The 461,373-nt window shown below is 38.0% G+C and carries 412 protein-coding genes and 7 pseudogenes (1 of these 419 only partly in view); 224 read left to right on the forward strand and 195 right to left on the reverse strand.

Annotated features, from left to right (window positions below; genetic code table 11):
• The 5 genes from AC1PJP_RS14040 to AC1PJP_RS14060 all read right to left on the reverse strand — a co-directional run.
• On the reverse strand, positions 1–260 hold a 260-nt coding region (locus AC1PJP_RS14040; RefSeq protein ID WP_311078407.1), incomplete at its 3' end, for a CoA-transferase.
• 18 nt (positions 261–278) lie between these two features.
• Positions 279–950 (reverse strand): 3-oxoacid CoA-transferase subunit A, encoded by a 672-nt coding sequence (locus AC1PJP_RS14045; protein ID WP_479767335.1) that lies wholly within the window; start codon positions 948–950, stop codon positions 279–281.
• Between the two features lie 134 nt (positions 951–1,084).
• A complete protein-coding gene (gene catA / locus AC1PJP_RS14050; RefSeq protein WP_134263071.1) occupies positions 1,085–2,005 on the reverse strand; it encodes a catechol 1,2-dioxygenase in 921 nt (306 codons plus the stop codon).
• Positions 2,006–2,164: 159 nt separating this feature from the next.
• Positions 2,165–2,455: a muconolactone Delta-isomerase gene (catC, locus tag AC1PJP_RS14055; RefSeq protein WP_004701431.1), complete on the reverse strand. Its 291-nt coding sequence runs from the start codon at positions 2,453–2,455 to the stop codon at positions 2,165–2,167.
• A gap of 23 nt (positions 2,456–2,478) precedes the next feature.
• Complete coding sequence (locus tag AC1PJP_RS14060; RefSeq protein WP_192835654.1) at positions 2,479–3,585, reverse strand: muconate/chloromuconate family cycloisomerase; 1,107 nt, start codon at positions 3,583–3,585, stop codon at positions 2,479–2,481.
• Positions 3,586–3,685: 100 nt separating this feature from the next.
• On the opposite strand from AC1PJP_RS14060, the gene AC1PJP_RS14065 reads away from it, so the two are divergent.
• Both AC1PJP_RS14065 and AC1PJP_RS14070 read left to right on the forward strand, forming a co-directional pair.
• The gene (locus tag AC1PJP_RS14065) at positions 3,686–4,600 is read left to right on the forward strand and encodes a LysR family transcriptional regulator (RefSeq protein ID WP_005305939.1); all 915 of its coding nucleotides are present in this window, start codon (positions 3,686–3,688) and stop codon (positions 4,598–4,600) included.
• Between the two features lie 81 nt (positions 4,601–4,681).
• Positions 4,682–5,476 carry a TorF family putative porin gene (locus AC1PJP_RS14070; protein WP_479767338.1) on the forward strand — a complete coding sequence of 265 codons (795 nt, stop codon included), beginning with the start codon at positions 4,682–4,684 and terminating at the stop codon, positions 5,474–5,476.
• 65 nt (positions 5,477–5,541) lie between these two features.
• On the opposite strand, the gene AC1PJP_RS14075 is transcribed toward AC1PJP_RS14070, so the two are convergent.
• Both AC1PJP_RS14075 and AC1PJP_RS14080 read right to left on the reverse strand, forming a co-directional pair.
• Entirely contained in the window at positions 5,542–6,258 is a 717-nt protein-coding gene (locus AC1PJP_RS14075; RefSeq protein ID WP_002113901.1) for a FadR/GntR family transcriptional regulator, read from the reverse strand.
• Positions 6,259–6,341: 83 nt separating this feature from the next.
• A complete protein-coding gene (locus AC1PJP_RS14080) occupies positions 6,342–8,075 on the reverse strand; it encodes an IlvD/Edd family dehydratase (protein WP_479767340.1) in 1,734 nt (577 codons plus the stop codon).
• Between the two features lie 169 nt (positions 8,076–8,244).
• On the opposite strand from AC1PJP_RS14080, the gene abaQ reads away from it, so the two are divergent.
• The 7 genes from abaQ (at position 8,245) to AC1PJP_RS14115 (ending at position 16,135) form a co-directional block, all read left to right on the forward strand.
• Positions 8,245–9,549, forward strand: coding sequence for a multidrug efflux MFS transporter AbaQ (abaQ, locus tag AC1PJP_RS14085; protein WP_479767342.1), 1,305 nt, complete (start codon positions 8,245–8,247; stop codon positions 9,547–9,549).
• A gap of 10 nt (positions 9,550–9,559) precedes the next feature.
• The gene (gene araD1 / locus AC1PJP_RS14090) at positions 9,560–10,558 is read left to right on the forward strand and encodes an AraD1 family protein (RefSeq protein WP_479767344.1); all 999 of its coding nucleotides are present in this window, start codon (positions 9,560–9,562) and stop codon (positions 10,556–10,558) included.
• A 10-nt stretch (positions 10,559–10,568) separates the two neighbouring features.
• Positions 10,569–12,143, forward strand: a complete 1,575-nt coding sequence (locus AC1PJP_RS14095) for an aldehyde dehydrogenase (NADP(+)) (protein ID WP_479767346.1) — start codon at positions 10,569–10,571, stop codon at positions 12,141–12,143.
• A gap of 260 nt (positions 12,144–12,403) precedes the next feature.
• Positions 12,404–12,904, forward strand: a complete 501-nt coding sequence (gene uraD, locus AC1PJP_RS14100) for a 2-oxo-4-hydroxy-4-carboxy-5-ureidoimidazoline decarboxylase (RefSeq protein WP_479767348.1) — start codon at positions 12,404–12,406, stop codon at positions 12,902–12,904.
• Positions 12,904–13,239: a hydroxyisourate hydrolase gene (gene uraH, locus AC1PJP_RS14105; RefSeq protein WP_005305915.1), complete on the forward strand. Its 336-nt coding sequence runs from the start codon at positions 12,904–12,906 to the stop codon at positions 13,237–13,239. Before uraD ends, uraH begins: the two co-directional genes overlap by 1 nt.
• 50 nt (positions 13,240–13,289) lie before the next feature.
• Positions 13,290–14,663, forward strand: coding sequence for a nucleobase:cation symporter-2 family protein (locus AC1PJP_RS14110; protein ID WP_005305912.1), 1,374 nt, complete (start codon positions 13,290–13,292; stop codon positions 14,661–14,663).
• A gap of 176 nt (positions 14,664–14,839) precedes the next feature.
• Positions 14,840–16,135, forward strand: a complete 1,296-nt coding sequence (locus AC1PJP_RS14115) for a hypothetical protein (protein WP_479767350.1) — start codon at positions 14,840–14,842, stop codon at positions 16,133–16,135.
• Between the two features lie 98 nt (positions 16,136–16,233).
• Here AC1PJP_RS14115 and hpxO read toward each other — a convergent pair whose 3' ends face one another.
• The 3 genes from hpxO to AC1PJP_RS14130 all read right to left on the reverse strand — a co-directional run bounded on the left by hpxO (position 16,234) and on the right by AC1PJP_RS14130 (position 19,547).
• On the reverse strand, positions 16,234–17,391 hold the full coding sequence (gene hpxO, locus AC1PJP_RS14120; protein WP_479767352.1) for an FAD-dependent urate hydroxylase HpxO: 1,158 nt from the start codon (positions 17,389–17,391) through the stop codon (positions 16,234–16,236).
• Between the two features lie 192 nt (positions 17,392–17,583).
• Positions 17,584–18,300 (reverse strand): FadR/GntR family transcriptional regulator, encoded by a 717-nt coding sequence (locus AC1PJP_RS14125; protein WP_002113694.1) that lies wholly within the window; start codon positions 18,298–18,300, stop codon positions 17,584–17,586.
• A 233-nt stretch (positions 18,301–18,533) separates the two neighbouring features.
• On the reverse strand, positions 18,534–19,547 hold the full coding sequence (locus tag AC1PJP_RS14130; protein ID WP_005305900.1) for an isopenicillin N synthase family dioxygenase: 1,014 nt from the start codon (positions 19,545–19,547) through the stop codon (positions 18,534–18,536).
• Between the two features lie 657 nt (positions 19,548–20,204).
• Between AC1PJP_RS14130 and AC1PJP_RS14135 the strand changes: the two genes are divergently transcribed.
• The 15 genes from AC1PJP_RS14135 (at position 20,205) to AC1PJP_RS14205 (ending at position 36,612) form a co-directional block, all read left to right on the forward strand.
• The gene (locus AC1PJP_RS14135) at positions 20,205–21,197 is read left to right on the forward strand and encodes an ABC transporter substrate-binding protein (protein ID WP_086354862.1); all 993 of its coding nucleotides are present in this window, start codon (positions 20,205–20,207) and stop codon (positions 21,195–21,197) included.
• A 42-nt stretch (positions 21,198–21,239) separates the two neighbouring features.
• Entirely contained in the window at positions 21,240–22,061 is an 822-nt protein-coding gene (locus AC1PJP_RS14140; RefSeq protein WP_005305894.1) for an ABC transporter ATP-binding protein, read from the forward strand.
• The gene (locus AC1PJP_RS14145) at positions 22,054–22,848 is read left to right on the forward strand and encodes an ABC transporter permease (RefSeq protein ID WP_479767355.1); all 795 of its coding nucleotides are present in this window, start codon (positions 22,054–22,056) and stop codon (positions 22,846–22,848) included. The genes AC1PJP_RS14140 and AC1PJP_RS14145 overlap by 8 nt, the downstream gene beginning before the upstream one ends.
• Positions 22,845–24,314, forward strand: a complete 1,470-nt coding sequence (locus tag AC1PJP_RS14150; protein ID WP_416715328.1) for an amidohydrolase family protein — start codon at positions 22,845–22,847, stop codon at positions 24,312–24,314. The genes AC1PJP_RS14145 and AC1PJP_RS14150 overlap by 4 nt, the downstream gene beginning before the upstream one ends.
• 423 nt (positions 24,315–24,737) lie before the next feature.
• Positions 24,738–25,634 carry a LysR family transcriptional regulator gene (locus tag AC1PJP_RS14155; protein WP_479767357.1) on the forward strand — a complete coding sequence of 299 codons (897 nt, stop codon included), beginning with the start codon at positions 24,738–24,740 and terminating at the stop codon, positions 25,632–25,634.
• Positions 25,635–25,836: 202 nt separating this feature from the next.
• Positions 25,837–26,925 carry an LLM class flavin-dependent oxidoreductase gene (locus AC1PJP_RS14160; protein WP_479767359.1) on the forward strand — a complete coding sequence of 363 codons (1,089 nt, stop codon included), beginning with the start codon at positions 25,837–25,839 and terminating at the stop codon, positions 26,923–26,925.
• A 17-nt stretch (positions 26,926–26,942) separates the two neighbouring features.
• Complete coding sequence (locus AC1PJP_RS14165; protein WP_013197710.1) at positions 26,943–27,935, forward strand: ABC transporter substrate-binding protein; 993 nt, start codon at positions 26,943–26,945, stop codon at positions 27,933–27,935.
• Positions 27,936–27,937: 2 nt separating this feature from the next.
• Positions 27,938–28,501 carry a cysteine dioxygenase family protein gene (locus tag AC1PJP_RS14170; protein ID WP_416706602.1) on the forward strand — a complete coding sequence of 188 codons (564 nt, stop codon included), beginning with the start codon at positions 27,938–27,940 and terminating at the stop codon, positions 28,499–28,501.
• A 1-nt stretch (position 28,502) separates the two neighbouring features.
• Positions 28,503–30,092 (forward strand): rhodanese-like domain-containing protein, encoded by a 1,590-nt coding sequence (locus AC1PJP_RS14175; RefSeq protein ID WP_479767361.1) that lies wholly within the window; start codon positions 28,503–28,505, stop codon positions 30,090–30,092.
• 324 nt (positions 30,093–30,416) lie between these two features.
• Positions 30,417–31,574 carry an AMP-binding protein gene (locus tag AC1PJP_RS14180; RefSeq protein ID WP_479767363.1) on the forward strand — a complete coding sequence of 386 codons (1,158 nt, stop codon included), beginning with the start codon at positions 30,417–30,419 and terminating at the stop codon, positions 31,572–31,574.
• A gap of 12 nt (positions 31,575–31,586) precedes the next feature.
• Complete coding sequence (locus tag AC1PJP_RS14185; protein ID WP_192453902.1) at positions 31,587–32,378, forward strand: ABC transporter ATP-binding protein; 792 nt, start codon at positions 31,587–31,589, stop codon at positions 32,376–32,378.
• Positions 32,379–32,418: 40 nt separating this feature from the next.
• Entirely contained in the window at positions 32,419–33,300 is an 882-nt protein-coding gene (locus AC1PJP_RS14190) for a branched-chain amino acid ABC transporter permease (protein WP_005305864.1), read from the forward strand.
• A 3-nt stretch (positions 33,301–33,303) separates the two neighbouring features.
• Positions 33,304–34,374, forward strand: a complete 1,071-nt coding sequence (locus AC1PJP_RS14195) for a branched-chain amino acid ABC transporter permease (RefSeq protein WP_479767365.1) — start codon at positions 33,304–33,306, stop codon at positions 34,372–34,374.
• 43 nt (positions 34,375–34,417) lie between these two features.
• Positions 34,418–35,815, forward strand: coding sequence for an ABC transporter substrate-binding protein (locus AC1PJP_RS14200; RefSeq protein ID WP_005305859.1), 1,398 nt, complete (start codon positions 34,418–34,420; stop codon positions 35,813–35,815).
• Positions 35,816–35,832: 17 nt separating this feature from the next.
• Positions 35,833–36,612 (forward strand): ABC transporter ATP-binding protein, encoded by a 780-nt coding sequence (locus AC1PJP_RS14205; protein ID WP_013197716.1) that lies wholly within the window; start codon positions 35,833–35,835, stop codon positions 36,610–36,612.
• 65 nt (positions 36,613–36,677) lie between these two features.
• Here the strand turns inward: AC1PJP_RS14205 and AC1PJP_RS14210 are convergent, their stop codons facing one another.
• On the reverse strand, positions 36,678–37,754 hold the full coding sequence (locus AC1PJP_RS14210) for a sigma-54 interaction domain-containing protein (protein ID WP_198080040.1): 1,077 nt from the start codon (positions 37,752–37,754) through the stop codon (positions 36,678–36,680).
• A 94-nt stretch (positions 37,755–37,848) separates the two neighbouring features.
• The gene (locus tag AC1PJP_RS14215) at positions 37,849–39,045 is read right to left on the reverse strand and encodes an acyl-CoA dehydrogenase family protein (protein WP_312321422.1); all 1,197 of its coding nucleotides are present in this window, start codon (positions 39,043–39,045) and stop codon (positions 37,849–37,851) included.
• Between the two features lie 486 nt (positions 39,046–39,531).
• On the opposite strand from AC1PJP_RS14215, the gene AC1PJP_RS14220 reads away from it, so the two are divergent.
• Positions 39,532–40,593: a sigma-54 interaction domain-containing protein gene (locus AC1PJP_RS14220; RefSeq protein WP_479767368.1), complete on the forward strand. Its 1,062-nt coding sequence runs from the start codon at positions 39,532–39,534 to the stop codon at positions 40,591–40,593.
• 185 nt (positions 40,594–40,778) lie between these two features.
• Positions 40,779–45,935 (forward strand): DUF4011 domain-containing protein, encoded by a 5,157-nt coding sequence (locus AC1PJP_RS14225; RefSeq protein ID WP_479767370.1) that lies wholly within the window; start codon positions 40,779–40,781, stop codon positions 45,933–45,935.
• A 108-nt stretch (positions 45,936–46,043) separates the two neighbouring features.
• Here the strand turns inward: AC1PJP_RS14225 and AC1PJP_RS14230 are convergent, their stop codons facing one another.
• Positions 46,044–46,784: an SDR family NAD(P)-dependent oxidoreductase gene (locus AC1PJP_RS14230; protein ID WP_416685580.1), complete on the reverse strand. Its 741-nt coding sequence runs from the start codon at positions 46,782–46,784 to the stop codon at positions 46,044–46,046.
• A gap of 190 nt (positions 46,785–46,974) precedes the next feature.
• On the opposite strand from AC1PJP_RS14230, the gene AC1PJP_RS14235 reads away from it, so the two are divergent.
• From AC1PJP_RS14235 to AC1PJP_RS14255, 5 genes are all read left to right on the forward strand, one after another.
• On the forward strand, positions 46,975–47,781 hold the full coding sequence (locus AC1PJP_RS14235; protein WP_013197720.1) for an IclR family transcriptional regulator domain-containing protein: 807 nt from the start codon (positions 46,975–46,977) through the stop codon (positions 47,779–47,781).
• 311 nt (positions 47,782–48,092) lie between these two features.
• The gene (locus tag AC1PJP_RS14240) at positions 48,093–49,877 is read left to right on the forward strand and encodes an FAD-dependent oxidoreductase (protein ID WP_416685581.1); all 1,785 of its coding nucleotides are present in this window, start codon (positions 48,093–48,095) and stop codon (positions 49,875–49,877) included.
• On the forward strand, positions 49,867–50,199 hold the full coding sequence (locus tag AC1PJP_RS14245) for an NIPSNAP family protein (RefSeq protein WP_005305836.1): 333 nt from the start codon (positions 49,867–49,869) through the stop codon (positions 50,197–50,199). The genes AC1PJP_RS14240 and AC1PJP_RS14245 overlap by 11 nt, the downstream gene beginning before the upstream one ends.
• 87 nt (positions 50,200–50,286) lie before the next feature.
• The gene (locus AC1PJP_RS14250) at positions 50,287–51,639 is read left to right on the forward strand and encodes an MFS transporter (protein ID WP_005305835.1); all 1,353 of its coding nucleotides are present in this window, start codon (positions 50,287–50,289) and stop codon (positions 51,637–51,639) included.
• Between the two features lie 196 nt (positions 51,640–51,835).
• Entirely contained in the window at positions 51,836–53,182 is a 1,347-nt protein-coding gene (locus tag AC1PJP_RS14255) for a carbohydrate porin (RefSeq protein ID WP_479767373.1), read from the forward strand.
• Positions 53,183–53,220: 38 nt separating this feature from the next.
• Here AC1PJP_RS14255 and AC1PJP_RS14260 read toward each other — a convergent pair whose 3' ends face one another.
• The gene (locus AC1PJP_RS14260; RefSeq protein WP_005305827.1) at positions 53,221–53,838 is read right to left on the reverse strand and encodes a TetR/AcrR family transcriptional regulator; all 618 of its coding nucleotides are present in this window, start codon (positions 53,836–53,838) and stop codon (positions 53,221–53,223) included.
• A 101-nt stretch (positions 53,839–53,939) separates the two neighbouring features.
• On the opposite strand from AC1PJP_RS14260, the gene AC1PJP_RS14265 reads away from it, so the two are divergent.
• A complete protein-coding gene (locus AC1PJP_RS14265) occupies positions 53,940–55,148 on the forward strand; it encodes an MFS transporter (protein ID WP_440206035.1) in 1,209 nt (402 codons plus the stop codon).
• A gap of 88 nt (positions 55,149–55,236) precedes the next feature.
• Here AC1PJP_RS14265 and AC1PJP_RS14270 read toward each other — a convergent pair whose 3' ends face one another.
• A complete protein-coding gene (locus tag AC1PJP_RS14270; protein WP_416668201.1) occupies positions 55,237–56,007 on the reverse strand; it encodes an IclR family transcriptional regulator in 771 nt (256 codons plus the stop codon).
• A gap of 209 nt (positions 56,008–56,216) precedes the next feature.
• Here AC1PJP_RS14270 and AC1PJP_RS14275 point away from each other — a divergent pair, with 209 nt between their 5' ends.
• From AC1PJP_RS14275 to AC1PJP_RS14325, 11 genes are all read left to right on the forward strand, one after another.
• Positions 56,217–57,572: an MFS transporter gene (locus AC1PJP_RS14275; RefSeq protein ID WP_151989406.1), complete on the forward strand. Its 1,356-nt coding sequence runs from the start codon at positions 56,217–56,219 to the stop codon at positions 57,570–57,572.
• Between the two features lie 37 nt (positions 57,573–57,609).
• A complete protein-coding gene (locus tag AC1PJP_RS14280; RefSeq protein WP_479767375.1) occupies positions 57,610–58,425 on the forward strand; it encodes a shikimate dehydrogenase family protein in 816 nt (271 codons plus the stop codon).
• The gene (locus AC1PJP_RS14285) at positions 58,415–59,242 is read left to right on the forward strand and encodes a sugar phosphate isomerase/epimerase family protein (RefSeq protein ID WP_199943192.1); all 828 of its coding nucleotides are present in this window, start codon (positions 58,415–58,417) and stop codon (positions 59,240–59,242) included. Before AC1PJP_RS14280 ends, AC1PJP_RS14285 begins: the two co-directional genes overlap by 11 nt.
• A gap of 5 nt (positions 59,243–59,247) precedes the next feature.
• A complete protein-coding gene (locus AC1PJP_RS14290; RefSeq protein ID WP_479767377.1) occupies positions 59,248–61,023 on the forward strand; it encodes an FAD-dependent oxidoreductase in 1,776 nt (591 codons plus the stop codon).
• A 12-nt stretch (positions 61,024–61,035) separates the two neighbouring features.
• Positions 61,036–62,772, forward strand: coding sequence for an FAD-dependent oxidoreductase (locus AC1PJP_RS14295; protein ID WP_479767379.1), 1,737 nt, complete (start codon positions 61,036–61,038; stop codon positions 62,770–62,772).
• Positions 62,769–63,386: an NIPSNAP family protein gene (locus AC1PJP_RS14300; protein WP_005305802.1), complete on the forward strand. Its 618-nt coding sequence runs from the start codon at positions 62,769–62,771 to the stop codon at positions 63,384–63,386. The genes AC1PJP_RS14295 and AC1PJP_RS14300 overlap by 4 nt, the downstream gene beginning before the upstream one ends.
• Positions 63,387–63,865: 479 nt before the next feature.
• Entirely contained in the window at positions 63,866–64,663 is a 798-nt protein-coding gene (locus AC1PJP_RS14305) for a fumarylacetoacetate hydrolase family protein (RefSeq protein ID WP_005305800.1), read from the forward strand.
• A gap of 11 nt (positions 64,664–64,674) precedes the next feature.
• Positions 64,675–65,580 (forward strand): acetaldehyde dehydrogenase (acetylating), encoded by a 906-nt coding sequence (locus tag AC1PJP_RS14310; RefSeq protein WP_479767381.1) that lies wholly within the window; start codon positions 64,675–64,677, stop codon positions 65,578–65,580.
• Between the two features lie 11 nt (positions 65,581–65,591).
• On the forward strand, positions 65,592–66,611 hold the full coding sequence (dmpG, locus tag AC1PJP_RS14315) for a 4-hydroxy-2-oxovalerate aldolase (protein ID WP_005305792.1): 1,020 nt from the start codon (positions 65,592–65,594) through the stop codon (positions 66,609–66,611).
• 416 nt (positions 66,612–67,027) lie between these two features.
• Positions 67,028–68,338 carry an OprD family outer membrane porin gene (locus AC1PJP_RS14320; RefSeq protein WP_479767383.1) on the forward strand — a complete coding sequence of 437 codons (1,311 nt, stop codon included), beginning with the start codon at positions 67,028–67,030 and terminating at the stop codon, positions 68,336–68,338.
• 185 nt (positions 68,339–68,523) lie between these two features.
• Positions 68,524–69,384, forward strand: coding sequence for an alpha/beta fold hydrolase (locus AC1PJP_RS14325; RefSeq protein ID WP_005046825.1), 861 nt, complete (start codon positions 68,524–68,526; stop codon positions 69,382–69,384).
• 116 nt (positions 69,385–69,500) lie between these two features.
• Here the strand turns inward: AC1PJP_RS14325 and hcaR are convergent, their stop codons facing one another.
• On the reverse strand, positions 69,501–70,400 hold the full coding sequence (gene hcaR, locus AC1PJP_RS14330) for a DNA-binding transcriptional regulator HcaR (RefSeq protein WP_005046827.1): 900 nt from the start codon (positions 70,398–70,400) through the stop codon (positions 69,501–69,503).
• A 264-nt stretch (positions 70,401–70,664) separates the two neighbouring features.
• On the opposite strand from hcaR, the gene hcaE reads away from it, so the two are divergent.
• The 9 genes from hcaE to AC1PJP_RS14375 all read left to right on the forward strand — a co-directional run bounded on the left by hcaE (position 70,665) and on the right by AC1PJP_RS14375 (position 79,900).
• Complete coding sequence (gene hcaE / locus AC1PJP_RS14335) at positions 70,665–72,068, forward strand: 3-phenylpropionate/cinnamic acid dioxygenase subunit alpha (RefSeq protein WP_416668183.1); 1,404 nt, start codon at positions 70,665–70,667, stop codon at positions 72,066–72,068.
• A complete protein-coding gene (gene hcaF, locus AC1PJP_RS14340) occupies positions 72,065–72,625 on the forward strand; it encodes a 3-phenylpropionate/cinnamic acid dioxygenase subunit beta (protein WP_045125554.1) in 561 nt (186 codons plus the stop codon). Before hcaE ends, hcaF begins: the two co-directional genes overlap by 4 nt.
• Positions 72,625–72,951, forward strand: a complete 327-nt coding sequence (hcaC, locus tag AC1PJP_RS14345; protein WP_005046830.1) for a 3-phenylpropionate/cinnamic acid dioxygenase ferredoxin subunit — start codon at positions 72,625–72,627, stop codon at positions 72,949–72,951. The genes hcaF and hcaC overlap by 1 nt, the downstream gene beginning before the upstream one ends.
• A 2-nt stretch (positions 72,952–72,953) precedes the next feature.
• Positions 72,954–73,769: a 3-phenylpropionate-dihydrodiol/cinnamic acid-dihydrodiol dehydrogenase gene (gene hcaB, locus AC1PJP_RS14350; RefSeq protein ID WP_005046831.1), complete on the forward strand. Its 816-nt coding sequence runs from the start codon at positions 72,954–72,956 to the stop codon at positions 73,767–73,769.
• A 62-nt stretch (positions 73,770–73,831) separates the two neighbouring features.
• Complete coding sequence (locus AC1PJP_RS14355) at positions 73,832–74,788, forward strand: 3-carboxyethylcatechol 2,3-dioxygenase (protein WP_479767386.1); 957 nt, start codon at positions 73,832–73,834, stop codon at positions 74,786–74,788.
• Positions 74,789–74,799: 11 nt separating this feature from the next.
• Positions 74,800–76,020 carry a 3-phenylpropionate/cinnamic acid dioxygenase ferredoxin--NAD(+) reductase subunit gene (hcaD, locus tag AC1PJP_RS14360; protein ID WP_416668176.1) on the forward strand — a complete coding sequence of 407 codons (1,221 nt, stop codon included), beginning with the start codon at positions 74,800–74,802 and terminating at the stop codon, positions 76,018–76,020.
• 419 nt (positions 76,021–76,439) lie between these two features.
• A complete protein-coding gene (mhpT, locus tag AC1PJP_RS14365) occupies positions 76,440–77,645 on the forward strand; it encodes a 3-(3-hydroxy-phenyl)propionate transporter MhpT (protein WP_479767388.1) in 1,206 nt (401 codons plus the stop codon).
• Between the two features lie 169 nt (positions 77,646–77,814).
• On the forward strand, positions 77,815–79,005 hold the full coding sequence (locus AC1PJP_RS14370; RefSeq protein WP_323740137.1) for an MFS transporter: 1,191 nt from the start codon (positions 77,815–77,817) through the stop codon (positions 79,003–79,005).
• 1 nt (position 79,006) lies between these two features.
• Positions 79,007–79,900 carry a LysR substrate-binding domain-containing protein gene (locus tag AC1PJP_RS14375; protein WP_005305765.1) on the forward strand — a complete coding sequence of 298 codons (894 nt, stop codon included), beginning with the start codon at positions 79,007–79,009 and terminating at the stop codon, positions 79,898–79,900.
• A gap of 37 nt (positions 79,901–79,937) precedes the next feature.
• On the opposite strand, the gene AC1PJP_RS14380 is transcribed toward AC1PJP_RS14375, so the two are convergent.
• Both AC1PJP_RS14380 and AC1PJP_RS14385 read right to left on the reverse strand, forming a co-directional pair.
• Complete coding sequence (locus AC1PJP_RS14380) at positions 79,938–81,548, reverse strand: bifunctional 3-(3-hydroxy-phenyl)propionate/3-hydroxycinnamic acid hydroxylase (RefSeq protein WP_192453878.1); 1,611 nt, start codon at positions 81,546–81,548, stop codon at positions 79,938–79,940.
• A 475-nt stretch (positions 81,549–82,023) separates the two neighbouring features.
• Positions 82,024–82,920: an acetoacetate decarboxylase gene (locus AC1PJP_RS14385; RefSeq protein WP_479767391.1), complete on the reverse strand. Its 897-nt coding sequence runs from the start codon at positions 82,918–82,920 to the stop codon at positions 82,024–82,026.
• A gap of 328 nt (positions 82,921–83,248) precedes the next feature.
• Between AC1PJP_RS14385 and AC1PJP_RS14390 the strand changes: the two genes are divergently transcribed.
• The 4 genes from AC1PJP_RS14390 (at position 83,249) to AC1PJP_RS14405 (ending at position 87,335) form a co-directional block, all read left to right on the forward strand.
• Entirely contained in the window at positions 83,249–84,079 is an 831-nt protein-coding gene (locus AC1PJP_RS14390; protein ID WP_479767393.1) for an alpha/beta fold hydrolase, read from the forward strand.
• Positions 84,080–84,238: 159 nt separating this feature from the next.
• Positions 84,239–85,477: an NADH:flavin oxidoreductase/NADH oxidase family protein gene (locus AC1PJP_RS14395; RefSeq protein WP_479767395.1), complete on the forward strand. Its 1,239-nt coding sequence runs from the start codon at positions 84,239–84,241 to the stop codon at positions 85,475–85,477.
• A 15-nt stretch (positions 85,478–85,492) separates the two neighbouring features.
• Positions 85,493–86,560, forward strand: a complete 1,068-nt coding sequence (locus AC1PJP_RS14400; protein ID WP_322004455.1) for a saccharopine dehydrogenase family protein — start codon at positions 85,493–85,495, stop codon at positions 86,558–86,560.
• Between the two features lie 199 nt (positions 86,561–86,759).
• Positions 86,760–87,335 (forward strand): dihydrofolate reductase family protein, encoded by a 576-nt coding sequence (locus AC1PJP_RS14405; protein ID WP_282496597.1) that lies wholly within the window; start codon positions 86,760–86,762, stop codon positions 87,333–87,335.
• Positions 87,336–87,402: 67 nt separating this feature from the next.
• Here the strand turns inward: AC1PJP_RS14405 and AC1PJP_RS14410 are convergent, their stop codons facing one another.
• Together AC1PJP_RS14410 and AC1PJP_RS14415 are read right to left on the reverse strand one after the other, a co-directional pair.
• Positions 87,403–88,209 (reverse strand): type 1 glutamine amidotransferase domain-containing protein, encoded by an 807-nt coding sequence (locus AC1PJP_RS14410; protein WP_479767398.1) that lies wholly within the window; start codon positions 88,207–88,209, stop codon positions 87,403–87,405.
• Positions 88,210–88,284: 75 nt separating this feature from the next.
• Positions 88,285–88,701 (reverse strand): MerR family transcriptional regulator, encoded by a 417-nt coding sequence (locus AC1PJP_RS14415; RefSeq protein ID WP_322004453.1) that lies wholly within the window; start codon positions 88,699–88,701, stop codon positions 88,285–88,287.
• 155 nt (positions 88,702–88,856) lie between these two features.
• Here AC1PJP_RS14415 and AC1PJP_RS14420 point away from each other — a divergent pair, with 155 nt between their 5' ends.
• Positions 88,857–89,549 (forward strand): type 1 glutamine amidotransferase domain-containing protein, encoded by a 693-nt coding sequence (locus AC1PJP_RS14420; protein ID WP_479767399.1) that lies wholly within the window; start codon positions 88,857–88,859, stop codon positions 89,547–89,549.
• Positions 89,550–89,646: 97 nt separating this feature from the next.
• Here the strand turns inward: AC1PJP_RS14420 and AC1PJP_RS14425 are convergent, their stop codons facing one another.
• The 5 genes from AC1PJP_RS14425 to AC1PJP_RS14445 all read right to left on the reverse strand — a co-directional run bounded on the left by AC1PJP_RS14425 (position 89,647) and on the right by AC1PJP_RS14445 (position 94,600).
• On the reverse strand, positions 89,647–90,852 hold the full coding sequence (locus AC1PJP_RS14425) for an NAD(P)/FAD-dependent oxidoreductase (protein WP_479767401.1): 1,206 nt from the start codon (positions 90,850–90,852) through the stop codon (positions 89,647–89,649).
• Positions 90,853–90,978: 126 nt separating this feature from the next.
• On the reverse strand, positions 90,979–91,557 hold the full coding sequence (locus AC1PJP_RS14430; RefSeq protein WP_479767403.1) for an RrF2 family transcriptional regulator: 579 nt from the start codon (positions 91,555–91,557) through the stop codon (positions 90,979–90,981).
• 187 nt (positions 91,558–91,744) lie between these two features.
• On the reverse strand, positions 91,745–92,764 hold the full coding sequence (locus AC1PJP_RS14435) for an MBL fold metallo-hydrolase (RefSeq protein WP_479767404.1): 1,020 nt from the start codon (positions 92,762–92,764) through the stop codon (positions 91,745–91,747).
• Between the two features lie 139 nt (positions 92,765–92,903).
• Positions 92,904–93,473 carry a TetR/AcrR family transcriptional regulator gene (locus AC1PJP_RS14440; protein ID WP_013197746.1) on the reverse strand — a complete coding sequence of 190 codons (570 nt, stop codon included), beginning with the start codon at positions 93,471–93,473 and terminating at the stop codon, positions 92,904–92,906.
• An 80-nt stretch (positions 93,474–93,553) separates the two neighbouring features.
• Positions 93,554–94,600 (reverse strand): AraC family transcriptional regulator, encoded by a 1,047-nt coding sequence (locus AC1PJP_RS14445; protein WP_479767406.1) that lies wholly within the window; start codon positions 94,598–94,600, stop codon positions 93,554–93,556.
• A 108-nt stretch (positions 94,601–94,708) separates the two neighbouring features.
• Here AC1PJP_RS14445 and AC1PJP_RS14450 point away from each other — a divergent pair, with 108 nt between their 5' ends.
• The 5 genes from AC1PJP_RS14450 to AC1PJP_RS14470 are packed head-to-tail and all read left to right on the forward strand — an operon-like array spanning position 94,709 to position 99,283.
• Positions 94,709–95,512, forward strand: a complete 804-nt coding sequence (locus AC1PJP_RS14450) for an SDR family NAD(P)-dependent oxidoreductase (protein WP_311076053.1) — start codon at positions 94,709–94,711, stop codon at positions 95,510–95,512.
• On the forward strand, positions 95,509–96,255 hold the full coding sequence (locus tag AC1PJP_RS14455) for an acetoacetate decarboxylase family protein (protein ID WP_479767408.1): 747 nt from the start codon (positions 95,509–95,511) through the stop codon (positions 96,253–96,255). The genes AC1PJP_RS14450 and AC1PJP_RS14455 overlap by 4 nt, the downstream gene beginning before the upstream one ends.
• Positions 96,256–96,268: 13 nt before the next feature.
• A complete protein-coding gene (locus AC1PJP_RS14460) occupies positions 96,269–97,126 on the forward strand; it encodes a metal-dependent hydrolase (protein ID WP_479767410.1) in 858 nt (285 codons plus the stop codon).
• Positions 97,127–97,151: 25 nt separating this feature from the next.
• Positions 97,152–98,378, forward strand: a complete 1,227-nt coding sequence (locus tag AC1PJP_RS14465) for an NADH:flavin oxidoreductase/NADH oxidase family protein (protein ID WP_267530487.1) — start codon at positions 97,152–97,154, stop codon at positions 98,376–98,378.
• Between the two features lie 35 nt (positions 98,379–98,413).
• Positions 98,414–99,283: a metal-dependent hydrolase gene (locus AC1PJP_RS14470; protein ID WP_479767411.1), complete on the forward strand. Its 870-nt coding sequence runs from the start codon at positions 98,414–98,416 to the stop codon at positions 99,281–99,283.
• 152 nt (positions 99,284–99,435) lie between these two features.
• Here AC1PJP_RS14470 and AC1PJP_RS14475 read toward each other — a convergent pair whose 3' ends face one another.
• Both AC1PJP_RS14475 and AC1PJP_RS14480 read right to left on the reverse strand, forming a co-directional pair.
• Positions 99,436–100,434 (reverse strand): NADP-dependent oxidoreductase, encoded by a 999-nt coding sequence (locus tag AC1PJP_RS14475; protein ID WP_479767413.1) that lies wholly within the window; start codon positions 100,432–100,434, stop codon positions 99,436–99,438.
• A 55-nt stretch (positions 100,435–100,489) separates the two neighbouring features.
• Entirely contained in the window at positions 100,490–101,293 is an 804-nt protein-coding gene (locus tag AC1PJP_RS14480) for an oxidoreductase (RefSeq protein ID WP_199945635.1), read from the reverse strand.
• A gap of 429 nt (positions 101,294–101,722) precedes the next feature.
• On the opposite strand from AC1PJP_RS14480, the gene AC1PJP_RS14485 reads away from it, so the two are divergent.
• The gene (locus AC1PJP_RS14485; RefSeq protein ID WP_264158064.1) at positions 101,723–101,854 is read left to right on the forward strand and encodes a hypothetical protein; all 132 of its coding nucleotides are present in this window, start codon (positions 101,723–101,725) and stop codon (positions 101,852–101,854) included.
• Positions 101,855–101,908: 54 nt separating this feature from the next.
• Here the strand turns inward: AC1PJP_RS14485 and AC1PJP_RS14490 are convergent, their stop codons facing one another.
• Positions 101,909–102,535 carry a TetR-like C-terminal domain-containing protein gene (locus AC1PJP_RS14490; protein WP_252720546.1) on the reverse strand — a complete coding sequence of 209 codons (627 nt, stop codon included), beginning with the start codon at positions 102,533–102,535 and terminating at the stop codon, positions 101,909–101,911.
• A 219-nt stretch (positions 102,536–102,754) separates the two neighbouring features.
• Between AC1PJP_RS14490 and AC1PJP_RS14495 the strand changes: the two genes are divergently transcribed.
• The 8 genes from AC1PJP_RS14495 (at position 102,755) to AC1PJP_RS14530 (ending at position 111,829) form a co-directional block, all read left to right on the forward strand.
• A complete protein-coding gene (locus AC1PJP_RS14495; RefSeq protein ID WP_005305698.1) occupies positions 102,755–103,861 on the forward strand; it encodes an enoyl-CoA hydratase/isomerase family protein in 1,107 nt (368 codons plus the stop codon).
• Positions 103,858–104,775, forward strand: a complete 918-nt coding sequence (locus tag AC1PJP_RS14500; protein WP_192453859.1) for an alpha/beta hydrolase — start codon at positions 103,858–103,860, stop codon at positions 104,773–104,775. Before AC1PJP_RS14495 ends, AC1PJP_RS14500 begins: the two co-directional genes overlap by 4 nt.
• Before the next feature lie 38 nt (positions 104,776–104,813).
• Entirely contained in the window at positions 104,814–106,274 is a 1,461-nt protein-coding gene (locus AC1PJP_RS14505; protein ID WP_192453858.1) for a class I adenylate-forming enzyme family protein, read from the forward strand.
• An 80-nt stretch (positions 106,275–106,354) separates the two neighbouring features.
• A complete protein-coding gene (locus AC1PJP_RS14510; protein ID WP_479767416.1) occupies positions 106,355–107,983 on the forward strand; it encodes a GMC oxidoreductase in 1,629 nt (542 codons plus the stop codon).
• 251 nt (positions 107,984–108,234) lie between these two features.
• Complete coding sequence (locus AC1PJP_RS14515) at positions 108,235–109,248, forward strand: alpha/beta fold hydrolase (RefSeq protein WP_282496608.1); 1,014 nt, start codon at positions 108,235–108,237, stop codon at positions 109,246–109,248.
• 24 nt (positions 109,249–109,272) lie between these two features.
• Positions 109,273–110,136, forward strand: a complete 864-nt coding sequence (locus AC1PJP_RS14520; protein WP_013197762.1) for an alpha/beta fold hydrolase — start codon at positions 109,273–109,275, stop codon at positions 110,134–110,136.
• A 47-nt stretch (positions 110,137–110,183) separates the two neighbouring features.
• The gene (locus AC1PJP_RS14525; protein ID WP_479753211.1) at positions 110,184–110,570 is read left to right on the forward strand and encodes a helicase; all 387 of its coding nucleotides are present in this window, start codon (positions 110,184–110,186) and stop codon (positions 110,568–110,570) included.
• Positions 110,571–110,578: 8 nt separating this feature from the next.
• A complete protein-coding gene (locus AC1PJP_RS14530) occupies positions 110,579–111,829 on the forward strand; it encodes an NADH:flavin oxidoreductase/NADH oxidase family protein (RefSeq protein ID WP_479767419.1) in 1,251 nt (416 codons plus the stop codon).
• 67 nt (positions 111,830–111,896) lie between these two features.
• Here AC1PJP_RS14530 and AC1PJP_RS14535 read toward each other — a convergent pair whose 3' ends face one another.
• Complete coding sequence (locus AC1PJP_RS14535) at positions 111,897–112,331, reverse strand: winged helix-turn-helix transcriptional regulator (RefSeq protein ID WP_005305679.1); 435 nt, start codon at positions 112,329–112,331, stop codon at positions 111,897–111,899.
• A gap of 106 nt (positions 112,332–112,437) precedes the next feature.
• Positions 112,438–112,797, reverse strand: coding sequence for a winged helix-turn-helix transcriptional regulator (locus AC1PJP_RS14540; RefSeq protein ID WP_005305677.1), 360 nt, complete (start codon positions 112,795–112,797; stop codon positions 112,438–112,440).
• Positions 112,798–112,924: 127 nt separating this feature from the next.
• On the opposite strand from AC1PJP_RS14540, the gene AC1PJP_RS14545 reads away from it, so the two are divergent.
• Together AC1PJP_RS14545 and AC1PJP_RS14550 are read left to right on the forward strand one after the other, a co-directional pair.
• The gene (locus AC1PJP_RS14545; RefSeq protein ID WP_192835605.1) at positions 112,925–113,782 is read left to right on the forward strand and encodes an SDR family oxidoreductase; all 858 of its coding nucleotides are present in this window, start codon (positions 112,925–112,927) and stop codon (positions 113,780–113,782) included.
• Positions 113,783–114,053: 271 nt separating this feature from the next.
• Positions 114,054–114,452: a CDI toxin immunity protein gene (locus tag AC1PJP_RS14550; protein ID WP_151822941.1), complete on the forward strand. Its 399-nt coding sequence runs from the start codon at positions 114,054–114,056 to the stop codon at positions 114,450–114,452.
• Positions 114,453–114,484: 32 nt separating this feature from the next.
• Here AC1PJP_RS14550 and AC1PJP_RS14555 read toward each other — a convergent pair whose 3' ends face one another.
• Positions 114,485–115,417 (reverse strand): LysR family transcriptional regulator, encoded by a 933-nt coding sequence (locus tag AC1PJP_RS14555; RefSeq protein WP_479767420.1) that lies wholly within the window; start codon positions 115,415–115,417, stop codon positions 114,485–114,487.
• Between the two features lie 98 nt (positions 115,418–115,515).
• Between AC1PJP_RS14555 and AC1PJP_RS14560 the strand changes: the two genes are divergently transcribed.
• From AC1PJP_RS14560 to AC1PJP_RS14580, 5 genes are all read left to right on the forward strand, one after another.
• Positions 115,516–115,950 carry a DMT family transporter gene (locus AC1PJP_RS14560; RefSeq protein WP_009388349.1) on the forward strand — a complete coding sequence of 145 codons (435 nt, stop codon included), beginning with the start codon at positions 115,516–115,518 and terminating at the stop codon, positions 115,948–115,950.
• Between the two features lie 9 nt (positions 115,951–115,959).
• The gene (locus AC1PJP_RS14565; RefSeq protein ID WP_199945646.1) at positions 115,960–116,424 is read left to right on the forward strand and encodes a DMT family transporter; all 465 of its coding nucleotides are present in this window, start codon (positions 115,960–115,962) and stop codon (positions 116,422–116,424) included.
• Between the two features lie 633 nt (positions 116,425–117,057).
• The gene (locus AC1PJP_RS14570; protein ID WP_199945662.1) at positions 117,058–117,609 is read left to right on the forward strand and encodes a TetR/AcrR family transcriptional regulator; all 552 of its coding nucleotides are present in this window, start codon (positions 117,058–117,060) and stop codon (positions 117,607–117,609) included.
• A 93-nt stretch (positions 117,610–117,702) separates the two neighbouring features.
• Positions 117,703–117,879 (forward strand): hypothetical protein, encoded by a 177-nt coding sequence (locus AC1PJP_RS14575; protein ID WP_017481060.1) that lies wholly within the window; start codon positions 117,703–117,705, stop codon positions 117,877–117,879.
• Positions 117,880–118,072: 193 nt separating this feature from the next.
• Positions 118,073–119,134 carry an MBL fold metallo-hydrolase gene (locus AC1PJP_RS14580; protein WP_199945648.1) on the forward strand — a complete coding sequence of 354 codons (1,062 nt, stop codon included), beginning with the start codon at positions 118,073–118,075 and terminating at the stop codon, positions 119,132–119,134.
• Positions 119,135–119,193: 59 nt separating this feature from the next.
• On the opposite strand, the gene AC1PJP_RS14585 is transcribed toward AC1PJP_RS14580, so the two are convergent.
• On the reverse strand, positions 119,194–120,111 hold the full coding sequence (locus AC1PJP_RS14585; protein ID WP_199945649.1) for a LysR substrate-binding domain-containing protein: 918 nt from the start codon (positions 120,109–120,111) through the stop codon (positions 119,194–119,196).
• Between the two features lie 158 nt (positions 120,112–120,269).
• On the opposite strand from AC1PJP_RS14585, the gene AC1PJP_RS14590 reads away from it, so the two are divergent.
• From AC1PJP_RS14590 to AC1PJP_RS14615, 6 genes are all read left to right on the forward strand, one after another.
• The gene (locus tag AC1PJP_RS14590; RefSeq protein WP_199945650.1) at positions 120,270–120,842 is read left to right on the forward strand and encodes an FMN-dependent NADH-azoreductase; all 573 of its coding nucleotides are present in this window, start codon (positions 120,270–120,272) and stop codon (positions 120,840–120,842) included.
• 84 nt (positions 120,843–120,926) lie between these two features.
• Entirely contained in the window at positions 120,927–121,274 is a 348-nt protein-coding gene (locus AC1PJP_RS14595; protein WP_227556363.1) for a DoxX family protein, read from the forward strand.
• A 71-nt stretch (positions 121,275–121,345) separates the two neighbouring features.
• Entirely contained in the window at positions 121,346–121,957 is a 612-nt protein-coding gene (locus AC1PJP_RS14600) for a glutathione binding-like protein (protein WP_199945652.1), read from the forward strand.
• Between the two features lie 206 nt (positions 121,958–122,163).
• Positions 122,164–122,304 carry a hypothetical protein gene (locus tag AC1PJP_RS14605; protein WP_013197772.1) on the forward strand — a complete coding sequence of 47 codons (141 nt, stop codon included), beginning with the start codon at positions 122,164–122,166 and terminating at the stop codon, positions 122,302–122,304.
• A 158-nt stretch (positions 122,305–122,462) separates the two neighbouring features.
• Positions 122,463–122,645, forward strand: a complete 183-nt coding sequence (locus AC1PJP_RS14610; protein ID WP_005305647.1) for a hypothetical protein — start codon at positions 122,463–122,465, stop codon at positions 122,643–122,645.
• Between the two features lie 180 nt (positions 122,646–122,825).
• Positions 122,826–123,056: a hypothetical protein gene (locus AC1PJP_RS14615; RefSeq protein ID WP_199945653.1), complete on the forward strand. Its 231-nt coding sequence runs from the start codon at positions 122,826–122,828 to the stop codon at positions 123,054–123,056.
• A 288-nt stretch (positions 123,057–123,344) separates the two neighbouring features.
• Here the strand turns inward: AC1PJP_RS14615 and AC1PJP_RS14620 are convergent, their stop codons facing one another.
• Positions 123,345–123,518, reverse strand: coding sequence for a hypothetical protein (locus AC1PJP_RS14620; protein ID WP_005305641.1), 174 nt, complete (start codon positions 123,516–123,518; stop codon positions 123,345–123,347).
• Between the two features lie 352 nt (positions 123,519–123,870).
• Between AC1PJP_RS14620 and AC1PJP_RS14625 the strand changes: the two genes are divergently transcribed.
• The 6 genes and pseudogenes from AC1PJP_RS14625 to AC1PJP_RS14650 form a co-directional block, all read left to right on the forward strand.
• Complete coding sequence (locus AC1PJP_RS14625; protein ID WP_005305637.1) at positions 123,871–124,080, forward strand: hypothetical protein; 210 nt, start codon at positions 123,871–123,873, stop codon at positions 124,078–124,080.
• Between the two features lie 7 nt (positions 124,081–124,087).
• The gene (locus AC1PJP_RS14630; RefSeq protein ID WP_013197775.1) at positions 124,088–124,324 is read left to right on the forward strand and encodes a hypothetical protein; all 237 of its coding nucleotides are present in this window, start codon (positions 124,088–124,090) and stop codon (positions 124,322–124,324) included.
• A 228-nt stretch (positions 124,325–124,552) separates the two neighbouring features.
• On the forward strand, positions 124,553–124,951 hold the full coding sequence (locus AC1PJP_RS14635) for a hypothetical protein (RefSeq protein WP_151768688.1): 399 nt from the start codon (positions 124,553–124,555) through the stop codon (positions 124,949–124,951).
• A 412-nt stretch (positions 124,952–125,363) separates the two neighbouring features.
• Positions 125,364–126,560, forward strand: coding sequence for a S1 family peptidase (locus AC1PJP_RS14640; RefSeq protein WP_225623320.1), 1,197 nt, complete (start codon positions 125,364–125,366; stop codon positions 126,558–126,560).
• A 364-nt stretch (positions 126,561–126,924) separates the two neighbouring features.
• A complete protein-coding gene (locus tag AC1PJP_RS14645) occupies positions 126,925–128,058 on the forward strand; it encodes an OmpW/AlkL family protein (RefSeq protein ID WP_199945655.1) in 1,134 nt (377 codons plus the stop codon).
• Between the two features lie 137 nt (positions 128,059–128,195).
• A pseudogene (locus AC1PJP_RS14650) lies at positions 128,196–128,375 on the forward strand (hypothetical protein); the annotation flags it as partial.
• 37 nt (positions 128,376–128,412) lie between these two features.
• Here AC1PJP_RS14650 and AC1PJP_RS14655 read toward each other — a convergent pair.
• Positions 128,413–129,024, reverse strand: a complete 612-nt coding sequence (locus AC1PJP_RS14655) for a TetR/AcrR family transcriptional regulator (protein ID WP_199945657.1) — start codon at positions 129,022–129,024, stop codon at positions 128,413–128,415.
• Positions 129,025–129,127: 103 nt separating this feature from the next.
• Between AC1PJP_RS14655 and AC1PJP_RS14660 the strand changes: the two genes are divergently transcribed.
• Together AC1PJP_RS14660 and AC1PJP_RS14665 are read left to right on the forward strand one after the other, a co-directional pair.
• Positions 129,128–130,588, forward strand: a complete 1,461-nt coding sequence (locus tag AC1PJP_RS14660; RefSeq protein WP_479767434.1) for a carotenoid oxygenase family protein — start codon at positions 129,128–129,130, stop codon at positions 130,586–130,588.
• Between the two features lie 253 nt (positions 130,589–130,841).
• Positions 130,842–131,540 (forward strand): IclR family transcriptional regulator, encoded by a 699-nt coding sequence (locus AC1PJP_RS14665; protein WP_151823072.1) that lies wholly within the window; start codon positions 130,842–130,844, stop codon positions 131,538–131,540.
• A 61-nt stretch (positions 131,541–131,601) separates the two neighbouring features.
• Here AC1PJP_RS14665 and AC1PJP_RS14670 read toward each other — a convergent pair whose 3' ends face one another.
• Both AC1PJP_RS14670 and AC1PJP_RS14675 read right to left on the reverse strand, forming a co-directional pair.
• Positions 131,602–132,921, reverse strand: coding sequence for an MFS transporter (locus tag AC1PJP_RS14670; protein WP_479767436.1), 1,320 nt, complete (start codon positions 132,919–132,921; stop codon positions 131,602–131,604).
• A gap of 75 nt (positions 132,922–132,996) precedes the next feature.
• A complete protein-coding gene (locus AC1PJP_RS14675) occupies positions 132,997–133,986 on the reverse strand; it encodes a hydroxyacid dehydrogenase (RefSeq protein WP_479767438.1) in 990 nt (329 codons plus the stop codon).
• Positions 133,987–134,185: 199 nt separating this feature from the next.
• On the opposite strand from AC1PJP_RS14675, the gene AC1PJP_RS14680 reads away from it, so the two are divergent.
• From AC1PJP_RS14680 to AC1PJP_RS14690, 3 genes are all read left to right on the forward strand, one after another.
• Positions 134,186–134,863, forward strand: a complete 678-nt coding sequence (locus AC1PJP_RS14680) for an RraA family protein (RefSeq protein WP_151283108.1) — start codon at positions 134,186–134,188, stop codon at positions 134,861–134,863.
• Between the two features lie 156 nt (positions 134,864–135,019).
• Positions 135,020–136,288 carry a DcaP family trimeric outer membrane transporter gene (locus AC1PJP_RS14685; RefSeq protein ID WP_479767440.1) on the forward strand — a complete coding sequence of 423 codons (1,269 nt, stop codon included), beginning with the start codon at positions 135,020–135,022 and terminating at the stop codon, positions 136,286–136,288.
• A 61-nt stretch (positions 136,289–136,349) separates the two neighbouring features.
• Positions 136,350–136,538 (forward strand): type II toxin-antitoxin system Phd/YefM family antitoxin, encoded by a 189-nt coding sequence (locus AC1PJP_RS14690; RefSeq protein ID WP_078220864.1) that lies wholly within the window; start codon positions 136,350–136,352, stop codon positions 136,536–136,538.
• On the opposite strand, the pseudogene AC1PJP_RS14695 reads toward AC1PJP_RS14690, so the two are convergent.
• Positions 136,535–136,609, reverse strand: a pseudogene (locus tag AC1PJP_RS14695) (hypothetical protein); the annotation flags it as partial. The gene AC1PJP_RS14690 and the pseudogene AC1PJP_RS14695 overlap by 4 nt on opposite strands.
• Before the next feature lie 332 nt (positions 136,610–136,941).
• On the opposite strand from AC1PJP_RS14695, the pseudogene AC1PJP_RS14700 reads away from it, so the two are divergent.
• The 4 genes and pseudogenes from AC1PJP_RS14700 to AC1PJP_RS14715 form a co-directional block, all read left to right on the forward strand.
• Positions 136,942–139,101 (forward strand): annotated as a pseudogene (locus AC1PJP_RS14700) (calcium-binding protein); the annotation flags it as partial.
• Between the two features lie 247 nt (positions 139,102–139,348).
• Positions 139,349–141,094, forward strand: a complete 1,746-nt coding sequence (locus AC1PJP_RS14705; protein WP_479767442.1) for a ShlB/FhaC/HecB family hemolysin secretion/activation protein — start codon at positions 139,349–139,351, stop codon at positions 141,092–141,094.
• 24 nt (positions 141,095–141,118) lie between these two features.
• Entirely contained in the window at positions 141,119–147,493 is a 6,375-nt protein-coding gene (locus AC1PJP_RS14710) for a two-partner secretion domain-containing protein (RefSeq protein WP_479767444.1), read from the forward strand.
• Positions 147,490–148,029, forward strand: a complete 540-nt coding sequence (locus tag AC1PJP_RS14715) for a hypothetical protein (protein WP_479767446.1) — start codon at positions 147,490–147,492, stop codon at positions 148,027–148,029. Before AC1PJP_RS14710 ends, AC1PJP_RS14715 begins: the two co-directional genes overlap by 4 nt.
• A gap of 302 nt (positions 148,030–148,331) precedes the next feature.
• Here AC1PJP_RS14715 and AC1PJP_RS14720 read toward each other — a convergent pair whose 3' ends face one another.
• Complete coding sequence (locus AC1PJP_RS14720) at positions 148,332–149,249, reverse strand: LysR family transcriptional regulator (protein ID WP_479767448.1); 918 nt, start codon at positions 149,247–149,249, stop codon at positions 148,332–148,334.
• A gap of 96 nt (positions 149,250–149,345) precedes the next feature.
• Between AC1PJP_RS14720 and aptA the strand changes: the two genes are divergently transcribed.
• The 3 genes from aptA to AC1PJP_RS14735 all read left to right on the forward strand — a co-directional run bounded on the left by aptA (position 149,346) and on the right by AC1PJP_RS14735 (position 153,848).
• Positions 149,346–150,728, forward strand: a complete 1,383-nt coding sequence (aptA, locus tag AC1PJP_RS14725) for an omega-aminotransferase AptA (RefSeq protein WP_323740163.1) — start codon at positions 149,346–149,348, stop codon at positions 150,726–150,728.
• A 54-nt stretch (positions 150,729–150,782) separates the two neighbouring features.
• Positions 150,783–152,348, forward strand: a complete 1,566-nt coding sequence (locus AC1PJP_RS14730; protein WP_013197791.1) for a CoA-acylating methylmalonate-semialdehyde dehydrogenase — start codon at positions 150,783–150,785, stop codon at positions 152,346–152,348.
• Between the two features lie 108 nt (positions 152,349–152,456).
• Positions 152,457–153,848 carry an amino acid permease gene (locus AC1PJP_RS14735; RefSeq protein ID WP_013197792.1) on the forward strand — a complete coding sequence of 464 codons (1,392 nt, stop codon included), beginning with the start codon at positions 152,457–152,459 and terminating at the stop codon, positions 153,846–153,848.
• A 98-nt stretch (positions 153,849–153,946) separates the two neighbouring features.
• Here the strand turns inward: AC1PJP_RS14735 and AC1PJP_RS14740 are convergent, their stop codons facing one another.
• Positions 153,947–154,840: a LysR family transcriptional regulator gene (locus AC1PJP_RS14740; protein WP_013197793.1), complete on the reverse strand. Its 894-nt coding sequence runs from the start codon at positions 154,838–154,840 to the stop codon at positions 153,947–153,949.
• A 154-nt stretch (positions 154,841–154,994) separates the two neighbouring features.
• On the opposite strand from AC1PJP_RS14740, the gene AC1PJP_RS14745 reads away from it, so the two are divergent.
• The 6 genes from AC1PJP_RS14745 to AC1PJP_RS14770 all read left to right on the forward strand — a co-directional run bounded on the left by AC1PJP_RS14745 (position 154,995) and on the right by AC1PJP_RS14770 (position 161,438).
• Positions 154,995–156,032 carry a cupin domain-containing protein gene (locus AC1PJP_RS14745; RefSeq protein ID WP_013197794.1) on the forward strand — a complete coding sequence of 346 codons (1,038 nt, stop codon included), beginning with the start codon at positions 154,995–154,997 and terminating at the stop codon, positions 156,030–156,032.
• A gap of 27 nt (positions 156,033–156,059) precedes the next feature.
• The gene (locus AC1PJP_RS14750) at positions 156,060–157,280 is read left to right on the forward strand and encodes a 3-hydroxybenzoate 6-monooxygenase (protein WP_013197795.1); all 1,221 of its coding nucleotides are present in this window, start codon (positions 156,060–156,062) and stop codon (positions 157,278–157,280) included.
• On the forward strand, positions 157,277–157,915 hold the full coding sequence (maiA, locus tag AC1PJP_RS14755) for a maleylacetoacetate isomerase (protein ID WP_005305574.1): 639 nt from the start codon (positions 157,277–157,279) through the stop codon (positions 157,913–157,915). Before AC1PJP_RS14750 ends, maiA begins: the two co-directional genes overlap by 4 nt.
• A gap of 31 nt (positions 157,916–157,946) precedes the next feature.
• Positions 157,947–158,648, forward strand: coding sequence for a fumarylacetoacetate hydrolase family protein (locus AC1PJP_RS14760; RefSeq protein ID WP_192454492.1), 702 nt, complete (start codon positions 157,947–157,949; stop codon positions 158,646–158,648).
• A gap of 111 nt (positions 158,649–158,759) precedes the next feature.
• Complete coding sequence (locus AC1PJP_RS14765) at positions 158,760–160,103, forward strand: MFS transporter (protein ID WP_192454491.1); 1,344 nt, start codon at positions 158,760–158,762, stop codon at positions 160,101–160,103.
• A 78-nt stretch (positions 160,104–160,181) separates the two neighbouring features.
• Entirely contained in the window at positions 160,182–161,438 is a 1,257-nt protein-coding gene (locus AC1PJP_RS14770; RefSeq protein WP_479767452.1) for an OprD family outer membrane porin, read from the forward strand.
• Positions 161,439–161,516: 78 nt separating this feature from the next.
• On the opposite strand, the gene AC1PJP_RS14775 is transcribed toward AC1PJP_RS14770, so the two are convergent.
• The gene (locus tag AC1PJP_RS14775) at positions 161,517–162,602 is read right to left on the reverse strand and encodes an HlyD family secretion protein (protein WP_192454489.1); all 1,086 of its coding nucleotides are present in this window, start codon (positions 162,600–162,602) and stop codon (positions 161,517–161,519) included.
• The gene (locus AC1PJP_RS14780; RefSeq protein ID WP_013197800.1) at positions 162,599–164,176 is read right to left on the reverse strand and encodes an MFS transporter; all 1,578 of its coding nucleotides are present in this window, start codon (positions 164,174–164,176) and stop codon (positions 162,599–162,601) included. Before AC1PJP_RS14780 ends, AC1PJP_RS14775 begins: the two co-directional genes overlap by 4 nt.
• 166 nt (positions 164,177–164,342) lie before the next feature.
• On the opposite strand from AC1PJP_RS14780, the gene AC1PJP_RS14785 reads away from it, so the two are divergent.
• On the forward strand, positions 164,343–164,963 hold the full coding sequence (locus tag AC1PJP_RS14785) for a TetR/AcrR family transcriptional regulator (RefSeq protein ID WP_013197801.1): 621 nt from the start codon (positions 164,343–164,345) through the stop codon (positions 164,961–164,963).
• Between the two features lie 81 nt (positions 164,964–165,044).
• Here AC1PJP_RS14785 and AC1PJP_RS14790 read toward each other — a convergent pair whose 3' ends face one another.
• The 3 genes from AC1PJP_RS14790 to AC1PJP_RS14800 all read right to left on the reverse strand — a co-directional run bounded on the left by AC1PJP_RS14790 (position 165,045) and on the right by AC1PJP_RS14800 (position 169,689).
• Entirely contained in the window at positions 165,045–166,622 is a 1,578-nt protein-coding gene (locus AC1PJP_RS14790) for an aldehyde dehydrogenase (NADP(+)) (RefSeq protein WP_479767464.1), read from the reverse strand.
• A 16-nt stretch (positions 166,623–166,638) separates the two neighbouring features.
• Complete coding sequence (locus AC1PJP_RS14795; RefSeq protein WP_013197803.1) at positions 166,639–168,426, reverse strand: IlvD/Edd family dehydratase; 1,788 nt, start codon at positions 168,424–168,426, stop codon at positions 166,639–166,641.
• 87 nt (positions 168,427–168,513) lie between these two features.
• Complete coding sequence (locus AC1PJP_RS14800; RefSeq protein ID WP_013197804.1) at positions 168,514–169,689, reverse strand: fumarylacetoacetate hydrolase family protein; 1,176 nt, start codon at positions 169,687–169,689, stop codon at positions 168,514–168,516.
• Between the two features lie 111 nt (positions 169,690–169,800).
• On the opposite strand from AC1PJP_RS14800, the gene AC1PJP_RS14805 reads away from it, so the two are divergent.
• The 4 genes from AC1PJP_RS14805 (at position 169,801) to AC1PJP_RS14820 (ending at position 174,204) form a co-directional block, all read left to right on the forward strand.
• Positions 169,801–170,736, forward strand: a complete 936-nt coding sequence (locus AC1PJP_RS14805) for a LysR family transcriptional regulator (RefSeq protein ID WP_013197805.1) — start codon at positions 169,801–169,803, stop codon at positions 170,734–170,736.
• A gap of 214 nt (positions 170,737–170,950) precedes the next feature.
• Positions 170,951–171,922, forward strand: coding sequence for a D-erythronate dehydrogenase (gene denD, locus AC1PJP_RS14810; RefSeq protein ID WP_013197806.1), 972 nt, complete (start codon positions 170,951–170,953; stop codon positions 171,920–171,922).
• A 33-nt stretch (positions 171,923–171,955) separates the two neighbouring features.
• On the forward strand, positions 171,956–173,332 hold the full coding sequence (locus tag AC1PJP_RS14815) for an MFS transporter (protein ID WP_013197807.1): 1,377 nt from the start codon (positions 171,956–171,958) through the stop codon (positions 173,330–173,332).
• Positions 173,332–174,204 (forward strand): NAD(P)-dependent oxidoreductase, encoded by an 873-nt coding sequence (locus tag AC1PJP_RS14820; protein WP_013197808.1) that lies wholly within the window; start codon positions 173,332–173,334, stop codon positions 174,202–174,204. The genes AC1PJP_RS14815 and AC1PJP_RS14820 overlap by 1 nt, the downstream gene beginning before the upstream one ends.
• Positions 174,205–174,311: 107 nt before the next feature.
• Here AC1PJP_RS14820 and AC1PJP_RS14825 read toward each other — a convergent pair whose 3' ends face one another.
• Positions 174,312–175,202 (reverse strand): AraC family transcriptional regulator, encoded by an 891-nt coding sequence (locus AC1PJP_RS14825; protein ID WP_013197809.1) that lies wholly within the window; start codon positions 175,200–175,202, stop codon positions 174,312–174,314.
• Positions 175,203–175,490: 288 nt separating this feature from the next.
• Here AC1PJP_RS14825 and AC1PJP_RS14830 point away from each other — a divergent pair, with 288 nt between their 5' ends.
• Complete coding sequence (locus tag AC1PJP_RS14830; RefSeq protein WP_199944692.1) at positions 175,491–176,543, forward strand: NAD(P)-dependent alcohol dehydrogenase; 1,053 nt, start codon at positions 175,491–175,493, stop codon at positions 176,541–176,543.
• Positions 176,544–176,615: 72 nt separating this feature from the next.
• Here the strand turns inward: AC1PJP_RS14830 and AC1PJP_RS14835 are convergent, their stop codons facing one another.
• Positions 176,616–177,959, reverse strand: a complete 1,344-nt coding sequence (locus AC1PJP_RS14835; RefSeq protein WP_199944691.1) for a PepSY-associated TM helix domain-containing protein — start codon at positions 177,957–177,959, stop codon at positions 176,616–176,618.
• Positions 177,960–178,282: 323 nt separating this feature from the next.
• Here AC1PJP_RS14835 and AC1PJP_RS14840 point away from each other — a divergent pair, with 323 nt between their 5' ends.
• Genes AC1PJP_RS14840 through AC1PJP_RS14855 form a run of 4 tightly spaced genes read left to right on the forward strand, consistent with a single transcriptional unit; the run spans position 178,283 to position 181,567 of the window.
• The gene (locus AC1PJP_RS14840) at positions 178,283–179,302 is read left to right on the forward strand and encodes an ABC transporter substrate-binding protein (protein WP_199944690.1); all 1,020 of its coding nucleotides are present in this window, start codon (positions 178,283–178,285) and stop codon (positions 179,300–179,302) included.
• Between the two features lie 2 nt (positions 179,303–179,304).
• Positions 179,305–180,315: a FecCD family ABC transporter permease gene (locus AC1PJP_RS14845; protein ID WP_479767468.1), complete on the forward strand. Its 1,011-nt coding sequence runs from the start codon at positions 179,305–179,307 to the stop codon at positions 180,313–180,315.
• On the forward strand, positions 180,312–181,076 hold the full coding sequence (locus AC1PJP_RS14850; RefSeq protein ID WP_479767470.1) for an ABC transporter ATP-binding protein: 765 nt from the start codon (positions 180,312–180,314) through the stop codon (positions 181,074–181,076). The genes AC1PJP_RS14845 and AC1PJP_RS14850 overlap by 4 nt, the downstream gene beginning before the upstream one ends.
• 2 nt (positions 181,077–181,078) lie before the next feature.
• Positions 181,079–181,567 carry a GNAT family N-acetyltransferase gene (locus AC1PJP_RS14855; RefSeq protein ID WP_225995710.1) on the forward strand — a complete coding sequence of 163 codons (489 nt, stop codon included), beginning with the start codon at positions 181,079–181,081 and terminating at the stop codon, positions 181,565–181,567.
• Here AC1PJP_RS14855 and AC1PJP_RS14860 read toward each other — a convergent pair.
• Positions 181,562–182,350 carry an AraC family transcriptional regulator gene (locus AC1PJP_RS14860; protein ID WP_416685636.1) on the reverse strand — a complete coding sequence of 263 codons (789 nt, stop codon included), beginning with the start codon at positions 182,348–182,350 and terminating at the stop codon, positions 181,562–181,564. The genes AC1PJP_RS14855 and AC1PJP_RS14860 overlap by 6 nt on opposite strands.
• A gap of 98 nt (positions 182,351–182,448) precedes the next feature.
• Between AC1PJP_RS14860 and AC1PJP_RS14865 the strand changes: the two genes are divergently transcribed.
• From AC1PJP_RS14865 to AC1PJP_RS14905, 9 genes are all read left to right on the forward strand, one after another.
• The gene (locus AC1PJP_RS14865) at positions 182,449–183,258 is read left to right on the forward strand and encodes a sulfite exporter TauE/SafE family protein (RefSeq protein ID WP_192454476.1); all 810 of its coding nucleotides are present in this window, start codon (positions 182,449–182,451) and stop codon (positions 183,256–183,258) included.
• Between the two features lie 181 nt (positions 183,259–183,439).
• On the forward strand, positions 183,440–184,324 hold the full coding sequence (locus AC1PJP_RS14870; protein WP_479767472.1) for a phosphoribosyltransferase family protein: 885 nt from the start codon (positions 183,440–183,442) through the stop codon (positions 184,322–184,324).
• An 11-nt stretch (positions 184,325–184,335) separates the two neighbouring features.
• Complete coding sequence (locus tag AC1PJP_RS14875; protein WP_192454474.1) at positions 184,336–185,829, forward strand: nicotinate phosphoribosyltransferase; 1,494 nt, start codon at positions 184,336–184,338, stop codon at positions 185,827–185,829.
• A 60-nt stretch (positions 185,830–185,889) separates the two neighbouring features.
• Positions 185,890–186,657: an ADPR responsive transcriptional repressor NtrR gene (ntrR, locus tag AC1PJP_RS14880; RefSeq protein WP_192454473.1), complete on the forward strand. Its 768-nt coding sequence runs from the start codon at positions 185,890–185,892 to the stop codon at positions 186,655–186,657.
• Positions 186,658–186,729: 72 nt separating this feature from the next.
• Entirely contained in the window at positions 186,730–188,124 is a 1,395-nt protein-coding gene (locus AC1PJP_RS14885) for a methylenetetrahydrofolate reductase C-terminal domain-containing protein (RefSeq protein WP_479767475.1), read from the forward strand.
• Positions 188,125–188,246: 122 nt separating this feature from the next.
• Positions 188,247–188,588, forward strand: coding sequence for a hypothetical protein (locus AC1PJP_RS14890; protein ID WP_192454471.1), 342 nt, complete (start codon positions 188,247–188,249; stop codon positions 188,586–188,588).
• Between the two features lie 61 nt (positions 188,589–188,649).
• Positions 188,650–189,525 carry a hypothetical protein gene (locus AC1PJP_RS14895; protein ID WP_192454470.1) on the forward strand — a complete coding sequence of 292 codons (876 nt, stop codon included), beginning with the start codon at positions 188,650–188,652 and terminating at the stop codon, positions 189,523–189,525.
• 61 nt (positions 189,526–189,586) lie between these two features.
• A complete protein-coding gene (locus AC1PJP_RS14900; protein WP_263864325.1) occupies positions 189,587–189,721 on the forward strand; it encodes a hypothetical protein in 135 nt (44 codons plus the stop codon).
• Positions 189,722–189,888: 167 nt separating this feature from the next.
• Positions 189,889–190,011: a hypothetical protein gene (locus AC1PJP_RS14905; protein WP_013197824.1), complete on the forward strand. Its 123-nt coding sequence runs from the start codon at positions 189,889–189,891 to the stop codon at positions 190,009–190,011.
• A gap of 158 nt (positions 190,012–190,169) precedes the next feature.
• Here the strand turns inward: AC1PJP_RS14905 and AC1PJP_RS14910 are convergent, their stop codons facing one another.
• A complete protein-coding gene (locus AC1PJP_RS14910) occupies positions 190,170–190,631 on the reverse strand; it encodes a CC0125/CC1285 family lipoprotein (RefSeq protein ID WP_192454469.1) in 462 nt (153 codons plus the stop codon).
• A 284-nt stretch (positions 190,632–190,915) separates the two neighbouring features.
• Here AC1PJP_RS14910 and AC1PJP_RS14915 point away from each other — a divergent pair, with 284 nt between their 5' ends.
• The 12 genes from AC1PJP_RS14915 to AC1PJP_RS14970 all read left to right on the forward strand — a co-directional run bounded on the left by AC1PJP_RS14915 (position 190,916) and on the right by AC1PJP_RS14970 (position 204,763).
• Entirely contained in the window at positions 190,916–191,284 is a 369-nt protein-coding gene (locus tag AC1PJP_RS14915; protein WP_192454468.1) for a hypothetical protein, read from the forward strand.
• Positions 191,285–191,481: 197 nt separating this feature from the next.
• On the forward strand, positions 191,482–191,910 hold the full coding sequence (locus AC1PJP_RS14920; protein WP_192454467.1) for a hypothetical protein: 429 nt from the start codon (positions 191,482–191,484) through the stop codon (positions 191,908–191,910).
• A 356-nt stretch (positions 191,911–192,266) separates the two neighbouring features.
• On the forward strand, positions 192,267–192,986 hold the full coding sequence (locus tag AC1PJP_RS14925) for a helix-turn-helix transcriptional regulator (RefSeq protein WP_479767477.1): 720 nt from the start codon (positions 192,267–192,269) through the stop codon (positions 192,984–192,986).
• Between the two features lie 92 nt (positions 192,987–193,078).
• On the forward strand, positions 193,079–194,539 hold the full coding sequence (iaaH, locus tag AC1PJP_RS14930) for an indoleacetamide hydrolase (protein WP_479768234.1): 1,461 nt from the start codon (positions 193,079–193,081) through the stop codon (positions 194,537–194,539).
• A 686-nt stretch (positions 194,540–195,225) separates the two neighbouring features.
• Positions 195,226–196,287: an HlyD family secretion protein gene (locus AC1PJP_RS14935; RefSeq protein WP_199988324.1), complete on the forward strand. Its 1,062-nt coding sequence runs from the start codon at positions 195,226–195,228 to the stop codon at positions 196,285–196,287.
• 24 nt (positions 196,288–196,311) lie between these two features.
• Entirely contained in the window at positions 196,312–197,859 is a 1,548-nt protein-coding gene (locus tag AC1PJP_RS14940) for a DHA2 family efflux MFS transporter permease subunit (RefSeq protein WP_479767479.1), read from the forward strand.
• 188 nt (positions 197,860–198,047) lie between these two features.
• Positions 198,048–198,839 (forward strand): hypothetical protein, encoded by a 792-nt coding sequence (locus tag AC1PJP_RS14945; protein ID WP_479768235.1) that lies wholly within the window; start codon positions 198,048–198,050, stop codon positions 198,837–198,839.
• Positions 198,836–200,422 carry a GH3 family acyl-acid amido synthetase gene (locus AC1PJP_RS14950; protein WP_479767481.1) on the forward strand — a complete coding sequence of 529 codons (1,587 nt, stop codon included), beginning with the start codon at positions 198,836–198,838 and terminating at the stop codon, positions 200,420–200,422. Before AC1PJP_RS14945 ends, AC1PJP_RS14950 begins: the two co-directional genes overlap by 4 nt.
• Positions 200,419–201,747, forward strand: a complete 1,329-nt coding sequence (locus tag AC1PJP_RS14955; RefSeq protein ID WP_479767482.1) for a TolC family protein — start codon at positions 200,419–200,421, stop codon at positions 201,745–201,747. Before AC1PJP_RS14950 ends, AC1PJP_RS14955 begins: the two co-directional genes overlap by 4 nt.
• Complete coding sequence (locus AC1PJP_RS14960) at positions 201,740–202,903, forward strand: hypothetical protein (RefSeq protein ID WP_479767484.1); 1,164 nt, start codon at positions 201,740–201,742, stop codon at positions 202,901–202,903. The genes AC1PJP_RS14955 and AC1PJP_RS14960 overlap by 8 nt, the downstream gene beginning before the upstream one ends.
• 232 nt (positions 202,904–203,135) lie before the next feature.
• On the forward strand, positions 203,136–204,107 hold the full coding sequence (gene surE / locus AC1PJP_RS14965; RefSeq protein ID WP_479767486.1) for a 5'/3'-nucleotidase SurE: 972 nt from the start codon (positions 203,136–203,138) through the stop codon (positions 204,105–204,107).
• Between the two features lie 11 nt (positions 204,108–204,118).
• A complete protein-coding gene (locus AC1PJP_RS14970) occupies positions 204,119–204,763 on the forward strand; it encodes a hypothetical protein (protein ID WP_479767488.1) in 645 nt (214 codons plus the stop codon).
• Between the two features lie 35 nt (positions 204,764–204,798).
• Here the strand turns inward: AC1PJP_RS14970 and AC1PJP_RS14975 are convergent, their stop codons facing one another.
• Complete coding sequence (locus AC1PJP_RS14975; protein ID WP_479767490.1) at positions 204,799–205,239, reverse strand: HD domain-containing protein; 441 nt, start codon at positions 205,237–205,239, stop codon at positions 204,799–204,801.
• A gap of 149 nt (positions 205,240–205,388) precedes the next feature.
• Positions 205,389–205,865 carry a hypothetical protein gene (locus tag AC1PJP_RS14980; protein WP_199988332.1) on the reverse strand — a complete coding sequence of 159 codons (477 nt, stop codon included), beginning with the start codon at positions 205,863–205,865 and terminating at the stop codon, positions 205,389–205,391.
• 1,373 nt (positions 205,866–207,238) lie between these two features.
• Between AC1PJP_RS14980 and AC1PJP_RS14985 the strand changes: the two genes are divergently transcribed.
• Positions 207,239–207,787: a TetR/AcrR family transcriptional regulator gene (locus AC1PJP_RS14985; protein WP_479767491.1), complete on the forward strand. Its 549-nt coding sequence runs from the start codon at positions 207,239–207,241 to the stop codon at positions 207,785–207,787.
• Positions 207,788–207,898: 111 nt separating this feature from the next.
• Here AC1PJP_RS14985 and AC1PJP_RS14990 read toward each other — a convergent pair whose 3' ends face one another.
• A complete protein-coding gene (locus tag AC1PJP_RS14990) occupies positions 207,899–208,429 on the reverse strand; it encodes a dihydrofolate reductase family protein (RefSeq protein WP_199943111.1) in 531 nt (176 codons plus the stop codon).
• A gap of 94 nt (positions 208,430–208,523) precedes the next feature.
• On the opposite strand from AC1PJP_RS14990, the gene AC1PJP_RS14995 reads away from it, so the two are divergent.
• The 9 genes from AC1PJP_RS14995 to AC1PJP_RS15035 all read left to right on the forward strand — a co-directional run bounded on the left by AC1PJP_RS14995 (position 208,524) and on the right by AC1PJP_RS15035 (position 217,775).
• Positions 208,524–209,084, forward strand: coding sequence for a TetR/AcrR family transcriptional regulator (locus AC1PJP_RS14995; RefSeq protein WP_005305439.1), 561 nt, complete (start codon positions 208,524–208,526; stop codon positions 209,082–209,084).
• 87 nt (positions 209,085–209,171) lie between these two features.
• Positions 209,172–209,690 (forward strand): GNAT family N-acetyltransferase, encoded by a 519-nt coding sequence (locus AC1PJP_RS15000; RefSeq protein ID WP_479767493.1) that lies wholly within the window; start codon positions 209,172–209,174, stop codon positions 209,688–209,690.
• Positions 209,691–210,130: 440 nt separating this feature from the next.
• Positions 210,131–210,742 (forward strand): TetR/AcrR family transcriptional regulator, encoded by a 612-nt coding sequence (locus AC1PJP_RS15005; RefSeq protein WP_130625872.1) that lies wholly within the window; start codon positions 210,131–210,133, stop codon positions 210,740–210,742.
• Positions 210,743–210,979: 237 nt separating this feature from the next.
• Positions 210,980–211,804 (forward strand): 3-hydroxyacyl-CoA dehydrogenase family protein, encoded by an 825-nt coding sequence (locus tag AC1PJP_RS15010; protein WP_213074303.1) that lies wholly within the window; start codon positions 210,980–210,982, stop codon positions 211,802–211,804.
• 136 nt (positions 211,805–211,940) lie between these two features.
• Positions 211,941–213,809, forward strand: a complete 1,869-nt coding sequence (locus AC1PJP_RS15015) for an alpha/beta hydrolase (protein WP_165395669.1) — start codon at positions 211,941–211,943, stop codon at positions 213,807–213,809.
• Between the two features lie 200 nt (positions 213,810–214,009).
• Positions 214,010–214,618 (forward strand): paraquat-inducible protein A, encoded by a 609-nt coding sequence (locus tag AC1PJP_RS15020; protein ID WP_151750266.1) that lies wholly within the window; start codon positions 214,010–214,012, stop codon positions 214,616–214,618.
• Positions 214,615–215,424, forward strand: coding sequence for a paraquat-inducible protein A (locus AC1PJP_RS15025; RefSeq protein WP_479767496.1), 810 nt, complete (start codon positions 214,615–214,617; stop codon positions 215,422–215,424). Before AC1PJP_RS15020 ends, AC1PJP_RS15025 begins: the two co-directional genes overlap by 4 nt.
• A 7-nt stretch (positions 215,425–215,431) precedes the next feature.
• Complete coding sequence (locus tag AC1PJP_RS15030) at positions 215,432–217,099, forward strand: PqiB family protein (RefSeq protein ID WP_479768237.1); 1,668 nt, start codon at positions 215,432–215,434, stop codon at positions 217,097–217,099.
• Positions 217,089–217,775: a PqiC family protein gene (locus AC1PJP_RS15035; protein WP_479767498.1), complete on the forward strand. Its 687-nt coding sequence runs from the start codon at positions 217,089–217,091 to the stop codon at positions 217,773–217,775. The genes AC1PJP_RS15030 and AC1PJP_RS15035 overlap by 11 nt, the downstream gene beginning before the upstream one ends.
• Positions 217,776–217,870: 95 nt before the next feature.
• Here the strand turns inward: AC1PJP_RS15035 and AC1PJP_RS15040 are convergent, their stop codons facing one another.
• Positions 217,871–219,136 carry an AraC family transcriptional regulator gene (locus AC1PJP_RS15040; RefSeq protein ID WP_213074274.1) on the reverse strand — a complete coding sequence of 422 codons (1,266 nt, stop codon included), beginning with the start codon at positions 219,134–219,136 and terminating at the stop codon, positions 217,871–217,873.
• Positions 219,137–219,287: 151 nt separating this feature from the next.
• Here AC1PJP_RS15040 and AC1PJP_RS15045 point away from each other — a divergent pair, with 151 nt between their 5' ends.
• On the forward strand, positions 219,288–220,916 hold the full coding sequence (locus tag AC1PJP_RS15045; protein ID WP_165395660.1) for a carboxylesterase/lipase family protein: 1,629 nt from the start codon (positions 219,288–219,290) through the stop codon (positions 220,914–220,916).
• A 387-nt stretch (positions 220,917–221,303) separates the two neighbouring features.
• Positions 221,304–221,726 (forward strand): BLUF domain-containing protein, encoded by a 423-nt coding sequence (locus AC1PJP_RS15050; RefSeq protein WP_130625452.1) that lies wholly within the window; start codon positions 221,304–221,306, stop codon positions 221,724–221,726.
• A gap of 68 nt (positions 221,727–221,794) precedes the next feature.
• Here AC1PJP_RS15050 and AC1PJP_RS15055 read toward each other — a convergent pair whose 3' ends face one another.
• Positions 221,795–222,829 (reverse strand): AraC family transcriptional regulator ligand-binding domain-containing protein, encoded by a 1,035-nt coding sequence (locus AC1PJP_RS15055; protein WP_130625453.1) that lies wholly within the window; start codon positions 222,827–222,829, stop codon positions 221,795–221,797.
• A 249-nt stretch (positions 222,830–223,078) separates the two neighbouring features.
• Here AC1PJP_RS15055 and AC1PJP_RS15060 point away from each other — a divergent pair, with 249 nt between their 5' ends.
• The 3 genes from AC1PJP_RS15060 to AC1PJP_RS15070 all read left to right on the forward strand — a co-directional run bounded on the left by AC1PJP_RS15060 (position 223,079) and on the right by AC1PJP_RS15070 (position 226,200).
• Positions 223,079–224,095 (forward strand): lipase family alpha/beta hydrolase, encoded by a 1,017-nt coding sequence (locus AC1PJP_RS15060; RefSeq protein WP_130625454.1) that lies wholly within the window; start codon positions 223,079–223,081, stop codon positions 224,093–224,095.
• A 113-nt stretch (positions 224,096–224,208) separates the two neighbouring features.
• On the forward strand, positions 224,209–225,180 hold the full coding sequence (locus AC1PJP_RS15065; protein WP_479768239.1) for a lipase secretion chaperone: 972 nt from the start codon (positions 224,209–224,211) through the stop codon (positions 225,178–225,180).
• Between the two features lie 252 nt (positions 225,181–225,432).
• A complete protein-coding gene (locus AC1PJP_RS15070) occupies positions 225,433–226,200 on the forward strand; it encodes a tetratricopeptide repeat protein (protein WP_479767501.1) in 768 nt (255 codons plus the stop codon).
• Positions 226,201–226,353: 153 nt separating this feature from the next.
• On the opposite strand, the gene AC1PJP_RS15075 is transcribed toward AC1PJP_RS15070, so the two are convergent.
• The gene (locus AC1PJP_RS15075) at positions 226,354–226,980 is read right to left on the reverse strand and encodes a LysE family translocator (RefSeq protein ID WP_416657869.1); all 627 of its coding nucleotides are present in this window, start codon (positions 226,978–226,980) and stop codon (positions 226,354–226,356) included.
• A 161-nt stretch (positions 226,981–227,141) separates the two neighbouring features.
• Here AC1PJP_RS15075 and AC1PJP_RS15080 point away from each other — a divergent pair, with 161 nt between their 5' ends.
• Both AC1PJP_RS15080 and AC1PJP_RS15085 read left to right on the forward strand, forming a co-directional pair.
• On the forward strand, positions 227,142–227,597 hold the full coding sequence (locus tag AC1PJP_RS15080) for an Lrp/AsnC family transcriptional regulator (protein WP_416657868.1): 456 nt from the start codon (positions 227,142–227,144) through the stop codon (positions 227,595–227,597).
• 193 nt (positions 227,598–227,790) lie between these two features.
• Positions 227,791–228,372, forward strand: coding sequence for a recombinase family protein (locus tag AC1PJP_RS15085; RefSeq protein WP_479767504.1), 582 nt, complete (start codon positions 227,791–227,793; stop codon positions 228,370–228,372).
• A gap of 32 nt (positions 228,373–228,404) precedes the next feature.
• Here AC1PJP_RS15085 and AC1PJP_RS15090 read toward each other — a convergent pair.
• The 3 genes and pseudogenes from AC1PJP_RS15090 to AC1PJP_RS15100 form a co-directional block, all read right to left on the reverse strand.
• Positions 228,405–229,167 (reverse strand): annotated as a pseudogene (locus tag AC1PJP_RS15090) (IclR family transcriptional regulator).
• Positions 229,168–229,331: 164 nt separating this feature from the next.
• The gene (locus AC1PJP_RS15095; protein ID WP_479767506.1) at positions 229,332–230,603 is read right to left on the reverse strand and encodes a CitMHS family transporter; all 1,272 of its coding nucleotides are present in this window, start codon (positions 230,601–230,603) and stop codon (positions 229,332–229,334) included.
• A 44-nt stretch (positions 230,604–230,647) separates the two neighbouring features.
• Positions 230,648–230,800, reverse strand: coding sequence for a hypothetical protein (locus tag AC1PJP_RS15100; RefSeq protein WP_171499140.1), 153 nt, complete (start codon positions 230,798–230,800; stop codon positions 230,648–230,650).
• A 217-nt stretch (positions 230,801–231,017) separates the two neighbouring features.
• Here AC1PJP_RS15100 and AC1PJP_RS15105 point away from each other — a divergent pair, with 217 nt between their 5' ends.
• Both AC1PJP_RS15105 and AC1PJP_RS15110 read left to right on the forward strand, forming a co-directional pair.
• Positions 231,018–231,956: a hydroxymethylglutaryl-CoA lyase gene (locus tag AC1PJP_RS15105; RefSeq protein WP_068527804.1), complete on the forward strand. Its 939-nt coding sequence runs from the start codon at positions 231,018–231,020 to the stop codon at positions 231,954–231,956.
• A gap of 1 nt (position 231,957) precedes the next feature.
• A complete protein-coding gene (locus AC1PJP_RS15110; RefSeq protein ID WP_013197853.1) occupies positions 231,958–233,151 on the forward strand; it encodes a CaiB/BaiF CoA transferase family protein in 1,194 nt (397 codons plus the stop codon).
• A 148-nt stretch (positions 233,152–233,299) separates the two neighbouring features.
• Here AC1PJP_RS15110 and adeT1 read toward each other — a convergent pair whose 3' ends face one another.
• A complete protein-coding gene (gene adeT1 / locus AC1PJP_RS15115) occupies positions 233,300–234,295 on the reverse strand; it encodes a putative multidrug efflux protein AdeT1 (RefSeq protein WP_013197854.1) in 996 nt (331 codons plus the stop codon).
• Positions 234,296–234,540: 245 nt separating this feature from the next.
• On the opposite strand from adeT1, the gene AC1PJP_RS15120 reads away from it, so the two are divergent.
• Positions 234,541–235,872: a type II toxin-antitoxin system HipA family toxin gene (locus AC1PJP_RS15120; protein ID WP_323740199.1), complete on the forward strand. Its 1,332-nt coding sequence runs from the start codon at positions 234,541–234,543 to the stop codon at positions 235,870–235,872.
• Positions 235,869–236,177 carry a helix-turn-helix domain-containing protein gene (locus AC1PJP_RS15125; protein WP_035331573.1) on the forward strand — a complete coding sequence of 103 codons (309 nt, stop codon included), beginning with the start codon at positions 235,869–235,871 and terminating at the stop codon, positions 236,175–236,177. The genes AC1PJP_RS15120 and AC1PJP_RS15125 overlap by 4 nt, the downstream gene beginning before the upstream one ends.
• An 82-nt stretch (positions 236,178–236,259) precedes the next feature.
• Here AC1PJP_RS15125 and AC1PJP_RS15130 read toward each other — a convergent pair whose 3' ends face one another.
• From AC1PJP_RS15130 to AC1PJP_RS15145, 4 genes are all read right to left on the reverse strand, one after another.
• Positions 236,260–237,024 carry an isochorismatase family protein gene (locus AC1PJP_RS15130; protein ID WP_013197857.1) on the reverse strand — a complete coding sequence of 255 codons (765 nt, stop codon included), beginning with the start codon at positions 237,022–237,024 and terminating at the stop codon, positions 236,260–236,262.
• 90 nt (positions 237,025–237,114) lie between these two features.
• Positions 237,115–237,714 carry an alpha/beta hydrolase gene (locus AC1PJP_RS15135; protein WP_479767510.1) on the reverse strand — a complete coding sequence of 200 codons (600 nt, stop codon included), beginning with the start codon at positions 237,712–237,714 and terminating at the stop codon, positions 237,115–237,117.
• 75 nt (positions 237,715–237,789) lie between these two features.
• Positions 237,790–238,194, reverse strand: a complete 405-nt coding sequence (locus AC1PJP_RS15140) for a DoxX family protein (RefSeq protein ID WP_005305413.1) — start codon at positions 238,192–238,194, stop codon at positions 237,790–237,792.
• 103 nt (positions 238,195–238,297) lie between these two features.
• Positions 238,298–239,191, reverse strand: a complete 894-nt coding sequence (locus AC1PJP_RS15145; protein WP_479767512.1) for a LysR family transcriptional regulator — start codon at positions 239,189–239,191, stop codon at positions 238,298–238,300.
• 217 nt (positions 239,192–239,408) lie between these two features.
• Here AC1PJP_RS15145 and AC1PJP_RS15150 point away from each other — a divergent pair, with 217 nt between their 5' ends.
• Positions 239,409–239,816 carry a hypothetical protein gene (locus AC1PJP_RS15150; protein WP_005305407.1) on the forward strand — a complete coding sequence of 136 codons (408 nt, stop codon included), beginning with the start codon at positions 239,409–239,411 and terminating at the stop codon, positions 239,814–239,816.
• Positions 239,817–239,834: 18 nt separating this feature from the next.
• Here AC1PJP_RS15150 and adeS read toward each other — a convergent pair whose 3' ends face one another.
• Positions 239,835–240,905 carry a two-component sensor histidine kinase AdeS gene (gene adeS / locus AC1PJP_RS15155; protein ID WP_151988205.1) on the reverse strand — a complete coding sequence of 357 codons (1,071 nt, stop codon included), beginning with the start codon at positions 240,903–240,905 and terminating at the stop codon, positions 239,835–239,837.
• A gap of 31 nt (positions 240,906–240,936) precedes the next feature.
• Positions 240,937–241,680, reverse strand: coding sequence for an efflux system response regulator transcription factor AdeR (adeR, locus tag AC1PJP_RS15160; protein WP_005305401.1), 744 nt, complete (start codon positions 241,678–241,680; stop codon positions 240,937–240,939).
• A gap of 144 nt (positions 241,681–241,824) precedes the next feature.
• Here adeR and AC1PJP_RS15165 point away from each other — a divergent pair, with 144 nt between their 5' ends.
• From AC1PJP_RS15165 to AC1PJP_RS15185, 5 genes are all read left to right on the forward strand, one after another.
• Complete coding sequence (locus AC1PJP_RS15165; RefSeq protein ID WP_192837024.1) at positions 241,825–243,015, forward strand: efflux RND transporter periplasmic adaptor subunit; 1,191 nt, start codon at positions 241,825–241,827, stop codon at positions 243,013–243,015.
• Entirely contained in the window at positions 243,012–246,119 is a 3,108-nt protein-coding gene (gene adeB, locus AC1PJP_RS15170) for a multidrug efflux RND transporter permease subunit AdeB (RefSeq protein WP_479767515.1), read from the forward strand. The genes AC1PJP_RS15165 and adeB overlap by 4 nt, the downstream gene beginning before the upstream one ends.
• Positions 246,120–246,197: 78 nt before the next feature.
• Entirely contained in the window at positions 246,198–247,598 is a 1,401-nt protein-coding gene (adeC, locus tag AC1PJP_RS15175) for a multidrug efflux RND transporter AdeABC outer membrane channel subunit AdeC (RefSeq protein WP_192454443.1), read from the forward strand.
• A gap of 696 nt (positions 247,599–248,294) precedes the next feature.
• Positions 248,295–248,849 carry a TetR/AcrR family transcriptional regulator gene (locus AC1PJP_RS15180; protein WP_479767517.1) on the forward strand — a complete coding sequence of 185 codons (555 nt, stop codon included), beginning with the start codon at positions 248,295–248,297 and terminating at the stop codon, positions 248,847–248,849.
• Positions 248,850–249,039: 190 nt separating this feature from the next.
• A complete protein-coding gene (locus AC1PJP_RS15185) occupies positions 249,040–250,344 on the forward strand; it encodes an MFS transporter (protein ID WP_479768241.1) in 1,305 nt (434 codons plus the stop codon).
• Between the two features lie 106 nt (positions 250,345–250,450).
• Here the strand turns inward: AC1PJP_RS15185 and AC1PJP_RS15190 are convergent, their stop codons facing one another.
• Both AC1PJP_RS15190 and AC1PJP_RS15195 read right to left on the reverse strand, forming a co-directional pair.
• Positions 250,451–251,365 carry an alpha/beta hydrolase gene (locus tag AC1PJP_RS15190; protein WP_479767518.1) on the reverse strand — a complete coding sequence of 305 codons (915 nt, stop codon included), beginning with the start codon at positions 251,363–251,365 and terminating at the stop codon, positions 250,451–250,453.
• Positions 251,366–251,438: 73 nt separating this feature from the next.
• A complete protein-coding gene (locus tag AC1PJP_RS15195; protein WP_479767520.1) occupies positions 251,439–252,971 on the reverse strand; it encodes a flavin-containing monooxygenase in 1,533 nt (510 codons plus the stop codon).
• 430 nt (positions 252,972–253,401) lie between these two features.
• On the opposite strand from AC1PJP_RS15195, the gene AC1PJP_RS15200 reads away from it, so the two are divergent.
• The 4 genes from AC1PJP_RS15200 (at position 253,402) to AC1PJP_RS15215 (ending at position 257,794) form a co-directional block, all read left to right on the forward strand.
• Complete coding sequence (locus AC1PJP_RS15200) at positions 253,402–254,007, forward strand: TetR/AcrR family transcriptional regulator (RefSeq protein ID WP_005040635.1); 606 nt, start codon at positions 253,402–253,404, stop codon at positions 254,005–254,007.
• Between the two features lie 380 nt (positions 254,008–254,387).
• Positions 254,388–255,761 carry an NAD(P)/FAD-dependent oxidoreductase gene (locus tag AC1PJP_RS15205; RefSeq protein WP_199988196.1) on the forward strand — a complete coding sequence of 458 codons (1,374 nt, stop codon included), beginning with the start codon at positions 254,388–254,390 and terminating at the stop codon, positions 255,759–255,761.
• On the forward strand, positions 255,748–256,437 hold the full coding sequence (locus tag AC1PJP_RS15210) for a hypothetical protein (RefSeq protein ID WP_056480134.1): 690 nt from the start codon (positions 255,748–255,750) through the stop codon (positions 256,435–256,437). Before AC1PJP_RS15205 ends, AC1PJP_RS15210 begins: the two co-directional genes overlap by 14 nt.
• Positions 256,438–256,534: 97 nt before the next feature.
• Positions 256,535–257,794 carry an OmpP1/FadL family transporter gene (locus AC1PJP_RS15215; protein ID WP_479767523.1) on the forward strand — a complete coding sequence of 420 codons (1,260 nt, stop codon included), beginning with the start codon at positions 256,535–256,537 and terminating at the stop codon, positions 257,792–257,794.
• Between the two features lie 113 nt (positions 257,795–257,907).
• On the opposite strand, the gene AC1PJP_RS15220 is transcribed toward AC1PJP_RS15215, so the two are convergent.
• From AC1PJP_RS15220 to AC1PJP_RS15240, 5 genes are all read right to left on the reverse strand, one after another.
• Entirely contained in the window at positions 257,908–260,169 is a 2,262-nt protein-coding gene (locus AC1PJP_RS15220; RefSeq protein ID WP_416662964.1) for an ATP-binding cassette domain-containing protein, read from the reverse strand.
• Positions 260,170–260,372: 203 nt separating this feature from the next.
• On the reverse strand, positions 260,373–260,609 hold the full coding sequence (locus AC1PJP_RS15225) for a VF530 family protein (RefSeq protein ID WP_002113647.1): 237 nt from the start codon (positions 260,607–260,609) through the stop codon (positions 260,373–260,375).
• Between the two features lie 663 nt (positions 260,610–261,272).
• Positions 261,273–261,569 carry a hypothetical protein gene (locus tag AC1PJP_RS15230; RefSeq protein WP_479767526.1) on the reverse strand — a complete coding sequence of 99 codons (297 nt, stop codon included), beginning with the start codon at positions 261,567–261,569 and terminating at the stop codon, positions 261,273–261,275.
• A 13-nt stretch (positions 261,570–261,582) separates the two neighbouring features.
• Positions 261,583–262,806 (reverse strand): phage/plasmid replication protein, II/X family, encoded by a 1,224-nt coding sequence (locus tag AC1PJP_RS15235; RefSeq protein WP_479767528.1) that lies wholly within the window; start codon positions 262,804–262,806, stop codon positions 261,583–261,585.
• Between the two features lie 5 nt (positions 262,807–262,811).
• Complete coding sequence (locus AC1PJP_RS15240; RefSeq protein WP_479767530.1) at positions 262,812–262,988, reverse strand: hypothetical protein; 177 nt, start codon at positions 262,986–262,988, stop codon at positions 262,812–262,814.
• Between the two features lie 123 nt (positions 262,989–263,111).
• Here AC1PJP_RS15240 and AC1PJP_RS15245 point away from each other — a divergent pair, with 123 nt between their 5' ends.
• Positions 263,112–263,315: a hypothetical protein gene (locus tag AC1PJP_RS15245; protein WP_057053476.1), complete on the forward strand. Its 204-nt coding sequence runs from the start codon at positions 263,112–263,114 to the stop codon at positions 263,313–263,315.
• Positions 263,316–263,794: 479 nt separating this feature from the next.
• Here AC1PJP_RS15245 and AC1PJP_RS15250 read toward each other — a convergent pair whose 3' ends face one another.
• The 9 genes from AC1PJP_RS15250 to AC1PJP_RS15290 form a co-directional block, all read right to left on the reverse strand.
• Positions 263,795–264,022, reverse strand: a complete 228-nt coding sequence (locus AC1PJP_RS15250) for a hypothetical protein (RefSeq protein ID WP_479767532.1) — start codon at positions 264,020–264,022, stop codon at positions 263,795–263,797.
• Positions 264,023–264,380: 358 nt separating this feature from the next.
• The gene (locus tag AC1PJP_RS15255; protein WP_479768243.1) at positions 264,381–265,547 is read right to left on the reverse strand and encodes a zonular occludens toxin domain-containing protein; all 1,167 of its coding nucleotides are present in this window, start codon (positions 265,545–265,547) and stop codon (positions 264,381–264,383) included.
• Positions 265,540–265,824, reverse strand: coding sequence for a DUF2523 family protein (locus AC1PJP_RS15260; protein ID WP_479767534.1), 285 nt, complete (start codon positions 265,822–265,824; stop codon positions 265,540–265,542). The genes AC1PJP_RS15255 and AC1PJP_RS15260 overlap by 8 nt, the downstream gene beginning before the upstream one ends.
• 2 nt (positions 265,825–265,826) lie before the next feature.
• Entirely contained in the window at positions 265,827–267,284 is a 1,458-nt protein-coding gene (locus AC1PJP_RS15265; protein ID WP_479767536.1) for a virulence factor TspB C-terminal domain-related protein, read from the reverse strand.
• An 87-nt stretch (positions 267,285–267,371) separates the two neighbouring features.
• Positions 267,372–267,590 carry a major capsid protein gene (locus tag AC1PJP_RS15270; protein WP_479767538.1) on the reverse strand — a complete coding sequence of 73 codons (219 nt, stop codon included), beginning with the start codon at positions 267,588–267,590 and terminating at the stop codon, positions 267,372–267,374.
• 10 nt (positions 267,591–267,600) lie between these two features.
• Positions 267,601–267,795 (reverse strand): hypothetical protein, encoded by a 195-nt coding sequence (locus AC1PJP_RS15275; RefSeq protein ID WP_479767540.1) that lies wholly within the window; start codon positions 267,793–267,795, stop codon positions 267,601–267,603.
• Between the two features lie 221 nt (positions 267,796–268,016).
• Positions 268,017–268,313 carry a hypothetical protein gene (locus AC1PJP_RS15280; RefSeq protein WP_479767526.1) on the reverse strand — a complete coding sequence of 99 codons (297 nt, stop codon included), beginning with the start codon at positions 268,311–268,313 and terminating at the stop codon, positions 268,017–268,019.
• A 13-nt stretch (positions 268,314–268,326) separates the two neighbouring features.
• Positions 268,327–269,550, reverse strand: a complete 1,224-nt coding sequence (locus AC1PJP_RS15285) for a phage/plasmid replication protein, II/X family (RefSeq protein ID WP_479767528.1) — start codon at positions 269,548–269,550, stop codon at positions 268,327–268,329.
• A gap of 5 nt (positions 269,551–269,555) precedes the next feature.
• Positions 269,556–269,732 carry a hypothetical protein gene (locus AC1PJP_RS15290; protein ID WP_479767530.1) on the reverse strand — a complete coding sequence of 59 codons (177 nt, stop codon included), beginning with the start codon at positions 269,730–269,732 and terminating at the stop codon, positions 269,556–269,558.
• 123 nt (positions 269,733–269,855) lie between these two features.
• Between AC1PJP_RS15290 and AC1PJP_RS15295 the strand changes: the two genes are divergently transcribed.
• Positions 269,856–270,059, forward strand: coding sequence for a hypothetical protein (locus AC1PJP_RS15295; RefSeq protein WP_057053476.1), 204 nt, complete (start codon positions 269,856–269,858; stop codon positions 270,057–270,059).
• Positions 270,060–270,578: 519 nt separating this feature from the next.
• On the opposite strand, the gene AC1PJP_RS15300 is transcribed toward AC1PJP_RS15295, so the two are convergent.
• Together AC1PJP_RS15300 and AC1PJP_RS15305 are read right to left on the reverse strand one after the other, a co-directional pair.
• Positions 270,579–271,679: an ABC transporter substrate-binding protein gene (locus tag AC1PJP_RS15300; RefSeq protein WP_479767542.1), complete on the reverse strand. Its 1,101-nt coding sequence runs from the start codon at positions 271,677–271,679 to the stop codon at positions 270,579–270,581.
• Between the two features lie 72 nt (positions 271,680–271,751).
• Positions 271,752–272,705: a TauD/TfdA dioxygenase family protein gene (locus tag AC1PJP_RS15305; protein WP_250375704.1), complete on the reverse strand. Its 954-nt coding sequence runs from the start codon at positions 272,703–272,705 to the stop codon at positions 271,752–271,754.
• A 221-nt stretch (positions 272,706–272,926) separates the two neighbouring features.
• On the opposite strand from AC1PJP_RS15305, the gene AC1PJP_RS15310 reads away from it, so the two are divergent.
• The 3 genes from AC1PJP_RS15310 to AC1PJP_RS15320 all read left to right on the forward strand — a co-directional run bounded on the left by AC1PJP_RS15310 (position 272,927) and on the right by AC1PJP_RS15320 (position 278,224).
• Positions 272,927–273,748, forward strand: a complete 822-nt coding sequence (locus AC1PJP_RS15310) for a Crp/Fnr family transcriptional regulator (protein WP_270907275.1) — start codon at positions 272,927–272,929, stop codon at positions 273,746–273,748.
• Positions 273,749–273,865: 117 nt separating this feature from the next.
• Positions 273,866–275,530, forward strand: coding sequence for an arylsulfatase (locus tag AC1PJP_RS15315; protein WP_209045009.1), 1,665 nt, complete (start codon positions 273,866–273,868; stop codon positions 275,528–275,530).
• A 213-nt stretch (positions 275,531–275,743) separates the two neighbouring features.
• Complete coding sequence (locus tag AC1PJP_RS15320; RefSeq protein WP_479767545.1) at positions 275,744–278,224, forward strand: TonB-dependent receptor; 2,481 nt, start codon at positions 275,744–275,746, stop codon at positions 278,222–278,224.
• A 66-nt stretch (positions 278,225–278,290) separates the two neighbouring features.
• Here AC1PJP_RS15320 and mgrA read toward each other — a convergent pair whose 3' ends face one another.
• The 14 genes from mgrA to AC1PJP_RS15390 all read right to left on the reverse strand — a co-directional run bounded on the left by mgrA (position 278,291) and on the right by AC1PJP_RS15390 (position 297,338).
• Positions 278,291–279,289: an L-glyceraldehyde 3-phosphate reductase gene (mgrA, locus tag AC1PJP_RS15325; protein ID WP_479767547.1), complete on the reverse strand. Its 999-nt coding sequence runs from the start codon at positions 279,287–279,289 to the stop codon at positions 278,291–278,293.
• Positions 279,290–279,300: 11 nt separating this feature from the next.
• The gene (locus AC1PJP_RS15330; RefSeq protein WP_479767549.1) at positions 279,301–280,629 is read right to left on the reverse strand and encodes an LLM class flavin-dependent oxidoreductase; all 1,329 of its coding nucleotides are present in this window, start codon (positions 280,627–280,629) and stop codon (positions 279,301–279,303) included.
• A 62-nt stretch (positions 280,630–280,691) separates the two neighbouring features.
• Positions 280,692–282,887, reverse strand: coding sequence for a TonB-dependent receptor (locus tag AC1PJP_RS15335; protein WP_479768245.1), 2,196 nt, complete (start codon positions 282,885–282,887; stop codon positions 280,692–280,694).
• Positions 282,888–283,015: 128 nt separating this feature from the next.
• Complete coding sequence (locus AC1PJP_RS15340; protein ID WP_479767551.1) at positions 283,016–284,083, reverse strand: ABC transporter substrate-binding protein; 1,068 nt, start codon at positions 284,081–284,083, stop codon at positions 283,016–283,018.
• 50 nt (positions 284,084–284,133) lie between these two features.
• The gene (locus AC1PJP_RS15345; RefSeq protein ID WP_479767553.1) at positions 284,134–285,042 is read right to left on the reverse strand and encodes a TauD/TfdA dioxygenase family protein; all 909 of its coding nucleotides are present in this window, start codon (positions 285,040–285,042) and stop codon (positions 284,134–284,136) included.
• 119 nt (positions 285,043–285,161) lie between these two features.
• Positions 285,162–285,959 carry a Crp/Fnr family transcriptional regulator gene (locus AC1PJP_RS15350; RefSeq protein ID WP_479767555.1) on the reverse strand — a complete coding sequence of 266 codons (798 nt, stop codon included), beginning with the start codon at positions 285,957–285,959 and terminating at the stop codon, positions 285,162–285,164.
• Positions 285,960–286,115: 156 nt separating this feature from the next.
• Positions 286,116–286,523, reverse strand: coding sequence for an ExbD/TolR family protein (locus AC1PJP_RS15355; protein ID WP_192454363.1), 408 nt, complete (start codon positions 286,521–286,523; stop codon positions 286,116–286,118).
• Positions 286,523–287,257 carry a MotA/TolQ/ExbB proton channel family protein gene (locus AC1PJP_RS15360; protein ID WP_479767557.1) on the reverse strand — a complete coding sequence of 245 codons (735 nt, stop codon included), beginning with the start codon at positions 287,255–287,257 and terminating at the stop codon, positions 286,523–286,525. The genes AC1PJP_RS15355 and AC1PJP_RS15360 overlap by 1 nt, the downstream gene beginning before the upstream one ends.
• A 36-nt stretch (positions 287,258–287,293) precedes the next feature.
• A complete protein-coding gene (locus AC1PJP_RS15365; RefSeq protein WP_479767559.1) occupies positions 287,294–288,142 on the reverse strand; it encodes an energy transducer TonB in 849 nt (282 codons plus the stop codon).
• A 12-nt stretch (positions 288,143–288,154) separates the two neighbouring features.
• The gene (locus tag AC1PJP_RS15370; protein WP_004701568.1) at positions 288,155–288,970 is read right to left on the reverse strand and encodes an ABC transporter ATP-binding protein; all 816 of its coding nucleotides are present in this window, start codon (positions 288,968–288,970) and stop codon (positions 288,155–288,157) included.
• A gap of 9 nt (positions 288,971–288,979) precedes the next feature.
• Entirely contained in the window at positions 288,980–290,605 is a 1,626-nt protein-coding gene (locus AC1PJP_RS15375) for an ABC transporter permease (protein ID WP_016145289.1), read from the reverse strand.
• Positions 290,606–290,923: 318 nt separating this feature from the next.
• Complete coding sequence (locus AC1PJP_RS15380; RefSeq protein WP_192454359.1) at positions 290,924–292,120, reverse strand: LLM class flavin-dependent oxidoreductase; 1,197 nt, start codon at positions 292,118–292,120, stop codon at positions 290,924–290,926.
• A 22-nt stretch (positions 292,121–292,142) separates the two neighbouring features.
• On the reverse strand, positions 292,143–294,473 hold the full coding sequence (locus AC1PJP_RS15385) for a TonB-dependent receptor (RefSeq protein WP_005131896.1): 2,331 nt from the start codon (positions 294,471–294,473) through the stop codon (positions 292,143–292,145).
• Between the two features lie 252 nt (positions 294,474–294,725).
• Complete coding sequence (locus AC1PJP_RS15390) at positions 294,726–297,338, reverse strand: TonB-dependent receptor (protein ID WP_479767562.1); 2,613 nt, start codon at positions 297,336–297,338, stop codon at positions 294,726–294,728.
• 285 nt (positions 297,339–297,623) lie between these two features.
• On the opposite strand from AC1PJP_RS15390, the gene AC1PJP_RS15395 reads away from it, so the two are divergent.
• Complete coding sequence (locus AC1PJP_RS15395) at positions 297,624–299,207, forward strand: ABC transporter substrate-binding protein (protein ID WP_049064044.1); 1,584 nt, start codon at positions 297,624–297,626, stop codon at positions 299,205–299,207.
• Between the two features lie 63 nt (positions 299,208–299,270).
• Here the strand turns inward: AC1PJP_RS15395 and AC1PJP_RS15400 are convergent, their stop codons facing one another.
• The 4 genes from AC1PJP_RS15400 to AC1PJP_RS15415 form a co-directional block, all read right to left on the reverse strand.
• Positions 299,271–299,675 (reverse strand): ExbD/TolR family protein, encoded by a 405-nt coding sequence (locus AC1PJP_RS15400; RefSeq protein WP_001018517.1) that lies wholly within the window; start codon positions 299,673–299,675, stop codon positions 299,271–299,273.
• Positions 299,675–300,409 (reverse strand): MotA/TolQ/ExbB proton channel family protein, encoded by a 735-nt coding sequence (locus AC1PJP_RS15405; RefSeq protein WP_005305309.1) that lies wholly within the window; start codon positions 300,407–300,409, stop codon positions 299,675–299,677. Before AC1PJP_RS15405 ends, AC1PJP_RS15400 begins: the two co-directional genes overlap by 1 nt.
• Positions 300,410–300,433: 24 nt before the next feature.
• On the reverse strand, positions 300,434–301,261 hold the full coding sequence (locus AC1PJP_RS15410) for an energy transducer TonB (RefSeq protein ID WP_479767565.1): 828 nt from the start codon (positions 301,259–301,261) through the stop codon (positions 300,434–300,436).
• A gap of 190 nt (positions 301,262–301,451) precedes the next feature.
• The gene (locus tag AC1PJP_RS15415) at positions 301,452–302,585 is read right to left on the reverse strand and encodes an LLM class flavin-dependent oxidoreductase (protein WP_479767567.1); all 1,134 of its coding nucleotides are present in this window, start codon (positions 302,583–302,585) and stop codon (positions 301,452–301,454) included.
• 314 nt (positions 302,586–302,899) lie between these two features.
• Between AC1PJP_RS15415 and AC1PJP_RS15420 the strand changes: the two genes are divergently transcribed.
• The 7 genes from AC1PJP_RS15420 (at position 302,900) to tatC (ending at position 307,878) form a co-directional block, all read left to right on the forward strand.
• Positions 302,900–303,973 carry an ABC transporter substrate-binding protein gene (locus AC1PJP_RS15420; RefSeq protein WP_336029356.1) on the forward strand — a complete coding sequence of 358 codons (1,074 nt, stop codon included), beginning with the start codon at positions 302,900–302,902 and terminating at the stop codon, positions 303,971–303,973.
• Between the two features lie 3 nt (positions 303,974–303,976).
• Entirely contained in the window at positions 303,977–304,816 is an 840-nt protein-coding gene (locus AC1PJP_RS15425) for an ABC transporter permease (RefSeq protein ID WP_479767569.1), read from the forward strand.
• Positions 304,816–305,604 (forward strand): ABC transporter permease, encoded by a 789-nt coding sequence (locus tag AC1PJP_RS15430; RefSeq protein ID WP_479767571.1) that lies wholly within the window; start codon positions 304,816–304,818, stop codon positions 305,602–305,604. Before AC1PJP_RS15425 ends, AC1PJP_RS15430 begins: the two co-directional genes overlap by 1 nt.
• Positions 305,605–305,637: 33 nt before the next feature.
• A complete protein-coding gene (locus tag AC1PJP_RS15435; RefSeq protein WP_479767573.1) occupies positions 305,638–306,393 on the forward strand; it encodes an ABC transporter ATP-binding protein in 756 nt (251 codons plus the stop codon).
• Between the two features lie 96 nt (positions 306,394–306,489).
• A complete protein-coding gene (locus AC1PJP_RS15440; protein WP_005040670.1) occupies positions 306,490–306,705 on the forward strand; it encodes a Sec-independent protein translocase subunit TatA in 216 nt (71 codons plus the stop codon).
• Positions 306,706–306,718: 13 nt separating this feature from the next.
• Positions 306,719–307,135 (forward strand): Sec-independent protein translocase protein TatB, encoded by a 417-nt coding sequence (gene tatB / locus AC1PJP_RS15445; RefSeq protein WP_479767575.1) that lies wholly within the window; start codon positions 306,719–306,721, stop codon positions 307,133–307,135.
• Positions 307,132–307,878, forward strand: a complete 747-nt coding sequence (gene tatC / locus AC1PJP_RS15450; protein WP_045432324.1) for a twin-arginine translocase subunit TatC — start codon at positions 307,132–307,134, stop codon at positions 307,876–307,878. The genes tatB and tatC overlap by 4 nt, the downstream gene beginning before the upstream one ends.
• Before the next feature lie 29 nt (positions 307,879–307,907).
• Here the strand turns inward: tatC and AC1PJP_RS15455 are convergent, their stop codons facing one another.
• A complete protein-coding gene (locus tag AC1PJP_RS15455; protein ID WP_017390729.1) occupies positions 307,908–308,984 on the reverse strand; it encodes a sigma-54 interaction domain-containing protein in 1,077 nt (358 codons plus the stop codon).
• 315 nt (positions 308,985–309,299) lie between these two features.
• Here AC1PJP_RS15455 and AC1PJP_RS15460 point away from each other — a divergent pair, with 315 nt between their 5' ends.
• Complete coding sequence (locus tag AC1PJP_RS15460) at positions 309,300–310,388, forward strand: LLM class flavin-dependent oxidoreductase (protein WP_479767578.1); 1,089 nt, start codon at positions 309,300–309,302, stop codon at positions 310,386–310,388.
• 95 nt (positions 310,389–310,483) lie between these two features.
• On the opposite strand, the gene AC1PJP_RS15465 is transcribed toward AC1PJP_RS15460, so the two are convergent.
• The 4 genes from AC1PJP_RS15465 to AC1PJP_RS15480 all read right to left on the reverse strand — a co-directional run bounded on the left by AC1PJP_RS15465 (position 310,484) and on the right by AC1PJP_RS15480 (position 318,082).
• Positions 310,484–311,746, reverse strand: coding sequence for a lipase family protein (locus AC1PJP_RS15465; protein WP_227556141.1), 1,263 nt, complete (start codon positions 311,744–311,746; stop codon positions 310,484–310,486).
• A 37-nt stretch (positions 311,747–311,783) separates the two neighbouring features.
• Positions 311,784–314,276 carry a TonB-dependent receptor plug domain-containing protein gene (locus AC1PJP_RS15470; protein ID WP_479767580.1) on the reverse strand — a complete coding sequence of 831 codons (2,493 nt, stop codon included), beginning with the start codon at positions 314,274–314,276 and terminating at the stop codon, positions 311,784–311,786.
• A 165-nt stretch (positions 314,277–314,441) separates the two neighbouring features.
• A complete protein-coding gene (locus AC1PJP_RS15475) occupies positions 314,442–316,274 on the reverse strand; it encodes an ABC transporter ATP-binding protein (protein ID WP_479767581.1) in 1,833 nt (610 codons plus the stop codon).
• A complete protein-coding gene (locus AC1PJP_RS15480; RefSeq protein WP_479767583.1) occupies positions 316,271–318,082 on the reverse strand; it encodes an ABC transporter ATP-binding protein in 1,812 nt (603 codons plus the stop codon). The genes AC1PJP_RS15475 and AC1PJP_RS15480 overlap by 4 nt, the downstream gene beginning before the upstream one ends.
• A gap of 283 nt (positions 318,083–318,365) precedes the next feature.
• Here AC1PJP_RS15480 and AC1PJP_RS15485 point away from each other — a divergent pair, with 283 nt between their 5' ends.
• Positions 318,366–319,418, forward strand: coding sequence for an ABC transporter substrate-binding protein (locus AC1PJP_RS15485; protein ID WP_479767585.1), 1,053 nt, complete (start codon positions 318,366–318,368; stop codon positions 319,416–319,418).
• 338 nt (positions 319,419–319,756) lie between these two features.
• Here AC1PJP_RS15485 and AC1PJP_RS15490 read toward each other — a convergent pair whose 3' ends face one another.
• The 8 genes from AC1PJP_RS15490 to AC1PJP_RS15525 are packed head-to-tail and all read right to left on the reverse strand — an operon-like array spanning position 319,757 to position 329,469.
• Positions 319,757–321,025, reverse strand: coding sequence for an acyl-CoA dehydrogenase family protein (locus AC1PJP_RS15490; protein WP_479767586.1), 1,269 nt, complete (start codon positions 321,023–321,025; stop codon positions 319,757–319,759).
• Positions 321,026–321,052: 27 nt separating this feature from the next.
• Positions 321,053–322,870 carry a dipeptide ABC transporter ATP-binding protein gene (locus AC1PJP_RS15495; RefSeq protein ID WP_479767588.1) on the reverse strand — a complete coding sequence of 606 codons (1,818 nt, stop codon included), beginning with the start codon at positions 322,868–322,870 and terminating at the stop codon, positions 321,053–321,055.
• Between the two features lie 2 nt (positions 322,871–322,872).
• Complete coding sequence (locus tag AC1PJP_RS15500; protein ID WP_479767590.1) at positions 322,873–323,721, reverse strand: ABC transporter permease; 849 nt, start codon at positions 323,719–323,721, stop codon at positions 322,873–322,875.
• Positions 323,718–324,869 (reverse strand): ABC transporter permease, encoded by a 1,152-nt coding sequence (locus AC1PJP_RS15505; protein WP_317856622.1) that lies wholly within the window; start codon positions 324,867–324,869, stop codon positions 323,718–323,720. Before AC1PJP_RS15505 ends, AC1PJP_RS15500 begins: the two co-directional genes overlap by 4 nt.
• 5 nt (positions 324,870–324,874) lie before the next feature.
• A complete protein-coding gene (locus AC1PJP_RS15510) occupies positions 324,875–326,449 on the reverse strand; it encodes an ABC transporter substrate-binding protein (protein ID WP_250375726.1) in 1,575 nt (524 codons plus the stop codon).
• A gap of 10 nt (positions 326,450–326,459) precedes the next feature.
• Positions 326,460–327,653, reverse strand: coding sequence for an LLM class flavin-dependent oxidoreductase (locus AC1PJP_RS15515; RefSeq protein WP_479767593.1), 1,194 nt, complete (start codon positions 327,651–327,653; stop codon positions 326,460–326,462).
• Between the two features lie 33 nt (positions 327,654–327,686).
• A complete protein-coding gene (locus tag AC1PJP_RS15520) occupies positions 327,687–328,397 on the reverse strand; it encodes a class II aldolase/adducin family protein (RefSeq protein ID WP_000209266.1) in 711 nt (236 codons plus the stop codon).
• 13 nt (positions 328,398–328,410) lie between these two features.
• On the reverse strand, positions 328,411–329,469 hold the full coding sequence (locus AC1PJP_RS15525) for an ABC transporter substrate-binding protein (protein WP_000060708.1): 1,059 nt from the start codon (positions 329,467–329,469) through the stop codon (positions 328,411–328,413).
• A gap of 1,044 nt (positions 329,470–330,513) precedes the next feature.
• On the opposite strand from AC1PJP_RS15525, the gene AC1PJP_RS15530 reads away from it, so the two are divergent.
• The 6 genes from AC1PJP_RS15530 to AC1PJP_RS15555 all read left to right on the forward strand — a co-directional run bounded on the left by AC1PJP_RS15530 (position 330,514) and on the right by AC1PJP_RS15555 (position 337,359).
• Positions 330,514–330,804, forward strand: coding sequence for a hypothetical protein (locus AC1PJP_RS15530; protein WP_049836651.1), 291 nt, complete (start codon positions 330,514–330,516; stop codon positions 330,802–330,804).
• 494 nt (positions 330,805–331,298) lie between these two features.
• A complete protein-coding gene (locus AC1PJP_RS15535; protein ID WP_000731817.1) occupies positions 331,299–331,832 on the forward strand; it encodes a fimbrial protein in 534 nt (177 codons plus the stop codon).
• Between the two features lie 87 nt (positions 331,833–331,919).
• Positions 331,920–332,654, forward strand: a complete 735-nt coding sequence (locus AC1PJP_RS15540; protein ID WP_004792379.1) for a fimbrial biogenesis chaperone — start codon at positions 331,920–331,922, stop codon at positions 332,652–332,654.
• A gap of 58 nt (positions 332,655–332,712) precedes the next feature.
• A complete protein-coding gene (locus AC1PJP_RS15545; RefSeq protein ID WP_447500391.1) occupies positions 332,713–335,271 on the forward strand; it encodes a fimbria/pilus outer membrane usher protein in 2,559 nt (852 codons plus the stop codon).
• A complete protein-coding gene (locus tag AC1PJP_RS15550; protein WP_151744204.1) occupies positions 335,268–336,296 on the forward strand; it encodes a fimbrial protein in 1,029 nt (342 codons plus the stop codon). Before AC1PJP_RS15545 ends, AC1PJP_RS15550 begins: the two co-directional genes overlap by 4 nt.
• Before the next feature lie 112 nt (positions 336,297–336,408).
• On the forward strand, positions 336,409–337,359 hold the full coding sequence (locus AC1PJP_RS15555; RefSeq protein ID WP_416667923.1) for a DUF4882 family protein: 951 nt from the start codon (positions 336,409–336,411) through the stop codon (positions 337,357–337,359).
• Positions 337,360–337,415: 56 nt separating this feature from the next.
• Here the strand turns inward: AC1PJP_RS15555 and AC1PJP_RS15560 are convergent, their stop codons facing one another.
• Both AC1PJP_RS15560 and AC1PJP_RS15565 read right to left on the reverse strand, forming a co-directional pair.
• On the reverse strand, positions 337,416–338,525 hold the full coding sequence (locus tag AC1PJP_RS15560; RefSeq protein ID WP_003651772.1) for an S-(hydroxymethyl)glutathione dehydrogenase/class III alcohol dehydrogenase: 1,110 nt from the start codon (positions 338,523–338,525) through the stop codon (positions 337,416–337,418).
• 229 nt (positions 338,526–338,754) lie between these two features.
• A complete protein-coding gene (locus AC1PJP_RS15565; RefSeq protein WP_479767597.1) occupies positions 338,755–340,626 on the reverse strand; it encodes a non-contractile tail sheath protein in 1,872 nt (623 codons plus the stop codon).
• A 183-nt stretch (positions 340,627–340,809) separates the two neighbouring features.
• Here AC1PJP_RS15565 and AC1PJP_RS15570 point away from each other — a divergent pair, with 183 nt between their 5' ends.
• Positions 340,810–341,967, forward strand: a complete 1,158-nt coding sequence (locus AC1PJP_RS15570) for a catalase family protein (protein WP_479767599.1) — start codon at positions 340,810–340,812, stop codon at positions 341,965–341,967.
• A gap of 38 nt (positions 341,968–342,005) precedes the next feature.
• Here AC1PJP_RS15570 and AC1PJP_RS15575 read toward each other — a convergent pair whose 3' ends face one another.
• The 3 genes from AC1PJP_RS15575 to AC1PJP_RS15585 form a co-directional block, all read right to left on the reverse strand.
• Positions 342,006–342,311 (reverse strand): hypothetical protein, encoded by a 306-nt coding sequence (locus AC1PJP_RS15575; protein ID WP_005305220.1) that lies wholly within the window; start codon positions 342,309–342,311, stop codon positions 342,006–342,008.
• A gap of 830 nt (positions 342,312–343,141) precedes the next feature.
• Positions 343,142–343,597 (reverse strand): hypothetical protein, encoded by a 456-nt coding sequence (locus tag AC1PJP_RS15580; protein WP_005305214.1) that lies wholly within the window; start codon positions 343,595–343,597, stop codon positions 343,142–343,144.
• 192 nt (positions 343,598–343,789) lie between these two features.
• Positions 343,790–344,224: a GFA family protein gene (locus AC1PJP_RS15585; protein WP_479767601.1), complete on the reverse strand. Its 435-nt coding sequence runs from the start codon at positions 344,222–344,224 to the stop codon at positions 343,790–343,792.
• A 200-nt stretch (positions 344,225–344,424) separates the two neighbouring features.
• Between AC1PJP_RS15585 and AC1PJP_RS15590 the strand changes: the two genes are divergently transcribed.
• Positions 344,425–346,011, forward strand: a complete 1,587-nt coding sequence (locus AC1PJP_RS15590) for a phospholipase D family protein (RefSeq protein ID WP_479767603.1) — start codon at positions 344,425–344,427, stop codon at positions 346,009–346,011.
• 16 nt (positions 346,012–346,027) lie between these two features.
• Here AC1PJP_RS15590 and AC1PJP_RS15595 read toward each other — a convergent pair whose 3' ends face one another.
• From AC1PJP_RS15595 to pqqA, 9 genes are all read right to left on the reverse strand, one after another.
• Complete coding sequence (locus AC1PJP_RS15595) at positions 346,028–346,615, reverse strand: uracil-DNA glycosylase family protein (protein ID WP_016138130.1); 588 nt, start codon at positions 346,613–346,615, stop codon at positions 346,028–346,030.
• 200 nt (positions 346,616–346,815) lie between these two features.
• On the reverse strand, positions 346,816–347,052 hold the full coding sequence (locus tag AC1PJP_RS15600) for a hypothetical protein (RefSeq protein WP_004792401.1): 237 nt from the start codon (positions 347,050–347,052) through the stop codon (positions 346,816–346,818).
• Between the two features lie 233 nt (positions 347,053–347,285).
• Positions 347,286–347,462: a hypothetical protein gene (locus AC1PJP_RS15605; RefSeq protein WP_004792403.1), complete on the reverse strand. Its 177-nt coding sequence runs from the start codon at positions 347,460–347,462 to the stop codon at positions 347,286–347,288.
• A gap of 579 nt (positions 347,463–348,041) precedes the next feature.
• Positions 348,042–349,091, reverse strand: coding sequence for a dipeptidase (locus AC1PJP_RS15610; protein WP_479767606.1), 1,050 nt, complete (start codon positions 349,089–349,091; stop codon positions 348,042–348,044).
• Between the two features lie 15 nt (positions 349,092–349,106).
• Entirely contained in the window at positions 349,107–350,261 is a 1,155-nt protein-coding gene (gene pqqE / locus AC1PJP_RS15615; protein ID WP_479767608.1) for a pyrroloquinoline quinone biosynthesis protein PqqE, read from the reverse strand.
• The gene (pqqD, locus tag AC1PJP_RS15620) at positions 350,258–350,542 is read right to left on the reverse strand and encodes a pyrroloquinoline quinone biosynthesis peptide chaperone PqqD (RefSeq protein ID WP_416684695.1); all 285 of its coding nucleotides are present in this window, start codon (positions 350,540–350,542) and stop codon (positions 350,258–350,260) included. Before pqqD ends, pqqE begins: the two co-directional genes overlap by 4 nt.
• The gene (gene pqqC, locus AC1PJP_RS15625) at positions 350,539–351,297 is read right to left on the reverse strand and encodes a pyrroloquinoline-quinone synthase PqqC (protein WP_032006186.1); all 759 of its coding nucleotides are present in this window, start codon (positions 351,295–351,297) and stop codon (positions 350,539–350,541) included. The genes pqqD and pqqC overlap by 4 nt, the downstream gene beginning before the upstream one ends.
• An 8-nt stretch (positions 351,298–351,305) precedes the next feature.
• The gene (gene pqqB, locus AC1PJP_RS15630; protein WP_312321376.1) at positions 351,306–352,217 is read right to left on the reverse strand and encodes a pyrroloquinoline quinone biosynthesis protein PqqB; all 912 of its coding nucleotides are present in this window, start codon (positions 352,215–352,217) and stop codon (positions 351,306–351,308) included.
• A 76-nt stretch (positions 352,218–352,293) separates the two neighbouring features.
• The gene (pqqA, locus tag AC1PJP_RS15635) at positions 352,294–352,368 is read right to left on the reverse strand and encodes a pyrroloquinoline quinone precursor peptide PqqA (RefSeq protein ID WP_001982218.1); all 75 of its coding nucleotides are present in this window, start codon (positions 352,366–352,368) and stop codon (positions 352,294–352,296) included.
• Between the two features lie 249 nt (positions 352,369–352,617).
• Between pqqA and AC1PJP_RS15640 the strand changes: the two genes are divergently transcribed.
• Positions 352,618–354,399, forward strand: a complete 1,782-nt coding sequence (locus AC1PJP_RS15640) for a bifunctional metallophosphatase/5'-nucleotidase (RefSeq protein ID WP_479767610.1) — start codon at positions 352,618–352,620, stop codon at positions 354,397–354,399.
• 53 nt (positions 354,400–354,452) lie between these two features.
• Here the strand turns inward: AC1PJP_RS15640 and AC1PJP_RS15645 are convergent, their stop codons facing one another.
• Together AC1PJP_RS15645 and AC1PJP_RS15650 are read right to left on the reverse strand one after the other, a co-directional pair.
• A complete protein-coding gene (locus AC1PJP_RS15645; RefSeq protein WP_005305185.1) occupies positions 354,453–354,854 on the reverse strand; it encodes a transcriptional repressor in 402 nt (133 codons plus the stop codon).
• Positions 354,855–354,992: 138 nt separating this feature from the next.
• Positions 354,993–356,954 carry a TonB-dependent receptor plug domain-containing protein gene (locus AC1PJP_RS15650; protein WP_479767612.1) on the reverse strand — a complete coding sequence of 654 codons (1,962 nt, stop codon included), beginning with the start codon at positions 356,952–356,954 and terminating at the stop codon, positions 354,993–354,995.
• Between the two features lie 217 nt (positions 356,955–357,171).
• Here AC1PJP_RS15650 and AC1PJP_RS15655 point away from each other — a divergent pair, with 217 nt between their 5' ends.
• Positions 357,172–360,330 carry a multidrug efflux RND transporter permease subunit gene (locus AC1PJP_RS15655; protein WP_479767614.1) on the forward strand — a complete coding sequence of 1,053 codons (3,159 nt, stop codon included), beginning with the start codon at positions 357,172–357,174 and terminating at the stop codon, positions 360,328–360,330.
• A gap of 55 nt (positions 360,331–360,385) precedes the next feature.
• Here AC1PJP_RS15655 and AC1PJP_RS15660 read toward each other — a convergent pair whose 3' ends face one another.
• From AC1PJP_RS15660 to AC1PJP_RS15680, 5 genes and pseudogenes are all read right to left on the reverse strand, one after another.
• Positions 360,386–360,574 (reverse strand): phosphopantetheine-binding protein, encoded by a 189-nt coding sequence (locus AC1PJP_RS15660; RefSeq protein ID WP_235823111.1) that lies wholly within the window; start codon positions 360,572–360,574, stop codon positions 360,386–360,388.
• 30 nt (positions 360,575–360,604) lie between these two features.
• A pseudogene (locus AC1PJP_RS15665) lies at positions 360,605–361,255 on the reverse strand (isochorismatase family protein); the annotation flags it as partial.
• A 21-nt stretch (positions 361,256–361,276) separates the two neighbouring features.
• The gene (locus tag AC1PJP_RS15670; protein ID WP_479767616.1) at positions 361,277–362,941 is read right to left on the reverse strand and encodes a (2,3-dihydroxybenzoyl)adenylate synthase; all 1,665 of its coding nucleotides are present in this window, start codon (positions 362,939–362,941) and stop codon (positions 361,277–361,279) included.
• The gene (locus AC1PJP_RS15675) at positions 362,938–364,176 is read right to left on the reverse strand and encodes an isochorismate synthase (protein ID WP_282496750.1); all 1,239 of its coding nucleotides are present in this window, start codon (positions 364,174–364,176) and stop codon (positions 362,938–362,940) included. Before AC1PJP_RS15675 ends, AC1PJP_RS15670 begins: the two co-directional genes overlap by 4 nt.
• 44 nt (positions 364,177–364,220) lie before the next feature.
• Entirely contained in the window at positions 364,221–364,991 is a 771-nt protein-coding gene (locus AC1PJP_RS15680) for an SDR family oxidoreductase (protein WP_174764941.1), read from the reverse strand.
• Positions 364,992–365,257: 266 nt separating this feature from the next.
• Here AC1PJP_RS15680 and fes point away from each other — a divergent pair, with 266 nt between their 5' ends.
• Genes fes through entS form a run of 4 tightly spaced genes read left to right on the forward strand, consistent with a single transcriptional unit; the run spans position 365,258 to position 375,113 of the window.
• Complete coding sequence (gene fes / locus AC1PJP_RS15685; RefSeq protein ID WP_282496751.1) at positions 365,258–366,457, forward strand: enterochelin esterase; 1,200 nt, start codon at positions 365,258–365,260, stop codon at positions 366,455–366,457.
• A 29-nt stretch (positions 366,458–366,486) separates the two neighbouring features.
• Positions 366,487–366,702 (forward strand): MbtH family protein, encoded by a 216-nt coding sequence (locus tag AC1PJP_RS15690; RefSeq protein ID WP_005305165.1) that lies wholly within the window; start codon positions 366,487–366,489, stop codon positions 366,700–366,702.
• Positions 366,703–366,714: 12 nt separating this feature from the next.
• A complete protein-coding gene (locus AC1PJP_RS15695) occupies positions 366,715–373,866 on the forward strand; it encodes a non-ribosomal peptide synthetase (protein WP_282496752.1) in 7,152 nt (2,383 codons plus the stop codon).
• Positions 373,863–375,113, forward strand: coding sequence for an enterobactin transporter EntS (gene entS / locus AC1PJP_RS15700; protein WP_282496753.1), 1,251 nt, complete (start codon positions 373,863–373,865; stop codon positions 375,111–375,113). Before AC1PJP_RS15695 ends, entS begins: the two co-directional genes overlap by 4 nt.
• Positions 375,114–375,155: 42 nt before the next feature.
• Here the strand turns inward: entS and AC1PJP_RS15705 are convergent, their stop codons facing one another.
• A complete protein-coding gene (locus AC1PJP_RS15705; RefSeq protein WP_479767619.1) occupies positions 375,156–375,887 on the reverse strand; it encodes a 4'-phosphopantetheinyl transferase family protein in 732 nt (243 codons plus the stop codon).
• Between the two features lie 413 nt (positions 375,888–376,300).
• Here AC1PJP_RS15705 and AC1PJP_RS15710 point away from each other — a divergent pair, with 413 nt between their 5' ends.
• Both AC1PJP_RS15710 and AC1PJP_RS15715 read left to right on the forward strand, forming a co-directional pair.
• Positions 376,301–376,591 carry a hypothetical protein gene (locus AC1PJP_RS15710; RefSeq protein WP_479767621.1) on the forward strand — a complete coding sequence of 97 codons (291 nt, stop codon included), beginning with the start codon at positions 376,301–376,303 and terminating at the stop codon, positions 376,589–376,591.
• A 2-nt stretch (positions 376,592–376,593) separates the two neighbouring features.
• Complete coding sequence (locus AC1PJP_RS15715) at positions 376,594–378,198, forward strand: PepSY-associated TM helix domain-containing protein (protein WP_479767623.1); 1,605 nt, start codon at positions 376,594–376,596, stop codon at positions 378,196–378,198.
• Between the two features lie 46 nt (positions 378,199–378,244).
• Here the strand turns inward: AC1PJP_RS15715 and AC1PJP_RS15720 are convergent, their stop codons facing one another.
• The 4 genes from AC1PJP_RS15720 to AC1PJP_RS15735 form a co-directional block, all read right to left on the reverse strand.
• Positions 378,245–378,865, reverse strand: coding sequence for an ATP-binding cassette domain-containing protein (locus AC1PJP_RS15720; RefSeq protein ID WP_479767624.1), 621 nt, complete (start codon positions 378,863–378,865; stop codon positions 378,245–378,247).
• A gap of 4 nt (positions 378,866–378,869) precedes the next feature.
• On the reverse strand, positions 378,870–379,562 hold the full coding sequence (gene modB / locus AC1PJP_RS15725; protein WP_000971585.1) for a molybdate ABC transporter permease subunit: 693 nt from the start codon (positions 379,560–379,562) through the stop codon (positions 378,870–378,872).
• Positions 379,559–380,344, reverse strand: a complete 786-nt coding sequence (gene modA, locus AC1PJP_RS15730; RefSeq protein ID WP_282496759.1) for a molybdate ABC transporter substrate-binding protein — start codon at positions 380,342–380,344, stop codon at positions 379,559–379,561. The genes modB and modA overlap by 4 nt, the downstream gene beginning before the upstream one ends.
• A 182-nt stretch (positions 380,345–380,526) precedes the next feature.
• Positions 380,527–380,877 carry a winged helix-turn-helix domain-containing protein gene (locus tag AC1PJP_RS15735; RefSeq protein ID WP_282496760.1) on the reverse strand — a complete coding sequence of 117 codons (351 nt, stop codon included), beginning with the start codon at positions 380,875–380,877 and terminating at the stop codon, positions 380,527–380,529.
• A gap of 218 nt (positions 380,878–381,095) precedes the next feature.
• Here AC1PJP_RS15735 and antA point away from each other — a divergent pair, with 218 nt between their 5' ends.
• The 4 genes from antA (at position 381,096) to AC1PJP_RS15755 (ending at position 385,553) form a co-directional block, all read left to right on the forward strand.
• Complete coding sequence (gene antA / locus AC1PJP_RS15740; RefSeq protein ID WP_019459119.1) at positions 381,096–382,511, forward strand: anthranilate 1,2-dioxygenase large subunit; 1,416 nt, start codon at positions 381,096–381,098, stop codon at positions 382,509–382,511.
• A gap of 2 nt (positions 382,512–382,513) precedes the next feature.
• Entirely contained in the window at positions 382,514–383,005 is a 492-nt protein-coding gene (gene antB / locus AC1PJP_RS15745) for an anthranilate 1,2-dioxygenase small subunit (protein WP_282496761.1), read from the forward strand.
• Between the two features lie 5 nt (positions 383,006–383,010).
• The gene (gene antC, locus AC1PJP_RS15750; protein WP_479767629.1) at positions 383,011–384,045 is read left to right on the forward strand and encodes an anthranilate 1,2-dioxygenase electron transfer component AntC; all 1,035 of its coding nucleotides are present in this window, start codon (positions 383,011–383,013) and stop codon (positions 384,043–384,045) included.
• A 449-nt stretch (positions 384,046–384,494) separates the two neighbouring features.
• Positions 384,495–385,553 (forward strand): AraC family transcriptional regulator, encoded by a 1,059-nt coding sequence (locus tag AC1PJP_RS15755; protein WP_479767631.1) that lies wholly within the window; start codon positions 384,495–384,497, stop codon positions 385,551–385,553.
• 54 nt (positions 385,554–385,607) lie between these two features.
• On the opposite strand, the gene AC1PJP_RS15760 is transcribed toward AC1PJP_RS15755, so the two are convergent.
• Genes AC1PJP_RS15760 through AC1PJP_RS15780 form a run of 5 tightly spaced genes read right to left on the reverse strand, consistent with a single transcriptional unit; the run spans position 385,608 to position 390,498 of the window.
• Positions 385,608–386,555 (reverse strand): SphA family protein, encoded by a 948-nt coding sequence (locus AC1PJP_RS15760; RefSeq protein ID WP_282496764.1) that lies wholly within the window; start codon positions 386,553–386,555, stop codon positions 385,608–385,610.
• Between the two features lie 53 nt (positions 386,556–386,608).
• Positions 386,609–387,139: a flavin reductase family protein gene (locus tag AC1PJP_RS15765; protein WP_282496765.1), complete on the reverse strand. Its 531-nt coding sequence runs from the start codon at positions 387,137–387,139 to the stop codon at positions 386,609–386,611.
• Positions 387,140–387,167: 28 nt separating this feature from the next.
• On the reverse strand, positions 387,168–388,406 hold the full coding sequence (locus tag AC1PJP_RS15770) for a styrene monooxygenase/indole monooxygenase family protein (RefSeq protein WP_282496766.1): 1,239 nt from the start codon (positions 388,404–388,406) through the stop codon (positions 387,168–387,170).
• 43 nt (positions 388,407–388,449) lie between these two features.
• The gene (locus AC1PJP_RS15775) at positions 388,450–389,235 is read right to left on the reverse strand and encodes an SDR family oxidoreductase (protein ID WP_282496767.1); all 786 of its coding nucleotides are present in this window, start codon (positions 389,233–389,235) and stop codon (positions 388,450–388,452) included.
• Between the two features lie 12 nt (positions 389,236–389,247).
• Positions 389,248–390,498, reverse strand: coding sequence for a dienelactone hydrolase family protein (locus AC1PJP_RS15780; RefSeq protein ID WP_282496768.1), 1,251 nt, complete (start codon positions 390,496–390,498; stop codon positions 389,248–389,250).
• Between the two features lie 367 nt (positions 390,499–390,865).
• On the opposite strand from AC1PJP_RS15780, the gene AC1PJP_RS15785 reads away from it, so the two are divergent.
• Together AC1PJP_RS15785 and AC1PJP_RS15790 are read left to right on the forward strand one after the other, a co-directional pair.
• Positions 390,866–392,077 carry an OprD family outer membrane porin gene (locus AC1PJP_RS15785; protein ID WP_479768248.1) on the forward strand — a complete coding sequence of 404 codons (1,212 nt, stop codon included), beginning with the start codon at positions 390,866–390,868 and terminating at the stop codon, positions 392,075–392,077.
• A 16-nt stretch (positions 392,078–392,093) separates the two neighbouring features.
• Positions 392,094–393,437 (forward strand): MFS transporter, encoded by a 1,344-nt coding sequence (locus AC1PJP_RS15790; protein ID WP_282496770.1) that lies wholly within the window; start codon positions 392,094–392,096, stop codon positions 393,435–393,437.
• 66 nt (positions 393,438–393,503) lie between these two features.
• Here the strand turns inward: AC1PJP_RS15790 and AC1PJP_RS15795 are convergent, their stop codons facing one another.
• From AC1PJP_RS15795 to AC1PJP_RS15830, 8 genes and pseudogenes are all read right to left on the reverse strand, one after another.
• On the reverse strand, positions 393,504–394,490 hold the full coding sequence (locus tag AC1PJP_RS15795; RefSeq protein WP_282496771.1) for an AraC family transcriptional regulator: 987 nt from the start codon (positions 394,488–394,490) through the stop codon (positions 393,504–393,506).
• Between the two features lie 326 nt (positions 394,491–394,816).
• Positions 394,817–395,602, reverse strand: coding sequence for a 3-hydroxybutyrate dehydrogenase (locus AC1PJP_RS15800; protein WP_031960505.1), 786 nt, complete (start codon positions 395,600–395,602; stop codon positions 394,817–394,819).
• Between the two features lie 33 nt (positions 395,603–395,635).
• The gene (locus AC1PJP_RS15805) at positions 395,636–397,057 is read right to left on the reverse strand and encodes a GntP family permease (protein ID WP_216070188.1); all 1,422 of its coding nucleotides are present in this window, start codon (positions 397,055–397,057) and stop codon (positions 395,636–395,638) included.
• A gap of 556 nt (positions 397,058–397,613) precedes the next feature.
• On the reverse strand, positions 397,614–398,036 hold the full coding sequence (locus AC1PJP_RS15810; RefSeq protein ID WP_033852369.1) for a hypothetical protein: 423 nt from the start codon (positions 398,034–398,036) through the stop codon (positions 397,614–397,616).
• 359 nt (positions 398,037–398,395) lie between these two features.
• Entirely contained in the window at positions 398,396–399,232 is an 837-nt protein-coding gene (locus AC1PJP_RS15815; RefSeq protein WP_282496773.1) for a DUF4882 family protein, read from the reverse strand.
• A 111-nt stretch (positions 399,233–399,343) separates the two neighbouring features.
• Complete coding sequence (locus AC1PJP_RS15820; RefSeq protein WP_479767635.1) at positions 399,344–399,856, reverse strand: hypothetical protein; 513 nt, start codon at positions 399,854–399,856, stop codon at positions 399,344–399,346.
• A gap of 1 nt (position 399,857) precedes the next feature.
• Positions 399,858–400,114: pseudogene (locus AC1PJP_RS15825) on the reverse strand (glutamate 5-kinase); the annotation flags it as partial.
• A 98-nt stretch (positions 400,115–400,212) separates the two neighbouring features.
• Positions 400,213–400,656, reverse strand: coding sequence for a BLUF domain-containing protein (locus AC1PJP_RS15830; RefSeq protein ID WP_198496392.1), 444 nt, complete (start codon positions 400,654–400,656; stop codon positions 400,213–400,215).
• 230 nt (positions 400,657–400,886) lie between these two features.
• Here AC1PJP_RS15830 and AC1PJP_RS15835 point away from each other — a divergent pair, with 230 nt between their 5' ends.
• Positions 400,887–401,150, forward strand: a complete 264-nt coding sequence (locus AC1PJP_RS15835) for a hypothetical protein (protein WP_282496775.1) — start codon at positions 400,887–400,889, stop codon at positions 401,148–401,150.
• A gap of 179 nt (positions 401,151–401,329) precedes the next feature.
• Here the strand turns inward: AC1PJP_RS15835 and AC1PJP_RS15840 are convergent, their stop codons facing one another.
• Positions 401,330–401,668 (reverse strand): hypothetical protein, encoded by a 339-nt coding sequence (locus AC1PJP_RS15840; RefSeq protein ID WP_282496776.1) that lies wholly within the window; start codon positions 401,666–401,668, stop codon positions 401,330–401,332.
• A 452-nt stretch (positions 401,669–402,120) separates the two neighbouring features.
• Positions 402,121–402,522, reverse strand: coding sequence for a J517_1871 family lipoprotein (locus AC1PJP_RS15845; RefSeq protein WP_282496777.1), 402 nt, complete (start codon positions 402,520–402,522; stop codon positions 402,121–402,123).
• 276 nt (positions 402,523–402,798) lie between these two features.
• On the opposite strand from AC1PJP_RS15845, the gene AC1PJP_RS15850 reads away from it, so the two are divergent.
• The 5 genes from AC1PJP_RS15850 to AC1PJP_RS15870 all read left to right on the forward strand — a co-directional run bounded on the left by AC1PJP_RS15850 (position 402,799) and on the right by AC1PJP_RS15870 (position 408,035).
• A complete protein-coding gene (locus tag AC1PJP_RS15850) occupies positions 402,799–403,680 on the forward strand; it encodes a LysR family transcriptional regulator (protein WP_005305071.1) in 882 nt (293 codons plus the stop codon).
• A 245-nt stretch (positions 403,681–403,925) separates the two neighbouring features.
• Entirely contained in the window at positions 403,926–404,630 is a 705-nt protein-coding gene (locus tag AC1PJP_RS15855; RefSeq protein ID WP_282496778.1) for a CoA transferase subunit A, read from the forward strand.
• A gap of 1 nt (position 404,631) precedes the next feature.
• Positions 404,632–405,273, forward strand: coding sequence for a 3-oxoacid CoA-transferase subunit B (locus AC1PJP_RS15860; RefSeq protein WP_282496779.1), 642 nt, complete (start codon positions 404,632–404,634; stop codon positions 405,271–405,273).
• A gap of 114 nt (positions 405,274–405,387) precedes the next feature.
• Positions 405,388–406,797 (forward strand): short-chain fatty acid transporter, encoded by a 1,410-nt coding sequence (locus AC1PJP_RS15865; RefSeq protein WP_250374182.1) that lies wholly within the window; start codon positions 405,388–405,390, stop codon positions 406,795–406,797.
• Positions 406,798–406,862: 65 nt separating this feature from the next.
• Positions 406,863–408,035, forward strand: a complete 1,173-nt coding sequence (locus AC1PJP_RS15870) for a thiolase family protein (protein ID WP_174756113.1) — start codon at positions 406,863–406,865, stop codon at positions 408,033–408,035.
• A 49-nt stretch (positions 408,036–408,084) separates the two neighbouring features.
• On the opposite strand, the gene AC1PJP_RS15875 is transcribed toward AC1PJP_RS15870, so the two are convergent.
• The 4 genes from AC1PJP_RS15875 to AC1PJP_RS15890 form a co-directional block, all read right to left on the reverse strand.
• Positions 408,085–408,978, reverse strand: a complete 894-nt coding sequence (locus AC1PJP_RS15875) for a LysR family transcriptional regulator (protein ID WP_003651675.1) — start codon at positions 408,976–408,978, stop codon at positions 408,085–408,087.
• Between the two features lie 243 nt (positions 408,979–409,221).
• Positions 409,222–410,115 carry a LysR substrate-binding domain-containing protein gene (locus tag AC1PJP_RS15880; protein WP_005305060.1) on the reverse strand — a complete coding sequence of 298 codons (894 nt, stop codon included), beginning with the start codon at positions 410,113–410,115 and terminating at the stop codon, positions 409,222–409,224.
• A gap of 544 nt (positions 410,116–410,659) precedes the next feature.
• Positions 410,660–410,881: a hypothetical protein gene (locus AC1PJP_RS15885; RefSeq protein WP_479768249.1), complete on the reverse strand. Its 222-nt coding sequence runs from the start codon at positions 410,879–410,881 to the stop codon at positions 410,660–410,662.
• A gap of 111 nt (positions 410,882–410,992) precedes the next feature.
• Positions 410,993–411,175 (reverse strand): hypothetical protein, encoded by a 183-nt coding sequence (locus tag AC1PJP_RS15890; protein WP_005305057.1) that lies wholly within the window; start codon positions 411,173–411,175, stop codon positions 410,993–410,995.
• Between the two features lie 413 nt (positions 411,176–411,588).
• Here AC1PJP_RS15890 and AC1PJP_RS15895 point away from each other — a divergent pair, with 413 nt between their 5' ends.
• Positions 411,589–413,007, forward strand: a complete 1,419-nt coding sequence (locus tag AC1PJP_RS15895; protein ID WP_004792497.1) for an aspartate ammonia-lyase — start codon at positions 411,589–411,591, stop codon at positions 413,005–413,007.
• A gap of 55 nt (positions 413,008–413,062) precedes the next feature.
• Here AC1PJP_RS15895 and AC1PJP_RS15900 read toward each other — a convergent pair.
• Positions 413,063–415,268, reverse strand: a pseudogene (locus tag AC1PJP_RS15900) (TonB-dependent siderophore receptor).
• A gap of 526 nt (positions 415,269–415,794) precedes the next feature.
• Between AC1PJP_RS15900 and AC1PJP_RS15905 the strand changes: the two are divergent.
• On the forward strand, positions 415,795–417,081 hold the full coding sequence (locus AC1PJP_RS15905; RefSeq protein WP_049836597.1) for an MFS transporter: 1,287 nt from the start codon (positions 415,795–415,797) through the stop codon (positions 417,079–417,081).
• 39 nt (positions 417,082–417,120) lie between these two features.
• Here AC1PJP_RS15905 and AC1PJP_RS15910 read toward each other — a convergent pair whose 3' ends face one another.
• The 9 genes from AC1PJP_RS15910 to AC1PJP_RS15950 all read right to left on the reverse strand — a co-directional run bounded on the left by AC1PJP_RS15910 (position 417,121) and on the right by AC1PJP_RS15950 (position 425,506).
• The gene (locus tag AC1PJP_RS15910; RefSeq protein WP_005305048.1) at positions 417,121–417,402 is read right to left on the reverse strand and encodes a DUF971 domain-containing protein; all 282 of its coding nucleotides are present in this window, start codon (positions 417,400–417,402) and stop codon (positions 417,121–417,123) included.
• Positions 417,386–418,384 carry a HEAT repeat domain-containing protein gene (locus tag AC1PJP_RS15915; protein WP_312325448.1) on the reverse strand — a complete coding sequence of 333 codons (999 nt, stop codon included), beginning with the start codon at positions 418,382–418,384 and terminating at the stop codon, positions 417,386–417,388. The genes AC1PJP_RS15910 and AC1PJP_RS15915 overlap by 17 nt, the downstream gene beginning before the upstream one ends.
• Entirely contained in the window at positions 418,381–419,220 is an 840-nt protein-coding gene (locus tag AC1PJP_RS15920; protein WP_013197983.1) for an ABC transporter ATP-binding protein, read from the reverse strand. The genes AC1PJP_RS15915 and AC1PJP_RS15920 overlap by 4 nt, the downstream gene beginning before the upstream one ends.
• A gap of 1 nt (position 419,221) precedes the next feature.
• A complete protein-coding gene (locus tag AC1PJP_RS15925) occupies positions 419,222–420,076 on the reverse strand; it encodes an ABC transporter permease (protein ID WP_151988111.1) in 855 nt (284 codons plus the stop codon).
• A gap of 34 nt (positions 420,077–420,110) precedes the next feature.
• A complete protein-coding gene (locus tag AC1PJP_RS15930) occupies positions 420,111–421,541 on the reverse strand; it encodes an ABC transporter substrate-binding protein (protein ID WP_479767641.1) in 1,431 nt (476 codons plus the stop codon).
• A 19-nt stretch (positions 421,542–421,560) separates the two neighbouring features.
• Positions 421,561–421,806 carry a 4Fe-4S dicluster domain-containing protein gene (locus AC1PJP_RS15935; RefSeq protein ID WP_000864073.1) on the reverse strand — a complete coding sequence of 82 codons (246 nt, stop codon included), beginning with the start codon at positions 421,804–421,806 and terminating at the stop codon, positions 421,561–421,563.
• Positions 421,807–421,826: 20 nt separating this feature from the next.
• Positions 421,827–423,560 carry a fumarate reductase/succinate dehydrogenase flavoprotein subunit gene (locus AC1PJP_RS15940; RefSeq protein WP_447500428.1) on the reverse strand — a complete coding sequence of 578 codons (1,734 nt, stop codon included), beginning with the start codon at positions 423,558–423,560 and terminating at the stop codon, positions 421,827–421,829.
• Positions 423,561–423,588: 28 nt separating this feature from the next.
• On the reverse strand, positions 423,589–424,332 hold the full coding sequence (locus tag AC1PJP_RS15945) for a GntR family transcriptional regulator (RefSeq protein ID WP_267530318.1): 744 nt from the start codon (positions 424,330–424,332) through the stop codon (positions 423,589–423,591).
• Positions 424,333–424,651: 319 nt separating this feature from the next.
• Entirely contained in the window at positions 424,652–425,506 is an 855-nt protein-coding gene (locus AC1PJP_RS15950) for a helix-turn-helix domain-containing protein (protein WP_005305027.1), read from the reverse strand.
• Positions 425,507–425,672: 166 nt separating this feature from the next.
• Between AC1PJP_RS15950 and AC1PJP_RS15955 the strand changes: the two genes are divergently transcribed.
• Positions 425,673–426,590 (forward strand): DMT family transporter, encoded by a 918-nt coding sequence (locus AC1PJP_RS15955; RefSeq protein WP_479767644.1) that lies wholly within the window; start codon positions 425,673–425,675, stop codon positions 426,588–426,590.
• A gap of 31 nt (positions 426,591–426,621) precedes the next feature.
• Here the strand turns inward: AC1PJP_RS15955 and AC1PJP_RS15960 are convergent, their stop codons facing one another.
• The 4 genes from AC1PJP_RS15960 to AC1PJP_RS15975 form a co-directional block, all read right to left on the reverse strand.
• A complete protein-coding gene (locus AC1PJP_RS15960; protein WP_479767646.1) occupies positions 426,622–427,626 on the reverse strand; it encodes a homoserine dehydrogenase in 1,005 nt (334 codons plus the stop codon).
• 109 nt (positions 427,627–427,735) lie between these two features.
• Complete coding sequence (locus tag AC1PJP_RS15965) at positions 427,736–428,527, reverse strand: sulfite exporter TauE/SafE family protein (RefSeq protein WP_151822101.1); 792 nt, start codon at positions 428,525–428,527, stop codon at positions 427,736–427,738.
• Between the two features lie 248 nt (positions 428,528–428,775).
• Positions 428,776–430,431: a bifunctional protein tyrosine phosphatase family protein/NAD(P)/FAD-dependent oxidoreductase gene (locus tag AC1PJP_RS15970; RefSeq protein ID WP_479767648.1), complete on the reverse strand. Its 1,656-nt coding sequence runs from the start codon at positions 430,429–430,431 to the stop codon at positions 428,776–428,778.
• Between the two features lie 9 nt (positions 430,432–430,440).
• Entirely contained in the window at positions 430,441–431,136 is a 696-nt protein-coding gene (locus AC1PJP_RS15975) for an MBL fold metallo-hydrolase (protein ID WP_479760961.1), read from the reverse strand.
• 191 nt (positions 431,137–431,327) lie between these two features.
• Here AC1PJP_RS15975 and AC1PJP_RS15980 point away from each other — a divergent pair, with 191 nt between their 5' ends.
• Together AC1PJP_RS15980 and AC1PJP_RS15985 are read left to right on the forward strand one after the other, a co-directional pair.
• Positions 431,328–432,599 carry a sigma-54 interaction domain-containing protein gene (locus AC1PJP_RS15980; protein WP_199942121.1) on the forward strand — a complete coding sequence of 424 codons (1,272 nt, stop codon included), beginning with the start codon at positions 431,328–431,330 and terminating at the stop codon, positions 432,597–432,599.
• Between the two features lie 69 nt (positions 432,600–432,668).
• Positions 432,669–433,580: a bestrophin family protein gene (locus AC1PJP_RS15985; protein WP_108010476.1), complete on the forward strand. Its 912-nt coding sequence runs from the start codon at positions 432,669–432,671 to the stop codon at positions 433,578–433,580.
• A 47-nt stretch (positions 433,581–433,627) separates the two neighbouring features.
• Here the strand turns inward: AC1PJP_RS15985 and AC1PJP_RS15990 are convergent, their stop codons facing one another.
• Genes AC1PJP_RS15990 through AC1PJP_RS16015 form a run of 6 tightly spaced genes read right to left on the reverse strand, consistent with a single transcriptional unit; the run spans position 433,628 to position 440,471 of the window.
• Positions 433,628–434,686 carry a 2,3-butanediol dehydrogenase gene (locus AC1PJP_RS15990; protein ID WP_199942122.1) on the reverse strand — a complete coding sequence of 353 codons (1,059 nt, stop codon included), beginning with the start codon at positions 434,684–434,686 and terminating at the stop codon, positions 433,628–433,630.
• A 29-nt stretch (positions 434,687–434,715) separates the two neighbouring features.
• Entirely contained in the window at positions 434,716–435,501 is a 786-nt protein-coding gene (locus AC1PJP_RS15995; RefSeq protein WP_151822096.1) for an acetoin reductase, read from the reverse strand.
• A 26-nt stretch (positions 435,502–435,527) separates the two neighbouring features.
• The gene (lpdA, locus tag AC1PJP_RS16000; RefSeq protein ID WP_479767651.1) at positions 435,528–436,931 is read right to left on the reverse strand and encodes a dihydrolipoyl dehydrogenase; all 1,404 of its coding nucleotides are present in this window, start codon (positions 436,929–436,931) and stop codon (positions 435,528–435,530) included.
• 10 nt (positions 436,932–436,941) lie between these two features.
• Complete coding sequence (locus tag AC1PJP_RS16005; RefSeq protein ID WP_479767653.1) at positions 436,942–438,474, reverse strand: 2-oxo acid dehydrogenase subunit E2; 1,533 nt, start codon at positions 438,472–438,474, stop codon at positions 436,942–436,944.
• Position 438,475: 1 nt separating this feature from the next.
• On the reverse strand, positions 438,476–439,495 hold the full coding sequence (locus AC1PJP_RS16010) for an alpha-ketoacid dehydrogenase subunit beta (protein WP_199942125.1): 1,020 nt from the start codon (positions 439,493–439,495) through the stop codon (positions 438,476–438,478).
• A 13-nt stretch (positions 439,496–439,508) separates the two neighbouring features.
• Positions 439,509–440,471 carry a thiamine pyrophosphate-dependent dehydrogenase E1 component subunit alpha gene (locus AC1PJP_RS16015; protein WP_199942126.1) on the reverse strand — a complete coding sequence of 321 codons (963 nt, stop codon included), beginning with the start codon at positions 440,469–440,471 and terminating at the stop codon, positions 439,509–439,511.
• A 362-nt stretch (positions 440,472–440,833) separates the two neighbouring features.
• Here AC1PJP_RS16015 and lipA point away from each other — a divergent pair, with 362 nt between their 5' ends.
• Together lipA and AC1PJP_RS16025 are read left to right on the forward strand one after the other, a co-directional pair.
• Positions 440,834–441,820: a lipoyl synthase gene (lipA, locus tag AC1PJP_RS16020; RefSeq protein WP_199942127.1), complete on the forward strand. Its 987-nt coding sequence runs from the start codon at positions 440,834–440,836 to the stop codon at positions 441,818–441,820.
• Positions 441,821–441,976: 156 nt separating this feature from the next.
• Positions 441,977–443,116: a transcriptional regulator gene (locus tag AC1PJP_RS16025; RefSeq protein WP_144730428.1), complete on the forward strand. Its 1,140-nt coding sequence runs from the start codon at positions 441,977–441,979 to the stop codon at positions 443,114–443,116.
• Between the two features lie 50 nt (positions 443,117–443,166).
• Here the strand turns inward: AC1PJP_RS16025 and AC1PJP_RS16030 are convergent, their stop codons facing one another.
• Positions 443,167–443,919 carry an iron-containing redox enzyme family protein gene (locus AC1PJP_RS16030; protein WP_049836577.1) on the reverse strand — a complete coding sequence of 251 codons (753 nt, stop codon included), beginning with the start codon at positions 443,917–443,919 and terminating at the stop codon, positions 443,167–443,169.
• Between the two features lie 320 nt (positions 443,920–444,239).
• Here AC1PJP_RS16030 and AC1PJP_RS16035 point away from each other — a divergent pair, with 320 nt between their 5' ends.
• Positions 444,240–445,469 (forward strand): GGDEF domain-containing protein, encoded by a 1,230-nt coding sequence (locus AC1PJP_RS16035; protein WP_005304984.1) that lies wholly within the window; start codon positions 444,240–444,242, stop codon positions 445,467–445,469.
• Between the two features lie 240 nt (positions 445,470–445,709).
• Here the strand turns inward: AC1PJP_RS16035 and AC1PJP_RS16040 are convergent, their stop codons facing one another.
• The 8 genes from AC1PJP_RS16040 to AC1PJP_RS16075 form a co-directional block, all read right to left on the reverse strand.
• Positions 445,710–446,435 (reverse strand): hypothetical protein, encoded by a 726-nt coding sequence (locus AC1PJP_RS16040; protein ID WP_004792533.1) that lies wholly within the window; start codon positions 446,433–446,435, stop codon positions 445,710–445,712.
• 330 nt (positions 446,436–446,765) lie between these two features.
• Positions 446,766–447,857 (reverse strand): chorismate synthase, encoded by a 1,092-nt coding sequence (gene aroC, locus AC1PJP_RS16045; protein WP_416662208.1) that lies wholly within the window; start codon positions 447,855–447,857, stop codon positions 446,766–446,768.
• A gap of 12 nt (positions 447,858–447,869) precedes the next feature.
• The gene (gene prmB / locus AC1PJP_RS16050) at positions 447,870–448,874 is read right to left on the reverse strand and encodes a 50S ribosomal protein L3 N(5)-glutamine methyltransferase (RefSeq protein ID WP_111853831.1); all 1,005 of its coding nucleotides are present in this window, start codon (positions 448,872–448,874) and stop codon (positions 447,870–447,872) included.
• A 237-nt stretch (positions 448,875–449,111) separates the two neighbouring features.
• Positions 449,112–450,317, reverse strand: a complete 1,206-nt coding sequence (trpB, locus tag AC1PJP_RS16055; protein ID WP_479767657.1) for a tryptophan synthase subunit beta — start codon at positions 450,315–450,317, stop codon at positions 449,112–449,114.
• Between the two features lie 37 nt (positions 450,318–450,354).
• Positions 450,355–451,542 carry a vWA domain-containing protein gene (locus AC1PJP_RS16060; protein WP_004792541.1) on the reverse strand — a complete coding sequence of 396 codons (1,188 nt, stop codon included), beginning with the start codon at positions 451,540–451,542 and terminating at the stop codon, positions 450,355–450,357.
• A 15-nt stretch (positions 451,543–451,557) separates the two neighbouring features.
• On the reverse strand, positions 451,558–452,409 hold the full coding sequence (locus tag AC1PJP_RS16065) for an AAA family ATPase (RefSeq protein WP_479767659.1): 852 nt from the start codon (positions 452,407–452,409) through the stop codon (positions 451,558–451,560).
• 29 nt (positions 452,410–452,438) lie between these two features.
• Positions 452,439–452,825 carry a hypothetical protein gene (locus tag AC1PJP_RS16070; protein WP_013198006.1) on the reverse strand — a complete coding sequence of 129 codons (387 nt, stop codon included), beginning with the start codon at positions 452,823–452,825 and terminating at the stop codon, positions 452,439–452,441.
• The gene (locus tag AC1PJP_RS16075) at positions 452,818–453,123 is read right to left on the reverse strand and encodes a YcgL domain-containing protein (protein WP_005304960.1); all 306 of its coding nucleotides are present in this window, start codon (positions 453,121–453,123) and stop codon (positions 452,818–452,820) included. The genes AC1PJP_RS16070 and AC1PJP_RS16075 overlap by 8 nt, the downstream gene beginning before the upstream one ends.
• A gap of 471 nt (positions 453,124–453,594) precedes the next feature.
• Here AC1PJP_RS16075 and AC1PJP_RS16080 point away from each other — a divergent pair, with 471 nt between their 5' ends.
• Positions 453,595–453,759, forward strand: a complete 165-nt coding sequence (locus AC1PJP_RS16080; RefSeq protein ID WP_479767661.1) for a hypothetical protein — start codon at positions 453,595–453,597, stop codon at positions 453,757–453,759.
• Between the two features lie 68 nt (positions 453,760–453,827).
• Here AC1PJP_RS16080 and AC1PJP_RS16085 read toward each other — a convergent pair whose 3' ends face one another.
• From AC1PJP_RS16085 to AC1PJP_RS16095, 3 genes are all read right to left on the reverse strand, one after another.
• Positions 453,828–454,163: a hypothetical protein gene (locus AC1PJP_RS16085; protein WP_322901155.1), complete on the reverse strand. Its 336-nt coding sequence runs from the start codon at positions 454,161–454,163 to the stop codon at positions 453,828–453,830.
• 179 nt (positions 454,164–454,342) lie between these two features.
• Positions 454,343–454,609 (reverse strand): hypothetical protein, encoded by a 267-nt coding sequence (locus tag AC1PJP_RS16090; protein WP_005304955.1) that lies wholly within the window; start codon positions 454,607–454,609, stop codon positions 454,343–454,345.
• 97 nt (positions 454,610–454,706) lie between these two features.
• Positions 454,707–455,558: a LysR family transcriptional regulator gene (locus AC1PJP_RS16095; protein ID WP_199942130.1), complete on the reverse strand. Its 852-nt coding sequence runs from the start codon at positions 455,556–455,558 to the stop codon at positions 454,707–454,709.
• A gap of 119 nt (positions 455,559–455,677) precedes the next feature.
• Here AC1PJP_RS16095 and AC1PJP_RS16100 point away from each other — a divergent pair, with 119 nt between their 5' ends.
• Complete coding sequence (locus AC1PJP_RS16100; RefSeq protein WP_479767663.1) at positions 455,678–456,358, forward strand: FMN-dependent NADH-azoreductase; 681 nt, start codon at positions 455,678–455,680, stop codon at positions 456,356–456,358.
• Positions 456,359–456,816: 458 nt separating this feature from the next.
• Here AC1PJP_RS16100 and AC1PJP_RS16105 read toward each other — a convergent pair whose 3' ends face one another.
• The 5 genes from AC1PJP_RS16105 to AC1PJP_RS16125 form a co-directional block, all read right to left on the reverse strand.
• A complete protein-coding gene (locus AC1PJP_RS16105; protein ID WP_111853826.1) occupies positions 456,817–457,941 on the reverse strand; it encodes a ribonuclease D in 1,125 nt (374 codons plus the stop codon).
• A 325-nt stretch (positions 457,942–458,266) separates the two neighbouring features.
• Entirely contained in the window at positions 458,267–458,863 is a 597-nt protein-coding gene (recR, locus tag AC1PJP_RS16110; protein WP_004792557.1) for a recombination mediator RecR, read from the reverse strand.
• 9 nt (positions 458,864–458,872) lie between these two features.
• The gene (locus tag AC1PJP_RS16115; protein ID WP_005304937.1) at positions 458,873–459,202 is read right to left on the reverse strand and encodes a YbaB/EbfC family nucleoid-associated protein; all 330 of its coding nucleotides are present in this window, start codon (positions 459,200–459,202) and stop codon (positions 458,873–458,875) included.
• 281 nt (positions 459,203–459,483) lie between these two features.
• The gene (locus AC1PJP_RS16120; RefSeq protein ID WP_005304936.1) at positions 459,484–459,717 is read right to left on the reverse strand and encodes a hypothetical protein; all 234 of its coding nucleotides are present in this window, start codon (positions 459,715–459,717) and stop codon (positions 459,484–459,486) included.
• Between the two features lie 194 nt (positions 459,718–459,911).
• Positions 459,912–461,099 carry an O-succinylhomoserine sulfhydrylase gene (locus AC1PJP_RS16125; RefSeq protein WP_216070181.1) on the reverse strand — a complete coding sequence of 396 codons (1,188 nt, stop codon included), beginning with the start codon at positions 461,097–461,099 and terminating at the stop codon, positions 459,912–459,914.
• Positions 461,100–461,234: 135 nt separating this feature from the next.
• On the opposite strand from AC1PJP_RS16125, the gene AC1PJP_RS16130 reads away from it, so the two are divergent.
• Positions 461,235–461,373 carry the beginning of an alpha/beta fold hydrolase gene (locus tag AC1PJP_RS16130; RefSeq protein ID WP_479767667.1) on the forward strand. The gene runs 947 nt beyond the window's last position, so 139 of the gene's 1,086 nt are visible here — the first part of the coding sequence; the start codon lies at positions 461,235–461,237; its stop codon lies off the right edge, out of view.

Raw genomic sequence — 461,373 nt, forward strand, 5'->3', positions numbered from 1 at the left:
TGGAAAAAGCTGCCGCCTTCAAGCATGGTCACAAACTCTTTACCCGCATTAATCAGTTCAGGGTCTTCTTCACCTGCCGCTGGCGGTGGGCCAAAAGCCAATAGACCATTTTCAGAATGAAGGAAAATATCTTTGTCGTTAGGTAGATAGCTCGCAATTTTGGTTGGTAAACCAATACCCAAGTTCACATAGGCACCATCTGGAATGTCTTGTGCCACACGTTTTGCAATCTGGTCACGGCTGAGTTTCTGGTAGCTCATGTTATTTCTCCTTATTGCTTACTGTGCTGGCGCTACTTGTACAACGTGTTGTACAAAAATACCTGGGGTGATGATGTGCTCTGGATCTAGGTGGCCTAGCTCAACCACTTCGGAAACCTGAGCAATCGTGACATCAGCAGCCATGGCCATGATTGGGCCAAAGTTACGTGCAGATTTACGGTAAACCAGATTGCCCCAGCGATCGCCCTTGTAAGCTTTAATTAAGGCAAAGTCAGCCTTGATTGGATATTCAAGGACATAGTTCTTCCCATCAATCTCGCGGGTTTCTTTGCCCTCAGCCAAAAGAGTTCCAAAGCCTGTTGGGGTAAACACAGCACCAAGTCCCATACCCGCCGCCTGAATACGACAAGCCAGATTACCTTGTGGTACTACTTCAAGCTCAACCTTTCCGGCACGGTACAATTCATCAAACACATAAGAGTCTGACTGACGTGGGAAAGAACAAATCACTTTTTTAACTGAACCAGCCTTCAGCAATTTAGCTAAACCATAGTCGCCATTACCGGCATTATTACTAACAATCGTTAAATCTTTAATACCCAGTTCAATAAGACCGTCAATGAGTTCAGCGGGTTGTCCTGCGGTACCAAAACCACCAATCAGAATGGTTGCACCATCTTTAATCTGCGATAGAACCTCGCTTAGTGAGGACTTACTTTTGTCAATCATGTGAGAAACCTTAGAGCATGAGGTAACGTGATGTATTACTACCGCTAAAAATTTATTGAAATTCTTAATGGTAGTAATAAATGGAGTAAATTTTGTGAGTCAAAAGCGAACTTTTAACTCACATACACTTTCAATTAAGCACTAGCGCGACGACGTTCAACTTCAGTTGAAGGAGCGGCAGCGGCATCTTTAACAAGTTCGATGTTAAATGTGATGTGTTTGAAAGCGTGATCTAAACCACGGCGTTGAATTTCAGCAGGGTCAGTTACATCAACTGCTGTTGCCACTAAACCGTCACGAGTTGCGAAGGCAAAGTCGTCCCATAAGTACTCATCACCCTCAATGTTGAATTGAGTAGTCAGCTTGCGGAAACCTGGCGCAGAAACGAAGTAGTGAACGTGAGATGGACGGTTACCATGACGGCCTAATTTGTTAAGAAGGGCTTGAGTTGTACCTTCTGGCGGGCAACCATAACCAACAGGCATCGTGGTTAATGCAACATATTTACCATCAGCATCAGTCAAAATACTACGGCGTAAATTGAAGTCAGATTGAGACTTATCAAAGAATGAATAGTTACCCAAACTGTTGGCATGCCATACTTCAACTTTGGCATTTTCAATGATCTTGCCATCAGTATCGGTCACAGTACCTTCAATAATTAAGGTATCGATTTTGCCAGATTCTGTACCATCATCCATACGCGCAAAGCCAACAGATTCAGGCGCGCCAGCTACATAAAGTGGGCCTTCGATGGTACGTGGTGTGCCACCCGTAACGCCAGCTTTTGCATCAGCTTCATCAGCACGTAAATCAAGATAGTGCTCTAAACCTAAACCAGCTGCCAAAAGACCAAGTTCGTTTGCTTGACCTGCGTCTGTGAAATATTCCAAACCTTTCCATACTTCTGAAGGTTGGATGTCTAAATCTTCAATGGCTTGAAATAAATCCCCGAGAAGGCGCACAACAATTTGTTGAACACGTGCATCGACTTCACCTTTAGCAGTGTCGACATTCATTTGTTTTACAAGCGCATCAATTTGTTGACGGTTCATACTAAAACTCCTTAAGTATGCAATACGGTTTTGGGTGGCAGCGCTGCGGGCATTTTGTTTTGCTAGCGAATAAGTGCTGCCACATTCCTTGTTACCTTCTGAATAATCTGCTTGGTTTTTAAATGGACTTCAGAGATCACATTTAAAAAATTTTTTGGTTTACGAATCATCATCACGAACAGAAGATGGGTGACGGTTCATTGCCATCACTTCAATGTCCATATATGGATAGAGAGGTAAGCCCTGTAAAATGTTGTGCAATTCCTCATTGCTCTCAACATCAAAAATACTGATATTTGAATACTGGCCTGTAATACGCCAGATGTGACGCCATTTACCTTGGCGTTGTAAATCTTGTGAATAAGCCTTTTCAACGGCCTTAATTTCATTTGCTTTGTCGGCTGGCATATCAAGTGGAATATGCACATCCATACGTACATGAAATAACATGGGAAACTCCTTATCCTGTTGCCTTAACGACGTAATTTCTCAATCTTATCTTCATCAATTTCAATGCCTAAGCCCGGAGCTGTTGGCAAATGCAATTCAAAGTTTTCGTAACGTAGCGGCTCTTTTAAAATTTCTTCGGTCAGTAATAACGGACCAAATAATTCAGTACCGAACGCTAACGTTTCAAAAGTTGCAAATGCATGAGCAGAAGCAATACTTCCTACAGGGCCTTCAAGCATGGTACCGCCATATAGGTCGATTCCAGCTAAACCAGCAATTTTGCCAACTTCACAAGCTTCGATCAGGCCACCAGATTGTTCAATTTTCACGGCAAATACATCTGCACCATGATTTTTTGCAATACGGTATGCGCTGTCAGGACCAGTTAAGGCTTCATCTGCCATAATTGCGACATCAAAACGCTGGGTGAGGCGAGCAAGTGCTTCGGTATTTTGAATTGCACATGGCTGCTCGATTAAATCGATTCCACCATCTTGTAGCTGTTGAATACCTTGAATACATTCAAGCTCTGACCATGCACGATTTACGTCAACACGTACACTAATATCTGCACCTAGTGCTTTTTTAATCGCAATCACATGGTCAACATCTTGCTGTAAAGGACGTGCACCAATTTTAAGTTTGAACATGTTGTGGCGCTTCAGCTCAATCATTTTGCGAGCTTCAGCAATATCTTTTTCAGTGTCACCAGACGCAAGCGTCCAAAGTACAGGTAAACTATTACGCAGACGTCCACCTAAAACTTCGCTTAATGGCACACCTAAACGTTTGGCCTGAATATCAAGTAGGGCAGTCTGAATGGCACACTTGGCAAAGCGGTTACCATTAATATTTTTACGAATCAGTTTGAGGGTTTGTGCAACATTTAAATCTTTAACTGATGTCAGTAATGGTGCAAAGTAGGTATCAATATTGGCTTTGACACTCTCAGGACTTTCTTCACCATAGTTCAGCCCACCAATGGTGGTGGCTTCACCCCAACCGACAATACCATCCGTGGTCGTAATTTTAACGAGCACCAAAGTCTGAGTACGCATGGTAGTCACAGACAGCTGGTGAGGACGGATAGTTGGAATATCCACAAGTATGGTTTCTATGGTTCTATACATGAAGTTTCAACTATTACGAACTTGTTTACATACCATAGAAGAATGTAATAGCCTAAAATAGATATAGAACGGTATTTTAAGATACTAAAAAGGTATATTAATGGAATTAAGACATCTACGTTATTTTGTTACCGTTGTGGAAGAACAAAGTCTGACTAAAGCGGCTGAGAAGCTTTTTATTGCCCAGCCACCACTCACGCGTCAAATCAAAAAACTAGAAGAAGAATTAGGCATTGATTTGTTTGTGAAAGGATCGCGTCCATTAAAAGTGACAGAAGCAGGGCTGTTTTTTTACCAACATGCCGTTCAAATTTTAACGCATACCGCTCAAGCTGCTTCGATGGCTAAAAAAATGAAGTTGGTAGAGAACATTGTGAAAGTTGGCTATGTCAGTTCACTTCTGTATGGGCGTTTACCACAGGTCATTTATCTATTTAGACAAAAGAATCCTGACATTCATGTCGAGCTTATTGAATGTGGCACAAGAGATCAGGTTGAGGCTTTAAAGTTAGGTAAAATCGATTTAGGTTTTGGTCGCTTACCCATTAGTGATCCAGCGATAAAAAGGCTTTTACTTCGCAAAGAAAAATTAAAACTCGCGATTCATAAAAAGCATCCATTAAGTGAATTTCAAGATTCAGGAATTTACCTATCTCAAATTATTAATGAGACGATTTTTTCTTATCCAACGACACCTAAGCCTAATTTTTCGACCACTATTCAAGCTTTATTTACCAAGTTAGGTTTAATCCCAGCCAAGCTGACCGAAGTACGAGAAATTCATATGGCGCTTGGTTTGGTAGCATCGGGCGAGGGTATTTGTATTATTCCAGAAAGTGCCTGTGATATTGGAATGAAGAATCTAACTTATTTAAATATCTTAGACTTAGAGGCTTATAGTCCCATTTCTCTATCTATGCGAAACATGGACCAAAGTTCTTATATTCCTAAAATTTTAGATTGTATTGAAGAAATCTATAGCCAAGAAGAAGTGTCGAGAAATCTAAATTTATAACTTTTTAATACGTTTTAAATTGAATTATCATGTTATTTTAAAACTTTAAGATTATAGGTAATATTTAAAAGGAATTAATAGATGAGAAAAATTTTAGGCGCAGCTTCTCTCATTATGTCTATTGGTGTTGTACATGCTGAACAATTAAATGAACAAGAACAAATTTCTCCATACATTGCAAATGTAACCTTCGCGAGTCAATATATTTCACGTGGGTTTCAACAAACTTGGGGTAAACCTGCTTTGCAAGGTGGACTGGATTATGCCAACCCGAATGGTTTTTTTGTCGGGACTTGGGCATCAAGTGTAAGCTCTAATTATTTGCGAGATGCCTCGGTTGAATGGGATTTTTATACAGGTTATTTAAAAACAATCGATAAATTTTCAATCGGGATGTCGGTTTTTTACTACTACTACCCAGGCGCGAAAAGTACACCAGAAACGGGGAGTAGCAGTTATAACTATGGTGAAATCGTACCTCAAATTGGTTATGGTCCTTTAAGTCTTAAATACTTTGTTACGTACACACCAGACTATGCCGGTTATAACTCTAAAACTATGGGTGGACCTGCTGGTAAAAGGTCGAGAGGTTCAAGTTATTTAGATCTTAACTTTACCCAGCCGATCGGTGACACTTGGACTTTTGGTGCCCATTATGGCTATGAAAGAATCAAAAACTTCTCAGAATCTAACTTTCAGGATGTTAAAGCTGAGCTTATTAAAGATTTAGGTGATGGCTGGACCACAGGATTAGCCTATACCAAAGCATGGGATAAAAATAGCTACTATAAAAAGTATAGTAATGGTGAGCCGGATGCACCAATTTCAAATCCGATTGATTCGACATTTACTGTTTCAGTTAAAAAGGTGTTCTAATTTATAAATAAAAAGCCTGATTACTTTGTTTTGAGTGGCCAGGCTAAATATTTAATATATAAAAATTATTTTTTAATTAAATCATATGCCATTTTAGTATCATCTAACTGAACCAGTGAAGCATGGCGAGCAGAAAGCGGATCTTTATTTTCAATGGCAGTTAAAATTGCTTTATGTCTAGGTAGTGAATGGCCTTGTAAATTTGGACGTAGACTGGTGACTTGAATTGATTGTTGTAAAGGTAAAACCAGCATTTTCGACATATAAGCCAATAAGTCATTATGCGTTGCTTTGGCAATTGCCAAGTGAAATTGAATATCTGGCTCTATAAACTCTTCAACAGTTGTCGCTTTTTCCATTCCATCATAGGCATGTTTAATGCGTTCAATATCTTCTTCGTTTGCCGTACTTGCCGCAATATAAGCAAGCTCAGGTTCCAAAACGCGTCGTACGGTAGAAAGGGTTTTAAAAAACTCATGTTCAGGCGTGGTTTGAATCAACCAAAACAATACATCAGGATCGAGCAAATGCCATTCTTCTTTAGGTCTCACCACAGTTCCGATTTTTGGTCTCGAGTAAGTTAAGCCTTTCGCGTTTAAAACACGGATTGCTTCGCGAAAGACAGGGCGGCTGACTTTATATTCCTCACATAAATCAACTTCACTTGGGAGTTTTTCATTTTCTGAAATTTCTCCAGAAACAATTTTTAATCCCAATTGTTGAACAATTAATGCATGTTGGCTTTTGCTTGGAATAGGATTTTTATAGTCAGCTTTACTCATATTTCACTATTACGACATGTTGAATATCCTATGGTATAGATGACCTTGTGTTTTAACAAGATCATCTTTTTCAAGAATAAATATTAATGAGAATGACGTGGAACTTCCGAGCCTCGGCAACCGACTAAGAAATCAAAATCACAACCTTCGTCTGCTTGTAAAACATGTTCTACATAGAGTTTGCGGTAGCCACCAATAAAACTTGGCGGAGCTGGAGGTGCTAAATTCTCAAGACGTTGTTTAAGTTCTTCATCATTCACTTCTAGGTGAAGTTTTCCAGCATAGGCATCAAGTTCAATAAAGTCACCATTTTGAACTACAGCCAAAGGCCCACCCGCCATAGCTTCAGGGGCAACATGTAAAACCACCGTGCCATACGCTGTTCCACTCATCCGTGCGTCGGAAATACGAACCATGTCAGTAATGCCTTTAGCTAAAACCTTTGGAGGTAATCCCATATTTCCAACTTCTGCCATACCAGGGTAGCCTTTAGGCCCAGCATTTTTCATCACAAGAATACAAGTTTCATCGACATCAAGGTCTGGGTCATTAATGCGGGCTTTATAATCATCAAAGTTTTCAAATACGACTGCACGACCACGGTGTTTCATCAGTTCTGGTGTTGCGGCAGACGGTTTAAGCACCGCACCTTTAGGGGCTAAATTACCGCGTAAAATACACATACCGCCATCTTGTCGAATTGGGTTATCTATTTTCCGAATTACTTCATCGTTATAAATAGGTGATTGCTGGCAATTTTCCCAAATGGCTTGACCATTTACGGTTAAAGCCTGTGGATGTGGTAAGAGACTGGCTTCACCCATACGACGGATTACGGCTGGTAAGCCGCCGCTATAATAGAACTCTTCCATTAAAAAACGACCCGAAGGCTGTAAGTCAACAATGGTTGGCATGCCTCGACCCACACGATTCCAGTCATCGAGTTGTAAATCAACCCCAATACGTCCGGCAATTGCTTTTAAATGAATTACGGCATTGGTTGAACCACCAATAGCTGCATTGACTTTAATGGCATTTTCGAAAGCTTCTTTGGTTAAGATTTTGGAAAGTCGTAAATCTTCATGAACCATGTCAACAATGCGCATACCAGAAAGATGAGCCAATACATAACGGCGAGAATCTACCGCTGGAATCGCCGCATTGTGTGGTAAAGAAGTGCCTAGGGCTTCAGCCATACACGCCATTGTAGAAGCGGTGCCCATGGTATTACACGTACCAGCCGAGCGCGACATACCAGACTCGGCAGATAGAAATTCATTTAAATCGATTTTGCCTGCTTTTAACTCTTCATGCATTTGCCAAACGATAGTACCTGCACCAATGTCTTTACCTTTATGCTTACCATTCAGCATGGGACCGCCAGTTACTACAATGGCAGGAATATCACAGCTTGCAGCCCCCATTAATAAGGCAGGTGTGGTTTTGTCACAACCTGTCAGTAACACTACGCCGTCAATAGGGTTACCACGAATAGCTTCCTCAACATCCATACTGGCCAAGTTGCGTGTAAACATGGCGGTAGGACGTAAATTAGACTCACCATTTGAAAACACAGGAAACTCAACAGGGTAGCCGCCCGCTTCTAAAATTCCTTTTTTTACGTGTTCGGCAATTTTTCGAAAATGCGCATTACATGGAGTGAGTTCAGACCACGTATTACAAATTCCAATAATCGGTTTGCCTTGAAACTCATGATCTGGAATTCCTTGGTTCTTCATCCAGCTGCGATACATAAAGCCATTTTTATCCGTTGTACCAAACCAAGAAGCCGAACGAAGAACTTGTTTATTATTCATACAAATTTCCCTATATAGTATTACTATTTAAATTTATTAAATTAAAAATACACTATAAATTTTATTTTTAAAAGGTTTGAAATTTAAATAGTATTACTATATTTTAAATTGAAAGGATAATTTACGAGCAAGATGCTCTATAAGTAAATAATAGGAAATGGAGTCGAACATGGATTTCGAAAAGGATGTAATACGGACGGTCACGTTTAAGCTGATACCTGCATTAGTCATACTATATCTGGTGGCATACATTGATCGAGCCGCTGTCGGATTTGCCCATTTGCATATGGGGGCCGATGTAGGAATTGGTGATGCAGCCTATGGTCTAGGAGCTGGCTTATTTTTTATTGGATATTTTCTGTTTGAAGTTCCAAGTAATTTGCTTTTAGACAAATTTGGTGCTCGTAAATGGTTTACCCGCATTTTATTGACATGGGGCCTCATCACCATGGCCATGGCGCTTATTCAAGGCCCTAAAAGTTTTTATCTCTTACGGTTTTTACTCGGTGTAGCAGAGGCAGGTTTTTTCCCTGGTGTTTTATACCTAATTACACAGTGGTATCCGGTGCGGCATCGCGGAAAAATTATGGGAATGTTTGTACTTTCACAACCCATTGCCATGATGATTGCTGGGCCTTTAGCTGGTCTATTACTTGGAATGGATGGCATCGCAAACTTACATGGTTGGCAATGGTTATTCATTGCAGTCGGCTTACCTGCAGTTTTATTAGCTCTACCGACATTCCTGTGGCTGCCCGATAACATTGACAAAGTGAAATGGTTAAGCATTGAACAAAAACAATGGCTTAAAAATGAACTTGTTAAAGATGAAGCCGAATATGACCAAACCCGACATGCCAATCCATTGCATGCCTTAAAAGACAAACGCGTACTTTTATTAGCACTCTACTATTTACCAGTAACTTTAAGTATTTATGGTTTAAATCTCTGGTTGCCTTCTATTATTAAGCAATTTGGAGGTGGTACTGATCTTCAAATTGGCTTCTTATCTAGCATTCCCTACGTTTTTGGAATTATTGGACTCCTCATTATTCCGCGTAGTACCGATCGTCTAAATGATCGCTATGGACATTTAAGTTTTCTCTACGCACTAGGCGCTTGTGCAATGTTTTTAAGTGCTTGGCTAAATTCTCCAGTCATGCAGTTGGCTGCTTTGGCTGTGGTTGCGTTCTGCCTATTTTCCTCAACTGCCGTGTTTTGGACATTACCGGGCCGTTTCTTAACAGGCGCGAGTGCAGCGGCTGGCATTGCCTTAATCAATTCTGTCGGAAATTTAGGTGGCTATGTCGGGCCATTTGGCATCGGACTTTTAAAAGAATACACGGGAAATATGGCTGCTGGTTTGTATTTCTTATCTATCGTCATGCTTTTTGGCTTGATTTTGACTTACATCGTCTATGCCAAGCTCGAACGTCAAAAAACACAAACTGTGAATATTCAAAAGCCTTTGTAAGGAATAAAACATGCAAATTATTCAATTTGAAAATCGTGCAAATCAACGTGCTGTTGCCAAAGTAGAAGGCAACATGGCATATCCGATTAAAAATATTCAATCGGTTCGTGATTTAGCACTTTTAGCAATCCGCAATAAAGTTTCATTGGAGCAACAAGTTGAGGCGTTAGGGTTTGAAGCGGAGACCTATGATTATTCATCTTTATTAGCTGACTTAAAGGTACTGCCGCCTTTAGACCATCCAGACCCAACACACTGTCTAGTTTCGGGTACAGGCTTAACCCATTTAGGTTCTGCATCTGCACGCGACAAAATGCATCAACAAAATTTAAGCGATGACAGCTCGGTGACCGACACCATGCGGATATTTCAATGGGGCCTTCAAAAGGGCCGTCCAGCACAAGGTCAGATCGGTGCACAACCGGAATGGTTTTATAAAGGCGACGGTTCAATTGTGGTAAGGCCGGGAGCTGAATTACCTTTACCACTATTTGCCGAAGACGGCGGCGAAGAACCTGAAATCGCAGGCCTCTATGTTATTGGAGAAGACTTAAAGCCTTACCGAATCGGGTTTGCGCTGGGCAATGAATATTCTGATCACGTGATGGAGCGCCGTAATTATTTATATCTGGCCCATTCAAAATTACGTTTTTGTAGTTTTGGTCCAGCTTTACGAACAGGCGAATTACCGAAACATTTAGTGGGAACCAGCCGCTTGCGCCGTGATGGACAAATCATTTGGGAAAAAGAGTTTTTGTCGGGTGAAGACAATATGTGCCATAGCTTAGCAAATCTGGAATATCACCACTTTAAGTATCAACAATTCTTAAAAGCAGGGGATGTTCATATCCATTATTTCGGTACAGCTACTCTATCTTTTGCTGATGGTATTCGAGCAAAAGTCAACGATGAGTTTGAAATAGAAATGAAAGAATTCGGACTTCAACTCAAAAACAAACTTGCTCATATGCAACCCGAGCTACCGATCGGTTCAGTTATCACACTCTAAGGAATATAAAATGGTTATCGGACACAACTTTATTGGCGGTTCACGTAGTGCACAAGGTACAACTTTATTGAAAAGTGTGGATGCAACAACGGGCGAAGCTTTAACTTATGAATTTCATCATGCAACCGAGCAAGACATCAATCAGGCTTGTGATGCAGCAAGCCAAGCTTTTAAGACTTACCGCCATACTTCACCTGAACAGCGTGCTACTTTTTTAGAAAATATTGCCGATGAACTTGATGCCTTGGGCACAGATTTTCTAGAAATTGTTTCCCAAGAAACCGCTTTGCCAATTGCACGCTTACAAGGTGAACGTGGCCGTACCAGTGGACAAATGCGTTTATTTGCCAAAGTGCTGCGCCGTGGCGACTTTTTAGGTGCCCGTATTGATACCGCTTTACCTGAGCGCCAGCCTTTACCGCGCCCAGACTTGCGCCAGATTAAAATCGGTGTTGGTCCTGTGGCAGTCTTTGGGGCGAGTAACTTTCCTTTAGCATTCTCAACCGCAGGAGGTGACACGGCTTCGGCACTCGCCGCAGGCTGTTCTGTCGTGGTAAAGGCTCACAGTGGGCATATGGCGACAGCAGACTTTGTAGCTCAGGCAATCGAACGTGCCGTAGAAAAGTCAGATATGCCTAAAGGTGTATTTAACATGATCTACGGTAATGGTGTGGGTGAGCCACTAGTGAAACATCCTTTAATACAGGCTGTAGGTTTTACGGGGTCACTTCGTGGTGGTCGCACTTTATGTGACATGGCCGCGGCCCGTCCACAACCAATTCCGGTCTTTGCTGAAATGAGCAGCATTAACCCGATGCTGATGTTGCCAGAAGCCCTGAAAACCCGTGGTGAAAAAATTGCACAGGATTTGGCAGATTCAGTCGTTTTAGGCTGTGGCCAGTTCTGTACCAATCCGGGTTTAATTTTAGGTATTGAATCAGCCGAGTTTACTCAGCTCATTAGCAACCTGACTGAAATTATGGGTGGCAAACCTGCACAAACTATGCTGAATGCCGGAACATTAAAAAGCTATACCGATGGTCTTGAGCATTTAACTGAGCATCAAGGCATTAAGCATTTGGCAGGTCAAACCCAGCAAGGCAATCAGGCACAACCTCAACTTTTTAAAGCGGATGTTGAACTCTTATTAGCAGGCGACCAGCTTCTGCAAGAAGAAATCTTTGGACCAGCAACAGTGGTCATTGAAGTGGCAGATAAAGCCCAACTTTTGCAAGCGTTACAAAGCATGAATGGTCAGCTGACTGCGACTTTAATTGCAGATGAAACTGACTTAACCGAGTTTGCAGATGTAGTTCCAGTGTTAGAGGAAAAAGCTGGACGATTACTCATAAATGGTTATCCAACAGGAGTTGAAGTGTGTGATGCCATGGTGCACGGCGGGCCATACCCAGCAACTTCAGATGCAAGAGGTACCTCTGTTGGAACCTTGGCAATTGACCGTTACTTAAGACCTGTGTGTTACCAAAACTATCCGCAAAGTTTATTGCCGGAAGCTTTAAAAGATAGCAACCCATTACAGATTTTAAGGCTAGTGAATGGTGAGATAACCAGAGAAGCTATCTAATCAATTAAAAAAAGAGACCACAAACTGGTCTCTTTTTTATTCTTGCTTTCTATCCCTAAGGATACTGTGCAAAAGTCTACATAAAGTTATTTTGAAAGAATTTTATTTCTTTTATTCGCATTTAAATAAGCCTGACGTAGTTTTAAACCGATTGAATGTGGAACTATTAGAAAGCCTATCTCATTTAAACTGGCATATTTGTTGCTTAATTCAATGCATCTGGTCAGACCAGTCAGACAATGCATTAAATTGGAGCGGATATGCAACTCGAAACTTTTAATCAATTAGCTTCTAGCCAGGCTCGGCTGATCTTACAAGCCTGTGTGCATATCCCGACTTGGGTTTCTGAATTGATCCAGAAACGTCCTTATTCCTCTAAAGAACAGCTTTATCAGGCAGCAGGTGAGCAAGCTGCTACTTGGCAATGGTCGGAAATTTCTGAAGCGTTGGCTAAGCATCCACGTATTGGGGAGAAAAAAGCAGCGGCAGTTTTGTCCGGAAAAGAACAGCAATTCTCCCAACGTGAACAAGCACAGATAGAAACAGATGCTGTATTACAACTAGCTCTATATCAGGGCAATTTAGATTACGAGTACAAATTTGGACATATTTTTCTGATTCGTGCCGCAGGACGTTCCGGGCAACAGATTTTGTCTGAGTTACAACGTCGTTTAGTAAACACAGTGGAGCAAGAGCAAACCGAAGTGAGGCAGCAACTAAGTGAAATTGCACTTCTTCGCTTAAATCAGGAGATTCAATAATGGCGGGTATCAGCACACATATTTTAAATGCATCACTCGGCCAGCCAGCAACTCAAGTATTGGTGAAGTTATTTGAGGAAACGAGCCATGGATATATTTTAATCGATGAACAGTTCACTGATGCAGATGGACGTATTCAAGCATTCAATCTCGACTCATTTATTCGTGGTCATTATCAATTGGTTTTTGAAGTGGCGGATTATTTTAAGGCCCTAAATACCAATAGCTTTTACCCGAGAGTCTGTATTGATTTTAAAGTCAATGATATTCACCAGCACTATCACGTGCCTCTATTGATCAGTCCTTTTTCATATTCAACATATCGTGGCAGCTAAATCAACCCAAGCAATATGGACATCATGAATTTAATTTGAGGAACTAACCCATGCATCAAGACAATATAAATCCAGAACGAGATCCACATATCTCAGCAGAACATCAATATTTAGGGATGAATAAAAACATCTTATATGGTTTGCAGCATGTGTTGACCATGTACGGTGGAATTATTGCACCGCCATTGATTATTGGTGCAGCTGCTGGTCTAGATGCTTCAGAGATTGGCTTGTTAGTGGCTGCTGCCTTATTTGTGGGAGGTCTCGCTACAGTTATACAAACCATTGGTTTTAAATATTTCGGTGCAAAACTACCGATTGTGCAAGGGGTGTCTTTTGCTGGGGTTGCCACTATTTTAGCAATTGTGAGTACCGGTGGTGGTTTGCCATCTGCGTTTGGTGCGGTGATTGTCGCATCTCTAATTGGTTTGTTGATTACACCATTCTTTGCAAAAATTATCCGCTTCTTTCCACCTGTGGTTACAGGATGCGTCATTACCATGATTGGTATTTCGCTCACACCTGTTGCGATCCGCTGGATTATGGGGGGAAACCCGAAAGCTGAAAACTGGGGAGATCCGACTAATACTGGTTTGGCGGTAATTACGCTAGCGATTGTGATTATTTTTAGTATGTTGCAAAATCAGATTCTGCGCCGCCTTGCGATTCTTGCAGCAATCGTTTTGGGTACAGTAATTGCCTATATTGCAGGCTTTACTGACTTCTCAAGCGTAAGTACGGGTCCTATTTTTGCTTTTCCAAGTTTCTTCCATTTTGGTTCTCCTGTATTTGAATTTTCTGCCATTCTTTCCATGGTAATTGTTACTTTGGTAATCATGACTGAAACCACGGCCGATATTATTGCGATTGGTGAAATCGTTGGAACTAAAGTTGATTCAAAACGCATAGGTGATGGTCTACGTGCAGATATGCTATCGAGTGCAATTTCCCCAATCTTTGGTTCATTCATGCAAACCGCCTTTGCTCAAAATGTAGGTCTGGTTGCAATTACAGGCATTAAAAGCCGTTTTGTAGTCGCAACAGCTGGTGGAATTTTAATTATCTTGGGCTTATTACCTGTTATTGGCCGCTTTGTTGCATCAATTCCGATGCCGGTTTTAGGTGGAGCAGGCATTGTATTATTCGGTACTGTTGCTGCCAGTGGAATACGAACTCTAGCCAAAGTAGATTATAACGATCATAAAAATCTGATTATTGTGGCTACTTCACTCACAATCGGCATGATTCCAATTGTAAACCAAGAGTTTTATGCGCAATTTCCGACATGGGTAAAAACCCTATTACATTCAGGTATTAGTTCTGCCTGTATCACTGCCATTTTGCTCAATATTATTTTTAACCACTTACCGTTTAGCAAAAAGTCCGTTGATGTTGCAACTACGCCCATAAATTCAGGGCATTGATCGACACCGGTTAGGCATTAGACATTCTAATTTAACCGCATTTTCATTCGCAAAAATTCAAAGGTCGCTTATTCAATGATGAATAGGTTAGGGGGATTTTGACTTTAAAAAGGTTAAAAACAGGTCTTTTGAAAGACCATAAGCGACTTTTAAACCAAATCTTACAGGGGAATTTTATGAGAAATTTTAAATTAAAATCGGCATTACTTATGCTGAGCATGGCTGCTACTGTGCCAGTATGGGCTGCTGATACCAGTCTGAATGGCCTATTTAATCTAAAGCAGGATTGCCAGGCGAGTAATGATTCAATTGACCGTATAGGTGCAGCATTTGCATGCGGCAGTATTCATGGGGTAGTTAAATCTGCATATTACTCACTTAATAATGGCTATTTTGTGAATAATTTAAATCAGGATACGACCGTCATTGGTGGGTATATTAAATATGAAACAGCTCCTTTTTATGGCATACAGGCAGCTGTGGGATATGACATACAACGCCGACTGGATGATAAAAATGAAAATGATGAAGTGCCAGAATTACAAGAAGATAGGGATGGTCTAGCAGAAGCTTATGTAAGCTGGAAAAACGATTTGGCTAGAGTGACGATTGGTAACCAACGGCTAAATTTACCTTTTATGGGCGATTATGCTGACCGTCGTGTATTAATGTTTTTATATCAGGCCGCTGATGTACAGATTGGCAATAATTATGATTTCTTACGTTTCACTAAAGTAAATAAATATAAAAGTTATGGCGAGGATGAGTTCAACAAAACTTCTCGTCAAAATTCAAATGTTGAAACCAATGGGGTTTGGTCGGTTGGTGCAGGGAAACGCTTTAATTTAGCCAATGATAAAAGTTTAAAAACGCAATTTTGGTATCAAAATTATGACGACTATACTCGTCTAATTTATACCCAAGCTGATTTGGCAATTCCAAAACTTAATTATAGTCCTGAATTTTCAATACAGTATATTTCAGGTAAAGATCAGGGCAAAGCACTTGCTGGAGAGGTTAATAGCCAAATTTTCGGTGTGCAGGCTGCGTTTAAGGTTATGCCTACTGCCAGTCTAAAAGTCGCGTATAACTATATAAAACCAGATCAGGGTAGTTATTTGAATGGGGCATTACTAACACCCTATGCAGCTAAAACCTCTTCAGGTGAACTTTTTGCCCAGCCATTTTTCACCAGCACTCAAGATTTAGGTTCAGGTAATGCATTGATGTTGTCTTTAGAAGGTAAATTAACAGATCAGTTGATAGCTGGCGCGCGTTATTCATTTATGGACTTAAAAGAGTCGGAAAATGTCGCGAGTCGAAATCAATCTGAATACATGTTGTTTGGTATTTATAATTTTACGGGAGCTTTAAAAGGTTTTAGTGTCAGCAATTTTGCAGGTATCCAAACATCACCACGCTATGACAAAAATTTCTTACAAAACCGTTTTGCACTGTCTTATAAGTTTTAACTGTGTTTTATAGCATCCAGTGCATATTTAAATCGAAATATGCACTTTTTTTTATGGGTTAAAAAATCCCCCTATAGAGGGGGAAAGTATTTAAATATTTAGTCGAGAGGATTGCCGATAATATTACTGATGATCCCTTGCATGATGTGAGTACCTTGTTCCTGATATAAAGATTCATACCACTCTTGCGTGATTTTCGGGTCTTTCATGTGTGTCACATCGCAACGTTTTCGGGCTCTTAACACCATTTCCTTAGTACGATCATTGCGTTTGTTTTGATAGCGGTTCAAAGCATCTTCTAAACCAAAGGTATTGATTTGTAAGGCACGAGCAAGATAAATCGCATCTTCCATGGCTTGGCAGCCACCTTGTCCAATATCCGGAGTCGTGCTATGGGCGGCGTCACCTAAGAGTACTACACGTCCTTTATAGAAATTCATAAAAGGCTCAATATCATGGATCTCGACACGATTGGTTTTTTTCTCATCTAAACGCTCAATGAGTTTTTGTACTGGTTCACACCAACCACTAAAATACATTTTAAGGTCTTGCTTATAATGTTCACGCTGATTTGACAGTCCAGCCTCAAGCGGCACATCAAAGAAGAAATAGAAACGATTTTGTGCAACGGGCATGAGTGATACACGTTTACCTTCACCAATATATGTGGTCCATTGCATGGCTGGTGCAATCTGCTCATCAATATCAACCAATCCATTCCAATTTACATAGCCAGCATAGCGACGTTCAACTTGATGACCCAGTACAAACTGCCGCGTAAGTGAATGTGTACCATCTGCATCAATCAATAGATCGGCTGTAATCTGCGAACCATCCTGAAAATGTATGGTGACATCATTTTGATGAGCTTCAATTGCAGTCATTTTCATACCGAGTTTGATGTCTTCCAGACCAAATTGCTGCATTAATAATTGTTGTAGATCAGCTCGAGCGACAGGATAGGCACGTTGGCCTACTTCTTTATATAAAGGTAACAAACTAAATTGGGTCATGGTTTGTTGGTTAAGGCCATCAAGATATGCTAAAGACTCCATTTGTCCACCTAGTTTCTGGATTTGATCCGTTAAACCAAGATAGTTGAGACACTTAACACCATTTGACCAAAGTGAGATGGCAGCGCCAACAGGTAATATTTCGGCTGCTTGCTCATAGATTGTGACCTGATGACCAAATTTTTTTAAAGCGATACCAGCAGTTAAACCGCCCATACCTGCACCTACAATCGCAATATTCATTGTTCAGATCCTAAGTATTTAAGTAAGTTTCTAAACGGTTCTAAGCGAGAAGTGTGCCAATTTTATTAACTGGTTTTACTGGTCATACCAGTAATATTGCCTCATTAAAAAGCAATCTTAATAAAGTGGTATTGATGTGGTTCAAAGTATGGAGCAAAGTAGTGCATAGCACTACAAATTTGGAATTTATGATTATATTGCGCTGTTATGTCTGGAAAAATACACACCAGCACGCTGTGCGGCACCAATAATATGTGCTTGCATAGCTTTTTCAGCTGCTGCTGAGTCCTGATTAAATAAAGCTTGCAGAATTAATTCATGTTCATGAATGGTTTTAAATGCCAGATTGGGTTGAACAAAGGGTAGGATCTGACTCTTTTTAATCCAGTCTGTATGTATTTTAAGTGTTTGAATAATCGATTGATTATGACTAAGTTCAATAATATGTTGATGAAATGCATAATCGAATTCAGAGGCTGCTTGCCAGTTTTGTTCTTTGATTGCACTTGCTAATGATTGGTAATGTTGCTGTAAGATGGACTTATCATCTTCAGTTAAATACTCACATGCGAGAAGTGCGCAAAAACTTTCTAGTACATAGCGTAATTGATAGAAATCTTTAAGTGATACACGATGTTCACCATCCCATTGTTCTGCGGCTTGGCTATGCTGTGAAATAACGTAAACACCTTTACCTGCTTTGATTTCTAATAGACCTAAAGCGGCGAGGCGGGTTAATGCTTCACGTAAAGAAGCACGACTGATTCCTAATTGAATGGCAAGCTCACGTTGTGAGGGTAAGGCAGACCCGACTGCATAAGTATTTTGTTGAATGCGTTGATAAATGATTTCCACCGCTTGCTCAGTCACCTGAGATGATTTTCCATTGAGCATAGCTTGTGGGCTCATAAGCAACATACCGTAAATATATAAATAAATAATTTGATTCTACACAAAATTTATCTATTTGTTGGTGCACGTGCTTAAAATTAGCCGTATTTTTAATAACAGATCAGACCAGTTGAACTGGATATTACGTTATTGAATAAGGATAAAAAGTTTAAGAATGATTAATGACAATATGTATTGCTGAAACTTCAGAACGGTCAGAGACTATTTATCTCTGACCGTACACAGTACTTTTAATACTTTCCGTTGAAGTTTGCGCTAATTCTTTGTTTTAAATATTCTTTAGCTGTAATGGCCGGATATTTCTTTTGTGGCCCTTCAATGATCATATCTTCATTGGCTTGGCAGAAGAATGCCAAACTATAACGTGCGCCTTGATATTCATTTGTTTCAGGATTTTTAACACGATGAAAATTAGAAGGCAGTTGATCATCGCTCCAACGCGTGAGCATATCACCGATATTACAGGTAATTACATCATCACGTGGCTCAATGCTGGTCCATTGCTGTTCTTCCATATCTTTACCCGGACAAACTTGCAGGCCACCTTGTCCTTTACGTTGGAACAGTAGCGTTAAACAGTCAAAATCTGTATGTGCTCCTGCACGCCATAGACCTAATTGATCTTTAAGAGCAGGGTCAATTGCGTAGTAGTGCAGCATTCTTAAGGTACTTTGGTAGCTTTCTTGATCAGGGTCATGAGCAAGAGTAAAGAAGTTATCGACAAAACCTAGTTTATAAGCAAAGCAAGATAAAATTTTCATGCCAACTTGCCAGCATGCATGTTCAAACTCCAGCATGGTATCTTTAAAATTAGGTAACTCCTCTTGACTAGGATAAAGACCTTCCATACGTGGGCGGGTAATTTGATAAGACTCTTTTTGGTCTGGTGTACTAGTCGATGGACGAACCTGTGCCTTACTTTCCCAACCTGCATTGCGATTGAGTGGGTAGCGAGCTTTAATTGATTCTGGCAGATTAAAAAACTGTTGTGTCATTTCAAATGCAGTTTGAATTTGCTCAAGTGGAATCCCATGATTCGATACTTGAAAGAAGCCAATATCGGTAGCTGCTGACCAGAGTTGGTCCGCAATTTCATATTTACGTTGTTCAAAATTTGATAAATTAATGACCCGGACTTCCCGTTCAAAGGTCTCTTGACCAAAAGCTCCCATACGAGCTTCTTTTTGCAGTTCTTCTAAGCCGTAGTCATTTTCAGCTACGGGAGTCATATTGGCGCTATTCATATTTCAACCTCATATTTTGGATAATCGTGACCCAATCAAATAGATTGAAATAGATGGGTCACATTCAAAAAAGAGCCACACGTTCTTAATAAAAGATAACTTTATGCAAAGAACATGAGCTGTTTTCTGAGCAATGACCCACATAGCAATTAATATTACTACTATGCTGAACGCTTCTACTCTGACATAGAGCATGTAGCACTTTTTGTGCCAATTTATAAGGATAGGTTTTGAAGTTGAGATGGGGAGAGCAATATTGCATTTAAGATGAATCAGCGATGAATAATCAAAAAGCTCTTATGCTAGAAAAGCACCTGTGAAGTGCATTAATGATGACCTAGTGCACCACTAAGCCGCATATAAAACAAATTAATTAACGCAGTTTGTTCATTGAGGCATGATTAAAAATAAGCCCAAATTAGATTATTACTATGAAAAATAAAATGAAATCAAAATTGGCACAGAGCTTGCTAATTCATTCCTGAGTATAAGCGGTCAGTGTGTAGTAAACATGCGGGACATTGCTCTACAGCGTTTGCTGTTCCTCTTTTGGGGACAAAACCATCTTGGTTTTGAGAGAAATGTGCATTTGATACATTGATTGCCCCCCTAAAAAGAATAGCAAAATAAATCAATACAGATTTAGGGGGCTTATTTATGAATATTCAGCACTATGTAGGCAAAGGGCGACGTACTGTTATTGTAAGTGCATTATTGGGGCTAGGAACAATTTTTAGTTCAACCAGTTATGCTGTCGATAAACTTGTTCTACAAACCACGTGGTATGCACAAGCTGAGCAAGGTGGATATTATCAGGCACTTGCACAAGGAATTTATAAAAAATACGGACTCGATGTCGATATTAAAATTGGTGGGCCACAGGTCAATAATATGACCTTACTATTGTCCAAACGTGCCGACATTATAATTAATTATGATTTACAAGTCTTAAAGGGTATTGAAAGTAATTTTCCAATCAAAGCAGTTGCGGCACCATTTCAGTTTGATCCACAAGGTGTATTAACTCATAGCGATGTAAAGTCCTTGGCAGATTTAAAAGGCAAAACAATTCTTGTTTCAACCAGTGGGCAAGCAAGCTGGTGGCCATGGTTAAAAGGGAAATATAAATTAAATGCAGCGCAGGCCCGCCCTTATACCTTCAATATGCAGCCATTTTTAGCTGGCAAAAATGTGGCACAGCAAGCCTATGCAACCTCTGAAGTCTTTCAGGCAAAAAAAGCAGAACCTTCAAGTAATTTCTTTTTATTTGCTGATGCTGGATATCCAGCTTATGGCGGTATTTTAGTTACACGTAATGATCTGATTCAAAGCAAGCCAGATGTTGTGCGTCGTTTTGTTCAGGCATCGATGGAGGGATGGAAAAACTATTTAGCTGATCCTCGATTAGGGAATAGTCTGATTAAAAAAGAAAACCCAAATATGAAAGATGATCTGCTGGCCTTTGCAGTAGGTCAGATGCGCAAACTCAAACTGATTGATGGAGGAGATGCTAAAACACAAGGAATCGGGGTCATGACCGATGCGCGTTGGAAAGCCACACGAGATTTTATGGTGAACGCTGGTTTGTTAAAAGCTCAAACCAACTGGAAAACTGCTTATACCACACAGTTTGTTAAAACTGCCAAGTAGTTAGGGTTAAGAAATAAGGCATTCGCGCGGAGGGGAAACCATATGAATTCTGCATTAACAATTGATACTTCTATACATGAATCTTCAAATTTTATTACGCCAATGATTATGGTCAGAGGAGTAGAAAAGACCTATCCAAATGGCACTAATGCTTTACAGCGTTTGGATTTAAATATTGCACGTGGTGAGATTATTTCATTACTTGGACCGTCAGGTTGCGGGAAAAGTACTTTACTGAAAATGTTTGCCGATCTGGAGCAACCTTCTGCGGGACTAGTGCGTTGGAATGGCAAGGCCGAGATTCAATCACAATGCAAAATGGCAATGGTCTTTCAAGAAGCAACCCTGATGCCTTGGGCTAATATTGCAGAAAATGTACGCTTACCTTTGGATTTGCAGCATATTTCGAAATCAACTAGTACACCAAAAGTTACGGCCGCATTAAAGGCCGTTGGTTTAGAAAACTTTAGTCAGGCTTATCCCCGCGAACTTTCAGGGGGCATGCAAATGCGTGCCTCTTTGGCTCGTGCATTAGTGACTGAACCAGATTTACTGTTAATGGATGAGCCCTTCGGAGCTTTAGATGAATTTACTCGCCATAAACTTGACAGTGATATTCGTCAATTATGGTCTGAGCGAGATTTAACCGTAGTTTTTGTTACTCATAGCATCTATGAAGCAGTGTATTTATCTTCTCGGGTCATTGTGATGGGGGCACGACCAGGACGTGTGGTGGCTGACCTTGAAATTGAGGGGCCTTATGTGCGTGATGAAGCTTTCCGTAGTTCTGAAGTCTTTATTCAACAATGTTCACATCTATCCCAAGTATTAGCTGAGGCAAGCGGAGGGCATGGTCATGATTAAACCATTAATGGAACATCCAAAGTTACAACGTATTGCAGCTCCACTAGGGTTAGGTCTGATTTTCCTACTAGTTTGGCAGTTGAGTTTTCAACAGCTTGAAGTACCTGTCTATGTCGTACCAAAACCCAGCGATATTGTTATGGCAATGATTAAAGAGTCCAGTGTGTTATTTGGAAGCTTGTTGATCACACTAAAAATTACCTTATTGGCTTTTGTCTGTGCTGTAGTCATTGGCACCTTGATCGCTTTCGTCTTTGTACAAAGCCGTGTAGTAGAAGCCTGTTTTATGCCTTATGCCATTTTATTTCAGGTGACTCCAATTGTCGCTATTGCCCCTCTGGTGATTATCTGGATTCAAAATACAACATTAGCATTAGTAGTCTGTGCCATGTTAGTTGCAGTATTTCCGATATTGACCAACACCACTTTAGGTCTACGTAGTGTTAACAAAGGTTTGCTTAATCTTTTTCAGATCAATAAAGCCAGTCGTTGGCAAATTTTAATGCGCTTACGTGTGCCGAATGCTTTGCCTTATTTCTTTGGGGGGGTGCGTATTTCTTCTGGTTTGGCACTTATTGGCGCCGTGGTTTCTGAGTTTGTGGCTGGAGCAGGTGGGACTAGTGCAGGTTTGGCTTACCAAATTTTGCAAGCAGGTTTTCAGCTCGATTTACCATTAATGTTTGCAGCATTATTTCTTATCACATGCACAGGCTTGGGTTTATTTGTGCTGATGTCTTTATTAAGTCATTTCTTTTTAAGTAAATGGCATGAGAGTGAACAAGTATGAGTCATGATCTTTCAAATAATGGTTCTTTAAATCATCGCTATTTAATCAAAAATGCTTATGCCATTCTGACAGGGTTATCGGGGGATGCAGCACGTTCTTCATTTACTGATATCCGTATTCAAGACGGTAAAATTATTGAATTGGGACAACTGACCGCACAATCGAATGAACAAATTATCGATGCGAAAGACTGTGTAATTTATCCAGCTTGGGTAAATACTCATCATCATTTATTTCAATCTTTATTGAAGGGAGAACCGCAAGGTTTAAATCAAAACCTAACCTCATGGCTTGCCAGTACACCCTATAGATTTCGTGGTGCATTCGATGAAGTCACATTTCGGGTGGCAGTACGCATTGGGTTGATTGAATTATTAAGGTCAGGTTGTGCAACAGTAGCAGATCATCATTATCTTTACTGGCCACAAATGCCGTTCGATGGGGCTGCGATTTTATTTGATGAAGCTGAAAAGTTAGGCATGCGTTTTGTGTTATGCCGAGGTGGTGCAACTCTAACGCGTGGCTTGGAAAGTGAATTACCGCAAGCATTACGTCCTGAGAAATTTGAAGACTATATGGAGGATATAGAACTCCTAGTACAGCGATATCATCAGCCGAGTTCAGATGCGTTCCGAAAAATTGTGATGGCACCGACTTCAACTTTGCATTCGACCACTGCACAGCAACTAAGAGAAAGTGCCAAGATTGCTAGACAATTGGGTATTCGCATGCATAGCCATTTATCTGAAACAGTAGATTATCTGGATGCGGCTAGAGCCAAATTTGGTATGACACCTGTCCAGTTTTGTGCAGAGCAAGATTGGATTGGAAGCGATGTCTGGTTTGCCCATTTGGTTAAGCTATTACCTGAAGAAATACAGCTGTTGGGCCAAACTCAAACAGGGATTGCACATTGCCCTCAGAGTAATGCACGTTTGGGGAGTGGTATTGCTGATCTTGTCAGTTTAGAACAAGCGGGTATGACTATTTCGATTGGAGTAGATGGTGCGGGCTCGAATGAAGCCGCAGATATGTTATCTGAAACCCATGCTGCATGGCTGTTACAACGGGCCAGAAAGGGCATGTCGGCTCTACCTCAATATGAGGGTGGGTTATTTGAAGGCGGAGCAGATGCTGCAAGTATTGAGGATATCATTCGTTGGGGAACCTTAGGTGGAGCTAAGATTTTAGGTTTAGATCAAGTTGGTTCAATTGAGGTTGGACAACAGGCAGATTTAGTGGCTTATCAATTGGATGATCCGCGTTATTTCGGATTACATGATATGGCGATTGGTCCTGTGGCAAGTGGTGGGCGAGCACATATTAAAGCCATGTTTGTGGCTGGAAAAATGGTGGTAGAAAATGATCAAATTCCTGATGTTGATATGATGGAATTAGCTTGGCAAGCGAAGCAATCGGTGAAACTGTTGCAGCAGCGTAGTGTAGAAATGGCGAAAATAGCCTAACTTAGATATGTGATTAGACAATGATCAATTGATAGCTTTAAGTTTATTCTAAATTAAAGGGAGGCGGTAATCATACCGCCAAATATCAAAGAAGTTTAATGGGTAGGTTTAATACCACCTGAGCATCCTCAATAACATCTAAGCGGAGAATTCTCTAGCGTAGTTCTTATATATAAATAAGGTCAGAAGAGATGAAATATTTGTCTTTTTATAATTTTTAGAAAACGTATCTAGGGTATAAAACTATATAAAAAATAAGATTTTGAAAAAATATAAAATTATACTTATGAGTACAGACAGAGATAAGCTGATCTAAAAACATTACTGATATGAAATAAAATGAATAGTAAGCTACTGTTTATTCCATAAAAAAACATCATAATTGGATATAACCTTTATTTGTAAACCTTGTCCTAAGCTATTATGAAAATTGAAGATATTGAAGCTTTTGTTTGTTTTGTCAATGTTCAATCCACCAGTCTGGCTGCCCAGCAATTAGGTATTTCACAACCTGCTATTACTAGAAGAATCCAAAATCTAGAATCAGATTTGGGATTACAACTTTTTGACCGTAATACGCGCCCTCTAAAATTGACTCAGCTAGGATTTCAAATTTTTGAGCAGTGTGCTCAGGTTACTGCTGAAATAGATGCATTAGGTCAACTAGTTAACAGCTATAAATTATCGACCCAAAACTTACGGATTGGTATAGCGACAAGTCTATCGGACACGATCTTGTCTGGTATTTTAGAAGACTTAAAGCAAAGTTATCCCACATTAAACTTAGAAATTAGCACAGGTTGGGGTATCGATTTATTAGATAAATTTAAGGAAAAAAAGCTAGATTGCATTTTTTCAACAACAGCTCAAACTTATGGGCAGAATGACCAGATAAACATGGAAATTTTGGGTCAGTTACAAATTGTGCCGACTGTTTCTAAAAAATTAAAAAAGATGTCCGTTCAGCATCTTGCCGATTGTCAGTCTTTAGGATGGGTTCTTAATACTGAAGGGTGCGGTTTTCGCCAATATCTTGTATCGGAATACCATAAATTGAATCAGTTACCTAATATAAAAATTGAGGTTACAGGAACCAATTTGCAGATGAATTTATTGGCTCAAGGTCTTGGAGTAGGATTATTACCCAAAGAAGTTTTTGAAAAGAGTATTTATGCTGCTCAACTTACCTCAATCGAACTTACTGACTTCAATTTATCAGTGCAACTTTTTTATATGATTCAACCCGATTTGAATGAAGTCTATCAATCAATTTGCCAAGAGATGAGCCGTAAAGTACAGAGCATACTCGGATGGGGATGAAATAAAATATCAAGAAATTTTATTAAGCAAAAACAATATAAAAAGCATTAATTGAAGATAAGGCTTTCGTTGGCGTCCGCAATGTTTTGAGCACCACTCATTCTGTTAGTATTCCATGTTTTAATATTATTATATATTTAATATTTGTTTTTAACATATTAAGACCTGCCGTATTCTTATAAAAAATACATCGGGTTTAAATATGGCAATTCAAATTTTAGGAATGATCTGGCACCGTGAGGCATCTGAAATTATTCCAGCGACGAAAACGTTTGATAAAAATTATATTGTCAAAATTGCTCAGGCACATGAACAGGCAGGGTTTGACCGTATTCTATGTGGCTATTGGTCGGATCAGGCTGATGGTTTTTTAGTGACAGCCTATGCTGCTGCACATACATCTAAAATAAAATTTTTACTAGCACATCGTCCAGGCTTTGTTTCTCCAACATTGGCAGCCCGTAAATTGGCAACCTTGGATCAGTTGACGGATGGACGTTTAGCGCTACATGTTATTTCTGGCGGGAGTGATATCGATCAGAAAAAAGATGGAGATTTTTTAAACAAACAAGAACGCTACGCACGTAGTGCCGAGTTCATCGAAGTTGTACAAAAAACATGGTATAGCCAAGAACCTTTTAGCTATGAAGGTGATTATTACCATGTAGTAGATGCTTATTCTGAAATTAAACCACTCCAAACACACTTACCAATTTATTTTGGTGGTTCTTCAATAGAAGCTTTACAAGTTGCCGCAAAGCAGGTTGATATTTTTGCCCTTTGGGGAGAGCCTCTAGCGGCGGCCCAAGAGCAGGTTGAAACACTAAATCAGTTGGCAGCACAACATGAGCGCCAACTTGATTACAACATTTCATTTCGTCCAATTATTGCTGATAGTGAGTCCATAGCTTGGGAAAAAGCGCAAGAAATTTATCAATTATCTAAAAAACAATTAGAAAATTTTGGCTTACAAGCTGCTAGAAAAAAACCACAAAGTACGGGTGGGCAACGTTTACTTGCAGCAGCGGCTCAAGGTGAACGTTTAGATACCAATTTATGGACTGGTATTACTTCTTTAGTTCAAGGTAGTTATAACTCCACGGCATTAGTGGGGACCCCAGAACAAGTTGCAGAGTCTATTTTGCAATATTACAAACTCGGCATTCATAGCGTATTGATACGTGGATTTGATCCTGTTCAGGACGCAATTGATTATGGTCGAGAGCTATTGCCCCAAATCCGTGAAAAAATAGAAAAATATGATCAACAGCAACAGCTGATTTCGGCCTAATCTGAAAGGAAATAATAATGAATCACTATGGCAAAATTTTATTGGGTGTTTTTACAACAGCAATTTTAGTCGGTTGTACAAAAAAAGAGACTTCACCTGAACATGCTCAGGCATCTGAAGTCAAAGCAAATAAGGGGCAGGTTGTGCTCAATATTGGTGATCAAAAAGGCAATATGCGTGCACAGCTTGAAGCATCTGGTGCTTTAAAAAATGTCTCATATAAAATCAATTGGTATGAATTTCCAGCTGCTGCACCAGTTGCAGAAGCATTAAAAGTAGATGCGATTGATATTGGTTATTTGGGTGATGCACCGTTTATTTTTGCCAATTCTAATGGGGGAACAGCCAAGGCTATTGCCGTGTATAAAGCAGATCCATATCCAGTTGCTATTTTAGTGCCACAGAATAGTCCAATTAAGTCTGCCAAAGATTTAAAGGGTAAAAGTTTAGCATTTAATAAAGGCTCAATTAGTCATCTTCTAACTTTAAAGGCCCTAGAACAACAAGGTCTGAAGCCTGAAGATGTAACGTTTAAATTTTTACCGCCTGCCGATGGAAAATTAGCTGTTGCCAATGGTTCAGTAGATGCTTGGGTGGTATGGGATCCATATACGGCATATGCTGAGCTCAAGGATCATTTTCGTGTTGTGGTTAATGGCCGTGGTTTGTATTCAGGTTATACCTTTTTAGCAGCCACGGATAAATCTTTAAAGGATCAGAGCAAACGTGTGGCAATTCAAGATTTCATCTATCGTTTAAAAGAGTCACAAGCTTGGGCGGGACAACATGGGGATGAGTTTGGTAAAGCTTATGCCAAAATCACTGGACTACCAGAAGATGTGGGAATAAAAGCTTTTAAACGCCGTAATGCCTCGTGGGAGCCGATCGATAATGAAGTGATCAAAGTTTCTCAAGGAACTGCCGATTTTTATACCAAATATAAGCTGATTGATAAAAAGTTTGATGTGACATCTTCATTTGATACTGGTTTTAAAGTGGAGCAAAAATAAAGATGAGTCAGTTGCAACAAGTACTCCAGCCATTGATTGAAAGAATAGAATATGGAATTTCACAGCAATTAGAAGATGTTGATCTCATACAATCTTTTATTCCAGAGTTTCGTAGATTGCTGCATTTAAATGATTGGTTGCCAAGCTCTTATCGGCAACCGAATCCTGAACGCTATCAACAGTTTTTATTATATCGCGATCCGGAAGATCATTTTTCAATTGTCAGTTTTGTATGGGATAAGGGACAAACTACACCAATCCATAATCATGAAGTTTGGGGAGTCGTTGGTGTCCTGCAAGGTGAAGAAATCTCACAGCGTTACCAAAGAAATGCATTAGGGCATTTTGAGATCACAGGTGAACCAGATCATTTAAAAGTTGGCGAAATTGATTTTTTTACTCCAGCCTTGGGTGATGTGCATCAAGTGAGTAATGCGCTGTCCGATCAGGCTTCGATTAGCATTCACATTTATGGTGCTGATATTGGCAAAGTAGAACGCTATACCTTTGCTTTAGATGGCACAGCAAAGCGTTTTATTTCAGGTTATTCAAATCAGGAACATTAATATGACAACCAATATTCAAACTTATCAAGATATCCGCAAAAAGCTATTGGCTGGTCAAGAAATCGCACTAATTGATGTACGTGAAGAAGATCCATATGCTCAAGGTCATCCTTTGTTTGCTGCCAATATTTCACTTTCCAAATTTGAAGTAGAAATTCTCAATCGAATACCTCGTCTGTCTACAGATATTGTTATTTATGACAATGGTGAGGGCTTGGCAGAACGTGCCTATCAACAGTTACAAGCATTAGGCTATCAGCAGATTTCATTATTGGATGGTGGTTTACAAGGCTGGAAAGATGCAGGCGGTGAAATTTTTATTGATGTCAATTCGGCAAGTAAAGCTTTTGGTGAATTTGTTGAACACCATAAAGGAACGCCGTCACTGTCAGCTCAAGAAGTCAAAAAATTAATTGATGATCAGGAAAACATTGTCATTCTGGACGCTCGTCGTTTTGATGAATATCAAACCATGAGTATTCCGGGCGGTATCAGCGTACCTGGTGCTGAATTGGTACTCCATGCTAAAAATATTGTTAAAGATGAAAACACTAAAATTATTGTGAATTGTGCGGGGCGTACACGTAGTTTAATTGGTACACAGTCATTGATTAATGCCAAGATTGGACATGAAGTCTATGCTTTACGTAACGGTACGATTGGTTGGACATTGGCACAGCAACAATTAGCTTTAGGACAACAGCAACAATATACTAATTTTGCTAATAAAAATAATCTATTAGGCGTATTAGAGAATGCCAAACAATTAACACAACAGGCTGGTGTAAAAACGATTAGTTTGGAACAACTACAACTATTCCAACAACAGAGTGAACGCACTACCTATGTTTTTGATGTACGGTCAGAAGAAGAGTACATACAAGCGCATCTACCCAATAGCCGTTGGATTGGTGGTGGGCAACTAGTTCAGGAAACTGACCATTATGCGAGTGTACGCGGTGCCAGAATTGTACTCATTGATGATCAACTCGTCCGTGCTTATATGACTGCCTCTTGGTTGGCGCAAATGAATTGGGATGTCTACGTACTCGATGCGGATTTTCAGACAATATTTACCGAGCAAGGAGCATGGAAACCAGTTGTTCCGTTATTGCATATAAAACATCGGATCACACCTGAACAATTGCAAGCATGGTTAGATGTCCGTGAAGAAGTCACTATTCTGGATTTTACAACTAGTGCAAACTATCAAAAAGGGCATATTCCTACTGCTCAATGGGTATTAAAAGCAGATATTGAACGTCTGTTTAATGAGAAAAAAATTCCAACAAACCATAAAATTGTTGTGACTTGTGGTACTAGTCTGTTAGCACAATATGCAGTATCTGCTCTTCAAGCTAAAATTTCAGAAAATGTTTATGTCTTGGAAGGCGGTAATCAGGCATGGGCAAAAACTTTTGTTTTGGAAACTGATAAACATGTGTATTTATCACCCCGCATAGATCGGTATAAACGCCCTTATGAAGGAACGGATAATTCTATCCAAGCTATGCAAGACTATTTAGAGTGGGAATATGGATTAGTTGCCCAACTGAATACAGATGGAACACATGGTTTCTTTGTGGTTTAGTTAAATATTTAACTAAAATATTGATAAAAATAATAATAGCTCTTTTAACGCGAAGAAGAGCTATTATGAAAATCAAAAGTATTAATCAAAACTTTTTCTTGAGATTTCTCTAAAAAAATCTTTTTGAAACTAAAGTAATAACTGTTGCCTGAAAAACAGTGATTCAACAATAAACTATCACTTTTATGCACAGATAGAGAAAGATATTTTTATAAACTATTGAAAATACTTGTAAAAATATTTGGCATGTAAATTGAAATATAACAGCAATATTTTTTTATCTCATCGTTTAACAATCGACGTTATGAGGGGGGTATTGCAAAAATGTCAGATTATTCGCAAAGTCTTATTTCACTGTTGGCATACCACGCAACAGCACGTCCAGATGCAATTGCATTAAGACATAAAAAGCTGGGTCTGTGGCAGCACTGGTCATGGAAAAACTTACTAGAACTTAGCGAAAGATACGCGTCTGCGCTTTATGAGTGTGGTTTTCAAAACAAGCAAACTTTTCTTATTGTCAGTGCTCCGAATATTGATGTAGTTGCTATTAGTCTGGCTATACAGGCTTTAGGTGGCGAAGTTCAATTGATTGACCAAAGTGTTGATACATTAACAACAGAAGACTTTTTACGACACCTTGCGATTTTAAAGCCAGATTATATTCTCGTAGAAGAGCTAGAGCAGCTTGTTTCAATTGAGACATTACGTTATCACCCAATTTATATTTTTTATATTGAACAAAGCAAATTAAGTACATTTGAATATGACTATGTTGTAGCTGTCGATAAGTTATTAAAAAATTCCAACGAGAAATATCGTATTGATTTTAAAACGAGTCAGCTCGAACCTGCACAAATTGCTTTTAGCTTTGAACGGATTGAATCTAATCAACGACTGAGAGTGCAATATTCTCATCAAGATTTGATTGCAGAAGCCAAACATTTAGTTCAAAACCACCACCTAGATCATCATGAGGAAGCATTTGTTACGCGTGCTTTTTCAAGTGTTGGGCACATTCGTTATCTATGGTCATCATGGTTACTTGCAGGTTTTAACTTAAATATTCCTGAGACCTTAAATACTCGCGATCAGGATAGACAGATTATTTCGCCAACATTGGTTTTAGGGACCAATGAAACCTATGCCCGTGTTGAGCAGTTAATTTATAACCGCTTACCAAGTGATAAATGGCTTGCCAAACATTACCGGCACGCACTTCAAAAACAGAAAAATGAAGAAAAATTATCTTTGGTTGATAAGTTTAGCTTTGCCTTATTCAAGCAAGTCATTTTAGAAGAGTTGGGTTTTTCACATCTTAAAGTGGCTTTAACAGTGGGGCAGCCTGTAACGCTTGCAACACGAAATTTTTATCAAAGTTTAGGTGTGAAGTTACACGAATGGGGAGAATATGCCGAATGGCAAAGTACCCAATTGGACAATTCGCAGCTTCATTCTTTGCCCATAACAACAATAACTTAAGAAGGGGAATATATGTCAGTATCATCTGTGGTATTGCTAGAACTTAAGGCGATTGATTTATCTTTTGGCTCTTCACAAGTGCTCAAGCAGCTTAGCTTAGAGGTGAGAGAGGGAGAGATTTATTCTTTAATTGGTCCCAATGGGGCTGGCAAAAGTTCAGTAATTAATATTATTAATGGCATTTATCAGCCGCAATCTGGTCAGATCATTTTTGCTGGTCAGGTTTTGCATAACTATAAGGCAAAGCATGCACCCTATTTAGGAATTGCGCGCACCTTTCAAAATTTAGCACTCTTCAAACAAATGTCGGTATTGGACAATGTCTTAACTGGACGGGTATTAAAAAGTCGTCACTCATTGTTAGGTGCATTATTTTCTTTACCAAGCACTCAAAAAAATGATGATTTACAGCGTTTTAAAGCTGAAGAAATTTTAAAACTGTTGAATTTACAAGAATACCGAGACCAATTGGTTAGCTCGTTGTCTTATGGTTTGCAAAAACGTGTTGAGTTAGCAAGAGCATTGGCAGCAGAACCTCAGTTTCTGCTTTTAGATGAGCCAATGGCTGGAATGAACCATGCTGAAAAACGAAGTATTGCCAAGTTTATTCAAAAGATAAATCAACAGTTGGATATAACCATTTTCATGATTGAGCATGATTTGTCTGTCGTTATGGATATTTCCGACCATATTGTGGTGCTGGACTATGGCAAAAAGATTGCAGAAGGCACGCCACAACAAATTCAAGAACATCCTGAAGTGCTGAGCGCATATCTAGGGATTCAAGCGCTTGAAGCGCATTGAGCATATACAAATAAATTAAAAATAAGAGGTTAGTTTTTATATGTCATTTTTTCTAGAAGTCTTGCTAGGGGGTACGTTGGCAGGTGTCATGTATTCCTTGGTTGCCATTGGGTTTGTTTTAATTTATCGGGCATCGGGTGTTTTTAATTTTGCACAAGGTTCTTTGGTTTTATTTTCAGCTTTAACTTTTGTCAATTTAACTGAACGTGGCATTCCATTTGTGGTGGCTTTTATTGTCACGCTATTTGTCATTTTTGTGCTGGTACTACTGATCGATGCATTGATTTTAAAACATTTAATTAATCGCTCTGTCATTACATTGTTTATGGCAACTTTGGGTTTGAGTTATGTCATTGAGGGATTAGCTCAAACTGTATGGGGAACACAGGTTCATGGATTAGATCTGGGAATTTCTGATTCACCCATTAATTTCTTTGGCATCATGCTGAGTAAGTTTGATCTGTTCGCAACAGGTATTGCTGGAACATTGGTCATTATTTTATCTCTTTTATTTAGTAAAACCCGCTTTGGTATTTCACTACGTGCAGTTGCTGATGATCCTTTAGCCGCGCAATCTGTGGGGATCCGTTTAAATCATATCTGGATATTGGTTTGGACAGTAGCAGGGTTTGTTGCATTAGTCGCTGGTTTGTTGTGGGGCGCACGTTTAGGTGTTCAATTCTCGCTTTCATTGGTTGTACTAAAGGCATTACCTGTACTGATTATTGGTGGTTTTACTTCGATTGCAGGTGCGATTTTAGCGGGCTTGATTGTGGGAGCAACCGAGAAACTAGCGGAGATTTATTTAGGCGGCATTATTGGCTCCGGAATTGAAAACTGGTTTCCATATGTGCTGGCGATTCTCTTTTTATTGGTATACCCAACTGGTCTGTTTGGTCAGAAACAAGTGACGAGGGTATAAGCCATGTTTTTATTTAGCCAAGCAAGACAGTACGTACAGCAATATCAAGATGAGAAACGCATTTTCCGCCTTAAAGAGCATCGTATTTTATTTATTTTTGCACTATTGATTGCCTTTCTTTTCGTTCCATTTGTGGGGCCAGATTACTTATTTAATGCCATTTTAGTCCCTTTTCTAGTTTTGGCACTTGCCGGATTGGGACTTAATATTCTGACAGGCTATACCGGACAACTTTCATTAGGTGCCGCAGCTTTTATGGCAGTGGGCGCATTTGCAACTTATAACTTAGAGCTGCGAATTCCTCAGTTGCCATTACTGGTCAGCATTTTTTTGGGCGGTGTAATTGCTGCTTTAACTGGGGTTGTGGTTGGTCTGCCAAGTCTTCGAATTAAAGGCTTTTATTTAATTGTTTCCACCTTAGCTGCACAGTTTTTTATACCGTGGTTATTCACACAGTATGGTTGGTTTACTAACAATAATGCTTCGGGGGTGATTACTGCTCCTCGTATGGAAATATTGGGTTATTCCATAAATAGCCCAGTCGGGCACTATTTATTGACCTTAAGTATTGTTGTGGTTCTCACCGTTTTGGCTCGCAACCTGATCAATAGTCAATATGGTCGTAATTTTCGTGCTGTACGAGATATGGAAACTGCGGCAACCACCATCGGCATTCCGGTGAGCCAGACTAAATTACTGGCCTTTGCGATCAGTTCATTTTATCTCGGTATTGCAGGGGCACTTTGGGCTTTTGCTTATCTTGGAACCATTGAAGCAGATGGGCTAGATCTTAATCGATCATTTCAAATTCTATTCATCATCATTATTGGTGGATTAGGCAGCCTAACTGGCAGCTTTTTGGGCGCCGCATTTATTGTGCTGTTGCCTATTTTATTGAGTGTTTTGGGGCAAGCTGTTTTTGGACAGGCTATCGATCAAGCACTACTACAGAATCTACAAAAAATTATTTTCGGGGCTTTGATCATTTACTTCTTGATCAAGGAACCAGAAGGATTAAGCCGTTTACTACGTAATTTGTATCACAGATTAAGAAAATGGCCATTACGTTACTAATTGTTTTAACAACACTTTTGTCTGTTTATTTAGAGATTAATTTATGAAGTTATTTAAATCCTTGTGGTTTTGGCTGGTGGTTATTGCCATCGCTTTAGTCGCTATTGTGTTTGTCACGAAAAAAGACAAACAAAATCCACCTGAGCAAAAACAACAAGCCGCAACTGAGCAGCAAACACAATTGTCGGATAAAAATGCCCAGTATTTCCCGTTACAGAGTTATCGGGTTGGCCCTTATGCTGCTGGGGGAACGGGCTTTTTCGGGGGCTTTATTGACTACATGAAAGCCGTCAATGCTAAAGGCGGTGTGAATGGCGTGAAGCTAGTGTGGTCTGAGTGTGAAACCGAGTACGTAGTAGAAAAAGGGGTAGAATGCTATGAGCGTTTGAAGAATGGTTTAAATGGAGCGCCTGCTGCTGCAACCAACCCTTTATCTGTCGGTATCGCTTATGCAACTTTGGAACGTTCAACAAAAGATAAATTACCGTTGATTACTATTAATCATGGGCGTACAGATTCTACGGATGGCCGTGTTTTCCCATACGTGTTTCCATTGCAGCTCAATCCATATAGTGAAGTATCTGCAATTATTAATTATTTAGGTCAGCAAAGCGGTGGCTTGGAAAAATTAAAAGGTAAAAAAATCGTGGTTCTATATCACGGTTCTCCTTACGGCAAAGAAACTATTCCAGTCATTGAGATTTTATCAAAAAAGTATGGCTTTGAAGTAACCAACATTGAAGTACCGCATCCCGGTAATGAACAACAATCTCAATGGTTGAATATTAGACGGATTCAACCGGATTGGGTCATTCTTCGTGGTTGGGGGGTGATGAATCCTGTTGCATTAAAAACTGCACAGAAAGTGGGTTACCCAACCAATAAAATTATTGGAAATATCTGGTCAAACTCAGAAGAAGATGCTGCCCCAGCAGGCGCTGCGGCAAATGGTTTTATTTCAATTACGACTCATCCATCAGGAACGAATTTCCCTGTATTACAAGAGATTAAACAACTTGTTGTTGATAAAGGCCAGTCAGATCTTGCAGATAAAAATCGTTTCGGTACGGTTTACTATAACCTAGGTGTGGTCAACGGTATTTTGAATGTAGAAGCAGTACGCGTGGCACAAAATAAATTTGGTAAACGTCCGCTTACTGGTGAAGAGGTCCGTTGGGGCTTTGAACATATCAACTTAACTGAAGCACGTTTAAAAGAACTTGGTGCATATGGTTTGGTACAGCCTTTAAAACTATCGTGCCAAGACCATGAAGGTGGTGGTGCAGTACGTTTCCAACAATGGGATGGTAAAGAGTGGAAAGTAATTAGTGATTGGGTACAAGCAGATCGCAGCTTATTACGTCCGATTATTGAACAATCTTCAGAAAAATATGCCAAAGAGCAAGGCATAAAAATTCGAGATTGCGCAACTGAAGAATAAGATCAGGAGATGACCGCATGTCTAAATCATTAAACAGTATCAAACCTGAAAGTAGTGAACCATTGTTAAATGTCGATGATATTGAAGTCGTATATGACCAGAGTATTTTGGCAGTTAAACGGGTGAGTTTAACGGTTCCTTCTGGTTCTATTGTTGCATTGCTTGGTGCCAACGGAGCTGGTAAGAGTACAACTCTGAAAGCAATATCACAGTTGATTTTTGCTGAAAATGGGCAAATTCACCGTGGCAAAATTGAATATCAGGGTGAATCCATACTTGGGAAAAATCCAAGTGATATTGTCAAAAAAGGTTTGGTGCAAGTCCTTGAAGGACGTCATTGTTTTACACATTTGACTGTTGATGAAAATTTAAGGACAGGCGGTTTTATTTCGCATCATTCGGGTGCCAAACTTTCAACTGCATTAGAAAAAGTTTATCAATATTTTCCAAGACTTGCTGAAAAGAAGCAGACATTGGCTGGTTATCTTTCTGGTGGTGAACAGCAAATGCTTGCCATTGGTCGGGCATTGATGACAGAGCCAAAGTTGGTTTTATTAGATGAACCTTCAATGGGGTTAGCTCCTAAGATTAGTTATGAAATTTTTGAATTAATTAAGTCGCTTTCTGAAGAGCAAGGTGTGAGTTTTTTAGTTGCCGAACAAAATATTCGTTTGGCACTTGGCTACACCAATTATGCTTATGTCATCGAAAGTGGAGAAGTCAAAGTTTCTGGACAGACTCAAGTTCTTTATGAAACTGGACAAATTCAAAAAGCATATTTAGGAGAGATTGCTTAGCTTTTAATAGCCAGTCATTAATCAAATGATTGATGACTGGCTTGATATTGATTGATAAAAATAATTTATTCGCCGCGTTTATTTACAACCAATTCACCTAAATCAATCAGTCGAGAACGAATAACATTACGACTTAAACCTAGCATTTGTGCAGTTTTAACTTGATTCTGATTACAATAATGATAGGCGATTCGTAATAATTGCTCTTCAAATTGTGCATAAACTTGTCCATCATTTTGCTGAAATAGCTGATGAAAAACTTCTTTTAATTTAGGATTTATGACGGGTTCACTGGCTTTTTTTTCCTGAAGCTTATTTGGGTTCAATTGAGTGGGTGGTTGAATTAATGTGAGATCATGACTTTCAATAATGCCATTTTGGCAAATTAATAGCGCATGATGGATCATGTTTTCTAATTCACGAATATTACCAGGCCACCAGTAATTGCTGATTTTTTCTTTTGCAGCGTTGGAAAAATCGGCTTTGTCATAACCAAGTTGAGCATGATATTTATCAATAAAGTGATAGGCGAGAGGTAGAATATCTCCTTTTCGTTCACGTAAAGGTTTAATGTTTAAGGTAACCACGTTAAGACGGTAATATAAGTCTTCGCGAAACTGATCGCTAAGAATGGCTTGTTCTAAGTTTACATTTGTTGCTGCGAGTACTCGTACATTTACAGGAATACTTTTACGAGAGCCCAAACGGACCACTTCACGTTCTTGTAATAGTCTTAAAAGTTTAACCTGAATGCGTTTAGATAAATCCCCAATTTCATCAAGTAATAATGTCCCACCGTTTGCAGCCTCGAACCATCCGGCATTGCTCGATAATGCCCCTGTAAATGCACCTTTTTCATGGCCGAAGAGTTCGCTTTCGACAAGTGTCTCAGAAAAAGCACCACAGTTTACGGCAATAAAAGGTTTATTACGCCGTTTACTGTGGTTATGAATTTGCCTGGCAATGAGCTCTTTACCTGTACCTGTTTCCCCATGAATTAATACACTCGCTTCGCTGGGTGCAATCTGCTTGATATATTCAAGCAATTTTTTGGATTCTGGGTCGTTAAATACCTGTGCCGTGGCTTTATGCGAGTCACTGCGCTGGGTAATTTCAGGTAGCGTAACAATATTATGCCGCATCTAATATAGGTCTCTCATTTATATCAAATCGTTTCTGTCGGTGGGAGTTCGATGCATATCGGTTATATTCCTAAGTATCCAGTTGTCGATGATGTTATGAATAGAATGATGCTTTGGGATAAAGATCATTTAGAGCCCAAATTCCTAAATCTTGCAGCTTATATTCCACGGGATCATGTAAGGTTTGTGTGCGTACATTGCGCCAGAATCGGTCAAATCGTAATGATGCCTGAGTTGCTCTGGCTCCTGTCACCTCAAAAATACGATTGGTAATATCTAGACTTGTTCGTGTTGCTGCTACTTTTGCTGTTGCTACTGCAATAGCAACCTCTCCACGTTGTTGTTCTGTCAGGTTTTCGGCAATGTCCCATGCTTCTTGTAATTTGGTAATCGCATTTTTGTTTAACAGGCGTAAGGCTTCTAGCTCTAACCAGAACTCCCCATAGTGTCGCAAGATGTAAGGGTCTTGGTCTGCATGTTCCACACCAGATAAAAACCATGCACGTGATTCAGTTTTTGTATAACGTTTGGCTTCAAGCATTGCACCTTCGGAAACGCCCAAGAACATATTCACAAAAACCAATTGTGCAATTAAAGGTCTTAACGTTGAAAATGGTGTACTTAGTGGCCCTGGGTCAAGCAACATATCTTTTATTTCAACACGAACCCGTTCGAAAATGGAACTACCACTGTCTGTTTGACGTTGTCCAATATTATCCCAGTCATGGTACAACGTAATTCCTGAGCGTGAAGTTGGTACCGCTGCAATTAAAAGATTTCCAGTTTTTTCATCTACTCCTGATGCAATAAGCATTTCTGAGTCAAGCGCACCCGAGCAAAAACTTTTTTTTCCAGAAAATTCATACCAGTCATCTTGTTTTTTTACGACGGTACGTTTGTCGAGTGGGTTTAATGCATTTCCCCAAAACCACGATTTTTCAGCCGTGAGTTGGTACCAACGCTGCCATTGCTGTGAATTACCAAATAAGCGAACCGTTGCTAATAGCAAATGATGAAAACCAAAAACATGGGCGAGTGAGCTATCAGCCTGAGCAAAGATTTTGACAACATTAAAGATATCTTGCCACTGACCGGACAAGCCACCAAATTGCTCTGGAATGGATAAAGAAAGAAGACCACTTTGACGAATTAAATCACGTTCATGTTTAGGAGTACCGCCAACTTTATCTCGTTCTATAGCAGTTTGAGCAAACTGCTGAGCCAGAGACTGTGCAACAGGAATAACATCAGAAAGACTACGAATACTGTGGTTCTGATTAAAAACGTTCATACTTGCCTTATCCTTTATTTATCTATTTTTGACATAATTTAAGACTTACTTTCACGATGTGGCGTGAAGGACGAATAAATAATTGGTTGGTACTTCAATTGATTTATAAGTTGTTATAGCTAGATAAATCATAAGAGATCAACCAAACTAAAGTCTCATAGCATGCAGCCAGCAAAGACTATGCCAATAAAATATTTATTAAATTTCAATAGACTGTATCTTTTTTCTCATGTGGCATGTTGGCTTTAAATTCAAAGTGTTGATGTGCTGTTGCATAAACAACACTATGCTTTTGGAATGTTGCCTATTTCACATCGAGTACTCTAAATGAGCAAATAATTAAATTTAATATTATTTGCACTTAATATTATTGGTATTAGTTATCTAGAAAACTTAGATTAAGGTACGTTGTTTAGCTATTTTTTTGATTTAAGAAAAAGTACTCGTTCAGATTGATCTCATCCACTTTAAATTTTGGAGATTATTATGGATATCGTCAAACATCCCGAATCTCGCCAACTCGTACGTACGGTTAAAGCTAGTGCATATGTATTTGAAGATCAAAATTCAAAGTGTTTAATGTCTTATGTTGAACAAATTGCACCAAGCGAAGCGTCCGTTTTAATTGTTGGTGAAACAGGAACAGGCAAAGAACTGGTTGCTCGAAAGATTCATGCTTTATCTAATCGGAAAAATAAACCCTTTATTGCTGTAAACTGTGGTGCTTTATCTGATACGTTGGCTGAAACAGAGTTGTTCGGTCATGAAAAAGGAGCTTTTACAGGAGCTATAAGCCATCAGATCGGGTGGTTTGAAGCAGCGCATGGCGGAACCATTTTTTTAGATGAAATTGGTGATTTATCACCAAGCATTCAAGTGAAGCTGCTAAGAATTTTACAAGAAAATGAAGTGGTTCGGGTTGGTTCTCGACAGACCAAAAAAATTGATGTCAGAGTAATTGCTGCAACGAATATTCGATTAGAAGAAGCCGTATATGCAGGTAATTTCAGAGAGGATTTATATTTTCGATTAAAAGTTGCATCGCTCCATGTTTTACCACTTCGACTACGAACTGGTGATATTCTGCCTCTAGCACAGCACTTCATTTATGACTATTCGCAGAGTCTGAATAAGAAACCGCCTATGTTAAGTGAAGAAGCTCAACAATTGCTCGTTGATTATCATTGGCCGGGAAATATTCGTGAGTTAGAAAATGCAATTCATCATGCATTGCTCATTTGTAAAAATGGGGTGATTCAAAGTTATGATTTCCAACTTTCCGGTTTCAAGCATAAATTACTCACTTCCGAATATGATTTTTCGATTTATCGCAACTCAAATCAAACTTTAAAACAATTGCTGTTTAGTTGGTTTGAACAAGGAATAGAAGATTTAAATGAGCAATTAGAGGCAGAAATTACAGGAGCTGCCTATGAATATTGTCATTATAATCAATTGCATACTGCAAAATTACTAGGAATAAGCCGAAATATTATTCGTGCAAGATTGATTAAACATGGTTTATTGTCTCCAAATATTCGCATATAGATCGTGCTTATTTTTTTATCAACCCAAAATTACCATGTGTTTTTGGGTTTTATTTTCTTACCCAAGAAAGATTTAATATTGTTGTTTGTTTAATTTCAAAATAAGACATATATCATTTACTATTGTGACTTTAGTTTTTAAGCACGTCTTTAATTAGATTTAATAAAATAGATAAGGGGGCAATAGTGCCAGAAATTGATAATAAACAACAACCTAATCCTGAATATTCATTAAAAGTTGATTGTGCATCAGCTTTGAGTTTCGTTTTACAACAAAATTCAGTGCCCCTAATCCGACAAGTTCTAATATCTTCTACTGAAACAATTTCTGACTCTCGAATTATTATTCGTTCTAATCCTGAATATTTCAAAGAACATACCATCCATATTTCAAGCTTAGAAAGTGATCAAGTCTTAGCTCTAGATAAACCAAAATTAGCTTTTGATATTCAAATGTTGCAAGAGCTACCTGAAAATATGAAAGGGAGTATTGAAGTACTCTGGTTGAATGAAAAAGAAGAAGTGCTGGCAGAACAGCGGTTAGAAATAGATGTATTAACTATTGATACTTGGGGCGGAGAACGTCAGCCAATTGAGTTGTTGGCGAGTTTTTCACAACCTAATTCTTCAGCACTCAGCCCAATTTTAGTTAAAGCGAGTGAGATCTTAAAAACAAAACAACTCGGTTCATTAAGTGGATATTTAGAACGAGATCGGGATTCTGTTCTATCTCAGTTGAATGCACTATGGGATTCTTTGTTACCACAAGATATTCATTACATTGTGAGTCCAGCAAGTTTTGTTAAATCGGGACAACGAATACGTTTAGCAAAACAGATTTTTGAAGAAAAACTGGCGTGCTGTTTAGATACTACAATGTTGTTAAGTGCCTTGGCTGAACAAATTGGTCTTGATACGTTAATCATTATTGAAGAAGGACATGCCTATCTTGGTGTTTGGTTAAATGAAACCCCAAATGTTGATTTAATTATTGATGATATTCAGGCATTAAGAAAACGTTATGATTTGGGTGAGATCGTTTTTATAGAAACGACGTTACTTACACAACAAGCAAAATTCACTTCCGCACTTGAAACTGCAAGACAGTATATTAAGGATGAATCTCGTCAGAATAAATTTTATCTTGCAATTGATGTTCGTCAGTCTCGATTGCGTGGTATTAAACCCATTTCTGCACATCTGGAAAAGAAGAATCACCTAGATGAAACAGAGATTGAATGGGCATCTGCATCTATTCCTAATTACGATGTTGACCGTTCTGTTGAAAGTAAAACTACAAGGGTTGATCGTTGGTTACGCCGTTTATTGGATTTAAGCCTTCGTAACAAACTCTTAAATTTTAAAGATAATCGTTACAGTATTCCTTTACAGTGCTCTGAGTTAACACTAAGCAAACTTGAAGATGCACTTGCAAATCAGGAGGGTTTCTTATTTAAGAGTATTGATAGTATTTCGCTAAAAGATGTCCAACGTGAAAATGAAAGCCAACATATTTATCAGTACGTTGATGAAAGCCTTTCTAGAAAATTATTATTTAGTCCTTTAGATACACCCTTATTAGAAAAGCGCCTGATTGAAGTCTATCGGGCTTCGCGTACTGCTTTAGAGGAAGGCGGAGCTAATACATTATTTCTTGCGGTTGGTTTTCTTGAGTGGAAAGAGTCAGAACGCTCGAAACGTACTTTTAAAGCCCCATTACTACTTATTCCTGTACAGATTACGCGTGAGACGGCTAAAACAGGCTATCGTCTATTTATGTACGATGATGAACCACGTTTTAACTCCACTCTATTACAACTATTAAGACAAGACTTTGAACTTGATATTGCTGGCTTGAATCCATTACCAACTGATGACTCCGGTGTAGATGTCAATCAGGTTTTACATATTGTACGGAAGGCGATTGTAAATATAGCAGGATGGGAAGTAAAAGCTGAGGCTGCTATTGGTCAATTCTCATTCTCTAAATATTTAATGTGGCTTGATTTATCTTCAAGGATGGATGAACTGAAAAATCAAGCAGTAGTAAATCATCTAATTGAATCCCCAAGGGAACCTTTTATTAAACAAGATGAATTCCCTCAACCTGCTCAATTAGACCAACAATATAAGCCACAACAATTATTTACACCTTTATCGTCTGACTCTTCGCAGTTAGCTGCAGTCATGTCCGCAGCATTAGGACGCACCTTTGTGTTGTCAGGTCCTCCTGGTACAGGTAAGTCACAGACCATTACCAATATGATCTCTCAATGTTTGGCGGATGGTAAATCTGTGTTATTCGTATCTGAAAAAATGGCTGCTTTAGAAGTCGTTTATCGCCGTTTGACACAAATTGGCTTAAGTGAATTGTGTTTGCAGTTACACTCATCCAAATCCCAAAAAATGGAAGTACTTGATCAACTGAGAGAAAGAGCGCAGAAAAATAATGATCCTTACTTCCTAAGTGCTCAACCCAAAACAACAGAATGGCAGAAGCTTTCAGATAGACTTATTCAAACCCGTGATGAACTGAATCAACATGTAAAAAATCTCCATACACCACATTCGATAGGCTGGAGTTTATATGCTGCAATGAGTGATGAACTTCGTTATCGGGATACTCCGCATTTACGTTTTCCTGATATCAATATTGCGACTTTGACAGCAGAAAAACGGGAGCTAATAAGTGAGACAGTGACACAAGCTGTAAGTTTACGTCAGCTCGTCAACGAAAATGCGAAAGATGTATTGAATGGTTTCGCTGAGGGTTTAGCTAGTCCAATTTGGAGTTTGGCATGGCAAGAACAGTATCAGATATTACAAGATCAACTTGTGGAGCAGATACAACGGTTGCAAAATTCAATGTCTGCTTGGCAAGAGGTCTTTGAGTTTGAAGAAAAGCAAAATCTGAGTCAGGTTAAACATGATGTTTCTATTTTTAAAGCATTATCTGATCTCGTTCAGCAAACCGATTTAAAATTACTAAGTATTATTAAAGATTTAAATTTAGGAACAATCACACAAGCGAAACAAATAGTCCAAGATTTAAGACAACAGCGTTCTTCATTAGTTGGACAATACCAATCTCAAATTTATCAAGCAGATTTAAGTCAAATTGGTTTTAAATGGCGTGAAGCAGAATCAAAAATTTTTCCATTCTCATGGTTCGCTAAGTTTCAGTTGAGAAATTTGCTCAAAACTTATCAAACCTCAACTCAACGTCCTACAGCTTTGGCTGTTGCACATGACTTGCCAATTTTGCAACATATCCAAAGTCAACAAAGACAGTTCACTGAATGTGAAAATCAGTTGGCGAGTAAACTTGGTCCTTACTGGCAGAGTGAAGAGAGCGCGTGGGAAAGTTTTGAAACTATTCACAATCAGTGGCAAGAAATTAAGCAAATTGTTGCATCAACAATTACAGATCAAGCAACTTTATTAAAAGCTGTAGAGTTTAGTAAAAATAATAGTTTGGATGAAATAAAACAAAATATAGCTCAGGTGGAAAATACATTCGGTCAATTGTTGAATGATCATGCACTGAAAGGCGATATCCAACTCACTCCATATCTAGATATTAATTTTAGTGAAATTCTTGAAAGACAAAAGCAATTACAGCAACACAGTTCATCTTGGAGACATTGGTTAAATTGGCAGGCTATAAAGAGCCAGTTGATTAAACAAGGATTAAAACCCTTCGCCTTTGAACTTTTAAATACCCGATTGGAACTGGATGCTGCTTTAAAAAGCTTGAATATTAATTTAGCAAGACACTGGATTACTCATCAATTTAGTCAACATCCAGAATTAAATCAATTCAATAGCCAGCAACATGAACAGAAAATTCAGACTTTTGCACAGCAGGATAGAGAACATCAGCTTGCTGCGAGCCATGAGATTATTCATCGTTGGAATGCTATTTTTAGCGAACAAGATAAATATAAGGCGCAGTGGACTGTTCTAAATAAAGAATTAGGCAAGAAACGTCGTCATATTCCTGTACGTGAATTAATGCGCCAGATTCCTGACGTACTAGTAGGGCTAAAGCCATGTCTATTAATGAGTCCGTTATCAGTCGCTCAATATCTGGATACTGAAGCAAAATTTGATGTGGTGATTTTCGATGAAGCTTCACAGATTCCAGTATGGGATGCGATTGGTGCATTAGCGAGAGGTAAGCAGTCAATTGTGGTGGGTGATAATAAACAAATGCCACCAACAAGCTTCTTTGGTAAGGGAGATTCTGAAGAAGAGGTTGATGAAGAAGTCACTGAAGATTTAGAAAGTATTTTGGATGAATGCCTTGCTGCTCAGTTACCTGAATTGGCTTTGAACTGGCATTATCGTAGTCGTTATGAAAGTCTTATTCAGTTTAGTAATCAGAAATACTACAAAGGTGGTTTATTTACTTTCCCTGCACCTGTTGCTAAGGATACCGCTGTAAAACTGCATATGGTTGAGGGTGTTTACGATAAAGGGGATACGCGTACCAATACGAATGAAGCTAAAGCAATTGTTGAATTTATTATTCAGCATTTACAGTCACAGTTAGGACAAGAGAACCCTTTGACCTTAGGTGTTGTGACTTTCAATATGACGCAGCAAAAGTTGATTGAAGATTTGTTGGATAATGAGCTAGCAAATCATCCTGAGTTAGAGACACTCAGTAAATCAGGCATTGAACCTTTATTCGTTAAGAATTTAGAAAATGTGCAAGGAGATGAACGCGATATTATCGTTTTCTCAATTACCTATGCAAAAGATCAAGATGGTCGTTTATCAATGAATTTTGGTGCGCTTAACCGCCAAGGAGGGCAGCGCCGTTTAAATGTAGCAATTACTCGCGCCCGTCAAGGTTTACATGTTTTCTCTGCTTTGAGTCCAGAAGAAATTAATTTGGCACGCACCAATAGTGAGGGCGTAAGAGATTTAAAAGACTTCCTGGTTTTTGCTCGCAGTGGTCAGTTGCATTTAAATTATATTGATCAAAGTAAAAAGCAGACTAAAAAAGAGTTCGTACAGTACCTACAAACTAAGCTACAAGAACAAGGCTGGAGTGTGGATCTTGGAATAGGACAGGGTGATAGCTGTGTAGATTTAGCTATTAAGGATGATCTGAATTCGGGTAGTTATATTGCAGGTGTTATTGTAGATGGTGAAAACTACGCTAAAGCAGCTACAGCACGAGACCGAGATCAGCTGAGACCAACAGTTTTAAATGGACTAGGCTGGGAAGTTTTATCGGTTTGGACGGTAGATTGGTGGTTAGATCCAGAGCAAAATTTAGCTAAATTGGTAAATATATTAGAAGAAATAAAATCAAAGGAAGAGGTTGCTTAAATTGAATAAAAAACAGATAAGGGTTGACCTTATCTGTTTTTTATTCAGCAATTTTTTAGTTACTCAACCTGATGAATCATTCTCTATTAGATGAGTAAACATATCTTATTAAATAATAGTGTATCCGCCATCAATTGTAATACATGAGCCATTCATAAAACGCGCTTCATCGGAAGCTAGAAAAATAGCTAACTCGGCAACTTCAGACGCTTCTCCAAAACGGTCCAATGGAATTTTATCAGTAGGGCGAGTTTCTAGCATTTTGGCAGTCATTGGCGTACGAATAGTGCCTGGGCAAATAGCATTAATTTTGATGCCATGTTTGGCATACACTGCTGCTAGATGTTTTGTATAACCAATTACAGCATGTTTTGAGGCTGTATAAGAAGCGCCTCCCATTTGAGCTACTAGACCCGCAATAGATGCAATATTGATAATTGCTCCAGAACCCTGTTCAATCATTTTAGGCAAAACTAAATTACTTAAATTGAATACGGCTTTTACATTTATGGCAAACATTCGGTCCCAAAGTTCTTCGGTTGTATCTAAGCTATTGGTATATTTGTCGAAAATACCTGCATTATTCAGTAGTACATCAATTCTTCCAAACTTCTCTAATGTAAATTCAACTAACTGCTTGAGCTGATCAAATTGAGTGACATCCACTTGAAAAGCAAAGGCTTCTCCACCTGCGTTGATGATCTTCCCGGCAACTTGGTTAGCCTGTTCTAAATTCATGTCGGCAATAATTAATTTTGCTCCTTGTTGTGCAAAAGCAATTGCTTCAGACTCACCCATACCAGAGGCTGCACCTGTGATAATACAGACTTTATTTTGTAGTCTAGACATAATACATTTCCTAAATCCTAAGTTTTGATCTAAGCTCTCTTTGTGAAATAGATGCTTAAATATTGAAGTTCTCCTGTAAGACTTAAAATACGTATTTAGCCAAACGAGCTCTAGATACAATCTGGGAATGAAGACGATATTCAGACATACTGAGCGAATATCGGACAGGGAATTTAGAAAAGGGAAAATGATGAGGGATCAGATTATTCAACATCCGCTCTCAGAAGAGACGATTAAATACGATGACTACATTGCAGGTTTAGCAAAGGGCCTCAATATTCTTGAAGCATTTGGCACAGATCGACAGCGTTTAAATGTTACTCAAGTCGCAGAGCGAACTAATATTACTCGTACAGCAGCACGTAGATATCTAAAGACACTCAAGTTTTTAGGCTATCTTGAAACTGATGAATATTATTACTGGCTAACACATAAGGTACTTAAGTTTTCAGGGGCTTTTTTAAGTACAGCACATTTGCCAAAAATATCGCAGTCTGTGTTAAATCATTTATCTGAAAAAACGACATTAGTTTTCTCAGTGGTGGTTCAAGATAATTATGAGGTTGTTCCGATTGCTAGAAGTGTTCCGCAAAATGATAATTTCCGGGTAAGTCCTTTTGGTATTCATCTGGGTAATCGAATTCCTGCCCATGCTTCGTCAACCGGTAAAGTTTTATTAGCGCATAAATCTTTAGAAGAGCAAAAGAATTGGATTAAATTATATGGACTTAAACGATTTACTGCATATACATACACAGAAGAAGCCAGTTTTCTAGCTGCATTACAGACCATTAAGGACAATGGTTATTGTATTTCCGCTGAAGAATATGAACTGGGCGTAACAGCAATTGCGATACCGATTATTAATCAGACTGGTGATATTATTGCGGGATTAAATGCTGTTGCTCCGATTTCTAAAGTAAATGATACCTATCTGATTAATACGGTTTTGCCATTACTAAGAGAGGCAGCCAAAGAAATTCGAGACATGATTTAGTTTATTGTTCTGTAGTTTCAATCAAACGTCCTCATCGGGCGTTTTTTTATATTTAAAATAATTTTATCAATATTTTAAGACTATTTAATTTGTCTTATATAACCGTTGGAAGAGATGATTTTATAAACAGTGAACGATATAAGATGTGTTTGCGCGATCATCGTTCAATTTAAAAGAAAGTAGTCTAGTCGGAACTGTGATAGCCCCGTAGTTTAATAAAAAGAAAAGCGTTCGATACAACACTATCAGGATGGTGTAGCCAGCTATTTCAGGCAAGTGAACGCATGGATCCGTCGCAAGGAGTGACAACAATGAATACCAAATTACCTCAACAGCTTGAATGCGATTTGGTTGTGGTGGGTGCAGGTGCAGGCGGTTTGTCGACTGCGATTACTGCTAAGAAAAAAGGCTTAAATGTTATTGTCCTTGAAAAAGATGATGTGTTCGGAGGTACAACAGCTTTTTCTGGTGGAGTACTATGGGTTCCAGGAAACCATCATGCAAAACAAAATGGTATACAAGATAGCCGTGAAGCAGCATTGACCTATTTAAAGCATGAAACCAAAGAATTTTTTAATGCTGAGGCTGTAAACGCATTTCTGGATTATGCACCTGAAATGCTCCAGTTTTTTGAGCAAAATACCTCAGTCAAATTTATCCCGACACTTTATCCAGACTATCATCCAGATGCTCCGGGTGGGGTTGATATTGGTCGCTCTGTACTAGCTGCACCCTATGATATTCGTGGTTTGGGCGAGAATATGAAGCGCCTGCGTCCACCTCTTAAAACCATTACCTTTATTGGCATGATGTTTAATTCATCTAATGCAGATTTAAAGCACTTTTTTAATGCCACTAAATCGTTTACTTCATTTATCTATGTGGCAAAGCGATTAGCTATTCATTTAAAAGAACTGGCTGTCTATGGTCGTGGTACCAATGTCACAAGCGGTAATGCTTTGGCTGCACGTTTGGCTAAATCTGCATTTGATTTAGATATTCCAATCTATACAGAAGCTGAAGTTAAGCAGTTAAATTTTGAAAATGACAAAGTTGTTGGCGTACAAGTTCAACAACCAGATCAGCACTGCCAGATTAAATCTAAAAACGGAGTCGTGCTGGCATGTGGCGGTTTTTCACATGATATTGAACGACTCAAACAAGTTTATGCGCACCTGAAACATGGTGGTGAACACATCTCACCTGTGCCAAAGACTAATACAGGAGATGGTTGTCGCCTTGCAGAATCGGTTGGTGGTGTAGTGGATATTCAATATGCGGATTCTGCTGCATGGATGCCAGTGTCAAAAGTCCCTTGTACAGATGGCTACGGCGTGTTCCCACATTTATTAGACCGTTATAAGCCTGGAATTATTGGTGTGCTTAAAAACGGCAAACGTTTTACCAATGAATCAAACTCTTATCATGATGTAGGTGCAGATTTATTTAGGGCGTGTGAGGAGTTCGATGAAACAGCCATGTGGTTGATCTGCGATCATAAAACGATTAGCAAATACGGTTTAGGTTATGCCAAACCTGCCCCAATACCACTTTCATCTTTAATTAAAAAAGGCTATCTCTTTAAAGGTAATAGTTTAAAAGAACTGGCACAGCAGGTGGGAATTAATGCTGAGCAGTTGGCTAAAACAGTACAGCGTTATAACGAAGGGGCTGTGAAAGGCCAGGATCCAGAATTCCACCGTGGTTCTACTTCGTTTAACCGATATTTGGCCGATCCAGATCACAAACCAAATCCATGTGTAGCACCAATTGAGCAAGGTCCATTTTATGCTGTGAAGGTGTTTATGGGCGATTTAGGAACATTTGATGGAATCAGAACAGCCGTTACTGGTGAAGTTTTAAATCAGTTTCACCAACCCATTCAAGGTTTATACGCAGTTGGTAATGACCGTGCGAGTATTATGGGTGGAAACTATCCAGGTGCAGGAATTACTTTAGGGCCAATCATGACTTTTGGTTATATCACAGGATCACATATTGCTGATTTAGCTAAAGGAGGGAATGGTTTTATATCATCTAAAAATTCTAAATCTGCCAACTCTCAATCTGTTAAGGAGACTTTTCATGTTTCATAAACCGATTGTTGATCACCGTATTTACAATATTACACCACGATGCATGCCTAGATTTCTTGAGGTATTCGATCAGCTGGCGATGCCTATTTTGAAAAAGCACTTGGGCGAGCCACTTGGTTTTTATATTAGTAATATCGGTACGTTAAATCAGGTCGTACATTTGTGGGGTTATGACAGTCTGGATGACTATGAAAAGCGTAGTTTTGCCCGAGATACAGATCCTGACTTCCAAGTTTATTTGAAAGCATCTGAAGGTTTAGTGACGTCACAGGTGAATCAAATTTTAAGGCCAGTGAACTTAGCTTCATTAATTAAGCCTTAAACAGCAGTTTATTTAAAAATTCCCTTAAGGAAAGGTGTTTTGAGAAAAACACCGAGGGAAACTTCGTGCTTTTATAAGGAGAAACTCATGAGCACAAGTCAAATACAAAGGAAAGATGTAAAAAGCATATTAAATGAAAATAAGATGGGTGGACTACAAAAGCTCATTCTATTTTTTTGCTTTGCTATTATTGCTTTAGATGGTCTGGATGTCGTAGTCATGGGATTGATTGCTCCTCAGATTATTCAGGAGTGGGGTATTAGTGCACAAGAGTTAGCACCAGTTTTAAGTGCAGCATTGGTTGGATTAGCAATAGGTGCATTAGTTTCTGGGCCTTTATCAGATAAATTTGGCCGAAAACCAGTACTAATTTTAAGTGTACTTGGGTTTGGTATTTTTACTTTGCTAACAGCGTTTTCAACTGATATCACACATCTCTTAATTTATCGCTTTCTTACTGGATTAGGTGCAGGTGCTGCTGCTCCCAATGCAGCGACTTTAGTTTCAGAATATGCAGCAGATCATCGCCGTTCATTTTCAGTTACTGTTGCCTACTGTGGTTTTTCTCTAGGCGCTGCAGCAGGTGGTTTTTTAGCAGCATGGCTGATTCCAGAGTTTGGCTGGCGTAGTATGTTGATATTAGGCGGTGTACTACCTTTGATTTTGGTACCATTTTTATATTGGAAAATGCCTGAATCAATTACCTATCTAGTCAAACAATCGTACTCACAAGATAAAATCAAAGCGATTTTAAAACGCTTATTTCCACAATCTTCTTTTTTAAATCAAGAAATTTATCTGAATGAAGTAAAAACCGAGAAATCTGGTCTAGGTCTAATTTTATCTAGTAAATATCGCTATGGCACGATTATGCTCTGGATCAGTTATTTCATGGCATTATTTTTAATCTATCTATGCAGTAGCTGGTTACCAACCTTAATTAAGTCTAATCAATTTACGATTTCTCAAGCTGCCATTGTGACCTCGTTCTTTCAAATTGGTGGTCCTGTTGGAAGTATCACTCTAGGTTGGTGTATGGATCATTATCGTCCGCGTTTGGTACTTTTTATCGCCATGTTGATTGGCGCACTTGCAACCTTTGGGTTAGGGCATTTTGGTCATGATATGGTGCTTATGTGTATTTTTGCATGGATTCTTGGTTTTACTTTTAATGGTGGGGCTGTTGGTTTGAGTGCTTTAGCGACTGGATATTATCCGACTTCTGCTCGCGCAACCGGAGCAAGCTGGATGAATGGTATTGGGCGCTTTGGTGCAATATTAAGTGCATTTGCTGGAGCTGCGATGATCAGTTCAGGTATGCCATTTTCTATGATGTTCTCATTGTTAATGATTCCTGCTGTACTTTCTGGTTTTGCTGTTTTAATTCAGGGTATTAAAACGAAACAATCTATTGTGCAAACCAAAACACAGTTGAGTTAAATCAGTAATAAAGCAAGTTGATTAACTATTTTAAAATCTATCTTTGCTTCTTAAATATTTTCTATGGCTTTGAAGCTTGATCAGCATGCTGGTCAGGTAGGGATAAATACACTTAAAAAATGTATAGCAGTTGATTCAGCTGAAATAATTCAAGGTTTTATGTTCATAATAAACAATGTGCTAAGGAACAGCATTAATGAAATTTTCTATGACTTCGCTTGCGATGATTTCAACTTTTACATTAGCAAGTAGTGCGGTATTCGCCTTCGATCCTTTAGCTCAGGATCAAAAATGGATATTGAGCGATTGGAACGGAAAACGGACTCAACTCGAACAGCAGGGTTATCAATTTACTGCCGCTTTTCAAAATGAAAGTGCTGTTAATTTGAGTGGGGGATATGACGATTCACCACGACTATTTAATGTAAACCAATGGACATTTGGTACACGTCTAGATTTAGAAAAAATCTCGGGTTGGAAAGATACTCAAGCCCAGTTGAGCATAACGAAACGAGATGGACAACCGCTTTCTACTGATCGGATTAGTGATCCTAGGGCGCCGCAATTTAGTAGTGCTCAAGAGATTTACGGGCGTGGACAATGGTGGCGCTTAACCAGTGCATGGATTAAAAAAGGTTTTTTGAATAATGCTCTACAAATTAAGGTAGGTCGTATGGGACTTTCAGATGATTTTAATGCATCACATTGTGAGTTTCAAAACTTAATGTTATGTGGAGGTCAGTTAGGTAAAACAGTAGGAGATATTTGGTTCAATAGTCCTGTAAGCCAATGGGGAATTAACGCCAAATATCAATTTTTACCATCGCTCTGGTTTGGAGCAGGGATTTATGAGGTCAATCCTGAAAATGCTTTAGAGCAACATGGTTTTAATTTGGATATGGATCAACGTAAAGGTATTTTAATTCCTGTGGAACTATCTTGGAAACCCAATCTAGCATTTTTCGATGGCTTAAGTGGTGAATATAAAGTCGGTGCATTTTTGTCAACGGCAGATGCACGTAATGTTAGTACAGATGAAAAAGGTAATATTGAGCCAAATGCAGCAGATCGGAAATGGCAAAACAATAAGCATAGTGTTTGGCTTAATGCGCAACAACAGGTTTTTGCGCCTGCGGACGACCCTAAGCATGGCTTATTTATTTCAGCAAACTTTACTTTTAATGATAAATCTACAACTGTTGTTGAAAGCACACAGCAATTAGCACTTTGGTATAAGGGCATATTCGAGCATCGACCAAATGATACTATTGGTTTAGGTCTGGCACGTTTTGATGTGAATGATCGTGTCCGAGAACGCCAAAATGCATCTAATCAATTGCTGGGATTAACCGAAGTTGACTATGCGAATCCGAAATATACACCGATTCAGCATGACGAATTGAATATTGAATTGAACTATAACTTTCAATGGTCACCTAGTATTGCTTTACGACCAAATATTCAATATGTGCATCAAGCTGGTGGTCTAAAACAAGTGGATGATGCTTGGGTAGCCGGTATGACCATGAAACTTAATTTTTAAATATGTATGAGTAAAAAGGCAAACAGAGGTTTGCCTTTTTATTTTCCAAACAAGATTTTTAGATTTTCTTGGAAAAGCGTTTCAAGTGATAAAACTTCATTTGGATTGAGGATGCCATTGTGAATCATACCCATCCACATAGGGCTCACAATAAGCAATGCAAATTGCTGTGGGGAAATAGTGGCTGATAATTCTCCACGTTGAATCGCTAAACTGGTTAATTGCTCAAGCTCATACTGAATAGGTAAAAAAATCTTATTTACGTAAGTTTGACGAATATGCGGAAAATTATTTCCTTCACGTAAAATTAAGAGTGCCATATCCGCACGACCAGTCGTTTCAAGCGTTAAAACACTGGGAATAATCTTTTTACAAATAAACTCGTAAACAGTTTCATTTTGAGTGATTTCAGAAGCGCGAATAGGGCGAAATGAATCGTTGATGAGAGCATCAATTACTGCTTCAAATAACTGATCTTTAGTTTCAAAATAAGAATAAATTGTACCTTTGCCTAATTCAGCATGTTTAGCAATATCTGAAATTTTTGCTCTTGCAAAACCTACTTCAATAAAATGTTGTAGAGCAGAGTCAATAATTTTCTTTTTAGTTTCTTGCGTCTTTTCTAGACTAGGGCCGCGTGTTTTAGATTTCGTCATGTTGAACTAGATTTCATTGTTAACAAGATTATTTTAACATAAATTGACCTGCGGGTCATATTTGAATTAAAATCGACTTAAAAGTCACTTTTAGTTGAATTATGCAGACACCAAAGTCCAGTGTTCAATATTGCATTATTAGCTTTGCGCTGTGTCTTGCTGCTTTAAGCACCGCTCTAGCAAGTCCTCTATATGCAATCTATGAACAAGAGTGGGGAGTTTCAACGTCTCAAATAGGCTATATCTTTATTTCCTATATGTTAGGCGTAGTTTTTTCACTTCTGTTTTTAAATAAACTCAATGCAATTTATCACTATAAAAATGTGATTTTGGTCAGTCTGGCTTTAACCATTTTAGGTTTAATGTTGTCTGCATTGGCAAGTTCTGTTTGGTTACTGGGCTTTTCGAGGTTTCTGATTGGAATTGCTTCAGGACTTATTACCACCGCTGCAATGGTGGGACTCAAAGACCAATATCCGTTTCGTAATAAGGCATTAGCTGAAAAGCTTACTTCTATAATTACTGTCTTGGGTTTTGGTTTAGGGCCTTTGGTCGGTGGTGTATTAGCTGATCATACTGTGCGACCTTTGGCTGATCCTTATTGGATTATTATCTTTTTTTCACTTCTAATATTTATCAGTGTGTTTTGGGTCAAACCCAGATTTAAAATTGAGAAAAAATATCAGTTAAATGAGTTATTAAAGTTACAAGGTTTAGCATTGCCGCAGGTAGCTTCACGTAAAGTTTTCTGGGTCTGTAGTGTCGCCGCACTATGTAGTTTCGGGGCCTTCAGCTTATATGCAGCTTTGGCTGGGACTTTTATTAAAGAATTACCGATTAAATCGTCAGCCACCTTAACAGGTGTATCAATTTCAATCATTTTATTTGTGTCAGTACTGAGTCAATTATTTTGTAAATCGTTTAAAGAATTGCATGTGTTGTATGCAGGGCTATTAGCTTTATTGCTTGGAACGATTAGTTTGGTGATGGCAGAAGTCGAACACATAGTTTGGTTTTTATTGATTAGTATTTTACTGACGGGTATGGGACATGGTTTTACCCTAAGTGCTGTCTATCACTTTATTGGCAATATGATGGATCGGGAAAAAAATCCACTGATCTTTTCTAGTTATTTGTTTATTGCCTATCAAGGCACGATCTGGCCTGTCATCCTTTCCAGTTATTTTATTGAATATTTCGGGGTGGTCATCACATTAGGGCTGATTGCAGCATTATTAATGGTGACTATCGTTTGGTTGATGCATCAACTTAAATTTAAGGTAGGGCCTATATTAGCTTGTCATAAATAATGATTGCTCAGTTTTTGGAGCTTGAAAAATGTTTTAAAGGGAGTTTAGGCAATCGAAATATGATTTTGATTGCCTTAGAAGCTAAAAATTAGATATGGATCAAATTGATGATGGATGCAATTTTTTCAGAAGTTGCCATGAGTGCTGGTGCTAACTCTTCAATACGTTTAGGACTTAATCGTACAGAAGGCCCTGCAATACTGACTGTGCCAAAAGGTTTGCCCGTCTGTGGATTGAGAATGATTTTAGCCATAGCAGACATACCTAGCTCATAGGTGTCACTAATCACACCATAACCTCGCTCTCTAGAAGCATTAATCATTTGCTCTAGTTCTGTAAGGTCTTTTGGTGAGTTTGGTCCAAAGTTCTTGGCTTTATCGAAACCTTCACGTTCCACAATTCGTGCAAAGTCATTTTGGTCAAGGGTAGATAAATAGGCTAAACCACAAGCTGAAGCTGGTAAATAGGCCACGTTGCCTGAGTCAGGATCATATTTTAGACCTGATTTGGCTCCTTGAGCCTTACCAATCCAGATAATTTTTTCGTCTTCGATTAAACCGAGGCGAACCAGTTCAGAAGAGGTTTCTGCGAGTTCATCAAGATAGGGTTGAAATGTTTCGGTAATCGAGCGTGAAGACAGAAAACTCAAACCCATTGAGGCAATTTTAAGAGTGAGCTTGTAGTGCTGCGTGATTTCATCTTGATAGATATATCCCATGTCTTTCATCGCAGTCAGAATGCGATGCATTGCAGACTTTGGGATATCAAGATCAACAGAAAGCTGACTAAGTGCACATCCATCCACTTCTTTTAATAGTGCTTCGAGGATGAGCAAAGAACGATCGGTATTGCTGAGCATAAAAATCCTAATATTATTTTCTGGAACAGTGTTCCAAAAAAATTAAAAACAGATTATAGTTGTTTTAGATTCTATCTCAAATGCCGTACAGATGAATCATTCAGATAAGGAGTTTCCTAATTATTCAGCTTTTGAGAATAAGTAGGGAGCAAAACTGAATAAGCGATGGAAAACGCATATTTGCTTATACACACTAATGGAGTAAGTGTATGACTCAACAGGTAAATTTAAGGGAGTTTATTGATGAAAATCCTATATCCCCAATACAAAAACTAGTCATCTTTTTATGTTTAATGATTGTCGTTGTTGATGGTATCGACATATCAATCATGGGATTTGTGGCTCCCGTCATTAAGCAGCAATGGGGAATTACTACAACTGATCTTGCACCCGTAATGAGTGCAGCTTTAATTGGTTTAGCTGTAGGTGCAGTGATTTCAGGACCTTTGGCAGACAAGTTTGGACGCAAAAAACTACTCATTATTAACTTAATGGGTTTTGGTGTATTTACTTTATGTGCAGCAGTTTCTAGCAATGTGACAGAACTGATGATGTTCCGTTTTATTGCTGGTTTATTTATGGGAGGGGTAATGCCGCAAGCTGTTACGTTGGTAACGGATTACTCTCCCATGAGAATGAATGGCCGTATGGTTACCATCATTCTAAGTGGATTCACAATTGGTGCTGCTATTGGAGGTTTTTTGGCTGCTTGGGTGATTCCACATTTTAACTGGCATGCCATGATGATTATTGGTGGAGTCCTACCACTTGTTCTAGCCGTTATCGCAGTATTTAAACTACCTGAATCTATTGGTTATAAAGTTCTGAAGGAACATCCAAAAGCAGAGATTGATGCCATTATCCATAAAATGGCACCAGATTTTGATACAGCTAACACTGTTTTCGTTTTACCTAAAGCAAAAACCAATACGGTTGATAATCCAGTAAAAGCAGTCCTGAGTCCTTTTTATTTCTTAGGCAGCTTTTTGCTCTGGTGGAGCTACGCATCTGGTTTGTTTGTGGTGTATTTACTTGGAAGTTGGTTACCAATGATGAGCCATGAATTTGGTTTTAGCATTAGCGAAGCTTCAATTATCACTGCGATTTATCAGCTAGGGGGGCCAGTAGGTTGTATCGCATGCGGTTATTTGATGGACAAGTTAAATCCACACCTTGGATTAGTGATTGCATATCTTTTAGCGATTGGCTTCATGTTCTTTCTAGGTGCAGTGGGTCATAACTTTGTAATGTATAGCATGATGTGTTTCTTCATCGGTATGTGGATGAATGGTGCGAACGCAGGTCTTAACAGTGTTTCCAGTTCATTTTACCCAGTTTTTGCTCGCGCGACCGGCAACAGTTGGATGCATGGGATAGGCCGATTAGGAGCAGTGGGTAGCGCATTTGCGGGAGCATATTTTTTAAGCCTAGGATGGGCGACGAGCAAAATATTCCTTGTGCTTTGCTTACCAACCGCCGGTATGGTCGCAGCATTAATCATTATGAAACTGGTTTATTCGCCAACAAAGATACGTCAGCACGAACTTAAAAAAGTTCAAATCTAAAATTTTCTAACTCATCGACTTTTAAGGAGATTGAATAATGGATATTCAATTGAATGGATCAACTCGTCTTTATTTTGTGGTCGGACATCCGATTGTACAGGTCAAATCACCTGAGGGTGTAACGATGGAGCTGCTTAAAAAGGATTTAAATGCGATTGTTATACCTGCTGATGTAGCACCAGAACACTTCCCAAATTTTGTTCAGCAAAATTTGTATTTAAATAATAGTGACGGCTTGATTGTCACGGTGCCTCATAAAATTTCGGCTTTGAATTGCTGCCAAAAATTAACTTCACGTGCACAGTTTATTGGGGCGGTAAATACGATTCGCCGCTGTAAAGAAGGGTGGGAAGGAGACATGCTTGATGGTAAAGGCATGGTACAAGCGATACGAAATAAGTTAATCGAGCTAAAAGATAAACGTGCCATTTTGGCGGGAGCTGGTGGAGCAGGTAAAGCGATTGCTTATGAATTACTTCTTGCTGAGGTAGCAGAGTTAGCAATTTTTGATGTAGATCAAACGCGTCAAAAACAACTAGTTGAACAACTTCAACAGCTAGGTAAAGGAAAAGTTGTTGCACATAATAATGATCCAACAGGATTCGACGTTGTGGTCAATGCGACACCTATGGGAATGAATGGCGATCCTTCAGCAGCTTTTCAATTACAAAAAATAACTGAACAAATGTCAGTTGCAGATGTCGTGACTAGTCCTGAAAACACACCATTTATTCAACATGCATTGAATTTGGGATGTAACGCAGTCAAAGGAACGGACATGTTTATTGAGGTTCGCGACTTAATGATTGCTTATTTACTTGAGAAAGAGCAGGAGCAACAAGATGTCGCGTGAATATTCACTTTCATTTTTGACCGTTGCAGATGTGAGTCCTGTAGAAGCAGTCAAAATTGCAGCAAAGTGTGGTTATGCAGCAGTGGGCTTACGCCTGCTGCCAGCAGCACCTAATGAAGTAGATTATCCAATTTTAAATGATAGCAAGCTAATTAAGGAAACAAAGGCTGCTTTGAATGACACGGGTGTTCGGATAGCTGATGTTGAAATTGTGCGAATTACTCAAGATTTTGAACCAAGAAAATATTTGCAGTTTTTAAGTACCGCTGAGCAGCTCGGTGCTAGGCATATTTTAGTTGCAGGAAATGACCCTGAGCAATCACGACTAATTCATCACTTCGCACAATTTTGTGAATTAAGTAAACAGTTTGACTTGAGTTGTGACCTAGAGTTCATGCCGTGGACCAATGTGAAAAATTTGGCGCAGGCTGAATATATCGTGAATCAATCAGGGCAAGAAAATGCGGCTATTTTAATTGATGCATTACATTTTGACCGATCAGATTCAACACTTGAGCAGATCAAAGCACTTAATCCAAAGCAATTGAACTATGTTCAGCTTTGCGATGGTTTTGCTGAATATGATCCGAGCGACGAAGGCTTAATTAAGATTGCACGTTCTAATCGATTAGTGCCAGGGCAAGGTGAAATTGATCTTGTAGGGTTAATTCGTGCTTTGCCTAAAGAAATTATGTTAGCGGCAGAAGTCCCCAATTTAGTACTCGCTGAACGTCCTGCTCTCGAACGCGCTGAAGTTAATTTGCAAGCAATGAAGCAGCTCGTTGCGCTCGCTCAATTGGGCACGGTTACGGGGTAATAAGTATGAACGCAAAAACCCAACAACCATTTCAGATGATTCCGATGCCAATTCGTGAATGCTACGAATGTGATGTTTTAGTCATTGGCTCAGGTGCAGGTGGGCTTTCAAGTGCCGTGACCGCAGCATATGAAGGATTAAAGGTTATTGTCGCAGAGAAAGCATCCGTATTTGGTGGAACTACTGCTGTATCGGGAGGATGGTTATGGATTCCTAATACACCTCATGCTGTACGTGAAGGAAAAGCCGAATCAATTGAGATACCTAAGCTATATTTAAAAAATATTTTGGGTGAAAAGTATGATGAAACAATGATTCATACTTATTTAACTCAAGCACCAAAAATGGTGGAATTTTTCGAAGCCAAAACTGAGGTTAAGTTTAATATTGGTGCCGCAGTACCTGACTTTTTCAATATTGAAGGTGCTAGGGTTGGATGGCGTTCGATTGTTGCTGCACCTTACGATGGCCGTTTACTTGGTCAGAAACTAAATATCCTACGTCCACCAATTCCTGAAACTACGCTTTGGGGAATGGGTATCGCTTCTGGCACAGATATGAAGCATTTCATTAATACTTTTAATGCAATTCCATCCTTTATCTATGCGACCAAACGAGTATTACGACATTTTTTTGATCTAATTTTTACTAAGCGCTCAACTCAAATTGTGAATGGTAATGCTTTGGTGGCTCGACTACTCAAATCTGCATTCGATTACAAAGTACAACTATTAGCAAATCATGCCATGACTGAATTAGTTGAAGAAAATGGTCGAGTGATTGGAGCATTATTTAAAACACCAGCTGGCATCGTCAAGATAATAGCAAAACATGGCGTGGTATTAGCGACTGGTGGTTTTCCGCATGATGAAAAACGTAAACAAGCTTTATTCAAACATGTGAGTGAAGGTACTCCTCATCATTCAGCTGCTCCTGAAACAAATATAGGTGATGGCTTAATTGCAGCAGAAGCAATTGGTGCAACTGTTGATCAAACTTTGCCTTGGTCTGGCGCATGGGCACCTGTGTCATTAATACCACGTTTAGATGGCACTTTAGGCCGTTTTCCACATTTGGTTGAGCGAGGTAAACCTGGATTAATTGCAGTTTTAAAAAATGGCTGTAGGTTCACGAATGAAGGTGATTCCTATCCTGCATTTATTAAAGATTTATTCAAACATACACCACAAGGCAAACAAGCACATTGCTGGTTGATTTGCGATCACAAGTTCATTCGCCGTTATGGCTTAGGTGCTGTTAAACCTTTTCCAATTTCTCTAAAGCCTTGGCTAGACAACGGTTACTTAAAACAAGGACACACTATTCAAGAGCTGGCTGTGGTGTGCGGCATAGATCCAGTTCAGTTTTTAAAAACAGTTGAGCAGTACAACCAATATGCATATTTAGGTCAAGATCCCGAATTTCAACGTGGCACTACACCTTATCAAAAAGCGCAAGGTGATGCCGATCATCATCCGAACCCATGTATTGCCCCGATTGAAAATGGACCATTTTATGCAGTTGAGGTGGTGCCAGGAAGTTTAGGGACATTTGCAGGACTGGTTACAGATGAATATGCCCAAGTTCTAAATAAAACAGGGCAACCGATTAATGGATTATTTGCGGCTGGAAATGATCTTAATAGCATCATGGGTGGTCAATATCCAAGTGGTGGAATTACCTTAGGTCCAGCCATGACATTTGGTTATCTTGCTGCAAAAAAAATTGTTGAACAAGCTAGAACTGAAACAGTAGCGTTCACGCCACATAGGCAGGATTAAGGAGAATTGAACATGGATAAAGAAGTTGATTTATTGGTTATTGGCGGTGGTGCAGCAGGCATGTCCGCAGCACTTTTTGCCAAGCTTGATGGATTAGATGTCTTACTTTGCGAAAAGGCTTCACAAGTAGGGGGGACTTCAGCAACATCAGGTGGAACCATTTGGGCACCAGGCTCACATTTAAGTGTTCAAGCAGGTGTTCCCGATGATATTGAACAAGCCCGAATTTTTCTTAAATCTGTAGTGGGTGAACGTGGTGGTGAAGAACTTCGTGAAGCATTTCTAGCTTCTTGTGCGGATATGGTCCGTGATTTAGATGAGAAAACTACAGTTAAGCTTAACGCTTGTTTAGCACACCCCGACTATGTCAAAAATCAACCAGGTGAAGCATTTGGTGGTCGTGCACTTGCGCCTGCTAAGTTTGATGCAAGTGTTTTAGGTGCTGACTTTAAATATGTACGTCCTCCACGAGCGGAATTTATGGGCTTAGGCGGCATGATGGTCAATCGTACTGAATTAAATGCATTGTTAAATCCTTTACAAAGCTTTCAGAACTTTATGACTACCTTAAAAGTTGTGGTGCCTTATTTTCTGTCACGTCTACGCTTTAATCGGGGTACACGGCTTGTTATGGGTAATGCTTTGGTAGGTAGCTTATTTTATAACCTTAAACAAAAACATGTTCCTGTTTGGTTCAATGCACCACTGCAAGAGTTACTGATCGAAAAAGGCAAAGTGGTGGGAGCCAAAATTGAAACCGAACAAGGCGTAAAAGTCGTTCGTACCAGAAAAGGTGTGGTTTTAGCCACAGGTGGTGTGGGGTGGAATATAAAGTTGCGTCAACAATTGTTTCCAAAAGGTTTAATTGCAGACTCACTGTCACCTTACTCAAACACGGGTGATGGGCTTAGTAAAGCTATTGAAAAAGGTGCAAAACTTGATCCCTCTGTGGATAGCAGTGTGCTTTATTTTCCATGTTCAATTCATGTTCATGCCAATGGTTATAAAGCTATTTGGCCGCACATTATTTTAGACCGGGCCAAACCAGGCGTGATAGCTGTCAATGATGATGGCAAACGCTTTGTCAATGAATCAGATTCGTACCACGACTTTTGTATGGCTCAGCTTAAAACAAATCAAGGTAAACCAAAAATTCAGTCTTACCTGATTTGCGACCAAACTGCGATTCAAAAATATGGGTTAGGTTTTGTTTTGCCAGGCGCAAAAAAACTCGATTACTACCTCAAAGCAAAATATTTATTCTCTGCAAATTCACTAGAAGAGCTTGCCCAAAAGGTTGGGATTAACGCTCAAGGATTGGTGAATACAGTTCAACGTTTTAATCACCTCGTTGAACAGGGTGTAGACACAGACTTTGGTAAAGGCAGTGGTGTGATGAATCGTTTTAATGGAGATCCTGAAGTCAAACCTAATCCATGCTTGGGCAAACTTGAGCACGGTCCCTTTTACGCTTTACCTGTCATTCCAATGGACTGTGCGAGTAGTGGTGGATTAGCTGGCGATATTTATGGTCGAGTGTTTGATCAGAATAATCAGGTGATTACTGGACTATTTGCCTGCGGTAATGACCTATCTTCAATTTTTAAAGGAACATATCCGGGCCCAGGAACAACACTAGGGCCAGGGATGGTATTTGCTTGGCGAATTGCTCAATTTGCCGCAGGAAAACTAAATAAACAAGTGACTGAACAACCTACACAAATGACACAACCACGGAGAACCGCATGAAGCTTTATCAACTGATTAACATCACTATCAAAATGGGTACAACTGCGACTGTTGCAGCAGGTATTCAAAGTTTTTACCAAGATGAGGCAGCTAAAGGTAAGTTACTTGGAGTATTTTTCTCTGATATAGGCGAGCTCAACCAAGTTGTTGTATTACGCAGCTATGCTTCACAACAAGAATTAGATGATGAAAATACGCGTTTAGCAGCACAAGAAAACTTGTTTGGAGCATCTGAAAATATTATTAGATATTCAGTAGAAAATTTTGCTGGTTTTGATTTCTTACCAGAAGTTGAGGTGGGTGAATTTGGTCCTGTATATGAAATCCGCACTTATGAGTTGAAACATGGTGGTGTCCCTCATGTCCTTGAAGCATGGAAAAATGCAGTGCCAACTCGGACTCAATACTCAAAATTAACAATAGCGATGTATGCTCTTGATGGCACACCTCGTATTGTAAGTATTTGGCCATATGCGTCATTGAATGAGCGTTCGGAAGTTCGTGCTAAATCGGTTGCAGATGGTATTTGGCCACCAAAAGGTGGTCCACAATGGTTAACGCATGAAATGCGGTCAATGATTGCACTACCAACTTCAGTATCGCCACTGAAATAAAACTTTAGAACGAGTCTATTAACTTAATAGACTCGTTCTAAATAAATACAACTATATTATAGTATTTTAAATGAACTATATAATTTTTAATATTTAAAGGTTTACTTATGTTTTATCTAAAAAATTAATAAAAATATAGAAATTTAGTATGTTTACTTTAAATTTTATTAAATCTAATCATATTTAATTGGATAATTATAAAGATGAAAGAGTTTTTGAAACTTGTAGATTAATATAATCCTTTAAAGGCATTTTTGGCCTGATTATAAATAAAAACTATTATATGAAACAAAATAAGTATTGGCATTTAGATGGGGATTTTTCCATTCTTAAACCGTTTTATGTACACGTTCCAGTAGGTAGCTGTCTCGGAAAATACAAGGGATTTGTTGTGTCTAACTTTGCCTGAACTTCGTATTCCGTTTTTATACCTTCAGTAACGCAGTATACGTTCAATTTTGCAGTTTAAGGAAATATTGATGTCGAATTCTGCTGTTGTTGATTCAGTTGCTTTTGCCTTAAGACAAGCTGAACTATCACAAACTGCGATTATTCCTATTCGTACTGAGCTCGGTGGTGAACAGGCAAATATGGATATCGCTTATGCAGTACAGGAAATCAATACTGTACGTGCACTCTCGGAAGGGCGCCGTTTAGTAGGTCGAAAAATTGGCCTCACTTCTAAAGTGGTACAAGCCCAACTTGGCGTAGATCAACCTGACTTTGGGATGTTATTTGCTGATATGGCATATGGCGATGGTGAACTCATTCCAGCGGGTAAGTTGATTCAGCCAAAAGTTGAAGCTGAAATTGCGCTCGTACTCAAAAAGGATTTAACCCAAGCCCGACATACATATGCAGACATTATTAGTGCAACTGACTATGCCTTACCGGCTATTGAAATAGTCGATAGTCGCATTGAGAACTGGAAAATCTCATTGATTGACACGGTTGCTGACAATGCATCAAGTGCAGCTTTTGTGTTGGGCTCACGTCCAGTACAGCTTAATCAACTTGATTTAGTTAACTGCAAAATGACGATGACTCGTGGTAATGAGGTCGTTTCGCAAGGTGTTGGTAAAGCTTGTTTAGCTAATCCATTGAATGCAGCAGTTTGGTTAGCGGATGAAATGGTACGACGCGGACGTCCATTACAAGCAGGAGATATTGTCCTGACTGGGGCATTGGGTCCAATGGTGGTGGCTCATCCTGGGGATGAGTTTAAAGTTGAAATTGAAGGCTTCAATTCGGTTGTTGCATGCTTTGCTGCTGAATAAAGGATAAGGAAATGAAAAAGATAAAATGTGCCTTAATTGGTCCAGGAAATATTGGAACAGATTTGTTGTATAAATTGCAGCGTAGTGAAGTTTTGGAGCCAGTATGGATGGTTGGAATTGATCCTACTTCTGAAGGCTTAGCTCGTGCTGCAACAATGGGTTTAAAAACCACGGCTGAAGGCGTTGATGGTTTATTACCTCACGTACTTGAAGATGATATCAAAATTGCTTTTGATGCAACTTCAGCATATGTACATGCAGAGAACAGTCGCAAGCTCAATGAGCTTGGGGTGTTAATGATTGATTTAACTCCTGCGGCAATTGGTCCATTTTGTGTGCCGCCAGTGAATTTGGAAGCTTTGTTAGATGCTGGTGAAGTACCCAATGTAAATATGGTGACCTGTGGTGGGCAAGCAACTATTCCAATGGTCGCGGCAATTTCACGGGTACAGTCTGTTAACTATGCTGAAATCATTGCAACGGTTTCGACTAAATCGGTTGGGCCAGGTACGCGTAAAAATATTGATGAATTTACTCGTACAACTGCTGGAGCAATTGAAAAAGTTGGTGGTGCCAAACAAGGTAAAGCCATCATTATTATTAACCCGGCTGAACCACCATTAATGATGCGTGACACAGTACATTGTTTAGTTGATGGAGAACCTGACCAAGTTGCAATTACGGAATCAGTCAATGCTATGATCAAAGAGGTACAAAAGTACGTACCCGGCTACAAACTGGTGAATGGACCTGTATTTGATGGTAATCGTGTTTCTATGTTTCTTGAAGTAGAAGGCCTAGGCGATTATTTACCGAAATATGCAGGTAATCTTGACATTATGACTGCGGCAGCTGCACGTACTGCAGAAATGTTTGCAGAACGCGTTTTATCTAATCAAAAAGCTGAAGTTGTTTAAGGAGAAACCGTATGTCTAAGATTATTGTGCATGATATGACTTTACGTGATGGTATGCATCCACAACGTCATCAAACTACAGTTGAGCAAATGATTGCCATTTCAACCGCGTTAGACGAAGCGGGTGTGCCATTAATTGAAGTGACTCATGGTGATGGCTTAGGGGGGAGTTCCGTTAATTACGGTTTCGCTGCTGCAACAGATGAAGAATATTTATCTGCTGTTGTGCCACGCATGAAAAATGCCAAAGTGTCAGCGTTGTTATTGCCTGGCATTGGAACAGTTGATCATTTGAAAATGGCACATGAGATTGGTGTTTCAACCATTCGTGTTGCAACACACTGTACAGAAGCAGACGTGTCTGAACAGCATATTACTGCTGCACGAAAATTGGGAATGGACACAGTAGGCTTTCTAATGTTGGCACATATGGCATCGCCACAACATTTGCTAGAAGAAGCAAAAAAAATGGTGTCTTACGGTGCTAACTGTATTTATGTCACTGACTCTGCTGGGTACATGTTGCCACAAGATGTTACCGATCGGGTTGGGTTACTTCGCCAAGAACTTGATAGCAGTATTGAGTTAGGTTTTCATGGTCACCATAACTTGGGTATGGGCGTTGCCAATACTGTTGCTGCGGTTGACGCTGGCGCAATTCGGGTCGACTTGGCGGCAGCTGGTCTAGGAGCTGGAGCAGGCAATACACCACTTGAGTTATTTATTGCAGTTGCAAATCGTATGCAAATAGAAACAGGCGTAGACTTGTTTAAAGTACAGGATATTGCAGAAGATCTTGTGATTCCAATGATGCTAAATCCAATTCGTGCCGATCGTGATGCAGCAACGTTAGGTTATGCAGGTGTATATTCTTCTTTCTTGTTGTTTGCAAAACGTGCTGAAGCTAAATATGGTGTCTCTGCACGTGAAATTTTATTAGAGCTTGGTCGCCGTGGTACGGTTGGGGGGCAGGAGGATATGATTGAAGATCTTGCCTTGACCATGTCAAAAGCGAAAGTAATGAGCGCATAAGTTTTTTACAAATGAAAAAGAGCACTCCACGAGAGTGCTTTTTTTCATCTACTGATTTGATCTAGATGAAATAACTTGGGTATAAGCGTTATTTTCTATAAATGGATGGACATCATTTTTGATTGGATGAGCTTCTATTTAAATAAAAAAACGATTAGAAAATTAAAAATAGCAAATTTAAATAAAGATATTTTAATAAAAAAAATATATATAACAAATGTTTATTCTGGTTTTCAGTAGATGATTAATCGTTTTTAGTGATCTGTTAAAAATCCTCATTACTGGAAAAGTAACCTTTTTTTAAAGCATTGAGTTTAAAAAGAAAAATATCTTAATACTCTAGTCGAATTTTTCATAAAAATAGAGTTGAGCATGATAGGGCTTGGTTTCATGGATTGATTGAAAGGAAGTACGCAATGCGTCGTCAAACGTTATGGATCGCAATGGCTTGCGCAATAGCAACAATAGGGGCTACTGGCACACATGCTGGTTTTGTTGAAGATAGTCAGGTTCAGCTTAAATTTAAAAACTTCTATTTAGATCGTCAGTATGATGACACCCCTGCAAAAAACTGGGGGAGTTGGTCGCAAGCTGTGACACTGGATGCAAAATCGGGCTATGCAGAGTTTGGGGCGTTACAACTCGGTGTTGATGTGTTAGCACAGTACGCTGTGCGTCTGGATGGCCGTGACCGTAATGCCGATTGGGTTCTGCCGTACAGTGGGATTTCTGGTACAGGCACAGGAAAACAAGAGCGCCAGTTTGGCAAAATAGGGGCAACTCTTAAAGCGAAAATCAGTCAAACTGAATTACGAATTGGTGAAATTTTACCTGTAACACCAGTAATTCATTTTGACCCATCACGTCAATTATTGACCACTTATAATGGGGTATGGCTGGAGTCAAAAGATCTTAAAAACACCAAATTAACGTTAGGTTATTTGGATAGTATCAATGCCCGTTATGAAAATCAGCCAATGGATTTTGGTCTATGGCCTAAAGCATTAAATAATGATGGTAAAACTGATGGGATGTATGTTGCGGGCATAGATTACCAATTAAATAAAAACTGGTCTGCAAGTTACTTTTATGGCGATGTGACGAATATCTATCGTCAAAATTACTTGGGTGTGAACTATAAAAACAATTATGACAAGTTAAAAGTCGATTCACACATACGTTTTTTCGACAATGCAGAGTCGGGAGATGCCTTGTATGGTGATATTGATAATCAGGCATTGTCTATAGGCTCAACCTTAACTTATGGCTCACACAGCGTAGGTTTATCTTATCAGCAAATGTTTGGTGACCATGGTAGTAACCCGAGTGCAGCAACTGGTGCACCATATTTCCCATCCCTCGCAGGTTGGGTACCTCAGCCTTATTTGGATAACTGGTCAGTTGCGAGCTTTATCCGTAAAGATGAGAAATCGGTGGGTGTGGCTTATAGCTATGATTTTAGTGATCTTGGCATTAAAGGTTTAAAAACCACTGCAAAATATTGGCATGGTTGGGGCATTGATTCAGCTTATGAATCAAGTGCATTAACAGGCAAAGGAAAAGAAGATGAATTCAACTTTATTCTGAATTACGTAGTGCCAGAAGGGAAGTTAAAAGGCTTGGGTTTTCAGTGGATGTATATCGATGTGAACTTCGACAATATTGCAGGCCAAGCAAGCGATTTGCAGGAACATCGTATTGCAACGATATACACCTATAAATTTTAAATACTTTTAAATATTTATTTAAATAACAAATGGTTATTAATATTTTTTTTGTATCACCTCATCGTAAACAAGTATCAGTTTAGGCGCTGTGAACAGGTAAAATGGGTGAGTAAAACATTTAAAATTTGGCCTACTAAAAGCAGCTTAATCTTGAGTTGAGCTGTATAAATTGTAAGAGGAATGACATGGGCACAGTACAAATCCCCGAATATAAAACAGATCCATTTTTTGGTTTGGAAGACAAATGGATTGAAACAGCAGCAGGCGAGCTTACTCATTATCATGAGCTTGGAGAAGGTACTCCAATTTTATTTTTACATGGTTCGGGTACTGGTGTTTCAGCAGCAGCAAACTGGTGGCTGAACTTACCACAAATTGCTGAGCAGGCACGCTGTATTGCTATTGATTCGATTGGTTATGGACAAACTGTTGTTGCAGAAGGGACCGCTTATGGCATCCGTGCATGGGTAGATCATGCAGTCCGTGTATTAGATGCTTTAGGAATTGAAAAAACCTGGTTAGTAGGTAATTCTTTAGGTGGTTGGTTAGCATTCCAGTTTATATTGGATTACCCAGAGCGTGTACTAGGTATTGTATCAATGGGAACGGGTGGTGCTAAACAGACGGCAGCACTTAAAGCACATGCTAATCCTGAATTGACAGAAGCTGGTATCCGTAAAACTTTAGAAATGTTTGTGGTCGATAAGTCTTTAGTTACAGATGAATTGGTTAAAGTTCGTTTTGACTCAGCAAAAAATGACTACGCTTCGGATCGATTGATGGATGTTGTTGGTGCACGAGACCGTGACCGTTTTGAGTTCCCGCTTGATTTTGAAAAGATGAAAGAGATTCAAGTTCCTGTACTACTCATTCATGGGGTGCAAGATGTAGTTATTCCTGTATCTCGTACATGGGATATTTTGAATATCGTACCTTATGCTGATGCTCATATTTTTAGTCAATGTGGTCATTGGTCGCAAGTTGAAAGAGCACAAGAATTTAACCAGATTATTAAACAATATTTAGCAGTACATGATGTTAAATAAAATATAAAAAATACAGGAAGGATAAATTATTATTCTTCCTGTATTTAAATTAAAAATTTTGGTTTTTTGCTGAGCCCTGTCATTTTATCTTAGACTTTTGTATTAAATAAGATAAGTTAGATCTGATTAATATTTAAGTAAAAAACTTTACTTAATAAATCCATGAATTCTTTAACCCCAGAAGATTCTGCATCTTTGCGATAGCTTACAAATAAATCTAAAAAAGGTAGATCGACATCAAGGGGTCTAGTGACAATATTATTTAAAGTGAGCGGCTCTATATAGCTAGGCAAGATCCCGCAACCTAATCCCATTCCTATTGAATTAATATTAAATAAAATATTATGAGCAGTTTGCACAATGTTAAATTTAATTTTATGAAGTTCAGCAAAATTAAGAATTGTATTATGTAAAATCGACGACTGTTCTGACGATGGGATAATAAAATCAATATTATTTAAAAGCTTCACTGGAATACGCTCGTACTGAGCAAGTGGGTGATCTCGAGGAAGCAATAGCATTAGAGGTTCACGTAATACAAACTGACTCTGAATTTCATCGTTATTTAAGTTATCTCTCATAAAGGCAATGTCAATTTCACCTTTCTTTAAGGCTTCCATTTGTTCGGTATTATTCATGCTCCGTAATTCAATTTTTAAGTTTGGATTTTGTATGCGTAAACTCGGAAGAACACACGGGAAAACTTTCATTTCTACTACTGGAACAAAACCAATGGTCAGTTGTTGTTTTTTAAATTTTGAAACTTGACGAGCCATTGCAATTGCTTTGTCCGCCTGAGCTAAAGTCAGACGGGCTTGTTCAAGAAATACACTACCTTCTTCAGTGAGTTCAACTTTACGTTTAGTGCGATGTAGCAATGTAACGCCAACCTCATCCTCAAGGTCTTTAATTTGTTGACTTAATGATGGTTGAGCTGTGTAGAGGCGAAGTGCAGCTTTACTAAAGTTGAGTTCTTCAGCCACCATTACAAAGTAGCGTAAATGACGTAATTCCATATCAGTTGTGATCCCAAAATCCTATTATTAACGTTGGATAGTTAATAAAATATGCTAAATGCTTGAAAACCATAAATCCGTTTATAAAACCACTGATCAGTATCAGTCGAACTTAATTTTAATATTTAAAATCTATAATGAATAATTCATAAAAAGTCTAATTTGAAACAAATAAAATATTTCACTTAAAACAGTTAAAAAATCATTATCCATTCAAATTGAATTTTATGTTGTGCGTTTTTGGCGGCAGCAGGAGTGCTTCTCATGAATGGAAAAATTGAAGTGTGTGAAATCGATGCTTTAGTCGATGCACAAAATGGACGTATCTCGCCAACTATCTATACAGATCTACAATTATACGAACTAGAGTTAGAGCGTGTTTTTGGACGTTGTTGGTTATTTCTTTGTCACGAAAGCCAGATTTCAAAATCAGGCGACTTTTTCAATACGTATATGGGTGAGGACCCAATTATTGTTACGCGTCAAAAAGACGGTTCGATTAAAGCATTATTAAATCAATGTCGTCACCGTTCTATGCGGGTTAGCTATGCTGACTGTGGTAATACGCGTGCGTTTACCTGTCCATATCATGGCTGGTCCTATGGTATTGATGGTTCTCTTAAAGATATTCCATTGGAAGGTATCGCTTTTCCACATGGGGCTTGTAAAGAACAATGGGGATTGCAAGAGGTTCCTCGTGTTGCAAGCTATAAAGGTTTGGTTTTTGGTTGTTGGGCAGATGACACACCCGAATTACTCGACTATATGGGTGATATTGCTTGGTATCTCGATGCAATGATTGACCGCCGTGAAGGTGGCTCGGAAGTCATTGGTGGCATTCATAAATGGGAAATTAACTGCAACTGGAAATTTGCAGCAGAACAGTTTGCTTCTGATCAATACCACGCGCCGTACTCGCATGCCTCTGCAGTACAAGTTTTAGGTGGTAAACCAAATGATGATGCTTCTAAAGCATTAGGTACAGCACAAACGGCACGTCCAGTTTGGGAAACAGCAGAAAGCTGTGTGCAATATGGTCAACGTGGTCATGGTTCAGGTTTCTTCCTTACGGAAAAACCAGATGCCAATTTCTGGGTAGATGGTCAAGTAGCAGATTACTTCCGTGAAACCTATAAAGAAACAAAAGAGCGTTTGGGTGACACTCGTGCTTTGCGTTTGGCAGGACATAACACCATGTTCCCAACTTTGTCTTGGCTGAATGGTATGACGACGATGCGCATTTGGCATCCACGTGGACCAGATAAAACCGAAGTTTGGGCTTTCTGTATCACGGACAAAGCAGCACCGCAGCACATCAAAGAAGCGATGGAGTTGAATGCTTGTCGAGCATTTGGCCCAGCTGGTTTTGCTGAAGCAGACGATGGTGAAAACTGGATTGAGATCCAGAAAGTGTTACGTGGTTATAAAGCGCGAAAAAGCAAACTCATTATGGAAATGGGCCTTGGCAATGAAAAATACCGTGAAGATGGTATTCCTGGTATTACTAACCATGTTTTTTCTGAAACAGCTGCACGTGGCATGTATCGTCATTGGGCAAACCTGTTGATGCATGAAAAATGGGAAGACGTACAACGGGCAGATGAGGCTTATGAGCAAGAGCTTTTGAAAAAAGCGGCTAAAAAGGATGAGAAGGAGCTTGTGAAATGAACCAGATCATTGACTCATTAAAACCACAGCCAGTATGGCGTTCTATTGGATTGGAACTTCACCACGACATTAGTCAGTTTCTATATGCAGAAGCACAGTTGTTAGATGACTGGAAATTCCGAGATTGGTTGGACATCTTAAGCGAAGATATTTTATATACGCTCAAAACGACGACAAATGCGCAAACACGTGATCGTCGTAAATGTATTGCACCGCCATCAACATGGATTTATCACGACGACAAATTTGTACTAGAGCGTCGCGTAGCAAAATTAGAAACAGGAATGTCGTGGTCCGAAGAACCGCCATCACGTACTCGTCACTTGATTACTAATATTCGGGTCGAAGCAACTGCGCAAGCAAATGAATATCAAGTTTTTAGTAATTATTTGCTTTATCGCTCGCAAAAAGAAAAAGACGTATTGACCTATGTTGGTAAACGAGTTGATCTGATTCGAAAAGATGATAGCAGTAGTTTAGGTTGGAAAATTGCTAAACGCGATATCACCCTCGATCAAGCGACTTTGATTTCTCACAATATTACGGTGTTTTTCTAATGAATAAGATTTTCGTTTGTCAGATTGATGAGTTGGATGAAGGCGAAGCGCTGAAAGTCGATTGTAATGTAGGTGATATTGCTGCACTCGCTGTGTTCAATTTTAATGGTGAATTTTTTGCCATGAATGATAAATGCAGTCATGGTAATGCTTCTATGTCAGAAGGCTACCTAGAGGATGATGGCACGGTTGAATGTCCACTTCATGCATCACGTTTTTGTTTGAAAACTGGCGTACCACAATGTGTACCAGCAACTGATCCGATTCAGACATTCTCCGTCGTGATTGAAGATGGTGCACTTTATGTCGAAATGGCAGGAGCGTAATGATGGGCTGGCTAGAGGGTGAAGTTGCACTAATTACTGGTGGTGGTTCGGGACTAGGGCTTGCGTTGGTTGAGCGCTTTTTGCAAGAGGGTGCGCATGTTGGTGTGTTGCAACGGTCTCAATCAAAAATAGATGAATTGATTGCACGCTATGGTGACAAAATTGTGGCGATTAATGGAGATGTGGCGAGTTTTCAGGATAACGTTCGTGCTGTGCAGGCTACAGTAGAACGTTTTGGAAAACTGGACTGTTTTATTGGTAACGCTGGTATTTGGGATCATTATGCCGACATTGTTAACATGAGTGGCGAACAGTTAGATAAAGCCTTTGATGAAATCATGAGTATTAACACGAAGGGTTATTTGCTTGGTGCAAAAGCAGCTTTAGATGAGTTACTCAAAACTGAAGGCTCGATGATTTTTACCTTATCTAACTCAGCGTTTTATTCATCTGGTGGTGGTCCAATTTATACCGCATCAAAACATGCTGGTGTAGGTTTAGTGCGTGAACTGGCCTATGAGCTGGCACCGAAAGTGCGTGTGAATGCAGTTGCTCCATCTGGTATGAATGTCAATGTGAAAGGTGCCGCATCCCTTGGGCAAGAAAATCTAGGATTACTTGATGCACGCGATCCCCAAAAAATTGGGCAAGGTATGCCATTGAGATTCTTACCAGAACCAGAAGACATGACTGGTTCTTATGTATTGCTCGCATCACGTCAAAATAACCGACCATTATCCGGTGTTTTCATTAATGCTGACTGTGGTTTGGGAATTCGTGGCTTACGCCAAGCGAACGCTGGTTTTTTTGATGCTTAATTTTAATCCGATATTAATGGACTAATAAGACAGCTAAAAACTGTCTTATTTCGGAGCTAATCATGACTGTTAAACTTATTTGTGCTTCTCATAGCCCGCTAATGGAATTTGCGTCTCCGGCAGAAAAACAACAAGAACAAACGGTGCGTCATACTTTTGAAAAACTGGCAGCAGAGGTCAAAGCATATGACCCAACTTTAATTATTGCTTTTGGGCCAGATCATTTTAACGGCTTCTTTTATGACCTGATGCCGAGTTTTTGCGTGGGTGTACGTGCGACGGCGGCAGGTGATTGGAATTATGGTCCGGGGGAGCTTAATGTGCCAGAAAACACAGCATTGAGTTTAATTCGACGTGTACTTGATGAAGGTGTGGATGTTGCATATTCATATCGTATGCAAGCGGATCATGGCGTAACCCAACCGCTGCATTTTTTATGTGATGGCCAACTTAATCGTTACCCAACCATTCCAATATTTATTAATGGTGCTGCTGCGCCAATGCCTACGACAAAACGAACGATTGCTTTAGGACGAGCGGTTGGGGCTTTCATCAACTCAATTAATCTAGAAAATGAACGTATATTGATTTTGGGCACAGGTGGACTTTCACACGATCCACCAACCCCTCAAATGGGCTCTGCACCACCAGAAGTTGAAGAGTTTCTCATTGCTGGGCGTAATCCAACTGTTGAAGCTCGTAATACACGTCAGGCCAAAATCATTTCAGTTGGACAGCGTTTGGCAGCAGGTGACAAGAGCGTATCTGTACCACTTAATCCAGAGTGGGACGAACAGTTATTGGAAAAATTCAAAAATGCAGACTTTGCTGCGCTTGAAAATATGACTGAAGATGAGATTCGTCGTGAAGGTGGGCGTGGTGGGCAAGAAGTTCGTACATGGATGGCTGCTTTTGCGGCATTAGAAGCTGTTGGCGATTATGAGATGACCTTACATTGCTATGAACCTATCAGTGAATGGATTGCTGGTTTTGGCATTGTATCTGCCGAGCTGAAATAAAGGATAAAACGATGAATATTCAAACTATTGTCATCATAGGTGCTGGACAGGCAGGTGCAAGTGCTATTCTGGAACTACGTAATAACAAATACGACGGTAAAATCATTTTGATTGGAGATGAAACACATCTGCCTTATGAGCGTCCCCCTTTATCTAAAGATATGATTTTAAGGCCTGAACAGACCAAAATTGAAATTCTATCACAACAAAAATTGAAAGATTTAGGTGTCGAAGTCATTCAAGGCAATGCGGTTGTACGCATTGAGCCTGAACAATATCAAGTGATTTTGAAAAATGGTGAAAGTATTCACTATGACAAGTTATTACTCGCGACAGGAGGGGCTCCTCGTCGTCTTCCAATTTTAGATGCAGTCGGTAAAAATGTTTATACCCTGCGAAATTTGGAGGATTCACAAGCCTTGGTTCCAGTCTTTCAAGCAGGGAAGCGCATTTTGCTTGTAGGCGGTGGGGTTATTGGTCTTGAATTAGCTTCAAGTGCTCGTTTTAAAGATTGTCAGGTGACCTTAATTGAACAGAGCCCAATGATTATGGGACGTTCACCAGCAATTATTAGCCAATTTTTACTTGATGAACACCGCAACCGAGGGGTCGATATTCACTTAAATGTGCAAATTGCCAATGTCACCTTACGTGGGGAAGAGATAGTCGTAATATTGGAAAGTGGTGAAGAGCTGATTGCTGACGCTGTTGTTTATGGCATTGGGATTGTACCGAATGCTCAATTGGCCATAGATGCTGGTTTAGACGTCGATTTTGCTATTAAAGTGAATGAAAACTGCCAAACTTCTCATCCAGATATTTATGCTGCTGGTGATGTAGCAACTCAGTTGCGTGCAGATGGTAATTATGTCCGTATTGAAACTTGGGAAAATGCCAATAATCAAGCAGGCATTTTTGCTCGTCATGTCATGGGATTAGCGCAACCTAAAGCTAATCCATCATGGTTCTGGACAGATCAATATGATATTAACTTTCAATTCGTTGGCGATATGTCTGCAAAAGAATGGCATATACGAGGCAATATGACTCCGCAAGAAGACAAAAATGTTGGATTCACTTTATTTGGCTTAGACCAAGGTATTGTTGTAGCGGGTATTGCAGTCAATCAGGCGCGTGATGTTAGGCATTTAAAAAAATTGGTTTCTAGTTCTAGCGCCTTTGATAAAGATAAGTTGCTAGATGTATCTATTGAATTACGCAAATTAATTTAATTAAGGTTGTTATACTAAAGGCCTATTTAATGTTGAAAAGAAAAACCGTCATGATTATATGACGGTTTTTTTATTTTGATTATAAATATTTCTTATAAATCAATAGAATTAATAGTTAATTTGGACTGTATTATAACTTTTAACTATTGCTGAAGCAGTTTTGTTTCATCATGATTAATAAATTTTTTAGATATATAGATTTTGAAATTCGATGTTTTTTAGTGTAAGTTTTTGAAATTTAAATTAATTTTTTATTTCATTATAAGCAATTTGTCTAAGAATAAAATGTTTGAAAGAAATATAAGAATTTTTATTTTTTATTTTTTATAAATTTATAAAACTTAAGGCTAATGTAGAAATAAAAGCGGTTAATAAATGATGTGCTGTGATTTTTCAAACTGATAGAAAAGGATTTTTCTATGAACCGTGCAGGAAATAAGCACTCTATTATTACGATCGTCATTTGTTTTTTAATAGCTGTGATTGAAGGAATTGATATTCAGGCAGCAGGTATTGCAGCTGCTGGTATTCGAGAATCCTTTGGTTTAAATAGTTCTCAACTCGGTATTTTTTTTAGTGCAGGAATATTAGGTCTATTACCTGGTGCGTTAATTGGTGGACGTTATGCAGACCGCATTGGCCGTAAGATGGTGTTAATCGGGGCTGTCGCTATTTTTGCAGTATTTACCCTTTGCACCGTTTGGGTAAATAGTTTCTATATGTTGCTGTTGGTACGTTTTTTAGCAGGGGCTGGATTAGGGGCTGCAATGCCAAATTTAATTGCTCTAGTTTCAGAAGCTGTTTCTAGCGAAAATCGTGGGCGTGCTGTCGGTTTGATGTATTGTGGTATGCCAATAGGAGCCATATTGGTGTCATTACTGGCAGCTTATGATGTAAGTGGACACTGGCAAACTATTTTCTATGTAGGAGGTGTGGTTCCACTCTTGGTACTTCCTCTTATGATCAAATTTTTACCAGAGTCACGGCAGTTTTTACAAACTAGATTTCAGGATAAATCTATTACACGCATAGAAAGCTCTTTTAAAAATCTATTTCAAAATAACTATGCAGGGCAGACTCTATTACTTTGGGCAAGCTATTTTTTTACCTTGATGGTTGTATACATCATGTTGAGTTGGTTGCCATCTCTCTTTATGGAGTTAGGATTCTCTCGTCAACAGGGTAGTTTAGCTCAAGTCTTTTTCCAAATGGGCGCTGCACTAGGTACGGTTGTTCTGGGTATTTTGATTGATCGCTGGAATAAAGCTTATGTCATTATATTGATGTACATAGGTATTTTAGCTGGTTTATTTAGTTTAAATGGAGCCAGTAGTCTTATTGCGATGTATGCAGCTGCAGCATTAATGGGAACATTTACAATTGGTGGGCAAGGCGTTTTATATGCATTTGGTAGCATTGTATATCCAACTGAGATTCGGGCAACTGGTGTAGGGAGTGCCGCAGCGGTTGGGCGTATTGGTGCAATGTTAGGACCTGCGATTGCTGGACAATTACTCGCGATGGGAAGTGGTGCTACAGGCGTAATTTCTGCTGCCATCCCTGGAATTATCATTTCAGCATTACTGATGCTTTTGGTGATTCGCAAATTACATCAGGACCAATAATCTGAATACCACAATGAAAAAAGCTCATATTTAGGAGCTTTTTTCATATTTGGTATTATTTGAGTGAAATTTCAAATTTGATCATCCGAATGTTTTAGTAAGTTCATAACTGTATCGAGCATACGAGTCGAATTACGGTTTTACTAATCATCTATATTGAGTAAGAAAAATGTATTCAGTTAACAATGAAAAGCTTTGGAATCGTTCATTTATTCTGTGTGTATTGAACAATCTTTTTTTATTCATTTATTACTATGCATTACTCACAATATTGCCACTTTATATTTTAAAAGAATTATCCGGTTCAATCAGTCAGGCTGGTTTGGCGTTAACCTTATTTTTGGTTTCATCTATTATCACTCGTCCTTTTTCTGGCTTAATTATTGATCGGTTGGGTAAAAAATATGCCTTACGAGGTTCGGCATTATTATTTGCACTTCTGGCATTAAGTTATCTATGGGCAAATCAGTTATGGCTTTTATTGCTTATTCGTTGTGTGCATGGGATCTGGTTTAGCATTTTGACGACAGTAATAGTGCCTATAGTGAATGATTTTATACCTGAGCATAGAAAGGGCGAGGGTATGGGATATTTCGTAATGTCTACGAATCTGGCTGTTGTTTTTGGGCCAATGATTGCATTAGCTACGATACGGTACACCAGTTTTTATAATTTATTTGCCTTTTTAACATTCATTGTCTGTTTAGGTTTAATTTTTTGTTTTCTTATTCCCGTTTCTTCCTTAAAAGATAAGGAGATCATCTCTGCAAAGCGGAATATTACATTTGACGATATCTTTGAAAAAAGGGTGATGTCTATCGGCGTTATTGCTTTATTTACTGCAATGTCTTATTCAAGCATTATGAGTTTTATTAGTGTCTATAGTGAAACAAAAGGCTTATTAGCGGCGACCAGCATATTTTTTATTATCTTTGCAATATCAATGATTATAGTGCGCCCTTGGGTAGGTTACTCTTATGATAAAAGAGGGGCTAATTCCGTGGTTTACCCTTCATTTATCCTTTTTTCAATAGGCTTATTTTTAGTTAGTTGGATGCAAACACAGTGGGGCTATTGGTTGGCGGCGGTACTCATAGGAATGGGCTACGGATCCCTTTTCCCTATTTTTCAAACTATGGCAATACAATCGGTTAAGAAAAAGAGAATAGGGCATGCTGTTTCAACCTTTTTTACTTTATTTGATTTCGGAATGGCCATTGGTTCAGTTTTGGTAGGATTAATTATTGCCCAAATAGGCTATGAGAAAACTTATCAGTTGTGTGCATTCCTTACGATAATGACTTTATTTTTATATCGTTGGATATGTAATAAAGATGGAAAGACAATAATCAGGATATGACATGGAATTACGTCACTTACGCTACTTTGTTGCGGTTGCTGAAGAGCTGAATTTTACTAAGGCAGCAATGCGTATGCATACGGTACAACCTTCTCTTAGTCAGCAGATTAAAGATTTAGAAGAAGAAGTGGGAGTTCAGCTTTTTATACGAAGTAAGCGAAAAGTTGAACTGACCAAAGCAGGAGAAGTTTTTTTTAAAGAAGCTCTAATCATTTTAGAACATACAGAGAAAGCAATTAGTTTGGCTCAACAAACTGCCAAAGTTGAACAAGAACAATTAAATATTGGTTTTGTTCCAGCGGCAGAAATGAAAATCTTCCCCTATATCATGCCCAATATAAGAGCGCACTTCCCAGAATTAACAATTGATTTTCATAGCCTTACGGATGATGAACAACTAGCAGCGCTTAGAAAAGGCGAAATAGATATCGCTTTTACTCGCTATGGTGCTGATTCAGATGAACTGGTTTCGATTCAGGTATTTCAAGAGCCACTTACCTTAATTATTCCCAAAAATTCGCCAGAGGCTCAGCAGGAGCGTATTAGTATAAAAAGTTTTGAACAACATGATTTTGTGATTTGCAATGAAGAGTCATCGCCAGAACTTTATCGAATTATTCATAACTTCTTTAAAAAAACTAAGCTTAACGTCGCTGTTGTACAGCACTCAACTAATATCTTACTTAACGTTAATTTAGTCGGAATGGAAATTGGTTGGAGCTTGGTACCACAGTATGTGATTCCTCTATTAGGAGATAAAATTATAGTTAAAAAGACGATAGAACCATTACCGATGATAGGTTTATATGTTTCTTATCGAAAAGATCATGTTAATAAAGCTATAGATTTGATTTTAGATGTACTTAAAAAACAATTTTATCTGGACTTTAGTTAATATAAAAAAGCCATTCAAAAGAATGGCTTAAAAAACTTTAGTTAATTAAATGCATTTTTTCAAACAGTTCTTCACTTATACTATTCACCGTTTGGGGAATAGCAAGACCTGCTATAAAACGGTCAGGTCGTAATATCACCATAGATTGATTTGTTTGACCGAACCAAGTGCGGATTTCACTATCTGCATCACCGATTGTAATAAAATCTGTATTAGAAGTTTGATTGAGTGCATCTAATTGCACGTTAGGTACGACTTGAATAAATTTTATACCTAATTTAATCCATTTTTTCATAATATTGGGTGAGATGCCCCAAGTTGGATTGACTCCCCAAGCGAGAATGGCAAAGTTATTTCCAATGACATCATCTAATAAAATTTTGTCTTTGTTTCCAAACTGGACATGAGGCTGTATGAACATCTTTCCAACAGGTGTATTTTTTCCTGAAAATGGTGCCAATATTCCCTCATTATATTTTGGCATTGGCTTGAAACGCATTTCTAGTAAATACCGTTTTATGGGTTGTATGTAGTTCAATGCATAAGAAATACCATCGCGAACAACACCTTGCCATTTTTTCGGTGGAGCAAGTACATGACCAGCTAAAACGGATAAATTAATCATTGCTTGTGCGTGGTCTTTCCTTTCTAGTTGATAGCTATCAAGAATTTCAGGGCTTGCCACTTTTTTAATGACCAAAGCCATTTTCCAAGCAAGATTAAATGCATCACGCATACCACTATTATAACCTTGGCCCTGCCACACAGGCATAATATGTGCAGCATCGCCTGCCAATAAAATACGGTCTACGCGGAAACGATCTGCAATACGTGCATTATGTGTATATACACGTTGGCGTATGACTTCAATATTATCGGTATGAGGTAAAACTTTTCCTAATAGACGATTGATGTTCTCAGGTTTACTAAGTTCTTCTTGGGTCTCTCCCGGCATTACCATAAATTCAAAACGTCGGATGCCATGTGGCAAAGCTGCTGATACGTAAGGACGAACTGGATCACAGCATAAATATACATGAGGGGTAGCTAATGGATCGTTTGCAAGATCAATAACAATCCATTGGTTAGGTGCTGTTTTTCCTTCAAAATTAATATTGAGATTACGACGTACAAATGAATTTCCGCCGTCACAAGCAATAAGGTACTGTGCTTGAATAATTTCTTGTTTTTTGTCTTTTGTAGTGAGGTTTAAAGTTACATGTTCTTTGTCTTGAGTAAAACTATTTAAGTGGCGTGAAAAAAATACCTGTGTTGTAGGGTATAACGCTAAACCTTCAAGTAAAACACGGTCAACTTGAGGTTGGATAAATGCATTACGACGTGGCCAACCAAATTCGCGAGTCATGGGTTGGATATCTGCAAAGCAACGTCCTTTAGGAGTTAAAAAGCGCATCGCATGATTTGGGGTGGTATGCGGTAAAACTTGTTTAATTAATCCTAAAGATTGAATTGTTCTTAAAGATTCATCATCAATACCAATGGCTCTTGGATAATCAATAAGTTGATCTAATTGTTCAATAACAGTAACTTGTACACCTTGCTTACTTAAGTAATTTGCAATTGTTAATCCAACAGGTCCTGCCCCTAAAATTGCAACTTCCGTGGTGTGATGTTGAGTTTGATTCACAGTAAATATCCCTTACTATCAAGTTTTCTTATTAATATCAAAATTGAAAGAAGGTTGAATTTAATCAATAGTTTAATAAGTCTATTTTTAAAAGAATAGCGGATATTGTTTTTATTTTAACTTGTTGTATTTAAATATTTTTTTAATTTTTTGTAATAGGTTTTTTTAATCCCATCATTGTTTTAAATTATAATGGAAGACAAGTCAGATACGGTGTTTTAATTCTCTTTAAATAACACACATAATCAAGCACTTCATCTGCAATAATTCTAAAACGGCTATTTTTTGCGAAAATAAAAAACTCGGCACTAGAATATATTAGTCTTAAATTCATCACTAATTCGAATATTACATTTTTCTTAAGCATGCCATTTTTTATGACTCCTGAATGGTGAAATCATCAGAGAAGCAATCTAAAAATTAAAAACAGACTATGTGTTGGCCTCTTTTATTCTTGTAATGAATAGTAATAAGTCTATAAAGGAGTCGGCATATTAAGCACCACCTGAGCATCTTCAATAACATCTAAGCGTAAAATTTTTGAAACGCCTAATTCATTTAGCAATGTAGTTAAAGGCCCCTCATTTTTCTCGAGTTGAACATTCTTTGGAAAAAGCTTTTGCGCAAAAGAAAGAATATTAGATTGAACGTCTGTTCGGTGCCATTTTCCATCCACTACATGTAGCATGGTTGCTTTATTAATATGTGTTTCAGAATCGACATGTTTTAAAGTAGGAACAGCAGTTTTTAAACTTAAATCTAGTTTTCCATTAAGATCAAAAATATTGGCTTGAGCTTCTTTTGAATTAATCTCAACATCAATTTTAGTTAACCATTTTGGTAGTTGGTAACCATATACACCACGTACACGTGCTATTTCTGTGTCCACAGGTAAAGCTAAAACATGCGCATAAAAATGGCGTTGACGTATCGATTTCATTAACTCTGCGATGTGTGGCCCACGAGCATTAGGCTTACGGACAACAATCGCAATCGACACTTCGTTATAAGGGTCATTGTCACAAACCGAATAGGTAAAGAATGTGACGGCGACCAACCCATAGCCCGGAAATGGTTGTAATGGCGTTAAAGCAGCGGGAAGTTTTGCTTTAATTTGCTTAATCGGAGCAAGCATTAACAACTGAACATTTGCACTACGATAATAAAAGTTGGGTGCCCAAACAGGACCTACTCTCGATTCCACAATTTTTTTAGGAATATGACGGAAAAAGCTAATATTGCCAGCAGCTGGATCTTGAGCCACTTCATCTAGGTCAGGATTCATTCTAAAGCGGTCATAATAACCACCTTTCGGTACTTTGACTTTTTGTTGCCCGAATTCAACCTCAGTAAATTGTTGTTTTATATTCATTGGAGTTCACCTATACATTAATTGACCGAGTAGCTACCGTTGTCTTTAACAAGACGTATTAATTAATAGCCAATGTGGTCACTATAAGTTTAAAGCTAACTTTAAAGTCAAGGCTTTAATTTTGACATGTCAAATCTTTGACATTTAAAAGAAATAAAATAAAAACAATTAAAGTTTAAAAAGATACAAACTTGATGAGCGTCTTCATATAAATTTTATTTTTAAAAGATGATTAAGATAGTTGACCTTAAAGTTAACTTTAAGATTAGTATAAATATTCAAATCTTTATAACGAATCAACAAGCAGTTTTTCACCAGGAGAACAAAGATGGGATATGTAACCACAAAAGATGGCGTAGAAATTTTCTATAAAGATTGGGGACCACGCGATGCCCAAGTTTTATTTTTTCATCATGGCTGGCCTTTAAGTTCAGATGATTGGGACACACAGTTGCTTTTTTTCCTTAAAGAAGGTTTTCGTGTAGTTGCTCATGACCGCCGTGGCCATGGGCGTTCGAGTCAGGTGTGGGATGGTCATGATATGGACCACTACGCAGATGATGTCGCAGAAGTGGTCAAACATCTGAATATTAAAAATGCAATTCATATTGGACACTCTACAGGTGGCGGTGAAGTTGCTCACTATATTGCTCGTCACGGTCAAGAAAACGTTGCAAAAGCTGTTCTTGTCAGTGCAGTTCCACCACTAATGGTTAAAACTGAAAGTAATCCTGAAGGTTTACCAAAAGAAGTTTTTGACGATCTGCAAAATCAAGTTCTCACCAACCGTGCGCAATTTTTCCGAGACCTTCCATCTGGCCCGTTCTATGGTTTTAACCGACCAGATGCGAAGCCATCTGAAGGTATCATTGCTAACTGGTGGCGTCAGGGTATGACGGGCAGTGCAAAAGCACATTACGATGGTATTGTGGCGTTCTCACAAACTGACTTCACCGAAGATTTAAAGAAAATCACCATTCCTGTTTTGGTGTTGCATGGCGATGACGACCAGATTGTGCCTTATAAAACTTCTGGTGTGAAATCTGCTGAGTTACTTCAAAATAGCCAACTCAAAATCTATCCGGGTTTTTCTCACGGTATGTTAACTGTAAACCATGAAGTGATTAATGCTGACTTGTTGGCGTTTATTCGTGAATAATTTAAAGCTTTAAACTTTAAAAAAGAGGCCTATTAAGTGCCTCTTTTTTATTTATAAGCCAATGAAATTGAAAGTAATAAATATAGAAATGCTAAAAGGTATTGACATTAAAGTTAGCTTTAATCTTAAAGTAAAGCCATACTGAATGAGGTCATTCCAATGAAAGTGTTCGAAAAGCTAGTATTCCCAAATGGTTCATATATTCCTAACCGTATTGCTAAAGCGGCAATGGAAGAAAACATGGCCGATTTAAACCATGCACCATCAGAAGAATTAATGCGTTTATATCAAGCTTGGGCAAATGGTGGTGTTGGTCTAATCATTACTGGAAATGTGATGGTAGACCGCCGAGCGATGACTGGACCGGGCGGCGTAGTGCTTGAAGATGAAAAGCATCTGGATACTTTTAAAAAATGGGCACAAATTGGTCGTTCAAAAGGCGCTCAGATTTGGCTTCAAATTAACCATCCAGGGCGTCAAATGCAAGCGAACCTCGGTCAGCAGACTTGGGCGCCATCGGCTATTTCACTTGATCTTGGCAAAATGTCAAATCGCTTTAATACGCCAATCGAAATGACTGAATCTATGATTGCAGAGGTGATTCAGCGTTTTGCAAACACGGCGCGTTTAGGTGAAAAAGCAGGATTTACTGGTGTGGAAATTCATGCAGCGCATGGATATTTATTAAGCCAGTTTCTTTCACCACTGAGCAATAAACGCCAAGATCGTTGGGGTGGTTCTTTAGAGAACCGCGCTCGTATTTTAATTGAGATTGTTGAAGCGGTTCGTAAAGTGGTTTCGCCAGAGTTTACCGTTGCAGTGAAACTAAATTCAGCCGATTTCCAGCGTGGCGGTTTTAGCGCTGAAGATGCTCAACAAGTAGTTAAAATGTTAAATGAACATGCAGTCGATTTGGTTGAACTTTCAGGCGGTAGCTATGAAGCACCTGCAATGCAAGGCCAAGCACGTGATGGCCGAACACTTGCTCGCGAAGCTTACTTTTTAGAATTTGCACAAGAAATTCGAAAAGTTGCCAAAATGCCTGTTATGGTGACAGGTGGCATACGCCGTAAACAGGTAGCAGAGCAAGTGGTTGAAAGTGGTGTAGATATGGTCGGTATTGCCACAGCTTTAGCAATTGAACCTAATTTGCCAAATGCTTGGAAACAAGGCAAAAATGTTTCACCTGAACTCAAGCCAATTACATGGGAAAATAAAACATTCGCTTCACTTGCCAATATGGCAGTGGTCAAATTCCAGTTACGTAATTTAAGCGCTGGTAAAAAAACAAAACCAAATGTTTCACCAGCTTGGGCTTTAATTTTGCAACAATCAGCTATGTCATGCCGTACCCGCCAATACAAAAAAGGCATGCGTGACTATACATTTGCTTCTTAATAAGTGAGTTGTGTTATGACAAATCCTAACGATTCAAACTGGATAATTTATGGAGCAAATGGCTACACGGGTGAGTTAATCGCTCGTGAAGCTGTACGCCAAGGTCTAAAACCAACTTTGGCTGGTCGTAACAAAGCTAAGGTTGAAACATTAGCTCAAGAGTTGGGGCTCGACTATAAAGCTTTTGGGCTTGATAACGTAAATGCGGTCAGTGAGCAAGTCCAAGGTTTTAAACTGGTTATGCACTGTGCAGGGCCATTTTCAGCAACATCAAAACCCATGATGGAAGCTTGTATAAAAGCTGGTGCTCATTATCTCGACATTACTGGTGAAATCGCTGTATTTGAATTAGCACAGTCACTTAACAGCCAAGCTGAAAAAGCCGATATTGTGCTTTGTCCGGGTGTTGGCTTCGATGTAATTCCAACAGACTGTGTCGCTGCTGCGCTCAAAGAAGCCTTACCAGATGCAACTCATTTAGCACTTGGTTTTGACTCTAGAACAGGGTTTTCACCGGGTACTGCTAAAACAAGTACAGAAGGCATGGCCGAAGGCGGGAAAATTCGTAAAAACGGAAAAATTACCACCGTTCCATTAGTACATTATGTTCGGACCATTGATTTTGGTGACGGTAAAAAAAGTGCCATGAGTGTTCCGTGGGGAGACGTATCTACTGCATTCTATACAACAGGTATTCCAAACATTGAAGTGTTTGTACCTGCATTCCCTAAAATGATTTTTGGCGCGAAAATGATGAACTATTTACGCCCAGTATTAAAAATTAATGCTGTGCAGAAGTTTATTAAGTCGCGTATTGAAAAAACGGTTGTGGGACCAAATGAGGAACTTCGCGCGAAAGTACCTACCTATGTTTGGGGTGAGGCAAGAAATACGCGTGGGGAAGTCAAAACTGCTCGTATCCAAACAGAAAATGCGTATAGCCTTACCGTAAATGGCTCACTGACTGTGGTGAATTATTTACTCAAAAATACCGTGAAAGGCGGTACATATACACCAGCAAAATTGATGGGTTATAAGCTAGTAACTGAGCTACCGGGTTCTGGTCCATTGGTTATTAATTAAGCCTTTATTAAAACAGCATTTTTATAGATAGTCCCGAATAAGGAGTCATTCTTGTTCGGGTTATTTTTAAATATTTCAAGTAAATACAGCTTTATATGCATAAAAAGCAAAACAGAAAACAAAACACTCCATAAGAAATAATTCAAATTGAATATACTAAAAAACGATAAATATTTTTCATAACAAAGGAATGAGAATAATGAGAAAACTCATACTGTTTCTACATGCATCGCTAGACAGTTTTGTCGAAGGTCCAAATGGGGCAATGGACATAGGCTGGATTGCTTACGATGCCGATTTGGCAAATCATGCAAAAGAAATTTTGAGCACTACCGATACGGTAATTTGGGGACGTGCGACTTACCAAATGATGCATAATTACTGGCCAACCATGCTTTCAAATCCAGAAGCTTCGGAGCATGAACGAAATCACGCTGAGTGGATTGAAAAGACCGAAAAAATCGTTTTTTCAACTACTTTAGATACAGTTGAATGGAATAATTCCAGACTGGTAAAAGACCATGTCGAAGAAGAAATTAATAAGCTGAAACAACAAGCGGGGAAGGATATGGTGATTCTGGGAAGTCCAAGATTCGCGCACTATTTGATGCAACTTGATTTAATTGATGAATATAAAATTACAGTTTCGCCCGTACTGATTGGTAGTGGCTTGCCACTGTTTCAAGGCATTCAGCAAAAAACCAATCTTAAACTCATTGAAAATAAAACTTTTGCTTCTGGCGCGATAGGTCTTCATTATCAAAAGATAAGCTGATTTTTTCTATAATATTTGTATGGAAAAGACGAATTACAGTGCTGCTCTATAATTCGTCTTTTTAGCTTTATTGCATACTGCTTAAACGCTTAACCACTGCTTCAGCAATTTCTTTACTCGACTGAGGGTTTTGTCCAGTAATAATTCTGTCGTCTGAAACCACATACGAGGTAAACGGAATAAATGCTTCCTTGTATTTTGCTCCACGTTCAATGAGACCATTTTGTAAAGAAAATGGAACTTGAGACTTAATGCCTGAAAGTGTTTCTTCAATATTTGCAAAACCAGTAACGGTTCTACTTGCAATTAAGGGTTTGCCATTTTCATTCTGTAAAGGCAATAAACCGTCTACGCCGTGACACACTGCTGAAACGACTCCACCTTGGCGATAGATCTGTTCGCTAATGTTTTGCAAGGCTTTATTGTTTGGAAAATCCCACATGGTGCCGTGTCCACCAGTATAGTAAATCGCTTTGTACTGTGTAGGATTAATCACATTTGGAGCCAACGTTGTTTTTAACCGCTGCATAAATGCTAGGTCGGCTAAGTGATCTCGTGCTGATTTGTCTAGGTAAATGGACTTTAAACTGCGTTCATCTAGTGGTACTTGACCACCTAAAGGACTTACAAAATCCATTTCATAGCCAGCAGCCAAGGCCACATCGTAAAAATGAGTAAGTTCGGTTAGCCAAAGTCCTGTTTTATCCGAACGGGAAGGGTAAGCCGAGTGATTGGTCATTACGACTAAAATTTTTCCATTTGCTTTGGTAAGGCTTTGAGCTTTATCTGACTCTGTAGCGTGTACCACGTGTGTAGTCAAAAAAATGGCAAAAATAATGGTTAACCAACGCTGAAAATTCCAAACTTTAAACATGACAGGTCCTCATTCATTACCTGTAGCCAATCGTATGTTTAAAGCATACTTTAAGGTCAATAGGTCTCGAAGGAATTACGGTGATTTTGCTTTGTCGTAATAGAGATTCATGAGTCGTTCAGCATTTTGTTCACAGGTAATTTCATCAGGTTTGTCATTAATGGCGTGAATCATGGTGCGTAAGTTTTGCTTACTCACTTTAAGTTTTTGTTCTAAAAGTTCAATTTCTTGAATTTTTAATTCAATTGTTTGAATAAGGGCATCATGGTTCCAAGTGGCAACTTTTGAAGGCAAAAAAGCTTTAATTTCTGCTAAAGAAAATCCGACTTGCTGCGCTTGTTGAATTAGAGAAAGTTGCTTTAAATCATTATCGGTATATTCACGATAGCCATTCGATTTTCTTTTTGCTTTAGGTAAGAGTTTGATTTGCTCGTAGTAACGAATTGTAGGGGTGCTTAAGCCGCTTAGTTTCGATAACTCGCTAATATTCATGGCACAGACTCTATTGACATTAAAGTTAACTTTAGACTTATAGTAGTGTAAAAGCAAGGTTCATAACTTTACTAACCACACACTTTCATTAACAGCTTTCTATGCTTTGATAGATGAAAGAATAGAATTATAAATATGAAAAATGAGGTGAGAAAATGTCTAAACGCATATTACACGTCGTCACCAATGTTTCACGCTATAAGGATGTAGATGAACCAACAGGCCTATGGTTAGGCGAACTCACCCATGCCTATGATGAATTTGAAAAGCAAGGTTACATACAAGATATTGTTAGCCCAAATGGCGGTAAAACTCCAATTGAACCTAAGTCACTTTTGCCTTTAGTTGCAGATAAGTCTGTTAAAGACCGAGAAAAAGATCAATCTTTTATTATGCTGTTGGCAAATACCTTTAAGCCTTCAGATATTCATTGGCAAGATTATGACGTAATCTATTACACAGGTGGTCACGGTGTGATGTGGGATTTTTTAGATAACCCTGAACTTCAAGAAATCACCAAAAATATTTATGAAAATGGCGGCATCGTTTCGAGTGTTTGTCATGGCTATTGTGGCTTGCTCAATGTACGACTTTCAAACGGCGAGCGACTAATAAAAGATAAAAAGTTAACAGGCTTTGCTTGGAGTGAAGAGGTTTTGGCAGGGGTAGCAAAAAAAGTGCCGTACAATGCCGAAGAGTTAGCGAAAGAATACGGCGCTCATTATGAAAAAGCTTTTATTCCTTTTGCACCATATGTCGTTCAAGACGGCAAGTTAATTACAGGTCAAAACCCTTTTTCAGCTAGAAAGACGGCTTTAGCAATAGTAGAAGAGCTAGAAAAGTCATAATTGTTAATGATTCAAATATAAACTAGAAAAGCAAAACCAGTGACGGTTTTGCTTTTCAACTGTTTAAATAAAGTGGTGTGATCTAGCAAGGCTAACTTTAAGGAACAATCACAAAATCAGGGTTAGCTATTGCAAAAACTGCTTCGCGGTCTGCGGCTGGTGGATAAATCCAGATGGTATTAATTTCTTGTTTAATTTTTTTAGCTTCATCACGCACAAATTGAACCTGACGATCCCAACCTTCGCTATAGAGTGCGCCCCAAGGACCTAAGTCAACACACGTCACATACTTCGGTTGACTATATGCATGAAGTGGTAAATCAACTAGTTCTGCGGCAGCATTGTAACCCGCCACACGGCCTAGGCTCATGGCATGTTGGCAAGACATCACGTTAAAATTACCTAAATCATCGGTTGGAACTTTTACAGTGTCGCCAGTCACAAAAACATTTTTTGCTTCAGGTGCATGTAAATAAGCATCCCCAATCAAACGGCCTAAATTATCTTTTTCACCAGCAATTTGAGAAGTGAGTGAATTAGCTCGCATGCCCGCAGTCCAGATCACGGTTTCTGCTTCAATTTTTTCGCCGTTAGAAAGTGTCACGCCAGTTGCATCGAGTGCTGTAACTCGTAGGCCAGCTTTACCTTCCACACCAAGCTCGCTAAGAGCTTCTCGAATAACAGTAGCAGCTTGGTCACCCATTGCTGCACCAATTTCTGTAGATGAATCTACTAAAACTACACGCACATCAGTTTCGCCTAAAATACTACGCAGACGTTCAGGCATTTCAGTAACGGTTTCTAACCCAGTAAGACCACCACCTGCAACGACCACCGTATTACGCGCTGCATTTGCAGGTTTATTGGCTAAGTTTTTAAGATGTTGATCTAGTTTTTCGGCATCTTCTAGTGTGCTTACGCTAAAGCCATATTCGGTAAGACCTGATATAGGCGGCATAAACGTAGTACTTCCGGTTGCCAGAATAAAACGGTCATAGCTTAAGGTTTGTTTGCTGCCATCGGTGGTGGAAACTTCAATTGTCTGTTGGTCGACATCAATTTTATTTACCCAACCTGCTAGAAATTTAACCCCAACCACACTTAATAAATCTGAAATATCAGGGTTCATATTTTCAAGCACAGCTTCATAAAGACGAGGGCGAATACCAACATTTGGGCTAGGGGAAACCATCACTACTTCAATATTTTGTTCTTGCGACGCTAAGTAAATTGCTCTTTGTGCAGCAAGTGCAGCCCATAAACCAGCAAAGCCAGAACCTGCAATAATAATACGCTTACTCATTTGATTATCCTTTTGATCGATTTTTCGGACAACAAATTCCAGCTCATCGCAAAATTTAGGGTGAGCGAATCCTTTCTCTGATTGTCCGAAAAATCTGAGAAGGCGTTTAAAACGATTAGGGGAGTTTTAGCTTAGGGTTTGAAGCCCTATCAGCTCGTTAGTCGGGGTGTCCCGCGATATTTTATTTTTCCGCATTTTTGCTGTTCTTCCTTCAATGCGATCATTGATCCAGCCATTTACATCACTAAAAAATACGTCGGGTGCATAACGGCCAAAACGGTCTGCAATATCACCAAGTGTATGAGCACCTAGCGCATCTCGCATGGCTTTTTCGGCCTGTAGCATGACGGCATGCACTGCACATACACCACTGGTTGCCCAATCTGGTGGAGCATGATTAAAGACTGCGCATTTACCGCGAACTTCTTGGCACTCAAAAAGTGGTTTTTCACCTTCGATAGCATTCACAATATCTAGAAAACTGATTTCATGAGCGGATCGAGCGAGTAAATACCCACCACGAACACCTTCTTGAGCAATAACAAGACCTGCCTTTTCAAGTTTAGGAAAAATCTTAGCCATAAAACTCGGAGAGACTCCTTGTAATTCGGCAAGATCCTTACTACTCAAAGGTTTATCTTCATTGTTCACAAGAAAAAGAAGACAGTGAATCGCATACTCGACGCTACTAGTGATATAAGCCATTTAATTTCATAATTGATCAATTACAAACACAGACTAATGTAGTCTGTGTTTTAAGTCAATAATAAAACTAAGACAAAGTTAGTCTTAGTTTTATTTAAAGAGAATGCAAATAAGGAAAATTGACGTTATATATCTGAATTTAAATACCTTTAAAGAGAAATAAATAATTTAAAAAATATCGAAAAACCTACGAACGCCACCAATAATTTTCGACATTTGGCTCATTCAGATTTAGGATTTCACCCATTTGCGGTGTGCTGATCGCTAACGCATTTTCTTTAGCTAAATCGACAATACGTTCAAACGGGTCATCCCAAGCATGAAGTGCCAAATCAAAAGTACCGTTGTGTACAGGTAACAAATGACGTCCTTTTAAATCGATATGTGCTTGTAACGTTTGCTCTGGTTGCATGTGAACATCAGGCCATTCAGGGTCGTAAGCACCAGTTTCTAACATGGTCAGATCAAATGGGCCATAACGATGTCCAATCTCTTTAAACCCATCGAAATAGCCTGTGTCACCGCTAAAAAATACACGTAAGTCATTATCAATAATTACCCACGAGGCCCAAAGCGTCGCATTGCTATCGCCCATACCACGGCCTGAAAAATGATGAGCAGGGGTAGCCACCAATTTTAGTCCATCTACATGGGTAGTATCCCACCAATCAAGTTGTTGAACTTTTTTTGCTGGAATTCCCCATTTAATGAGTGTGTCACCCACACCAAGCGGTGTTAAGAAATGCTCAACTTTATCGTTAAGCTGCATAACCGCATGGTAGTCGAGGTGGTCGTAGTGGTTATGCGACAAAATCACGCCTTTAATGGGTGGTAATTCGGCAATACTAATCGGTGGTTGGTGGAAACGTTTTGGTCCAAGCCATTGAAAAGGTGATGCACGCTCTGAAAAAACTGGGTCGGTTAACCAAAATTCATTTTGCAGTTTTAACAAGAGGGTTGAGTGGCCCAAACGAAATAGAGAGCGATCGGGTGCACTTAACAACTGTTCTTTCGACAAACTTAAAACAGGAATTTCTCTGTTTGGAACGGTATCTTTGGGTTTGTTAAATAGAAACTTCCACATGAGCTGGAGCGTTTTTCCAAAAGAAGGCTTGTGTTGGTTCGGACGCGTATTTCTAAATTTGCCATTGTACTGCTGAGATGGCATTAAGGGGGAAGGCAAGTCTGTGGTATTTGAAATAGTCATTTTGTTTTCCTTATTGGAACAAACCTATATGTGCAAATAAGAACTTGGGCTAAGTGCTTATTTTGATTTATTTAAATGAGTATTTGCTCACTCATTAATTCGTTTAAAAATAAGGACGCCGCGCATCCTTAACTTTTATCTAAATTGAAACTGCATGCCAAAACGCTTCAAAACCAGATTTACGATAAAGCTCGGTTTGAGAAGGGTCTTGAGCAATAAAATTAAGTGTAACTTCTGCAAGCGCACCTAAAATTGAAGCAATAAATAACGGTGGATAATCTCTTAATTTGCCATCATTAATACGTTCTTGAATATTTTGGGTGAGGTCACAAAAGGTTTGCATGCCAATTTGTTTGCTTTGCTCGGTAATTTGTTCAGAGGTTGAAAGCTGTGCCATGACTTTGCGTTTGAGTGGAGCTTCTAAACTCCAGTCCAAATAGCTTTGCCAAATATGAGACATTTGTGTTTGCAAATCGGAGTGATCAGGGTAACCAAGCATCATGACCTGACGTAGTTCAGCCTTTAGTGAAAGATATAACTGGTTCAGCAGTTCTTCTTTATTGCTAAAATAGGTAAATAAAGTACCTTCCGCGACACCAGCGACTTTTGCAATTTTTGAGGTAGACGCACGCTCACCAAGCTCTGCTAATGTTTCAATAGCAGCACTTAAAATTGCATTACGTTTATCTTCACTGCGTGGACGAGCCATATATAAATACATTAATTGAGTGATTACTCAATCATACATAAAAATAGAAAGACAGCAAGATATATTTTGTTAGATCCACATTATTGATTCGTTCTAAAAGTAATGGGTGTTTGACCTGTCCATTTCTTAAAAGCTCGTGTGAAATTTGTAGGTTGTATATAGCCCAGATAAAGCGCAATTTCTTGTATATCCATATCACTATGAAGTAACAAATGCTCAGCTTCTTTTTGTTGAGCTTCTTCAAGCAGTTGCAGATATGAAGAACCGACTTGGTTCAAATGGCGCCGTAATGTTCGACTAGACATGTTTAAGCGAGTCGCAATTTCATCAAATGAGGGATAACCCACCTGTGGTTTTAAGTTTAGTTCAGCCTTTACGGTCAGGCATATATCTTTAATTTGCTCTGAAAAACGGATTTGTTCAGCTTCACACTGCGCCAGAGCTTGTTTAAAGGCAATCGGATCTGCCATTTTTATGGGTAAATCTAGAAGCTGTTTTTTATACCGAATTTGATTAGTCGGTTGATTAAAATGAATAGTAGGTAATAAATGTTGATAAGCTTTGTGATAGCTAGGTTCTGACCAGTCCACCCATAATTCAATATCACCTAAATCATGTTCTCTTAAAAATTGACCAGCTTGAATCACGCCAATCATTAGACATTCATAAAAAAACCGTCTAAGCGTTTCAGCTTGAGCAGGCTGATTGCTGACAACGGGGTGAGTTTCTTTAATTTCAATAATAGAAAATTCATGATCATCTAACAGAGCAATACGATAATCTTTTAATCGCATATTAAAAAATTGTGTTGAAATCTCAATGGCCTGTCGTAAATTGGGGCTGCTCATTAAGGCATATCCCATTGGCCCATGGGCAGTTAAACGCAGTTTTATTCCATATTCATATCCCAAGCCAGAATCTTTCGACAATAACAAGCTTTCCCACGCCAGTTTAGACCATTGCATAGGGGTAATTCGGGCGTCTAATTGGTCTAAAAGTGTTAAGGGAATTTTACTTTTTTTCAAAATTTCAAGCGCAGAAAACCCTTTGTCTACCATAATTTCTAATAACAAATGAGCATAAGAAATAGGAATGCTGGCTTTGGATAGCCCATAAGGATCCTTCATATTCTTTTTTTGTTGTGGCCGAAAATGATTATCAGTATGTCTGATCTACATCTCACGCTCAAGTTAAAACTTCGGAATAATCAATTTATTCTATTTTGAGCAAGAATTATGAGCCTACCTATTCCACGAGCCTCATCTCGCGTTGTGATTACAGGTGCTTCATCGGGCATTGGTGAAGAGTTAGCAAAACAGTTCGCTTTACGAGGCTATTCCTTAGTTTTAGTCGCTCGCCGTGTCGAAAAATTAGAAGCACTGGCTGAAAAACTAAAAGCTGAATATCAAATATCTGTAGATTTATATCCATGTGATTTGGGAGATAGACAAGCTAGAGCTAAGTTTCGTCACTATTTAGAAAGTATCGAAGTCTCAATTCTTTGTAATAACGCAGGTTTTGCAACTTTTGGACGACTTCAAGACTTAGATGCAGACCGAGAGCGTGAAGAAGTCGAAGTCAATAGTGTGGCAATTCACGACCTGACTTTAGCTGTGTTGCCACAAATGCTCAAAAGAAAATCCGGAGCAATACTGATAGTAGGCTCTACTTCTGGTCATCAACCCACTCCGGCAAATGCCACATATGCGGCAACTAAAGCATTTGCAAACTCATTTGCAGAGTCTTTACATAGCGAACTAAGTGGTACAGGGGTGACCTGTACTTTACTTGCTCCGGGTCCTACTAAAACAGGTTTTAATGAAGTTGCTGGAATTACCAAAATTGATGGAGTCGGTGGCAATTTTGTTTGGGTCACAGCAGAACGAGTAGCTAAAGAAGCGATTCAAGGCATGGATTGCAATCGCCGTATTGTGATTCCCGGTTTTATTGCACAGGCGCAAACTTTTGGGGGACGTTATACCCCGCGCATCATTTTGCTCCCAATTCTGAAACAAGTATTTTCGAGATTAAAATCATGAGACAACTCATCAATGATTTAAGTGTTCCAGTGGGCTTAGCCAATCTTGGCAATAAGCTTTATCACAATGCGCAGTATTTGACGGCTGTTGTTGAAGTGGATGAAAAAGCGATGGCTCGTTGGTTACCGTCTGGGATGACACTGGTTCAACCTGCAAGAGCTGATTTGTTCTGTGCTTATTTCCCGGAAAACGTCTATACGGGTGCTTACCATGAAGCGGGTTTATTTGTTCATATTAAAGTAGGCAATAAAACAGGGATCTTTTGTCCTTGGATGATTTTAGACGATGACCGCGCCATGATTATTGGACGTGAGTTGCTGGGCTACCCTAAAAAGATGGGAGAAATTAGCTGGGAAAATGATGGCAAACGCATTTTAAGCAAAGCTTCACGCCGAGGCACAACACTCATTGAAATGGAAGCCAAGCTTGGTGAAGTTATTCATGATGCACCTCCAATTTTAGGACTACCACATCGTAATATCACAGGTGGATTGGGCCTTGGTCTACCACGTGAGGTTCGATTTACCCCTAAAGAACATCCACTTGAAGTCCGTCGTGTAGAAATGAACTTACGTTTTACGGGTACTGAAAATGATCCTTTACACGATATGGGACTAGGTAAAGTCATTGAGGCAAGATTGCATCGAGTTGATTTATCGGGTGGGTTAATTCCTCCAATTCAAATACCTCGTCTACGCACGCCGTTATTTTTATTGCGCCAATTTAATCCTCGCGTTTTATAACTGGAGAATAAAGATGAATGCGTTCTTTAAGTCAAAACAAACACAAGATTTTTCTAAAATCTCGGCTTCAATTGATATTCCTGTAAGAACAATGGATTTTACTTTTCCAGATGAAATTCCTGAGTTCTGGTTTGATAACAATGCCTTACTTACGATGTTGTTGACTGCATTATCGAGCGCATTTCCAGATGGTGAACGTCAATTTATTCATAGTGTGCGTAATTATCAGGCAAAAATTGAAGATCCTGTTCTGCTTAAACAAGTCCGTGCTTTTATTGGTCAAGAAGCACATCACGGTAAAGAACATGACGTGCTCAATGCTGTCATGCTGAAAAAGGGTTATCCCGTAGACCGAATTTATAAGCGCTTTAAAAAGATGAATCGCTTGATGCAAGAGCAATTCTCTACAGCTCATCAGCTTGCTTGCACTGTATGTATGGAACACCTCACAGCAATTCTAGCTGACTATTTTATTAGTACCGCACCCGAGGATTTAGAGTTATTTAATACTCATGTCAGAAAAATCTGGGCATGGCATGCGATTGAGGAAACCGAACATAAAGCTGTAGCTTTTGATGTATATCAGTCTTTGGTCAATAGACCTTATTTCTTACGGTTGGTGATGTTAGAAACCACGCTTTCTTTTCTCATCATTACCACCAGAGGAACAAAAGAGCTTTTAAAGGCTTCGGGCAAAAATAGAGATTTTAAAAGTCTATATGTGGGTTTGAAATATTTGCTTGGCGGTCAAGGTGTGATCCGAAAAATTAGCCGCAGTTACTTAGATTTTTATTCTAAAAATTTCCACCCTTGGCAACACGATAACCGTGAGCAAATGATGAAATTAAAAGACCTATATCTTAATGAATGATTTTTTAAATTTAGGAAGAAAGAAAATGACAAAACCTAATCCAAAGGCCACATTAGCAAGCCCTTTAACGTTAGCCTGTGGCATTAGCATTCCAAACCGAATTGCCAAATCTGCAATGAGTGAACAACTTGCTGATCGGCATGGTTCACCGACCACTGACTTACAGCAACTCTATGCAGCTTGGGCCAGAGGTGGAGCAGGGTTATTAATCACAGGCAATGTGATGATTGACCACTGTGCTTTTGTTGAACCACGAAATGTGGTTTTAGAGTCAGCAGAATTTCTGCAAGCAAATAAGTTATGGGCTCAGGCCGCTAAGGCCAATGGCAGCAAAATTATTATGCAAATTAACCATCCCGGCCGTGTTGCAGTTTTACCACTTTTGAAAAAGCCAATAGGCCCTTCAGCAGTTGGGCTTGATTTACCTGCCATGAATATTATTCGCATTCCGCGTGCGATGACCGAAGCAGAAATATATGAGCAGATCAATCGATTTGCTCAAACTGCGAGGCTGGCTATTGAAGCTGGTTTTGATGGAGTACAGGTTCATGCAGCACATGGCTATTTACTCTCACAATTTTTATCACCTCTAGCCAATGTTCGGACAGATAAGTGGGGCGGTAGTCCTGAAAACCGACGCTGTATGCTCATTGAAACAGTTCAGGCTGTGCGAGCTGCAATAGGCAAAGAAAAAATATTAAGTGTAAAACTCAACTCTGCCGATTTTCAAAAAGGCGGATTAAGTCAGGAAGAATCGATAGACATTGCATTAGCTTTAGAAGCAGAAGGGATCGACCTATTAGAGATTTCAGGCGGGAATTATGAATCCCCTGCACAGTTAGGCTATGCACCAGATCGTTCTGCTCAGCGTGATGCATATTTTATTGACTATGCCACTGCACTTCGTAAACAAAGCAAATTACCACTGATGTTAACAGGTGGACTGCGCGATGTAGATTTTATGAACCATATTGTTGCTAATGGTACGGTCGATTTGGTTGGATTGGCTCGACCTTTTGCAGTACAGCCAGATTTAGCAAAACAACTGTTAGCCGGAAAATCGGTATTAAAACCAGCAAAAATTCCAGCCATTGGATACAAACCAGTAGATGCCTATTTGCAACTCGCTTGGCATGCTTCGCAATTTCGCCGTATTAGCAGTGGGCAACAACCCAAAGAGATTAAGGGCTTAGTGCGAACATTGATTGCTTTTGGTCCACGTATGGGCTTTAACATTTTGACTCAGGATTAATGGTAAGTGCTTTTGATATATAAGGATTTATTATCATGAATAGTTTAATCAGACAAAACTATGTCATTGTGCCGCGGCGTCCAGTATTTAATTTTACTGAAACGCCAACGCATTGGATTTATGATGATCCCATAGTTTCCCAGATATTAAATTCAATTAACCCGATTACACCTGCACCAGAACGTTGGTTTTGTCAGACGTTTAGAGATGCATTGCCTTATATTAAAGATGAAAAACTGAAAGAGGCAGCTATAGCTTTTATTAAACAAGAGGGTGCTCATAGTTATGGGCACACTCTCGGAACACGGCATATAGAAGCTTTGGGTATTGATTTAAGTCGTTATACCAAACTGATGAATTGGATATTTAATGACATGATTGGCCCAAAACCATTAGGCTATGAATTGAAGCATCCACGCTTAAAATCGATGTGGCTAACGACCCGATTAGCAATGGTGGCCGCGGCTGAGCATCTGACTGGAGTATTAGGGGATTGGGTTCTCAATGCAGAGGGATTACAACAAGCACCTGTCGATGTGGAAATGTTACGGTTATTGCAATGGCACGGGGCTGAAGAGGTTGAGCACCGTGAAGTAGCCGATGCAATGTTTAGATATTTTAGCAATAGTAATGTACTTCGAGTGGGGGCAGCGGTTTTCACGTTCCCTCTATTTATTGTTTTGGCTTATGTTGCTGTCGAAAATCTAGTAGAACAAGATGCGCAATTACCACATCGTTTTCGTTTCAAAGATTATTTCCGAGCAGCTCGACAAGACCGTGTGCCTAAGGTTGACGATATAATACTTGCCTGCTTACGTTATTTTAACCCTAAACATAGTCCACTAAATGAAGGCTCAACTGAGCAAGCCTTAACTTTTTTATCTACAATAAAAGAACTTAACTAAATAAAAGCTTGTACGAATATTGCTTCTTTTAGGCTCAAAAATAATGAATAAGACCTTTTAATTCATCTTATTCATGGTCTATAGCCGCCATATGAGCGGCTATATAATCTTCGAACCCTTGCGTAATCTAGATAATATTTGAGCTATGTACCTTATTCATCAAATTGTAAAACAACTTTCCCTTTTGCTCGTCCAGTATTTACATATTGGAGCGCTTCTTTAATTTGAATAAAGTCATAGGTTTGGTCAACTATGGGTTTAATTTTTCCAGCTTCTACCAGTTCAGTAATTTTTGAGAGCTGTTGACCATTTGGCTGCATAAATAAAAATGTATAAGTAATGCCGCGTTTTTTTGCTTTATGTCGAATTGACCAGCTTAACATCGGAATAACACATTTTAGGAACCAGTTTGGATTAATTACCTCTGCAAAAGCATGGTCAGGTGGCCCTGAAATACTAATAAGACGTCCACCACGTTTAAGAACGTTTAGTGATTTTTCTAAGGTTTTTCCGCCTTGTGTATCTAAAACTACGTCGTAGTCTTTAAGCTCTTGCTCAAAGTCCATTGTTTTATAGTCAATGATAATGTCAGCACCTAGCTCTTTTACCCAACCACTGTTTTTGGCACTGGTTGTGGTTGCAACCGTATCGCCAAGAGACTTGGCAAGTTGAATAGCAATTGAACCTACACCACCTGAACCTGCATGAATAAGCACTTTTTGACCAGCTTTAACTTTTGCAATTTCAACTAGTGCTTGCCATGAAGTCAAGGCAACTAATGGTAGGGCTGCTGCTTGTTCCATTGAAATATTTTGCGGTTTCAGTGCAAGTGAAGACTGTTGAACCACAGTATATTCAGCAAAAGCGCCGTTTAAATCTGTCTTGGCATAGACTTCATCTCCAGCTTTAAACTGGGTAACCTTCGATCCAACTTCTACGACTGTACCTGCAAAATCATTGCCTAATATGAAAGGAAACTTCACTGGGAGAATTGCTTTAAATTCACCCTCTAAAACTCTTAAGTCGAGAGGGTTAATGCTGGCTGCATGAACTTTAACAAGCACGGCATCTTCGGTTAGAGAAGGTTTGGGCTGTTCATCGAACTGTATATCATCAATATTGCCATAACGGCTAATGTAGGCTGCTTTCATTTGAAACCTCTATTTCTCGAAATTATTTTTAAAGTTTTATAGGCTTGGGTTTGTTCTAAACTTTCAAGCTACGGTGAATTAATTTGTCAAAGATCTTTGCAGGTGCAAATCGTCTTAACGCTTTTAAGCTTTTTGCAGTTTTTCCTGCTGTGTAACGTGGTACGACCTGTTGGCTTTGAATGACGGTTAAAATTGTATTGGCAACCACACTCGGGTCATCTGACTTATTAATTGAATTAATCATTTGTTTATGTAGCTTTTCACGAGTTTGATCGTAAAAAGAAATTTTATTATCTGCTTCGAGTAAGTTTACTCCCAAAGAAGTATTAGTGTAAGCAGGTTCAATAAGTGACACACGAATGCCTTGAGATCTTAATTCGTGATCTAAAGATTCAGAGTAGCCTTCAAGTGCATGTTTTGATGCAGAGTAAAGTGCACCAAAAGGCAGAGGTAAAAGCCCAAGAATTGAACTGATATTTAAGATCAATCCTGAGTGTTTCTGGCGCATATGTGGAATCACAGCACGAGTCATTCGAACCGCACCAAAAAAATTGGTATCAAAAATAGCCTGTGCTTGCTGCATTGAACTTTCTTCGGCACCAGCAGGTGCTATTGCAAACCCAGCATTATTAATTAAGACATCAATTTTTCCTTCGGTCGCTATTACTTTCTCAACGGCTTGGGCAACTGAATCATCTTGATTTACGTCTAACTCAATAAGATGAAATTTGTATTTTGATGAATCTTTTGCTTGTCGGCTTGTGCCATAAACAATAAATCCAGCCTCATGTAAAAGGTTTGCTGTTGCTAAACCAATACCAGAAGATGCGCCTGTAATTAGAACTACTTTACCAGTCATACCATTTTTTCCAATTTGAAGGTGTTCGCTATTCAGTTTCACCTTGATATTTTCATCATAATCTAAAAACAAAATAGTTACTACTAAAATGATAGTGACTTTTATCGAATTTATTTCTAGTTTTTATTGGCTCATACGATTTTCAAACCAATTTCAAAATTAATGGAGAAAGAAATTGCATATAAAAAATAAAAGCTCTGCAAATCATTCACCAACCTTAAAGCTCAATGTCGATAGAACTTTATTTACTTATGGTGAATTTGGAAAAAAGAAGGCACATCAATTATTCTGCTAAATCATTTTAGTGCTGTAATTGATGATTGGGATCCTAGTGCCATTCATGGGATTGCTAAAGAAAAGTGGGGCATCATCTTTGACAATCGGAGTGTTGGCGGTTCACAAAGAAAAACTCCAGCTACTGTTCAAGCAATGGCTGATGATGCGATTGAATTTGAAACGCGTGGTTTAGTTTTATTAATTATTTACCCAGACACAGGTTACGGAGGAATATTTCAATTTCATCAAGACTTTGTGGGAAAGGTAATTCAGTTTTTAGAATAACTTCAATATTGTATAAAATGATGCCTCGGTTGACATCATTTTATATAGCTAGCTTTATACGATATTCTTTGAATTCCAGATAGTTAGAGCTTTACTCGCCGCATTTTCTGCTATTTGTGCTTCTGCACCTAATCCAACTATTAGATTAATACACATTGGAATTAGAATTTCGGTGGTTGGATTAGGGCAACTGGTAAAATGTTGCCCAAGCTCTAACATAATAAATCCATGCAGTGCACTCCATAACTGTGCCGCCATAACATCAGGGTCAATGTCTCGAATATATTTTGTTTCTATCAGATTGACACATTCTTGACGTAAGTATGAATAAGAATTTTTAAATGCTTCTGTACTTTCATTGGCTGAAGCTTCACTTCTCCGAAGTGGTGTATATCGTCCCTGAATAGACAAGCCAAACATCAAATCATAAAGATGCGGATTAGCCATAGCAAAATTTCGGCATTCTAAAGCCATTAAACACATGTTTGTCATTGGCTCGTCTGTGTTTTCTATACTTTTAAATAAACGAGCTTGTTGGGTAAATCCTTCGTCAGCTATGGCTTGCAGCAGCTCAGGCACCCCGCCAAAGTGAGTATAAACACCCATAGTGGACTGACCTGCTTCTAAAGCAACAGTTCTCGCTTTAATTTGAGAAGGACCTTGGTTTTCGATTATTCGCATTGCTGCTTCTAATAAACGTGTACGAGGACTTTTTTTTTCCATAACAAAGTTATTGCGCAATAAAAATAACATTGTTATATTAAACCATAACAATGTTATTGTTAATGCTTAGTAGCTACTAATTTCATATTTTTAAATAAAAGTTAAGCAAAGCTGAACGGATTCTTCTAGCGAGATATCGAGCTTAGAGACATAAAATGTGGTGACTAGGATTGCATCATGAAGATACTTAAAAGTGCTGTTTTGTCAGCAGTAGCAATAAGTTTAGCGGCCTGTAGTCATTATTCTCAGTCGTTAAATACAAGTAATAGCAAGGCTAATGTTAGTCAAATAAAGAAGGGTTCTGAAATGATTAATAGTGAAATACAGAGAAAGCACATTAAATTGGAAACTCATGACAATGTGCTCATTGCTCACTTAGATGGTGGTCCTTATCAGTTAATGGGACTAGATATGGCTGAAGAGTTATCTGAACTATTAGATGACCTTGAAAAAAAGCATACCTCTGTTGAGGCAGTAATTTTTACTGGGGATCATCCAGATTATTTTATTGCCCATGCTGATGTCCGTTGGTTACAAGAAGGTGGAGCTAGTATTCCAAAGCTGGGGCTAAAAACTTCTTCTTTGGTTGCACGTACATCTAAAAGTATTCGAGGAGTTCCAGGCTTAGAGCAGTTAGCGGAACTTACCCCTTTAGATGGTGGTATGCAATTAGATAAATTGCATGAAACTTTTTTACGAATGAATAGAAGTGGTGTGATTTTTATCGCAGCATTAAATGGCTCTGCTCTGGGTTTGGGTAGCGAGTTTGCACAAGCCTGTGACATCAGAATTATGGCTGATGGCAATTATGTGATTGGCCAACCTGAAATCTTACTGGGTATTAATCCAGGTGGTGGAGGTACTCAGCGATTAACGAGATTAGTGGGAACTCATCGAGCGTTAATGATGATGCTTGAAGGAAAACCTGTATCTCCAAAAGTTGCGTTAGAAATTGGCTATGTAGATGAAGTCGTGCCTAAAGATCAGTTGATCGATAAAGCTTTAGAGCGAGCAATTTATTTGAGTAAACGTCCTAAAACAGCACGCGCTGCAATTAAGCGAGCAGCATATTTTGGTGGGTCGGAAACATTAGAAGAAGGTCTGCATAGAGAGCGAACTGAATTTATTCATATATCCCCAACAGAGACAGCACAAAAGCTCATGAAAGGCTATTTAGAGCAAACCGATCAACGTAAAAAATTACCTTTCTATGATGCTGAAGTATTTCAAGAGACTTTAAAGAGTGGCTCACTTCCATTAGCGTCTGAAGGAAATAAAAAATGAATAAAAATCAAGTAAATGCTTCTAAATATCAGGTCATTAAAGAAGATATTCGTTTTGATTCAGGTGAAACTTATTGTTCTGCATGGCTGTTTCTACCTAAAGGCGTAACCAAACCTCCTGTAGTTGTGCTTGGGCATGGTATCGGTGCAATCCGAGAAATGAGATTAGATGCTTTCGCAGAACGTTTTGCCCAAGCGGGTATTGCTGCTTTAGCCTTTACCTATCGATATCTTGGTGACAGTGGTGGTGAACCTCGTCAACTCATGTCTGTAAATCGCCAATTAGATGATTGGGAAGCAGCTTTAAAATTTGTAAAAAGCTATCCGTCGCTTGATGGTGAACGTGTAGGAATTTGGGGAAGTTCTTTCGGTGGAGGGCATGCAATTACTATTGCGAGCAGACATCCAGAACTTAAAGCCGCAATTGCACAGTGTCCGTTCACAGATGGTTTAGCTTCAGCATCTGCACTAGGCTTAAAAGATACCTTAAGAGTAATTCCAGTAGTAACCAAAGATTTATTTGCAAAACTATTTGGATTGCCGCCAGTCATGGTGCCAATTGCAGCTCCTCCGGGACAGCCCGCTCTTATGAACGCTCATGATGCGTTAGAGGGGTATCTAGCATTAATGCCAGAAGGCGTCGAATTCGTAAATTACTTAACCGCAAGAATTATTCCAGAAATTCTAAGATATCGACCTGGATTAGTCGCATCTAAAATCCAAAGCCCAATACTCTTTTGTGTAAGTGATACCGATACAGTTACACCAGCGGGCCAAACTTTAAAACTCGTTAAACATGCTCCACGTGGGGTCATTAAACGTTATGAAGCAGGGCATTTTGATTTTTATACAGGTGAGGCTTTTGAGCAATTGGTTAACGATCAAACTCAATTCCTTAAGCAAAATTTCAATTAACTTGCTGAGATTTCATCTAGATTTGTAAAGGAACTACTATGCAATTTACTATGCTTTCTAAATTAAGGGCAGAGGAAGCCCCAAATGCTCACTGCATTTCTGACTCGAACATTTCTTTAACTAATTATGAGTTTCATAAAGCTGTTCTTCGAGCAGCTGGCACAATGAATAGCCAAGGTATTTGTGAGGGTGACGTTGTCGCACTTATGCTACCAAATCAAGTTGAATTTGTTGTTGCCATGTTTGCCGCATGGTATTTAGGGGCTGCTATAACTCCAATTAATCCTATGCTTACGCACAAAGAAGCAAATCATCAGTTAAAGGATTCAGGAGCAAAACTACTCATCAATTTAACAGGTGAGAAAATCGATAATAATGTCTCTTCAATAGCTGTGACTATGCTCAAGCATGGTGATGAGTTTCAACATGCTCCAGTTGTTAATCCTGAGGCATTGGCTTTATTAATATATACAAGTGGTACAACGGGTTTACCAAAAGGAGTCATGTTAGATCATTCTAATATTATAGCGATGACTGAAATGGGGCGTGAGGGATTACAAATATCTGAAAAAGACCACTGCCTTTTGATTTTACCTTTATTCCACGTCAATGGAATTGTTGTGAGTATTCTTGTTCCTCTTGCTTCTGGTGGCCGTGTAACCATCCGTCAAAGATTTGATATAGAAACTTTCTTTTCTGATATAGAGCAATTGCAACCGACTTATTTTTCAGCTGTGCCTACTATCTACGCAATGTTATATGCCTTGCCTAAAGAGGTTGTGCCAGACGTATCTAGTTTACGTTATGGCGTTTGTGGAGCAGCACCTGCTTCAGCTGATTTACTCGTTAATTTTGAAAAGCGATATGGTTTTCCAATAGTAGAAGCATATGGCTTATCGGAGGGTACATGTGGCTCTACATTAAATCCAGTGAATGGTATTAGAAAAGCTGGAACGGTAGGACGGCCATTACCCGGTCAAAAAATAGCTATAGCTGATTTTAATGGAAGACATTTACCTGTAGGTGAAATCGGGGAAGTGTTGATTCAAGGTAAAAACGTTATGCGGGGTTATCTGAATAAACCAGAAGAAACAGCCAAAACGGTTGTAAATGGTTGGCTACACACAGGTGATATAGGTCGAATTGACGATGAGGGATATCTTTCAATCGTTGGGCGATTAAAAGAAATGATTATTCGCGGGGGCGAAAATATTTATCCAAAAGAGATTGAAGATACATTGCTTGAGGTATCCGAAGTTTTTGAAGCGGCTGTGATTGGTGTTTCTGATGAAAAATGGGGGGAAGTAGTTTGGGCATTTATATCCCTTAAGCCTAATACTGAATGTTCAATTGATCAAATAAATCAGTATTGTAAGCAGCATTTGACTCGTTATAAGCAACCAGAAAAAGTGATTGTTCTTCCGACTCTTCCTAAAAATGCAGTTGGTAAAATTGATAAACCTAAGCTTCGTGGGCTATATCAAGTTCAGGGAGCATAAAATGTCGAAATTACTAAATATCGTCATGCATCTAAAAAATGGGTTGTCCAAAAGATAACAAGCTAGAGTGAGGAATTATTATGCGAAACACTTCTTCTGACAGCCCATTATTTGATTACGACTGGGTAGTTATAGGTTCTGGTTTTGGTGGTAGCGTATCTGCCTTACGCTTAGCTGAAAAAGGCTATCGAGTTGCCGTATTAGAACGTGGAAAACGCTATAAAGATGAGGACTTGCCTAAATCGACTTGGCAACTCAGTAAATTTTTATGGGTACCTTCAATTGGATGGAAAGGAATCATGCGAATGAAGATTTTTCGCCATGTTTTTTTTCCTAGCCAATCTGCTGTTGGTGGTGGTAGTACGGTTTATGGGGGAGTTCTCTATCGGGCTAGACCAGAGTTCTTCAAAAATCCTCAGTGGAATCATCTTAGTGATGATTGGCAACAGGTTTTAACTCCATTTTACGATAAAGCCGAATATATGCTGGGCGTAGAGACAATTAAATTTGATTCTACAAATCAAAATATTGCTAGAGAAATGGCAGCTCATTTTGATTGTAGTGATGGATTTAAACGATCTCCTACAGGTGTTTTTTTCGGTGAGCCAGGCAAAAGAGTGCCTGATCCTTATTTTGGTGGAGATGGTCCAGATCGCACTGGATGTATTCGCTGTGGCGCATGTATGGTTGGTTGTCGAGTCGGAGCAGTAAACTCATTAAGTAAAAATTATTTATGGTTTGCTGAAAAGAAAGGCGTTAAAATTTTTCCAGAACATCAAGTCACTGATATTAAACCTTTAAATGCATCAGATGGAAGTGATGGCTATCACGTTACAGTTCAAACAAAAGGGTTGTTCTTTACTACAAAAATTACGTTTTCGACTAAAGGTGTCGTGTTTGCAGGAGGCGCACTGGGAACCAATGAATTATTAGCCAATTGTAAATTGAATGGTTCACTACCGGATATCAGCAATAAATTGGGACAATTGGTGCGTACCAATAGTGAATCTGTGCTTAATGTAAGATTGCCCAAAGATCTAAAAACGTGGAATGACGTTACTGCAAGTAGCAGTGTACATATTGATCAAAACACACATATTGAGTTTTTGACCTATGGACGACATGCGGACTTTATGAGTTTGATGTATACCGTTTTAGTGGGTAACGGAAATCGATTAACACGCCCACTCAAATGGTTGTGGCAAATTGTGCGGCATCCAGCACAATGGCTGAAAACAGTGTCACCTATTGGATGGAGTCAGCATATGATTACGTTGTTGGTAATGCAATCTCTAGATAACTCAATCCAATTTTTACCTAAAAAGCGTTGGTTTGGTTCTGGATATAAATTAATTACTAAGCAGAATAGTGATAAGCCAAATCCAACATATATTGATATTGCCAATCAGGCTGCACAGTGGGTAGCTGATTATACAGGTGGTGTTGCACAGAGTAATATTTTAGAAGCAATAGCTGATATACCGACGACAGCACATGTTTTAGGTGGGGCTGTCATTGGAAAAGATGCTGCTCACGGTGTGATTGATCATAATTTACAAATATTTGGATATAAAAACTTATTGGTTTGTGACGGATCAGCAATGCCAGCAAATCCTGGGGTAAATCCAGCTTTAACAATTACTGCTTTAGCTGAATATGCAATGTCTAAAGTAATAGAACCCTACAGATATCCAACCTTTAAGTCTTGAACTGATGATCAGTAATTTTAAGGGCTGTTTTGTGTATCAACACGAAGCAGTCCTTTTTTATTTCATTTAATTTTTACAAGAAATTCAAGTAAATAATAGTTAGTACTAAAAAGATAGTGACAAAGGGAATTTATCAATATATAGTTAATATTAAATCGATACCTACTCTGTTTTTATCTTTTCTCTCTTTGAAAGATCACTCATAAAAACAGATGAATCAGATCAATGAATTAAATTTGAGGATCAGAGAAATGAATTTTTTATTAAATACAGTTGCTATGAGTTTGACGGCGATATCTATTTTTAGTGCTCCCTTAACTCAGGCAGAGACTGTGGAATCACTCTCTTTTAGCACCCCTTTTACTAAGGCGAATGAAGTGTCAAAAAACAGTGTTATCAATCAGCAAGCAGGTCAAAATCCCCAACTCAATACAAATTGGACAAATGTCCCAACTCAATTTATTAATGCAGGTGGCGTTAACTTCGCTTATCGAGAATATGGTCAACAAAACGGTGGAACGCCTGTCATTTTTTTAAACCATTTAGCTGCTGTACTAGATAACTGGGATCCACGAATTATTGATGGAATTGCGGCAAAACATCATGTTGTTGTGTTTGATAATCGCGGCGTTGGTGCTTCGACTGGTGAACCAGCAAAGTCAATTGAACAAATGGCAGATGATGCGATTACTTTCATTCAAGCAAAAGGCTTTAAACAGGTTGATTTATTTGGCTTTTCGATGGGCGGCATGATTTCACAAGAGATTGTGCTAAAACAGCCGAATTTGGTTAGAAAAATGATTTTATCGGGAACTGGCCCTGCGGGCGGTACTGGAATTAGTACAGTCGGGCGAGTTTCTAATTGGGATTTAGTTCGTGGAATGGTGACTGGTCAAGACCCTAAGGTTTATCTTTTCTTCACTCGTACAGAAAATGGTAAAGCTTCTGCAAAAGCCTTTATTCAACGTATTAATGAACGTACTGAAAACAGGGATAAAGAAATTACCATTTCTGCCTATCGTGCCCAGCTTAAAGCATTAAAAAAATGGGGAAGTAAAAAACCTGCTGACCTTTCTGTGATTCAACAACCTGTTCTTGTTGCCAACGGTGATCATGACCGAATGGTGCCAACAGTAAATACTTATGATTTAGCAAAGCGCTTACCGAATAGTTCACTTGTAATCTATCCAGATGCAGGTCATGGGGGAATATTTCAGTTTAATGAAGATTTTGTAAAACAATCACTTACATTCTTAGCTAAATAAGAACTTAAATTTAGGACTATGACCATGACAACAATTACACACCAAACAGCCGAGACCCAATTCATTGAAGTAGATGGAGCAAATTTTGCCTATCGTCGATGGGGTAATGCAAATACAGAGCAAGCACCGCTATTTTTTCTTCAGCATTTCCGAGGTGGTTTAGACAATTGGGATCCACTGATTACTGATGGTTTAGCGCAAGGGCGTGAAGTCATTTTGTTTAACGGTCGCGGCATTGCTTCATCTACTGGCCAGCCCCGTACTCGCATTGAAGATATGGCAGACGACGCGGCAGCAGTCATTCGTGCATTAGGTTTAAAGCAGGTTGACCTATTAGGCTTTTCACTGGGCGGGTTTCAGGCACAAGATTTAGTACGCCGCCATCCTGAACTCGTCAGAAAACTAATGCTTTTAGGTACGGGACCAAGAGGTGGCAAACCACGCGGTGATGACCCAGAAGTAGCTGCATTGGTATTGAAACATGCAACAACTGCTGTGCCATCTGAAGAAGACTTCCTCTTTTTATTTTTTGGCCGATCTGAAGCCGCTATTCAGGCGGGGCATGAATTTTGGCAACGTCGCCATGAGCGTAAAAACCAAGATCCAGCAAGTTCAGTTGAAGTCATGCAGGCACAGATAGAAGCCAATATGCATTTTTTACCTAAACTTGATGAACAAGATCCTTTTGCACATTTACGTGAGATTAAACAACCTACTTTCATTTTAAATGGTGTCGATGATGTGATGATTCCAACCATCAATGCATATCACATGGCACTTAACATTCCAAACGCTCAGCTATTTATTTATCCCGATGCAGGACATGGTGCCCAATTTCAGTACCCTGAACGCTTCGTAAAACATGCAATCCAGTTTTTAGATGAATAATGCCCATGAGTTCGGTCCATTCAATTTGATGAATCAAGAAGATAGAAATGATGAAATTTAAATTATTGCTGTGGATGCTGACCAAGCTCATGCAGCGTGCTGTAAAAAAGAACCCGAAATGTGCAGCTTATGTGAAAGATAAAAATGTCATCTTTCAGATTCAAACAGCAAGTGGTCAAGGCCGCTATTTCGAAGTGAAAAATGGCAAGATTAACTCTTACTCAGGGCTAACCAAATCACCAAGTTTTACCTTTACGTTTAAAACGGGTAGCAAAGGGTTTGCCGTGTTGTCAGCGAAAGACAGTGTAAACACTTTTTTAACTGCACTTAAAACACAAGACCTTGTCATTACCGGAAATTTTGTGGATGTGATGTGGTTTCAAAGTTTAGTGGACTTTATTCAACCCCATTCAAAACCCTCTTTAACTGTGTGAGATAAGCCATGACTCATCTGCAATTAAAAACGAATCTTTTGAATCAGCCTTTAACTTTACCGAATGGTGTCATCATTCCAAACCGGTTAGCGAAGGCTGCAACCAGTGAAACTTTAGCCAGCTATTCAAATAATCCAAACGAAAAACATGTTCGGCTATATCAGCGTTGGGCCGCATCAGGGATTGGGATGATCATAACTGGCAACATTATGATTGACCGCAAAGCCTTAGGTGAGGTCGGCAATGTGGTGGTTGAGGATGAGCGTGATTTTGCAATTTTACAGAAATGGGCAAAAACCGTGACCGAACAAGGTTCTCAATTGTGGGCACAGTTAAATCATCCGGGAAAACAATCACCGAAAGGATTAAATGTACGGAATATTTCTGCATCGGCAGTGCCATTTGGTGCAGAAATGCAGTCTTTATTTGCAACACCTGATGAAGCAACACACGAAGAGATTTTAGAAATTATTCAGCGTTTTGGGCGTAGCGCTGCGATATGTAAAAAGGCTGGCTTTAGTGGAGTTGAGATTCACGCTGCTCATGGTTATCTGATTAACCAGTTTTTGTCACCTTTGCACAATTTAAGAAATGATGAGTGGGGTGGTACACCAGAAAAACGTCGCCGTTTCTTAATGGAAGTTTATGCAGAGATCCGAAAACAAGTCGGTAAAGAGTTTCCTATTGCGATTAAGCTTAACTCGGCAGACTTTCAAAAAGGCGGGTTTACCGAGCAAGATTCTTTAGAAACCATTCAGGCATTAGCGAATGCAGGCATTGACCTGATTGAAATATCGGGTGGTACTTACGAATCTGGTGTAGCCAAAGCTCCACAAAAAGCATCGACAATCGCACGCGAAGCTTTCTTTATTGATTTCGCAGAAAAAGTGAGATTACTCGTAAAAACGCCGTTGATGGTAACAGGTGGATTCCGAACTGTAGAAGGTATGAATCAAGCTTTGCAGTCCCATGCATGTGATGTCATTGGAATTGCAAGACTTATGGCAATTGAACCTGATGTACCCAAATCTTTACTGGCAGGAAAAAATGGTTTTCAGTCAGTGCAACCCATCAAAACTGGCATCAAAAAAATTGATAGTCTGGGGATTATGGAAGTACTTTGGTATACCCAACAACTCAAACGGATTGGTAAAGGTAAAGAGCCGAAACCTAAGGAAAGTGGGTTATGGGCATTTATTAAATCAGTTTTACTCAGTGGTTGGGGAACTTATGCCACCCAACGTAGCCGAGCAAAATAACCCATTTACTTTACATCAGGCCAATAAAAAGCACTCCAATTGAGTGCTTTTATATTTAAATCATTCATTACTTTTGACTGATCGGGCGAGTACCAATTTCGGCTCCCGTCACTTGGTCAATTACAATAGGTTTGATTTCAGTGCCTTGTTCTGCATCAATGAAAGTTACCATTTTCTCAGGTTGCTCAAAGGGTTTATATTTTCGACCCCATGCACCAATCACAAATAAAGCTGGTAAAAAATCTTTACCTGCTTGAGTTAATACATACTCTTCACGTGGTGGGTGTTCAGAATATTGTCTTTTTTCGAGTAAGCCTTCTTCTACTAAAACAGATAACCGTTTTGTTAGCATGGTTGGTGCAATACCTAAGCTTTTACGGAACTGATCAAAACGAGTGAAACCCGCATGAGCATCTCGTAATATCAACATGCTCCACGCATCACCTAGTACAGAAAGGCTTCTGGCGATTGGGCAGACTTCTAGATTGCTATTTTTACTCATATCGAATTAATAAACTCAATAGTAACTACTAAAACAATACTAACACAAAATAGCGAATTAAGCGAGTTTGAATGCTAGATATACAATAATAACTCTATGTCCCGAGTCAATTTTGAACTATGTCTGTACTAGGCTGACTTTCTAATAACTTGGATAAATTATTTTCAAGCCAAGTAGTTAAATCAAAAAGTCGTTCGGAAGCCTCGCGTCCAAAGTCTGTTAATTGATAATCTACACGAGGTGGTATTTCTGCATAATCCTGACGTACGATAAAACCATCGTGCTCAAGCGTTTTTAAGGTTTGTGCCAACATCTTTTCACTAATGCCATCAATAATTTTCTTTAACTCATTAAAACGCAGACGTTGATCTCGAAGTGCAACTAAAATCAAGACACTCCAACGGCTCGTGAGAGTTAATAAAATTTTTCGAGAGGGACAATCTGCTGCAAAAACGTATCCTTTCATCGCGTACCACCTTCATTACAAAAGTTTACATTTGTTTCTAAACTTACTTTTAGGTAAGTACTTACTTTTAGTAAGTTAAGGTACTACGATGATTGGAATATATCAACTACATCAGATGGAGATCATCATGCGTATTGCAGTTACTGGTGCATCAGGTCAACTCGGCCAATTGGTTATTTCTCAATTACTCGAACGGACTGACGCAAAAAATATTGTCGCATTAGTTCGCAATCCAGAAAAAGCATCAGATTTAAGCTCAAAAGGGATCGAAGTGCGTGCTTTTGATTATGGCCATGACGCAGATAAACTTTCGGTTCAATTGGCTGGTATTGATAAGCTTTTATTAATCTCATCGAGTGAAGTTGGTCAACGTACAGTACAACACCAAAATGTGATTAATGCGGCAAAACTTGCAGACGTAAAATTTATTGTTTACACGAGTTTATTAAATGCAGATACATCACCACTTCTATTAGCACAAGAACATGTTGAAACTGAACAATATTTAAAAAAATCGGATATCCCATATACGCTATTACGTAATAACTGGTACAGCGAAAACTATGCAATGGGACTTACACAAGCAGTTGAACATGGCAAAATTTTTGGGGCAACCCATCATGGCAAAATTGCTTCTGCTTCACGTTTAGACTATGCGACTGCTGCCGCTGTAGTATTAACGCAAGACGGGCATGAAAATAAAGTTTATGAACTAGCGGGCGATACCAGTTATACCCTTGATGATGTAGCAAAATGGGTAAGTGAAATTAGCAAAAAAGAAGTCATTTACCAAGACCTACCAGAAGAGGAATATAAAGCACTCTTGGTACAATTGGGTATACCAGAAGGGTTTGCTGGCATTTTGGCAGATTCAGATGAAGGCGTATCTAAAGGCGGCTTGTATAGTGATAGCAAAGATCTGCATCAGTTAATTGGTCGTGCCACTACCAGTATGCAAGAGACGATTAAAGAATTCTTATCTTAAGTTAACGCTATAGTTCTTATCTAAAAGCAAAAAGGCTTAAATTGTTCAGATTTAGGCCTTTTGTATATTTAAATAAATAGGTTTTCCATCATTAATGTGCAAAGTAAGTTGACCCGATCAGATTTTTTCCTGATGTATAGTGCAACTTTATTTGAGATGTAGACTTTACTGAAATATATAATTAAATGAAAACAATAAATTAATAGCTAAAAAGTTATAAAATGAGTGTGAAATATATTGTTAATCGTTAAAAGAAAACTAGGTAAAAGATATGTCTTTATTTGAAGAATGTAAAAAAGCACTCAAAAATGATTTTCAAATTATTAGTGATATAGACGCAGAAGATGTTTATACGAAGTTGAATATGTATCCCATAAAACAAAACTATATTTTATGGAAAAATATAGATTTCAAAGATTTTGATGACATGGAAGAGTTGTTAGAAAGCATGCAAACGATTCAGAATGAAAATGTCTATGTCGTTGCAGATGATCAGAATATTCCAGTCTTTACTTCTAAGCTGACATTAATAATCGAAAATATATACGATGTTATGGCTCTATGTCCTAAAGTCTTTATTTTTAATGAAACTATCCTGTTAGAACCACTTTTTCCAACTTACACCGTTAGAGTGGCTTTTAATCCTAACTTAAATAAACCTTATATTTAAGGTTTTTCTTAATTGTGTAATTAAAAGAAAAATTAATCCTGCCAATAAGGTGTTTCACCGTAGACTTCAGCAAAATAATCAATAATTACCCGAATGTTTAAGGGCGGATGACGCACATTAGGATAAATTGCTGCGATGTGCTGTGGTTGAGGTTTAATAGATGCTTCATATTGAGGTAAAAGTTTTATTAATTTGCCGTGCTTTAATGCCTCACCAATGAGCCAGTCAGGAAATAAAACAATTCCCATCCCATTGAGTGCCGCCGTCATTAAGCTCTCAGCATTATTTGAAGCAAGTAAAGGCACAATTGGATAATGTACCCATTCCTCATTTGGTTTTCTAATTAACCAACGGTTAGGTCCTTCAAACCCTTTATAGACTAAACATTTATGTTTATTGAGTGCTTTGGGATGATCAAGAGTACCGTATTTAGCAATGTAAGCAGGAGAGGCCGCCAAATGATATTTTTGTGTGCCAAAAATACGCGCATGAAAGGATGAATCTGTGAGGGTTCCAATGCGAAATATTAAATCAGTACTGTCCCGAAGAGGATCTATAAATTCGTCTGTCTGAATCAGTTCGATTAAAAGCCGTGGATAACGTTCTGATAAACCCGCTAACCACGGTGCAATATGCCTTTGACCAAAAAATACGGGAGCATTAATTCTGACCAGCCCAGAGGGTTCTACAGTTTTATCCTGCAACGCCTTTTGAGCTTCATCAAATTGCTCCGTAATTTTTTTGGCATATTCAAAAAATAATTTACCCGATTCGGTCGGTGTGATTGCTCGTGTATTTCGATAAAAAAGTTGTTGTCCCAAGGCATCTTCTAACTGTTGAATAGTCCGAGAAATCATCGATGCCGAAACATCTTCTTTTCTCGCCACAACAGAGAAGTTTTGAGTTTTATATACACTGATAAAAAAGCGAAGGGTACGAATATCAATTGAATTTGACAAATTCATCTGTGCAGTTTCTGCAAAAGTGATTCATGGATTATGCTGTTTTTCTGCTGAATTGGCTACTCTATGATTCGTTGCCTAAATACCATGAGGCAATGTTCATGCAAATTCTATTACTGTTTCTAACCATTTTAGGTGGGATGGGGCTATCGGTAGAAGCAGGTCTTTTAGGGCCATTAGGTACGCAAGTTGGAGAATTGTGGGCCACTTTTAGTATTTTTGGTGTAGGGGCCGCACTTACCTTTCTACTTATGTTGTTTTTTAGTCCTCGCAATAGTCCCTCATTTTTTACTCTTCCATCATGGCAGTTATTGGGTGGGGTAATTGGCCCGATCTACGTCATTATTCTCACCATCACAGCGCCGATTATTGGTATTGCCATGACCATGATTGGGATTTTGGCTGGTCAAGTTTTTAAAAGCCTGATTATTGATCATTATGGGTTACTCGGAACCCCACATAGAAAAGTAGATCGAAAACGTGTGCTTGCGCTTGTTTTTATTGTGGTTGCACTTTCATTAGTCGCAAAAGCATAAGGGGGAAATATGACTATATTTATGATTTTATTGGCAGTCATCGGCGGTGCTTTACTCAGTGTACAAGCGGCAATTAATGGACAGCTTGGCAGTAAAGTTGGCGTATTCCGTAGTGCATTTTTAACGTTTTCGGTAGGTGCTTTAATTACCGCATTACTGATTTTTTATTTTGAACCCAAGCAAACTTTAACCCTATTAGATGTACCTAAATGGCAATTACTGGGTGCAATGTGTGGCGTTCCCTATATTGTGATTATGGTCTTAGCAGTACAGAGAATTGGGGCGGCTGTTGCAACTGTTGCGGTTATTTTTGGGCAACTTCTCATGAGTATGTTAATTGATAATTTTGGTTGGTTTGGCAATGAAATTCTGCCTTTTTCAACTTATAGATTGGGCGCGCTCATTTGTTTAGCGATTGCGCTTTATTTTATATATTCAAGTAGTAAAACGACTCACGTTGAACCTAACAGCTAACATGTTTATAAAACAGGAGGGTTTTATTAAGTTAATATTTAAGGTTTTTCTTAATTGTGTAATTAAATGAAAAACAATAATTAATTAAATAATTTCTAGCCAATTTCACATTGACACCTTAATTTTTGAAGATTACCATTTGCGGGCTGGCCTACATTGCCAGTCGGTTTTGACGGACCGCGTAGTAAGACTGCATCAGAGTTATTCCTTCTGAGGAATACTTTTATGTGTAGACTTCTCGTCCCCTCTCGTAGCGGTAGGACGGGAGTGGGACACCTTCGGGTGTGCTGGAGTCTTACCCAGTCCGTCAACCCGCTTCCGTTCTGCCACCATAATTTATAATGTTTCGGCAGAACTCCCAAAAGAAGGAGTTGGCTATGCACATTCATAAATTATTGGCAGTCACTGTCAAAATCAAAATCTATCTCGACACAACTTAAATCAATTTAAAGCAGTTTGATGAGCTATAGGCTTATCGGACTTTAATTCGTTACGTCTAAAACTTAGCAACAATAAAACTTGAGATGTGCCAAGCACAGTCTTTACGGCTTTGCTGTGCGTTTTTTTCTCCCAGAGAAGGCACAGGCTTTTTTTATCTCTTTTGAAACAACAAGAATTTATAACGGTAAAACTATGCCAACTTTAGAAACATCTTCCAAAAAATTACATGTTATTCATACTGCAATAGAGCTGTTCAATCTCTATGGATTTCACAATACGGGCGTGGACTTAATTGCCAAAGAATCCAAAATTCCTAAAGCCACTTTTTACAACTACTTTCACTCAAAAGAGCAGCTTATTGAAAGGTGTGTATCTTTTCAAAAAAGCCGCCTGAAAGAAGAAGTACTAGCAATTATTTACTCAAGTCGTTACCGAACCTCAAGCGATAAACTCAAAGAGATTATTGTTTTACATGTCAATTTTAATAGTAGGTACTATCTATTGCTTAAAGCTATTTTTGAAATTAAAAAGATTTACTCTCAGGCCTACCTAATGGCAATTGAGTATAGAAAATGGTTGCTTCGAGAACTTTTTGATCTGGTTTTTAGTTTAGAGAACAGCACACTAAAACCCGATGCCAATATGGTTTTAAACTTAATTGATGGTTTGATGTTTCAGATTTTAAGCTCAAATCGTTTGGATGAAAGGGATGTGGTGGTGGAGAGGTTTTTTACTATTAATTGAACATGGTTTTAGTTGTTTGGTTTTTGAGTATATTTAACAAAATCAAACATATATTAAAATAGAATTATTTCATCATAATTTGGGAGTTTGCTTATGAAATTGTTAGGAATATTATCTATCCCTTTTATTATCTCTGCCTGTGTTACTAATCAGAATGTGCAAAAGGAAGAGACCCCAGAATGTATGAATTATCATGCAATGATGACAGCACCTATGCCAGCAGAGGCAATGGAAAACTTAAAAAAAGCTTGTTACGAATCTAGAAAATAGCTTTGAGCATTTATATTTAAAAAAGAATTTATTAATACGAGAATAGTAAGTTAAAAATAACTGCTGACTGTTCTTATTTTTGCAACTTAAGTTCTTAGTTTAGTAGCTTGTTTTAATCTTTCGAAATCAGAAATATAAGAATGTTTTTATCAAGTGTAGAACATTTAATTTAATTGTATATCTGAGGTTTCGAATGAAAAAGATCTTTTTAAATACAACACTACTAGGCTTAATGTATTTGAACATAAGTCATGGAGCCAATGCTCAAAGTACGATAGATATTCCAGAAGCTCCCTCTACCGTAAATGCGGTTTATGTTACCCAATCGAGTAAAAAAGTTTTAAATCCATCGGAAAAAATTGATCGGCTATATAACCGAAATCTTCAGCAAGAGTATGTACTGCAACGTATGACAGCACATACTTATTTTTTTCAATCCCAATTTTATGGAACGATGTTTTATGTGGGTGAAAAAGGAGTACTGTTATTTGATCCAGTTGAAAATGCTGGAGAAAAGATTTTAAAAGCTATCTCAGAGGTAACAAAATTACCTGTTACAACAATTGTCTATTCACATGCACATGCTGATCATATCAGCTCAGCTCCAGTAATTGTTGAAGCTTCTAAAAAGGCAGGTGTCCAAGTACGTATTATTTCATCTGATGCTACAGCAGAGCTTTTAAACCGAATTAAAAGTAAATTACCAAAACCTACTGAAACAATTCCTTTTAAAAATGGTAGTTTTAATTTTGAAGGGGTGAATGTTCAAGTACATGGTTTCAAATATGCAGCACATACTGCTGATACAGGTGTTTGGTTAATTCCAAGTGAGAAAGTTGCACATATTCCCGATCTAATAAATGCCGATCAATTACCTTATTGGGGTTTCGCTGGTGCTGAAGTTCCTCTTTATTTTGAAGAAAATTTAAAAGAATTAAAAAGTTTAAATTGGGTATTTCTGAGTGGTGGTCACGGTAATGTCGGATCGAAAGCTGATGTAGATTTCTATTTAGAGTTCCTAAAAGATATGAAACAAGCAGTGGGCCAATCATATGGTGTAGTGCAGTGGGGAGTAGGAGCTCCTAATCCTCAGAAAACAAATTCACATATGGCCCAGCTCCCAGCATATCTTGATGCACTAGGTAATCAGGCAACTGAATATTTGCGACCAAAATATGGACAATATTATGGGTTTGAAAGCTCAGTTCCAAAGAATGGAGAAATCACAGCTCTATTAATGTATGCCTATCAATAGTAATAATGTCTATACCTATATAAATAGGTATAGACATTTTATTTATATATTTAGATTAATTAAATATCCTGCATTTCTTTTAACAGTGGAGGAATTTTTTCTATCAAAAAATCAAGGAAGACCTTTGATGCCGGCAAAGCACCACTTCGGGATGGAAAAATTAAATGAAAATTTCCAGTTGGAAGTTCCCATTCAGGTAAAACCACGATAAGTTTCTTTTCTAAGATGAGGCTTTTGCATTTTAACAAAGGCAGCAAAGCAATACCTTTTCCATCGGTAGCTAAACAATTAAGCAAAGTTAAACTGGCAGCTTTGATAAATGGTTTTATAGGCAAACTTACGTTTTCATTAATAGTTTGATTGCTAAAGAACCAAGTTTGATTTTCATTTTCGATATTACTTAAAAGTTTGTGTTTGCTTAACTCAGTGGGATGCGTAGGTAGGCCATATTGATTAAGATAGTGGGGGCTAGCAACCAACACTGACTGTGTATAGCCAAGATGTCTCATAACCAAATTCTGATCACTATCTAAATTTTGTCGAATACGGATCCCGATATCGACAGATTCTTTAAGAATATCAACTCTCTTGTTAGTGACAATAAATTTAATTTCTACCTTAGGGTATCTATCCATAAATTCAGGAAGAATGAGAGGCATAATTCTTTCTGCAACATCTATAGGAATGCTTACAGTAATTGATCCAATCGGCTCGCCGCGCAACTGATCTATTAAGTCATAAACAGTTTGCGCTTCTAAAAGCATTGATTGTACATATTGATAAATCTGCTCGCCGATTGCCGTAAGCTTAATTTGTCTCGAGTCTCGTTGTAATAATTTAACGTTTAAATTTTTCTCTAAATTTGAAAGTCTTCGGCTTAATTTTGATTTAGATATACCTGTTTTTTGTTCTACTTTACTTAGACCACCATGTTCGACAATTAAAGCAAAAATATATAAATCATTTAAATCTTTCATTGGTGTTTTAACCTTAATGAACCAATAATTTATCTTACTTCGAACTTTATCTTTGTTGGTTGCATTTTTTGCAACATATGTTCCCGATTATAGGGCTTAAGTGGCAAATATAAAACGAATAAACTCATTTCACGACTTAAAACCCTTATAGGTATGAAATGAAACTTTTACATTTAGACTCAAGTGCTCTCGGTGAATTCTCGGCTACTCGGGAGATTGGGCAAGCAGTAGTTCAAGAGTTAAAAAAACATGGTCCTTTAGAGGTAACCTATCGCGATTTGCATGTAGAACCACTTCCACATTTTTCAAAACACTTTGATAGTTTGAGTGAAGAAGCACAAGTTGATGAACGTATTCTTCAACAATTTGAAGAAACAGATATTTTTGTACTAGGTGCACCGATGTACAACTTGAGTATTCCCACTACATTGAAAGCATGGATTGACCGAATTTTAATTGCAGGTCGGACTTTTAGATATACAGAGAATGGGCCACAAGGTTTAGTTTCTGGTAAGAAAGTTATTATTGTGAGTGCTCGCGGTAGTACTTATGGTGATCAATTTCCTATGGATCATCAAGAATCTTATTTAAAAGATATTTTTAATTTCTTAGGTATACAAGACGTATTTGTAGTACGTGCTGAAGGAATGGCTTTTCCAACTCGTTCTCAATCAATTAGTAAAGCAATTAATAGTATTCCACAAATGTTTGCTATGCCTGCTCCAAACTGAGAGAGAATAATTATGACTAGAATTAATAACGCAATCGAAAAAATTATCCAACATCCAAAAGTATTTGGATTTGCATCACTTCTAATGCGGGTAATGATATCTGTAATTTTTGTCTTATCCGGATTAGGAAAGATATTTCAATATTCGAGTAATGCTGGATATATGGAGTCTATGGGAGTGTCATCTGCATTATTGCCATTAGCAATTCTGGTTGAGTTTGGAGGTGGTTTCCTTGTATTGATTGGTCTTCAAACACGACTTGCAGCATTTCTATTGTTGGGTTTCTCGTTAGTGGCAGCAGTGCTATTTCACAGTGGTTCTGATATGAACAGCCAAATTATGTTTATGAAAAACATTTCAATGGCTGGAGGTCTACTGGCTCTTGTTATCTTTGGCGCAGGTGGCCTTAGTGTAGATAAGAAACTTAAATAATTTCAAAAAGGTAAAAGTGCATATTTGTATTTTTACCTTTATTTTTTCTATTTAAATAATGGTTGTTATCAATGAGATTATTTTTTTATCCTCATGCCTGTTCAATGGCGATTCATATTGCTTTAAAAGAAACTGGACAAGTATTTGATACAGAGTTTGTAGATTTATCAACAAAAATCACGGGATCTGGACTAGATTATTTAAAGATTAACCCTAAAGGAGCAGTTCCTGCACTTGGGCTTGAAAATGGTAAAGTCCTAACCGAAGTTACAACGATACTGACTTACTTAGCTCACTTGGTTCCAGAGAAAAATCTAATTCCCAAAGTTGGTTCTTTTGAACGTTATGAAATGATGAGTTTATTGTCATTTATTAGTATGGATATACATAAAAATTTCTCTGCTTTTTTCTACAAAGAAAAGATTGATTCTTGGATTGAAGTATCTAAACAAAAGTTATCAAGAAGTTTTGACTTTCTTGAAAGTAAACTTCAATCAAATCAGTATTTAAACGGCAATGAAGTCTCAATCGCAGATTTCTATTTCTTTGTGATGCTACATTGGTGTGACTATTTTTCTATAGACTTAGAGAAATGGCCTAAGATTCTCAATTTAGAATATAACTTGGAAAAAAGAAGTTCTGTTCAAGAGGTTCTAGAGTTTGAATCAAGTTTTTTGAAATAAATTTCATGTAGAAAGAGGAACATATGGATGTTCCTCTTTTATATTTTATAGTCATAAAATAGATTATAGAAATATGTATTTTATAAAGCTTAATTTGCATTACACATTGATTAAAATACATACAGAAACCTCGCTAAAACGAGTTGGAATGCTACAAACGTGAATGATACTTTAAGTTTCACTCTTCCCAATAAGTGAGGTGAGCAATGAAATTGTTAGCTTTGTTCAGTATGGGAGTTGCAGCAAGTTATTGGTATAAAACTATAAAAGATAGCAAGCTAACTCTTCTGAAACCTAATTTTGATGAAATAGTAAAAAACTTTGTATTAGCAGAATTTAACACCTAATCCATACCGTTAATTTTAATTAAATAAAAGCTCATCGGAAGATGAGCTTTTTTGTTTTATAGATTTCAAATTTTCTTTTAATAATAAAAAACACTCTAATGCACTTGTTTATTTAGTTGTTCTAAACTAACAATGCAGTAAAACAGGAGTGTTAAAGTATGAAATCAATAAGTGAGTACATTCCTAATGAGGAGCAAGAAGAGGAATCGTTGATTACTGCAAAAATTGATTCAGAAATTGGAAAATTAAGGAAAAGAAGGGATGAACATTTACTATCCTATATTGATGAGGAGAAAAATATTAAGTATAAAATTCAAATAGAAAGTTCAATCAAGAGTTGATATTCGATTTTTATCGAATTGTATGATGATATTCGATTAATAAAGCTTATCTACCCTAACCAATACGACTAAAAATTCCTGACTGTTTACAGTAAATAAAGCTCCGCAAAGTATCCTTATTTTGGGGGGATTTTTTCTATATGTGTTAAGCTGATCTTCATAAATTTATGGATTATTACAATGTTCATTTGTATTGGCGGTGATTTAGATGGTGAAGTTGTATATGACCGTGAAGGTACTTACTTTGAAGCCAGTGAAATAGATGCAAGTAAACAATCAACATACAACCGCCAGAGTTACTTAGTGGGCGAAAATATATATCGTTTTTGGCTTTGTGCAGAATTATCTTATTTTGAAATTACAAAAATAGCGAATGATCACTTGGCGAAAAAACATCCCTATCTTTCATAATTCACATATTAAAAATAAGCCTGCCAATTATGGTGGGCTTAATCTTTCTAGGCGGAGTCGGCTAAATACTGGTTACTGGTTACTGGTTAAGTAAAAATAATTAAAAAAGCCCCTCATATCTGAGAGACTAGTCATATCAATTTTCTGGAATGAATGGCTGTAATTTCTTAAATAACTAAACAAATCAAATTGATAAAAGTAGTTAATAGTATAATAAATCAGTGCACTAATTTATTCTTTATAGTAGCAGAGCCTCAAAACAACATCCAAGGCACTGTTAATAAGAAATTATTTGTTATTAGGATCAGGTTGTTCATTATTCTCAGGCAGATCTTTTACTGTGCCTGGAACTTCTGAAGGTTGAGTTTCAGTAGGTGGTGTTGCAGGATGCTTGTTCATTTGAGATTTGATGATATTAGCGTGGTTAGTTGTATTTTGAGAAAAACTTTTAAAACCTGACATTTTTATCTTCTTATCTTCATTAGGGAGAGTTGATAGTACAGTTTAAAGGCCTTTACATTGCGGTAGTTTTAAGACTCATGTGTGTTGATTTGTCTAGGAAAAGATCTTTATCTCGACAACTTATTTCATAAATAAAATCAATTATATATAACCTGTTGAGTCTTATCCTTTAAATTTTGAAATGACCTTATCCAACTTTCAAGTAGGGGTACACAAAGTACACATATATAAATTTTTTCCACGTTTTGGATTGATAGTTTTTTAAAAATTAATTCAAACTAGTGTCTACAAAATATTGATAGTATAAAAATATCGTTGGGCATAATATGTATGATTAAATTGGAGCATATTAATGCTAAAAGAAATTACAATTATTGATTTCCAAGGTAAAGAAAAAAGAGCGCACGCAAACTATACAGAAGTAGATACTAATAAAATCGGTCATTCATCTAGAGTTCAGAGACCCAAAGTTGAATATATTTTGTTAAAAGGTGAATGTATTTACCCTACTTTAAATTTGGTTTTCAACAGTTCCGATGGCAACAGCTATTATATAGAGTAAACATGATATGTCAGACAATTCAACAAAATGGCTTTGTGTGGGTGGTGTTCTAAGTGGTGAGTGGAGAGAGCAGCAATTAGAAGCATTTGATGTTGATCCTAATGATTTAAATACTCATAGTTATGAAGCAATGAAACTCATTAATCCTGTTACCAAGACAGAACAGCATTTCTATGTGTATACCGAGTTACAAGAACACGCATATGACAGGGCAATAAATTTTGCCTTATCCAAAAATCAATAAGAACAAGAGAGCACTTAGGTGCTCTTTTTTTTAATAAATAGTCGTTGTATTTAAATCATAGATTTTATAAGCCTAGTATTAGCAGAATTTAAAGCCTAATACATACCGTTAATTTTAATTAAATAAAAAGCTCATCGGAAGATGGGCTTTTTTATTGTAGTAGTGTTTATTGAGACTAGAGTTTCTGATTTATAATTTAAATCCAAAGAATTTTTACGTCCAATAAAAATGAAACTATTTTCAATTATCCTTATCTTATTTTATTTAAGCTCTACTTACTTACATGCTGAAAAATTAGAAAAAGAGAAAATCGAAGCTTATGTAAAATTGATAGAAAATTATCGAACTGCTGAACAAAATTTAGAAAATTATTTAAGCGGAATTCATTCGGCAGGACAAGTCAGCTTTAAACATCAGATGAGAATAGCAGACCTTTTATGTGATGTTGGGAAAGCACAAAAACCAATGATTGAATTTATGAAGTTAAATAAAGAAAGATTTAGATTGAAAAAACAGGATGTTATGAATATTTTTCCACATGATCGACAAAAATTACAAGAGGAATTGGAAGAATTAAAAGATACACCGTATGAGTGTGGTAAGCAGAGTTATAAACATTTGCTGTGACGATCTTGACAGGGCAGTAACCGCTCTAAAACAAAAAAATAATAGCTAGTAAGTTTGGTTTATTAATGAGCCAGCATCAAAAATAATATTTTACAACCAGATAGTCTCAGGAATTATGGTACAAGATAGCCCCAGCTTATTGATTGTTTATGAGACATCATCTTATAACTTCTAATACTTACACTAAGTTAAGCAAAAAGACTATTTAAAAAATAAACAAAAAATAACGGTTAAGAATATTTTGTTTTATAAATTGTAATTCTCTAATTTTTCCTTAGAAATATTATATTTAATGGTGAAACATTATGTGAATACCCGAGGTTATGCACCTCATGTTTAAAATTTGGTTGGTTTTTATAGAAACAATATATCGTTATATTTGAATCTTATTTTTTTGACCAGAAGGTAAAAAATGAAAAAAATATTAGCACTAACAATTTTAATATCCTCAACTTATACATTCGCTACACCAAATAATGGAGCTGAACAAGATATTCGAAGCTATTCTTTATTGCATGGCGTAAGTACAGCAGAAGCAAATAAAGCATTAGTATTAGAAGCTAACCGAGACTCGGCACTCGACACTATTGAAAAAGAATTTAAAGGGCGTATAGGTGGTATTTACGTGGAAAACGCACCTACATATAAAATTGTGGTTAGAGTCAAAGGTTATGGCCAGAATGAGAAAAGAAATGTAGCGGTAGGGAATGCTATTTCAAAAAGCAATTTGCCTATAGAAATTCAATACGGAGCTAAAGAAACAAGAGAGAATGCTAAAGGACAATTAAATAAAGCTGCTAAATTAGCTAGTAAATATTTTTCTAAAGTTCAAACTGTTGGATATGACGAAAAAAGTGGAAGTATTTATGTTCGCGTAAAGGGCAAACAAACAACAGAGAACCAAAGAAAAATAGATCAAATCAAAGCTGAATGGAACAACCCGAACTTACCGCTAGAAATTAATTTAGTTAACTGGTCTGTAAAGCCTCTTGTAGATGCTAATGGTGGAACTTTTGTTGCAGGACAAATCAGCTCAACAATGTATGCAGATTGTACTACAGGTTTTGGCATCAAAAATGCCAATGGTACAAAGTACATGAGTACAGCTGCTCACTGCCCTAATAACTTCAAGAGTAAACAGGATGGAACTCCATATACATTTGTAGGTGAGATTCCGTTTGCACAGTCTAATGATCTTCAGTGGAATAGTACAACAGCCAATATCACCAATAAGTTCTACGTAGGACCAACCACCACTAGAACACTTACTGGTCGACGTACTCTATCTGCAACAAGAGTTGGTGATAGTGTTTGTCACTATGGTAATGCAACAGGATATAGTTGCGGTACTGTTAGAGGTGTGGGTGTAATTGTTCCAGAATATGATCCTAATACTGGTGCGCCTCTATTTCCTGGCAGTTTTTGGGTAGATGTAAATACGTCTACTTGTGGTGGTAGTGATAGTGGTGGGCCCGTATTTACAGCTTTAACGATTGCCAGTGGTATTCTTTCACTCGGAGCAATAGATGATGTAACAGGTGCTTGTCAAGGATATTACTATGTCCCTACAGATAAAATTTATGAAAATGGTTTTTCTTTCATTTATTAATTAAATTCCATAGATGCGATAGCATTTTTTTTGATTAAATCTAAATACAGACTATTCTGTATTTTTGACTCCGCTAAAAAATTATTTAGCGGAGTTTTTTATGGGTGAAATGTAAGAAAAATAAAATAGGCTTTAATCCCAGTAAAAATACACTCATCGGAAGGTGGGCTTTTTTTTAATTTATAAATTCCCATAGAAAATTCACTTATATTGTATATTTTTCAATCAATTAAAATAAATTAATTAAAATTAATATATTGTTTTATAATGCTTTTTATCGGAAAATTTTACCAAAAGTTAAAAAAATCTTTATTTTAAATGAAGAGGTTAATGGAAACCTCTTAAATAAAATAAAGGAAATAAAATGGATATTTTAAAATTAATAGGCGGAAATCTGCTCGCCGTGGCTTTTGTAACGGGAACTCAAACAGCACATGCAGAATTTAAACGGTTTTCTGTATCTGCTGGGTGGTTGCATGTCATGCCACAAGGGAAAGCAAATCCATTCAATATAAATACTGCTGTAGCAAATGGAACCACTGCCAAAGTCGGAACTATTTCTACTTCAGCATTTATGAAATCAATAGACCCTAATGCAACATTATCAACTGGGGAAAATGCCAAAGAAGTTCTCGATATGGTATTTAGTCATCCAGTCGATGAAAACGGCAATCAGCAACAATCGGTTGGTCAGTTATTAGGGCTTGTAGATGAAAATGACATGGTTTCGCCAGATATCACTGGTACAGCAACCATTAAAGGATTAGAACAATGGGAAGGTAAAGGCACAGGGCTTGAAGCAGAAGACGTAGACACTCTGGGTTTAATGTTTAATTACTATGTGAATGAGAACGTGTCTTTACAGTTAATCGGTGGGATTCCTCCAAAAGTTGATATTAAGGGGAAAGGAGAAATCAACGCGCCGTTATCTGGTTTTGCAAATCCTGAAGGGTTAGCTGCTTTGGTTATCGGGGATAAACTTGATTTATTACAAGATATTCCAATCACTAATCTGGGTAATAAATCGAAAGCTGCTACGGTGCGTGCATGGACTCCAGCATTAGAGGCTCAATATCAGTTTGGTAAGGCAGGAGTAAATAAATTCCGTCCATATATTGGAGCCGGAATTATGTATTCACGCTTTTCTAACATTAAGTTAAACGACCAAATTAATTCTGACTTAATTGCTGCGGGGCATATGATTCAGAATGTACTAGATAACAATGCAGGTGCAGCTTTAGATGGCAAAACTTCAAGTGCAAATCCATATGTTCGGGTTAAAGCAACTGATGCGATTGCACCAATTGTGAGTCTAGGCGCTACTTATGACATCACGCCAAATTGGTATGCCGTTGGTTCAGTGTCCTATGCAAAGTTAAATAACCGCGCAAATATTGATGTAATTGATAGCAAAACAGGTAAGCAGTTAATTCATGCCTCAACCAAAGTTGATATTGATCCTTTAATTACATATCTAGGTGTGGGTTATCGTTTTTAATATCCTCATTTAAGTATTAATCTATCATTTAGGAAAATTTACGATTTAACCTGTCGTATTTTCTGTGCATGGAAAGCCCTACCAAACATCAATTATTGGTAGGGTTTTTCTTTTTTAACGTATGATATGTTGGTATCAATTATTCTATCCCTAAACGACCACTTTATACTTATAAAGTTGATATAGTTGGCGAGAAGGCTGTTGGGGTAGTTAAAATTGATATGAGGAAAGATCAAAAACAGCTTAAATATCTTTATACAATTAAAATTACGGATGAAAATCCTCATGGTTTTCGTATAAGAATAGGAAAACATTGATTCATCATATCTTGCTGTTGTTTGAATCTAAAAGCAGCTATTTTCCTGATACAGCTATTGCTGTTTCTAGCACATTATCGATCATGATGTTGAATTCATCATTACTCAAATGACTAAATTGTCCGTCAATAATTAAATAGCTTAGACCATGAACCATGCCCCAAGCTAATCTTGCCATCGTTTGGCTTTGTTCAGTATCGACAGAGGTTTGAAATGCTGTTGCCGCTGCATATAGCATTCCTGTATAGAATAAATCTGTCATAGATTTTAATTTTTCATCATCTTGAGCAACAGCAAACTGGCTATACATCAGTCTAAATAAAGATGGGTTTTTAATAGCAAAATATATGTATTCTTTACCTGAGTTTAAAAAACCGGCTTTGGGGTTGGTTGCATTATGAATAGCATGTGCTTGAGCTTCTATTAATTGTTCAAAACCATATATGGCTAAAGCGGTCAGTAGTTCTTCTTTATTTGCAAAATGCCTGTAAACCGCATTTGGGGATACTCCAATCATGCGGGTCAATTCTCGCATACTAAAATCAACACCCTGACTAGACTCTAATAATTGTAAGCCATTAATAAGTAAAGCTTCTCTCAAATTACCATGGTGATAGCTAGAAGTTGGATTTATGCTCGATGTTGACACTATAAACATCCTCGTGTAATTTTAATTAAGTATACAGTGTATACATTCGTTGATACATACTGGAATTATACAAAAAATTAATCAACAGGTAGGATGTAATCGAATGAACAGGACAAGTATCCGTAATGAAATTGTTAACAATAAGCTGGTTTCTTCCGTAGTAGGGAAGTTTCTGAGTTTCCATCAAAGCCGAGTTCCCTATAGCCCAGATAATCCTTTTCTTGTAGGTCCCTTTGCACCAGTTACTGAAGAGGTTTTTTCAAGTGATTTGGTTGTGCATGGAGAAATACCATCTTCATTAAATGGCATTTTTTTAAGAATGGGTCCAAATCCATTAGAAGTTGAAAACCCTGCAAACTATAATTGGTTTATGGGCGATGGGATGGTACATGGCCTAAGGTTAAAAGATGGTCAAGCATTATGGTATAAAAATCGATATGTAGGGACGCATCACATACATAAAAAATTAGGGCGAGAGAAAATAAAAGGTGAGCCTCGAGGTCCAGTTGATGTCGCAAATACGAATATTATTGGTCATGCAGGAAAAATCTGGACAATAACAGAATCAGGGCCGTTTCCAGTCGCTTTAGATCATGAATTAAATAGCCTTAAATATGGTTTATTCAACAGCAAAGATAATTATCCTTTTACAGCTCATCCCCATGTTGACCCAGATACGGGAGAATTACATGCGATTTGCTATGATGTTTTACTGCCAATGCAAGTCTATTATCAGGTGATTGATCAATCGGGCCAAGTTAAGAAGCGGGTCAGTATCCCTGTTAAGCATGGGCCAATGATGCATGATTGCGGTATGACAAAAACTAAAATGCTAGTTCTAGATTTCCCTGTAACTTTTTCAATCGAGAGAATGTTACAAGGGATGCAATTACCCTATTCATGGAATGAAAAGCACCCTGCGCGAATAGGTGTCTTACCAAAAAATGGTGATGCACAGGATATAAAATGGTTTGATGTAGATCCATGTATTATTTTTCATTCATTTAATGCATATGATCTTGAAAATGGCGATATCATTTTTGATGCTTGCGTTCACACCAAGACCTTTACTGACTCTATTCAGGGACCAGTAGATAAGCAGTTCATCCAGTTTGAAAGATGGACTTTGCAATTTGGTACTCAAACTCTAAAACGGGAAGTAATTTCAAAAATTCCTCAAGAATTTCCTCGTCTAGATGAACGTTTTGTTGGGCAACCCTATCGCTTTGCTTATTCAATTTCTGTCGGAAATGAAGGTGAGCCAGTAGATAATATTAATTTAAAAGCAAATAATTTATTGGTCCATGATTTACTCAAAGGTGAATCCTATAAGCATTCATATGGTGATGACTATTTTACTGGTGAAGTGATTTTTTTACCAAAACAATCTGAGAGTGAAGAAGGTGATGGTTGGTTAATTTCGTATATCCATGCTTTAGACGGAATAAAGCCAAGTAAAGTCGTAATACTCGACTCCAAAAAAATTGGGCAAGACCTCCAAGCTACTATTGATTTACCTGTAAGGGTGCCTTTGGGTTTTCATGCAAATTGGGTAGATATTTAAAAAGATAGTTTAATGTGCATTCTGCTAAAAGAATGCACATTTTATATAATTAGAAAAATATTATGCTTTTGATATTTATAGATAATATTTACAAGTTTTTAGCATAATAGACTGAAAGATATGAATTTTATATGATTGAGTAAAGAAAAACCGAAGGTCACTTGAGAGATTAAATTAAAATATAAGAAATATGGTAAAGTTAAAAACCTAATTCAATACATTAAAATTGATATCAAGCTATTGTAGGAAAAACATGGTTAAAATTAAACCTCACCCAGCAACAAGCGGAAATGCATCGGCTGATCGCCTTTTAACTTTGTTAACTGCTTTTAGAATAGGTGATAAATCTTTAACCCTAGCAGAACTCGCTGAACGAACAGAATTAAATAAAGCAACCATCATGCGCTTAATTGTTTCGCTAGAAGATTTTGGTTTTGTTAACCGTCTTTCAGATGGCAGATATACGCTTGCCAGCGAAGTCATGCGTTTAAATACAATTTATCAAGATGCTTTAGACTTAGAAAGACATGTTGTGCCTTGTTTACAGCAACTTGTAGATGAAATTGGCGAAACAGCTTCTTTTTACGTTAAGCATGGGGCATATCGTCTTTGCCAATATCGAATAAACTCTACCCATCGATTGCGCGTTCATATTCAGCCGGGTGAAGTTCGACCAATGGATGGTGCGGCAGGTGCTCAAGCATTGCGGTCAACACATGAACAAGTTTTATCAAGAACTGATCCTTTTTATTCAACGGGTGTAACGGAGCCACATGCTGCTTCAATGGCATTGCCTGTGTTTGATGCTCAAAATGATGTGGTTGGCGCATTGGTTGTTTCAGGTCCATCAAGTCGTTTTACTGCGGAAATTGCAAAATCTGTGGGGGATTTTTTCTTCAAAATTGCAGATGATTTAACGAAAAGTTTAGGTGGTAAGAGTATTCGTAATTAATCTTAATATTTTAAATATAAAAAAGGGGTTAATGATTTAGCCCCTTTTTTATTCGTATTATTTACGAAGTGCTTTGCGGTTGGTTAAACAAAACGGCTTTCTTTCTAGACATAATGAAAACCATAATAGCCGATACGAGATTTAAGGCTGCAAGTGGAAGTAGGGCTATAGCATGGCTTCCTGTTGCATCATGGATTGCGCCATAGATATTCACCATCATGCCGCCACCAATCAGGTTAGCGCATGCGCCAATTGCTGCTAGTCCAGCCGCCGTTGTAGTCGGTGACATCCATGAGGATGCTAAAGCCCAGAATGGACCTTTCACAGAATAAGCACCAATTAAAACGATACTGAGTAAAAAGATTGTGCCAATAAGTGAAGACGTGAACAAAGCAATTAATAAACCAATTGAGATCATTAATAGAGCGATTGCTGTATGCCAAAGGCGTTCATTTTTACGATCTGAGCTACGACCCCAAAGAATCATGGCAATAGAAGCTAAGCCATAAGGAATCGCATTTACTAAACCGATTTCTACATTACTCAAACCGAATGATTTAATTAATTGAGGTGCCCAAACACTCATTGTACTTCCAGCAGCAGAAGCACCAGAATAAATAATGATCATAGCCCAAATATATTTATTCTTTAGAAGTTGCCATAGTGAAATATGACCAATCGGAGTTTTTTGTTGGCGTTCAAATTGTAGTCTTTCAACTAACCAAGCTTTTTGTTCGCTATTGAGCCATTTTGCCTGTTCTGGTCGATCTGTGAGTACAAATAGGCAAGCGATACCCAGTAAAATCGCAGGAATACCTTCTAAAATAAATAGCCAATGCCATCCGCGCATGCCCATCAAACCATCTAGGGATAGTAAAAAACCAGATAATGGTGAACCTAGAAAGTTTGCCCCCGGAATTGCCACCATAAATATAGCAATCATTCGGCCTCTATAATTGGCGGGCAACCAATAGGTTAGATATAAAATCACGCCAGGGAAAAAACCAGCTTCAGCAGCACCTAACAAAAAACGCATAACATATAACGATGTGGAGCTTTCAACGAATGCTGTTGCAGCTGAAATTACGCCCCAAGTCACCATAATTCGGGCAATCCATACTTTTGCTCCAAATTTTTGCATGGCGAGATTGCTGGGTACTTCAAATAGAAAATATGCAAAGAAAAATAAGCTACTGGCAAAACCAAATGCAGTAGCTGTTAATCCAAGGTCTTCATTCATTTGTAATGAAGCCATACCAATATTGCCACGGTCAATAATAGCAATCACATAACAAAGCGTTAAAAAAGGTAGTAACCGCCACGCCACCATGCGCATTGTTTCACGTTCAATCGCACTCGGTTGAGAATATTCTGTAGACATAAAAAAATCCTTTTTTATATTCAATATTTTAATTGTTCTCGCATCTAAAAGCTTAGAAACAATTGAGTTCCATGATTAGCTATTGAGTAACTTCCAGTTAGCGATAGCTCGTGGGTTTAATAGTTGATCATCCCAAATACTCACAATCTGTTCGAGTGCTAAGAGACCGACGCGATTACGTGAATCTGTTGTGTTTGCTCCTATGTGAGGAGTAACAACTAGATTAGGTAATTCCCATAATGGATTATCTTTTTCAGGTGGCTCTGAAGAAAAAGTATCTAAACCTGCACCAGCAATTTTATTATTTTTTAGTGCATCAACTAATGCAGCCTGATCAATTAATTCACCACGTGCTGTATTGATTAAGATGCTTGAGCGTTTCATCTTTTCAAATTGGGCATGAGAAAATAAGTGTCTATTCTCTGCTGTGAGTGGACAGTGTAGGCTAATAATGTCACTGGTTTTTAAGATTTTTTCAAAGTCATGCTCTTGTTCTACATAATCAAGCTCTGGCAGATTTTGTAGAAACGGATCGTATACTTTTACTTTCATGTTTAAGGGAGCAACTAACTTCATGAGTATGCTACCGATTGCCCCTAAACCAATTAAGCCCAGCGTTTTTCCATATAACTCCACACCATTTGCACTTGCTTTGTCCCAATGACCTTCTCTGATTCGTTGGTCTAACCACGTGACTTGTCGAGCAACATTAAACATGAGTGCAAAAGCGTGTTCGGCAACAGATTGTGCATTTGCGCCTACTGCAATAGTGACAGGAATTTTTCGTTCAGCAGCAGCTTGAGTGTCGATTGTGTCAAACCCAACACCATGTTTTGCAATGACTTTTAAATTATCTGAAGCAAAAATCATATCCCTAGAAAGTTTGCCTGTTCGCACAATAATTGCATCAGGTTGTTCATCATGGATAAGTTTTTCCATTTCATCTTTTGCCATGTAGGGTTCAGTTGGAATCAACTGAATATCATGGGATTGAGCATACAGTAACGCATCTGAAGTTAATGTTGGCCCCGTGATAAGAACTTTACGTTTCATTTTGACTTGCACTCCATTTAAGTATTTTGAGCAAAATACGTCCTTAATAATCCATATTATTAAAACGACATTTCAAAAAAATAGTCAATAGTAAAAATTAAATTTAAAAATTGAGTGAATTTTAGTTAAATTAAATTTAAAAATGAAATGACATTTCAAAAAAATGCTGTCATATTAATTTGCACAAGAAAACTGATGTAAGGGAAAAATTATGGCAATTGGTTTTAGAGTGCTAAAAAACGACAGAAAAGTTGAGCAAAAATGGATTGAGCAATATCGAGATCTACCAGTCGCTAATGTCAGTGACTCAATGAATCGAATGACTTCAGGTGGGGCTCAATTAAGACCAATGCATAAAAAGGGATATCTTTGTGGACCTGCCATTACAGTTAAGGCGCGTCCGGGTGACAACTTGATGTTGCACTACGCTATTGATATTGCCCAAGCGGGAGATGTCATTGTGGTTGATGCAGGTGGCGATCTAACCAATGCATTAATTGGAGAGATGATGGTTGCTTATGCCATTAAAAAAGGTATAGCTGGCATCGTTATTAATGGTGCGATTCGTGATTCGGTGGTAATTGGAGAGGGAGATTTTCCACTTTTTGCGGCAGGAGTTTCACATCGAGGGCCTTATAAAGACGGACCGGGGGAAATTAATGTCCCTATCGCAATCAATGGAATGGTAATTGAACCGGGAGACTTGATTTTAGGGGATGAAGATGGGCTTTTAAGCGTGCCATATGCGGAAGTAGAAGAAGTTTATCTGAAGGCAAGTGCCAAACATGCAGCTGAACAAAAGCAATTAGAGCAAATCGCCGTAGGTGAAAATGACCGTAGCTGGGTGATCAACAGCTTAAAACAAAAAGGATGTGAATTACCCGAATAAGGTCATTCAAAAATATTCGAGCAGGAGCGGAACTAGCGAAGTCAATGGTTGAGCTTCGTTAGGCTCTCAAAAGTTAACTCAATAATTATTAGGTCGCTAATTGAAAAATAGGAAATTTCAATTTGGTCTAGATAATTTCGTCTAAAGGAAAAGGACATGAAACGTAAAGGGATTATTTATTTATCGTTATTCATGAGTATGACTTTGCAGCAAGCCCAAGCTGAAAGCGAAGGTAACTCAGCGCTAAATGAAAAAATAATTAAATTACAACAGCAAATAGATTATTTGATGGAGCAGCAGAATTTAAATAAAAATAATGGATTGAATAAAGTACCTGATTTGGTTCAAAACAAAACATCAAACACCGAAATGCCCGTTACGGCTGACCAAGCTAAAATTAAATTTTATGGAAATATACGGGTTGATGCCGCATATGATTTTGAAGGTTCAACGCGTTCTATTGCCAATAAAACAGGGTCAATACCATTAGACAATTCAAACTCACCAAGTAAATCATTAAATGTTTCTGCTGCAACTTCACGTGTAGGAGTGGATATCGTCAAGCCGACCTCGAAAGGAGATTTGGTTGGAAAACTAGAAGCTGATTTCATGGGAAGTGGCGGAGATAACGGTAATGGTTCGGTTCGGGTTAGACATGCGTATATTTCACTAGGAAATTGGTTGATTGGTCAAACCACTTCACCTTTTGTGAATAGTGATACAGCTCCAAGTTTGGTTGATTTTACAGGCGCGATGGGTACAGGAACTCAGCGTAATATCCAAATCCGTTATCAGCACATTGTTGATGCTAAACAAAAATTATTAGTCGCTTTGGAAGGCGGTGATGTTGAAAATAAAAATGTAGAAGGCGGCAGCCGTTTTCCTGCATTAACCATGCGATATGAATTTAAGAATCCAGATTTTTTGGTTCAATTGCACGGTATGCTTCATGAAAATCGAGCAGTTTCTGACACGAATGAAGAGCAAACTAAACTTGCTTGGGGAGCTGGATTAGGCACAAAGTATAAGCTTTCTGAAAATGACTCACTTGTATTCAATTACTATCACATAGCGGGTGATAACCGTTACATGCTGTATTCAAAAGATAATGATGCGTTCTACTTTGATCAAAATCGAATGTATTTAAGTGAATTTGATTCTGTCGAGTTAGGATATATGCGTAAATGGAATGAAAATTTACGCTCTTCTTTGTCCGCTGGTAGCCTTGTCTATAAAGATTCAAATTTTTCAGAAAATAACCCTGATCAAAATAAAAGGCTAATCAATGCAAGCGTCAATTTATTTTGGACGCCTGTAGAGAAAGTCGATCTTGGTGTTGAATACACCTATGGTAAGAGAGAAACTTTTTCAGATTTAGAAGGGAAGTTATCTCGAATCAACTTATTAGGTCGATACAATTTTTAATGTAATCACAGCCACTTTAATATCGAAAGTGGCTTTCTTTTACCTGATTAGGACTAATATTGTGGAACAAATTAATTACGCAAATGCAAGATCACAATTTTCAAAAGTCATGGAAAGAGTGCTGTTAGGTTACGCCGTAAAAATTACGCGAAAAGAGAAAGACTCTGTGGTTCTAATCAGTGAAAAGGCATATCTTGAATATAAAAATGCGATGTTTGAGCTTAATAAATTAAAAAACAAAGCTTTTTAACCCCCAATAACTCGCTTCTCAAGCATCTCCATAAAGGTTTTTAAAATAATATTGTGGTTTTTGCCTTTGTTCTATCATCATTTACTTTTTTTTAAGCTATGAAAGCTAATGTAATTTTAGAAATTATTAAAATTAAGATCAAATTATTGTGCTTACTGACTATAGTCTTGGTAAGGTAAATTATATCGATTAATAAAATTATTATTATGAATTTTTATAGATTTTATTATTTTTTGTGGTAAATTTTTTGCGCTACAAACAGGTTTTACAAAAATGAAGAATATATTTACTTTTACTGAAGTTGGCTAAAAGCTCTTCCACAGAGGATTTACTTAAATGAAGCTTTTAAAAGCTACTGCAGTTGAAAATAGATAATATTTCTTACCAAGATGATGACTTAATAAAGCTAAATATTACAGATACTAAAGAGATTGAAAGCATGACTCTATTAAATACACTTGATGCTATAACACCTATATTAACTAATTTTTTTAGTTATTATGTGAACACAGATAAAATTATTTTTAATGCACCCAGTGATAGTTATATTGTTGAACAGAAAGTTGATAACACTTGGGTTCAAATAAATCTTGAAGAAAAATTTGATTGGTTGAATACCGAATTCCGAGTAACTACTACAGATCAAGCTGGAAATATTTCTCAACCACTGATTACTATAATTAATACTGCATCAGGGACTTATAAACCAACAGATACTACCTCCAATCAAATGGTTAAAGGATCTACAGGAAATGACTATCTATATGGTGGTGATGGAAACGATACTTTAATTTCTAATACAGGCTCGGACTATCTATATGCTGGTGCAGGTAATGACACGTTGATTTATGGGGGTAATTCAAATGGGTATACGGCCTTACTAGGTCAGGCGGGTAATGATACTTACATTGTAGATAAAGCATTACTCAGTTCGTGGAGTTACGTTCATATTCTAGATAACTCGACTGAAGAAAATATTCTTCAGTTAAAATCAGTCTCGGCCGATGAAATCATATTAAAACAATCTAATACAGATATCATTATTACATTTAATGATTCAACAGCCACAATACATTTTGGTGAAGGACAATTATCCTCAATTGTATTTGATGATGGAACTGTTTGGAATAAAGCTCAAATTGAAGCGAATACTATTGGCAAATTATTAGGTATTGATGCAGATGATTATTTACAAGCCGATGCCGAAATTTCAACTATTTATGGTTTAGAAGGCAATGATACGATTCAAGGCGGTGTACAGAATGATTATCTATACGGTGGTGATGGAAACGATACTTTAATTTCTAATACAGGTTCGGACTATCTATATGGTGGGGCTGGTAATGACACGTTGATTTATGGGGGTAATTCAAATGGGTATACGGCCTTACTAGGTCAGGCGGGTAATGATACTTACATTGTAGATAAAGCATTACTCAGTTCGTGGAGTTATGTTCATATTCTAGATAACTCGACTGAAGAAAATATTCTTCAGTTAAAATCAGTCTTAGCCGATGAAATTATATTAAAAAAGTCTAATGCAGATATTATTATTACATTTAACGATTCAACAGCCACAATACATTTTGGTGAAGAACAATTATCTTCTATTGTATTTGACGATGGAACAGTCTGGAATAAAGCTCAAATTGAAGCGAATACTATTGGCAAATTATTAGGTACAGATGCAGATGATTATTTACAAGCCGATGCTGAAATTGCAACTATTTATGGCTTAGAAGGCAATGATACGATTCAAGGCGGTGTACAGAATGATTATCTATATGGTGGTGATGGGAATGACACACTAATTTCTAATACAGGTACGGACTATCTATATGGTGGTGCAGGTAATGACACGTTGATTTATGGAGGTAATTCAGATGGATATACGGCCTTACTAGGTCAGGCGGGTAATGATACTTACATTGTAGATAAAGCATTACTCAGTTCATTAAGTTACGTCCATATTCTAGATAACTCGACTGAAGAAAATATTCTTCATTTAAAATCAGTCTCGGCCGATGAAATCATATTAAAACAATCTAATACAGATATCATTATTACATTTAATGATTCAACTGCCACAGTACATTTTGGTGAAGAACAATTATCCTCAATTGTATTTGATGATGGAACTGTTTGGGATAAAGCTCAAATTGAGCAACATATTGCCGAACCTGTATTTGGTACAAATGGTAACGACGTAATCGAGACAAGCATAGCAAATCAAACTTACTCTTATATTCTAGGAGATGGTGCAGATACAGTGGTTTTTAATATTCTCGATAACACAGATAATTTAGGTGGAAATGTTAAAAGTGAGTGGACTGATTTTAATCTCGTAGAGAATGATAAAATTGATTTGTCTCAATTGCTTATAAATGAAAATGGAAATCTTCAAGATTATATTTCTGTAAAAGATACTGAGGCGGGGCTCATTATTTCAGTTGATAGAGATGGATCTAGTCAATCTACGTATTATTCGCAAGAACTAATTTTGCTTACTGGTAAGCATGATACTTTAGATAACTTAATCGCTTCAAATACCTTTATTCATTAAGTTGTTTAATAATAGACTAAAAAAAGAGACCAGTTAATGGTCTCTTTTTTAACTCCCAACAATCCATTTTTCAAGCATCTCCATAAAAGTTTTTAAAATAATTTAGTTTTTTTATCAAAATTAACAAGATGGAAGTAGAAAATCACTTAATCTTTATAAATTTCATTTATTAAAAGCTAAAGAAAAATTGAGTATTTTGTTTTTTTATGTAAAATAATGTGACTATACGTACAATTCTGTATATGAGATGTTAACTAGAAATTTTATAACTACTTCCCTTATTCTTTTTGCGGGTTTTCATCAATATGTCTATGCCATTGAAGATGTTTCTTTACCGAGTCAGGTGCTTCAAGATCAGCGTTTAAAAGAGCTTAACCAACAAATACAAGACCAGCTTGCCCAACAAACTCCTTACCAAAACACCAAGCCATTACAGGATTTTAAGCATCTGGTTGTTGATGAGAGTCCATGTGTAGCGGTTAAAAAAATTAGTCTTATCCCTTTAAATGATCAGTCTGAATCTGAACTACAGCAATTTAAATTTGTGGTTAAAGCTATAAAAAAACACCCACAGAATGTTTTGGGTAAATGTATTGGAACCCAAAGTTTACATAACATCGTGAACTATGCCCAAAACGAACTTTTAAAAAAGGGTTTTATTACCAGTCAAATTGTTGTGAGTCCGCAAGACTTAAATCAGGGTAATTTAAACCTGAGTGTGCAAATTGGTCGCCTGAATAAAATCATAATTCAGGAAGGTAAAATTTCCTCATTACAGCTTAAGACAGGCTTGCCCTTTAAAGCGGGCGACATTGTAAATCTAAAAAGGCTTGATCAGGGGCTGGAAAATCTCAAACGTGTCTACACAGTAGATATGCAAATTGCGCCTGCAAATAGTCAAGATAAAGAATTAACGGGCTATAGCGATTTAATACTTAAACTTCAGCCACTACAAAAAGTTAACTTCAATTTAAGTGTAGATGATTCGGGTAATCAGGATACCGGTACCTATATGGGAAACATCGGGATAGGTGTCAATAACCCGTTTCATTTAAATGATATTTTATCGTTAAACGTGAGTCACTCTTTAGATGACTTTCATGAAAGCTTAAACCGAAGTTACTTTATTAGTTATCAATTGCCTGTTGGTTATTATGATTTAGGTTTTAGCTATAACGATTATCAATATAGACAAGGGACTGTAGCACCTGAATCTGGCTATCCAGTGATTTATCATGGTAATAGCCAACAAGCCAACCTGAATCTATCTCGTGTGATTAGTCGTAGCGGACAACATAAAACCAGTATCTACGGGAAGATTTATCATAAAGAAAGTCAGAGTTTTCTAAATGATGTTGAGATTAATGTCTTACACCGGAGAACCTCAGGCTGGAATTTAGGGTTTCAGCATCGTCAATATTTAGGAAATGCAGTATTAGACGGCAGCATCGATTACCGTCGTGGGATGGGAGTAGGTGCCCGAACTGCACCAGAAGAAAATATTACCAATATTGAGGGAAAACATCTTCCTGTTGAAGGTTACTCCCGTGCGCCACTTTTAAGTGCCGATTTACGTTTTAGCACACCATTCCTTTTGCTCGAAAAACCGGCTCAATATCGCCTTAACTGGCGTGGACAATATGCACCGAAAATTTTAGTACCGAATGACCGCTTTTATATTGGTGGTCGCTATAGCGTGCGTGGTTTTGATGGTGAGCTCATGCTTTCCGGCGATAACGGGCAGTATGTACAGCAAGAAATCAGCTTGAATGCACCAATTCCAAATACCCAGTTTTACATGGCGGTCGATCAAGGCTGGGTCAATGGGCGCAATAGCATACCCGGTCAGCGTTATTTACTCGGCAGTGTTTTAGGGCTACGCACCTATCAAGATAGTTTTTATCTGGATGCCTTTACAGGTCGGGGGCTAATTGCACCTGACAGCATAAAAAAAGACTGGGTTACCGGTTTTAGTATCAACCTTTCTTATTAATTTACTTTAGAAAAGACTTAATTCATGAACAAGAATAGTTATCGCATTATTTATAGCAAAGCACGTCAAATGTTTGTGGCGGTGGCCGAAAATGTACGAAGCCAAACCAAGGCATCAGGCCAAAGTGAAGCAAGTAGCCAGAGCAATATTAATAACACTGAATCTCAGGCATTTCACCAACTCTGGCAAGTGAAAGCATTGGTTGCCAGTATAAGTTTGTGGATGCCTTTAGCACCTGTCTATGCGGGTATTGTGGCGGATAGTGCAGCAAATGCTGCGAATAGAGCAGTGATTGGTGCTGGTAAGAACTCGGCTGGTACAGTCGTTCCTGTCGTCAATATTCAAACTCCCAAAAATGGGATATCCCATAATATTTATAAACAGTTTGATGTACTGGCTGAAGGTGCCGTCCTGAATAACAGCCGCCAAGGGGCTACGACACAAACAGTAGGAAACGTTGCTGCCAACCCGTTTTTAGCTACAGGTGAAGCACGAGTTATTTTAAATGAAGTCAATTCATCAGCCGCTTCACGCTTTGAAGGGAACTTGGAAGTTGCAGGGCAAATGGCAGATGTGATTATTGCCAATCCGTCTGGTATTAGTATTAAAGGTGGCGGCTTTATTAATGCCAACAAGGCAATTTTCACCACAGGTAAACCTCAGTTAAATGCTGATGGCAGTATCAAGCAGTTTACGGTTGACCAAGGAAAAATTACGGTTTCAGCAAACCCTAATTCTAAATTTGGACTAGGTGGAAATAATAACGATGCAAATTATGTAGACCTCTATGCGCGTGCATTAGAACTCAGTGCTGAACTACGTGCCAAAAATGATATTCAGGTCATTGCCGGGGCGAATAATGTCAGTGCAGACCTACAGGATGTTACTGCTAAAACTGGTACTGGAACCGCACCGACATTGGCGGTAGATGTTAAAGCGCTGGGTGGGATGTATGCCAATAATATTTACTTGATGGGAACTGAAAAAGGTTTGGGCGTGACTAACGCCGGGACTATTCAAGCAGTAAACAATCTGGTGATTACCAGTGCCGGAAAAATTGAACACAGTGGCACAATCAGTTCGACCAGTAAAACCCAAGGTTTAGTGAACATACAAACAACGGGTACTGATGCAGCAGGTGATATCAACTCATCAGGCAGTATTAACAGTAATAGCATGCTAAATATCGATTCAGGTAATAACCTGAATGTGAATGCTAAAGAAATTATTATTAATGTCGGTAGCCTGGCTTCATCACCTTTAATTGTTAATGCCAAAGGTAATATCAATCTGGCAGCAGATACCCGCATTATGGATGACTCACAAGGTGGGGATGTCTATATTGATGCAGCGAATATCAATCTTGCAGCGGGATCGGAACTCAAGAGTAACCGTGGTACAGCAAGCATACAAGTACAAAAAGACTTGGTCGCAGCCAAAGGCGCAAAACTGATTGCAGCCAAAGATCTAAATGTTTTAAGTAACGGTAAGTTATCACTTACAGAGAACCATATACAGGCATCTTTAGGTTCAATCAATCTACAAGCAAATTCGGCTAATACCCAAAACCTGATTGATCTTCAAGGCGGGACGATTTATGCAGGTAAAGATTTAAGTCTCTATAGTTCAGGAGATCTAAATCTAAAGAATCTTGGATTTTCACTTGAAAATGCTGCAACACGTGTCAAGAACATTAAAGCCTACAGTGGACGTGATCTGGTCTGGAACAATGCTGACAAGGCACTTCCGCTTATTACAGGTCTGGTTCAGCTAGATGCAGCCAATAATTTAACCGTTACAGTAAAAGAAATTTCCAATAAAGACAGCATTCAACTCCATGCTAATCAAATAACACTCAATAGTGCACTGACCTCACAAAAGAATATTGATGTGAGTTCTGAAATTGCTGATCTTGTTTTAAGTCAGGCACTCAAGGCTCAAGGTGATATTAATCTAACCGCACTTGCTGGTGGAGTTATTGCAAATAGCTTAAAGGCCACATCTTCGGCTGGAAAGATTTCTATACTCGCGAATAAAAATATAAGTTTAAACTCGACCCAGACAAGCAAGGCGATACCATCAGCTGATAAAGATGAACTAACAACTGATCAGACGGTTATTAGTGGTTTAAAAGGTGTAACACTTGGCTCGATTGGTGATGGCACCGTTAACTTGCAATCGGTACAAGTTAATGCGAGTCAGGGCGATATATTAGTTTCGAGTAATAATGGAATAAATTTAAAAGCTAATAATGATGTAGTTGTTACTGCAAATAAGGGCCAATTTAAAACGGTAAATAATGTTCTAAAGGGACAAACTGTTTCGATAGAAAATAGTAAATCCGATATTAAAATCCAAAATACGGACCTCAGCTCTACGGTTGGTAAACTTGCGATCAATAGTAGAGCAGGTATGAGCACAATTATCGACAGCGTATTAACGTCAAAAGGTAATACCGAACTCTATGCAAAAGATTTACTGACTTTACAGGGTGTGAATGCTACATCAGACCAGCATCTGGCGGTAAGCTCTGGTCGTACGGTTTATAGCAATGCTGAGTATACGCCAGCGACCAAATGGATTGCGGATAAAGTCACCAACCTAACATCTAAGGGTGTTACCTCTGTAACGGCTACAGGAAACCAAGTATTACAAAATACAAATTTAACGGGTGGGGCTGTTCTATTAGAGGCGGGTGGTTTTATTGCGGGCCAGACTGGATTGAACTTAAATGCGGTCGGAAGTGATTTACTCAAGAATGATACAAAGTTAAATAGTTTAAATGGTGATTTAACAATTCAAACCAATTCTAATTTAACAATTGATCCAAAAATTTATAGTTTAAAAGCAGTAGGTGATATTGAACTTGTTTCTAAAACAGGCACTTTGACTTTAAAAGGCTATGGCGGTACTGCGGGTAATGGATCAGAACAAGTTATTAAGTTGGATACAGCAAATGGCGGTATCAATTTAGAAGGTACTAAAGTTGATATTCAAGGTTCACAATTAACAGCACAAAAAGATATTAAGATCGTTTCAAGTAAAGATGATGTGCTAGTTGATGGAATAAAAAATACATTAAAAAATAGTTCTGCTGATTCAAAAAATATACTTAATATCGAAAACAATATTAAGGAAATTGATAAAAGTATAAATATTCTATCTAACAGTAAAGAATTTCAGGAAAGAAAAACCCTACTTGATAACATAAAAAAAACAAAAAATAGTCTTGAAGCAGCTATGTCAAATTTGTTTGATGGTTCAAATGGAGAATATAGTGCTGGTGCTTTATCGAATGTAGATGTAAGTAATATCTTTTTTTATGAAAATGCTTATATACAATCATTTTCATCAGAGGGAGCGAGTGATACTTATGCTATGGTGATTAATAATGATATAATAGGTTTCTTACCTTCAGTAGATTCTATAGGGACTTTACTAAGTTCTTATAAAGCAGAAATAAAAAAATATAAAAATTTAAATGAAAGCGAAAAAGTTAAAGATTTGGAGAAATTAATCTCTAAACTTGAGTCTGATAAGCATTCAGAAATAAAATCAAAAGAATTATTAACTAAAGGAGTAAATGGCTCAGAACATACTGAAGCTAAATTAATTTCAAAATCAGGCAATATTAATATTACTTCTGCTAAAGGTTTATCTATTAGTGGAGGAAATATTTCTGCTCAACTAGGTCAGGTTGATTTGGAAGCAAGTGGTGTTTTAGCCGAACAGTATAAATCTTCAATTAGTAGTGGGGTTAATCAGCCACCAAAATCATTAAATGCAAGTGTTATTATTGATGGTCATACAGATTTTTATGAGAAAGGTACTGAAGGTGAAGGGAATTATAGTTTTCGAACATTAGTCAGCCCTACCATTATTAATGGTGACAAAGGGGTTAACATCAGAACGGTAGGTAAAACTAAAGATGATAATTTAGTTTTACAAGCTACTGGTGTTACTTCCAAAAATGGTGACGTAAAAATAGAATCAAATAAAAGTATTTTATTTGATGCAGCTATTGAGCAAAGCTATGATCTGACTACGAGTACTGAAAAGAAAAAATCATGGGGTGGTTTAAAGAAAAAGTACATTACGACTGTTTCTGAAAATAATGACACAAATGCAGCTTCAGTTGATATTTCTGCAAAGAATATTTCTATTGAGACGAAAAAACTAGATCCGTCAGTAAATGCTAAAACTCCAGATAATAATATTGATATTTATTCTGGACGTTTTACTGCTGAGGGCGGAACAATTTCGATTAAATCTGGGGGGAATCTTAACTTTTACACTGTGGAAGAATCTTCTAGCAGTACCGTAGATGTTACAAAGAAAACTTCATATTCTAAACTTATCTCACTTTTAGCTTCCTCAAAAACTACAACTAATACAACACGAACACAGATTAGCGAATTACCTGCAACTTTAAAAGCAGACTATATTGGGACTAAATCAGGCTTTGATACTAAGCTTGTTGGAACAGAGTTTGAATATTTAAAAGATGCAAAGATTGAAACAGGAGGAACGCTTGAGTTAATAGCCGCAAAGACATCTATTACAGAGCTCTTAAAAAAAGAAAAAAGCTCATTAGCTTGGCAGGCTATGCAGGATAAAGGCTCAATTACTGAAACTGCTCAATTACCGAGTTTTAATGGTCCAGTTTTACCTACCTTTAAAGCTGCAGGTGGTTTAAGTATACAAGTGCCAATTAGTGAAAAAGATGCTAATAAGATAGAGCTACGTGATGCGATTCTTGAGTTATCTAAGCAACCTGGGAATGAATACTTAAAAGAGTTTGTTAATCGAAAAGATGTAGATTGGCAAATGGTTTTATTAACTCAAAAAGACTGGGACTATAAATCACAAGGTTTAACAGGAGCAGGGGCTGCGATTATCGCGATTGTAGTAACAATGGTTACTGCAGGAGCCGGGGCAGCAGTCGTGGGTGCTTTGGGGGGATCTGCGGCTACTTTAGGTGGGTCTGCTATTGCTATGACACAGGCAGCATTGACATCTTTAGCTACTCAAGCAAGTGTGAGCTTAATCAATAATGGTGGAAATATAGGAAAAACACTTAAAGAATTAGGAAGTAAAGACTCAATTAAGAATTTGGCGGCTTCAGTTGTTACAGCAGGTTTATTAAGTCAAGTTAGTACAGCTCTAAATTTAAAACCAGATAGTACTGTTTTCTCAGATAGATTGGTAAACAACTTTACTACCTCAGTCAGTTCTACATTAGTACAAACTGCTATTAATGGAGGGGACTTAGAGGAAAACCTTAAAGTTGCTTTATTATCTGGTTTAGCTGGTGCATTACAAGGACAGATGGCACAAAATATTAAAGGGCTAGAAGATATTAATTACATTGCTCATAAGTTAGCGCATGCTTTAGCAGGATGTATTGCAGGAGCAATTCAAGGACAATGCCAAGCTGGTGCTATTGGCGGAGCTGTTGGTGAAATTGTTGCAGGTTTTATCCCTCCTTCAAGTGGCTTGCTGTATACAGAAGAAGAAAAACAAAAAATATTAATGGTTGGACAACTAACCTCAGGCGTTATCGCTGCTTATGCTGGATATGATGTAAATGTTGCATCTAACTCTGCAAATATAGCCTTAACAAATAATGCTTTTAATGAAAAGAAAGTTAAAGAGCTATTGGACCAAGCAAAAGGATATATGGGAGAAAAGGGTGGACAAGCGTTAGATGCAGTTAGTAGAGGAATCGCTAAAGGTGACATAAATGCTTTAAAAAATGCCCAAACTCAAATAGCCGAATATTTATTAAAAAAAGCAGATTCTGGTGGATTGTCACAAGCAGAAATAGTTACATTTGGTACCTTATATGCTTTGAATGAAACTTTATTTCCCACAAATATTCTAGATGTTATCCCTGGGGCAGGGAAAGCAATTGGTAAAGGTAATGATCTTTTAAAAGGAATTAGAGCAGCTGCCCCAGCTTCGGCAGCATCTGCTACTGCAAGATTAGGGTTGAGAGAAGATTTAGCTAAATTAGCAAATATACCTCGCAATATGGAAATTCAACCAGCAAATATATGGGGAAAAACTATTCAGGATATTAAATATTCGTTTGAAATGGATGGTGCAGTGCTCACCTTATCACCTCCTAAATCAGGTACTTCTGGATTAGCCCAAGTCTATAGTGTTAAAAATAGTGCAACAGGTATCAAGGAATTTGAATATCATCCTGGTGGTGGCGAACATTCCAAAAGCGGGGATATGTATTATAAAATAGTTATGAATGATGGAACCCAGTTTAGAATTATTGATCCAAATAGTGCTTTTAACCCGAGAACTATCACATCAAATCAGATTTATCTAAATCCAAATGGGCAAAAATTGAAATATCAGAATGGTAAATGGGAAATTTGGAAATGAAATTAATTCCTGATTTATATGCACCAATTAACCCAAATAAAGGCGCTGCTGGCTTTAGCTTAGGGATACGTTATATTGATTTCTTAGAGCAAACTGAACATCTATTTATTAATGATTATCTGAACGAAATGCATTCTGATAGTATCTGGAGGATCTATGAACAAAAAGTATTTAATGAAATCACTCAAATTCAGTATAACTTTAAGTATTGTTATTGGCAGGATTCAGTCGTATTAGTCTTTAATGGAGATAATTCTGAGCTAGAGTCTATCCAGTTATATCCAGGCTATAAGGGTGCACTTTTTGAAGAATTTTATATTGGTGATAAATTAAATAAGCTTCATGAGAAATTTAAATTTTTCTTTTATGCCGATATGCATTATTTAATTGATAGTGATAGTGATAGTGATAGTGATGAAGAGGAACCTGTTTTAATTAAAGGTGTAGTATTGAAAACTGACTATTTAGTTGAATATTCAGAAACTTATTGTGACCATGTCATAGAACAAATAAATGTATTCAAAGTTAATACATAGAGTGAGCTTTTGTAACTCATAGAGATCGTTTAAACTTAACGATCTTTAGATCTATTTTAGAATTGGTATTTTGAATAAGTTATTATGTGTTTGAACATCATTTTAAATGCTGCTTCAGTACTTCATTCAAAATACCTCTACTCTTAACATTTCCAAAATGTAGATGTATCAATATATCTTACTCTAATTAATGATTGCCCATTTTAAATGGGCTTCGCTCTATAAAATAGTAACTTATTCTTAATAAGTTCTATATTATACTTCCATGAATTAATAGAACAGCTCTATTAATATAAAGATTTCTAACCCCCAATAATCCGCTTCTCAAGCATCTCCATAAAAGTTTTTAAAATAATATTGTGGTTTTTGCCTTTATGAGTAATTAAACAAATGGGTGTGCTGTAATGCATTTTTTCTTTTGAAACAGCTTGCATAAAACCATCTTCAACCCATTTTTTTGCATAGTGGTCGGGTAAAAAACCTAAGAATTTTCCTGTTAAAATCAGAAATGCAATTCCTTCACGGTCACTTGCTGTCGCTTTACAGTCTAAAAGCTGATGCAACTTTGCTGCTTCAGGTGTAATTGCATAATTGGGAAGTACAGCTTGCCATTCTTTTAATTCATCTAAATCCATCTTGCTACATTTGCCAAACAAGGGATGGTTTTTACCGCAATATAAAAATGAACTTTCGCTATATAAGTTAAAATAGTCTAGGCCAGACAGCGGAGTCACAAGGGGAATTGCTCCCGCATGTAAACGGTTATCTAGCACACGACACTCAATATCTGAAAGCGTACTCATGCTAATGTTAATGATTACTTCAGAATGTTCTTCGGCGAGTTGTGCCAGCGTATTGGTAATGTAGCCACTTGGCATGGTCACGAGGTTATTAATAATACCTATATTAAATTCGCCCTTTAGACGGTTGTGCATTTGATTGACTTTAGAGCGAAAGTCTTCGATAGAGGCGGTGAGCACTTCTATATATTCTAAAATTTCACGACCTTCATCAGTCAATGCAAACCCTGCGCGGCCACGTTGGCATAACCGAATGCCTAGACGGTTTTCTAAATCACTCATATGCAAACTAATTGCAGAACGACTAATACCAAGAATACTTTCGGCAGACGTAAAGCTGTGACAGTCACAAACCGTTTTAAATATTTTAAGTAATTTAATATCAAAATCAGTGACTTGATTTAATTTTTTAGGTTTCATTTAGTTTTGTTTTTTTAAATCTAAACTCAAGATAATTTGAATTTATCAAAACTATAGTGCTATGTACACTCAAAAAATAGCCTCAAAACAAGAAGAGTGATTATGTTTGATATCGACAAATTAACTGATGACGATGCAGCATCGGAAACCGTTCAATCAAATGCTCAGATGAGCTTAAATTATCAAGCGCATTGGATGCCATTTTCCGCAAATCGTAATTTCCATAAAGATCCGCGCATGATTGTCGGCGCTAAAGGGTCTTATTTAATTGATAGCACTGGCCGTGAAGTCTATGACTCATTATCAGGTCTGTGGACTTGCGGTGCTGGGCATACACTTTCTGAAATTCAGCAAGCCGTGAGTACTCAGTTGGCAAAGTTGGATTACTCACCAGCATTTCAATTTGGTCATCCTTTGTCGTTTCAATTGGCTGAACGAATTATTCAGCTTATGCCTGAAAAATTGCAGCATGTGTTCTTTACCGACTCAGGCTCAGAGTCTGCCGACACCGCAATTAAAATGGCGCGTGCCTATTGGCGCATTAAAGGTAAACCAAGCAAGACTAAATTGATTGGTCGTGCCCGTGGCTATCATGGTGTAAACGTTGCGGGGACAAGTCTTGGTGGTATCGGTGGTAACCGAAAAATGTTTGGTCAGCTTATGGATGTAGACCACTTACCGCATACCTTACAACCCAATTTAAGTTTTACTAAAGGCTGTGCTGAAACTGGTGGCGTAGAGCTTGCCAATGAAATGCTTAAGTTAATTGAGCTACATGATGCTTCGAATATCGCCGCAGTCATTGTGGAGCCAGTTTCTGGTTCGGCAGGATGCATTGTGCCGCCGACTGGTTATTTAAAACGTTTAAGAGAAATCTGTGATCAACACGATATCTTACTTATTTTTGACGAAGTCATTACTGGTTTTGGGCGGATGGGGAAATGGACGGCTTCAGAATATTTTGACGTTACGCCAGATATTTTAAATTTTGCCAAACAAATTACCAACGGTGCTATTCCACTGGGTGGCGTGGTGGCAAGCCATGAAATTTATGATGCCTTTATGCAGCAAGATTTACCTGAACATGCGGTTGAGTTTACCCATGGCTATACCTATTCGGCGCATCCTGTTGCCTGTGCGGCGGCTTTAGCAACACTCGATGTTTTAGAGAGGAAAAATTTAATTCATCAATCGGCTGATTTAGCTCCAAGCTTTGAAAAACTTTTACATGAATTAAAAGGCGCTCCAAACATTATTGATATACGCAACTGCGGGCTGATTGGCGCTGTGCAATTGGCACCCCGTGACGGCGATGCGACGATTCGTGGTTTTGAAATTGGTATGCAACTTTGGAAAGCGGGTTTTTACGTCCGTTTTGGCGGAGATACGCTTCAGTTTGGTCCAATGTTTAATAGCACTGAAGCTGAGTTGCAACGACTCATGAATGCCGTGGGTGAGGCAATTTATCAAGTGAAATAACACTGGTCGACTTAGAACTTAATTGGACAAGATGAATAGACACAAGGAATAAAGATGAACACTTTAGAGAATTTTGACAGCAACACTGGCGCTCACACAGACACAAATCAGAGCCAACAAACCATTAAAGTAGTAGGGCATTTTATTGATGGTGGACTTGTCACTAAAAATACCAAGAAACAACCTGTTTATAACCCAGCGACAGGTGAGAGTACAAAAGAAGTTGCACTTGCAGATACAGAGTTGGTCAATCAAGTGGTTCAAATTGCAGAGCAGGCTTTTCCAGCATGGCGTGATACACCAGTGATTAAACGTGCGCGTGTGATGTTTAAATTTAAGCAATTACTCGAAGAAAATGCTGACAAGCTTTGCCAACTCATTGGAGAAGAACACGGAAAAATTTGCCATGATGCCAAAGGTGAATTACAACGTGGGATTGAAAATGTTGAGTATGCATGTGGTGCGCCTGAGTTTTTAAAAGGTGAATATTCAAAAAATGTGGGTCCAGATATTGATTCGTGGAGTGAGTTCCAACCGTTAGGTGTGGTTGCAGGTATTACGCCTTTTAACTTTCCTGCAATGGTTCCGTTGTGGATGTTCCCGATGGCAATTGTTTGCGGTAATTGTTTTATTTTAAAACCTTCGGAAAAAGCGCCTTCTGCCGCTTTATTTTTAGCGGAGCTTCTAAAACAGGCGGGATTGCCTGATGGTGTTTTTAGCGTTGTAAATGGCGATAAAGAAGCAGTTGATACGTTGCTACATCATCCTAAAATTCAAGCGGTTAGTTTTGTCGGTTCAACGCCTATTGCAGAGTACATATACCGTACGGCAACGGCGAGTGGTAAGCGCTGCCAAGCTTTAGGCGGAGCAAAAAATCATGCGATTATTATGCCTGATGCCGATATTGATAACGTCGTGACATCTTTGTTAGGTGCTGCATTTGGCTCATCTGGCGAACGTTGTATGGCGTTATCAGTCGCAGTTGCTATTGGCGATGAAGTGGCCGATGTTGTGATTGAAAAACTAAAACAAGAAATGAAACAATTGAAGTTTGGACACTATGCAGATGAGCGTAATGACTTCGGACCGCTCATTACGCAAGCACATAAAGACAAAGTGCAAGCTTTTATTCAAAGTGCAGAGCAACAAGGTGCTAAAATTGTTGTGGATGGTCGTGATGCAAAACCGACAGGTTATGAAAACGGTTTTTTTGTTGGGCCGACTTTAATTGACCAAGTTTCGCCAGACATGACAAGTTACCAGCAAGAAATATTTGGTCCTGTTTTACAGGTCATTCGTGTACAAACCATGCAAGATGCAATGCAACTGATTAACGACCATGAATATGGTAATGGAACATGTATTTACACTCGTGATGGTGAGGCTGCTCGTTATTTTACGAGCAATATTCAAGTTGGTATGGTTGGGGTTAATGTGCCATTACCTGTACCAGTTGCGTATCATAGCTTTGGTGGTTGGAAGCGTTCATTGTTCGGTGATTTATATGCATATGGTCCAGATGGTGTGCGTTTTTATACACGCCGTAAAACCATTACCCAACGTTGGCCTTCAACTCAGCTTCGTGAAGCTAAACAATTTGCGATGCCTACATTAAATTAATCAATAAAAGGGAAAACTCTGATTTTCCCTTTTTTGTTTCGTACAAGTTGGAGAAGTACATTTTTAAGACGGTTTTAAAATCAGTTTGTCAATTTGAAGGAATCGAATATGAACAATGATAAAACAATAAAATTAAGTGAAGGACTTTCTAATCGACATGTCACCATGATTAGTATTGGTGGCGTTATTGGTGCAGGTTTATTTGTAGGTTCTTCTGCGGCAATTGCAAAAGCAGGGCCTGCTGCCGTACTCGCTTATATAATTACAAGTATTTTAGTTTTTCTGGTCATGCGCATGCTGGGTGAAATGGCGGTCGCGCAACCTGACACAGGTTCATTTTCTACATATGCCCGTAAAGCCATTGGCCCTTGGGCTGGGTTTACCATTGGATGGTTATATTGGTGGTTTTGGGTGTTGGTGATTCCAATCGAAGCCATTGCTGGAGCTGAAATTTTACACTCATGGTTCCCGCAAATTTCTAGTGCCGTTTATGCATTTGCCTTTATTATTTTACTCAGTCTAGCTAATTTTTTTAGTACCAAAAGCTTTGGTGAATTTGAGTTTTGGTTTGCACTCATTAAAGTCATTGCGATTGTAGTGTTTATTATCATTGGAGCAATGGCTGTCTTTGGAATGTGGCCTTTAGCAACAAATGTGAGTGGTGTTGGTAACCTATTTTCAAATGGTGGTTTTATGCCACACGGAATGGGCGGTGTTTTGTCAGCAATTTTAATCTCAGCATTTTCATTTTTTGGAATAGAAATTCTTTCTATTGCAGCGGCAGAATCTAAAAATCCAGAAGAAAAAATTAAACGTGCAACGAATTTAGTACTTTATCGAATTATTTTATTCTTTGTTGTTTCAATTTTTCTTGCTGTTGCCTTGGTCGATTGGCGTTCCCCAGACTTACAAAAATTCGGTACCTTCCAGTTTGTATTAATGAGTTTAAATGTACCTGAAACTAAATTGATTATGGACGCTGTCGTTTTTATTGCGGTTGCAAGCTGTATGAATGCCGCAGTTTATACCTCGTCTCGAATGTTATTTGCCTTAGGTACACGCCATGAAGCACCGAGTATTGTAACAAAGATTAATAGAGCAGGTGTGCCGACTTCAGCTGTATTTTTATCGACTTTGGTTGGTGTGATTTGCTGTGCGGTTAACTATATGTTTCCAGGCCAAGTCTTTGGATTCTTGCTATCCACCACAGGTTCAATCGCATTACTGGTTTATCTTGTAATTGCATTTTCACAATTACGGTTAAGACATAAATTGGAAAAAGAGGGCGCAGCTATATCTTTTAAAATGTGGTTGTTCCCTTGGTTAACGTGGTTTGTAATTTTAGTGATTATGACTGTTTTAGGTTATATGTTCTTATCACCTACCTATAGTTATGAAACTACTTTATCTTTAGGCGTAACTTTATTGGTGGTCATTTGCGGGTTGTTTGTCACGCGAAAGCGTAAAGCAACCAGATCGGTTGCCATGAATTTAGACTAATTAAAAAAGAGTTTATAAAGACTTTGTGTAGTGAAATTTTATTCATCTATGCAAAGTCTTTTTGTTTTATTAGATTTCAATAGTGTCTGTTAAATTTTCTATTCAGAAAAAAGTTCAAAACATACTCTTCTTAACCATTGGTTGCTTGGTGTTTGGTGAACTCGTGCATGCCAATGCTGCTTTACGCTATAAGTCGGAAAATGATAAGGCGGTTCTAAAACTTTTAAACCACCTCTGACTAAAAGCACCTGACTTAAATAATGAGGAATAGTCGCAATCGCGTCTGTGTCTTGAACAACCAAGCCAACCCCTAAATAGCTTGGCAAACGAACCAGAATATTTCGGTTTACTCCCAGTTTTTGTAACTCATGCTCCAGCACGTAGTGTCCACCCGTTGCAAAAATATCGACATGTAGCTCTTGGCGAAACTCTTGGTCTGAAAGCGTTGTGCCTGTAAGCCTCGGGTGTTCTTTACTGGCAATACAAATATAACGTTGCTGGAAAAGTGTTTGCTGATAAAAACCTGCTTCAAGCTGAGGCAAAAAACCAATGGCTAAATCAATGTCTCCATTTGACATCATGACTGGTGTATTGGCATCAATAGGGACAATTTCTAAGCGAATATTAGGCGCATGGGCACGTAAATAATTGATCAGTTTAGGTAATAAAACCAGATGACTAATATCAGTCATGCTAATTTTAAATTGATAATTTGAAGTCTGAGGATCAAATTCAATATTGTAGTTTTGAACCAGTTTTAGTCGGTTCAGAATTTCTACAACCAGCGGATATATTTGTTTAGATAACTCAGTAGGTTGCATCTTATTTTCAATACGGACAAAAAGTGGGTCCTGAAAATGCTCACGTAATTTATTTAACGCAATACTTAAAGTTGGTTGTCCAATTTCTAGCTGTTCGGCAGCTTTAGACACACTGCTATGTTTATAAATTTCAAAGAAAATTTGTAAAAGCCGAGTATCAAGATCAAACACTTTAATTTCCTTCTATTGATTTTATCAATACAGACTATTGCTTTTTGTGCATGGATTCAACAATTTTCGATTGTTACATTGATGATCAAGGAAGAATAGGTCGTAAAAGTACAAAGCATTCTTGTACCAATTGGCCTTAAATAGAGGATCTGAAATGGAACAGTTAGCAACGCTAGATGACTTACCGAAACGTTATCTTGGTCAACTTGAAGAATCAAATTTAGTCCCTTTATGGCCAAGTTTACGCAATGTATTACCTCCGCATAAACCGATGCCGCAGACCGTAGCAACCGCTTGGTATTTTCAGAATATTAAACCTTTATTGCTCGAAGCAGGTGAGTTAACACCAATTGAAAAAGCTGAACGCCGTGTATTGGTTTTAGCAAATCCCGGACATGGTCTGGAAAATATGAAAGCCAGTTCGGTCATGTATCTTGGCATGCAGCTTTTGTTGCCAAAAGAGTGGGCACCATCACATCGACATACCCCAAATGCAGTACGTCTGATTGTTGAGGGTGAAGGTGCATATACGACGGTTGAAGGTCAAAAATGCATGATGGAGCATGGGGATTTAATCCTTACACCATCAGGGCTGTGGCATGAACATGGACATGATGGCGATGAGCCTGTGATCTGGTTAGATGTACTGGATTTACCTTTGGTTTATTACATGGAAGCTTCTTATGTACAACCGGGTGAAATCCAAAAAGTGACCAGTGCCGGAAATGCTCATCATTATGGAACGGGCATCGTACCAACAGCACATTTTACCCGTGAAAATGCCTCGTATCCGATCATGCGTTACTCTTGGAAAGAAACCAAAAAAGTTTTGCATGCACTTGCAGATGATGAAAATCATCAAGCACCAATTCAGGTGACTTACATCAATCCTGAAACCGGCGATGACTGTCAAAATATTATTGGTTACTCCGCTTTAATGCTCAGACCAAATGAAACGTTACAGCTCCAACCGCGCTCTACTGCCCAAATTTTTCATGTGATTGATGGTCAGCTCCAAGTCAAAATTGATCAGAAAGATTTCAATTTAAATAATGCTGATACGGCATGTGCGCCATGTTTTTCTCATATTGATTTAATCAATACCTCTGATCAACCATGCTATTTGTTTATTGCAGATGAAGCGCCCTTACAACGGAAACTGGGTTTGTACTCTGTGCGTGAGCGCCAGTAAATAGAATATTTTATAAGGATATAAATCATGTCAAATACTCAACAACCGATATTAATTGCTGGTGGCGGCATTGGTGGGTTTGCAGCTGCACTCGCTTTGGCAAAACAAGGTTTTAAGGTACAGGTTTTTGAACAAGCACCTGAAATTGGTGAGATCGGTGCAGGTATTCAACTAGGGCCGAATGCATTTCATGCCTTTGATGCGCTAGGAATTGGTGAGATTGCTCGCAGTAAAGCAGTCTATACCGACTATATGGTTATGCATGATGCGATTGATGAATATCAGGTTGGCAAAATTCCAACCGATGAAAAATTCCGTGAACGTTTCGGTAACCCATATGCGGTGATTCACCGTGCCGATATTCATGGTTCATTGGTCGAAGGTGCTAAACAATACGGCAACTTGGAAATTATCACTAATTGTCATATTCAAAAAGTTGACCAAGATGATGCTGGCGTAACGATTACCGATCAACATGGTAAGCAATATCATGGTCAGGCACTTATTGGTGCTGACGGGGTTAAATCCGTTGTGCGTGATACCTATGTGGGTGACCCTGCATTAGTTACAGGTCATGTGGTTTACCGTGCTGTTGTACCTGAAAGCGAGTTTCCTGAAGACTTGAAATGGAATGCAGCCAGTATTTGGGTCGGACCAAATTGTCACCTTGTGCATTATCCACTACGCGGCGGAAAGGAATATAACGTTGTGGTGACGTTCCATAGTCGTGAGCAAGAACAGTGGGGTGTAACCGACGGCTCTAAAGAAGAAGTGCTGTCTTATTTTCAAGGAATTTGCCCGAAAGCTCGTCAATTGATTGAGTTACCTAAAAGTTGGCGCCGCTGGGCAACTGCAGACCGTGAACCGATTGAAACATGGACTTTTGGCCGTGTGACATTACTTGGCGATGCAGCACATCCAACCACGCAATATATGGCGCAAGGTGCATGTATGGCGATGGAAGACGCCGTAACTTTAGGTGAAGCATTACGTGTTACTGACCATGACATTTTAAAAGCTTTTGATATTTACCAAAAAGCACGTGTGGCACGTACAGCACGTATTGTTTTGTCTTCACGTGAAATGGGCAAAATTTACCATGCCAAAGGTGTACAACGCTTGGTTCGAAACGATTTGTGGCGTGGACGTCCTACTGAACGTTTTTATGATGCAATGGAATGGTTATATGGCTGGAATGTCAATAACTGCCTTGATGCAGTGAAAAACTATCAAGGAAATGTAGCATGAAACTCTATAGCTTTTTCCGTAGCGGTACATCGCATCGAACTCGCATTGTGTTGAACCTAAAGGGTTTGGCTTACGAAGCAACTTATATCTCGCTCGCTAAAAATGAACACCATCAAGCTGCTTTTAAAGCCTTAAATCCGCAAGGGTTTGTACCAGTACTTGAAACTGAATCGGGGAACTTGTTGCAAAGTCCAGCCATTATCGAATGGCTAGAAGAACAATATCCCGAACCAGCTTTATTGCCTACAGATGCATTGGGTCGTGAAAAAGTCCGCGCCATTGCTGCTTTAGTTGGGTGTGACATTCACCCCTTAAACAACAAACGTGTTCTTGAATATTTACGCCAGAACTTAGGGCTGGATGAGGCACAAATCAATGCATGGTGTGCTAAGTGGATTCAGGATGGGTTTACGGCTTTGGAGCATATTTTGGAACAAGACCAGAATCGCGAAAAGTTCTGCTATGGCAAGCAACCGACCATTGCAGATGCTTATTTAGTTCCACAAGTCGTTTCTGCCGAGCGTTTTAAAGTCGATTTATCGGCTTATCCAAACATTAATGAAATTTATCAACATTGCATGACCTTAGAAGCATTTCAAAAAGCAGCACCTGAACAGCAGGCTGACGCATTTTGAGTCGTGATTAACTTAATAGAAGGAATTTAACATGTCATTTATTTTTGAACCAATGACCACTGCTGGTCTATTTATTCACGGCTCAGAGCATAAATTTCCAGTACGCCGTGTGTATTGTGTCGGACGTAACTATGCTGCTCATGCACGTGAAATGGGTTTTGATCCAGACCGTGAACCACCATTTTTCTTTTGTAAGCCAAATGATCTTGAGTCGATTGTTCCGGTAAATACAGATGCGGTTGATATTCCATATCCATCTGAAACTTCAAATTTTCATTATGAAATTGAGTTGGTTGTTGCAATTGGTAAAGATGCCAAAAATGTATCGGTTGAGGATGCAGTGAACTATATCTACGGCTATGCCGTCGGTTTAGATATGACACGCCGTGACTTACAGATGGCAATGCGTGAAAAAGGTCGCCCATGGGAAATCGGTAAGGCTTTTGATTTTTCTGCACCAGTTGGCCTAATTCATCCTATTACTCAAACGGGTGAAATCAATAATGCCGATATTCATTTAACGGTAAATGGTAAAACCGAACAGCACAGCGATGTCAGCCACCTGATTTGGTCTGTGGCTGAAACGATTGCCAATTTGTCTACGCTATTTGAACTAAAAGCAGGTGATTTGATTTTTACAGGAACTCCAGAAGGCGTGGGTGCGGTAGTAAAAGGTGATGTTATGCGTGCAGACATTACCGGACTGACTGGAATTACGGTGAATGTGAAATAAATCAAATTGATCTGATTTATTGAAATAGGTGCTCAACCTAAATAAAAAATAAAGTTGGGCACCTTTGCTAAGGATTGCATATACGCCAATGTATTGGCGAAAGGAGCTCTCATGTCTCAAAATTCTATAGACGTACAAAGTTTCATTGATGGAATACCGCTATCGTCTTTGCAAAAATTAATCATGTGGTTGTGTTTTTTGATTGTTGCGATTGATGGTTTCGATACCGCAGCAGTTGGATTTATTGCACCTGCTTTAAAGGCAGAATGGGGGTTGCAAGCAACCGATTTGGCACCTTTATTTGGCGCTGGCTTATTTGGGCTGATGGCAGGTGCACTCATTTTCGGACCGTTATCCGATAAATTAGGCCGTAAACCGATTTTGATTGGTTCGGTGATTATGTTTGGAATTGCCAGTGTTTTTGCCTCTTTTTCAGCAGATTTACAAACCCTGATTATTTGGAGATTTCTCACTGGTTTAGGTTTAGGTGGGGCTTTACCTAATGCAATTACTTTAACCTCTGAATATGCGCCTACATCTCGTCGGTCTAATCTTGTAACCATGATGTTCTGTGGCTTTACAGTGGGTTCTGCTCTTGGTGGTATTTTTTCGGCTCAGCTACTTCCTCATATTGGTTGGCACGGTATTTTGCTCATTGGGGGAGTATTACCTTTAGCGACTGTACCTTTCTTATATTTTTTATTACCTGAATCTATTCGATTTTTAGTGCTTAAAAAGAAAGGCACCGAGAAAATTGAAAAGATTATTCACCGTATCGCACCGCATTTAAATAGCACTCCTACGTTGGTTCCAACAGTCAATGAAGTCGAAAAATCAAGCTTGAAAGATTTGTTTAATAAAGGCTTTGCTTTAGGCACCTTTTTGATTTGGTTTACCTTTTTTATGAGCCTTCTCATTATTTATATGATTTCAAGTTGGATGCCTACTTTATTGACCAATGAAGGCTTCAATTTATCCAATGCATCATGGCTGACTTCAATTTTCCAAATAGGTGGAACCATTGGTGCGATTGTCTTAGGCCTACTAATGGATAAGATGGATGCAACCAAAATTTTAAGTACGGCTTATGTTTTTGGTGGTTTTTTCCTGATTTGTTTAGGGTTTGGAATTGAACAGGCAAATACGGCTTTATTGATGTTTGCTATGTTTGGGGTAGGTGCAGGGATTAGTGGTTCGCAAGTGGGAGCAAACGCTTTTGCATCTAGTTTTTATCCAACACATTGTCGTGCAACAGGGGTAAGTTGGGCCAATGCAGTAGGGCGCTCAGGTTCGATTGTGGGATCAATTATGGGCGGCTGGTTAATGTCATTAAATCTCTCCAGTTTTGAAATTCTAAGTATTTTAGCGATACCAGCATTTTGTGCCGCGGTTTCGTTGTTACTTATTAAACGTTTAAAGAAAAATCGGTCTCAAGTTTTAGTCGCTTCGAATTGAGATAACACGATTCCACTGAACAAATATATGTCTGTGCCAAAGGATGGCGCAGACAATAATTAAAGGATGATTTGTTTCATGAAATATTTAAAAACACCATATTTAAAGTTTTCTACTCTTTTATTTATCTGTAGTGGTCATTCGTTGTTGTGGGCAGCAGATACCACTCAACAAAGCGAAGATGAATGGAAGTTCACGCTAAAGAATGCCTATATCAACCGTAATTTTGATAATGATGCGCTCAAAGATACGGGCAGTTGGTCTCAAGCAGCATCGTTATTTTATAAATCGAAAATGCATGACACTACACTGCAAATTGCAGACAAACCCATTACGATTGGGGCCGATGCTTCTGTTCAATATGCTGTGCGCTTAAGTTCAGACAAACACGTTGCGGACACGGTTTTACCTTTTAACAAGGAAACACAATCTCAAGCATCTGACTTTTTAAAATACGGCGCGACTTTAAAACTGGGCTATGACAAAACCTTGCTGAGTGTCGGTGAACTCTGGTTAGACCTGCCTGTAACGGCTGTGGATGCCAGCCGACAATTGCTTGCCTCTTATTGGGGAACCAATCTTAAGTCGCAACTTTCAGATCAGCTCTATGCTGAAATTGGTCGGGTTGAAAAAGTGTCACCACGAAATGAAGAAGACTTTAAAAAGTTTTCTTTCACAGCAAATGGAATGACTAAAGAATCTGATGGCTTAAATTATATTGATCTGCGCTATCAATTTACGCCGTCACTCAAGGGCGAATACTACTTTGGTAACTTGGAAGACCTCTACAACAAACACTATGTTGGACTTGAGCATAATTGGAAACAACCTAATTTTGCCCTCACCTCTAAGTTTAAATACTTCAATGCAAAGGATGATGGCAATACTTTTGATATTGATGCGCAAAACATTGGGGTGCTAGAAACTCTCAAAGTAAAAAATCATACCTTTGGTTTAGGTTATCAACAAATTATGGGTGAGTCGGCTTACCCTCTACCGGATGGCTTTTTGCCAGAGACTTATTTCATTAACTGGAATGCCACCGGATTCTTTAAAGAAGACGAAAAGTCTTACCATGTCATGTACGGCTATGACTTTAAAGACTATGTAGCGGGCCTAAATGCAATGGTGAAATATGTTTACGGCCATGATTTCAAAGCAGCGAATGGTGAGAAAAACCACGAAACCGAGTCGAATGTGATTTTAAACTATGCATTTCAACAGCCATTCTTAAAAGGCGTCGCTCTTCAATACATTCGTATTGATTACAACGTAAAACATGGCAATGATTTTGGCGAAGATCGCTTGTTTGTAAACTACACCAAAAAGTTTTAAAGACGTTTTTAAAGTTCATCATTAAAAAAGAGACCGTAAATGGTCTCTTTGTCTCTCATATTTTGAAATCTAGACTATCTATTTATTCGTATCAATAGAGACTAAAACAGATAAACCAGGACGTAATAATTTAACGTCTTTTTGATTTTCAACAAGCTTGATTCGTAAAGGTAGACGCTGAACAATCTTGGTAAAGTTACCAGTCGCATTGGTCGCAGAGATCGGAGAGAAAAATGCGCCAGTAGATGGAGAGAAACTATCTACAACGCCTTTTAGCTCAACGTTATAAGCATCTACATAGACATTAACAGGTTGTCCGATCTTAATTTGTTTTAGCTCAATTTCACGGAAGTTTGCTTCTACATAGACTTGGTCTAAAGGCACAACCACCATGAGTGGATTACCAGCGCTCACAAAGTTACCTACGTTAGCTGACTTTTGACCAATCATGCCATCAATAGGTGCACGAACTTCTGTATAGCTCAAATTCAGTTTTGCTTTATCAAGTGCCGCTTGTGCTTGTTTAAGAGCAGCTTGTTTGGCTTGTACCTGAATCTTGTATTGGTTGAGCTGATACTGTGCATCAATCACTTTTTCTTTACTGCTGTCTAAGTCAGCATATTGTTCCGTCAAAGTAGTCTTAGATTGTTGTGTAATTAATCTAGACTCTGCCCCAAGTGCCTGTAGTTGCTCATAACGCGCCGTATTATCTTTTGTGAGTTTAATCCCAGCTTCTACTTTTCTCAGCTGTGCTTCGGTTTCTCGAATAACAGTGGGTTGTCTATCAACTGCGAGCATCGCTTCACTCACGTCAGCTTGTGCTTTTGCATAATTCGATTCAGCTTCAGCTAAAGCAGCTTGATAATCACGTGCATCAATCCTTGCTAAAAGTTGGCCTTTTTTTACGGTCTGATGATCTTTAATATAAATTTCTTCAATATTGCCAGATACTTTAGGGGCAATGGTTGAGTACTCTACATCCACATGCGCATCGTCTGTTTCAATAATCGAAGATGGTAAAAATATAAGTTTTAAAACCCACAAAATAGATGCTAAGACAATAATGAACGCAATAACCATAACCCAATGCTTTTTGAGATATTGCACCTTTGTTAACTTAGGTGGTTCGGTGTGGATGGTATCTTGGGCTTCGAGAGTACTCATAAAGATTTTCCTGAGTTATGACTATTCATTAACTTAATGAGAGCAATACGTGGCGGATAAGTTCGAACTGGCAAAATCAACATCACGATGAACAAAATAGCGGTAAGGCCAGCTAAGATGAGATATTGATCGCTAATAACTAAAACAGATTGTTGCGCTTGAATCGCAGAATTTAGGGCAGATAAACCACCTGAAACACGATCTGCACCATTTGCGGTGAGCACAGGTGGAGTAAGTGGATTAATGACAGGACCTTGAATATTTTGGAAAACATGTTGGGCGGTGTTTTCAATCAGCCGTGTTGAATGGTATTCACCGCGCACTCGATTGATCCAATCCAAAATACATACACCCAGTACACCGCTAATCGCACGCGGAGTATTAATCATTGGTGATGCATAAATTGCCATGGTCGGGTGAACGCTGTTTGTTCCCATCATTAAGAGCGAGAGCACGACACAGGTTTGTCCCAAACATGAGATTGCATGCCAAAAATAAAATTGATCTTGATTCCATGTGGTATCAAGTTGACTTGCACCTAGGCAACCCGCAATGACCAGAAGTAAACCAAACCCATGCACATATCGGCTATCCACCCAAGCTTGATTTAAAAGCTTCACAACAATAGGAATATAGATAAATTGCAATGCCGCAATTTGTAAGCCAATCCACATGGTCTGAGTGGGTTTATAGCCATGCACTGCACTTAAGTAATTGAGTGGTAATGTGCTGGTTGACATACCAATAATGACAAAGCAAAAGAGTGCGAAAACAGCATAAGCAAAATTTCTGATTTCGAGCATTTGCGGTTTAATGAGTGGTGACGGATAACGCCATTCATGTATGAAAAACCAAGGTAAAGTAATTGCACTAATTAAGGCTAATACACAAATTAATTGAGAATGGAACCAGTCTAAATGGTTGCCATGCAACAACATGGTGCTCAGGCTGGCTAAGCTAATAATCGCTAAAATGGCACCCATCCAATCGTAAGTTTTTATTCTTGAATAATTCAATGGATCTTGGGGAATACCAAAATACACTAGTGCAGCACTTAGCGCACAAAAAGGAATGGTTTGGAAAAATATCATTTTCCAGCCAATCACATCTAAATAAAAAGCAGAGAGTGCAGCACTTAGGTTAGGAAAGAATGTTGCAGTTAATGCGTAGCAGGCGAGACCCCATAGCCGAATGTCAGGTCCTAAAAATCTAAGCGCACAGGCCATGAGCAAAGGAATGGTTAGACCATTGGCAAGACCTTGTAAGCCTCGCAATAAGTAAAAGATTTCGATATTTGGACTAAAAGGAATTAAAACGCTAGAAAAGAGGCAAAGTCCTATAGCAAAAAGCAGAACTCTGCGCATAGAAAAAATGACTGCCCAACTGGTAGACAGAATCATGCCAATAATCATGGCACTCGCGTAAATACTGTTGACCCAATAGCCAGAGTCAACACTAATTCCCATCGCGCCACGAATGTCGACTAAGGTAATGCTGGTGATTCGGTTGTTAAATTCAACAGTCATTGCAGCAAATATTGCACCTGCTAAACCGATGAGTGGCTTTGTATTCATTTTTTACCTTAAATCTTAAACATCCATTCATTGCAAGGAGTAGATATTTACTGTACTGTACCGATCGGTACTCTACTCTCTAATTAAATTTCCGTCAATTCTCGATTTTGAACTTTTCGATGAGTTACACTTAGAATGAAATCGCTAAAATTTTTATAAGGTCAATATGTCAGTTTCAACTAAAGCTAATGAAAAAGATCAAAAAATTCTGGATGCAGCAACCAAGTTTTTTTTGATTCACGGTTTTAGTGGAACAACGACAGACATGATTCAAAAGGAAGCGGGTGTTTCAAAAGCAACGATGTATGGGTGCTATAAAAATAAAGAAGCGATGTTCGCTGCGGTGATTGAACGTCAATGCAGGAACATGCAAGAGCAAATTATTTTAGTCGAGACAAAAGCTGAAAATTTACGCTCAGCTTTAACCGAGATTGGGAAAACTTACCTGTGTTTTATATTGTCGCATTCAGGATTGGCATTTTTTAGAGTTTGTATTGCAGAAGCAGTTAGATTTCCAGAGTTATCTGAAAAATTCTTTGAAGTAGGTCCACAAAAGCTTGCAAATATTATTGCGGGTTATCTTGAAAAATCTCAAAAAAATAATGAGATTGAGTTAAATTCTTCTGCTGATATAGCAGCAAATATCTTCTTGGCATTATTACGAAGTGATGCCCATCTAAAGTGTCTGACACATCCTAATTATGCAATTTCTGATAGTGAAATTAGTACTTGGGTTGAATATGCTGTTGATCTATTTATGAAAAATATCAATTACAAGCCAAGTTAATTTAGGAAATTTTATTCTATCTATAAGCTCTAGATGTAGAAGTTAAAAAGAGACCAGTTTGAGGTCTCTTTTTTAAATTGATTAGATAGCCTCTCTGGTCATCTCACCATTCACCAACCTTAAAATTTGCAATGGATTGCTGTCTTTTAAAGCTTCTGGCAATAAACTCTGCGGATAGTTTTGGTAACACACAGGTCTTAAGTAACGGTCAATTGCCAAGGTTCCAACAGAAGTTCCTCGGGCATCTGAAGTGGCTGGATATGGTCCACCGTGTACCATGGCATCACACACTTCAACACCTGTTGGATAGCCATTTATGAGTAATCGTCCAGCTTTCTCTTCTAACACCGGAACCACATCTGCAAATTCAGTTAAGTCTGCTTCATCAGCAATTAAAGTCGCAGTCAGCTGACCATTCATGCTTTGTAGCGCTTGCAAAAGTTGTGCTTTGTCTTGTACCTCAATCACCACTGTTGCTGGCCCAAAGATTTCTTCTTGCAGAAGTTGGTCGCCTGCCAGTAACAACTCAACATTCGCTTTAAATAGTTGTGGCTGTGCCTGATTACCTTGCTGGGTTTGACCCGCCAAATGTTCAATACCTTGATGCTCCGTTAAGTGCTCAAGACCTGCTGCATAGCTTTTTAAAGTTCCCATATTGAGCATGGTTTGTGCAGGTTTACCGCCCATAATTTCGGTTAGGTTGCTAATAAGCTGAGTAAACTCGGCTGATTTAATTCCCAAGATTAAACCCGGATTGGTACAGAACTGACCACAGCCTAAAACAACTGAATCTGCCAAATCCTGTGCAATCTTTTCACAACGGTTTTTTAAGGCTTCTGGCAACATCAGCATCGGGTTAATGCTGCTCATTTCAGCAAACACCGGAATCGGTTGTGGACGGGCTGCCGCCATATCACATAAAGCGCGACCACCACGAAGTGATCCCGTAAAACCTACAGCTTGTATTAAAGGATGTTTCACTAAAGGTTCACCTACGCCATTACCATAGATCATGTTAAATACGCCTTTAGGCATATTTGATTTGTCTACGGCACGCTCAATAGCCTGAGCTACGAAGTCTGCTGTGGCCATATGTCCACTATGGGCTTTCACAACTACAGAGCAACCTGCTGCCAGTGCCGAAGCTGTGTCACCACCCGCAGTTGAGAATGCTAAAGGAAAGTTACTTGCCCCAAAGACTGCCACAGGACCAACACCGATTTTAATCTGACGCAAGTCTGGGCGAGGTAAAGGCTGACGCTCAGGTAAAGCGGTATCAATACGGGCACCTAAAAAATCACCACGGCGTAACACTTTGGCAAACAGGCGCATTTGTCCACTGGTACGGCCACGTTCACCTTGCAAACGTGCAAGCGGTAAAGCCGTTTCCTGTGAGACGATTTCTAGAAAATCTGTACCCAAAGCATCGAGCTCATCGGCAATATTTTCTAAAAAGGTAGCACGCTGTTCAGGTGAAGTATGGCGGTAAGTCTTAAAAGCTTGGCTTGCTGCATCACAAGCCTGATTGATTTCCTGTTCGGTTGCATGGTGAAACTCATAAGGCAAAGTTTCGCCAGTCGTTGCATTGACACTTTTTAGTAAAGTGGAACTTTGTGCACTACGTAAACCGCCAATAAAGTTGTGTCCGATAATGGTCATAACAAATATCCTGAAATTAATGAGAGTGTCTTGGAAGGTTGTCTTGATTTACGACTCGCATATATAAAGTTGCAGGCTCTAAACAGCCACCCGTTGATAATTGGCCAACCATGTTGCGATACATTTCTTGCCAAGGCGTTTGAGATGTAGAGACAGTGGGTTTCCATTCCTGACGGCGTTTGTCTAACTCTTCGTCTGAAATGAGGACATTTACGGAACGTTTATTGAGATCAATGCGCAAACGATCATTTGTTTTTAATAAAGCAATGCCACCACCTACCGCCGCTTCAGGTGACATATTTAAGATAGAAGGGCTAGCAGATGTTCCACTTTGACGGCCGTCGCCTAGGCAAGGCAGAGAGTCAATTCCTTTTTTAATTAATTCTGCGGGAGGAGCCATATTTACAACTTCTGCGCTGCCCGGATAACCAACAGTGCCAGCGCCACGAATGACCAAAATACAATGTTCATCAATGTCTAAGGCAGGGTCATTAATTCGTGCGTGGTAATCCTCTGGTCCTTCAAAAACGATCGCCCGAGCTTCAAAGCTATTTTCACCATTTGGGTCAGATAAATAGGTTTTCTTAAATGCTTCACCCACAACAGACATTTTCATAATGGCGCTATCAAAGAAATTGCCACTAAGCACAATAAAACCTGCACCATGTTTTAATGGTTGTTCATATGGAAAAATGACATCTGCATTGGAGGTTTTTGCATTTTTAGCAATTTCTCCCATCGTTTTACCGCTGACTGATGCACAGTCTTCATGTAAAGCGCCGGCCTTTTGTAATTCATGCAAAACAGCAGGAACACCGCCAGCACGGTGAAAACCTTCACCCAAATATTTACCCGCAGGCATACAGTTCACAATGAGCGGAATGTTTTCTCCAACACGTTGCCAGTCTTCTAAACTCAGCTCAATCCCCATATGACGAGCAATTGCAATTAAATGAGGAGGGCAGTTACTTGATGCACCTAATGCTGAGGCTACAGCAATGGCGTTTTCAAATGATTGTTTATTCATGATTTTAGATGGTCGTAAATCTTCTAAAACCATTTCACATATTCTTTTGCCGGTCATATAGGCCATTTGCCCGCGTTCGCGATAAGGTGCTGGAATGCTTGCACATGTCGGTAAAGACATACCTAAAGCTTCTGCTAATGCATTCATTGAAAGTGCAGTACCCATGGTGTTGCAATGTCCGACCGAAGGGGAAGCGGAAGTCGTCATTTCCATGAAGCCTTCATAGTCGATTTCACCTGTGGCAAGTAAATTTCTTGCATGCCAAAGTACTGTACCTGAGCCAATTAACTCACCTTTAAAATGACCATCTAACATTGGCCCACCAGATAACACGATTGCCGGTATATCTGTTGTTGCGGCTGCCATTAAACAAGCAGGTGTCGTTTTATCACAGCCTGTTGTTAGTACCACACCATCAAGTGGATAGCCATGTAAGATTTCAACTAAACCTAAGTAAGCTAAATTTCTATCGAGTGCAGCAGTAGGTCGGCGAGACTGTTCAGCAATCGGGTGAACAGGAAACTCCATCGGGATACCGCCCGCATCACGAATGCCTGCTTTCACACGTTCAGCAAGCTCTTTGTGGTGACGGTTACACGGGGTCAAATCACTACCAGTTTGTGCGATACCAATAATAGGGCGGCCTGATTGTAGCTCGGCACGGGTCAGGCCATAATTCATGTAACGCTCAACATAGAGTGCTGTCATGTCAGCATGTGTAGGATCATCAAACCATTCTTGGCTGCGTAAAAAAATCCGTTTATCTTGATCATTCATTTTTAGATCCTTCTACTGATCTCGCTCAGCAATTTAATTTTTCAAGTGATGAATATTACGATTGAACTGGTCGATAATACGTGAAATTTATAGTAATTCGCGTTGTTTTAAATTGTGCATCAAAGCATTTATGCCAAAATTCCACGGCATCGCTTTATCACTGGTCATGACCGTGTTGTATAGAGTGCCGAGCTTTGGTGAATGAATACGAACGACATCTCCCACTTTATGGGTAAACCCTGCACCAGCTTGCTCACGGTCTTGGGTAGGTGCAAATAAAGTACCCAAAAACAAAACAAAACCATCTGGATATTGGTGATTTTCATTCAGTGTTTGTTGAATTAAATCTTCGGGATCACGGCTAATTTGAGACATAGAGCTAATGCCATTGAGCACAAAGTTATCTGTACCCTGAATTTGCAGTTCAACATCACAAGCACGGATATCATTTAAAGTAAAAGTATGATCAAAAAGGCGAATAAATGGTCCAATTGCACAAGATGCATTGTTATCTTTTGCTTTACTCAACAGTAAGGCACTACGGCCTTCAAAGTCCCGTAAATTCACATCATTACCTAAAGTCGCACCTAAAATTTTACCGTGGCTATTTGCAACCAATACAACTTCCGGTTCTGGATTATTCCACTCAGACTTTGGGTGAATACCAATATTTTGCCCCGTTCCTACGGCTGCTAAGACAGGTGCTTTGGTAAAAATTTCAGCGTCGGTACCAATACCCACCTCAAGATATTGAGACCACATATTTTGTTCAATTAAATATTCTTTGAGTTGCAGCGCTTTTTCAGAACCGGGTTCAATTGTTTTTAAATTATCGCCGATTACCCCTTGTACAATTTCACGGATGGATTGGGCTTTTTGTGCATCGCCGCCCGCTTGTTCTTCAATCACACGCTCTAACATGCTTGCTGCAAAGGTCACACCAGCTGCTTTAATCACTTGTAAATCAATAGGAGCTAAAAAATATGCCTTGTTTGTATCTGGCTCAGCGACTGTGTTAGCAAATAACTCATCAATTGACCCAACTAATTTTCCTTCAATTTCAATTAAAGCTTTTAAAGGATCCGAACTTTCAAGTAACTGAGAAATAGTGTGGAACTTTTCAGAAATATCAAAAACCTGATCGCCTTTTAAAAGAATCGGAGATGGGCCAGAAATTTGATTTGGAATCCATGCACGACCAATTAAATATCCTTGGGTAGCGTCTTCTGGTAATGAGTTCTGGGAATTTAACGTAAAGTTCATTTAAAGCATCCTTCTTTTATTTGAAACCATGATATGTTTCTTATTTAATAAACACCAATCGTAATAATTTAATTATTAATAACGAAAAGTTATCGAAAAGGATTTTTGAAAATGGCTGATTTGACTTACACAAGCTTAAATAATTGGTTGAAATTTAAACATTTGGTGCTATTAGAAACTTTGGCGAGGACCAATAACATGCATTTGGCAGCCGAGCAGATGAACCTGAGTCAGCCCGCGGTGAGTAAAATGCTAAAGGAAATAGAAGGATTACTGGGCTTTCCTGTTTTTGAACGACTACCTCGAAATATGCCAGTAACGGCTTTAGGCGAACATGTAATTCGATATGCGCAGCGTGTGTTAAATGATGCAAAGCATTTTGTTGAAGATATTGAAATTTTACGATTAGGTGGTCACGGTTTTTTAAAAGTTGGTGGTATTTTTGCAGCAACCGCGGTGGTGATACCAAATTCAATTATTGAGATTAAAAAACAATGGCCGTTACTTTCTATTGATGTTGTTGAACAGACCAGCGACCATTTAATGGAAATGCTAAGTGAACACACTTTAGATTTAGCTATTGGCCGTTTTACAGATGTGACGCAAAGCCAGTTTTTTGATTTCCAACCTTTAGGCCCGGAGCCGTTTTGTATTGTTGTTAATAATGCTCATCCATGTGCCAAGAAAAAGTTTTGTACATTAGAAGAATTATTAAATTGGCCATGGGTACTCTATCCTAAAGGCACGCCAATTCGACAACGTATGGAAGGCGCATTTGCCCGAGCAAAAGTCAAAATTCCTTTAAATACGGTTAATACCATGTCGATGCAGACCTTCTTACAGATATTAAAAGGGGCACCTATGGTGGGGATGTTGCCCGAAGCGATGGTGATTGATCAGGTAAAAGAAGGGCAATTACAGATTTTAGAAACAGATCTAATTTTAGATGCACAGGATTATGGTATTTTGACACGCAAAAATGAACCAGTTTCTGATATTGCATCGGCATTTATTAATATCTTGCTTAAAAATGCGAAACGTAAATAAACGACTCAGCCTCAAACCATGATGAGATTTGAGGCTTTAAAATTAAAAGAAAAACCTACTTTGTTTAGTAAATTTATAAATATAAAACTGATATTAAAAAGTTATCAATATTTAGAAATTATTCATTGGAAATTATTGAAAGGAGTCCTTATCGTTTAATTCACGACAATTACAAAAGTTTTTAAGTGAATAAAAACTAGGAAAGGACCTCTGTATGAATGTGCTAATCACTGGTGGAACAGGTTTTATTGGAAAACAAATTGCTAAAGAGATCTTAAAATCTGGCAGTTTGACTTTAGATGACAATAAACCTGAACCCATCGATAAAATTATTCTGTTTGATGCATTTGCTGGTGATGATTTACCGCAAGATCCAAGAGTTGAAGTGATTGTCGGTGATATTACCGATAAAACTACAGTTGCTCATATTACAGAAAATATTGATGTCGTCTGGCATTTGGCTGCTGTGGTGAGCTCAGCAGCAGAGGCCGATTTTGATTTAGGTATGGATGTTAATTTGTATGGACTCTTAAATTTATTAGAAGAATTAAGAAAGAAACAAACCACGCCTCGAGTTATTTTTGCTAGCGGCTGTGCTGTATTTGGTGGCCAATTACCAGAAGTTGTGACAGATGAGACAGTGGTTACACCAAAGTCTTCTTACGGCATGCAAAAAGCAGTAGGAGAATTGCTGGTCTCAGATTACTCAAGAAAAGGCTTTATTGATGGCCGTATTTTAAGATTACCGACTATTGTGGTTCGTCCAGGTAAACCTAATAAAGCTGCATCAACATTTTTTAGTTCAATCATCCGCGAACCGTTAAAAGGTGAAATGGCTGTTTGCCCAGTCCAGTCAGATACACCTGTTTTTGTTACTTCACCACGACGTTGTGTTGAATCAATGATTAAAGCTGCATCAATTTCTTCAGATGTACTTCAAGATAACCGAATTATTCCTCTACCGGGATTAACAGTCACCGTTAAACAAATGCTTGAGGCGCTTGAAAAAGTCGCAGGCAAAAAAGCAACTGATTTAGTGCAATGGCAAGAAGACAAAACCATTCAACGTATTGTTCAAAGTTGGCCTGTTCAGGTGAAAGCTGAATATGCTGAATCTTTAGGTTTCCAAGCAGACGAAAATTTTGAAAGCGTGATTCAGGCACATATAGAAGATACCCAAAATTAATGGCAGTGATCGCCAATTGATGTGAGAGTTATTATGGAAGATATCAAAAATGTAAGTGCTCTCGAAGAGCAGACAATCAAACGTATTTCGAATCGAATTATCCCGTTTCTCATTATTCTATTCATTATGGCATTCCTAGACAGAACCAATATTGGTTTTGCTGCATTACACATGAATGATGCACTTGGAATTACTCAAACCATTTTTGGTCTAGGTGCGGGAGTTTTTTTTCTAGGTTATTTTATTGCCGAAGTGCCAAGTAATATCTTGCTTCATCGTTTTGGAGCACGAATTTGGATTGCTCGAATCATGATTACTTGGGGAATTATTGCTGGACTCATGGGTTTTATTCATAGCGGTACGCAGTTTATTGTTTTACGGTTTTTACTTGGAATTGCTGAAGCGGGCTTCTTTCCGGGTGTGATCTTTTATTTAACCTTGTGGTTTCCTGCAAAATATCGCGCTCGTGTTTTTGCCACGTTCTATCTAGGATTACCAATTGCTCAAATTATTGGAGCACCAATTTCAGTCGGTCTTATGCAATGGGGCAATACCATTGGTTATGAAGGTTGGCGTTTAATGTATATCCTAGAAGGTATTCCATCCATTATTTTGGGATTAATCTGTCTAAAATATTTAACCAATAACCCAAAAGAAGCTGAGTGGTTAACAGCTGAGCAGCGCCAATGGTTAATGTCTACACTAGAGCGCGAAGAAAGAGAAAAAGAGCAGTCGAGTGAAGCTGCTTTAACAAAAGGAGAAATGATCAAACAAGTGTTTAAAAATCCTTTAGTGTGGATTATGGCAATTGTTTACTTTGGAATCACCTCTGGTTCAAATGCAATGTTTTTCTTCTTACCAAGTGTTTTAGAGTCATTCCGTAATACATTTGGTATGCAAATTAGCCTTATTCAAAATGGTTTACTTACAGCAATTCCATATGCATTTGCAGCTGTTGGTATGGTTTTATGGAGCCGCCGTTCTGACCGTAAACAAGAGCGGTATAAACACGGTGCTTGTGCTGCACTTATGGCGGCTTTTGCAATTGCGATTGCACTAATTGTAAATCAACCTTGGGCAATTATTGTGGGCTTTATTCTGCTCGCGATTGGTGTATTTAGCGCAATTAACATTTTCTGGACTATTCCTGGGCAAACTCTAACGGGGGTGGGAGCCGCTGCTGGAATTGGATTAATTAACTCGGTGGGTAATTTAAGTGGCTTTACTGGCCCATATTTAACTGGATATTTATATACGACCACAGGCACTTATACAGTCGCATTCCTTGCCATTGCAGGCTTTGTGGCGATGGGCGGCTTAGGACTACTGCTATTAGCAAGGTTAAAATCGAATAGTTTAAAAGTAGAACAGCAGCAACTTAAAGTTCGAACTGCTGCGGAGATAAAATAATGGCGACTATCGGGTTTGTGGGTACAGGTATTATGGGACTACCGATGGCTATGCATTTACTAAAAGCAGGCCATCAAATTAAGGTTTGGAATAGAACTTCTTCTAAAGCAGATAGCTTAAAAGACGCGGGTGCTCATCTTTGCTTTGAACTTGAACAAGTTGGAAAAGATGTAGATTTTTTGATTTGTATGCTCAGCGATGGAAAAACCTCTGATGAAATTCTATTTAAAGAACACGGTGCAATCTCTCAGTTAAAACCTGAAAGTACGGTTATTGTCATGAGTTCAATACCAGTTGAAGTTGCAAAAGTACAAGGTGACAAATGCAGAGAACGAGGGCTTAAATATTTAGATGCTCCTGTTTCTGGCGGTGAAAAAGGTGCTCAAAATGCAAGTCTCGCCATTATGGTGGGCGGTGACGCTAAAACATTTTCACAGGCTGAAACTATTTTACGTGCAATGGGGCGCCCAATTTTAGTTGGTGGTGTTGGCTGTGGAATGCTCGCAAAACTTGTGAATCAAATGATTGTAGCAACTACCATTGCAACTGTAAGCGAGGGCTTATTACTGGCCAGTAAAGCAGGCGCTGATCCTATTAAACTAAAACAAGCACTCACAGGAGGCTTTGCCGATTCTCCAATTTTACAGCAGCATGGTGAACGTATGCTAAATCGAGATTTTAAACCAGGTGGCACTGCTCGAAACCAGCATAAAGATATTCATACAGCCGTTAGCTATGCCAAATCACTAGAGTTAAATTTGCCAATTGCTCAACAAGTCAGCCAATTATTTGAAAATATGCTTGCTGCCGGAGACGGGGAGCTGGATCATTCTGGTTTAATTCGTGAACTTGAGCGAATGAATCCAATGTAATATTGCTTTAAATTTAGCGGTATTTGATGACAGACATAATAAGGTACCGCTTTTTTTATGGTTAATACTAATACCTTGAAATAACCTTAATAGTCCGTACGAGTCTTTTATATATTCTTAATATCTACTGACGGAGAAACCCCAAAAAAACGTTTATATTCTCGGGAAAATTGCGACAAACTTTCATATCCGACTTGAATACTGGTCGTTGAAATATCATATTCTTCGGTTATTAATAAACGCCGTGCTTCGGTTAACTTCATTCTCTTTTGATACTGTAAGGGACTCATTGAAGTGATATCCCTAAAATGTTGATGAAAACTAGAAGCACTCATCCCCATTGTGCTTGCCAGTTCTTCAACGCTAAAGGATTTTGCAAAATTTGTTTTTAGCCATTCAATCGCTTTCACAATTCGATGGCCAGTAGTTCCGGCCGCCACAATACGTTTAAGTCGATCGCCTTGTGGACTCATCAATAAACGATAAAAAATTTCCTTAATAATAAGAGGAGACAAGATGGGGATGTCTTGTGGTGTATCTAGTAGTTTTATTAACCGTATAAAAGCATCATTCAACTCTGAATTGACTACTCCAACAGCCATTCCTTTTTTCTCAGTATTTACGTCTTTAAAAGGAATATGGGCTTCAAGCATGATTTGGGCGAGTACATACGGGTCTAGCCGTAGCACTATCGAAAGATAGGGGCGTTCAACTGAAGCTTCAAGAACTTGAGCAATGACAGGCAGGTCAATTGCAGTAAAAAGGAAATGGTTAGAGTCGTACGTATAGGTTTCTTCGCTAAGAATCACCTGTTTTTTCCCTTGAGCAATCATACATAGACTTGCATCCATCATGCTGCTACTTGGTTGTGTCAATGTTTCTGCACGATATAAAGTCAGCCCCGTAATAGCTGTTTCGAATGTACCTTTTTCTCGGGTCCATTGATCGACAAGTTGAGCTAATTCTTGATTACTGTCTAGAGAAGACCTATTCGCCATTCAGATTCCACCGATTACTCTCTGTATTTTTATTGTAGGCATTTCAAATAAGAAAAATAGTGAGAAGTGCAACAATTCGGAGGATTAGGCAAATCTGTGAGAGGAATTGAACAACAGCTTACGATTTTCATTTTTATACTGATCAACATGGCACAAAGTCGATGAGTTGGAACTTAGTGAACCAAAATGTTCCAAAACCTATTTATGGATTTTCAAAATCTATAGCCATCAATGAATGTCCAGCGAAGAATTCGTCTTTATTTAAACATTAAACATGAGAGAAAAAATATGACAATTGAAGTTTTAGGTTATGCCGCGCTGTCATCAGAAACTCCTTTAGTTCCGTTTAAGTTTGAACGTAGAACCCCACGTGAAGATGATGTTGTCATTCAAATTGAATATTGTGGTGTTTGTCATTCCGATCTACATCAAGCTAAAAATGATTGGGGATTTAGTGCTTATCCGATAGTTCCGGGCCATGAAATTGTAGGGCGTGTCACCTCAATTGGTCCTAAAGTCACAAAATATAAGGTCGGTGATTTAGTGGGAATTGGCTGTATGGTCGATTCATGCCGTACTTGTTCGGCTTGTCATTCAGGACTAGAGCAATATTGTGAGGAAGGTAACATACAAACTTATGGCGGCGTAGATCGCCATGATCAACGACCAACTTATGGTGGATATTCACAAAGCATTACATGTAGCCAAGATTTTGTATTAAAAGTACCTGAAAATCTGGATGCTCGAGCTGTACCACCACTACTGTGTGCTGGTATTACGACTTGGTCACCGCTGCGTCATTGGAATGTTGGAAAGGGCAGTAAAGTCGCTGTAGTCGGTTTAGGTGGTTTAGGGCATATGGCGATTAAACTTGCCAATGCTCTAGGCGCTGAAGTGACATTATTCACCCGCTCAGCAAATAAAGAACAGGATGCAAAACAACTCGGAGCGCATCATATTGTGTTATCAACAGATGAAGCTCAAATGAAATCAGTGTTAAATCAATTTGATTTGATTATTGATACGGTGCCTTATAACCATGACTTGAAGCCTTATATTCCAACACTAGCTTTAAATGGAACAATTGTGTTAGTTGGATATTTAGGTGAAATTAGCGCAAATTCAGTACCTATGATTTTAGGAAGAAAATCAATTGCAGGGTCGGTCATTGGCGGAATTAAGGAAACACAAGAGTTACTTGATTTTTGTGGTGAGCATAATATTGTTTCTGAAGTAGAGATGATTGATATGCAAAACATTAATGAAGCTTTTGAACGTATGCTAAAGAGCGACGTGAAGTATCGTTTTGTGATTGATCTGAAAACACTGTCTGAAGATTAATTTAGTCGTCACTTCGGCTGTGCATACGATGAGTAGTGTGCACAGCTCAAAAGTTTAATACCAATGTGAGTGTTATGATTTAGAAGGAATGTATTTACGCATAGCAAAGATAAATAGCGTAAATAAAATACTGAAACCAAAAACAGGTAAGCTTAGCCCTAACACGAGACCCACCAATATTAACCCTATTTTTTGTGAGCCAGTTGCACGGTTCCAAACTAATAAGCTTTGCCCAACAAAGTGAGTTGTCATGAGTTTTAAATTCGAGTTTTTAAATGCAGCCCTATATGCATAAATAATCATAATGCACAGTGCGAAAGCATAAAGTGCCAGTACCAATTGATTTATCCAGCCAAATAAAACCCCAATATGTGCATCAACTCCCCAACGAGTGAGCTTTGCCACCAGTGAATAGTCTTTAAACGCAAGTTGGTCGATGACTTTATGTTGTTCCATATCAATTGCGATACTGTCTGCTTGAGTTGGCCATTTGCGCTGAATCTCGGCTATCGTCCAAGCTTGATTTCCACTGGTTGGTGGCTTGATTTGTATTTGTGCTGCATCAATACCATGTGCTCTGGCTATTGAAAGAGCGCTATCGTATTCATTTGAAATAATATTTAAATTCAGGTTTTCACTATGTGGCATTTCGTGATGCTCATGGTGCATCACTGTAGGTAAATTATCTTCTTGAAGCGAAGTTGCCAATGTTGGGGTTTGCCAGTTAAGCCATTGACGAGCAACTCGAATATTATCTCCGGCCCATTCGGACCATGTAAGACCCGTAATGGCGATTATTAATAAGAGAGGGAATAACGCTAAACCCAACGTGCTATGCCATTTTAGTAATCTATTTTTTTGTGTTTGTCTGATTTTAAGATTTTGACGGCGTTTCCACCAATTATATAGTCCAGTTAAAGTCAAAATGGCTAACCAGCTTGCTGCCAGTTCACTATAAAAGCGACCCCATTTTCCTAGTAATAAATTGCTATGTAGTTGGTCGAGTGTAGTCCGAAATGGCAGAACCCCACTGGTACCATAAACTGCTAGATGACCTTTGGCTTGAAGCGTAAAAGGATCAATAAAAACGGCTTCACTCGTAAAATCATGTATAGGATCTGAGAAAATTACACGAGTTGTTTGGTCAGCACTTGGAGCTGGTCTAACTTCAATCACCTGTGCAGACTTAGGCATTACTTGCTTTGCAGCTTCAATTTGCTGGCTCAGCTTATGTGGCGGTTGCTTCAGTGGCTCAACATATAGAACATCTTTATAAATTGCTTGCTCTATTTGAGGCGTAATTGCATAGAGTAAACCAGTGATTGCTGCGAACAAGATAAATGGCGCAATAAAAATACCAGCATAAATATGAATTAAACGGTAAAGACTACGCCAGAAGGATGATTGGGTCAGCATCAGAAGAGAATGTTTGTCAGGTGTTGGGCGGATTATAACGACTTATTTATCTTGATGCTGATTGAGCTGTAACCAGTATTAAATTATTTGATTAGCCACCTTGTAAACTTTTTGGCCTAATAATTAAATAGTTTTTATTACTTGGTAAATTTGGCGTTTTTTTTGCTTACTCTTTAATATCTTAGCTATTTCATTTAATTTGACCGCTGTATTAACCATGATTCAAACCGTCTTGCTCTCTTATGGTGTCTTTTTCATATGAAAAATGCACCAAATAGACACGTCTTTTTATTTTGCACTGTATTTGTGCGTTGGATGCTGTAATGAAGTCATTGGTTTCAATACTCACTTTACTCATTCTATGTGGATGCTCTTCATCTGAACAAAGTAGAAAAACTAAAGAAAACTTGGTAGCCCATTCGATATGTGTTTTTGATAGTACAAATACAAAAGTTTGTGTAGCCAAACCAGCCCAAAGAATAGTTTCTCTATTTGAGTCGGGTTTAGATGGCTTATATATGCTAGGGCAAGGTCATAAAGTGATTGGCATACCAGCCGAAGTATACATCCAGCCTTTATTATTTAATGCCTATTCAAAAATAGATAAGCGTATTGCCAATAAACAGCTTGCGACGCCTTCACAAGGGGCAAATGCAACCAATATTGAAAGTCTTGTGTTGTTAAAACCCGATTTGGTGATTTTGGGGAGCGGGCAAACCCAAACGATTGACCTGTTGCGGCAGTTTGGCATTGCTGTATATGTGATGGAGTCAGGTACTTACCAGCAAGTAAAAGAAGAGTTATCAGAAATTGCCGTTTTGAGCGGTGCCCAAAAGCGTGCTCAGGAAATTTTAAATTTCTCTGATGAAATTGTTGCAGAGGTCGCAGCCAAAACTGCACGTCAGCCAAATAAACAATCGATTTACTATGCGTGGTCAGGAGGGCGTATTTTTTCTACCTCTGGACGTCAGTCGATTACCAATGACTTTATTGAACTCGCTGGTGCTTACAACATTGTTCAGACCGATGCTAACCAGCCTAATGTAAACCCCGAGACCCTCATTGAATGGAACCCTGACAATATTGTGCTTTGGAATACAAACCCAAAACTGATTTATGAACGAAAAGAATTACAAGGCTTAAGTGCCGTACAAAACCGTAAGGTATTTAATTTGAGTCCCGCATTTATATATAACCCCCATACCATCAAAATCATTATTACGGCGATTTATTTGAATCACAGTATTTATCCTGAACAGTCCGATTTACCAGTAAGTGCTTTACAACAGCGTATTTTAGCCAAGTTGTATGGTGAGCACCTTGCCAAAGCGTTGGTGCAATGAATATGGAAAAGCTGAAATATTATTGGTTTTACCCGTTACCGTTCGTGATGATTTTTATCTCGTTGCTCATAGGGCCAACGCAGACATTGAGTGCATGGGATTATTTGCGGTGGGGTGTGCAAGCGGTGTTTGGTACACCATATTTTGATGCTGAGCAATTTAGACTGATGCAAAACATTCTCGTAAATGTCAGATTACCCAGAATTCTACTGACCTTTATGGTGGGTGCTGCGTTAGCAACTGCGGGAAATGGTTTACAGGCATTGTTTCGTAATCCTTTAGTTGACTCGTATGTACTCGGTATTTCATCTGGTGCGGCGTTCGGTGCAGCTTTAGCACTTTCTTTAAGTTGGCTTTCACCAAACCTATCCGCCTTTATTTTTGGCGTGTGCGCTGTTGGTTTAACGTATTTATTTGCCCATCAAAAACATGAAAGCCAGACATCTTTAGTCATGGTAATTTTATCGGGCATGATTGTTTCGGGGCTGTTTTTGGCAGGACTTACAGTCATTCAATACTTAAGTGATCCATTTAAATTACAAGCCATTGTGCAGTGGACCATGGGCAACTTACATCAAGCGTCTTGGCAAAAGGTTCAATACGCCGTGCTACCGATTTGTATTGGTCTTGCCGGATTATTTGCAATGCGTTGGCGCTTAAACTTAATGGCACTCGGTGCTGAAGAAGCGCAGGCGGTTGGTGTTAACCCAAGGTGGGAACAGCTTCTTTTAATTGCTCTGGTGACTGTATGTACGTCAACTTCTGTGGCAGCGGCGGGAATTATTAGTTTATATGGGCTATTTATGCCGCATATTGTGAGAATGTTGGTTGGACCAGATCACCGCTACAGTATTCCTGCCAATATGGTGTTGGGCGGTAGTTTTCTACTGATGATTGATAACTTTTCTCGGGTTTTACTGACGTTTGAAATTCCGATTGGTATTTTTACCATGCTACTTGGTGCGCCATTTTTCTTATTATTAATGAAAACACAGAGGACTCATTGGGCATGATTCAAATTGATCAGTTAAATTATGCCTATGGGCACAAACAGGTCCTTAAAAATATTCATCTGGAGTTTCCTGAAAATCAGTTTTCAGTGATTTTAGGGCGTAATGGTTGCGGAAAATCGACACTTTTTAAATTGATGGCGGGCCTAGAGCCCGTAAAAGATGGCTTGATTCGTTACTCTGGAAAACCACTATCGGACTTTAAAGGGAAAGATCGGGCAGCCTTACTCGGTTTTTTACCGCAGTTTCATAAAACCGTATTTCCATTTTTAGTTAAAGATGTGGTGATTACGGGACGTGCCGCTTTTAGTCGATTTCGTCCTTCAAAATCAGACTGGGAACGTGTAAACCAAGCTTTGCTTGATTTAGACATCGAGCATTTGCGTGACCGTCCTTATACCGAACTATCGGGAGGTGAACGGCAATTGGTTATGATTGCCCGCATTTTAGTACAAGCACCGAAAGTCATTTTGCTTGATGAGCCAACCAATCATCTCGATGTTTATTATCAATCTTATTTAATGAAAAAATTGCGTCAGTTGTCGCGGCAAAATTTTACGGTGATTGCGATTATGCATGATCCTAACCTCGCATTTTTATTTGCAGATCATTTGTTTTTTATGCGCCAACATGAGGTGGTTAAGCCTGAGTCAAAAACACGAATAACCGATCCGAAGTTTTTAAAAAGTGTCTATGATGTTGAGTTCCATGAAGCCATGATTCAAGACAAAACCATTGTTATCCCTGATCATTCTTGGCTATAAATATGACTTTTCACTATCATCTAGCAGACAAATCAGACTATGCATCTGCGGTAGAGTTTGCACTTTATACAAGACATTTATTATTTCCAGAAATCTATCATGGGCAAGTTCCCAAAGATTTAAAAAATTTTGGGCAATATTATGTTAATGATCCATTAGGTTGCTTTATTACGGTAAAAGACCAAAGCCGTATTATTGGCACTATTGCATATCGGGCGTATGACCATCGTTTTGATTTATATTTGCCATCTAAGACAGTGGAAGTGGTTAAGTTGTTTGTATTGCCTGAATACCGCCGGAATGGCATCGCAACCATGCTATGTAAAATGTTGTTTAGCCATGCACAGAAGAATGAAATTACTACTTTGTATTTGCATACCCATCCATTTTTACCTGCGGCTGAAGAGTTTTGGCGGCTTCAAGGCTTTGACGTTATTAAACGAGAATGGATCGATACCTATGACACTATTCACATGACCAAATCTTTATAGTGCTTTATCATGCGCATGAAATCTTTTTTGAAAATGGCTAGGTGGATAACCCATAATTTTACTGAACATTGCGGTAAAAGCTGCAGAGTGTTCATAGCCCAGACTAAAAGCAATTTCCGTAATTGAGATATTTTCTTTTAAGGCATTTAAAGCATAGATGATGCAGACCCGATTACGCCAAGCCTGAAAAGACATGCCAGTTTCAGACTTAAACCAGCGGTGAAAAGTCCGTTCACTTTTATTGTGGTCATGTGCCCAATCTTTAGGGCTGCTATGAATATCAGGATGCTGCATAAACTCAGCACACTGTTTAGATAACAATGTGTTGTGAGGTAATGGAATAAACAGAGGTAGGGCTGGTGCAGCTTCTAATTCATATAACAATAAATCGATAAGAGCGCCGTCACGACCTGCACGCTGGTAGTCAACAGGTAGCTGATTTGCCTGAATCAGCAGTTGATGTAACAAAGGCGAGACTTGGATAACCTCGCAATAGTTTGCTTGTCTTGGGGCATTACTTAATTCTATATACAGACTATAAGTACTGACTTTAGATAGCCATACTCGATGTGGTTTGCCTGCGGGTATCCATACACCACTGTACGGTAACACGAGCCATTGGCCGTCTTCAGTTTCAACTTTCATAAGCCCTTCGGGTGCATATAAGAACTGAGCACGGCGATGGCTATGCGTATCTAACAAAGTATCAGCAGGATAGTCCGATCCTAACGCTAAAACCGCTTGCGGTAGATGGTCTACATCGTTAATTGGAATATTACGCATATATTTTTGGCTGAAACAAATAAAAAGATGGCTTTTCTACGTTAGTTTGCCATAGAGCTATTTTATATCATGCCTCTATAAACGTGAGGAAGATAATCATGCTATATGAGCTATTTTTATTTGGACTACTTTCAGGCATAACCACTTGGTTATTTGGCTTTGGCGGCGGATTTGTTGCTGTGCCTTTGCTTTATGCAGTCATTATTCAAATGTGGAGCAATGAAAGTAATGTCGGCATACATGCCATGCAAATCGCCGTAGCCACATCTGCCTTTGTCATGCTCTGCTCGGCAAGTTTTGCAACCTTTCGACACTATCGGTCCGGACAGATTGATTGGCAAAAAATCCACTTTTTATGGAGTGGTATCGCATTTGGTGGAGTTGTCGGTGCGGTAATGGCCTCATTGTTTAATGGAAATTGGCTTCGCTGGATATTTATGGGCTATGTGTTCATAACCATTATTGATTGTTATTACCGACCTGGGTTTATGGTGACATCAAAACAAAAGCAACACTATGGTCAAAACAGCGAACTCATTAAAGGAGGAATTATTGGTTGGATTGCAGCACTTTTAGGGGTTGGAGGAAGTGTAATGACAGTTCCTTTATTACGGCGTCGGGGTAGTTCTATGGCAGAGGCCGCGGCTATTGCAAACATTCTCACGCTGCCTTTGTCTTTAACTGCAACGCTGACTTATTGTGTATTGTCAATTTGGCAATCTGAATGGGCACCTAGTGGATTTATCGGTCTAATCTGGTTAGAAGCTGCTTTATTCTTAGTTGCTGGAACATGGATTGGACTATATTTTTCAGAAAAATTTATCTCAAAACTATCTGATTTATGGCGGGCAAGATTGTATCCGCTACTTTTAATAATAGTTCTACTCGTCATGCTTTGTGTAAATTAATTTTTTATTTCAATTAATTGAAGAATAATCTCTCTTAAAAATTAAATCTCTAAATACTATAAACCTGCAAATTTTATGTCTTAAAGGGCTTTGAAAAAAGTTTGAAAAATAGACTTGAAATATATAGTGGCTTTATGCCACTATATGTTCATCGAAGGTCATCAGACAAACAGAGGATGATATGGCTATCCAGCTTTTAGATGCGGCAAGAAATGAAATTCCAGTGAAATTCACGCAGTTTTCTGGTGGAGAGCGTCATGTTCAAATTGATGAGACAACGTTGGTTTCACTATCTGGTAAGGTATTGGTCCGCGCCAAAATGACCTCAAGTCACGATGTGATGGACTATTTGTTACTTGAAAATATATTGCTAAATCAGGGTCTAACCGTTGACCTAGAAATTCCATATTTTCCATACGCACGTCAGGACCGTATTTGTGCAGTAGGCCAAGCATTCTCACTCGATGTGATGACGAAGCTACTTAATATCAATGCGGATAAGAAAGCAGGCAAACAAGGCAAAATCACTGTGTGGGACTGCCATAGTGAAGTAACCACAGCATTACTCGCTGCAAATACTTCTTTTAGCGAAGTTGTGAATGTCAGTTCAGTCGACATCATCGCAAAGAGTGGAACACTGAGCACATTGTTAAAAGATGAAAAAACAGTACTGATTTGCCCAGACAAAGGGGCGAAAGCACGTACACAAATGGTTGCAGACGCTTTTAATCTTGAGCGTAAACAACCAATCACTATTGTTCAGTGTGATAAAAAACGTGATCCAGTGACTGGCAAAATTTTAGGTACGCATGTACATGCGACTGATTTATCAGGCCTAACAGCGGTCATTACCGATGACATTTGCGATGGCGGTGCAACCTTTATTGGTATTGCCAAAAAACTCCGTCGCCTAAATTGCCATAAGGTCGTTCTATACGTGACCCACGGTATTTTCAGTAAAGGAACAGAGGTTTTTGATGGGCTGCTTGACCAGCTATTTATCTCGGACAGCTTTCCACAACAACCATCAGACAAAATTTCAGTAATTGCTTTTGCAGCAAAATAAAGAGAATAAAGATGACTATTAAACTTAATCCATTAAACGCTATCGATTTTTATAAAGCTGATCACAGACGTCAGTATCCAGCAGGCACAGAGTATGTATACGCCAACTTTACACCGCGTTCATCTCGACTCGCAAAAATGCTACCGGACTTTGACGATAAAGTTGTGTTCTTTGGTCTTCAGGGTTTTATCAAACACTTTTTAATAGATACATGGAATGAAGGCTTTTTTAATCAACCTAAAGAAAAAGTTGTGGCTGCTTATAAACGCCGTATGGATAGTTCATTAGGTGAAGGCGCAGTACCTGTTGATCACATTGAAGCGTTACACGACTTGGGATATTTACCATTACGCATTAAAGCCTTGCCAGAAGGCAGCCGCGTCAATATACGTGTACCTGTGCTCACCGTAATTAATACCGCCCCACGTTTCTTTTGGTTAACTAACTATATTGAAACGGTTTTAAGTGCTGAGCTTTGGAAAAGTTGTACTACGGCCACAATTGCCTACGAGTACAAACGCTTATTAACTCAATATGCCGTAAAAACTGGTGCACCGCTTGATTTTGTGCCTGTGCAAGGACACGATTTTAGTAGCCGTGGCATGAGTGGAATTTATGATGCGGCTCAATCTGGTGTGGGGCATTTAACCAGTTTTATTGGAACAGACTCAGTTGCTTCAATTGACTACGCAGAAGAATATTACAATGCCACAGGTGTGATTGGTGTATCTGTACCAGCGACCGAACACAGTGTGATGTGTATGGGTACAGAAAACAGCGAGCTAGACACATTTAAGCGTTTAATCTGTGAGCTTTATCCGTCTGGTGTTGTCAGTGTTGTATCTGACACTTGGGACTTTTGGCGAGTGATTACCGAGTTTACGGTAGCTTTAAAACCTGAAATTCTGGCAAGACAACCTAATGCTTTAGGCTTGGCTAAATTGGTTTTCCGTCCAGACTCTGGTGACCCAGTGAAAATTATTTGTGGTGACCCAGACGCAGAAATTGGCAGCCCAGCCTACAAAGGTGCGGTTGAATGTTTATGGGAAGTGTTTGGTGGTACAACAACTGACCAAGGCTATAAAGTACTTAATGAGCGTGTCGGCTTAATTTATGGTGACTCAATTACTCTAGACCGTGCTCAGCGTATTTTGGAAGGGCTAGAAGCCAAAGGTTTTGCTTCAAACAATTTGGTGTTTGGGATCGGCAGCTTTACCTATAACTACTTAACTCGCGATACTTTTGGGTTTGCTGTGAAAGCAACTTGGGGCCAAGTGAATGGTGTAGGCCGAGAGCTGTTCAAAGACCCAATTACTGACTCAGGTGTGAAAAAATCTGCGAAAGGTCTATTACGCATTGAAGAAAGTGAAAATGGTTTTACCTTGTTTGATGGGCAAACAGCCGAACAAGAACAAGGCGGAGCACTAAAAACTGTCTTTGAAAATGGTAAACTTCAATATGAGTGTACTTTGGATCAAATTCGTGAGCGTTTATCCATCGCATAACTGAGTTTAGATGAGCCGTTGCATGAGTATCGGCTCATCATTTTTATTAAGAGGCTGAACGTGACTATTCAAACTGAACAAGAATTCCTTGCCAGTTATGATCGCCGAGATTATGACGCACCTTTACTCACGGTCGATATGGCTATTTTCTCGGTTTTTAATGGTCAGTTGCAGGTACTACTCATTAAGCGCCCAAACTTTCCAGCCAAAGACCAGTGGGCTTTACCGGGTGGTTTTGCCGATTTAACCCATGACCAAGATTTGATGGCCACGGCTTATCGTAAGCTGGCCGAAAAAACAGGAATTACTTCACCTTACTTGGAACAAGTTGCCTCTGTCGGTAATGCCAAACGTGACCCGCGTGGCTGGGCAGTGACCATTTTGTATTTTGCCTTAATTGATTTTAATGCCTATCAACATCAAATTTTGGCTGAATACAGCGAATGGGTGCCAGTGACAAAAGCACAAGATTTCGCATTGGCATTTGATCATAATGAATTGCTCAGCTTAGCTTTAGAGCGTCTCACCAATAAAACTCGCTATACCGCATTGCCAGCGAGTCTTATGCCTGAATTATTTACGCTGACTGAGCTGCAAACCATTTATGAAATTATTCTTGGGCAATCCTTAGAAAAAAAAGCCTTTAGACGCCGTATGATAGAAGCTGGTGCAGTTGAAGAAACCAATCAAAGTAAAATTGTAGGCAAACGACCAGCTCAGCTTTACCGCTATGCACTCGATTCTTTCGATTTTATATTTCCTCGCGCACTCGAATTACCTAGAAACAAAGAGGGTGAAGATAAGCAAAACAATGAGCTTTCTGACTAGCGCATCTTGATACACTTTGATTTATAATGCCGCGCTTATGATTGATGTCATGTTTTGATCAGCACTTTGCCTATGTCACACGCTTCTCCCTGCTTCCAACAAAATCAGTTTTTTGTGTTGGTGGAATATCTCACTTCACTACATGAAATTTATCCTGTGAAACATGAGTTTGCAGGATATCCGGCTGCAATGACATTGGCAGATCGCGTACATTCAGATCATGATATCGCGCCACTTGAAGCCAGCAAAAGTTATCCTGACTCAATCGATAAAGTCTTACACTTTTCAGGTAAGGCCCGAGACATACAAGACTTCGAGCAATTTTTAGAACAAGCTCAAGCAACCAATATTCAAAACTTGTTATTGCTTACAGGCGATAAACTCAAAGAACACCATAATGGTCGAGATGGGCAGCCTCGTAGCCGATACCTAGAGTCGGTAAACGCCGTAATGGCTGCCAAGCAACATGGTGGGTTTCGTATCGGGGTTGCTTTTAACCCATTTAAATATGTTGAAGCTGAGCGTGATGCGCAGTATTTAAAACTACATAAGAAAATTAAAGCAGGCGCTGATTTTATCATTACCCAATTGGGCTATGACATTGAAGCCTTAAAACAAGTCAAATTATTTTTAACCAAGCATAATTATTCACAGCAAATACTCGCTTGTGTCATGCCACTGACTTTGGGGCGTGCCAATTTTATGGTGAAGCATAAAGTGGCAGGTATTGTGATTACTCCACACATGCTAAAAGTCTTGGCAGACGAAAAACAGGCAGGGCATACAGACCGAGTTTATTTGCGCTGTGCTTTACAGATTTTAATATGTAAACATGTAGGATTTGCAGGAATTCACTTATCTGCCTGTCATAAGCCAGAAGAGCAAATGCTGCTTGAAAGCTACATTGAGCAATACAGACATCTTAATCTTAAAGCCTTAGAAGAGCTTTGGAACTCACTTTGGCAAGTCACGACAGGCAAAGAGTTTTCGCCTGAAATTGCTCGGTTTTCACGTCAGCCAACGTCTAAACAATTAATTAAATATCGCCAATTGCATGTTATGCATGAAGCAATGTTTGGATCAAAAATTGCTAAAGGCGTTGGACGGTTTATTTTTAAAGCGTCCTTTTGGGAAAACTCTTTAGTAGCTAAAGTATTAATTAAAACAGAAGTGCTGAGTAAACATAGCCTAGTCGGTTGTGAAAGCTGTGGTCAGTGTCGCCTAAGCGATACTTTATATATTTGCCCTGAAACGTGTCCAAAAGGTTTAGCCAACGGGCCTTGTGGCGGTACAACTTTAGACCGCTGTGAATTTGGTGACCGTGAATGCATTCATTCAGTCAAAGCAAGACTTGCTAAAGCTGTTGAACAAACTGAAATATTAAAAGAAAAACTGATTCCAACTGTGCCTATTGAAACGAGAGGAACCAGTTCTTGGAAAAATTGGTATTTAGCGACTGACGCTTAAGATTTAAAACCATATTAAATTTTAGAAAAAATACTAAACCATCTGAGAGTGCTTTTTCTTAATGTGACATTTAGTAACCAGTTTGTTAAAGTTGGTATACTTTATAACAAATGGTGAAATTCATGAAAAAGATTATTTTAGGGAGTATGTTAGCGGCAGCTTTTCCCGCATCATTTTCACATGCTTTAGCTCCAAAAAATGAAGATAAGCCAACTTATTGTGAGCAAATTGTTTCGGTGCATGGCTTACTAACCAGAGCACAAGTTGAATGTGGATATAGTGAATATAACAATGAGTTAATCTCGGATTCAGCCAAGTGTTTTCAGTATGAACTTGGTGATGAATATGGGAAAAAAGTTCTCATGTTTGGCATGAAAGAATTTGACCGTAATGTGAAAAAAGACGGGAAGAATAGAACTTGTAATAATTTATTAAAAGAATTTCCAGAGTACGTAAGGAAGTAAAAATGAAATTTATTTTGATTATTGGCTAATTTTAAAATATTGATATTTGATAGGTTTTTATATGAAGAAGATTATTTTATTTTTATCTTTAACTGTATGCACTAATTTATTTGCAATCACTGTTGATGATTTAGGTTATAAGTCTATTTTTAGGACATTTTATCCAAACATGTTTTATGTTTCGATGGAAGATAATGATTATGATGGGAATGAGTTGCCAAAAGCAGGAATCAAAGAAACAAAAAAAGAATACTTGGCGTTAATGTATCCTGTAGAGCAATATAAGAATGCAAACCATGAAGATAGATACTTAGTTTTAATTAAAAAGCGTGAAATTGATAAAGATTCTTACACGATAATTAATGGTAAATGGAAAAAAATAGACTCAAATACTTATAAGTTTTCAGATACTTGTCACGCATGCTCCAGTGCTAAAGCTGACATATATATATTTAAGAAAAGTGTTAATAATAAATATGATTTAGTTTCAAGGACATCTTCAAATTTTTCACCTCCTAGTGCATATGGTGATTTAGACTTAAATGTTAAAGGGGTAGGTGATCGTATAGTTAAAACAGGGATTAATGAAGTTGGCTTTTTCGATGATTCATCTAGCTATACCAATTATGGAACCACTGACAATTTACTTTATTTAATTCGTTTAAATGAGTCGAAAATATCAGGATATCATATTGATTTGAGTTCAGGAACTAACGATGGAGAATATGAAAGTAATTCACCATTATCTTATGAATACAGTTCTGTGTATAAAACTCTAGAAAGTCAAACCTCTCAGGTTTACCCTGTTGAAATGAGATTTAAAGGTGATGTTTTTAATGAAAAAACAGGAAAGATTGAAAATTATAATAAAATTAAACGTTTTAAATATAATACGATGAAAGACAAGTATGAACTGATTTCAGAGACTGATTACTAAATCAATTTTATCCTGAGAAAGATAAGAGAGCCGAGCTACATAAACGTATAGATACTCATCCTTGGTATTTACCACCAATGTTGCTAAAGCCCTTGAACAAACTGAAATATTAAAAGAAAAACTCATTCCAACTGTACCAATTGAAATCAGAGGAACCAGTTCTTGGAAAAATTGGTATTTAGCGACTGAGGCTTAAGTTTTGTATTACCCCTTGATTTGATTTTGTTAAAAAATCAATTTATATGCTAAAGCACGGCAATAATTTAAAAATAACAATTGTTTGCCTTAATTATGTTCAATCAAGATGATTACCGAGGAGTATACTTAAAGCAAATCTTTTGCGTTAAAAGGAAAGTTGTCTCAATGAAAAAGTTGGTTGCTGTACTTGCTGTAATTGTTGTTTTAACTGGATGCGTTTACGACCCTGTTAATTACGACAAAATACACGACCAAGAGTTCCAAGACCACCTCAGGCAAAACGGTTAGTAATAAAAAACCCACTCAATGAGTGGGTTTTACACTACTGCAAAGAGTCTTTGTGATGAACTCATGCATTACCACTTTACAGAATGGTTATAACCTATGTGATAAATATTAAACACGTGAACAGATAGATTTCTGAATAGCGATTCTTCATCAAGAAATTAATAGCTATATTTTAGCTCTAATGGCGTCAATTTATATCTAAGTCGATATTTAATTCTTAATGCTTTCGCTACTTTTATTGCATCTAAGACTTCACTATCTGCTCCAGAGTCTTTGACTCCTATAATTTGTGCTTCAACCATAGGTTGGTAGTTATCATTTCTTACTCCAGAAGCAATATGATAGTTTGAATTTACAAGCGTGCCTTGATTCATTTTAGGAATTTTAAAGTAGCGAAAATCATTTTGCATGACTAACTCCGCCCCACGTAGAATGACAAAATCTCTTGCTTGTTCTGGTGAGCTACCACGATCACCTTTATAGCTGACATAGAAGGAATCTTTACTTGCTTGACCTTCTCGGAAATGTGACATCACAGCATCAGGATTATAAGCAGGTGGAAATAACACAGCGCAGCCTGATAATGATAATAATAAGAAGGATAGGAAAATTTTATTCATCTATGGAATTCTCTTTATTTGAATTGATGAAGAGAGTTATTTTTTATTTTCATAAATAATTCCTGCTTAGTATATCGAAAGCTGATAAATACGTGTTAACGTTTTTGAATCTTTAAGCCTATTTGAACCTTTACAGGGTAAATTCTTTTTTACGTTATAGTGGTCGAAGTATAAATAAAGATCATATAAGATATTTAAAAGCTCATGAAAAGATGGGCTTTTTTGTTTATAAATATCTGATTTATTTTGGTAATATGCTTTAAGCTAATTTATTAGATTAAAAAATGAAAAGATATTTATTATTAACTTGTATCATGGCTTCAAATAGCTGTATGGCATATTCTGATACTCCTAGCCTTCAAACATCGTGTGAAAATATAAGCGTACAAGCAGTAAAAGTTATGGAAAGGAGACAAGCAGGTGTAACCTTAAGTCAGGAAAAAGAAGCACTCAGAAAATTCATGGGAATACGTAAGTATAATTCTGAAAGAGTAAAATCCGCTTTTGAAACAGTCATGAATAAAATTTTAATTGACGTCTATAAAGAGAATATCAAGGAAAATGACTTTGAAAATGAAATGATGACCAGTCGCTTTAGACAAAAAATTTTCAATAAATGTTTATCTGGTGAGCTTATTGATGAGTCAATATAAATTCTAAAATTGAAAAATAAAAAGATTCCGTTTTGAAAAGCTCGCATAGGCGGGCTTTCTTATTGATTCTATAAGCTTAACGAGTTTATTTAGAAGTAAAGAAAAAAACAAAAGAATAAGATGCAGGACAATAGATTTTTTACTAAATTTATATAATATTTACGTATCCAATATTTTGTAATGAGCACAAGAATTTTATGGGTAGAATATTATTAATTTTTATAAGTTTATTGATTGTTGGCCCAGTGTACAGTGCTGATGATTTTTTCGAAAAAAAACCTTCTATCTTAATTGGTAAGGATGAAGGGATTCAAAATAATAACAGTCGTGGGAAAGTAGATTTTTTTGAGTTATCAAATCAACAAAAAATAGATCGTACAAATCAAATTTTTAAAAGGGCAGAGCGAGGTAATGACGCTCTATTCCAAACGGCGAATATGACTGATTATGATAAATCACAATATTACAGAGAAAATAAGTATGCTAATAATAGGGGTTATTCACCATACATTGAATCTACACCTAATAGAAAAGTAATTTCAGAAGAAGAATATCAACAGGAACTTGAACAAAAAAGAAAAGAGAGAAAAGTCGATCGAACCCTTCTATACCTATTAGACAAGTAATTTCACAAGAGGTATATCAACAGTTAAAAGAGCACCATATAAAGACGCAATTGGTTGTTAGATGTATTCAATTTTAGCTACCGAAAAGTAAGGATTCTTAGTGGATATAACTTTTTAAATAAATGAACTATTCTGTTGAAATTGATTGTTAAAGAATAGGCTCACTTCCGTGGGCTTTTTATATAATGAACATATAAAAACTAGAAAATTAATATTTTGACGAACAAAATATAGCTATTACCTACCAAATCAAAAAATAGATATATTATAGAAAAGGATGGGGTTGGTATTAAGCTCAAAGGAAGCACTTAACCGATCTTCTTAAAATTCGATGGATTTCGTTAAATAGGTAGAAGATGACCGCACTTTTAGAAAAGGATTTCAGCCCGTCTGAGTTTACATTGTTCTCTGAAATATTATGGAAACTTGGCTCAGGAAAAGGGAAATATAATTTACGTGAAAATATCATTGCAGATATTGCCATCTTGTTGCGGGCTGATTTTGCCGCATCTTATATTTGGGATTCAACGCATAATTTATCGAAAGAAGGTGTGATATGGAAAATCGACCCAAAAGCGATGCAGGACTATGAGAGTATTTGGCAATTTGATGATCCCATTACGGCAGAGCTTCATAAACTCCAGAAACCAACATTTGTAAATGAAGTCATGCCTCTCGCAGACCTTAAAAAAACCAGCTATTACAATGAGTTTTTGAGAACCTATGGTTTGTATCACGGCATAAATATTTATTTTGTCCGAAATGGTATAGATATTGGCGATTTACGTATTTGGCGTGCAAAAGACGCTGACATGTTTGGTGAACGTGAAAAAAGAATCTTAAATCTGCTTGAACCTTATTTTACCCAAGCCTTACCACTAGATTTATCAACACAATATGGTCTGACTCCACGTGAACAAGAAGTGGTTCATTTAGTCTCTAAAGGCTTAAGTGATAAAGAGGTGGCAAATTTACTTGGTATTAGCTTTACCACATTAAGAACCCATCTGAACAACTCTATGAGAAAAATAGGCTGTAATAATCGCACTGAAATGACTTTACTCATTCAACATTAAAACAAAAACAATCCTCAATTTTGAGGATGCGAATGAATGAGCAATTTGTACTAAGTTCTTAAGATCACAACTTAAATGGATTTTAAGTCATCATATCAAATGCAATTGAAAAAAATAATTGGATTGAATTACAGGGTTTAGCAAATGCTTCAGTAGATGTCATCACTAAACTGATTCATGAAAGAAAAGTATCTTGTGAAGAAATCGTGCATCATTACTTCGACACTATTGAAAAACAACAGTCTTTAAATGCTTTTATTAGCACAGATAAAGCTTCAGCAATTCAACAAGCTCAATATTGGGATAAATACCTGCTTAGTGGAAAACCATGTCCAGCTTTGATGGGCATTTTAATTGCAGTTAAAGATAATATTCATGTTGCAGGTTTCCCGAATAGTGCAGGCACACCAGCTTTAGCTGATTTTAAACCTCAAAGCTCCGCAGCGATTATTCAAAAACTTATTGATCACGGCGCGATCATTGTTGGTAAAACCAATATGCATGAATTAGCCTTTGGAGTCACAGGCTATAATACTGCCATGCACATAGAAGGTGTCGTGGGTACACGAAATGCCGTAAATCCATTGCACATTGCTGGTGGGTCTTCTTCAGGTAGCGCTGTTGCTGTTGCCGCTGGAATGGTTCCAATTGCGATTGGTACAGACACTGGTGCTTCTATTCGTTTGCCAAGTGCGTTAAATGGTTGTGTCGGTTTTCGTCCAACGGTAGGAAGATACTCACAAGAAAATATTACTCCAATTTCACATACTCGCGATACCGCTGGGCCTATAGCACACACAGTATCTGATGTTATTTTAATTGATCAGCTTATTACTCAAGAGCCAAAGAAAGAACCATTACAACCTCATCAAATTAGGCTCGGCATCAATCCATATTTTTGGAATCATTTAGATGAAGATGTTCGTGAGCAGGCTCATATTGCGCTTGAGCTTTTAAAAGAGGCAGGAGTCGAAATTATTAATGTCGATATGCCGAATTTAGAACAACTCAATCATGCTATCTCATTTCCAGTGGTTGTCTATGAAGGTAAATATGACCTTATTCAATATTTGAAAGATCATCATGTAAATTTGACTATTGAGAATGTAGTTGATCAGATCTCAAGCCCAGATGTACAAGCAATTTTTAAACAGAATATCCTTCCTCAATTAATTCAAGATCAGACGGGGCAACTTGTTCCTGTTTTACCTTTCTATGAAAAGGCCATCAGTGAAGCTCGTCCACAATTGCTTGAACTTTACCAAAACACATTTAAAGCGCATAACTTACATGCTTTATTACTCCCAACATCACCGATTGTTGCACCACTCGCAAATGAACAAGTCAGCTCAATTGAAAATTTCCAGACACTCATTCGAAATACGGACCCCGGCAGTAATATCGGATTACCAGGGCTGAGTTTACCCATTGGAAAGGGAGTGAAATCGAAACTACCCGTTGGATTAGAAATTGATGGTTTACCTCATCATGATAGTGAAATAATTGCGATTGGGATGACTTTAGAAGAAATATTTAAGGTTTTAAATAAGTAAAAAAATAAACCGATAATTCTCTATTTTCTAAATAAAAAAGAGTTAAAAGTAACTCTTTTTTAGATTAATTTTGTTTTTGAATAATGCTTGGTTTATCAAAAATAAGTTGGATTTGGTCGGAAAGTTTTTATATTATTTTATTTAATATTGTTAATCATAAATACATATTTAATAAGCTGTGCTTTACTATGCTTGATAAATCTGCATATTTATATTTTATGCTTCTATAAATATTATAAAAATTCTCGAAGAATTTATTTAAATTACATATTGCTCTAAGTAAATCAACATAAGTTATACAAAGTAAAAGCTAATTTTTAATATTGATGCAATAAATTTTTCTACCAATTAATCACTTTTACATAAATAATTATATTTACAAGTTGCTGATTTTATTTGTTTAAATTAATTTTTAAAGAAAGGTTTTATAATTGCATTTTTTAAAAAATATAAAATTACATAATTTTTAAACATATTTTTTATAGCATGCCGTGTATTGGCGTAAATAGAAAAAATATATGTCAAAAGGGTCAATGATATTTAATCGATTTAAGAATCATAATTTGCACCAAATTTTACGCTGTCACGATTCATTGAATAAACCAAGTGAAAAGTTACGTAAAAAAGACGCTAATAATTTATTGGTGTAAATAAAAAATCGAATATTACAAATAAACGGAATGAATATGGATAACGTAGCTCAGCTAGAAACTGACACTAATTTCCAAAGTCGAAAGAAAATAACTTGGGGTGTTTTTAGTGTCCTGCTGTTATTTTTAGTCGCAGGCATTATATATTATTTTTTTGTATACCGATTTTATCAATCTACTGATAATGCTTATGTTCAGGCAGATGTTACTTGGGTCATGCCAAAGATTTCAGGCGAAGTGATTGAGTTATTAATTAACGATAATCAGGTGGTAAAAAAAGGTGAAACTCTAGCGGTATTAGACCACCGCGATTACCAAGCCCGTTATGATCAGGCGAGTTCTGTCGTCAGCTTAAAAGAAGCGGCGCTTGGTGTACAACAGCAAAATGAAAGGTCTGCTAAATCTTCCATTACTGAAGCAAATAGTGGTGTAGTGGCAGCTCAAGCAGACTTAACTCGTTTAAGAAAAGATTTTGAACGCTATCAAGATTTACTAAAAGATGGCGTGATTACCCGTCAAAACTTTGAAGGGGTTCAGTCTCAATATTTAACTGCTCAGGCGCAGCTCAGCAAAGCGCAGGCCGCCGTAAATGCGGCAGAAGCTCAGTTAGGCAGTTTACAAGCCAGTCGAGCGCAGCTTTTAGCAGATATTCAAAGTGCTCATGCAAACTTAAACCTATATCAGGTCGATCTGGCTTCATCAAAAGTGGTGAGTCCTGTAGACGGCAAAATCGGTAGTCTTGCAATCCAGAAAGGCTCACGTGTTTCTCCGCAAACTCGCTTAATGGCGATCATTCCTGAAAACAGTTTGTATGTACAAGCCAATTTCAAAGAAACTCAAATTGAAAAAATGCATATTGGTCAGAAAGTTGAACTCAAACTTGATGCCTATCCAAGCCTGACCTATAGCGGAAAAATTGAGAGTTTTTCACCAGCATCAGGCGCAACTTTCTCACTCATGCCACCAGACAATGCCACAGGAAACTTTAACAAAGTTGTTCAGCGTATTCCTGTGCGTATTGCCATAGATTCAAGCCCACATATTGATTTGATAAAACCTGGAATGTCGGTCAGTGCCACCGTTGACCTAAGAACTTAATAATAAAATTTTAGGTAATAAAAAATGAATAAGCACCTTGAGCCTGAGTGGATGTTTCCCGCAAAGACGGCATGGGCAATTTTTGCTGCCATGATTTTTGGCAACTTTATGGCGATTCTTGATATTCAGATTGTGGCGAGTTCTTTAAACGAAGTTCAAGCTGGAATGAGTGCAAGTCGTTACGAAGTCACTTGGGTGCAAACGGTTTATTTAATTGCCGAGATTATTGCAATTCCAATGTCGAGTATTGTCTCGCGAGTGCTTTCAACACGGGTGTATTACACCATCTGTGCAATTGGTTTTACGGTCAGCTCTTTACTTTGTGCATTGGCATGGAACTTAGAAAGTTTATTGGTTTTTCGTGGCATTCAAGGTTTTATGGGCGGAGGAATGATTCCGACTTCCATGACCGCATTGTATCTACTTTTCCCTGATGCAAAACGCTCATTGCCTTTAGTCATGTTTGGAATGATCAGTACTTTGGGGCCGGCCATTGGCCCAACCATTGGCGGCTGGCTCACCAATAACTTCTCATGGCACTGGATGTTCCTGATTAATATTATCCCGGGCATTATCATTGCTACGGTCATTTACTCGGGTCCAAATATCGACCGTGCGAACTATTCACTTATCAAAAGTATGGACTGGTTCAGCCTCGTTGGTATGGCGATGTTTCTGGGTGGGCTTGAATATTTTCTTGATGAAGGCGCAAGGCATGACTGGCTTGCAGACACAGGCGTTCGGATTGCGTTTATGATTTGCGTTGTGGGCGGCATGATTTTCTTCTCTAGAAGTTTTACCCAACCTAAACCTTTGCTCGATTTATCTGTATTTAAAAATAAAAACTTTACCTTAAGTGCCATCACGACTTTTGTGATTGGCATGGCGCTCTATGGCTTGGGCTACATGATTCCCGTGTTTCTTGGGCAAGTCCGTGAAATGAACAGTAGCCAAATTGGTCACGTCATGATGGTGACAGGCATTGTGATGTTCTGCTTTGCGCCATTTCTTGCGTGGCTTATTCCCAATTTTGATACCCGAAAAACCGTATTTGTTGGAATGATTTTGGCGGGCTTTGGTGTATGGCTCAATTCACATTTGAGCATTCACAGTGATTACGACTTTATGTTCTGGCCGCAAATTTACCGTGGTATTGGTCTCATGATCTGCTTGATTGTGGTTTCGCATTTAGCCATGAGCACTTTGCCACTCAGCAAAGTAGCCGATGCCAGTGGTATTTATAACCTGATGCGCAATATCGGCGGCGCGGTTGGACTAGCTCTCATTAACTCATCTTTAGATTGGCTCACTGCGCTTCATGTCACCCAGATTAATCAGGGGATGACACCGCAAAACTGGATTTTTACAGAAAGACTCGATCAACTCACGGCGCAATATCAAGAAGTCGGTGCAAATGCCCAGCAAATCGCGCTCAGTGTGATCTATCGCGACATTCATTTTCAGGCACTGACATCGAGTTTTAATGACCTATTACGCATGCTCGCAATCATCATGTTTGTGACCGCATTTTTAACCATCTTTATGGATCGGGGGAAGAAAATGAACATGTAGCGATTTAGAAATAAAGAGCAGCTTTTAAAGAATGAAAAACAATAGGGCATATCAAAACGTATCCCTTCATAGAAAAAGAACATTGAGATGAGTTTTCTAAAATCGGTTGATGAGATCGGGGAACTCGCAAATTAGAGGTGGAAGGTTAAAGGATTATGATTAATACAACGTATAAACTAATTTCAAAATTGAACCTGAAAAACACGACTTATGGTCAATATTTTGAAAAAGAGCAAATCGATACTGAGCGATTAAAAGTGATGTATTCCATTTACGAACAGTATTATGAAAATACGAGATTTTCTATTTTCGTAGATGATTTCCAAAATAAAAGTGGTGCAATCTTAATTTTTGATTCACAAACAAATGAGATTGTGGGTTTCTCTACCGTTGTGGTGCAGCATTTCTACTTAAACGGTAAGGACTACACCGTATTATTTAGCGGTGATACGGTCATTTTGAAGAAGTTTTGGGGTACGCGTAGTCTACAAAGTACTATGCTCAAACTCATGATCAAGCTTCGAATCAAATATCCATTTAACGAACTCTATTGGCTCCTGATTTCTAAAGGCTATAAAACTTACCTGCTACTTGCCAATAACTACTATGTGTATTACCCAAATATTAAAGATGAAAACCAGCATCTCTCGGAAGTCGTCGAACACTACTGTGAGAAATTCTTTGGCGAATATTATGACAAAGATGCAGGCCTCTTAAATTTTGGAGATGACTATCAACCATTAAAAGGTGAAGTTGCACCAATTACTGCCGAAATGAGAGAAAAGAACCCAAATATTCATTTCTTTGAGCAGTTGAATCCGACATGGAAAGCAGGTACAGAACTGCCGTGTATAGGCCGTCTGGGCTGGAAAGATATTGCCCGTTTCCCAGTTAAGCTCATGACGAAGCCGACCAGTAAAGGTAAATGTGAAGCAGCGCGTATAACCCATAAAACAAAACGTAGAGAGGCCATCCAATGAAATCTAATGAATGGCTGACGCTTGGCTCGCATTTAATTTTAAAAAAATGGTGTGATGCATCTGATCGTAATTTTCAAAAACAGTTTAATGCTTTAGAAGCAACACAACGTCAAATCTTGCATTCAATTTTACATACCTCGACGTTTGCTAAAGATAAAAAAGTTCAAAACTATGAGCAGTTTGTAAAAACATTTCCTGCGACACGTTATGGCGCTTGGCGAGAAGACATTCAACGTTACCGTGAACAAAAGCTATCACTGTCTAGCAGCAAATTGGTCCGTTTCCAGCCGACCAGTGGTTCGAGTGAACAAATCAAGTTTATTCCATACACCAAGCTGTTTTTAGATGAACTTGACCATGCAATTGCGCCGTGGATGGCGAGTTTATATCGCAAATGTCCACAGCTCAGTTCGGGCACACATTATTGGTCGGTGTCATGGTTGCCTGAAAGTCAGCGTGAAGTTTTAAAAGACAAAAACCTAAATGACGATAGTGCGCTACTTGGTGTAGGTAAGCGAATTTTGTCTAAGTTTACCCAAGCCGTTCCAAGTAATGTTGCCTTTGCCGCCAATGCCGACGATGCACTGTTTGCCACCATTTGCTATTTGGTTGCAAACCGTAACTTAGCCATGATTTCGGTGTGGAGTCCAACTTTTGCGTTGCAATTGCTTGAACGTTTAGAGTTACTACAACAAGACGTGATTGAAGTTTTACAAAGTGGTTCATGGGTCAATCGTCAGGCTTCATTAAAAGAAGTGACAGCACCGCATAGTCCTGAAAGCGCTCAAGCCCTAATTGACAGTACAAACGGCGAACAGATTGACTTCAAACAACTGTGGCCTAAGTTAAGTTTAGTGTCGAGTTGGGATACCGCAGGTTCAAAAGCTTGGGCCGAAAAATTACAAGAGAAATTACCCAGTGTTCAGTTTGAAGGAAAAGGTCTATGGGCGACTGAAGGCGTAGTGACTATTCCCTATAACGACCAATACCCGCTGGCGTATCAAAGTCACTTCTATGAATTTGAATATTTAGAAGGTGAAAAACAAGGACAAATCATTCCGTCGTGGGAACTGAAAGAAGGTGATGTGGTTAGCCCACTCATTACATCAGGCAATGGCTTGCTTCGTTACTGTATGGATGATTGCTTACGCGTGACTGGATTTATAGAGCAAATCCCGTGTTTTGAGTTCCAAGGCCGTCGTTTTGGTGTAGATCTGGTCGGTGAGAAACTCGCACCTGAAACTGCCCAGCAATTATTGTCGCAGTTAAATGAAACGGAATCTAAAGCGATTTCTTTACTGGCGATTGATACAGAGCAACACGTTAAGCCGTTTTATTGCGTGCTTTTTGAAGGCGAAATCCATCACAGCATTAACAATGAATATATCGATAGTATTTTGCGTCAAAACTTCCATTATGAACTTGCGCGGAACTTGGGACAGCTCGACCAGCCTCAAATCCGTCAAGCCAATAATGGCTGGAATGCCTACAAAAAACTGGTCATGTTTGATGGCATTATCGAAGGTAATATCAAGCCTGAGCCACTTAAAAAAGTCACCCTCAATAGTTTGGAACAACTATGAAAGGGATGAAGCAATTTAATACTCAGGTCTTAACGCGTCGATACGCTCTGTGTATAGGCATGTTATTTGTGTCGAACACACACGCTATGACTCTAGATGAGGCATTGTCTGCCAGCTTAAGACATGAAAGTCAGCTTGAGGTCAGCCGTTTAAGCGTGAACCAGTCGACCGCTATGCTTGAACAGGCCAAACAGCGTGATGGACTCAAAGTTAATTTAGTCGGGCAACTGGACTATGAAAGAATAGATACGCCTTCACACGTCCTGTTTCCAACCGAAGGAAATCGTAAAGGCCGAAGTTTGCAGTTACAGGCAGATTATCCAATTTACACGTCTGGTCGACACCGTTTAGGAATAGATGTTGCCGAAAGTCAGCTCTCGGCACAAAACCAAGGTTTGTCAGATCAAAGATCGGAAACCATCTTAAATACCGTGATGGTCTATACCGATGTATTAAAAAAGAAAGCCATTTTAGAACTTAGACAAAAGACCATGGCAAATCTGCAACGGTCTTTATATGAATCGAAGCGCCGTTTTGATGTGGGTATGATTACCCGTGCAGACTTGGCTCAGGTTTTGGCACAAGTTGCCCAAGGTCAAGCCGATATTACACAGGCTCAGTCTAACTTGACCGTAAGCGAAGCCCAGTTTTATCAAGTGACAGGTGTAACGCCTGAGAACCTTGTCGTCATTAAACAACTGCCAGTTATTCCTGCTAACTTAGATGAAATTTTGGCGCAAACCAAAAACCATCCAGCTTTAATGCGTAGCAAATACGAAAAGCAGGCTGCCGAGAAACAATATGCTTTAACTAAGCGTGAACTGTGGCCAACGGTCATGCTCACTAGCCGTGCCGGAAAGCAAGATGAGGCAAGTTATATTGGTTCTGAAAGTAATAACTACATGGTTGGGGTGCAGCTTAATGTACCGCTCTATGACGATGGTTTAAATCGTGCCAACGTTAAAAAAGCACAGGCCGATATTGATTTGGCTCATCAGAAAATACGAAGTCTTGAACTAGACTTAAATAAGCGTACCCGTACGACCTATGCGCAGCTTCAAACCATTCGACAAAATAAAGAGGCATTGGCAAATGCCATAGAGGCAGCATCTATTGCCTTTGTCTATACACGTAAAGAGTTTGATGTCGGAACCAAAACCACATTTGATTTGCTCAATACCGAACAGAAGCTACTCGATGCAGAAACTCAGAAAACAGTGAATGATCAAGACGAAGTCGTGTTTGTCTATCAGCTACTCGACCAAATGGGACGTTTAAACAGTTTGGTTCCTACACAGACCGCACAACAGGTGAATAATGAATAAAACAAATCCACCACTTGCTGAAAATACCCTGATTACCCGAGAAGCCACTTTGGCAGATGATCAGGCTTTAAGGGACTTAATCGCCGTACCGATGACCACCAAAGGCATACAAATTAGCTTTCAGCGCGAACCAAGTTATTTTAGAGCGTCTGATATTGTGTATCGACATAAACTGCATGTGGTGATTGAAGATACCGAAAGCCAAAAGAAGCTTGCTTGTTATAGCAACGGTTACCGTCCATGTTATGTCGATCGGAGCGTTCAAAACTTACGCTACGCGGGTGATTTACGGGTAGATCACAACTATCGTGGTAAATCACTGGTGAAGGTTTTAGCAAAGCATGTAAAACAAACCATGCATGAACCGAACTATAGCCAAATGATTATTTTTGATGATAACCATGCGGCGCGCGCTGCCATCCAAACGGGCAAAACTGGAATGCCTGATTATTATGATGAAGGGCTCATCGAGACATTAAGCCTCACCGACACTGGTGCAAAACGAAAAGTCACGGCTTTTTTAAAGCAGACTTCTCAGCAGAGTGACATTCAAGAGATTCGTACATGTAGTGCCGAAGCTCAGCATGTGGAAGCCATGAACCAGTTTATTAGCGACATGGCAGAGTTTTATAACTTTATTCCTGCCTATAACTTTGAAGAGCTGGCTCAAGAGCATCAGTATTTTTCAGGAATAAAACTCTCAGACTTTTCACTTTATTTTAAAGGTGAAAAACTGGTGGGCATGTTTGGCTTGTGGGATCAGCACAGTATTAAGCAAACTAAAATCTTGCATTACAGCTCGGCTATAGGCCTGCTTAGACCCGTTTATAACTTGCTGACCCCAATTACTAAGGGCATGCGATTGCCTAAACTTGGTGACTCTATTCAGTACCATGTGTTACATACGCTTATGTGTCATCCCGAAGATTTGGCTTTGCACCATAAAATGCTCGAAGATGCATATCACAAGTCAAAACAGCAGGGCGTTGGTGTGGTGAGCTTTACGCTTTCCCATAAAGACCCGCGTTATCAGCTAAACCAGTTTTATAAAGGCGAACGCTTAACAGGAATGCATGGTTTTATTAGTTATGAGGGCGACCCAAGACCACATTTTGATAAAAACTTAATTCCATATTTAGAAGTTGGGCGTATTTAATTTAAAGCTTGAAGTGATACTTTGAATGAAGCCCACGAAAGTGGGTTTTGTCATTTTGAATATGAGCGCTGAAGTTGAAGATCATTTTATAAAAGAAAATATAGCAATAATTTATAATATAATTATTTAATTTTTAATGGAAAATTATTTTAATTTTTATTGATGTGTAGTCACTAAACGTACATATAGCGCAACTACTATACAAATCGAAATTTAAGAACATGGTAGTTAAGTGATGAAAAAAAGTTTATTGGGCGGTCTTATTCTGTCTTTGTGTACAACTCCAGCTTTTGCGCTAAATATTTTATTGGTTAACGATGACGGTCTAACCAGCAATGTCAAAGCACTCTATGATGAATTAAAAGCAAATGGTCATAACGTGCTTGTGTCTGTACCTTGTTCACCACAAAGTGGTCGCGGTGGCGCAATTGTCATGTACAGCTCAACGACCATTTCTGCGGATAACGATAAGCAAATTGCGGCTGAAAATGGTTGTCACAATGGCGCAGCACCCGTTGGCGCACCTGCGGCTGGAACCTTTACCAAAGCGGGTTATACCAATGGTGACTGGAATTACACGCATGGCACACCAGTCATGGCAACCGTTTATGGACTAGATGTGGTTGCACCAAAACGCTGGGGTAAAGCGCCAGACTTAGTTTTATCTGGCCCGAATGAAGGACAAAATGTCGGAAAAGTCGTTGTACACTCTGGCACCATTGGTAATGTACAGTTTTCGGCAGGACGTGGCATTCCGTCTATTGCCTTAAGCGCCGATACCAACACGGTAGATGATAAAACGTTAAACAACCCTAACTCTGCGATTGTGGCAAAACAAACCGTAGTGTTATTAAAAGAATTGCAAGCTAAGGCAGGCAAGGGCCAATTGTTGCCAAAAGGTATCACGCTAAATGTTAATTTCCCTAAAAATTTAACAACCAGCACACCATTTGCGTTTTCAAAAATTGGGACGTATGACTTATATAAATTGAAGTTCCAAGTAACCAAAGACAATAAAGGCAATAACCAGTTTGGCCTAGGAATAGACGCGGCACCATCGGCTCCAACAGCCGCTCAAATGTCGGATGAAAGCGCCGTCATGCAAAGCAAAATTGCTGTAACTGCAATGCAAGTGGCTTACGATCAGCGACCAGCAGCTCAAGAATGGCTCAAAATTCGTTTAAAAAGCCTATTTAACAAGTAAGGAGAAAGACCATGAAACGTTGTTTGTTGGTTTTACTCCTTGGGCTTGGCTTGGCGGCTTGTAATGACAATGATCATGATGACCAAGTCTCGACTGAAAAACCTGCCTTAGCTCCGAGCTTAGACGTCGGTACTTATATTATTAGTACCGAAACTGATGAAGAGTTACCAATGGCAGGTAAATATTATTCTGGCGCAGATGGTTCTAAATTATTGGTTTTAGATGATGACGAAAACCGTGCCAAGATTGTGATGAGCTATGACGCAAAAACCAAAGCTTGGCAGAGCAACCAGTCTAATCAATCAATGACCGTTGAATTGGCGCATTATGAAAAAATTGATGATCAGAAAATTACACTGAATCAATTGGTCGGTACCTACGATTTATCTTTTCCAGATGGAACAACGGTAAATGCCGAGGTGAATGCACAAGGTAAGATTGTCTCGAAAGCCCCAAATTGTGTGTTTACAGGTGTTATTACTGAAAGTGCATTAGCCAATACAGCAAGCTATCAACTGACCGATAACAAGTGTGATGCGCTAAAAAATAACTCGAAAGGCTATGTTGTGGTAGATGAAGATTTAGAACCTATGAGTTTTAGACTCGTATCTGACACAGTTGCCTCAAAAGACATTTGGGCATTTGCACAATCTTAAAAATAAAAAGGCAACGGATTTATTTCGTTGTCTTTTCATTCCAACATATCTTGCGCCGTTGAAACAATTAACATGGTTTGAAGGTAATAATCTACACGTGAGTGATTATTGTCCTTATGTGAGTTATGCGCATTAAAGGCTGCATCATGAAGTTTCACGACTCGAGCGATCGGATTCGAACTACAACGAATTAAATATTCTTCGCGTGTTTCACTTTCTCGTTTAGTTAATCCATCAACGGCATCACGGACTTCTTTTCCAAATAAACTTTCGATTTTGTCTAGCGTAAGAGGTGTGTCTTCAACGCTATCGTGTAGAAGGGCTGTAACAATATAGACTTGTGAAAATCGGTGCTCAATTAATGAATTGACCACACCTTTAATATGGTAATCAAAGTAATCATAAGGACCATACTTTTGACCTTGATGAGATTCTTTTGACAATTTCTCTGCGAGTTCAACTTTATTTTGCGTCATTTTTTGCTCTTATCACTTTAAGTATATGACACGGCCTAATTGGGGAGATTAGTCGCTTATATACAAGTTTATACTGAATACTTAAATTAGGCATATATAAAAAGCAGCCCCGAAATGAGACTGCTCATTTTTAAATGAATTCATAAGCTTTAAATATTTGATAAAGTGAATGAGCTATTACCGCCAGTTAAAGCGACGTTTGTACCATTGATTAATAGAACAGGTTTATTTCCACCAATATTGGTTACGGCTAGGCTACCAAACCACCAGTTGTTATGTCCAACATAGTGACCTTGAGCGAGATATACGGGAATAGAAGCCGACGAAGTTTGCAAATTAACGCCAAAGTAAAAGTTAAGCTTGCTAGGGGTGTCGCCACTACTTTGACTATCAGCAAACATGTGACTACCTTTTTGTAATAGTTCAACATAACTATTAGCAACCTGCGAAGAGCCGCTACGGTTACAGTCTAAAGTAATCGTCCAAACATTTCCTTTTTTGGTAATGGAGGGTGGCGGTTCACAGGTTTCGCCGTCTGTATATACAACAGAACCATCAATATATGTGATATTGGTTAATAGCCCAGTATCATCAGTAATAACAACAGTGTTGGATGAAGTTGACATGATTAAATCCTCTTAAATTATGTTTTATCCAATCGCTTTATTTCATTGTTTATAAAAGTAATCGCGCTGGATGCTTTGTCTGGTATTTTAAATACCATTGGTTATAAAACATTTAAAGTATGATTTATTTATATGCCTTAGGCTTGTGTTTTGTCTTTATTAAAATACCATTTGAGTTGAGTTTTTAATATCGTAGTTATTCAAAATTAAATTGTTTTTGATACAAATTGTTTTTTATTGGGATTTTTTCACTATATTGTTTTTAGGTGTGGGAAGGTTTTTATTTTTTAAAAAGAAAGATAATTTTTAATTAAAATATGACCAATATTGATAATTAAAGCACTAAATAGAAATAACTTTATTATTTGATATATATTGTAAGTAATTAATATTATTGATGTAAATATTATATTTTAGTCTGGTTTAATTTGTGGTTATATTATTAAGTTTTATTAATATTTTAACTTAAAAGTGATTTTTAATAGGTTTTAATTGGGTGGTGTTATAATAAATATTAATCATTAAAAATAATAGATATTTTATACATAATAATTATTTAGATAGAAATATTTATAAATATTAGTACTGTGAGAATAAAATCCATTAATTTTAAAATTTTATTAATTGCGTTGTTAATATATAGGAGATGATTGTAGATCCTTTAAATAGTGCAGATTATCTTTTACTTGCTTTTATAAACTCATAAAAGAAAATAGATGCTCAAAATTCAAGCCAAACTAGACGTTTAGTTTTAATGATTTTGAACTTTAACTTAATGATATAAAAGTGGATGATAAATATTACTTAAGAATTTCCTTAATTATCTAATTAAATGAAAAATAATAACTATTTAAATAATTTCTAGCCAATTTCACATTGACACCTTAAATATTGAAGATTACCATTTGCGGGCTGGCCTACATTGCCAGTCGGTTGTCGCAGACCGTTCTTCAAGAGCATTAAAAGATTATTCTTTTAGTGTGTATACCCTCGTGCCCCCTCTATGGCGGAACGGAGGGGGACACCTTCGGGTGTGCTGGGTCTTGAAGCCAGTCTGCGAACCCCTTTCGTTCTGCCACCATAATTCTAATGCCTTGGCAGAACTCCCTATATAAGGAGTTGGCTTTGTACATACATCATTTCTTGGCAACCTTTGCCAAAAGCTATAACAACACAGCTTAAAACCATTAACGCAGCTTGATCGCCGTAAGGCTTTTTCAGGCTTTAGCTCGTTATTACTTAAAACTTAGACAATTAAACCTTGAGATGTGCTGTGCACAGTCTTTATGGCTTTGCTATGCCTTTTTTCTCCCAAAAGACAGCGGCTTTTATATCTCATTTATATACAACAATAATTTTATAACGGTAAAAATATGCCACATTTAGTTCTCCCAACACGTGCATTAAAAGTCGTAGATAAAGCAATTCAGTTATTTCACTACAACGGATTTCATCTGGTCGGCATCGACAGACTTGTGAAAGAGTGTGAAGTACCCAAAGCAACTTTTTATAACTACTTTCACTCTAAAGAACGGTTGATAGAAATCTGTTTGATTGTGCAAAAAGAACGATTAAAAGAAAAAGTGGTTTCAGTGGTTGAATCTAACCAAGACACAAGTGCAATGGATAAACTCAAGAAACTTTATCTTTTACACACAGACCTAGACGGGCTGTATTACCTGTTATTTAAAGCTATTTTTGAAATAAAACTGCCCCATCCAAAAGCCTATCAAACCGCCGTGCGATATAGAACATGGCTCACCAACGAAATATATAGCCTGCTTAGAGCACTTAACGCCGATAATTCCTTTACCGACGCCAAACTATTTTTATATTTAATCGAAGGCGCCGTTATTCAGCGTTTAAGTTTGGGTGAAGTTGATGGGAGAGTGGTTGAGGTGTTTTTAAGGGGGATGGGGTGATTTCGCTCACATATTACTTGGCAGTCAGCGTATTAACTTTACCTTTAGAACTGTAGCTGAGTCGTGTTTGTGGCGCCGTATCCCAGATCAATAATTAGTTGTTTTAGCTATTTACTCACGTACATAATAATTTTTAACAATTGTATCAAGATAAATTTCACTTTTTAAATATTTAAACTTTAAAGGATTTTTTAAATCACTGAACAAATGTATGCCACCGCCAAGTAAAGTCGGTATTGTCGAAATGATCATTTCATCGATCATGTCCTCTTTCAGAAAGCTTTGAATTGTGATGCCACCATCAATATAGAGATTGTTATATCCATTTTTATTTAAGCGGCCAACTATATCTTGCAGCTTACCTTTTTCAAGAAAAACTTTGCCCTGTAGAGTAGAAGGAACATCTGTTAGGGTATTACTTAAAATAAAGACAGGTTTTTGATAAGGCCACTCACAACCAAAACCTAAAATGGTCTCTAATGTATTTCTCCCCATAATAATTGCATCAATTCTTTGCAAAAACTCTGAAAAACCAAAATCTGATTGACCTGATGGTGCTGCCTCATGCAACCAATCAAGTTGATGGTTTTTGTCTGCGATATAGCCATCTAAGCTTGTTGCTATGTATACGATATTACTCATGAATTTTTCCTTGTTCTATTGTCTATTGGCAAACTAGGTGAAAACGAATAAAATAAATTCTACAATGTAGAATTTATTTTAGTGAGGATTTAGAATGGATGTCAAGGATAAAAAAAGAGGTCGTCCAATCAGAGGTAAAGATAGTTTAGATAAAGATGTGATCATAACTACTGCCAAAGCTCTTATGTTAGAGGACGGTAAAACACCAAGTATTAGGCAATTGGCTTTAGCTCTTCAGGTAGATGCGATGGCTATGTATTATTATTTTAAAAATAAAGAGGACTTACTTGAAGCTGTAACTATATCTTTAGTCAATGAAGTATATAGTCCATCAAATAGAGGTGGTTGGGAAGGTGAGCTTGAGCAACTTTGTTTTAGTTATCTAATCTTATTGAAACAATATCCAGGTTTGTTAGAAACGTTATTAGGAATGACATCGACAGGTCCTGCCACAGTTTTTCGAAGTCGATATCTAAAAATTATTTCTGATCTAAACTTAGGTGATCAAATCGAGACGCAGAGTTTAAATTTACTGGTTGATTATTTACATGGATTTGCTTTGGCCATGAAATGTAACCAATCAAAAGAGCATTTATTGATAGAAGATATCAGAGGACCGCTATCGCTAATTCAACGTATTCTAGTAAAGATCTAAAAACATATGCTCTGGTGGTGAAGCTGATAATTTTTGCGCCGCATATGCATTTACTAAAAGGTTAAGTTGAAATATTTGAGAAAAAATATGAAAGATATTGAAATTTTAGAAATAAATGAAATTGCTGATTATGAAGAAGGCTTATCACTATTGTTAGAAGATTCTATCAATAGTGGAGCTTCAATAGGTTTCTTAGTTCCTGTAGAAAAGAACGAGGTCTTAAATTATTGGCGTGAGGTCAACCATAAATTAGCACAAGGTAATAGCCGTCTATGGATTGCCATTCAACAAGGAAAGGTTGTCGGTAGTGTTCAATTATCCTTAGTAAGTAAAAAGAACGGAGTTCATAGAGCCGAAGTTGAAAAACTCATGGTGCTTACATCTGAAAGAAAACAAGGAATAGCAACATTACTAATGAATGAACTAGAAAATTTTTCAAGAGAAAAAGGTCTGCGCTTACTTGTTTTAGATACACGTGAAGGCGATGTATCCGAACTTTTATATAGCAAAATTGGATTTGTTCGTGTGGGTATCATTCCAAATTTTGCATTAAGTTCAAATGGAAATTATGACGGTACAGCAATTTATTATAAAAGGCTTGTTTAAGAAAATAGCTTTGAGAAATAATAGGTAGTTGCTTTATTAAAAAAATAATTTCCATTAAATTAAGTTTTCTAATAATAAGAATTTAAAATTTTATATTTTGTTTTAACTCATAATACTTTACTTGTTGTTTAGGATTCTTAAATATATTTATAATTAAAAGGAAGGCTGTTAAGCGATTTTACAAAAGGATCTTATCCAGTATTGTTTTTTGATTTAATTTGTATCCAATAATAATGTCTAAATCTACTTTAATTATATTAGTTAAAATAGCTGAGAAATTATTATAAATAATGTTTTGTAAACTATTTGTGTTAATTTTTTAAATTTGAAAACAGCAAATAGTGAGTCATTTTATTTTATTAAAGAATATATTCTTAATAAATAATTTCATCAATAAAAATTTCATGATATAAAGTATGGTTTTCGTTTATTAATTAAGAATGATGATTGAAACCTATAAGCATGGTCGTGTTCCTAAATCAGTTAGAGAAAAGCAAATCCTTGATATTGCTGAAAAACAATTTATTGAGTTTGGGTATGAGGAAACTACGATCGAAAGTATTCGTAAAGAAGCTGGAGTGAGTAGGCCCATGATTTACGATTATTTTGGTTCTAAAGACAAAGTTTATTTAGCTTGCGTCAAGAGAGCCCGTATTGAGTATGAAAGAAAAGTATTTGAAATATTTAACGAAAAAATTTCATTTAATGAAGTCATTTTTAAAATGAGTTCATTATATTTTGACATTATTGAAAAAAATCCGAAGCGTTGGGAAACGTTTTTTGTAGGTTCTATAACATCTAATAGTAATGAATTAGGAAAAGCATTAAAAGATCTTCAAAAGGATACGGTTAAACATGTTATTGATTTAATTATTCAACATTACCCGAATGCAGATGAAGTAAAGTTAAATGCTTTTTGTCATCTTATCTCAGCTGTAGGTATACAACTAGGAAGTTGGTGGCTAGAAAACTATAATATTCCTAAAGATAAAATAATATCTTATAACGTTTCATTCATTAAAGGTGGAATGAGTGAACTATCAATTCTTTAAATAAATTTTAAAATAACAAAAAAAATTCTTAAAAATCTTGTAATTAAATCTTTATAACTATTTTTACAATTATTTTATTGCCAGCCAAACCTACACCATGTAACCTACATTGTGTAGATTTTCTACGTATAGAATATTTTTGAAATATGTCGAGTCTTCTTATCTAAAGAAAACTGTAATGGTAAAAAGGAAAATCTAATGAGTATTACCGATCCAAATCATCTTATTAATAAACCTATGGCTGTTATAGGAGCAGGAACATTAGGGCGACGTATTGCGTTAATGCTTGCTACGAGAGGCGGGGAAGTAAGGTTATATGATCCTAATGAAACAGTTCTTAGTGAAGGTGTTTCGTTTGTAGAAGAAAATATTCAGTCTCAGGTGCAAAAGACAAATGATGGTAGGGTTGGTAAGGCAGTTATTACTTCTTCAATGACAGAGGCTGTAGCAGGTGCATGGTTAATCATTGAAGCTGTACCAGAGTCAATTGAGCTTAAAAGAAAAGTGCTTCATGAACTTGATGAAATCTCCGATTCAGAAGCCATTATTGCAAGCAACTCATCTTCTTTTCCAAGCAGCCAGTTGATTGATAAAGTTTCTAGACCAGAGAGAGTTTTAAGCGCACATTTTTATATGCCCCCTCGTGTAACGGCCGTTGAATTAATGTCTTGTGGAAAAACAAGTCCAAATTTAATCCAGAAACTTATAGAAGTTTTCCCTATGTTTGGTCTTCAGCCTTTCCATGTTCGGGAAGATAGTGTGGGCTTAATTTTTAATCGTGTATGGGCTGCAATAAAACGGGAATCTTTATATGTAGTTGCGCAAGGAGTTTCTACTCCGTCTGAAGTAGACGATATTTTTAAGCTGGTTATTGGTGCAACACAGGGGCCTTTCAGGAACATGGATGAAGTTGGGCTTGATGTTGTTCTTGCAATTGAAGAGCACTATGCTGAGCTTCGTCCCGGTCTTCCAGAAGAAGTGCGTACACTATTAAAAGAATATATTTCTAAAGGTTGGCTAGGTGTGAAAACTGGACGTGGTTTTTACAATGACTATCAGTAATTTATTCATATGAACAAACAGATATTAGATTAACTAAAGTGAGCAATTTAAGAATTATTAACAGTTTCTTCCAATATCAAATATGAAAAATACTGTTTTATTTCTTCGCTCTTTAATTTTAAGAATGGGAAATTGTATGAAATCGCTTGAACTATGTTCAGAAACATTTACGTTTACATCGAAAGTAGATAACGCATTAATCTTTGCTCGAAAATGGTCACCGTCAGACAAGACAAAGATTAAATCTTTAATTCACTTAACACATGGTATTTGTGAGCATAGTGGTCGCTACGAGCGTTTTGGAAAATTTCTTGCCTCTCACGGTTGTGTAGTATATGCATTAGATCTTCGTGGACATGGTTTAACAGCAGGTCTAGAAAAACTAGGTCAAGGTGATATTGATACTTGGGATAAAATGACCGCAGATATTAAGCAACTTGCTGATATTGCAAAGGATGAGTATCCCGATCTGCCGTTATACGCATTTGGTCATAGTATGGGGTCTGGTTTAATACAGTCACATATACAAAACCATGGTGAAATTTTGTCAGGAGCTATTTTATGTGGAACATTTGGTTACTTTCCTGGAAAGAGTGAAGATGAAGTAAAAATTTTACTTGAACAGTTATACTCACTTGCTAAGGGACCCGATGCTTACAAACCATGTGAATTTATGGGTGAAATACTGGCATCTTTTAATGGACCCTTCATTTTTAATAAAGAAGTAATAACAGGATGTGAATGGCAAACTCAGGATGATAATGAAATTCAAGAGTTTTTGAATGATCCTTTATGTGGTCAACCCTTTTCAAATGTCATGACGTATTCAATAGTAAACGGGTTGTATGGATTGTGGAATAAATTGTCTGAATCTCAAATCCCTAAAGATTTGCCAATATTAATTATCTGTGGGAAGGATGACCCAGTAGGGGAGAAGACGAATTCGGTTCAACAACTAATTACGAGATATATGAGCTATGGTATTAATTCTCTTTCATATGTTTTTTATCCAGGACAACGTCATGAGATTTTAAATGAACCATGTAAGGATCAAGTACATTTAGATATTGAGCGCTGGTTAAATAGAATCTTATCATCCTCTGAAATTATTGAAAATAAACTCTTTGTATTACAAGTTGAACCACCTAGTATTTATTCTTTAAATTTAAAAACGGGTTTAACGGAAAAAATTTTAGATATTGATTCTGGAGTTCCTGATGGAATTCAAGTTTTAAAAAATAATCGGACAATTTATTGGACAAATATGGGTATTTTATCAGGCTCAGGAGAAGTGTCTAATCTTGCTGATGGCTCTATTAATAGTTGTAGTTTCAAAGGGAAAAATTATATAAAACATATTGGTAATGGAACTATTGTTACACCTAAGCAACTTCAGTCTGATCCAAAGGGGGGATATTTGTATTGGTGTGATCGCGAAGGAATGGCTATATATAGAAGTTCTTTAACTGGTGATGAATTAAAAGTACTTTATCGTTCTGGTCAGTGGCCAACAGATGCTAGTGATGAAACTAAACATTGTGTTGGGATCGCATTAGATTTAGAAAATAAATATTTGTATTGGACACAAAAAGGTTCGCCAGACGGAGGTCAAGGCCGAATATTTAGAATGGGTCTTGAAATTCCAGACGGACAATCTGCTACAAATCGAAACGATTTAGAACTACTTTTGGATGAGCTTCCTGAGCCAATTGATTTAGAAATTGATGAGCAAAATATGCAGATTTACTGGACTGATCGCGGTCTAGATAAAGAGGGTGGGAATTCTTTAAATCGTGCTGATATTACTCCATCAGGACTAAAAAATCATCAAATTATTGCTAGGGGATTAAAGGAAGGAATTGGCCTTGCCCTTGATAAGATTAAGCGTAAAGCTTATGTATCTGATCTTAGTGGAACAGTGCGTGTAGTTTCCATGGATGGAGGTGAGTTTGAAATTGTACACTCCTTTTCAGGGCCCATAACAGGAATTTCGTTTCAACGTTAATACGATTTCTTAACGATACAGAGTTTGTTTTGTGCAAATGAATACTTGAAATTTATTATTGAGTATTCCTTTGCTATGAATAAATAAACTCAATTTCATTTTTTATTCACTTTTAAATTTATAAAATCTTAACTGATAAATATTTTTAAATAAAAATTTATTTAAAAATAAATGTAGATTAAAAGAAACAAAGGTTATTTATGCAGTTACAAGAATTAGCAGGTTGTGAGGAGTGCGATACTGTCTATCGTAGAACCTCGCTTGCTTATGGAAAAAGAGCTTATTGCGTATGCTGCGGTGCTGAACTCTATCGGCACACCAAACCTTTTTTGACACTGTTGGCTTTGATCTTAACGGCATTAATCGTATTTGTTATTGCCAATAGCTTTCCGATTGTAAAAATTGAATTACAAGGAAATACATCTGAAACGACCTTACTTGGGGCAGTCTGGGTGATGTTTCATTATGATCGGGCCTTTGTTGGCATTCTTATTTTAATCACTACCTTTATTGTACCGCTTACCTATCTTTTATTACTTTCCTATGTGTTGGGCACAGTAAGCGTATTGAAGAAAAGACCCACATTTTTAGTGTTTGCCTTACGTACACTTTATTTTATGAGAGTGTGGGGAATGGTTGAGGTGTTCTTAATCGGGATTTTAGTTACGCTTGTGAAGTTAATAGGAATGGTGTTGGTCATTCCCGAGATTGCGTTATGGGCATTTGCGATTTTAAGTGTATTGTTGGTCTATATTACTTCCATAAAGGTGAGTGATATATGGAACGAAATTGATAGGTCACTGCCATGAAAACGATAAAAAATGTGACCCAAGCACAAAGCTCGCAGCAAGGGTCAGTGCTTAAGCAATACCCAAGAGCCAAAGATCTCTCATTAATTGTGTGTCACTGCTGTGGCGTCGTAAATTCTGCTCAAAATGAAAAGAGACGACTCAACCAAAGCCATCAGGTGTTACGTTGTATTCGTTGTAATAGCGTGCTGCATTCACGTAAGCCAGCGAGTTTAAATCGAACTTTTGCCTTAGTGGTGGCTGCGACCATTCTCTATATTCCCGCCAATGTACTTCCAATGACGGTGACAGACTCACTGTTGGGTAGCCAGCAAGATACCATCATGAGTGGGGTCATTTACTTTTGGCAAAGTGGAGACTATCTGGTTTCAGTGGTCATTTTTATGGCCAGTATTTTTATTCCCATGCTAAAGCTACTGATTTTGTATTTTTTATTGGTGGCGGTATATCTTCAAAAATCTTCAGCATGGAAATTTTTACCTGAGCAATGCGTTAAATTATATCGAGTTGTCGAGTTTATTGGCCGTTGGTCAATGATTGACGTATTTGTGGTGGCACTTTTAACAGCGCTCATTCAGATTCAATCACTTGCTACGATTTTAGCAGGGCCGGGTTCGATCGCTTTTGGTGCAGTTGTAGTGTTAACCATGTTTGCATCTTTAAGTTTTGACCCACGACTTATTTGGGATAACTTCTACGCATCTCAAAATACAAATAAACCTTCTACTTTTGCCTCAAACAAAACCAAGATTATTCAGGCTGAACACCCGCCGTTGAATAATGATTCCATTAATCCCAGTCAATAAAAGAACAATGAGTATGTCTGAAAATGAAATAACCCCTGATAACTCAGATCGTCGTGATCCAGATGTTGAACTGGATAGCATGAATGATTTACCAGAGCCCCAAGAAAAGAAAAGTCGGTGGAAGCCTCTTTTAATTTGGCTCATTCCATTGGTTGCTCTTTTAATCGCGCTTTCATTAGCGATAAAAGCGCTCTTGTCTCACGGCCCGACCATTGACGTATCTTTTAGGACGGCTGAGGGATTGGTCGCGGGTAAAACAACGGTCCGTTATAAACAGGTCGATATTGGTGTAGTACGGCAGATTGATCTTTCAGATGATCGTTCACACGTGATTGCCAGAATTGATTTGCGTAAAGATGCGAGTAACTTTGCCGCAAAAGATTCACGGTTTTGGGTCGTGCGACCGCGTATTGGGACGAGTGGAGTTTCAGGAATAGACACTTTATTGTCAGGTTCATACATTGAAGTCGATGGCGGTAAATCAGAAGAGGATAAGTTTGAATTTACTGGCTTAGAGGTACCACCAGTGATTACTTCCGATGTACCGGGCAAAGAATTTTTCTTAAATGCAGATGATTTGGGGTCTTTAGATGTCGGTTCTCCAATTTATTATCGTCGAATTAATGTGGGCCAAATTACAGCCTATAAATTATCTAATGATGGTAAAACTGTAGAGCTACAAACTTTTATTCGTGCGCCGTATGACAAGTTTGTCACTACCGATGCACGTTTTTGGCAGGCGAGTGGCATTGATGTGAGCTTGAATGCTTCAGGATTTAAATTAGATACTCAATCTTTGGCAAGTATTGTCGCAGGCGGTATTGCTTTTGGAATTCCTGAAAGTTCGCGTGCTACCACAGCGGCAAATCATAGTCGCTTTAATCTGTGGGACTCAAAAACTGAGGCATTAAAAGAGCCGGACGGGCAACCTCGTGGTGTGATTATGTACTTTGATCATTCATTACGTGGGCTTTCTGTTGGAGCGCCAATTGATTTCATGGGTATTGAAATTGGTAATGTTAAATCAATTAATGCAGAGTTTTATGACCACTATAAACAGATTCGTATGCGTGTTGAGGCAGTCATCTATCCGTCACGCGTTGAGAATGATCAAACCCATGAACGAAATAACAGAATCTTCAAGGACTTTATTGAGCATGGATGGCGTGCTCAAATGAGAACAGGTAACCTTCTCACGGGTCAAAATTACATTGCATTAGATAAGTTCCCTAAAGCTAAACCAGCGACATTACAAATTTTGAGTAATGACAGTGTGGTGATTCCGACTACACCAACTGAACTGAGTGGCCTACAAGCTCAAGTTTCTCAGATTGCTGATAAGTTAACGAAATTCCCGTTAGTTGAGATTGGGCAAGATGTGCGTAAAACGCTCAATAATATGAACACTGCGATTGCCTCTACCGACAAACTGATTAAACAGTTAGATGGAAAAGTTGCCCCTGGTTTACAAGCAACTTTAGACGATGTTCGTAAAACTGTAAGATCGTCCGAGTCTATTTTGTCGAGCGACGCGCCGTTACAACAAGACGTACGCAAAGCATTGCAGCAAATGACACGTGCTGCAGCTTCACTACAGTTAATGGCAGATTATATTGAGCAACATCCTGAATCAATTATTCGTGGTAAGACACCAGAGGCCGATGATGAAAAATAAAAACACTCTATCTTTTCAACATCCTAAAGCAGCCAAATGGCTGCTTGGGAGCGGCCTGTTTTTAACGGCTGTTGCCATGACGGCATGTTCGAGTTCACCAACGCCAAACTATTATACGATTTCCCCTAAAATCACTCCGGCAGTTAGCTCGAGTATTCGAGTCATTGAAGTTCTACCAGTTGGACTGCCTGACCGATTGGACCGTGCGCCTTTGGTGCTCCAAGACAGTAGTGGCAAGTCTACGGTGTTAAATAATGAGCGCTGGACATCAACCATGGGCACGCAATTACGCGATACCTTGTCGGCGGGTTTACAACAAAAATTAGGGGCAATTGACAGTTATAGCAGCGGGCTTGCTGGAAATAATCAGCCTTTATATCGAGTTTCTACAGACTTTTCTCATTTTGATATTGTAGATAAAAGCTATATTAATATTGCAGTGTCTTGGGTGGTGAAGCGTCAAATACCGCCTAGTCAATTAGAGTCAAACAATGCAAAAGTCATCACGAATGCAGGATCTCAGTTAAATTGTCGAATTGCTTTTCAGCAGCCGATTGATCAAAAAGCAAAAAAAATGGATGCAATTGTAAGTGCTTCAAGTGAAGCAATGACTCAAATTATTAATACGGTTTCTTCTTCAATTGTAGCGTTGGATTCAAATAAAAAGAGGTGTTGAATACTAGTTCCTCACTTAAGAGAATCGATGAAAATACTATTAAATAGATCAAAGCCAATCGGATATATTGAGTAGGAACAACTATTATTATTTACTTATTTAATAATACGTTTAGCAAGTCGGTCACGCCGGAAGTCGATGGGACTTTTTCCTGTCCAGCGTTTAAATGCATGTCGGAATGCTACTGCATCACTGAAACCTAGTGCATGCGCGATATCTACAGTGTTTAACATCGTTGTTTGAAGATAGTCAATCGCGAGGGCCTTCCGTACGTTAGTTAGCAATTGACTATATGATGAACCTTCAGCTTCTAGTTTACGGCGTAAGGATCGTGAAGTAATATTCATACTTCCTGCTAACTGTTCTATATTAGGAAAATATCCTGGTACACGCGTGAGTTCTTGGTAGACTTGCCGAGAAATTCCTTCTGATTGGCGAAAATCTTCAAGCAAACGAGCACATTGTGCGGAAACCTGTGCTGCTGTTATTGGATTAGCGAGTTGTGGTATTCGTGAAAGCCATTCTGCAGGGTAACTTACTGTATTCTTAGAGCTGTTGAAAGTGAGAGGACATTCTAAAATTTGCGATATAGCATCTATACGTGGCGACTTGCACTGCATCAATGTAGCTTGTACTGGCAAACACCAAGGACCCATCACGTCTCGAATGATAGTAATAGTTACAGCAAATTGAAGATCAATTAAAAAAAGATAAAGGGTTTCGCTTATTTGTGGCAAAAGAAGCTCATCTAATGACGGAAACACCCAAGTTGCCAAACCATCATGCTCCACCCAGTATACATCAAGCATTCCATTGGCTAGACGATGAAATTTAATAGCATTATCAAACATTTTTTTCATACTTTCAGAACAAAGTAACGCGTATCCATACATGCCATAACCGGTTACATGAAGCTCTTTACCTATCTCTAAGCCCAGGTTTGGATGAGGATAGAGATGAACAGCATTACGTGCCGCAGTCAGAAATTGCAGCGAGGATGTTTGAATAAATGGATCAGCGATATCTAGAGGATTTATATCTGTGCCTTCAAGTATTTTGTATGAATCAATACCTGCTCTAGATGTAATCTCTAACATAACTGCTAGTTTAGCTGGTGAAAAGCGTTTTTCAGCCAAATTGATTGAAGATAAGGTATCTAATGCAAAAACGGAAGGGCGAAGTAGCATATTTAAAGATGTATATACATTTGGTTTAATTCCCTCTTCAAAATATTCTTCACCTAAAGGTTGTTCGGTTAACTTCTCTCTAGATTTATTCTGAATCTTACGATACGCGAGATCTCTATTTTCTTCTTCATGTAGTACAGGGTTCTGGTGTGTGGAATTGTCCGATGAAATCATGATATTTGGCCAGATGAATCATTTTTATAGTGTATCTCTTATGTCATATTAGTGTCTTGTCGCAGGGGCTGAATGTCAATAGTCTGACTGGTTCCGTTTGTATAACGTGTCTGTGATGAGCCAAATAAATTTTCATAATGGAGAGAAAAGTATGACATCGGATATTCAAACTACTGATCCATTAACTATGCGGGTAACAAATTTTGGTGTGGTTAATGGCATTGATTATAGTACCACAACTGGTGTTTATGCATGGCTCGGTATTCCCTATGCGCAGCCCCCAGTTGATTCACTGAGATGGATGCCGCCTATTGATCCTGTTCCATGGACAGATATACTCGCTACACAACAGTTTGGGCAGTCATGCGCACAAGCTGGAAGATATTATAGTCCTGCACCAAATAATGAACAATATGGTTTAAGAGTAAGAGAGTGTTTTAATAAACCTGTTGGTAATGAAGACTGTCTAACACTAAACATATGGAGTCCATCCGAGGCAAAAGGTCTGCTTCCGGTTATTGTCTTTATACATGGCGGAAGTAATGTTTCAGGTTACTCTGCAGATCCTATCTATGATGGACAAGTGCTAGCGAAAAAGGCAAATGCTGTTGTTGTCACGATTAATTATCGATTGGGTATTTTAGGTTGGCTTGACTTACCACAATTAAAGACAGGAGATGCACTCACGGATTCGGGTAACTTCGGACTACTTGATCAACTTCATGCATTAAAATTCGTTAAAAATAATATTGCAGAGTTTGGAGGAGACCCGAACAACGTCACGCTAATCGGCCAGTCTGCTGGTGCAGTAAATGTATGGAATCTACTTATTTCACCATTATCTGTTGGGTTGTTTCATAAAGCAATGCCTTTGAGCGGAGGTTTACTTAATTCCTCTCGTGCTAAGGCTCAAACTTATTCAGAGGATTTGTTAAGGGCTATAGTGGTTGCTGATGGAAAGGCGAAGGATATAAATGCTGCGAAGGCTTGGCTTAATGCAAAGTCTAGCAAAGAGATTGCCGCATATTTACGTCACATCTCGGCAGATGATTTACTCAATGTAGTTATAGATAATCCCCAACTGGGTGATGCACCTGCGCCTATTGAAGATGGCAATGTTATACCCGTAGACTCTCTAGCAGCACTTGCGGAAGGAAGGTATCAGAAGGTCCCTGTAATTGCTGGAAATACAAAGGATGAAGGTACAACGTTCTCAAAATTATTTGGTACTATTTCGAAAACTGGCATAGATGGTCTGAAGCCAAACGACTTTGATCGGTTTAGTATGGAGTTTCATTTTGACCCTGACTCGCCAAGTTTACTAACTGAGGCTGATTTTATTAGTCATCACTATCTACCAGTTTCAGCAGAGAATTCAGGTTGGAATGCCTTGTCTACATTTGTGACACAATCTATGTTTATTGCTGCTGTCAAACCTCCACTTGATTCACTAGTTTTGCAACAACCTGACAAAGTCTGGTACTACCGCTTTGATTGGGATGAGGCTCCTGCTCCATTTGATAAGGTTTACGGCGCAACTCACTCATTAGATTTACCTTTTGTATTTGGAAACTTCAACACAAATATATTTTCTTTTGCTTATAGTAAGGCTAATCAAGCAGGTCGTGAAGCATTGTCAGATGCGATGATTGCAAGCTTGGCAGCATTTGCTAAAACTGGCAATCCAAATACACCAGAGCTAGGCGTTACTTGGGAAAATTATCCTAAGAAAATCGTGCTAGATGCATCGGCGACTTTACTGCGTATAAGTAATGAATAGTCAGTTTAGAGCGATCTTATCAGACGTAACTTGAGATGGTCTATTACTTTTTATAGACTTGGATCTTTGTAGCCTTTATTTACCTGAATACCTCTAATTACGCTTGACTGGCAACTTCAACTCTATTTCATGAATGATACTTTATTTATGAAAATTGGTTGAGCAAACTGAAGGAACCCCCTTACACTGTTTAATGCTTGGGATTGTTCTTAAAAATTTTTAAATGATTTTTTTTAGAAATTAATTTAAAAGCATTAAACAGATTCTAGGATTAGTCAAAAATTAAAAAATATATTTTTGAAATACAAGACTTTTAGATGGTTTTATAATTTAAAATTGTCTTATTAAATTATAGAGTTTGTTTAAAGCTATCTGCGAGATAACATTATGAGTTTAATATGCTTAATGTATATAAGTAAAACTAGGAGTGAACATAGTCAAATTAAAAAAGATTTAAATGATATTTTGACTGAATCAGTAAGATTTAACTCACGTAATAATATTACAGGTGTACTTTACTATGGTAACGGATACTTCTTGCAATATATTGAGGGCGAGAAAGAACTAGTTAAATCATTATTCTATAAATCAATTTTGAGAGATGTGAGACATCAAAACTGCAAAATAATTTTTTTGGAATCTTTAGAGCACCGATTGTTTAAAAATTGGAGTATGAGATTTGCTCCTGTTAATTTAAGAATAAAAGATTTCTTTCAGCGATATTACAATGTTGATTTTAACCCATATTTACTTAACTCTTCATCAATTCCTTATTTTTTGAAAATAATTTTAGATCGAAAAATCCTATAGTTAATTTAAGATTTATTTTAATCAATTAATCGTAAAATATTCAGCTATATAGCTTATCTCAACCTTTTTTATTCAATCTTTTTTTTTCGTGCTCGATTAAAAGTTGAGGTATTCGAATAACCTAGTTTTTTTGCTATTTCCTCTCTGCTTAGTACTTGGTTTTTTAGAAATTTAACTAATTTTTCCTCGCGTACTTCTTTATATAATTTTTGAAAATTATATCCTTTTTCTTTAAGCATTCTTTGCAAAGTGCGTTTAGTCAAATTCAATTTTTTAGCAACTTGCTCAAGGTTCAATAGGCCATTTAAATCATCATATAGTGCATTTTTTACACGGAATTGAATTTCCTGAAATTTTGATATTTTATTTAATTCATTTTCACAAATGACTTGTAACTTTTTCGATGTTAAAGGGTCGGCCATAATAAGTGGATTATTTAGAATATGGCTAGAGGTTATAAGGCAGGTATTTCTTTGATTATAGTTCACTTTTTCAAATGTGGAGCTTAAAAGCTCGTGAAAATGTGTGAAATATTGAGGACATTCGCATTCTAAATTAATGGTAGGTTTAAACGAAGGAAAGAAAATTCGAGCTAAAGATACAAATCCAACTAAAAAAAATCCAAAACAAAACTCATAAGCTGCCACATCCAAAGGGTTATTCCAGTCTAGTGTTCCATCTTCATAAGTGATTTCATAATAACTTAAATCTTTTTCTACATATAAATCTAAGTTTATAAAAGTACACTGTATTTTTACAAATTTATTGATGGTTTCCAGAGCATCCTTGACATCATTAGATATAACAGCAGTTAATCCTAATAAGCCATGCGAGGTAATTTTTAACTCTTTGGCAGCATAAAAACCAAGACCGGGTTCTTGAGTTAAGGCAATGCAATTTCTAATAATGGTTTTAAAGTCAGAAATATTAACCTTATAATCCAAATCATTTAATCGTTCTAAATCAACACTTGTATTGAGGAAGATTTCATCTGGATTAATATTCCACTTTTGCACAAATTGTGAAAGTAAATGAACATATGAACCTAAAATAAAGTGCTCGGTACTATGTCTAGGAATACTCATTTTTTGCAGAAAATCCATTTTTAGCCTGTATTTGATGAAAAAATAAGACATTACTATCAATTTGAAAACATACATTCATCCGATTTTTAGCCATTTCCCAATTTTTTGTCGCCTAATGTGCTGTTTTGGCACGTAATGTTTGGGCAGTTCTATATTAAATAATTAAAAAGCTCAGTATATTTTTTTTAACTCTTAAGTATAAGGAAATTGAATATTTAAGAGTGTAGGGACATCAATTTAAAAAAAATGAAAAGCTTGGAGCTTAGGATGAAAAAGAAATATAGGAATGCTGTAATTCTTACATTCAGTTTAGTTATTAACAGTGGAGCTGTGGTAAATGCAGCTTTTAGCGACTCAAGTACTAGCAAGTCTTCTTGGCTAAATTGTAACGTAGATTCATGTACACAAGGAGGCAGTACTTCCGTAAAATCAAGTTATGCACAAACCAAGTATCCTATTGTATTGGCTCATGGAATGGCAGGTTTTTCTGCGGTTGGCCCTTTACAATACTGGAATGGTATTACTGAAGATTTGGTGGCTAATGGCGCTAATGTTTATGTGGCTCAACAAGCTTCTTTTAACTCTTCTGAGGTGCGTGGTGAGCAATTACTTCTACAAGTTAAACAAATTTTAGCAATTACAGGTGCAGAAAAAGTTAACTTAATTGGCCATAGCCATGGTAGTCAATCTGTTCGTTATGTTGCTGGGTTAATGCCTAATAAGGTTGCTTCAGCAACCTCTGTAGGCGGCCCTAACAAAGGTTCACCTGTTGCTGATATCGTTTATAATTTAACCAAATCATCTGTAGGCCCAATATTAGAACCAGCACTTGGTACAGCAGTTAACGTCTTTTTTTCTCTAGTGGGTGTTGGTTCAGGTCATTATTATGACCAAAACAGTATTGCTGGCTTAAACTCTTTAACTACAGCTGGAGCAGCCGATTTTAATAAACGCTTTTCTGCTGGTGTGCCAGTTACCGAGTGTGGTTCTGGTGATGAACTTGTTAAGGGTGTTCGTTACTATTCTTGGGGCGGAACAAGTCCTGCCACTAACATATTAGATCCTTTTGACTCAGGATTATTGGCTTTATCTTTACTTATACCGAGTCAAAGTGATGGCTTAGTCTCTAGATGTTCAAATCATCTTGGTACAGTCATTCGTGATAATTATGCTTTTAATCATCTCGATGAAGTTAACCAGACGCTTGGTTTAGTTGGTTTCTTACAAAATCCTGTCACACCATACCGTTTACAAGCCAATCGTCTTAAAAATTTAGGACTATAGGTTAAATATTAAAGGAGCTTATGGCTCCTTTATAAAATTATTTTGAATTAAAAAAGTAAAAATGCGAGATAACGGTCTTGAAGCGTAAAGTATTATTCATAGTTTTTATTGTGATGTGTTTGGGCTTAATCTATTGGTTTTTTAAACCAGATCATCAAACTTCAACAAATTCGAGTAGCAATAAATCAGACTCTTATACTGAATCTAAATACAGTCAAGCAAATGCTAGTCAAAATAAAAATGCACCTCAACTATCAGCTTCACTACAGGGCACGGAAATTGATTGTCCAATTCAAGTTGATAAACAAGGAAAATTAATTTTAACAGTTGGAATACGAAGTTGTTTTGATTACTTTTTTTCAAGTTTAGGTGAAAAAAGTGAAAATGAGCTTGTATCTAATATTCGTCAATATTTAACCGCAAACTTGCCAGCTGAGGCTGCTAAATATGCAATATATTTATTAGACCAATACGTGGCGTACAATCATGCTTTAAAAAATCTAACACCAGAAAGCAATTTTACAGCCAATGATTTTAATGCGTATCAACGGTTAGTAAATCAGATCAATAGTTTTCAGCAAAAGTTTTTCAAGCCTGAAGAGATAAATGCTTTGTTTGGTAATGAAAGAAATCTAAATCAATTTAACATCGAGCAGATGCGAATTTACGCAGATAAGTCTTTAAGTACGGAACAAAAAGCGAGCCAAATATCGCAATTAATTGACAAACTTCCAGAAAGTTTAGGATCAGGAGTAAAAACTGCCATGCAATTTCAAGAATTGCAGCAACTTACTCAAGAAATTAAGGGAAAAGGTGGAACATCTGAAGATATTAGAAATATGCGTGAAAATTTGTTAGGGACAGAAGCTGCAAAACGGTTGGAAAAAGTTGATCAAGAAGAAGCTGTATGGGGTCAACAAGTAAATAGTTATTTAAATGAGAGAGATCAGATTTTAAAAACTGGCATGAGCAATGAAACTAAGCAACAGTCTGTTGAGGAGTTGAGAAAAAAATACTTCGGTACAAACGAAGAGCAATTAAGAGCGCAATCTTACGAAACAATGCACGACCAAAGTAACAATTAAATGTAGCAGCTACAAATGGCTTGTTTGAAGGTAATTTTGGAAACAATAGGTGGTACTTGTTTTTACTAAGTTAGGTGTTTAATGATTTAGGGTTCTTATGAGCATTTTGAAAAAAATTATTTTGTTAGGCTTTCTATTTCTTCTAGCAACTTTTATATGGTTGGGTTATTTAGTTTTTATTGTTGTTTGTGACAAGTAACTCAATATAATTTTATTAACTATAAAATATTGAGATAAAAAGAAGGAAGTTAAATGATTTTAAAGAAATTTATATTCATTATCTTTTTATTAATGCTTGTAAAAAATGAGGTATTGGCTGATTCATCAATTGATGTACTTCTAGATGAGGGCAAAGATTATTTTGAAGGGATTAATGGTAAAGAGCGAGATTACGCTAAAGCTTTAGAACTATTTTTAGTGGCTGCAAAACAAGGAAGTCCATTAGCAGATGCTCGAATTGCATATATGTATCAAACAGGAACTGGGGTTGTCCAAGACTATTCCGAAGCTTTTAAGTGGAACCTTAAAGCTGCGAATAACGGAGAATTACAAGCACAATATAATTTAGCATTGATGTATCGAGATGGTTTAGGTACAGAAAAAAGCGATACAAATGCTTTTAAATGGTTTAAACAAGCAGCACTTCAAGGTGATGTGTCAGCTCAAATAAATTTGGGACTAATGTATCAAAATGGAGAAGGCGTTGATAAAAATCTAGATAAGGCATTCTTTTGGTATAAGAGCGCTGCTGCACAAAATGATTTCATGGCTTTTTATTATTTGGGAACGTTTTACGAAGAAGGAATCAGTGTTAAAAAAGATGAAAAACTGGCATTTGAATATTATCGGAAGGCTGCATTGTTAGAGTATGGAATTGGTCAATATGAATTAGCTAGATGTTATGAATATGGAATTGGAACAGATAAGAACATGAGCAAGGCGATCGAGTGGTATGGTAAAGCAGCTAAAAGAGGCAGTGACGAAGCTATCGAAAAATTGAAAGAACTAGAAATTAAATAATTTATCTCATTCAACCTCTAGTTTGGTGCTTTTATGCATAATTGCATATTATTGATATAAATAAAGTTTTTGGTTTTTATATGAGTTTTTAGTTTTACAAAATTCAAGTCTGTAAGAGTTGATATAAATATTAATGCTAATCTAGGAAGAAAATTATTTATGCTCCAAAGCAAGTTTAATACCGAGTATAAAAAGAACGGTACCAGAGACTTTATACATATACATTAAAAAGTAAGGATTATTTCGGATTCTGTTCGCTAACATTCCAGAAAGTAAAGCGATGGGGCCTTTAACTAAAAAAGTTATACCAGCGAAAGTTGCGCCTAATATAAATAGAGATAACATAGGATTAGTTGAGTTTGGATGAACGAATTGAGGAAGGAAGGCAAAGTAAAAAAGCATAATTTTAGGGTTGGAAATATTAGAAAAAGCACCTTGTAAAAAGATTTTAAATGATGAGTCTGGGGCACGATCGTTGTTAACTAATATTAGATCGTCTGTAGATCGGAAAAGTTTAAAACCTAAATAGATTAAATAAATAGCTCCAACAAGTTTTAATATTATAAAAAGCCATTCAGAGGCTTGTAGGAGGGTACCGACTCCTAACATTGCTAATATGGTGTGTAGTAATAATCCTGAACTGATACCAGCAGCTGTTGTTATTCCTACTCGAGTGCCATTAGATAAAGACCGTGACATAACGAGAACCATATCTTGACCCGGAGTAAGAATGATCAAAAGAGATGTTGCGATAAAAGGTAAAAGAGAGAGATCAAGCATGTAGTAACTCCGAAAAAGGATCTAGTGGAAGACTGGCGGAACTATAATTTCAAATTATAGTAACTGGGCTTTAGATATTGGATGTTTTTTTAACTTTTATTTTTGGTAAAATTGGTTATATTATTTAATATTTTTTTATAACTTAGTTTTTTGGATTAATTATGGTTGATTTGGTGGATAAAAAAATTCTGAGAATAATTCAGAAAAATTCGAATCAAACAAATAGTGAGGTTGCACAGCAAGTGGGGCTTTCTGCAACCCCTTGTTTACGTCGCGTTCACCTTTTAGAAGAACAATCAGTCATTACAGGTTATGTTGCATTAGTAAATCCAGCAGCAGTAGATTTAAAATTTACAGCATTTGTCCGGATCACGCTTGAGCGTCAAGATAAAGTGACTATTGAAAATTTTGCAAAAGAAATGGAGCAAGCACCAGAAGTACTAGAGTGTCATCTAATGGCGGGTACGTATGACTACCTTTTACGAGTTATTGCTAAAGATTTAGAGGACTATCAAAGGTTTCAAATGGAAACACTTACAAAAATCAAAGGGATACAAAATGTTGTTACAGAGATTCCGTTGAGGAGTGTTAAGCAAACAACATGTCTTCCAATTTAGCTTTATTATGTAAATAAATTTGAAAATTTGATAAAACTATTCATTTTGTTATATGTGGTATATAAAACTAATTTCTTTTAATTTATTAGTCTTTTAATCTAATATGGTTATTGAAATTAGTTTAATTGGCATCCAATATCTAAACTGTTGCAATTATACTTTTAATTAAAAATGTCAATGTGAAATTTTTAAAATGCGTATATTTGCTTATGTTAGGATAAATCCTGATGAAAAAATGGATCTTCATAAATATATGTCTATGTTTGGTGGAAGTGGCTATCATATTCAAAAAAATAGATTAATTGTTGAAGAAGTCCTAGTTGAAAAATCTATTTCTTATCGAGATAAGTTTTCAAATCTAGTTAATTATGCTTTAGAGGAAGGTGATAGTTTAATCGTTAAGGGGATAGACTGTTTAGGTAATTCTTTTGAGGAGATCCTGAACATAATTAGTAAAATTGAACAGAAGAAAGTTCATTTGGTTTGTATGGATTATTCAAAAAATGAAATTAACGGTGATTTGAAAACTGTTTTTATACACTTTTTGAAGCTTTGTACTGATTTTGAAAAAAAATTAGGGGTTCACCATAATTTTTTTGAAATAAATAGAAGCGTCAAGAGAGTGGGTCGTCCTGAAAAGCTTTCTGAGGCTCAAAAGAGCCAAGTGATTGAAAATTATAAAAAGGGAAAAAGTATTTATTACTTAGCTAAAGAGTTTTCTGTTACTCGTACTGTAATCAGGAGAATTTTAGATAAAAATAAATGTAATATTTAATCCCTATATTTTATGAAGGTAGTAAATTTTTGCTACTTTACATTATTTAATCAGCTCTATAAGGGGACTAATTTCTCCTCCTAAATACTTCGATACTTGGATACTGCATTCAAGTAAAAGCGAAATATTTTCGGTAATTTTTTCTTGTGTTAAACGTTCAGAAGGACCTGAAATGGTAAGTGCCCCTTGTAACTGTCTACCATTGCTAAATACAGGTACAGATAACGAAGAAGTCTCTGGATCTCGTTCCCCAAAGGAGCTTGCCCAAAATTGATTTTGGATTTGTTGTAGATTTTTATCTACTTCATTTTGAGAAAATGCACGAAGAATTTTACCTGAAGCTCCAACATTCACTGGAAAAGTATCTCCTTCAGAGATTGAAACTTTTACAGATCGAGCTGGTTCAATGCGAAATAAAACCACGCGCTTATCGTTATCTAAAATATAAAATGAAGAAGTTTCACCTGTTTCTTTGGTGATTCTTTCTAATACAGGGTAAAGAACATCTTTAAGCTTAAAAGAATTTTGATAAATTCTTGATAGTTTTAAAGGAGTTATACCTAAAGAAAATTGACCATCTTCATTTCTGACGACATAACCATGACGTTCTAATGAACTCAGTAATCTAAGAATAGTACTTTTATATAGCTTTGTACGGCGTGAAATTTCTGCGAGAGATAAGACAGGACTATCTATATCAAAAGCATCTAAAATAAGTAATGCTCTATCTACGGCAGCTACACCTGAATTTTGCTTATCCATTTGGCTATCAGGATCTTGTGTTGATTTCGTCATACAAAAATATAAAAACTCAATTAAATTTAAGTGTTTTAGGAATGAATAAGTATAGCTGTAATTTAAAAGATGAAATAGATTTTTTAGTGAATGTCAGTATGCAGTGAGATAAAACATAGAAGAATATAAAAGTGCCTTCAAATATTGAAAGCACTTTTATTGATTTATATAAGTCCGATAACTAGAGCTGCAACATACATCACTAGGCAGGTTCCAGTACACCAGAGTATGGATGCCTTTTGATTTTCACCATAATCTACATTGGTTAAAGAACATAATAGATAAGTTGACGCGACCATTGGACTTAACAAATGAATAGGTTGTCCGATTAAACTTGCGATAGCCATTTCATTCGCACTAATACCATAATGTGAAGCTGTTTCAGCAAGAATAGGTAAAATTCCAAAATAGAAAGCATCATTCGTCAAAATGTAGGTAAATGGCATGCTAATAAAAGCAGTAATCGATGACAGATAAGATCCAGACGTTTCAGGAATAACTGAAATGAGATGCTGAGCAATAGCTTCAATCATGCCTGTACCTGTCATGATTCCTACAAAAATACCAGCAGCAAAGATCAGAGAAGACACTGCTAAAACACTATCGGCATATTTTGCGACTAATTTTTTCTGTTCAGATAATTCAGGGAAGTTAACCACTAAACCGATACAGAATGCCAAAATGAACAGAGGAGCTAAAGGTAAATAACCTTTAATCATTGAAAAAATGAGAAGAATAGTAAGTATCAGGTTAAACCATGATTTCCAACTTTTCTTATTTGGTTCTTCATGTATAAGGTCGTCATCTGGTGTAATTTCATGAATACCTAAGCGCTTTCTTTCTTTTAAACCAAGATAAAAAGCGACAAATATCACCCAAATAAGACCAGCACACATCACTGGCAACATTTGTAAAAAGAGTCCAGTCGGATCGACTTTAAGTGCGCTCGCAGCTCTAGAAAATGGGCCAGCCCAAGGTAAAATATTCATTACCCCAATTGAAAGCAATAGAACAGTTGCCATGACTTGTGGTCGGATTCCAACTTTTTTGTACAAAGGCAATAATGCTGTTGCGACAATAATATAAGTCGTTGCGCCATCACCATCTAACCCGACACAAATTCCAAGAATACCTGTGCCCACAACAATCTTTAGCGGATCGCCTTTAACAATTTTAATGATGAATTGAATGAGCGGATTAAAGAGACCAGCATCTGTCATCATGCAAAAATATAAAATTGCAAAGGTAATCATGATGCCAGTGGGAGCAAGTAGCTTAATCCCATCAATCATCATGCTACTCATGTCTGTGACATGACCAGTCAGAAGAGCAAAAATTACTGGAATAAGTACTAAAGCTGTAAGTGCGGATAAGCGTTTCGACATTACCGCATACATAAATACAGCGATCATGCTGTAACTTAAAAAGACTAACATAAATCAATCCTTGATTTACTTAAGAAATAAACTTTAAGTAGAAATTAGTGTTGAAAAAACATTGGCTTACCAAAATTTTCTAATGGCATGATTCCATTTCTATAATCAGCAATAAAAATTCGACTCGATGAGATATCTCTATCAAACAAATTTCCATCTTTAGTGTGTAACTCTTTTAGGGAAACAAAAAGATTCATACATGCATCCTTGTAGTTCTACTGTGCAGAACGATGTTCTATTAATTGTTATTTTTTAGCTAATTTAGAGTCATGTCAAGTCTTTTTAAAATTAATTGAATTTGTCATGGGGGGATAAAATTTTTAATTTGCATTAAAAATAGAACTATGTTCTATTAGATAGAACGCTTCTGCGTTGTATGTAAAAATATTCTTGTGCAATAGGAAATGTAAGCATATGAGCCATTCAAAGGACATCGATATATTGGTGAGTGAGGTTGGACCTCGCGATGGTTTGCAAAGTATTAAACAAACCATGCCAACCGATATGAAGAAAAAATGGATTTCAGCTTTAGCTCAAGCAGGATTAACTGAAATAGAAGTTGGATCTTTTGTATCTCCAAAATTGCTGCCACAAATGGCGGATTGCGGAGAGCTGGTTGAACACACTTTAACTTTAAAAGATGTATTCGTTACCGCTTTAGTCCCAAACTTAAAGGGTGCCGAAAATGCATTTAGAGCTGGGGTTCAAAAAATTACGATCCCTGTCTCAGTGAGTGAACCTCATTCACTTTCAAATATTCGTAAAACTCATGCTGAAGTTTATGAAGAAGTGAATTCAATCATTCAGCTGAGAAATGAAAAATATCCAGAAATATTAATAGAAGCAGGTCTATCAACAGTTTTTGGCTGCACGATTCAAGGTGTAGTTACGGAAAATGAAGTCCTAACGATGGCTCAACGAATGGCCCAATTAGGTGTAGATGAGATTGGCCTAGCAGATACGGTTGGATATGCAAATCCTGTCCAAGTCCGCAGTCTATTTAAAAAATTAAAACAGGAAGTCGGAAATTTAGCAGGTAGCGCACATTTCCATAATACGCGTGGGCAAGGTCTGGCAAATGTTTTAGCCGCAATTGAAGTGGGTGTTACCACATTTGATGCCTCGCAAGGCGGTATTGGCGGTTGTCCATATGCTCCCGGTGCATCAGGCAATATTGTCACTGAAGATTTAGTTTACCTGTTAGAAAGCATGGGATTACGTACTGGTATTGATATTGATCGACTTGTTGAAGCTCGCGAATGGTTAAAGCAAGGAATACCAGGAGAACCACTTTACGGATTTATTCCAGATGCAGGCGTAGGTAAAAATTTCAAATATGCAAAGGACCAATAACATGAAAGATGAAAAGAAACTCCCACTGGCTGGAATCCGAGTTCTAGAATTCGTACATATGGTTATGGGACCTGCATGTGGTTTACTTCTCGCAGATTTAGGTGCTGAAGTCATCAAGATTGAACCATTACCTCAAGGTGATAACACTCGCAGACTTATGGGGTCGGGTGCGGGTTACTGGATGACTTATAACCGTAATAAAAAAAGTTTGTCAGTTGATATTAAAAGTGAAAAAGGAATGTCACTTGTTAAGGACTTAATCAAAACTGCGGATGTTGTGATTGAAAACTTTAGACCCGGAGCGATGAAAAAACTAGGACTCGATTATGAAGGGGTTAAATCAATTAAGCCCGATATTATTTATGGTTCAATGAAAGGTTTTTTACCCGGTCCTTATGAACATCGGACAGCCTTGGATGAAGTCGTACAAATGATGACTGGGCTTGCGTATATGACTGGTCCTGTGGGACGTCCATTACGTGCTGGAGCATCTGTTAATGATGTGATGGGCGGGATGTTCTGTGCTTACTCAATCGTTGCTGCTTTATATCAACGTCAATTAACTGGCCAAGGTCAACTTGTTGAAACTGGTTTATTCGAAAACTCTGCATTTTTGGTTGCGCAGCACATGATGCAAAGAGCAGTTACAGATAAGCCTGTAGCCCCAATGCCAAATCGTGTTTCAGCTTGGGCAGTATATGATGTTTTCAACACTAAAAATAATGAACAAGTCTTTATCGGTGTAGTTACTGACTCGCAGTGGATTGCATTCTGTGATGCTTTTGGCTTAGAAGTACTAAAAAATAATCCAGATTTCGCTCAAAATAACCAACGTGTAAAAGCACGTGAGCAAATCCATCCAATTATTCGCGAAACTCTTAGCCAATTAGACAAAACAAAAGTAATGGAACTATGTGAACAAGCTGGTTTACCTTTTTCTCCGATCCAACGTCCAGAAGATTTATTTGAAGATATTCACTTAAATGAGTCAGGTGGGATGGGGAAAGTAGTGCTAGAAAATGGTAAGCAAGTAAAGGTTCCTTTATTACCATTTACGATGGATGGTCAACGCTTTGGTGTACGTGAAAACGTGCCGGAAGTTGGTGAAGATACTATAGAGGTTCTTACTTCTTTAGGTTATGACCAAGCGAAAATCAAAGAACTTACTGATTCGCAAATTATTAAATCTAACTAATGCTTTTAAGCATAAGATTTTTAATATGTGCTCAATTTAGATAAATCTAACATTGCTGAAATGGGCTACGAACCATGTAGCCCATTTGCTTTTAATAACGAACTTGAATACCTCAAAACAAGATGAGCATATGTTTTTGTTTGAGTGTTTATTCATCATTTAACGCGCATTCAAAATTACTTGGATTTTCTTTACATCTCACTTTTTTCAAAAAATTCATCATTTTAGGATCATAAATGCCCGCCTTGGTTAGCTGTATACGTGCCTCGCGCATCATTTTCATATAATTTACTTGTTCATTTTTAGGAATATCCATCCAATATTTTGAAGGAATATCACTTTCATATTTGGCAATAATCCCAAACGTTCTATTTAATTGGCTGGCTACCCAAGTTCGAGACTTTTGCCCAAAACCTGCTGGAAACTGGTCTTTACGAATAATGAAGTTTGCTGAAATTTGAGTTAAAGGAAAACGAATGATTGCTCCTTTCTCACCTAAACCTTTGTGTAGTTCAAAAGGTTTAAATGCCACAATAGGAGCGGGCACAATATCAATTTCATGGTTATTAAACTTCGCACCGGCATTGGTCACGTCTACAGATACAGCCTGACCGCCAACATGTTGCACAAGCTTTGGTTGGGCTTCGTCGTATTTAAATACCCCAATTTTTTTACCGGCAGCTTTAGCGAGTGTATTGATACTTCTATCATTTACAAATAAATATGCAGGGCCAATTGTGCCTAAACCTGCGATTTCATAAGGACCTACAACCATGTTTTTTGCGGCCATTGGTGAAGACAACAGCTTATAGGCATTAATTGCCGTTTTCATATTTGTTAATGCGCCGACCGCATCTAAAGATCCTGTATATTTATTAAACTGACGCCCACGTAAACCACTAATAATTGCACCATCACATTTTCCAACTTTTAAATCTTCAGCCGCAACGCGTTCATCAACATAGGCTTTTAAAGATAGATCTGCTCCCCAATTTTTGGCTTCAAGTGCATAGTCTTTGGCTAAAGCGAAAGCATCTCCCGATTTACCAATTGGGTCAAACACACACACGACTTGTTGCTTGGCATAAAGAGTTGTTGTTAAACATGTGCTTGTAATAAGTAAAATAGTTTTAAAACGATCCATATTTAATTATCCATTATTTAAATTATAAAAATTATTTTATAAATCTGGGTTAGATTAGATATGACACTTCAATAAGAATTTAAAGAGAAAAGGTCAAAAGATGGCTTTACTAGCTAATATCAGACAATATTAATATGAGCAAAATTTTGCTCAAAATTGATATGAATTAAATAATATTGCGCAAATATATTCACAAAAAGTTTGTTTTATAGTATTTTTGAGAAAATAATTGCTCATTTATATCAATGAAAAAATTAACGATACAAGCACTACTTGATACGAACTGGTTAGATATAGCAGAACTAAAACTGTTAGAGTCTAAACAAGGTTCGGCTAGTGCAAGTGAATTAGAGTATGAATTGGATTATGCGCTTCAATATTTAGACAAGCGCGATGAGCACGCCTGTAGTTTGTCACTTCCTGTGCAAATACTTATAAAACATGAATCGAGCACATGGTTTGGTTTTTTAGATGATATCGTTCCTTCAGGTGCTGCACGACGTTACTGGGTGAATTATCTAGATTTACAACGTTTAACTCATGCAGAGCAAGATAGTATCTTATTAGAAAAAGGGGGCATTGCTCCTGTTGGTAATTTACGGATTAAAGAAGCACTTCCACCTATAAATCCTGACTCAACTTTACACTTACGTTATTTCAGTAAAGAAGATGTGGCTGATCGTAATGTTGATTTTCTTGAGTACGCTCAGCAAATGGGTGCGATTAGTGGTGGTGCAACTGGTGCCGGTGGAGAAGCGCCCAAATTACTTATTCGTGTTTCGCCAGATCAAAAAGTCTGGATTGATACATACCAAGAAAATTTTGATCAACCAGATCAACATTATTTAGTTAAATTTCCAAGAAATAAGCGCAGTGAAATTGATTGCGACATTCTCAGAGCTGAATATTATTACTATCAAATACTCAATGAATTAGGTTTTGATACGATTGAGACAACTCAAATGAAGCTCATTGAAGGTACAAAGTATCCTTCTTTATGGCTGCCAAGATTTGACACAGAATGGCGTAATCAGCAGTGGCACCGTCATGGTTTGGAATCTGTTTATTCGGTACTAAATAAGTCTTCAGGTAGTCATCTTAATCATTTTGAAGTTATAGAGAATCTATGCAATTTACTGACTCACATCGATTCAGATTTTGATGCTTCACAATTCATCTGTGAGTGGTTACAAAGAGATTTGCTTAATATTATTTTCGGTAATTCAGACAATCATGGTCGTAATACATCTTTTCTAAAAAAATCAGGAAAAATTTCTCTTTCTCCTATTTATGATTTTGCGCCTATGAAAGCCGATCCAGAAGTAGTGATTAGATCGACTACATGGGGAAGTCCGTATGAAGAAGGCGGTGAGTATCGTTGGGTTCAAATTACCCAAAAACTTGCACCTTGGTGTGACCCAGATTTGTCTATAGGCGCATTAAAATCACTGGCACGTAATCTTGTTGGACTAAAACAACGCTTAATCGATAAAGGTGTACCTCAACAGATTATTGAAATGCCAGCACTTTCATTTGACTACATAGAAGCTAAATTGAAAAGATGGGAGCTGTTATAAACATGAAAAATCAGACTCAAGATCGTCAGCAAGTTCTCATCGATTTATATAAACAATATTTATTTAATGAAATTACGCTTGGTCAATTGTTGACGTATTTGCGAAAGAACGTATTGAGCTTGTCTCAAGAGCAATATGCTGCTTTGGTTGGAGTAAGTCGTCGAACATTAACTGATATTGAGCAGGATAAAGGTAAACTTACCCAATCTGTGTTAGATAAGGTGTTTAAGCCGCTGGGTTTAAAAGCAGGGCTTGTACCTACACATGAACATATTGTTGGTAAAATTATCAAACTGTCCGAGTAGTTAATTCTTAAAATAAAACGAGAAAGCTTTGTATCTCTAAATTTACCTAAAAATCAAAGATACAAAGCTTAAGAAAAATCAGTTATTTGACTTTGAAAGGATCTTCAACTGCTGGGGTACCGACATTATCCCAGAAGTTTTGTAGCACAAACCCATATTCCGATAAGTTCTCTTTGAAAGGCTCAAGCATTTGATCTGCTGAAGGCTTTTTCCAGTCAGCCTGTAATTCACAAGCTAGACTAAAGGTTGTTACTGGTTCTGCACCTGCATTTGCCATGCGTAAAGTAGCGGCCTGAACTTCATATTGATTCCATGCGCCACATGCATCAATGACTGGGTAGACTTTATATCCATCATTTAATAGCGATAGTGTCGGGAAAGTACAGCAAGTACCAATGGTTACGCCTGCAATAATAATATGGGTTCGACCTGTTGCTTCTAGTAAATTAATAAGTGCTTTACGAAAAGTCGGGTCTTCATATGCATTAATGATCCCTGTACGTCGATAAATTGAATTATGGGGGAACAATGACTTAATTTCTGGGAGAGTGTCGCCGTTTTGCCATTGTGCGTTTGATGATGTAATCAGTGTTGGAATATTAAGAGCTTTGGCTGTACGTGCTAAACCAAGAACATTACTTTTTAATTCAGCGAGGCTCGATGTATCACGAACGCTAGCCATTAAACCAACTTGATGATCAATAAGTAATAAAACTGTATTTTCTGGGGTTGGTTTATCGTAAGCAAATAAACCTAGATTTTTTGCTTCTTTTGGTGAGTTTTTATTCGCTTTTATAGTATCAGTAATGGGGCTGATAATATCTTCTGCACGGATTGATGTAGTCATTTTTAACTCCGAAGAATAATTTGAGACGAGAAAGTACGGAACTTAGATTTAGGAAGATCTAAGTTCAGATTTGGATGTAGGCCAAATAGGTTAAATAGTGTTTAAAAAATCAAGACTTAACTGGAGCGCTGAATGCGAAATGGTATGTCCCGTAGCGGGTAAAATATTCAACTCAACATTTAAGTTTGCTGAATGCATTTGTTGATATGCGCTTTGGCTTTCGCTTGGAGGAATAACAGTGTCTGATTCACCATGAATTAATAAAATTTTCGTATTTTTATTAATTTCATTATTGATTGGACTGGCTAATCTTCCAGCGATGCTAATCAGCCCAGCAATAGGCCAACGTCCTGAAACGACCGCATCTAAAGCCATTATTGAACCTTGAGAAAATCCTAAAAAAACGACTTTATCTAAGTGGTTTTCTAATTGATTTTCGTTAATGATCTCTTGGATTTTTTGATCAAAATGAGCTCTGGCTTCTTTAATCCGACTAAAGCGATTCTCATCATTAACCCCAGCGATGCTAAACCACTGATAGGCCTCTTTACTGTTCATAAAGCTAAAAGGAGCATTGGGTGCGACAAAATTCAAATTAGAATGATTGGCCTTAAAAAATTCTCCAACTGCTTCTAAGTCTTCACCATTACTACCTACGCCGTGTAATAAAATTATAAATAGATCTTTCATTTTAATATCCTGAATGAGCTGAGTATTTGGTGTTTAGATGCCATTCATGCAATGGCATCTCATCTATTAACGAGCTTAGTTTTTAAAAGATTTACTTAGAGAAAATGGTCCATCACCAATGAGTGCGAGAGCAACTAAAGAAATAATCCACATAAATGGGAACTCCCAGCCGCCATTAGGGTTTGTAAAAAAGAAACCGGCAGCACCATGTACAGTAAATATTGCACCCAATAAGACAGGAATCAGTGCAATGGCAACAATTCGAGGTTTAAAACCAACGAATAATAATATTGCTCCTAAAATCTCCCAGAGAATAGTCACATATGCCATCCATCCCGGAACTCCAACAGATTGGAAAAATTGCGCTGTACCTGCTGGTGTAAATACAAACAGTTTAAGACCAGCATGGGCAAAGAAATAAAGCGCTAAGGTTATACGGAGTAATAATGCCGCATAAGGAGCTGTGTTTGATGTATTCATTGTATGTCTCGATGAGAATTAGCTTGATGAATACATACTACTGTTGAATTTTTAAGTGATTAAGTAGGCTGAAATTGAATGTTTATTTCTATTTTGGAAATAATTACTCGTAAATTTCCCATTCGGCAGGGTACGCATATTGCTCTTTTAAATAATCAATTAGAGTTCTCACCTTGTTGGCTAGGTGTTTTGCTGGTGGGTAGACCGCATAGAGACCTCTTCGCGGTAATTCATAGTTTTCTAAAATAGGAATAATCTTTTTGCCGATAAGTGCATCTTTTAAAATAAACATGGGTAATCTTGCGATGCCAAGTCCTGCTATGGTTGCAGCTAAACAAGCTTCTGTATTCGCAAAATGAATCCGACCATTTACATTAATGGTATGTAATACATTCGAAGGTGATTTTTCAAAAAAAGTCCATTCATACGGATCTTTAAAGTTTGTATCGATGATGCAGGAATGAGATTCTAGGTCTTGTAGGCTTCGAAGATAACCAAATTTTTCTAAATAAAGGGGAGATGCGACTAATACAAATCTAATTTGAGATAATGGAGTCGCAATTAAATTATTATCTTTAAGCTCTCCAATTCGAATGGCGATATCAAATCCTTCTTCAATGACATTCACCGTACGGTCGGTAAAGCTGACGTCTAATTCAATTTGGCTATATTTCTGGGCAAAGTTAACCAGTGTTTTGCTTAATTGCACTGTTCCGAAAGAGTTAGGAGCACTTATTTTTAGTTTGCCTACTGGGGCGCGAGATTGATTTTTAATACTAATTTCAATTTCATCAAACTCTGCCATAAGTTGCTTAATTCGGTGGTAATAAGCTAATCCGAGTTCTGTGGGCTTCAATGAGCGTGTCGATCTTTTTAGCAGCTGTACGCCTAATTCGTTCTCTAGTTTTGAAATGAGCTTGGATGCTTGTGCGACGCTTGTATTTAAATTTTCGGCAGCTTTAACAAAACTTCCTTGCTCAATGATCGAAATAAACATGCGATTACATTCAAGTCTATTCATATAGATTTATTTTTACTTAAATTAGTAATCGTAGTTTTAGCATAAAAAATTTGGATAAGTTAACTAGGTAAAATTAAAACGTGAGAGTAATGCTATAAATTATTTTAAATATAGAGAACGCTTAAAAACTTTTACTCAGTAAAGAAAAAATGAGTAACATGAAACCTTAGAAGATTTATCACACATAACATCTATGAAGAAAAACTCAAAACTTGACCAAGATAAGCTCTTTATTAAATTGTTATTTAAGTCCAACTCTGAAGTGACGGAGGATGAAATTGAGTACTATCGAAAATATCCCGATCAGATCGATCAAGTCACAGCTCCTCTAAACATTCATAAAATATTCTTGTGGGCTGGTGCTTTATTGGGTGTTATCGTGGTTGCCATAGCTAAATTTCTTAAGTTTTCTGGCACCTTAGATTTCCTATCTGAAGGCGTATTAGAGTTTGTTATAGATATTATTTATGAAACTGGCATTGCCTTAATTGGAGCCGCAGCTACAGCCTTTATGCTGGGTGTTTTATTGAATAAGCAACAAGAAAATGCCACAAAATGGCGTGAAGAAATTCGTAGAAGAGTAAAAGAAAGTGAAGAATAATTTTATAACTCAGCGTCTTTACTTATCCATCAAAATTTTTATGGTGAAAGTGCTTTTTGAGCCATGATTGCTATAGTGAATAGAACCTTTAAGCGCAACCACAATCGCATGTACAACAGCTAATCCCAATCCTGTACCACCAAATTCTTTATTTCTTGACTCTTCTAATCTAAAAAAGGGTTTAAATAGATCATCTTGGAACTCAGTTGCGATGCCGGGGCCTTCATCTTCAATTTTTAATATCCAGTTTTCTGAGACCACTTCTGAAGAGATCTTAAGTTTTCCTGCATTTGAATAACGAATAGCATTATCAATTAACGCAATTAAAACTTGCTCAATACGGCGACGGTCACAAAATACAGGTGTAGTGGTTAAATCAAGTTCTGGCTTTAAGTTTGCTTGTTCTAGGCGGTCTTCAAAGGCCTTGAGAACTTTTTCAATCACAGACTTAAAATCTAATAACTCATAATTTAATCTTAACTGTTGATTCTCAACTAAACTTATCGTTCGTAAGTCTTCAACTAAATGAGATAAACCTTCAACTTGATTTAAAAGACTTTTAAATAGAATTTCATCAGGCTTAAAAACGCCGTCAATTATGCCTTGCAGGCGGCCTTGTAAAATGGTGATTGGAGTTCTTAACTCATGAGCGATGGCAGCATTCCAAACCTGTGCATTTTCCACAGAAACTTCTAGTTTTTGAGCCATATCATTAAAATTATGTAAAAGCTCAGACATTTCAGCCGAGTGAATTCTGTTGTCGTAAGCTCTAGCAGAGAGATCGCCCTGACTAATTTTTTTGGCTGCTTCGGCTAAGAAATTAATGGGTAGAATAAAACGTTTTGCGAGATGCATGCCGATCACGAGTGAAATAAGACAGCCACACAAGATGACAGTAGATAACCAAATCCAATCTATAAAATGAAAATTAGTCCAATCCTCTTGTAGAGAGTCTAAAGTGAGCCAACCTTTTTCAATGGCATAGTTATAAATAAGGTATCCCAGCAACATAGAAAACAGGGTAACGCTTAAATTAACAATACTGAAAGCAATAAAAAGCTGCTTACTGATTCCTAACTTACTTTTCATAAAATATTTCCTAGCCATATTTTTATATTATTTAGACATCATCTTTGACAGCTAGTGGATTATCGAGTCGATATCCTACGCCACGCACATTAACTAACATTTGAAGTATTCCTTGTTCTTCTAGTTTTTTTCTAAGCTTACTCACATGGCTATCTACAGTTCGTTCTAGTGCATCACTATCGTTCATGCAATGATTCATGAGTTCACCACGAGTAAATACCTTGTGGGGCTGGTCAATCATGAAGGAAATGATTTTATATTCAGTCAGGGTAAGATTAAGCAATATTTTCTTGTTTTGAGCATGAAGATAAACACTATGCGTATCTGTATCAATTTCAATATCTTTGTAGATCTTATTTTTGTTAAATGGCTTGTTTGTTAGCTGAGTCCGTCTTAAGACTGCCTGAACTCTAGCGATGACTTCATTTGGGTTAAATGGTTTAACAACAAAGTCATCTGCACCAACTCGTAATGCCATGACCTTATCAATATCTTGATCTAGTGCCGTTAGCATAATCACGGGCGTCTGAGCTTTTTGACGTATTTTATTTAACACTTCCCAGCCGTTGAGCTCGGGTAATTTAATATCAAGTAAAATCAAATCAATGGGTTGGCTAGAGTGCAATTCAATGGCTTGCTTTCCATTCATAGCACGAATAACAACCATTCCTTCACGTTTTAAATAATTTTCAATAATGTCGCCAATGTCGTAATCATCTTCTACAACGAGGATAACTTTATCGTGACAATCAAAAGAAAAAGAACGATCAAACATAGAAATTTGGCTATATAAAATGCTTCAACTCATCATACGCTAAATTATTGGTACTTCTCCACACTTACTCCACACTTTAGTGACGATTGCTACACACTCATCAAAAATAATGTCAGCATCGAAAACTCACTTGGTTTGGACAGTATGCAAAAGCATCTTTTACTTCCTTTATTTTTATCTATTGGGCTGATATTACAGGGGTGTGGTTCACAAGAAACGGCTCAAGCTGAGCCAGCACCAGCGAAAGTAAGTGTATTAAGCATTCAATCGCAATCAGTTAATTTTAGTGAAAATCTTCCTGCACGCGTACAAGCATTCCGTACTGCTGAAATTCGACCGCAAGTCGGAGGAATTATTGAAAGAGTTTTATTTAAACAAGGTAGTGAAGTTAGAGCAGGCCAAGCTTTATATAAAATTAATTCTGAAACCTTTGAAGCAGATGTAAATAGCAATAGAGCTTCACTTAACAAAGCTGAGGCAGAGGTTGCGAGACTGAAAGTTCAATTAGATCGCTATGAGCAGCTCTTACCAAGTAATGCAATTAGTAAGCAAGAAGTGAGTAATGCTCAAGCTCAATATCGTCAGGCTCTCGCTGATGTTGCGCAAATGAAAGCATTGCTCACCAGACAAAATTTGAATCTGCAATATGCAACTGTTCGAGCGCCGATTTCTGGTCGTATTGGGCAATCTTTTGTCACTGAAGGCGCATTGGTTGGTCAAGGTGATGCGAATACCATGGCCACAATCCAACAGATTGATAGAGTCTACGTCGATGTAAAACAATCAATTAGTGAATACGAGCGTCTACAAGCGGCTTTAAAAACTGGTGAGTTATCTGCAAACAGTGAAAAAACGGTTCGTATTTCTAATAGCCACGGACAGGAATATAACGTCACAGCAAAAATGTTGTTTGAAGATATTAATGTTGACCCTGAAACAGGTGATGTGACCTTCCGTATTGAAGTAAATAATACCGAGAGAAAACTACTTCCGGGTATGTATGTGCGAGTCAATATTGACCGAGCTTCTATTCCACAAGCCTTGTTAGTTCCAGCTCAAGCGATTCAGCGCAATATCAATGGTGAGCCTCAGGTCTATGTGATCAATGCAAAAGGCTCGGCTGAGATTCGTCCTATTGAAATTGGACAGCAATATGAACAGTACTATATCGCCAACAAAGGCTTGAAAGTCGGTGACAAAGTCGTTGTTGAAGGTATGGAGCGTATCCAGCCAAATCAAAAACTTGCAATGACCACGTGGAAAAAGCCTGCATCAGAAAATAGTGCTTCAAATGTAGAAACAAAACCATCTACAAATCAAGGAGCTCAACCATGATGTCTCAATTTTTTATTCGACGTCCTGTTTTTGCATGGGTGATCGCGATATTTATCATATTGTTTGGGTTACTTAGTATTCCAAAATTGCCGATTGCTCGTTTCCCTAGTGTAGCGCCTCCTCAAGTAAACATTAGTGCGACTTATCCGGGAGCAACAGCAAAGACCATTAACGATAGTGTTGTCACTTTAATTGAGCGAGAATTATCGGGTGTAAAAAATCTACTTTACTATAGTGCGACAACCGATACTTCGGGTACAGCAGAAATTTCTGCAACCTTTAAACCGGGTACAGATGTCGAAATGGCTCAGGTCGATGTCCAGAATAAAATCAAGGCTGTTGAAGCACGCTTACCACAGATTGTGCGGCAGCAAGGTTTACAGGTTGAAGCATCATCTTCGGGTTTCTTGATGCTGGTGGGTATTAACTCTCCTAATGGCCAATATTCAGAAGTAGATTTAAGTGATTATCTGGTTCGAAATGTCGTAGAAGAACTAAAGCGTGTTGAAGGCGTTGGTAAAGTCCAATCTTTTGGTGCAGAGAAAGCCCTACGCATTTGGGTCGATCCAAATAAATTGGTTTCTTATGGTTTATCAATTAGCGATGTAAACAATGCAATTCGTGAAAATAATGTTGAAATTGCACCGGGGCGCCTAGGCGATTTACCTGCAAATAAAGGTCAACTGATTACGATTCCATTGTCAGCGCAAGGTCAGCTATCAAGCGTAGAGCAATTTAGGAATATCAGCTTAAAAAGCAAAACTAACGGAAGTGTAATTCGTCTGTCAGATGTCGCAAATGTTGAAATCGGATCACAAGCCTACAACTTTGCTATTTTAGAAAATGGTAAACCGGCTACCGCTGCCGCTATCCAGTTAAGCCCGGGTGCTAACGCAGTAAAAACAGCAGAAGGTGTTAGAGCAAAAATTGAAGAATTAAAGTTGAACTTACCAGAGGGCATGCAGTTTAGTATTCCTTACGACACCGCGCCGTTTGTTAAAATTTCAATTGAAAAGGTAATTCATACATTACTTGAAGCGATGGTTCTGGTTTTCATTGTGATGTATTTGTTCTTACACAATGTACGTTATACGCTCATTCCAGCCATTGTTGCACCTATTGCTTTGCTCGGTACTTTTACCGTGATGCTGCTTGCCGGCTTTTCGATTAACGTACTCACCATGTTCGGTATGGTGCTCGCCATCGGTATTATTGTCGACGATGCGATTGTCGTCGTTGAAAACGTCGAAAGGATTATGGCGACTGAAGGATTAAATCCTAAAGAAGCAACATCTAAGGCAATGAAAGAGATTACCAGTCCTATTATTGGTATTACCTTAGTATTGTCTGCTGTGTTTTTGCCAATGGCTTTTGCGAGTGGTTCGGTCGGGATCATTTATAAACAATTTACGCTGACCATGTCCGTGTCTATTTTATTCTCGGCTTTATTGGCGCTCATTTTAACACCTGCACTTTGTGCAACCATTTTAAAACCAATTGATGGTCATCATCAGAAGAAAGGCTTCTTTGCATGGTTTGACCGTAGCTTTGATAAAGTGACGAAAAAGTATGAATTGATGCTCCTTAAAATCATCAAACATACAGTTCCAGTCATGATGATCTTTGTGGTGATTACAGGTATTACCTTTGCAGGAATGAAGTATTGGCCAACAGCATTTATGCCAGAGGAAGATCAGGGCTGGTTTATGACGTCTTTCCAATTACCATCGGATGCAACGGCAGAACGTACTCGAAATGTAGTGAATGAATTTGAAAATTCGCTTAAAGACAAACCCGATGTCAAAAGTAATACGACGATTATGGGATGGGGATTTAGTGGTGCAGGACAAAACGTAGGTGTTGCTTTCACGACTTTAAAAGATTTCAAAGAGCGTACTTCTTCGGCAACTGAAATGACAAATGCAGTCAATGCATCAATGGCGAACAGTTCGGAAGGTGAAACAATGGCGGTACTTCCACCTGCTATTGATGAACTGGGTACATTCTCAGGCTTTAGTTTACGTTTACAAGATCGTGCAAACTTAGGCATGCCTGCTTTATTGGCTGCCCAAGACCAACTTATGCAGATGGCTGCCAAGAACAAAAAGTTCTATATGGTGTGGAATGAAGGTTTACCACAAGGTGACAATATTTCTTTAAAAATTGACCGTGAAAAACTTAATACCCTTGGTGTTAAATTCTCAGACGTTTCAGACATCATTTCAACCTCAATGGGTTCAATGTATATCAATGACTTCCCAAATCAGGGTCGTATGCAACAAGTGATTGTACAGGTTGAAGCTAAATCACGTATGCAACTCAAAGATATCTTGAACTTAAAAGTGATGGGTTCGAGTGGTCAATTGGTGTCTTTGTCTGAAGTGGTAACACCTCAATGGAACAAAGCACCGCAACAATATAATCGTTATAACGGACGACCATCTTTAAGTATTGCCGGCATTCCTAACTTCGATACATCTTCGGGTGAGGCGATGCGTGAAATGGAACAGTTGATTGCTAAGTTGCCTAAAGGCATTGGCTACGAATGGACTGGTATCTCTTTACAAGAAAAGCAGTCTGAATCTCAAATGGCCTTTTTACTTGGTTTATCAATGTTAGTGGTGTTTCTTGTATTGGCTGCACTCTATGAAAGCTGGGCGATTCCACTTTCTGTGATGTTGGTTGTACCACTTGGTATTTTCGGTGCAATTATTGCCATTATGTCGAGAGGCCTAATGAATGACGTCTTCTTCAAAATTGGACTCATTACGATTATTGGTCTATCCGCAAAGAACGCCATCTTGATTGTTGAGTTTGCAAAGATGCTCAAAGAGGAAGGCATGAGTTTGATTGAAGCCACAGTTGCAGCAGCCAAACTTCGTTTACGACCAATCTTAATGACTTCTCTTGCTTTTACATGCGGTGTAATTCCTCTCGTAATTGCAACAGGTGCAAGTTCTGAAACTCAACATGCTTTAGGTACTGGTGTATTTGGGGGCATGATCTCGGCAACGATTCTGGCTATTTTCTTTGTTCCCGTGTTCTTTATCTTCATTTTGGGCGCCGTGGAAAAGCTAACTTCTAAGAAAAAAATCTCATCTTAAGTTAAATGCGTCAGGGGAAATACTCCATTTCCTCTGATGCGTCCTATGCTCAACTTCTTTTATTATTTGGAGAATACTATGTCGAAAGTGGCAATCGTATCTCGTGGACTCGTTGTTTCTGCACTTTCTGTTGCACTCGTTGCGTGTGTAAATATGCAAGCACCACAGCCGACAGCGATTTCTCATATTCCTCAAAATTTTGCTCAGAATTCCTCAGGAACCACCATTGCGGAGAAAAGTTATAAAGAGTTTATTTCTGATCCTAAATTATTACAGGTCATTGAAATAGGGCTAAACAATAATCGGGATTTACGGACTGCTACGCTTAATATTGAGCGTGTACAGCAACAATATCAAATCACAAAAAATAGCCAGCTCCCGACTATTGGGGTAACTGGAAATGCAGTGCGGCAGGTTAGCCCATCTATTAACCCCAATAACCCAGTTTCTACATTTCAAGTGGGCTTAGGAATGACTGCCTATGAGCTAGACTTTTGGGGTCGTGTTCAAAATTTAAAGGATGCAGCATTAAATAACTATCTTGCAACTCAAAGCGCGAAAGAAGCTGTACAAATTGGTCTAATCAGTAACATCACGCAGGTCTGGTTAAATTATGCTTTTGCACAAGCCAATTTAAATCTTGCTGAGCAGACTTTAAAAGCGCAAGTCGATGCTTATAACCTAAACAAGAAGCGCTTTGATGTTGGTATTGACAGTGAAGTGCCACTAAAACAAGCACAAATTTCTGTAGAGACTGCTAGAAATGACGTTGCAACTTATAAGACTCAAATTCTACAGGCAAAAAATCTACTAGATTTGTTAGCAGGTTCTCCTATTCCTGAAAACTTACTTCCAAGCGATTCAATTAAAAATATTACCCTTGAGAAGAATTTTGCAGCGGGTTTACCAAGTGATTTGTTAAATCATCGTCCAGATATTAAAGCGGCTGAATATGGGTTGCGAGCGGCAGGTGCAAACATTGGTGCTGCGAAGGCGCGAATGTTCCCAACCATAAGCCTTACTGGTTCTACAGGTTATGCGTCGACTGAACTTAAAGATTTATTTAAGTCGGGTAATTTTGCATGGTCAGTTGGTCCAAGCATTGATCTACCAATTTTTGATTGGGGAACAAGAAAGGCGGGTATTGAAATTGCTGAAATAGATCAAAAAGTTGCTTTATCAGAATATGAAAAGTCTATTCAAACAGCCTTTAAAGAAGTGAATGATGCGCTTGCTACCCATGCACATATTGAAGAACGCTTAGATGCCCAGCGCCGTTTAGTATCTGCCACATCTGCAACATATAAACTTTCAATGGCACGTTATAAAGCTGGAGTTGATAGTTATTTTACGGTTTTGGATGCACAACGTTCTGCGTACGCAGCACAGCAAGGCTTACTGGCACTTGAACAGGTCAAATTAAATAACCAAATTGAAATTTATAAAGTTTTAGGAGGGGGATTATCTAAAGAATCATAATAATTGTAATTCATATTTCTAGTTGAAGCTTGTTCCAATCTCTTAAATCAGCGCAAATGAAAAAAGAGTATCTTCAACTAGAAAACTTAAAAAACAAAATGATTATTCAATTTTACTTAAGACTTTCCTTAATTATGTAATTAAATGAAAAACAATAATTAATTAAATAATTTATAGCCAATTTCACATTGACACCTTAATTTTTGAAGATTACCATTTGCCTGCTGGCCACATTGCCAGTCGGTCGTCGCAGACCGCATAATAACTCCCGCATCAGAGCCATTCCTTCTGAGGAACAGCCTTGTGTGGTGAACTACTCGTTCCCTCCCGTAGCGGTAGGACGGGAGAGGGACACCTACGGGTGTGCTAGTTTGAGTTATTACTAGTCTGCGAACCCTCTTCCGTTCTGCCACCATAATTTAAAATGTCTGGCAGAACTCCCTATAGAAGGAGTTGGCTTTGCACATTCATTATTTCTTGGCAGTCCTTGCCAAAAGCTATAACGACACAACTTAAAAATTTAAAGCAGCTTGATCACCAAAAGGTTTTCAGGCTTTAAGTCATTACGACTCAAAAAATTTGCATCAACAATAAAACTTGAGATGTGCCAAGCACAGTCTTACGGCTTTGCTATGCCTTTTTTCTCCCAGAAAAGTATTTCTTTTAGAAACAACAAGAATTTATAACGGTAAAACTATGTCAGATTTAGAAATCTCTTCCAAAAAATTACAGGTTATTCGTACGGCGATACGCTTATTTACCAGCCATGGTTTTCACACAGCGGGAATAGACCTGATTGTGAAAGAATCTGGAATAACCAAAACCACTTTTTATAATTACTTTGCCTCAAAAGAGCGCCTGATTGAAATGTGTATTGCCTTTCAAAAGAGACTCCTTAAAGAAGAAGTACTGTCAATTATTTACTCAAACCGTTACTACACTTCAAGGGATAAACTCAAAGAAATTGTGCGCTTACATGTCTGTTCTAATAACCTGTACCACTTATTACTCAAAGCCATATTTGAAATTAAACTCGTTTATTCGCAGGGTTACCGCATGGCGATTGAATATCGAAAATGGCTACTTCATGAAATTTTTGAGCTGGTTTTTAGTCTAGAAACTTGTGCAATAAAACCCGATGCCAACATGGTGTTAAACCTAATCGATGGCTTGATGATGCAATTTCTAAGTTCCAATAGTTTGGAAGAGAGAGATGTCATCCTAGAGCAGTTTTTTAAAACAAGCATTTGAATATAAAAGAATAATTTGAAAATATGGTGTGATGAGTAAATCATGAGCGCTTTCTGATCAGCCGAAAAAGTTAATGTTTTGACTTTTGGGGGAGAATATTGTTATTTTAATTACGTTATTCATAAATTAATTATAAATAACGTAATTAAAATGAAAATAATTGAAAGCGCAACATGGAGAAAGGATGACCATGAAAGAAGTTGCATTAAGTGATCTGATCAATCAGCAGAAAGTTGGACGTTATCAGAAATTTATTTTGTTCACCTGTTTATTGCTAATGATTATGGATGGGTATGACATTCAGTCCATGGCTTACGCAGCCCCAATGATTATAGAAGAATGGGGCATTCATAAAACCATGCTAGGCGTTGTGTTTAGCGCCAGCTTATTTGGTTTGTTTGTTGGATCATTTTTATTAAGTTCACTTTCGGATCGTTTTGGCCGCCGTCCAATCCTACTGATCTCAACCTTTATGTTCTCCATATTGATGCTGGTCACACCACATGTTGGCAATATTGAGCAATTGACTGCAATCCGCTTTGTTACAGGAATTTTTTTAGGAGGTATCATGCCAAATGTCATGGCTTATAGCTCCGAAATTGTTCCATATCAATCTCGTATTTTCACCATGATGGTCATTTCTTGTGGCTATACGGTCGGGGCAATGTTGGGGGGAGGCATATCAGCCTTGTTAGTTCCTTGGGGAGGATGGCAGGCGATTTTCTATTTTGGCGGTATTGTTCCTTTAATTATTTTCTTTATCACGTTCTTTAAGTTACCAGAGTCTTTATATTTTTTAAGTGAAAATAGTAAAAATACGCCCAAGATTTCGTTTTGGTTAAAGAAATTCTATCCTGCATTAACATTTAATTCAGAGATGAAAATCATCAATACGACTGAAGTTCAGGTTAAGAAGTCACCGCTTGAGTTATTTAAAAATAAGCGTGCGTTTTTTACCTATTCCATCTGGATCATCAGTATTTTAAATATGATCAGTCTCTATTTTCTGGCGAACTGGCTACCGACTTTGTCTAAAGAGTCAGGGCTGTCATTAAATCAGGCACTCATGATCGGCTCAACTCTACAATTAGGCGGTACGATCGGTAGTATTGTGATGGGTCTTAAAATCGATAAGACTGGATTTTATAAAGTATTAATTCCTGTTTTTTTAGTTGCAGTAATTAGTGTTGCTTTAATTGGCTATGCTGTTAGCCATATTGTTTTATTATTTATCATCATTTTCATTGCTGGCTTTGCGATTGTTGGTGGGCAACCTGCTATTAATGCGCTGTCTGCGAGTTATTACCCAGTTTCACTTCGTACCACTGGGGTGGGCTGGAGTATTGGGATTGCCCGTTTGGGTTCGGTCATTGGGCCGTTATTTGGTGGTTATCTTTCTCAATTTCTGGTCATTACCCATTTATTTGTGATTGCGGCAATACCTTCGTTGTTCGTTATTATCATGCTGATGATTCAGGCCAAGTACCGATCATAAGATTAACTATATACATAAAAGTTATGGAGATAATGGCTTCAAATAAGCTGATTAGATAGATTCCTAATCAGCTTATTTTCATATGTTTATTGATGACTATAAAATTTTATTTCGCCTTTGGATGGCTTAAAACTTTTGCTAAAAAGTTGATTTGTTCATCTAACAGTTTTGTTTGCCATGTTCCGCTGTAAAAATCAAAATGATCGATTGGGTATTCCGCTAATTCAACTTTACCACTTGCTAAATTAGCGGACTTGCGTGCAGCTTCAGGTGGAGCAACTTGATCATTTGAACCAACTTGTACCAGTAAAGGACACTTTATTTGACGAGCGAAATTAATTGGTCGATTTCTTGCAACTTCTAAAGCTGTACGGGCACATACTTCGTTACGCCATGTTGGTCCAGCCATCGATTTATAAGAAGTTTCTGCCCCTGGTGTACTAATCATGGCTGCCGTGCCAGGTTGCCCAACAATTGGAATAACATGTGCTTCTTGGCCTAACAGTGAGCGGGCTAAGTCTTTTAAACCGTGAGCCACGGCAACTGTTAACTGCTTAAGCCCGCCGTAACGTAAGATCTGGGTAAGGGCGGCTAAACCATCTGTAGCTGGATTCATAGAGATTACAGCTGAGATTTTTGGATCTTGAGCTGCAACGACCATTACGTGTCCACCAGAATAAGACGTGCCCCAAAGCGCGATACGGTTTCGATCTACATTGGGTAAGCTTCGCACAGCTGCGATTGCTGCATGATAGTCTTCACGTTGATTTTTATAGGACACATTCTGTCTTGGAAAACCGCCAGACTCCCCAAAACTACGATAATCGAATATAAATGTATCAAAGCCTGCTTTGCTAAATGGCTCTGCAAAATGTAATAACCCTGTATCTTTTGTACCTCCGAAGCCATTTCCCATGATAATGCAGGGGCGCCCTCGAGCGCTTTTGTACTTATCGGATGTGGTCGGGATATACCAAGCCGAACATGTAATTCCTTTGCTGGTAAATTTAATATTTTCCATAATGTTTACCTAATATATTTAGTCTCTTATTTAGGTTTTACTTAAATAAGAGACCTTAATTTTGAGGGTAGTATTAAGCTTTGATCTTCAATTCATCTGAATTTGACTCTGGAACAACTGCCAATTTTTTCTTAGGTAAAAGAGCAGTGAAATGTAATGCTTTATCGACAACAGGACCTTTGTTGAGTCTTTCTAAATCAAACTCATAATCATGTTGAAATTCCCATGGTCCTTCTGTTCCTGCCTTAGGGAACTGAGCTAAACCACGTTGAACATATCCCGGACTCAAATCAACAAACGGAACTCGCTTCATGTCTTTGTTAGCAATCACTGGCGTAAATGTTCCGTATTTATTCTCATCCATGTAGTCAAGTAGACGGCAGAAGTATCGCCATACTAGATCTACTTTTAAGGTCCATGCGATGTTGGTATAACCAAATGCAAAGGCAAAATTTGGAATATCAGATAGCATCATAGACTTATAAATGGTGGTATCTGGATAATCGATTTTCTTACCATCGACAGTCAGTTGAATCTTGCTGAATGCCAGCATGTTTAAACCCGTTGCAGTAATAATAATATCTGCTTCAAGTGTTTTACCTGACTTCAGTAAGATTCCATCTTTAGTAAAGCGGTCAATATGATCTGTCACAACAGAAGCTTTGCCCGAAGAAATTGCTTTAAACATGTCTCCATCTGGTACAACACATAAGCGTTCATCCCATGGATTGTATTTTGGCGAGAAATGAGTTGCGACATCAAAACCTTTAGGCAGTCTGCGTTTTACATCTGCAATCAGTAGGCGGCGCATCACATCTGGAAAACGGCGACTTAATTTATACATTCCTCGGCTGAGTGCAATATTTTTCTTGCGAATAATTTCATATGCACGTTGAGGCGAGAGAACTTTATTTAAAGCCAGTGCAATAGGGTCGACACTTAGCATCGCAATCACATAACTAGGTGATCTTTGAAGCATGGTGATATGTTCAACATCTTTAGCCATAGCTGGGATTAAGGTTACCGCTGTAGCTCCACTGCCAATTACGACAACTTTTTTGCCTGAATAGTTGAGGTTTTCTGGCCAGTGTTGAGGATGAACGATTTGACCTTTGAAGTCTTCGCTTCCCTGAAACTCAGGCGAATAACCATTATTATAATCGTAGTAACCTGTGCCCATAAGCAGGAAGCGCGAACGTAAGGTGACTAAATTTTTTTGGTCTTTTTGTTTGACTTTAACAGTCCAAATGCCTTCACTTGATGAAAATTCTGCACTCGTTACATAGCTGTTAAATTGAATATGTTGGTCAATACCATTTTCAGTAAGGGTTTCCTGCAAATAAGCACAGATCATTTGCGCGCTACCGAAAGTCCTTTTTTCAGTCCAAGGCTTAAAACCAAATGCAAAAGACTGCATATCTGAATCGGAGCGGATGCCAGGGTAGCGGAATAAGCTCCAAGTGCCACCGATTTTTTCTCGGCCTTCTAGAATTAAAAAGCTTGAATTAGGACGATATTTCTTTAAATGGTACGCTGCGCTAATACCAGCAATCCCTGCGCCAATGATTAAAACATCAGTAGTAGTAACTTGTTCTGATGTATTCATATCTTATTCCTCTCTACAAATTTCAGTAAATTGAGCATCAGTTAGATTTTCTAAGATGATGAATTTATTAATCTTCATTTTCCCTGATCCATGGAACTGATGAACAAACGCCTTACTTAAGCTCAGTATGTTTTCATTTAAGAAGTCCCCGTCATAAAAAGGGGCTGTTCAATATTATTAATTTAATAATTACACAATGTCAATGACACAGTGTAATTATACTTATTTTGTTATTGAGAATTTCTAAATAATTATTTAAATATTTGAAAAGTTTGATTTTAAAAATATATAATTCTGATTGTGTTATTAAGTATAAAAATCTTCTTATTTATTTTTTTTCCAAGAATTTGTTCCACAATAGTGCATTAATGCTTGTCGAATAATTTATTAATACCTACAATGACATCGTGTCAATGAGAAATTGGATAGTATGACAACTACAAGACGTAGACCCAAACACGACCCTAAAGTTTCTGAAAATGAAATATTAAATGCTGCTGAACAGTTTTTAAGTGAACATCCTTTTCGTGAACTCAATGTAGATGAGGTCATGCGCCGAACGGGCTTAAAACGTCCAGCATTTTATGTACATTTCCGAGATAAGCATGACTTGGCCTTACGCCTTGTTGAAAATATTGGGAAAGAATTATTTACTATTGCAGATAGGTGGCTGCAAGGTGATAGTCCTCAAGAAGATTTGCGCCGTACTTTAGTTGGTTTGGTAGAAGTTTACATGCAGCATGGGCGTGTACTACGAGCTTTCGGAGAAGCAGCAGGAGGCGATGAACGTGTGGATAATGCATATCGGAGTTTAGTGCAAGACTTTATTAACGCTGCTGCTCAACATATTAAAGAAGAACAAGAAGCTGGTAGAATTAAGAAAAATTTAGATGTAGAAGAAACAGCAAAAGCACTTATCTGGCTTGAAGAAAGATATCTTTCTGAAGTTTTCGGACGTCCATCAGAAGTTGATCCAAAGGTAGCGATAAGGGTTCTTCAAAACATTTGGTTATCGACACTTTATGGTGCTAATTAAAAAAATATTAACTATAAATTTATGAATGTTCAAAAGGAATTGTTCATTCATTTCTATAATTAAAAAATATATATGTTTAATATTTAAGAAAATTTTTTAAATTATTTTTTCAATCTCATTTTCCTTTTTTCTAAACATTCTTATCAGAAGCTAAATTTTTATTTTTAATTACACAGTGTCATTGACACTGTGTAATTGTTGGAGCAATATATATTCAGCTCTACGATTTCGTACGCATTGCGATAAAGCACTCAACATTTTTTCAGGGAAGAAATTATGTCTTGAGTTTGCGATAAGCCTTTTTTTTGAAAAAAAATGAATAGGCGAAAGTATGGGTACGTGGACTGAGCAATATCAAATATCAAAGGAAGGAGCATTAGATGAATAATATTCCACATGCAAATAAGTCATTCTGGTTAGCCCACTCAGGCGAATACATTCCTTCACCACCTCTTAAAGGCACTATCGATGTAGATGTGGTGATTATTGGAGGAGGGTTTACTGGATTATCTACCGCCTATCACATAAAAAAAGCCGACTCTGCTGCATCAGTGGCTGTTCTTGAAGGCGAATGTGTGGCATTTGGTGCCTCAGGCCGTACTTCTGGTTGGGTTGTGCCAGTTCCAGTACTTGACCCTACCACTGCAAAAGTACTTTATGGAAAAGAAAGATTAACTGAGCTTCAAAATTTCGCATGGAATGGTCTGGACTATGTGCAGGACCTAATCAAACGCGAAAATATGGATAGCGATTTTGAAATGCCCGGTGTGACATTTACGACACTTCGCGGCCATGAAAAAAGATTAGAGCATTTTACTCAATATTGGCACGATCAACCTCGCTCAAAAGACAGTGTCTATATGGATCGAGCTACAGTCAGCCAAGCTCTAAATAGTGATGCATTTTCTGGTGGTTGCCGAATGCCACATTCTGGACAAGTCAACCCTGTAAAGCATTCTCGAGAACTCAAGCGAATAGCTGAAGCTGCGGGCGCACAAATTTTTGAGCAAACGCCAGTACTGGATATAGAAGATAAGGAAAAGTTCTTTATTCTCAAAACCCCAGAAGGTGAGGTTAGAGCTAAACATATTGTATTGGGAACAAATGGTTTTACCCATTTATTGCAACCAGAATTGGGGCTTAAACGCGCACAACTTCCAATGTTTGTATATCAGTTAATTACTGAACCTTTAACTGATGAAGATTGGAAAGCGCTTGGTTGGAAACATCGTGGTCAGTTTTATGACAAAACAACCTATTGTCCTCCAACCTGTAGAACGACTGTAGATGGAAGATTGCAATTTAACCTATGTGATATCTACGTGGGTGAAGGGCGCTCTATGGATGAAGCTCAGAAAGTGCAGTTTTATGATGCCGCTGAGCGAATGTATAAAAAGGTATTTCCTGCATTTCAGAAATTAAAAATTGCTCAACGTTGGAGTGGCGCTTGTTCTATTCCTTTTGACGTAAGGTCTCAAGTGGGCACACTTCATAATGGTCGTATTTCTTATGCCTATGGATACAGTGGTGCGGGCGTAATGATGTCACAAAATTATGGCCGAATTTTAGCTGATCTTGCATTGCAACGTAAAACGGAGCTTACCGAGCATTGGTTTGTTGCCAATGGAGAAAAAGGACACGCTAAATTTAAACGTTTCCCATTAATTCCGGGTCTTATCGCTGCGCTACGTACTTATTTCGAATACGAACGAGTATCAGCACTTTCTAGGAGAAGACGTCTTGGACTCGATTAAACAATATGATGATGGACACGTATTTACAGCGTGGGTTGCACTAATCGGTACGGTAATGGCTGCAACTTGCTTACTTTGTTTTCTTGCAGTTACAGGTTTTGATTTGCATCAAATATTTAAACCTGAATTTGCATTAACTTTGTCGGCAAAAGACCAAGCACTTTTCAGAACTTCAATGATTTCTGATTGTTTTGGGTTTTATCTTCCTTTTTTGGCTGTGGGCGTATATCTGTGGAGAAAGTTGCGCTCTTCGGGAGGGTTGTTGTCCGATATCGCTATTTTATTCCTTGTGATTTCAACCATGTTAGGTATAGCAGGGGCTGTTTTACAGGCCGCTGTGTTAGGACCACTTGCTGAAACATATATGTCTGGAAATGAAATGGCTAAACAGGCAGCGGGCACTGTGTGGGCCACCATTTCTCAAGGCTCACAAAATGGCTTATGGCCAATGGAAGGACCGACAATCGGTTTCTGGGCAATAGTTAACGGACTACTTCTGAGAAAAAACAAATCTGCATTAGGTTTCCCATTGGTTTTGGTTGGGTTGGGATATGTTGGGTTTGCTGCACTTCTTTTCTCAGGCTTTCCTAAAGCGGCCTTATTCCTTGAACTGTTCTTATTACCAGTACAGGTCGTGTGGCTAAGCCTTTTCGGTTTGGGTTTATTACGAAAATAGATGTAAAGAATTTTAGAGCCATGTTGTGAAATATGGCTCTAAAAATAAAAAACTATCCTAAGGATTTTGGGAAATAACAACGAAAAAGGATATAGGTATGAATGGAATGCCAACTAATAGGACAAATCCGATTTTAATAGGAATGCTTGGCGTATTTGTGAGTAACATTAGTCACGCTTCAGCCTTGGAACAATCAGGCCAATCTATCTTGCCATTTCTAGAAAACGGTAATTATGCAGAAGCGAATTTATTTGCAGTCGATTCATCTGTTTCTGGCATAGTCAACGATAGAGCCGATCTTGTACGAGATCACCAAAGTCGTGATACAGGCGATATTGCAGAAAGTACGCAGTTCTATACAGCTGCTCTAAAGTTACAACTTAAAGATCGTTTAAGTTTTGGTGTGCTATACGATCAGCCCTTTAGTGCTGACATTAAATATCCGGCACGTTCTAATAATAGTTATTTTGATAATGACGTTAGCCATCAAGGTACATTCGTAAAAGCCGATACTCAAAATTTAAGTATGATTGTGGGTTATTCACCAGTTGAGCATTTTCAGATTTACGGTGGACCAGTTTATCAAACCGTAAAAGCAAACCTAGGTCTTCGGGGCAATGCCTATACTCAGGCTTTTAATGGCTATAATGCTAAGTTTCAGCAAGAAGGCGAAGTCGGCTGGTTGTTAGGAGGAAGTTATCAATTACCCGATCTTGCATTAAAAGCAGCGATAACCTATCGGTCTAAAATCAAATATAAATTTCAAGTAGATGAAGATATTTATGGTGAACCACTAAAACTCGTTGAAAATGAGAAAACCAAATTAGAGACTCCAGCATCATTAAATATTGATTTTCAGACAGGCATTTCTGAACAATCACTTATTTATATGAATTTAAGATGGGTGAATTGGAAAGAGTTTGAAACACGCCCTCCGCAATATGGCGCTCTATCTGAAATTATTATGAAAGAGGCAACTGGTGGAGCTTATACCCAAGGCTTTAAGCTCGATTCTTATCAGAACGATCAATATAGTGCGACTGTCGGTCTCGCACATCAATTTACAGAAAAATGGGCTGCTTCAACAGATGTAAGTTGGGATTCAGGTACGGGTGATCCTGCGTCAACAATGGGACCAATCAAAGGTTCTTGGTCGCTTGGTTTAGGTGTCCAATTTAACCCCGCTAAAAACTACTTTATAGCTGGTGGCATAAAATATTATTGGTTAGGTGATACAAAAACCGAAGATGGAACTTATTACTTGCCAATAGAAGGAATTAAACCATTCGCAGAACAGGCAGATTTTAAAGACAATCATGCAATCGCCTATGGTCTAAAATTTGGATATCGGTTTTAAATTTAAATGGAGCGGTTGATTTTAACTGCTCCGTTTATTAATTCCTTGATACATGCCGCTCTGCTTCAAGCAAAATCTGATTCACTGTTGTGCCAAGCTAGTTAATCAAATCTTTACAGCTCTAGATATTTTTTCAAATAGTAGCCTGTGAATGATTTTTCTGCTGAGAGCAAACTAGTAACAGTTCCAGAAAACACCAATTCACCACCTTTGTCACCAGCTAATGGACCGATATCAATAATCCAATCTGCTTGGCTAATAATGTCTAGATTATGTTCAATAACGATGATCGTATTACCTTTTTCAACTAAGCTATTTAATAAACTAATCAATTTTTCAGTATCAGAAGGATGTAGGCCCGTACTCGGCTCATCTAATACAAAAATATTATCCGTTTCATTGAGCTCTTTTGAGAGTTTTAGTCTTTGCCGCTCGCCACCGGAAAAAGTATTTAAGCGTTGGCCAATTGCAATATAGTCTAACCCTAAGCTTACCAATGAATTAAATTGCTGCTGTAAATTACGATCTTCAAAAAAGTGGCTGGCTTCTGTAACAGTCATTTTCAAGATTTCAGCAATGTTTTTATCTTTATAGTGATATTTCAGCACCTCTGGGGCATATCCTGAGCCGTGACAAAGGTCACATGTCATTTCGACATCATCTAAAAATGCGAGTTCAATTTTCTCGATACCTGATCCTTTACATTGAGGACAAGCACCTTCACTGTTAAAACTAAAAAGCTTAGCACTCACTTTATTTGCTTTTGCAAACAGTTGACGAATCGGATCAAGAAGGTCTAGATAGGTCAGTAAATTTGACCTAATGCTTGCAGTAATTGCAGATTGATCAATCACTTTTGTTTCAGGATATTGTTGTGGTAAGACTTTACTGATTAACGTACTTTTTCCAGAACCCGCAACACCTGTAATAACGCTTAGACAATTTTTGGGAATATCAACATCAATATTTTTTAGATTGAATAAATGAGCATTTTTAATCGAAATCCATTCACAACGAATGCGGGGCGTTTTTTTATAGGTATTTGGTCTTTTAAAAAACTGGCCTGTTAAACCTGATGAGTTCTTTAATTCTTCGAAAGTTCCTTGGTAAATGATTTGACCACCATTGACACCAGAAAGAGGACCCATATCAATGACATGGTCCGCTGTTCTAATAAGATCAGGGTCATGTTCAACCAGTAAAACACTATTTCCTTTATCTCTAATCTTTTGAATGATTTTAATAATATTATCTAAATCTTTTGGATGCAGCCCAATACTTGGCTCATCAAAAATGTAGAGCAGATCAACTAGACTATTACCCAAATGTTTAACCATTTTGATTCGTTGTGATTCACCGCCCGATAATGTATTGCTCACACGATTAAGGTTTAAATAACTGAGACCAACTAAGTTTAAGTTACTCAGTTTATTAATGAGTTCATGTAAAACGGTTTCAAATTTCTCACTTTTTATGGACTCTATAAACTCTAAAAGCATTGATACAGATAGAGCTGTACATTCCGCAATATTTTTACCGTTAATCTTACAAGATAAAGATTTTTGATTAAGCCGTTGGCCTTTACATAAAGAACATTCTTTGGTTGTAATAATCTGCTCAAGTTTATTCCCATAACGATTTCTTTCCCGCGTTTCTCCTTTTAGAAAGTTACGCTCAAATCTGGTCACCAATCCTTCGTAAAGTGCAGTTTTTCTCCATTTACTTGTTGGATTCAACGGCTTGTGCTGAGGGGCATACAACAACAAGTCCCATTCTTTTTCACTATAATCTTTTAATTTTTTATCTAAATCGAAATAACCTGAATCTGCATATCGAGTCCAACGCCATGCAGTAGGTTGATAGGTAGGAAAATTGATAGCGCCTTCTTCATTTAAAGATTTATCTAAATCTAATATTTTATAAATATCAATTGTTTGTTCTAAACCAATACCTTCGCATTTTGGACACATGCCATTGGGATGATTAAAAGAAAAAACATTCGAATATCCAACAAATGGTTCACCCATACGTGAAAATAGTAAGCGAAGATTGGCGTAAATATCTGTAATTGTTGAAACGGTTGAGCGGATGTTACCCGTTAAACGCTTTTGATTAATAATGACAGGTACATTTAGATTCTCAATTTTATCAACGTCTGCCACGCCAAAATGCTGTAAACGATTACGGACAAAACTATCTTGAGTTTCATTAATTTGTCTTTGAGCTTCTGCGCCAATGGTTTCAAAAACTAAAGAAGATTTACCTGAGCCAGAAACTCCAGTAAAGACAACAATTTCATGTTTTGGGATTTTTAATGAAATATTTTTAAGGTTATTTTGTCTGGCTCCATAAATATTTATTGTTCTTTTAGTCATGTGTGATCACTTGAACTTAGGGATTTATAGTAAAAGTAAAATAAAATTTATAAAAAGCGTGTAGATGTTTCTTAAATGAATTGTTTAAATATTCAACTTATAGGGCTTAATTGTTAGGAAGCTATAAATACCATATTTTCATACTAAAGAAGAGTGGTGGCAGTCCACCACTAATTAAAATACTGAAGCTAGAGTTTTGATCGCTACGATTTCTGTTTGGCTTTTTGGCGTAAGACATACAAATATAAGCTTTCTACTTTTTCACGTGCCCATGGTGTGGTACGTAAGAATCGTAATGATGATTTAATACTTGGATCTATGCAAAAACATCTAATTTCAATTTTACGACTTAAGCCTTCAAATCCACCGTAGTAATCCAATAATTCATCCAAAATGTCAGCAAGTTTTTTGCCGTGTAAAGGGTCATTGGAGGCGTTCATAATAGATCAACAATATTTTTGGAGTCCATTATTATAACCTGAGCTAGTTAGAAAATGAGAGGAATTGCGAAAACACATCCCGAAGTATATTAGGCTGTAATTGATTATCGAAACTGGCTGATGTGATGGAAATCTAAAGAATAGCTGTATACACGTACTATATCAGTTTTTCTAAGCCTGTAAAGGGTGTTTTTAAAATATATTTATAAATTTCAATAACATATAAAATATTCTATGTATTGAAATTTAGACTAAGCAAATTAATAACTTTAATGCTCAAAAGGCGATTTAGGGAAAGAAATCTGTATCGCAGTAACAAGTAGCCAAAAATAAAGCCCGTAAAGGTGATAAAGCGGTAAGTGGCTTACGCGTTCTAACTAGGGCAAATTAAAAATCTAATGACATTTTGTAGAAGGCTGCCTAGAGTGTTTTTCTGGCTAAGATTAGAAATAGGGTTAGTCAATTTAAGTCGCTAAGCGTGCTAAGTCTCCTAGTAAGTTGCTTGAGCAACAGATACAGTTGGGCAAGCTTTTAATAATTCAGTGTAGTGAAGTATAAACGGCGTAGTAACAATGCAGAGTAGCCAGAGCCTTATATATGGTAGGTTTCCAAATCTTCTATTTAACATAATATACATTATACGAACAATCGTATAATTCCAAATTAAGCCTTTGATTCCATTGGGTTTTTCTTTGGTAATGGCTTAACGCTAAACACCTGCATCTGTGCACCAAACTTAGTTTGTTGCTCTGTGAATTCGATTTCTACTTCCTGAGCATTGTCGGCACATTCTTCAAGAATCGCTTGAATCTGTTCGACTGGCATCATTCCCGGCATTGCAGTTAAGTTATATTTAACTGGAGACAAAACCGTTGTAGATAAAAAAGCTCGTTCTTTGCCGTCTTTCTCAGAACGGTAAACGGTTGGAAAAACTGTACGTTTGTTAAATGATACTTGCATGGTTAAAGCCTCCTCAGGCAACTAGATGTAACCCATGTTTGGGTGTGTACTGTGAAACTGGTTGAACATAATCAGGTGGTGCTTGCTCAGACATCTTGAGTTCAAACAAACGTACAAATGGAATAACTTTCCCATTAGGATTCTTGGCAAGGTTCTGTAAATGACCTTTAGAAATCTCACATAATTCCAATGCTTTAAGAGCATCGTAAAATGTACGTTCGTTATAAAGCTCTTTGGTAGCTTTCAGACCAATCTGGCGAATTAATGAATAAAACTTCATTGCGTTGTTAGCTCTGGTAAAACTTGGCTTACCAGTCTTTGTATAAGTCACTAACTTGGACTTAAATAAATCTAGGATTTCTCCATCACTCGAAAAATTCATATGTTTACCCTTCAATGTGTTTAAGATCGGGTCAAAAGCTACGTGCCAGAGGCGTAGCAATAATTCTGGCTGTTCATGTTGCAGCTTAATAAGCTGAAATAAATTTGATGGATAACCATTCTTGGTTAAATAGGTCTTACAAATACGACCTTCTAAACGTAAAACAGCATTTGCAAATGGCAATGCATCATTCATAGCGATAACAAGCGATTTAGAGCGCATACAGCCCTTATCAGCTTGCTTTTGAATCTTATTTAATTGGCTTTTTACTTCTTCAAATTTGCCATAGGCTTTAGGTCTAACACTTGCACCATCATTACCCCAAGTAATGTAATTCGCATACTTAACTTCACGAGCTTTACGATGACCCGAAGCCAAGTTAGCCATATAGTCCAGCGTTGGCTGAACCATATTCTGGTGAGGTAATCTAAATAAATATGTCGTATCTAGATGTAAAACCTCAGTATTTGCCAAATCTAAGATTGGGGCTAACTGGGGAAAGGCTTCGAGTAACATGCCAAGCATATGATCTGAGCCAAGTTCTATAGACTCAAAACCATACACATTGTGACCTTGTAACAACTTCAACGGAGACGCCTTAATCTCAACATAAGGCGGTGTATTCATTGTATTTGTATAAAACTTAACAGCCATATCAGTGTAGTCGCTAGGCAACGACTCATAAGGATGATAGAGATCCCCTGTTATCGTTTGACCGTCATCGGTCTTAGAAACATGACGAGTTGCAGCAGGAATACCAAAATCGCGGATATCACCATTAAACCAATGGTGATTATCAAGACTACGTACAAACGTAGGAATGATTGGGATCGCTAACCGCAGAAAATCGAGCATGGCGATTAACCGATATCAGCAATAAGATCAATGTAATGATCATTCAAATCATCATCGATAAAACCAACATGGGTAAAGGCATTTAACATACCAACTACATACCCTCTGTAATAATCATTAGGTTCTTTTTTAAAAACTTCAATTTCAGTCTTTAGTAATTCTATTGCTTGTTCTCTATTCATAATCTTCCCCAAAATCACAAATGCACAAATCATTTAATTGGCATAAAAGCATAAATCACATATAAACACAAGAATAAATCACAAATTCATTTAGAATTTAGTGATTTTAAAAGGAATAGTGTGATGGCTAAGACATTTCGATTTACAGACGAAGAAGAACAGGCTTTAAACGAAGTTGCGTTAAAGATAAACAGAGACCTAGTGAAAGCTGGGAAAAAACCATTAAGAGATACTGAAATCTTCCATGAGATCATCAGACAAACCTTATTGACTGGGATTGTTGAAGTAACTAGAGATGGAACAGTGAAAGTGGAAACAAAAAACTAAAAATGTGGTTAAAATATAATCAAAATAGCTAGTTGTTGCGAACCGTTCTCACTAAGTCTGAAAGCTCCGTTATATATAGCTCACAGACGAAAATGAAAAAAACTTTCCGCAGTCAGGCACACTATTAGACGGCAGTGTGCCCTTCTCTCCCAACCTTAGATTTCGTGTCACGCCGATGGACTGCGAGCCCTCGCCATCGGCTTCGCCACGAAATCTGAAAGTTCGCATAATGAGCATTAATGTTAAATGCCATGCGAGTGCGTATAGAAATGATCGCCTCATTGACAAAAAACCCCGCTAACGCGGGGTTTTAGTCAATGAACATGGCAAATAACATAATGCAGACTTTATGCGAACTCTCAGTCTGTAAATAAAACAACTCCATAACAGACGAAGAAAGCCAAAATCAATTGAGAAAAAATTGTAAAATCGCCATTTTCATAGAATATTTCTAAAAAATAAGATGTCATATCTACGAATCACTCCTCATCCCAATGTTGCTGCAAATGTGCTTCATAATCTTCTTTTAAAATCAAATTTTGGCACATATGACAGGGAGTATATTTAGTTTCTATTTTCCTAAGTGCTGGCATCTTGTCAGAACCACCTTCACCAAAAATCGTAAAATAAATATCTGTTAATTCACCCAAAGTAAGATCGACAACAATGGGAGTTTCATTATTAAGATCATAATATTTAATTGTCATATTTTGCCAATCCCCTAAATTTAACAAGTATTGATTTCATTCATTTTTTTGATGCCAGGGCGAGCTCTCCGGCTTAAAGAAAAATGTAATAAAATGCCAGTCAAAAATCTATTGTAAAGTCTTTTGTTCCGTAACCATGCCACACTTTTAGATGTCTCATCAACTGGCCAAACTGGAGTGTACGGCCACAGTATGAGCATTGTGTGTAACTCGAGGTTTGGTCACGTAAAAACCCGTAGACTACGCCTTGCGACCCCTGCGCACAGCTTCGGGGACTCGCAATTCCCCTGAACGAGTTTTTTTGGTTACTTCTACGGTAGAACATATAGACGGTTTTTAGTAATCAGAGAAGAAGATTTCAAATCGTTGGTTTCTCAGCTAATACTGGAGAAGGTTCAGTAATTACTTGTCCCGGTTGTTGCTTAGCAAAGTAATTAAACGGTCGATCTCCTTGATCAATCAATTTCTTGCAGTCTGATTGGCTCATATCATGCAAAATCGTACCTTGCTGCGTATACGCCACATAACGACCATTCTTTTTAATACAACCGCTAAAAACAGGCTTAGCCGTAACCTCATATTGAATCTGACTTACATCAACGTCATAAGGCTTATTAGGGTTGTACTGAACAACAATACTTTGCATGTCGTTCTTCTCTTTTGCTAATAACTCAGCATTTCTTTTAGATGGATCACGTAGATCTGCACATTGCTCAATAGTGAAACCGTACTGTTTAGCACACTGCTGATCTAATAAAAGATTCTGTTCGTCAGTCTTCTGATTAGCTGTTTGACCATCCGTTTTACTATCTTTTTTGGTATCTGATGCACTTTGTTTATCCTCAAACCTATGAGTATTAAAAGTTTTAGTATTCATTAAGCCAATTGTTACTAATCCGACTATGCCAAGAATGATGGCTACATAAACAAATAACTGTTTAGGTAACTTAAATTTGATGCTTGAATGATCAGAAGCAGAATGATACAGATTTTGATATTCATCTTTAAAATGAAAACGATAGTAATCGAAATACTTCTTATGTTTGGCATTGCGATTTGCAGCAGGTTCAGGACTAGATAACCACTTATCAAACACGAAAACATTAGTATAAGGAGGCTTAGAACTAGGTCGCTTTATGAAGTACATCTTATCAATAAGCTTATGAATACCTTTCTCAATTCGCGCAGGGTCTTGTGTAATTAACCATATGTCCTTGTTGAAATGACCATGAATAGTTAAATCCTTAATCATCTGATCTTGAGAGTATTGATTACCTTTATACTCATACGCTTTACGCATATGTACTTCATCATAAATAATAATTGAACCGTCTGGGGTTTCACGCCAATCGTCTGGAGCAGGTTCGATTTCAGGGATTCTCAAGCCGTCAATATCACAATAAATCTGACGTACTGGCTTGCCTTGTTCTTCTAATTTTTTATTTTGTTCAAGCATATCTAATATGGTTTTAACCATAAATTGAGATTTGCCGTTACGTGGTTGACCACATACTAAATTAATCACTTTTTCGTACCCCAACTTGCATACTTGATAATGCAACACGTAAGGCAATTGCAGATAAAACCATACTAATGGCCTGATCAAATCCGCTTAATCCAACAACGTACAATACGTTACCCAACGTGCCCCAATAACTTTGAATTGTGCTTACAGCTAAAGCAAAAGCCCCCTGTGATGCACCATATGTAAATAATGAAAGACCAGCGCCTTTAAGTAATTTTGAGACAGCACCAGATAAAATGGTTTCTGATACTTTTGAAAGAAGACTAGCTAAACTCATAGTTAATCCTCTCCCTTAACATTGATACCCGCAACGATAAAAGCAGAAGTAATCGCCCCTACAGCAAGTACGGCAGGCTTAAAAAATGAGAGCGCATCACATACAGGCTGATAAGGTAATTGATAGGTATATGTTTTACCCAATACAGTGAATTCAACAGAATCTTGAGGACAAACTTCCGATCCTGTAAGAGTTACTTTTCCCGCCGATGCATCATCATCAAATTCAACTTTTTCAGGATCTTTTTTTTCTGGTTCTTCTTTCATCCATTGGTCAGTAGTTTTCCAATCGTCATACCACTTACAGACGGTAAAAGCCCACTCACAGAAAACGGGAAATTGAATCGAAATAGACTGACCACCTGTGGGATTTCCTTCAGGGTCTTTAATCGGTTCTGCTTTACCATCAGCAGCACCTGAATCAGTTGTCCACCCACGATCATTCATGTTAGGTGCAGATTCAGTTGGTGGATTAGTATATTGAGGGGCACCAAAAGGTGCAGGCTGATTATTTGGAGTGTTCGGGGCGTTCTTAATTTTCTGGTCCATGTCATTAGCTAGATCATCACCAACACCATTTCCTGCATGATTATAGGCATCAGCAACAGAATTATTCATTAAGCCCGTATTAACGCGACTATCAAGAGTTGGATCAACAGGATCATGATAGCCTTCACCCATCATTGCAGCCCCTAATAGCTCAGGTGTCAAAGGAATGATTTGATCAGGTGGTTTAGGAGCGTTTGGATTATAAAGTGGGTTTTTATATCTAGACATTGTATAAGTGACAGTTGAACCATTAGTACGCGTAACAGAATAAACAGCACTAGAATCAGTTGTGCTAACAAGTTTAGAACTTGTCATTTGACTAGGACACGTGCCCCACGAACCATTACTACACAAATAAACCAACATGGCATTAAACGCAGTACCAGATGAAGCGTATTTAATTGATTGATAACCGTTTGACCAATAATATTCATAAGATGGGTCAGCTTGTTCAGGATCAGCAGGCTTTTTCTTTACGTAAGCACCATCAGTCATAACCCAACCGATAGCTTCAATTAGCTGAGTTACAGCCATAACACCTACCATTTGTACGCCTGGATTCTTTGCATAGAAAGCAACACGTTTAAACATGGAACTACCCACTTTTGAAGCTGTAGGTGAAGCTTCAGCAATAGCAATTCTCGTAACTGTTTTTGTTTTTGCAGTTACAGGATCAGTTTCTACAAAAGACCGAGCAGAACGACCATAAACCCGCTTAGCATAATTTTCTCTATTTTGTTGTAGCGTGATTTCTCGTTGAAGCCACCAATCGCCCTGATCGGCTGCATTAGCTTCTTTAATTAGAATTATTGGTGAAAGGATAATTGAGAGAGATAAATAAAAGCGGATTGTGGTTGAAATCGTTCTTTTTAAAACATTTTTATACCAATATAAATCATCATTAATAGCCATATGTACGCCCCAATATCACCCATGACTCACCCCTAAAAAGAAAGTGAGCTAAAGCAGAAGCGATAGCTCACATGTATTCAATCTGAATTAAAATGCAGAACGAATATATTTAAATACTTTGATACCTAACGGAATCAAAATTGCAGCAGCAGCTACAGTAGCACCCGCAGTTGCAGCGCCTGATAACTCCCCAGTGATTGCAGTAGTATCTACAGCAGCATTAGATGCAGCAGCAGCACCAGCAGCAGTTGCTACTACAGCAGCTTGTTTGAAACGTTGAAGCATTACTTGTTTTTTAGTGTTCATGATGAACTCCTTACTTTTCAAAAGTTTGCACTCGTATAACTTTAATGGCCCATACGACTGCGAGACATAACCAAAAAGCGCCCCCAATTGTTGTTGCTTCGGCGTAGCTTAATGGTGGTAAATAGAGATCGGCTTGACCCCATGTAAGACAGGTCTGCACCCCATTAGCATCGGCTGACGATAATTGCTTACAGACCATATCCATTTCTTAAAATCCCCAATAAATTGCTGGCTTGCGTTCCCGCCCCCAAAAGCCAGCAAATCTGTTATTTACACTTATAAAAGTGGATGCAGTAACTAGAGTGTTTAGTAAATTTTTTACCGCACTTCTTGCATGTATAAACATATTCTGTCATAGTTAAAATACACGTAAGTTGTTGATTTTTAACATATTATACATTATACGAACAATCGTATAATTCCAAATTAAGCCTTTGATTCCATTGGGTTTTTCTTTGGTAATGGCTTAACGCTAAACACCTGCATCTGTGCACCAAACTTAGTTTGTTGCTCTGTGAATTCGATTTCTACTTCCTGAGCATTGTCGGCACATTCTTCAAGAATCGCTTGAATCTGTTCGACTGGCATCATTCCCGGCATTGCAGTTAAGTTATATTTAACTGGAGACAAAACCGTTGTAGATAAAAAAGCTCGTTCTTTGCCGTCTTTCTCAGAACGGTAAACGGTTGGAAAAACTGTACGTTTGTTAAATGATACTTGCATGGTTAAAGCCTCCTCAGGCAACTAGATGTAACCCATGTTTGGGTGTGTACTGTGAAACTGGTTGAACATAATCAGGTGGTGCTTGCTCAGACATCTTGAGTTCAAACAAACGTACAAATGGAATAACTTTCCCATTAGGATTCTTGGCAAGGTTCTGTAAATGACCTTTAGAAATCTCACATAATTCCAATGCTTTAAGAGCATCGTAAAATGTACGTTCGTTATAAAGCTCTTTGGTAGCTTTCAGACCAATCTGGCGAATTAATGAATAAAACTTCATTGCGTTGTTAGCTCTGGTAAAACTTGGCTTACCAGTCTTTGTATAAGTCACTAACTTGGACTTAAATAAATCTAGGATTTCTCCATCACTCGAAAAATTCATATGTTTACCCTTCAATGTGTTTAAGATCGGGTCAAAAGCTACGTGCCAGAGGCGTAGCAATAATTCTGGCTGTTCATGTTGCAGCTTAATAAGCTGAAATAAATTTGATGGATAACCATTCTTGGTTAAATAGGTCTTACAAATACGACCTTCTAAACGTAAAACAGCATTTGCAAATGGCAATGCATCATTCATAGCGATAACAAGCGATTTAGAGCGCATACAGCCCTTATCAGCTTGCTTTTGAATCTTATTTAATTGGCTTTTTACTTCTTCAAATTTGCCATAGGCTTTAGGTCTAACACTTGCACCATCATTACCCCAAGTAATGTAATTCGCATACTTAACTTCACGAGCTTTACGATGACCCGAAGCCAAGTTAGCCATATAGTCCAGCGTTGGCTGAACCATATTCTGGTGAGGTAATCTAAATAAATATGTCGTATCTAGATGTAAAACCTCAGTATTTGCCAAATCTAAGATTGGGGCTAACTGGGGAAAGGCTTCGAGTAACATGCCAAGCATATGATCTGAGCCAAGTTCTATAGACTCAAAACCATACACATTGTGACCTTGTAACAACTTCAACGGAGACGCCTTAATCTCAACATAAGGCGGTGTATTCATTGTATTTGTATAAAACTTAACAGCCATATCAGTGTAGTCGCTAGGCAACGACTCATAAGGATGATAGAGATCCCCTGTTATCGTTTGACCGTCATCGGTCTTAGAAACATGACGAGTTGCAGCAGGAATACCAAAATCGCGGATATCACCATTAAACCAATGGTGATTATCAAGACTACGTACAAACGTAGGAATGATTGGGATCGCTAACCGCAGAAAATCGAGCATGGCGATTAACCGATATCAGCAATAAGATCAATGTAATGATCATTCAAATCATCATCGATAAAACCAACATGGGTAAAGGCATTTAACATACCAACTACATACCCTCTGTAATAATCATTAGGTTCTTTTTTAAAAACTTCAATTTCAGTCTTTAGTAATTCTATTGCTTGTTCTCTATTCATAATCTTCCCCAAAATCACAAATGCACAAATCATTTAATTGGCATAAAAGCATAAATCACATATAAACACAAGAATAAATCACAAATTCATTTAGAATTTAGTGATTTTAAAAGGAATAGTGTGATGGCTAAGACATTTCGATTTACAGACGAAGAAGAACAGGCTTTAAACGAAGTTGCGTTAAAGATAAACAGAGACCTAGTGAAAGCTGGGAAAAAACCATTAAGAGATACTGAAATCTTCCATGAGATCATCAGACAAACCTTATTGACTGGGATTGTTGAAGTAACTAGAGATGGAACAGTGAAAGTGGAAACAAAAAACTAAAAATGTGGTTAAAATATAATCAAAATAGCTAGTTGTTGCGAACCGTTCTCACTAAGTCTGAAAGCTCCGTTATATATAGCTCACAGACGAAAATGAAAAAAACTTTCCGCAGTCAGGCACACTATTAGACGGCAGTGTGCCCTTCTCTCCCAACCTTAGATTTCGTGTCACGCCGATGGACTGCGAGCCCTCGCCATCGGCTTCGCCACGAAATCTGAAAGTTCGCATAATGAGCATTAATGTTAAATGCCATGCGAGTGCGTATAGAAATGATCGCCTCATTGACAAAAAACCCCGCTAACGCGGGGTTTTAGTCAATGAACATGGCAAATAACATAATGCAGACTTTATACGAACAGTTACATAATTCATTATTAAGTCCTTGACTCTGTTGCCGTATGTTTAGCTATACTTGTTGCCTCTACAAAGAATCATTAATTATTTTAGATGCGTATTATGCAATTTATAAAAAAGACCTTAACAAAGGTCTTTTTGCGCAGCTAAATTAATTTAATCATTTCATTTTGAAGAGTTCCAATAATTGACGTAATTCAACTGTTGAATCCCTCGTTCGACAAACTCAGCATTTTGCCATTGTTTTACATCAACATCGCGTTTTATCAGTTTAGCCTTTAATGCAGTCTGTACACCTTCTTGTAGATGCCCTAGATAATATTCATCCAAAAGTGGTGAAAAAACTGTTTTTAAGGCTTTGTCTTGTAGACTCAATGCATAGAGTTCTGCTGGTAATCCTGCATTTTTAGTGACAAGTTGAATCGCATTATCGCGGTTTTCAGGCTGTGAAACCCAATGTGCTGATTGTAAAACCGTATTGATCAAGGTTTGGACAATTTCAGGATGTTGCTTAATAAACTCATTACGACCCACCAAACCTGATTGAATTGTTCCAGCACCATCTTGTCTCTGCCCAGTATTCAGTGGAACCTCTACAATTTTCTGCTGTTTAAGCGCTAGAATTGGCATTAAACCCCAGCTGGCATCAATTTGCTTAGCTGCAAGTGCTGCATTGGCCGCAGCAGGATCCAAATTAATAATGCGGAAATCTTTTTCAGTAAAGCCATATCGCTCGATATATTGATCAAACGATAATTGCATAGCAGTTCCTTGAAAAATTGCTATTCGTTTACCTCTTAGCTGTTCGAGACTGATATATCCTTTATTTGGCAAAACACCCAAATAAGCATCTATGTGCCGTCCAGTTGCTACCAGTAACGTGGTATCGATTTGATTCGATTTGCCAATAATGGCTGCTAAGTCACCTAAAAAAGCAAAATCTAATTGCTTATTGGCTAAGGCTTCATTAATTACAGGCCCTGCACCTTTAAAAAATTGCCATTCAACCTGAATATTTTTCTTTGCGAATTCTTTTTCAAGTAACTGATTTAAATATATATAATCAACTAATGGTGTGCCGCTACTGTGTCTTTCACTACTGCTTAGATCAGGTACAGCAATTCGAATTTTTACAATGTTTTCAGTCTGATTTGTTGTTTTTGATGGTGCTGATGAAAATGGTTTGAAAATAAATAGTAGCAAAGCAATAAAAATAAGTGCAGGAATAATCCAGATAAATCGATTACGTTTTGATAGTGTGGCCATATCGTTTTTCTCAACAACATATACAACGTCACTGCTTAACGACAGTGACGTTCTGCATGCTTAAAATGGTATTTAGTTGGCATTTAAAACAGCGTGAAGCTTGGCTTTTTCGAGTTGTTCTTCTGATAAATCTTTGGGTAATGTGGTTTTACCTTTTAAGCCATGTACACCAGTCGTTACTTCACCGGCAAGTGTAATTCGGCGTACAACGCGATGTTGATCACCATAATCGTTAACCGCGTAGTGCTGTGTAGAACGATTATCCCAAATCACCACATCTCCTTCCTGCCATTGCCAGCGGACAGTATTTTCTGGACGCGTTACTTTTTCTTGTAAAATATTAAATAAAAGCTGCGAATCACTTTGACTAAATCCTACAAGTCGTTTGAAAAAATGCCCCAATAATAGGCTTTTCTTGCCCGTTTCTGGATGTAATACGACTACTGGATGCTCTGTCTCATACTTGGTGGATACAAAAATTTTCTTCAGTCTTTCGAGTTGTTCAGGCTCGACATTTTGTTTTGGTCCACCATAGTCATATTCATTTGAATGTACAGCTACCAACTGCTCAGCAAATTGCTGTAAAAGCTCAGGAAGATCTTCATAAGCAGTTTCCGTATTTGCCCAAGTTGTATCACCACCTGTTTCAGGGATGATTAGGCTTCTCAAGATACTAATTTTAGGATAGGCATCCACAAAAGTGACATCAGTATGCCAAGAGTTAGCTCGTGCACCTTTTTGTGAGTCAAGTTCAAAAATAAAATCTGTGCCATCCACCGCTGGTACTGTTGGATGTTTAACAGGTGAACCAAACAATTCTGCGAATTTCTCTTGTTCGGTGTCCCCCAAATGTTGCTGGCCACGAAAGAAGAGTACTTTATGCTCTAGTAGCGCATCGTGTATAAACTGAACTGTAGATGAATCAAGCTCAGAGCTTAAATGAATGCCTGATATTTCAGCCCCAATTCGACCAGTTAATTTTTTAACTTGAAGTTGTTGTGCTGGTTTCTGAATAAATGTAGTCATTTTAATTTCCTGTCATAATATATGACTGAATTTTTATCAGAAACGGTGGCTTATTCTGTTATTTCAGAGACAATCCATCACGTAAAAAATTATTTTGATATTTAAATAATTAATAACACGCACATATGAAAATTAAATATGAAATTATATTTTTTTGAAATTTGAATAAATTTTAACTCTGATAAGCTGTTTAAAATCTTAGTTTATATCTCTGATTTATCATGAAAGCATCATCAATTATCGAGTTCAGGAATCCTATCTCAAAATATCAGAATGATTTTGACGGCGGACAATCTTCGGATCATCAAATTATAACGAATGAATTTATTCATAAAAGTATTCGTATTTTAGAAAATTATCAGGTTATTCAATCTTTATCTAATACAGAGAAATCTACGCTTATTCAGCATTTAAAAATAAGAAAGTATTATCATAATCAAACGATATACAACCAAAATGATCCGTGCACTGATATCAATATTTTGCTTGAAGGTGCGCTTAAACTTGGCTGGAGCACATCACAAGGTAAATATCACACCGATATTTTTGTGCCCTCAGGTACATTAATCAATATTGTTCCGATTGTAACGGGTCAACCCCTCCTTCACGACCATATTGCACAAGGTAGAACAGTAATTGCCAACCTTCCTGGCCAATTGTTTATGGATGTCATCAGAAATAACGCAGATGCTTTGTTTATGGTGTTGAAATTAATCTGTGTAAGAACACAGCTAAATCGTGAACAAAACTTCATTTATTCAACTGAAACATTGCAAACTCGTCTCGCTAAAAAACTAGTTTTTCTAGTGGATTATCATTCCTATCAGGACAAAGATAAAATTTTACTGAATCTTAAATTGAGTCAGGAAAATCTGGCAGAGCTTTTGCAGACTTCAAGACAAAGCATTAATAAAGAACTAGCAGCGCTTTCGAACCAAAACATCATTGAGGTTAAATACAATCAAATCTTTATTTTGGACTTTGAAAAGCTAAGTGATATTGCTCAGACTCATCAGTTCAACAGTACCACTAAGTTTATTTGATATATCTGCTTTTGTCATAATGATATGATTTTATTAGGAGATAACTGTCAGAATAGAAACAGAATAAAAATTTGTCATATTTACACTAAGCATTTTAGTCGCTTTGTTGGATAAAACATGACAGATGTAAATATCAAAAACCAACCTAATATTTTATTGATTGTGGCAGATGATTTAGGCTTTTCAGATTTAGGTGCTTTTGGCGGAGAAATCAATACACCTCATTTGAATGAATTGGCATTAAACGGCTTAAGACTTACTAATTTTCATACGGCGTCAACCTGCTCCCCCACTCGTGCGATGTTACTTTCAGGTACTGACCATCATTTAGCTGGCTTAGGAACCATGGCAGAGGCCCTTACCCCAGAACTCGAAGGTAAAGAAGGCTATGAAGGTGTATTAAATAACAAAGTTGCCGCATTACCAGAATTATTAAAAGATGCGGGATACTACACCCTTATGTCTGGAAAATGGCATTTGGGACTAAAACCAGAATATTTTCCAATAAAAAAAGGGTTTGAACGTTCTTTTGCACTATTACCGGGTGCAGCTAATCATTATCTATTTGAAGCGGATATTCCAGAAGACCAAATTCCACGCTTACTTAAGTCAACAAAAGGACTCTATGCAGAAGATGATGAGTTTTCGGAAGAACTACCACAAGGGTTTTATTCATCAGATTATTTTACCACTCGCCTTCTAGACTTCTTACAAGATGATGAAGCACGCCAAGGACGTCCTTTTTTTGCATACTTACCTTTCTCTGCACCGCACTGGCCCTTACAGGCACCTCAGGAAGATATTGATCGATATAAAGGACGTTATGCAGATGGCCCCGTTAAATTGCGTGAACAGCGCCTTGAGAAACTCAAGCAACTTCAATTGGTAGATGCGGAAACGACAATTCACCCTGTCTTAGCTAGAACTCCATTCTGGGAAAATCTTACCCAAGAGCAACGTGATAAGTCTTCAAGAATTATGGAAGTCTATGCGGCTATGGTAGATCGTATGGATCAAAACGTTGGACGTGTGGTGGAATACCTCAAAGATCGAGGTGAATTAGACAATACTATTGTTATTTTCCTATCAGACAATGGTGCAGAAGGTGCTCAACTTGAAGCTCTACCCGTCTTTGGCGGTCAACTTAATGAAATTATCGAGCAATATTACGACAACAGTATTGATAATATTGGACGAGCAAACTCATATGTTTGGTACGGAGAACATTGGGCACAAGCAGCTACTGCTCCTGCTCGCCTTTATAAAGCACATACTAGCGAAGGTGGAATTAGAACAGTTTCTTTCATTCACTACGCAGGGTTTAAACGCCAAAATCAGATCAGTCACGAATTTTTGACGGTCATGGATTTACTACCAACCCTACTGGATTATTTAAATATTCAGCACCCTGGTCAAGTGTATAAAGGTCGTCAATTGGTGCCCCTCCGTGGTCGTTCTATCTTGCCATACTTACAAGTACAACAAGATCACATTCACAGTGAAGATCATGTCACAGGCTGGGAGTTATTTGGTCAAAAGGCTCTGCGCAAAGGAGAATGGAAAGCGCTCTTCATCCCTGCGCCAAATGGTCCAAATCGCTGGCAGCTATATAACCTTAAAGATGATAAAGGCGAAACTCAGGATTTAGCAAAACAATATCCAGAAAAGCTCGATGAATTACTCAAAGAATGGGCAACTTATGTCAAAGAAAATGGTGTGATTGAAAATGTGCAACAACGAAGATTATTACAAAATGATCAGCTAGAACCGTTTGAAGCGTAAAATAACGAAGAGATTGGTATCAACTGATTGTACTAAGCCAGCACCTAATGCTGGCTTTTACATTTGCCACCTGAACAATATTTTAAAGGGATTATGTTTAAAAATTACTATTAAATATAAAGATAAGATCATCAAAATATAAACTTAAGTTTGTACTGATAATGACAGTGTTCAATTACATAAAAATTAAAATCATCACAAAGAAAACACAAAATGGAGTCATTAATGTCAGTTCAAAAGCACACCTTTCACTTCAAGAGAAAAAGATTAGTTTTAAATAAAATCACGCAAAGTCTGTTTATTTCATTTATAGGGTGTGCAGGATATTCATCTATTGTTTATGCCGAAGACACTTCTTCTACAGCGGTAACGGAAGCCAGTACGTCAAATTCACAGTCAAACAGTAAAGCAGATGATGTCATTCAGCTTGCAGATGTTATTGTGACTACTCGAAGACGTGAAGAAAAAGCACAAAATGTTCCAACACCCATTAGTATTTTAAGTGCCAAAACGCTGGAAACACAAAAACTCAGTAAACTTGAAGATCTACAGCAAGCCCTACCTAGCCTTAATGTTGCTTTCTTGAACCCACGTCAATCCAGTGTAGCGGTTCGGGGTTTGGGTAATAACCCAGCCAGTGATGGTTTGGAAGCTAGTGTCGGGGTCTATCTGGACAATGTTTACTTAGGTCGCCCCGGCATGGCTGTATTTGATTTATTAGATATTGCCCAACTCGAATTATTACGCGGGCCACAAGGGACATTATTTGGTAAAAATACCACGGCGGGCTTATTAAATATTAGCTCAAAACAGCCTACCTTCGACCCAGACCATTCTGCTGAAATTTCTTTTGGTTCACGCAATTATTTGCAGGCTAAAGGAACGTTTTCAGATGCTCTATCCGAAACTGTAGCAGGCCGACTCTCTTTTTATAAAACAACTCAAGATGGTTTTATTCATAATACCTATAATGGTAAAGATTATAACAATACAGATCGCGAAGGTGTCCGCGGTCAAATTCTCTGGAAGCCGCAAGAGAATTTTAATTTACGTCTAATTGCAGATTACAACAAGCAAGATGATGATCAAGGCGCGATGGTCGTGTACTACGCTGGGCCAACGTTTAACAGTACCGTATATGGCAATAACTATAATCGTTACTTAGAAAATGCCACACAGTCAGGTGCCAAAAATCTTTATACCAACTGGAAAGATAAACAAATTCATTCAGATGCCCCACAACATATGTCTGTTGAACAAGGTGGTGGATCGGCAGAAGCCAATTGGTCGCTAGATAGCGGTAAAAAAATTACGTCGATTAGTGCATACCGCTTTTGGAACTTCACTCCAACCAACAGTGATTTTATTAGCTCAAATGCATTGACTAATGCCGGTGTTTCGGTTCGAGATAAACAGTATTCTCAAGAGCTACGTCTAACATCTGCTGGAAATCAAAAAGTGGATTGGGTAACGGGCCTATATTACTTTCAGCAACAGTTAGACAATACGACTTTCTCTTTATATGGAGATACGGCTGACGCATTCTATCTTTACAACGTTCCGAGCGTGAGAACCTTAATTGCAAATGGTCAATCGAATATTTTGAATAATCGAGACTCATATTCATATGGAACAACTGAGACAAAAAGCTCAGCATTATTTGGTCAAAGTACATGGCATGCGACACCGAAGTTAGACATCACCACAGGTGCACGAGTCACCTATGAAGATAAATCTGCCAGTATCTATAGAACCGACCCTATCGGGGGTACACCAATTTCAGGTTTAAGTGCGGCAGAGCGTAATTTACTAAATGCCCAGCTCGGCGCATACGACTCGGGTGAACTGAAACAACATGGATTAAGTTACTCTGGCTTACTGACGGGCAGCTATCGTTTAAATCCGAGCACACTGGCCTATGCAACGTATTCACACGGCGAGAAATCAGGAGGCTTTAACCTAAGCATTGGTTCTGCACCAGCAGCGGGTGCTAACTCGTTAAAGGTTGATCCTGAAAAAGCAGATAACTATGAAATTGGGTTAAAACAGAATTTTCTAAATAATACCTTACAGTTAAATAGCAATATATTCTGGATTGATGTTTCTGACTATCAAACCACAAGCTATGAACAAGTGGGTAACTCTGTGGTGAGTGTATTGGCAAATGCAGGTAAAGTACGCAGCCGAGGGATTGAACTCGATGCTACCTATCAGCCTATTCGTCGCCTTACACTTAATTTTAATGGTTCTCTTAACGATACCACCTATACAGAATACAAAAACGCGCCTGCTCCATCCAATATCAGCATTCCAACAGGCGTAAATACACAAGATTTGTCTGGAGAGCGTGTATATGGCGTACCGAAGTGGATTGCAAATTTCAATTTCCGTTATGACTTAGCTGAGCACAATAACTGGCAGCCCTATGTTTCAGGAAGTTATGCTTGGCGAGATTGGTCATATGGCTCTTTAGATAATAACCCGTACAGTGTTATTAAAGCCTATGGATTAACAAATGCGAGTCTGGGTGCACGACATCGTATTGGTGAAAATGAACTGGATGTTGCGCTATGGGTAAAAAACCTTACCAATGAAACCTATGTGACCAATACATGGAATTCTTCTAATGGTATTGTTCTCGCTAGTTTAGGTCAGCCCCGTACCATTGGTGCAACCGTAAAACTTAGCTTTTAACAAATAAAATGCATAATCATTGCAGCATTGGCTCCTTCAAAGCCATGCTGCAAATTTTGTATAGAGTTATGGCGTATTTAGAATAGCGTCAATCTGAGTCAATTCATCTGCACTAAACGTCGTATTTTGCAATGCTTTTAAGTTTTCGATGATCTGCTCTGGACGACTAGCACCAATGATTGTCGATGTAATCCGTTCATCTCTTAAAACCCATGACAATGAAAATTGAGCCAATGTTTGGTCTCGACGCTTTGCTATTTCATTTAACTGCTGTATTTGTTGTAGCTTCAATGAAACGAGATGCTCTAACTGTAAATAACGACTACCACGCCCGATACGCGAGTCTTCAGGTACACCATTCAGATATCGTCCAGCCAATAGGCCTTGAGCCAGTGGTGAGAACGTAATTACACCAAAACCCTCTTGTTTAGCAGTCTCCGTTAAACCTTGCTCAATCTGACGTTCAAAAAAATTGTAAATCGGTTGATGCAAAGTAAGTGGAACGTGATAAGCCTTAAGCAATTCTATCAACTGTAAAGTTAACTCTGGTGTATATCCAGAAGAAATCCCTACATAGAGTGCTTTACCTTGCTGCACAATATCGGCAAGTGTCTTGGCTGTTTCTTCAAGCGGTGTTTCCGAGTCATAACGATGTGAATAAAAAATATCGACATAATCAAGCCCCAGTCGCTGTAAGCTTTGATCAAGACTAGCCATTAGGTATTTTCGGCTGCTGCTACCTTGTCCATAAGGTCCAGGCCACATGTCCCAGCCTGCCTTTGTCGAAATAATAAGTTCGTCTCGATATGGCTTGAAGTCAGTTTTTAAAAAGTGCCCAATATTTTTCTCTGCACTTCCAAAAGGTGTTCCATAATTATTGGCCAGATCAAAATGATTAATTCCCTGATCAAACGCCGTGTAAAGTACCGATTTTTGTTGCTGAATTGGAGTGTCATCTCCAAAGTTATGCCAGCAACCAAGTGACAATGGTGGTAATACCAAACCGCTATTTTTAATTTTTCGATATTGGAATGATTGATATCGTTCTGAATTTGCAAGATACATATTTTGTCCTTTTATTTGGCACCAGCCAAGAGGCCGAGGTTTTGTCTTAATGTTTGACCTTCGTATTCTTTGCGGAATAAATTGCGCTGTTGAAGGATGGGAATCACCAGATCGACAAAGTCTCTAATTCCGTTTGATATGACGGCCGGCATAATGTTAAATCCATCTGCTGCACCACTGACGAACCACTCTTCAAGCTGGTCGGCGATATATTCTGGCGTTCCAACCAAGCAAAAATGCCCTCGTCCCGATGCAATACGTTGATAGAGCTGTTTAATGGTTAGACCCTGCTCTTGCCCGAGTGCCTGAATCAATTGCTGGCGACTTTGCTGCCCTGTTTGGGTTTCAGATAAATCTAACGAAGCTAAAGGCTGATTTACATCAACACCGCTTAAGTCAAAATTGCCCAACATTCTTCCTAAAAGCCCAAGGCCAATATCATCATCAACGAGTTCATCTAAAAGCTGTTGCTGTTCCTTAGCATCTTCATTCGTATGAGCAACAAGGACATATACACCCGGCATGACCACTAACTCATGTTCTTGGCGGTCAAAGTCTTCAAGACGTTGCTTTACATCGCTATAAAATTGCTGTGCAGCGGCTAAGTTGGATTGCGCAGTAAAAATGACATCTGCTGTACGAGCTGCCAGATTTTTGCCTCGTTCTGAACTGCCTGCCTGAACCACCACAGGGTGAGACTGTGGGCTTGGGCTAATATTGAGTGGACCTTTTACCTGAAAAATATCACCGCAATGATTGAGCGTGTGTACCTTATCTGGATTAAAGAAAATACCTCTGGCTTTATCATGAATAGCTGCATCTTCATCCCAACTATTCCAAAGTCCTTTTACGACATCGTGAAATTCTTCAGCACGTGCATAGCGGTCTTGATGTTTGACATGTTCCTTTGTACTGAAATTTTTCGCTTCAAGTGCAAAATCAGTGGTGACGAGGTTCCAGCCTGCACGTCCAGCAGAAATCTGGTCTAAAGAGGCAAATTTTCTTGCGAGATGATATGGCTCATTATAGGTTGTCGTGGCTGTCCCAATGAGTCCAATATGACGGGTTTGTGTCGCAATTGCCGAAAGTAATGTGAGGGGTTCAACCTCGCTACCGCGAATTTTGCCTGATGTCGCAGTTGCTGGATCAACAGCTAAACTATCGGCAAAAAAAATGGCATCAAATTTCCCTTCTTCAGCTATTTTTGCTGCGCTTAAGTAGCGTTCATAGGGACTTAGGTTTAATTGACTCGCTGGATGCCTCCAACTGGCCAAATGATGGCCATAACCGTCTAAAAATAAATTAAGGTGGAGCTTTCTTGTAGACGAAGGATTACTCATTTTAATCAGTCCAATTGATTGGTGTACACCTCTTAAAAAACGAGGCGTACTAGACATACTTTTTAGAAATTTTTACGAAATGAAATACCAAAATAGCGTTCATCATCTCGAGGGACTTGACGATTAATACGGCTACCATTTGTGCTCAGTAAGGTTGCATATGATTTATCCGTTATATTTCGTACATTCAATGCCAATCGCCAGTCAGAGGCAGTATCAGCCAAAGCGATGCTCGCGTTCAAAAGTCCATATGCACCCTGAATGGTGTTTTGGTTTTGGTCGAGACTGAACTGTACTTTGCTCTGCCATGCATATTGGGTTGAGAGTTCAATTTGCTTGTTATTTGCCAGAGTAAAATAGCGATCGAGCTGCGTATTAAATTTCCAATCCGGTGAAAATGGTAGTGGTTTACCATTTACATTTGGGCATGAAGTATCGGCAGCTGGACATTTGAAGTCATCAATTCGTGCATGTGTATAGGCACCAGAAAAGTTTAGTGCCCAATTTGGATTGATCTTATATACCGAATCAATTTCAGCACCATAGGTAGAGACACTTCCTGCATTAACCAAGCGGGTTATTGGGAAACCATTTGGGTCGAGAGTTCTAAAATTTGCCTGATAGTTATCATAATCAGTATTAAATAACGCCACATTGACACGCAGACGATTATTCAACCATTGAGATTTGAGACCAAGTTCGTAAGAGTTAGCCGTTTCAGGATCGATGACAGGCGTATCATTTTGCTGCATATTAAAATAAACGTTATATGCAGGACCTTTATAACCTCTCGAGTACGTAAAATAGCCCAATATATTCGGTGTAAAGTCATATTGAGGTCCTATGCGACCTGAAACTCCGGTTTCACTGGTTGATCCTTCACTGCTAAATGAAGAACGAATAGCATTTCGGACACCTACACTGCTTGGAACAGTTGAAACTCGGCTGTGATCATAAGACAACTCATCACGAGTAACACGTAAACCCGCAATCCATCTCAATCGATTTGTGAAATGAAAGGTACCTTCACCAAATGCAGCATAGTTGGTGCTGTCAGTGTTATAGATTGCCTTACCAAAATCTACGACATAGGCATTAGAGGCATTGTTATACCAAGTTGACTCACGTTGATAAGTCTCATCGTTTTTATTCTTTGAAAAATATAGACCCGCGACATAATCAAAAAAACCATGATCGAGCGGTTTAATTCTAATTTCTTGAGAAAATTGCTTACTGTTAACATGACCTAAATCGGCAATTCCGGCAAAATTTGGTGTCGGAGCAGCAAGCTGATCACTGTCACCAATCTGTGTGTTTTTCCATTGGCGAAAGGCCGTAATGGATGATAATTGATGATTGGTTAATGTCCAGTCTGCCGTAAGCGCTACACCCTGATTGGTATCATCAGTCGAGGCTTGAGTATTTTCAACTGTACTTCGATTGGTTGGAGATGCCACAACAGGCGATAATGCTGCTGCATAGTTGGCATCGGTATTTTTAACCACAATACCTGTTGGAGCACTTCCTTTTTTATGCAGATAATCGGCAGTAAAGCCCAACACTAAACTATCGGTAGGCGTATATTCAAATTTAGTTCTAAACCCATAGTTTTTATAGCCATTAACATCTTGATTGGTTGTAAGATTATCTACATTGCCATCAAAATTACCTAATAGCGCCGAGACATTGGCAGTTAATTTTTCAGGAATTAATGTACCAGATGCTCCTAGTTTAATTCGTTGCTCACCATCGTTAGTGGCATAGGCATCAATATAACCAGAGGTTTCACTGGTTGGATTTTTGGTCACAATATTGACTACACCTGCCGATGCGTTTTTACCAAAAAGTGTTCCTTGCGGACCACGTAGGACTTCAATACGATCCACATCTAACAAATCAAGTGTTGCTTGCCCCGGTCGGCTGTAAACAACGCCATCTATCACTGTTGAGACAGAAGGTTCAACACCCGGTGAAGTGGTAACAGTTCCAATACCGCGAACAAATAAAGAAGTATCCTTATTGGAAGCTCCAGCCCGAAAGTTAACACTCGGTACTTGAGTTACCAATGTTTCAAGTGAGTTTCGCTGTTGCTTATCGAGTTCCTTTCCACTGATGACTGAAACGGCAACAGGTACTTTTTGGAGTGATTCTTCACGGCGTGTTGCTGTTACTACAACGGTCTCTAACTGAGCCACATCCTCTGAAGAACGTACGGTGCTTGATACTGTTTCTGCATGAGCTTGTCCCCAAACTGACAAGATACTCAGCGAAAGCAGACTTAAATTTAAAATTTTTTGTTTAGTTACTGACGTGAACGGATCACGCGCTACATTTTTCGAATGTATCGACATTATTTACCCCATAATTAAGTTTTAAAAGACGGCGCTTATTTCACTGATTTCAAATATTCGTACTGCTGAGTTGGTTTCCAGTAGGTCTTTAAATTTGATTGTTCAAGTGCTTGATTTACAAATGACGGATTAATCCAGCTTTTGACGTCAATATTTTTGCGTATCAACCCTTGTTGCGTAGCCAAAGTGATTTTTTGCTGCAATTGTTGGGTGTAATAGCCATCAAATAACGGTGAATATAAAAACTTCAGATTTACACCATTAAGTTCCTGAGCATAGATAGATGCCGGATAGCCAGATTGGGTAAAAAAGAGTGCGACTTGTGGTACTCGATTTTGCTCATTTGAGAGCCAGTTCAGCCCTTTTACAACCTGAGTCACAACTTGTTGTGTTTCATTTGGATGTTGTCGAATAAACGATTGACGACCTAAAAACACACCTTGAGTAGATCCTGCACCATTTAACTGACGACTACTTATAGGCAAGTTAACGATGTGTTTGTCACGTAACGCAAAAAATCGAGAAGGTCCCCATGATGCATCAATTTTTTTTGCGGCCAAAGCAGCGTTGACGGCGTTAAAGTCTAAATTGACCACTCGCACATCGCTGAGCTTTAAACCTTGGCTGTTCAATGCACTCACAAATGACAATTCATCTGCTGTCCCTCTTAACAAACCAACGCGTTTTCCTTTTAAATCAGCAAAATTTTTGATCGGAAGATCAGACCTTACCGCTAGATAATTGGTGATGCCGCGCGCCGTTGGAACAAGTAATTGGGTATCTAATCCATTGGCTTTACCAATGATTGGAGGTAAATCCCCTAAAAAGGCGAAATCCAGTTGATTGTTCGCCAATGCTTCATTAATGGCTGGCCCAGCACCTTTAAAGAAATGCCATTCCACTTTGACATTGTTTTTTGCAAGTTCTTGCTCAAGCCATTTTTTGTTGTAAAGCACATCAACAACTCCACCACCCGCGTGTTTCTGACCAGCAGTCAAATCGGGAGAACCAATTCGGATTGTTTTAAGGCTTTCAGCATAACTGGCATGTCCACAAGTCAATAAGCTCAGCAAGATCAATTTTTTAAAAATTGATGGTTTCATTATATTTTCCACATTTTTATTGATAAATCAGTGTCGTATTATTTAGACACTTATGAAGTAGATGGCTTAATTTGCTTACTCGCTTTACCATCGATATCAACAGGAACATCGCCTGCCAACGTAACGCGTCGCATAATACGCAAGGCATTACCATAATCATTGACGGCTAAATGCTGAGTGGCACGGTTATCCCAAATAGCGACATCTCCGTCCTTCCACGTCCAGCGAATTGTGTTTTCTGGTTTGGTAATACGATCTTGAAAAATTTCAAACAGCTTGTTGGACTCTTTAGCAGTCAGACCCACAAATCGTTTAAAAAATTGGCCTAAAATTAAAGTTCGCTTACCTGTTTCAGGATGTACTCTGACCAATGGGTGTTCTGCCTCATAGACCGTTGAAGCAAAGATTTTTTGATGGCGTTTTACGACTTCATCACTTGCAGAAGGCCGAAAACCACCATAATCAAAATCATTGGTATGAATCGCACGGAGCTGATTGGCAAGGAGCTTTAGCGGCTCAGGCAATTCATCATAGGCTGCTTCTGTATTTGCCCATGTGGTATCGCCCCCTCGATGAGGTGTAGTTACCGCCCTTAAAATGCTGATTTTTGGATAATTTGAAACAAAAGTGACATCGGTATGCCAAACGTCTGCACGACCGTCATGACGGGAATCAAGTTCAAATATATAAGTCGAACCCTCTGCCACTGGAACAGTAGGATGTGAAATAGGTTGCCCAAGCAATTCTGCAAACTTTTCTTGCTCTTGATCGGTTAAATGTTCCTGATTACGGAAAAAAATAACTTTATGTTCAAGCAATGATTGCCTAATTTGATTCAAGACCTCAGGGTTGAGGTTTGAAGATAATTCAACACCATTAATTTGTGCACCGATACGACCTGCTAAAGGAATTACATCGATTAACTCACTCACTAGTTTTCTTATTAATAAATCTGCCATATCATCGTTCTCGTCATTGATGATATGAGTTTAGAAATTACACCTTTTAAATTCTGCAACAAAAATTACATAGCATTTCTGCATTTATGAAAAATTATTCATAATTCGTCATAATCTCTTTAGTGCAGTAAGGCTTTTAATTTGTCGATGTTTTTTACAGAGATATGATTGTATTTTGTTTCTATAATGCCTTCTTCAACAAACCACTGAATTTCCTTTCTGATACTTTGTCTCGATATTTTTAAAAGTTCAGCTAAATTTTCTTGTGAGAGTTTTAATAAAACCTCAATACCTTTTTGAGTTTGGGTCGAAAAAAATTCGATTAAATAGATGAGCTGTCGTGCAATTTGTACCTTTAAAGGTTGTGTAGATGTGTGATAGATATCATTGTCTAAAAGCCGTGTTCTCTGGCATACCAATTTTAAAACCTGATATAGCATGCGTGAATTGTGCTGTATGGTGTGCTTAAAGATATGCTCTGGAATGGTCGCAATCACAGTTGCTTCGTGTGCAACATATTCATGCTCTAGCGCAGATTCAGAAATAAGATAGACAATATTTAATAGTGCGCCTGTAGGGATAAAACGATGAATAAGATATTTCCCATCGTATGAATTCCAACCTAATTTGAGTACACCACTTAAAACAATGATGAGTTCACGACAGTCTTGATTTCTCGAATATAGCACTTGCCCTTGATATAGATGCTTTATCTTAATTTCATTAAATAATTTCTGCTTTTCTTCAAGCGAACATGCGTCCATAAATTCACATTCTGACAGCATTTGTTCAGCCAGTTTTTTATATTCAAAAGTAATGTTGAAATCTTGATAACGATTGATATGAGTTTGATCTAATAAATCTAAAAAATGATCATAGTTATTTCTTCTTTTATCGTTATAAACAAGTGTTGTCATTCGCCATCTCACCATCAAATTGAAGCTCTAAAATAGACCATACAACCTAATCGTGAAATTCAAGTTTAATATAAATTTAGATTAAACAATTATATAAAAATCAAGATCTCAAATTTGGATCTTGATTTTCTTTCGTCTTGTTTATTTTGATAGAACTTAAGACTTAGGCGATGTAATAACTGATAGTTTATCAACGCCTACTCGTTCTATGCTGGCCAGTAACTTGGCAACCGTACCATATGGAACCGTCTCATCTGCATTCAGGTTCAGAGCCAGTTTAGGATTGGCTGCCTTACGCGTTTGAATGGCCTGTTCGAAGTGTTCAATAGTGACTTTATCTTTATCCAGATAAATTTCCCCTTTTGGATTAACACTAATGACCACAGCCTTGGTTTGATCTGTCACCTGCGTTGGTGCAGCCTTGGGTAAGTTTACCTTAACAGTATTGGTCAGTAAGGGTGCCGTGACGATAAACACAATCAACAGAACCAACATCACGTCCACTAGAGGGGTAATGTTGATCTCGCTGACGACATCATCTTGTTCTGATGTTGAAATTGCCATTATGCATATACCTTTTCTTTATTGTGGGTATGGCTTAACTCGCTGGCTGGAATGCTTGTATTTGTTGTTTTTGCCTTGACAGTCTTAAGCTGGAAACCTGATTTTTGGTTTAGGCTGACAAAATCGGTCGCAAAGTCATCTAGTTCTGCACCGATAGTTTTTACTTTACGCACAAAATAGTTATATGCCAGTACCGCTGGAACAGCCACTGCAATCCCGATGCCTGTTGCAACTAACGCTTCACCAATCGGTCCTGCAACGACATCCATACTGGCATTACCCGAATGTGCAATGGCCTGTAAAGCATGGATAATCCCAAAGACTGTACCAAATAGCCCAATGAAAGGTGCATTATTACCAATTGATGCGAGCAAGGCAGAGCCTTTTTCTAGTTGGCGACGTTCAGACAAAATTTGTTTGCGTAAATGGCGCTCAAGTAAATCTTGACGACTCCAGCTATGTTGTAAATCTTGATGAGTATCGTCATCTGCATCGGCAAGTGTTTTAAAACCAGTATTTGCAATGCGTGCCACTGGTCCTTGTCCTGCTTCCGATTTTTGAATCGCATCTTGCAGATTTTTAGCACTCCAGAATTCTTCTGCAAAGGCTTTGCTTTGTCGGTTGGCTTTTTGGGTCTGAACCAGTTTAATGACAATCAAACCCCACGTCACAATTGAAAAAGCAACCAATAACCAGATAGTCCCATCGTGGATCAGGGAGTTTATATCACTCATGTTAAAATTCCTTATAGATCAATATTAAGTTAAAAATTATTTTGGGAGCTGATAGTGAATAGGAACATCGACCCAACCTTCGACTGGTGTCTTCCCTTTTAAAGCGGGTGAGAATTTCCATTGTTTTACGGTTCTCACCGCTGCACTATCGAGTATTTTTTTGCCACTGCTCTGTTTGACTGTCACGCTATCAGGACTGCCATTTGGCAAGACTTTTACCCTCAAGATGACTGAACCTTCCCAACCTCGATCGAGAGCCTGTTCAGGATATTCAGGCGCTGGATTACTCAAATAACCCGCATAGCCTTTTGCTTCGGTAACAGGCAAGTTGTCATCAGCAGCTTTCGCAGGTGCTTCAGCGGGTTTTGAAACGGGTTGTTGAACAGGAGCCGCCACCACGTTTTTACTTAAGGGTTCCGCTACAGGCCGTGGTTGCTCTACTGCCTTATGCTGTTCAACAGGTTTAGGCTGCTCAACGTGTTTCTGTACTGGTTTTGGTGTCTCTATTTGCTTTTGTACAGGCTCAGGCTTTGGGCTAACAGGCGGTATCTTTGGCTTTTGCACCACTGGAGGGATTTTAGGTTCAATCACCTTAGGTGGTTCAGGCGGTTTGACAATCTCTATCACCACAGGGTCAGGTGTTTTGACATCAAGCTGAGGTGTAGGAAGTTGTTTGGCGATATACCAGATTCCCAAATGTGCTGCAGCAACTGCGACAATCGCAATTGCCAAAGCATTCTTTTTTGGCCCAGTGGGATCATTTCCAGCATCTACGTTTACGTTATGGCTAAAAAGATCATTAACCGTCGTTGTATGGGTGACCTGATTGGATAATTGCTCAAATAAAAATGCTTTTCTAATCGAGCCTTGACTAAATTCACTCATCAATAACTCCTATTAACCAATTTTGTCTTCGGTCAAAATCCGAAAAATCTGTTCTTTTAATTGATGCAATTCAAAACTTGAACGATTTCGAGGACGCGGCAAGTTGACGGGAATAATCTGTTCAACACGACCAGGTTTAGGTTTTAAAATCACTACACGATCTGCCAGAGTCACGGCCTCTTCCACATCATGCGTAATAAAAACAGTAGTCATTTTTTGTTGGGATTGAATGCGTAGCAATTCATTTTGCATTTGATGCCGTGTTAATGCGTCCAAGGCACCAAACGGTTCGTCTAACAGGAAAATGCGTGGTTGCACAACAAGACTGCGTGCAATAGCTACACGTTGAGACATCCCACCAGATAGCTGATGTGGATAGGCCTTTTCAAAGCCATTTAAACCAATCAATTCAATTGCTTTCTGAACCAGAATATCTTTATCACGTGAAGTTAACGCCTCATTTAATAAACCCAGCTCAATGTTTTGCTCAACGGTAAGCCAAGGAAATAAGCGGTGTTCTTGAAAAACTACTGCTCGATCGCCGCCAATCCCGCTTACATCGGCACCATCAATTAAAATTCGACCATCAAAATCTTGATCTAGTCCTGCCAAAAGACGTAAGAGCGTAGATTTACCGCAGCCACTGCTACCTACAATCGCAATAAACTCCCCTTCTTTAATTTCTAGATTAAAGTCGTGAATAACTTTGACAGGTTGTTGATTGACAACAAAGGACTTATGAACATGGTGAAATGCCACACGTGTTTGAGCATTAGATTGAAAAGACTGGTGATGTTTTTCAGTATTTGTATTAAGGGTAATTGTCATGGTCGGACCTCAATTTTTTCGCCAAGATGTTGCGTAGTTTTCAGTTATTTTGCCCAGCCATGCCAGAATCGCTCCTAAACCAGCGACCAAAACGGTTGCTGCTATCACACGCTCCATTTCAAAGTTTTGCTGTGCAGCCATCATGTAGCTACCTATACCAATCCCAGAGCCCATCAAGTATTCAGCTCCAAAAGATGCCATCCACGAATAGAGCAATGCCAATCGAAACCCAGCAAACATTGAAGGTGCAATGCTCGGTAAAATCAAAAGCGTCAAGCGTTGAAGTAATGTCATTCTTAAAGTGCTCGATACCTCAACAAGCTGCATTGGAATGCTCGACATGCCTTTCCATGTCGCAATAAACATCGGAAAAAATGTCGCTATTGAAATAAAAACAATTTTTGATAAATCTTCGAGCCCAAACCAAGCTGTCAGTAGTGGAATCCAAGCAAAAATGGCAATGAGACGTAATGTGTTGAGTGTAGGTGCCAACAGATTTTCAATAGGTTTAAATAGACCCACCACAATTCCTACTGACGCCCCAATTAGCCCGCCAATAATCAAACCCAAAATTGCACGATAAAGGCTGTAATACATGGCAGTAGTGAGTGAGAAATCTTGAATGCCTGACCAGAGTGCTTCTAATACTTTCCACGGCGCGGGCAAAATTTGACTCGAAATCAAGTTAAACCAACTGCTCACTGCCCAAAGCACGACTAAACTCAAAGGTAAAACCCACGATTTGAAAACATCGGTTCGGTTTTTTTTATGAAAAGTATGAGCACTTAAAGCAGCATGTGGCCAGAACACAAACTTACGTTCAATTCGATGCAGGATAAAATCGAAAATAATTCCGACAGACGCAATAACAAAAATCGTGACAAAGACAATATCAAGCTGAAATAGCTGACGACCTGTCACCATCAAATATCCAATGCCTTCCGATGAAGCCAACAACTCAACAGCAATTAAGCTCGTCCAGCCTGCTGCAACAGCTAGTCTTAAACCAGTAAAGAAGTATGGAAGTGTGGCTGGCAGGACAAGTTTTGTGAGCAAGGTTAGGCGATTAAACTGTAAAATTGCTGCCATTTCTTTGAGTTTGGGTTGAATGTCACGTACCCCTGCTTGAGTATGTAAGGCAATCGGTACCATTGTGGCCTTAAAAATGATGAAAATTTTTAAACTATTTTCGATGCCAAGCCAGATCATGAGCAAAGGCAACCAAGCCAATGTTGGGATAATGACCAACGCATAAAATGTTGCAGATAGGTATTGTTCGGCAATGCGGCTATAACCAAGTAGAACACCTAGAAATACGCCGCCTAATACACCTGATAATAGGCCAAGACCAAAGCGCTCAAGACTAATCGCAAGCTGTGACCATAGATCTTGAGATGCGATTTCAACGAAAGAATGCCATGTATCTTTTGGGGTAGGTAAAATTTGAGCAGGCATCCACTGCTCGTTTGACGCTACCCACCACAGTAGGAATAAACAAAGAGGTACAATCCAATAGATCGCAAGCGAGTTAAAATACCCAACAGAAATGAACCATGGTTTCTTGGTACTTTTCCAGACAATGCCGGATGAATTTTTTTGCGAAATTATTTCTTTCATATCTCGATATATATCCATACATTCTGCTGTTATAGATTTCTCAGAATGTTTAACTAAACGTATACCTGATGATCATTTATCCGTGTCATGTAGATCTAATATGAGACGTGTTATGATCATCTTTGGTGTTATGCTCTGGATGAGTGTAAAGAGAGATGTTTTGTTTAACTGTCTACACAGGTACAAAGATCAGAAAATATTTATATTTATAAATAAGAGATAAAGATAAGAATTCTTGTATAGACCTTTCATAAAAGATCAAATGCATATAAGGAACAAAAATTAAAAAAGCCCAACTAGCTTACTAATCAGGCTTATTCAAAGAACATTTAAACTTTAAAGCGCAATATCAAACTCTGGGCTAGCTACTGTAGGCTGCAATCGAGCACGTTGCTTTTTAAAGTGTGGAAGAACGTGTTCACCAAGACGGTATGACTCTTCAAGATGTGGATAGCCTGCAAGAAAGAATAACTCTATGCCAATGCTATTGTATTCTTTAATACGCTCAATAATTTGTTGGTAGCTCCCGACTAAAGCAACACCTGGTGGCACACCAATATATCCAAATCCTGACCAAACATTTGGATGGATAAAAAAGTCGCTAACATTTTTACTGCCATCTTTTTCGGCATACTCTTTTTCGAAGCTTAATACGCGTGCTGAGCGTAAACCCGCATGGGCTGCTGCCGCGTGTAAACGTTGCTTTTCAGCAGCTTCATCGAGAAAGCGCTGAGCCTCTGCCAACGCTTCTTGTTCAGTACGGCGAGCAATGGTATCGATTGATAGACCAAATTTTATATTTTCACGACCATACTTTTTTGCACGAGCACGTACATCGGCAATCAATGCTGCAATTTCTTCTGGTTTTTCAGCTCGCATTAAATAATAGTCGGCATGTTTTGCTCCAAACTCGCGAGCAGCCTCTGAAGAACCTGCTGTGCAAATAATTGGAAGACTTGCTTTATTCAGTGGATATTTTAGACCACCGCCTTCTGCCGAATAGTACTTCCCTTTATAGTGAAATGAAGGATTATTCCAATATCCTTTTACAACATCTAGAAATTCTGTAGCACGTGCATAACGTTCATCGTGAGGTAAGTCATCGCCTACTTGACGTTGGATGACTTCCGAGCCGCCATTAATAATATTCCAAACCAGTCGATTGCCCGTTGCACGCTGATACGTTGCAGCAGTTTGTACAGCATTATATGGACTAAAATGATAAGCCTGAAATGCAGTCACAAAGTTAAGTTTTTTGGTTTCTCTTGCAAGCAATGAACATACTGTCCAAGGCTCTTCACCGGTTGGGGCGTTTACCATGAGTGCACCAGCAAAACCATTAATTTCTGCTGCCCGTGCTACCTGACTTAAGTAATCAATATAGGTAAAATCATCACCTACTTCATAGTTCGAAACTGCTCCGGTATTTTCAACATTTTCAATATTGGCCCAATCACCGCGATTACGTGGGTCACCAGGTAGAAATTCTGTTTCGCCATGAAGTGGTAAACGTGTAAAAAATTCAATTCCCATTATTTTCTCCTTAAAGCAAAGCTTAGAATTTTGCAGTGAGAGAAACACCAACTTGACGTGGGTTTCCATAGGTTAAGACATATTGTCCAGCAGGACCATTTGGTCGCCCATGAACTTGATATTCTTCGTCTAGCAAGTTTTTAACGTAAGCATTAACTTGGTATTTATTATTTGCGCTGATATACCCAACGTTTGCGTTCCATAAGGTGTACCCTTTTTGACTCAAGATTGGGTCAACAGAATAATCTTGACGATTGACTAAGAAAAACTCACGGTCACGATATTTTGCATCTGTGCCCACAATAACGCGTGCTCCACTATCAAGATTAAAGGTATATTCACCCCCTAAACCGATGGTGTACTTTGGAGAACGAACCAAGCTGTTACCTGTATTGTCAGCATTTACGACATTGGTTACGGGGTTTTTATCAACAAAGTCGGTGTATTCACTGTCTAAATAAGCGCCTGCAAAACGTAGGCGTAAGTTATCGGTCGCTAAATAATCTAATTCTAATTCGGCACCTTTTACTTCTGCCTTAGGTCCATTTGCCAGAACTGAGGTTACTCCTCCACCTTGTCCTTCTGTCGCAACCAATAAATTTGTTTGAATATCTTTGTAGTCGTAATAGAAAATATTGGCATTGGCGGTTAAATTGCCTTGTAACAAGCTAGACTTCAAACCTAGCTCATAGCTATTTAAATATTCAGGGTTAACATCTGCAAGTTGCGTCAGGCTACTTGAAAGACCAGTGTTAAAACCACCTGAACGGAAACCTCGAGCAAAACGGAAGTATGTGTTGATATCAGGCGTGATTTCATATTCTGGCGTAATATCGTAGGTCAGCTCATTCCATCTCTTTTTACGACTTGTTGAACCATTTGCATTCGGCGCTGGGTTATAGACTGCATTGCTATACCCATCCTTTTGCCACCAACTGCCTTTGGTGTAATCGCCTGAGGTAATTTGAACAAGATCTAGATCAATATCTTTTTCTTCACTTGTCCAACGTAAACCACCTGTCACTTTAAATTTATCGGTAAATTTATAGGTACTGTTACCAAACAAGGCAAAACTTTGTGTGGTCTGGTTATAGGTAATATCTCTAAAAGCTGGAGTTCCTGCTGTTTGAGCTGGAGCGCCATTCGGTAATGTTTTATTTACTCGCGCACTTACGCCTGTTGAGTCTAAATCTTCATTAAAGAAGTGAAAACCTGCGATCCAACTAAGTCTTTTTTCAGCATCAGAAGAAACACGAAACTCTTGGCTATATTGGCGCCACTCATTATCGCTATAGCTTCTTGCTACATCGTAAGGCGTATAGTCACCATCAGAAATAGATTTTTGAGTGGTTTTATCAAACGCTGTAATGGATGTAAAAGTATGACCGCCGCCTAAATCTCCTGTTAAGGTGAGTGAAGCGCCGTCATGTTGGATTTTATTACTTTCAGGTAAGTCTAAATTTGTATCTCGGCCTTGTGGTCTTTCATAAACACCCCAGTATTTTCCAATACTTAAAGAGCCATTATTACCAAGACCATTATAAGTTTGGCTATGTAGATTGACTAAAGCATTCCAATCATCATTAATTTTTCCTAATATCTGGAAGCGGAATGATTTTTTATCTACATCCCCGTAGTTCTCACCATTGGCTAAATTTTTTGCATAGCCATCGCGGTCTTCTGAATAGAATGCCCCTCGTACGGCAACGTTATCTGATATAGCCCCATTCACGGCGCCTTCAAAAGTACGAAGATTATGGTCACCTATTCCTATTGTTCCATAACCGGTCGGTTTATCTGTAAAAACAGGTTTTCGTGAAATGTAATTTACCGCACCAGCCGTGGTGTTTTTACCATAAAGCGTGCCTTGTGGACCACGTAGAACCTCAATACGTTCTAAATCGAATAAATCTCCAGCACCAGCAACAGGCGCATTTAAATAAACCCCATCTGCATAAATACCGACTGGAAAAACTGTAGAGGCTGCTACATCGCCAGTTCCTAAACCACGAATATACCAACGTGGACGGCTATCGCCATCTGGGTTTTCAGCTGCTGCATTGGGTGTATAAGTTAAAACATCGCCAATAAATGTTGAGCCTTTCGCGGCTAAATCTTTGCCTGAAACTGCTGTAATTGCAGTTGGAACTTTTTGAATGTTTTGTGCACGATATTGTGCAGTAACGATGACATCGCCTAGTTTTTTTACATCTTTAGCATTTACCACTTGAGCTTGTTGCTCAGCAGGAATTGCATCAGCATCATCGTTCGCTAAAGCTAATGTCGAAACACTCGCCGTTACTCCCCACATAGCAGTTAAAATACTCTGCCTAATTTTTGTAACCTTAAACATGGTGACTCCATTTAAATAAATCTATTCTTATATTGGCAACTTCTATGCCATTTAATTTATTTAAATAATTTCAAATACTTAATGAAAAATTAAAAATAAAAATGATTCAATGCTGCTGATAGATAGACAGTCTGAAAGGTATTATTGTTGTTATTTCAACATTCACGATTTAACGTGTTTTATATCCCGTATTAATAATAAAGCCATACAGACGTATGGCTTTTTAAGATTCTTTGAAATGATTGATTGGGTTTAAAATTTATAACTAAATTGGCCTTGTACAGTCAGAGGACGCATTGGTTGTAAAAACTCGCTATTCGACCCTGCCAAACCATTCACAAAATTTCGTTCATTGGTTAGGTTAAGAATGTTAAGACCCACCGTCCACTGTGGCTGGCGATAATAAAGACCTAAGTCCAGATTATAGTTATTCGGTACTTTCACGGTTTGACTTAAGTTTGTGTACCAGTAGCTTGTCCACCATCCTGAAAGGTTGACCCCAAAACCAGACTGATGTTGGTAATCTACATAAGCACTTGCAGAGTACTTAGGAATTCCTGCTGCATCATAACGTCCAGCTTTACGTTGATTTAAAGCATTATTGTCTCCCCAAACCGTAGCATTGTCGGCATGAAAGCCAAATGGTGAAAAACCAGCAGGTACAATAGAGCTGTATTCAGCATCTAAATAAGTGAAATTGCCCCCAATCGCTATATTTTTTTGAAGTTGCCATCTTAATGATGACTCAATACCTTTTATTTCAAAGCGAGCCATATTGCCGTTGGTATCTGGCGATAAATCTCGTTTTTGTTCAAATCCACTTAGGGTTAAAAATAACTGGTCAGTAATAGGTTCATATTTAAATCCTACTTCTTTTAGCTCACTTCCACTGTCAAAAGCTAAAGGATTGAGTTGATTTCCTGCGCCCCAAATTAAGAAAGGCCCAAATACTCCCGTATTTAATGCAGTGCTTTTGTCATAGGTAAAATAAAGTGTGCTTTTCGCAGTAGGCTTAATAAACGTACTCAGTTGATAGCTCAATAGACTATATTTATCACTAGATGAACGGACATCTGTTGGGGTTAAAACAAGTGGGTTTTCAAGTTTTGCTCTTACAGAACTATGGTTAATGCCTAAATTAATACCGAATACATCGTTAAAGGTAAAGTTTTGTTGAGTGAACACACTTAACGTATCCCAGAAACCTGAACCCGTATAGACAGCGCCTCCTCCATTCGGTGGAAAGCCACCTTTTTCTGCATATAAACCGTTTCCAATTGGGTACATGCGCGGTAAATTTAAATAACCAAAATATTGAGAATATTGAGGCACTCCGGCTTGTCCAATCCAACCTCCTGTTGAACCGCTATTATTAATCAACCCCAGTAAATCACCAGGGTTCTTCTGTGATGGATCATTGGTTAAATCATAAGGATTAATATTAAAACTATTATTTGCAGCTAAAGACGTAAACTTCTCATGACGATATGTTCCCCCTGTACTGCTTTTATTATTAATTTTTACGCCACCTATTTCAAAATCATAGTCACCTAAAAATTCTAGTCGGTTATCAATTAACTCATGATCTAAATCTGTAAAAAAGCTTCCAACAGAGTCGCCTAAATCTTTGTTATTTTGATAGAGCGTACTGTTTGCAATAGACCAATGGTCATTTAAATCTTTAATGACTTTTAATTGAGTGCTAAATCGCTTGGCACTATTTTTATCTTCACTACGTCCTGAAACATTATCATCTAGCTTGACCAATTCATTACCAGGGATTGATGGATCATAGACCCAACCTTTAATGGTTCCTGCTTGATCAGCAGTTGAGTTCGGTAACGGCGTGGTCTGAACTCCACCAACAGCAACATATTGGTTTTTATCGTTCTTCTGACGAGTTTGCCAACCAATGACTTTAGAATTTGCCGCACCAGATTCAAATACAGGAGACCAAAAAGTCGATCCGTTTTGAATAATAGGCGTAGCTCTACCTTTGTAATAAAGGCCATTATCAACAGATTGCTGTGACGCTCTATTCCAGCCATGTGTCACATTAAAATCATAATAATCATCGTAACTGACATTCCAATCTACCCTTAAACGATCATTTGGACGCCAAGCAAGTGCTCCATAAAATGCATTAAAGTTATTTTTCACATTGTCATAATAGTCATCTGTCTTTTGTGCTGTTGCACTCACGCGAAATGCTAATTCTTTTGAAATCGGGGCTGTATGATCAATACTGACAGAGAAATTAGGCTCTGCACCTTTACCTGAGTAAATGGAACCTACAGTGCCAGAGATATTGGTTTCAGCTTTATTAAAATTAGGCTTTTTGGTCAGGTAGTTAATATATCCGCCAGAACCTGAAGTCGGTGCAAAAATTACACCTGTTGGCCCTGCCACAATATCGGCTGCTTCATAAGCATTGAGATTGGTCGGATGGCGGGTACTATAAATGCGTTGACTATCTTGAAAAACTTCTGAGTTCTGTCCGCGAATTTGTGGAGCAAAGTTAGCATTTTGTCCCCCGCCTCGCGTAATACTCGGTGCATATTTGACGAGATCATCCGCACTGCGAATAACATCTTCTCTAAATTGTTGTTCTGATACTTGGGATACTACACGCGGGGTATCCAATACAGAGCTATCCGTTCCATAAATTGAGGTAACTTTGCGTTTAGGAACTACGGTAGTTTTCTTAGTTGCTCCAGTAACGACTACATCTGACAAAGTAACTACATCGCTTTCAGAATCACCTGCTTGTCGTGGCGTTTCTTCGGCAAAAACATATAACGGTAAAGTTGCCCCTAATACGCTAAGCGCAATAACTAAAGGTTTTAATTGAAAAGGCTGTCTCATATCACACTCAGTAAAGTAAATTTACAATGCGTTACGCAAAGCCTATGCCAACCATTGAATCACCAAATAATTTGCTCTAACCATTTGATTTATTTGTTTTTAATTTCTCATTGTTTACTTATCAGTTCTATTCATGTTTATTTTTTCAACAAAGCTGTTGAAATAGAGACACTCACCAAAAACAATAATTATATAAGTATTTGATAAATATATTAAAATTATATAAAAATATTGGCATTTATTCTGCAATACCTTAGAGGATGAAGGTCTAATCAGGTATTTATAATGACAAATCAAACATTTCAGTTATCACGTCGAAAATTTTTAACACAAAGTCTCACGGCGCTAGGTGGCGTCTCTTTGTTGGGCAGTTTATCAGGTTGTGGCCCCTCTCCAGATAATAGTAACGAATCAAAAACTACCTCTTCAGCAACGCCAAAGCATGGAGGTGTTATACGCTTGGGTCTAATTGGAGGACAACAATCAGGCAGTCTAGATCCTCATCTGTCAGCATCGGGAAGTGGTATTACACGAGGTTTCGCTATTTATAATAAGTTATGGGAATGGGATGAAAATATGCTTCCCCGACTTGCTTTAGCGGAGTTTGCAGAACCTAATCACAATGCAAGCGAATGGACCATCCGTTTACGCAAAGGCTTAGAATTTCATCACGGTAAAACCATTACTGCTGATGATGTGATCTTTTCAGTGAAACGCCTAACAGACCCTAAACTCGCTTCACCATTTCGTAATCTGGTGCAGTGGATTGACCGAGATCGTATTCAAAAACTAGATGAATATACTGTTCGTATTCCTTTTATTAGTACGATTCCCGGTTTTGTTGCACTGCCTGAAACTTGGGTAAACTTTGGAGGAATTGTACCGACTGACTTCGACCCTATTCATAATCCAGTCGGAGCTGGTCCATATAAAGTCAAAGAGTTTATTCCGGGGCAGCGTTCTGTTTTTACCCGTTTTAATAACTACTTTAAAGCAGACAAACCTTATGCAGATAGTTTTGAAGTGATTGATTTTAAAGATCAGGTCTCTCGATTAAATGCTTTATTGGCTGGACAAATTGATGTAGCAAATGCGATTTCGCCCGAATATATTAAAATTTTGGAGCAAGCAAAACACATTCAAACCATACGCTCTGCGACCAATACGCATAATAGTTTTGACTTTAATACTCAACAAGCGCCGTTTAATGACCCTAGAGTGCGTCAGGCATTTCGTTTGATTGCAAACCGAGAGGAGTTGGTACAGCGAGGCTTAAATGGACAAGGTCGAATCGCCAACGATCTTTATTCGCCGCAAGACCCTGCTTTTCTCAATTTGCCGCAGCGCCAACAAAATATTGCCGAGGCAAAAAATCTATTAGCCCAAGCAGGTTTTAAAGATGGTTTGAGTGTAGAGCTTGTTACCCCAGTAAGTAGCGCTCAACCTGCATTAATTTTTGCCGAGCAAGCGAAACAAGCCAATGTGAATATTCGAGTTAAACAAGTGGATTTTGCAACATTTAATGGCCCTGACCGCAGTAAGTGGCAGCTATCGAGTAATGCGACCAATGTCGGCACGCCCTATTTATCGACTGCCGTTGTTAACGATGCCCCAATTTCCACGACTAATCGTGTGAATTTTAAAGACCCTGAATATAGTGAATTATTTTTTAAAGCCCTGGCAGAGCCTGATTTAGCCAAACGCAAAATCCATTTAGCGCAAGCACAAAAAATTCAACATGAACGTGGTGGAATGCTCATTTGGGGGTTTAGCCATACGATTGATGCAGCAGCTAAAAATATTGGTGGTTTAGCTCCTGAACATACGATTTTTCCGACATGGCGCTTTGAAAAACTCTGGAAAGCTTAATACTCATCTGTACTCACAATATAAAAAAAGCTGCCGGAGCAGCTTTTTTTTATGGAGGCCTAATTATTTAGGCACTGTAATCACAGAGAGTTTATCTACACCTACACGTTCAATACTTGCCAATAATTTTGCAACTGTTCCATACGGTACAGTCTCATCAGCATTTAAATTTAATGCTAATTTAGGGTTACTGCTTTTGCGTGACTTTATTTCTTGTTCAAAGTTCGCAAGTGTCACCTTATCTTTATCAAGGAATATTTCACCTTGTGGATTTACACTAATCACTACAGCTTTGTTTTGGTCTGTCGATTGAGTTGGAGCCGCTTTTGGTAAGTTTACTTTCACCGTATTTGTTAACAAAGGAGCTGTCACAATGAATACGATGAGTAAGACCAACATGACATCGACTAACGGCGTAATATTAATTTCACTGACGACATCGTCTTCTTGAGAGGTAGAAATTGCCATTATGCAAACACTCCTTTCTCTTTCACTTCTTTAGCAGAATTATCTTTAAGCGCCGTATTACCAGTCGTACCCTTTTTTGCAGTTGGTAGTTGGAATCCTGCTTTTTGATTCAGGCTCACGAAGTCCGTTGCAAAATCATCAAGATCTGCGCCAATTGTTTTTACTTTACGCACAAAGTAGTTATAGGCAAGCACCGCAGGTACAGCAACTGCAATACCAATACCCGTTGCAACCAGCGCTTCTCCAATTGGTCCAGCCACGACATCCATGCTTGCATTACCTGAATGAGCAATCGCTTGTAACGCATGGATAATCCCAAATACTGTACCGAACAGACCAATGAATGGGGCGTTATTTCCAATAGAAGCCAGTAAAGCCGAACCTTTTTCTAATTGGCGGCGCTCAGTTAGAACTTGTTTACTTAAATGGCGCTCTAATAAGTCCTGACGACTCCAACTATTTTGTAAGTCTTGATGCGTCTTTTCATCTGCTTCAATTAAAGTCTGAAAACCTGTGTTAGCCACTCGTGCTGCTGGACCTTCACCGAGTTCAGACTTAGTTACTGCATCTGATAAGTTTTTTGCTTTCCAAAACTCTTCTACAAAAAGCTTACTTTGTTTTGTCGCTCGCTGCGTCTGGATGACTTTAACTACAATCAACACCCAAGTCACAATTGAGAAAGCAACTAGTAACCAGATCGTGCCGTCATGGATCAATGAATTAATATCTGACATGAAAATATCCTCTTAATTTAAATTTTATTTCGGTAATTGATAATGAATTGGAACATCGACCCAGCCTTCTACAGGGGTTTTCCCTTTTAGCGCAGGTGAAAATTTCCATTGCTTTACTGTTCTTACGGCAGCACTGTCTAGAAGTTTTTTGCCACTACTTTGCTTGACACTGACTGTATCTGGGCTGCCATTTACTAATACTTTGACCCGTAAAATGACTGAGCCTTCCCAACCACGTTCTAAAGCTTGTTCAGGATATTCAGGTGCAGGGTTACTGAGATATCCGGCATAACCTTTGGCTTCAGTCACAGGTAAATTGTCATCTGACGCTTTTACAGGCTCAGCCACTTTTTTAACCGGTTCTGTGACTACTTCTTTTGTGACCACAGGTTCTGCAACTTTTTGTGGAGTTGGTTCAGCCACCGCTTTTGCAACTGGCTTAGGTTGCTCCACACTTTTTTGGACAGGTTTGGGTTGTTCAACTTGTTTAGGAATTGGCTTGGGTTTTTCCACCACAGGTGGAACTTTTGGTTTTTCAGTAATGGGTGGAATTTTGGGTTCAATCACTTTAGGTGGTTCAACCGGTTTTACGATTTCAATCACCACAGGTTCTGGTTTATGAATATCTAAAGCTGGTGTCGGCAATTGTTTTGCGACATACCAAATTCCAAGATGTGCTGAAGCAACAGCAATAATTGCGATTAAGACTTTATTCAACTTCACTGAAGCAGGTTGAATAACATCTTGATCATGCCGTGCAAACGGATCTGCAATTTCAGTTGTGGCTGCAACTGTCGCAAATTGCTCAAAGAGCAAAGCCCGCTTATGGGGATTAAAGATTTGATCACGCATAAAAATTTAAACTAAAAATAAAAGATTAAGTCGTAAATTGCACAAGCCATGCCAAAACTATAAGTTATTATTTTTTATTAATTTAATTTGTATTTTTTAAATAATTGATACAAAAGATGTTGGTTTTCAGACAGTGTTATGCTGTTCAAACAACAAGATCCCTTTGATATCGCAAAGGGATCTAAGTTTATTATTTTAATTTATATCCTACTAAGGGTAAGACTTCTTCAGCCACTCGATATGCTTCTTCTAAATGCGGGTTACTTGCTAAAATAAAATGTCCCACCCCAATATCAATATATTCTTGCAAACGTTCTGCGACTTGCTCATAACTCCCCACTAAAATACAGTTTGGGCCACCTCGTACATTTGACATTCCCGCCCACACATTCGGACTCATAAATAGGTCTTCAAAACGGTTGCCTTGTGCTAAGGCTTGCTGGCGCTTTGCTCCTACAGATTCAGTGTCTTTTCGTTCAAAAGCATTGCTATCGACAGTAATGGTTTCATACATTTGTTTAAGCTCTTGGAAGGCTTGTTCTTGGGTTGGTCGCGCTAAAATATCAATACGCATGCCAAATTTAACTTTTCTTTCTGGCGAATTCTGCTCAAAGAAATTTTGAGCCTGCTCGATCACTTTCTTCTGTTGGTCTACAGGTTCGCCCCAAGTTAAATGGATATCTGCGTGACGTCCTGCGACTTGTAAAGCTGCATTGCTTGCACCTGCTAACCATAAGCGTGGAACGTCATATTGATTCATTGGGTATTTCAGGCCACCTTGTTCAACATGGAAAAACTTTCCATCGTAATTGAAAGGTACATGGTGCGAATAACCTTTCACAAATTCTAAAAATTCATTGGTCCGTGCATAACGTTGATCATGTTCAATAAAGTCCCCATATGCGCGTTGCTGTGCACCGCCTCCCCCTGAAATCACATTCCACTCTACTCGTCCCTGACTTAAACGCTGCAAACTTGCAGCCATTTGACTTGCATAAGCAGGATGAATAAACCAAGGCTGAATTGCGATGAGCAAACGAAGTCTTTTAGTTTCTCTTGCCAGTGCAGACGCTAACACCCATGGTTCTTCAGTATGTGGAAAAGCTGGAATGAGTGCACCATGAAAACCAACAATATCGGCTGCTTTCGCCACTTGCTCGACATAGTCATAGTAAGCAAATAACTGATCTTCATGTTGCGGTGCAACACGTTGTGGAGATTGGACTGTTGGAGTTAATTGATTCCATTCACCGCGTGTGTGTAATTGATGTGCTCGACGACCATCCCCATGAACAGGGATTCTCCATAAAAACTCAACTGACATAATGAATCTCGATAATTTAAAGATTTGACGATATTTAATTCGTTAAAAGTCTTATGAGCAGAAATCATGCCGATATTTTTTTAAATTAATTTTTAGCTATACTACTGTTTTATATGAATATTAAAAAATCGAGTTTAAAGGCTGTGTTGATATTTCAACAGTTAAACGCTAAAGAGTGTCCCAATCACAACACAACGGCGGCATTTAACCTCAATAATAATTCTAAAAAATTATAATTAATTGATTTGTTTAATATAATTTTATTGGCTTGGTTCTTGCTCAATACTCATATATTTTTTAATTCTTATGATGATATGCGTATTTTTCCACGTCTAGTTTTAGGTTTTAGTTTTTTGGGTCTTGTTGCTTGTGGTGCACAAAAAACAGAAGAGAACACCCCAAAACAGTCTGAACAGCAACAACTCCGAATTGCTGTCGTTGCCAATGGCACTTCAGGTAGCTTAGATTTCATTGGTGTGCCACAACTTATTTCACAAGATCAAATTTTTCTAAAAGCATTAAAGCAAAATAATATTGAATTAAAGTGGGAACCAGTGACGACTGCTGCTGTAGCGACTCTGGTCAATGAAAGTTTTATAAATAATAAAATTGATTTTGCTTTTTATGGAAACCTTCCCGCTGTAGTGCTCAATGCAACAGGCGTTAAAACGCAAATTGTTGTACCTGGAGGTATCGGTAATAACGTCTACCTTATTGTTCCAGAAAATTCACCTATTAAATCTATTGAGGAATTAAAAGGTAAAAAAATTGCATTACATCGTGGCCGTCCGTGGGAAATTAACTTTGGACAACTCATACAAAGTAAAGGATTAAGCTTAAAAGACTTTCAAATTGTGAATTTAAACCCGCAAGCTGGGGCCGCTGCTTTATCTGCTAAAAGTGTAGATGCCTTTTTTACCTTAAGCGATGCGCTTACTTTGCAAGATCGCCATCTGGGTAAAATCATTTGGTCGTCACAATCTTTGCCAGCGGACTGGAAAATGCGTGCCGAACTCTGGGGTAGCAAAAGCTACATTGACCAACATCCAGATACCACACAATTACTTGCTGATGCGACAGTACGTGCAATGGACTGGATTGCCCACCATCAAGATGAGTTTCAGCAAAGTCAAACTAAGTTTGGTCAACCGCTTAGTGTGATTCAACGTGAAAGCCAGAACACGGCAAGCACATGGCAACAAGACTGGTCACCTAACTATCAAGTCGATTTTCTTAAACAGCATTATTCAAAAGTCATTAATCACGCAGTGAAAAATCAGCTTATTCAAACCCCAATCAAAGCAGATGAACTGTTGAATCCGAAGTTTACCCGTCAAGCGATTCAAAATTTACAGGCGAATCATGCCTCAAATAAGCAGGGAAACTAGACAATGAAAATACTAGTAAAGCCACTTATTGAGCAAAATAACGTTTTATTTAAAACCCCACTCCGTAAGAAATTTTCTTCTAAAAAGGTGTATGGGCTGCTCTCTGTGATTTCACCCTTATTAGTATTACTCATTTGGCATTTGATTAGTTCTTTACAGATTTTTCCAACCCAAATTTTGGTGCCGCCTAAAACTGTCTGGAATACTTTCATTGCGTTGTTACAAAGCGGTGAGCTTCAAATGCATCTCAAAGATAGTCTTTCACGTTTGTTTTTGGGGTTTTCTATTGCAGCAATCAGTGCAATTGCTTTTGGTATTGCCTATGGAGCAAACACAACGTTCCGTAATTACACCTATATTTTATTCAACGTTCTTTATCAAATTCCAATCTTTGTCCTTATTCCTATTTTTATTTTAGTTTTTGGGATTGGTGAATTATTTAAAATTTTACTGATTATAAAGGCCTGTTTTTTTCCAATAGCGTTAGCAACGGCCGATGCAGTCAAAAATATTCCCAAAAAATATATTGAACTAGGACAAATCTACCAGCTTAAAACACGTGCTTGGCTCAGGCTTATTGTTCTTCCATCCATACTCCCGCCGTTAATTGGTGGGCTACGAATTGCACTTGGTCGTGCATGGTTGATTTTAGTTGCCGTTGAACTACTTGCAGCTGGAACGGGTATTGGGCAAATGATGGAACTAGGACGTCAAATGTTGCGCTTAGATGTTGTGATGGTTGGTGTGTTTATCACAGGCGTGGTCGGGTTTTGTTTAGATAAAGTTTTACGTTTAGTGGAACAACGCTTTATCTCACCTGCACTCAGTTCGAGGGGTAAATAATGTCTCAGCGTTCATTTACTTTAAAACAGACATGGCAACGGCCAATTATTTTAGTACAAGGCTTGGTACTGCCATTATTGTTATTAGGTTTATGGCAATACAACTCAAGCTTAGGTGAAAGCCATGCCTATGCATTTGTTCCCTTACAAAACATTTATTCCGCATTTATTAAATTGCTTGAAACAGGTGAATTGTGGCTAAACACGTGGGGAAGTCTTAAAAAAGCTGGAATAGGTTTCATCTTAGGTTCGATAAGCGGATTAATTTTAGGTAATTTGCTTGCCTATTCTAAGGTCTTAAATGCTCTCGTTTCGCCACTATTTAATAGTATTCGACAAGTACCGTTACTGGGCTTAACACCCTTAATTGCCTTATGGTTTGGTAATGGAGAAGAAGCAAAAATCTTTATTATCGCGCTTGCCTCGTTTTTTCCATTAGTGATTAATACATTTCAGGGACTTAGCCACAATGATGCAAAATATGATGAGATCGCACGTATTTATCAATTTTCATTCTGGCGCAAATTTAAAAAAATACGTCTCCCGCAAGCCCTACCCCATATTTTAACTGGTTTAAATTTAGCCGTGCCATTTACTTGGATCACCACGACAGCAAGTGAGTTGCTATTCAATGCCGGTGCCGGACTCGGCAACTTAATGATGAAAGCCGAGATTAATGCCGAAATGGATATTTTGTTGGTTTGCGCGATCACGGTGACCCTGTGTGGAGCTTTCATGACTGCAAGTATTCATCTTACTTCAAAGCGCTTACTGCAATGGCGTGCCTAATCTTTAATTTAAAAAATAACATCGGGAATTAATATGTCTTTCTCTCTACTTTCAATTAAAAAACTCAATAAATCTTTTCAGCGTGATCAAAATACTTTGACCGTTTTAGATGGTATTAATCTCAACATTGAGCAAGGCGAATTTATCTCGATTGTTGGTAGTAGTGGCTGTGGAAAATCAACACTACTACGCCTCATTGCTGGATTAGATCAAGACTATGACGGTGAAATTTTACTGAATCAAATTCAGATAAAAGGTACAGATTTAAAACGAGGCCTTATCTTTCAAGAACACCGATTACTTCCATGGCTTACTGTTTTTGAAAATATCCATTTAGCACTTGAAGAGACTCCACTCACCCGTGAAGAGAGAAATTTACGGGTAAATGAACATATAGAAATTGTCGGGCTGAAGGGTTTTGAAAAGGCGTATCCACATGAGCTTTCGGGTGGCATGGCACAACGTGTTGCAATTGCCCGTGGACTCGTCAATAAACCCGATATTTTACTTTTGGATGAGCCTTTTGGTGCTTTAGATGCCATCACACGGAGTCACTTACAAGCTGAACTTCAGCGTATCTGGCAACACGAAAAAATCACCATGATTTTAGTGACTCATGACATTGAAGAGGCTGTCTATCTCGGAGACCGTGTCATTGTGATGTCAGCCCGACCAGGAAAAATTAAAGAAATTATTCAAGTTCCGTTGACACATCCTCGACATAAAGAAAGTGAACTTTTATTTGGTTTCCGTAATCAGGCACTTAATATGCTAGATCACACAGCATAATTAATTTGAATATTGATCGATATTAATATTATTTAGAAAATAGATAATATCGTGATATTAATATTCTTTACATTTAATTAATATAGGATAGAGAAAATGGGTTTATCTATTTGGCATATTTTGCTGTTTGCAGTGATTGTTATTTTATTATTTGGAACTTCAAAGTTAAAAAATCTAGGTAAGGACTTAGGTGGTGCAATTAAAGACTTTAAAGATTCAGTTAATTCTGATGATCAGAAATTATTGCAAAACCAGCAATACAAAGATATTAGTCCAGTTGAATCACATAATGAAAAACAAAATAAAATATGAGTGATTTATTATTATGTTTAATATCAGTTTTGGAGAGTTATTAGCTTTTGCAATTATTGCGCTTATTATTTTAGGACCTGAAAAACTTCCTCACACGTTAAGATCAGTCCTCCTAAAATACAGAGCAGTTAAAAACCAAATTAGTAAAATTCAAAATGATATTGAAAACGAACTTGACCTGATCGAACTTAAGAGAGTCATGCAAGAAGAGCTGCAAAAAATAAAACAAAATGAAGAGCAGCTCAAACAACAACTCGCTCTCATGCAACAAGAAATTGAAAATGTACAAATATCTGTTTCTATTGAACAAAAAACCAAAGCACGGCGCATCAATGACTATATCTATACCCGTTCACAAGATGAGTTAAAGACACCATTTTTAGCTCATTTTAAAACAGCCAATAAATTCAGTGAGGATCAAGCCGCATGACGGAACATATTGTCAGTGAAAGCCTCACTGAAATGAAATATAGCGAACATTTAAAAGAATTAAGAAAACGGCTGATCTATAGCATTGGTGCAGTTTTAGCGATTTTTTTACTGTTATTACCGCTTGCTCAGAAGAACTACCATTTTCTTGCTCACCCTTTAATTTCATTGCTTCCTAGCAACTCCACCATGATTGCAACAGATGTGATGAGTACATTTTTAGCACCTTTTAAGCTCAATATTTATTTTGCGATTTTATTAAGTATTCCCTTTATTCTTTATCAATTTTGGCAATTTGTTGCTCCAGCTCTTTATCAAAAAGAAAAAAGGTTCGGTATAGCACTTGTACTTTCAAGTAACCTTCTATTTTATTTAGGAATTGTGTTTGCCTATACTTTAATTTTGCCTCTCGCTTTAAAGTTTTTCGTCTTGGCATCACCTGATAATGTGTTACCCATGACGGATATCAATAGCTATCTGGATTTTTGTTTAAAGCTTTTTCTGGCTTTTGGTCTAGCATTTCAAATTCCAGTTTTAACTTATATTCTTATTTTCATTGGTCTTATTTCTATTCAACAGCTAGAAGCACATCGCAAACACATCATTGTATTCTTCTTTTTTATTGCAATGTTTATTACCCCTCCTGATGTTTTTAGCATGCTTGCTCTTGCAGTCCCTATGTGGCTGTTATTTGAATTGGGTTTATGGGTCACAAAATTCACAACGCAAAAAAACATCCATTAAAAAATGGATGTTTTTACTATGTAAAACCCTTAAGCGATTTCATTTTCATTCTTATTAGGCAGTAAGTTATATCTTGATAAAAGATTACGCAAAACATTACGAGATAGACCTAACATTTTTGCAGTCTTGACCTGATTATTCCAGCAACTTGAAAATGCAGTATTTACAATTTTATCTTCAATAATATGCCATGCTTCCCCATCATACTCCTGAAACAGACGCTTTAAGATATTCTCAAACTCTTGAATAAGATCATTATCGGGTAACACGGCGGAACCCGTTTCCTCAGAAAATCTTAAGTGCTCAAGATCAATTGTTTTACCGCCACTCACCAGCAAAGCATAGTGAATATTGTTTTCTAGCTCACGAATGTTGCCTGGCCAGCTATAATTCAGCAGCGCATTTCTTGCTCTATCACTAATATTGGGTTTAGTGGTAATGAGCTTCTGAGAGTATGAACTTAAGAAGAAATCAACCAAAGGTAAAATATCTCCTTTACGTTCACGCAGTGGCAAAATATTAAGCACAACCACGTTCAAACGATAATATAAATCTAAACGAAACTTGTTTTCTGCTACAGCTTTACGTAAATCGACATGTGTTCCCGACAAAATACGGACATTAATTGGGATCGGTTTTCGACCACCCACACGTACCACTTCTTTTTCTTGCAATACCCTTAACAGCTTAACTTGTAAAGATAGTGGTAACTCACCCACTTCATCTAAAAATAAAGTGCCACCATCCGCCGTTTCAAAAATACCAGCTCGTGTTTTATTTGCACCCGTAAAAGCCCCAGCTTCATAGCCAAACAGTTCAGACTCAGCAAGTGTCTCGACTAAAGCACCACAATTGACTGCAAGAAAAGGCTTATTTTTACGATCACTTTTCAAATGAATTTCACGTGCAATTAACTCTTTACCTGTTCCAGATTCACCTTGAATGATGACGCTGGCAGAGCTTGGAGCAATCGTTTCCACTTGATTTAATAATTTACGGGAGTTTTGATCTGAAAAGATAATCGCTTTTGCTCTTATTGGTTTTACAGGAACACCATTATCAGGCAAAGTAATTACTTTATAATCATTATCTAAAAAGGTCTTCATAATTGCCCCATAAAACTTATGATATAAGCATTCTAAAAGGCTATATTACATTTCAGGGTGTTTTTTAATAAATAATAAATAAAGATATTTAATCCAAAATTCACCTATTTTATTCTAAGAATATTTTCTCTTATAAATTAAAAATCAACACAATTCTTTTTTTATGATATGTTGCTTCTCAAACACAATGTTATCTTTTTGATTAAATCCAAACACTCAAATAATTATAAGCCACTTCTATATTTGATTTATATAGGCTTAAAGCTTGGCATTTATTTTGCTCATTCATTTAAAATCCACAAAATAGGTTTAATAATGAGCATCGAATTTGTAGGTATGGTTTTCCCTAACCAATGGTCTGAAACCAAAGGAACGCGAATTGGTCATAAAATTGACCTCGAATATCTACGTTACCATGCACGGGCACATGAATATGCGGGTTTTGATAAAGTCTTAATTGCTAGCGGGCCAAGCAGTCCAGATAGCGCGCAAATCGCAGCTTATCTGGCACAGCATACTGAGCAACTCGGGTTTATGATTGCCCATCGTCCTGCACTCCTCACTCCAAATCTTGCTGCGCGTTCTTTTGCTACGCTTGACCATACTACAGGTGGTGGAAGAATTCGGTTACATGCAATTACGGGAATTACAGCGGAGCCTCAAGAGGGCGATTATATTGTTGATAAAGTTCAGCGCTATGAACGGACGGGTGAATATCTAGATATCATCCAGAAACTTTGGAAAAGCGATCAACCGATTAGCTATGAAGGTAAATACTTTAAGTTAGATAATGCTTTTTGCCCGTTAAAGCCAGTCAACGGTACAATCCCGATTTCATTCGGTGGCTCATCTGATATTGCTTATGATATTGCAGTCCGGCATGCAGACCTGTATTCACTATGGGGTGAGCCACTGGCTGGAGTAAAAGAACAAATTACTAAATTGAAGCTCGCAGCAGAAAAAGCCAATAAACCGCAGCCTCCTGTTAGTCTATCTGTACGTCTTATTATTGGTGCAACCGAAGAACTTGCTTGGCAACGAGCAGAACAGATTCTTGCAGACATTCAAAATAATCCTACTTTTCAAAATAACGGCACATTATCGGGACATAAAATCAAAGGCATTGGTTCACAGCGCTTATTAGCAGCAGCCCAGCAAGGTGATCGACATGACCGAGCATTATGGATGCCAACCGCAACTGCTGTCGGGGCTTATGGCGATACGACTGCCCTAGTTGGTACGCCAGACACCATTATTGCGGCATTACTCGACTATGTAGATTTAGGGGTTACGACTTTTTTAAATCGTGGCTACGATCCTATTTATGATACGGTCGATTATGGTCGTTATATTATCCCCGCTGTACGTGAAGAGGCAGCCAAAAGATTAAAACAAATCGCTTAAACATTTGAAGTAAAAAGCCGCTCATTCAATATGTTTGAAGAGCGGCTTTTTTTTAATAAAGATTTTCTTCAGTGAGAAAATCTTTATTCCAACTTTTATTGCAAATCAGGTTTACAAATAGCCTGAATTTTCTCTCCCGCAATCACCTTTTTAGCAAACGGAACTGAATCTTTTAATGAGGCATTCACAGTTTCGCTATGTCCTAAGCCATGATACAAATGACCTTCGACCACTGTACCTGCTTTACAAGCATCTGCTACCAGCTTCATTTGAGAACGAGCATCTGGTGTTCGGTCATTTGCCCCTGTTCCAATAAATAATGGATGACTGATTTTTAATGTAGGATAATAACCATAATTATTTGACTGTTTCTCTTGGAGCTTTTTATAGCTTGCAGGTGGATTAGGTTTATATGCTTGTGCTGGCGAAAGCCCTGCGGTCTGAATATCCCCCATAAAACTTGTTAAGCAAGCATTTCTTGCTTGTTCAACTAAAGAAGCAGCTTCAGGCGTGAAAATATCTTCTGTTTTAATTTCTGGATATAAACTTTGTGTCACTAAGAAACTATAGATGCCATAAGCCAGTGATGGGCTGACTTCGTAAGGATTTAACTTCAACTGATTTTTTTCAGGCGTCGCTTCAGGATCTTGATAAATCACGCCTGTACCAATTGAACCTTTAATATTTAAGTCAGGTGCGTAGGTTGCCGAATAGGAAGAAGCCGCAACAGCCCCAGCGCCTCCTTGAGATTGACCAACAATCACAAACTTATTAGCAAGTGGTAACTTGGTTTTGAGAGCAGCTCTACCACTATCTAAAATACTATAAGCCAGCATTGGGTTATTAATTAACAAATGCGGTCCTGCAACACCTAAACCTTCGTAATCTGTTGCAACGACAGCAAATCCTTCTTTAAGCCAACGATTTAGATATTGTACATCTCGGTATGATCGTCCACTCCAAGACGGCGCACAAGCATCGGCCAAACCTACAGTACCATGTGCCCATAACACCACTGGCCAACCTTCTTTAGGTGGTGTTCCTTTTGGTAAGTGAATACTGCCTGAAACCACAATAGGTGTTTTGCTATCTTTACCACTGGTAGAACTGTAGAGAATCCGGATAGCCTGACTGTCATTTGCCAAACGAATATAAGGATTATGAATAGCTTCTGTTTTTAATAGTTTTCCTGCTTGTTCAGGAATAGCCGATTTCCATGTATAAAACTCGGAAACTCGGCCATCTCCATATTTATCTTCAGGAGCTGGAGCTTGTTGAGCATTTGCCAAACAACTCGAAGTTAACACCGTTGTGATTAAAGAAAACTTGCATAACGTTGATAAAAAAGTATGTTGCATTGTCATTTACCTTAAAATTTGTTTCATCATTTTTGATTTAAAATTCGTAACTTACGCGGCCATATAAATATGTTCCAAATGCTCCTTCCGGCGCATTAAAACTATATTTGACTATGTTGCCGACCGAAGAATCTTTCGCTTGATCAGGATGGCTATTAAATAAATTGATCGCGCCTAAATTGAATTTCAGACCTTTCACAAATGCATCCGCTTTGTAGCCAATATCCAAATCTGCAATCCACTGAGGGTCAAAAGTTTGGTCTAGTGCAGTATTGGTGTTATTTAAATTGGTCCATTTATCATAGCGGCGGATTGCTGTATTCACGCTCCATGCTTGATTTGACCAAAGTGCGCCAAGTGTTAGCTTTGTCTTTGGTGCAGCAGACTCAATGAGGCTTTGTGTATTTCGTCCTGCAATGCTTGAAACAGGAATTCGCTCACCTTTTGCGGTAATAGAATCTCTAGTTTCAGTAATTTCATTTTTGTTATATGCCAGACCTAGGTTCAGATTTAACTTGCCATATTGTTCAAGATTTAAATCATGTTTAAGCGCGAGCTCTACGCCTTGGGTACGTGTATCTAGTAAATTATTAAAGAACGCCACATTGGCAATGTTTGAATACGCTGTATTGGCAAAAGCATTGGTAATTACGCTTCCAGTAATATTGTCTGAAAGCAAAATACGATTTTTAATATCAATTTGATAAAGGTCTAAAGTTGCCGATGTATTAACAAGAGGCTTCCAAACAAAACCTAAAGAATAATTCGTCGATTTCTCAGGTTTAAGAGAAGTTCCACCAATGAGTAAAGCCGCCTCACTTCCTGCAACTAAAGTTCTTTGTTGAACATCTTGCCAACCTGAAGGGGTCTGCACTGTTTGTACGCTATAAGCCGAATAGCCCTGCTGTGCCAATGATGGCGCTCTATAGCCTGTATTTACTGAACCACGGACCGTAAATTTAGGTGATACATCATATTTAGCAAATAATTTTCCGTTTGTGGTCGAACCAAAGTCTGAATATTTTTCACTTCGAACAGCGGCACCAACATTCAAGTTTTTAATAATATCTGCTTCTAAATCTAGATAGATACCGTAAACATCGCGGCTAATTTTTCGTTCATCTTGGTCTGTAATTCCGGCATATATCCCCGGAACACCCACACCTAAAGTTGTGCTTGGATTGAAATATGGGCCGCGCGTATAGGCAATTGGATCACCTGCATTTTGCTTATATTGCTCCCAACGATATAAAACCCCTGTAGATAACGTGAGTGGGCTTGCTAACCAGTCAATTGCAATATCACGGCTATAGTCTAGCCCTGTATTTAATTGCGCAAAGATATTTTCACCCAAGTCATAGTTTGAAGGAGAATTTGAGCCGTAACTTGGGTTAATACCGTTACCTTGTTCGGTACTCACTTTATTTTGCCCATAGGTCGCATAAAGATCATATTTACCTGACGCTTGCTCTCCCTTTTTAACTCCAACTGTGGTTGCAAAATCATCTACAGTGACTAAGCTTAATGGTGAGCGTCCATCTGGATAACGTTCTTTAAAATAGCTGGATTGATTCAGTACTGTTTTGGTTGTTGGCGGCTCATAAAAGTTTTCCCCTATCGTTTTACGGTGTCCATAGCTACTAAAACCATAAAGTGCAACGTCATCCGTCAAAGGTAAATCTAAATTCGCCGTTACATTGATTTGATCTTTTTGTTCTGGTGAGCCAAATTTCCATGTTCTATAGGGTGTATTTTGTTCTGTATATTGAGCCTTGGTTGAACCATCATAAAAAGTTCGCGTATCAGGTGCCGTGTTACTTGCAGCTTCACGTTTGCCTAAATCTAATGCAACCGTCAAAGCACCATCATTAGGGAGTGCAAAACCTTTCCAAACATTAACTTTATGTTGTTCACCATCTCCTTGAGTATAGCCACCTGTTTGATAGCTCACTCCACCGCCCTGATCTCGTGATTTCAAAATGATATTAACGACACCAGCGATTGCATCTGATCCATATTGTGCCGCAGCACCATCCCGCAAGATTTCTATACGCTCAATCGCGCTCACTGGAATTAAACTTAGGTCAGTTACCGCTGCGCCTCTTCCACCTGCATAGGCTTGGCGGGTGAAATATGCTGATGTATGACGACGTTTTCCATTAATTAAAATTAGAGTTTGATCCGCAGATAATCCTCTAAGTGCAATACTTGGCGGAACCGATGCTCCAAACCCACCCGCAGGAGAACTGGGTAAAGTCACCGAAGGAGACAACCGTGTTAATGCTGCTGCCAAATCAGTTGCCCCAGTCTCTTGTAACTCTTTGGCAGTTAAAATATCAACGGGTGCAGGTGCATCGAGCGAACTACTAATGGCTCGTCTAGAGCCGGTGACAACGACAGATTGTAATGTGATGACATCCTCTTTCTCTGACAAATTCTTTTGGTCGTTTGCCATAGCAATTGAAGCAGTAAGTGCACTCAGTGCAAAAAGTGAGGACTGAATAATAAATGGAGAAAAATATGTACGCATATGAGCTTCCTTAACGATCTAGACCGATATAGCAAAGCCAATGCCAATAATTAAATTATTTATTATCAATAATTTAGTTAATTAAAATAAAAGAATCATTGTTTAAATTTAAACAATGATTCAAAAAAATGTTTATAAAACTACAGTTTTCAATTTCGAAGATGTTTAGACCAGTTGATTTTGAAGATACGACTGATATAACTGAAAATATGCGGCCTGTTGCTGTATTAACTGTTCATGTGAACCTTGCTCTACAACATGACCGTTTTCGATCACGACAATTTTGTCAGCCTCACGAATGGTACTCAGCCGATGTGCAATCACAATACATGTTCTATTTTGGCATAAGCGTCTGAGTGCATATTGTATTTTTTGCTCGGTATAAATATCGATTGCTGAAGTAGCTTCATCTAAGATTAATATTTTAGGATTTGCTAAATATGCACGAACCAAACAAACCAGCTGTCTTTGCCCATGACTGAGGTTTTTACCGAGGGTTCCTACTTCAGTGAAATACCCTTGTGGAAGTTGTTGCAAAATTTCATTTGCCCCCAAGTCTTCAATTGCCGCGATAAGCACCTGATCTGAAGCATTAGGTTGAACTAAACGTAAGTTATCTAAAATCGTTCCACTAAATAAAACATTATCTTGTAAAACAATACTCACGTGTTGTCTTAAGCTAGTCAGACGAATATTTTGGATGGGGTAACGATCTAGAAAAATTCCGCCCTGTTGAGGTTCATAAAACCGCGTTAACAACTGAACAATCGTACTTTTGCCATGTCCTGTTGGCCCTACAATCGCAATTATTTTTCCAGCTTCAATCTCCAAATTAAAATTTTGTAAAACCGGCTTATGGGTATAAGCAAAATGTATCCCTTGAAATCGAATATGACCATTCAACTGCTCAAGCTTCACAGCATTCGGTTGTTCTTGAATGCTAGATTGCGTATCTAAAAGTAAAAATATACGTTGAGCACATGCGGCCCCATTTGCATAACGTTCAAATAAATCAGTAAGTTCCTGTAAGGGAGCTAAGAATAAAAACACATAGAAAATACTTTCGGCGAACTGACCAATACTAATCATTCCACCACTATAGGCATAACTACCAATCACAATAAATCCGGCAGTGGCTACAGTCGAAAGTAGTCCTGTAAAGGGTGCAAACCAACTGGTCCGCTTGCTGCCATAAATAATAGAGTTATTAAAATCTTTTAATAAATCCTGATAACGGGATTGATTGGTTTCAGTGTAATTTAACTGCTGAATGATTTTTGCTCCATTTACTGTTTCAACCAAATGAGCAGTAAATCGACTGCGTTCCTCCGCAACTCGTCCCCAATGTTTTTGTGATGACTTTTTAAAAATAGCGGTCATACCAAATAAAATGGGTAGCGTCGCAAATAAGCACCAGAAAAATGGTGGATAGATATGCCAAAGCAGTACTGAAGCTAATCCACAACGCAAAATTGCCGAAAGTAACTCTGGTGGTCCTTGTATTAAAACAGGCTCTAGTGTTTCGACATCACGATCAGCCCGTGAAATAATCCTGCCAGCCTTGGTACGATCAAAATAACCAATATTTAAACTTTGGATATGCTGAAATAACGACCGCCTTAAACCATTAATCACTTTCAAAGCTGCTCGGCCTGAAAGATATTTTGATACGCCAGCTAAAGCAAAACGACAAATCCAACTTAAGGTTAAAATGCTAATCGAAATGAATAAAACAGGCTGATTCAATACCATTTTTCCAGCAATGTGTTGAAAGCCCGAATCTAAAATATATTTCACCACCCAAGGCCGAACAAAAACGCTCATCACTTGTAAAATTTCTACTGCAATTAAAGCAAGCAGCAAGTAACGGATGGGATAAATTAAAGGAATAAGTTTTTTTAGCATTCCTCTATGAATTGAGGCATTTGCCAAATTTTCTTCAATTTGTAGATCAGCTGATTTTGTAAATGGGCGGAAATTTTTAACACTGGTATTCATGCATCAATCTCCTGCTGCTCTAACTGAAAACCCATCAACTCTCGATAAAACAAACAATCTTGAACCAATTCAGCATGTGTGCCTTGGGCAATAATATGACCCTGATCAAGCACAATAACGCGATCAGATAAAGCAATCGTGGTTTGTTTATTAGAGTTAATAATGATTGTTTTCTTAAAATGGTTTCCATCATCAGAAAGTCCTGATAGACGCTGTAAAACTTGTTTTTCTGTAGTCGCATCTAAGGCACTTGTAGAATCATCTAACGCTAAAATTGGCGATTTTTTTAAAATAGAACGGGCCAAGGCAAGTCGTTGTTTTTGTCCTCCAGACAAAGTAACGCCCTTGTCTCCAATCAATGTGTCTAAGCCATGATCAAGTCTTTGTAATAGTTCAGATGCAGAAGCTAAATGTAAAGCCTCTTTCATCTCTTGCTCCGTTGCATCTTGCTTAGCAACTCTTAAGTTATCTGCCAATGTGCCACTAAAAAAGAAATTTTCTTGAGGAATGATCTGAACCAAATGTCGTAATTCAAATAGGCTCAAATCTTTAACATTCGTCCATCCCATTTGCTCAGAACCAATCAAAACTTGCCCTTCCGTTGGGTCAATAAACCGGTTGAGTAAATTCATCAAAGTTGTTTTACCTGAGCCTGTCTTACCGACAACAGTAACGATTTCACTTGCTCGAAATTCAACACTGCATTGCTTTAAAATAAAATTTTTTGTTGTTTTATCCTGAAAGCTGACATTTTCTAATTTAATGCTTAACTCATCACGCCATTGCAATGTTAGAGGATATTGTTGATCTTCAATTGCAGACTTCTCATCTAGCATTTGCCAGATTCTTGTTGCAGACGAACGCGCATCAGCAAAAATATGTAAGACCTGACCAATGCTTTCAATACGAAACACCAATAAATTTGCCATGAGAATGGCAGCAACAAATTGCCCTACTTGCAACTGATTTTGACCAATTAAATAAGCACCAAAAGCAATGACCCATAAGTAAGAACCCGCAATAATTACTTGCGGAATAGGCAACCTTTTCGCACTTGTTTTGATGGTCTGAATAGAATGATGAATAAATAGATCTACAGCATGGTTAAAACGTTGTAAAAGTTTCTCTTCGAGTTGAAATGCTTTGACTACCCGAATTCCATTCACGCTCTCTGCCAAGGTATCGCTGACTTTTTCATATGCAGATGCAACTTGATGGTCCAGAACCACCAATTGATTGGTCAGTTTAAATAGAACCAAAAGCCCTAAAAAAATAAATAATAAAGGAACTAGGCCGAGCCAAGGATGATACCAACACAAGAGCCCAACGGTTACCGTAACAACTAAGCTTGACTCAAACACTTGTCGCCAAAAATTGATGAGTGCTTCTTTTAATTTATCTGAATCACGTGTTGTACGAGATAATACTTCTCCTAAGCCATGTTTCCAGTGCCATGAAACATCTAAATGCTGTACTTGACTAAAGATTCTTTCTCTTAAAATACTGAGTAGTTGCTGGCCAATGGTTAAAGCGCTTAACCCTGCCAAATACTGAATAACAGCTCTAATACTGGCAATACTCGCAAGTAAAATGAACCAAAACCAAGGATTTAAAGGATCAGTGATAGTATGCTGAAATAAGGTTTCTCGTTCACTATGTTTTAAGGTATCAATCGCATGTCCGATTGAATACTGTTGAAGTGCTAACCCTATATTCGCAATAACAAATAAGGTTGCCGTCAATAAGAAACGAAATGGCATAAAACGATATAAAGCCAAACTTCGTAGTAATGGATAATTTTTAAACATAAAAGATAGTAAAAATTTAAGATTCCGTTTTATTGCGAGATTCATGCCAAATTAATGGTCTTAAAAAATATTTTAAATCATTGTTTTATATTGTTTTTGTATAGTGCTATGTATGGGGGTGTTGTTTTTAAAACACCAGCGCAATTCTTGTGTTGTAATCGCAACAAAATTTGATATATCAACATCACAAAAAAAGATATTAAAAATAATTAATAAATATCAACAAATTAATGAATGGCATCAATTTTGCTTTAAAGCATGAAAACCACAAAAGGATGTCATGATGACAACACTTCAAACTCAACCATTAAACACACTTTGGTATACACGCTGCCCCGTACCAACTGGTCTAGGCATTTCAATTCAAAAAGGTTGGCTCAAAGAAAAGTTTAATGAACAACAGATTGAAATAAAATCAATTCGAGAATCAAACTCCAAAGATATTCGTAACTCTCATTTTAACCACACCCTTGCCAACTCAGTTCGACACGGCGGTAGTATTCCAGCTATCTGGGCATATTCATCTGGTCAAAAAACGAAAGTAATTGGCTTATCTTGGGCGGATGAAGTTCAACTATTGTTAACGCGCTACGATTCAAACATCAAAACTGTTGCAGACTTAAAAGGCAAACGTTTTGGTATTCCACTGAATCAAGATGCAATTATTGATTTCTCACGTGCACAGGCGATTCGTGGTTTAGAAAATGCCTTAAAAACCGTAAATTTGAATGTAAGCGATCTTGAGTTGGTTGATTGTTTACGAGCAGATATTTTAACCGCACAGCAACAGCAGCCTGAAGAAAATGATTCTAGTTTTTATGGTAATCGCAACAAAATTAATGCAAGTGCGGAGATCGTGGCATTAATTAAAGGTGATGTCGATGCTATTTTTCTAAAAGGTGCACACGCTGCGCAAATTGCTCATGATTTCGCCCTGCATACCATTATTGATATTGGCTCACATCCAGACCCTATTCTACGCTCTAATAATGGGACACCAAGAACACTAACTGTCGATGAAGATTTTCTAACACAACATCCAGAGCAAGCCCAATTGATTGTCGATGCTGTTTTACAAGCAGAACAATGGGCCCATGCACATGCCGATGAAACCCATCGTTATTTGGCAAAAGAATGTAATAGTAGTGAGCAATGGGTTCATGCGGCATACGGTGCAGATGCACATCTGAAACTGAACACTAACTTTGATGAGACTTCTATTGTTGCTTTACAAGACTTGAGTGACTTTCTCTATCGCTGGAACTTTATTCCTGCACAGATTAATGTTCGTGAATGGCTGGCGCAGGATATTTCTATTCAAGCTCAAGTGGCTTAACAGTACAAAAGCAAAAAAGGTTGTCTTGATGACAACCTTTTTTATTTTTAGCATCCAAATTCAAGTAACCGTAAACTATCGTAGTAGTTAGCATCGGTAATGTTAATCTCTTTAATAACAATTATTTTAACGGAGTCTTATCGAGTTTCATCCAATTTTAGGATTAGCTTTCAGCTGGAGTTACTTTGGTTTCGCCCAAAGTAACCAAAAGCATTGTCATCTGCAAAACCTGTTCTTTTCTTGGATTTCTTAAAACCTCTCGTAGAAACAGTCTCTTGTTTAAACCATGCAGGTTGCAGATGACGTTTCCGAGTATCATATTTACTTTCGAACTCGGGTTATTTACTAAATTTAGTCACATTTTCCGCCTGCTTCTTCAGAAGCACTGAGTTGTATTCTCCTGGTGGAATATTATTTAAATAATAATTTCCCACATGATAGAGCCTCCAGCGAATTGGATCATGCGTGGTGTGAGTTCGTGCATTTCGCCAGAAGCGGTCTAGATTCCATTTCGATAAAGTTGAACTTGCCCCGAGTAATCCAAAAATTTCACTCGAAATTTTTAAAGATGCGTGATCAGACTGACTTCTTGTAGCAGCAACCGATAAAATCAGTTCAGTTTGTAAGTCTTCATCTTCTACATTTGCCAAATGCTGTTCAAAAATCTGTGCTGAACGATCTAACAATGCCTCAGCCGAACGGACCAAAACAGCAAACTCACCAATCTGTTTAATAATATGAGATTCATGTGTAGGTGAATCAACACCACTTTCCACCCAAGGACGAGCATGATGTTGTAAATAATCAATCCCGCCTTGTAATGCCCCTTTGGCAATTCCTGTGTCCATTGCAGCGTGTAGAATTTGAGGCCAAGTCAGTCCCGTACGTAGAACCGTACCTAAACCGCCAGTATTCCGCTTAGCAACATAACGTTCATCAACAATCACATCTTTAAAATTAACAGTGCCACTGACGCTATTATTTTGTCCGATTGCATCCCAGTCATCGAGCAACTCTACTCCCTGTGTATCTCGATGAATTAAAATTGAAACTGGTCCATCATCACTACCTGCAAATAAAGAAATCCATTCTGCAAGTAAAGAGCCCGTAGAGTAAAACTTACTGCCATTTAAAATTAATTGTCCTTCTGCATTTCGTTCTACACGTGTTTTATGCTGAAATTTATCTTTGCCACCCACTTCTGCAAGTGCATTGCCCAAACGTTTTCCACTTAATACATCGGCAAGTAATTGATCACGAATTTCATCGTCATAGCCAGTTAAAATTCCTCGGAACATAGTGAAGTGAATTTGTAATAACTGCCCTACACCACCATCGGCAGATGAAATAATTTTCACCACATTCACCAATGTTGAAATACTCGCACCTAAGCCTCCAAATTGCTTGGGCACAATAATCGCGGTTAAACCAGCTTCTGAAATTAAACGCGCCTGATCATAGGGTACTGTCTTGTTATAACTTGGATCTCGAGCAAATTGATTCAGTTGATCTGCCACCTCTTTTGCAATCTCAAGTGCTTCTTGCTCGCTTTGAATATGTCTTACGCTACCTAATTCTAAAAAACTGTGTTGGTTAATATCGTTCATTTTTAACTCCGAAAAATCTGTTCTTTTTTATGCGCTAACTTCAAGTACGTTGTTTTTAAACAAGCTTGGCGCATGGGTAAGCAAAGTTTTGGTATATACATGTTGAGGATGACTAAGCACTTGGTCTGTTTCACCGTATTCAACAATATGTCCATTTTTTAATACGGCGACTCGATCTGCGATTGCACGAACAACCCCTAGGTTATGGGTCACAAATAGTAAGGTCACACCTTGCTGCTGAAGGTCTTGTAGTAGTTTTAAAATAGATGCCTGAACTGAAACATCCAAAGCAGAGGTAATCTCATCACAAATCAAAACATCAGGTTGGCACAGCAAAGCTCGCGCGATCGCTACGCGTTGTCTCTCCCCACCCGATAAATCTCTAGGATAGAGTTCTTGAACTTGTATAGGCAGAGAGACTTGTTTAAGTACCTGTGTGACTTTTTCTATGGCTTCTTGTCGAGATGCTCCAAAGAAATGCTGCACGACTTTAATTAAGGTCTGACCAATCGTATGCGCTGGATTCAAGGCTTTATAAGGGTTTTGAAAGATATATTGCAGTTTATGTCGTTGCTGCAAATGACGTTGTTTCCCACGCAACGACAAGACTTCATCTGCTAATGTAATTTGCCCATCTGCATTTTCATTCAGGCCAGCAATGACACGCGATAAAGTGGTTTTTCCTGAACCCGATTCACCAACTAATGCTAAACATTCGCCTTTTTTGAGTTGAAATGAGATATCAAAAAGAGCCTGTTGCTGCCCATACCATGCATTAATATGTTCAACTTTTAGTAGTGCTTCTCGATCAGTTTCTCGTTCAATAACCTGATGATCAAGCTCTTTAAAAGTAATCACGCCAACATGATCCGAATGGTGACAAGCAACAAAATGCGGGTCAAACTCATCTTTTAATTGAGTTAATTCAGGTTGTTTTTGACGGCATATGTCTGTGGCGAAAGTACAACGTACTGCAAAAGCACATCCCGCTGGACGTTCATTTGGTGAAGGTGCATGTCCTTCAATTGGAGATAAATATTTACGAATGGCCACATCGGGAATGGCGTTAAGTAAACCTTGCGTATAAGGGTGTTTAGGGGTTTCAAATAGTTGGGTTAATACCGCATCTTCAGCAATTCGCCCTGAATATAAAACAATCACCCGATCTGCAATGTCTTTTACAACCGTTAAGTCATGCGATACATAAATAGCAGCAACATTATATTCGCGGCATAATTTACGAATGATGTTCAATACTAAAGTCTGCGTCGTCACATCTAAGGCGGTGGTTGGCTCATCTAAAACAATCAAACGTGGCTGTAGCAAAAATGCTAAGGCCAATAAAATTCGTTGTTGCTGTCCACCTGAAAGTTGATGGGGATAACGCTTGAGAAATAGCTCATCATGAGGTAACCCCACTTCATCTAAAATTTTGGCTACTTTTTGGTATTTTTCAGCGTTCGATAGCTGTGCCTGATGGACTTCTAATAATTCAAATAAATGTTGACCAATACTTAATGCTGGGTTGAGTGCCGTTCCAGGATCTTGAGCGACATGACTAATTTTATAGCCACGAACCTGACGTAAAGCATGATCATCTAAACTGAGAATATCTTCATCATCCAGTTCAATTGTGCCTTGAATAATCTTGGCACCATGTCGTGCATAGCCCAATAAGGCACTCGATAATGTCGTTTTACCAGAACCACTCTCTCCGACCAGCCCTAAAACTTCACCTTCTCGCAAGCTAAATGAAATATTAGAAACGATATGATTGCCGGTGTTTACCAATGCCACGGTTAAGTCTGTTACGGTCAATACTGTATTTTTAAATGTATTTGCCATGTTTATTTTTCCTCAATCCGAGCTGCTGCACGTCCAACGCCCTCTGCCAATACATTCGTTCCGAGTGCAAACAAAGCAATTAAAATGACAGGAGTAAACACGGCCCATGGTTGAACTAATAAACCAGCGCGATTTTCATTAATCATGAGTCCCCAATCTGCTGCTGGAGGTGCCACGCCATAACCCAGAAAAGCCAAACCAGATAACATACCCACTGCCCATGTCAGCATCACACCAAGATGAATGAGTAATGGCGTCAACATATTGGGTAAAATTTCACGAAATAAAATATAGGTTTTTGAATAACCAAGAATTCGGGCAGCTTCGATATATTCCTGTTCCACTAAATTAAGTGCAACGCTTCGTGCAAGACGTACAACTCCAGGAATAAAAGCAATTGAAACCGTTAAAACGATGAGCCAAGGCTGTCGACCTAACATCGAAACAATAAGTAAGACCAAAATAAGATCGGGAAAGGCCATAAAAACATCAGTCAGCCAAGTCACGAACTGATCAATCTTATTTCGGGCAAAAGCAGCTAATATGCCTAAACTAGAACCAATCACTAATGCGACCAAACTGGCAGCCAGCGTCATCCAGATAATTGAAGCACCACCAGCAAGTACACGTGACCAAACATCATGACCAATATAGTCATAACCTAAAAATGATTTTCCTTCGGGTGGTCCATAAGTCATGCCGACCAATGCAGTGGGTTCAAATGCAACAAATAACGGTCCAACCAGTGCGAAAATCAAAACTAGAGCTGTGACTACAAATCCAAAACGTACTTGTCTTTCACGAATTAATGTTTGAAAAAAGTTTCTTTGGTACCAATGAAGTGAGCTCATTTCCCACCTCCTTGCTGAATATTCTTTAAAGCATTGCGACGATCGACAGGTTTTACCGTAATTGGTCGGCCAGACTTCCATAAACGTAATGCCTGACGTCGCCCTGGCGAACGTGCTTTATGTCTTTTTGCAGTCCGTATTTTTGGTGTGAGTAAAGTCGTGATTAAATCTGCAATTAAATTAACAACCACCACACAAATGGTGAGCAATAAAACGATTGCTTGAATGGTCGGGATATCCCTCATTTCGATTGCTGCATTGAGCGCATTACCAATACCGGGGTAACTGAAAACCACCTCAATAATGAGAGCACCACTCAGCAAAACTCGTATGGTCAATGCTGTACCCTGCACCACAGGAACCAATGCATTAGGTAAAACATGTTTCCAAATAATCCGGCGCTCAGGAATACCACGCAGTCGTGCAGAGGTCACATATTCCGACTCTAGCGCATCAATCATGGAACCACGCACTAAACGCATCAGATATGGAATGAGTGATAAAGCTAAAGTTAAAATTGGTAAAATTAAAAATTCTAGTTGGCTATAAGGCGACTCGTTAGGAATCAGCAACGATGCGGCTGGCAATATGTGCAAAACCGATGTTGAAAAAAACATCATTAACCAAATCGCAATAACAAACCCCGGCACCGCTTTAAACACAATAGAGCTAGAGACAATAATACGGTCGAGTTTGCTATCGCGATGAAGCGAAAGCCACACACCTAACACGACTGAAAGCGGTACAGTAACGACAATCACGAGGCTCGTGAGCGCAACTGTATTACCAAAATAATTCTGAATAATTTGTAAAACAGGCACATTGGAATCAATCGAGCGTCCAAAATTACCTTGCAACAATTGACTCAACCAATGCCAGTATTGAAGCAATATCGGATCATTTAATCCCAATTGTTCACGAAGTATTTGTACCGTTGCTTCAGGTGCTTCTGGTCCTAAAATGACGCGAGCTGGGTCAGATGGAAGTGCTTGTGTCGCAATAAAGACAATGAGACTAATAACAAATACAACCAATACCCCTGACACCAAACGTGTCAAAAACCAAGGTAACCATGCGGGAAATTCAAATGACTTGGCAATTGTTGGTTGTTGAATGGATGCTTCTATTTTGCTGGATTGAATTGTCATATTGGTTACCCTCTACGCCAGAATTCATCTGTACGCCACGCAGCAAAGCCTGTGCGATCAGGCGTTACACCACCAATTTGGTTCGAATGTGCATCAAGGACATTATTAAAGCCCCAAATGAGTAAACCACCTTGCTCATGTTGAATATGCTGTGCTTCATGAACAAGAACTTTTCGTTTTTCCAAATCGGGTTGTTGCAATGCCGCATGCACTAGTTCCGTAAAACGCTCATTCTTAAAACGAGTTTTATTATTTGCCGCACCCGGCCCATCAATTTGCAAGACTGTTAATAAGAAAGGACGTGAAACGTTCGAACCTGTACTAAATGCCCAATCTTGTTTTACAGCATCCGCAAAAGTAGCAGCTTCAACCTGTTTAACATTAACAATGACACCTGCTTGAGCAGCATGCTGAGCAAAAACTAATGCGGCATTGCTATCTGGGCCTGTATATAAATCGACTGTTAAACTATTATTAAAACCAGCTTCTTTGAGTAGCGATTTTGCTTTATTTAAATCTTGCTTGCGCTGAGCAATACTGTGGTCATATACAGGATCGCTAAACGAATAAAGGTCATTTGCAACTCGTCCTTGCCCAGCTAAAGCACGTTTGACCAAATCGTCTCTATTAGCAATCAATCTAAAAGCTTGTCGTACCCGAGGATCATTGAACGGTGCTTTAGACGTATTCATATCAAATGATTGCCAAGCATCGGTTTCCGATGAAACTAGATTTAGTCGTTTATTAGATTGAATTAAAGCAATATGCTCAGCACTTACTCCAGATGCAATATCAATTTGGCCAGATTGCAAAGCAGCAAGACGCCCTGTCTGATCCTTAAAATCAATAATTTCTATTGCATCAGCATAAGGTTGATTTTCTTTCCAATAATTTTCAAAACGTACAAAACGTGAACGCTGGCCGGGTGTAAAACTTTCAAGCTTAAAGGGGCCAGCCCCGACTACATTTTTAACTGGGTCGTAATCTGTAGGAACAATACCACCCCAGCTCATCCATGCTTCTGGTAAAGCAACCAATCCCTTTCCTTGAGAAAAAGGAATTTCAACGGTGTATTCATCGCGCTTTTTAATTGCATCTCTTTGCAAAGAATAAAGATAAGCTGCAAATGGTGAGGCAAGTTTGGGGTCAGTTAAGCGCCGTAAAGAGAAAATAACATCATCGGCTGTAATGGTTTTACCGTGGTGAAATTCGAGTCCTTTTTTTAAGCGAATAGTCCATTTGGTTCCGTCATTATTGGGCTCAGCAAATTCAGCAAGGGCAAGTTTTGGCTGAATATCTCGGCCCCATTCCCATAACTTTGCATATAAAGGCCAGCCTCTAAACGCACTGGACATACCAATAGGTTTATGTGCATCTAAGTTGCCTGCTTGGTTACCATTAATCACTCCAATTTTGATCACACCACCTTTTTTCGGCGTATCATTTTGGGGGGAAGCGGCAGTGGCGCTTTCAGAAGATGAAGAATCGGGCTTAGAACATCCTATAAGGCTCATTGCAGCAAAAGCACCAACACCTAATCCAGTCTGTTTAATGAGTTCTCTACGTGTAATTTTATTCATGCCTTCTCCCTTAAACCACGACTTCTTGATTCAAGAGGGAATCAATGGATGAATTTCTATTGAGCTTAGGTAACTCAAAACCATGATCTAGCTCTAATAATGGAAACAATAAGTCCGCTACCCGATAGGCCTCTCCAATTAAAGGAAAACCCGACAAGATAAAGGCTGATACACCATAGCTTTCGTATTCTTTAATCCGTTTGGCAATATTTTCAGCACTACCCACTAAGGCAGTTCCTGCGGCTGGGTTTAAAATATCGAAACCAAATAAAGATGGGCCAGTCCAAACATTAGGATAAATTTCAAAATCTTTAGCTTGAGGCAAAATACCTCGACGTAATTGTTCTAAGTTCTTTTGAATAGATGGGTTGTTGCTTTGATAACTCTCAAAAGTTTCATTTGGAGAAAGCTGTCGTTTAACAGCTTCGATTGCATAATTTACATCAATCTTGTCAAGTAACGACTGAGCATATTGCCAAGCCTCTTCTTCTGTTTCCCGAACAATAATTTGTAATCGAGTTCCAAATTCTAAAGTTCGGCCAATTTTTGCTGCCTCAGCCGCAACCTTGCTAAACTTTTCTCCAAGTAACGGCGGTGTATTCGCAAAACTTAAATATACATCTAACAATTCAACAGAATGCTGAACGCCTTTGGCAGAAGTTCCAGCTCCCCACAAAGGAACACCTTGTTTTTGAGTCGGACCACGCCATTTCGACATTGGAGACCCGCCCTCTAATCGTGGAGCAATTTGAATAAACTCGCCCTCAAATCCAGAGGTATCACCTAAGTAGTTTTGTTGAAATGCATTCCAGTATTCTTTACTAAAGTCATAACGTTCATCATGAGTATAGTGAATACCTAAAGCTGCCAAACCCTTATCATTTCCATTAACGACATTAAATAACAAACGCCCTTTAGAAAATGCATCAAAAGTTTGCGCATATTTTGCCAAAACTGCTGGCTGGACTTCTCCGGGATGTTGGGCAACTAGAAACTTTAAACGTTCAGTAAATGGAATTAAACTTGCAGCAACAGCAAGTGTTTCATATTCACTTGTACCCATGAGTGAACCGTAAAAACCAAGTCGATCTGCGGTAATCGCAATCTGTTGCAAGTGTTCATAATCAGTATCCCACCGCCCAGATTCCAACCAAGGATATGGCCCATCTGGAGAAGTGAGATACCATAAAAGTTTTACAGCCATAGTATTCTCGATCTTTATTTTTTAAATCTTTATCTAATTCAGAGGAAGTAAGCCCAGAGATTTTGCTTTTTCAGTCAATCCGCTCATTTTCCATTGCTGATGTAAAACCCCTTGCCCGTATTCTCGGCTGCCACCGACTAATTCAGCGAGCAGCTGAATTTGAGCACCTTCTTCAAGCAATAAAATAAATTCAGCAGTTTCCTGTAGTCCTTGGCGCCCCCATACAGTCGCTCCGCCATTGGCTTCCAAGATGGCCCGATGTTCAATATCAACTTTGAGTTGATCTAAAATAAAATCCACTTCAGCTTGACGGCGATCAATGTAAATCGGCAACTCTTTAAACAAATGAAAGCGCTGAACAGGCACATAACGGATCGGTAAAGTACGATGGGTTTGAGCCCAAGCGCCTAAATTCGGCGCGTGTACATGAGATATTGTGGTGACATCTGCATGTTCTTTAAAAAGCTTGTTATAGCGCCCACCTGCACTTTTTCTTCCCAGTAAAACTTCACCATCAATGGTCTCCACCAATACTTTGCTTTTTTTATCTTTAGACCACGGCCCTGCATAGTTAAATGTGACTAAGGTATTTTCAGGTCCACGTTCAACAAAATTAACGGTTCCGTTTGCAGTAATTGTTCTTGTTTCACGGAATACTTCAAAAGCAAATTCAGCTTTTTCACGGTTCAATTCGATAAAGTCATTGAGTTCACGAGACAATGGCGTTTGAATAAGTGTTGTCATGATCAAATCCTCTTTAAAATTTTTTATTTTGACGACGTTTTAAAACTTCGAGTAAAGGACGATGATCAACCCATGTTTCAATATCGACGTCGCGCTCTAAGAAGCCATGCAACCAAAGAAAATCTTTTTGTTGTTTTAATAGCTCTAAACGATCTTCACTTAATGACGGATGTAAAGACTTATGAAAATTATTTCGATAGGCTGTCGCAACACTCTCTGCCCCAGCAATCGTTTCATCTTCTAAAATGACCAAGACCTCATCTAAATGATCTTGTGCCCAATCTGCGGTATCGAATAACTCTTCAAGAAAATCGACTACCACATCAAAATGATCTTCTAACAGGTCTTCATGGACCGTAATGGGACGAGGTGTGCCGTTATTAACACGAGAAGTCACATCTTCAAATTTATCTAAATCAATTCCAACTTTAAGGCCACGTTTAGTTGCAGCTTCAACAGCAGATGCTCCTTTTACATACACAGCATCAACTTCACCTGTAATTAATGCATCTAGGCCTGACCAATATGTACTCGCATCACGATTTTCTTTAGATCCAGCACGCTCAGGTACTTCAATAAAATTCACATCACGGAAAGTGAGATTGGCAAGTTGTAAAGCACCACGAATACCTTGCAATGACATGGCTCTAAAAATACTGCCAGCACGTTTGTCAGCATATTCTGGTAAAGCAACTTTCGCATTTTTTAAATGCTCTGGCTGGCTAATATCTGAATCAGGTCGCACAATAATGACTTGCCACTCATCAATCCAAGTCAATCCAATGAGTCGGCTTGGCGCGCCTTCAGAGCGTGCAGCTAATGCAGGTACATTTCCACCTTCTCGGAACAAAGCTGGCAATTGGTGATCAAAATGATGAACCGATAAACCTTTACGCGCATCTTGCAAGACGGCAACATCAATGCCGTGCTTTTCAAACTTTTTAACTAAAGTACCGCGTTTTAATGAAATACCTGTTGCTGTAGGTACTGGACATCGAGTGACCCAAATTTCAGACAGGATGTTTTTTACAAATTCTTTAGAATTTTCTTTTTTATCTACTACAAGTGACATACGGATTCCTTAGGATAATTCCACTTTCATCACTTGCATTGAGCAGCTTTTATGCCAATTTAATTTATTATTTATTTTCAATTGTTTAAGCAAAAATAGCAGGATTGGAAATGTTTATATTTCATCATTTTTCAATGCCACTGTTGTTTTATCAACAGTTACTTCAGGCAAACATAACTTCTAAAATGCAAAAATATACAATCAGCTATTTTAGTACCTGCTGGAATCCAGCTTGAAGCTTTAGTACATGGCCGAAATAAGCTTGATAACGATGTCGCTAAAATGAATATTTCTTTATTCAGATAGTTATAGAACTTAACTAAATGTTGTCTGCCTGCAAATAAGTCTACGACCAAACTTCTATAACTCTAAAGCTAGATAAATATGCATTATGCTTCTATCTCAAATAGTGCACTTCTTTTAAATAATTTTTAAAGATGTCGCGTTTAAACATTGCTACTCTTTTCTCTAGTTCATATTTCTAATAGATATTGTTCAGTCTTAAAAAATCGTACATATTTAAATTGTAGTTATAAAAATATATTTCACGCCTCAATATATTGAAAAAGTGTGATGGGTTTCAATATATTTGCGTTGCGTAATAATTTTTAATAAATAAAGCGTAATTAATTTTTAATTTATTTCTGATAAAGTTAAATTAGTCACATTTTAAATAAAATTGGTATCTTATTCCTCTGTAGTAATTTTGCAATATAAATATTAGAGGTAAAATAATAAATTACATATTTATTAAATATTTAATTATATATCATATGATGTTTTTATATTACTCAGTTTATTTATTGATCTTTAATTTTTTAAAATTATATAAATATCAATAATTTAAATTAATTGTTTTATCTTTAGATAATTACATGGATTAATATAATTTAAGAATTTTAACTATTACATTATTTAAAATGGTTAATGTGATTTATATCACATGAAAATTAATAATTTTTTTGATTTAAAATTAATGATTGTTTTTAAATTAAAAATATTGTATCAAATATATATAAACTATTTTATAAATAGGTATATAAAATGAAAAATAATATTTTTAAACTTCTTATTCTGATGGTGCTTTCCACTTCCCCATTATTTTGTTATGCAAATAACACAATAATGATAAGAGGAAATATTGTTGAAGATACATGCTCAACACAACATAGCGAGATAGAATGTGTTGAGGTAAACAATTTAAATATTAAGCTTGATAGTGAATATTTAAATAAAAATAGTCTTTCTAATTTAGCTCAACATACTGAGAAAATGGACACTAGCATTGAAAGTATAGGTTCTAACCGCAAAGTGGTGGTTATCAACTATCACTAACTTAATAAAGCGTAGCTTTTGAGGCTACTCCTACAATAAGTATGATTTAAGAGTGATTTGTCGAATTCATCGCACATTTTGATGAATTAAATGATGAGTCGCTCTTTTTTCATAAAAATGACTATTTGTATGTTTTTTCTATATACATATGCATAAATTATTCTATATAATTGTATTGTAAGAATTTAAGCTTATTTTTCACATAATTTGTTCAATTCTTTCTTATTTACATAGTGTTCTTATGTAACTTGCTTATCTCTGTATCTCTTCTTTTTTAGAAAAAACAAAAATTATTTATAAACAGCTATATAGCCTGTAAAAGGCAGTCATTAAGCATTTATTTTTAGTGTGATTTAATTTTTATTATGAAAAAATAATGTGATCTAGTTTGCATTTTGTTTAAGAAGTGTTAATATCGCCGCATTACTTTTCAAGATGTCAAACACTGGAAAAGTAAGGAAATAAACTTTTATCCAGACTTTTGAGAAAACACTATGAAAAAACTTGCTTTGATCGCTGCTCTTTCGGTTGTAGGGATTGCGAATGCTCAAGCTGCTGATGGTACAATTACAATTAATGGTTTAGTTACAGACAAAACTTGTGACATCGTTACTCCAGCTGGTAAAGACTTCACAGTTACTCTTCCAACTGTTTCTAAGCAAACTTTAGCTGTTGCTGGGGATGTTGCTGGTCGTACTCCTTTCCAAATTAAATTAGCTAACTGTTCTGAAGGTAAAGTAGCTACTTACTTCGAACCAGGTGCTAACGTTGATTTTAATACTGGTCGTTTACTTAACAAAGACGCTACTGGTGCTAAAAACGTTAACGTTCAACTTTTAGGTAGCAACAACAACTTCATCCCAGTTCTTGCTGCTGGTGCAAATGGTGCTCAAGCTAACTCTCAATGGGTTGACGTAGCTGCAGCTGGTAGCGCAGACCTTAACTACTATGCTGAATACTATGCAACCGGCGCTTCTACTGCTGGTAAAGTAAACACTTCTGTTCAATACACTATTATCTATCAATAATTGATGGATGAGAGGGTTTCTATGTTTACATGGAAACCCTCTTTTTGTGACGCTTTCCCGAATCTTTGTTGGTTGAGAACTCGAAAAATGAAATTGAACAGTTATAATTTTTTGTTAGGTCTGGCATTTGCTTCAGCAGTTGTTGCACCTGCTACTCAAGCAGAAATTGTAATTCATGGCACTCGTGTGATTTATCCTTCGGATGCTCGCGAAGTTACACTACAAGTTAGTAATAACGGTTCAAAACCAGCACTTGTTCAAGCATGGCTTGATGAAGGCGACTCAAAAAGCACTCCGGACCAATCAAAAGTACCTTTTATGATTGCTCCACCTATTTCTCGTGTTGAGGCTACAAAAAGTCAGACCCTTCGTATTACTGCTCTGCCAACAGCTTCTCAGCTAAATCAGAAGCAAGAAACAGTTTTGTGGTTAAACGTTTTGGATATTCCTCCAAGACCAACTTCAAAAACTGAAAATACGACGCCTGATAATTTCCTGCAATTAGCAATTCGCTCACGTATTAAATTCTTTTATCGACCAGCTTCGATTAAAGACGATGCGAATTTAGCAGCTGATAAGCTTCAATGGGTTAAATCTGGTCAAAACTTAACGGTAAAAAACCCAACTCCTTTTCATATCACGATGACTTCTGTTTACCAAAAGGCAGGTGATAAAAAAGTTGATTTATTACCTCAAGGTTTAATGATTAAACCTTTTTCTGAAGAGTCTGTTCAGCTTAAGAATGGCAATCTTCAAGATATGAGTTTTATGAATGTCAATGACTATGGTGGTCGAGTCGAACACCAAATAAAACTTCAGTAATCAGATTTATCTTTTTAATAAATTTAAGCACCTATTATGTGAGTAGGCGGACTTAGTTATGCCAAAAAAAAGGCAAGAATCTTATAAATTATTAAAACGCCATATTTGTTACTACTTGGCTTCTGGTGTTGTCACAATGACAATGCCTGTATTCGTGCACGCTGAAGAAACAGTCGCGAGTGCTCCTGTAGAAGCTGAATTTGATTCTGCTTTTTTAATTGGCGATGCTCAAAAAGTTGATATTTCTCGTTTTAAATACGGTAACCCTGTTTTACCAGGCGAATATAATGTTGACGTTTATGTAAATGGCCAATGGTTTGGCAAACGTCGTATGTTCTTTAAAGCATTAGAATCGAATAAAAATGCTGTAACCTGCTTTACAGGAAATACTCTTGCTGAATATGGTGTAAAACAAGAGATTTTAGCGCAACACGCTTCTCTTCAAAAAGAAAATAGTAGTTGTTACAAAATTGAAGAGTGGGTTGAAAATGCATTTTATGAGTTTGATAACTCTCGCTTACGTGTAGATATCTCGATTCCACAAGTTGCTTTGCAAAAAAATGCGCAAGGCTATGTCGACCCAAGTCTATGGGATCGAGGGATTAATGCTGCCTTTTTATCTTATAACGGCAGTGCTTACAAAACATTTACTCAGTCTAATGACCAAAGCGAAACAACAAACGCGTTTATGGGCGTAACTGCTGGACTAAATTTAGGCGGTTGGCAATTACGTCATAATGGTCAATGGCAATGGCAAGACACCCCTGCCGAAAATCAATCTAAATCAAGTTACGAAGAAACAAGTACTTACTTACAGCGCGCATTTCCTAAATACCGTGGTGTTTTAACCTTAGGTGATAGCTTTACAAACGGCGAAATATTTGACTCATATGGTTATCGTGGTATCGATTTCTCAAGTGATGATCGTATGTTACCAAATAGTATGCTTGGTTATGCTCCGCGTATTCGTGGTAATGCCAAAACCAATGCAAAAATTGAAGTTCGTCAACAAGGTCAACTTATTTATCAAACAACGGTAGCACCAGGTAACTTTGAAATTAATGACCTTTACCCTACTGGTTTTGGTGGCGAGATTGAAGTTACTGTTATTGAAGCAAATGGTGAGATACAAAAGTTTGCTGTGCCTTACGCATCTGTTGTGCAGATGCTACGTCCTGGCATGAATCGTTATTCATTAACTGTAGGTCAGTTCCGCGATCAGGATATTGATCTCGATCCTTGGGTAGTTCAAGGTAAATACCAGCAAGGTATTAACAACTACCTGACAGGTTATACGGGCATACAAGCAACTGAAAATTATGCCGCTGTATTGTTAGGTGCTGCTTTTGCTACGCCAATTGGTGCGATTGCACTTGACGTTACACATTCTGAAGCTGAGTTTGAAAAACAGTCTTCACAATCGGGGCAAAGTTTCCGTTTAAGTTATAGCAAGCTAATTACTCCGACCAACACAAACTTAACATTAGCAGCTTATCGTTACTCAACAGAAAACTTCTACAAATTACGTGATGCTCTACTTATCCGTGATTTTGAAGAAAAAGGTATTAATACCTACTCTGCTGGTCGCCAACGTAGCGAATTCCAAATTACCTTGAACCAAGGTTTACCTGAAGGTTGGGGTAACTTCTATGTAGTAGGTTCGTGGGTTGACTATTGGAACCGTAGCGAAAGTACTAAACAGTATCAGCTTGGTTATAGTAATAATTTCCATGGCTTAACTTATGGTTTATCTGCAATTAACCGTAAAGTTGAATATGGCTCAACGAATCAAACACACGATACTGAATATTTAATGACGTTATCGTTCCCGATTGATTTCAAAAAGAATTCAGTTAACGTCAACGTCACTGCTTCTGAAGATAGTCGTACTGTTGGTGCAAGTGGAATGGTTGGAGATCGCTTTAGTTATGGCGCTTCAATGTCACATCAGGACTATGCGAATCCATCATTTAACGTAAATGGTCGTTATCGTACTAACTATACAACTGTGGGTGGTTCTTATAGTGTGGCTGACTCTTACCAACAAGCGATGGTTAGCTTAACTGGTAGTGTAGTTGCACATTCAGAAGGTATTTTATTTGGACCTGAACAAGGCCAAACGATGGTACTTGTGCATGCGCCAGAAGCTGCCGGAGCAAAAGTTAATAATGCTGTTGGTTTGAGCGTGAACAAAGCAGGTTATGCCGTAGTACCTTATGTTACTCCGTACCGTCTTAATGACATTACTCTTGACCCACAAGAAATGTCGAGCGAAGTAGAACTTGAAGAAACAAGTCAACGTATTGCACCTTTTGCTGGCGCAATTGCTAAAGTAGATTTTGCAACTAAAACTGGTTATGCAGTTTACATTAATAGTAAAACTATAGATGGCAACAGCTTACCGTTTGCAGCTCAAGTCTTTAATCAGAAAGATGAAGCTGTCGGTATTGTTGCACAAGGTAGTATGATTTACTTACGTACTCCACTTGCTCAAGATCGTCTCTATGTGAAATGGGGCGATGAAAGCAATGAACGTTGTTCGGTTGAGTATAACATTAGTAATCAGTTGCAAAATAAGCAACAAAGCATGGTAATGACTGAGGCTGTCTGCAAATGAAAAGAATATTATTAACAGGTTTCTTATTTACGGCTGGCCTTGGTGTGTATGGTGAGGCTAATGCTTCCTGTACTTTAGCCAATAACAAAGGAGGCTCATTTAGCACGGTTGACATTTCCATGGCCGTAGGTCGCGTTGTGGTCCGACCAAGTGATCCTGTTGGAATGATTTTAAGAAAAGCAACCTTTCCAATTACCGACAATGGTTCAACAGCAAAATGTACGTCTTATAGCGATACTATTACTGCTGCACTTACTCAAGGCTATCCATTGAGCTCACTAGGGAATAATATCTATTCAACGAATATTCCTGGAATTGGTATTCGTTTGTACCGTGAAGCAGAAAATGCAACTAACTTTTCAGGGTATTATCCGTATACTCGTAGTTTAACACCAGGAACAACTTATAATCTTGCTACAGGATATTTTGTTGTCGAAATTGTGAAAACTGCGGCACAGACTGGTTCGGGTACATTAGTGCCTGGTTTATATAGTCGATACTATGTAAGTGGTTATGTAAACCGCCCTTTTTTAACCAGTACAGTTAACGGTAATGCAATTACCATTGCCTCCTCTTCATGTGAAATCCAAGGTAATATTAATAAAGTTGTACAGCTTCCTACTGTTACAAAGGCTGGATTCAAAGGTGTTGGCTCAACTCAAGGTGAACAAACCTTTGATATGAACATTTTATGTAATGGCGGTACAAGTCCAACGGGTTATGAAGAGAAAAATGTTATTAGTTTAAGTTACGACTTTACACAAGATGGCACAAATAGTCAGGTACTGGCAAATACGGCTGCCACATCTGAAAAAGCCAATGGTGTGGGCGTACAATTACTGTGGAATTACCAAAATAAAAATCAAGTCATCAAAAAAGGTGACAAATTAGCTTTAGGTACAGTGTCTTCTAACCAGATACTTCAATATAACGTACCAATGACCGCTCGCTACTATCAAACAGCTGCAAATGTGACTGCTGGTAAAGTGCGTGCCATGGCTACTGTAACTATTGAATATGATTAATCATATTCAATAGTTTATAAACTTAATAATTTCAAATATTTAAAAATTAATAATAAGTTTTACTTTATCACTACTTTCTAAAAATTTAATACTTAACTAGATAGGAATGTTTATGAAAAAAATAGGTATAGTTGCTGTTAGTGCAGTGACATTATGCTGGGCCATATATGAAGTATCTTCTAATAATACCAATACAGTAACGCATAGCGAGACAAGCCCAAAAGTCGCATCTAAAAGCAGTGCATTATCTGTAAATAATGAAAAATTAGTACCACAGTTGCTATTAGCTCAAACTAACTCCCTTAATTCTGCCCCAGTGTGTAAATATAGTTTTGATGCGACTCAAGAAGATTTTGATCTTTGGAATAATCAACATTCTGACTATTTGCCTATGAAAATATTTCCATTGATAAATGGTCAAAAATTTGGTTTTAAAGTAGAGCCTGTCACGGAAGATAATTATGGTTATCTTGATTATAATGCAAAAAGTAAGGCAAAAATGAATTCAACAAGTTATGACGGCGATTTTTTATTGCCTAATAAAGGTATTGTTGCTTTTGAGATGGAGCTTAAAGTCCCCCTACTTTCTTCAAGCAGCTCATCTTACTCAACCGACATCAGTTTTAATGGTGTAACAGATAATAACTATACAATTAGATCAAATTATCATTTTGATATTGGTGCTCAGGATTTTGAGTTTGGTGAAAATCCACCTCGTTTATATCATAGCTTATCATCGGAGGTGGGAGATTATGAACTTATTGATAGTTACTTTAAAAACAAAAAAATGACAGATAACACAAATGAATATCAACGCTTAGGTGTTTACATTAATCAGGACACTAAGCAAGTCGGATTTATATCTAATGGTGTTGATGAAGGATATCAATTTATATTACCTGGTGCACTACAGAAAATAGCTTTCTCAATGAATGGAAATATAAATATTCTTTCTACGAATTTATTTGGACAAGAGTTGTCTAATGAACTCATTACTGACCGTAATGCACTACAATTTAGCTATCCTCAGGGTACAACTGACATGTGCGGTAATGCCATTTAAGATATAAAATGATAAGTTGTAAAAAAGGGCTGAATCACAGCCCTTTTTTCTTTTATTTAGAAATGAATAACAGTACGAATTGATTTACCTTCATGCATTAAATCAAAAGCAGTATTAATGTCTTGTAAAGGCATGGTGTGCGTTACAAAAGGCTCAAGTTGAATCTCACCTTTCATTGCATCTTCAACCATTTTTGGAAGTTGTGAACGGCCTTTTACCCCACCAAAAGCAGTACCTAACCATTTACGGCCAGTAACCAACTGGAATGGACGAGTCGAAATTTCTTGACCTGCACCAGCAACACCAATAATGACTGATTGTCCCCAACCACGATGTGCACACTCTAGAGCCGAGCGCATAACATTGACGTTACCAATACATTCAAATGAGTGGTCAACACCCCAACCTGTCATTTCTACAATGACTTGTTGAATTGGTTTATCGTAATCTTTAGGGTTTAAGAAATCTGTAGCACCAAACTGCTTAGCAAGTTCAAATTTATCTGGGTTGGTGTCTACCACAATAATTTGTCCAGCTTTCGCTTGACGTGCACCTTGTACAACAGCCAAACCAATACCGCCTAGGCCAAATACAGCAACCGAATCACCTTCTTGTACTTTAGCTGTGTTATGAACGGCGCCAATACCCGTAGTCACACCACAACCTAGTAAACAAACTTGCTCGTGATTAGCTTCAGGATTGATTTTTGCTAAAGATACTTCTGCAACTACCGTATATTCACTAAATGTTGAACAACCCATGTAATGGTAAATTGGTTCACCATTATAAGAAAAACGTGTGGTTCCATCTGGCATTACACCTTTACCTTGAGTCGCACGTACTGCAACACACAAGTTGGTTTTTCCAGATTTACAGAATAAGCATTCTTTACATTCAGCTGTATAAAGTGGAATCACGTGATCACCTGGTTGAACGCTTGTTACGCCCTCACCCACTTCAACCACAACACCTGCACCTTCATGACCTAAAATAGCAGGAAACACACCTTCTGGGTCATCGCCAGATAATGTAAAAGCATCGGTATGACATACCCCTGTATGGGTAATTTTTATTAAAACTTCACCCGCTTGAGGTGGTGCAACATCAACTTCAACAATCTCTAAAGGTTTTCCTGGGGCAAAGGCGACAGCTGCACGAGATTTCATCTTTGGGTTTCCTTTAAATCATTCGGTATTTATAGTCGAGCAAAATAGATTATATATCGGTAATACAAGAGCTTAATTTTGCTTAAATTAAAATTGGCTTTCATGACAATCCATCACAGCATAGCCAGTCATGTACCTCTAAGCAAGCCTACATTTAAAAAAGAAGAAAACCTCTTGCTTGAAGAGGTTTCTTATAAAATCACTTATTTTATAAAAGGATTATGTTTACTTAGAGGTAAATATCTGGTGGATATGGTGTGTTATCGCTAATTGGCGAATACAGCGTGTTTTCAACAAAGAAGCCATTTGGAGCTTGAGTTGTATCGATCGTAATTGAATCAAACATAACCTGTGGATAGGCCCAAATAAATTGCTTCATCAAACCTAAAGAAACATTGTTTTTCATATCACCAAAAATTCTTTGCCAGATAGGTGTTCGATATGGCTTGGTTTTATCAAATCCATAAATATAGGCAATAGATGCATCAGGAACGAAACCTGATAAGTAAATGACTTTATTGGCAGGATAGCCCAGCCCTTGTATAGGTATTTGGGAAACTGCTTGATGTGCCAAGTCTAAGCGAGCTTCCAATAACCAGTCATAAGCTTCTGTCATCATGTAATCAAAATTAGGATATGAATAATGTTGGCTTGGATAGTTAATATAAGTGGCTAAAGTCTGAATTGGAGATTGAATAGATGGAAAGAAAATGAGGGGGCTAACTTTGGCTGTGGAGTATTTTGCTTTAATGGCCGTACGAATGTCTTGGCAGGTTTGACCTAATTTATTTCTAAGCCATGTTTTAAACTCATCATATGGCGTTCCTGTTTTATTCATTGCTTCATAAATTGTACCCAAATCTGGTGCATATAAACCTGTATCTGCATTAAAGGCTAGTTTTGTTGGATAGTCATATACACAAGGTAGATTCGTATCGGTGTTATACCACCACCAAGGTTCACCAATCTGCATGTTTACATCACATCCCCCTACTACCATTGCATCTGCAAATTCAATAAAGACTTTACGTAGATATGCCAAAGCATTCTGATGACTTAAACTAAAAAAATAGCTCGGTGGTTGGTAGCCTGTTTTACCCAGATTACTGTTCCAGTCACGCTGTGCCCAATATTCATTGGCCCCCAAGGAGTACATTTCAAAGCTTACCCCAAAGATGGGTTGCAGACTGGCGCTATGTAACGCCTGAGCATATTTCTCATGCCATTTACGCGTACATGAGTTAACGACCGCTTCACCTGTTACCAGCGTATCTGGTATTTGCCATTTATTAATATCACTTTTCCATGTCATTTCAGGATAATGTGACATTCCACAATAGTGGTTAACCAAACCCTTATATCCCAAGGTCACCATATTGTTGACCAAGCGCTGAGGGTTTAAATCATAGTGGTCATCATAGCTCGTACAGATACCATAATTGTGCTGAGGAACAACCACACGGCTCAAACTTAACTTTGCATTTGTACCAGTTACGACTGAATTGGTTAGACGAATGTAGCCATCTTCAGGCTGGCTTAAAGGTATAGCTGATTGGCTATTATAATGGCTAGTGAAACCTGAAAATGAAATCCGTTGAATGTTAGTTACTGGGAAGCTATCTGTAGCAGAAAAGCCAGCTTTTACTGTATCCCAGTTAATATGAATATGTGCCGTTCGCGATGAAGGATTATTTGCATAGTTAAATAAGACAACATAGGCAACTTTATCTACACCATTTTCATTATAGTACACCGTTAAAGTGGGCGTTAAACTTGGATTGTTAAGCACTGGCATCGTGGCAGATAACTCAATATCGAAGTCCCAGACCACCCCTGCATAGCTATATTTGGTTTGATACGCTAAAAATTTATGATCTTTAGCATCATTAGAATCCCAACTAATTCCTACTAAATCATTTGCCATTCGGGCTCTAAAAGAGGCTTCAAAACCATTTCCATAATTCGTAATAGCAAAAGACATCGTTTGTGGACCGTCTATTCTCCAATAGATAGGGTTAAACCGATCAATAAGTGTATTTTGAGTGATTGGATGTGGTGATGAATTAGAATTATTTTGTACATTTTGTGAGTTAGTTATCATGTCTACATTCTCTTAATGTATTAAGAGGTTTTATATTAAATAATAATTTTTATTTTATTGTTCAGATAAGTAACAATGACGTTTAAATTATTTACAGTTAATATTTTTTATAAAGCTCAAAATATAGTTAAACAATTAAACTTAATATTATCCTAAAATATTTTTGCACTGAGGAGATAATAAATGTCAAATTTTATGCAGCCTACTCATTTTAGGATATTGTTTGTATTTACTCCTCTTGTTTTTGCACTAACAGGTTGTAGTGACGCTTTATATTCTCAAAGAACCACACCAGTAAAGACATCTTCAGAAAGTATCGCCTATCCAGAAGCTGATACAGTTTTAGGGGAAAAGTTACAGCCTAATGAGGAAGCGTTAGCTCAAAACATAACTCAAGTCATTGAAAAGTCAATTCGTGAACAATATACGGCGGGAAATGCTTTACGTGATGCACATCCCAAAGCGCATGGGTGTGTTCGAGCCGAGTTTCATGTCTCAAAAAATATACCTGCTCAGTTTGCTAAAGGAGTTTTTATCCCAGATCAAAGTTATCAAGCATGGATTCGTTTTTCGAATGCGTCTAATGATGCCACGAGTGCCGACATTAACAAAGATGCTCGAGGCATAGCCATAAAACTTTTAGGTGTATCTGGAGACAAAATTTTAGAAAGTGAAAAACAAGCGACCACTCAAGATTTTATTATGATTAATCACCCTGTCTTTTTTGCCAATGATGCAAAAAGATATCTTTCTTTTATGAATGATGTGAATAGCCATAATATGATCAGAAAACTTCATATTCCTTTTGCCTTAGGTTTTAAAGGAACCATGAATGCACTGGGAGCACGTAACTCACAAATTGCAAACCCACTCTATGCACGTTACTGGTCTATGGTTCCCTATCAGTTGGGACTTGGCAAAGATCGGCAAGCAGTTAAATATTCAGTACGTGCTTGTTCGGTAGCATCAAATAATCTACCTAAAAACCCTAGTCATGATTTTTTAAGAGAAGCTTTAAAAAATACTTTGCAAAATAATGATGCTTGTATGGAGTTCCTTATTCAGCCGAGAACTTCAAGTAAAATGCTAGTAGAAGATGCGATGACAGAATGGGATGAAAAAGCAGCTCCCTTTTATCAAGTAGCAACTATTCACATTCCAAAGCAAAACTTTGATACACCTGAACAAAACCAGTTCTGTGAAAATCTTTCTTTTACGCCGTGGCATGCTTTACCTGAACATAAGCCATTAGGTGCTGTAAACAGAATGCGTAAGGTCATTTATGAAAATATAAGCAGAGTTCGACATGATATGAATTCAGCCCCTAGACAGGAACCTTAAATATTTTATCCCTGATGGTTTGTCTAAGCTAACTACCTTTAGTCAATTCCTTTGCTTGTATCTATAGTAATACGATCAATAAAATCTGCTAACCATAAAACAAAGTCATCTTCACTTTTATGCTTTGGAATCAAACTTATATCTAATGTAATAGGTAGTTCATTTTTAAAGCTAACAACTGTACCCTCGAAATTCACAAAGTTATATAAAAATTTTAATTCTGTACCTGCAATGGCTTTTTTGATTTCTATGATGAGATTATTTAAGTTTTTAAAATGATTGTTAGAGTATTTATATTTAATATTTTTATTAATTTTTTCTGCTAATAGTAAGTATTTTGGCATTTCTATCTCCTTATTAATTATTTATAAAATATAAGTATAATTTCAAAGTTATAAAAATAAGTTTTTAATTTTTATTAAATTGTTTCTGCATTTTTAATTTTAATTGATCAGTTGTGGCGATAATAACAACATATTGTTTAAAAGTGTGATTTATTTTTGCTTTTTTATTCTGATTAAATTAGTAGGTATTAATATCGACTAAAACACTCGGCTTTAAAATTTATATTAAATAGGCTCAACATATTTAAACTATTAAGCCTATTTAATTTTTAATATTTACTTAAGAGGAAAAGCACTTCTTTAAATCTTAAGTAAGTTTGCGGAAGTTCTTCACTCTATGAACTTTCCCACATTTTCTGCACTCTTTTAATTTCATCGTGAGTTATATCAAAATCATATTCCCAGACATGAATACAGAAAATTTGTCTAAGGTTGTGGAGCATAGACACCTCCTTATAAAAACTGACTAAGCAGTAAGTTTTTTAAGAATATATTTAGCTTATTTAGAAGAATTTTCCTTTTTAGCTTTATCCTCTTTGTGTTTACAGCAATAACCGAAAACAGCACCAGCACTAAAGAAAAACAGAGCTTTGAACATTGGTATCTCCAAAAGATAATTAAGTAAATTAAAAATTAACATTCAAGGTTGTATCTGTTTTTAGGCCAATGGAGCTGATTCTGTGCGTTATGCAAACTTTTGTGAAAAGTTATAACAATATATTTTATAAGAATAAGGAGAGCTAAATTAAAAAACCGCCCCAGAAGGCGGTTGCTGAATTTACAGCGACATATAGAAGTGTAGTGGACGATCACTTCTATATTTTTTGAACTTATTTTTCTTCTTTTATAATTTTAGTAAAGGCATCTGATTTGAAATAATTAATAATCATCTCCCCATCATCACTTGTCGATGATGACACTTTAGGAGGTTCGTCATAGTTAAACTTAAAGTCTGGAGGAATAAATTTCGAGATTGGTGGAAGCTTAGCCTCTCCTCCCGTTGTAATTCTTTCGATAAAACCCGCGAGCCAAAGTATATATTCATCTTTATTTTTATGGTTGGGCATAAGGCTCATATCCAACTTAATCGCGCACTCTTCTAATGGCTTGGTTAAGCACTCTTCAAAATCTATAAAATTATATTTAAGTTTAAACTTGGTTCCTTTAATTTCTTTGCGGATTACGCTAACCAACTGATTTAAGTTCTCTGCTGAGCTTTCAGAAAATAAATTTTTGTCCTCAATTTTTTTATACACATTCTCAGCAATGATTAAATATTGTGGCATTTTATTTTCTCCCTTTTATTGTCAGGCTACTCACTCAGCCCTTTAAGGAAGTATGATAGATATTATGTTTTCTAATGTAATTGTTGTGCTGCCAATTGTAATTAGTGTGTTTTTGTGAAACTTGCAAGCATAGCCATCCGAAAAAAATAAAATTAATGCAAAATGAGTCTCATTTTTAGATAAAAATTTATTCTAATCAAAAAATATTTTTAGCTCATCTAAAGTTGGAAGCTGATTATAAGATTGATCTGCAATTATGGTATTTGCCCAGTTTGTCTTTGAAACTATACAAAAATTAAGCTTCTTTAGAACCTGAATGTCTTTTTCTAATAGACCTAATGGAATCCACATAAAATGAGTAGTTCCTACCAAATTAGGTACAGGCGATCCACATTTACTACAAAATGAAGATGTGAAGCCTGTTTCTTTTTTATAAGTATGGATAAGCTCAAAACCTGAGAGCCATTCAAATTTATCCTTACTCACTAAAGTTGCAGCATTCGCTCCTGTTCCAGTTTGTTTACGACAGAGACTACAGTGGCAATGGTACACAGTCTTGATTTCGTTATTGATAGAAAATTTGACTTCATTGCATAAACAAGAACCTACATGACTCATCTCGAGCATCCTTCGAAAATAATATTAAATATAGCATTAGCCTTAAAAAGGTTAAATTTAACTTTATATGTTTAAATGGATGTGCTCTCTTAGAAGTGCCTATAAATATAAGGAATTGCTAGAGTTGAGGCTTGGCATAATGCATTTATAGAGTTTAATATGAATTTTGACATATAAATTGAATATAAAAATGCTGTGATGTGCTTATCTTGGATGCGACAAAAGCTTACATGATTAATCAGTTCTATCAGCACTACAGTAGTATGGCATTAAATGCCTGGGGCTTTACACACACACCTTCGTATAACGATACATACGACCCTGATGAGAATGATACAGTGACAAATAGCTTTAATTGGTTGAATGATGAACAAGCTACAGAAAAAACTAAACAAGGATTAACTGCTTTTGTTGCATTAGATGATGCTTTTATCAGTATCGCCTCTCGTATGTATCTAATTAGAAATGCAAAAGAAAAAATCGATTTACAATACTATATTTGGACAAATGATTTTGTTGGGAACCTAATGCTGCACGAGTTATTAACGGCGGCAGATCGTGGTGTAAAAGTTCGGTTACTCATTGACGATCAAAATGGAGTAAAACTTGATGGTGTTCTAAGAAGCCTTCTACACCATCCTAACTTTGAAATTCGTTTATTTAATCCATATAAATTCAGATATGTAAGAATTTTGGACTATATTTTCCGGTTCAAGAAAGTAAACCATCGTATGCATAATAAATTAATTATTGCAGATGGCGTGATTGCTGTAACTGGCGGGCGTAATATCAGTAGTGAATATTTTGATGCAAGTAGTAAGTTTCAGTTTACCGATCTAGATATCTTATTTTATGGACATACGGTACAGCATGCTCAAGCAGTTTTTAATGATTTCTGGCAAAGTGAATTAAGCCAAGATGCGACCAAGCTGGTCGGGACTTGCGCTGTCCACCACTTGCAATCGTTACGACAGCATTATCATGATTTGCTTAATGAAAGTGAAAATCATACTCAAACCGAAGATAAACTTTATGATGCTCAAACTTATTTAAAAGAACTTCTAGAGCACTATCCAATTCAATGGTCAAAAGCATATTTTGTCGCAGACTCACCGAAAAAGATCTTAGGAGTAGCTTCTAAAGAGGAGATGCTTTATGGGCAAGTTATGGCCATTATGGGTGAACCAAAACAACACATCGAATTGGCTTCAGCTTATTTTGTTCCTACACAACAAGGCGCTTACTATTTAAAACAGTTAAAAGTTCAAGGCGTTAAAGTTAGGGTTTTAACTAACTCTTTTGCTGCAAACGATGTGGCAATTGTGCATGCTTTTTATAGTCAATATCGAGTCGAAATGCTGAAAAGTGGTGTAGAACTATTTGAGTTTAAGCCATTTTTAGAACGCAGACGTAGAACATGGTATGAAGTGGTAACAGGAAGCGTAATTCCTGCCAAAGGTAAAAATAAATCGAGCTTGCATGCCAAATTTTTTGATGTAGACGGTAAAGTATTTATTGGTTCTTTTAACTTTGATCCACGTTCGACTTACTTAAATACTGAGGTTGGTCTTGTTATTGAATCGAGTCAATTACAAGCTCAAATTTCGGTCATGCTCGATCAGCATTTACCTCAAGTCGCTTATCAGCTTAAGTTAAACAGTGAAGGTAAAATTATTTGGTTAGATTATCAGTCAAATGGACAAGTTGTTGAATATGAAAAAGACCCTGATACGAGCCTTTTCCAACGTACAATGATTAAAGCCGTTTCATATCTGCCAGTTGAATGGATGATGTAAGAGACTTCAAGTTGACTTATAAAATCCCAATCTCTTTAAAGAATTTTTGATAAGCCTCAGCTTTTTTCTCTAGTGCCAAAGGATAAGCTCGAGAAGAAGATGGTAAGCGGTATAAATGAATATCTCTTCCTGCAAAGTAAGTCGATGTAGATGTCCCAATGAGAGGTTTTTCAGTGTTTTCTGGTAAAACTGAAATTAAAGTATCAGTTGCTTTATCGCCTGTGGTCATGATGGTCTGACATAGAGGAATCTGCTGAAGCAAAACCGTAAGATCTGTTGGGGTTACGATTTCAAGAAATTTATCTGCGGCATTCCCCTTCAACCGCTTAATTTGATAAGCCGTGTCAAAGATTGCAATACCTGTTTCAATTAAGAAATTTCGGATACGTTCTTCATTAAAATTTTTTTGGTTCTCACTTAAAAAGTAAGTTTTGTCTTGGAAAAAAATTAAACCAAAAATTCGCCACATATCATTTTGGAAATTTGGATAGTAAAAATCCATCTTCCATTTATTACGCGGTGGCGGAAAGCTACCTAACATGAGTAAACGCGCATTTTCAGGTAAAAAGGGTTCTAGTGGATGTGTTTCTATCTCAATTATCATAAAAAATCAGTGTTTACTTAAAAACTTTATAAACAAATTACCCTATTTTTTAGTTAATCACGAGTCATGAAATGCAATTTCTCTTAATTAAAGCGTTAATGGGAAAAATCAGCTCTTACTGAAAGACATTGAGGTGATACCTCTGTAGGAATCACCTCAATAATTTATAACGTGTAAGTGGGCTGGTGAACTCAAATTTATTAAGAGTTCAAAACTTTAAAAACCTTACCTGTTCTTGGATGAGCAAAACTGTTATCCGGATCTAAATTAATGACTTTATCCGAAATCACAATTTTAGAAAGTGGCAACCAGCTTTGCTCTTGTTCAGCTTGGACAAAGTTTTTTTCATAAATATTTTCATAAATTTGTTCAACTACAATTTCCATTCCACACATACTTTTGGCATTTACTTCTTTTAAAATATGGCGCTTTGACATTCTAGTCTCCTTTTTTATTATCCGCATCGCTAATAATAAAGACTCCACTGATACAATATGTAAATTTTAATAATGAAAGTGTTTTTTTTGTTTTAATCATACTTTTGTAATAATTAAATGAATAGTTGAGTAATTATTAATTTAATTATTATCTTTAAGTTAATCTATTTAAAATAATTATGAGTTTTAATAAAATTAAAGGGTTCATTATTTGAACCCCTTTTTATTTAATTTTAAACTTGTACAGCGTTATCAATTGAGCCGTCATCTTGATTTTGGACCCTGTCTTTACTAGTCACTGAGTCGCTATCGTGATCTGTGTTAAAACTCTTACTGTTCTTTTGCTTCTTCTTGTAGACACACATCCCAATCGCAATACCTGTTCCTATCACTAAAATTGACTTTAACATTTTGCACCTCTTCGATTGACGGAGTAACTTTTGAAAAATCAGCTTTAATTAATAGCACATAATTTGTTATTTAACGGCTTTCATTTGCTCCGCTTTTGTAAGGTATTTAATTTTTATGTTAATTGAATAGTGTAATAGTTAAAAAATAAATTTTGATACAAAGCAAAAAGCCTATTCTATATTTTGAATAGGCTTTTTACTGTATTTCAGGATTAAGCAGTATTATGAATTGCTTTAAGCAATCTTATTATCTTTGAATACACTACAAATGTATTTAATGCTGAAGTTTTAGTCAAGATGAAATTGAGTGGTTATACCAATAATTAGTAATTCTTGTGATGGATATCACGTTTATTTGTTTCACATAAGAAAAAACCCATTTCTACTTCTCATGAAGAAATGGGTAATGTGAAAACCACAAAAGACCTGAAATACTAAATGTTCTTACATTCAGTAAGGTTGAGTGTAGTGAATATACCGAATGGTTGACAATTAAACTATTTGTATTTTTTTTAGTCATTTCGGCCAATAAAAAAACTGTTATGATTCTGTAGATTAACTCTGTTTAGTCATTCATTATTAACCCAAAATTCTATCAAACACCCTCACCCAATTATTAAGACATATATTTTCAATCAGTGTTTTAGAATAACCACGCTGTTGCATACGCTCAATTAAGCAATGTAGCCCTGTCACATCTTCAAGTTCAGTACCAATAAGTGCACCGTCAAAATCAGAGCCAAAGCCTACATGTTCTTCGCCTAAATGATCCATTAAATATTCTAAATGTTCTAAAATTACATCGATGGGTGTATCTGCATTGCGTTGTCCATCGGATCGTAAAAACGCGACATCAAAATTTACGCCTACCATACCTTTACTTTCTCGAATTGCTTTGAGCTGCGAGTCAGTTAAGTTACGTGCTTGAGGACATAAAGCATGTGCATTAGAGTGCGTTGCTACGATTGGCTGCTGCAATATATCTACCGTATTCCAAAAAGCTTGTTCATTCATGTGTGAAACATCAATCACCATCTTTTTATCGGCACAGCGTTTTATAAAGTCTTTGCCATCGCTGGTAAGACCTGCTCCAGTGTCGGGTGAATGAGGAAACTTGGCATTTAAACCATATCCAAAGCGGCTCGGTCTATTCCAAAGTGGGCCAATACTACGCAGGCCTCTTTCATAAAACACATCGAGTAAATCAGGATTTTGTTGTAGAGCTTCTGCACCTTCCATATGCAACACAATTGCTAGCTTTTGCTCTACTAAACAATCCTGAATATTTTGAACTGATGTGCAAATTTTAATATTTTTAGAATGCTGAGCGAGTTGATGAGCTAAATCGAGTTGTTCCAAGCAAATTTGTTCAATTTGCTGTTGGGTAAAATCAGAAGCATTTTGATCAAATAGCTTATTGGGATGATGCTGTTGCACATAGCTGTATGGAGGTAAAAAAATCGCAAACATTCCTCCTATAAAACCAGCTTGTTGACAGCGGTTTAGGTCCAGATGACCCGCTAAGCGTTCATGAATAAAAGCATGTACAGGATCTGGATGTTCACTTAGCCATAAGCGTGTTAAAGCATCATTATGTCCATCAAAAACTGAAATATGGCTAGGCTTCATGAGCATTCCTACTTGCTATATGTCTGTAATTGTGTGGACTGGAATATTTTGTGTGCCGCTTAAAGATTTAGAGTTTCTACTATTACGGAAAACTAAATTTTGCAGTGGTGCAGCCAACTGACTTTCTGTACGTGCTTGTTCAATCATTTGATGATATGGCGATTTTCCACATACAGGATCGGCATTAGCTGCATCTCCAGTCAACATATAGGCCTGACACCGACATCCGCCAAAGTCTCGATCTTTATCTGGGCAACTACGGCAACCTTCTGGCATCCATGCATCACCACGGAAATGATTAAATCCAGTTGATTTGTACCAGATATCTGACAATTTATGTTCGCGGACGTTTGGAAATGAAATTGGCAATTGTCGTGCTGCGTGGCAAGGTAGCGCCATACCATCTGGAGCAACTGTAAAGAAGATTTTACCCCAGCCATTCATACAGGCTTTCGGTCGCTCTTCATAATAATCAGGCACTACAAAAATGAGTTTGCAAGGATGATTTTGCGCTTTTAATTTTTCTCGATATTCATTGGTAATCCGTTCTGCACGTGTCAGTTGCTCTTGGGTGGGTAATAAACCTTGGCGGTTTAAAAAAGCCCAACCATAAAACTGACAAATTGCTAGCTCGACTGTATCGGCATTCAGCTCAAGGCAAAGTTCAATAATTTGTTCAATCTGGTCAATGTTATGTCGATGAATAACAAAGTTAAGCACCATTGGGTAATCGTATTTCTTAACCAGTCGGCACATTTCATACTTTTGTTCAAAAGCATGCTTTGAACCTGCCAAGGCATCATTTACCACAGGATCGCTAGCTTGGAAACTCACTTGAATGTGGTCTAAACCTACTTGTTTTAGATCAGCAATACGTTGTTCAGTAAGGCCCATGCCTGAGGTAATTAAGTTGGTATAAAACCCTTGCTGATGGGCATGTGCAACGAGTTGTTCTAAATCTTGACGTACCAGTGGTTCACCACCAGAGAAACCGAGTTGAACAGCACCCATCTGACGTGCTTGATCAAAAACATCAAACCACTCTTGAGTGGTCAGCTGATTTTTATGCTGAGCATAGTCCAAGGGGTTTGAGCAATATGGGCATTGTAGCGGACAACGATATGTGAGTTCCGCTAGTAACCATAAAGGTAGGCCAACACCTTCTGTCATATTAAATCAATCCAGTGTTGCTGTTTTGCGACCAGCATGTAATCCACTACATCTTGTTCAATCTCAGCAATATCACCAAATTTTTGCTTTAACTGGGCAATAATTGCAGAAACATTCTGCTGCCCATCAATATATTGCCCGATTGCCCCTGCACTTTCATTTAACTTGATCATGCCTTCAGGATATAAAATCACAAAACCATTTTGAGCTGGCTCGAACTGAAAACGGTAACCTTGTCGCCATGTCGGCACAAGGTTTAAATCAAACTGCTCTTTATTCATTTAAATAGTCCTTTGTGCCAAACTCGTTTGCTCGTCACAGTGTGATATGGCGCTTCATTGTGAACATGTGCAAGTGTTAAAGCATCTAAAATGCTCCATAAAATATCCAGCTTAAACTGCAATATTTCAAGCATTCGCTCTTGTTGCTCATGAGTTGTAAATGAATCAAGTGTGATTGTTAAACCATGTTCAACGTCACGGCGTGCTTGACTTAAACGAGAACGGAAATACTCATAACCTTTATCATCAATCCATGGGTAGTGTTGTGGCCATGAATCAAGTCGTGACTGATGAATTTGTGGAGCAAAAAGTTCAGTTAAAGAACTACTGGCTGCTTCACGCCACGAAGCACGGCGTGCAAAGTTCACATAGGCATCTACTGCAAAGCGAACACCCGGTAATACCAGTTCTTCAGAAATAACTTGTTCACGACTCAAGCCCACAGCTTCGGCTAAGCGTAACCATGCTTCTCGACCACCGCCATCTGGATATTCACCATCTTGATCGATCATGCGTTGAATCCATTCTTGACGGACTCGTTGGTCGGGGCAATTTGCCATAATCGCCGCATCTTTAAGCGGAATATTAATTTGATAGTAATATCGGTTTGCAACCCAAGCCTGAATTTGTTGCTGGGTGGCTTTACCTTCATACATCATCACGTGAAATGGATGGTAGATATGATAATACTGGCCTTTATCGATAATGGCTTGTTTAAATTGTTCTGTCGTTAAAGCTTCAGGTGTTTGAGTCATGTCTCACCTTAGAGTTCAATCTGCATGCCGTCATAGGCAACTTCTACACCATTTGCTTTAAGCTCAGCAAACTGGCTAGAGTTTTCATTTAAAATTGGATTGGTATTGTTAATATGAATCAGCACTTTTTTAGGTGTACTCAGCTGATTTAAATAAGACAGTGAACCACCTTCGCCACTAATATATAAATGCCCCATTTCACGGCCAGTTTTAGTTCCAACCCCTGTTTGTTGCATTTCATCGTCTGTCCAAAGCGTACCATCAATCATGACGCAGTCTGAGCTCTGCATAATCTGCATGATTTGATCGTCAATTTTTCCAAGACCCGGTGCATAGAACAACTGTTTTTGTGTCTTATGATCTTTGATAATTAAAGCGATATTGTCGCCGTCATGTGGGTCATTTCGATGCGGTGAATATGGTGGTGCAGCACTTTTAATAATTAAAGGCAAAAATTCTAAATTTTCGAAACCATCAATTTTAAAAGCTTGTTTAGGGTTAATCTCATGATATTGAAGACCGCCATTCCAGTGTTTGAGCATATTAAAAACTGGAAAGCCGCTCGTTAAATCTTGGTGGACCATTTCTGTACACCATACATTCATTGGACAACCTTCACGTAAGGTTAAAAGCCCAGTCGTATGGTCTAACTGACTATCCATTAAAATAACGCTTGTTATTCCTGTATCACGCAATTTACGCGCCGGTTGAGCTGCTTTAAATTCGAAAAGTTGCTGGCGGATATCAGGTGATGCGTTTAATAAAACCCAGTCTGTTCCATTTTCAGAAACAGCAATTGATGATTGAGTACGGGCTTTGGCTTGGATTGAACCTGTGCGTACACCATGACAATTCGGGCAATTACAATTCCACTGCGGGAACCCGCCTCCAGCAGCTGAACCTAAAACATAAATATACATAAAATTAATATCTTATTAGAAAGAGATAAGCCCTAGAACAAGACTAGGGCTTATGACATATTTGGATGAAACTGAATTAACGTGCTTCGAAGTACATAGTAACTTCAAAACCAATGCGTAAATCAGTAAAAGCTGGTTTAGTCCATTGCATAAATTATCTCCGGTTCATATTAATCTTGTGAAATGAATCACTTGATTAAATCTTATAAGGTCATTAAAAATTTATTCTAAATAAAAAATTTGGGTTTGTAGACCACCCCTAGCCAAGATATTGTTCGATAATTGTGTTTTTTGTCCAAATTTTAATATTTCGAACATATTTGCTCATTGAAGGTTTCATCAAACATTCATACTAAAAGCGTATTTTTTTATCCGTCTTAATTGATCAAATGATAAAAAAATGAAAAATTTAACAACATTTTTTAAAGTAACAACACTTTCTCTGGCAGTAACGTTATTGGCTGGATGTAATGACGATGATGATAATGACACCGCGCCACCCGCTCAAAGAAGCAATCAAACCGTAAATATTTTAGCTTTTAATGACTTTCACGGAAATCTTGAGCCACCGAAGCGTTACGTCGAAGCACCAAATCCAAATGATGCTGCTCAATCTGTTCGTATTCCTGTGGGTGGAGTGAGTTACTTTGCCGATGCGATTAAAAAACTTAAAGCAGAAAATCCAAATAATGCTGTAGTTTCAGCGGGCGACTTAATTAGCGCTTCTCCTCTAACCTCTTCTTTATTTTTAGATGAACCGACCATTGAAGTCATGAATGATATTCAAATTGACTTTAATGCTGTGGGTAACCATGAATTTGACCGTGGTACAGATGAATTACGCCGTTTAAAGAACGGTGGATGTCAGCAATATACAAGCACTGCGCCTTGCCAAATTAATAAAAACTTTAGTGGTGCAAAATTTGATTTCCTTGCGGCTAACGTAGCAATGAAAAATGACGCCAGTAAAACAATTTTTCCTGCTTATAAAGTTAAAACTTATGGTGGAATTCCAGTTGCATTTATTGGTTTAACCCTTAAAGCAACGCCAAGTATTGTTTCTGCTGCCGGCATTAAAGATGTTGAGTTTCGTGATGAAGCCGATACGGTAAACGCCTTGATTCCTGAATTACAAAAACAAGGAATTGAAGCGATTGTAGTGGTGGTACATGAAGGTGCAGCGCCAAGTACAAAGTTTAATGAAAAAACATGTGATGGCTTAAGCGGCCCGATTTTAGGAATTTTGGATAAGCTTAATCCCGCAGTTGATATTGTTGTTTCAGGTCATACACACCAATCTTATATTTGTGACTATTCTACAAAAAATCCGGCAAAACCGTTCTTACTTACCTCAGCTGGACAATATGGCACGCTCATTACTGACATCAAGGTTGAGTTAGATGGTAAAACTGGTGATGTGATTAAGAAGGATGCTAAACAAGTTCCTGTACAAAGTGAGGCCTATACGTCTGGTACAACCACGGTAAGCCTTACCGATCTCTATCAAAAATTTAGTAAAACCCCAAGCATTGAAGCTATTTTAGATAAGTACCGCCAAGCGGTGACCACCATTTCAAGCCGTGTGGTTGGCACTGCAACAGCAGTAGTCAGTCGTGCTCAAGTTGAAAGTGGTGAAAGCCCGTTGGGTATTATGATTGCAGATGCTCAACAAGCGTTTGCGTTAAAGGCAAGTAACCAAGGCTCTGACTTTACCTTAATGAACCCAGGTGGTGTCCGCGCCGATCTACTCATCAATAGCAGTAACCAAATCACCTTTGGCGATGTTTTTGCGGTTCAACCTTTCGGTAACTCTATTGTGACTTTGAGCTTAACTGGCAAACAAATTAGAGATGTAATTGAACAGCAATGGTCTGGTTCAAATGCAAACTCACCTAGAATTTTACAGCCGTCTAAAGAATTAACTTATCAATATGCGGCAAATACGTCTGTTTCACCACGAGCAAGTAACATTATGGTTGCAGGTTCACCGCTGGTTGACAGTAAAGTATACCGCGTGACTGTAAATAGCTTTTTGGCAGATGGTGGTGACAACTTTACGGTATTAAAAGAAGGCCAAAACCGTGTAGGCGGTGGTCAAGATATTGATGCCCTTGAAAGCTATGTCGCTAAGAATTCACCTTTAATTATTCCAGCGACTACTCGAATTAAAGTCATCAAATAGCAAATTTAATAAAAAAGGACAGTTTAGGCTGTCCTTTTTTCTATCTGGACTTTTTATTCTGTATAGAGATTAAGTTCAATGCTACTGATATTAGTTCCTGTATTCGCAAAAATAACATCTATGACTTCATGCAGTAGTTCTTTCACTTTTTCATGTTCGTAGCTAGTTGCTTCTGCGGTTTTTAAACAAATCAAGTTACAGCTCATTTTATCTTTTCTGATCTTATAAATACTTTTACTTTTTCCTAAGAACACCCTTTTGATGAGCTTGCGATTTTCAAATTCAGATAAGATTCGATAAATTGTTCCGAGCGTAATTTTATGTTCATTTTTAATTTGTGCATAAATGCTCACCGCGCTTAAGCCTTGTGGATTTTGATTTAAAATTTCAAAAACCTGTATTCTCGATTTTTTTATTGGTAGTCCATTTAATAATGATTTTGAAGTTGCCGTCATGATTAATTAGCCCTAATGTTGAAAAGTATAGAAATTCTTAAAATTATTTTGTCTATACTGGTTTAAAAATTATGGATATTTGTTTAATAAAAAACAAAGCCTATTCCCCTACGAATAGGCTTTGTGCTTAGTTTTAACTTAGAAACTATAAGTCGCTTTTACAAAGTAATTGCGGCCATAAAGTTTGGTGTTAAAGGTTTTGTTTTTATCTTCCAGATCAACATCAGTCAGGTTTTTTACGCCATAGTCCAATGTTAAGCGTGGCGAAAGTGGTGAAGTAAATGTCACATCGTAAGTTGTATAAGCTGGTAACTCTTTAGTTGCAGAGTACATTTGTTTACCAACGTAGCTTACGCCTGCATTTACACGGAAGTCTTCAACTGGTGCCCAAGAAACTGAACCATTAGCCAGCCATTCTGGTCGTTCAGTTAAATCTTTACCTGTGGTTTTATTTTTTGCATCTAAGTAAGTGGCATTTGCCTTAACACCTAGATTATCCGTGAAGTCGTAACCACCTGTAAGCTCAACTCCTTTAAGTTCTGCACGGCTTACATTAGTCCAGATTTTTCTAAAATCACCCACTAAACGCGGGTCTCCATCACTTAAGGTAATGGCTTCAATGAGATTTTTCACATCGTTTTGGAAAACTGTAACTCCAGCATTCCAGTTTGGACGGGTTACAATTAAAGATGCTTCGTAGTTGGTACTTTCTTCTGGTTCTAGGTCTGGATTACCTCGAATGTGACAACTACCGCCACATGAAATCATTGAGTAATTGATATCTAACTGTGCTGGAGACGGAACTTTATAAGCTTGACCAACACCACCTTTTAAGACAACACCTTCAGCGAGTTGATAGGCTAAATAGGCTTTACCGGTCGATTTACCATCAAAGTCATCAAAGTCGTCGTAACGGCCACCTAGAGTTAAGGTCAGTGCATCATTAATATGGGTATCGTTTTGAACAAATACACCGTAACTTTTTTGCTGGTTTTTCCCTGTACCGATATAACTCACAACGTCTGTAATTTTTTGATCTTTATAATCAAAACCAGCTGTGGTGTTATTCATTACCCAGTCAAAGTTCGCGAAAGCACGACCAATTAAGTTTTCTTGCTTATAATTACGACTTTGTGGTGCATCATATTCGCTGTCGTAGTCATAAATTTTGGCTGTTTCTTTTCCAATATAAGCTTCTGTTTTCCCCCAACCCCATTTTCCGCGGTGAGCAATTCCTACATTGGTACGCTTCATTTCCGACTCTTGAATTGAGGTCGCAGCATCTTGAGTAAGTGGGCGTTTATCGTTGTTATAGCCCAAATCTAGGTCTAAAGTTTGTTGGTCATTAATATTCCAACTTAAAGTACCATTTACATTTTTGGTGTCTTTTTCTACAAAGTAAGCGCCATCTGGATCTGGTTTGCCATTTCGATACCATGCATCGCGATTATAAGCATCTCCAGCCAAAGTAAAACTTACATTGTCGGTTAGACCGCCATATAAGTTAAATCCGTAACGGAATTGATCTTTACCATTCCCACGGTCAGCTCGGTTATATTGTCCAAAGACCGAACCATGAAGCTGCCCGTCTTCGGCTTTCTTGGTAATAATATTGATTACGCCACCCATAGCATCTGCTCCATAGAGAGATGACATTGGCCCTCGAATAACTTCAACACGTTCAATACTATTTAAAGGAATTGCACTCCAGTCAAAGTCATTACCACGCCACATGGCACCATTAGATGACATGCGTTTGCCATTAAGTAGAATGAGTGTGTAATTGCCTGATGTATTTAGCATTCCCCGTATAACGATTTTATCTTGACCGCTATTATAGTTATAAACCCCAGCCTGCTTTTGTAAAACATCAGCAAGGCTTAGTGCCGCACTACGTTCAATCTCTTCACTCGTGATCACACTAATGGATGCGGGTGCTTTATCTACGTCTTGTTCTTTTAATGCAGCAGAAACCACAATAGTTTTAAGTTTTTGAACTGGTTCACTATTACCCTGCTGTTCAATATCTTTATTTGCTTGAACGGCAAAAGGAAGCAGTGTTGAGATGGCGACCACCAGCGCCTTTTTCGTTAACGTCATTTCTCGGCCCTTATTCTGGATAATGATTACCACATGATAATTATTATCATTTATGATGTGCCGAGCATCATATACGCATGACTTTTACTGATCAAGATAAAAATAATTATTAGTTATATAATGATAATCATTATTGTTTGTGCTGTAAAAAAGCGTTACCATTACACTTTCGTGTGCCTAAAAACCTATTTAAAACAATCTTAAAGTAGACATAACAATGCTCTCTCGATTTTTTATCTATCACCCTATCTTTGTTTCTGTCGTTGCAATCACTATTCTTATTTTTGGTTTCCTTGCCACTTTAGCCATGCCAGTCGAACGCTATCCCAACCTTGCTCCACCGGGTGTTACGGTTGTAGCGAATTATCGTGGTGCAGCTGCTGACACAGTCGAAGAAAGTGTGACCCAAATTTTAGAACAACAAATAAAAGGTCTGGATAATTTGCTTTACTTTACGTCCTATAGTGAATCGTCCGGAACGAGCAGCATTGATATTCATTTTAAAATTGGCACAGATATTGATAAAGCACAGCTCCAAGTACAAAACCGAATTAATGGTGCATTAAACCGTTTACCTGAGGAAGTTCAAAGACAAGGTGTAAACATATGGAAAACCACGGGTGATATGCTACTTATTGTGGGGTTATATGATGAAACAGGTAAAACCAGCAATATTGATTTGTCTGATTATATGGTGAATCACTTTGAACAGCCTTTAAGTCAGTTACAAGGTATTGGTGAAGTTAATGTTTTTGGTTCAAGCTATGCCATGCGCATTTGGTTAAATCCAAATCAACTTAGAAATTATCAACTTGTGCCGAGTGATATTGAAAAGGCCCTCGAAGATTATAATACTCAGATTGCTGCGGGTTCGATTGGTGCAATGCCCTCTGCTTCTGACCAAAATATTTATGCAAAAGTAAAAGCAGGTTCACGTTTAAAAACAATAGATGACTTTAAATCGGTGGTGGTTAAAGCAAATGTTGACGGTAGCCTTGTTTATTTAAAAGATGTCGCGAGAGTCGAATTAGGGGCAGAAAATTATGAAAGTATTAACACACTTAATGGCTATCCATCGGCAGGTTTAGGAATTTCTCTAAGTCCAGATGCCAATGCAATCGAGACTTCTGCTCTTATTAAAGAAAAAATGGCCCAGCTTAGCCAGCATTTACCAGCTGGATATAAAGTCGTTTATCCGAGAGACAATACACCATTTATTGAAGAGTCAATTAAGCAGGTCATAATCACTTTGCTTGAAGCAATCGTTCTTGTTGTTATTGTGATGTATCTCTTTTTACAAAATTGGCGTGCAACTCTTATTCCAACCATTACGGTTCCCATCGTCATTAGTGGCACATTTGTGGTGTTGTATTTATTTGGGATGAGCATTAACACACTTACGCTATTTGCTCTAGTTTTAGCGATTGGGTTATTGGTTGATGACACGATTGTAGTCGTGGAAAATGTTGAACGGCTTATGCACGAACAACAGCTAAGTGTACGTGAAGCTTGTTTAATGTCGATGCAAGAGATTAGCGGTGCATTGGTGGGTCTTACGCTGGTCTTAACCGCGGTATTTATTCCAATGGCTTTTTTTAGTGGTTCGACGGGTATGATTTACCGTCAGTTTTCTATTACATTAGCAGCAGCCATGTTGTTATCGCTATTTGTAGCCATGACCATTACACCTGCGATGTGCGCAGTTCTATTAAAAAAACATAATAAAAAACCAAAATGGGGACAAATGCTTGAGCTTGCTCTTCAAAAAGTCAGATCAGCTTTTAGTTTTTTATCTGTTCGTTTAATCCAGTTTAAAGTATTTTCCAGTCTGTTGGCTGTGGGCATTGCTGTTATTTTATTTATGATTTACCGCAGTTTGCCCACAAGCTTTATTCCAAATGAAGATCAAGGATTACTTGCTGTTCCCTATAGTTTGCATAACAGTGCTTCAATGAGCCAAACTGAAGAAATTGGAAGACTCGTCAATAATTATTTCTTTGAACATGAAGGCAAAAATATTAATACCGTACTGGTCGTGAATGGACAAAACTTTTCAGGGAGCGGTCCAAATTTAGGTATGGCCTTTGTTTCGCTTAAACATTGGAATGAGCGTAAAGGAGAAGCCAATACGGCGAGTACTATTCGTGAACGTGCTCAAGCATATTTACAAAAAAACTTGCCGGCTAAAGTCATGGTAGGAATGCCACCAAGTGTATCTGGTTTGGGTCAATCTGATGCTTTAGAACTTTGGCTTAGAGATGTAAATGGTCAAGGGCGCGATGAATTAATTAAACAATATAAAGCCTTAGAAAAAGAATCTCGAAATTATTCAGCCTTTGAAAATCTAAGCCCTCTTGTGAGTGAAGATAAAGCTGAAGTATTTATTCAACTCGATCAAAATAAAGCCAAAATATTAGGAATTGACCAACAAGCAATTCGTTCAACACTATCGACTGCTTGGGGTGGAAACTATGTTGGTGATTTTGTTGAACGAGGTCGAATTAAGAGAATCATTATGCAAGGTGATTCAGAGTTTCGTTCTAAACCTGAAGATTTAGCGTATTGGCATGTACGAAATAATACAGGTGGAATGCTTTCCCTTGCTCATTTTGCGCAAAGTCAGTGGACAGGTGGCCCAGAAGCTCTTACCCGATTTATGGGACTGGCTGCCATTCAACTTGAAGCAAATGTAAGTTCAGGCTTTAGCTCAGGTCAGGCAATGCAACAGTTAAGTGGTATGGTCAGTAAACAGTCTGGTATAGATGTCGCATGGAGTGGTCTTTCTTTACAAGAACAGCAATCTAGCAGCCAAGCGATCTATTTATATCTCATTTCTATTTTGTTTATTTTCTTATGTTTGGCTGCTTTATATGAAAGCTGGAAAGTTCCTTTTATTATTTTATTAGGGCTTCCTCTAGGCATTACAGGCACTATTATTTTTGCTTGGATTTTTAAGTTACCTAACGATGTTTACTTTCAAATTGCCCTATTAACAGGTATTGGCTTATCTTGTAAAAATGCAATTCTCATTGTTGAGTTTGCGACTCAAGCACTCAAACAGGGAAAAAGTAAAATCGATGCGGCAAGTGAAGCTTTAAAGCTACGCTTACGCCCGATTTTGATGACATCTCTTGCCTTTGGTGCTGGTGTGGTTCCTTTAATTTTTGCAACTGGTGCAGGTGCTGCGAGCAGATATGAAATTGGAATGAGTATATTTGGTAGTGTCGTGTTTGGTACTTTATTGGTACCGCTATTTACTGTGTTCTTCTTTGTTGTGGTTCATAGTTTACCGAGTTTTCAATGGTCAATGAAACCATGGCTGAGTCGAACTTTGAGATTTAACAGCCGTATAAAAAAGGACAATACATCCTTTTAAAAGTTAAGATAAAAAAATGGCAGATATTAAATCTGCCATTTTTTATTCTTTCAATTTAAGCGACTAGCTTATCAATCCAAACTTCTAGAGTTGGTTGTTCAGCTAAATCTTCAAAACTCACTTGTGCGCCGTAAGCTTGCCATTTACCCACTAATGTCATGAGGCGTACCGAATCAAGTCCAAGCATGAGTAAATCATCATTTAACTGAATGTCTGATGCAGGAATCTGAAGTTGTTCACTCACTGCCAAAACAATACCTTCTTCAGTAAGTGGTGAGACTGCTTGTTCAAGTGCCCAAGCTCGTGTGACTTGCTGAGTTGTCATGACTTGCCCACAACGAGTACTTGTATACTTTAAAGCCATATCGTGTTCTTCACGGCTAAAGTCAGCAAGTGCATCTCCGCATAAAAACGGCTGAATATTTAGCATAAAGGCTTCTGCCGCACTCATGAGGCAGCCAATATGAGCATAAACACCACAAATGATGAGTTGATCGCGGTTTGACTCACGCATAAGTTGTTCGAGTGGAGAAAATTTAAAAGCGCTATAACGCCATTTTGTTAAGACAGTATCATTTTTATCAGGCGTAATTTCCGGCAAAATTTGGGTAATATATGGGTCATCTTTTAGACCAGTTCCCCAAAAGTCCGTTAATAACTGGCGATGTTCAGGTGTCTGGTTACCGGGCTGTGCGGTATAGACGACAGGGATATTAAACTTACGCGCAGTTTCAATCAGTTCTTTGGTATTTTTAATAAGCTCTGGAATAGGCGCTTGAGTTTGATCATAAAAATCTAAAAAATATTGCTGCATATCATGTACCAATAAAACGGCGCTATCGGTATGCAACTGCCAATGTGTTTTATTCGCGGTAAATTCGTGCGCTTGTGGCATGTTGTAACTGGCAATTTTAGGAATACTCATCAAATTTTTCCTTTTTTATCTTTAAGCAAGAACATTAGTGTTGGTTTCAAATTGTTGACGTAATCTTTTTTTGTCGATTTTTCCAAAGGCTGTATATGGAAATTGCTCGATAAATTCGACTCGATCGGGAATTTTGTAGGTAGCAAGTCCATAGTCTTTCAGATGTTGACGAACTGACATTGCAAGACGAATTGGGCTTGGATCATCAGCGTGTGCTTGCCATGCAACAAAAGCACAGCTCTTTTCACCCATAATCTCATCAGGCATAGCAACCAATGCTGCTAGGCGAATTTGTGGATGAGTTAATAAAGCTTGTTCAACTTCTTCGGTCGCAATTTTTTCACCAGCGCGATTGATTTGTTCTTTTGAACGCCCTTCCACAACAATGCAGCCATCTTCTCGAATACGTACTAAATCGCCTGTTCGATAAAAACCATCCGGTGTGAAAGAACGTGCATTGTGCTCCGGTGCTTGGTAATAGCCACGAATGGTATAGGGACCGCGAGTAAGCAAATGCCCTACCTCTCCAGCTTCTACTGGCTGATCATTATCATCCAGTACTAAAATTTCATCATCTTGCGAAATTTTTAAACCTTGGGTATGGATAATTTGCTCTTTCGTCATGTCAAAATGGGTGTAATTCACCAGCCCTTCAGCCATGCCAAAAACTTGTTGTAGATTGACTTGGAACTCATCAATCAAGCGTGTGGCAACTGCATCGGGTAAACGCGCTCCTCCGACTTGTAAGCAACGTAGAGTCGACAATATTGGATCTTGATCTTTTGCCGCTTTATCCATCCAAGGTCGAACCAAAGCAGGAACCAAGCAAGCATCAGTTACGCCGTGTTTTTTGATCAATGAAAAAGCAGTTTCAGGACTTGGATCAGTTCCTAAAACCACAGCCCCGCCCGAATAAAAAATACCTAAAGAACCGGCCGAGCTCATTGAAAAGTTATGTGCCGCGGGTAAAACCATGAGTAGGCGTGATGACTGACTGAGACGGCAGATTTTCGCACTCTCACGTACGCTATATAGATAGTCATCATGGGTACGTGGAATCAGTTTAGGAACACCGGTACTTCCACCTGAAAGTTGTAAAAAAGCAACCTGATCTGCCGTAGTTGGCGAAATCGCCTCATCCACAATATGGGTTTCTTTTAATAAATCTTGAATGGCTACAAATTTGTCGGCATTTCCAAGGACAAATATATGTTGTAAGCAAGGAGCAGTTTGCTGAAGCTTTTCAGCAAGCTCTCGGTAGTCAAATTTTTGTGCACCAAAATCAGCACAGAAGTAAGCTTTTGCTTGAGTTTGTTTGAAAAAACTACTGAGTTCTGCAAAGCGATGTGCAGGTAAAGACATAACAGGTAAAGCACCAAGCCGAATCAGTGCAAAAAATAAAACATAGAACTGATAGTGATTCGGCATTTGTACAACTGCTTTATCACCGGCTCTTAGTCCGTGTTGATATAAGTGGCTTGTACAGTAATCAACTAAATGATCAAACTCAGCGTAACTAACGGCTTTATCACCATCATATACTGCTATGTTTTGCGGGTATTTTTGAGCACTTTCACGCAAGAAATCACTCAAGTTTTGTCCAAGCCAATAACCTTTTTTACGGTAAATCTCTGCAAATTCTGCTGGATATGGCACGGCACCATCCAGATAAACCTGTGTTGTCATGTGTTTGGTCCTTGTATTGGCAATTGATTTGGTGAAATCTGGAATCCGTCCAGTACAGTACGAAATTTAGCGGCAGTTTCAGCGTGTTCAGCTTGTGGTCGAGAAGCTTCAACAATGCCTGCACCGGCAAATAAACGGGCAATGTTCTGATAAATTCGGGCACAGCGAACAGTCACCGACCATTCACCATTACCTTGTTCATCTGCCCAACCCATAGTTCCTGCAAATAATTCACGGTTAAATGGTTCAAGTTGCTGAATTAGTTCTTTCGCAATTGGACTAGGCTCCCCACAAATTGCAGGTGTTGGGTGCAAGCGTTCAATTAAGTCAAAAACATGTGTATCGGCTTTCTTAAGTTCGCCCGTAATATGTGATGCCAAGTGCCAAAGGCGTTTAGTACGAATCAGGGATGGTTGCTTAGGTACTTTTAATTCCTTACAAAAAGGTGTGAGCTCATCGGCAATCATTTCGATGACGAGTGCATGCTCATGTTGATCTTTTTGTGAAGCAAGTAATGCTCTGGCGTTGTTTTGGTCTAGGGTTGGATCGTCATCACGAGCCAATGTGCCAGCAACCGGTTTACTCCAGATTTTTGTATTTTGCTTTGCAATTAAAAGTTCGGGGCTTGCACCGACAAACCACCCTTCACTTTGAGGATGCCTCGCGACTGCATAGTTATAGCCTTCGGGATTATGCTTAGCTAAGTTATAAAATAGGTCCGAGACGGGAATATTTTTTTCAAATTCAAGTTGTAAAATACGAGCAAGTACGGCTTTATCGAGTTTTTTTGCTTGCATTTGCTGAACTAAATACTCAACTTGCTGTTGGTAATGTTCACCTAAAGGGAAATAATCAGCCTTTTTTAAAGATAAAGAACCAAAATCAATATCAGATTGTGCATAGAGTACTTTCTGATAGATTTTTGCATTTTGCATCAGCATTAAATTGACATCGGCTGCCGAACAAAATGGTAGTCCACCCATAATCTTGACGTCTTTATAACCGTCATTCATTGCAAGTTCTAATTGAGCTCGTGCTTCATCTAACCAATCTTTTAAAAGGCTATTTTTAGCAACTTGAATATCTCGTAATTTTTGATGACTATTGATGGTGTATTCTGGCGTGGTAAAAATAAAACCTGCGTCATTTCCACAATTTAAAATTTCTTGGGCTAATGCAACGCGGCTTTCAGTAAAATTTTCTCGTTGGATAAAATACGGATGCTGTGCCGACATCTCGCAACTCCTTATACAGTTATTTTGTTGTAATGAATGAATGTTTAAACGCCTAAAGTGGCTCCTCCATCAACCACAATTTCTTGCATGGTAATTTGTGCAGCTTGATCAGAAAGTAAAAAGCTGACCGTATTCGCAATATCTTCAGGCTGGGCTAATTTTCTTAAGGGAATGCCTGTACGGTATTGGCTTAAATCTCCATCGATTACCGCAGGCGGAGGTGAATTATCTGTCCAAAGCTGCTGCTGCATTTGAGTTAGCGTAGAGCCTGGTGAAACAATATTAAGCCTTACTTGGTGGGGTGCGATTTCAAGTGCAAGATTACGGCAGTAATGGCTCAGTGCAGCTTTACTCGTTGCATACATGCCAAGTTGTATACGTGGCATACGTGAACTGTTCGAGCTAATCGTGACAATACTTCCCTGCTTTTTTTCACAAAAGTGCTTGGCAAGTTGTTGACTTATTGCGATGGGTGCCATGACATTTACAGCGAAAAGTGTTTGCCAGTCTTCTGTTTTTGCCTCAAGCATAGAACGCATAATCAATACGCCCGCCGCATTCACTAAACCCGTTACGCTATGTTTGTTTAAAATATCTGTAATGAGCTTCGCTGTTGTTTCTTGATCAGTAATATCTTGCTGAAAGCCATGCCAACGCGATATTTCACTGCTTTCTATCTTTTGTGTGATTTCCCATTGTTCGGGATTTTCCTGTCGGTCGATGCCGATCACTTGATACCCTTGCTGCAATAATTTTTTTGTAATAGCAGCTCCAATACCTCTTGCAGCACCTGTGACTACGATGGTAGAGCTCATGTTTTACTCCAGTTTGACTCGAATAGTAAATTCCGCCACATAATTGCAAATAATTATCATTATTATCAAGTGCGATAAATATCAAACATAAGATTACAATCTAAATCAAGTTATTTATTAACCAAGAATTCGATCTATTTTATTGATTTTTAAAAATTTTAATAAAACGCTTCTTTTTTTATTGATTATAATGATAATTGTTTTCATTTACTAATGAGAATCATTTTGTTAATTTGACCGCGCTTTCTTGTCGAGATGGACTCAAAATGAAGCCATTTTCTCATCCCTTACATCCCCTATTTCAACAACTCAATGTTGGGAGTGAGGTCTGGTGGAATACCGTTAAAAAATTAGGTAGTCCGCTAGTTAACCTACAAAAAAATAAAGCGCTCTGTACCTTTGTATGGCGTAGTCCTGAGCCTAAAGAAAGTATCTTTGTCTATATTGATATTTATTCACAGAGTCCTTCTATCTATCAAAAGTGGAATCGTTTTAGCCATATAGCTGGAACAAATGTGTATTTCTTTGAAATAGAGCTGCCCCTAGCTTGGACTGGTAGTTATGTTGTAGTGACTGCTAGTGAAGAAGCGCCAGAAACAGATTGTGCGGCAACACGACGCTTATGGTGGCAAACACAGCTTAAACAAAATGCTCAAATTGACTCATTCAATCATCATGAGTTTTATACGGGACATCTGGCCCGATACATCAATCAAATTCAACTCGAAAACACAAAATCTTTCATAGACGATTGCCCAATTACAAAGACATTTCAATGGTCAAGTCGCTTATGCCAACAGGACTATTTAGTTGACATTTTTATTAGTCATCAATTGGTTCAAGAAGTCTTGCCACTCGTCATATTGCTTGATGGCCAAATATGGAGTCGAGAGCTTTCAATTCTGCCCGAAATTCAACATTTAACTATTTCAAACAAGATTCGCCCAGCAGTTTATGTTTTTGTTCATAGTTTAAATAGTCAACAACGCCAACAAGATTATGGTTGTCATGATTCGTTTAGTCAGGCATTGGTTAATGAACTCATTGAAATACTTATAAAAGAACATTCTTTTATTTCTAAAACAGACATTACGTTATGTGGTCAAAGTTTAGGTGGTGTATGTGCTTTACATAGTACTTTGTTGTTCCCGACCATTTTTACTTCCCTGATTTTGCAATCTGGATCTTATTGGTGGTCAGATTTTTCAAACAGTATTTTAGGGCAAAAACACAAAGGTAATCTTTTAGAACTGCTTCAAAACGTATCTCATCAATTATCAAAAACAACTCGAATTTATATCAGTGCTGGCACGTATGAAACCGATATGCGGGACGATGCCCTTCAGCTTTATCAACAATTGCAATCATTCAATCAAGTAAGTTTTCACAGTTTTTCAGGCGGACATGATGCTGTGAACTGGCGTACCGACTTGCTTAAGGCATTGCAACAAACTCTTTCACTATAACCATTTGTTTCATCAAGGATAACAATATCATGAGCAACTTACAGGAAAATTATATCAATCCTTTCGATAACGAAAGTTTGTCTTTTCAGGTTTTAAAAAATCAACAAGGTGAGTTCAGTTTATGGCCTGCTCAACATCAGGTGCCATCGGGGTGGGATATTCAGCATGGACCAGATACACGAGCTTCATGTATTGCATATGTAGAAAAGCACTGGCTTGCAATTAACCCCTTTCAACAAGCGTAAAGGAGTATTGTCATGAATCAAGCATTAAACAATGAATTTACTCCGGACCTTTCTCAACCAGCTCGTTTTGAATTGGCATCTACTCAGCTCGGTATTTTCCTTGCCGATCATTTAAGTTCAATTGAAGATTTATATACCATTGCGCATTGTTTGGAACTACCAAAAACTGTCGATATCCCAACGTTTAAAAAAGCGATTCAGATCGGCTTAAATGAAGCCGATACGGTCATTGCTACATATTCATCCGACCCGTCTCAACCGTTTATTGAGCTTAATAACCTAGTTCAGTTTCAAATTGAAGAATTTGATTTTTGTCATTTAACGCCTAAAAAAGCTCAGCAACGTTTATGGGACTGGATGCCATCAGATCGTCAATGTGCTAAATCACTTAAAGCTGGTGAATCTCAACTGTTTCGTCAGGTGTTATTTACGACGCATGATAAAGTGTATTGGTATCAACGTTATCACCACATCATGCTGGATGGCTTTAGCATGATTAACCTGACCAAACGTATTGTTGAACTCTATCAACAATTACAAGAAGAAAAAGACCTTTCGATTTCTCCGTTCATTGGCGTTAATGATGTTATTTCGGAACGTCAGGCTTATGAAAATAGCCATCAATTTAAAATAGACCAAGCTTTCTGGAAGGCATATTGTGAAGACTTACCTAGTCCAGTTAGTTTAAGTACTCATCATTTAGCGGCAAAAACTACAGCGACATTTATTAAGCATCAACTCCGTTTTTCGACAGGAATTTTAGAGCAAATTCAGGCTTTAGCTGCACAATCTAAATTAGCCTTGAATGACATGATGATGTCATTGTCATTACATTATATTTACAAAATGACAGATAAAGCCGATTTGGTTAACGGTATTCCATTTATGCGCCGTTTAGGTTCAAAAGCGATTCGCTCAACCTTACCGACGGTAAATGTGTTGCCTGTGAAGTTTAAAGTTGCTGAAAAAGACAGTTGGGTGAGCTTGGCTCAACATGTACAAGAGCAATTACGACAAATTCGTCCACATCAGAAATATGATGCCGAACAAATTTTAAGAGATTTAAATAGTATCGATATTCATGAACGAATGTACGGCCCTATTTTAAACTATAAAGCTTTTGATCAAGACTTGATGTTAGATGGTGAAAAGGTCAAAACACACCATATTTCTACAGGACCAATTGATGATTTTGAGTTTTCTTTTATTGTTCAAGATCATGAACTCATTATTGAACTACGTGCAGATTCGCAGCGTTATACACAAGATGAACTATTTAACCATGGTCAACGCTTAACTTTATTGCTTGAACAAGCTCTAATTCGTCCAGAACAGGCATGTAGCAATTTTAATGTTACGACACCACAAGAGCTTGCTGCCCTAACTCAAAGTGGTATTGGTCCACATGTTAGCCATCCTGAACAATATAATAATGTTCTAGATATTTTTTATGAGCAAATTAAGAAGTATCCCGAACGTACCGCAATTGTGAGTGGTGAACGTCCAAACCTTCAGCATCTTAGTTTTGCTGAGCTTGCAGTACAAGTAAATCAACTCACTCGTTTTTTACAAGAAAATGGGGCCAAAAAGCAAACGGTCATTGCTGGAGCTATTCCTCGTTCGATTGACTCAGTTGTGGTGATGTTATCTATACTCAATTCTGGTGCAAGTTTCTTACCTCTCGATTTAGATTATCCAATCGATCGTATGCAAATGATGTGTGAAGATGCAAATCCATTATTTGTATTAACCACACAAGCACTCGCACAGCAACTACCAGAAAATATTCAGCAGTTATATCTTGATCATGAAGATGTTCAAACACAAATTCGAAAGCAAGATGCGAGTGATATTCCCGCCGAAAATCGCAAATTTGATTTCCAAGATGTTGCTTATGTAATTTTTACCTCAGGTAGTACTGGCCGTCCTAAGGGAGTAATGAACACACATGGTTCTTTACTCAACCTCATTTTGTCACATAAACCAACCATTTACTGGCCTGTATTAGAAGCTGTAAAGGAGCGTTTCCCTGAACGTCCGTTACGTGCAGCGCATACACACTCTTTCTCGTTTGACTCATCTTGGTTGCAAGTTTTTTGGATGTTATGGGGCCAAGAGCTACATATTTTTGATGAAAACATGCGTCGTGATGCATTTGGTTTAGTGCAAGAAATTCAGCAACGACAAATCGATACACTTGATTTACCGCCATCTTTTTGTGCGCAAATGATGACGAATGGTTTATTTGCTGAAAATCAGCATCATCCAAGTCTTATTTTGATTGGTGGTGAAGCTGCACCGTTAGCTTTATGGCAACAGCTCAATGCTCAGCCAGCTCTTTTTGCTCATAATCTGTATGGCCCAACCGAATATACGGTTGATACTTTCCGAGCAGAATTAAAACAGACAGTTCGCCCTGTAATTGGTAACCCTATTGGTAATACACAGGCCTATGTACTAGATCGTCATTTACAACGATGCCCTACAGGCGTGATTGGTGAACTTTATATTTCTGGCTTTGGTATTGCCAATGGTTATTTAGGTCGAGCTGATTTAAGTGCTGCCCGTTTTGTAGCGAATCCATTTGAACATGGACAGCGCATGTACCGTACGGGTGATTTAGTCCGCTGGAATAGTTCGGGTAAACTTGAATTTATGGGGCGCTGTGATGACCAGATTAAAATTCGTGGTTATCGAGTTGAAATTGGTGAAGTTGAAAATGCACTTTCGATTTTAGCCAATGTTGAAAGCGCAGTCGTGATTGCAGAACCGATTAATAACAGTCATCGTTTACTCGGTTATTGTGTGGTCAAAGACATTGAACTTGATGAAAAAACCAGTGAGCAATTAAGTCAACAATATTTAAGTCAGTTACGTCAAAACCTGCCTGAATATATGGTGCCTTCTGCCCTGACTGTTATGTCCGAATTTCCACGAAATGTAAGTGGTAAAGTTGATAAAAAAGCACTACCAAAACCTCAAATTCGTACACATAGCCGAATGGCCGAAACGCCTGAACAACAGCTTTTATGTCAAATTACTGCATCTGTTCTTAAGCTTGACGCAATTGGAATTGATGACGACTTCTTTATGACAGGTGGCGATAGTATTTCGGCCATTATGGTTTGTACTCAATTACGCCAACGTGGTTACGGCTTAAGACCAAGTGATGTATTCCAATTTAAAACAGTCGCGGCTATGGCACCGCAACTCACTCGCTTAGATGAACAACAAGTAGCCGTTTCAAAACCTTTATTTTCAGCAGAGCTAGAACAAAAAGTTCAAGAAAAATATGGAAAAAACAGCACTATTTTACCTTTGCTTCCTTTGCAAAAAGGCATGCTGTTCTTATCTCAAGTAGAAAATCAATCGAACTATAATGCCTTTACTCGTCTTAGTTTAAATGGAGATATTGATCCAGTACGTTTGCAGCAAGCGTTGATTACCGTATTAAAACGTCACCCTCAATTAGGCGGACATTTTGATAGTGAATTAACTGAAGAACCTGTTTTTATCTATTCATTACATCCTACTCAAGCTTGGCCAGTTCAGTTTTCCTCAGTCACTCCCGATCTGCTTGAGCAAACCATTCAAGAAGCATTGCAGCAAACGATTCACTTCGACCAACCCTATGGTTTAATTCGGGCAACCTTAATTCAACATGCTCCAGAACATTCAGAATTATTGATTATGGTGCATCATCTGTTAACAGATGGTTGGTCAACTCCGCTGTTTTTACAAGACTTTATTAAGGCTTATCAGCAAACTAATCAACAATTGCCAGTGCTTGAATATAGTTATGAAACAGTAATTAAAGCTTTATCTGCACGTGACCATGAAACATCAAAAGTAATATGGCAACGTGATTTAGCAGATTTACAGCCACTTATTTTATTTAATCAAGCACAGCAAGCTGTACAGGAAACTTCATATCGTTTAAGTGCTGAGTTGGGCGCGAAACTTCAACACAAATTACGCCAGCAAGGCATCACGCTCAATGTCTTCATGCAAATGATTTGGGCAATGACTTTAAATATTTATGCTCACCGTGAAGATATTGTGTTTGGCACACCTGTTTCTGGACGTTCAGCACCTATCAATGGCTTAGAGCAACAGATTGGATTGTTTTTAAATACGATTCCAGTACGTGTAAAGCTCAACATGCAGCAAACATTTTGGGAGCAATTGACTCAATTACAGCAATTACATGTTGAACATTTAGAACATGATGGTTTGGGTCTGGGCGCAATTCAGCAATTAGTGGGGCAAGGCAATCTTTTCGATAGTTTGTTAGTCGTAGAAAACTACCCTGATAACCAGTATTTACAGCAAAAACTTGGTGATGCTGCGATTTCAAAACTCACAAATCGTGGTTATAGCCATTACCCGCTTGCTTTGCTGGTTATTCCTGATCATCAAATTGAGCTATTACTCGAACAGCGTGGTGTAATTGATCAGCCTGAACACTTCCTTGAGCGAATGGTTCAATTGATTGAAATTGCATTAAATGAACCAGAGACGTCTCTAGCTCACTATCGCTTGCAGCTGGCTGAAGAGCGCGATTTAATCCAGAAAACGAATCAAACCCAATACTATGTTCGCCAGAGCACATTACAGCAATTACTCAGAGAACAAGCTCGAATTACGCCTGAACAAACGGCGTTATCAGATGAAAATCATCAGCTCAGTTTCAGTGAAGTGCGTTTGCAAGTTTGTGCTTTAGCACAGCAATTACAAAGCGCCGGTGTACAGGCTGGAGATATTGTTGCGGTTGCTCTACCAAGATCAATCAAACTGAGTATTGCTATTTTAGCGGTGATTGAAGCAGGTGCAGCTTATTTACCTATTGATTTACAACATCCATCTGAACGCATCAAATTTATGTTGCAGGATGCCAAATCTAAACTTGTGATTGGCGAACAAAAAGATCTAGCTGCTATTGCTTTTCCATCTATAGCCACCTTTGCTTTTAATGAATTGTTTCATGAAACAAAGGTTGATTTAAGCAGCTATAAAACAACAGTCATTACGCCACAGCATCCGGCATATTTAATCTATACATCGGGTACAACAGGCCAGCCAAAAGGTGTTATGGTTTCTCACCAAGCCATTGTGAACCGTATTTTATGGATGCAATCAAAGTATCCACTATCAGCAACCGATACAATTTTACAAAAAACGCCATGTACTTTTGATGTTTCTGTATGGGAGTTTTTCTGGTCATATTTAGTGGGTGCACGATTGGTTATGGCACCTGTAGATGCACACCGTGATCCATTGGCATTATTAAGCCTCATTCAAAAATATCAGGTAACAACATTACATTTTGTACCGTCAATGTTGGCTGTTTTTGAAAATGCTGCTACCGAAATTTTATCTCTTGCTCAGCGTCAAAGTTTGCCAATCCGCCAAGTGTTCTGTAGTGGTGAGGCGTTACCAACGGCTTTAGCAAAATCATTTACCGAGCACTTTAGCTGTGAGCTACATAACTTATATGGCCCAACGGAAGCTGCGGTAGATGTGAGTTATATGGATGCAACACTGGGATTACACCCAGAAGAAAGTAGCGTTGCAATTGGATATCCAGTCTGGAATACCCAGCTTTATATCTTAGATCAATACTTACGCCCTGTTCCTGTTGGAGTGGACGGTGAGCTTTATTTAGCAGGCCACCAACTCGCCATGGGTTATTTGCATCGAGCAGACTTAACGGCAACTCGTTTTGTGGCAAATCCATTCGCAGCAGGTCAACGCATGTACCGTACTGGTGATATTGCCCGATGGCATGCAGACGGCAGTATTCAATATGTAGGCCGTGCTGATGACCAGTTAAAGATACGTGGACAACGTATTGAACTAGGTGAAATTGAACAGCAATTACGCTTAATTAGTAGTCTTGATGTGGTTGTACACCCTATTTCTTCTGAACAAAATAAAGCTGATGTTCAATTGGTCGCTTACTTACAAACAACAGCACCTGTGGACATTGAGCAATTAAAGAAACAATTGGCGAAACAGCTTCCTGTATATATGGTGCCGACACACTATATGTTGGTCGAGCAATTCCCATTAAGTCATAATGGTAAGCTGGACCGTAAAGCACTGCCGCAACCACAACTTAACTCTTCAAATACAGAAAAACAGTACGCCACCACTGCTTTTGAACATGAACTGACACGTATTTTCCAGCAAATTTTAAATACAGATCAGAATATTGGTGTTAACGAAGATTTCTTTGCCATTGGTGGGCATTCCATTTTGGTGATGAAGCTTGCAATTGAAATCCGAAAAGTATTTAAACGGACCATTCCAATTGGCCAGTTAATGAGTCATGTCACGATTCAACGTTTAGCAGCTTTATTGCTTACACAAGAACGTTTAGCAGAAGTTGAACAAACTGGTATGCAACCTATTTTACCAATCCGTTCTGGCTCAGGGCATCCATTGTTCTGTTTCTTCCCTGGTTCTGGTTCGGCATGGCAATATACGGTTCTGAATCGTTATCTGCATTCTGATTTACCCATTATTGGATTGCAGTCACCTCGACCAGATGGCCTATTGGCAAATAGTACTGATATGGACGAACTGGTTGAAAAACAACTTGAGATTATGCGTAAGCAACAACCAACCGGACCTTATACTTTATTAGGTTATTCACTTGGCGGCACTGTGGCTTATGCAGTTGCAGCGAAGTTAACTGAACAAGGTGAAAAAGTTGATTATCTCGGCTTATTAGACACTTACCCTGCTGAAATTCATCAGTGGTTAGATTTATCCGTAGAGGAAATGAATGCTGAAGCTGAACAAGAACAGCTTCAATTCTTCAATAATATTTTAGCCGATGCAGATACGGCTTTAAGTGAAGAAACCCGCCGTTTACAAGAGGATATTTTCGCAAACTATCGCGATGCGGTACGTTTATTAAAACCTTATAAGATGCCGCACTTTGATGGTGAACTACACTTAGTTGTCGCTGAAAAAGACTTGCTACCGTATATCCAACCAGAACAACAATGGTCACCTTTAGTTAAAAAACTTAATATTGTTCGACTAAGCGAAGCGGACCATACCGATATATTGTCTCCGCAGCAGCTTGAAACACTGGGTCCAATTTTAAACCGCATGATTTGTCAGGCGCGCGCTTTAGAGGAGCACACGCCATGAGTTTCAAATCTATATTGACCGATTTTAGTCTTTTAAAACGTAATGCACATTTCCGACATGTATTTATTGCCCGCACATTGTCATTATTAACAATTGGCATGTTGGTCGTGGCTATTCCAAAACAAGTCTATGACATTACGGGTAACTCGCTTAACGTTGCTGTCGCAATGGCTTTTGAAGGCATTGCTATGTTTATTGGCTTGTTACTTGGTGGTTTGCTGTCAGATCGCAAAGATCGGAAATGGCTGATTTTATTGGCACGTGGTGTGTGTGGCTTAGGCTTTGCTGGCCTCGCCATCAATGCCATGTTTGAGCACCCTTCGCTCTATGCGATTTATTTTTTATCGGCATGGGATGGTTTCTTTGGTGCACTGGGTGTAACGGCAATGATGGCGATCATGCCTGTGATTGTAGGGCGCGAAAATATTGTACAAGCCCGTGCCATTAGTATGGTATCCGTACGGCTTGCAACCGTTATTTCACCAGCAATCGGCGGTATTTTAATTGCTGCTAGTGGTGTTGCAACCGTATATTGGGTCTCAACGGTGGGTACTTTACTCACTGTGTTTTTATTGATGGGGCTACCTGCGCTTAAACCGCAACATGCATCAAATGGTGAGAGTCCTCTTCGCCAATTAGTTCAAGGGTTTAAGTTTGTTTTTAAAAATAAAGTGGTCGGTAGCACCATTTTAATTGGAACGCTGCTCAGTTTTAGCAGCGCTATTCGTATTATTTTTCCGCAAATGGCAGATGAAATTTTTCACGGCGGCGCATTTGAACTCGGACTTATGTATTCGGCCGTGCCTTTAGGCTCAACTTTAGGTGCATTATTGAGTGGATGGACAACAAAGTTACTCAAACCCGGCTTAGTCATGCTCTATACGTGCTTAGGTGTTTTTAGTTGCATGATTATGATTGGACTTTCACCGTGGCTCATCGTGACTTTACCAATTTTATGTGTGTTTGGATATTTGATGTCGATTGCCAACTTGCTTCAATACAGCATTGTGCAAGGACATACACCTGACGAATATCTAGGGCGTATTAATGCAATCTGGCTCGCACAAGATGCGTTAGGCGACTCGATTGCAACCACAACTTTGGGTCTCTTAACTCGTTTTTTACCAATCTCAGGAAGTATCCTCTTCTTTGGCATATTAAGCTTTGCAGTAGGATTTATGTTCTTATTCAACTCTCAAGATATACGTGAAACAGGATTCCAAGATCCCAAATTACAAGAAAATTAAACTCTAAATAAAAAAGAAGGCAATTATTTGCCTTCTTTTGTTTTAAGCAGAATGACGTGCCTGAAAAACCCAAGTCATAATATCGTCTTGTTCTATGGTCCAGCCACCTTGATATTGTTCTAAGAGTTGATAGCGCTGCTGAATTTCTGGCAGAAAAGTTAGCGTTAATGTTTGATTTTCAAAATTAATATCAACGATAGATGCTTCTAAGAAATCGATATATTGCTTTGCAGTAGGATAAACCGCTTTATAAAGGCTTTCCTTTACAGAGAAAATTAAACTTACATAGTGGGCAAAATCAAAAAACTCGCAGGCTTTAGTTTTCCATAAATCAAACTCAGATGGTGTTAAAACAAGATGTGCACTCTCTTGAGCAAATTCAGAGGTCACCCAGTGCTCAATATCAATTCCCAAACAAACCGCATTGTTAGATAACGCAACAATTAACTTATTTTGTGAATGACTAATACTCCCCAAAACATGATTTGGCCAGATGGGCAAAGGTTCGTGCATAGAGGTTATTGGCTGATCTAAACCAAAATGATGATTTAAAACAGCTTGAGCTAAGACCCTGCCACATAAGTACTCATTTTTACGTTCGACACGCGCTTGAGCAATTTTTAGGGGATGCTCTAATCTTTGGTCTATATGCAAATGCTTTGTTTGCGATAAATCCAGCCCATAACAAAATAGCTCTGATGTAAGAAAAATAGGACTCGAAATTTCATAAATTGATTTACTGATTTGTTCAGGAATATATAGATAATGACTCACTGGATTCGACTTCAAAATAAATATTTTTAATGACTTATCTCCTATCTTAACTTACTTACTGTAAATTCATAAATAATTATACTTATCATTTGATAATAATTATTATTTACTTATACTATTGGGTAAATTTTGACTTTAATTTACTTATAAACATCGATTATGAAACTTATAGGACTTTTTTTGACCCTGTTGGGAGCCGTCAGTATCTATTGTAGTCATAGCAACCAAAATCTGTTGTCTCAACATCTTCCTACTTTCTTTAAGTATTTGGGTCTAGTGCTATTAGGCATTGGATTTATTACGCTCTTTGCAAGCTTACCGAAAGTGGTTGCCGCTTTTTGCTGGTTCATGCTCATCATTTTTGCGTGGTCCTTCCTCCCTTTTATGGCGCTTTTTAAACGGAAACTGGTTTCATGAAAGCTAAAATTCAGTCTCCGATCCAGCCAGACTGGTGGAGTAAAACTTTTGCAGGTGGTGTTTTAGGTCTAAGTTTTTCTATCGCGATTGGTAATTTAATTGTTTTATTAGGCCAGCCTTATGTTGCCATGGATTTATTGGTGCAAGTTGGTATGTGGAGTGTTCCTTGGGTTTGGATGCCTATTATGTTTGGCAGTTATTTTTTTACGACTGGACGAAAAGCGCTTATCTATTTATCCATTGCTAATGCCCTAGCGTATAGCTGTATTTTTGTATTACGGGGTTAACCATGAAAGTACGTTCAGACATCATGAAATTAGCAAAAAGCATGCATACTTGGGTGGGTGTATGTGCAGGAATTTTGCTTTTTATCTGTTTCTTTGCTGGTGGGCTCAGCATGTTTCAGCACCATATTAGTAAGTGGGCTACGCCAACACAGCAAGTTTTACCGAAAGTCTTACCCGATCAATATAATGAACTCATTCAAAAAGTACAGACCGCCTATCCTGCTGCGCAAAAGAACTTCACACTAAATTTATCATCGAATGAATTTCTCTATGCCCCCATTACTTGGAGCGAACATGAACGTGGAGATGGCTTTAATGCTACTCAGTCTACGTGGATGGCAAGCTTAGATGATAAAGGTCAGTTAATCGTTGCCCAAGAAAACTTATCTAAAGCTGGCTGGCTGATCGAACAGTTGCATGAAACAGCAGGCATACCGGGCATGGCAGGCCATCACGGATTAGGTCTCTATGTGATGGGTGTGGTTTCTATTTTATATTTTCTTGCTCTACTTTCAGGAGTGATTATTCTTCTACCAACCTTGGTAAAGGACTACTTTGTTATTCGCCCTGGTAAAAACAAAAAGCGCTTTTGGCTAGATGCACATAACGTGATTGGAATTACCAGCTTACCTTTCCACATCATTATTAGTATTAGCGTTATTGTCTTTGCTTTTCATGACTTTTTTTATGATGCGATTGGACAACTTGCACTCAAAGGACAGCCTGTTTTTCAGCGTTCTCCCCCAGCACTGATTCAACCTAAACAAACCCAGATTGATGTACAGCAAATATTAGCCCAAGCTAAAAAAGTAGCGCCTGAATATTCTGTTGACTATATCCAGTTCAGTGGCCTAGACAAACCTGAAAAAGCCAATGCACGTATTGCCCTCTATAGCTCAGATCAGATGTTGCGCGGTGCAAATCATGACTTTATGCGCATGAACCCATATGCAGTTGAGCACTTTAATCATAAAGGTATTAACACACAAACTGATGCTGGAAATAAGTTAATCAACGCCATGTTTAGCCTGCATTTTGGAAGTTTTGGTGGTACAGGTGTACGTTGGATTTATTTTGTTTTGGGTGTTGGTGGCGCTTTCTTATTTTATACGGGCAATATTCTTTGGGTTGAAACCCGCGCACGTAAACAAAAGCGTGCAGAAGACCCTGTTCCTGTTCAACGTAAAGATGTAGTGTTCCTTGCGAACTTAACGATAGGTGCATGTTTAGGGTGTGTTTTAGCTGTCGTAGGTACAATGTTGGCCAGTCGTTGGCTTTTCGCAGCATTCAATATTGAAAGCATGAATCACCTCTTTATGTATGGTTATTATGCGATTTTCCTACTGAGTTTGATTTATACCTTTGTGATTGGCTATGCAAAAGCTTTACCACAATTGTTGTTAACCATGGTTTTGGTGTTATTTGCGATTCCGCTTACATCCCTTTTAGCCTACTTCATTCCTCAAAGTGGCTTATGGGTACATGGCGGAGAAATCTTAGTGGTTGATTTCTTAGCTATCATTTTTGCTTTCGCTTTCTGGCGTTTTTATCAACAAGCTCAAGATCGCCGAAAATCTGCTCCAACAGGCAGTTTATGGGCTAACTAATAACCATGAACTAACTAGACTGAAATAATGTGTGAAATATGAAAAATTATAAAATCCACATTGTTTCGGTCAGTTGTTTAATTTCTTGAATATCATGACTCACATAAATCATCGGAATTTTTATTTCCTCTTTTACCTTCTGAAAAAAAGGAATAATTTCAGCTTTATGATTCGCATCTAGTGCTGATAATGGCTCATCAAGTAGTAACAGCTTAGGTGAATATAACAATGCTCGACCAAGTGCTACGCGTTGTTTTTCACCACCTGAGAGTTTGATGGGCATACGTTCTAATAAATGCCTTAACTTTAATAATTCAATAATATAATCTGCTTCAAAGTGACGTTCTTGTTGGGACAAGTGCTTAAGACCAAATAATAAGTTTTGCTTTACCGTTTTATGCGGAAAAAGCTGAGCATCTTGAAAAACCAATCCAACATGCCGCTTTTGAGTACTTAAGTTAATGTTTTGATCTGAATCAAACCATGTTTGATTCTGTATTTTAATGAGTCCACTATGCGGAGTGTTCAGCCCTGCAATGGCATGTAAAATTGATGTTTTACCTGACCCAGAGGCACCAAATAGCCCAATAACAGAAGCATCTGACTGGAAACTAGGCTCAATATGAAATTGACCCATCTGTAGGTGAAAACGGCAATCAATCAACATAACCTTACCGTCCTAAACGCTTCTTTTGATAACGATGAAACCACTGTGCAAACCATAAGGCTAAAAAAGCCACACTTAATGATAAAACAATAAGCCTTTGAATAGCTGCTTCTGTATCGGGCTGTTGCATTAAGCTATACATAGCCAAAGGCAAAGTACGCGTTTCATTTGAAATATTACCCACAAAGGTAATGGTCGCACCAAACTCACCTAAACTACGGCAAAAACATAAAATAGCACCAATTAAAATACCACTGCTGGCAAGTGGCAACGTGACATGAAAAAAGGCACCTAAAGATGAGGCACCTAATGTCTTGGCTGCCATTTCTAAACGCTGATCGACCAGTTCAATTGCTAATCGAATAGATTGAACCAATAGCGGGAAACCCATCACTGCCGAGGCAAGAACGGCGCCTTTCCAGTTAAATGCAAAATCAATTCCGAGCGGTGCCAAATATTGCCCAATAATGCCGCGACTCCCAAAAACTTGTAATAACAAATAACCTGGAACAACTGGCGGTAACACCAAAGGTAAGAACACCAATGTTTCAATGAATGACTTCCCCCAGAACTCTTTACGTGCCAAAAACCATCCCACACAAATTGCAGGAATAATGCTGACCACAAGACAACTTGCCGCTACCTTACAAGAAAGTTGTAGCACGCTGAGTTCTTCTGGGGTTAAAGAGAACATCATGGTTTTGCTGGAGCCAATACGCTAAAGCCATATTTTTTAAAAACAGCTTTGGCTTGGTTGCTTTGTAAAAATTGATATAACTTTGTTGAGTTTGGATTCTTTTTAACTATCCCTACAGGGTAAGTAATTGGCGAATGGGTATTTTCTGGAAATACACCAACTACTGTTACATCTTTACTAATCGCTGCATCAGTTGCATAGACAATGCCAACCTGACATTCACCTCGCGCAACAAAGTTTAATGCCGCTCTAACATCTTCTGTTTCAACTAACTTTGGCTCAATACGGCTCCACCAACCTAAATTATTAAAAGCTTGTTTAGCATATTTGCCGACAGGCACACTTTTGGTATCCCCTGTACAAATCTTGCCTGTAAATACTTTATTGGGATCGGTCGTTTTATCTAGTTTTATATTTAGTAACTGCCCTTTAGGGGTAATTAGAACCAGACGGTTGCCTAATAGATTTATACGGTCATTTGTTGCAACTAATTTTTTATTTTGCAGATAATCCATCCACTGGGTATCTGCTGAAATAAATACATCAGCTGGCGCCCCAGCTTCAATTTGTTTGGCTAATGTCGATGAGCCTGCATATGAAGTTTTAACTTCTACTTTATTTTGTTTTTCATAAATTTTTTCTAAATCGTTAATCGCATTGGTTAAGCTCGCTGCTGCATAAACGGTAACCGATTCAGCTTTGGCTGCAACATTAAAGACCAATCCTATGCTGAGGACTGAACAGACTAAAACCAACTTTTTTATCTTCGTATCACTTACCATTATATTTTACCTTTTTGTCGTTTTTTGCAGCGATATATACCCAAGAATATAGCGATAACCATAGACGATGAAAAGTAGAAATTATTTATAAAGATGGATATTTTTTCTGAGCAACTAAAAACCTATAGTTAAGCAAAACTGATTCTCGCTTAAATTCTTTGATTTATAAAATAATTCTCATCTTATTTCTTTAAATAGCTACTCATAATTTGATAATCATGTTCTAAGGCTTGTCGAGCATTGATTTCCATTTGGCGATAATGCTGTAAGACTTTCTCGCCTAAAGCTGTAACAGCTGCCCCACCACCATGTGTTCCGCCTGTTTGAGTTTCAACTAAAGCTGTTTCAAAGCACTGGTTCATAGTGTCTACCAGCTGCCATGCACGGCGGTAACTCATATTCATAGATTTTGCAGCTTGTGAGATCGAACCAGTTTTCTCAATTGCTTCAAGTAAGTCTGCCTTACCCGGACCAAACGCAATGTTCTGCTCTAAAAGAATTCTAATCTGTAATTTTAAGTTTTGTTCTTTCATAGACTTAGTTCACAAAAGTTTATTTTATGCTCGCTAACATTATAGGGAAGTTTAACAAGCTAAGACATATACAAATTTAAATCTCGATTAACTCTTAAAAATAGTCTTATTAAAAATCAAAACTGCACAAAGTGGATAAAGATCTGGAAAAAACGGATAGAGGCCAAAGCCTAATCGCGGTTCAATCAGGTAAAAGCTGAATGAATAGGATTGAGCAAATGACCTCATCTAATTTAAAACAATGGAATGATTTTGTAGATGGATGTATCGACTTCCGTCCTAACGATGGCGTGTTTCGTATTGCACGTAATATGTTTACTGAGCCTGAACTATTTGACTTGGAAATGGAACTTATTTTTGAAAAGGTTTGGATTTATGCATGTCACGAAAGTGAGATTCCAAACAATCATGATTTCCTAACAGTTCAAATTGGTCGTCAACCGATTATTGTGAGCCGTGATGGTAAAGGCGAACTACATGCCATGGTCAATGCTTGCGAGCATCGTGGAGCGACCTTAACACGGGTTGCTAAAGGCAACCAATCTACATTTACTTGTCCATTCCACGCATGGTGCTATAAGTCAGATGGCCGTTTGGTGAAAGTCAAAGCACCTGGTGAATATTGTGAAGATTTTGATAAATCAAGCCGTGGCTTAAAACAAGGCCGTATTGCCAGCTACCGTGGATTTGTATTTGTAAGCCTTGATACTCAAGCAACAGATTCTCTAGAAGACTTTTTAGGTGATGCAAAACTGTTCCTTGATTTAATGGTTAATCAGTCGCCAACAGGTGAACTGGAAGTACTTCAAGGCAAGTCGTCTTATACCTTTGCAGGTAACTGGAAGCTACAAAATGAAAATGGCCTAGATGGTTACCATGTAAGTACTGTTCACTATAACTATGTTTCTACAGTCCAACACCGCCAACAAGTCAATGCATCAAAAGGTGAAGAACTCGATACGCTTGACTATAGCAAGTTAGGTGCTGGTGATTCAGAAACTGACGATGGCTGGTTTAGTTTCAAAAATGGTCATAGCGTGCTGTTTAGTGACATGCCGAACCCAACTGTTCGTCCGGGCTACAGCACAGTTATGCCGTATATGGTCGAAAAATATGGCGACAAATATGCTGAGTGGGCAATGCACCGTTTAAGAAACTTGAACTTGTACCCTAGCCTATTTTTTATGGACCAAATTAGTTCTCAGCTTCGTATTGTTCGCCCTGTGGCATGGAATAAAACCGAAGTCATTAGTCAGTGTATTGGCGTTAAAGGTGAATCTGCAGAAGCACGCCGTAACCGTATTCGCCAGTTTGAAGATTTCTTTAATGTGTCGGGCCTTGGTACACCAGATGATTTAGTTGAATTCCGTGAGCAGCAAAAAGGTTTTCAGGCACGTCTTGAACGTTGGAGCGATATTTCTCGTGGTTGTCAGTCTTGGGAATACGGCGCAACTAAAAACTCACAAGATTTAGGTATTCAACCCGTTATTACTGGCCGAGAGTTTACCCATGAAGGACTCTATGTAAACCAACATGGACACTGGCAACGTCTAATGCTCGATGGCTTAAATAAGAAAGCCTTGAAAATGCAGGATATTACTTTTGAAAACAATGCCGTAATGGATGAGGTGTAACCATGTCACAAGAACTATATTTTGCTGTATCTCAGTTTTTGTACAAAAAAGCAGAACTTTGTGACGCTTATGACTGGGATGCCTACCTAGAGCTTTACGATGAAGATAGTGAATATCATATTCCACAGTGGATTGATGACCATAACTATGTTCAAGATCCAAATCAGGGCTTGTCTTATATTTATTATGCGGACCGTACGGGACTTGAAGATCGTGTATTCCGTATTCGTACCGGAAAAGCGGCGTCTGCAACACCGTTACCACGTACTTTGCACAGCATAAACAACATTCGAGTTAAAACACTGGATGATGGATTAATTGAAGCAAAAGTTGCATGGCAAACGCTTTATAACCGTCAAGGTTTAGAAGGATGTTTTTACGGACATGCCACTTATCTTTTACGCCAAACTGCAGATGGTTTCCGTATTCGTCTTCAGCACAGCATTTTGCTTAATGACAAAATTGATTCCGTTTTAGACTTCTATCACGTTTAAGGGGAATGAAAATGGGACATTCAGTTGCACTTAACTTTGCCGATGGCAAAACCTTTTTCATTTCAGTAAATAACGACGAATTGTTGCTTGATGCAGCAGTTCGCCAAGGAATTAACCTACCGCTAGACTGCCGTGAAGGTGTTTGTGGTACCTGTCAGGGTCAGTGTGAAACTGGTATTTATGAACAAGAATATGTTGATGAAGATGCATTAAGTGAGCGTGATTTGGCTGAGCGTAAAATGTTAGCTTGCCAGACACGTGTGAAATCCGATGCAGCTTTTTATTTCGATCATGATTCTGCTATCTGTAATGCTGGTGATACCTTAAAAATTGAAACCAAAGTGACTGCGGTTGAGCTGGTTTCTGAAACAACAGCAATTTTACATCTTGATGCGAGCAGTCATACCGCACAACTTCAGTTTTTGCCGGGTCAATATGCTCGTTTGCAAATTCCAGATACTGAAGACTGGCGCTCTTATTCTTTTGCAAATAGACCAAACGCAACCAATCAATTACAGTTTTTAATTCGTCTCTTGCCTGATGGTGTGATGAGTAATTATTTGCGTGATCGTTGTCAGGTTGGACAGCCCCTATTCATCGAAGCGCCGCTTGGTAGTTTCTACTTACGTGAAGTAGAACGACCACTAGTTTTTGTGGCGGGTGGAACAGGTTTATCCGCATTTTTAGGAATGCTTGATAACTTGGTCGAGCAGCCTAACTCACCTGCCGTTCAGTTGTATTACGGCGTAAATAATGAAACTGACTTGTGTGAACAACAACGTTTACATGCCTACGCGGAGCAGCTACCAAAATTTAGTTATCACCCGATTGTGACTAAAGCAACTGAAACATGGCAAGGCAAAGCAGGCTATATTCATGAGCACTTAAATAAAGATCAATTGGCCGAGCAGGCTTTTGATATGTATTTATGTGGTCCACCACCAATGATTGAAGCTGTTAAAAATTGGTTAGATGAACAATCTTTGCAAAACTACCGTATTTACAGCGAGAAGTTTTTACAGAGTAATACCTCACGTTGAAGTATAAATAATTTAAAAACCACTAAAACCTGAAATGATTCAATATACTCTGTAGGGGGTATATTGAATTTTTGCATTTAAATTAAAAGTTTTTATATATCAACAACATAAAATAACAAATTCCGACAAAATAAATTGACCAGCTCACTCGGATTTGCTATAAATTTTGATAGATCTTAAGGAATAAGATCATGATGAGATTAACTTATAGCACCTTTTGTATCCCTCTATTCTATTTCTCAAATGTATTAAATTGATGGACAAAATCCGATGTAAAAATTTGAGAAAATCACATTAACTAGCGGTTAAATTGGTCTGTATTTTGCTTATATCTCATTGTAATTTGCGAGTAACTTAATTTTTTAAGTGCCGTATTTACTTGCTGTGCAGCGAAGTTTTAAAGCTCTTGCAATACAAGTAAATACAGGAGTGAGCCAAAAGGGATAAATATGAACCAAGCCAACTCCCCAGAACTCAGTGGGCGTCATTTTCAAAATGAGTCTATCTTTACCAATCATAATCTGGTGTTCGATCACCACGATTTAAGCGAAACTTGCCGAAATGTAGGCCAAATTTTTAAACCGCATGATCTTAAAATCTCTCAGCAGAAGCGAGATTTCAGTGCAACCATGCACCATGTTAAAACAGGCGCACTATCTATTAGTCGCTTGGAATATGGTGCGGATGTCATTATTGAACCAGATCACCTTGATAGCTTTTACTTAATTCAAATTCCAACTCAAGGCTACGCAGAAATCGAATTCGGTTCACAAAAGTTTATTTCTTATTCTCAAGTTGCTTCTCTTATTTCTCCTCAGCAATCTTTACGTATGCGCTGGCATGCGAACTCACCACAGCTTATTCTAAAAGTTTCAAAGGATGATTTTACCTACCATTGCCGTCAACACATTGCTGATTCAGAAAATAACTTACTTGTTTTCGACCCAAAATTAGACTTTGCTACACAAAGTGGAAGCTACTTTTTACAGCTCGTTAGAACACTGATGGATGCTTTAGCATGTGATCAACATCCACTCCATCATCCTTTAGCCTTTAAACAATTTGAGTCAAATTTGTTTAATGCTCTCATTTATGGTCAACCCAATAATGCATTACATAAAATAGATCAGCATAAAGAAAAAACAGTCTCTCCTTATTTCGTGAAGCGCACAGAAGCCTATATTAAAGAACATTTACATGAGCCACTTAATGTCGAAATTTTAGCTGAACATGCGGGCGTGAGTGTGAGAACACTATTTACTGGCTTTAAAAATTATTTGGGGACTACCCCAATGTCTTATCTTAAAGAATTACGTTTTGAACAAGCTCATTTAGAGCTCATGCACAATGAAAATCTATCAGTCACAGACGTTGCATTTAAGTGGGGATTTACCCATTTAGGCCGTTTTTCTCAAGAGTACAAACGCCGTTATGGTGAGTTACCCTCTTCTACACGCCGTTCAGGGCAAGTCGACGGCTCGGGTTTAATTACTTCAATTTTTTCTTAAAACAAATAGATAAAAGCCTTTTATATTTTAGATATAAAAGGCTTTTTTTATGACTTAAAAATGATGAACATAACGAACTTGTAGTCGCGTACCTTCTGGGCGGTTTTCAGCATCTTGCTCAAAATAAGCATTTGCAACCAAGTGATCATTTTTAGAAAAACTATACATTGCGCCTGGGCCAATAGCCCAAACTTGTTCACGTCGGCCTTTAACTTTTTCACCATCGACTTCGGTATCAGTGACTTGTTTTAGCCAATAGCCATTTAGTCCTAAACGGAACTGTTCAGTAATGGCATAGTCTGTTGCAAAGTTTGCATGAATTGCTTGCCCAGCTTGCATATCATTTGCTCCAGCAAAAGCATAGCTTGGGTCATTATTCTTAAAGTTATAGAGATAATGAATACGTGTGGATGCAGTCCATTTAGGATTAAACCAATACGTTGCAGCCCAATAAGGGTCAAATGAAACAGCATTATTACTGGGGTTAATATCTTTTTGTTGATCGTATTCGCCAGTAGGTAAATTCACCTGAAACTCAAAACGATGTACAAACTTCGGTCCTTGCGCGCCCATGACTGGATCGAACTGAATAAAAGGTCCAATCATAATGTCCCCAAAGCCACTTTGGGCCTTAATTGCAGCATTATTCAAGCCATCATCCACATCCATTTTGCTGACAAAAGGAATTAAAAAATTCATGCCTAGGCTAGCTTTATCTTTTACTCGGACATTCGATAAATAACTAATCTGTTCAACCAGTACTTGATAATTTAAATCTGTTTTAGGTAAACCTAATTTTTGTCCATTGGCATCGACCAGTTTATTACTATCGTAATTTTGAAAGTAAGTTTGAGCATACCAGCCAGGCCCTGCGGGTAAACCTCCATCGAGAAAGCTGGTCATACCTAAGTTTACGGTCGGTAAATCGTAGGCATGAGAAACTAATGGCAAACCCAACAATGTCCCTGCTAAAAAGCCATGTTTAATTAAAGTGCTTTTCATCTTCTTATTTCCTATAAAAAAATCACGACCGGATTGATCGTGATTGTGGTGAATTAATGTGCTAATTCTGGATGCTCTGCGGCAATCCGATACTTTCCTGCATGGAATACCAAAGGTTCACCTTGGCGTTGTTGGTATTGTTCAATCTGACCAATGAAAATCAGGTGATCGCCGCCTTCATACTGATTTACATTGCGGCAAACCAAGGTTGCGAGTGCATCGGATAAAATTGGAATGCCTGCATTGCATTGCTGATGGGCAATGCCTGCAAATTTATCTTCAGCACCTCGAGCAAAATGTCCTGAAAGCTGATGATGCTCTTGTGCCAACATGTGAATGGCAAAATATTCAGCTTCAACAAAATCAGACAAACTTGGCGCTGTTTTTGAAAGACTCCACAAAATTAATGGCGGATCTAAAGACAGTGATGAAAAGGAATTGGCTGTCATTCCTATTTTTCGACCATTTTTACCACGAGTTGTAATCACGGTAACGCCAGTTGCAAACTGTCCAAGCAAATTACGGATTTCTCTTGTGTTTTCTGCATTAATTGCTTGTAAAGCTAAAGTTTCAATTGTGTCCATTTTCATATCTCCCTTTGCTGTTTTGCTATTAAGCCACTTTTGCTGCGGTTTTTGAGGCCATGAATGCTTGAGCCTGATTTGCATCAAACCACCAAGGAGCAAAGGCACGAGGGTCATCAAAGTTATTGGCCATAATGGAAGCAATGCTCTGGTTTTGGCTTGCGGCTGCTAATAGCTCAACAACATGGGGTTGCGGCGGTACTAACAGGCTATTGGTCCAAGCCACCACTTTTTCTGCATAAGCCCAATAACGTTCAAAAGTTTGAACCATCCATTGTTCGCTAAAGTTTTGATTATCATTGGCTAAAATGGCATCGAAATAGATTTTGCTACACTTAGCAGCGTTGTTTGAGCCTTGACCAGTAATCGGGTCATTCACCACCAAGGCATCTGCCATACCAAAAATTTTCTTGCCAGACGGTAAGGTTAAAACGGGTTTGCGTACTGTCGGTGGGAAACGCCCTGCTAAATATCCACCAGCATCGGTTAACTCAACATTTGCGCAGCGTTCATATTCCCAAGGTACAAATTTCTTGAGTAAGTCCAAACTACATTGCAGATGCTGTTCAGGTGTTTTCACATCTTGCCAGCAATCCATTGGTCCATTTGGAATTCCTTCAAACACCATAATGTCGCAAGGACCATTCACGGTAAGTGCTGGAAATGAAAAGTACTCACCGACTTCAGGAATAATGTTAAAAGTCACACGAGAGTATGGGGAAATTGGCTTCATGTTTTTGACATAGGTCAAAGCCAAAGCGCGCTGAGGTTTATCAAAGACACTGCGTGCATCATCACGCTCAAACTGTTTAACGACTTCACCTTTACCAGCCGCGAGTAATACAAGCTCGTAGTCATTTGCGAGTTGTTCTAACTCTTCTATACCCACATCCTGAATTACTAATCGACCGCCACGGCGTTCAAATTCTTCCATCCAATATGGCATTTTGACACGTTGATCGACCGATTGAGCGTAGCGCTCAAGACGAGCACTCCATTCAAATGCTTTACCACCATTTTCAGGAGTAACTAAAGCCAGCCCAATACCTTCTACCGCTGGACATTGCTCTTCCCAAAAATTCAGTCCCAAGTCACGTTCAGTTTGTAAAGCGGTATGAAACATACACTGGCTTGACATGACTTTGCCTTGGCGGATTTCATCGGCAGTTCGGTTGGTGATCATTGTCACGTCATAGCCTATATCTAATAAGCCTAAACCAAGCTGTAAACCAGACTGTCCTGCTCCAACAATTGCAATACGGCGCATAATATTCTCCATAATTTTCTAAATGTGCTTTTAAAACGCTGTGCTATTCGGCTAAACGTGGAATAGCGGGCTGTGATCCTTCAGGGCCCATTACTGAATAGCCACCGTCGACTGCGTAATCTGCTCCGGTCACAAAGCTCGCAGCGGGTGACAATAAAAACAAAACAACATTGGCAACTTCTTCGGGATGACCCAATCGACCTAACAAGTGATAATCGGCTGCCACGCTATCGGCCTTTTCGCGGTTATTACCGCTGACTTCTGCAATAACACGAGACCATGTCCAACCCGGTGAAACTGAGTTGACGCGAATACCATCGGCAGCAAAATCCATTGCCATGCTTTGTGTGAGTTGACATATCGCGGCTTTAGACACTGGATATAACCAGCGCCCTGTTTGTGCCACTTTGGCCGAGATTGAAGTAAAATTAACGATTGAACCTTGCTGCTTTTTTAGGTCATTGTAAAAAGCACGGCTCAGCTCAACGGTAGAGACCAAATTAATATCGAGTGCTTGTAACCAATCCTGACGTGAGGATTTAAAACCGTCATCTAAATATGTACATGCCAGATTGACTAAGTAACTCACTTCACCTAAATGTTGGTGAATATCTGCCACAGCTTGTTGAATAGCTGCATCACTGGTTAAATCGGTTTGGATAAACATCACGTCATGGTTAAAGCTTTCTGCAATCACTTTGCCTTTGGCATCAATATCTAAAATAGCGACATGAGCACCTGCACTTACCAAAGCTTGTACAACAGCTTTACCAATCAGTGTTGCACCGCCACTTACCACAGCGACTTTTCCTTTTAAATCTATATTCATTGTAGATACTCCTTAATTGACTGGTTTGCCTTCACTACTTGACCAAGATGGCATCAACGTATTTGAAGGAAGATCTTCATCAAGAAGTTTTCGCGCGGTCTCTACACCTGCAACGGGTAAACCTGCCGGGTCTAATAAACCAATTTGAACAAGCACCGATGCTTGATCCCAGTAAATATGCTCATGACACAGCTTTGAACCTCTGAACTGAATTACACCCAACATTGGAATCTCGACATATTTACCAGTCGGTTTTACACCCGGTAATAACCAGTCAATTTCAGCGTCGTGGGTAAAGCTCATAATGAACTCATCGACCACTTGTGTTGAGCCAACCGTACGAGAGATCGAAGTAATCTTCATATCTTTCGGGTTTTGGTGAACAAAATGATATTGATAAAAACGAGCAAGCTGGCTTTGGCCTACACCACCAGTTAAAGTTGGAATATGGTTGACATAAGGTTCTGCGACCATCGTTGCCATGGTTGCTGGCACATCACGCGTATCAAACTCATGACGAATATGCTCTTCCCATAGCGCAACTAAGTCATATTTTGGTCCAATCGTGTCATGTAGAGCGGTTACTGTACGCTCGTGGGCAAAACGTGCTGACGGTTTGTGATAATGATTGCTTTTAGGGCGTGCAAAAGCATGATCAACACCTTCATAAACATAAGTTTGTACATTTGAATATTGGTTGACCGCATCAACAATCGCTTGTCTCGCATCTGGCGGTGTAAATTGGTCCAGTTCTGCAATATGTAAAACCAAACGACCCTTTACGTTAGCTAACTCATCTAACTCTTTTTCAATGCCTACACCGTAATAACCTACAGCACATGCCACTTCCGAAAGTCGACAACCTGCCAAGTAAGCTAGCTTTCCACCCAAACAGTACCCCACCACACCGAGGCCTGTAGAGGAGTCACATTCTGGTCGAGTCTTTAAAAAAGCTAAGCTATCCTGAATATCTTCAACCCCAAGATTTTCATCATATTGCTGATAAAGCTCGAAAGCTTTTTGAAAATCTTCTGGTGTGTAACCCAGTTCTATATTAGGTGCTACACGCCAAAATAAATCAGGAACTAAAACGGTATAGCCTTCTTCTGCAAGAAATTCTGCTTTTTCTCGCATGGCTGCATTCACCCCAAAGATTTCCTGACAAAGCACAACTCCAGGTCCTTTTCCTGTTTCTGGTGTTGCTAGATATGCACTGAACTGCTTTCCAGATGCTGTTTTAATTTGAACGATTTGACCAGCCATAGTGTCAACTCCTGACATTGTTATGGCTTTATCTTCTATCCGAATATTTTTTTAGGCTGTCCAAAAGCTGCAAGCACTATCCAATCTCTGCGCAATTATCAAAATCAATAAAAATGGATAAAACACTAAAAATAAGAAAACTAATAAATTTCATAACTTTAAATTAAAAAATTAAATTAATACTTTTTATCTCATTTGGAAAAAATGGATGAAGATTAGGACTTATTGGATAGTGACGATTGGCTAAAAATAGTTCAATCAAGTCATGTAATTAATTTGATTACATAAAAAAGCCCAGTCATTTTCTAAATTAAGGCGTTTATTTATGCATCGACCATGGCCAATTTATGGACAACAAAAAACGTTAATGCTCATCAATATTTTATGTTGTAGTGCATTTTCTACTCAGGCTTATTCAGCGGATGAAGAATGGAAATTTACATCAAAAAATGCATATATAGACAGAAACTATGACAATCCAGATGTAAAAGATACAGGTAGCTGGTCACAATCAGTTTCTCTATTTTTCAACTCAAATATGCATGATACGCCGTTAGAAATTGGAGGAACCCCGATTCAAATTGGCGCAAATGCTTCAGCACAATATGCGGTTCGTTTAAGCCAAGATAAACATGTTGCAGATACGGTATTACCTTTTGATAAAGCCACGCAGTCCCAAGCACCTGATTATCTAAAATATGGCGCGACTTTAAAGTTAGGCTATAACAAGACACTACTAAGCATTGGTGAATTATGGCTGGATTTACCCGTAACAACTGTAGATGCAAGCCGACAACTTCTGACGTCTTATTGGGGAACTAATCTTAAGAGTCAGCTAAACGATAAGCTTTTTGCAGAAATTGGTCGTATTGAAAAAGTATCGCCGCGAAATGAAGAAGATTTTCATCGATTTTCTTTTACTTCAAAAGGTGTGACTGGCTACTCCGATGGACTTAACTACATAGATCTTCGCTATCAATTTACGCCTACGTTGAAGGGTGAATATTACTTTGGAAATATGGAGGATTTATATAACAAACATTATGTCGGCGTTGACCACCTATGGAAAAAATCTAATTTTTCAGTTAATTCAAAATTCAAATATTTCAATGCCAAAGATAATGGAAATCTTTTTGACATCGATGCACAAAATGTAGGGTTACTAGAAACGCTTAAAGTAAAAAATCATAGCTTTGGTTTGGGTTATCAGCAAATTATTGGTGAGTCTGCTTACCCGTTACCAGATGGTTTCTTGCCTGAAACTTATTTCATTAACTGGAACACCACTGGTTTCTTCAAACAAGATGAAAAGTCTTATCACTTCATCTATGGCTATGACTTTAAAGATTATGTGCCTGGTTTAAATACCACTTTCAAATATGTATATGGCGATCACTTCAAAACAGCAGATGGCTTAAAAAATAAAGAAAGTGAAGCAAACGTTATTGTGAATTATGCCCTTCAACAGCCATTCCTCAAAGGCTTAGCTCTTCAGTACATCTTCATCAATTACGACGTTAAGCATGGAAACGATTTCTCTGAAAACCGTTTCTTCGTCAATTACAGCAAAAAATTTTAATGAATAAGGAATACGTATGAAAACGATAGATGCAAACACGATTATCAACCGCGAAAAACTGTCTCCACTCCAGTGGATAGTTTTTATCCTAGGCTTTTTCGTCTTTTTCTGTGATGGTCTAGACACGGGAATTATTGGTTTTATTGCTCCAGCCTTACTGGATGATTGGGGTATTACCAAGCCTCAACTTGCTCCTGTTTTAAGTGCTGCGTTAGTCGGCATGTCGATCGGTGCAATCATTTCTGGGCCTTTGTCCGATAAGTTTGGACGTAAAGGTGTCATTGTTTTTACAAGCCTTTTATTTTCAATATTTACAATTTTGTGTGGCTTTGCCAATTCAACCCAAGACTTAATGATTTATCGCTTTATTACAGGTGTTGGTTTAGGCGCAGCCATGCCAAACATCAGTACCATTGTCTCTGAATATATGCCTGTAAAACGTAAAGCATTCCTAACTGGTCTTGCTGGCTGTGGTTTTATGTTGGGTATTTCTTGCGGCGGTGTGCTATCAGCTTATCTATTAGAAAGTTATGGCTGGGCGAAAGTGATTATTATTGGCGGAAGTATTCCCCTAATTTTAGTGGTTGTTTTATTACTTAAATTGCCTGAATCAACACAATACTTAATTACACGTCATCAACAAGATAAAGCTCAGCGTATTTTAGAAAACATTCAAGGCCATTCGTTCCAAGAACCGGTAAAACTTGTTTTAACTCAAGCAGAAAATGCCTCAGATGAAAATCCGGTTAAAGTGGTTTTAGGAAAATACCTTTGGGGTTCAAGCATGCTTTGGCTCTGCTGCTTTACCAGTCTATTGGTGTTTTATCTTTTAACAAGCTGGATGCCAACGATTTTAAAAACAGCAGGTTTTAGTACTCAACAGTTTAGTTTAATTGCAGCGATTTTCCCTTTTGGTGGTGTGATTGGTGCAACCATTATGGGATGGTACATGGATAAACTTAATCCAACTACAGTGATTAAATATTCATATCTCATCGCTTTCGGCCTATTCATTGTTGCTGGTCTGGTGAGCTCAAATATTTTCTTGTTAGGTCTTACTATTTTCTTAATTGGTGCATTACTCGCTGGCGCTCAGTCTTCATTACTACCACTTGCAGCTATGTTCTATCCAGCAGTGTGCCGCGCGGTTGGTGTTTCATGGATGCATGGTATTGGTCGTATCGGTGCAATTTTAGGTGCTTTCTTTGGCTCGCTTATTTTTACTTTCAACCTAAGCTTAAGCGGTATTTTCTTTATTCTCGCACTACCAACCTTCGTCTCATTTATTGCACTTAGCCTCAAAGTGATCTATGAAAAATCTAAAAGCAAACAAGTGTTAAAGCTAGAAGAAAGTCTATAAATATTAAGCGATAAATAAAAGCTGATTTAGTTGCCTAAATCAGTTTTTTATTGCGAAAGTTAAATATCAGAAAATTTTGCCTTTGGTCTCACTTGGATTTTCTCCAAACTCTTCACGATATTCTTGAGAAAAACGACTTAAATGGTTAAAGCCCCAGTCATAAGCAAGCTTTGAAATAGAAACTTTTCTATCTGCTCCTGTGGTGCTCAGGATTTTATAAATTTGTTGGAGACGATATTTCTTCAAGTACGACATTGGGCTGGTGCCGTAGTACTGTTGAAATTCATCATACAATTTTGATTTTGAAACCCCAGCCAGACGTTGTAGGTCTTCTGCACAGATTTCTTCGTGCGCATGTTCAATAATAAAATTACGAACCTTACGAATATACGCTGGCTCATCCTGATGTGAGAGTAACTTTAAGGCTTCAGAGTAGTTATTTTCTTGAGACAACAATAACGCTTTAATTACAAAATTTTCATAGTCTTCAGACAACATCTGCAAACCATAAAAATTGCTATATTGCGATTTTAACTGTACAAAATTTTGAATGTTCTTCCACCATGCACCAATAAGTTGCTCAGAGTCTAAATGCATTTCAGGATTAAAAATAATGGGAGCTTCTATAGGTTTATTCAGTAGATCCGCAAGGACAATCTGCATACTTCGTTCAGGAATAACCACCTGAAATTTTCTGCAATCTTTATCGATAATCAAATCTTGCTGATCGTTGTTTGAAACAATAAGGCCCCTGTTTTCATCAGATTGATAATGAGCACCACGAATGTTGAGGGCTTGTCGCCCTTGTATAGGTAAGCTAATGCTATACGCTTTTAAATTTGAGATGTTAATGGCAACGTTTGCACCATAACTGATTGTACCGATTGCCATTTTTTTATTAGGCAAACGCATTCCGTCATAGTGAAAATCGAGAGTATCTTTGTAAATGGTGTCTAGACGGTGTTCCCCACAAATTGTGGACATCAAATTCTGCGCAAATTCAGCTTTGCGTGAATAATGATTGAGTTCCGTCTGTTGGCTGAGTGATTTCATATCCTTTTCACCTAGCTAAATAACTTATTGCTTAAAAAGCAACTTGTATGCCAATTAATATCCTTTAATTGACGAGTTTTCCTGAAAAATATCGAATCAAGAAAGAGAGTAAAGATTACTTTCTCATACTCTATTAGATTTTAAAAATGGAAATAAGTTAAATACCTTTAAAGTATAATTTCATACTTTAACAAACTTATTTTATTAGATTTTTTATAAGCAACTAGAGTAGAGATAAATCATTATTTCGAATAGTAGACTATCGTAAATTTTAACGAATAAAAAACCGCCCATTTAAAATAAGCGGCTTTTATAAAATACTTAAATTATTGAGCGGTGTAACCACCATCCATCACGACAGCTTGGCCTGTTACCCCACCTGCTTTGCTACTCGCAAGGAAAATTGCATAGTCAGCAATTTCTTCAACAGAGAGCAACCGTTTTTGAGGAACCATTGCCAAAATTACATCTTCAAGCGCACTGTCTAAACTTACATTACGGGTTTTAGCCAAATCTGCAATTTGCCCACGAACCAATGGTGTATCTACATAACCCGGACATAGAGCATTTACCGTAATACCATCACGTGCACATTCTAATGCCGCAACTTTTGTTAGGCCAATCACGCCATGTTTAGCACTGTTATAACCTGCCTTTCCAGCGAAACCAATTAGGCCATTAATTGAAGCCATATTAATAATACGACCATATTTTTGAGCTTTCATAATTGGAAAAACATGCTTAATACCAATAAATGCCCCTGTTAACATAACCTGAACTAGCTTTTGAAAAACTGCCGTTGGAAACTCTTCAATAGGTGCAACATGTTGGAAACCAGCATTATTAATTAATATATCAACGGTTCCAAAGGTCTTTTGAGTCAGCTCAATGGCTTGTTTATAAGCATCTTCATCAGTTACATCACATGGTGCAGATAGCGCATCAAAACCTTGCTCTTTAAGTGAGTTCGCCGTTTCTTGGCACTTTTCAGCATTCATGTCAGAAATAACAACTTTGGCACCTTCTTGAGCAAATTTCTTAGCAATCTCTAGACCGATACCGCTTGCAGAACCTGTAATAAAAGCAACTTTACCGTCTAAAAGTTTAGTCATCTATTTACTCCTTAATACTTATAACGTGCTGATTTAAACAATACCCGTTACGGTAAAGACCGTAATCACCACAAATACCGCTAATGTTTTAATTACCGTAACTGCAAAAATATCTTTATACGATTGTTTATGGGTTAACCCTGTAACAGCGAGTAAAGTGATAACAGCACCATTATGCGGTAAGGTATCCATACCACCCGACGCCATCGCAACCACACGGTGCATGACTTCTGGTGGAATACCAGCAGCTAAAATCGCGGCATTATAGTGTTCAGCCATCGCACTTAAAGCGATACTCATACCACCAGAAGCCGAACCGGTAATACCTGCTAATACTGTTGTGGTCACAGCCCCATTCACTAAAGGGTTTGTAAAAGTACTGCTCATTGCATGACTAATCATGGCAAAGCCTGGTAATGACGCAATAATTGCACCAAAGCCATACTCAGAAGCCGTATTCATCACTGCTAAAAGTGAGCCACCAATACTGGCATTAATACCTTCTTTAAAATTCGTCACGACACGTTGATAATCAAATAAAATTGCAGAAATAATCCCGACAATGAGCGCAAGACCAACCGCCCAGATCGCACCAGTTTTTGCTACATCTACGGTGTAGTCAGCTAAACCAACAGTGGCAAAATCAAAGCCATTTGGGTACCACTCTTTGATTGCTTTAGACAAATATTTGTTCATTACTGCAACAAGAATAAGAGGTACAAACGCTAAAAACTGACGAGCCGTACTTCCATTGGTTTGCAAGTTCATATCGGCTTCAATTTCTTGAGATGGTGTATCGTTTACACCAAACCCAGAGAACCCTTCTCCAGCTTTTGCAGCAGCACGACGACGCCATTCTAAGTAGCTCAAACCCATGCATAGAACAAAAATAGCACCAATAATTCCTAGAAATGGTGCGGCATAAATATTGGTGCCAAAGAATGTAGTTGGAATTACGTTTTGAATTTGTGGCGTACCCGGCAATGCATCCATGGTAAATGTAAATGCGCCTAGCGCGATGGTTCCCGGAATTAAACGTTTTGGAATATTGGCTTGTCTAAATAGCTGGTTTGCAAAAGGATAAATTGCGAATACAGCAACAAATAAACTTACTCCACTGTAGGTCAAAATTGCACCTAAAAGTACAACGGTTAAAATTGCCTTTTTCGCCCCAATCCATCTCACAATGGTTCGAGCAATAGACTCAGCAATTCCTGACATTTCAACGACTTTACCGAAAATTGCGCCAAGCAAGAATACAAGAAAGTAATCTTTAATAAAGTTCACCATTTTCGGCATAAAGACACCCGAATAAAATGGTAAAACATTAGCTGGGTTAATAAGTAGAACAGCAAGTAAGGCACAAATTGGTGCCATAAGAATGACAGAAAAGCCCTTGTAAGCTGTATACATTAACAGCCCAAGTGAAAGTAGAATTACAAATAATTCCCACATATATTCCTTCTCCCTAAAGAATAAATATTAGGTTCAATAAAATTACCAAAAGATATTTAGGTTATCCCAAACCTAAAATGATAAAAATCACAGTATCTATGCGTGATAATAGGTAAATGAGCTTAAAAATAAAATATCACTAAAATATTTAAAAACAATGTAATTTATTTAAATTTTAAAATATCATTAAAATACAATTACTTATTTTATTTAGGTGGTAAAACACTATCATTTAAAAGCTTTTATTTTTTAATAAAACTTATTAATTATTGAATAAATTAAATTAATATTTCTATATTATTTAATAAATACAATTAAATAATATATTTTTTAAAATATTCTTTATCAAATAAAAAACAAAAGCCCCCCTAATAAGGGCTTTTATCAAAATATTAGTTTTATTAATTGTAAAGTATTTCACTTAAGAGCTTTACAGTAGCAAAGTCAGCTAGCATTGAACGTTCAGATTTACACTTATCAGTCTATATTATTAACAATTGGGTTATTTTGATTCTGCATAAATGTAATCCAATAAAATTCAATACTTATATCTGATTTATAATGGTAACAATCTAGGTCTACGATATGGACCAGAACTTATGCGAAAAATATTTTTAACATTTGGTTTGATATTTTGTTTCTCAAAGGCAGGGTTAAAGCTTGATCCAGCACACAGTCCTTTTCCTTCAGGATCAGGTGCCACTGCCATACTCCATTGCCCTACTGGTAAATAAAATGTTGCTTTCTCACCTGTATCAAAACGTCCAATAGTTTCATTACGAAAGAGAACACTTAAATAACAAGCGCTACCTAGAAAGCCAGTATCTCTAGTGATTTCAACTTCAGCATAACCATCTTTATTTTCTTGATAAGCTAATAAACGTTCTTTGGGTGATTGCTTTGCCATAGTTGTCGAAATAGGCGTTGTGGCACACCCAACCAAAGAAACGACAAAACCCAATAAAAGTATTTTTTTCATGATATTACCCACTTTAATAATGAGTTAAATTTAACAGTTCAGAAAACGGAAAACCACCCAAAGGTGGCTTAAATCTTAATGATATTTTAGTAGTGAGAGTAAAAACTTAGTTAGTGTTAAATTAAAGTTAAATACAGTACAGTAGATCCAACAGAAAAAATATGGGAAGCTCGTAAGTTCTTATATCAGTTAGCCTTGAATACATCAAAGACTGCTCGAACTTCATGGTAATTTTTTATCTTATCCCCTGTTGTTCTATCTGCATCAAAACTAAAATCAGTCAGTTTTTTTATTTCCATCTCATAGATTTCTCAAATTAAAAACCACTCAAATGAGTGGTTTTTAATCAAATAAAGTTCTTAAATAGTACTTCCACAAATATCAGTGGAACCAGTTGGATATGTGAACTGCATATTTGACTTATCAGTTACTAACTGAACTGAAACAGTTTTACCTAAAAATTTAGAATTAGGATTTGGTGATTGTATAGCCACACCATTAAAGCCAATATTTTTAAGGGCATTTTCAGCAACTAAATTAAGATATCCATAATTTGTGCCGTTGATGATATACCCGATTTGTTTACTGACCTGATTAAAGTAAAGCCCAACTCTAAATTTGCCATCTGTTGGCATAGAAACAGGGATTACTTTTCGATCAACTTCTTTGGCAACAACCACCCCTGAAGTATCTCTTTTTGTTGTAACTCCAGTTAGTGTCACATAGTTTCCATCAGCAAGACTAGTATCTTTATTTATTAATCCATAACCCAGATCTAAACTAATTTCATTTTTTAAATTAGAAGCTCCTAATATTTGAAAAGCCATTTGCTGAACTTCGTAACTGTTACCAAGTACAATATTTTTTAGATTTGAAGCATCAAAAATAAATTCTGCAGCAACTATGTTATTTCCTACAACCGATTTATCAATTAGAGGAGTTTGTATAGACGGTGAACTGATCATTTTGTTAGATGTTGCTACCTGATCTACAGGAATATTTCCAATATAAGTAACTGTTGCAGTTCCTTTTTGCTCAGCAATATTAATTGGAGACATTAATTTAATCTGTCTTCCAGCTGCAGCATTTTTTGCATCGACTTGAGCCTGAGTTACATCAAAATTATAAGTACAGGCAGCATAAGTATTTACTGAAATTCCACTACTAATTAATAAACCCAAAATAATTTTATTCATGTAATCTTCCTTTTTATTTGAGCAAACAGTATAGCTAAGCATATAAAAAAATTAATCAAAAACTGATAAGCGGTAACTTTTAATTCTTTAAAAAATTTCTCTTATGTAATGTCAATATTTAATTTCTACTACAATAATATGAACGATATAAATTAATATATAGATTAGCACTGCTAATACACCGCCGATTACTAGAGCTATCTCCATGGAATTAGAAGGATTGTTTTCTGGTTTTCTAGCAAAAATCGCAGGATATTTTGCATTCTTAATTTTCTCTTCAGCAATTCGATAATGCTTTTTACCCATTCTTATAAATATAAGAATACAAATAATAGGCAAAATAAATGATGAGTAATAAATCAGTGAATCTACTGAAAATTTGTTATTGATCGCATCATCACATTTATAAAAATACGTCTGTTTTTCTTTACTTAATTTAGTAATTTTTTCAGAAGTAATTTGACTAAAATCAAAATCATTACGACAACCAGATATAAAGACATCTTTAGCATCTCTAGAACTACTGGACCCACTACTCGTATGCCGCATATGTACTGTTGTATAAGACATAATATTATTAGAAAATAAAAAACCAGATTTTATTAGATTAATAATAATTGGCAACCTAAACCTTCCTCAACTGACATTTCCAGATTGTACTTACTAGGTCGTGTTGAAGATGAATAATTCGAAATGAACCTGTAATAGTTACCCATTCATCATCAAGTTTTGGAATTATAGTCAATTCATTCTGCATCACAGTTGCTTTTTTATCTGTAGCCAAGTTCAAAAGGGTTTAGATTTTATATTGATTGTATGAGCAAAATAGAATTACACATTTGAGTAATTTTCGTTAACTTCATTTTTAGAGTCCCCATTTGTTGTTTTTTTAGCTATTTTTTTCATCCAGCGCTTTAAAAAGCCCTCTAAAGAGGGCTTTTTAAGTAGAAAAACTACTCTAATTCATATCCTATCGTTGATTAAATTTGATATTGATCAGCTTTAAGATTTGGTTGATCTACAAGCAATTCAATAAAAGAAGGAATTGATGTAGTGTTAAGCAAATACGGGTTAAATTCATCGACATGATGATGAAAAAAGAAATCTTTTATTTTCGTATTTATAGGAGCAAATTTCATACTCCAATGCTTAAATAACCGCTGTTCGGAAGGTTCTGAAAAGATTATTTCACAGTTCTGATGCCGCGAATCTTTCAAAATTGAATTATAAAACAGTGATTCAACCTGTTCTTTCTCACCCTCTAAATACTGTAAGAAATACCCATTACCATAGTAAAGTACTCCCGTAATATCATTATAAGAGTTGAATTTGACTGCTTCTGTGAGGATATCAATTAAATCTTGTTTTACTTGACTATGTTCACTATTGGTTTTACTTGCATACATAAAGCCTATTAAACTCATAGCGATAACTCGAAGATATATGTCAGTTGGGCATTCTGACAGCTACACACCACGCTTACAACCTGACCTATTTAAAACCTTGTATTTCAAGAGTAAAGATTATTATCGTTTTGAAAATGACAAACTTTAACAACCAGAAATCTTTTGTAAATGAATACCAACCTAATCAACTCATCAGAAACTTTTAATATTAGTAAAATCAAGAATTGTCTTTAATTTGTGGATGTCTAATGGAGAACCATGAAATTATTCTTCAAAACGAACATCATAAACAACTTAAGATTGTCAAAGTTCAGGATGTACGTTTTGATGTAAATACCCTTAACAATAGTTATCAATGGTTATGGGTATTTGATCATAGTTCAGAGTTTTTCCCATTTGAGTTGTGGGATCAGCTCGACAATGCAACTGTTCATCAAAAGATAAAGCTAGATAATCAAGTTTTTAAAATTATCAAGATTTTGACAAAGAAAACTAAAGTCAGGCCGTCATAACATATAGCTGTACGAATAAGATAAAAGCTTAGGAAATAGTCATTCCTTAAAGTTTTTAAATCACTACTGGATTAGCAAGCCAATCATATAGAAATTGTTTTTGGTAATGAGTTTGTTGAATTTTTTTCAGTTATGGAAAAACCACTCATTGAGTGGTTTTTTTCAATTAAATTTTGAGACTAAATAGCCTCTATGACAATATATTTTCCTTCATAAAAGACACCATCTGTACTTGTTTCTTTTAATTTGCAATAAATCGCAATCGGATGTATCAGCTTTTTATTTTCTTCACTAGGCACATGAGTAATCCCAGATAAAAAATTTGAATTATCATTTTCTAAACTCCAAGACGTGCCTCCATCTTTATGCCATTTACTATTTGGATATTTAGAATCTAACCATTCAATACACTGCTTCATAGTTGAGAATTTTTTTGTTTCCTCTTTTTCAATTTTTGATGCTGCACCTACCGAGGCTCCAAACGTCAAGAATAAAGCTCCAATTAAAGTTTTTCTCATAAAATTACCCTTTATTATTAATAATTAAAATTTAAGAGCTTAAGATATAAAAAAAACATCATTAGGTAGATTAGTTTTTAGGAAGAGTTTTGTTAATTTCACTACTGGCAGTTTCATGAAGTTTTAATAAGTTGAAACTTTCATAGTTAGCTAAAATACAAAAAAGAAGAGCTGCTAGCAAAACTAGGGTTATCTTATTCATTTCATTTTACCTTTGAGATTTTATTTTTTTAATGTCGCAATGGTACATGAAAATACTATCAAAACCTTAACTGTTAAGAATCTACCACAATTTATTACAAAAGCTGTTTGTAAGACTTAATTACCTTTCTTAGATCTTTTAATGGCAATATAACTTAAGGATCAACAACAATGGCCGGACAGGATCCTTATGCCAACTTTATTTTTCTCAAGGCAATAAAAAACCATTTCAGGTTTACGAAGGTCATTATCTATATTTCTTTAGCGCACTTTAATGAAGCTACCTTTAAGTCATTATCAGCTTTGTAGATCATATTTGAACTAGAGGCGCTTAAAATTGTTCTAGCTTCAATTATATCTTTGTTAAGAGTCTTAACGTCTAGAATCATACCATTTTCAATGTAAATCATATTATTTGCATACTTAACTTTGTTGAATACAACATGTCCTTTAGTATCGTCACAAAGTACTCCATTGCCATCTGAATCAAGTTTTATGGTTGATATGCTTGGGCCAATTGAAATCGTCCATATACCTGATATTGAAGGTGTTGAAGGCTGCTCTTCGTTAAATTTATTATTAACCATTTGAGCAGTTGGGCTTACACACCCACTTAATAAAAAAACTAAGCTTAATGCAATGATCTTTTGCATGATAATTATCCATTTTAATTATGAATAAAATTTAACAGTTCAGAAAATGAAAAACCACACGAAGGTAGTTTAAGTAATGTATTTAATATTTATTAATCTTACATTTCAGTTTTTAATGTAGGTACTAGCGGTGAAAGTTCGGTTTTATGTTTTATGAGTTAATCTGTATCATTGTTCTCTACATCTTTTTCATAATTTTTGTCAAAAAACATCATATTAGATAAATTTTCGTATAAATTACCCTTCTAGATGAGCTGAGCAATCTAAAGGAATGAAATGACGCTTAAACAATTAAAAGCTTTTTTAGCACTTGCGCGTACACTCAACTATGCTAATGCATCTTTAGAGCTACATCTAAGCCAGTCTGCTTTAAGTCTCACCATCAAGAGTTTAGAAGAAGAGTTAGGCGGTAAATTGTTTAACCGTAATACACGTCGTGTTGAGCTTACCCAAGAAGGTAAATCTCTCATTCCCTATGCTAAAAAATTACTCGCCAATTGGGATGAAATGGAAAATGATGTCAAACAACGTTTTAAGCTTAATCGTGGAACCTTAAGTATCGCCTCAATGCCCTTTGTGACTCATGCAATTTTACCTGAGGTAATTCATCAATTTTTAGAACTTCATCCCAACCTGAACTTTTCAATTCAAGATATTCCAAATGAAACCATTATAGAAAAAGTACAAGACGGTATTTTTGAACTTGGTATTTGCTTTGAACCTGATCTCACCGAGGGCTTAGAATTCAAGCCTCTGTTTGAAGAGGATTTCTTAGCTTTATTACCTAAGACTCATCCACTTGCTCAATCGTCCTCTATTACATGGCATGAGCTTTGTTCAAATCCATTCGTGACCTTACAAAAACCTTCAATTGTCCGATATTTAGTTGAGCAAAATTGTTTGCGAAATAATATAACGCTCGATTTGAAAGTTGAATGTCATCAAATTTCATCACTTTCAAGTTTCGTTGCTTACGGAATTGGAGTAAGTGCGATTCCAAGGCACTTCGCTAAACATATTGATAAAGAACATAATGTGTTGATTGAATTAAAGGATGAATCTATTCATAAGACTGTAGGAATTGTTTATAAAAAGAACTTTGAAATTTCAAATATTTCGACTCAATTTATTGAGGCTTTAGTTCAATATAAATTTTAAAAAATTAAAGACTGCATTTTAGGATGAGCTAAGCAGATGCTTAAGCTAAATTTACTAATTATTATAATTTTCAATGCTATGAGATGATTTTTTAAAGTATTTTGCTTTATGTTCGTCTGATCTTTTGTAGGTAATTTGATAGTATTCATTGATTATACTTATTAATCATTTAAAAAAATTAACTTCTATAACACGAATTGAGATGCTAAAACTAAGATCACTAAGGGATATAGGATAACAATAGAATGAATAAAGTTTATGCCAATGCAGAGGCAGCACTGAAAGACGTTATTGCAGATAATCAAACACTTGCCGTTGGCGGTTTTGGTTTATGCGGAATTCCTGAAAAACTGATTGTTGCAGTTAAACAAAGTGGTGTGAGTGGTCTTACTTGTATTTCGAATAATGCAGGCGTAGATGATTTTGGTTTAGGTATTTTACTTCAAACCAAACAGATCAAAAAAATGATTTCTTCATATGTTGGTGAAAACAAAGAGTTTGAGCGCCAATATTTAAATGGTGAACTTGATGTAGAACTTACACCACAAGGTACTTTAGCTGAAAAGTTACGTGCTGGCGGTGCAGGAATTCCAGCATTTTATACTCAGACTGGCGTCGGTACACTCATTGCCGAAGGTAAAGAAGAACGTACTTTTCATGGCAAAAACTACATTTTAGAAGAATCTTTAACAGCAGATGTTGCTCTTGTTAAGGCCTATAAAGCAGATAAAGCGGGTAATTTAGTATTTCGTAAAACTGCTCAAAATTTTAATCCTGAATGTGCGATGGCTGGAAAAATTACAATCGCAGAAGTTGAACAGGTTGTTGAAATTGGTGAATTGGATCCAGATGAAATCCATTTAGCGGGAATTTATGTAAACCGTATTGTACTGAATGCATCACCTGAAAAACGCATTGAGCATAAAACTTTAAGCACGGAGGCAGTATAAAATGGCTTGGTCACGTAATGAAATGGCACAACGTGCTGCAAAAGAACTTGAAGACGGTTTTTATGTCAATTTAGGTATTGGCTTACCTACTCTAGTTGCCAACTATATCCCTGAAAATATTAATGTTTGGCTTCAATCTGAAAACGGTTTATTAGGTATTGGCGAGTTTCCAACTGAAGAAACTGTAGATGCTGATTTGATTAATGCTGGTAAACAAACAGTTACTGCTCGCCCTGGTGCTGCTTTTTTCTCAAGCTCAGAATCTTTTGCCATGATCCGTGGTGGCCATGTCAACATTGCCATTTTAGGTGCAATGGAAGTTTCTAAAAATGGTGACTTGGCTAACTGGATGATTCCAGGTAAGAAAGTTAAAGGTATGGGCGGCGCAATGGACTTGGTTGTTGGTGTCCAAAAAGTTGTAGTGCTTATGGAACACTGCGCAAAAGATGGTACGCCAAAAATTGTGAAAAATTGTAGTTTGCCTTTAACAGGTAAAGGTGTGGTTCATCGCGTAATTACTGACCTAGGTGTAATGGACATTACTCCACAAGGCTTAGAGCTGATTGAACTTGCTAAAGATGTCACGCTTGAACAGATTCAAGCTGTTACAGGCGTCGAATTTTATAAAACCTTAGTCGCATAAAATTAAATTTTTAGTAAGAAATAAAGACTTAAGTTAGAAAGTGAGCTTGAGTCTTAACCCTTTTAAGCACCGGATGTGCTGTCTATAAATAAGAATGAGAAGGATTTTTCAGCTATGGAAAAACAGCAAGGAATTTTTGAAAGATTTGCTCTTCGGATTAGTGACTGGTCTGAAAAATGGTTTCCTGATTCATATATTTTTGCATTACTCGGCGTCATTATCGTGTCAGTTGCTGCTTTAGGTATTGGTGCGCCAATTCACGATGTCGCGACTTCTTTTGGGAATGGTTTCTGGAGTCTTATTCCCTTTACCCTGCAAATGACAATGCTCATTATTGTAGGTTATGTCGTTTCTGTTTCTAAGCCCGTAAAATTTCTGATTCAAAAAATGGCGCGTATTCCAAATTCTGGACGTGGTGCTATTGTTTTGGTAGCAACGGTTAGTTTGTTAATTTCACTAGTCAATTGGGCTGTTAGTACAATTCTTACAGCGCTTTTAGTAATTGCATTAGCAAAACGTAAAGAGCTGAATATGGATTACCGTGCTGCTGCGGCAGCGGCCATTATTGGTATGGGTGCAACTTGGGCACTTGGAATTAGCTCTTCAGCAGCACAGCTTCAGGCAAATAAAAGTAGTTTACCTGAATCAATTTACAATCTGACTGGCGTTATTCCATTTACCGAAACGATTTTCCTTTGGCAATCAATTGCGATGACTATTATTTTAGTGATTGTTTCAATCGCGATTGCATATTTTTCAGCTCCAAAAGGCAATAATGTTAAAACGATTGATAGTTTTGATTTGCAATTTGAAGAAGACAAACCACATGAGGAGAAATCAACGCGTCCGGGTGACTGGTTAGAAAACTCACCTATTTTAACGATTATTGTAGTGGCTTTAGGTGTAATTTGGATGTTTTTTGAGTTTTCAAAAAGTAATCCAATCATTGCTATTTCAAGCTTAAACACATACAACTTTGTGTTCTTAATGCTTGGTCTAGCATTGCATGGAACACCACGAAACTTCTTAAATGCCGTTGCAAAAGCAGTTCCAGCCGTATCAGGAATTTTAATTCAGTTTCCACTTTACGGAAGCATCGCCTTTATTATGACGCAAGCTTTAAACAGTCAGGATTTATCGCTGTCTCATTATGTTGCCGAGTTTTTCGTTTCAATCGCATCAAAAGAAACCTTTGCAATTGTGATGGGAATTTACTCTGCCATCCTTGGGTTCTTCGTACCATCTGGCGGTGGAAAATGGATTATCGAAGCACCATATGTCATGCAAGCAGCAAATGATTTAAAAGTTCATTTGGGCTGGTCTGTACAAATTTATAATGCAGCTGAAGCTTTACCAAATTTAATCAATCCATTCTTTATGCTTCCAATGTTAGGCATTTTAAAACTAAAAGCAAAAGATGTGATTGGTTTTACAGTCACTCAGCTCGTTGTGCATTTTCCATTAGTTTTATTTTTATTGTGGTTCTTTGGAAGAACGCTTAGCTACACCCCACCCACTTTTTAATTTACTGGAGTCTTTAGTTTCGGCTAAAGGCAATTTTAACAAATACATCAATAAGAGATATTAAGATGAGTTCAATTGTTATAGTTTCAGGTAGTCGTACTGCTATGGGCGGTTTTCAAGGCAGCCTATCTGCTTTAACTGCACCAGAACTTGGCGCGGCTGTAATTCGTGAATCTATTCAACGTGCAGGTGTTGCACCTGAACAAGTAGATGAAGTTATTTTTGGTTGCGTATTGAGTGCAGGCATAGGTCAAGGTCCTGCTCGTCAGGCGATGCGTAAAGCTGGTGTACCAGATCATGTGGGTGCGGTCACCATTAATAAACTATGTGGTTCTGCTATGAAAGCGGTGTTAATGGCTTCAGACACCTTAAAAGCTGGTAGTGCCAATATTATTGTTGCAGGTGGCATGGAATCTATGACTAATGCGCCGTATATTCTGCCGAAAGCTCGCGGTGGTTACCGTATGGGTCACGGTGAAATTAAGGACCATATGTTTTTAGATGGTCTTGAAGATGCTGAAACAGGCCGCTTAATGGGTTCTTTTGCTCAAGACATGGCAAACACTAAAGGTTTTACACGTGAGCAAATGGATAACTTTGCGATTTCTTCTTTGAAAAAAGCGCAAACTGCCATTACCGAAGGTTACTTCAAAGAAGAGATTGTTCCTGTTGAAGTCAAAACACGTAAAGGTGTAGAAGTTATCGATCAAGATGAACAGCCATTAAAAGCTAATCTTGAGAAGATTCCAACATTGCGCCCAGCTTTTAGTAAAGACGGAACAATTACAGCTGCTAACTCAAGCTCCATTTCTGATGGTGCTGCTGCATTAGTACTTACCACAGAAGAATATGCTCAAAGCCATGGCTTAAATACTTTGGCGAAAATTGTTGCAACCTCTACTCACTCACAACATCCAAGCGAATTTACCATTGCTCCAATTAGTGCAATTCAAAAAGTGCTTGAGCGTGCTGGTTGGTCAGTTGATGAAGTAGATGCTTGGGAAATTAATGAAGCTTTCGCAATGGTAGCAATGGCCCCAATTCATGAACTCGGCATTGATGAAGCAAAAGTAAACGTCCATGGCGGTGCTTGTGCTTTAGGCCATCCAATTGGCGCAACTGGTTCAAGAATTATTCTTTCTCTTATCTATGCTTTAAAACGCCTAGGTAAAAAGAAAGGTGTTGCCGCGTTATGTATTGGTGGTGGTGAAGCTACAGCTGTCGCAATTGAAATCTAAAAAATCAAACCACACAGAAGGTGTAAGAGTTTTTCTTACACCTTCTTTTTTAGACTTTAAAAAGTTCATAACAGGTTTGTCGGAACCATTTATGGCTACTTTTATGATGGCAAGACATATGCCAATGTTGTTTAACGTCATAAGTTGGGAAGTCTAGAGGTGCTGGTAAAATCTGTAAATTTTCTCTCACCAATAAGACTTGGCTTAAATAATACGGCACCGTTGCGATCGCATCTGTTTCTTGAACGACTAATCCTACCCCAAGATAGCTCGGTAAGCGAATTAAAATATTTCTATCTAATCCTTTGTTCTGTAATTCATTCTTAATATGGTAATGTCCGATTCCAGCATCAATATCAATATGATACTCGCGCATATAATCATCTAAAGTAAAATTATTTGGGTCTAAACGAGGATGGCTCTTAGAGCTAATCACTACATAATGCTGTTTAAAAAACTTTTGTTGATAAAAGCCTTCTTCTAATTGGGGTAAAAAGCCAATTGCAAGATCAATCTCACCATTTGCCATTTGATAGCTGGTTTCTGGTGTAATGGGCCGAATATTCAAACGAATTAAAGGTGCTTTCTCTTTTAAATAGTTGGTTAGTTGCGGTAATAACACCAGATGAGACACATCTGTCATCGCAATTGTAAAAAGCTGATCTGAAGTTAGCGGATCAAAGTTCACACTAAAGTTATTAATGCTTTCAACTTTATCAATCACTTCACTAATAAGTGGAAAGATTTCTTTAGCCAATTCGGTTGGAATCATTTCATTTCCAACACGAATAAAAAGCGGATCATTAAAATGCTGACGGATTTTGTTCAGTCCATTACTAACACTCGGTTGTGTAAGGCCAATAGCATCGGCAGCCATTGAAACGCTTTTAAACCGATAAATATGATAAAAAATATTTAGTAATCTACTATCTAGATCAAACAAAATTGTCTCCGTCTGGATCAAATAATCCATTCAAAAAGGACTGAAAACAGATATAACTTAAATAAAAATGCTAAACCTGTTTTTAGATTATTGATATATCGCCTAAATTAACAAAGAATCTAGACTATGGGCAATGCTTTATAAAGCCTTTCATCATAAAGACAAAAGCATTGCCCCTTTATTTGGTTACTTCGTATATAAATCTAGTGAATACAGCTCATACCGTTATAAATTTTTTAAAATTTAATCATGCTGAATTTGAAAACCTTTCCAGATTTGCTGAACTGATTTGTTATCACTCAAATTATTTTTAAAAATATAAATATCTTGAGGAAGACAATACTCATGATGATCTAACATGACCAGTTTTCCGTTCGCAAGATCTTCCTCAACATTAATTTTTGGAATCCATGCCACACCTAGACCTTGTAATACAAGCTCTTTCAAATTCGTTGCATTATCAGTCTCGTATAAGGTTTTATAATTCAACTTGCCTTCGATCAGTTGATCTACCAATTTTCGCAAATAAGCGTGTTTACTATAAGCAAGCAATGAAAAATTATTCTGAATTGTATGCTTAGGCGTATGATCCGCTTCGGTAGCTGAGACAGGAACAATCTCTGTTTCAGCAATCTTGATCCCACTTAAAATATCATCACCAACACGATTAATATTAGATCGATCTGCATAACAAATCATAAAATCGCAAGCACCTTCTTTTAAAAGAGATAAGCCCTCACCACTATTCGTCGCTACAATTTCGATTTTTAAATCACGCATAAACGTTGGGAATTTTTTTAAAAAAGTCGTTAAAAAACCCGATGCTAATGAGTGGACTACACAAAAACGAATCGTAGATTCGGTTTCATTTTTGATGTTTTTAATCAGCTTGGCTGTTTCTTCTACCTGCTTCTCAATATTTTTAGACATGACCAGCATAATTCGACCGATGTCTGTAAATTCAATATTATTTTTATTATTTCTAATAATGACTTCAGCTCCAATCATCTCTTCTATTTGCTGAATTCTACGCGTAAAAGCAGATTGGCTAATAAATCGTTTTTCGGCTGCTTTTGAAATAGAACGCTCTCGTTCAAGTGTCAAAAGGTCTTCTACCCAACGTACTTCTAAGTTCATTTTTGCATTCCCTTTTTATAGTTATGTCCTTAATTTGTCTGCTTGGGAAGCTGAATAAATAGCTGGATAGATGAATGAAAAATATAAAACATGGGAGTACCTGCAAAAATGCGATGGAAGGATGGCAAAGCCAAACGATAAAAGTAAGTATTTAATAATTCTGACATAGAAAAGAGTGTAAGAGAATAAAAGACTTTCATTTAGCGCAACAACTCATACAAATATAAAATTATTATTCTAAAAATTATTTTAAATCAAAAAGTAAGGTTGATATAAATCAAGTAAATAACCATTTAAGCTTTAATAAAAACTAAAAATACCCTCATCGTTTTATCAAGTCTTAATTTTTATAAAAAAAGTCCGCACCTTGGGGAAGAATACGGACTGTAAAACTAAAATTTTGCTAATTTGATTATTTCAGGATTTAAGCTTTCTGACCTAATCAACTAGTTAAAATCAGAAGATATATTTGCAGTATAGTTCAACTAAATAAACCTGACTATTCTACTAAAGTATCTACCCTATATTGACCTGAAATAAATTTTTAATATTCACCAATCAAATAATATAGCTTTCTTGAAATTTCAACCATCATATTCGCTGTATATTGAGTAATTTCAAAAACTTGCTTTTTCTGCGGATTGAATACCATATTATCTTTTTCATCACTAAAAAAGATATAAGTGGTGTATTTATCCATGTGATGGATATGCTCTTTTAAGCTTAATTTTTCCCCAGATTTGGGATCATAGGCGATAAACTTCATTCTCATGAATTTTGTCTCTATACATACAGTCTTTTATCTAAATTTCAATAAAATTTAGATAAAACAATATTTTGATGGTTAATATAAAATAGTTAGGCTGAGTAACCGTGGCTATTTATAAGATATTGGTACAATACTATTTGCTTTGTTTACTGAACTTTCAGCAGAAGCAATCGATTGCTCCGCGTCTTTAAGTAAACGGGAAGTTTTAGACTCACTTTTCTCTTCACCATGAAAAAGTACATAGTATGTAAAACTACCCAAAATGATTAATGCGGCTGTGACTTTTAACATAAACTTAAAAACTAAGATTTTTTCGTATTATAGTGTCTTTTATGTGAAATGCATCACATTTTTATATAAATTTGTTAGGTAAACTACACTTCCATTTTAATTGCCCTCATTAAATTAGTTGATATTTCACTTAAATTAACAAGTCTAAAATTTTGCATGCAGCTCTTTTTCAAATTACATCTTCATTTAGTTCATCATCGAACTTTTTATTTTTAATTTATCTAAAAAGTAAACCATTAATTTATAAAATAAAATTTCGATATAATTTGTGAATAAAAAAGTTTTTTTATTTTTAGGTTTAGAAAAGGAAAAAACTGATATGCAAAAAATGCATAATTAACTTGATAAATGCATTAGAAGTGAAGCATTTCGAAATCTAATATGAATTATCTACTCTACTAATTCGAAGTTTAATGATGAACGCTGAAATTACCACCCGTATTGAGAAGGATCTTATTGGTTATAGAGAAATCAATAATAATGATTATTACGGAGTTCAAACATTACGTGCTCTAGAAAACTTTAACTTAACACAAAGCAAAGTTGGAAATTTCCCACATTTAATTAAAGCATTAGCAATGGTAAAACTTGCTTGTGCTGAAGCGAACTATAATCTTAAAAGCTTAGATCAAACTAAATTTGAAGCGATTGAATACAGTTGTAATCAACTTATTCGCGGTAATTTTCACGACCAGTTCCCGATTGATATGATGCAAGGCGGTGCTGGTACTTCAACCAATATGAATGCAAATGAAGTATTGGCGAATGTTGCTTTAGAATATATGGGGCATTCTAAAGGTCAATATCAATATCTACATCCTAATAACGACATTAACATGTCACAGTCAACAAATGACGTGTACCCTACTGCGATTCGCTTAGGTTTGTTATTAAGCTTAGATGAATTAAACCTTCCTTTTAATAACTTAATTTTAAGTTTCCGTAATAAATCTCAAGAGTTTGCTCACATCTTAAAAATGGGTCGTACTCAGTTACAAGATGCTGTGCCTATGACATTAGGTCAAGAGTTTGGTGCTTTTGCAGTAACTCTACAAAAAGATCTTGAACAAATTAATACGCTTATTCCAAATGTTTTAGCTTATATGAACCTTGGTGGTACGGCGATTGGTACAGGAATTACCACTGAATATAGTTACCGTGAACTTGCGATTCAAGCGCTTGGAAAAATTTCTGGCAAGAAAATTAAGTCTGCTCCTGACTTAATCGAAGCAACTTCAGATATGGGTGACTTTGTTCTTTTATCTGGTTTATTAAAGCGTACCGCAACTAAACTTTCAAAAATTGCCAATGACTTGCGTTTACTTTCAAGTGGTCCACGCACTGGTATCAATGAAATTAACTTAGAAGCACGTCAACCGGGTAGTTCGATCATGCCAGGTAAAGTAAACCCAGTTATTCCTGAAGCAATGAACCTTGCTTGCTTCCAAATTATTGCAAATGATTTGGCTGTAACTTTAGCTGCTGAAGCTGGTCAATTACAGTTGAATGCAATGGAACCACTTATTGCATTCAAACTATTTGAATCTATGGATTTGCTTGGTAACGCGATGGCAATGTTCCAAAGTAAATGTATTGATACGATTACGGCGAACCCTGAACATTGTAAAGCTTTAGTTGAAAACTCAATTGGTATTGTGACTGCACTTAACCCATATTTGGGTTATGAAACTACAACTCGTATTGCTAAAACTGCAAATGAAACTGGACAAAGTGTATTAGCACTCGTTCAAAACGAAGGCTTATTATCAGCACAAGTGCTTGATGATATCTTGTCGATTAATAATATGGTTAAACCAAAAATGTCGGCTTAATTCCTGAAAATAAAAAAGGAGCTTTTATAAGCTCCTATTTTATTTGTTCTATATTTTAAAAACTGAAAGTTGTAGAGAACTGGGCTGTACGTGGATTACCTAAGAATAGGTAGTCATCACCCATAAATGCCCCTACATCACGCCAATATTTTTTATTAAATAAGTTATCAATATTGAATCTGAAGGTCGTGTCATGCCCAGCAAAATTTGTTTTATAGGCAGCACCAATATTAAAGATGCTATAACCACCTACTTTTGCCGTTCCCTCTTTGTTTGCATATTTACTGCTACTGTATTGCATACCACTGAGTAATCTTAACCCTTCAACGGAAGGTACTTTATAAGATAACTGTGCTGTTGCGCGTACTTTCGGTACATTTTGAGTTTGATGACCTTTGTAGCTGTCATTATCAATATCAACAAGACGAGATTTGGTATAGGTAACGCCAGAGCTTACATCAACTGTATCGGTTAAAGCGCCCGTTAAACCTAACTCAATACCTTGGTTGTGTTGTTCGCCTTGTTCAACAAATTCTAACTTCCCTTCAGAATTTGTAGTCGTATATTGATTATCTTGTTTTAAATCAAAAATAGCTGCTGTTAATAAAAAGTTGCGTATTTGTTGCTTCACACCGAGTTCAAATTGTTCAGAATTTTTAGGTGATAAAACCTCTAGAGCATTATTAGCAAACCAAGGTGCTTCACCACCATCTGATAATCCTTTGGCATATGAAGCATAAAGATTAGTCTTAGCAGTTGGGCTATACATGAGCGCTAATTGCGGTAAAAACTTATTTAAATCTGTGTCTCGGCTTTGCTGGCCATCTGGCTTATAGGCTTGCTCATCAAGATGAATAAGCTTCCCACCGAGTAAAGTTGACCACTGATCGTTAAATTGAACTCGGTCAGATACAGTAAATGCCGTTTGATCACTTTCTAGGGCTTTGTAACGATCGCCTGGACTTTCTGATGATGGACTGTAGTCAATCGTATCTTCATAGATATTGCCTGTTCCTACCGCTACATTCAGTGGTGTATGGTGTTTTAAGGTTTTATAAGTACGTTGTAATTCGAAAGCTACTTGATGCTGAATGTTGCCAGTGTTGAATTGACCATTTAACCCAGCAGCGAACTGGTTAGTAATACGCGTATCATCTGGGCTGCGGAAATCGTAAATATCATAATTACCGTGTTTATCAAAAGTATTGCCTAAACCAGTAACTTCACAATTATCGTTATAACATCCCCATGGGAAAGCACTGTTATCATCAATCACAACACGGCTTTGTGATGCACTTAAGCTACCATTCCATTGATCGTTAAATGCATATTGATATTTTAAACTCGCATTTACACTGTTATTTACAACCGGTTTACTCCAAGACTGATACCCCAATAAACGGTCTTGATCTACATTTGTTGGTACTTCTTGCCCATCAAGCAGTTGATAACCCGGTACTGAGCGTTGGCTTTGATGCTGAGCTTCAATGTCAAACAGTAGTTTAGAGCGATCATTAATTTTCCAGTCTAAAGCAACAGAACCAAACTCACGCTTACCATTTGCATGATCAACGTTTGGGTGAATACTTTCATGCGCTAAATTGACTCGATAGCCAAAATTATCATTTAAAAAGCCACCTACATCCGTTGCAAGAGTATAACCACCTTCTGAATTTGCATCGACCGTAATAGTTTTAACATCGGCAGGTCTTTTAGTTACATAGTTAACCACACCACCGGGTGTCGACATTCCACTTTGAATCGCAGAAATACCTTTTAAGATTTCAACTTGCTCTTTATTTTCTAAAGCTACATTTTGCTCGCCACGTATGGTATGGCCATTAATGAGATAACTAGAGCCTAAATCGAGGGCAAAACCACGTGCTACAAAGTTTGGATAATAGCCAATAGCAGCGTAGCCATCTCCTAACGATGAATCATTTTTAATAACATCGGTCAGTGTTTTTGCATGTTGATCTGCTATGCGCTCAGAGGTAATGGTGGTAATAGATGCAGGAACTTTCTTTACATCGCCTGTTTGAAAACCAGATAAATTAACTTTCTTTGATGTATATAGCGCATCACTATTTTGTGTAGCGTTCACAGTAATGGTTGGGAGCTGCGAAACCTCCGCTTCATTTGCGTAGACTAGAGATGTCATCAGTGCAATAGATGAAGCCAATGCTGTTTTAGAGCATGTAATGAAGTGAAGATTTAGCGTGTGTCTGTCCATTGAATAACTACCTGCCCATACCGTGCATAATATAAGTGTGTTAAAAATCGGAAAGTTTCCTTATTTTTAGCCACGCAAGAATACAGCTACAAATATCGATAAACAACAAATTATATAGTTTTTAGATTAAGTAAATTTTGTGTAATAAAGCATCATCATTATATAAATTTCATTTATTTTCTTTGAAATTGGGACTATAACTTTTTAAGTATTACCAAATAGTCAAAATAAAACTAAGCTCAGAAATAGGTCTAGACCAAGGAGGAATACAATAATCAATATGCTTGATAAATTAGATGTTTGATTTTAAATAAAGTTTATGGTGAATTGATCAACTCACTAAATTAAGGAATTGTTCGATAATCGGTAAAAATATCTTTAAATCGAACAAAAGATCATAGAATCACTAGAATGGAAGTTTAAAATTATAAAAAATAAATGGAGAGGAATTCTAAGAAAGTACTCAGGATTGAGTGATATTTAAAGATTCATTCTATTTCCTGTTCAGTACATCTGAAAATTTCTATTTTTTTCTGCTAACTGACGGAATATCTATGACATATACTAAGGAAGAAAAGAGCAGCAGAATACGAGGGATTGTAGGCGCAGCTTCAGGTAATTTGGTCGAATGGTTCGACTTTTATATCTATGCAGTATTTGCTGCTTATTTTACTCAGGCTCTAACTGCACCAGATATGGATAGTACGACCAAATCGATTTATGTTTGGGGTGTATTTGCAGCAAGCTTTTTTATGCGTCCTATTGGTAGCTGGATATTTGGACGCATTGCAGACCGACACGGTCGAAAAAAATCAATGATTGTCTCAATTTGCTTAATGGCTTTGAGCTCTTTTCTATTTGCAGCCCTACCCACTTATGAACAAGTTGGCTTATTTGCCCCTTTCCTTTTACTGGTAGTACGCTTACTTCAAGGTCTATCGGTGGGTGGTGAATATGGTGCAGTAGCAACATATATGAGTGAATTAGGTTTAAAAGGTCAACGTGGTTTTTATTCCTCTTTCCAATATGTCACCCTTTCTGGTGGCCAGTTACTTGCCAGCCTACTTGGTGTAATCTTATTAACGTTTTTAAGTGAACAACAATTACTTGATGGCGGATGGCGTATTCCGTTCATTATTGGTGGTATTGCTGCCATTCTATCTTTACTCGCACGGAGTCGTTTAGAAGAAACGCTTTCTCATCAAGATAGTGAACGCAAAGAGTCTGGTAGCTTAAGAGAGCTGTTTAAAAAGCATTGGAAAACCTTTTTATTGGTGGTCGGATACACTTCTGCTGGTTCATTAACGTTTTATGTAGAAACTGTTTATTCAAAAACCTATTTAACTAATTTAGGTATGGATGGCAAAACCGTTGGTTATATCATGACCTTCGCGCTATTTGTCTATATGTGTGCTCAACCTGTATTTGGTTCCATTTCGGATCGTATTGGGCGACGTTCTTCAATGCTGGCATTTAGCTTATTATCTGCGATTTTTATCTATCCAGTGATGGCAATTGGGATGCCTAATTATATAGATTCGCCGATCATCATTACCTTGCTACTCATTTTTATGATGATGATTTTGAGTTTCTATACATCTATTAGTGGCTTAGTAAAAGCTGAAATGTTCCCACCTCACGTACGTGCACTCGGGGTAGGATTTTCATATGCGGTAGGTAATGCTATTTTTGGTGGTTCTGCACCTTCGGTTGCTTTGCAATTCAAAGCTGCTGGAATTGAAAATACCTTCTTTATTTATGTCATTGTCATGCTGATTATCTGTTTCTTGTGTAGCCTTGCGCTTCCAAAAAAACCAGATTATTTAGAACATGATCATTAATTAAATGAGATGCCTTCTGTCCCAAGCAGAAGGCATTTTTTAGCACTTAGCAAATTCTTTTAAAAAAGCCCACGGGAAAATTCCTTTATCATGTCCATCACTAAAACAAATTTGGGCACCGTAACCTTGATCGAACATAGCTGTTACTTCGACATTTTGATCTTCAATTTTAATTTGCTTAATTCGCTTCGCTCGGCAAAAGCCACATGGGCAAATTTCCCTTAAATTTTGATGGCTCAGAGATACGCTTAAACCATCGGTCCATATAAAGTGAACTTGTTTATTTGTAGTATCAACACGAATATCAGGTCTGGCTTGCATATTTCACCTCACCAATTTGATTTAATCCAATACGAATCGCTTTTCGTACTTCTGGGTCGGAGTCATTTTGATGTTGTTCTAATAGATTCTGAGCTTCTGATGTGCCAATTTCACCGAGTGCTAAAGCGACCTCTTTACGTAAATTGCTAATTTCATGATTAAAGTTATCAGACAAATGAGTAACTGCCAGACGCGACTTGAGTAATCCTAAGCTTCGAACTGCAGCAATACGTACTTGCCAATATAAGTCAGATAAAGCATGAATTAAGGGAGTTTCAAGCTGAACGATATGTAATTTTCCAATCGTAAGAGCAGCTTCAACTCTTAGTTGCCAACTTTCCGAAGTTAAAGAATGTTGAAGTGCTTGGATAACCTCAGCTGATATGCTCTGACTATAGGCCAAACCACCTGTTGCAATGCGGCGAACCTCATCATCTACATCTGTTTCAGCAGTTTTTGCCAATATCGTAATCGCTTGGTCTTGCTGTAACCAACTTAATGCACTGACTGCCTCACGGCGCACAAGAACATCTTCATGATCTACCAAAGCAGATATCTCTGTGAATAATTGCTGTGGTCGTAAAGGTTTTAAAGCACGTAAAATTGTACTAAGAGCAAAAGTATTCGTATGCTTTAAATAAGGCGCAAGGATCTGGGCGGATGCCGCATTTTTCACTTCACTTAAGCTTTGGCTGACAGCTTGTCTAACATTCAGATCTGTATCAAATAAGGCTTGAGCCAATACTTGTAAACTGGTTGGATCTTCCCAACTTTCTAACTTTTTTGCTGCCTCTTCACGAACTAAAGCTGAAGAATCGTGTTGTAGTGCTGCATGCAACCAAGGAAGTAAATCCGGATTTTCTTCATCACCAATATTCATTAAAGCAACAAAGCGAATCTTTTCATCTGTATGATTAAGCTGTGCAAGAAATTCCTGATTATATTCATCGAGGTCATCTAAAGCTTGATAATAAAAACTCATTCGTATTCCTTAATTTGTGATTTCTTTCCAAGCCCTAATGGATTTAAACGGCTTAACTCTTCTTGTTGAGTGGCTTCTTTTAAAGTCTGGATGCAATGTTTTTTAATAGCAGTAAATTCACTACTTGTTACAAGCTCAACGTCTCGTGGACGTTCAAACTTAAGCGGAATTTCTTCAATAATTCGTCCAGGTCGATGGCTCATAATCAACACTCGATCGGCTAAAAAAAGTGCCTCATCAATATCATGGGTAATAAATAAAACCGACGTTTGGATTTCTTGCCAAATTTCGAGCAATAACATTTGCATTTTTAAACGAGTTTGGGCATCTAATGCACCAAAAGGCTCATCCATTAATAAAATGCGAGGTTGATTAATCAGTACTCTCGCAATTTCAACCCGTTGCTGCATGCCACCAGAAAGTTCAGCTGGAAATTTATGTTCAAAACCTTTAAGTCCGACCAGATCAATCATTTTCTGAGCTTGTTCAATACGCTTTTGTTTGGCGATGCCTTTCATTTTTAAACCAAAGGCAATATTTTCAAGCACGCTTTTCCATGGAAATAAGGTATGTTGCTGGAACACCAAACCTCTGTCTGGATGTGGTTCAAGTATAGATTCATTATCGACCGTTAAAGTCCCAGAACTAATGGGTAAGTGCCCTGCCAAAGCACCTAATAATGTAGATTTACCACAACCCGATGGGCCAAGTAGACAAATAAACTCGCCCGGTTGTATTTCGAAATTAACCCGATCTAATGCCTGAAAACGATTTTTAGCTTGCCCTAAATGTAAAGATAGATTTTGAATACGCACATGGCCTTGTGTAATTGACATTTTAAGACTTCCTTAGTTGATACCATGGGGTAAATCGGTTTCCAATCACACGCACCAATGTACTGCTAAACATACCTAACGCTCCTATTAGCACCATGCCAACCACAATATTGCTATAGTTTTGCAAGGTGAACGATTCCCATGTGAAGTATCCAATTCCGTGTTGGCCTGAAATCATTTCGGCAGTCACTAAACAGAACCAACAAGTGCCCATTCCAATGGATAAACCCGTAATAATGTTCGGTAATGCACCCGGAATAATGACTTCATAAATGATAGCTAGATCAGAAGCACCTAGACTTTTCGCTGACGCAACGAGTCTTGGGTCAACTGCACCAACACCATGTACAGTGTTTAATAAAATTGGAAATAAAGCCCCGATAAAAGTGATAAAAATCATAGAAGCTTCTGACGATGGAAAAATCAGAATCGCTAAAGGAATCCATGCAACTGCTGGAATTGGACGTAATACTTCTAATGGCGGCATCAGAAATGCAGCAAGTTTTTGATAACGTCCTGCTAACAAACCAATACCTACACCAATTAAAGCCGCGAGCACAAAACCAACCACTACGCGAAAGACACTAGATTCAACATGTTCAAATGCAGTGTTGAGTTGAAAGAAAGCCCAAAGCGAATGAATGACATCTAATGGTGTCGGGACATTGCTAAAGTTCACAATGCCTAAATTTATTTTAAACTGAGCAAGTCCTTGCCAAATGACTATCCAGAAAACTATAGATGTAAAAGCTATCGCATAGTTTTTTAAATGCGCTGGATATAACCTCAATTGTTGGAAAAATTTAATCAAAAATGTACTTTGGTTTTTAGGTTTTGTTTGGACTAAACTACTCATTCGTCACCTCCTGCTCATTAGGTAAGACAACACATCAGCTCTGTGTTACAAGCTGAATAGCTTTAAAGTCATATACTTTTCCGCCTTGTTGTTTAGCCCATTTTTCAGCATCATCTTTTAATAAAAAGGCCTGAATTTGTCCTGCTTTATCTGTGGCATACCATGCCAGATTGGCAAGTAACTTAATGTCGGACTGATGATCTTGGCTATAAACCACACGCACCGTTTTTCCAGCGGCTTGAATTTTCTTTAAATCAGAAAAAGCATGCTCAGGTGTTTCATAGCTACGCACTATTTCTTCACCCTTTACCCAAATTTGAGTTACCCGATCAAATGTTTTGATGGGTTGGCCTGTTAAAGCATCATTGGCAACCAAAGGTAATTTTGCATAGTCAGCCAGTTGCTGGCTGTAATTAAGTCCAGATGCTTGAAATGCGTCCTTAATATATTGGTCATCAATAAATTTATTTACATCAAGCGTACCGTCGTTTTTGCCTAGAACTTTTAAGGTATCTATCGCAATTTGAGTCGCTTTTCGATATTCAGGTTTCCAAGTTAAGTCACGAGTTTGCAAACCTAATGGACCATGGAAGAGATAGACAACCTCGGCAGGAATACCGGTTTTTTCAGCAATAAGTTCACTATATTTTTCAGGTTGTTCTCGAATCAATCGATTTGCTTCAATGGTTGCCTGTAAATAAGCTTTTATGACTTCTGGATGCTGCTGTGCATAATCCTTGCTGGCAAGTGATCCATGAAATGTGGGTGATTTTGCTTGTGAACCATCATAGATTTTTTTAGCAAAACCTTGGTAAGCAAATAACTCGCCAAATGGTACGAAATCAGCATGCGCAGCAATCTTATGACTTTTTAAGGCAGGCCCTGCTACTTCTGGCGCCTGAGCAATCACTTTAATATCTTTATCAAGTTGCCAGCCTTCAGCTTGTATTGCTCGCAATAATAGTCCGTGAGCAGTTGAGGCAAAAGGTACAGAAATTGTTTGCCCCTTTAGCTCTTTAAGTGAAGTGACTTTTGAGTCAATTGGAACAACAATCGCATTGCCGCTACCATTAATACTGCCTGACAAAGGCGCTAAAAATATGCTTTCTTTTCCAGCTTTTTTAAATGCCGCTAAATTATTAACAGCAGGAAAGTCGGCCATTGCTCCCAAATCTAAACGCCCAGCCACCATCTCACTGGTAAGTGGTGCACCAGAGGTAAAGTTTTTCCATTGAATGTCATATTTAACATTCTTGTATTCACCATCTTTGGGTAAATATTTTGGTAATAAATTCAATTCACGAATGAGCAACCCACCTGTTGCACAGTTAATGGTCGTGTCTTGTGTACCAATGGCTACACGCACAGTTTCTGTTTTACTACCGCACCCCATAGTGCCGAGTACAATGGCACCAATTAAGCTACTGAGTAATAGTTTTTTATTGATTAATTTATTTTGTCTCATGTTGAGTATTCCAAATTAATTATTTGAGTAGGTATGGGATATTTACTTTGACTGCATCCGTTGGGCAGTCCTTTTCACAAGGCATGCAGTACCAACATTCATCAAACTGCATGAAAGCTTTTTGAGTTGTTGGATCGATTGCCAATAAATCCATTGGACAAACATCTACACAGACTGTGCATCCTTTATCAGCAATACATTTATCTTCATCGATAATGACGGGTGCGACAGTACGGTGCTGTACTTCTTTAAAAATAAAAGCCATGATTTAAATTCCTGATTTATTTAGTCTGCTAGAGCAACATCTTTTTGAATGCGTAAACGGTCATACGACACAGCTTCATCTTGATTAATCGGAACCACATAAGGCTCGATTTGTTTTTTGAAACTGACCATGTTGCCGTGTTCATCTTTTTTCAAATGAGCGTGAAAGAACCAATCCGAGTTATTTTTTTGAGGGAAATCTGCTCTATAGTGGTACAGTCCCCAACGGCTTTCTTCCCTAAACAGTGAGGCTCTAGCAGCCATTTCCGCGCAGTCTCGAATAAAAGAAACTTCAGCGGCACGCATCAGCTCATGTGGGTTTCTTGCAGAGATTCGCTTGATATCCTGTTTAATTTCTTCAAAACGCTTTAGCCCAATTTCCATTTTTTGGCGAGTTTTAGGAGGCTGCAAATAGTCATTTACAAAACGGCGCAGCTTATACTCCACTTGTTCGGCTGGTAAACCTTCTGAACAATCCAGTGGCGCAAATATTCGAGCTTTTTCTGCTTCTATTTCGCTTTGGTTTAATTCGCTATCTTCAATTGCATTCACATATTGCGCGGCATTTACACCCGCAAACCATCCGTAGGTAAATGCACCAAGCATATAGTTATGAGGTACAGCCGCCATATCGCCAGCACTGTATAAGCCTTTAACCGAAGTCTCAGCTTTTTCATTGACCCATACACCAGAAGCACTGTGTCCACTACAGAAACCAATTTCTGAAATATGCATTTCCACCATATCTTGACGATAATTAGTTCCTCGGCCCTCATGGAAACGTCCACGGCTTGGGCGCTCATTGGTATGTAGAATCTCTTCAATAGTTTGGATCGTTTCTTCAGCCAAATGATCTACTTTTAAATAAACAGGACCATTACCACTTTCCAGTTCTTGGTAAAACTCCCACATCATTTGACCACTCCAGTAGTCACATTCAATGAAACGTTCACCTTTACTATTAGCGGTATAACCTCCTAAAGGACCGGTCACATAGGCACAAGCTGGGCCGTTATAGTCTTTAATCAGTGGATTAATCTGGAAGCATTCTAAGTTGGCAAGTTCAGCACCTGCATGGTAGGCCATTGCATAGCCATCACCTGCATTGGTTGGGTTTTCATAAGTACCCATCAAATAGCCAGAAGCTGGCAAACCTAAACGCCCTGCGGCACCACAACATAAAATGGCTGCTTTCGTTTTAATGACATAAAAGTCGCCACTACGACAGTCAAAACCAAGTACACCATTGATTGCACCTTGCTCATTTTTTAAAAGCTTCGTGGTGACAATCCGATTATTAATTTTGACTTGAGCACGCTTTAACTGACGATATAAAACTTTTTTTACGTCATGACCTTCAGGCATTGGTAAAACATATGCCCCCATGTGGTGTACTTTTTTTACTGCAAATTCGCCTGTCTCATCTTTTTCAAACTTAATACCCCATTGATCGAGCTGTTGAATGGTTTTGAAACTATGCTTCGCATATGCATATACAGTGGTTTGGTTAACTACTCCATCATTGGCAATTGTAATTTCTTTGGTGTATTGCTCAGGTGTTGCATAGCCCGGAATGACAGCATTATTCAGCCCATCCATTCCCATTGAAATTGCTCCACTGCGCTTTACATTCGCTTTTTCAATGAGCAAGACTTTTAAATTCGGGTTTTCTTGTTTTGCTTTAATCGCAGCCATTGGTCCAGCAGTTCCACCACCAATCACCACAATATCGAACTCAAGATATTTAGTTTCCATTGTAAAATCCTTATTTTTATCTGAGTTATTAACGATGAATACGTAAACGGTACTGGAAGGTATCGCCCGAGAAATAGAGATATTCATAGTCAATCGGTTGGCCATTTGCGTCATGAGTCAAACGTTCGACCCGTAATACAGGAGTTCCGATTTCAACTTGCAGCAAAGCTGCTAATTCTTCATCCGCTACCGTGGCATCAATACTTAAATCCGCATGCCCCAAAGGGATGTCACACTCTTGTTCTAATGCCTTGAAAATATCGGTTGTACGTAAATCAATCGCTTTTTCTTTAAGCTTCAAACCAATATGTTCTGGCAAATAAGTCAACTCATAAGACACTGGTTGACGGTTGAGCAAACGAACACGTTGAATTTCATATACATTGGCTTTAACAGGTAACTTTAATTTGGGCACAACATGCATCGGAATCTGTTTAAGCTCGGCCGAGATGACACGGTTTAAAATTTCGTGACCAGCAGATGACATTGCTTCTGCAAAACCTTGCAAACTTGAGATGTTCTGGAACGTTTTTGGCTTACTTACAAAGGTCCCTTTACCTGGCACCTTAAAAATATAGCCTTCCAACTGTAATTGGTTGAGTGCTTGGCGAACTGTGATTCGGCTTACACCAAACTGTTCAGCAAACTCGTTTTCAGATGGAATTTGACTCAACACGGCATATTCACCATTTACAATTTTGTTAAGGATGAGTTCCTTTAACTGATCGTAAAGAGGCTTATGATTTTTGGGATCGTGGGGTAGCTGGCTCACGGCTTACAACCTGTTATAACAACTTGAGCAAATAATGTTTAAAATGTTTCAGCTTTGGAAATAATTTAAAGCGATAACTTTAGTTAAAAAAATAATTTCAATGAATATCAATAAATTAGTAAATAGTTATCTATAGAATTTAATTATTGTTATAAAAAAGATATATGTATTTGTGTTGAATAAAAACTCTAGATAGCCCAAGAAATTTGAACATATTATTAACTACCGCATGTTGTTACCCAATGCAGAAGCACAAGAGTTAGCAACCTACTAGTTAAATTAATTGTTTATTTTTTATAAAAAATTAAAGGTGGATCAGTTATCTTAATTGTGAAGGGCTCATTCCATAAAACTGTTTAAAGCGATGGCTTAAATGGCTTGCTGAACTAAAACCACATACTAGGGCAATATCTTGTAAAGAAAGCTGAGATGACTGAATTAGCCCTTTTGCCTTAGTTAAACGTCTTTGCATGACATATTGGTGAGGTGCCATATTCATAGACTGTTTAAACATATGAGCAAAATGGTATTCACTTAAATTCACAACATTTGCCAAGTCTGACAAAGTGAGTGCTTGGTCTAAATGCCCTTCAATCCAGTCTTGAATATATTTGAGTTTATGAGGTGCCAGTCCACCTTTAATAACTGGCTGCTGCCACTTAACATTGCTATATCTTCGAATTAAATGATTCAACAATAAACTGGCAGTGGTACTCATTTGTAAATGGTTTGATGAATCATTCCAATCACAATCTAACAAGAAAAACTGATATAGCGCACGAATCTTTTCGTCATCATTAAAGACAACTTCATTTAGTTCAATTTGATTGGGCTCTTTGTCCCATATTTTTTCAGCAACATCACGCAAATGTTGGTCGGTATAGTACAGGTGAACAAATTTAAGCCCGCCTCGTATATCCCAAGTAGACTCTTGATGTTCAGGCAACAAACAAAAACGCCCCGGCCCACCGCCATTTTTCCAGCCCGCAGGTGTTTTTTGATAGCTTTCATAGCCATCTTGAATATAAAGACTTAAAGTATGGTGATCGCTACAGACACTTACACGATCTTGTTCATTAGACCAAAATGCAAGTTGCATATTTTCATCAAGCACCACAGTTTCGTGAAGCTTGGCTTTAGATTGCTGTAGCTGTTCTAAAGTTTGATAGGCCATGCAAAATTAAAACGAATATCATTAAGCTTAAGTTAACCATATTCAGCAAAATTGAGCTAGTTTAGATCTATAAAAAACGCAAGATCTTGCATGTACAACACAAGAATATATACGTGAAAAATGAAGCATTCCTCGATACTTAAGCTTAGTAATCGAGGATGAACTTATGAATATTTTACTCTATGTTGCGGTGGTGTTGATTTGGGGAACAACATGGATTGGAATTGCCGTTCAGAGCCATTATGCAACACCCGTCGTCGCAATTTTATGGCGTTTTGCCATTTCAGCCTTATTACTGTGGGTTGTTTTACTATTTTCAGGAAAATTACAGCGAATTGCTTTAAAAGATCACTTATTTTGTATGCTGCAAGGCCTTTGTGTTTTCGGCCTAAACTTTATTTGTTTTTATACTGCCGTTAAATATGTAAATAGCGGTTTAGAGTCCGTTATTTTTTCGATGGCTGTTTTCTTTAATGCTATTAATGCGCTTATCTTTTTTAGGCAAAAACCTTCCCCAAACTTTGCTCCAGCTGCACTTTTGGGCCTAGGTGGTATTGTTCTACTCTTTTGGCATGACCTGATTAATAGCCAATTTAATGCACAGTTATTGATGGGTATTGGGTTATGTGCAATAGGTACTTACGGTTTTTCTTTAGGGAATATGATTAGTGTTAGGCACCAAAAACGTGGCCTAAATATCTTTTCAACAAACTGTTATGCCATGACTTATGGTGCATTGGTAATGTTAAGTCTAGCTTTATTTACTGGACAAGATTTAATGCCTCCAATGAATTTCCCATTTTTAAGCTCGGTACTTTACTTGGCTGTATTTGGTACAGTTATTGGGTTCTCAGCTTATTTTTCTTTGGTTGGGCGAATTGGTGCAGCCAAAGCAGCCTATAGCACATTACTTTTCCCTTTAGTCGCTCTAACAGTTTCTACCTTCTTTGAAGGATATGAGTGGACCTTAAATGCATTATTTGGAATTTTATTGATCTTACTCGGCAATTACTTAATGTTCAGTAAGTTTGAAATTGGAAAAAAGTTATTTAATAGTCAAAAAAGTTGTGAGAAGCAGGCCTAAAAGCCTGCTTTTTTAAAAATTATAATTAATTTCAGCAGTCCATTTTTAGCATCAGCTCAAAATCTTTTAAAGCAGCAGCTGCCGTAGCTAAAGGTGCAGATGCTCCTCCACTTACAATAAGTTCACCCATTTCTTGAGTTAACACCCGAATGCATTTATTAGAACCTTGCAGATGAGCAAAAGAATGATTTGCTGGAACTAATCTTAATTCAACACCTGTTTGAATTTGCTGATTTTTCAGATGAATAAAACCGACCAGACGAGGAATTAGATCTTCTTTTTTCCAATCACGTATATCATCGGCAGTAACATGACTGATTCCTTGTTTTGGAATATCCTGAATTTTTACATGAGCTCCTAAAACAGTATTTGCCAATATGGTAATTTTAGCAGCGGTATCCCATCCATCTACATCGAAAGAACTGTCAGGTTCTGCAATCCCTTTTGTTTGAGCTTTTTCAAGAGATTCTGCAAATGCACATTCATGTTGCAACATATCATTCAAAATAAAATTTGTGGTTCCGGTAAAAACACCTTCTATTTCTAAAATTTGGCAACCAGCCAAGTTATATTCAAACAAATCAACAGTCGGTAAGGCCGCAGCTGTCGCACCGCTAAAAAATAATTTTTTCTTGTGTTGATGTGCCAAGTTAATTAATTTTTTGCCTTCTACGACTAACGCACCTTTCGATACTGCAATCGCATTCATGCTATGTGTTAAAGCATAATTTAAATAAAATAGGCCTTTTCCACCTGTCACATAGTCACTTGGCCCTGTCTCGATAATGACATCCGCCTGAACCTGTTCTAAAAACTTTTGCTCAGTTAAGCCTGCTTGATATTGTGTTTTATCTAACCACTTTGCAGCTTGTAAACCTTCTTGATCAATTAAACCTGATGATGAGTTGCATACTCCTACTAAGCGAGCATCAATTTGATATTTTTGTTGATAATATGCCGATCGATTTAAAAGAAGCTCTGCAATTTGTTGCCCAATCCGTCCAAAACCACAAATTGCCACGTTAACTCGCTTCATATCGCTTTCTCAAAAATTTATATGGTTTAAAACAAATTTCCCAAGAGAATTTTAACATCTCGTCTTTGGATAATTGCTAACTACAGAGATAGTTAAAATACTATATTACTTAGATATTTGTTAGATTAACTATCTTAATGACCATATAAATTGCGACAGCAAAAACCATTAAAGCAAAGACTTTTTGCACAATTGCAGAGGGAATAAAACGAATAGCTCTGCGCCCTAATAACATACCAACTGCACATGCGAGCGCAAACGCACTAGTAATGCCTACTGGATAGTGAAAACCCTCTGCAATATGCATCACAATACTCATTCCACTGATGAGAAAAATAATCATAAGTGAAGTTGCGACAATGCTATGCATGTCCAAATTTGTGACTTTTCTAAGCGCTGGCACAATTACAAAGCCGCCACCAACCCCTAGCATGCCAGTTAAAAGCCCAGCAATAATTCCGATACTGGCAAGAACGCTTCCCGTTTTAAAATTCCAGATAAAACGTCCCGTACTTGGGTTGACCTGACACGGCGGATTATGAAAGTCTGATACTCGGTTACTAATAAGTCGATAACCTACTGTAAACATGACCAAGCTAAACATTAACATGAGCCAGACAGGTGAAATCGCATTGGCTATTAAAATGCCGATATGTGCCATAGGAGCACCAATTAAGGCAATCCAAATAGCAGCACGATAACGAACAATCTTTTTAAATAAGCCTTCAATGGTTCCAATGAGTGTAGACAGCGCAACTGCCAATAACCCAATCGGCGCAGCTTGAGCAACACTCCAGCCTTGACTGCTCATGAGCGCAGGTACAGCAAGAATACCGCCACCTGCGCCAGTAAGACCAAGTAAAAAGCCAATCACGATGCCTTCAACGACAAGTAATAACATATCAAAAGCCTAAATTTGCATATACATCATTTGCAGTAGACTGCTGGTTAATGATTGAATAAATCTGCGAAGCTTTAGTCGCTTCTCAGGACAAAGCGTTGCTTTGCTTATCCTCTTAACTCGAACATAGTTCTCGTCTTCTTGCGAAGCTTTAGCCGCTTCTCAGGGTAAAGATTATTAATCTTTACTTATCCTCTTCCGCTCGAGCATAGCTCTCGCCTTGCGCTCGTACAAAGCGTTGCTTTGTTTTATCCTCGCTCAGGTTTGACCATCCACTCGCGGCCTTTGAGCATGCCTTGCCAATAAATCGGCGGTAAAATCTGCTCTTTGAGTAACCATGCCAAACGAGATGGCTTTTGCCCATCAATCACCCATTTTGGAAAACTTGGAAGAAGCTTACCGCCGTAACCAAATTCAGCCAGAACGATTTTTCCACGCTCTACTGTAAGTGGACATGAGCCATAGCCGTTGTATTCACAAAAGTTTTGCTCACCTTTCAGTTGAGCTATAACATTCACCGCAACGATCGGAGCTTGTGCACGTGCGGCAGCAGCAGTTTTGGCATTAGGTGCATTCATCACATCGCCTAAAGCAAAAATATTGGCATGTTGTGTGTGTTGTAAGGTTTGAGGATTCACACTCACCCAGCCGGCTTCATCAGTAAGAGTACTGGCACGAATAAAGTCGGGCGCTTGTTGCGGTGGAACAACATGCAACATATCGAAATCTGTTTCGACCAATGCTGCACTTTCATCATTCACCACCTTAAACCATGCTTTTTTCGCAGGCCCATCTACTTTGACAAGCTGATGGTTAAAATGTAGTTCTGAACCATATTTTTCGACATATTGCATTAGTGCAGGTACATATTCCTTCACACCAAATAAAACAGCACCAGTGTTATAAAAATGGATAGAGATATCTTTAAGTTTGCCTTGCTTTAACCAGTAGTCGGCTGAAAGATACATCGCTTTTTGAGGGGCACCGGCACATTTAATCGGCATAGGCGGCTGGGTAAAGATTGCTTTTCCACCATTTAGCTGTTGCACTAATTCCCATGTATACGGCGCTAAATCATAACGATAGTTAGACGTTACCCCATTTTTTCCTAAGGTTTCGACTAAACCTTCAATTCCATGCCAATTCAGTTTTAAACCAGGACAGACAACCAATGCTTTATATTGAATCGGTTGGCATCCTTCCAAAATAACTTGATTATGCTCAGGGTCGAATCCGGCAACTGCTGCTTTCATCCATTTCACTTTTGAAGGAATCACACTTGCCATTGAGCGTGCAGTTACTTGTGGTTTAAAAATACCACCACCAACCATGGTCCAACCCGGTTGATAATAATGAGTGTCTGCTGGATCAATAATGACAATATCTAAATGAGGTTCACGAGACAGTAAGCTCGATGCTACAGAAACTCCAGCTGCTCCAGCACCCACAATTACAACGCTATAACAAGGAATTGTGGCTGGTTCATGGTCACGTTTTAAAATACGTGGCACTAAGCCTTTTAAGTTAAAACCAAGTTTGTTACCTGCTTCTACTAACAGTGCTGCATCTTTTGGAGCAACTTCAGCCAAAGCCCACAAACTGACTGCACGCATACCAGAACGGCAATACGCTAAAACAGGTTTTTGGGCATTCTGATAATGCTGTTTAAACTCTGTAACTTGTTGGTCGGTAATTTTGCCGCTGGTCACAGGCTGATAAATTACGTTTAGACCATATTGTTGAGCTGCTTCTTCAATTTCAATCACATTGGGTTGGTCTGCACCTTCTCCATCTGGACGGTTACATATCAGAGTTTTTACCCCTTGATCAGCAATTTTCGCAATATCGTCGGCAGTAATCTGGTCAGCAACATAAAATTCTTGATTAACTCGTTTAAGTTCCATATTGCCACCTTATGATTGTGAAGTTGAGCCACAGGCCTGATTGGCGGGTAGCGCTTTATCGATTTGTTTTGGATATGGCAGATTTAAGTTATTCATTAATTCAATAAAATCTTCTCGTGAGCGATTCTTACCTAAACGTGAATTTTTTAAACGTTCATAACCAATCGTTGAAGACAAACGACCCTTATAGTCGTGTCCTGGATACACAATAGTCTCGTCAGGTAGGCTGAAAAGTTGCTTATGAATACTGTCATAAAGTGTCCCTGCATTACCTTGCTGAAAGTCAGTTCGACCGCATCCATCAATTAATAATGCATCACCAGTGAAAACCATGTTTTCAACCAAGTAACTCGTACAAGCACTGGTATGGCCTGGTGTATAGCGTGCTTCAATACTGAGATTGCCGACTTTAAGCATGCAACCATCTGTAATTAAAATATCTCCGCAACTTACATCTGAGTTTCGATGTAAAACTGATTTGCAATGAAAACGTTCACGAAGCAAATTTGCAGCAGTAATATGGTCTGCATGAACATGCGTATCTAAGGTATAGATGAGCGTAAATTGATGCTGCTCTAATTCTTTTGTATAAATCTCTATATCTGATGCAACTGGATCAATTAAAACAGCCTCTCGAGTTTCTTTACACCCAAGCATATATGTATAAGTCGAACTTTCCTGCTCAAAAAACTGCTTAAAGAACATGATTTATACCCCAATAATTTATTTCTTTCCTATATTTTGCAAATAAGGTGCCAATTATTTAAAATTAAATAATAAATATAAAAATCAAATATTTAATATAAGATATAAAATTAAAGTTAGAAAATAAACTTAGCTTGATGTTCCTTTGAAACTCAAGTATGTTTCAATGAAACGATTGTGAAACACATGAAATGGCAAAGTTAAATTTTGAGTCAGAACAAGATTTTTTTATTTTATTTGAGCAATTAAAAGCTTTATTCCCAAATGCGAGTCTTTTTTTAGCAGACACAACGACTCAAGCAATTCACTATAAATTTAATACAGATGACATTTCTGTTGAGAGCATGGCAGCGCTTATTCAAGATCATCATAATCAGTATCTTGAAATTAATACTCCAAAAATGAGAAAGCGATTCATCTATCAGGAAAATGATATTTACATTGCAGAACATCGCATTATCGGGAAATTGCATATTCTACAGCCCGTTAGCATAGAGAATGATATTGCTGATCAAGTAGAGCTAACAGAACAATTGCAAGACTTGGCTAAAGTTTTCAATAGTTGTTCACCAGAAATGGCCCGTATGTTTTCAATTATTCAAAGAGTGGCAATTACTGAGTTTCCAGTGCTTGTCCGCGGCGAATCTGGTAGTGGTAAAGAACTGGTGGCAAAAGCAATTCATGATTATAGCCAACGTAAAAATAAGATCTTTGTAGCGATTAACTGTGCAGCTTTAAATTCTAATATTTTAGAGAGTGAACTATTTGGGCATGTGAAAGGTGCTTTTACAGGAGCAATTCGTGACCATAAAGGCGTGTTTGAACGTGCCGCAGGTGGAACTCTGTTTCTGGATGAAATTGCTGAGATTCCTTTAGAGCTACAAGCTAAACTATTACGGGTGTTAGAAACAGGTGAATTTACGCCTGTAGGGGGTGAAAAACCGATTCAAGCCAATGTCCGAATTATTACCGCAACACATAAAGCTTTACGCGAAGAGGCTAAGGCTGGGCGTTTCCGTCATGATTTACTCTACCGTTTACGCGTAATTCCAATTTTTATACCACCACTCAGAGAGCGGAAAGTCGATATTCCTCTTATTGTTGATCAAATTTTAAAAGAAAGCTCAACTCAACTCGACACGATGCCTCGTCATGTTAATCAAAAAGCCATGCAGATTTTGCTAAACTATGACTGGCCTGGAAATGTTCGTGAGCTTAAAAATACATTGCTTTATGCATTAACTATGGCAAATGGTAAGAACGAAATTGAAGTTGAAGACTTACCGAATGAGCTCTTAAATGCAGAGGATTACGTTAAATTACCCGAGACAAATACAGAACTTAGTCCTGAAAATGTACAAGCCGCTTTAGAAAAATATAACCATAACTTAAATATGGTCGCGAATATTTTTGGAATTAGCCGTACTACCCTTTGGCGATATAGACAAAAGCATAAGCTTTAGCTAGGTATTTAGCTCGTCTAAGGCGTATCATATTGCACTTGGTTAGGTTCATTAGTTCAAAGGCTTTATATGATTGTTCGCGATAAAAGCAATGTATTTAAATTATTATTTGCTTGGAAAGGAACAATTTTGCCGAAGGTTTTGCCTGCACTGAGTTTTGTTGTACTTATTTCAGCATGTGTAGTTTGGCTCTCTTATTATCATTGGATTCAAATTCCTACCGTACCTGCAATCGGATTTACTATCTTCGGTGTGATTCTGTCAATTTGTACGGGTTTTCGAAATAACGCATGTTATGACCGTTGGTGGGAAGGCCGCAAACTTTGGGGTGCGCTAATTGCCAATGCCAGACATATTGTTAGAGATAGCCATGTTTTATCTAATGAACAACGCGAACATTTAATTCATCAGGTCTTAATTTTTAGTAATTTATTGCGTGATCGACTGCGTCAACAAACAGTCGAACCCACAAAATTTCTTGAGCATGCCTATTTAAATAACTCTTCACTTAATTATTTAAATGAGCATATTAATGCACCGCAATTTGTACTCGAAAATATTCAAAAAGATTTAGTTAAAATACTAAAGGACGGCGAAATTAGTGACATTATCTATAGCACGCTAAATCGACATATTATTGAGTTAGGCAATATTCAAGCGGGTTGTGACCGTATTGCAGGTACACCTTTACCCTACTCTTATTCTGTACTTTTACATCGCGCTGTTTATTGTTTTTGTTTCATATTACCATTTAGCCTTGAAGCAGCTTTAGGTATTTGGACACCGCTTATTGTTGGCTTAATCGCTTATATGTTTTTAGGGCTAGATGCTTTAAGTGCTCAAATTGAAGAACCTTTTGGTTTGCAAGAAAATGATTTACCGCTCGATTCTATTGTGCGTTTGATTGAACGTGAGTCTCTAAGCTCTTTAGGACAGCCATTACCTCCTATTATTGAAGCCAAAAACAACAATTTACTTTAATAAAAAAGAGCGATGATTCGCTCTTTTTTATAGGCTTAAGTACCTATTTAGGGATGTACGATAATCTTAACGGCTGACTCATTGTTATGAATTAAGGTTTCAAAACCTTGTGAAATCAAATCATCAAGTTGAATACGCTGCGTAATAAAAGGTTCCAGATTTATTTTACCTTCTTCGACCAGTTTAATGGTTTCTTGATGGTCATTTACGTAGGCAATTGTGCCTCGTACATCAAGCTCTTTCATTACCACACTGTGCACATTAATTGATGCTGGATGGCTCCAAATCGAAACTATAACAATCACACCTGTTGGTTTCACTGCCGCGACTAAAGTATCTAACACCTTGTTAACGCTACTACATTCAAAAGCTACATCGACACCATCGCCATTAGTGATTTTCATGACCTCAGAAACAACATCAACTTCTGACGGGTCTAAAATATAATCTGCGACTCCCGACTCTTTGGCCTTTTCTTTACGTTTTGCACTGAGCTCGGTAATGATTACCTTAAGACCTTTCGCTTTTAAAATTGCCGAAAGCAATAAACCAATTGGCCCCGCACCACCTACCAGTGCAATATCACCAGCCTTTGCACCACTGCGCACATAGGCATGATGACCCACCGATAACGGTTCAATTAAGGCTGCCTGATCCAGTGGAATTTTATTGGAAATTGGATGCACCCAACGGCGTTTAACCGCAATTTTTTCGGATAAACCACCGCCACGACCACCTAAACCAATAAAGTTCATATTTTTGGAAAGATGATAATTATCACCCAGTCCAGTAGGGACATCATCGGCCACAATATAAGGCTCTACGACGACATGTTGACCAATTTCAATATCATCCACACCCTCTCCTACAGCATAGACCACACCTGAAAACTCATGCCCCATGGTAATCGGTGCAGATTCACCTGAAATAGGATGCGGATGTCCACACGGTGGAATAAAAATTGGCCCTTCCATAAATTCGTGCAAATCTGTACCACAGATTCCACACCAAGCTACCTTAATGCCTACAGTGCCGGGAGTGACTTCTGGTTCAGGGATATCTTCAATACGAATATCGCCTCTGTCATAAAAACGCGCTGCTTTCATTATTATCTCCCTCAAATAAGGATGTTGTTTTAGCGATAGACAATTCCGCCGTCTGTTAAAATGGATTGACCCGTAATATAGTCCGAATCTTCACTTGCCAGAAAAGCAACTAATGCAGCTACATCATCTGGTGTTTGGGCTCTACCTAAAGCAATACCTTCCACATATTTTTTATAAGTTTCACCGATTGCTGCACCGGTAATTTCAGCAAAACGTTTATCGATTTCAACCCACATGTCTGTTCCGACAATTCCGGGGCAATATCCATTTACCGTAATACCGTGACTGGCATATTCTTTTGCCGCAGCTTGGGTAAGTGCTCGTACCGCAAATTTGGTTGCCGAGTAAATACCGAGTAAAGCAAACCCATCGTGGCCTGCAATTGAGCAAGCATTAATGATTTTTCCTTTATGTTGACGTTGCTTAAATTTTGCAGCAGCAGCCTGAATGCCCCACAGCACGCCACCAATATTGATATCGACAATTTTTTGAAACTCATCAGGTGTGATATCAGCAATTGCCTGAACTTGTGCAATTCCAGCGTTATTAATCATGACATCAAATCCACCAAGTGTCTGTTCAGCATGATTTATAGCGTCATATACTTGCTCGCGGTCACTTACATCGGCAATAAATGTGCTCGCATTTACACCTAAAGCCTGAATTTCCTGCTGCACATCGTTCAGTCGATCTTGTTTCATATCCACTAATGCAATATGTGCCCCTTCTTGCGCCAAGCGCAGGGCAATCCCACGGCCAATGCCTTGAGCTGCCCCCGTCACTAAAACGACTTTATTTTTTAATCCCTTAACCATGTTCAACTCCTGTAAATGCAGAATTTCTACATATGAATCGCTCGTTGCATTGAAGCTAGAATGGATTCATGCATAGCTTCTGATAAGGTTGGATGCGGAAAAATCACCTGAGCTAAACTTTCATCAGTTGCTTCTAGGTATTTGGCAATAGCAAATCCTTGGATATGTTCGGTTACTTCATGGCCTACCATATGTGCACCAAGCAGTTCGCCCGTTTCTGCATGAATAATAGTTTTCACAAAACCTGACGCATCTCCAATTGCCAAAGCTTTGCCATTTGCAGTTAAAGAGAACTTTCCGATTCGTATAGGTAGATTCTGAGCTTTTGCTACGTTTTCAGTTAAACCAATACTCGCCATTTGTGGATGTGTAAAAATACAACCCGGTATCTGACTACGATCGAGTGAATGTACGTTTGCCACACCAGCAATTTTCTCGACACATATCATGGCTTCATGGCTTGCTTTATGGGCAAGACACGGTGCTCCAGCAACATCCCCAATGGCATAAAGCCCTGCTACATTGGTTTTACAATAGTCATCAATTGCCACAAAACCTTGTGGATTGAGTTCCACACCTAAACGTTCTAGTCCTAACCCCGTAGTATTAGGCTGTACACCAATTGCCGAAAGCACACGGTCAAAAACAAGCGTTTGAATGTCATTTGCTGTTTCAATCACACAGTGAACTTGATCATTTTCAATTTGAATACTTTGAACGACAGCATCGGTTAAGATTTTCATTCCTTTTTGTTCAAATTGCTTTCTGACAAATTGAGCAACTTCCGCATCTTCGGTTGGTAAAATCTGCTTGGCTAAATCAATAAGCGTGACCTGACACCCCAAGTCTTGATAAAGGCTAGCAAACTCACTACCAATTGCACCTGAGCCCACAACCAGTAAGCTTTTTGGTAATTGCTCTGGTACAAGCGCTTCTTTATAGCTCCAGACATATGTTCCATCGACAGGAAGCTGAGGAACATGTCGAGCTTTAGCTCCAGTTGCCAAAATGATATGCGGTGCACTCAAAGCCTGACTATTACCTTGAGCATCGGTCACTTCAAGTTTTTCTTTAGCCGTAAGTTGAGCACGGCCATTAAACACTGTCACCTGATTCTTCTTCAGCAAGTAATCGATGCCTTGTACTAACTGAGCTGAAACTTGTCGGCTATGCTGCACAAGCTTTTGTATATCAAAATCGAGTTGGGATACCTGAAAACCAAACTGTCCTGCATGTTTAAACTGAGTTGCAAGCTCTGCCCCTGCAAGCAAAGCTTTAGTTGGAATACAGCCCCAATTTAGACAAATTCCGCCTAAATGTTGCTCTTCTACAATTGCGGTTTTTAACCCGAGCTGGGCTGCACGAATTGCAGCCACATACCCACCCGGTCCCGCGCCAATCACAATTAAATCAAATTGAGTTTCTGACATGCGGGTTCTCCTACACCAAAATTAAAGCAGGGTTTTCAACAAACTGCTTAAAGCTGGCCAAGAATTTCGCCCCAACTGCACCATCAATGACTCGGTGATCGCATGACAATGTCGCTGTAACAATCTCACGAACCACTACATTGCCATTTTCAACAACAGCGCGAGATTCAGAAGCACCTAATGCCATAATTGCACCTTGCGGTGGATTAATAATGGCATCGAACTGTTTAATGCCTAACATTCCTAAATTTGAAATGCTAAAGCTGCCGCCCTGAAACTCATCAGGTTGTAACTTGCCAGTCTTGGCACGCGTTGCCAAATCACGCATGTCATCGGAAATCTGTGCTAAAGACTTCTGATTTGCTGCTTTTACAATGGGTGTAATTAAACCGTTTGGAATAGCCACGGCCACCGAAATATCCGCTTGGGAGAACTGTAAAATTGATTGAGTGGCCTCATCAAATTGAACATTCACCTCCGGCACTTTAATCAGAGCCGCAGCTGCTGCTTTAATTAGCATGTCATTAATCGAAAGTTTCACTTGTGGAACAGTCTCATTAATCTGTTTACGTAAATTTTGCAGAGCCTCTACGTTTAGATCGACCACTAAGCGGAAATGCGGTGCATTACGTTTTGCAGCCTGTAGCCGTGAAGCAATCGCTTTACGCATACCATTCATCGCCACAGTCGTAATTGTCGATTGTGGTTGAGCTGCACATTGAGCAGATTGTTCATTTACCGACTTTGGGTTATTACGATAGTAAACCGCTTCAACATCTTCTTTACAGACACGGCCACGAGTACCTGAAACACGGCAGTCATTTAGGTTAATGCCCCATTGTTTTGCTAAACGGCGTGCTACAGGTGTCGCTGAAACTCGGCTATCATCAGCAGTAGATTTAACCACTTTAGCCTGAGTTTGCTGCTTAACATCAGGCCACTGACCTCCAGCTGCTTGTACAGCTTTCTGGATGTCTTGAACACTAATGCGTCCTTCACGACCAGAACCTGTGACTTTCGCTAAGTTTACATTGTGCTTTTCTGCAAGCTTTAACGCATGCGGTGTGGCAAACAAATCAACAGATGTTTGATAGCCTTGCAATGACTCCGGTACAGCATAGTCACCTTTAGCTACTACCTTTGCAGGAGCTGAAGCAGTCTGTGGCTGTTCTGCTTTTTCAGCAATAGGTGCAGGTGCAAATGTTTCCGATTTACTTTGTTCCGAAGGTGCTTCGGGGGCCTTAGCTGCTGAACCACCTACTGATGCGATAAACTTTTCAATTTCTGCATCAGAAATTTCACTATCAGCACATACCGCAATAAGACCACCAACAGGTAAAGTATCACCGTCTTTTGCTAAAATTTTACGGAGTGTTCCAGCAAAAGGCGCTTCTAATACATTGACGATTTTTGTGGTTTCAATTTCACAAATTTCATCGCCTTTATTAAAGCTATCGCCTTCTTTAATCAACCATTGGGCAATCGTGCCTTCTTCCATGGATAATCCCCATTTCGGGATCTCCAGCGTTTTAATTTCGCTCATCCTAAGCCTCCAATGTTTTTCGCACAGCTTGCTCAATACGCTCTACACTTGGAATCCATTCTTTTTCTAAAACTGGAGAGAATGGGACAGGCGTATGTGGTGGCGTTACGAGTTCAACAGGTGCTTTCAAATAGTGGAAACCTTTTTGCGCGATCAGTGCAGCCACATCATGACCAAAGCCACAGCGTGCTGCTGATTCATCCACAATAACCACACGCCCAGTCGATGCAACAGACTCTAAAATTCCTTCTTCATCCAGAGGGGAAATTGTGCGAGGGTCTACGACTTCAACCGAAATACCATCTTTTGCCAGTTTGTCTGCAACCTCATTGGCACGGTGTACCATCAGGCCTAAAGCAATAATGGTCACGTCTGTCCCTTCACGGGTGTAATTTGCTACACCAAAAGGAATGGTATAGGCATCATCTGGAACTTCACCTTTAATGTCGTAGAGCATTTTATGTTCACAGAACACCACAGGGTCGTCATCACGAATAGCCTGAATTAATAGCCCTTTCACATCATATGGGCTAGATGGAACCACAACTTTTAAACCCGGAACCGCGGCAAATACGTTATATGGTGACTGAGAATGCTGAGCTGCCGCAGAAAAACCTGCGCCAATCATGCCACGTACAACCATTGGTGCTTTTGCTTTCCCGCCAAACATATAACGGAATTTAGCGGCTTGGTTATAGAGCATGTCATGACACACGCCATAGAAATCCATAAACATTAAATCGGCAACAGGACGTAAACCTGTAGCCGCAGCACCAGCGGCCATACCAATAATTGCAGATTCGGTAATTGGCGTATCAATCACACGTTCCGAACCAAATTCTGTCCATAAACCTTTGGTTACGCCGAGTACCCCACCAAAACCTTCTAACTGGTTGTCTTCAGTGTTTTTACCGCCGTGTCCACCGCGAACATCTTCACCAACAACAAATACGGTTGGGTCGCGGCGCATTTCTGATTCAACGGCTTCTTTAATTGCATTACGAAAACTTTTATTTGGCATCTTTACTATTCCTTTAGTAAGAGACATAGACGTCAGTAAGGAGTTGTTCTGGTTGTGGGTATGCCGCAGCACGAGCTTTTGCAACGGCGTCATCAACATTTGCCTTTGAAGCTGCATCAATCTCGTCTAGCTTAGTTTCATCAATTTTGCCTTTAACTTTCTCTCGGAAAATTTTCAAAGGATCTTTATTTTCTTTGATGAACTCGACTTCTTCTTTAGAACGAATCAAGCCAGGGTCCCCTTCGAAATGGCCATAAAAACGGTTTGTAATGGTTTCAATCACGCTTGGACCTTCACCACGGCGCGCGCGGTCAATGGCAGTTTGAGCAGCTTCATAAACGGCAAAGAAGTCTGTACCATCAACTTTAACCGCTGGTAAACCAAAACCTGCTGCACGACCAGCAATGTCTTTGCTTCCTACTGCGTAATCATGACCAGTTCCTTCACCAAAACCGTTATTTTCGAAAACAAAAATAACTGGAAGTTTAAGAACAACCGCCATGTTCATTGCTTCAAAAGTAAGACCTTGGTTTGAACCGCCGTCACCTGTAAAAGATAGTCCGACGCCACCAGTCTTTAAGGTTTTCGCTGTCAACGCTGCACCAATTGCTAAAGGAGGCCCACCACCCACAATCCCGTTGGCACCGAGCATACCCTTATCTAAATCGGCAATATGCATAGAACCGCCTTTTCCACGGCATAGTCCGTCATCTTTACCGAAGATTTCCAGCATCATGGCGTGAATGTCACAGCCTTTTGCAATACAGTGACCATGTCCACGATGGGTTGAAGTGATATAGTCTTTGTCTGTTAGGTTTTCACAAATCCCGACTGCTACAGCTTCTTCTCCGCTATATAAGTGAATAAAGCCTGGAATATCACCATTGGTATTTTCTTCATGAAGTCGATCCTCAAATTCACGAATATCACGCATGCGTTTATATGCTGCGAGTAATTGCTCTTCCGTTAATTGCATATCCTTTTCCTTTATTATCTTGATTATTAAAAATCAACCAAGTTTCAGCGAGAGTTATATATTCCGCCATAAATAATAAAGCTCAATTTAATTTAATATGCTATTAGACTAAAAAGTTTTAAATGGTTTTTATGGCTATTATTTTTTATTTTTCAAAAACTTGTACAGCAAAAATAAAATTAAAAAATTTTAATACATTTCATTAGCTTGCAAAACAAACCTTTAACCAACCTTTATTAATTTATAATATTAGCTGTGTACTATGCTCATTAATAAAATCCATGTCCTTTATTTAAGTTACAAGGATTTTTATTATATAGAGTCTAGTTAAAAATTATTTAATATAAAATGGAATTTTATATATGGACTTAAAAAGACAAATAGAAGCTGGTATTAAATTAAGAGGAGCGGATAAAGTTGCTCGCATTCCGATTAAAATTTTACCTACAGAAGAGTTACCGACTAAACCTGATTGGATTAGAGCCAAAATAACCGATTTTGAAGAAATTAAACGCATAAAAAATTTGCTGCGCCAACAGAAGTTACATAGTGTTTGCGAAGAAGCAGCATGCCCCAATTTACCTGAATGTTTTGGTGGAGGTACGGCAACATTTATGATTATGGGAGATATCTGTACTAGACGTTGCCCTTTCTGCGATGTAGCACATGGTCGCCCAAAACCTTTAGATGAAGATGAACCTAAACATTTGGCGGAAACGGTCGCAAATCTAAACTTAAAGTATGTTGTGATTACCTCTGTAGACCGTGATGATCTACACGATGGTGGCGCTGCACATTTTGTAAAGTGCATTGAAGAAATCCGAAAAAGCTGCCCAGAAACTTTGATTGAGATTTTAGTACCAGATTTTCGCGGTCGTTTAGAGACAGCGCTTTCGACTTTGAGCTTATCTCCTCCAGATGTGTTTAATCATAATATTGAAACAGTTCCGCGTTTATATAAAGCGATGCGCCCTGGCTCAGACTATCAACATTCACTAGAGTTACTTAAACGCTTTAAAGCATATTGTCCCGATATCAAAACCAAGTCTGGCCTGATGGTTGGATTAGGAGAAATTGAAGCAGAAGTACTTGCTCTACTGAACGACTTAAAAGATTATCAGGTAGACCTTATTACTATTGGACAATACTTACAGCCATCAAAGTCACATGCACCTATTCATCGGTTTGTAAATTTACAAGAATTTGAAAGATACACGCGACACGGTAAACGATTAGGTTTTAAAAATATTTGGAGTGCTCCTATGGTCCGCTCTAGCTACTTTGCTGATCGACAATATTTTGGAGAAGAAGTACCAAAGCCTTTCAGCCGACAAGATGTCTTATCTTAACGACCAGGCAATTAACAAAACTTATCCAATAGAATAATGGTCAAGGCTTATAAAATTATTTATGGTAAGGAGATAACTAGGAAATAGTCAAAATAAGAAAGTTATAACGGTTGAGCGGCTACGGATACGCCATTTCAATGATAAAGGAATTTCGATATGGATATGTCAAAACAATTATCATCACCTTTTTTAGATACCACGCCGTCATTATTCCGGCCAGAAAAGTCATCTCATTCTCAACAATTAGGAAAAAAACCACCAGTTGACCTCGAAGCGGCTCCGTTATTTGACCTAACCGAAGAATGGGAGCATTCGTTGTTTGGTCGTTCGATTCACGAATGTCATCGGAATCTAATGCATATTGCCGAAGATGCCGATATGGCAATTGGTGTGACCGACCCACATGGTACTTTACTTTGGACATGGAGTAGTACACCGATGCGCTCATCGGCAGAGCAAGTTCATTTTGTTGAAGGTGGCCAGTGGTCAACTCAAGCGGTGGGACAAAATGCGATTGGTTTAGCCTTAAATACTCATTCAGCTAACTGCGTTTACTCACACGAAAACCAAATGAATAGTGTAAGAGATTGGGTCTGCTATGCGGCACCAATTACCGATACAAATACAGGCCAATTTTATGGCATTATGAATTTGTCGACCAAATATCAAAAACATAATTCTCTGGGGCTTTTAGCTGTTGAAAGATGCGCTGATATTGTGAAGCAAGCAATTCAGCTTCATCAGAAAAATATTTTATATATTAAGGCCTTTGGTACTCCTAAAGTTCAATATAACCAACACAGTCTTACATTGACTCAACGCCAGATTGAAATTCTGTGCATTCTAACCCTTTGTCCTGAGGGAATTAATCTTGAAGAACTTCACTATGCTTTATATGGCGATCGACCAGTTAGTACCACCACCTTAAAAGCAGAACTTTCTCAACTTAGAAACCTAATCCCCGATGTTATCGAGTCTCGACCTTATAAACTTAACTGTGAAATTCAATGTGATTTTTTAATGGCAGAGCAAGCATTAAACCTAGGCTTCACATCGACTACTCTTACTCTCTATAGAGGAAGTTTTTTAGCTAAATCAGAAAGCCCATTTTTGTGTGCATGGCGAGATTGCTTTGATGCTCGCTTGAGTCATGTGATTTATCAGATTGAAGATGTTGATCAACTATTACGAGTGGTCAGTCGTGTGCCAGATCGTGTAGATGCTGTTGAACGTTTACTTGAATTATTACCAGAAGACACACCTTATCGAACTAAACTTTTAAAATTACTCGAATAAAATAAAAGGGAGAATATCGTATAGATATTCTCCCTTTTATTGAGGCAAGATCAAGCAGAAGCTTGAAGCTGCACCCGATAACAATCATCTAAGGCTAATTCATAATAACGCAGCCCTTCTTCAGCAGCATGAAATGCTTTTTGCTGCCAGTCAGGACGATCATTACATAACCGCTTAATCAGCTCCATGGCTTCATAAGGATGAAGATCATCATAATGCGCATGTGCACGCAACCAAGCCAAAGAACGTTTATCAATCGTTACTTCAGGATGATCAGTGTATGCATGAATACCCTTATAGACCTGAATAGACCAGTCTCCAGTTGCCCATTCAATTGCCAGATTTGTTGCAGCAAGGCACTCTGCCAAATTACCACGATGACTCATATTCCATAAGAAATGGTTTACTGCATTCATCGCAGCTGGTGGCCGCACACTATCAAGCTTTTCTACAGTTAAACCAAAACCTCCAGCCCAATCGCGATACCATTTTAAGTGCCGCTCTTCGACCTTAATATTTTGGATTAACCAATCTCGTGCTTCTGTAACGCCAGGTTCAGAAAACCCTGTTGCTTTGCCTAACGCCCCAGCCATATATGACGGGAAATGCGCGACTAATGGATAGAAATTAAGTAAAGCATAACGGAAACTATTTAGGCTCAATCCCCCATTGGCCATTTCCGAAAAAAACGGATGTTTACTTACCCGTTCTTTCGCTGGTAGCAGGTCATCCCAGAACTGCTGTGACCATCCATTATGCGGTGTAATTTCTAAATGCATTCCATATTGATTTAGAGCAGTCATTGCTAATTTTCCTATTTATATGACAGCAATCATCTGTATTTCACGCTATAAGTCTATCCGAAAATGATAAAGATACAATCGTTAATCGACCATTTGTAACTTTTTTCGATGGATTGCGACGCTTTAGATAATTGTTACGCTAATCATTGAAATGTCGTGATTTTTATCACATTTAACTCAGATAAAAATCATTACTTTTTTAAAAAATCTGTATTATTATTTTGAATAAATCACACATTATATAATCAATATTTTTAGATGGAACTTTACTAAAAATAAGTCTCATTTTATGACAACTTCCAATATAGAGAGCATTAATTATGAAGTTGCAGGGTTCCAATATATTGGGACAGGAACAAATAGATTTATTAACCACACGAGGATTAAATTTCGTATGGTTTCCAAAGCAGCTTGAAACGATTTATCGTTTTCAATACCAAAACGGTGCTGCCTATGAGTTCCGCTATAGAGCGCCTATTATTTTAATATTATATATATTTTTAAGCTTTGGTATATATCAAGTATTGCCAACTGAACAAGTTTTACCCTGGTTTAGCTATTATTCTTGGGTGGGTGTAATTATTTTCCTTGCCTGGATTTTATCGTTTATTAAAAAATTAAATCAGTATTTTGATTATTATGTAGGAATTGGCTCAGCTTTAGCAGTAGCAATTACTTTTATTTTAATTAACGTTATAGAAAATGGCCAAGAGAACGTTCTTTTTCATGCAGCGATGATGTATGCAATTGTAATTATCTATGGTGCAGTAGGTATGCGTTTTTATACCGCCATATTTGCTGGATGGGTTGGAGGACTTGTTGGCATTTTGGTAAGTAACTACTTAAATGGAGTGATCGACTGGACTTTCTTGAACCGAACTTACACCTTCAGTAGCTTCTTGGGAATGACCCTTGCCTATGCAACTGACCGCCAACATCGAGAAAACTACTTACAAAACTGCATGATCGAGCTGAATCGCATTGAACTGATGCAGCAAGCACAGCAATTATCTTTGCTTTCCCAGCAAGATGCACTCACCGGTTTAGCCAATCGACGCTATCTAGATGAAACACTGGATAACGAATGGCGCCGTGCTTTACGACATGAAACACCCCTTACCATCATGATGGTCGATATCGACTATTTTAAAGCCTACAACGACACTTTAGGACATCTAAAGGGTGATGAATGCTTAAAAGAAATCGCTATTGCTATTTCCTCTATTGCTGCACGCAGTGGTGATTTAGTTGCTCGTTATGGTGGCGAAGAATTTTTACTGTTATTTCCAATGACAAATTCTCAGCAAGCCTTGATTCAGGTTGAACGTTTAATGAATGCTATTGATAAAATTGCAATTAAACACCCATGTAGTGATGTTTCACCACAAGTCACTATTAGTGTTGGAGTGGCAACCACGATTCCACGCCTAAACGATTCAATTTCTGCTTTCGTAGCACGCGCTGACCATGCTTTGTATAAGGCAAAAACGAATGGGCGTAATCAATATAAGATTGCTGTAAACGAAGAACAAATTGTAGATTTAACTTAAAAAGTCTGACTTCCATTTGAAATGACTCAATATAAATAATTAGCTTTTCCATCCGTGGCAAAGCTAAAAATAATTTAGAATCAGTACATATGAAAATCTCTTTTATTTAAGTTTAAACCATTTGTTAAAATAGCGTATATAAACTTAATAAATTTAGCGACTTTCAATTAATCGACATTCTGTTTTATATAATAAAAATTACAGGCTTCAGTCAATATAATGTAGAAAAATTCCACTTCATTAGAACCCTCTCTTCAGTTTCTTCCAAAATTTAATTAAAAAATAAAAAAATGAATTTTGTTCTATTCTCTGCGGCACAGTAGAAATGGTTTCAGCCGAAAATGGTAAAATCGAAACAATATTTTCATGTATAGTTTCATAATTTGGATAAGCTTCTTTTTTTATTATTTCTATAATTTTTTGTATTTCATCAAGGGATAAATTCAGAAACCTCTTAATTTCTTGAGCTGTTTTTGACTCAATAGATAATAAAGCACAAACTCTAGTAACATTAACAATCTGCTCTGCATGAATGTTTTTAAAGTTTGGATAACAAACAAGTTTATAAAGAATCTTTGTCTCCAAATGATCTTTAGAAACGATATTCTCATTATTTGTTATACGTTCTTGATGACTAATTTTAAAATATTCATTCTTCTCAATATCTTGTAAAATATTGAGAAGCTCCTGATACCTTATAGGTCTCTTCAAACCATATTGGTAGCCTTTTAAAAGTTCAGGATTATTACTTAATACGATCTTAATTTTTTTTGGAATAAGTATATTGGTGTAACCGCTATCTAAATCAATAATATGTATGTCTGGATTGTCTTCACTGTATATCCAATTCCCTAAAAGATGAGATGACAAAGATAAGTCATGAATAACTTTTATCATTGCCTCTAAATTTTTAGGCAATAGCCTATCCTTTGACATACAGCCAATTCTATATGTGCATTGATTCATTGATATTTCCCCAATTTCAATGATGACTTTGAAAATTCTTTGTTTAAAGTAATAAAAATTTAAATATGTAGTAAGCTTATATAAAAGCAATTTGATTAAATTAACTTTAATTGATAAATATAAAAATCTGGTGTAGTAAAAATTAACAATATTTAATTGCTGATTTTACAGATGAATATATTCAAAAATAAATCGCAGAATATTATATTTATATAAACATTATAAGACAAGATAATAATTTAAAATTTAATCAAACTTCAGTGTAATAAAAACTTAAAACCCCATATTTAAATTAAATACGGGGTCTTAAGTACTAATCAAAAAATATGATTAAGGTTCAATTGGAGCAAATGGCGGAATAACATCTGCATTTTGAGCACGATGGCGTAGGAAGTGATCCATTAAAACAATCGCTAGCATTGCTTCTGCAATCGGTGTTGCACGTACACCTACGCATGGATCATGACGGCCTTTAGTCAACACATCTGTATCTTCACGATTTAAATTAATCGTTTTACCTGGCGTTGTAATGCTTGCTGTTGGTTTTAGTGCAATAGCAACTCGAATGGATTGACCACTTGAGATACCACCCAAAATCCCACCAGCATGATTCGCTAAAAAGCCATTACTGGTCAATTCATCACGTGTTTCATGACCAAACTGTCCAGCAACTGCAAAACCATCACCAATTTCTACCCCTTTAACCGCATTAATACTCATCATCGCATGAGCAATATCAGCATCTAAACGGTCAAAAACAGGTTCACCCCAGCCTACAGGAACTTTTTCAGCTAAAATTTCTAGCTTCGCGCCACAGCTTGTTCCCTGTTCACGCAAAGAAGTCACCAAAGCTTCAAAACGTGAAACAGCGTCTACATCGCCACAGAAAAATGGATTATTCGGAACTTCATTCCAATCCAGTTTTTCGGCAACTTCATTGCCAATTTGAGTAACATGACCACGGATCAAGATGCCAAATTTTTCTGCCAAATATTTTTTAGCAATTGCACCCGCTGCAACACGCATAGCAGTTTCACGAGCACTTGAACGGCCACCGCCACGATAGTCACGAAAACCGTATTTTTGCGTATATGTATAGTCGGCATGGCCAGGTCTAAAAGTTTGGGCAATATTACCGTAATCTTTTGATTTCTGATCAGTATTCTCAATCAATAAACCAATTGGCGTGCCTGTCGTTTTACCTTCAAAAACACCTGAAATGATTTTAACCTGATCTGGCTCTTTACGTTGAGTCGCAAATTTAGAAGTTCCCGGTTTACGACGGTCAAGATCTTTTTGCAAGTCTTCTTCAGTTAGCTCAAGGTCTGGTGGCACACCATCAACAATTGCCATTAAGCCAACGCCATGAGACTCACCACAAGTGGTTACACGAAAGAGTTGTCCAATACTATTCCCTGCCATATGCCCAACTCCTTATATTTGCTCTTCAAATAGTTTTCTATAACGGCGACATTGTTCAGCAGTCAAGGCAAAAATACCTGAACCACCTTTTTGGAAAGTGAGCCAGTTGAAATCAATCGTATTAAAGTTCTGACGCATCGACCATTCAGAATTACCTACTTCAATGACAATAAGACCATCTTCAGTTAAGTAATCTGCCGCTTGTGCAAGCATTTTACGAACTAAATCTAAACCATCTTGGCCTGCTGCCAATGCAAGTTCAGGTTCATGTAAAAACTCTTCTGGTAAGTCAGCCATATCTTCAGCATCAACGTATGGCGGATTACTTACAATCAAATCATACTGATTTTCAGCTGGAATCTTGGCAAACAAGTCAGATTCAAGTAATGCAACTTGGTATTGCTTATTGTGGTGTTCAGTATTAATTGAAGCAACTTCTAAAGCTTCTTTAGAAATGTCAGTTGCATCTATTTCAGCGTCTGGATATGCATAAGCCAAAGCAACCGCAATACAACCAGAACCTGTACACATATCTAAGATACGTTGTGGAGTTTTAGGTTTTGCATTTTCTGGCAAATTATTGAGAGCTTCACGCATTTGACCATTTTCATCTAAACAATATGGTGCAAAACGTTGCTCAATTAATTCTGCAATTGGTGAACGTGGAATGAGTACACGCTCATCTACATAGAATGGCTTATTAAAGAAATAAGCAAGATTTAATAAATAAGATGTTGGAATACGGTCATTGATACGACGTTCCAATAAGCTTAAAAATTCTGCTTTTTCGCTTGGTAATAACTTCGCATCTAGAATTTCTGCGTCTGCTGACCATTCAAGAGATAAGGTTTGTAAAACTAATGCAGAGCTTTCTGCAAAATAATCTTCAGTACCTTGTCCTAAATGTGCATCATGTTGACGTAATGCTGATACCCCAAAACGAATAAAATCTCGAATTGTTGATAAATTTTCAGCCGCTTCCTGTAAATGTTCAGGGCTAATCGTCGGTCGCTCCACTTAGGCGTCTCCAAAGGCAAATTTTGCAAAGTGACTATTCTACTGAGTGAGGTACAGCAAAGCAACGCTTTGCCTTGTGAACAGGAGTTTTACATGCCTATCTCTAACAATCACAGATTAAAATCAGAATACTTTGTTTTAATTAAGAAATAATGAACTTTATAAGTAGCGTTAGATGTAGTCTTTGAAATAAAAAAGCGGTCTTTAAATACTGACCGCTTTTCGAGTTTAGTCGGCTTAAAGCTTAAGCTTTTCGGCAACATAATCAGAATCTTTATCTCCACGGCCCGATAGATTCACCACAATCATGATTTCTTTCGGCAGTTTTGGTGCTTCTCGAATGGCCCATGCGACAGCGTGTGAGCTTTCCAGCGCTGGAACAATGCCTTCAACACGAGAAAGTGTCATAAAAGCATCTAAACATTCTTGATCAGTTGCAGTGCTATATTCAACACGACCTAAATCTTTTAAAAAACTGTGTTGTGGCCCAACACCCGGATAGTCTAGTCCTGAAGCAATAGAATGCACAGGTAAAGGTTCACCCGCGTCATTTTCAAGCACATAACACGCCATACCATGAATTTGACTTGGCTTACCTAAAGTTAGCGTTGCCGAATGCATATTGCTTTCTAAACCATGTCCAGCTGGCTCAACCCCAACAAGTTTTACGTCTGAGTCATTTAAAAATGCAGTAAATGCACCTATTGCATTTGAACCACCACCTACACAAGCCACAACATAATCGGGATTTTTTCCAAATCGCTGATGCGTTTGATCTTTAATTTCATTACCAATAATAGATTGAAAATCTCGAACCATTTTAGGAAATGGATGTGGACCCACAACAGAACCAATGGCATATATAAAGTTTTTAGGATCTTTTAAATATTCTTCAAATGCACTATCTACAGCATCTTTTAATGTTGCTGTACCACGTGTAACTGCCACCAAATGAGCACCCAAAATTTTCATTTTGACCACATTTGGATGTTCTTTTTCGATATCGACTTGACCCATGTGAATTTCACAGGGAATTCCTACTAATGCACAAGCGGTTGCCAAAGCGACCCCATGCTGACCAGCACCTGTTTCAGCAATAACTTTCTTTTTGCCCATATATTTAGCAAGTAAAGCTTCACCTAAGCAGTGATTAATTTTGTGGGCGCCCGTGTGGTTCAAATCTTCACGTTTTAAGTAAATTTGTGCGCCACCTAACTGTTCAGACAAACGCTTCGCATGAAATAACGGACTTGGACGGCCTACATAATTCGTAAAGAGGTCTGATAGTTCATTTTGAAATTCAGCTGTATGGCGAATTTCTTCATAGGCAACATTAATTTCATCCATTGCTTCTTTTAAATGTGGAGGAATGAATTGTCCGCCATATTCACCAAAAAATCCTTGTTCATTCGGCAAAGCAATACCGTTAATTTGATGTTGCATATCATCCCTCTTTTTAAAATTATTAAAGTTATTAAGCTTATCGAGAAAGGTAACGCGTTAAATCCTCAATGCCTTTTAGTGTCATTGGATACATATGATTTTCAAAAATCTCTTTGATCCAACCAATGGTTTGAGTGTAATGCCAATACCCTTCTGTTTCAGGGTTTAGCCACGCTGTTTTATCAAAATGTTGACGTAGGCGACGTAACCAAACCTCACCTGTTTCATCATTCATATATTCAACCGAGCCACCCACCGATTTCAACTCATACGGTGCCATACTGGCATCACCCACTACAATTACACGATAGTCGCGTCCATAGGTGTGAAACAGATCCCATGTGTTCATACGGGTTGCTGTTCTTCGGTAGTTATCTTTCCAGACATAGTCATAGAGACAATTATGGAAATAGAAATATTCGAGTGTCTTAAACTCACTTTTAGCAGCACTAAAGAGTTTTTCACATTGAGCAATATGAGCATCCATCGAACCGCCCACATCGAACAACATCAGCACTTTTATTCGGTTTCGACGCTCAGGTACCATTTGAACATCTAAAATACCTTGCTTGGCTGTTTCACGGATTGTACCGTCAACGTCCAACTCTTCAGCTGCACCTTGGCGCGCAAATTTACGTAAGCGTCGTAAAGCAATTTGCATTTGGCGAGTACCAAGAACTTGGTCATCATCTAGATTTTGATATTTACGCTGTTCCCAGACTTTAACTGCCGAACGTTTACGCCCTGGTCCACCAATTCTGACACCTTCTGGATGATCTCCAAAAGCCCCAAAAGGTGAAGTACCACCAGTACCCACCATGCGGTTACCACCCTGATGTTTTTTATGCTGTTCGCGTAACCGCTCTTCCAGCATTTTCATCAGTTCTTCTAAAGAACCTGCTTTTTGGAGTTCTGCCCGTTGTTCAGGAGTTAAATGCTTTTCTAGAAGTTCTAAATCAAACCAGTCTTTTGGCAACTTATGAACTTGCTTGAGTAACTCGTCCAGATCAAAGGTTTCAATGCCGTCAAAATAATCTTTCATGGCACGATCGAACTTGTCAAAAAAGCGCTCATCTTTAACTAAAATTGTTTTAGCAAGTTGATAGAACTCTTCTTGATCAGCAAAAACTAAGCCTTCACTCACAGCACGGTTTAAGTCAATGAGTTCACGAGTTGTAACTGGAACACCGTATTTACGTAAGGTGTAAAATAACCGCACAAACATGGGTTATTCCCTCCTTTAACGTCGAGACATGAAAGCCAAACGTTCGAGGAGTTGCACATCCTGCTCGTTTTTGATCAGCGCACCATATAAAGGTGGAATCGCTTTTGATGTATCTCGATTGCGTAATACATCCTCTGGCATATCATCTGCCAGGAGTAAGCTTAACCAATCAATTAACTCAGAGGTTGATGGTGGTTTCTTCAAATTAGGAATTTCACGTAGTTTAAAGAAAACCTGTAAAGCTTCGTTTACTAGTGTTGCAGAGATATTTGGGAAATGAACCGCAATGATTTCTCGCATTGTAGCTTCATCTGGAAACTCAATGTAATGAAAGAAACAACGACGCAAGAAAGCATCTGGTAATTCTTTTTCATTATTCGAAGTAATAATTACGATTGGGCGTTGTGTTGCCGTAATTGTTTCATTGGTTTCATAAACATAAAAAGACATTTTATCGAGTTCATGCAGCAAGTCATTTGGAAACTCGATATCGGCTTTGTCAATTTCATCAATTAACAAAACACAACGCTCTTCACTCGTGAAAGCTTCCCACAGTTTACCGGGTTTAATATAGTTCTTAATATCGTAAACTCGATCATCACCTAACTGGCTGTCTCGTAAACGAGAAACCGCATCATATTCATACAACCCTTGCTGCGCTTTGGTTGTCGATTTGATATGCCAAGTGATCAGTTTTAAACCCAAACTTTGTGCTACTTGTTCAGCAAGCAAAGTTTTACCCGTGCCAGGTTCACCCTTAATTAGTAAAGGCTTTTGTAAAGCACGAGCTGCTTTTACAGCGAGCTTAAGACTATCAGTCGCGATATATTGATCTGTACCGGTAAAATGTTGGGTATCAGCAGACATGTAAAGACCTTATTTTTCTATTTCAATGGTTAGATGGAACGCATGCTTTTGTTTGTTGAATATTTTGACCAACAATAGCCAACAACCAAACCTAGACCAACTACAAACAGAATTAAAGATAAATTTGACCAAATTAGAGGGCTATCTTTAGTTAAAACACCAAATAGTAGTCCAAAAATAGCAGGTGCTACCGATGCATTTGGTCCTTCAGACACTGTTGGGGTAACTAAAATAGCAAATACAATAAGCCAGCTAATTGCACCAAAAGTTGTAGGAAGGCGACGCATTAATCGCCACCAACACCATAAAGCAATAATAGCGCCTATTCCGTAAGCTGTTAAAGCAATAACACCTTCAGGAACAACATCCAAAAAAGAGAATAATTGATTCATTATTCCAGTTTGATCTTCACGCACCACGTAAGCCCTCTGGTTCAACCGCATTTGGGTTAATTAACCCTTCTGGTGGCATCTGAATAAAGAAACCTTTTGTTTGTAATGAGTCTAAAACATGTAAAACATTAGCACGCGCCAATTTACGTGTTGGAGCTAATTCTAAATGCATGACAAACGTTGCACGACCAAACGCTTGTAAAACAGCTTCAGGAACATTTTCAAACGGATCAGCTTGTTCCGCATCGTCAGGATAGTTTGGACGAGCAATATACATGTACATTTCATCTTTTTTGCTCGATCTATAAATATCACAGTGCATTTCAAATCAACTCTTGAACTAAGGACAGCATACATGAAAAAAAACGACTCACACACGCAGGTTTGTTTACGCATCAGTCGTTTTTTTAATTCTTGGGAAATATTAACCTACAACATTGATTAAGGTCGATAATAACTTTGTTCCAGATAAAAACTGGCTTTCACAACAAATTAATAAATATTTGATTTTAAACACCAAACCTAATTTTCAACTTTAATAAAATAAAAACAATTTTTAGGAAAAAAGAAAAAATGTTCGTTACTGAGTACTTTTTGTGATCTATTTTTAATACTTGCACACATTAATACTATGAAATTTATGATATTAAAGTAAGGTATTACCTTTTTAAATTCACATTTAAGTAAAACTTCTAAGCACTTAATACACATTGGGAGACATTACTTAACTGGTTTAAATTCTCAGCATGTTTAAATATTAAGTATCTTAATCATAGATATGGAGGATGAACCTATGCCTCGCGGTGATAAAACAGCTTACACAGCAAAGCAAAAACGTCAGGCTAAATATATTGTTGAGAGTGAAGTGGATAGAGGTCATTCTCAAGAAGAAGCTGAACGAATTGCATGGTCTACTGTCAATAAACAAGATGGTGGCGGTAAGAAAAAGTCTCACTAAAACAAATATTAAATACTTCTTTAGCTTGGGCTAAAGAAGTATTTTCATCAAAAATAAATTAATAGTGTTTAGAAAACTCGAGAGCTCTTTATATAGTCATCACTTACTTGATTTAAGGCATTCAAAATAGCACTATCATTTTGACTTAATAAGGCTTCATTTAAACATTCCATGTAGTCTATAAGCTTAGACTTAGAAGTGTTGGCAAATTCAGAAGTTACAGCTTCATCTTCATATAAGATCACGTAGCTACGCGCAAAACCATAGATTAAATAGACGGCTGCTTTTTCTTTTGTATTTTGAGGTTCTTTAAGAGACTGTTCACAAGCATTTTTTAACTCTTTAAATGCGTCTGTACCAGTAGATTGATTTTTGAAAGATAAAAGTATTGTTTGGAAGTTCATATCCATATTCCACTCAAAAAGTAAAGCTACAGAAGAAGATGGAAGCTGTCAAATAATATCCTGATTAATATAAATTTAATTGTAAATAAATTTATATTTACTCTCCCTAGCTTACGAAAAAACATGCAACAAAGAACCACCCTTGTTTTAAGGATGGTTTGGTTAAAACGCAGCAATAATTAGAAGCTTATTTCAATTGTGATGGTGGTGCCGGAATGTTCAATATCAGTTGAGACATTAAACCCTCTGTTTTTAAGCTCCTCTTCAACCAGAGTAAGATGATCAGGGCTTATAGCATCAACAGGAAACCAAAAAGTTGCTTTTCGCTTCCCTTCCTTAGATTCAGACTCAGTACCAGTTAAAATTTTTTCCAATATGACGTCTTGATTTATTTTAAAGTTTTTAGCATTTTGACGAGCTTGTTCAGCATTAAAGTTGTTAAGCATATTTATCTCTCTAATTATTAATTTATCTAAGTTTATAGCATAAAAAGGCTATATGAGTTTTAGTGTTGTGTAGTTAAAACCAATCAAATATATAAGTTTATTGGTTGAATAAACTTTCTACCCATTCAATAAATTTTCTCGCATTTCTATTTTTAAAATCTTCCTTATTTGGAATGTAGTAACACAGTTCTGATTGAATGGGTTTGGTTTTAAACTCCTGTAAAAGATTCGCCTTAACGAACCTATGGGTAAGTGTAGCAGAACAAAAAACTAATCCATTGGCAGATAAAGCCTCATGTATGCCAAAAATTTCCTGATCAAATTTCTTAATTATCACCCTCTCCTTTTTCCATCCATTCACTTCAAGCCATGTGTCTAATGGTGGACTTGGTAATGCTTTATTTTTCCATTCAGTGGTGAATAACGTTATTGGCTCACTAGCATCTTTGGTCAGAGCAAGTTTAGATGCACCAAATACATTAAAAGACTCATATTTAAGGACATCTTTAGAAGGTACTGAAGATACATCACCATATCGAATAGGCAATGTATATAAGTGACTTTCTAAAGCTTCGCCTGTAGAGAATTCAACTGAGATATCGGGGTGCAATTGATAAAATTCATTTATTGAAGGAATTAACAGCATTGCAGCGAGTGAAGACGTACTAGCCACTCTCACTACATTTCCATTTACTGTTATTTCATCTAATGCATCTTCAATTTTACGAAACCCTTCAGAAATTGCCCCAGCAAGTCTCTCTCCCGTGGTTGTAAGCGTTATTTTTCTTACTTGTCGATGAAATAAATCAACATTTAATCTGCTTTCTAAATTAGTAATATGATGTGAAATCGCAGTTGGTGTTAGCGAAAGTTCTTCAGCAGCCAATTTAAAACTCCCCAATCGAGCGGCTGATTCAAATGCCTTAAGTGCTTGCAAAGAGACTTGCATGCTTTCTCCAAAGTTATATTTATAGGTGATCTAAACTCATCTATAAATGTAATTTTCTCGTTTGTCTACTTATCTTTTAAAACTCAAAATAAATTAAACCTTAACTTTTTTTGGAATTTATGATGAGTAAAATATTACATATAGATGCTAGTGTAAGAGCTGCGATTAACCCCAATCCAAACCATAATTCGATTTCTAAAAATATTGCCAGCCGATTGGTCAGCTCATGGAAAAAGCAACTGGCTATAGATGAGTATATCTATCGTGATGTAGGAATGAATCCGCCACCATTTATTACTCAAGACTGGATTGATGCTGTATTCACACCTGAAAATAAAAGAACTCAAGCTCAATGTGATGTTTTATCTATATCGGATCAGTTAATAGCAGAAGTTTCGAGTTCAGATATCATTTTAATTTCTTCCCCTATGTACAATTATGGTATGCCAGCTCAACTTAAAGCATGGTTCGACCAAATTATTCGGATTAATAAAACATTTGATTTTGATCTTGCTCGTGGCGACTTTCCTTTACAACCTCTTCTATCTGGAAAAATTTTAATCATTATCACCTCTAGTGGAGAGTTTGGTTTTGAGAAAGATGGCATCCGCCATCATATGAATCATCTCATGCCTCACCTTCGCACACTCAGCAAATATTTAGGGGTAGAGAAAATTTATGAAATTGCTTCAGAATATCAAGAGTTTGGAGATGCACGACATCTAAAATCATTAGAAAATGCTTTTCAAAAAGCAGAGAAACTCGTAGCTGAACTTTCCGCTTCATATACAGAAAGTTAGTAAAATATGAATCCTTAAATTTTTCAAATTTAATAACCTACTGACTTTTTAACTGAATTGTATGATTAAAAATAAAAAGCCAACCCATTTGGGTTGGCTTTTTTATTTCTGCACCGAAACAAACTTATAGTTATATATTATTTATATTGAAATTGTTTTTCTTACAACCAAGAATATACAGACCTGTATGTTTAATCAATTGAATTTTTCTCATTGAAGAAGTTAATTTAATTCATTATCAATTTTACAAATTAAAATTACTTCAACCCATCACTTTACTAGCTTTTTAATAAAGTTAATTATTTAATATAGCTAACATAAACATTTAATTTATTAACTATTAATATTGAATATCTATTATTTATAAATAAAAACTACTCAATTTAAATTATTCATTACTCTTCATTAAAAAAGCCCACCACGAAGATGAGCTTTTAAATTTTAACTATCACATCATTTTAAATGGATAGACTTTGTTTTTCTTCTTGAAATAACTGAATTAATGGTTGAGTTAATAGCTCGTAACGCCAACCCAAAAGATAATCAGGTAAATCTTGTTCATCTCCTTGAGAAAGAACATGTTGATGAATTGCATTTAGCCATTTCTTTCTAAGTAATACTTCTTTAGGAATAGAAGTTTCACTTATTGCATGAGCAAGTACCATATCCATTTTATGCAATGTTTCTTTAGATGTTACTTTAAAAGGTTTGGCAATTCTTGTTGGCCATTCACTTTCAATTGGTAAATCTTTAAGTAATTCTAAAATAGTTTTTCCATATTCACGAACTACGTTTGGGCGAATATCTTTAACTTGCGAGAGTTGAAAACTATTACGTGGATTCTTTTCAACCATATCAATCATAGTCGAGTTTCTAAGTATGAAACTGCGTGGCTGATTCGTTGCTTTAACAATGTATTCGCGCCATTCACTTAAATTTTGCAGTTGCATCAATTGACGGCGCGAATGACGATAATTACCAACATCGGTATAAAGCAACTCTGTCGGCGTTTCACTAATAATTTCTTTAGTTAAACTACTACAATCTTCAAGAACATAGTCATAAAGCCCTTTTTGCTTAAGCTGTTCTTGAATATGATGAGCTAACTTCATTATATATAGAACATCATTTGCCGCATAACAAAGTTGCTGAGGCGATAAAGGTCGAGCTAACCAATCAGATCTTGTTTGATCTTTTTCAATGTCAATGTCGAGACAAAGCTTCAACGCACCTTGGTAACTTACTTGCAGCCCATGGCCCAAGAAAGAAAGCCCCACTTGAGTATCAAACACATTAAGCAGATCTTCTTGATCAGCGTAATGATAGATTAAATCAATGTCTTCCCCGCATGCATGAAAAATGTTCTGCTGAGCGAGAAATATTTTTTTCCAAAACTGACTTAGATCTAATGAAACACCATCCAACAGATAGACATCGCCATTTACATTAACTTGGCATACTCCAAGTTTAGGCCAGAGTGTGTCAACCTTAATAAATTCTGTATCAAGTCCATATATCGAACATTGATCCATTTTTTGAAGAACATCAACCAAATCGGTTTGCTGTTGGATAAACTGAAACATGCTTTCTCAAGTAAATGCAAAGAGTGCTTAGAACTCTGGTATATATAACATAGAAGTAGGAAATTACCACTTAAACCTTTATGAATACTCTATTTTTGAACAATTTTTCGAAAATAGATAATTTTTTGATCTTTTATTTATATTTTTAAAGTTAACTCCAAATATTCATTGTTTAAAATCTATAAGATCTTTTTCATTCTTATGGGCTTTCATATTTTATTTAAACTTTTTTTAATTAAAGACAAAATAACATTCATCTTTTATAACTAAATTAATAAATCTAAATCAATTTTATATGACATCAATGAAACAAGCATCGAAATGCTTATTTCATTCTCATACGATTATGAACTGCCTGACTTAAGGTATGGCTATCTACATACTCGAGTTCACCACCTTGCGGTACACCTTGAGCAATACGTGTCATTTGTATAGGTAAGTGCTTAGTCGCCTCTACCAAGTAATGAGCGGTCGCCTGTCCCTCTACAGTCGCATTTGTTGCCAAAATCACTTCTTCAATTTTACCTTGGCTTAAACGCTGAATCAGATAAGGAATACCAATTTCTTCTGGACCAATACCATCTAAAGGTGAAAGATGGCCACCTAAAACATGGTATTTACCACGAAAACTTCCGCTTTGTTCAATCGCCATTACATCTGCTGGTGATTCAACCACACACAATAGTTGATCTTCTCGCTCAGTTGAAGCGCAAATATCACAAATTTCATGTTCAGTTAAAGAATGGCAAACGCTACACTCATGAATATAACTTGAAGCTTCATGTAAAGCATGGGCTAATGCAAACGCACCTTCTCGATTTTTCATCAAAAGATGTAATGCCATACGTTGAGCCGATTTCGGACCAACGCTAGGTAATATACGTAAAGCTTGAACGAGTTGTTCAAATCTATCACTAAACACAGAATTTCCTTAGAACATGCCCGCTAAGCCAGGTGGCAAGCCCATACCAGAATTCGCTTTTTGCATTTTTTCTTCCGAAATGACTTCTGCTTGACGTACAGCATCATTTACCGCTGCAGCAATCAAATCTTCAATCATATCTGGTTCATCTTGAAGTAATTCAGGGTTAATTTCGATACGTTTTACAAGATAGCGCCCAGTCATGGTTACTTTAACCAAACCGCCACCAGCTTCTGCATGAACTTCAGTTTGAGCAAGCTCTTCTTTCGCCTTTTTTATATTTGTTTCCATATCTTTTTGCATGCGCTGCGCTTGCTGCATGAGCATATTGATATTCATAACTTTACTCCGTATCTCTATCAAATCTTTAAAGTATTATGCGTTATCTGGTAATACTTTATAAAAACTTAATCTCATTGAACCAACCTATGCGATTAAAACACATACAGATTAGTGCATTGAACTCAAATTAATCCGTAATTCTGACACAATAGGCTAATGTTTTCTATCAGTATCTCTAGCTCTATTTTACGTAACGACATGAGTAACATGCTCATACTTAGGTACACTTCCTAAATACTTAGATGGAATACGTTAAAGTCTAATAAAAACTCATAGCACTATTGAGATGCCTGTAGACCTTTATCAATTGTTTTATATTCACTTAAGGGAACTTTCTTAAAGGAGGTATTTGCTTCTTGAATAGATTTATCTGCTTCTTGAACAGACTTCTCTGCATTGTTGATTAATAAAGTTGTCTCATTCACTGGGTTCTGACTCGGTTTAGTCAGCAATTTGTATCCAACTACCCCGATTACCCCCACTACAACGACAATAGCAATAGGCTTAAGCATTTTAAAACTCACATTTCTTTTAATTAAATTTACAGTCTTTATACCTTGTACTCTTAGCTCTCATTTAAACAAAAATGTAGTTTTTTTATTGTAATTCTGAAATTTGATTAACATTTAAATATAAAAAAACCATCTCAATTAAAGAGATGGTTTCATGAAAAAATAACCCAAAAGAATTATTTCGATAAGGATAATTAAATCAGATCAAGACCACGTGAGATATCACGAATAATGTCATTAATATCTTCTAAGCCTACAGATACACGGATTAACCCCTCTTGAATACCAGCCGCAGCTTTTGCATCAACAGAAAGTTTGCCATGTGTAGTCGTTGCAGGATGGGTAATTGTTGACTTCACATCACCTAGGTTACCAGTAATCGAAATAAACTTAGTATTATCAATAACCTTCCAAGCACCTTCACGTTCGCCTTTAACAACGAAAGAAACAATCCCACCAAAACCAGTTTGCTGTTTAGCGGCAAGTTCATGACCTTCTTGAGTTGGTAAACCAGCATAGTAAACTTTTTCTACTTTTTCATGAGTAGATAACCATTCTGCAAGAATTTGGGCACTCTCACAGTGTGCCTTCATACGCAAACGTAAAGTCTCTAGGCCTTTTAAGAAAACCCATGCATTAAATGGACTCATTGATGGTCCAAGTGTACGGACAACACCAAAAACCTCTTCTAATAACTGATGATTACCGACAACAGCACCGCCTAGTGCGCGCCCTTGCCCATCTAAATATTTAGTCGCCGAGTAAATGACAAGGTCTGCTCCAAACTTTAATGGTTGCTGTAAAACAGGCGTACAGAAGCTGTTATCAACCGCAAGTAATGCACCATTCGCATGAGCAATATCTGCAAGCGCTTGAATATCTGCGATCTCTGCTAGAGGATTAGACGGCGACTCAACAAATAACAGTTTAGTTTCTGGACGTACTGCGTTTTTCCAATCGTCCAAATCACATAAATCGACAAATGTAATATCTACACCAAACTTGGCAATATATTTTTCAAACAAGGCAACAACTGAACCAAATACTGCTCTTGAGCAAATAACATGATCACCCGCTTTGAGATATGCCATAGTAACTGACAAAATCGCGCCCATTCCAGAGCTTGTCGCAACAGCACGTTCAGCACCATCTAAAGCTGCTAAACGTTTTTCGAACATCGATACAGTCGGATTGGTAAAACGAGAATAGATATTTCCTTGAACTTGACCAGAAAATTTTGCTGCAGCTTCTTCTGCATTTTCATATACAAAAGATGATGTCAAAAAAATCGGTTCGCCATGCTCACCTTCAAAACTACGAGTATGTCCGGTACGAATGGCTAAAGTATCAAGTTGGTATTCTAAATCATCAGACTGGTTCATTAAATGTTCGCCTTTACTGGTCATGTACTAAAAAACTATCATCATTTTGAGTGTCTAAGGTATTTAAGGTCAAGGTAAACCTTAAAATTATCGCTTAGACTTTATTTAATTTTAGTAAATAGTTGGTAAAGCAAGATGAAACGCTTAAAGTCCCTTGTCTCAGAACAAAGCCAAATCAAGCACCTTTCTGCCCGACTATTTCATTCAAAAACATTAGTACTATCTCAAAGCACCCCCTTTGAGGTGATTGGCGAATTCAATCAAACCCGTATTC

Source organism: Acinetobacter sp. V116_7 (genome assembly GCF_056735735.1).

Excerpts from the sequence above, each read along its gene's own strand:
- AC1PJP_RS14045 (WP_479767335.1), bottom strand. The coding sequence starts at position 950 with ATGATTGACAAAAGTAAGTCCTCACTAAGCGAGGTTCTATCGCAGATT.
- catA (WP_134263071.1), bottom strand. The coding sequence starts at position 2,005 with ATGAACCGTCAACAAATTGATGCGCTTGTAAAACAAATGAATGTCGAC.
- catC (WP_004701431.1), bottom strand. The coding sequence starts at position 2,455 with ATGTTATTTCATGTACGTATGGATGTGCATATTCCACTTGATATGCCA.
- AC1PJP_RS14060 (WP_192835654.1), bottom strand. The coding sequence starts at position 3,585 with ATGTATAGAACCATAGAAACCATACTTGTGGATATTCCAACTATCCGT.
- AC1PJP_RS14065 (WP_005305939.1), top strand. The coding sequence starts at position 3,686 with ATGGAATTAAGACATCTACGTTATTTTGTTACCGTTGTGGAAGAACAA.
- AC1PJP_RS14070 (WP_479767338.1), top strand. The coding sequence starts at position 4,682 with ATGAGAAAAATTTTAGGCGCAGCTTCTCTCATTATGTCTATTGGTGTT.
- AC1PJP_RS14075 (WP_002113901.1), bottom strand. The coding sequence starts at position 6,258 with ATGAGTAAAGCTGACTATAAAAATCCTATTCCAAGCAAAAGCCAACAT.
- AC1PJP_RS14080 (WP_479767340.1), bottom strand. The coding sequence starts at position 8,075 with ATGAATAATAAACAAGTTCTTCGTTCGGCTTCTTGGTTTGGTACAACG.
- abaQ (WP_479767342.1), top strand. The coding sequence starts at position 8,245 with ATGGATTTCGAAAAGGATGTAATACGGACGGTCACGTTTAAGCTGATA.
- araD1 (WP_479767344.1), top strand. The coding sequence starts at position 9,560 with ATGCAAATTATTCAATTTGAAAATCGTGCAAATCAACGTGCTGTTGCC.
- AC1PJP_RS14095 (WP_479767346.1), top strand. The coding sequence starts at position 10,569 with ATGGTTATCGGACACAACTTTATTGGCGGTTCACGTAGTGCACAAGGT.
- uraD (WP_479767348.1), top strand. The coding sequence starts at position 12,404 with ATGCAACTCGAAACTTTTAATCAATTAGCTTCTAGCCAGGCTCGGCTG.
- uraH (WP_005305915.1), top strand. The coding sequence starts at position 12,904 with ATGGCGGGTATCAGCACACATATTTTAAATGCATCACTCGGCCAGCCA.
- AC1PJP_RS14110 (WP_005305912.1), top strand. The coding sequence starts at position 13,290 with ATGCATCAAGACAATATAAATCCAGAACGAGATCCACATATCTCAGCA.
- AC1PJP_RS14115 (WP_479767350.1), top strand. The coding sequence starts at position 14,840 with ATGAGAAATTTTAAATTAAAATCGGCATTACTTATGCTGAGCATGGCT.
- hpxO (WP_479767352.1), bottom strand. The coding sequence starts at position 17,391 with ATGAATATTGCGATTGTAGGTGCAGGTATGGGCGGTTTAACTGCTGGT.
- AC1PJP_RS14125 (WP_002113694.1), bottom strand. The coding sequence starts at position 18,300 with ATGAGCCCACAAGCTATGCTCAATGGAAAATCATCTCAGGTGACTGAG.
- AC1PJP_RS14130 (WP_005305900.1), bottom strand. The coding sequence starts at position 19,547 with ATGAATAGCGCCAATATGACTCCCGTAGCTGAAAATGACTACGGCTTA.
- AC1PJP_RS14135 (WP_086354862.1), top strand. The coding sequence starts at position 20,205 with ATGAATATTCAGCACTATGTAGGCAAAGGGCGACGTACTGTTATTGTA.
- AC1PJP_RS14140 (WP_005305894.1), top strand. The coding sequence starts at position 21,240 with ATGAATTCTGCATTAACAATTGATACTTCTATACATGAATCTTCAAAT.
- AC1PJP_RS14145 (WP_479767355.1), top strand. The coding sequence starts at position 22,054 with ATGATTAAACCATTAATGGAACATCCAAAGTTACAACGTATTGCAGCT.
- AC1PJP_RS14150 (WP_416715328.1), top strand. The coding sequence starts at position 22,845 with ATGAGTCATGATCTTTCAAATAATGGTTCTTTAAATCATCGCTATTTA.
- AC1PJP_RS14155 (WP_479767357.1), top strand. The coding sequence starts at position 24,738 with ATGAAAATTGAAGATATTGAAGCTTTTGTTTGTTTTGTCAATGTTCAA.
- AC1PJP_RS14160 (WP_479767359.1), top strand. The coding sequence starts at position 25,837 with ATGGCAATTCAAATTTTAGGAATGATCTGGCACCGTGAGGCATCTGAA.
- AC1PJP_RS14165 (WP_013197710.1), top strand. The coding sequence starts at position 26,943 with ATGAATCACTATGGCAAAATTTTATTGGGTGTTTTTACAACAGCAATT.
- AC1PJP_RS14170 (WP_416706602.1), top strand. The coding sequence starts at position 27,938 with ATGAGTCAGTTGCAACAAGTACTCCAGCCATTGATTGAAAGAATAGAA.
- AC1PJP_RS14175 (WP_479767361.1), top strand. The coding sequence starts at position 28,503 with ATGACAACCAATATTCAAACTTATCAAGATATCCGCAAAAAGCTATTG.
- AC1PJP_RS14180 (WP_479767363.1), top strand. The coding sequence starts at position 30,417 with ATGTCAGATTATTCGCAAAGTCTTATTTCACTGTTGGCATACCACGCA.
- AC1PJP_RS14185 (WP_192453902.1), top strand. The coding sequence starts at position 31,587 with ATGTCAGTATCATCTGTGGTATTGCTAGAACTTAAGGCGATTGATTTA.
- AC1PJP_RS14190 (WP_005305864.1), top strand. The coding sequence starts at position 32,419 with ATGTCATTTTTTCTAGAAGTCTTGCTAGGGGGTACGTTGGCAGGTGTC.
- AC1PJP_RS14195 (WP_479767365.1), top strand. The coding sequence starts at position 33,304 with ATGTTTTTATTTAGCCAAGCAAGACAGTACGTACAGCAATATCAAGAT.
- AC1PJP_RS14200 (WP_005305859.1), top strand. The coding sequence starts at position 34,418 with ATGAAGTTATTTAAATCCTTGTGGTTTTGGCTGGTGGTTATTGCCATC.
- AC1PJP_RS14205 (WP_013197716.1), top strand. The coding sequence starts at position 35,833 with ATGTCTAAATCATTAAACAGTATCAAACCTGAAAGTAGTGAACCATTG.
- AC1PJP_RS14210 (WP_198080040.1), bottom strand. The coding sequence starts at position 37,754 with ATGCGGCATAATATTGTTACGCTACCTGAAATTACCCAGCGCAGTGAC.
- AC1PJP_RS14215 (WP_312321422.1), bottom strand. The coding sequence starts at position 39,045 with ATGAACGTTTTTAATCAGAACCACAGTATTCGTAGTCTTTCTGATGTT.
- AC1PJP_RS14220 (WP_479767368.1), top strand. The coding sequence starts at position 39,532 with ATGGATATCGTCAAACATCCCGAATCTCGCCAACTCGTACGTACGGTT.
- AC1PJP_RS14230 (WP_416685580.1), bottom strand. The coding sequence starts at position 46,784 with ATGTCTAGACTACAAAATAAAGTCTGTATTATCACAGGTGCAGCCTCT.
- AC1PJP_RS14235 (WP_013197720.1), top strand. The coding sequence starts at position 46,975 with ATGAGGGATCAGATTATTCAACATCCGCTCTCAGAAGAGACGATTAAA.
- AC1PJP_RS14240 (WP_416685581.1), top strand. The coding sequence starts at position 48,093 with ATGAATACCAAATTACCTCAACAGCTTGAATGCGATTTGGTTGTGGTG.
- AC1PJP_RS14245 (WP_005305836.1), top strand. The coding sequence starts at position 49,867 with ATGTTTCATAAACCGATTGTTGATCACCGTATTTACAATATTACACCA.
- AC1PJP_RS14250 (WP_005305835.1), top strand. The coding sequence starts at position 50,287 with ATGAGCACAAGTCAAATACAAAGGAAAGATGTAAAAAGCATATTAAAT.
- AC1PJP_RS14255 (WP_479767373.1), top strand. The coding sequence starts at position 51,836 with ATGAAATTTTCTATGACTTCGCTTGCGATGATTTCAACTTTTACATTA.
- AC1PJP_RS14260 (WP_005305827.1), bottom strand. The coding sequence starts at position 53,838 with ATGACGAAATCTAAAACACGCGGCCCTAGTCTAGAAAAGACGCAAGAA.
- AC1PJP_RS14265 (WP_440206035.1), top strand. The coding sequence starts at position 53,940 with ATGCAGACACCAAAGTCCAGTGTTCAATATTGCATTATTAGCTTTGCG.
- AC1PJP_RS14270 (WP_416668201.1), bottom strand. The coding sequence starts at position 56,007 with ATGCTCAGCAATACCGATCGTTCTTTGCTCATCCTCGAAGCACTATTA.
- AC1PJP_RS14275 (WP_151989406.1), top strand. The coding sequence starts at position 56,217 with ATGACTCAACAGGTAAATTTAAGGGAGTTTATTGATGAAAATCCTATA.
- AC1PJP_RS14280 (WP_479767375.1), top strand. The coding sequence starts at position 57,610 with ATGGATATTCAATTGAATGGATCAACTCGTCTTTATTTTGTGGTCGGA.
- AC1PJP_RS14285 (WP_199943192.1), top strand. The coding sequence starts at position 58,415 with ATGTCGCGTGAATATTCACTTTCATTTTTGACCGTTGCAGATGTGAGT.
- AC1PJP_RS14290 (WP_479767377.1), top strand. The coding sequence starts at position 59,248 with ATGAACGCAAAAACCCAACAACCATTTCAGATGATTCCGATGCCAATT.
- AC1PJP_RS14295 (WP_479767379.1), top strand. The coding sequence starts at position 61,036 with ATGGATAAAGAAGTTGATTTATTGGTTATTGGCGGTGGTGCAGCAGGC.
- AC1PJP_RS14300 (WP_005305802.1), top strand. The coding sequence starts at position 62,769 with ATGAAGCTTTATCAACTGATTAACATCACTATCAAAATGGGTACAACT.
- AC1PJP_RS14305 (WP_005305800.1), top strand. The coding sequence starts at position 63,866 with ATGTCGAATTCTGCTGTTGTTGATTCAGTTGCTTTTGCCTTAAGACAA.
- AC1PJP_RS14310 (WP_479767381.1), top strand. The coding sequence starts at position 64,675 with ATGAAAAAGATAAAATGTGCCTTAATTGGTCCAGGAAATATTGGAACA.
- dmpG (WP_005305792.1), top strand. The coding sequence starts at position 65,592 with ATGTCTAAGATTATTGTGCATGATATGACTTTACGTGATGGTATGCAT.
- AC1PJP_RS14320 (WP_479767383.1), top strand. The coding sequence starts at position 67,028 with ATGCGTCGTCAAACGTTATGGATCGCAATGGCTTGCGCAATAGCAACA.
- AC1PJP_RS14325 (WP_005046825.1), top strand. The coding sequence starts at position 68,524 with ATGGGCACAGTACAAATCCCCGAATATAAAACAGATCCATTTTTTGGT.
- hcaR (WP_005046827.1), bottom strand. The coding sequence starts at position 70,400 with ATGGAATTACGTCATTTACGCTACTTTGTAATGGTGGCTGAAGAACTC.
- hcaE (WP_416668183.1), top strand. The coding sequence starts at position 70,665 with ATGAATGGAAAAATTGAAGTGTGTGAAATCGATGCTTTAGTCGATGCA.
- hcaF (WP_045125554.1), top strand. The coding sequence starts at position 72,065 with ATGAACCAGATCATTGACTCATTAAAACCACAGCCAGTATGGCGTTCT.
- hcaC (WP_005046830.1), top strand. The coding sequence starts at position 72,625 with ATGAATAAGATTTTCGTTTGTCAGATTGATGAGTTGGATGAAGGCGAA.
- hcaB (WP_005046831.1), top strand. The coding sequence starts at position 72,954 with ATGGGCTGGCTAGAGGGTGAAGTTGCACTAATTACTGGTGGTGGTTCG.
- AC1PJP_RS14355 (WP_479767386.1), top strand. The coding sequence starts at position 73,832 with ATGACTGTTAAACTTATTTGTGCTTCTCATAGCCCGCTAATGGAATTT.
- hcaD (WP_416668176.1), top strand. The coding sequence starts at position 74,800 with ATGAATATTCAAACTATTGTCATCATAGGTGCTGGACAGGCAGGTGCA.
- mhpT (WP_479767388.1), top strand. The coding sequence starts at position 76,440 with ATGAACCGTGCAGGAAATAAGCACTCTATTATTACGATCGTCATTTGT.
- AC1PJP_RS14370 (WP_323740137.1), top strand. The coding sequence starts at position 77,815 with ATGTATTCAGTTAACAATGAAAAGCTTTGGAATCGTTCATTTATTCTG.
- AC1PJP_RS14375 (WP_005305765.1), top strand. The coding sequence starts at position 79,007 with ATGGAATTACGTCACTTACGCTACTTTGTTGCGGTTGCTGAAGAGCTG.
- AC1PJP_RS14385 (WP_479767391.1), bottom strand. The coding sequence starts at position 82,920 with ATGAATATAAAACAACAATTTACTGAGGTTGAATTCGGGCAACAAAAA.
- AC1PJP_RS14390 (WP_479767393.1), top strand. The coding sequence starts at position 83,249 with ATGGGATATGTAACCACAAAAGATGGCGTAGAAATTTTCTATAAAGAT.
- AC1PJP_RS14395 (WP_479767395.1), top strand. The coding sequence starts at position 84,239 with ATGAAAGTGTTCGAAAAGCTAGTATTCCCAAATGGTTCATATATTCCT.
- AC1PJP_RS14400 (WP_322004455.1), top strand. The coding sequence starts at position 85,493 with ATGACAAATCCTAACGATTCAAACTGGATAATTTATGGAGCAAATGGC.
- AC1PJP_RS14405 (WP_282496597.1), top strand. The coding sequence starts at position 86,760 with ATGAGAAAACTCATACTGTTTCTACATGCATCGCTAGACAGTTTTGTC.
- AC1PJP_RS14410 (WP_479767398.1), bottom strand. The coding sequence starts at position 88,209 with ATGTTTAAAGTTTGGAATTTTCAGCGTTGGTTAACCATTATTTTTGCC.
- AC1PJP_RS14415 (WP_322004453.1), bottom strand. The coding sequence starts at position 88,701 with ATGAATATTAGCGAGTTATCGAAACTAAGCGGCTTAAGCACCCCTACA.
- AC1PJP_RS14420 (WP_479767399.1), top strand. The coding sequence starts at position 88,857 with ATGTCTAAACGCATATTACACGTCGTCACCAATGTTTCACGCTATAAG.
- AC1PJP_RS14425 (WP_479767401.1), bottom strand. The coding sequence starts at position 90,852 with ATGAGTAAGCGTATTATTATTGCAGGTTCTGGCTTTGCTGGTTTATGG.
- AC1PJP_RS14430 (WP_479767403.1), bottom strand. The coding sequence starts at position 91,557 with ATGGCTTATATCACTAGTAGCGTCGAGTATGCGATTCACTGTCTTCTT.
- AC1PJP_RS14435 (WP_479767404.1), bottom strand. The coding sequence starts at position 92,764 with ATGACTATTTCAAATACCACAGACTTGCCTTCCCCCTTAATGCCATCT.
- AC1PJP_RS14440 (WP_013197746.1), bottom strand. The coding sequence starts at position 93,473 with ATGGCTCGTCCACGCAGTGAAGATAAACGTAATGCAATTTTAAGTGCT.
- AC1PJP_RS14445 (WP_479767406.1), bottom strand. The coding sequence starts at position 94,600 with ATGAAGGATCCTTATGGGCTATCCAAAGCCAGCATTCCTATTTCTTAT.
- AC1PJP_RS14450 (WP_311076053.1), top strand. The coding sequence starts at position 94,709 with ATGAGCCTACCTATTCCACGAGCCTCATCTCGCGTTGTGATTACAGGT.
- AC1PJP_RS14455 (WP_479767408.1), top strand. The coding sequence starts at position 95,509 with ATGAGACAACTCATCAATGATTTAAGTGTTCCAGTGGGCTTAGCCAAT.
- AC1PJP_RS14460 (WP_479767410.1), top strand. The coding sequence starts at position 96,269 with ATGAATGCGTTCTTTAAGTCAAAACAAACACAAGATTTTTCTAAAATC.
- AC1PJP_RS14465 (WP_267530487.1), top strand. The coding sequence starts at position 97,152 with ATGACAAAACCTAATCCAAAGGCCACATTAGCAAGCCCTTTAACGTTA.
- AC1PJP_RS14470 (WP_479767411.1), top strand. The coding sequence starts at position 98,414 with ATGAATAGTTTAATCAGACAAAACTATGTCATTGTGCCGCGGCGTCCA.
- AC1PJP_RS14475 (WP_479767413.1), bottom strand. The coding sequence starts at position 100,434 with ATGAAAGCAGCCTACATTAGCCGTTATGGCAATATTGATGATATACAG.
- AC1PJP_RS14480 (WP_199945635.1), bottom strand. The coding sequence starts at position 101,293 with ATGACTGGTAAAGTAGTTCTAATTACAGGCGCATCTTCTGGTATTGGT.
- AC1PJP_RS14485 (WP_264158064.1), top strand. The coding sequence starts at position 101,723 with ATGGCTGATGATGCGATTGAATTTGAAACGCGTGGTTTAGTTTTATTA.
- AC1PJP_RS14490 (WP_252720546.1), bottom strand. The coding sequence starts at position 102,535 with ATGCGAATAATCGAAAACCAAGGTCCTTCTCAAATTAAAGCGAGAACT.
- AC1PJP_RS14495 (WP_005305698.1), top strand. The coding sequence starts at position 102,755 with ATGAAGATACTTAAAAGTGCTGTTTTGTCAGCAGTAGCAATAAGTTTA.
- AC1PJP_RS14500 (WP_192453859.1), top strand. The coding sequence starts at position 103,858 with ATGAATAAAAATCAAGTAAATGCTTCTAAATATCAGGTCATTAAAGAA.
- AC1PJP_RS14505 (WP_192453858.1), top strand. The coding sequence starts at position 104,814 with ATGCAATTTACTATGCTTTCTAAATTAAGGGCAGAGGAAGCCCCAAAT.
- AC1PJP_RS14510 (WP_479767416.1), top strand. The coding sequence starts at position 106,355 with ATGCGAAACACTTCTTCTGACAGCCCATTATTTGATTACGACTGGGTA.
- AC1PJP_RS14515 (WP_282496608.1), top strand. The coding sequence starts at position 108,235 with ATGAATTTTTTATTAAATACAGTTGCTATGAGTTTGACGGCGATATCT.
- AC1PJP_RS14520 (WP_013197762.1), top strand. The coding sequence starts at position 109,273 with ATGACAACAATTACACACCAAACAGCCGAGACCCAATTCATTGAAGTA.
- AC1PJP_RS14525 (WP_479753211.1), top strand. The coding sequence starts at position 110,184 with ATGATGAAATTTAAATTATTGCTGTGGATGCTGACCAAGCTCATGCAG.
- AC1PJP_RS14530 (WP_479767419.1), top strand. The coding sequence starts at position 110,579 with ATGACTCATCTGCAATTAAAAACGAATCTTTTGAATCAGCCTTTAACT.
- AC1PJP_RS14535 (WP_005305679.1), bottom strand. The coding sequence starts at position 112,331 with ATGAGTAAAAATAGCAATCTAGAAGTCTGCCCAATCGCCAGAAGCCTT.
- AC1PJP_RS14540 (WP_005305677.1), bottom strand. The coding sequence starts at position 112,797 with ATGAAAGGATACGTTTTTGCAGCAGATTGTCCCTCTCGAAAAATTTTA.
- AC1PJP_RS14545 (WP_192835605.1), top strand. The coding sequence starts at position 112,925 with ATGCGTATTGCAGTTACTGGTGCATCAGGTCAACTCGGCCAATTGGTT.
- AC1PJP_RS14550 (WP_151822941.1), top strand. The coding sequence starts at position 114,054 with ATGTCTTTATTTGAAGAATGTAAAAAAGCACTCAAAAATGATTTTCAA.
- AC1PJP_RS14555 (WP_479767420.1), bottom strand. The coding sequence starts at position 115,417 with ATGAATTTGTCAAATTCAATTGATATTCGTACCCTTCGCTTTTTTATC.
- AC1PJP_RS14560 (WP_009388349.1), top strand. The coding sequence starts at position 115,516 with ATGCAAATTCTATTACTGTTTCTAACCATTTTAGGTGGGATGGGGCTA.
- AC1PJP_RS14565 (WP_199945646.1), top strand. The coding sequence starts at position 115,960 with ATGACTATATTTATGATTTTATTGGCAGTCATCGGCGGTGCTTTACTC.
- AC1PJP_RS14570 (WP_199945662.1), top strand. The coding sequence starts at position 117,058 with ATGCCAACTTTAGAAACATCTTCCAAAAAATTACATGTTATTCATACT.
- AC1PJP_RS14575 (WP_017481060.1), top strand. The coding sequence starts at position 117,703 with ATGAAATTGTTAGGAATATTATCTATCCCTTTTATTATCTCTGCCTGT.
- AC1PJP_RS14580 (WP_199945648.1), top strand. The coding sequence starts at position 118,073 with ATGAAAAAGATCTTTTTAAATACAACACTACTAGGCTTAATGTATTTG.
- AC1PJP_RS14585 (WP_199945649.1), bottom strand. The coding sequence starts at position 120,111 with ATGAAAGATTTAAATGATTTATATATTTTTGCTTTAATTGTCGAACAT.
- AC1PJP_RS14590 (WP_199945650.1), top strand. The coding sequence starts at position 120,270 with ATGAAACTTTTACATTTAGACTCAAGTGCTCTCGGTGAATTCTCGGCT.
- AC1PJP_RS14595 (WP_227556363.1), top strand. The coding sequence starts at position 120,927 with ATGCGGGTAATGATATCTGTAATTTTTGTCTTATCCGGATTAGGAAAG.
- AC1PJP_RS14600 (WP_199945652.1), top strand. The coding sequence starts at position 121,346 with ATGAGATTATTTTTTTATCCTCATGCCTGTTCAATGGCGATTCATATT.
- AC1PJP_RS14605 (WP_013197772.1), top strand. The coding sequence starts at position 122,164 with ATGAAATTGTTAGCTTTGTTCAGTATGGGAGTTGCAGCAAGTTATTGG.
- AC1PJP_RS14610 (WP_005305647.1), top strand. The coding sequence starts at position 122,463 with ATGAAATCAATAAGTGAGTACATTCCTAATGAGGAGCAAGAAGAGGAA.
- AC1PJP_RS14615 (WP_199945653.1), top strand. The coding sequence starts at position 122,826 with ATGTTCATTTGTATTGGCGGTGATTTAGATGGTGAAGTTGTATATGAC.
- AC1PJP_RS14620 (WP_005305641.1), bottom strand. The coding sequence starts at position 123,518 with ATGTCAGGTTTTAAAAGTTTTTCTCAAAATACAACTAACCACGCTAAT.
- AC1PJP_RS14625 (WP_005305637.1), top strand. The coding sequence starts at position 123,871 with ATGCTAAAAGAAATTACAATTATTGATTTCCAAGGTAAAGAAAAAAGA.
- AC1PJP_RS14630 (WP_013197775.1), top strand. The coding sequence starts at position 124,088 with ATGTCAGACAATTCAACAAAATGGCTTTGTGTGGGTGGTGTTCTAAGT.
- AC1PJP_RS14635 (WP_151768688.1), top strand. The coding sequence starts at position 124,553 with ATGAAACTATTTTCAATTATCCTTATCTTATTTTATTTAAGCTCTACT.
- AC1PJP_RS14640 (WP_225623320.1), top strand. The coding sequence starts at position 125,364 with ATGAAAAAAATATTAGCACTAACAATTTTAATATCCTCAACTTATACA.
- AC1PJP_RS14645 (WP_199945655.1), top strand. The coding sequence starts at position 126,925 with ATGGATATTTTAAAATTAATAGGCGGAAATCTGCTCGCCGTGGCTTTT.
- AC1PJP_RS14660 (WP_479767434.1), top strand. The coding sequence starts at position 129,128 with ATGAACAGGACAAGTATCCGTAATGAAATTGTTAACAATAAGCTGGTT.
- AC1PJP_RS14665 (WP_151823072.1), top strand. The coding sequence starts at position 130,842 with ATGGTTAAAATTAAACCTCACCCAGCAACAAGCGGAAATGCATCGGCT.
- AC1PJP_RS14670 (WP_479767436.1), bottom strand. The coding sequence starts at position 132,921 with ATGTCTACAGAATATTCTCAACCGAGTGCGATTGAACGTGAAACAATG.
- AC1PJP_RS14680 (WP_151283108.1), top strand. The coding sequence starts at position 134,186 with ATGGCAATTGGTTTTAGAGTGCTAAAAAACGACAGAAAAGTTGAGCAA.
- AC1PJP_RS14685 (WP_479767440.1), top strand. The coding sequence starts at position 135,020 with ATGAAACGTAAAGGGATTATTTATTTATCGTTATTCATGAGTATGACT.
- AC1PJP_RS14705 (WP_479767442.1), top strand. The coding sequence starts at position 139,349 with ATGTTAACTAGAAATTTTATAACTACTTCCCTTATTCTTTTTGCGGGT.
- AC1PJP_RS14710 (WP_479767444.1), top strand. The coding sequence starts at position 141,119 with ATGAACAAGAATAGTTATCGCATTATTTATAGCAAAGCACGTCAAATG.
- AC1PJP_RS14715 (WP_479767446.1), top strand. The coding sequence starts at position 147,490 with ATGAAATTAATTCCTGATTTATATGCACCAATTAACCCAAATAAAGGC.
- AC1PJP_RS14720 (WP_479767448.1), bottom strand. The coding sequence starts at position 149,249 with ATGAAACCTAAAAAATTAAATCAAGTCACTGATTTTGATATTAAATTA.
- AC1PJP_RS14730 (WP_013197791.1), top strand. The coding sequence starts at position 150,783 with ATGAACACTTTAGAGAATTTTGACAGCAACACTGGCGCTCACACAGAC.
- AC1PJP_RS14735 (WP_013197792.1), top strand. The coding sequence starts at position 152,457 with ATGAACAATGATAAAACAATAAAATTAAGTGAAGGACTTTCTAATCGA.
- AC1PJP_RS14745 (WP_013197794.1), top strand. The coding sequence starts at position 154,995 with ATGGAACAGTTAGCAACGCTAGATGACTTACCGAAACGTTATCTTGGT.
- AC1PJP_RS14750 (WP_013197795.1), top strand. The coding sequence starts at position 156,060 with ATGTCAAATACTCAACAACCGATATTAATTGCTGGTGGCGGCATTGGT.
- maiA (WP_005305574.1), top strand. The coding sequence starts at position 157,277 with ATGAAACTCTATAGCTTTTTCCGTAGCGGTACATCGCATCGAACTCGC.
- AC1PJP_RS14760 (WP_192454492.1), top strand. The coding sequence starts at position 157,947 with ATGTCATTTATTTTTGAACCAATGACCACTGCTGGTCTATTTATTCAC.
- AC1PJP_RS14765 (WP_192454491.1), top strand. The coding sequence starts at position 158,760 with ATGTCTCAAAATTCTATAGACGTACAAAGTTTCATTGATGGAATACCG.
- AC1PJP_RS14770 (WP_479767452.1), top strand. The coding sequence starts at position 160,182 with ATGAAATATTTAAAAACACCATATTTAAAGTTTTCTACTCTTTTATTT.
- AC1PJP_RS14775 (WP_192454489.1), bottom strand. The coding sequence starts at position 162,602 with ATGAGTACTCTCGAAGCCCAAGATACCATCCACACCGAACCACCTAAG.
- AC1PJP_RS14780 (WP_013197800.1), bottom strand. The coding sequence starts at position 164,176 with ATGAATACAAAGCCACTCATCGGTTTAGCAGGTGCAATATTTGCTGCA.
- AC1PJP_RS14785 (WP_013197801.1), top strand. The coding sequence starts at position 164,343 with ATGTCAGTTTCAACTAAAGCTAATGAAAAAGATCAAAAAATTCTGGAT.
- AC1PJP_RS14790 (WP_479767464.1), bottom strand. The coding sequence starts at position 166,622 with ATGACCATTATCGGACACAACTTTATTGGCGGTTTACGTAGTGCACAA.
- AC1PJP_RS14795 (WP_013197803.1), bottom strand. The coding sequence starts at position 168,426 with ATGAATGATCAAGATAAACGGATTTTTTTACGCAGCCAAGAATGGTTT.
- AC1PJP_RS14800 (WP_013197804.1), bottom strand. The coding sequence starts at position 169,689 with ATGAACTTTACGTTAAATTCCCAGAACTCATTACCAGAAGACGCTACC.
- AC1PJP_RS14805 (WP_013197805.1), top strand. The coding sequence starts at position 169,801 with ATGGCTGATTTGACTTACACAAGCTTAAATAATTGGTTGAAATTTAAA.
- denD (WP_013197806.1), top strand. The coding sequence starts at position 170,951 with ATGAATGTGCTAATCACTGGTGGAACAGGTTTTATTGGAAAACAAATT.
- AC1PJP_RS14815 (WP_013197807.1), top strand. The coding sequence starts at position 171,956 with ATGGAAGATATCAAAAATGTAAGTGCTCTCGAAGAGCAGACAATCAAA.
- AC1PJP_RS14820 (WP_013197808.1), top strand. The coding sequence starts at position 173,332 with ATGGCGACTATCGGGTTTGTGGGTACAGGTATTATGGGACTACCGATG.
- AC1PJP_RS14825 (WP_013197809.1), bottom strand. The coding sequence starts at position 175,202 with ATGGCGAATAGGTCTTCTCTAGACAGTAATCAAGAATTAGCTCAACTT.
- AC1PJP_RS14830 (WP_199944692.1), top strand. The coding sequence starts at position 175,491 with ATGACAATTGAAGTTTTAGGTTATGCCGCGCTGTCATCAGAAACTCCT.
- AC1PJP_RS14835 (WP_199944691.1), bottom strand. The coding sequence starts at position 177,959 with ATGCTGACCCAATCATCCTTCTGGCGTAGTCTTTACCGTTTAATTCAT.
- AC1PJP_RS14840 (WP_199944690.1), top strand. The coding sequence starts at position 178,283 with ATGAAGTCATTGGTTTCAATACTCACTTTACTCATTCTATGTGGATGC.
- AC1PJP_RS14845 (WP_479767468.1), top strand. The coding sequence starts at position 179,305 with ATGGAAAAGCTGAAATATTATTGGTTTTACCCGTTACCGTTCGTGATG.
- AC1PJP_RS14850 (WP_479767470.1), top strand. The coding sequence starts at position 180,312 with ATGATTCAAATTGATCAGTTAAATTATGCCTATGGGCACAAACAGGTC.
- AC1PJP_RS14855 (WP_225995710.1), top strand. The coding sequence starts at position 181,079 with ATGACTTTTCACTATCATCTAGCAGACAAATCAGACTATGCATCTGCG.
- AC1PJP_RS14860 (WP_416685636.1), bottom strand. The coding sequence starts at position 182,350 with ATGCGTAATATTCCAATTAACGATGTAGACCATCTACCGCAAGCGGTT.
- AC1PJP_RS14865 (WP_192454476.1), top strand. The coding sequence starts at position 182,449 with ATGCTATATGAGCTATTTTTATTTGGACTACTTTCAGGCATAACCACT.
- AC1PJP_RS14870 (WP_479767472.1), top strand. The coding sequence starts at position 183,440 with ATGGCTATCCAGCTTTTAGATGCGGCAAGAAATGAAATTCCAGTGAAA.
- AC1PJP_RS14875 (WP_192454474.1), top strand. The coding sequence starts at position 184,336 with ATGACTATTAAACTTAATCCATTAAACGCTATCGATTTTTATAAAGCT.
- AC1PJP_RS14885 (WP_479767475.1), top strand. The coding sequence starts at position 186,730 with ATGTCACACGCTTCTCCCTGCTTCCAACAAAATCAGTTTTTTGTGTTG.
- AC1PJP_RS14890 (WP_192454471.1), top strand. The coding sequence starts at position 188,247 with ATGAAAAAGATTATTTTAGGGAGTATGTTAGCGGCAGCTTTTCCCGCA.
- AC1PJP_RS14895 (WP_192454470.1), top strand. The coding sequence starts at position 188,650 with ATGAAGAAGATTATTTTATTTTTATCTTTAACTGTATGCACTAATTTA.
- AC1PJP_RS14905 (WP_013197824.1), top strand. The coding sequence starts at position 189,889 with ATGAAAAAGTTGGTTGCTGTACTTGCTGTAATTGTTGTTTTAACTGGA.
- AC1PJP_RS14910 (WP_192454469.1), bottom strand. The coding sequence starts at position 190,631 with ATGAATAAAATTTTCCTATCCTTCTTATTATTATCATTATCAGGCTGC.
- AC1PJP_RS14915 (WP_192454468.1), top strand. The coding sequence starts at position 190,916 with ATGAAAAGATATTTATTATTAACTTGTATCATGGCTTCAAATAGCTGT.
- AC1PJP_RS14920 (WP_192454467.1), top strand. The coding sequence starts at position 191,482 with ATGGGTAGAATATTATTAATTTTTATAAGTTTATTGATTGTTGGCCCA.
- AC1PJP_RS14925 (WP_479767477.1), top strand. The coding sequence starts at position 192,267 with ATGACCGCACTTTTAGAAAAGGATTTCAGCCCGTCTGAGTTTACATTG.
- AC1PJP_RS14935 (WP_199988324.1), top strand. The coding sequence starts at position 195,226 with ATGGATAACGTAGCTCAGCTAGAAACTGACACTAATTTCCAAAGTCGA.
- AC1PJP_RS14940 (WP_479767479.1), top strand. The coding sequence starts at position 196,312 with ATGAATAAGCACCTTGAGCCTGAGTGGATGTTTCCCGCAAAGACGGCA.
- AC1PJP_RS14950 (WP_479767481.1), top strand. The coding sequence starts at position 198,836 with ATGAAATCTAATGAATGGCTGACGCTTGGCTCGCATTTAATTTTAAAA.
- AC1PJP_RS14955 (WP_479767482.1), top strand. The coding sequence starts at position 200,419 with ATGAAAGGGATGAAGCAATTTAATACTCAGGTCTTAACGCGTCGATAC.
- AC1PJP_RS14960 (WP_479767484.1), top strand. The coding sequence starts at position 201,740 with ATGAATAAAACAAATCCACCACTTGCTGAAAATACCCTGATTACCCGA.
- AC1PJP_RS14970 (WP_479767488.1), top strand. The coding sequence starts at position 204,119 with ATGAAACGTTGTTTGTTGGTTTTACTCCTTGGGCTTGGCTTGGCGGCT.
- AC1PJP_RS14975 (WP_479767490.1), bottom strand. The coding sequence starts at position 205,239 with ATGACGCAAAATAAAGTTGAACTCGCAGAGAAATTGTCAAAAGAATCT.
- AC1PJP_RS14980 (WP_199988332.1), bottom strand. The coding sequence starts at position 205,865 with ATGTCAACTTCATCCAACACTGTTGTTATTACTGATGATACTGGGCTA.
- AC1PJP_RS14985 (WP_479767491.1), top strand. The coding sequence starts at position 207,239 with ATGCCACATTTAGTTCTCCCAACACGTGCATTAAAAGTCGTAGATAAA.
- AC1PJP_RS14990 (WP_199943111.1), bottom strand. The coding sequence starts at position 208,429 with ATGAGTAATATCGTATACATAGCAACAAGCTTAGATGGCTATATCGCA.
- AC1PJP_RS14995 (WP_005305439.1), top strand. The coding sequence starts at position 208,524 with ATGGATGTCAAGGATAAAAAAAGAGGTCGTCCAATCAGAGGTAAAGAT.
- AC1PJP_RS15000 (WP_479767493.1), top strand. The coding sequence starts at position 209,172 with ATGAAAGATATTGAAATTTTAGAAATAAATGAAATTGCTGATTATGAA.
- AC1PJP_RS15005 (WP_130625872.1), top strand. The coding sequence starts at position 210,131 with ATGATGATTGAAACCTATAAGCATGGTCGTGTTCCTAAATCAGTTAGA.
- AC1PJP_RS15010 (WP_213074303.1), top strand. The coding sequence starts at position 210,980 with ATGGCTGTTATAGGAGCAGGAACATTAGGGCGACGTATTGCGTTAATG.
- AC1PJP_RS15015 (WP_165395669.1), top strand. The coding sequence starts at position 211,941 with ATGAAATCGCTTGAACTATGTTCAGAAACATTTACGTTTACATCGAAA.
- AC1PJP_RS15020 (WP_151750266.1), top strand. The coding sequence starts at position 214,010 with ATGCAGTTACAAGAATTAGCAGGTTGTGAGGAGTGCGATACTGTCTAT.
- AC1PJP_RS15025 (WP_479767496.1), top strand. The coding sequence starts at position 214,615 with ATGAAAACGATAAAAAATGTGACCCAAGCACAAAGCTCGCAGCAAGGG.
- AC1PJP_RS15030 (WP_479768237.1), top strand. The coding sequence starts at position 215,432 with ATGAGTATGTCTGAAAATGAAATAACCCCTGATAACTCAGATCGTCGT.
- AC1PJP_RS15035 (WP_479767498.1), top strand. The coding sequence starts at position 217,089 with ATGAAAAATAAAAACACTCTATCTTTTCAACATCCTAAAGCAGCCAAA.
- AC1PJP_RS15040 (WP_213074274.1), bottom strand. The coding sequence starts at position 219,136 with ATGATTTCATCGGACAATTCCACACACCAGAACCCTGTACTACATGAA.
- AC1PJP_RS15045 (WP_165395660.1), top strand. The coding sequence starts at position 219,288 with ATGACATCGGATATTCAAACTACTGATCCATTAACTATGCGGGTAACA.
- AC1PJP_RS15050 (WP_130625452.1), top strand. The coding sequence starts at position 221,304 with ATGAGTTTAATATGCTTAATGTATATAAGTAAAACTAGGAGTGAACAT.
- AC1PJP_RS15055 (WP_130625453.1), bottom strand. The coding sequence starts at position 222,829 with ATGGATTTTCTGCAAAAAATGAGTATTCCTAGACATAGTACCGAGCAC.
- AC1PJP_RS15060 (WP_130625454.1), top strand. The coding sequence starts at position 223,079 with ATGAAAAAGAAATATAGGAATGCTGTAATTCTTACATTCAGTTTAGTT.
- AC1PJP_RS15065 (WP_479768239.1), top strand. The coding sequence starts at position 224,209 with ATGTGTTTGGGCTTAATCTATTGGTTTTTTAAACCAGATCATCAAACT.
- AC1PJP_RS15070 (WP_479767501.1), top strand. The coding sequence starts at position 225,433 with ATGATTTTAAAGAAATTTATATTCATTATCTTTTTATTAATGCTTGTA.
- AC1PJP_RS15075 (WP_416657869.1), bottom strand. The coding sequence starts at position 226,980 with ATGCTTGATCTCTCTCTTTTACCTTTTATCGCAACATCTCTTTTGATC.
- AC1PJP_RS15080 (WP_416657868.1), top strand. The coding sequence starts at position 227,142 with ATGGTTGATTTGGTGGATAAAAAAATTCTGAGAATAATTCAGAAAAAT.
- AC1PJP_RS15085 (WP_479767504.1), top strand. The coding sequence starts at position 227,791 with ATGCGTATATTTGCTTATGTTAGGATAAATCCTGATGAAAAAATGGAT.
- AC1PJP_RS15095 (WP_479767506.1), bottom strand. The coding sequence starts at position 230,603 with ATGTTAGTCTTTTTAAGTTACAGCATGATCGCTGTATTTATGTATGCG.
- AC1PJP_RS15100 (WP_171499140.1), bottom strand. The coding sequence starts at position 230,800 with ATGAATCTTTTTGTTTCCCTAAAAGAGTTACACACTAAAGATGGAAAT.
- AC1PJP_RS15105 (WP_068527804.1), top strand. The coding sequence starts at position 231,018 with ATGAGCCATTCAAAGGACATCGATATATTGGTGAGTGAGGTTGGACCT.
- AC1PJP_RS15110 (WP_013197853.1), top strand. The coding sequence starts at position 231,958 with ATGAAAGATGAAAAGAAACTCCCACTGGCTGGAATCCGAGTTCTAGAA.
- adeT1 (WP_013197854.1), bottom strand. The coding sequence starts at position 234,295 with ATGGATCGTTTTAAAACTATTTTACTTATTACAAGCACATGTTTAACA.
- AC1PJP_RS15120 (WP_323740199.1), top strand. The coding sequence starts at position 234,541 with ATGAAAAAATTAACGATACAAGCACTACTTGATACGAACTGGTTAGAT.
- AC1PJP_RS15130 (WP_013197857.1), bottom strand. The coding sequence starts at position 237,024 with ATGACTACATCAATCCGTGCAGAAGATATTATCAGCCCCATTACTGAT.
- AC1PJP_RS15135 (WP_479767510.1), bottom strand. The coding sequence starts at position 237,714 with ATGAAAGATCTATTTATAATTTTATTACACGGCGTAGGTAGTAATGGT.
- AC1PJP_RS15140 (WP_005305413.1), bottom strand. The coding sequence starts at position 238,194 with ATGAATACATCAAACACAGCTCCTTATGCGGCATTATTACTCCGTATA.
- AC1PJP_RS15145 (WP_479767512.1), bottom strand. The coding sequence starts at position 239,191 with ATGTTTATTTCGATCATTGAGCAAGGAAGTTTTGTTAAAGCTGCCGAA.
- AC1PJP_RS15150 (WP_005305407.1), top strand. The coding sequence starts at position 239,409 with ATGAAGAAAAACTCAAAACTTGACCAAGATAAGCTCTTTATTAAATTG.
- adeS (WP_151988205.1), bottom strand. The coding sequence starts at position 240,905 with ATGAAAAGTAAGTTAGGAATCAGTAAGCAGCTTTTTATTGCTTTCAGT.
- adeR (WP_005305401.1), bottom strand. The coding sequence starts at position 241,680 with ATGTTTGATCGTTCTTTTTCTTTTGATTGTCACGATAAAGTTATCCTC.
- AC1PJP_RS15165 (WP_192837024.1), top strand. The coding sequence starts at position 241,825 with ATGCAAAAGCATCTTTTACTTCCTTTATTTTTATCTATTGGGCTGATA.
- adeB (WP_479767515.1), top strand. The coding sequence starts at position 243,012 with ATGATGTCTCAATTTTTTATTCGACGTCCTGTTTTTGCATGGGTGATC.
- adeC (WP_192454443.1), top strand. The coding sequence starts at position 246,198 with ATGTCGAAAGTGGCAATCGTATCTCGTGGACTCGTTGTTTCTGCACTT.
- AC1PJP_RS15180 (WP_479767517.1), top strand. The coding sequence starts at position 248,295 with ATGTCAGATTTAGAAATCTCTTCCAAAAAATTACAGGTTATTCGTACG.
- AC1PJP_RS15185 (WP_479768241.1), top strand. The coding sequence starts at position 249,040 with ATGAAAGAAGTTGCATTAAGTGATCTGATCAATCAGCAGAAAGTTGGA.
- AC1PJP_RS15190 (WP_479767518.1), bottom strand. The coding sequence starts at position 251,365 with ATGGAAAATATTAAATTTACCAGCAAAGGAATTACATGTTCGGCTTGG.
- AC1PJP_RS15195 (WP_479767520.1), bottom strand. The coding sequence starts at position 252,971 with ATGAATACATCAGAACAAGTTACTACTACTGATGTTTTAATCATTGGC.
- AC1PJP_RS15200 (WP_005040635.1), top strand. The coding sequence starts at position 253,402 with ATGACAACTACAAGACGTAGACCCAAACACGACCCTAAAGTTTCTGAA.
- AC1PJP_RS15205 (WP_199988196.1), top strand. The coding sequence starts at position 254,388 with ATGAATAATATTCCACATGCAAATAAGTCATTCTGGTTAGCCCACTCA.
- AC1PJP_RS15215 (WP_479767523.1), top strand. The coding sequence starts at position 256,535 with ATGAATGGAATGCCAACTAATAGGACAAATCCGATTTTAATAGGAATG.
- AC1PJP_RS15220 (WP_416662964.1), bottom strand. The coding sequence starts at position 260,169 with ATGACTAAAAGAACAATAAATATTTATGGAGCCAGACAAAATAACCTT.
- AC1PJP_RS15225 (WP_002113647.1), bottom strand. The coding sequence starts at position 260,609 with ATGAACGCCTCCAATGACCCTTTACACGGCAAAAAACTTGCTGACATT.
- AC1PJP_RS15230 (WP_479767526.1), bottom strand. The coding sequence starts at position 261,569 with ATGCAAGTATCATTTAACAAACGTACAGTTTTTCCAACCGTTTACCGT.
- AC1PJP_RS15235 (WP_479767528.1), bottom strand. The coding sequence starts at position 262,806 with ATGCTCGATTTTCTGCGGTTAGCGATCCCAATCATTCCTACGTTTGTA.
- AC1PJP_RS15240 (WP_479767530.1), bottom strand. The coding sequence starts at position 262,988 with ATGAATAGAGAACAAGCAATAGAATTACTAAAGACTGAAATTGAAGTT.
- AC1PJP_RS15245 (WP_057053476.1), top strand. The coding sequence starts at position 263,112 with ATGGCTAAGACATTTCGATTTACAGACGAAGAAGAACAGGCTTTAAAC.
- AC1PJP_RS15250 (WP_479767532.1), bottom strand. The coding sequence starts at position 264,022 with ATGACAATTAAATATTATGATCTTAATAATGAAACTCCCATTGTTGTC.
- AC1PJP_RS15260 (WP_479767534.1), bottom strand. The coding sequence starts at position 265,824 with ATGAGTTTAGCTAGTCTTCTTTCAAAAGTATCAGAAACCATTTTATCT.
- AC1PJP_RS15265 (WP_479767536.1), bottom strand. The coding sequence starts at position 267,284 with ATGGCTATTAATGATGATTTATATTGGTATAAAAATGTTTTAAAAAGA.
- AC1PJP_RS15270 (WP_479767538.1), bottom strand. The coding sequence starts at position 267,590 with ATGAACACTAAAAAACAAGTAATGCTTCAACGTTTCAAACAAGCTGCT.
- AC1PJP_RS15275 (WP_479767540.1), bottom strand. The coding sequence starts at position 267,795 with ATGGATATGGTCTGTAAGCAATTATCGTCAGCCGATGCTAATGGGGTG.
- AC1PJP_RS15280 (WP_479767526.1), bottom strand. The coding sequence starts at position 268,313 with ATGCAAGTATCATTTAACAAACGTACAGTTTTTCCAACCGTTTACCGT.
- AC1PJP_RS15285 (WP_479767528.1), bottom strand. The coding sequence starts at position 269,550 with ATGCTCGATTTTCTGCGGTTAGCGATCCCAATCATTCCTACGTTTGTA.
- AC1PJP_RS15290 (WP_479767530.1), bottom strand. The coding sequence starts at position 269,732 with ATGAATAGAGAACAAGCAATAGAATTACTAAAGACTGAAATTGAAGTT.
- AC1PJP_RS15295 (WP_057053476.1), top strand. The coding sequence starts at position 269,856 with ATGGCTAAGACATTTCGATTTACAGACGAAGAAGAACAGGCTTTAAAC.
- AC1PJP_RS15300 (WP_479767542.1), bottom strand. The coding sequence starts at position 271,679 with ATGGCCACACTATCAAAACGTAATCGATTTATCTGGATTATTCCTGCA.
- AC1PJP_RS15305 (WP_250375704.1), bottom strand. The coding sequence starts at position 272,705 with ATGACTACATTTATTCAGAAACCAGCACAACAACTTCAAGTTAAAAAA.
- AC1PJP_RS15310 (WP_270907275.1), top strand. The coding sequence starts at position 272,927 with ATGAAAGCATCATCAATTATCGAGTTCAGGAATCCTATCTCAAAATAT.
- AC1PJP_RS15315 (WP_209045009.1), top strand. The coding sequence starts at position 273,866 with ATGACAGATGTAAATATCAAAAACCAACCTAATATTTTATTGATTGTG.
- AC1PJP_RS15320 (WP_479767545.1), top strand. The coding sequence starts at position 275,744 with ATGGAGTCATTAATGTCAGTTCAAAAGCACACCTTTCACTTCAAGAGA.
- mgrA (WP_479767547.1), bottom strand. The coding sequence starts at position 279,289 with ATGTATCTTGCAAATTCAGAACGATATCAATCATTCCAATATCGAAAA.
- AC1PJP_RS15330 (WP_479767549.1), bottom strand. The coding sequence starts at position 280,629 with ATGAGTAATCCTTCGTCTACAAGAAAGCTCCACCTTAATTTATTTTTA.
- AC1PJP_RS15340 (WP_479767551.1), bottom strand. The coding sequence starts at position 284,083 with ATGAAACCATCAATTTTTAAAAAATTGATCTTGCTGAGCTTATTGACT.
- AC1PJP_RS15345 (WP_479767553.1), bottom strand. The coding sequence starts at position 285,042 with ATGGCAGATTTATTAATAAGAAAACTAGTGAGTGAGTTAATCGATGTA.
- AC1PJP_RS15350 (WP_479767555.1), bottom strand. The coding sequence starts at position 285,959 with ATGACAACACTTGTTTATAACGATAAAAGAAGAAATAACTATGATCAT.
- AC1PJP_RS15355 (WP_192454363.1), bottom strand. The coding sequence starts at position 286,523 with ATGGCAATTTCAACATCAGAACAAGATGATGTCGTCAGCGAGATCAAC.
- AC1PJP_RS15360 (WP_479767557.1), bottom strand. The coding sequence starts at position 287,257 with ATGAGTGATATAAACTCCCTGATCCACGATGGGACTATCTGGTTATTG.
- AC1PJP_RS15365 (WP_479767559.1), bottom strand. The coding sequence starts at position 288,142 with ATGAGTGAATTTAGTCAAGGCTCGATTAGAAAAGCATTTTTATTTGAG.
- AC1PJP_RS15370 (WP_004701568.1), bottom strand. The coding sequence starts at position 288,970 with ATGACAATTACCCTTAATACAAATACTGAAAAACATCACCAGTCTTTT.
- AC1PJP_RS15375 (WP_016145289.1), bottom strand. The coding sequence starts at position 290,605 with ATGGATATATATCGAGATATGAAAGAAATAATTTCGCAAAAAAATTCA.
- AC1PJP_RS15380 (WP_192454359.1), bottom strand. The coding sequence starts at position 292,120 with ATGGGAATTGAATTTTTTACACGTTTACCACTTCATGGCGAAACAGAA.
- AC1PJP_RS15385 (WP_005131896.1), bottom strand. The coding sequence starts at position 294,473 with ATGTTTAAGGTTACAAAAATTAGGCAGAGTATTTTAACTGCTATGTGG.
- AC1PJP_RS15390 (WP_479767562.1), bottom strand. The coding sequence starts at position 297,338 with ATGAGACAGCCTTTTCAATTAAAACCTTTAGTTATTGCGCTTAGCGTA.
- AC1PJP_RS15395 (WP_049064044.1), top strand. The coding sequence starts at position 297,624 with ATGACAAATCAAACATTTCAGTTATCACGTCGAAAATTTTTAACACAA.
- AC1PJP_RS15400 (WP_001018517.1), bottom strand. The coding sequence starts at position 299,675 with ATGGCAATTTCTACCTCTCAAGAAGACGATGTCGTCAGTGAAATTAAT.
- AC1PJP_RS15405 (WP_005305309.1), bottom strand. The coding sequence starts at position 300,409 with ATGTCAGATATTAATTCATTGATCCATGACGGCACGATCTGGTTACTA.
- AC1PJP_RS15410 (WP_479767565.1), bottom strand. The coding sequence starts at position 301,261 with ATGCGTGATCAAATCTTTAATCCCCATAAGCGGGCTTTGCTCTTTGAG.
- AC1PJP_RS15415 (WP_479767567.1), bottom strand. The coding sequence starts at position 302,585 with ATGTCAGTTGAGTTTTTATGGAGAATCCCTGTTCATGGGGATGGTCGT.
- AC1PJP_RS15420 (WP_336029356.1), top strand. The coding sequence starts at position 302,900 with ATGCGTATTTTTCCACGTCTAGTTTTAGGTTTTAGTTTTTTGGGTCTT.
- AC1PJP_RS15425 (WP_479767569.1), top strand. The coding sequence starts at position 303,977 with ATGAAAATACTAGTAAAGCCACTTATTGAGCAAAATAACGTTTTATTT.
- AC1PJP_RS15430 (WP_479767571.1), top strand. The coding sequence starts at position 304,816 with ATGTCTCAGCGTTCATTTACTTTAAAACAGACATGGCAACGGCCAATT.
- AC1PJP_RS15435 (WP_479767573.1), top strand. The coding sequence starts at position 305,638 with ATGTCTTTCTCTCTACTTTCAATTAAAAAACTCAATAAATCTTTTCAG.
- AC1PJP_RS15440 (WP_005040670.1), top strand. The coding sequence starts at position 306,490 with ATGGGTTTATCTATTTGGCATATTTTGCTGTTTGCAGTGATTGTTATT.
- tatB (WP_479767575.1), top strand. The coding sequence starts at position 306,719 with ATGTTTAATATCAGTTTTGGAGAGTTATTAGCTTTTGCAATTATTGCG.
- tatC (WP_045432324.1), top strand. The coding sequence starts at position 307,132 with ATGACGGAACATATTGTCAGTGAAAGCCTCACTGAAATGAAATATAGC.
- AC1PJP_RS15455 (WP_017390729.1), bottom strand. The coding sequence starts at position 308,984 with ATGAAGACCTTTTTAGATAATGATTATAAAGTAATTACTTTGCCTGAT.
- AC1PJP_RS15460 (WP_479767578.1), top strand. The coding sequence starts at position 309,300 with ATGAGCATCGAATTTGTAGGTATGGTTTTCCCTAACCAATGGTCTGAA.
- AC1PJP_RS15465 (WP_227556141.1), bottom strand. The coding sequence starts at position 311,746 with ATGCAACATACTTTTTTATCAACGTTATGCAAGTTTTCTTTAATCACA.
- AC1PJP_RS15470 (WP_479767580.1), bottom strand. The coding sequence starts at position 314,276 with ATGCGTACATATTTTTCTCCATTTATTATTCAGTCCTCACTTTTTGCA.
- AC1PJP_RS15475 (WP_479767581.1), bottom strand. The coding sequence starts at position 316,274 with ATGAATACCAGTGTTAAAAATTTCCGCCCATTTACAAAATCAGCTGAT.
- AC1PJP_RS15480 (WP_479767583.1), bottom strand. The coding sequence starts at position 318,082 with ATGTTTAAAAATTATCCATTACTACGAAGTTTGGCTTTATATCGTTTT.
- AC1PJP_RS15485 (WP_479767585.1), top strand. The coding sequence starts at position 318,366 with ATGACAACACTTCAAACTCAACCATTAAACACACTTTGGTATACACGC.
- AC1PJP_RS15490 (WP_479767586.1), bottom strand. The coding sequence starts at position 321,025 with ATGAACGATATTAACCAACACAGTTTTTTAGAATTAGGTAGCGTAAGA.
- AC1PJP_RS15495 (WP_479767588.1), bottom strand. The coding sequence starts at position 322,870 with ATGGCAAATACATTTAAAAATACAGTATTGACCGTAACAGACTTAACC.
- AC1PJP_RS15500 (WP_479767590.1), bottom strand. The coding sequence starts at position 323,721 with ATGAGCTCACTTCATTGGTACCAAAGAAACTTTTTTCAAACATTAATT.
- AC1PJP_RS15505 (WP_317856622.1), bottom strand. The coding sequence starts at position 324,869 with ATGACAATTCAATCCAGCAAAATAGAAGCATCCATTCAACAACCAACA.
- AC1PJP_RS15510 (WP_250375726.1), bottom strand. The coding sequence starts at position 326,449 with ATGAATAAAATTACACGTAGAGAACTCATTAAACAGACTGGATTAGGT.
- AC1PJP_RS15515 (WP_479767593.1), bottom strand. The coding sequence starts at position 327,653 with ATGGCTGTAAAACTTTTATGGTATCTCACTTCTCCAGATGGGCCATAT.
- AC1PJP_RS15520 (WP_000209266.1), bottom strand. The coding sequence starts at position 328,397 with ATGACAACACTTATTCAAACGCCATTGTCTCGTGAACTCAATGACTTT.
- AC1PJP_RS15525 (WP_000060708.1), bottom strand. The coding sequence starts at position 329,469 with ATGTCACTTGTAGTAGATAAAAAAGAAAATTCTAAAGAATTTGTAAAA.
- AC1PJP_RS15530 (WP_049836651.1), top strand. The coding sequence starts at position 330,514 with ATGAAAAATAATATTTTTAAACTTCTTATTCTGATGGTGCTTTCCACT.
- AC1PJP_RS15535 (WP_000731817.1), top strand. The coding sequence starts at position 331,299 with ATGAAAAAACTTGCTTTGATCGCTGCTCTTTCGGTTGTAGGGATTGCG.
- AC1PJP_RS15540 (WP_004792379.1), top strand. The coding sequence starts at position 331,920 with ATGAAATTGAACAGTTATAATTTTTTGTTAGGTCTGGCATTTGCTTCA.
- AC1PJP_RS15545 (WP_447500391.1), top strand. The coding sequence starts at position 332,713 with ATGCCAAAAAAAAGGCAAGAATCTTATAAATTATTAAAACGCCATATT.
- AC1PJP_RS15550 (WP_151744204.1), top strand. The coding sequence starts at position 335,268 with ATGAAAAGAATATTATTAACAGGTTTCTTATTTACGGCTGGCCTTGGT.
- AC1PJP_RS15555 (WP_416667923.1), top strand. The coding sequence starts at position 336,409 with ATGAAAAAAATAGGTATAGTTGCTGTTAGTGCAGTGACATTATGCTGG.
- AC1PJP_RS15560 (WP_003651772.1), bottom strand. The coding sequence starts at position 338,525 with ATGAAATCTCGTGCAGCTGTCGCCTTTGCCCCAGGAAAACCTTTAGAG.
- AC1PJP_RS15565 (WP_479767597.1), bottom strand. The coding sequence starts at position 340,626 with ATGATAACTAACTCACAAAATGTACAAAATAATTCTAATTCATCACCA.
- AC1PJP_RS15570 (WP_479767599.1), top strand. The coding sequence starts at position 340,810 with ATGTCAAATTTTATGCAGCCTACTCATTTTAGGATATTGTTTGTATTT.
- AC1PJP_RS15575 (WP_005305220.1), bottom strand. The coding sequence starts at position 342,311 with ATGCCAAAATACTTACTATTAGCAGAAAAAATTAATAAAAATATTAAA.
- AC1PJP_RS15580 (WP_005305214.1), bottom strand. The coding sequence starts at position 343,597 with ATGCCACAATATTTAATCATTGCTGAGAATGTGTATAAAAAAATTGAG.
- AC1PJP_RS15585 (WP_479767601.1), bottom strand. The coding sequence starts at position 344,224 with ATGCTCGAGATGAGTCATGTAGGTTCTTGTTTATGCAATGAAGTCAAA.
- AC1PJP_RS15595 (WP_016138130.1), bottom strand. The coding sequence starts at position 346,615 with ATGATAATTGAGATAGAAACACATCCACTAGAACCCTTTTTACCTGAA.
- AC1PJP_RS15600 (WP_004792401.1), bottom strand. The coding sequence starts at position 347,052 with ATGTCAAAGCGCCATATTTTAAAAGAAGTAAATGCCAAAAGTATGTGT.
- AC1PJP_RS15605 (WP_004792403.1), bottom strand. The coding sequence starts at position 347,462 with ATGTTAAAGTCAATTTTAGTGATAGGAACAGGTATTGCGATTGGGATG.
- AC1PJP_RS15610 (WP_479767606.1), bottom strand. The coding sequence starts at position 349,091 with ATGAAGCCTAGCCATATTTCAGTTTTTGATGGACATAATGATGCTTTA.
- pqqE (WP_479767608.1), bottom strand. The coding sequence starts at position 350,261 with ATGACAGAAGGTGTTGGCCTACCTTTATGGTTACTAGCGGAACTCACA.
- pqqD (WP_416684695.1), bottom strand. The coding sequence starts at position 350,542 with ATGAATAAAGAGCAGTTTGATTTAAACCTTGTGCCGACATGGCGACAA.
- pqqC (WP_032006186.1), bottom strand. The coding sequence starts at position 351,297 with ATGACTCAAACACCTGAAGCTTTAACGACAGAACAATTTAAACAAGCC.
- pqqB (WP_312321376.1), bottom strand. The coding sequence starts at position 352,217 with ATGTATATTTATGTTTTAGGTTCAGCTGCTGGAGGCGGGTTCCCGCAG.
- AC1PJP_RS15640 (WP_479767610.1), top strand. The coding sequence starts at position 352,618 with ATGAAAAATTTAACAACATTTTTTAAAGTAACAACACTTTCTCTGGCA.
- AC1PJP_RS15645 (WP_005305185.1), bottom strand. The coding sequence starts at position 354,854 with ATGACGGCAACTTCAAAATCATTATTAAATGGACTACCAATAAAAAAA.
- AC1PJP_RS15650 (WP_479767612.1), bottom strand. The coding sequence starts at position 356,954 with ATGACGTTAACGAAAAAGGCGCTGGTGGTCGCCATCTCAACACTGCTT.
- AC1PJP_RS15655 (WP_479767614.1), top strand. The coding sequence starts at position 357,172 with ATGCTCTCTCGATTTTTTATCTATCACCCTATCTTTGTTTCTGTCGTT.
- AC1PJP_RS15670 (WP_479767616.1), bottom strand. The coding sequence starts at position 362,941 with ATGACAACACAGGTTTATCTGGATGGTGCCGTGCCATATCCAGCAGAA.
- AC1PJP_RS15675 (WP_282496750.1), bottom strand. The coding sequence starts at position 364,176 with ATGTCGGCACAGCATCCGTATTTTATCCAACGAGAAAATTTTACTGAA.
- AC1PJP_RS15680 (WP_174764941.1), bottom strand. The coding sequence starts at position 364,991 with ATGAGCTCTACCATCGTAGTCACAGGTGCTGCAAGAGGTATTGGAGCT.
- fes (WP_282496751.1), top strand. The coding sequence starts at position 365,258 with ATGAAGCCATTTTCTCATCCCTTACATCCCCTATTTCAACAACTCAAT.
- AC1PJP_RS15690 (WP_005305165.1), top strand. The coding sequence starts at position 366,487 with ATGAGCAACTTACAGGAAAATTATATCAATCCTTTCGATAACGAAAGT.
- AC1PJP_RS15695 (WP_282496752.1), top strand. The coding sequence starts at position 366,715 with ATGAATCAAGCATTAAACAATGAATTTACTCCGGACCTTTCTCAACCA.
- entS (WP_282496753.1), top strand. The coding sequence starts at position 373,863 with ATGAGTTTCAAATCTATATTGACCGATTTTAGTCTTTTAAAACGTAAT.
- AC1PJP_RS15710 (WP_479767621.1), top strand. The coding sequence starts at position 376,301 with ATGAAAGCTAAAATTCAGTCTCCGATCCAGCCAGACTGGTGGAGTAAA.
- AC1PJP_RS15715 (WP_479767623.1), top strand. The coding sequence starts at position 376,594 with ATGAAAGTACGTTCAGACATCATGAAATTAGCAAAAAGCATGCATACT.
- AC1PJP_RS15720 (WP_479767624.1), bottom strand. The coding sequence starts at position 378,865 with ATGTTGATTGATTGCCGTTTTCACCTACAGATGGGTCAATTTCATATT.
- modB (WP_000971585.1), bottom strand. The coding sequence starts at position 379,562 with ATGATGTTCTCTTTAACCCCAGAAGAACTCAGCGTGCTACAACTTTCT.
- modA (WP_282496759.1), bottom strand. The coding sequence starts at position 380,344 with ATGGTAAGTGATACGAAGATAAAAAAGTTGGTTTTAGTCTGTTCAGTC.
- AC1PJP_RS15735 (WP_282496760.1), bottom strand. The coding sequence starts at position 380,877 with ATGAAAGAACAAAACTTAAAATTACAGATTAGAATTCTTTTAGAGCAG.
- antA (WP_019459119.1), top strand. The coding sequence starts at position 381,096 with ATGACCTCATCTAATTTAAAACAATGGAATGATTTTGTAGATGGATGT.
- antB (WP_282496761.1), top strand. The coding sequence starts at position 382,514 with ATGTCACAAGAACTATATTTTGCTGTATCTCAGTTTTTGTACAAAAAA.
- antC (WP_479767629.1), top strand. The coding sequence starts at position 383,011 with ATGAAAATGGGACATTCAGTTGCACTTAACTTTGCCGATGGCAAAACC.
- AC1PJP_RS15755 (WP_479767631.1), top strand. The coding sequence starts at position 384,495 with ATGAACCAAGCCAACTCCCCAGAACTCAGTGGGCGTCATTTTCAAAAT.
- AC1PJP_RS15760 (WP_282496764.1), bottom strand. The coding sequence starts at position 386,555 with ATGAAAAGCACTTTAATTAAACATGGCTTTTTAGCAGGGACATTGTTG.
- AC1PJP_RS15765 (WP_282496765.1), bottom strand. The coding sequence starts at position 387,139 with ATGGACACAATTGAAACTTTAGCTTTACAAGCAATTAATGCAGAAAAC.
- AC1PJP_RS15770 (WP_282496766.1), bottom strand. The coding sequence starts at position 388,406 with ATGCGCCGTATTGCAATTGTTGGAGCAGGACAGTCTGGTTTACAGCTT.
- AC1PJP_RS15775 (WP_282496767.1), bottom strand. The coding sequence starts at position 389,235 with ATGAATATAGATTTAAAAGGAAAAGTCGCTGTGGTAAGTGGCGGTGCA.
- AC1PJP_RS15780 (WP_282496768.1), bottom strand. The coding sequence starts at position 390,498 with ATGGCTGGTCAAATCGTTCAAATTAAAACAGCATCTGGAAAGCAGTTC.
- AC1PJP_RS15785 (WP_479768248.1), top strand. The coding sequence starts at position 390,866 with ATGCTCATCAATATTTTATGTTGTAGTGCATTTTCTACTCAGGCTTAT.
- AC1PJP_RS15790 (WP_282496770.1), top strand. The coding sequence starts at position 392,094 with ATGAAAACGATAGATGCAAACACGATTATCAACCGCGAAAAACTGTCT.
- AC1PJP_RS15795 (WP_282496771.1), bottom strand. The coding sequence starts at position 394,490 with ATGAAATCACTCAGCCAACAGACGGAACTCAATCATTATTCACGCAAA.
- AC1PJP_RS15800 (WP_031960505.1), bottom strand. The coding sequence starts at position 395,602 with ATGACTAAACTTTTAGACGGTAAAGTTGCTTTTATTACAGGTTCTGCA.
- AC1PJP_RS15805 (WP_216070188.1), bottom strand. The coding sequence starts at position 397,057 with ATGTGGGAATTATTTGTAATTCTACTTTCACTTGGGCTGTTAATGTAT.
- AC1PJP_RS15810 (WP_033852369.1), bottom strand. The coding sequence starts at position 398,036 with ATGAAAAAAATACTTTTATTGGGTTTTGTCGTTTCTTTGGTTGGGTGT.
- AC1PJP_RS15815 (WP_282496773.1), bottom strand. The coding sequence starts at position 399,232 with ATGAATAAAATTATTTTGGGTTTATTAATTAGTAGTGGAATTTCAGTA.
- AC1PJP_RS15830 (WP_198496392.1), bottom strand. The coding sequence starts at position 400,656 with ATGAGTTTAATAGGCTTTATGTATGCAAGTAAAACCAATAGTGAACAT.
- AC1PJP_RS15835 (WP_282496775.1), top strand. The coding sequence starts at position 400,887 with ATGGAGAACCATGAAATTATTCTTCAAAACGAACATCATAAACAACTT.
- AC1PJP_RS15840 (WP_282496776.1), bottom strand. The coding sequence starts at position 401,668 with ATGAGAAAAACTTTAATTGGAGCTTTATTCTTGACGTTTGGAGCCTCG.
- AC1PJP_RS15845 (WP_282496777.1), bottom strand. The coding sequence starts at position 402,522 with ATGCAAAAGATCATTGCATTAAGCTTAGTTTTTTTATTAAGTGGGTGT.
- AC1PJP_RS15850 (WP_005305071.1), top strand. The coding sequence starts at position 402,799 with ATGACGCTTAAACAATTAAAAGCTTTTTTAGCACTTGCGCGTACACTC.
- AC1PJP_RS15855 (WP_282496778.1), top strand. The coding sequence starts at position 403,926 with ATGAATAAAGTTTATGCCAATGCAGAGGCAGCACTGAAAGACGTTATT.
- AC1PJP_RS15860 (WP_282496779.1), top strand. The coding sequence starts at position 404,632 with ATGGCTTGGTCACGTAATGAAATGGCACAACGTGCTGCAAAAGAACTT.
- AC1PJP_RS15865 (WP_250374182.1), top strand. The coding sequence starts at position 405,388 with ATGGAAAAACAGCAAGGAATTTTTGAAAGATTTGCTCTTCGGATTAGT.
- AC1PJP_RS15870 (WP_174756113.1), top strand. The coding sequence starts at position 406,863 with ATGAGTTCAATTGTTATAGTTTCAGGTAGTCGTACTGCTATGGGCGGT.
- AC1PJP_RS15880 (WP_005305060.1), bottom strand. The coding sequence starts at position 410,115 with ATGAACTTAGAAGTACGTTGGGTAGAAGACCTTTTGACACTTGAACGA.
- AC1PJP_RS15885 (WP_479768249.1), bottom strand. The coding sequence starts at position 410,881 with ATGAAGTTTATCGCCTATGATCCCAAATCTGGGGAAAAATTAAGCTTA.
- AC1PJP_RS15890 (WP_005305057.1), bottom strand. The coding sequence starts at position 411,175 with ATGTTAAAAGTCACAGCCGCATTAATCATTTTGGGTAGTTTTACATAC.
- AC1PJP_RS15895 (WP_004792497.1), top strand. The coding sequence starts at position 411,589 with ATGATGAACGCTGAAATTACCACCCGTATTGAGAAGGATCTTATTGGT.
- AC1PJP_RS15905 (WP_049836597.1), top strand. The coding sequence starts at position 415,795 with ATGACATATACTAAGGAAGAAAAGAGCAGCAGAATACGAGGGATTGTA.
- AC1PJP_RS15910 (WP_005305048.1), bottom strand. The coding sequence starts at position 417,402 with ATGCAAGCCAGACCTGATATTCGTGTTGATACTACAAATAAACAAGTT.
- AC1PJP_RS15915 (WP_312325448.1), bottom strand. The coding sequence starts at position 418,384 with ATGAGTTTTTATTATCAAGCTTTAGATGACCTCGATGAATATAATCAG.
- AC1PJP_RS15920 (WP_013197983.1), bottom strand. The coding sequence starts at position 419,220 with ATGTCAATTACACAAGGCCATGTGCGTATTCAAAATCTATCTTTACAT.
- AC1PJP_RS15925 (WP_151988111.1), bottom strand. The coding sequence starts at position 420,076 with ATGAGTAGTTTAGTCCAAACAAAACCTAAAAACCAAAGTACATTTTTG.
- AC1PJP_RS15930 (WP_479767641.1), bottom strand. The coding sequence starts at position 421,541 with ATGAGACAAAATAAATTAATCAATAAAAAACTATTACTCAGTAGCTTA.
- AC1PJP_RS15935 (WP_000864073.1), bottom strand. The coding sequence starts at position 421,806 with ATGGCTTTTATTTTTAAAGAAGTACAGCACCGTACTGTCGCACCCGTC.
- AC1PJP_RS15940 (WP_447500428.1), bottom strand. The coding sequence starts at position 423,560 with ATGGAAACTAAATATCTTGAGTTCGATATTGTGGTGATTGGTGGTGGA.
- AC1PJP_RS15950 (WP_005305027.1), bottom strand. The coding sequence starts at position 425,506 with ATGGCCTATCAAACTTTAGAACAGCTACAGCAATCTAAAGCCAAGCTT.
- AC1PJP_RS15955 (WP_479767644.1), top strand. The coding sequence starts at position 425,673 with ATGAATATTTTACTCTATGTTGCGGTGGTGTTGATTTGGGGAACAACA.
- AC1PJP_RS15960 (WP_479767646.1), bottom strand. The coding sequence starts at position 427,626 with ATGAAGCGAGTTAACGTGGCAATTTGTGGTTTTGGACGGATTGGGCAA.
- AC1PJP_RS15965 (WP_151822101.1), bottom strand. The coding sequence starts at position 428,527 with ATGTTATTACTTGTCGTTGAAGGCATCGTGATTGGCTTTTTACTTGGT.
- AC1PJP_RS15970 (WP_479767648.1), bottom strand. The coding sequence starts at position 430,431 with ATGGAACTTAAACGAGTTAATCAAGAATTTTATGTTGCTGACCAGATT.
- AC1PJP_RS15975 (WP_479760961.1), bottom strand. The coding sequence starts at position 431,136 with ATGTTCTTTAAGCAGTTTTTTGAGCAGGAAAGTTCGACTTATACATAT.
- AC1PJP_RS15980 (WP_199942121.1), top strand. The coding sequence starts at position 431,328 with ATGGCAAAGTTAAATTTTGAGTCAGAACAAGATTTTTTTATTTTATTT.
- AC1PJP_RS15985 (WP_108010476.1), top strand. The coding sequence starts at position 432,669 with ATGATTGTTCGCGATAAAAGCAATGTATTTAAATTATTATTTGCTTGG.
- AC1PJP_RS15990 (WP_199942122.1), bottom strand. The coding sequence starts at position 434,686 with ATGAAAGCAGCGCGTTTTTATGACAGAGGCGATATTCGTATTGAAGAT.
- AC1PJP_RS15995 (WP_151822096.1), bottom strand. The coding sequence starts at position 435,501 with ATGGTTAAGGGATTAAAAAATAAAGTCGTTTTAGTGACGGGGGCAGCT.
- lpdA (WP_479767651.1), bottom strand. The coding sequence starts at position 436,931 with ATGTCAGAAACTCAATTTGATTTAATTGTGATTGGCGCGGGACCGGGT.
- AC1PJP_RS16005 (WP_479767653.1), bottom strand. The coding sequence starts at position 438,474 with ATGAGCGAAATTAAAACGCTGGAGATCCCGAAATGGGGATTATCCATG.
- AC1PJP_RS16010 (WP_199942125.1), bottom strand. The coding sequence starts at position 439,495 with ATGCCAAATAAAAGTTTTCGTAATGCAATTAAAGAAGCCGTTGAATCA.
- AC1PJP_RS16015 (WP_199942126.1), bottom strand. The coding sequence starts at position 440,471 with ATGCAATTAACGGAAGAGCAATTACTCGCAGCATATAAACGCATGCGT.
- lipA (WP_199942127.1), top strand. The coding sequence starts at position 440,834 with ATGGACTTAAAAAGACAAATAGAAGCTGGTATTAAATTAAGAGGAGCG.
- AC1PJP_RS16025 (WP_144730428.1), top strand. The coding sequence starts at position 441,977 with ATGGATATGTCAAAACAATTATCATCACCTTTTTTAGATACCACGCCG.
- AC1PJP_RS16030 (WP_049836577.1), bottom strand. The coding sequence starts at position 443,919 with ATGACTGCTCTAAATCAATATGGAATGCATTTAGAAATTACACCGCAT.
- AC1PJP_RS16035 (WP_005304984.1), top strand. The coding sequence starts at position 444,240 with ATGAAGTTGCAGGGTTCCAATATATTGGGACAGGAACAAATAGATTTA.
- AC1PJP_RS16040 (WP_004792533.1), bottom strand. The coding sequence starts at position 446,435 with ATGAATCAATGCACATATAGAATTGGCTGTATGTCAAAGGATAGGCTA.
- aroC (WP_416662208.1), bottom strand. The coding sequence starts at position 447,857 with ATGGCAGGGAATAGTATTGGACAACTCTTTCGTGTAACCACTTGTGGT.
- trpB (WP_479767657.1), bottom strand. The coding sequence starts at position 450,317 with ATGCAACATCAAATTAACGGTATTGCTTTGCCGAATGAACAAGGATTT.
- AC1PJP_RS16060 (WP_004792541.1), bottom strand. The coding sequence starts at position 451,542 with ATGTTTGTGCGGTTATTTTACACCTTACGTAAATACGGTGTTCCAGTT.
- AC1PJP_RS16065 (WP_479767659.1), bottom strand. The coding sequence starts at position 452,409 with ATGTCTGCTGATACCCAACATTTTACCGGTACAGATCAATATATCGCG.
- AC1PJP_RS16075 (WP_005304960.1), bottom strand. The coding sequence starts at position 453,123 with ATGCACTGTGATATTTATAGATCGAGCAAAAAAGATGAAATGTACATG.
- AC1PJP_RS16080 (WP_479767661.1), top strand. The coding sequence starts at position 453,595 with ATGCCTCGCGGTGATAAAACAGCTTACACAGCAAAGCAAAAACGTCAG.
- AC1PJP_RS16085 (WP_322901155.1), bottom strand. The coding sequence starts at position 454,163 with ATGAACTTCCAAACAATACTTTTATCTTTCAAAAATCAATCTACTGGT.
- AC1PJP_RS16090 (WP_005304955.1), bottom strand. The coding sequence starts at position 454,609 with ATGCTTAACAACTTTAATGCTGAACAAGCTCGTCAAAATGCTAAAAAC.
- AC1PJP_RS16095 (WP_199942130.1), bottom strand. The coding sequence starts at position 455,558 with ATGCAAGTCTCTTTGCAAGCACTTAAGGCATTTGAATCAGCCGCTCGA.
- AC1PJP_RS16100 (WP_479767663.1), top strand. The coding sequence starts at position 455,678 with ATGATGAGTAAAATATTACATATAGATGCTAGTGTAAGAGCTGCGATT.
- AC1PJP_RS16105 (WP_111853826.1), bottom strand. The coding sequence starts at position 457,941 with ATGTTTCAGTTTATCCAACAGCAAACCGATTTGGTTGATGTTCTTCAA.
- AC1PJP_RS16115 (WP_005304937.1), bottom strand. The coding sequence starts at position 459,202 with ATGAATATCAATATGCTCATGCAGCAAGCGCAGCGCATGCAAAAAGAT.
- AC1PJP_RS16120 (WP_005304936.1), bottom strand. The coding sequence starts at position 459,717 with ATGCTTAAGCCTATTGCTATTGTCGTTGTAGTGGGGGTAATCGGGGTA.
- AC1PJP_RS16125 (WP_216070181.1), bottom strand. The coding sequence starts at position 461,099 with ATGAACCAGTCTGATGATTTAGAATACCAACTTGATACTTTAGCCATT.